Genomic DNA, 453,575 nt, shown 5'->3' with positions numbered 1-453,575 from the left:
CATCGGGCAGGCCCTTGCGGATCAGCGCGGTGCGCTTGGTGATCAGGTTCTTGAGGTAGATGTCGGGCGCCTTGTAGCTCAGCACGAGCGAGCCCGCGACGAGCGCGTAACGCTTTGCCCAGCCCCAATCCGGGAACATGTCGAGCAGATATACGAGGACGATCGCGGTGCCGCCGAGAACGATCGGCAGCATCAGCCGCGCGAAGATGACCGCGATCGCCGTGTCCTTCGATCGGATACCGGCCTGCGAGAGCTTGGTCTGCGCTTCCTTCAGCTGCGTATCCTGCAGCACCTTCAGGCCCGACAGGAAGCTGCGCATCCGATCGGTCGTCTGGCTGGTCTTGTTGAGTTTGGCGCGCTTGCGCGTGGAGGCGGTGATGCCCGCCTTCAGCTGCTCGCGCCGCTCGTTCAGCGCCTTGACGCGCCGCGCCATCGGATCGCGCGCGGTGAAGCCCGCATACATGGCGACGAGCAGCGAGAAGAGCGCCGCCGCCGACATCAGCGTGCCGGCGAGGTTCATATCGATGCCGTTGAGGGAGGACATCATCATCAAATCTCGAAATTGATCATCTTGCCCATGATGAAGACGCCGATGCTCATCCAGATCCCGCCGCCGAAGGCCGCGTAGATCAGGCGCTGATCGGTGAAGAACGTCCCCATATAGGCCGGGTTGATATACCAGATGAGCCCGAACACGATGAAGGGCAGCGAACCAATGATGTAGGCCGATGCCTTCGATTCGGACGACATCGCGTTGATCTTGAGCTTCATCTGCATGCGCTTGCGCAGCACATCGGCGAGATTGCCGAGCGTCTCGGCCAGGTTGCCGCCGGTCTCGCGCTGGATGGCGAGGCTGACGACGAAGAACTGGAATTCGGGCGTCTGCAGCCGATCGGCCGTTTCCTGAAGGGAGGCTTCCATCGTCCGGCCGATGCGCATCCGGTCCGCGACCGCACGAAACTCGCTGCCGACGGGCTCGGGCACCTCATTGGCGACAACGCTCATCGTCTCGGAGATGGGCAGGCCCGAGCGCAGTCCGCGCACCAGCAGTTCGATCGCGTCGGGGAAGCGCAGGATGAACTTGGCGACGCGCTTCTTGGCCATCCGCGCGACGATCATGTGTGGCAGCCCGATCCCGATCAGCGCGCCGAGGAACAAGGTGGACAGAAAGGACGTGCCGCGCGCCAGCAACAAGGCCCAGGCGATCGCGGTGAGGATACCCGAGGCGGTTGCATATTGGCCGATCGTCCAGTCGCGGCCCGTCATCTCCAGCCGTCGCTCGAGCAGTTCGGGCTTGGGGAGCAGGCGCGCGAAGCCGTTCTCGATCCGGCCGCCCGCATTATGCGCGGCGGTGATCTTGCGCAGCTGCGTCTCGATGACGTTGCCCGCGCCGTGCCGCTCCTTGACCGCCTCTAGCCGGCGGTTGCGCGACTTGCGCTGCGCATTCTCCTGCAGCGCGAAGACGATGCCGCCGCCGCTGACGAGGACGAGGAGCAGGACGAGGATAAGCATCACGACCGGCGGCTCAGGCGCGGCGCTTGCGCGGCAGATGCGCCCGGAGATCTCCGAGGCGGCCCATCAGCGACTTGTTCGTCTTCCGCTGCGTGGCTTCTTCGCCGATGACGAGCGTCGCGAGCGTCCCGAGCAACTGGCCCGTCTTCGAGTTACTCGCCGATTCCGCGAGCGGCTTGCCCAGCTTGGCGGCGTCGGACACGGCCTTGGCGTCATAGCCGATCGCCAGATCGATCTGGCGTTCGATCGACGATTCGAAATCCTTGCGGCTGATCTCCTCGACGCCGCCCGCCGGCACGCGATTGGCGACGAGCACGATACGCGCCTGCGGCGCATTGGACTTGAGCCAGGACAGCAAGCGGATCGTGTCGCGGGTCGCGGCCAGCGTCAGTTCCGTGACGACGACGACCACGCCCACCGCCTGCAGCAGCGCCGGATGCGCGATCAGCATATGGCGCGGAAGATCGATGACCGTGCAGGCGAAGGTGTTGCGCAGTTCCTCCTGCAGCTGGAAGAAGGACGTGCCGTCGCCCGACAGGGGCTGGTGCATCGGCGCCTCGGCCGAGAGCACGCCGAGCCGCGCGGTCGCCCGGACGAGTGCGCGTTCCAAAAACAGGCCGTCGATGCGGCTTGGATTCTCGATCGCATCGGTCAGGCCGCGGCCGGGCTCCAGATCGAGCGCCAGCGCGCCCGTCCCGAAATGGACATCGAGATCCAGCAGAGCCGTCTGCCGGTTGCGGGTTTCGGCGAGCAGCCAGGCGGTCGAGACCGCGAGCGTGGACGCGCCGACGCCGCCGCGTACGCCGACGACCGCCGTCATGATGTGCGGGGCTTCGTCGCTCGCGTCCGCCTCGCGCTGACCGTTCTGCAGTGTCTGCGCCTGGACGATCGCCTCGTGCAGCTGATCCTCGGTAAAGGGCTTCAGCAAATAGTCCTGGATGCCGCTGGAAATGAGGTGACGATAGAAGCGGACGTCGTTGACCCGTCCGCACGCCAGCACGATCGTCCCCGGCTCGCATACCTCGGCGAGGCCGTTGATATCCTCGAGCGGATCCGAGGATTCGGAAAGGTCGATCAGCAGCAGGTTCGGGCTGGCGGAGACGGCCAGCGTCTGAACGGCATAACGGATGCCGCCGTCGTGAATGCGCTCGAGCGGCCAGCCCATTCCGCTGGCGACGTTGCGAACGACGTGATCGCTCTCTTCGTCGCTGAGAAAGGCGCTGAACGGATCGCGGAGCGCGAGATGGGGATTGAAAGGGGCGTTCATGATCAGCTGCCCTTCGAACTGGTTTTGTCGACGCCTTGCTTTCCGGTCGTCCCGGTCTCGCGCCACGACTTGATCGCACGCGCGGCAAGTGCGGGATCGGTGCCGGTGGAGGCGTCGGTGCGGCCTCGCACCAGATCGGCCGGATCGGCGATCATCGCGGCGAGATTGACGGCGGTGGCGCAGCCATAATTGCTGGACTGGCCCTCGCTCATCGGCAGATCCCGATCGCTCCAGTCGGGGCAGTTCGGCACGGACGCGCCGACGGCAGTCACGATCGGCTGGTGCGCCGAAACGACGCCGCGCTCGCCGGCGGCACAGCCGGCCAGCGGCAGGAGGGCCGCAAGCGCGATCAAGGGAAGCATCTTCATGACGTGATCCTCGCTCAGGAATTCGCGGGTACGGTGGGGGCGACAGGGGCGGCAGGCGCCGGAGCCATATGCGGCATGGGCCGGCTGGCACCCGAAACGCTATCGCTCGGCCTGTCGCCGAGGATCCGTTGAACCGGCATGGGCGACCGATAGCCGTCGGTCGGGAGCGCGATCCGTGCGGCATCGACCGGCTTCACGATATAGGGCGTGACGACGATCATCAGCTCGGTCTCCGACTTCTTGAAGGAGTTGGAGCGGAACAGCGCGCCGAGGATCGGAAGATCACCCAAGATTGGCGCCTTGTCGGTCGAATTGTTGTGGCTGTTCTGCAGCAATCCGCCGATCACGAAGCTCTGGCCCGAGCCGAGCTCGACCGTCGTTTCCGCGCGCCGCGTCGTCAGCGCCGGAATGGTGAAGCCGTTGAGCTTCACCGAGCCAGCGTCCGACAGCTGCGACACTTCCGGTCGGACGCGCATCGAGATGCGGCCACCCGACAGGACCGTCGGCGTGAACGAGAGGCTTACGCCATATTGTTTGAATTCGACCGAAACCGTGCCGAGCCCCTGGCTCTGCGGGATGGGGATCTCGCCGCCGGCCAGGAAGCTCGCCGTCTCGCCCGAAAGCGCCACGAGCGTCGGTTCGGCGAGCGTCGTCACCAGCCCGTTATTCTCGTTGAGCTGAAGGGTGGCGAGAAGATCCAGCCCGAGGGCGTGACCGGCGAAGCCGAGCGTCGTTCCCGCAATGTTGTTGAAGGAGAATACGGTATCACCGTCCTTCGCGCCGGAGGCTGGATCCTGCGCGCCGACATTTGTCTTGATGGTGCCAGCGTCGCCCTGGTCAACGCCGAAGAGGAATCCTCCGCTGCCATCCCGGTTGGCAAGATTGACGCCGATCTGGCGGCTGATCGAACGGCTGACCTCGGCGATCTTGACGTGCAGGCTCACCTGCTGAGGCGTCGCGATCTTGAGATGGTTGATCACCTGCACGCCACCGGCGGTGAACAGCTCGGTCAGCCGCTGCGCTTCCTCGGCATCCTTGGGTGCGACGACCGTACCGGTAAGGAGGATCATGCCCGACATGTTCGTGACGCTGATGTCCTGCTCGGGCATCGCCGTGCGGAGCATCGAGCCGACATCGGCGATGTTGCTGCCGACGCGGACCTGGCTCGACCAGACGACGGCGCCGCTCTTGTCGGTCGCATAGATGCTGGTCTGCCCGGCGGCCTTGCCGAACAGATAGAGTTGGGTCGGGCTCTTCACGTTCACGTCGGCGACCTTGTCGTCGGCGATGAACACGCCGGACATCGGGCGGGGCAGCACGATCAGCTGACCGGTGCCGACGGACATGGAAAGCCAGCGACTCGGCATCTGCGCGCGCGCCGCGGGGCGCTCCGTGCCGCGGAACCCGGCGCCGCCGGCGACGTCGCCGATAGCCGAGCTGCTCGCGATATCGACCGTCGTCAACGAGTCCGCGTCGGCAGACATCGCCGATGGCGCGGCATCGGCCCAGGCGGCTTCCGGGATGGCGACGAAGGAGGCAGCGGCCAGACCCACAACGCTCGTCGCGGTCACGGCGCCCTTATACATGGAACGCATCTTCAATTTCCCCCGCCCACGCTCGTCTCGGTTGTTGTCTGTCCGCGCGTGATCGTAATCACCGGGCCGTGCGCGCGGGTCGCGGCCTGTCCGAAAGACGCAGGGCTGGGCTGGGCGGGAGCGACGGGACCCGCAGGCGCGGCGACGTCGCTCTTGCCGGGCACGCCGCCGCGGGCGAAGCGCGAGACCTCGGCACCCGTCGTGAACGTATCGGCCTCGACCGGGCGGGATGCGACCTGCAGCAGCATCTGCTTCACCGCACGAGGATCGCCCTTTTCCGGAACCGTGATCTCGCCGGCTGCGATCTGGCGCTCGAGCTCCATGCGGTCGTCCGCGATCGGGCGCAGCGACAGCGCAAGCGACCCCAGCGTCTGGGCGACGGCGATCTTCTCGGAGAGCTTCGGCGTCGCTTCCAGCGTGACGTTGGAGAAGGCGGTCACGACCGTCTTGCCGGCATCGTCGACGCTCTTGTCGGTCTTCTGGTCGGTGGCGAGGACGCGCACGTTGCGAATAATCGTCTCGGTCGCGTGCAGCGGCTCGCCATCGCCGCCACCGGCGACGCTCTGGGTAAGCAGGATGTCGACCCGGTCGCCCGGGAAGACGAAGCCCGCCACGCCGCTCGCCTGGCTCACCGAAATGGTCACGGCGCGCATGCCGGGCACCAACGCCGCGGCGAGGAAGCCGCGATCGCCCGGCTTCACCAGCGCGCCCTGCGTGATCGGCTGGCCCGCGGTGATCGGCAGGCGGACGACCGTGCCGTTCAGCGATTGCTGATCGGTCGTGCCGCGGATGAAATAGGCCTGCTGGACGAGCTCGTTCGGCCAGGGCTGATAGCGGAAGGCGTCGGGCGTGATGATCGTGCCGGCCGGCAGCGATCGCGTCGCCACGAGCACTTCGGGGCCGGTGACCTGGGGCGTGGCCGCCGCCTGCGCCGTCGGGGCCGCGCCACCGCCCATCAGGTTTCGGGCGAGCATGGCCGAGAGGAGCGCGAATACCAGCGCTCCGGCCATCAGCATCAGCTTTCGTGAATTCATGTCAGCCTCGAAGATCCTGTTCCGCCTTTGTGGGCGAAGCGGTCATGCGAGCTGGGTGGTTAAAATATCGTTTGCCATCGCCACGAATGTCGCGCCGACGATGGCCACGCCATACGGCACCTCGGGGCGGCCCGGCGCACGCCGAAGCGCATGAAGAGCAAGCATAAAAATCGTCAGCACCCCGCCGCCGATCGCCATCCAGACGAGCATCGAGAGCATCGCCGGGGCCGGGAGCCAGAGCGCGAGCACGGTGATCAGCTTGACGTCGCCACCGCCCATCATGCCCAGCGCGAACAATGCCCCGAACAGGAGCAGCGCGCCGCCGGCAAAGGCGAGATGGAGCAGGATCGTCTGTCCGGTCGCGCCGGTTGCCCACCACCAGAAGGGAGCGAGCAGAGCGATCGCTAGATTCAATCGGTTAGGGATGATTCGCGCGCGCACGTCGGTACCCGCCGCGACGATCAGCATCATCGTAAGGGCGAGCAGGAGGAGGGACGCGGCGGTCATCGGGTGATGCACTAGACGCACCCGCTTTCAAAAACGTAACCACGCCGCGATGGACCAATGGAGCACCGATATCGCCATCGTCGGCGCGGGCATTGCCGGCGCGACCCTGGCTGCGGCGCTCGCACCGCACGCCAAGGTCATGCTGATCGAGGCCGAGGCGCATCCGGGCTATCATTCGACAGGACGCTCGGCGGCCTTCTGGTCGGAAAGCTATGGCGGGCCTGCGGTCCAGCCACTGACCACCGCATCCTATGCGGGCCTCGCGCCTTATCTGAGCCCCAGAAGCTGCCTCCACATCGCCGATGCCGATGGGGAGGCCGCATTGACCGCGCTAGGCGACGCCTTTGCGGGCAGGGCGCCGGCGTTCCGCGCGATCGACCGCGCCGAGCTCGAGGCGCGCATTCCCGGCCTGGCCCCGCATTACACCCGCGCGCTGGAAGAGCGCAGCTGCGAGGATATCGACGTCGCGCGCTATCATGCCGATGCGCTGGCCGACGCGCGGCGCGCAGGCACGACGGTGATCACCGACGCGCAGGTGTTCGAAATCCTCCGCTCGGGCGGCGCCTGGACGATCCGGACCACCGCGGGCGATGTGCGCGCACGGCTGATCGTCGATGCGGCCGGGGCCTGGGCCAGCGAGATCGCTGCTCTGGCCGGCGCGGCGCCGATCGCGATCACCCCGCACCGCCGCACGATCGTCCAGCTCCGGACCGATCCCGCGCCATCGGCGGACATGCCGCTCGTCATGGATGCGGCGGAGCGCTTCTATTTCAAGCCGGAGGCGGGGGGGCGCCTGTGGCTATCGCCGCACGATGAATCGCCCGTCGCGGCTCATGATGTCGCGGCGGAAGAGCTGGACGTCGCGATTGCCATCGACCGGCTGGAGCATGCGGTCGATTGGCGGATCGTCCGGCGCGAGCGGAGCTGGGCCGGCCTGCGGAGCTTCGCTCCCGATCGGGCACCCGTTTACGGCTTCGACGATCGCGTGCCCGGCTTCTTCTGGTTCGCCGGGCAGGGCGGTTTCGGCATCCAGACGGCGCCGGCCGCGGCCGCGATCGGGGCCGCGCTGTTACTGGGCAAGGCAGCCGATCCGTTCGCCGCGAATATCGACCCGGAACATTATTCGCCAAGACGATTTAGCCGATAAGAGAGACTTAGCGCCCCTTGTTGCGCATCTGCATGAGCGCTGCGTCGCTCGCGAGCTTGTCGGCGCGCTCATTGTCCGGATGGCCGGCATGGCCCTTGATCCACACCCAATCGATCCGGTGCGGTGCCGCCGCCTCGATCAGCGCGCGCCACAGATCGTCATTCTTGACCGGCTGCTTTGAGGCCGTCTTCCAGCCGTTGCGCTGCCATCCGGCGACCCACTTGGTCAGCCCGTCGAGAACATAGCGGCTATCGGTCGAGAGCTTGACCCGGCAAGGCCGCTTGAGCGCGCGCAGCCCCTCGATCGCCGCCATCAATTCCATGCGATTGTTCGTCGTCTGCGGCTCGCCGCCGGACAGTTCGCGTTCCGTGCCGCCCGATCGCAGGAGCACGCCCCAGCCGCCGGGGCCCGGATTGCCCTTGCACGCGCCGTCGGTGGCGATCTCGACGGCCGTCGGCTCGGTCACAGCCCGAGGCTCTGCGCGCTCGCGGTTCGATACAGATCGAGGCGACGATGGAAAGCGAGCGGATCCTTGCGCGTGACGAGCGCGTCCGCCGGGGTGTTGAGCCAGTCCCATGCCCGCGTCAGCAGGAAGCGGACGCAGGCGCCGCGCGCCAGCACGGCGAACGCCGCCCGCTCCTCGGCCATAAGCGGAAACGCCGAGTCATAGCCGTCGATCAGCGCGCGCCCGAGCGCCGGATCGTAGGCGGTGCCGTCATTCGCGAAGCACCAGGCCGAATGCGTGACCGCCAGATCCCAGGCGCGAATGTCCGTGCAGGCGAAATAGAAATCGATCACCCCGGCCACGGCGTCGTCCAGCATCAGGACGTTGTCGGGAAACAGATCGGCATGGATGGCAGCTCGCGGAAGATCGGCCGGCCAGTTTTGGTCGAGCCAGTCCAATTCGGCCATGATCTCAGCGCGCAAGCCCGGCGTGATCGCATCGAGATCGGCGCCGCACCGCTCGGCGAGCGCACGCCATCCAGGTAGGCCGAGCGAATTGGGGCGCTCCAGCGTGAAATCGGCGAGTGCCGCGTGCATCTGCCCGAGTGCCTCGCCGGTGGAACGGGTCTGGGGCGGCGTCGGGTGGCTGACCGAGAAGCCGGGGAGAAACTCGATCAGGCAGGCCGGCCGGCCGGTGACCTGCTGGATCTGCTCGCCCTTCCGATCCGCGAACGCGCGCGGCACGGGCAGGCCGCGGTCAGCGAGATGGTCGAGCAAACTCAGGAAGAAGGGCAGATCGGCGACGTCCACCCGCTTCTCGTACAGCGTGAGGATCAACCTCGATCGCGTTGTATCGACGATATAATTGCTGTTCTCGACACCCTCGGCGATGCCCTTTGCCGAGACGAGCTCGCCGAGATCGAAGCGGATCAGCAATTCGGCCAGTTGCTCGGCCGAAACCTGCGTATAAACAGCCATGGTCGGAGGATCAGGCTGCTTCGAGGCTGCGGGGCAGCTTGAACGTCATCGTCTCGACGATCCCGTCCAGCTCGCGCTCGGTGATCGCGAAGCTCGTGCCGAGGCGATCGACGAGTTCGCGGACAAGCAGTTCCGGTGCGCTGGCGCCGGCCGTGATGCCCAGCGTCCGAACGCCCTCGAGCCAGGACATGTCGAGATCGGCGGCGCGCTCGATCAGCGTCGCGCGCGTGCCTTCGCGCCGCGCGACCTCGACGAGGCGTACCGAATTGGAGGAATTGGGCGCGCCGAGCACAATCAGCGCGTCGCATTGCGCCGCCAGCAGCTTCACCGCGGTCTGCCGATTCGACGTCGCATAGCAAATGTCCTCGCCGCGCGGCGCGAGGATCGACGGAAAGCGGCGACGGAGAGCGGCGATGATCTCGGCCGTGTCGTCCACCGACAGGGTCGTCTGCGTCAGGAAGGCGAGTTCGTCGGCATTCGGCGGCGCCAGCGCCTGCACGTCGTCGACCGTCTCGATGAGCGTCATTGCGCCCTCCGGAACCTGACCCAGCGTCCCGATCACCTCGGGATGGCCGCGATGGCCGATGAAGAGGATGTGGCGGCCATCCTTGATGAGGCGTTCGGCCTGGCGATGCACCTTCGAGACGAGCGGGCAGGTCGCATCGACATAATCGAGGCCCCGATCCTCGGCATCGCCCGTGACGACCTTGGGAACGCCGTGCGCCGAGAAGACGACGGGGCGCCCGTCGGGGACCTCGTCCAGTTCCTCGACGAACACCGCGCCCTGTGCCCGCAGGCTGTCGACGACGAAGCGGTTGTGGACGATCTCGTGGCGTACAAAGACGGGCGCGCCATATTTCTGGAGTGTCAGCTCCACGATGCGGATCGCGCGATCCACCCCGGCACAAAAGCCGCGCGGCGCCGCGATCAGCAGGTCCATCGGGATCTTCGTCGAAAGCGAAGGGGCGGCTTGTCCGTCGTCCATCGCAAAGCCCTTACGCGGTTGCTTGCCTCCAAGGAAGGCGCTTCCTATGAGCCGCTGCCTGTCTTCCGGAACTCTTCATAGAGGCCGGCACATGGTCAAGAGGAAGAACCGCGTGACGCTTTCCCGCTCAGCCCTGGCCCTGGTCGCCGTCTCCATGCTCGCCGGTTGCGCCGGCAAGAACCAGCTGGATGAGACGGGCGGCATGAAGATCACGCGATCGGTCTGCCCGGCCGTCGCCGTCGCCGCTTATACCGGGGACGTCTCGCTGTTCAGTCCAGTGGAGAGCCGCGACGCGCGGGCGCTGGATGTGGTGGCCACGATCACCAACCTGCAAAGCGCCTGCGATCAGACCGGATCGCCGGTGAAGGCAAACGTCACGTTCGACGTCGTCGCGCGCCGCGCCAGCGCATCCGGAGCCCGTGACATTACCTTGCCCTATTTCGCGACGGTCATGCGCAGCGGAACCACGATCGTCTCCAAGCAGCTCGGCCAGGTCCAGGTGCATTTCGACGACGGCAAGTTGACCGGGCAGGGACGCGCCGCCGCCGCCGCGGAGGTCAATCGCGCCGCGGCCTCGCTGCCCGATAACATCTCGACGCAGCTCAACCGCAAGCGGAAGGCGACCGATGCCGACGCCTCGATCGATCCGATGGCCGACCCTAGGACCCGCGCCGCGGTGAGCAAAGCCAGTTTCGAGCTCGTGATAGGGTTCCAGCTGACGCAATCCCAACTAGCTTACAACGCGACTCGCTGATCCGTGCGGGATTCATCGATAATCGATTGAATTTCCAACGCCCGATTGACTTCATCGTGGCGGAGCGGCATCCCTGATTTGTCGCTGCCGGTCATCCGGTGGACGGACGCGCGGGAGAAGACCGGGCCGGTGGCCCGATCGCCGAAGGAGCAACCGCCCCGGAAACTCTCAGGTATCAAGGACCGCGCGTTCGCTAAGACACTCTGGAAAGCGGTCGGCGCGGTTTCGCGGCGGCCCACCGAAGGGGTAAGCGGGCCATGCGCGGCTCGTGAAAACTCTCAGGTTTCGTGACAGAGGGGGCAGGGGGTTTTGGGACGGTTTCCGGCCATTGCGGACCCTTGCACGTTCGGCCACGGAGTTCGCGCATGAGTGATGAAGACGTACCTGAGACGATCGAGACGCTGCCTCTCGATTCATGGCACCGGGCCCAAGGCGGCCGCATGGTCGCTTTTGCCGGCTACCACATGCCGATCCAATATGACGGCATCATCGCCGAACATCTCTGGACGCGTGAAAATGCCGGGCTGTTCGATGTCAGCCATATGGGCCAGCTCACGCTCGCCGGAGAAGGCGCCGATGCGGCGCTGGAAACGATCCTGCCCGGCGATATCAAGGGGCTCGGCGAGGGCAAGATGCGCTACTCGCTGCTTCTGGGCGAAACCGGCGGTATCCTCGACGATCTCATGGTGACGCGCCTACCCGCAGCCAACGCGTTCGACGAAGCGGCGGGCGACTTCTACATCGTCGTCAACGGCGCCACCAAATGGGACGATATCGCCTATCTGCACGAGCAGTTGCCGGAAGGTCTGACGCTCAATCATCATGGCGATCAGGCGCTGCTGGCGCTGCAAGGCCCCAAGGCTGTCGATGCGCTGGCGCGGCTGGCGCCCGGTGTCGCCGATCTGTTCTTCATGGAAGCGGGCGCGTTCACGATCGCCGGCGTCTCGGCCTGGGTCAGCCGGTCGGGCTATACCGGCGAAGACGGATACGAGATCTCGATTCCTGCCGCGGACGCCGAAGCCGTTGCGGCGGCGTTGCTCGCCTTGCCGGAGGTCAAGCCGATCGGCCTCGGCGCGCGCGATTCCCTGCGGCTCGAGGCCGGTCTTCCGCTCTATGGCCATGATCTGGACGAGAAGATCGATCCCGCCACGGCGGCACTGGGCTTTGCCGTGCCGAAGCGTCGGCGCGCGGAAGGCGGCTTTCCCGGCGCCGAGCAGACGATCGGCTTCTTTAAAGACGGACCGCCTGCCAAGCGGATCGGCCTGACGATCGAAGGTCGCCAGCCTGCACGCGAGGGCGCTACCATCTATGACGGCGACGTCGCCGTTGGTACGATCACTTCGGGCGGATTCTCGCCCAGCCTGCAGGTGCCGATCGCAATGGGCTATGTCAGCACGGACCGCGCTGCTCTGGGGACCGCGCTCGAGGTGGACGTGCGCGGCAAGCGCCTCGCCGCGACCGTGTCGGCCATGCCATTTGTATCACAGAATTACGTCCGCAAGGGAGCCAAGTGATGACGACCTACTACACGCGTGAACACGAATGGATCGCGGTGGAAGGCGACGTCGCCACAGTCGGCATCACGGATTATGCGCAGGCGCAGCTCGGCGACATCGTGTTCGTCGAGGTTCCAGGCGCCGGCACGACCGTCGCCAAGGGCAAGGAAGCGGCGGTCGTGGAATCGGTCAAGGCCGCGTCCGACATCTATGCGCCCGTCTCCGGCGAAGTGGTCGAAGGCAATGCCGCGCTGGAAGGCGATCCCGCGCTCGCCAACACCGCGCCCGAGACCGAAGGCTGGTTCTTCAAGCTGACGCTGTCCGATCCGGCGGAACTCGAAGGGCTGATGGACGACACCGCCTACAAAGCGTTCGTGGACAGCCTCTAAGGAGTTTCGGGCATGCGTTACCTGCCGTTGTCCGATACCGACCGGACCTCAATGCTGGCCTCGATCGGTGCTCCCTCGATCGATGCCCTGTTCACCGACGTGCCGGAGGCCGCGCGCCTTTCCGGCGTGATCGAGGATCTTCCGCTTCACGCCTCCGAACTTTCGGTCGAGCGGCAGCTGAAGGCACTCGCTTCCAAGAATCTGGTTGCCGGCGAGGTGCCCTTCTTCATCGGTTGCGGCGCCTACCGGCACCATATTCCGGCGAGCGTTGACCACATCATCCAGCGCGGCGAGTTCCTGACGAGCTACACGCCCTATCAGCCCGAAATCGCGCAGGGCACGCTGCAGGTTCTGTTCGAGTTCCAGAGTCAGGTTGCGCGCCTTTACGGTTGCGATGTCGCCAATGCCTCGATGTACGATGGCTCGACCGCGTGCTGGGAAGCCATCGGAATGGCGCGGAGGATCACCAGGCGGTCAAAGGCCGTGCTGTCGGCCGGGCTGCACCCGCATTATGTGTCGCTCTGCGATACGATGGCCAAGTTCACGGGCGACACGCTCGTTACCGCCGATCCCGTGCTGACGGACGGCGCCCCCGGCGACGACATGGCGCGTCTGCTCGCGGCGATCGACGGCGAGACGAGCTGCGTCGTGGTCCAGAATCCGAATATCTTCGGCCATGTCGCCGATCTGTCCGAGCTGGCCGATGCGTGTCATGCGAAGGGTGCATTGCTCGTCGCGGTCGTCACCGAGCCGGTCGCGCTCGGCGCGATCAAGAGCCCGGGTGAGATGGGCGCGGACATCGTCGTCGGCGAAGGCCAGTCGATCGGCGTCGGCCTGAATTTCGGCGGCCCTTATGTCGGTCTGTTCGCCTGCAACGAGAAGCATGTCCGGCAGATGCCGGGGCGTCTGTGCGGCGAGACGGTCGATGCGGCTGGGCAGCGCGGCTATGTGCTGACGCTGTCCACGCGTGAACAGCATATCCGACGCGAGAAGGCCACGAGCAATATCTGCACGAATGCAGGACTTTGCGCGCTGGCGTTCACGGTTCACATGAGCCTGCTGGGGGAAGCGGGCCTGCGCAAGCTCGCCAGCGTCAACCATGCGCGCGCGGTGCTCGCGGCCGAGCGGCTGGCGCAGGTGCCCGGCGTCGAACTGGTCAACGGCGCCTTCTTCAACGAATTCACGCTGCGACTGTCGAAGGAAGCGCGGCCGGTGGTGAAGACGCTTGCGGCGCGCGGCATCCTGGGCGGCGTAGCGCTCGGGCGCCTTTACCCGAAGCTGGAGGGGCTGGCGAACGGGCTCGTCGTCGCGGTGACCGAGACGACGAGCGAAGAGGACGTGGAGCAGCTTGCGAGCGCTCTTGAGGAGGCGCTGGCATGACGATCAACCCGAGCGGCTGGCGCCCCGAGCGCGCACTGGCGGCCAATGACGAAAATGAGGGCGGCGGCACCTTCACCGGCAATCGCGCGCTGATGCTGGAAGAGAAATTGATCTTCGAAATCGGCGACAGCAAGAGCTGCGGCGTCGATTTCGACGATGTGCCCGAAGTCGCGTCGCGGCTCGGCGGACTGGAGCGCAGTGCACCGATCGGCCTGCCCGGACTGTCGGAGCCGGAGACGGTGCGCCATTACACGCGCCTGAGCCGCCAGAATTACGCGATCGACCTCGGCCTGTTTCCGCTCGGCTCGTGCACGATGAAGCACAATCCGCGCCTGAACGAGCGGATGGCGCGGCTTCCCGGATTTGCCGACGTGCACCCGCTGCAGCCGGCCGAGACGGTGCAGGGCGCCTATGAGCTGATCCACGTCCTCGGACAGTGGCTGATCAAGCTGACCGGCATGAACTCCGTGGCGATGAGCCCCAAGGCCGGCGCGCACGGCGAATTGTGCGGCTTGCTCGCGATCCGCTCCGCGCTCGAAGCGCGTGGCGATGCGCGCAAGGTCGTGCTGGTGCCCGAGAGCGCGCACGGCACCAATCCGGCGACGGCGGCGTTTTGCGGCTATTCTGTCGAGACGATCCCCGCGACGAAGGCGGGGCGCGTCGATCGCGCGGCGCTCGAAGGCCGGCTCGCACCCGACGTCGCCGCGGTGATGATCACTAATCCGAATACGTGCGGACTGTTCGAGCGCGAGATGGTCGAGATCTGCGAGGCGGTCCATGCCGCGGGTGCGCTCGTCTATTGCGACGGTGCGAATTTCAATGCGATCGTCGGGCGCGTCCGTCCGGGCGATCTCGGCATCGATGCCATGCACATCAACCTGCACAAGACCTTCTCGACGCCGCATGGCGGCGGCGGCCCGGGTGCGGGGCCGGTGGTCTTCTCGGCCGCGCTTTCACCGTTCGCGCCCCTGCCATTCGTCGAGAAGACGGGCGACACCTACATCCTCGTCGAGGAAGAGACGGCGGACGAGGATCACTCGCGCAGCTTTGGTCGCATGGCCGCCTTCCACGGCCAGATGGGCATGTTCACGCGCGCGGCCTCATACATGATGAGCCACGGCGCCGATGGCCTTCGCCAGGTTGCGGAGGATGCGGTGCTCAACGCCAACTATATCCTCCGCCAGCTCGAGGACGTGCTGGACGCGCCGTTCGGCGAGAGCGGGCCGTGCATGCACGAGGCGCTCTTCTCGGACGAGGGACTGGCCGAAGGCCTTTCGACGATGGATATCGCCAAGGGGCTGATCGACGAAGGCTTCCATCCGATGACCATGTATTTCCCGCTGGTCGTGCACGGCGCAATGCTGATCGAGCCGACCGAGACCGAGAGCAAGGCCTCGCTCGACCAGTTCATCGGTGCGCTGCGCTCGGTGGCGGAACGTGCGCGGGCGGGGGATCTGAGCCTGAAGGCGGCACCTTTCTACGCACCGCGTCGCCGGCTGGATGAAACCGCGGCCGCCCGCAAGCCGATCCTGACGTGGCGGGACGCAACGCCCGCGGAGTAAGGTCGCGCGGATCGAGATCGATGGTCGTGAAGAATAGCGAGCGCGGCTGCCGGGCTAGTCGGCAGTCGCGCTCGCTGCGTTGCAGTTGAGCGATTCGCGCCTGCCGACGATGCACTTCGATTCGGAATCCGCCGGCGTTGGCGCTCATCAAGTGCTTCCGAAATGGACAGATCTCGATTCTTGGACGGTCGAATTATAGCTTTTTTCTGCGTCCCCTCGAACGAAATGCGCTGTTATCACTTTGTAACCCTTTGGAGTTGCGGAAATTTCTCCGCATCACGGCCAGAAGGTTGACAGATGTTCATACGTCTTTACGTTTCGTAAGGCCGGTGCTAACGTTTCCGCATGAAGCAGATCGGCCATCCGGGTGCGATCTCAGGCTGTTTGTTTGTAGCTCGTAGTTGAAGGGGGTTGGATCATGGTCAGGGAACTGCTGAAGATTTCAACTGGTCTGGCGCTCGTCGCCGGAATCGCGGCGGCGCCTGCCTCGGCGGTCACCATCCTGCAGTTCGGCGGTAGCGGCGGCACCGTCACGGCGACGAACCCAACGGCGACATCGACGGCGATCAACACCACCGATCTGGCTGTCGGCGTCACCTTGCTCCAGAACGGCAGCGCGCAGCCAGCCTATTTCTCGCTCTCGGCGCTCAGCTCGGGCCTCGCGAGCAGCGGCTTCGGACAGGTCGGCCAGAATTTCAGCGGGACGTTCACGATCAATACGGGGCTCGGCCTGTCGGGGACGAACCTGCTGTCGGGCTCGTTCAACAATATCGCGATGCTGTGGGGCAATACGACGACCGCCCAGCTCTCATCGGGGTCGACGGCGTCTTTCGCCTTCACTTCGGCCGTGATCACGAGCCTTGCTTCGCCGCTGGGGCTTTCGCTGTCCTTCTCGGACGTGACGCCGGATCTGCACATCGAGAATGGCACGCTCGCCGGCTTCAGGGCTTCGGTGTCGGGCACCTTCTCCGGTTCGCCGGTGCCGGAGCCGGCTTCGTGGGCGATGATGGTCGGGGGGTTCGGGTTGCTTGGGGCGACGATGCGTCGCCGCCGGCCTGCCATGAGCGTCAGCTTTTCCTGAAATCTGCCGTAAAGGCATTGATCGAATAAAAGCCGCCCGGTTCGTGCCGGGCGGCTTTTCTGTTTTCCGGCAATTTTTTTGGTAGTTCGCTATCGACGGGCGAGATCTTGGCCGTGCGCAGCCGATCAGAGCACGCGCAGCCGATCAGAGTATACCCATCCGTTCAGAGCAGCGGGCGCCATTCCCAACGGAGCGCGTCGCCGTCCATGACGTCCACGCCCCCGGCGACGAGTTCGTCGCGTAGTGCGTCCGAGGTCCCATAATCCTTGGTCTCCCGAGCGGTGCGACGTCTGTCGAGCACGGCTTCCACCTGCTCGGCGGTCAAAATCGCCGCCGCGGGTCGCGGGGCCAGCGCGCGGCGGTCGACCGTCATCAGATTGAGGCCGAGTGCCATGTCGAAGCTCGCCGCAATCCGAAGGCGTTCCTCCGCATCGAGGCTTTTCATAGTCAGGGCCTCGTCGAGCAGCGGCAGCGCCTGCGGCGTCATCAGATCGGCGGACAACGCCGCGTCGAACGCTTCGACGAGCGCGCGCGCTTTGTCGCCGAGCGGCGCCTCGATCGTTGCCCGCTGGAAAGCGAGGCTGGCGCCGCGCGTCGCCGTCATTTCGAGCGCCGGCAGGAGCCAGGGGAGAGGACCGGCCTTGTCCTTCAACTGGCCAATGGCGAGCACCAGCCGTTTCAGCCGAACGAGCGCGGCAGCGAGCGCATCGGTCGAGAATTCGAGCTCGGAGCGATAGTGCGAGGACAGGCAGAGCAGCCGATAGGCGAGGGGATGCACGCCGCGATCCTGAAGTCCGGAAAGCGTCGCGAAACCGCCTTTGCTCTTCGACATCTTGCCGTCGCGATCGACCAGGAAATTGTTGTGCAGCCACAGATTGGCGCCGGTCGCGGCCGAATCGTTATAGGCCTGATTCTGCGCGATCTCGTTGCAATGGTGGATCTCGCGATGGTCGATTCCGCCCGTATGGATGTCGAACTGCGCACCCAGATATTTGAGGCTCATCACCGAGCATTCGAGATGCCAGCCGGGTGCACCCGGCCCCCATGGCGATTGCCATTCCATCTGGCGGACGACGCCGGGGGGTGAACTCCGCCAGATCGCGAAATCGGCCGGGTGCCGTTTGCCCTCGACGTCGGCGATGCGGCCGATCGTCTCGTCGGGTCGAGATCCGGCCAAACGCCCGTAATCGGGAACAGTCGTCGTATCGAAATAGAGGCCGCCGTCGAGCCGATAGGTACTCCCGCGCGCCTCCAACGCAGTCGCGAAGGCGATCATGTCCTGGATGTGATCGGTCGCAACTGACCACAGGCTCGGGCTCATGACGTTGAGCGCGCTCAGATCCGCCTTGAAGGCGTCGGTGTAGAAAGCTGCAACGTCCCAGATCGAGCGCGACTGCGCCTGCGCCGCCGCCTCCATCTTGTCCTCGCCCGCGTCCGCATCCGAGGTGAGGTGTCCGACATCGGTGATGTTGATGACGTGCGTCGTCGCCCAACCCTTCCAGTTGAGCGTTCGCCGCAGCGTATCGGTAAAGACGTAAGCGCGCAGATTGCCGAGATGCGCGAAATTATAGACGGTGGGGCCGCAGCTGTAGAGCCGCACCATGGCGGGATCGATCGGCCTAAATTCTTCGGTCGCGCGCGTCAGGCTGTTGAACAGGACGAGCGGCGCGCCGTGGCTGGCCTCGGGCGCGGAAGGTTCGGAAAAGATGGACAAATGCTGCTCGCGGCCTGCCAGATGAGTTGAGCACGAACGAAAGCGGGCGCCCGTTACCGGACGCCCGCCCTTCGTCTACACCGGCGCGCCCTTCAGGAACGCGCCCGCGACATTACGACTTGTTGGCTTCGACGGCATCAGCCGCGTCATGCGCATTCTCGGCAGCGTTGCCGAGCGCATCCGCCGCCATGTCGTTCGAAGTGTTCTCAGCCATGTCTTCGAGATTCTCGCCGGCATTGTCGAGCGCATTCGCAGTCGCGTCGACCGAATTCTCAGCCGGCGTCTGCTTGCTGCAAGCGGCCAGAGACATCAGGCCGGCAGCGGCAAGAACAAAGACTACCTTCTTCATTCCGACACTCCATATTTTGTTTTGGGTCCGGCCCGAATGCCGTCCCAACGCGTTCCCTTAGCGGAGCAAGCTAAAGCGTCAACGCCAATTTCGTTCCGGCGACGCGCTGGGAACGCGCTGTCGCTGCGCTGCAGCAGGGCCCCCACGCAACTTTTCGCGGCCTTAAGCATTGTGAACATTGGTTCAGGATGGGGCCGCCGTTTGCCATATGGTAACGCCCCGTCTGGTCGATGCGTGGAGAGGGTTTTGATAATGCAGGAGCCGTTGGCTGTGTCCGTCAAGCGTATCGCCCTGATCGGGAACAGCCCGCCGCGACTTTGCGGAATCTCGACCTTCACACGCGACGTTCGCGAGGCACTCGTCACTGCCGAACCCGCTCTTGCGGTCGATCTCTATGCGATGGACGATCCTGGCTCCGCCCATGCCTACGGGCCCGAAGTCGTCTGCTCGATCGCCCAGGAAGAGCTGGCCGATTATGTCCAGGCGGCGCGCCGGATCAACGAGAGCGGCGCGGACGTCATCATCGTCCAGCACGAATATGGTATCTTCGGCGGCCCCGCGGGTGCGCTGCTGCTCAAGCTGCTCGATCGTGTCGATGCCCCGGTCGTCGTGACGCTGCACACCGTGCTTGAAAATCCCAATGCCGAGCAGCGCTCGGTCATCGAGGCGCTGGCACGCCGAGCATTCAAGCTGATCGTCATGGCCGAAAAGGGCGTGGAGATCCTCCAGGCCGTGCACGGCATCGGCGGCGATCAGGTCGCGATCGTGCCGCACGGCGTGCCCGACCGCCCGTTTCTTCCTACCCAGACGCTGAAGCCCGCTTTCGGCTTCGACGGTCACCGCGTTCTGCTGACATTCGGCCTCCTTTCCCCGAACAAGGGGATCGAGACGATGATCCGCGCGCTTCCGCGGATCGTCGCCGCCCATCCCGACGTGCTGTACGTGATCCTCGGCGCGACGCACCCGCATCTGGTGGCGCGTGAAGGCGAGGCCTATCGTGACAGCCTCGCGTCGCTTGCGGCCGAACTGGGCGTGAGCGAGCATGTCCGCTTCATCGATGGCTTCCTCGATCAGGAGCGGCTGCTGGATTATCTCCAGGCGACCGACGTCTATGTGACGCCCTATCTTTCGCCGACGCAGATCACGAGCGGGACGCTGTCCTACGCCGTGGCGCTGGGCAAGCCGGTCGTATCGACGCCCTATTGGCATGCGGCGGAATTGCTCGCCGACGGGATCGGCCGGCTGGTGCCGTTCGAGGACGTGGACGGCTTTGCCGCCGCCATCAGCGATCTGCTCGACCAGCCCGCGTTGATCGAGCAGATGAGCGAGGCAGCCTATGCGATCGGCCGGACGATGACGTGGGACAATCTCGCACGGGCCTATCTCCGGATTTGTGCCGATGCAGTGACGCGCCGGCCGGTGCGGCTTGCCCGGCCGGCCGCAACCGCGGTGCGTACCCATGATGTCCACCCGCCCAAGCTCGATGCGATCGAGCGCATGAGCGACGGATGCGGGATGCTCCAGCATTCGATCTTCTCGGTGCCGGATCGCGACCATGGCTATTGCGTCGATGACAATTGCCGGGCGCTGATGCTGATGCATCGGATCGACGGTCCGATCGAGCGCGCCGATGAACTCGCTCGAATCTACGCGTCCTTCGTCCAGCATGCCTGGAACGGCGACAAGGGCCGCTTCCGCAACTTCATGGCGTTCGATCGCGGCTGGCTCGAGGACGAAGGGTCCGAGGACAGTTTCGGACGCTCGCTGTGGACGATCGGCGCCACCGTCGCCGAGGCGCGCCATCAGGATCTCCGCCAATGGGGCCTGCATCTGTTCAATCAGGTTGCCCCTCATTCGCTGGCGTTGATGAGTCCGCGGACCTGGGCGTTCGCGTTGCTGGGTGCCGAGGCGGTGCTCGAGGCGCATCCGGACCATGCCGTCGCGCTCCGGCTGGTCGAGGAATTTTCGGACCGGCTGTGGCGCCGGCTGCGACTGGGGCGGCGCGAAGGCTGGATCTGGTTCGAGGCGGTGCTTGCGTATGACAATGCGCGCCTGCCCGAAGCCTTGATGCTGGGCGGCCGCCGTCTGGGCAACAAGGTGATGCTGGACGACGCCACCGCGGCGTTCGAATGGCTCGACGGGCAGCAGACCAACGCGGCCGGCCAGTTCCGCGCCGTCGGCACCGACAGCTTCTGGCGCGCTTACGAGGCGCCCCTGCCGTTCGATCAGCAGCCGCTGGAGGCATGGGCCACCGTCGACGCGGCGCTCGTCGCGCATGACATCACCGGCGATGCGCGATGGCTGGAAACCGCGCGCCGCGCTTATGCCTGGTATCTCGGCGACAACGATCTCGGTCTGCCGATGGCCACGCCGGCCGATGGCGGCTGCTATGACGGACTGATGAGCAATCGCGTCAACCTCAACCAGGGCGCGGAATCGATCCTGGCCTATCAGTTCGCCTGCGCCGCCATGACCCGTGCTGCCGCCCGCAACCGGACCGGCGGACAGGACGCGCCGACCAAATTCGGTTCGATCATTCCGCAAATCCGCGCGCCCCGTTGACGATCGGTCGCGCCGCCCCAGGGCGGGGCCGGTCGCAAACAATGATCGGGTAGCGCTTTTTGCCCTTATGCCGACGCAAAAGCTTGGATAAGGCGGGGGTCCCGGACGCGGCGTTCGGACCAACCCGTTCCTTTCGCTCGTAGCCGGGGGGCAACTTGCTCGACGTCATTCATCATCCATTGCGGCTCACGGCTGACCCGGCCCGCGTCGTCGTTCGCCCGTTCCACATTCCGATCGAGGGCAGTGCCGTCCCCGGTCGGCCGGGTCGCGTCCGCCGCATCGCCGATTCCGTGCTGGCGATGGCGGAAGCCGATGCGGCGATCGAGCTGGAGCTGGTGCTGCGGGACTTCGAAGCCCGGCATTGGCAGACGCGCGCGGTCTTCCGGACGCGCTACAAGGCGATCCGCGACGGTCTGAAGCTGGACGACAGCGCGATCTCGGACATCAAGAAGCAGCTGATCGGCGCCTATTTCTGCCACGAATATAGCTATGCCGCGGCCGCGCTGATGAACCCCAGCGTCATTCCGCACCCCGACCAGTCGGGCCTGTCCGATGGTGCGATGCGGATCGCCATGTCGCTGCGCGCGGTGGGCGAGGGGCATATCTCGTCGATCGCCTTCCGCGAGGGGATTTTGGGCCCGGGCCCGATGATCGAGCTGATGCCCGAGCCGCCTTTCGCGACCGCGGCCGACGGCGCGTTCGAGCTCGCCAATGGCGCGATCGAAGTCCATCGCCACCCGGACAGTTCGCTGTCCGGCACCGTTCTGTTCCCGATGACCGCGGCGCAGAGCAAGGGCCTGGAGGATCTCCGTCTGGTCCGCTTCCAGCACGACGACGGCAGCTTCGAGTGGCTGGGCACCTACACGGCTTATAACGGCGCATCGATCCGATCGGAACTGATGCGGACGCGCGATTTCCGCGGCTTCACGCTCGCGCCGATGAGCGGCCCTGCCGCGCGCAACAAGGGCATGGCGCTGTTCCCGCGCAAGGTGAACGGCGAATATCTGATGATCGGGCGTCAGGATGGCGAGAACGTCTTCCTGATCCGCTCGGACCGGCTCGATTATTGGGGCGAGGGGCAGTTGCTGCTGACGCCCGAATATCCGTGGGAAATGGTCCAGCTCGGCAATTGCGGCTCGCCGATCGAGCTCGACGAGGGCTGGCTGCTGCTCACGCACGGCGTCGGCGCGATGCGGAAATATTCGGTCGGCGCGATCCTGCTCGACAAGGACGATCCGTCGAAGATTATCGGGCGGATGACCGAGCCCCTGCTGTCGGCGGCGAACGAGGATCGCGAAGGCTATGTGCCGAACGTCGTCTATACGTGCGGCGGTCTAAAGCATGGCGACATGCTCTTTGTTCCGTACGGCGTGGCGGACAGCTCGGTCGCGTTCGGCTTCGTCTCGATCGCCGGATTGCTGAAGGCGATGCACTGAAAGAATGGCCGCCCGCGCATCGGCGCGGGTGGCCATTGCTTTCATTCAAGCGGCGAGCCGAAGCTCCAGCCGATCCCAGATCTCGACGAGCGCCGAGACCAGGTCTTCCATCATTTCGAGATTGTGCGCCGGGCCGGGCGTGAAGCGCAGCCGCTCCGCGCCGCGCGGCACGGTCGGATAATTGATCGGCTGCACATAGACGCCATATTCGGCGAGCAGAATGTCGCTTATCCGCTTGGCGCGGACCGGATCGCCCACCATCAGCGGGACGATGTGCGTGGTGGAAGGCATGACCGGCAGGCCGGCCTCCGCCATCATCTCCTTCAGCTTCGCCGCCGCCGCCTGCTGTCCGTCGCGCTCGACGCAGCTCGCCTTCAGGTGACGGACGCTGGCGAGCGCACCGGCGACGAGCACTGGCGAAAGGCTCGTCGTGAAGATGAAGCCCGGCGCATAGCTGCGGATCACATCGATGATGACCTGATCGGCGGCGATATACCCGCCCATCACGCCGAACGCTTTGCCGAGCGTCCCTTCGATGATCGTCAGTCGGTGCGCGGCATTCTCGCGATCGGAGATGCCGCCGCCGCGCGGGCCGTACATGCCGACGGCATGGACTTCGTCGAGATAGGTGAGCGCATTATACCGGTCGGCGAGATCGCAGATCGCGTGGATCGGCGAGATGTCGCCGTCCATCGAATAGACGCTCTCGAATGCGATCAGCTTCGGCGTCTCGGGCGCCTCGGCGGCGAGCAATTCTTCCAGATGCTCCAGATCATTGTGCCGGAACACGCGCTTCTCGCAGCCGGAGTTGCGGATGCCGGCGATCATCGAGGCGTGGTTGAGCTCGTCCGAGAAGATCACGCAGCCCGGCAGCACCTTCGCGAGCGTCGACAGCGCGGCCTCGTTGGAGACGTAGCCGCTCGTGAACAGCAGCGCGCCTTCCTTGCCGTGAAGATCGGCCAGCTCGGCTTCCAGATCGACGTGATAATGGGTGTTGCCGCCGATGTTGCGCGTACCGCCGGAGCCCGCGCCGACATCATGCAGCGCCTCTTCCATCGCGGCGATCACGTCGGGATGCTGCCCCATCGTCAGATAGTCGTTCGAGCACCACACCGTGATCGGCTTCGGGCCGTTATGCCCGGCGAAGCAGCGCGCGTTCGGGAACGTGCCCTTGTTGCGCAGGATATCGATGAAGACGCGATAGCGGCCTTCTGCATGCAGCCGATCGATCGCCTGGGTGAAAACGCGCTGATAATCCAACGTTCGGGCCTCTCCGACGGATCAATGCCCATAACGCCGCCGCTTTTGCGTTTCCAGCCAAAAGCGGTGGTCACTCTGATCGACTAAAGCGTTTCGGTCCGGTCCAGTGCGAAACGAGCAAGGGTCGTCCGCAGGCCGGCGGGAACATCGAGAGGGGCGGTGAAGACGGCAACGCCGGCGCTTGCGGCGGCTGGCCAGTCTTGCCCCTCGGTCAGAACGACGATCCGTCGCGCGATCCCTTCGGCGCCGTCGACGAAGGTGAGCGGGCGCGGCGCCACCGCGGCAAGCCGATCCGCGACGAGCGGAAAATGCGTGCAGGCGAGCACGATCGTGTCAATCCTGTCGCCGCCATCCTGTTCGAGCAGGCCGTCGAGCGCGGTGCGATAGTCGGCGTCGGGCGTGGGCTGTCCGCGCAGACTCGCTTCCGCCAGTTCGACGAGCCGCGCCGAGCCGTGGCGCAGCACGAGACAATCGCTGGCGAAGCGCGCGGAGAGATCGTCGACATAAGGCTGCCGCACCGTCGCATCCGTACCGAGCACGCCGATCGCGCGCGTCCGCGACAGCGCGGCGGCCGGCTTGATCGCAGGGACCGTGCCCACCACTGGCAGATCGAGCGCCGCGCGCACGCCCGCCAGCGCGATCGTCGAGGCGGTGTTGCAGGCGATGCAGATCAGGCGCGGCTTGTACCGCTCGGCGAGCCTCCCGAGCAGAGCGGGGACGCGCGCCGCGATCTCCGCCTCGCTCTTCGTGCCGTAGGGAAAGCCGCCATTGTCCGCGACATAGACGATCGGCGCGTCCGGCAGCAGCGCGCGGACGGCGCGCAGTACCGAGAGGCCGCCGATGCCGGAATCGAACAGCAGCAGCGGCCGCGCGTCCTCCACGCCCTGCGCCTTCCTATGCGCCGAGGAAATCGCGCTTGCCGATCGCGACACCCTTCTGGCGGAGCAGGCCGTACGCGGTCGTCAGATGGAAGAAGACGTTGGGGATGACGAATCCGAGCAGATAATCCTGGCCCGTGAACTGAAGCTCGTTCGGGCCGGCCTTGAGCATGATCTCGCGCTCCTCGCTGCCGTCGACCTGATCGGCCGGGATGCTCTCGATATAGGCGATCGTCTTCGCGAGCCGCTCGCGCAGTGCCGGCAGGTCGGCTTCGTCGTCCGCCCAACTCGGTGGGGTGAGGCCGGCGAGGCGGGCGATGCCGCCCTTCGCCATGTCGCTGGCGATCTGGATCTGCTTGGGGAAGGGCAGCATGTCGGGCGCGAGGCGGGCCTCGAAGATGGCGTTCGGATCCAGGCCCGTGGCGGCGGCATGCGCCTCGCCCTTTTCGATGATGGCCGAGAGCGCCTTGAACTGGCGCACGAACATCGGAACCGAAGCCTGATACATCGAAAGCGTCATTGCCAGCATCTCCCGCAAAACCCTGCCGACTCCGGCAGGCCGCGCGCTCATAGCAGGGCTGGGCGGGGGTGCGATATCACGCGTCGGAAGGCGCGTTGACGCCCATCGCGCCCCCTCTTAAGGCCCGAGACCGGACGCGCGCAGGGGAACCGGCATGGCACAGAAGATCTATCCCGATGCGACCGCAGCACTGGCGGGCCTGCTCCGCGACGGCATGATCATCTGCTCCGGCGGCTTCGGCCTGTCGGGACTGCCCGAACGCCTCATCGACGCGATCGAGGCGTCGGGCGTGAAGGGGCTCACGGTCGTTTCCAACAATGCCGGAATCGATAATGTCGGTCTCGGCAAGCTGCTTCGCAGCCGCCAGATCGCCAAGATGATCTCGTCCTATGTCGGCGAGAACAAGGAGTTCGAGCGGCAATATCTGGCCGGCGAGCTCGAGGTGGAATTCTGTCCGCAGGGGACGCTCGCCGAGCGCTGCCGCGCGGGCGGCGCGGGCATCCCCGGCTTCTATACCAAGACGGGCGTCGGCACGATCGTCGCCGAAGGCAAGGAAACCAAGGAGTTCGACGGCGAGACCTATGTGCTCGAGCGCGGCATCGTCGCCGACCTGTCGATTATCAAGGGCTGGAAGGCAGACGAGACCGGCAATCTCGTGTTCCGCAAGACCGCGCGCAACTTCAATCAGCCGATGGCCACCGCGTCGAAGATGACGATCGCCGAGGTCGAGGAGATCGTGCCCGTCGGCAGCCTGGATCCGGACGCTATCCACGTGCCCGGCATCTACGTGAAGCGTCTCGTGCTCGGCGCGCCGTACGACAAGAAGATCGAGTTCCGCACGACGCGGCCGCGCGAGGCGGTGTGATGCGCGCACCGGCGCTCGCCGCGGCGCTGCTGCTTCTGTCGGGCTGCGCCGCCGTCGGCCCGCATGCCCCGCAGGCTGCCATCGCCCCGGCCGCCGTGCCCAAGACCTATCAGTGGTTGCAGGGGTCGGGCGAGGCGGCGGCGCTCTCGCGCCAGTCCTACGGCGCGCTGACCCGCTACGTGCTCGCGACAGTCGCAGAGCGTGCGAAGGGCGGGCCCGTCGAAGGCGCGGTGCTGGCGGACGGCGCGGCGCTGCGATCGCCGGCATGGGCGGCGTGCGGGGCGAAGCCGGCGGCGATCGTGCTCGACATGGACGAGACCGCGATCCTCAATACGGGCGCCAATTACGATTCGGCGCGGCGCGGCGATCCGGCCTTCGATGTGCCGCGCTGGGATGCATGGGAGCAGGACGGCGCATCGTTCGTCGATCCCGTGCCGGGCGCGGTTGAGGCGCTGGCGGCGTTGCGCGCGGCGGGCGTCACCCCGATCTTCATCAGCAATCGGCAGGCGCGTTTTTCCGGTCAGGCGACGCAGGCGCTGGCCGCGGCCGGGCTTGGCGACGCAAGTGCTGGGCGGACGATGTTCCTGCGCGAGGCGGGTACGAGCAGCGGCAAGGATATGCGCCGCGCGACGGTCGCCGCCCAATGGTGCGTGCTGGCGATGATCGGGGACCAGCTCGGCGACTTCAGCGATCTCTTTAATGCCAAAGGCATGGATCCGGACACGCGGCGCAAGCTCGCGGAGCTTCCCGGAGTTGCCGCACGCTGGGGGCAGGGCTGGTTCCTGATACCGAACCCGGTCTACGGCCCCGGCGTCGTCGGAACGCTGGAGCAGGTCTTTCCCGATCATCGCTGGCCTGGCCCGCAAACCAAGGAGACGAAGTGATGGCGTGGGATCGCAACCAGATGGCGGCGCGCGCCGCGCGCGAACTGCAGGACGGCTTCTACGTCAATCTCGGCATCGGCATCCCGACGCTCGTCGCGAACAACATCCCCGAAGGCATGACCGTCACGCTCCAGAGCGAGAACGGCATGCTAGGCATCGGGCCCTTCCCTTATGAGGGCGAGGAGGATGCCGACCTCATCAACGCCGGCAAGCAGACGATCAGCGAGCTGCCGTCCTCCAGCTATTTTTCGAGCGCCGACAGCTTCGCGATGATCCGCGGCGGGCATATCGATCTGACCGTGCTCGGCGCGATGGAGGTTGCCGAGAATGGCGACATCGCCAACTGGATGATCCCGGGCAAGATGGTGAAGGGGATGGGCGGGGCGATGGATCTCGTCGCCGGGGTCAAGAAGATCATCGTCGTGATGGAGCACACGTCCAAGGACGGCAGCGCCAAGTTCATCCCGGCCTGCACGCTGCCGCTGACGGGCACCAACGTCGTCGACATGATCGTGACCGATCTGTGCGTGTTCCAGCGTCCCGATCATCAAAGCCCGTTCAAGCTCATCGAGCTCGCACCGGACGTCACCGCCGACGAGATCGCTGCCAAGACAACGGCGCACTACCTCTCATAGACTATGCTCGCGGGAAGGGCGGGAAGGACAGCGGCGCGATGGCCGCGCCCGGCGATCCCTGCGTGGCCAAGCCGTAGATCGCCATGCCCAGCGGGCTGAAGGTGATCAGGTCGATAGCGATCTGCATCGTCACGATCGTTCCGGCGCCCCACCACCAGGCGGGATGGATCTTTCCGCGTGCGCGCAGATCGCGGACCATTCCGACCAGCGGAAACAGGATGACGACCGCGAAGACCGCCCAGCCCGCATGGGGGATCATGAGCGGCAGCGGCAGCAGCCGTCCCACGCCGGGACCGAGCAGGATCGCCATTCCGCAGAAGATCAGGCGGCGGTGCCACTGCGTCTTGCGGCGCATCGTGATCGAAGCGGCGACCAGTCCTGCGAAGGTCACCAGCGTCACGGGATCCATCACGAGGAAATAAGCGGGCTGGAAGAAGAAGGGCGCATGCCCTGCGCGCACGAGAGCGACCGTCACCCAGACGCCCATCACGATCATCGCGGGCACCCACGCAACCGCCAGCCAGCCGAGCCGCCGGTGAATGTGACGGTAACCGGTCCCGACGAGGACGTTCTGGAGGAGATACAGCATCGTCCAGCCGAAGAAGATCACGGCGTGGAGGTGAACCCGAAGTGGCGCATTGAACGAGGATCGACCGAAGGCCAAATGAACCGAGAAACCGGCGGCGAGCAACGCGGCCATGATGATCGCGCTGATGACGAAGAAGCGTTCGTCGTTCACCGTACGCCGCGGCCTGCCCGCCAAGGATGCCATGCTTGATCCCCCCGTCTCGAACCGCGCATATGTGGCATGAAATGTTGCCACATCAAAGCAACGCACTCTTATCGGGCAGTTCTGGATGAAGGTCGGTCCCCTCCTGATCAAGCTGCGTCTGCTGTGCGGCGATCGTTTCGCGATGGGTCCGGGCAAGGCCGATCTGCTCGCCGCGATCGATCGCGAACATTCGATTTCCGGAGCGGCCCGGGCGATGGACATGAGCTATCGGCGGGCGTGGCTGCTGGTCGACGAGATGAACCGCTGCTTTGTCGAGCCTCTCGTGGAAACGCTGTCGGGCGGTGGGCGCGAGCGCGGCGCGCGGCTCACGCCGGCGGGGCGGCGCGTCGTCGCGGCCTATGGTGAATTGGAGGCGGCGTCGGCACAGCTCGCCGACCATTCGTCCCATCGCGAGCTTGCCGCGATGCTCCGCGACGAGCCCATCGCGCCGGCCGCCGACCCGGTGCCGACCGACCCCACGCGATAAAGGCCGGCTTCCCAAGGCTCGGCGCCTCTCTATATATGTTCGAATATAGAGAATCGGCGCAATGCCATAAAGGGGACCCATGACTTCGACTTCGACCGCGCTGACGGCGCTCGTCCTTGCATCGCTCTTTGGCGGCGAGGCCATCGCGCAAACGCCTGATTCCGCTGCCGCTTCGCGCCCGCCGGAAACGTCTTCGGACGGCGGGCAGGGCCTTCCCGACGTGATCGTCACCGCGCGGCGCCGCGAGGAGGATGCCCAGAAGGTGCCCGGTGCGCTTTCGGTCGTGGCCGCGGACCTGCTTTTGCGCAGCTATACGGTGAACACGCAGGGGCTCAGCACGCTCGTGCCAAGCCTCAACTATAGCTCGGCCAATCCGCGCAACACCGCCTTCACGATCCGCGGTCTCGGCTCCAGCGTCGTCGCGGTCAGCCAGGCGAATGACGGGCTCGAGCCCGGCGTCGGCTTCTATGTCGATCAGGTCTATCACGCGCGCCCGGCGACCGCCGCGTTCGACTTTTCGGACATCGAGCAGATCGAAGTGCTGCGCGGGCCGCAGGGGACTTTGTTCGGCAAGAACACGACCGCCGGCGCGATCAATATCTCGTCCAAGGCGCCGACCTTCACGCCCGAGGGATCGGCCGAAATCTCGCTCGGCAATTATCGCTTCGTCCAGGCTCGCGCCTCGGCGTCCGCACCGCTCGTCGACGACAAGCTTGCGATCCGCCTGTCCGGCGTCTCCACGCGCCGCGACGGCGTGATCAGCGACGTAAAGGGCGGCGATCATAACGGCATCGGCAACCAGGCGGTGCGCGCGCAATTGCTGTTCACCCCGACCGAGAGCTTCAAGCTGCGCGTCATCGGCGATTATACTGGCTTCTCCAGCAACTGCTGCACGCAGGTCTATCTGCGCGTCGGGCAGAGCCAGCGCGCCGCCGCCCGCCAATATCCGGCGCTCGCCGCCGGGCTCGGCTACACGGCGCCTAGCACCAATCCCTATGACCGCGTGACCGACATCGATGCCCAGCTCGACGTCTCGACCAGCGAGGGCGGCTTCACCGGCATCGCCGACTGGGACGTGGGTGCGGCGACGATCACCTCGGTCACCGGCTGGCGCTTCTGGGACTGGGATGCCGCGAACGATCGCGACTATACCGGCATTCCGATCCAGCTGACCCAGCACATCCCTTCGCTCCAGCACCAATTCAGCCAGGAATTGCGCGTCGCCTCGAACGGCGAGCACAAGATCGGTTATGTCGCCGGGCTCTATTATTTCTGGCAGGATCTGAAGGGCGAGCCGATCAGCATCTACGGGCCTACCGCCACCTATTGGCTGCTCGGGCCGGCGAGCCAGTATCCGCAGAACCTGCTCGATGGCTATGGCACGGACGGCCACACGGATTTCCGCTCGAAAAGCTATGCCGCGTTCGGCGAGGTCAACTGGAAGCCGGTCGACCGGCTGACGCTGACGGGCGGGCTGCGTTACACCTATGAGCGCAAGAGCGGGACCTACGACACGTTCGTGTTCGGCGGGCTGGCGACGACGAACACGACGCTCGTCAACGCCAAGCTCTCGATCCTGCGGCCGCAGACCTATGCGGCGAAGGACAATGACGGCAGTCTCTCGGGCCGCGCCAATATCGCCTATCAGCTGACCGACGGCATCATGGGCTATGCGAGCTTCGCGCGCGGCTTCAAGTCGGGCGGGATCAACATGTCGGGGCTCGCGCTGACCTCGACCAATCAGCCCGCGCTCGCCACCGCGGTCGTCCGTCCGGAGAAGAACACGACCTATGAGGCGGGGATCAAGACGCGGCTGTTCGATCGGCGGCTGATCTTCAACGCGGACGTCTTCTACACGCGCGTCGACGATTTCCAGGCGACGATCGTCGACAGCAGCCAGACGGTCGCGCTGCGCGGCTATCTGTCGAACATCCCGAAGGTGGTGGTGAAGGGCGTCGAGCTGGACGCGACCGCACTGGTGACGCGCACGCTCTCGCTACGCGGCGCGCTCGAATATGCGCATGGTCGTTATGCCGATTATCCGGCAGGCCCTTGCCCGCTCGAGTTCCAGACCGCGGCGACGACGGCGTGCAATCTGACGGGGCGGCGCCTCTCGGGCCTGCCGACCTGGGCGGCGACGATCGGCGGCGACTGGGCGCCGGAGGTGCGCGGCGGCGCGATCGTGGTGCACACCGACACCGCGTTCCGCAGCGGCTATTATGGCGACCCGTCGCTGTCGCGCTACACGTTCATCCGCGGCTACAACGTCACCAATGGGAGCCTCGGCTTCCGCTCGAACAAGGGCTGGGAGGTCGACCTGTTCGCGCGCAATTTGCTCGCTTCGCACTACATCCAGAACCTCACGATTCAGGCGGGCAATTCGGGGCTGATCCTCGGCACGCCGAGCGATCCGCGCACCTATGGCGTGACCTTCCGCGTCAAGGTCTGATCCAGCCAACGCTTCGTCGCACCCCCTAAGCGGCGAAGCGTTGCGCGTATCGTTGACGGGCGGCGCGCGCTCCGCGACATCCGGCGGCCCCAACAAGACAAGAAGCCGTGCCGCTACCACCCAAGCCGAAACCTCTCCGTCGCGCCTTCTGGCGCGAGCCGCTCGTCCTGCGCAGCCTGATCGGGCTGCTGCTTCTCGTCATGCTCGCCGAGATCGTCGTGATCGCGCGGCATAATTTCACGCCCGCCAAGCAGGGCGAGCGCACCGCCGCCAAGGCCGAGCGGCGGCTGGGGGCGGGGCCGCTCGATCCCAAGCGCGGGCGGATCGATTTCGATCGGGTCAATGCGCGCGCCGAGGCGCTGATGCACCGGCGCGACATGATCGGGATGGGCATCGCCGTGATCGAGGACGGCCAGCTCGCCTTCGTGAAGGGCTATGGCGAGACGAAGGCCGACAGCGGCGACAAGGTGCTGCCGACGACGCTGTTCCGCTGGGCCTCGGTTTCGAAGGGCGTCGCGGCGACGATGGCGGCCCTGCTCGACCAGCGCCACAGGCTCTCGCTGAACGACCCGGTCGCGAAATGGGCGCCTTCGATGCGGCTGCCGAAGGGCAACGAGCAGGTCGCGACGCTGGCGGATGCGATCTCGCACCGGCTCGGCATCGTCAAGAATGCCTATGACGACCGGCTCGAGGACAATGTCGATCCGCGCGAGATACGAGGTTCGTTCGGCACGCTCTTCCCGATGTGCCCGCCGGGCACCTGCTTCGCCTATCAGAATGTCGGTTACGACGTGATCCACGAGGCGATCGAGAAGGCGACGGGCAGGAGCTACGACCAGGCCGCGCACGAGCTGATCTTCGGCCCGCTCGGCATGACGAGCGCGAACACCACCCGAGAGGGCCTCGTTACCGCCAAGAGCTGGGCGCAGCCGCACAATGGCCGGCGCACGCTGCCCGTCGAGGAGGCGTATTACCGCGTGCCCGCGGCGGGCGGCATGAACAGCTCGATCATCGATCTCGGCATCTGGATGCGCGCGCAGATGGGCGGGGCGCCCAATGTGCTCAACCAGCAGTTGCTGTTCACGCTGCACGTGCCGCGCGTGCTGACCCCGCATGGCTCCGCGCCTTATGACCGCGCACAAAGCCTCAACAGCTATGGGCTGGGCTTCCGCCAGACCGATTATGACGGGCACCAGCTCGTCGGCCATCGCGGCGCGGTGAGCGGCTATCGATCGATGATCCTGTTCGATCCGGCCGAGAAGGTCGGCGTCGCGATATTGTGGAACTCGCAATCGGTGAAGCCGACGGGCATGGCGTTGGAGATCCTCGACCAATATTATCGCCGGCCACCGCATGACTGGATGGAGATCGAGCGGCCATGATCGGGCCACGCGGTCGATAAAGGCGCAATTGCCTCAGGCGACGTATTCTATTTATTACGCTGACGCGTAATATTGTTGCGCGCGTTGTGCCGGATCGCGGGGATTTGATGGCTGGCGCGATCAGTTGCCGTCGGTAGCGCGCATGACGACTCGATCGAACACAATTTGGATAGATTCGAAGCGGCCGAAGCATGCCGCCAAAATAGAAGCACAGATAACAATTAACGCAAATTAGGTCCGAAAAAAGGTCAATTAATTTCGGCAACGCTCTGTTAACCACTATGACGACTCGACGGCGGAGGGCCGTTGTCGATCGTGGGGGGATATCATGAAAATTGCTCTGCTTGCTGCGCTTGGCGCAACTGTATTTGCCGCGTCTGCCAGCGACGCTGCAGTCAACATCTACGTCAGCCAGGCGGGCACGAGCGTCTATGCGCAGGCGCTGGGAACGCTGGATCTTACGGGTCTGACCAAGGGTCGCGAGGGCGGCACCGGGATCGGTGCAGTCATCCGCGGTGCCGGCTACATAATCACGGGCGCCGCCGCTCGTCAGCAGCAGGGCTATTCAGGTTTCAGCGGATTCAGCACGTTCGCGTTCGGCGACTATACCACGCAATATGCCGATATCGGCACGGGCGATGGCTTCTCGGTCGTTCTTGGCTCCGAACTGGTCTATGTGCCTTTGGGCTATGTCAGCGGATCGGCGATCAGTTCGGACGCGACCTTCAACAACCAGACGCTCGCCAGGCTGGGCCTCAACCTTGGCGATTACACGCTCACTGCCGGCAATGGCGACACTGTCTCGCTGCATGTCGGCCAGGCGGCGCCCGCCGCCGTGCCGGAGCCGGCCAGCTGGGCGATGTTCATCGGCGGCTTCGGCCTGATCGGCGGCGCGATGCGCCGTCGCCAGCGGACCAGCGTCCGCTTCGCCTGAAAACACGGATCGCCGCCGATCAGAGGATCGGCGGCGATCACCTTCTGGAACCTATTTCGTCTCCGGCATCATCAGGAAGCCGTCGAAGAGCAGCCGCCCGACGTCGGCGAGCGTGCGGCTGCGCGCTGCGGCGTCGGCGACGCCATATTCGAACAGAGCCAAGACCAGGTGATGGCCGTTCGGCAGCGTGAGCACGCCGACATCATTCGAGATGCCCGCGAGTGTGCCGGTCTTGTGCGCCCAGGGCGTGCCGGGCGGGAGCAAGGCGATGACGCGGGGCTTGCCGGTCTTGCAGCGGGCCATGATCTCGAACAGCAATCTGGTGTGATCGGGCGAGAGCAATTGGCCCTGGTAGAGTTTGGCGAGCAAAGTCGCCATCGCGAGCGGGGTCGAGCTGTCGCGCGGATCGGAATCGAAGGCGGGGTTGGGCGGCCAGATTTCGGTGTCGGTCTTCCACGGTTCGACGGGTTCGAAGCGGGCGAGCGATTGCGCTTCGGTGAGCCCCGGCGTCATCGGCTTGTTGCCGTCGTCGAGGATCAGGCGGGCGATGCCGCGATCCGCGCGCTGGCCTTCTATGCCTGACGCCTTGAGCCAGTCGGTCACCGCCTGCGGGCCGCCGACCGCCTGGATCAGCATGTCGGCCGCCGTATTGTCGCTGACGGTGAGCATCAGCTCGAGCAAATTGGCGGCCGAGAGCGCGACGCCGGCATGGGGGAGCGTCTCGGTGATGCCTTCGGATCGCGCGCGCATCGTTTCGTCGAGCGTGAACATCTCGGTCAGGCTGTGGCGGCGCTGCTCGACCTGATAGAGGAAGGTCGCGGCGACCGCGACCTTGACCGCGCTCGCCATCGGGAAGCTCTTGTCGCCCTCGATCGCGAGCGTGACACCGCTTTCGAGATCGATGGCGGCGACGCCGAGATGGCCCGGGGCGGGGGGCGCGAAACGGGCGATGGCGCGGGCGAGGGGGGCTGTGGGCGATGGCGCTGGGCGGGCGGTTGCGGGGGTGGTGGCGAGGAGCGCGAGCGCGATCAGGTGAACGTGGCGCATGCTGGTTTTCCCCGGAGTGTCGAGGGGAGGCTGGCATGGCCGGGAAGAGACCGCAACTTCCCCTTGCCGTTGGGTTCGAGCGTGTCGAGAACGCGCAGGGATCGAGCGAAGTCGAGAGCCCGTGCCAAGTATCCCGGCTTCTCGACTGCGCTCGAAGCCTACCAAGTTCTCGACACGCTCGAACCAAACGGGTGGGCTTACCCCGCCTCGCTCCTGAGCGGCCGCGCGAGCAAAGCCTCCACCGCCTGGGTCGCGGTCCAGTCGCCCGCGATCAGCGCCGCGACGGCTTCGGCGATCGGCATCTCGACGCCCGCCGCGCGCGCCGCCTGGACCAGCACCGGCGCGGTGAACGCGCCTTCCGCGACCGTCCGGCGATCGGACAGCAGGCTCGCCGCGCTCTCGCCGCGGCCGATGCCGAGGCCGAGCGAGAAATTGCGCGATTGTTCGGACGAGCAGGTCAGCACCAGATCGCCGAGGCCCGCGAGCCCGGCCAGCGTTTCCGCCTTCGCGCCGCGGGCGATGCCGAAGCGCGTCATCTCGGCGAAACCGCGCGCGATCAGGGCGGCGCGGGCGTTGCGGCCGAGGCTGGCGCCCTCGACGATGCCGCAGGCGATGGCGAGCACGTTCTTGACCGCGCCGCCGATCTCGGCGCCGATCAGGTCGGTCGAGCGATAGGGGCGGAAATGCGGGAGCGCGATCCGCGCCGCGAGCCGCTCTCCCAGAGCATCGTCGCCGCAGGCGAGCGTGACCGCGGTCGGCAGGCCCGCGGCGACCTCGCTCGCGAAAGTCGGCCCGGAAAGAGCTGCGATCGGGGCCTCGGGGCAGGCCTCGGCGGCGGCCTCCGACATCAGGGCCATCGTGCCCGCCTCGATCCCCTTGGCGCAGAGCAGCAAAGGGGTCGCACCGACGGGGGCGGCCTGGAGGATCACGCGCATATGCTGGGCGGGCGTGACGACCAGCAAAGCGTCGCAGTCGGCGAGATCGGCGATATGCGCGGTCGCGCGGATTGCGGGCGAGAGCGGGATGCCGGCGAGGAAGGCCGAATTTTCGTGCAGCTCGTTGATCGCCTGCGCGACCTCGGGCTCGAACGCCCAGAGCGTGACGGGGCCGTTTTGCGCGGCGACCTGTGCCAGTGCGGTGCCCCAGGCGCCCGCGCCGATCACGCCGATATGGTTCATGCCTTCACGCCCGCGCCGCGCGCTTTCTCGGCGGAGGGATCGAGCGGCCAGCGCGCGCGCGCGACGAAATCGAGCGGATCGTCCCAGCCGAGCCGATGCCGCTCGATCCCGGCCCAGGCGATCATCGCAGCGTTGTCGGTGCACAGCCAACCCGGCGGCGCGATGAAGCGCAGCCCCTGCTCGCCCGCGAGAGTCTCCAGTGCGCGGCGGATCGCGCTATTGGCGGCGACGCCGCCGGCGACGACGAGCGCACGCGGCGCTTCCATCCGGCGCAGGCCGCGCGCGGTGCGATCGAGCAGGCAATCGATTACCGCCTGCGTGAAGGAGGCGGCGATATCTTCCGCGCGGTGGATGCCTGCGTCGCGCGCGCGCAGCACCGCGCTCTTGAGCCCGGCGAAGGAGAAATGCGGTTCGGGCGAGCCGAGCAGGGGGCGAGGGAGCGGTACGGCGAAGGGATCGCCCTTCAGCGCCGCCTGTTCGACCGCGGGACCGCCAGGAAAGCCGAGGCCGAGCAGCTTGGCGGTCTTGTCGAATGCCTCGCCGACCGCATCGTCGATCGTCGTCGCGATCCGGCGATAGTCGCCGGGACCGCGCACCTCGAGCAGCTGGCAGTGGCCGCCCGAGACGAGCAGCAAGGCATAGGGAAATTCCAGCGACGCATCGGCGAGGCGCGGCGACAGCGCATGGCCTTCGAGATGGTTGATCGCGACGAGCGGCTTGCCCGTGGCCAAGGCAAGCGCCTTGCCCGTGACGAGGCCGACCATCACTCCGCCGATCAGCCCCGGACCGGCGGTCGCGGCGATCGCATCGACATCGGCGAGGCTGAGCTTCGCATCGGCGAGCGCGCCTTCGACAAGCGGGATCAGTTTCTCGACATGCGCGCGCGCCGCGATTTCGGGAACGACGCCGCCATAAGGGCGATGCGCCTCTTCCTGCGTGGCAAGGCGGTGCGACAGGATCCGGCGGGAATCGTCGACGATCGCCGCCGCCGTTTCGTCGCAGGAGGATTCGAGCCCGAGAACCAGCATGATGGCGCGCCCATAAGGGATCGGGCGGCAATGCCGAAGCGCTTTCCGCGCGCGCCCGGGGCGGCGCGAATGTGGGCGTTACATTCGTTTACTCGGCGCTTGGGATCGATCCGGCTAGAGGCCTCGCAGCGAGAGACCACCCCCTCTCGCCCCCCAGGAGTAGCTTGCGTGCTCGATGTTCGGAACGATCCCGCCAGACCCAGCATGCTCCCGATCGCCTTGTGCGGCGGGAGCGCGATGTGGCTGCTGGAATTTATCGCCCGGCATCTGATCTGATCGCTTGATCGGATCCACGGTCGGGGGCCTTGCATGTCCCACCCCGCAAGGTCCCCGGCCAACCCTGTGACACTTCGCGCTTGCCCGGGATCGCCGCGCCGTTAAGGGCGCTGGCATGTCTCCACTCCGCCTTGGCACCCGTGGCTCTCCGCTCGCTCTGGCCCAGGCGAACATGGTCGCGGGCGCGCTGCGTGCCGCGCACGGCTGGGACGAAGCCGCGATCGAGATCGTCGCGATCCGCACCACGGGCGATCGCATCCAGGATCGCGCGCTCGCCGAGGTCGGCGGCAAGGCCCTGTGGACCAAGGAACTGGACCGCGCCTTGTTCGACGGCGACATCGATTTCGCGGTCCATTCGATGAAGGATGTCGAGACGATCCGCCCCGACGGTATCGTCATCGCCGCGACCTTGCCGCGCGCCGACGTGCGCGACCGGATCATCGGCGCCGAGAGCGTCGCCGCGCTGGCCGAGGGCGCGCGCGTCGGCACGTCGTCGCCGCGCCGGGCCGCGCAGTTGCGCAGGCTGCGCCCCGATCTCGGAATCGTGCTGTTCCGAGGCAATGTCGAGACGCGGCTGCGCAAGCTGACCGGTGGCGAGGCCGAGGCGACGTTGCTCGCGGCCGCCGGGCTCGATCGGCTGGGGCGCGCTGATATCGGCTTCGCGATCCCGATCGAGACGATGCTGCCCGCGCCCGCGCAAGGGACGGTCGGGATCGAGACGTTGCGCGCGAGCGGCGAGACGCTGCGCCTGCTGGGTGCGATCGATCATGCGGCGACGCATCGCTGCGTTTTGGCCGAGCGGGCCTTGCTCGCGGCGCTCGGGGCGGATTGCCGCTCGCCGGTGGCGGCGCTGGCGGTGGAGCAGGGCGGCGCGATCCACCTGCGCGCGGAACTGCTGAGCGAGGCGGGCGAGGAGCATGTCGCGGGCGAGACGCGGTTCGCCGCGGGCGATGACGCGGCGCCGGGGGCGCTGGCGCGCGATCTGCTCGCGCGCGCGGTGCCGGCATTGCGCGCGCTCTTTACGGGCTGATGCGCCTGCTCGTCCTGCGACCGGAGCCGGGCGCTTCGGCGACCGCCATGCGGGGACGCGCGATGGGGGCGGAGGCGATCGTCGCGCCGCTATTCTCGGTGGAGCCCGTGCCGTGGGAAATGCCCGATCCGCGCGCGCATGACGCGCTGCTGCTGACGAGCGCCCATGCCGTGCGCCATGCCGGGGCGGGGCTGGCGCGGCTGGCAGCGCTTCCCGTCTATGCCGTGGGCGCCGCGACCGCGTCGGCGGCGCGGGAGGCGGGGCTGACCGTGGCGATCACGGGCGGGAGCGACGCCCGGGCCCTGCTCGCTGAGGTCGCGGCGGCGGGGCATGTCCGGCTATTGCATCTCACCGGGGCCGATCATGTCGCGGCCGAGCAGGCCGGTCTCGCGATCACGCGGATCACCGTCTATCGCGCCGATCCGGTGGCCGAGCTGCCTCCGGCCGCATGCCTCGCTTTGGAGCAGGGTGCGATCACGTTGCTCCATTCGCCACGTGCCGCCGCCTTGTTCGCCAGCTTGATCGACCAAGCCGGGATCGCGCGGGCGAGCGTCCGCATCGCCGCGATCAGCGCGGCGGCGCTGCGCGCGGCGGGCCAGGGGTGGGGCGGGGCTGCAAGCGCCGCGCTGCCGACCGACGACGCTTTGCTGGCGGCGGCGGCGCGGCTGTGCGAGACAGGCGCCGAGCGGGAGGGCCGTGCAGGGGCATGATGGACGAGGATTTTTCGGGAGCGCGGCGGCGGCGCGGGGTGCTGGGCCTGTTGCTCGTCGTCCTGCTCGCCTTCGTCGGCGGCGGTTTCGCGACCGTCTATGCGGTGCGTCACTGGGATCGGGTGGCTGCGATCGTGCGCCCGCCCGTGGCCGCGCCCGCGCCGGTCAAGCTCGCGACGCCGCCGCCTGCGCCGCTCATCGCGCCCGTGACCGATCCAGGGCTGATCGACCGGATCAACGCGCTCGACGAGCGGGTCGAGGCGATCGACAACCAGGCGCGCGAGGCGAGCGGCAATGCCGATCGCGCCGAAGGGCTGCTCGTTGCGTTCGCCGCGCGGCGGATCGTCGATCGCGGCCAGCCGCTCGGCTATCTCGAGACGATGCTGCGCAACCATTTCGGCGGGGTCGACCCCCAGGCGGTGGCGATGGTGATCGCCGCCGCGCAGCGCCCGGCGACCTTGCCCGCGCTCCAGCAGAGCTTCGCCGATCTCGCACCGCGGCTGGTGGCCACCCCGCCCAAACAGAGCTGGTGGACGGGCTTCCGTCAGGAAATGGGCGCCTTGTTCGTGATCCGCCGCGCCGAGACGCCCTCGACGCTGCCCGACGATCGGCGCGACCGCGCGCGCAGCGCGCTGCAGCAGGGGCAGGTCGACGTCGCCTTGGCCGAAATCGTGCGGCTGCCGGGGGCGGCGGGCGCGAAGGACTGGATCGCGTCGGCGCGGCGCTATGTACTGGTCCACAATGCGCTCGACCGGATTGAGACCGCGGCCCTGCTCGCGCCGCCGGAAATGCCTCCCGCCGCGCCGCAACTCGCGACGGCTTCTTCCGAGCAGCCCTGAGGCGCTCAGCCGAGCAGGACCTGCCGGATTTCGTCCCACAGAGCGGGCGTCGCCGCGGCTATCAGGCCGAGGCCGGGCACGCCGGGGCGATAGGCGACACCGTCGAAGCGCGCGATGCGGCCGCCGGCCTCGGTCAGGATCAAGGCGCCCGGCGCATGATCCCACGGATGCGCGCGCCAGAAGAGCGCGGCGTCGTTCTGGCCGAGGACGACGCGCGGATATTGCTCGCCCGCGCAGCGCGGGACGGAAACATTCTCGAGGCGGCCGGGCGTGCGCGCTTCGAAATCGGCGCGGACCTCCGAGGGCAGAAACTGGGTGGCGAGCGCGGCGACGGGGAGCGGCTTGCCGGTGGGGCGGGTCGTGACGCGCTCGCCGTTCACGAAGGCGCCGCCGCCCTGCACGGCGTGGAGCAGCCGGCCGGTGACGGGATCCAGGATCCAGCTAGCCTGCACATCGCCGTCGCCGATCAGCGCGATCATGATCGCGAAGGGGGTGATCCCTTCCGCGAAATTGCTGGTGCCGTCGATCGGATCCACGATCCACGCAAGCCCCTCGCCGATGCCGTCGAGCAGGCTGGCGTCGGCGGAGACTGCCTCTTCGCCGATCATCCGCGCTTCGGGGAGGATCTTCGCGAGCCCTTCGCCCAAGCGAAGTTCGGATTCGCGATCGGCGACGGTGACGAGATCCCCGGGCCCTTTCTCGATCACCTCATGCGCGGCGAGTGCGCGGAAGCGCGGCATCACCACCTCGGCGGCGACCTGGCGCATCAACGCGGCGACGGGTTCGATCAGGGCGGTGCTCATGCCATCGGCTCCGAATTGCGGCGCGAGCGGGGATAACGGGGCAGGCCGTCGCACGCCTCCGCCCACTCGATCCGACTCGTGTAGAAGATGTGGAAGCCCGGACGGACGCGATCGGGCTCGTCCAGCGTGGCGATGCTGAAGTCGAGCTGCTCGGGGGAATTATGCTCCTGCAGGAACAAGGGCGTGCCGCACGCGGTGCAGAACTCCCGGTGCGCGAAGTCGCTGGAGGCGAAGCGGCCAAACTTGTCGGCGCCCTGCTCGACCTCATAATCAGTGGTAGGAATGCTCGCGAAGGCCATGGCCGGGCAGCCGGAATTCAGTTGGCAGGTCCGGCAATGGCACCAGCCGGCATCGATCGGATCGGACAGGATCCGGAAGCGGACGGCCCCGCAGGCGCAGCCTCCCGCGAGCGCGGCCATCAGCTGCGATAATCCGCGTTGATCGAGATGTAGCCGTGCGTGAGATCGCAGGTCCACACGGTCGCCTGGCCTTCGCCGAGGCCGAGATCCACGCCGATCTCGATTTCCTGGCCCTTCAGGTGCGCGGCGACGGGCGCTTCGTCATAGCCCTCGACCGCGAGCCCGCTTTCGGCGACCTGGGTCGTGCCGAAGCGGATCGCGAGCTTGTCGCGCTCGGCGGGCTCGCCGGCCTTGCCGACCGCCATGACGACGCGGCCCCAATTGGCGTCTTCGCCCGCGATCGCGGTCTTCACGAGCGGAGAATTGGCGATCGACATGGCGATGCGGTGCGCGCTCTCGTCCGAGCTGGCACCGGCGACGTCGATCGCGATGAACTTGCTCGCGCCTTCGCCGTCGCGGACGACGAGGTGCGCGAGTTGGCGGCACAGATCCGACAGCGCGGCGTGGAAGGCATCGGCGCCCGCATCCTCGACCGTGGTGAGCGGGGCATTGCCGGCGCGGCCGGTGGCGAAGGCGAGCACCGTGTCCGAGGTTGAGGTGTCGCCGTCGACGGTGATGCACGAGAAGCTGTGCGCGTTGGCGCCTTCCAGCATCCGCTGGAGCAAGGATGCCTCGATCGCGGCATCGGTGAAGATGAAGCCGAGCATCGTTGCCATGTCCGGCGCGATCATGCCCGATCCCTTGATGACGCCCACGAGCGTGACCGTCCTGTCGCCGATCACCGCGCGCGTGACGGCGCCCTTGGGGAAGGTGTCGGTGGTGGAGATGGCGTTGGCCGCGTCGATCCATGTCGCTTCGGGCGCGACCAAGGCAGCATCGATACCGGCTTCGGCCTTGTCGATCGGCAGCGGCACGCCAATCACACCGGTAGAGGCGACGAAGACATCGGACGGCTGGCAGCCGATCGCGCCGGCGACGCGCGCGGCGATCGCCTCGACCGCGGAGCGGCCGCGATTTCCGGTGAAGGCGTTCGAATTGCCGGCATTGACGACGAGCGCACGCGCCTGGCCGAGCACGAGCGTCTGGCGGCACCATTCCACCTCGGGCGAGGGGCATTTGCTCTTGGTTGTCACGCCCGCGACGACCGTGCCCGGATCGAGCGCGGCGTAGGTCAGATCGGCGCGATCCCAGGCCTTGTAGCCCGCGCGCGACACGGCGAGGCGGACGCCGGCGATCGGCGGCAGAGCGGGGAAGGGACGGGCGAGCGGGGAGGTTTCGGACATGGATCGCCGCTTACACCGGATTGGGGCCATGTGAAGCGGCCAGCAACGCTTCCAGCTCGTCGGGGCGCAATTCGCGCGCGAGCTGCGCCATCTTGCAGTCGGCGGGCGCCTTGTCGGGCCGCCAGCGGAGCAAGGTAGTGCCGTGGCGGAAGCGATCGTCACTGACCTGATCGTAGCGGACCTCGACGACGAGTTCGGTGCGGAGCGGCTGCCACTCGGCCGAGCGCGCGGTCGCCCAGCGGCTGGGGCCCCCGGGGGCGTCGCCGGTGAAGCCGGGCGCTTCGATCAGCGGCTCCAATGTGGCGAGCAGGGCGATCTTCGCCTCGGCGTCGATCCCCGAGGTGAAGCCGACATGATCGAGCTGGCCCTCGTCATTGTAGAGTCCGAGCAGGAGCGAGCCGATCGCGCGCGCCTCGCCGCTCGCATAGCGGAAGCCGCCGACGACGCAGTCGGCGGTGCGGTGCTGCTTGAGCTTGGCCATGACGCGCTCGCCGGGGCGGTAGGGCAAATCGAGCCGCTTGGCGACGATCCCGTCGAGCGCGCCGCCGGCCTGCGCGAGCCAGTCGCGGGCGACGGCTTCGGATCGGGTCCTGGGCGAGAGGTGAAGGTCCGGGATCGCGATGTCGGCGTGGAAGGCTTCGAGCGCGGCGCGGCGTTCGGCGAAGGGGCGTTCGATCAGGTCGCTCTCGCCCACTGCGAGGCAATCGAAGGTGACGAACTGCGCGGGGGTTTCGGCGGACAGCCGGGTGACGCGGCTCGCGGCGGGGTGGAGCCGCGCCTGGAGCGCCGAGAACGACAGCGCGTCGCCGACTGGCACGACGAGTTCGCCGTCGAGCACGAAACGCGACTCTTCGATCGTCGCCAGCATCGCGAGGATCTCGGGGAAATAGCGGCCGAGCGGCTTGTCCGATCGCGAGCGCAAGGCGATCCGGTCGCCGTCGCGCCAGGCGATGCAGCGGAAGCCGTCCCATTTGGGCTCGTACTGCCAGTCCGGGCCGGTCGGGAGCGCGTCGACGAGCTTGGCTTCCATCGGGGCGATGCCGGGGGCGTCGTCAGCGGGGAAGGTCAGGCTGGTCATGCGGGCCTAACGATGTGGGGGAGTTGGGGTTGCGGCAGTGTGGCGGAGGCGGCGCTCATAAGACGCTTCTCGACTTCGCTCGAAGCTGCGCGGTTCTCGACAGGCTCGAACCCAACGGGATGGGGCCGGTCCTCCACCCGTTCATCCTGAGCCTGTCGAAGGATCGTTCTTCCTTGCCTGAAAAGAACGGTGCTTCGACAAGCTCAGCACGGACGGGATGGGAGGATAGCCGGGCGCTGCGTTTACCGGTGGATAAGTCCGCGGGCGGAGTCGCGCTTCGGGCGGTTCGTGCTTATGCTCTGGGCATGGCCGCCAATCCCTTCGTGCCGCTCCGCATCCTGTCCGCTTTCACGATGCTGGAAGGCGCCATCGATCCGAAGGCGATCGCCGCGCGCGCCAAGGCGCTCGGCTTTCCGGCGGCGGCGATCACCGATCGCAACGGGCTCTACGGCGCGATGCCGTTCGGCGATGCGGCGAAGAAAGCCGGCGTGCAGCCGATCATCGGTGCTTTGCTCGCGGTCGCGCGGCCGGGAGCGGCCGAGGGCAAGGCGGCGACGATCGACTGGCTCGCGCTCTATGCGCAGGACGAGGCCGGCTATGACAATCTGTGCGCTTTGGTTTCGGCCGCGCATCTCGACCGGCCCGCGCACGAGGAGGCGCATGTCGCGCTCGATTGGCTGGAAGGCCGCACCGACGGGCTGATCGCGCTGACCGCGAGCGGCGAGGGCGCGCTCGCACGGCTGCTGGCCGAGGAGCAGAAGGAGGCGGCGGGCCGCTATCTGGATCGGCTGGAGGCCTTGTTTCCCGATCGCCTCTATATCGAGCTGTCGCGGCGCGGCGACCTGACCGAGGAGGCAGCCGAGGAGGCGCTGATCGATCTCGCTTATGCGCGTGGCCTGCCGATCGTCGCGACCAACCCGGCCTGCTATGCCGAGCCGCACTTCCATGCCGCGCACGACATCATGCTGTGCATCGCCGGCTCCTGCTATGTCGATTCGGACGATCGCGCACGCTCCTCGCCCGAGGCGTGGGTCAAATCGGGCGCGGACATGGCGTCCCTATTCGCGGACCTGCCCGAGGCGCTGGCCAACACGCTCGTCGTCGCGCAGCGCTGTGCGGTCGCGGCGCCGAGCCGCAAGCCGATCCTGCCCAGCCTCGCGGGCAATCGCGATGCCGAGGCGGAGCTGTTGCGATCGGATGCGCGCGCTGGGCTGAGCGACCGGCTTCGCAAGATTCTCTCCGTTCGTGCTGAGCCTGTCGAAGCATCGTCCGTTCTTTCAACCGCGCAAGAAGGGCAGGGCTTCGACACGCTCAGCCCGAACGGGGAGATGGATGAGGCGGCGCTGCAGGCGCGCTTCCCGGACTATTTCGAGCGGCTCGCATTCGAGACCGACGTCATCATCTCGATGGGATTTCCAGGCTATTTCCTGATCGTCGCCGATTTCATCAAATGGGCGAAGGAGCAGGATATTCCGGTCGGGCCGGGGCGCGGTTCGGGCGCGGGCTCGGTCGTCGCCTGGGCGCTGACGATCACCGATCTCGATCCGCTCGAACTTGGGCTGCTGTTCGAGCGCTTCCTCAATCCCGAGCGCGTTTCGATGCCGGATTTCGACATCGATTTCTGCGAAACGCGGCGCGGCGAGGTCATCACCTACGTCCAGCAGAAATATGGGCGCGGCCAGGTCGCGCAGATCATCACCTTCGGGCGGCTGAAGGCGCGCGCCGTGCTGAAGGATACGGGGCGCGTGCTTCAGATGAGCTATGGGCAGGTCGATCGGCTCGCCAAGCTGATTCCCAACCATCCGACCGACCCCTGGACGCTGCCGCGCGCGCTGAACGGCGTGTCCGAGCTCGCGAAGGAATATGAGAGCGACGAGCAGGTGCGTCGCCTGTTCGATCTTGCCGGCCAATTGGAGGGCCTGCCGCGGCACAGTTCGACCCACGCCGCGGGCGTCGTCATCGGCGATCGGCCGCTCGATCAGCTCGTCCCGCTCTATCGCGATCCGCGCTCGGACATGCCCGTCACCCAGCTCGACATGAAATATGTCGAGGCGGCGGGGCTCGTGAAGTTCGACTTTCTCGGGCTCAAGACGCTGTCGGTGTTGCAGAAGGCCGTGCAGATGCTGGCCAAGCGCGGGGTCGTCGTCGATCTCACGACGCTGCCGCGCGACGATCTGGAGACATATCGCCTGCTCCAGCGCGGCGACACGGTCGGCGTGTTCCAGGTGGAATCGGAAGGCATGCGGCGCACGCTCTCGGCGGTGAAGCCGACCGTGTTCGAGGACATCATCGCGCTCGGCGCGCTCTACCGGCCGGGGCCGATGGACAATATCCCGATGTTCGGGCGTCGCAAGAATGGCGAGGAAGCCATTGAATATCCTCATGCCTTGCTGGAGCCGATCCTGAAGGAGACCTATGGGATCTTCGTCTATCAGGAACAGGTTATGCAGGCCGCGCAGGTGCTGGCCGGTTATTCGCTCGGCGGTGCGGACATGCTGCGACGCGCGATGGGCAAGAAGATCCAGGCCGAGATGGACGCGCAGCGCGCGGGCTTCCTCGAAGGCTGCGCGCGCGTCAACGGGATCGGCGCGCAACAGGGCAATGCCCTGTTCGATTTGATCGACAAGTTTGCCGGCTATGGCTTCAACAAGAGCCACGCCGCGGCTTATGCCTTGCTGACCTATCAGACGGCGTGGCTGAAGGCGCATCACAAGCCGGAATTCTTCGCCGCTTCCATGTGTTACGACATGGCGTTGACCGACAAGCTCAACATCTGGGTCGACGATGCGCGGCGCTCTGGGCTCGACCTGCTCGCGCCCGACGTCAACGCGTCGGAAGCCGAATATTCGGTCGAGGGCGAAAGCGTGCGCTACGGGCTCGGCGCGCTCAAGAATGTCGGCGAGAAGGCGATGGAGCAACTCGTCGAGGAGCGCCGCGCAAAGGGACCGTTCAAGAGCCTCGACGATTTCGCCGAGCGGATCGATCCGCGGCTGCTCAACCGCCGCCAGCTGGAGAGCCTCGCCGCCGCGGGCGCGTTCGACAGCCTCGAGAAGGATCGCGCGGGCGTGTTCGCGGCGGTCGAGACGATCCTCGCCGAGGCTGCCAAGGCGCATGAGCAGCGCGAGACGGGCCAGGGCGGACTGTTCGGCGGGCCTTCGGAAGCCGCGCACGCGCATATCCGCCTGTCGCGCGAGTCGCGCTGGACGGTCGCCGAGCGGATGGGGGCGGAGAAGGAAGCGTTCGGCTTCTATTTCTCGGCGCACCCGACCGATCGCTTCCGCCATGTCGCCCAGTCCGAGGGCGCGCGATCCTATTCCCAGGTCGTGGCGATGACGGTCTCGTCCGAGCCCGAACGCGACGATCGCGGCCGGCCGATCGCGCGGCCGACCGCCAAGCTCGCCGCTTTGGTCGAGGATGCGCGCTGGCGGACGTCGGCGCGTGGCAATCGCTGGCTGCTCGCGACCTGCTCGGACCAGACGGGGCAGTTCGTCGTCAGCATCTTCGACGAGCCGGTCGCGCTGGAGATGGAGGCGGCGGCCAAGATCGGCGCGTGCCTGCTGATGACGGTCGAGCTAGATCGCCGGCCGGGCGAGGAAACGCCGCGGCTGACGGTGCGCGGCACGCGGCCGCTGGAAAATCTCGTCGCGGGCGCGCGGCTGCGGATGGAGGTCGAACTGGCCGACGCGGGCGCGCCCGCCGCTTTGGCGGGACTGTTCGCGGAAGTGCGCGGCGGGCGGAGCGAGATCGACCTGATCGCCTCGGTGGACGGGCAAGAAATCCGGATCCGGATCGGGCGCGATTATCGCGTCGATACCGAACTCGCGGCGCGGATCGAGCATCTGCCGGGGGTCGGCGCGGTGCGGCTGGCGCCGCTGGAGCCGCCGCGACTGGCGCTGGTCGGCTAAGATCCCACCGCTCATCCTGAGGAGCCATTGAGCTTGTCGAAATGGCGTCTCGAAGGACCGGCACCGTCCTGTCCGTCCTTCGAGACGGGCCTTCGCCACGCTCAGTCCCTCCTCAGGATGAGCGGTCCGGGGATGCGGTAGTCACCCGATCGCCAGCGACACCGCGTAGATCGCCAGCCCGACCAGCCCGCCCACCAACGTCCCGTTGACGCGAATATATTGGAGGTCGCGGCCGACCGCCGTCTCCAGCCGCTCGGTGACGGTGCTCGCGTCCCAGCCGCGGATCGTGTCCGACACCAAAGCGACGATGCCGTCGCCATAAGCCGCGACGATGCCGACCGTGGCGCGGCGCGCGAAGCGGTTGACGGCGATGCGCATGCGCTCGTCATTCTGGAGCGTCTCCCCCGTCTGGCGGAGCATCTCGCCGAACTTGCCGGCGAGCGCCTCCTGCGGATCGCGCACGGCGCGCAGCATCGCCGCGCGCGCGCTCTGCCACATGCCGTCCAGCCAGCGGCCGACCGCGGGGTTGGCGATCAGCGCATCGCGCAACCGCTCGACGCGCTCCTGCATTTCGGGATCGTGCTGAAGCTTCTCGGCGAGCTGGGCGAGCGCCTCCTCGGTCTTGGCGCGCAGGGGATGGTCGGGATCGTCGGCCATGTCGGCGAGCAGCTTGAACAGGCCTTCCATGATCTTGGTCGACAGCGTCTCGTCGAGACCGGTCCAGCGCAGGATCGATCCGGCGCGGTCGTGGATCATCTTGCGGAACAGTGGCTCGTTGGCGTCGAGCGTGCGGCCGACCCAGTCGATCGCGCCGTCGATGAGCGGGCGGTGGCGGCCCTCGGCCATCGCCGCGCCGAGCAGCTGGCCGGCGAGGGGGGCGACCTGCATGTCCTTCAGCCGCTGGACGGCCATCCCCTTGAACAGGCCGCCGAGCCGCTCGTCGGCGAGGCCTTCCAGCAAAGTCGCGACGAGCTTGCCGCCGCGCAGCTTGCCCGAGGGCGGGCGCGCGAGCAGCCGGCCGAGCCCGGCGGCGATGTCGATCCGCTGCATCCGCCGCGCGACGACGCTGGGAGTGAGGAAGTTCGAGCGCAGGAATGCCGCCAGGCTGTCGCCGATCCGGTCCTTGTTACGCGGGATGATCGCGGTGTGCGGGATCGGCAGACCGAGCGGGTGGCGGAACAAGGCCGTCACCGCGAACCAGTCGGCAAGCCCGCCAACCATCGCCGCCTCGGCGAAGGCACGCACGAACGCCCAGGCGGGGTATCGGTGCAGCAGGAGGCTGGAGACGACGAACACGGCCGCCATCGCCAGCAGCAGCCCGGTCGCGACGCGCCGCATCCGCCTGAGCGCCGCCGCCTGCGGTCCGGTCGTGTCGGTCCGCGTCGACAGGGGGAGGGGGATGGCCATTGCGGTCACAATCGCCGGTGAGGCGAATGGTTCAAGTGCTTTCGTTACGGAGCGCGCCTTCAGCCCCCGTTCGTGCCGAGCATGATCGAAGCACGTGCCCGAAAGGACCGTCCCTCGCAGCACGTCCTTCGACTACGCTCAGGACGACCGGGTATTTTGTCAGCGTCTGGTCCTACTCCGCGGGCTGAACCGGTGCGACGGGATGGCCCTTGGAGCCGCCTTCGCCGCCGAGCAGCCGCCCGAGCTTCGGCCCGATCTTGCGCTCGATCCCGTCGGCGAGGCTGAAGCCGGCCGGCACGATCAGCAAGGTCAGCAAGGTCGACAGGATCAGGCCGCCGATCACGGTGACCGCCATCGGCTGGTTGAAGCTGCCGTCGCTGCCGAGTGCCAGCGCGACGGGCATCATGCCCGCGATCATCGCGACCGTGGTCATCACGATCGGTTGTGCGCGCTTGTGGCCCGCCTCGAGGATCGCCTGCCGGGGCGGTACGCCGCGGCCCAGCTCCTCGATCGCGAAATCGATGAGCAGGATCGAATTCTTGGCGACGATGCCGAGCAGCATCAGCAGCCCGATCATCACCGGCATCGAGATCGGCATGCCGACGATGTGGAGCGCGAGCGCGCCGCCCAGCGGAGCCAGCACAAGCGAGGCCATGTTCACGAAGGGCGGGATCACGCGCTTGTAGAGCAGGACGAGCACCGCGAAGACCATGAACACGCCGGTGATGACCGCGATGACGAAGTTGGTCACCATCTCCGCCTGCCACTTGGCATTGCCGAAGGCGACGCGCTGCACGCCGCTCGGCAGATTCTTGAAGGCATCGAGCGCGAAGACGCGCGACTGGACGTCACCCTGGATCGCGCCCGGCGCGATATCGGCGCCGATCATCAGGCGGCGCGCCTGATTGTAGCGGCGGATCTGCGACGGGCCCGAGCCGAAGCCCACCTCGGCGACGACGCGCAGCGGCACCGAGCCGCCGAACGAGGTCGGCACCGGCAGATCCTTGACCGTATCGAGGCTGCGCCGGCTATTCTCGGCGAGCGCCACCCGGATCGGGATCTGACGATCCGAGAGCGAAAATTTGGCGACGTTCTGATCGATGTCGCCCAGCGTCGCGATGCGGATCGTCTGGCTGAGCGCCTGCGTCGTCACGCCGAGATCGGCGGCGAGATCGAAGCGCGGCTTGATGACGATTTCCGGACGCGGCAGATCGCCATCGACGCGCGGCGCGCGGATCTCGGGGATCTTCTTCATCGCGGCCACCGCCTGATCGGCGGCCTGGTACAGCTTCACGGGATCGTCGCCCGCGAGCATCACGGTGATGTCGCGACCGCCGCCGCCACCGGCCTGGCTCTGGAAGGTGACGCGCGCATCGGCGATCGCGCGCAGCTGCGGCGCGAGATTGCGCTCGAACTCGGTCGTCGTCCGCTCGCGCTTTTCCTTCAGCTTGATGAAGATGTTCGCGTTGCCGACGTTGATGCTCTCGATCGCGATCTCGACATTGGGATCGCTGCGCAGGATCGCCGCGGTGCGATCGGCGACGCCTTCGGTCTGCTGGAGCGTCGTGCCCGGCACCATCTGGATGCGGACCTGGCTGATGCCGAGATCGAGCTCCGGCTGGAAGGTGAAGGGCAGGGTCGCGAAGGCGAGGATCGTCGCGAGGAAGCAGAGAAAGCCGAATACCATCGTCAGCTTGCGATTGTCGCGGATGAACAGTCGATACCAGCGGCGATGCGGCACGCGGTTCAGCGTCCACGTCAGCGCCGCCATATAATAATCCATCCACTTGCCTTCGCCGTGCGATTCCGCGCCGTGGCTCTTGAGCATGTAGGCGGCGATCATCGGCGTGATCAGGCGCGCGACGGCAAGGCTCATCAGCACCGCGACAACGATCGTGATGCCGAAATTCTTGAAGAACTGACCCGACACGCCGGGCATCAGCCCCACCGGCAGGAAGACCGCGACGATCGCGAAGGTCGTCGCGACGACGGCGAGGCCGATCTCGTCCGCGGCGTCGATCGAGGCCTGGAAGGCGCTCTTCCCCATCCGCATGTGGCGAACGATATTCTCGATCTCCACGATCGCATCGTCGACGAGCACGCCCGCGACGAGGCTCAGCGCGAGCAGGCTGATGCCGTTCAGCGTGAATCCCATCAGATCCATGATCCAGAAGGTCGGGATCGCGGACAGCGGAATGGCGAGCGCGGAGATGAAGGTCGCGCGGCGATCGCGCAGGAAGATGAAGACGACGACGACCGCGAGGACGGCGCCCTCGATGATCGCGTGGATCGCGGCCTTGTACTGGCCCTTGGTGTAGGTGACGCTGGTATAGAGTTCGTGGAACTTGATCTTGCCGCCGCCTTCCTTCTCCAGCTTGGCGATCTCCTTCTTCGCGTCCTCATAGAGCGTGACGTCGGAGAAGCCCTTGGCCTTGCTGATCGAGAAATCGAGCACCTGGTGACCGTTGAGCTTGGCGAGGCTGCGCTGCTCGGCATAAGCATCGCGCACCTCGGCCAGATCGGACAGGCGCACCGAGCGGCCATTGGCGACCTGGATCTGCTTCTCGCCCAGCGCATAGGCATCGGCGGCGTTGCCGACGATGCGGACCGATTGCTCGGCGCCGGCGATCTCGGCTCGGCCGCCGGCGGCATTGAGGTTCATCTGGCGCAGCTGCGCGTTGACGCCGGCGGCGGTGATGCCCTGCGCCTGCATCTTGTTCGGATCGAGAACGACGCGGATCTCGCGACTGACCCCGCCCTCGCGCTGGACCTGCGCCATGCCCGAAATGCCGAGCAGCCGCTTGGAGACGGTGTTGTCGACATACCAGCTGAGCTGCTCCAGCGTCATGTCGCTGGCCTCGACGGAGGCGAACATGATCGGATCGCCGGTAATGTCGATCCGCTTGACCTGCGGCTCGAGGATGCCGTCCGGCAGCTGGCTGCGGATCTGCGAAATCGCATCGCGCATGTCGTTGACCGCGCGATCGATCGGCGTGCCGATCGTGAACATGACGGTCGTGCTGGAGCTGCCCTCGTTGACGAGCGAGCTGATCTCGTCGACGCCGCTGATCGAGCGGACCGCCGCCTCCACGCGCTGCGTGACCTGCGTCTCGAGCTCGGTCGGCGCGGCGCCGGGCTGGGTGACGACGATCGTTGCCGCCGGGAAGCTGACATCCGGATCCTGATTGAGATCCATTCGGATGAAACTGACGATGCCGAGGATCGTCAGCGCCACGAAGAGCACGATGGCCGGAACGGGGTTCCGGATCGACCAGGCGGAAATGTTACGCATCGTGCGTCTCCGTTCGGAGGCTTAGCGCGCCGGCCGGGCGACTTCGGGAAGGACCTTCTCGCCGGGCGAGAGGAAGGCGCCGGCGTTGACGACGACCTTCTCGCGCCCCTCGAGGCCGGTCGCGATGCTGACCCCGGCATCGCTGACGTCGCCGACCGTGACCTCGCGACGTTCCACAACGCCCTGCGCGTTCACGATCAGCACGTAATTGCCCTTCTGATCGCTCAGCACCGCCGATTCCGGCAGCTGCGGCACGTCCGCGAAGCCGGTCGCGATGCTCGCATTGGCGAAGCCGCCGGGGCGCAGTGCGGTGTCGTAGGTCAGCGCGACGCGGGCGACGCCCTGGCGCGAGGTGGGATCGATGATCGGCGAGAGCTGCCAGATCCTGCCGGTCAGCGTCTTGCCGCTGCCGATCGGCGTGACGCTGGCGGCGGTGCCGATCCGCATGTGCGCCAGATCCTGCTCCGCGACGCGCGCGAGCATCTCCATCTCGCCCTTGTCGGCGATGCGGAACAGCGCGCCGCCCGAGGGGCCGACGATCTGGCCGGGTTCGACCGTACGGGTGAGGACGAGGCCGCCGGCCGGCGCGCGGATGACCAAGCGGGCGTTGCGCGCCTGCTGCTCGGCGAGCTGGGCGCGCGCGACGTTGACGCGGGCATTGGCCTGATCGCGCGCGGCGGTGCGCGTATCGATATCTGCTTTCGAGATGAAGCCGTTGCCGACCAGCGCCTTGGCGCGATCGAGATTGCTCTGGGCGAGCGCGGCGTCGGCGCGGGCGGCGGCGACGCCGGCGGCGAGGCTCGCGGCCTGCTGCGTCTGCACCGAGCGCTCGACGATCGCGAGCGGCTGACCGCTCTTCACCCAGTCGCCCGGATAGACGAGCACCTGCGTGACCATGCCGCCTTCGCCGACGATGCCGACAGGCATGTCGTGGCGCGCGGAGATCGTGCCGGCGGCAGTGACGCTGCCCGCAATCTGGCTGTGACCGGGGATCGTGACGGTAACGCGCTGGAGCGTCGCCTCGGCCGGGCCGGTCTTCTTCTGGGCGTTGCGGAACATCACAAGGCCGATCAGCGCGACGACCGCGAGCGCGGCGACCAGCGCGATGATCAGCTTGCGACGCGAGCGCGCCGGATCCAGAACCTCATAGTCGGCACGATCGCCGCCGATGCCCGATTGCATGTTCATCTGCTTCCATCCCCGCGCCCAAGACCCCCCTGAGGCGCACCAGTGTGTTACTTCAATACATCACTTGTCGCAAGCACTCTTTACGGCCGCTGAACGAGCACCAAGGTCGGCCAGTCGCCGCGCTGGAGCCGTTCGGAGAGACGGAAGCCCCGCGCGGCGAACGCCGCGACGACCGCATCCTCCTGATCGGCGAGCAGGCCGGCCAGCATCACTCTCCCACCCGGGCCGATCCGGTCCGCAAAACTCGGCGCGAGTTCGATCAGCGGGCCGGCCAGGATATTCGCGATCAATAGATCGAAAGGGCCGGTCCGGGCAATCTCCGGATGATCCACTCCGGGGCAGGTGAAGAGCGCGATTGCATCGGCGGGAATCGCATTTTCGGCCATGTTCGCGCGGGTCACGTCGATCGCGATCGGATCGATGTCGGCCGCGAGGATGGGCGCCTCGGGCCACAAGGCGCGTGCGGCGAAGGCGAGCAGCCCGGTGCCCGTGCCGATGTCGGCGATATTGGCGAAGCGGTGGCCGGCGGTCGCGAGCTGATCGAGCATCTCGAGGCAGCCGGTCGTCGTCTCGTGATGCCCGGTGCCGAAGGCGCGACCGGCCTCGATCAGGAAGGGGATCGTCCCCGCCGGGCTCTCGCCGGCATGCGCGCCGGTGAAGACGTGGAAGCGGCCGGCGCGGATCGGGACCAAGAACGCCTGGCTGCGCGTGACCCAGTCCTCGTCCTCGATCCGGACGATCTCGGGCGGGCCTCTATCGGGGGCGAGGCTGCCGATCGCCTCGATCAGCTCGGGTGTGGGCACGCCCTCGACATAGACGTCGATCAGCCAGGCATCGGGCGCGGCCGGATCGGGCTCGCTCGTCATCACGGTCGGCGGCGGATCGAAGGCAGCGAGCGCGGGCACGTCCTCGATCAGCGCCTCGGCCTGCGCGCGCGAGCAGGGCAGGGTGATCTTCCAGCTTTCGGCCGACTGCACCTGCCACTCAGCGGACATAGCTGGCTCCGTTGATGTCGAGGACCGCGCCGGTCATCGAGGGCGGCGCATCGAGCGCGAGGAACCGCACCGCCTCGGCCACCTCGGCCGGATCGGCGACGCGACCGAGCGGGATGTCGGCGAGCAGCGTGTCGCCGCCGCGGCTGGCGAGATAATCCTCCGCCATGCCGGTCATCGTGAAGCCGGGGCAGACCGCGAAGGCGAGGATCCCTTCGCGCGCATAGCCCCGGGCGATCGTCTTGGTCATCGCGACCATGCCGGCCTTGGACGCGGCATAATGCCAGTGGGCGGGGCTGTCGCCGCGATAGGCGGCACGGCTGGCGATGTTGACGATCCGCCCGCTCGTGCCGCGCTGCTGCCAATGGCGGACGGCGAGACGGCACAGCTCGGCAGAGGCGGTGAGGTTGACGCGCATCGTCCGCTCCCAGCCGGCGAGCCATTCGGCGTCGTCGCAGTCGAGCGGTGTCGCTTCGAAGATGCCGGCATTGTTGACGAGGACGTCGATCCGGCCGTCGAGGCGATCGAGCGCCTCAGCCCACAGACGCGCCGCGGCGCCGGGCTGCGCGAGATCGGCGGCGAGCCGATCGGCCGCGGCCGTTGTGCCATGCCCGATCGCGCGGGCGCCGGCCAGCGCCGTCAGGATCGATGCGCCGATGCCCCGGCTACTGCCGGTGACGAGGATATGAGGGTGTTCGGACATGGCGCGCGCATAAGCCTGTGCCGGGCGCGGCGCCAGTATCCGTCACCCCAGGCGGGCGATGAACTCGATCGCGTCGGTTTCCAGCGTGACGAGCTTGCCGTCGACGTCGCGGAAGCCGGTGTCGAGGCTGTCGATCGTCCCCGCGAGATTTTCGGTGCCCGAACGGATCGCGGCGATCGTGCCGGACATCGCATCGGCGGCGAGCGCGGTCTCGTCGACCGCGGCGGTGATCATCGTCACCGTCTGCGCCTGCGTCTCCATCGCCATGCGGATTCGCTCCGCCGAATTCTGGACGTCGCCGATCGTCGCCCGAATCGAGCCATTGGCTTCCACCGTCTGGCGCGTCGCGACCTGGATCGCACCGATCTTGGCGGCGATATCGTCGGTCGCGCGGGCGGTCTGGTTGGCTAGGCTCTTCACTTCCTGAGCGACGACCGCGAAGCCACGTCCGGCATCGCCGGCGCGCGCGGCCTCGATCGTCGCGTTGAGCGCGAGCAGGTTGGTCTGGCCGGCAATGTCGCGGATCAGGCTCAGGATCGATTCGATCGCATGCGCATGTTCGGACAATGCGGTGCTGACCTCGACCGCCCGCTTCGATTCGTTGCCCGCGCGCGTGGCGACGCCGGCGGCGACCTCCACCTCGTTGCGCGCATCCTCGATCGCGCGGATCAGCCCGGCGGCGGTCTGCGCGGCTTCGCGCATCGCGATCGCGGACTGTTCGGCGGCGGCCGCCACTTCCGAGGTCTTGCCCAGCATGCCGCGGGCAGAGCCGGAGGCGTCTGCGGTGCGGCGGCGAAGATCCTTCGATTCGGTCAGCGCCTCGTTGAGCAGCACGCCCACCGATTCGCGGAATGCGGCGCCTTCGCCCCGCCGCAGCGCCTGCTCCTCGTCGATCGCGGCCCGGTTGAGGCGCGCCGAGAGCAGATCGAGCTTGATCGCGAGGATCAGGATCAGGCGATCGGTGGCGAGACGGACGAAAGCCGGATCCTCCGCGAATGCGGTGCTGATCTGGCTGCAGCCCGCCGAGATCAGGCGGTGGAGAATGCTGGTGCAGATCGGGATGGGAATACGCTGCGCCAGATCGCTGTCGCCGATCGAGCCGGCAAATCGGAACCAGTCCGCATTCATGGGGCGGGTGAACAGATCGAGCACCGCGCGATCGGCGCCGCGCTTCAGATCCACGCCCAATGAGCCCGAGCTGGCACGCGTCGCTTCGTCGATCAACTGGCGCCCCGTTTCGGTCAAGCCCATCTGCTCGTGGATCGCGGTCATTTCGCCATAAACGGCCTCGCGCAGCACCGTCGCCGCGCGCGACCATATCGCTGCCAGATCGGCGCCGAACCGCCCGTTGTCACCATAGATGGTGTAGCGCAGGTCATACTCCTCAGGACGGAGTCCGCCTGATGGCGTTTGGGGATGCTGGCTCATGTCCATCTTGGAAACCTCTGCGGTCTTGTCTTGCCCCCCTCTAGGCCGGCAATGGTAAACGTGGAGTTATGGCTTTTCCGCAGCTGCGAGCGCGACCGTTGCAGTCCGCTCTCTTTGCTCTAAAGGCTTCCGCCAGGAGCCAGCAGGAGGAACGATGGCGCGAAATCCGGCACGGCCATTGTCGCCGCATCTCACGATCTGGCGCTGGGGACCGCATATGCTGGTCTCGATCCTGCACCGCGCGACGGGCACCGCGCTGGCGCTCGGCGGCGGCATCCTCTTCATCTGGTGGCTGACGGCGCTGGCCGGCGGCGAGGCATCCTATGCGCGCTTCATCGATCTGATGACGTCCGACGCGACGGGCCGGCTGAACCTGATCCCGGGCCTCGTCCTGTTCGGCCTGACCTGGTCCTTCTTCCAGCATATGAGCACGGGCATCCGCCATCTGCTGCTCGATACGGGCGCGGGCTACGAGCTGAAGATCAACAAGATGGGCGCGGTCGCCACGCTCGTCGTCTCCACGACCCTGACCGTGCTGGTCTGGGGCGCAATCCTGATGCGGGGGCACTGATGGGCACGGGTACGGGTATCGGCCGCGTCCGCGGTCTCGGTTCGGCCAAGCATGGCTCGCAGCATTGGTGGCGCCAGCGGCTGACCGCCGGCTCCAACCTGCTGCTGTTGGTCTGGCTCATCGTCTCGCTGCTGCGCCTGCCGCTTTACGACTATCGCGCGCTGATGCTGTGGCTTTCCAGCCCCTTCACGAGCGTCGCCCTGATCCTCGCGACCATCTCGGTCTTCTATCATCTGCGGCTCGGGCTGCAGGTCGTGATCGAGGACTACCAGCATGATTTCAGCCGCGTCGTCGCGATCGTCGCGCTCAATTTCTACGCGATCGGCGGCGCCGCGCTCGCCATCTTCGCCATCCTCAAGATCGCCTTCACCGGAGCTGCTGCCTGATGTCCGCCTATCAGATCATCGACCATGTCTATGATGCGGTCGTTGTGGGCGCCGGCGGATCGGGCCTGCGCGCGACGATGGGCTGCGCGGAGAAGGGCCTCAAGACGGCCTGCATCACCAAGGTGTTCCCGACGCGCTCGCACACCGTAGCGGCGCAGGGCGGCATCGCCGCATCCTTAGGCAACAACACGCCCGATCACTGGACGTGGCACATGTACGATACCGTCAAGGGATCGGACTGGCTCGGCGACCAGGACGCGATCGAATATATGGTGCGCGAGGCGCCTGCCGCGGTGATCGAACTGGAACATGCCGGCGTTCCGTTCAGCCGCAACGAGAATGGCACGATCTACCAGCGCCCCTTCGGTGGCCACATGCAGAATATGGGCGCGGGCCCGCCCGTGCAGCGGACCTGCGCCGCGGCCGACCGCACCGGCCACGCCATGCTTCACGCGCTCTATCAGCAGAGCCTGAAATATGACGCGGACTTCTTCGTCGAATATTTCGCGCTCGATCTCATCATGGAAGATGGCGTGTGCAAGGGCGTGCTCGCGCTCTGCATGGAGGATGGCAGCATCCACCGCTTCCGCGCGCATGCGGTCGTCCTGGCGACGGGCGGCTCGGGCCGCACCTATTTCTCGGCGACCTCGGCGCACACCTGCACCGGCGACGGCGGCGGGATGGTCCTGCGTGCGGGCCTGCCGCTGCAGGACATGGAGTTCGTCCAGTTCCACCCGACCGGCATCTACGGCGCGGGCGTGCTCATCACCGAAGGCGCGCGCGGCGAGGGCGGTTACCTGACCAATGCCGAGGGCGAGCGCTTCATGGAGCGCTATGCGCCGTCCGCGAAGGATCTTGCGTCGCGCGACGTCGTGTCGCGTTCGATGGCGATGGAGATGCGCGAAGGGCGCGGCGTCGGCAAGAATGGCGACTATATCTACCTGCACCTCGATCATATCGATCCGAAGGTGCTGGCCGAGCGCCTGCCCGGCATCACCGAGACGGGCAAGATCTTCGCCGGCGTCGACCTGACGCGCCAGCCTCTGCCCGTCACGCCGACCGTCCATTACAATATGGGCGGCGTGCCGTGTAACTATCATGGCGAGGTCGTCACGCTGAAGGACGGCAATCCGGACGCGGTCGTCCCCGGCCTGTTCGCGGTGGGCGAGGCGGCGTGCGTCTCGGTCCACGGTGCGAACCGCCTGGGCTCCAATTCGCTGATCGATCTCGTCGTGTTCGGCCGCGCGACCGGTTTCCGCATCGCCGAGCTGGTCCAGCCGAACAGCAAGCACGGCAAGATCGTGACCGAAGCCGACGACAAGGCGCTCGCCCGGCTCGATCATTATCGCAACGCGAGCGGCTCCACGCCGACCGCCGAGATTCGCCTCAAGATGCAGCACACGATGCAGAAGCATTGCGCCGTGTTCCGCGACAGCGCGCTGCTCCGCGAAGGGCAGGAGCTGATCGACGTCGTCTTCTCGACGCTGCAGGATGTCGGCATCAAGGATCGCTCGCTGATCTGGAATACCGATCTGATCGAGACGCTGGAGCTGGACAACATGTTGCCCCAGGCCGTCGTGACGATGCACGCGGCGGCGAACCGCAAGGAAAGCCGCGGCGCACACATGCACGAGGATTATCCCAATCGCGACGACGAGAATTGGATGAAGCACACCATCTCGTGGTTCGAAAAAGGCCAGGTCACGCTCGATTACCGCCCGGTCCACGATTATACGCTCACCGACGAGGCCGAGTATATCAAGCCGAAGGCGCGCGTTTACTGAGCGCGGGCTTTGAAGTGCGATTGGGAACAGGCGCGGATTAGGCCGACATGTCCGCGATGATGCCGGAGTATCGGGCGGCGATCGCGGCGAGATCATAGTCGGCCGCTCGTTCGCCGGGCATGATCCGGTCGTCGGACAGCTGGTGCAGCAAGCGGGCTGCCAGATCGACTGGCCCGCTGCCATCGAACAGCGCCCCGTATCGACCGGCCGCGAGCACGTCCGTCGCGTCTCCCGCGAGGCGCGAGGCCACTACAGGTGTCCCGACCGCCATTGCTTCCAGAAGCGCCAGCGACGACCCCTCCCAGCGCGAGGGCAGGGCGAAGACCGCGGCGCGCACCAGCCAGGCGAACACGTTGCTGGTCTCGCCGGCCAGCAGGAAATCTTGTTGAAAACCCGTATCCCTTGCGAGCGCGATCAGGCGCACCTGCTCCGCAACGGTGCCGCCGCCCAGCAGGATCAGTCGCAACCGGCGTTCGCGCCGGGCGAGGCCTGCCGCGGCGATCAGGACATCAAGATTTTTCTGCGGTCTCAGCCGCCCCACCGCGATCACGACCGGGACTTCCTCCTCCAGCCACGGATGGGGGCAGGGCGCCTGCGCCGATACGATGGCTTCGGTCCGTTCGACGCCGCTCGGCACCCACATCGCGCGTCCGCTCTCCAGCGCTTCGGCGAAGACGGCGTGACGGCCGAGGGCCTGTCCTACCAGCACGATGCGTGCCGCATCGGCTATCAGCCGCCGCATCCACCAGGTGCGACGGCGGTTCCCACGACCGTCCGGCCGGACGATTTCGTTGCTGATCCGGTACGCGCGGCGGATATGATCGAGCCCCCGGGTCGCAAGATAGGCGGTCGAGTGGCCGTGATTGCCGAACGAGAAGAGCAGTCCGGGCGGTTGGCGCCTCAGCCAGCGGCGAAGCGGGGCGATTGCGGCGACGCGTGGGAGCATGCCCTGCCGTTCGCGAAGCACGGCCATGTCGAATGGGCGTCGATCGATGCCGTCACGCCACAATCCGTCCGCATAGGCCGTCACGAGGATCGTGGGTCGCTCCGCGGCGAGAAGGGTGGCGATCGTGATGGCATCGCGAACGACACCGCTCGATCGCAGATCATGGACGTACAGATACACCGGCGCCATCCGCGCATCCTAGCGACGGATCATGACCATATGGTGCTCGCCAAACGGGAGGCTGCCCGTCATCGTCCGACAATAATCTTGTAGAGCCGGCCCGGCTGGATCACGGCGTCGTCGGCTAGCCCGTTGAGCACCATGAACCGCTCCGATCGGTGATCGGGATAGACCATCCGACTGCTCAAGCTCGCGATCGTGTCCTTGGGCGAAGCGGTAACGATCGCGACGCGGTGGCCGCTCTTGGCGTCGTCGTAAGGCAGGCCGTCGAGCGAGCGGAGGAAGGCGGTGTCCTGTCCTTCCGCCTTCGGCTGCGCGCCGAGCGACGCCGCCAACTGCGATGCGCGGGCGACGCGGTCGGGGCCGTTGGGGTGGGTCCGCGCGAAGACCGGGACGTTGCTGCCGCTCTTGCCCGAGATCGCGGATTGCAGCCGGGTCTCCCGGTCCAGCGAGTCGAGCATCGCCGAGGCGGCATAGGGATCGTAGCCCGCACCCGCGATGTAGCGGACGCCCAGACCATCGGCTTCATATTCCTGCGTGCGGCTGAAGCTCAACGTATAGAGCTGCGCGCCATAGCCCGCCGCCTGCCCGAGCGCGCTGCTGCCGGTCGCGACGCCGATGCCGGCAGCGAGGATCGAGCCGATCGTCGAGCGGCTGCTGCGCTTGGCCGAATGGCGGGCGGCGACATGGCCGATCTCGTGGCCCAGGACCGAAGCAAGCTCGCCCTCGCTGTTCATCAGCGCCAGCAACTGGCGGGTGACGTACACATAGCCGCCGGGGATGGCGAAGGCGTTTTCGACGGGAGAGTCGAGCAAGGCGATCGTGAAGTCCGAAGCGCTGTTCGACAGCCCGCTCTGGACGGCCACCCGCCTTGCGATCCGAGTTACGTAATCCGCCGCGGGGCCGCTCATCGCGCCGCCATATTGTGCGAGCAACTTCGGGTTCGCCTCGGCTCCGACCGCTTTCTCCTGCGGCGATAGGGAGCGTTGCGCCAAAAGCGGCAGAGGGGCGGTCGCGATCATCGCCCCGAGAATCCAAAACCGCATCCGCTTCATACCGCTCCCCAGTTCGTCTCTCCGATACGCTCGACCCACGAAAGCGTTTACCGCTTTGACCTTTCGATCGGGCCTCCCCATGTTTGCCAAGCAGGGGGCCACCGGCTAACCGGCGGCCACCACTTTGCCATCCGATCCCCTATCCGGAGCTTCGCCCCGCATGTCCGCCCAATATGCCTTCGTCATGAAGGACATGACCAAGACCTTCCCCGGCGCGCCCAAGCCGGTGCTGTCGAACATCAACCTGCAATTCTATCAGGGCGCCAAGATCGGCATCGTCGGCCCCAACGGCGCCGGCAAGTCGACGCTGATGAAGATCATGGCGGGCGTGGACAAGGATTATACCGGCGAGGCGTGGCCCGGCGAATATATCACCGTCGGCTATCTCGAGCAGGAGCCGGCGCTCGACCCGACCAAGACCGTGCTCGAGAACGTCAAGGAAGGCGCGCGCGAGACGGCCGATCTGGTCGATCGCTTCAACGCGATCTCGGCCGAGATGGGCGATCCCAAGGACGATACCGATTTCGACGCGCTGATGGAGGAGATGGGTGATCTCCAGACCAAGATCGACGCGGTCGACGGCTGGACGCTCGACAATCAGCTCGAAGTCGCGATGGAAGCGTTGCGCTGCCCGCCGGGCGACTGGGCGGTCGAGAATCTTTCGGGCGGTGAGCGGCGCCGCATCGCGCTGACCCGCCTGCTGATCCAGAAGCCCTCGATCCTGCTGCTCGACGAGCCGACCAACCATCTCGACGCCGAAAGCGTCGAGTGGCTCGAGCATCACCTGAAGGAATATGCCGGCGCGGTGCTGATGATCACCCACGATCGCTATTTCCTCGACAACGTCGTCGGCTGGATCCTCGAGATCGATCGCGGCAAATATTTCCCGTACGAAGGCAATTACTCGACCTATCTGGATAAGAAATCGAAGCGCCTCGAACAGGAAGAGCGCGAGGATTCGAGCCGCCAGACCGCGATCAAGAACGAGCTGGAATGGATCCGGCAGGGCGCCAAGGCGCGCCAGACCAAGTCCAAGGCGCGTATCGCCAAGTTCGAGCAGCTGGTCGAGACGCAGAAGAACCGCAAGCCGAGCGGCGCACAAATCGTAATCCAGGTGCCGGAGCGGCTCGGCGGCAAGGTGATCGAGGTCGAGAATATCTCGAAGGCCTATGGCGACAAATTGCTCTTCGAGGGCCTCTCGTTCACGCTTCCGGCGGGCGGCATCGTCGGCGTCATCGGCCCCAACGGCGCCGGCAAGTCGACCCTGTTCAAGATGATCACCGGCCAGGAAACCCCGGACAGCGGCACGATTGAGATGGGGTCCACCGTGCGCCTCGGCTATGTCGACCAGAGCCGCGATCACCTCGATCCCAAGAAGAACGTGTGGGAAGAGATTTCGGACGGGCACGATTATATGAAGGTCAACGGGCACGACGCCTCGACCCGCGCCTATGTCGGCGCGTTCAACTTCAAGGGCGCCGACCAGCAGAAAAATGTCGGCAAGCTCTCCGGCGGCGAGCGTAACCGCGTCAATATCGCCAAGATGCTCAAAAAGGGCGGCAACGTCCTGCTGCTCGACGAGCCGACCAACGATCTCGACGTCGAGACGCTGGGTGCCCTCGAGGAGGCCATCGAGAATTTCGCGGGCTGCGCGGTGGTCATCAGCCATGACCGCTTCTTTCTCGATCGCCTCGCCACGCACATCCTCGCCTTCGAGGGTGAAGGCCATGTCGAGTGGTTCGAGGGCAATTTCGAAAGCTACGAGGAAGACAAGCGCCGCCGCTTCGGCGACGCCGCGGACCGGCCGGGTTCGGGCGCCTACAAGAAGCTGACCCGCTAAGGAGAGCTGCTCCGATGGCCATCGAGACGCTGTCGGAGTGGCTGGAGGCCGAAGGGATCGTCCCGGTCGAAGGGCCGGGGGCGATCGCCGACGTCGCGCTCGTACGCAGCCTGCTCGTCGCGGCGGCGAAGCGGGGCGAGGCGCTGAGTTATTCGGAGATCCTCAACGCGCTCGGCTTCCGCTTCACGCGGCCGAAGATGCGCGCGCTGTGCAAGACGCTCGACGTAATCGATCGCGAGGCGGCGCTGCGCGGCGAGCCGGAACTGGCGGTGCTCGTGGTCCGCGAAAGCGATCGCCTGCCGGGGCAGGGCTGGTGGACGGGTGCGTCCGAGACGCGCGGTTACAAGGGAGCGTGGACTGGGCCGGAAGCGAGCGCTTTCGTCCGAACGCTTCAGCAGGAGGCCTTCGCTTATTGGGCGAAGGCTATAGATCGCCCGTAGCGACGAGGAGTCCGGTGATTGTCTCCGCTCGAAGGTCGTAGCCAAATGGGACGATGCGGTCCTTCGTGTAGGCATCGACCTCGGGCCGCCACATTTGATGGAAGACGCGCGCGGTCACATCAACGACCCAATATTCCGCAATTCCATGGCGAGCATAGAGCTTGGCCTTGCGTCCCAGATCGTTCGAGAGCGTTGTTTCGGAAACCTCGATGACGAGCCTTACGCTGTCGAGCGGCACCAGCCCCGTGCCGTCTGCGGCATCGGTCAGCACGATGTCCGGCTCCGGCGCGTTGTGCGGCGGCACGGCGATCGAGGCTTCGACCAGCGCCCGCACGTCCGCTTCGAGGCTGCGAAGCGCCAATGCGAGCTGAACGAAGAGATCAGACTTCACGCGCGCGTGGGGGCGGTGCTGCGCGTTCATGTAATAGATCTGTCCCTCGATCAGCTCCGTTTTTCCATAGTCCTCGAACGCGCCGGCCTCGTCGAGCCGCAGGTAATCCCCAAGCGTGAGCGGGACCAACGTCGGGGTCGTTACCAAAGCGGCAAGTTCGGCCATGGCGCTTATTCTATCATTTTGCCGCCGTCGGCGAAACAGGACCGAGCTCCTCCGCATCCTCTGCCGCGATCGCCAGCACCGCCGTCCAGGCCGCGACATTCTGGCGGAGCTGCTCGGGATCGACCTTGTCGAGCGTGTCGTCGGCGGTGTGGTGGATGTCGAAATAGCGCGTCGTGTCCTGCGACAGGTCGATCACCGGCGCGCCCTGCGCCGCCGCGATCGGCTCTACGTCCGTGCCGCCATGCGCGGCATCGCGGCCGCGGGTGATGCCGAGCGGCGACAAGGCCAGCGCCAGCCGGTCCGCGATCGGCACCGTTCTATCGGCGGCGGTCAGCTCGAAGCGCCAGACCTTGTCGGCGCCGCTGTCGCTTTCGCCGACGAGCACGTGGCGGTCGCCGGCATGCGCCTTCGCATAGGCCTCGCCGCCGAAGCCGCCGGGCTCCTCCGCGCCGAACCAGACGATCCGGATCGTGCGGCGCGGTCTGCCCGTCGCCATGATCCTTTTGGCCGCCGCGGTGACGATGGCGAGGCCCGAGGCGTCGTCGATCGTGCCCGTGCCGAGATCCCAGCTGTCGAGATGGCCGCCGACGAGGATGATGCCCGCCTTCGGATCTCGCCCCGGCACTTCGGCGACGACGTTGCCCGACGTGCCCGTGCCAGCCATGCGCGCGCCCAGCGCCAGATGCATCTTCACCGGCTTGCCGCGCGCGACGATGCGGGCGAGCTGCTCGGCATCGGGCACGCTGAGCGCCGCCGCCGGGATCGGCTGCGCGCCGTCGCTCCAGTTCTGCACGCCGGTATGCGCGACGCGGTGATGATCCGTTCCGATCGAGCGGATGACGATCGCGAGCGCCCCCTTCTTCGAGGCGATCGAGGGCCCGGTCCGGCGGATCGCGCCGATCTCGCCATAGGAGCCGCCATCCTGCTGCGCGGTCATGTGATGGTTCACGAACACGATCCGGCCGCGCACCGCCTCGGCCGGCGCCTTCGCGAGGGCGGCGAGCCCATCGAACGCGACGATCTGGGCAGTGATGCCGCCGGCCGGTGTCGCGCTGCTGTTGCCGAGCGCGGCGACGACGAGCTTCTGCGGGAAGGGCGCGACGATCTCGGCGCTTTCGTCGCCGCGCAGCCACACCGGCATCGTGAAGGGCTCGACATGGACGTTGGCGAAGCCGAGCGCCTTGAGCCTGGCGACCGCCCAATCGCGCCCGCGTGCCTCGGCCGGGGTCGCGGCGAGACGCTGGCCGACTTCGGTGGTCAGCCCTTCGAGGATGTCGAAGGCGACATCGTCGTGCAGCGCCGCGTCGCGCAGCGCGGCCGGACCGGGGCCCGGAGCGGCGAAGGCGGTGGAGGCGAGGAGGGCGGCGAGGGCTGCGGCGAGCATCTGTCTGGTCATGGCGCGCACGCTGCGATTTTCCGGCCTCAAGTCAAGCGCGGGACCGTCCGACCGAGACGCTGCTGGCGAAAAAGTCCACCAAGCTGACGACATCCCTTTCGTCGCGCCATCCGAGCAACCGGCAACCATCCAATAGCATTGTCGCCTTCGCGAAGGTGTCGCACTCTTAACCGCAGTTTATCGGGCAAAGGCAGGCATTTAGACCAAAGTCTAATAGCCTTTGGAAGTGTTTCGGAAAGTATTCGCCGCTAGTCCGGCCGGGTATCACATCTTCATTTGGCAGGTAAGTCGTGACCGCTCTCGTCCGCAATCTCGCAAGTCATCACGACGCCACGCTGGTGACGATCGCGATCCTCGTTTGTCTGTTCGGGGGATACACGCTGTTCGCGATCGCCGATCATTCCTCGCGCGTGCCCGCCAATCGACGCGTCTTGTGGCTGGGCATGGGCGCGGTGGCCGGCGGGGTCACGATCTGGGCGACGCACTTCATCGCGATGCTGGCCTATCGCAACGGCATGCCCGTCGCATATTCGGCCAAGCTGACGGCGGTTTCGGTCGTCGTCGCGATTGCGGGGACGATGCTGTCGGTGCTGATCGGCCGAACGATGGTCATCGCCTGGGCCAAGCCCGCGGCAGGACTCGCGCTGGGGGCGACGATCTCGACGATGCACTTTATCGGCATGAGTGCGATGTCGACCGCGTCTCCCATGCAATATGATCACCGGATCGTTGCGTGGAGCATCGTCCTCGGAACGCTTTTGACCACGCTGGCGATCGCGGCGTTCGGCTTCCTGCGCCGCCCGGTCGCCCGCTATCTGTCCGCGACGCTGCTGTTCACGGCCGGCGTCGGGACCATCCACTTCGGATCGATGGCGGCGATGCAGATGCACGATCACGCCGGCCCGGCCGTCAGCCAGAGCGTCCCGTCGCTGCTCGCCATCGCCATCACCTTCGGCGTGATCGTCGTCATCGGCATCGCTTTGGGCGGTGCGCGGATCGCCGCGCACGACATGCGGCGCGATGCCGACGAGAGCGAGCGCATGCGCAGCCTTGCCAATCTCTCGCTCGAGGGGCTGATCGTCCTCGACGAGGCGGGGATCGTCATCGATGCGAACAAGCGGATCGATCGCTTCCTCGGCCGTCCGGTTATCGGCCTGCACATCCAGGAGATCCTGCCCAACGTCCATCCGGCGATGTTCACCGACGATCTGCGGAGCGAGCCGGTCGAAAGCGAGCTGCCCCGCGCCGATGGCTCGCGCCTCCCCGTGGAGGTGCTCGTGCACCGGACGACGCATCTCCGGCGCGCCGCACTCGTCGTCGTCGTGCGCGACCTGAGCGAGCGCGTCGAGGCGCAACGCCGCGTCCTGCACGTGGCGCGACATGATCCGCTGACGGGCCTACCCAATCGTCTTCTGTTCATGGAGCGGCTGGAAAGCGCTGTCGCGCGGACGGCGCGGACGCATGGCAAGACTGCCCTGCTCTATATCGATCTCGACGGGTTCAAATCGGTCAACGACGTATTCGGCCATACCAAGGGCGATCAGGTTCTGATCGGCACCGCGTCCCTGATCGAGACGACGCTGCGGTCCGGCGACACGCTGGCGCGGCTCGGCGGCGATGAATTCGCGATCGTGCAAAGCGACGGTGACCAGCCCGAGGCCGCCGAGCGACTTGCGCGCCGGATCATCACCGAGATCGAGCGCGGCTATGGCAATGGCCGGGGCGACGTGTCGCTGGGTGCCAGCATCGGCATCGCGATCGCGCCCGACGATTCTAGTGAACCGGCGGTGCTTGTGCGGCATGCCGATATCGCGCTCTACAAGGCGAAAGAAGCCGGCCGCGGCACCTATCGCTTCTTCGAAAGCGCGATGGACGAGGCGCTGCAGGAGCGGCATTCGATCGAGGCGGACATGCGCAATGCGCTGGCGGCCGGCGAGATCTTCCTCGTCTATCAGCCGCAGATGAATGCCGACACGGGCGAGATCACCGGGTTCGAGGCGCTGGTGCGCTGGAACCATCCCGAGCGCGGCATCATCCCGCCCGACGCCTTCATCCCGGTGGCGGAGCAGAGCGGCTTCATCGTGCCCTTGGGCGCGTGGATCCTGCGCGAAGCCTGCCGCGAGGCGGCGTCATGGGCGCGGCCGCTCAATATCGCGGTCAACCTCTCGCCGGTCCAGTTCCAGCAGGGCGCGCTCAGGAAGCGCGTCGAGACGACGCTGATCGATACCGGGCTCGCGCCCGAACGGCTCGAACTCGAAATTACCGAGACCGCACTGCTGCGCGATCGGGATGCGACGATCGCGACGCTGAACGAGCTCAAGAGCATGGGCATCCGCATCGCCATGGACGATTTCGGAACCGGCTATTCGTCGCTTTCCAACCTGCAAAGCTTTCCGTTCGACAAGATCAAGGTCGATCGCAGCTTCGTCTCGACGATCGAGGAAGACGAAAAGGCCGCGTCTATCGTCAAGGCCGTGATCAGCCTCGGCCACAGCCTGTCGCTGCCGATCGTCGCCGAAGGTGTCGAAAGTGCCGAACAGCTGGCGATGCTTCGCGTGGAGCGGTGCACCGAGATCCAGGGCTATCTGATCGGGCGCCCGCTGCCGATCTCGGCCTTCCGCCACCTCATCGACAGCGACGCATCCGAGGCAGGCAGCGTCGCCGCCTGAAGCACCGTACTTAGGTTGGTCGTCTGTACCGGTCGATGCTCTCGACTCTGTTCGAGGCGGCGATGTGCGGTCGAACGCTGTCGACCTTGGTCGAGACTACGCGGTCGCCGTCAAACGCAAACCCGACGGATCGGACGGCGAGGGGCGTCATCGCGTCCCTGTTGCGGGGACGAATGGCAGGACGCCGCCGATCACCGATCGACGGCGTCTCGCCCCATCATTGATATGCGAAGCCGAGGTTGCTCCTGCGGCGCCGCATCGCTGCGCCCAACAGGCCGAAACCGCCGACCATCATTGCCCAGCTGGCCGGTTCGGGAACGCTGGTTTCGGCGAGAAAGACACGATCAAGCGCCACGTCCTTCGCGGTGTAGGCGCTTGCCGTGAAGGTGAACATGAAGTTGCCCGTGCTTCCCGTCGTGAACGTATGGCTGTCGCTCGCCAGCAGCCATGTCGTCGCCGGCTGGCTGCCGAGCGAGAAGCTCGTGAACGGCATGCCATCCAGCGTGGCCGTGAAAACGGCGGGGTTGGGATTGGCGTAGCCGTTAGCCGGCAGATAATAATCGAAGCCGAACGTATAGCTGGTGTTCGCCGCCAGCGTGACCGACTGCGAGATTCTCTGCATGCCGACGTCGGACGAGAGATACAGGAAATGCGTGCCGACCGGGTCGAGGCCCGGGTTCAGGGCATTGTTGTCGAGCGGTACGGCCTCGCCGAAGGCTCCGGTCGGATAGCCGCTGGCCTGACCATATTCGATCACGACCGGGGCGGAATAACCGAGCTGGTCCTCGCTATCGACAGTCGGCACCCAGCCCTCGAACCCGCTTTCGAAGCTGCCGTTCGTCAACAGGTTCGTCGCAGCGAACGCGGGACTGGCCAAGGCAACGGACGCCAAGAGCAATGCAAACCTACGCATAAAACTCCCCCTCCACTCCCCGCTTAGGTGCGGGGCTAACAATATGTACACCATTTTCGGGAGGGGAAAAAGATGATCCGGGCGACCGCAAGGTCCTAATAGGTCTAGGAAAAATTCCTGCATTTGCGCGGAATCCATAGCACCTACCGGACTGGTCGAATTCGACGGCCGCAGAATATTATCGCAAGATCTGGGTGACTGAAGCGGATCGGTAAGACACTTCGATCCCCGAGTCGCTGCCGGAAATGCCGGGCGTGTCTCGTGTTGTTCGCAGGATAGCCATGCGGCGCTGCACGCGACCTCTGGCTGATCTTCACGCGCTATCGAAAAGAACATGGCCTTGGATGTCGGCGCAGCCAAAAAATCTGCGTATAGTCCGGCGCGATATGCGAGAGGGTCGTGCCGAACCAGTCGAGGCACCGTCCTTCCTGCGGCAGAACAGGACGGGCCGTCGACAGGCTAGGGCAAGCGTAGGGAAGATTAAGCCCTTATCGGCTCAATAATAATCGGAAACGTTGGGCGGCGGCAGCTTGCAGGCGCGCTGGTGGCCCTTCTTGCATTCCTGGACCTGAACCCGCCAAACCGACATCGCATCGGCATAAGCGCGCTGCTGGCGCATGTAGCGCGCATCGGTGCGATCGACGGCGCGGTCATGCTGGACGAGCGCGTCGAGATAGGCCTGACGATCGACATCGTACTGCGCCTGATCGGCGGTGCTCGCCGAGGCCGTATTGGCCGCAGCGGCGCCGGACTGGCCGTTGAGATTGGCGGTGACCGGCGCTTCCTGCGCATTGACCGCGTCGGCGCGCGGCGTCGGCTTGTCATAGCCGCGATCGTACGGGAGTTCTTTGGTCGGCGCGGCGGTCTGGCTCAGCGCCGGCGACAGCATCGCCACGCCGGCCAGAGCGGCCAGCATCAATTTGGTACGCATCGTCACTCTCCGGATCGTTCTAGAGGCTGGCGAAACGTCGCTCCGGTTAGCCTGTTCCGGAAACGCGATCAGGTGGCGACGGGTGCGAACACGCCCGACGCCTCGTCCAGCAGGTGCAGCTTGCCGTCCGCGATCGCGAAATAGGCGCCGCGCAGCGTCAGCGTGCCGGCCGCCTCGCGCTCGGGCACGCAGGGGAAGGAGCGCAGATTGGCGAGGCTGACCTTCACCGACTCCAGCTCCAGCGCATGCACCGCTTCATCGCCCTCGCCATGCTCGGCCACGATCCGGTCGCGCGCGTCGTCGAGCAGATCCACCCAATGCGCGATGAAGCCACCTTCGCCCGGCGCCTTGCCGACGAACGCCTGGCTCATCGCCGCCTTCACGCCGCCGCACGCGCCGTGACCCATCACGACGATCTCGGGGACTTCCAGCTGGTTGAGCGCGAATTCCAGCGCGGCCGAGACGCCGTGGCGGCCATTGTCGCGCTCGAACGGCGGCACGAGATTGGCGACGTTGCGGACGACGAACATCTCGCCCGGCGCGGTATCGAAGATCACGGTAGGATCGACGCGGCTGTCCGAGCAGGCGATGATCATCACCTTCGGGCTCTGCCCCTCGGCCAGTTCGGACCAGCGCGCGCGCTCGCTGGCCCAGTCGCCCGATCGGAAGCGGCGATAGCCCTGGAGGAGGCGGTCGAAATCATTGGGTTCGTCGCTCATGACGATCTCGTAGAACGCACCGGGGAGGGGTGGCAAGCGCGGGCATCCGACGCTATCTGGGGGGCATGAACGAACCGCTCCCGATCCTCCGCCCGGAACGCGCCCGCAAGCCCGACTGGATCCGGGTCAAAGCCCCGACCAGCCTGGCCTTCAACGAGACGCGGGCGATGATGCGCCGGCTCAATCTCAACACGGTCTGCGAAGAGGCGGCCTGCCCCAATATTGGCGAGTGCTGGACGAAGAAGCACGCGACGGTGATGATCCTGGGCGACGTCTGCACGCGCGCCTGCGCGTTCTGCAACGTCAAGACGGGGATGCCGCGCGCGGTGGATCCGCTGGAGCCGCAGCACGTTGCCGATGCCGCGGGCGAGCTCGGGCTCGAGCATATCGTCATCACCTCGGTCGATCGCGACGACCTCAAGGACGGCGGCGCGTCGCAGTTCGTCAAGGTGATCGAGGCGATCCGCAAGGCCGCGCCGCTGACGACGATCGAGATCCTGACGCCTGATTTCCGCAACAAGGCCGAGGCTGCGGTCGAGGCGATCGTCGCCGCGCGGCCCGACGTCTATAATCACAATCTCGAGACGGTGCCGCGCCTCTATCCGACGATCCGTCCGGGCGCGCGTTATTATGCGTCGCTGCGCCTGCTGGAGAGCGTCAAGAAGCTCGATCCGTCGATCTTCACCAAATCGGGCGTGATGACGGGGCTCGGCGAGGAGCGGCTGGAGGTCCATCAGGTGATGGACGACATGCGCTCGGCAGGCATCGATTTCCTGACGATGGGCCAATATCTGCAGCCGACGCCGAAGCATGCCAAGGTGATGGAGTTCACGACGCCCAAGCAGTTCGAGGCCTATGCCGCGATCGCGCGCGCAAAGGGCTTCCTGCTCGTCGCGGCGAGCCCGCTGACGCGCTCCTCTTATCATGCGGGCGACGATTTCGCGCGGATGAAGGCCGCGCGCGACGCGCAGCTGGCGAGGGTGATCATCTAATGTTCCTCCCCGAAACGGGGAGGGGGACCATCCGAAGGATGGTGGAGGGGGCTCTCCATCAGCGCTACGCCTCGCCGGACGCCCCCTACACCGCCTGCGGCGGTCCCCCTCCCCGTGCCGGGGAGGAATAAGTTTGCCCAAGCACTCCGAAACGCGCGCGCTGCCTTACTCGCCCGAGCAGATGTTCGATCTGGTGGCCGATGTCGGCCATTATGCCGAGTTCCTGCCCTGGGTGGTCGGCGTGCGGATGAAATCGAACAGCGAGACCGAGATGGTCGCCGACCTGCTCGTCGGCTTCAAGGCGCTGCGCGAGAAATTCACCTCGCGCGTCACGAAGGAGCGGCCGAACCGGATCCGCGTCGATTATGTCGACGGGCCGCTCGCCTACCTGACCAACGACTGGACCTTCCGCCCGGACGGGAAGGGCGGCTGCCTCGTCGATTTCACCGTCGATTTCGCGTTCAAGAGCCGGATCTTCGAGGCGCTGGCGGGGCAGGTGTTCGATCGCGCGCTGCGCAAGATGATCGGCGCGTTCGAGGAGCGCGCCGCCGTCCTCTACGCGCCGGCCTCCGATAGTCCGTCCGGCAGCAGCAGTTCGAGCGCGCACAGCGCCGCCTGAAGGCGGATGCCCGAACGGCCGAGATCGCCGAACGCGCGCTGATCGGCCTTGCCCTTCTCCGGATTCTCGCCGCGGATGCAGCGCGCGAAGACGACCGTGCCGACCGGCTTGCGCTCGCTGCCGCCGGTCGGGCCGGCGATGCCCGTGATCGAGACGGCGAGATCCGCGCCGGTCTTCTCGACCGCGCCGTTCGCCATCGCCCAGGCGGTGGCGAGGCTGACCGCGCCGAACGTCTCGATCACGTCCTGCGCGACCGCGAGCAGGTTCATCTTGGCTTCGTCGGCATAGGTGACGATGCCCGCCACGAATACGTCCGACGAGCCCGGTATCTCGGTCAGCGCGGCGCTGACGAGCCCGCCCGTGCAGCTCTCGGCGACCGCGATCCGGCGCCCCGCGGCCCGATTGCCGTCGATCACGCGCTGGGCGAGATCCGTCAGTTCGGCCGGGAGAATCGAGTCGGTCAAGGCCGCATCTCCGGCCGACAGATATGAAGCACGCCTGCTATCCCCTTGTCTTTCTTGTCGGCCAGCGTGATCGCGACGACCGCGAGCCGCCCGACGTTGCGGCCGGGCAGCGCGGCTGCGGCCGATATGGCGCTGTCGACCGCGAGGCAATCCGTCGTGCTGATCCGCTTCGCCAGCAGGCTGCCCAGCAAAGGCTCGGCCAGCTGGCGGACCAGATCGCCGTTCATCTCGGCGGGCATTTCCTGGCCGAGGAACTGGGTGAAGATGCCGGCGATCGCCGCGCGCGCGGTCGGCCAGGCGGCGGCGGCGTCGGGACGATAGCGATCGGCGAGCGCGGTGCTGTTCGCCATCAGATAGGAAGCGCGCGGGAGTTCCGGCCCGCAGCGCTGCGCGAGCCCCCCGACGAGCGAGGGCAGGGCGAAGGTGACGAGCGCCGCCGCCTGATCCTGAGGAATGCAGCGCAGCGCCTGCGCGGATGCGGAGGCGGGCAAAGCGAGCGCCGCCAGAGCGAGGGCGAGGCGCTTCATGCGTCGCTCTCCGGGACGCGCACGGTCGCCACCGCCTGCGCGGCGATGCCTTCGCGGCGGCCAGTGAAACCCAGTCTTTCGGTCGTGGTCGCTTTCACGCTGACCTTTCCTTCCTCGATGCCGAGCAGTTCGGCGATACGCGAACGCATCAAAGGGCGATGCGGCCCGATCTTGGGCTCCTCGCAGATAATCGTGAGATCGACATGATCGATGCGGCCGCCCGCCGCGACGATGAGGTGGCGCGCATGATCGAGGAAGCGCCACGACGCGGCACCGCGCCATTGCGGGTCGGACGGCGGAAAGTGCGTGCCGATATCGCCCGCGCCGACCGTGCCGAGCAGCGCATCGGTCAAGGCGTGGAGCGCCACATCGGCATCGCTGTGCCCCGCAAGCCCGCGCGTGTGCGGGATCTCGATCCCGCCGAGCCACACACTGGTCCCGGTATCGAAAGCGTGGACGTCGAAGCCGAGCCCGGTCCGCGAGACGAGCGACCGTGCCAGTCGTTGCTCGGCGGCTGCGAAATCGGACGGGTAGGTAAGCTTTTCGAGCAAGGCGGATCCTTCGACGATCGCGACGGCATGGCCGGCGGCACGGAGCATCTGCGCATCGTCGCTCGCATCGCGATCCGCCGGCCAGGCGGCGTGCGCGGCGCGGATCGCATCGAGGCGGAAGGCCTGCGGCGTCTGGACGCGGCGCAAGGCCTCGCGCGCGACCACCTCGCCGAGGGTCTCGTCGACGCGGACGATCGTATCGGCGACCGGCAGCACCGGCACCGCGCCGGCATGGCCATCGAGCGCGGCGAGCAGCCGATCGATCACCTCGCCGGGGACGAACGGCCGCGCGGCATCGTGGATGAGGACGCGGCTGCCGCCGATCGCGGCGAGCCCGTTCGCCACCGATTCCCGCCGGGTCGCCCCGCCGATCACGGGTGCGGGCAGAGCGCGGCTGCCGATCGCCTCGGCATACGCCTCCTGCTGGCCAGGTCCGATCACGATCTGCACCGCATCGATCGCGGGGTGCGCCTGCAAAGCGTCGATGGCATGCGCCAGCACGCTCTTGCCGGCGATCTTCCGATATTGCTTGGGCATGCCCGCGCCTGAGCGCGTGCCTTGGCCGGCGGCGACGATCAAAGCGGTCGTGAACTGCGCCATCGCGCGGCCCCTATCGCGCGCCGCGCCGAAAGAGAATGGCCGATCGCAGGATGGCTGCCACGCCCGCGGGCGCCGATGCGATCAGTTGCCGCTTTTTTAGGCAGCCAAAATGGTGCAGGAGCGAATCGTGTCTCGTCTCGCTCCCATCCAGATCGGCAAGGTCCGCATCGAAACGCCCGTGATCCTGGCGCCGATGACCGGCGTCTCGGATCTGCCGTTCCGTCGCATCGTCCGCAGCTTCGGCTCGGGCCTCAACGTCACCGAGATGATCGCCAGCCAGGCGGCGATCCGCGAGACGCGCCAGTCGCTGCAGAAGGCGATGTGGGATGCGATCGAGGAGCCCGTCTCGATGCAGCTCGTCGGCTGCACGCCTTATGAGATGGGCGAGGCGGCCAAGCTCTCCGCCGACAAGGGCGCGGCGATCATCGACATCAACATGGGCTGTCCGGTGCGCAAGGTCGTCAACGGCGATGCGGGCTCGGCGCTAATGCGCGTGCCCGAGCTTGCGCGATCGATCATCGAGGCCTGCGTGAAGGCGGTCGACGTGCCGGTCACGCTCAAGATGCGGATGGGCTGGGATCATCAGAGCCTCAATGCGCCCGAATTCGCGCGCATGGCCGAGGATCTCGGCATCCAGATGATCACCGTCCACGGTCGCACGCGCTGCCAGATGTACAAGGGCGAGGCGGACTGGGCGTTCATCCGCACGGTCAAGGATGCGGTGAAGGTCCCCGTCATCGTCAACGGCGACATCTGCTCGATCGAGGATGCCGACAAGGCGCTCGAGCTGTCCGGCGCGGACGGGCTGATGATCGGCCGCGGCAGCTATGGCCGCCCCTGGCTGCTGTCGCAGGTGATGCGCTGGCTCGAAACCGGCGAGCGCCGCCCCGATCCGTCGCTCGACCAGCAATATCAGGTGATCGTCGGCCATTACCAGGCGATGCTCGACGTCTATGGCGGCGAGGTCGGCGTCAACATGGCCCGCAAGCATCTCGGCTGGTACACGAAGGGGCTCAGCGGGTCGGCCGAGTTCCGCAACCGCGTCAACCAGATCCCCGATGCCGCAGTCGTGCTCGCTATGCTCGCCGAATTCTATGCGCCGTGGGCGTGTCGCGCGGCGGCCTGAGCACGGTGTTCGGTCGGCCTCCGGTCGATCGCCGCAAACCCGCGCCTTCGGACGAACTGCTCGCCGCATTGCCGACGCCCCTGTTCGCGATCGACGCGGACGGGGTGATCCACGAGCTGAACAATGCCGCCGAATCCTTGCTCAACCTCTCGCGCGCCGCGATCGTCGGCATGACGATCTTCGAGGTGATGGGGCATACGCTCAATTCGCTGCCCAACGAGACGATGGTCACGGCTTATGATCAGGAGATCGTCCTGCCCGGCGGCCGCGCGCAGCAGGCTGATCTCCTCGTCTCGCCCTGGCCCGAGCGGGCGGGCTGGCGCGTCATCACGCTTCATCTGCATCCCGCCGCCGGGCCGATCGCGCGGCGGAGCGCGCGCGAGGGCGGCAGCCGCACCGCGGCGGGGGCGGCGGCGATGCTCGCGCACGAGATCAAGAATCCGCTCTCGGGCATACGCGGCGCGGCGCAGTTGCTGGAGACGGGCGCGGACGACGATGCCCGGCCGTTGACCCGACTGATCCGCGAAGAGGTCGATCGCGTCGCCGCGCTGATCGATCGGATGGAGAATTTCACCGATACCCGTCCGCTCGATTGCGGGCCGCAGAATATCCACGCGATCCTCGAACATGCGCGCGCCGTGGCCGTGCAGGGCATGCCGACCACGATCCATGTGCGCGAGATCTACGATCCGTCGCTGCCGGCGGTGCTCGGCCATCGCGATTCGCTCGTCCAGATCCTCATCAATCTCATCAAGAACGCAGCCGAAGCGCTTGGACCTTTGGGGGGAACGATCACGCTGACGACCGCCTATCGCCACGGCATCCGCATGCTGACCGATCATGGCTATGGCCGCCGCGAGCTGCCGATCGAGGTCTGCGTCGTCGATGACGGACCCGGGCCGCCGGCCGATATCGCCGAGCATCTGTTCGATCCGTTCGTCACCTCGAAGCCGACCGGGCGCGGCCTCGGCCTCGCGCTCGTCCAAAAGCTGATCGTCGATCAGGGCGGGATGGTCGAATATGCGCGCGAAGGGCGGCCGGAGCGGACCGTGTTCCGGCTGCTGCTGCCGCGCGCGGAGCGGACGCGGTGACGCCGACGCGCTCGGGGCGCATCCTCGTCACCGACGACGACGCTGCGATCCGCACCGTCGTGCGCGAAGCGCTGCGTCGCGCGGGCCATGTCGTCGAGGTGGCGGGCAGCCTCGCCGAGCAGCGCCGCGCCTTCGCGCATTTCCGCCCCGACGTGCTCGTCACCGACGTAGTCCTGCCCGACGGCAACGGCCTCGATGCGGTCGGCGATCTGCGGACGAGCCAGCCGGGACTGCCGGTCATCGTATTGTCGGCGCAGAATACCTTCACCACCGCCTTGCGCGCCAACGAACAGGGGGCGTTCGACTATCTCCCCAAGCCCTTCGATCTCGGCGAGCTGACGCGCACCGTCGCCGATGCGCTGCGCTCGACCCAGTCGGGCGAGGATCCGGTCGAGGAGGAACCCGGCGAGGAATTGCCGCTGATCGGCCGCTCGCCGGCGATGCAGGAGGTCTATCGGACGATCGCACGCGTCGTCTCGAACGATTTGACCGTGCTCGTGCTCGGTGAATCCGGCACCGGCAAGGAACTGGTCGCGCGCGCGATCCACGATTTCGGGGCGCGCAAGGCGGCGCCGTTCGTGCCGGTCAACATGGCCGCGATCCCGCGCGAGCTGATCGAGAGCGAATTGTTCGGGCATGAGCGCGGCGCGTTCACCGGCGCGGCCCAGCGCAACGCCGGCCGTTTCGAACAGGCGCAGGGCGGAACATTGTTCCTCGACGAGATCGGCGACATGCCGCTGGAGGCGCAGACCCGGCTGCTGCGCGTGCTCCAGTCTGGCGAGTTCACGCCGGTCGGGTCGGCGCGCGCGATCCGCGCCGACGTCCGGATCATCTCGGCGACGCATCAGGATCTGCCCCGGCTGACCGCCGACGGCGGCTTTCGCGAGGATCTTTATTACCGGCTGAACGTCGTGCCCGTGCGCCTGCCGCCGCTGCGCGAGCGGGGCGGGGACGTGGCGTTGCTCGCGCGCTATTTCCTCGATCGCGCCGCCGCCAACGGCCTGCCGCGCAAGTCGCTCGACGAGGCGGCGGCGTTGCGGCTGGAGAAGCATGGCTGGCCGGGCAACGTCCGCGAGCTCGAGAATCTCATGCGCCGTCTCGCCGCGCTCAGCCGCGATCCGGTGATCGGCGCGGCGCTCGTCGAGCAGCAGCTGGTGCACGGGCAGGGGGGCGGCACGATCGTTCCCGAGGCGAGCAGCCTCGGCGAGGCGATCGAGCATCATCTCGCCCGCCACCTCGCGAGCTATGGCACCGACCTGCCGCCGGACGGCCTCTATGATCGCCTGCTCGCCGAGGTCGAGCGGCCTTTGTTCCGGCTCGCGCTGGCGGCGGTGCGGGGAAATCAGCTGAAGGCGGCCAAGCTGCTGGGGCTCAATCGCAATACGCTGCGCAAGAAGCTCACCGAGCTCGGCGTCGGCCCGGTTGTGCGCAAGGCCGACTAGGCGCAGGCAAGTGTGCGACGAACGGCAGGCCGCTGCGACCGGCTGTGTTTGCCCTGCCACGTCGCTGTGGTAATAAGGCCACTATGAAGGCATCCGCCCCGCAGCTCGGCCAGCGGTTCGGCACACGGGCACCCCGATGGCGACGGCGGCTCGCTCTGTGGGTGCGCGGACCCCAGGCCGCCTTGGTCTATGAGCTTGGCACGCTGGCGCTGACGATCGCGATGATGGCGGTCGCCTATGCCACGCTCAATCATGCCGGATCGCCGCAGCGGTTGCTGACGCCCGTGCTCGTCGCCTTCCTGCTCGTCGGCACGCTCGTCCCGGCGATGGGGCTGCTCGTGCTGATCGCTCGGCGCATCGCGCGCGCGCGCGCCGAGCGTTCTTCGCTCGGGGGACGCGGCCAGCTCCATGTCCGCCTCGTCGCGCTCTTCTCGGCGATCGCGGCGCTGCCGACCCTGCTCGTCGTGCTCTTCGCCTCCTTGCTGTTTCAATATGGCGTGCAATTCTGGTTCGCGGATCGCACGCGCGTTGTCCTCCAGAATGCCGACAAGGTCGCGCAGACCTATGTGAAGGAGCATCGCGACCGGCTCGCCACCGAGAATACCGCAATGGCGGGGGATATCCTGCGCGCGCTCAACGAAGCCGATGCCGACGATCCGCGCTGGGACAGCTACTTCGCCAGCCAGGTCTTCTATCGCTCGCTCGATCAGGCGGCGATGATCCGGATCGCGAAGGACAAGAGCGAGCAGCTCATCTGGGGCGCGAATCTCGACAAGCGGGCGCTGGAGAAGCGCCTGCCGCCCGCGATCCTCGCCAGCCTGCGCGACGGCCAGCCCCATACGCGCGTTCTACCGGACCGGCTGGAATCGGTGCTGCAGTTCGACAAGAATACGGGCACCTATTTGTGGATATCGCGATATGCCGATCCGCTGGTGCTGGCGCAGGCGGGACGCGCCAATTCGGCCATCAACGATTATTCCAGCCTGCTCGATCGCTCGCGCACGCTCCAGTTCCGCTTCAACCTGGCTTTGTTCGCGGGATCGCTGCTGATCGTGGCGATCGCGATCTGGGTGGCGCTGGCCGTCGCCGACCGACTCGTCCGCCCGATCGGCGAGCTGGTCGGCGCGGCGCGGCGCGTCGCCGGCGGCGATCTGAGCGCGCGCGTCGCCTCGAACGCCAAGCATGACGAGGTCGGTACGCTCGCCGCCGCCTTCAACCGGATGACGCGCCGCCTGCAGGAGCAGACCGGCGCGCTCGAAAATCGCCGTGCGTTGACCGAGGCGGTGCTGTCCGGGGTCTCGGCGGGCGTGATCGCGGTCGATGCCAACGGCATCGTCACGATCATCAATCCCTCGGCGAGCGCGATGCTCGGCGGCGAACAGCCAAGCGCGATCGGCGCGCGGCTCGACGATATCGCACCCGAGCTCGCGGCCCTGCTGGCCTCCGGGCAGCGCGAAGCCGTGATCCAGCTGGCCGCCGGGACCGAGCCGCGGACGCTGGCGGTGACCGCCGGCCGTGCCGGCGCCGCGCCCAACTCGCCGCACGTGCTCACCTTCGACGACATCACGCAGCAGCTCTCGGACCAGCGCCGCGCCGCCTGGGCGGATGTCGCGCGGCGCATCGCGCACGAGATCAAGAATCCGCTGACCCCGATCCAGCTCGCCGCCGAGCGGCTCCAGCGGCGCTATGGCAAGGATATCGTCGACGATAGCGGCACGTTCAGCCGGCTCGTCTCCACGATCGTCCGCCAGGTCGGTGATATCCGGCGGATGATCGATGAGTTCTCGGCCTTCGCGCGCATGCCCAAGCCGAGCTTCGCCGAGGAGCCCGTCGTCGATGTCGCCCGCGAGACCTTGCTCCTCGCCGAGGTCGCGCATCCCAATATCGAGATCATGCTGGATGCGCCGTATCCCGGCCCGTCGATCGTCTGCGACCGCCGCCAGCTGGGCCAGGCGCTGACCAATATCGTCAAGAACGGGATCGAGGCGATCGAGGCGCGCTTCGGCGACGAGCCCGGCGGACAATTGTGGCTCGCGATCGGCTTCGACAAGGACCGCCTCGCGCTAACCGTGTCGGACAATGGCGTCGGCCTGCCCGCCGAGCGCGAACGGCTGACCGAACCTTATATGACGACGCGCGCCAAGGGCACGGGCCTCGGCCTCGCGATCGTCGAGAAGATCGTCGAGGATCATCTGGGGCAGATGAGCTTCGCCGACCGCGAAGGCGGGGGCGCCGTCGTGCGTCTCTGCTTCGATCCCGCGGCGCTCGCGCCGCTCGCCGGCGGCGAGGGGGCTCCGCCGGCCGAGCGTTCGCTTGCCGCCGAATGACATATTCATCTGGAGCGACCTGAAGCATGGCCCTCGATATTCTGGTCGTAGACGACGAAGCCGACATTCGTGAGCTCGTGGCGGGCGTGCTCGAGGACGAAGGCTATACGACGCGCACCGCCGCCAACGCCGATGCGGCGCTCGCCGCCATCGCCGAGCGTCGCCCGAGCCTCGCCCTGCTCGATGTCTGGCTGCACGGTTCGCGGCTCGACGGGCTGGAGCTGCTCGCCGAGATCAAGCGGCGCGATCCGACGCTGCCGGTGATCGTCGTCTCCGGACATGGCAATCTCGACACCGCCGTCGCCGCGGTCCGCCAGGGCGCGATCGATTTCATCGAGAAGCCGTTCGAGAGCGAGCGCCTGCTCCACCTCGTCGCGCGTGCGACCGAGACGGATCGCCTGCGCCGCGAAAATGCCTCGCTGAAGGAGCGGTTCGGCGAGGAGACCGAACTGACCGGAACGTCTGGCGCGATCAACGCGGTCCGCGCGACCTTGAAGCGCGTCGCCGCGACGGGCAGCCGCGTGCTGATCACCGGGCCGGCGGGAGTCGGCAAGGAGGTCGCGGCGCGGCTTCTCCATGACTGGAGCACGCGTGCGACCGGCTCGTTCATCGTCGTCGCCGCCGCGCGGATGACGCCAGACCGCGTCGAGGAAGAATTGTTCGGGGTGGAGGAGGGGGGCGAACTCGTCCGCCCGGGCCTGCTCGAAGCCGCGCACGGCGGGACATTGTTCCTGGACGAGATCGCCGACATGCCGCTTACGACGCAGGCGCGGATCCTGCGCGTGCTGACCGATCAGAGCTTCAGCCGCGTCGGCGGCACCAGAATCGTCAAGGTCGATGTCCGCGTCGTCTCGGCGACGGCGCGCGATCTGGCCGACGAGATCGCCGCCGGGCGCTTCCGCGAGGATCTCTATTACCGGCTCAACGTCGTACCGGTCCACCTGTCGCCGCTCGGCGAACGCCGCGAGGACGTGCCGCCGCTCGCGGAGCGCTTCGTCGCGCGTTTCGCCGCCGAGCGCCGCGTTGCGACGCCGGTGCTCGGCGCCGAGGCGCTCGCCGCGCTCCAGGCCTATGATTGGCCGGGCAATGTCCGCCAGCTGCGCAACGTCATCGAGCGCACGATCATCCTCGCGCCGGGCGATCGGCTTGCGACGATCGACGCGGACATGCTCCCGCCGGAAGTCACGAGCGACCAGAGCGAGCTCGTCTCGGGTGGTGCGTCCAAATCGATCATGGGCACGCCGCTGCGCGAAGCGCGCGAGACGTTCGAGCGTGAATATCTCCGCGTCCAGATCCGGCGTTTTTCAGGAAATATCAGCCGCACCGCAACATTCATCGGCATGGAGCGATCGGCGCTGCATCGCAAGCTCAAGACGCTGGGCCTCGCCGATCCGCGCAGCGAAGAGGAGTAAGCCGTCATCTTCGCTTGTGCTGCGCTGCAAAATCCATACATTCGTCGCAGCCCCGCAACCGGCGGGACACATGACGCCCATGAAGGGCGCCTCGCGGGCCACGACCCGCCAAGACCGGAGAACCGGACATGGCCGATAAGGTCAATCTTCAGGACGTCTTCCTGAACACGTTGCGCAAATCGAAGACGCCGGTGACGATGTTCCTGGTGAAGGGCGTCAAGCTCCAGGGGATCATCACCTGGTTCGACAATTTCTCGGTGCTGCTCCGTCGCGACGGGCAGAGCCAGCTCATCTACAAGCACGCCATCTCCACGGTGATGCCCGCGCATCCGATCGATCTCGCCGATATCGAGAAGGTGCTCGAGGACAAGAAGTCCCAGCTTTTGCAGGAGATCTTCCTGGCCGCCGTCCGCAAGTCGGGCGATCCGGTGACGATGTTCCTCGTCAACGGCGTCATGCTCCAGGGCGAGATCGCCGCCTATGATCTGTTCTGCATGATGCTCCGCCGCGACGGCATGAGCCAGCTCGTCTACAAGCATGCCATCTCGACCGTGCAGCCGATGCGACCGCTCAACCTGATGGCGGGCGAGGAAGACGGCGAGGATTGATACTGGTCGGCAGAGTCGGCGCTGTTTCTATCCCCCGTTCGTTTCGAGCGCAGATCGAGCCTGTCGAGATCGTAGTCGAGAAGTCGGTGCGGGCGTTCTCGACGGGCGCTTCTCGACTACGCTCGAAGCTGCTCGAACCGAACGGGATAGTGGACGTTATGACTCTATGAGCGGCTTCCAGCGTGAAACGGTCGACGAGGTGACGCGCGGCGCGCGCGCCGTGATCGCCTTGCCCGAGCGCAGCGACGTGCTGCGCGACACCGAAGCGCGGCTCGACGAGGCCGCCGGCCTCGCCGCCGCGATCGGGCTCGACGTGGTCGATCGCCTGTCCTTCCGCGTCCGCCAGCCCAAGCCCGCGACCCTGTTCGGATCGGGCCAGGTCGAGCAGATCGCAACCGCCGCGCGCATGGCCGAGGCGGAACTGGTCGTCGTCGATGCGATGCTGACCCCCGTCCAGCAGCAGAATCTGGAAAAGGCCTGCGAGGCCAAGGTCATCGACCGGACCGGCCTGATCCTCGAAATCTTCGGCGAGCGCGCCGCAACCGCGGAAGGGCGGCTGCAGGTCGAGCTCGCGCATCTCGATTATCAGGCGGGCCGGCTCGTCCGCTCGTGGACCCATCTCGAGCGGCAGCGCGGCGGCTTCGGCTTCCTCGGCGGCCCCGGCGAGACGCAGATCGAGGCGGATCGCCGCCTGATCCGCGATCGCATGGCTAAGCTCCGCCGCGAGCTGGAGCAGGTCAAGAAGACGCGCGGCCTCCACCGCGCCCGCCGCGAGCGCGCGCCATGGCCGGTCGTGGCGCTCGTCGGCTACACCAATGCCGGCAAGTCGACGCTCTTCAACCGGCTGACCGGCGCCGACGTGATGGCCGAAAACCTGCTGTTCGCGACGCTCGATCCGACGATGCGCCAGATCGCGCTGCCCGGGCTCGACAAAGTGATCCTTTCCGACACGGTCGGCTTCGTCTCCGATCTGCCGACGCAGCTCGTCGCCGCCTTCCGCGCCACGCTGGAGGAGGTCACCGCCGCCGATCTGATCCTCCACGTCCGCGACATCGCGCATCCCGACAGCGAGGCGCAGCGCGGCGACGTGCTCGCGGTGCTCGGCGAGATCGGCGTCGGCCCCAATGCCGAACGCGGCGATCTGGACGCGCTGCCCGCGCCGATCCTCGAGATCTGGAACAAGCTCGACATGCTGGACGGCGAGGACAAGGAGCGGCTGATGGCGGAGGCCGAGCGACGCGACGATGTCGCGGCGATCTCGGCGCTGACGGGGGAGGGGCTGGAGAGCCTGCTCCGCACCGTCGCCGATCGCCTGCTCGCGGGCGCCGAGGTCCATCATCTGACCGTCTCGCTCGCGGACGGCGCGGCCTTGGCGTGGCTGCACGAGCATGGCGAGGTACTCCAGCAGACGGTCGATGCCGAGACGATGGCGCTCGATGTCCGCCTGTCGCCGTCCGAATGGGATCGCTTCCAGGTGCGCGCCGCGGCGGGCCGCTGAGCCCGAGCGAGGGCCGGAACGGCTTGACCGGCCGCGCGGACTGTCGCACTTTTGTTTCTGGGACGTATCCTTCTTTCGGGGCACGTCGCAGGGTGGGGTGTAACGTGGCTTTAGCGATCCGGAAGGCCTGCGCGGCGCTCGCGCTGGGCATTGTGCTGGCGGCGGGCAGTCCTGCGGCCGCGTTGAGCTTCAATCTGATCGATACGGGCGGGGCGGGGGTCGGCAGCCAGGCGCGCGCGGGCTTCGATGCGGCGGCAAGCTTCTGGTCCTCGGTGCTGACCAACGATGTCACGGTCAATCTCGACATCGGCTTCCAGTCGCTCGGCGCGGGCATCCTCGGCTCGACCTCGAGCAACCGCGCGATCATCTCGATGTCGCAGGGCTATCATGCGCTAGCGGCGACCCAGACGAGCACGCTTGATGCGCTCGCGGTGGCCGGGCTCCAGCCTCTGTCGGCGAGCACCGTCGCGGTTCCGGGCGGGACGGGCGCGGTCGTCGCCACCGCCAATGCGCTCAATGCGGGCGGCAACGGCTATGTCGACGGCGCGACGCGGATCGACAATGACGGCGGCATCAACAATTCGACGCTCGCCATGTCGCGCGCCAATGCCAAGGCGCTCGGGCTGACCGTCGATGCCCTCGGCACGCCGATCGCATCCGGTGCGATCGACGGCAGCATCACGTTCAGCAGCGGATTCGCCTTCGATTTCAATCCGGTCGATGGCGTCGATCCGATCGCCTATGATTTCATCGGCGTCGCCATCCATGAGATCGGCCATGCGCTCGGCTTCCTGAGCGGGGTCGACAGCTATGATGCGCGCACGTCGCCTAACGGCCCCGGCAGCGGCTCGCTGGAGGATCTGGTGACGATGGGGACGCTCGATCTGTTCCGTTACAGCGCACCCGGGGTGCTCGATTGGTCGACGAGCGACGCGCCCAAATTCTTCTCGCTCGACGGCGGCCAGACGCAATTGTTCGGCAATGCGCCATTCTCGCTCGGCGCGTATAATGGCGACACGCACCAGGCATCGCACTGGCTGGAAAGTGCCGCAGGCCAGCCGCAGCTCGGCATCCTCGATCCGACGTCCGGCCTCGGCCAGGTGCAGCGAGATCAGCGCGCTCGATCTCGCTGCGCTCGATGCGATCGGCTGGAACGTGGATTTCAGCGTGCTCGACGATCCCGCCTATCGCGTCTCGACCGCGCAGCTGGCGGCGCAGGCGGCCGACGTGCCCGAGCCGGCGAGCTGGGCGCTGATGATCCTCGGCTTCGGCGCGGCCGGCTGCGTGATGCGGCGACGCCGGGCAGGGGAGCGGGCGCCCGGCTGAGCGTCAGCCTCGCTTGACGCGCTGCCAGAGAGCTTCCTTGTCGGACAGCGACAGCGCCGGAAAGTCTGCGTCCGCATCCTCCATCGCCCGAAAGCGCCGCTCGAACTTGGCATTGGCCCCGCGCAACGCGACTTCGGGATCCACGCCGAGCTTGCGCGCATAGTTGACCGCCGAGAAGAGCAGGTCGCCCATCTCGTCCTCGCGCTCCGCGGCGGTCTCGGCCGCGTCGATTTCGTCGAGCTCTTCCAATATCTTGTCGCGCGCGTCGGTCGCATCGGGCCAGTCGAACCCCGTCCGCGCCGCGCGCTTCTGGAGCTTCTCGGCGCGCATCAGCGCGGGCAAAGCCAGCGCGACCCCGGCGAGCGCGCTCGGGTCGGCGGGCTTGGCCTTGCGCTCCTCCGCCTTGATCGTTTCCCACTGGACATGATCATTGCCACGTTCGCCGTCGCCGAAGACGTGCGGGTGGCGACGGATCATCTTGGTGGCGATCGCCTCGGCGACATCGGCGAAAGCGAACGCGCCAAGCTCTTCGGCCATCCTTGCATGGAAGACGACCTGGAGGAGCAGGTCGCCGAGTTCGTCCTTCAGCGCCGGCAGATCGCCGTTCGCGCATGCATCGGCGACCTCATAGGCTTCCTCGATCGTATAAGGCGCTATTGTCGCGAAACTCTGCTCGACGTCCCACGGGCATCCGCTCACCGGATCGCGCAGCCGCGCCATTACCGCAAGCAACGCGTTCAGCGCTTCGGCGGCGCGCTTTGGCTCGGCGACAGGGGCGAAGGGCTCGGGATCCGCGCTCACGTCGATCATCCTTCATCTTGATAATATATATTATGTAAAATTTAGATCAGATCGCGCGGTGCTGGACCCAGCTCACGATGACAGTCGCCACGACGATGATCGCGATCCAGATCGCCGCGATCCGCAGGCCCTTCCGCGGTTCGATCCCGCGCCGGACCAGCCCGCCGCCGACGAGCACCAGCACCATCACGCCCGCGATCAGCGACAGGATCTGGCTTTCGGTCATGCCGCGATCGCCTCCAGCCCGTCGAACCCCGGCTCGACGCCGGCGGGCAGCTCGGCCGCAAGTGTCGCATAATCCATCGTCTGGTCCATATGCGTGAGGATCGCGCGCTTCGGCGCCAGCCGCGCAATCGCGTCCAGGGTCATCGCCAGATGCGGATGCGTCGGATGCGGCTTATGGCGCAGCGCATCGACGATCCAGATGTCGAGCCCGGCGAACAGCGCCTCCATTTCGGGCGTGATCGCATGAAAATCGGTCGCATAGCCGATGCTCCTGCCATCCAGTTCGAAGCGCAGACCGAGCGATACGATCTCGCCATGCGGCATGTCGACGCTGCGGACGCGGATATCGCCGATCGTCGCGTCCCGCTCCAGGACATGGCCGGTCGCCGTCGCCGGATAGCCGAAGCGACCGTTGAACACATAGCCGAAGCGCTCGGCCAGCACCGCCAGCGTCTCCGCATTGCTATAGCCCGGGATCGGCGCGCCGCGGACATGGAAGAGCTGGCGCAGATCGTCGATGCCGTGCGTGTGATCGGCATGCTCGTGCGTCCAGGTCACCGCGTCGATCGCGCCAATCTCCGATGCGAGCAATTGCGTGCGCATGTCGGGGCCGGTGTCGACGAGGATCGTCGTCGTCGCGCTGCGGATCGCGATCGACGCGCGCGTCCGCCGGTTGCGCGGATCGGTGGGGTCACACAGCCCCCAGTCGCCGCCGATCCGCGGCACGCCCGAGGATGTGCCGCAACCGAGCACGATCGCCTTCATGCATGCGCCTTCGTGAACAAGCGGAAGAAGTTGGCCGAGGTCTGCCCGGCGAGCGTCTCGAGCTCGATCCCGCGCAATTTGGCGAGGAACGCGGCGGTGTCGGCGACGAACGCCGGCTCGCCGGTCTTGCCCCGATGCGGCACCGGCGCGAGAAACGGCGCATCGGTTTCGACGAGGATGCGATCCTCGGGCAGCTTCGACGCCGTCTCCGCCAGATCCCTGGCATTCTTGAACGTCACGATGCCGGAGATCGAGATATAGAGCCCGAGCTCCAGCGCCCTGGCGGCGAAATCGGCGCTCGCCGTGAAGCAGTGGATCAGGGCCGGGAAGGCCCCCTTCCCCATCTCCTCGGTCAGGATCGCGGCGGTATCCGCCTCGGCATCGCGCGTGTGGATGATGATCGGTAGCCCGGTCTCGCGCGCCGCCTCGATATGCGCGCGGAAGCTGGTCCGCTGCCGCTCCCGATCCGAATGATCGTAATAATAATCGAGCCCGCTCTCGCCGATCCCGATCACCTTGGGATGCGCCGCCGCCTCGATCAGTCGCGCCGCATGCATGTCGGGATGCGTGTCCGCCTCGTGCGGGTGGATGCCGACCGACGCCCAGACGTCGCTCTCGCGCTCGGCGGTCGCGATCACCGCATCCCATTCGCTCTCGCGCGTCGAGATGTTGAGCATCCCCGTCACGCCGCGCGCGCGCGCGCGCGCCAGCACGGCGGGCTGCTCCTCGATGAGGCCCTTATAATTGAGATGGCAGTGGCTATCGATCAGCATCGCGCCGGAATACGGGCGATGCCGCGGCGCGTCACCCGCCTTCTTGGCTCAGGCGGCGGGAAAATCCGGGCGCTCGGCCAGCGCGAGCACTTCGCCCACCGTCAGATAGCCCTGGCCGGGCACGTCGATGATCACGCGCGCGCGCTCGTCCGACGACATCGCCGCGACCTTGCCGACCATTTCGCCGAGCGTCCCGTCGGCCAGCGTGTCGAAATCGAACGCCATTTCGGATCCGGCGTCGGACCGTGCGTGCAGGACGGCGCGGCGGCCCCAATCGGTATCACTCATACGAAACTCCTGCCTCTCCGTAACTTATCGGTCGGTCTTAGGCCGGTTCTACCCAACGTGGGAAGATGCCCTGCGGCGGCGGCAACGCCGTGCCGGCCGCGAGCGGGCTCTTGAGCGCCGCGAAATCGCGCGCGTCCTGCGGCTGCGCGAGCAGGTCGAGCAAGGCATCCGCGCTCGCCGGGATCGCCCAGCGGACGAGGATCGCGAGCTGGCGGATCGTCTCGGCCGTCACGTACAGCACGCGATCGGCGGCTGCGGGATCGGTCTTGCGCAATGCCCAGGGCGCCTGCTCGGCGAAATAGACGTTGGCGGCCGAGACCGCGCCCCAGATCGCACCGAGCGCAGTGTGGATCGCCATCTCCTCCATGAAGCGGCCCGCCTCGTCCGCGGCCGCGTCGAGGTCCGCGAACAGATCGATATCGGCCTGCGCGAGCGCGCCGGGCTCGGGCACCACGCCGCCGCCATTCTTGGCGATGATGCTCAGGCAGCGTTGCGCCAGATTGCCGAGCCCGTTGGCGAGATCGGCATTGCAGCGCGTGACGATCGCCTCGTGGCTGTAGCTGCCGTCCGCGCCGAAGCTCACCTCGCGCAGCAGGAAATAGCGCAATTGATCGACGCCATAGGTCTCGGCCATGCCGATCGGATCGACGACATTGCCGACCGACTTGGACATCTTCTCGCCCTTGTTGAGCAGGAAGCCGTGGCCGAAAATCTGCCTGGGCAGCGGCAGGTCCGCCGACATCAGGAATGCGGGCCAATAGACCGCGTGGAAGCGGACGATGTCCTTGCCGATGATGTGCGTCGCGCCCGCATCCCAATATCGGGCGAGCGGGCCGCTGCGGTCGGGATAGCCGGTGCTCGTCAGATAGTTGGTCAGCGCATCGACCCAGACATACATGACGTGGCCTGGCGCATCGGGCACCGGCACGCCCCAGTCGAAGCTCGTCCGCGAAACCGAAAGATCGGTCAGCCCGCCGCGCACGAAGCTCGCCACCTCGTTGCGCCGGCTGTCCGGCTGGATGAAATTAGGCTGCTTTTCATAGAGTTCGAGCAACTTCTCGGCATAAGCCGAGAGCCTGAAGAACCAGCTTTCCTCGACCGTCCAGTCGACCGGCGTGCCCTGCGGCGAAAGCTTCTCGCCGCCCTCGCCCGCAACCAGCTCCTCCTCGCCGTAAAAGGCCTCGTCGCGGACCGAATACCAGCCTTCGTAGCGGCCGAGATAGATGTCGCCCTTGGCGACCATCGCCCGCCAGATCGCCTGGCTCGCTTCGTAATGGGCAGGCTCGGTCGTGCGGATGAAGCGATCGAACGAGATATTCAACACCTCGTCCATCCGCTTGAACTGACCGGACATTTCATCGGCGAGCGCGATCGGGGTGATGTCGCGGTTGCGCGCCGCCTGCGCCATCTTGAGACCATGCTCGTCGGTGCCCGTCGTGAACAGCACGTCGCGGCCCGAGAGGCGATGGAAGCGCGCGATCGCATCGGTCGCGATCGCCTCGTAGGCGTGGCCGATATGCGGGCTGCCATTGGGGTAGCTGATCGCGGTGGTGATATAGAAAGGGTCTGACATGAAGGGGCCTCTAGTCGGACGGGGGCAAAGGGGAAAGGTGGCGCGCCCCAGATCCTCCCCAGCAAGGGGAGGTGGCATCGCAGAGCGATGACGGAGGGGTGTCCGCCTCCCCGATAGCGTTACCCCTCCACCATCGCTGCGCGACGGTCCCCCTCCCCTTGCAGGGGAGGATTTGATCAGCCTGCCAGCTTCGCGAGCAGCCCCGCCATCTCGAACACGGTCGTCTGGCTGTCCATGCTGAGCCGCACCGCGCCGTCGGCGATCCCGCGCGCCTGCGTCCAAAGTGCGACCTTGCGATCGAGATCCGCGCCGCCTTCCCGCGCCGCCTGCGCGATCCGGCCCGGCGCGCGCTCGAGAAACGCCTCGTAGCGCGCCTGCGCCGCCTTGCCCGACAATTGCTTGGCGAGCGTCAGCCGCTGGAGCCCCGTCGCATCGCCCTCGCGCGCAATCCGGTCGATCGCGCGATCGAGCCCGGCGACGTCGAGCCCGGCGAAGCGGATCGCCTGTCCCGGCGCGCCCGCGGCGATCGTCGCCAGCGTCGCGATCTCGCCCGCATCCTGTTCGGGCAGGGCGATCCGCAGCACCCGGGCACTGTCCGCCTCGTCGAGCCCGGAGAAACGCAGCAGCCGGCAGCGTGAGCGGATCGTCGGCAGCAGCCGCCCCGGCGAATGGCTGACGAGAATGAAGATCGTCCCCGCGGGCGGCTCCTCCAAATTCTTGAGCAACGCATTGGCGCCCGCCCGCTCGAGATCGTCGACCGCGTCGATGAGGACCACACGGCGCAGCGACAGGCTCGGGCTCGTCGCGAACAGAGGCTGGAGCGCACGGACCTGATCGATCGGGATCGAGCGTGCCAGTTCCTCAGACTTATCCTTCGGAAGCCGCCGCAACATCCTGAAATCGGGATGCGATCCCGCGTGGAACAGATGCGCGATGCGATGCCCGTCCTCGACCGCGAAGTCGTCGCCGGTCGGCGCCGGGCCCGCCGCCGTCGCCAGCATCCACAAAGCCGCGGCGCGCGCGAATGTCGCCTTGCCGACTCCCTCCGGCCCCGCCAGCAGCCACGCATGATGCAGCCGGCCCGAGAGCACGGCCTCGCGCAGCGTCGCGACCTCGTCGGCATGCCCGATCAGGCTCATCCCACATCCTCGATCGCGTCGAGCAGACGCGCCGTCACCGTTTCGGCCGGCCCAGTTGCATCGACGATCCGCCAGCGCGCCGGATCGGCTTCGGCCAGCCGCCGGAATGTCCGCCCGACCGCGGTATGATAGTCGGCATCGCGCGCGCCGAACCGGTCCGACTTGCCGGCATCACGCGCCGCCTCGCGCGCCATCGCCTCCGCTTCGGGCAAGGCCAGCAGCAACGTCCGATCGGGCAGCAGTCCCTTGCTACCCACCGCGTGCAACGCGCGGATCGCCTCGTCGCCGAGCCCGTCCGCGCCGCCCTGATAGGCGATCGAACTGTCGAGAAACCGATCGCAGATCACCCACGCGCCCCGCGCGACCGCCGGGCGGATCGTCCGCGCGACGTGATCCGCGCGCGCCGCCGCGAACAGCAGCGCCTCCGCCTCCGCCGCCCAGCGATCGCCCGCGCCTTCCAACAGCAATTTGCGGATCGCCTCCGCGCCCGGGCTCCCGCCCGGCTCGCGCGTTTCGATCACCTCGCGCCCGGCCGCGCGCAGCGCCGCCGCCAGCGCACGCGCCTGCGTCGATTTGCCGACCCCTTCCCCGCCCTCGAGGCTGATGAAGCGGCCCCCCGGTCCGCTCACGACGCCAAGCTCACGATGTCGGGCTCACGATCCGCCGAACAGCCGGTGCACGCCGTTGCCGATCCGCCCGAAGAAGCCCGCCGCGGTCACGTCGTTCGCGGCGACGAGCGGCATCACCTGCGGCGGCCCGTCGCCCGTGCGCGCGACGAGATCGGCGACATGATCGCCCTTCTTGATCGGCGCCTTGAGCGGGCCGGTATAAGCCACCGTGAGCTTCACGTCCGAGGTCAGCCCCGCCGGGATCGTCACGGTCAAGTTCTTCGGCGCGACGAGGCCGACCGATCGCGCGGCACCCAGCTGCACCGGCGCGGTATCGACCTGCTTGCCCGCCGGGAAGAGCGGCTTGGCCTGCCAGGCGCGGAAGCCCCAGTTCATGAACGAGACCGATTCCGAGATGCGCTGGTTGAACGAATCGAGTCCCGCCAGCACCATCACGAGCCGCCGCCCATTCTGCTCGGCCGAGCCGGTGAAGCCATAGCCCGCCTCCTCGGTATGCCCGGTCTTGAGCCCGTCGGCGCCCGCGACGCGCCCGAGCAGCGGATCGCGATTGGCCTGCGTGATGTCCGCGCCCGATCCCAGCGTCTTGCCCCAGGTGAAATTGGGGCGGCTGTAGAAGGTCTTGTACATGTCCGGGTAATTCTGGATCGTCGCGGTCGCGAGCTTGGCCAGGTCGCGCGCGGTCACATAGGTCACGCCGTTGTCGGGCCAGCCGTTCGACGTTCCGAAATGGCTGTTGGTCAGCCCCAGATCCTTCGCCTTCTGGTTCATCACCGCGACGAAGGCGGGCTCGGTCCCGGCGATATGCTCGGCGAGCACGACGCAGGCGTCGTTGCCCGAGAGCGTGACGATGCCGAACAGCAGGTTCGCGATCGAGACCTGCTCGCCGACCGACAGGAACATCGTCGATCCGGCCGCCGGCCCGTGCCACTTCTTCCACGTCTCGGGCGAGACCGTCGCCATGTCGGAGAGCTTGAGCTTGCCCTGCTTCACCAGATCGAAGGCGACATAGACGGTCATCATCTTCGCCAGCGACGCGGGCGGCATCCGCCGATCGGCATCCTTGGCGTAGAGCGTCGCGCCCGACGACAGATCGACCATATAGGCGACCTTCGCGGGCGTGTCGTAGGGCGGCGCGGCGGCCTGCCCCGGCAGGACGACGAGGCCGCTCGCGGCGATCAGGAGGGCGGCGTTACGGAGACGCGTCATTGTGTGTCTGGCATCCTTGTTCTTCCGGGCAAGCTCTAACCCCGCCGCCGCGCCGATGCCAGCGCGCCGTCGCGCTCGGTGGATCGCGCGCCGCTCTCGCCCGTTAACTCCGCAAATCAGCGGAGAGCAGCATATGGACGATCCAGCCCTCAATCCCGGCGACGAAGCCGCGCCCGGCACCCCCGGCACCGGCGAGGATCTCTGCCCGATCTGCGGCGGGAGCGGCCATATCGACGGCGGCGACTGCGCCGAATGCGGCGGCAGCGGCAAGATCACGCGCGGCATCGGCGGCGGCTGAGCGCCTAGCGCACGCGCCGCAGCGACCAGCCGATCGCGGCGCCGTCCGGCGGCGTCTCGCTCGTGATCGCCAGCGCGTGCGCCGCGCGCGGCCGGCCGAGCGGATCGATCCACACGCTCGATTCCATCGTTAGCGTCCCGCTCTCGGCGCGGAACTGCCAGGCGCCGCCCTCGGGCGGGCGGATCAACGCGCCATGCGCATCGGCGGTCAGCACCGTCTCCAGCGCGGGCGCGAGGTGGAAGCGGATCACGAACGGCGTCGCCGCCAGCCCGCGCCGGCGCCCCGCGGGGACCAGCCGGTCGTCGCCCGACAGCGTCCGCCCGTCCGCCGACAAGGTCAGCGATCGCTCATGCCGGAAGCCGTGCCGCCGGACATAGCCGTCATGCGAGGCGACCAGCGTCATCCCGTCGCGCGCCTCGCTCCGCTCGAGATCGACCTCCCCCACCCCGCGCCCGAGCGAGCCGTCCTCGTGCAGCGCGGTCGAGTTGGTCTCGGCGAGGGTCAGCGTCGAATGCGCCGCGGTCGTCCGCAGCCCTTGCGCGAGCTCGCCCGGCAGGCCCGGCGCGCCGCCGCAATTGACGATCAACCGCTGCGCGCCTTCCGAGAGCTCGAAGGCGAGCGTCGAGGCGCAGCCGCCGCGGATCAGCGCGCCCGAAGGCGGCGGTGCTGCGTCCATCACCAACCGCGAGGCGCCCGCCTCCAGCCGCTGATATCCCCAGTCGCGCGCCGGTGACAGCGCCTCCGCGCGCACGCCCGAAGCCGCGACCGCCGCGGCGATCGCATGGGCGCTGCCCGGCCCGCCGCCCTGCCACGACGACAGTCCGCCATCGCCCAGGACGACCCCGATCAGCGCCGGCACAGCCTTCGCCAGTGCCCCCGACACCGCTGCCGGCATCGGCCGCGCACGCACCTCATAGACGGCGCGTAATTGCGCGAGCAGCTCGATCAGATCGAGCTGCATCGCCGGCACGCGCGTCGCCAGACCGCCATCCTCGTGCAGCGCTTGCGTCAGCGCGCGCGCCAGCCCCGCTTCGCCATGCGCGGTGCGCAAATCCCCGCCCGGAATGAGCAGCCCCGCCGCGATGACGCCCGACCAGGCGGCGATCCGCGCGACGCCCTGCGGCACGCTGTCCGCCGCGCGATCCAGATGCCGCGCGCCGCGTGCGAGCGTGTTGAGCAGGGTCTTGCGCAGCTCCTCGTCGCCCGAGCTGAGGAGATAGGGCGCATAAGCGGTCCACAGCAGGATCCGCCGCCCCCACAGATCGGGCCGCCAGGCAGGATCGGCGACGGTGCGCGCATGTTCGGCGAGCCAGGTCCGTGCGATCGCCTCGGCGACGGGCGCACCCTCTTCGCGCGAAGCGGCGGCCGCCAGATCGCGCAGCCAGCCGAAACTGTGGCGATATTCGGCGAAGCCCGCGCTGTGCCCGCCGCGCTTGAGGCTGTCGATCGGCACGCGCTCCTGTCCGAACAGCATCGCGCCGTCCATCAGCGCGCGCCCGGCCTTGGGCCGTCCGGGGATCGGATCGGCGGGCACGTCGATCAATTGCAGCGGGTAGCGTCCGCTCAGCCGCATGCTGTGGATCGGCGATCGCCAGGCGAGCCGGTGCAGCCGCTGGTTGAGCCGGTCGGCGAGCGACAGACCGCGCGTGCCGTCGCCGCGCAGCCGCCGGCGCTCGACGCTGTGCGTCTCGTCCTCGTCTCCGCCCGAACCGGCCATCAGGCCCCGCGCAGGCCCGCAATGTTGGCGGCATAAGCCGAAGGCCCGCCGCGAAAGGTCGCCGTCCCCGCGACGAGCGCGTCGGCGCCCGCCGCGACGATGCGCGCCGCGTTGCTCGCATCGACCCCGCCGTCGACTTCGAGATCGATCGCCTTGCCCGTCTTGTCGATCGCCTTGCGGATCGCCTCGATCTTGCGCAGCTGGCTCTCGATGAAGCTCTGCCCGCCGAAGCCGGGGTTGACGCTCATCACCAGCACCAGATCCAAATCCTCGAGCAGATAATCGAGCATCTTGGCGGGCGTCGCCGGATTGAGCGAGACGCCCGCGCGCTTGCCGAGCGCCTTGATCCGCTGGATCGTCCGGTGCGTATGCGGCCCCGCCTCGGGATGGATCGTGATCGTGTCCGCGCCGGCCTCGGCGAAGGCATCGAGATAGGGATCGACCGGCGATATCATCAGGTGGACGTCGAACAGCTTGGTCGTGTGCGCGCGCAGCGCCTTCACCACCGCCGGGCCGATCGTGATGTTGGGCACGAAATGCCCGTCCATCACGTCGACATGGATCCAGTCGGCGCCGGCCGCGTCGATCGCGCGAACCTCCTCGCCCAGCTTCGCGAAATCGGCGGAAAGGATGGAGGGGGCGATGCGGACCGGCTGTTGCATGCCCGGGCCTGTAGCCGAGCACGGGGGCGGAACCAACGTCCCGTGGCGCGCGGCCTCCACTAAGCTGTGAGTATCTCGTCCGGCGACATCCGCGCGCTTTATAAACCCGTCCGTCCTGAGCTTGTCGAAGCCTGTCCTGAGCGACTGCCGCAGGCAGGCAGTCGAAGGGGACTGTTTTGCTTTTTGCTGACTAGGAAGAACGGTGCTTCGACAAGCTCAGCACAAACGGGGGAAAGATGGCGCGCAAAGGCTGCTAGCGCTCGATCCCGTTCTCCGGAAGCTCGTCGGGCAGCGCAGGTTCGTCGGAGCGTGCGTCCGTCCGGCGTTTCGGCGAAGGGGCATCGGCCGCCCGCTCGGCCGCCGGCAGCGGCGTCCGCGATGCGTCCTCTGCTGCGGAGATGTCCGCCAGAGCCTTGGCCGATGTCCGTGCCTGCGCCTCGGCCGCTGCGTCGGCGGGCAGCGCGTCGGGCTTCGATCGCTGGCAGCCGGCCAGAGCCACCAGTGCCAGCACCAGCGGTACGGCGCGCCTCACTTGGGCGGTTCGGCCGGGGCCGTCGCCGGCGGGGTCGTTTCCGCGGCGGGCGCCGGCGCTGCGATTGTCGCTGCGTCCGTCGCGCCTGGAGTTGCCGTCGCGCTGTCGACGGCCTCGGTCGCCGCCGTCGGTCCGGTCCCCGCATCGCCGATCGGCGTCGGCACCGTATCGCCTGCGGACTGGTCGTCGTCCGCCGGCCCGGCATCCTCGAACGAATTCTCCTGGTCCAGGATCGCCGCGCGCCGGCGCTGGAGATAGGCCGAGCGCGCCGTCGCATAGGGATCGAGGCTGCTCTTGAGGAAGGCGTCGCCCCCGCTGTCGGTCAGCTGCGACCGCGCGTCGATCACCTGGAGCGCGCGATAGCCGAGCACCGCCTTGTTCGGGATATCGGACTCGCGGATGCCGACATTGACCGGATCCGCGGCGAAGGCGACGCCCGAGCCGACGCCGTCGCGCAGCGTCGATGGCCCCAGCAGCGGCAGCACCAGATAGGGCCCGCCATTCACGCCCCACTTGGCCAGCGTCTGGCCGAAATCCTCGGGCGCCGCCTGGATCCCCTCCCGGCTCGCAATGTCGAACAGGCCGCCGATGCCGAGCGTCGTGTTGATCACGAAGCGGCCGAGATTCTTGACCGCGCGCTTGGGTTTGCCCTGCAGCATGTTGTTCACGAACGACCAGGGCTCGGTCACGTTCGAGAAGAAGTTGCTGACGCCGCTGCGCACGGGCTTCGGCGCGACCGCGCGATACACGCTCGTCACCGGCTTGATGACGACCTTGTCGGCGGCCATGTTGACGCCCCAGACGCCGCGATTGAATTTCTCGAGCGGATCGCGCTGCGCCAGCCGGTCCTGCCCCGGCACGGTCGCGCAGCCGCCGAGGAGAAGCGCGAAGGAAAAGGCGGCAATACGCGGAGTCGAACGGCTTTTGATCATGCGCGCGGCGCTGCCATAGGCCCTGCGACCCGACAAGGCCTTGACCACATATAAAGACATCTTTATATCTCGAATCCAGGAGATTTCTGGACGATGCCCGCGCCCCTCGCCGTCTTCCGCGCGCTTGCCGATCCGACCCGGCTCCGCATCGTCGCGCTCCTGCGCCAGATGGAGCTGTCCGTCGGCGAACTCGCGCAGGTGCTCGGTCAGAGCCAGCCGCGCGTCTCGCGCCACGTCAAGATCCTCGCCGATGCGGACCTGTGCGATCGCCGCCGCGAGGGCAGCTGGATCTTCCTCGGGCTCGGCGCGGCCGCGCGCCACGGACCTTTGCTCGCCGCGATCGACGGATGGGAAGACCCGTCCGCCGAGCGTTGGGCGATCGCCGATGCCGCGCGCCTCGCCGCCGTCCGCGCCGATCGCATGGCGGCCGCCGAGACCTATTTCAATCAGCATGCCGCCGAATGGGACGCTATCCGCTCGCTCCATGTCGCCGAGGCGCAGGTGGAAGGTGCGATCGTCGATCTGCTCGATGCGCCGCTCGGCCGGCTCGTCGATATCGGCACGGGCACCGGACGGATGATCGAATTGCTGCTCGATCGCGCGGACAGCGCGGTCGGCATCGATCGCAGCCCCGAAATGCTCCGCCTCGCCCGCGCCAAGGTGCCGCAGGACGGGCGGGTGCGCACCGAGCTGCGCCAGGGCGACATGTACGCGCTCCCGATCCTCGATGCCGGTGCGGACACGGTCGTGCTCCACCAGGTGCTCCATTATGCGCAGGCCCCCGCCGCCGCGATCGCCGAGGCCGGCCGCACGCTTTCCGACGAAGGCCGGCTGCTGATCGTCGATTTCGCCGCGCATGATCGCGAGGAATTGCGCGAGCGCGATGCGCATGTCCGGCTCGGCTTCGACGATGCGCAGATCGAAAGCTGGTTCGATGCCGCCGGGCTCGATCTCGCCGCCACGCGCGAATTGCGCGGCGGCGAGCTTACCGTCAAACTCTGGCTCGGCGCACGTCGCGTCGAAAGCCGCCACCTGAAGGCCGTCGCGTAATGGGACTTTCGCTCACCCAGCTCCACGAGGCGCAAAGCGCGCTCGCAGCACCTCTCTATGCGGACGTCGCCGGCGATATCGGCGTCTCGTTCGAATTCTTCCCGCCCAAGTCGGAGAAGATGGAAGAGACATTGTGGGCCGCGGTCCAGACGCTCGCGCCGCTCGAGCCGCGCTTTGTGTCGGTCACCTATGGCGCGGGCGGCTCGACGCGCGAACGCACCCACCAGACCGTCGCGCGCATCGTCCGCGAGACCCATATCCCCGCCGCCGCGCATCTGACCTGCGTCGATGCGACGAAGGACGAGATCGACCAGATCGCGCGCGAATATTGGGAAGCCGGCGTCCGCCACATCGTCGCGCTGCGCGGCGATCCGCCGCGCGCCGGCGAGAAATTCGTCAGCCACCCCGGCGGTTACGAGAATGCCGCCGCGCTCACCGCCGGCCTCAAGAAGATCGCGCCGTTCGAGATTTCGGTCGCGGCCTATCCAGAATGCCACCCGGATTCGGCCAATGCGCAGCATGATCTCGATAATCTGCGCGCCAAGATCGATGCCGGCGCCGATCGCGCGATCACCCAGTTCTTCTTCTCGGCCGAGACCTTCTTCCGCTTCCGCGATGCGGTCGCCGCCGCCGGCATCGATGCCGAGATCGTTCCCGGCATCATGCCCGTCTCCACCTTCGCGGCGACGAGCCGGATGGCGGCGATGTGCAACACCGATGTGCCCGAATGGATGGCGCGGCTGTTCGATGGCCTCGAGGATCACGCCGCCGCGCGCCAGTTGGTCGCCGCGACGATCGCCGCCGAACTGTGCCGCAAGCTCTATGCCGGCGGCGTCCGCCAGTTCCACTTCTACACGCTCAACCGCGCCGAGCTTGCCTATGCGATCTGCCACCTGCTGGGCAAACGCCCGGCCAAGGCGGACAAGGCGCTGGAAGCGGCGGCGTAAACACTGCACCCAACCGCTCATCCTGAGGAGCCATTGAGCCTGTCGAAATGGCGTCTCGAAGGACGAACACGACGGTGATGGTCCTTCGAGACGGGCCTTCGCCAAGCTCAGTCCCTCTTCAGGATGAGCGGACAATTAGTTCAAGGATCGTCATATGACCCCCTCCGCCATCGCCGCCGCCTTCCGCGCCGAAGCCGCCAAGCGCGTGCTCATCACCGATGGCGCGTTCGGCACGATGATCCAGAACTACAAATTGCAGGAGGCCGATTATCGCGGCGCCTACGCGCTCGAGCTCGATCAGAAGGGCAATAACGATCTGCTCGTCCTGACCCGCCGCGACGTCGTCGACACGATCACGCGCCAGTATCTCGATGCCGGCTCGGACATCGTCTCGACCAACACGTTCAACGCCAACACGATCAGCCAGGAGGATTATGGCGCGGTCCATCTCGTCCGCGAGATGAACCTCGCCGCCGCCGATATCGCGCGGCGGGCCGCCGACGATTATGCCGCAAAGGACGGCCGCCCCCGCTTCGTTGCCGGCGCGATCGGGCCGACCAACAAGACGCTGTCGCTCTCGCCCGACGTCAACGATCCCGGCTATCGCGCGATCGAATATGACGATCTCAAGAATGTCTACAAGGACCAGGCCGGCGCGCTGCTCGACGGCGGGGTCGACTTCATCCTGATCGAGACGATCTTCGACACGCTCAACGCCAAGGCCGCGATCATGGCGGTCAAGGAAGTCGAAGAGGACCGCGGCGCCGAGATTCCGGTGATGATCTCGATGACCGTCACCGACATGTCTGGCCGCAATCTCTCGGGCCATTCGGTCGAGGCCTTCTGGTCGAGCGTGCGCCACGCGCACCCGCTGACCGTCGGGCTCAACTGCGCGTTCGGCGCGGACCTGCTCCGCCCGCACGTCCAGGTCATCTCGCAGATCGCCGACGCGCTCGTGATGGTCTATCCGAATGCGGGCCTGCCCAACGATCTTGGCGCCTATGACGAGCAGCCCGAGACGACCGGCGGCTTCATCCGCGAATGGGCCGAGCAGAGCCTCGTCAATGTCGTCGGCGGCTGCTGCGGCTCGACCCCGCCGCACATCGCCGCGATGGCCAAGGCTGTGGAAGGCTATGCGCCGCGCCCGGTGCCGACCAACAAGCCGGTCCTCAAGCTTGCCGGCCTCGACCCGTTCGTGATGGCGGCGTAACGCCTTCGCGACTTTAACCCGTTCGTGCTGAGCGTAGTCGAAGCACGGGCCATATGTGACGCCGCCTGAAGCACGTCCTTCGACTTCGCTCAGGACGAACGGAGAATGAGTTCTTGACCACCCCCACCGCCACCTTCGTCAATATCGGCGAGCGCACCAACGTGACCGGCTCCGCGGCGTTCAAGAAGCTCATCATGGGCGGCGATTATACCAAGGCGATCGAGGTCGCCCGCGCGCAGGTCGAGAATGGCGCGCAGGTCATCGACGTCAACATGGATGAGGGGCTGCTCGACGCGCATTACGCGATGACGACCTTCCTCAAGCTCATCGCCGCCGAGCCCGATATCGCGCGCGTGCCGGTCATGATCGACAGCTCGAAATGGTCGGTGATCGAGGCGGGCATCAAGTGCGTCTCGGGCAAGCCGATCGTCAATTCGATCAGCATGAAGGAAGGCGAGGCCGAATTCCTCAAATATGCGCGCAAGGTGATGAATTACGGCGCAGCCGTCGTCGTCATGGCGTTCGACGAGACCGGCCAGGCCGACACCAAGGAGCGCAAGATCGAGATCTGCGAGCGCGCCTACAAATTGCTGATGGGGATCGGCTTCCCGCCCGAGGACATCATCTTCGATCCCAACGTCTTCGCGGTCGCCACCGGCATCGAGGAGCATAACAATTACGGCGTCGATTTCATCGAGGCCACGCGCGAGATCCGCGCGCGCTGCCCGCACGTCCACATCTCGGGCGGCCTTTCCAACCTGAGCTTCTCGTTTCGCGGCAATGAGGTCGTCCGCCGCGCGATGCACTCGGTGTTCCTCTATCACGCCATCCCCGCGGGCATGGACATGGGCATCGTCAACGCCGGGCAGCTCGACGTCTATGACCAGATCGATCCCGTGCTGCGCACCGCCTGCGAGGACGTCATCCTCAATCGCGATCCCGAGGCCGGAGAGCGCCTCGTTACGCTCGCCGAGAGCTTCCGTGGCACCGATGCCGTCGCCGAAAAGGCCGCCGAGGAATGGCGCGGCTGGGAGGTCGTCAAGCGGCTCGAACATGCCTTGGTCAAGGGCATCGACGCGCACGTCGTCGCCGATACCGAGGAGGCGCGGCTGGAGATCTTCAACCGCGGCGGCCGCCCGATCGAGGTGATCGAAGGCCCGCTGATGGACGGGATGAACGTCGTCGGCGATCTGTTTGGCTCAGGGAAAATGTTCCTGCCCCAGGTCGTCAAGTCCGCGCGCGTGATGAAGAAGGCCGTCGCCCACCTGCTGCCCTTTATCGAGGCGGAGAAAGTCGCGGGCACGCGCGCCAAGGGCCGAATCATCATGGCGACCGTGAAGGGCGACGTTCACGATATCGGCAAGAACATCGTCGGCGTCGTCCTCCAGTGCAACGGCTACGAGGTCATCGATCTCGGCGTGATGGTCGCCTGGCCCAACATCCTGAAGGCCGCCAACGAGAATGACGCCGACATGATCGGCCTGTCCGGCCTCATCACCCCCTCGCTCGACGAGATGGTCACCGTCGCCGAGGAGATGCAGCGCTCGGAGATGACGATGCCGCTGCTGATCGGCGGCGCGACCACCTCGAAGGTCCACACCGCGCTCCGCATCGCGCCCAAATATGACGGGCCCGTCGTCCACGTCCTCGATGCCAGCCGCGCCGTCGGCGTCGCCTCGACGCTGATGAGCGACACGCAGCGCGACGCCTTCGTCCTCAAGACCGCCGACGAATATGAGGCCGTCCGCATCGCCCGCGAAGGCAAGCCGCAAAACCTGCTCGCCACGCTGGACGAAGCGCGCGCCAACGGCTTCGGCGCCGATTTCGCGCAAAAGCCCCCCGCCCCCCGCCACCCCGGCCTCCACGTCTTCGACGACTGGAGCCTGGAGGACCTGCGCGCCTATATCGATTGGACGCCCTTCTTCCGCGCGTGGGAACTGGCCGGCAACTTTCCCGCTATCCTCGACGATGCGGTCGTCGGCGAAAGCGCACGCAGCCTTTACGCCGATGCGCAGGCGATGCTCGACACGATCATTGCCGAGAAATGGCTGACCGCGCGCGGCATGGCCGGTCTTTGGCCGTGCCGCCGCCATGGCGACGACGTGATCGTCCATCCCGATCATAGCGCCGAGACGGACGCCATCGCGCCCGCCGCGGCGAATATCCTCGCCGCCGCCCACGTGCTGCCCGAGCATGAGGTGCGTCTGTCTTTCCTTCGCCAGCAGATCCGTAAGCGTGAAGGCCGTCCGAATATGTGCCTGGCCGACTTCATCGATCCGGCGGGTGACTGGATGGGCGGCTTCGCCGTGGGTATTCATGGCATCGATCCGCACATCGCCCGCTTCCAGGCCGAGCATGACGATTATCGCGATATCCTCTTGAAGGCGCTCGCTGACCGCTTTGCCGAGGCGTTCGCCGAGCGGCTCCACCTGCATGTCCGCACCGATCTGTGGGGCTATGCCGAGGGCGAGCAGCTGACCAACGAGGCGCTCGTGAAGGAGCAGTATCGCGGCATCCGCCCCGCGCCGGGCTATCCCGCCTGCCCCGATCACAGCCTGAAACCGATTCTGTTCGATTTGCTGGGCGCAGAAGACGCGATCGGCATCTCGCTGACCGAAAGCTTCGCGATGCTCCCGACCGCGGCGGTCTCGGGCTTCTATTTCGGCCACCCCGACAGCCAGTATTTCGGCGTCGCCCGCATCGGGCAGGACCAGGTCGAGGATTATGCGGGGCGGCGCGGCATCGATCTGCCGACGGCGGAGCGGTATTTGCGGCCCAATCTAGACTAGCACAGAGGGCATCAGCTTATTAATGATGTAGCGTAAGTTTCATTACTGGGAGGCATTTGCTAAAGTGGCTGAGCAAGACGCGATTAAGCAATTCGCGGATTTTGCCTTCCCTTATGCCAATGATCGCTTTGCCGAGGTAGCGGCAAAAGGCCTGAAAATGGCTCATTACACTACCGCTGAAGCGGCTGCCTTAATTCTTGGAAATCAGAGCCTTTGGCTTCGCAACGCTGCTTTAATGAACGACTTTTCGGAAGTTGCCTATGGAAACGCATGTTTGGAGCAAAGCTTTTCATCTGGATTAGGCGCGAGGTTGCAAGCGGCAATAGACGTTGTTCATCCCGGGCTTTTTAGAAATGTTACGGAACGAATAAATAACGTCGATGTACACACCCGAACGCATACTTACCTGACTTCATTGTCAGCTCATAATCAAGAAAGTCAGCTTGGCCGACTTTCGATGTGGAGAGCCTATGGTGGGCCTACGTCAGGGGTTGCCATAATCTTCAATACCGAGGTTTTCGCTCACGACAGTGACCGCTTGGGCGCCTATTCGAGCCCTGTACTGTATGGAGGAGTGACTGAGTTTAGCCGCGAACTAGTTCGCGTGATCGAAAATATCGAAAATAACAGACACGTTCTCGCGCAGGTTCCGTTTGATAATGCAGCTTCGATTTTATTCAATTCCTTGCAGTTTTCGACGTTGTCGACAAAGCATCCTGCCTTTGAGGAGGAGCAAGAGTGGCGGGTGATTCATCACCCGCTCTCCGAGCCATCGGCATTCATATCAACCTGTACCCGAACGATTAGAGGCATTCCTCAGATGATCTGCGAGGTTCCGCTCCGCGATCAGGTAGGTTTGAATATGCCTTGGCTCGATTTAAATCGATTGCTTTCGCATGTCATCATAGGCCCGTGCGTCTATCCAAAGCAGGTAGCTTGGGCCTTTCGTGAGATTTTGCGTGAGATTGGCATCGCAAACCCCGACAGCCGTATCGCAATTGCAAATATTCCATTGCGCCAAAACGGATAGCAAAGTGAATTGTAAGGGAAGAGCGTCCTCGCGCTAATCATATCAGCGCTGTCCGAGAACCGTGAGGCCAGTTCCGCTTCTCGCTTTTACGGGATTTGCGAGGTCGCCACGATACAATCTAGCGCGGCCTAGTTGCTCGACCGCCTCCGGATCGGAGAGGTGCATTCATGATCGGAACGGAAATGGCAGCCGTAAGTAATTCTCAAGCAGAAAAGGATCAACTTGCCGCTGCCGTCGGGTTCGCCCTTTCGGAATGGGCAGAAGTCGAAATCGTTTTGACGTTTATCCTGATTTCGGTGCTGGACACAGGCACGGAACCGCACGTCGAAGGAATAGTGGCATGTGAGCTGCTACCGGAGGGACAGCGTATGCTTCACGCGGGCATGGGGCGGCTCGTGGCCTTCGACGCTCGCTTGGACTTCGTAAGTGCCGTCATTGAAGAATCGTCACTGGCCGATTGGATAAAAGGGCTCTGGCGAGGAATAGCCTCACGGCTGACCAAAAAGTACAAATCGCGCCATCAGATCGCGCACTTTATCATTTGCGATGAAGAGGGGAGAGACGGTCGCGTGAGATCTGTAGTCGATCCTTTTCCCACCTCGATCACGTCTATCGGAGGCAAGCGCCTGTCTCTCAGCGACGTCACGACAAAGCTTCACAATTTCCGTGAGTTGAAGGAAGCGCTGCAGTGGTTTGGGCTGGCCGTCGAGATTGATCGAAAGCGCCAAGGAGGGCTTCTTCCGCCAGACCCGCCTCTCATCGCGCGGGCGCGCCAGGGCGCATCAATTTAGAATTAATCAGATCGACAATCCCCCGAGGCGCTGCGGACAAGATCGCGAACAAACAAAGAACATAAGTCTTGCAATGTTGGAAATGACGTGAAACGCTGCGGCATGCACTCGCTCGCTTTCCCCACCTCCCGCCGCCCGTCAGGATCGTCTCCCGCGTACGCGCGTGCGCATGCGCGGGGGCGCGCGCTCGCGCGCGCCGAGGTGCGACTTTCCAGTGACTTTCCGCCGATCCGCGCTTGGCACCCTCGCCCCGCGCCTGCCCGCTTTGCCACCCGCCCGCGCCGCACTTCCGCCCACCACGCTCACCAAAGGCCCCCACAGTGACCGATCCGCACCGCCGCCTGTTCCTCGCCGGCGCGCTCTCCACGGCGGCGCTCCCCGCACTCGCCCGGACGCCCGCGGCCCCCCGCGCGATCAACCCGCTCGTCCGCAACCGCGCCGATGCGCAGGTCGCGCTGCAGGCGGACGGCTGGTACACGATGACCGGCTCGGTCCCCGAATATGATCGGCTCGTGCTGCGCCGGTCGCGCACGATCGCGGGCCTCGTCACCGCGCCCGAGACGGTGCTGTGGCGCCATCCCGCGACGGGTCCGATGTCTGGCTATATCTGGGCACCCGAGCTGCACCGGATCGACGGCCGCTGGATCATGTATTTCGCCGCCGGCCCCAGCGGCGGCGGCGCGGACGTGTTCCGCATCCGCACCTTCGCGATCGCCTGTACCGATGCCGATCCGATGACGGGCAGTTGGTCCGTGCTCGGCCAGCTGGAGACGCCGTGGGACAGCTTCACGCTCGATTCGACGAGCTTCGTCCACCGCGGCACGCGCTATCTCGCCTGGGCGCAGCGCGAGCCCGGCATCGAGACCAATTCCAACCTCTATCTGGCGCCGCTCGCAACCCCGCTGACGCTCGCCGCCAGACCCGCGCGCCTGTCGGTGCCGACGTTGCCGTGGGAGGTGCGCGGCTACAAGGTCAACGAGGCGCCCGCATTGCTCGCGCGCCACGGCCGGCTGTTCCTGACCTATTCGGCCAGCGCGACCGATGCGCGCTACTGCATGGGCATGCTCACCGCGCGCGACGATGCCGACATCATGGACCCCGCCGCCTGGACCAAGAGCCAGACCCCGGTCATGTCCACCTCGCCCGCGCACAAGATCTACGGCCCCGGCCACAACAGCTTCACCGTCGACGAGCGCGGCCGCGACATGCTCGTCTTCCACGCGCGCGATTATGAGCTGATCAAGGGCGATCCCCTGCTCGACCCCAACCGCCACACCCGCGTCCAGCCGATCCTGTACGATGCGGCGGGCGTGCCCCTGTTCGATCCGCCTGTGGCGAACGGGCCGGTGGCTTAGACGGCCGACCGGCACGGTCCGGCCCCTGTCGCCCCTCGCTTCCCCGGCGCGGCGCGACCTTTTACAAGGGGGGCAACCCGGGAGAGATTCCTGTGCCGACGCCTGTGCCGACGATTGCCGAAAAGCGCGCCACCTTCCGCCGCCTGCACGACAGCGGCTTCTTCCTGATCCCCAATGCCTGGGATGCGGGCAGCGCCGTCCGCCTGACGAAGCTCGGCTTCCGGGCGATCGCCTCGACCAGCGCGGGCGCCGCCTGGGCCGCGGGCCGGCAGGATGGCGAGCTCGGCCTCGAAGCCGTCCTCGCGCATCTCCGCCTGCTCGTCGCCGCGACCGATCTGCCGATCAACGCCGATTTCGAGAATGGCTTCGCCGACGATCCCGACGCGGTCGCCCGCAACGTCTTCCTCGCCGCCGAGACGGGCGTCGCGGGCGTCTCGATCGAGGACTGGTCGGGCGAACGCATGTACGATCTGCCGCACGCGGTCGATCGCATCGCTGCGGCGCGCGCCGCGCTCGATCCGTCGGTCATGCTGATCGGCCGCAACGAGAATTTCCGCGTGCCCGGCATGAGCGTGGCCGAGAGCGTCACGCGCGCGGTCGCCTATGCCGAGGCCGGCGCGGATTGCCTGTTCGTCCCCTTCCTGCTCGATCCCGGCGCGGTCGCCGAACTCGTCCAGGCGGTCGCGCCCAAGCCGCTCAACGTCGTCGTCGGAGCCGATCATGCGGGCATCGCCGAATATGCGCGGCTCGGCGTCCGCCGTTGCAGCGTCGGCGCGAGCCTCGCCGGTGCCGCGTGGCAGGCGTTCGACACGGCCGCAGCCCAGCTCAAGGCCGCTGAGCCCGCAACGGCCTGAAGTACCGCCATTCAGCGCTCGGCAATACGGCGAGCGGCACGCTCGCGCGATGCGCCACTTCCTGCTTCTTGCATTGTTCGCCCTCCCCGTCGCCGCCCAGGCCCAGGCCGCCGAGGACGAGCCCCACCGCCTCGATCGTCTCCGCACCGAACAGCTCAACCGCAACGCCGCCGCCGTCGTCGCCAAACGCGATGATGCCGGCGCGGCCCGCGATGCCGACGACGCCCAGCGCGACTATGTCCGCGCCCGCGCCGCCTATCAGCGCCGCCTCATCGACTGGCGCGCCCGCGTCGATGCCTGCGTCAACGGCGCCTATGACGCCTGCGACCGGCGATGATAGGCAGACGCCCCACCACCCGTTCGTGCTGAGCTTGTCGAAGCACCGTCCTTCCTTGCGAGCGGTAAGAAGAACAGTCCTTCGACAAGCTCAGGACAAACGGGGTTGAGGAAGGCACCTTGGCCATTGCCGTCCGTCGCGTGCTAGAGGCCGCACTATGATCCGCACTTTCCTCGCTTTGCTCGCCCTCCTCGTCGCCGCCCCCGTCGCGGCCGAGGCTTTGGGCACCACCAATCACATCACCCCCAATCTCGTCGCAGAGAGCGCAGCGCCCGCGCCGGGCAGCAAGGCGACGCTCGCTTTCGCGATGCGCCCCGCCGCCACCTGGCACGGTTACTGGAAGAATCCGGGCGACGCCGGGCTCGAGACGCGCGTCGAATGGACCGCGCCCAAGGGCCTCGCCTTCGGCGCGATCCAATATCCGATCCCGCAGACGCTCATCATCGCCGGTCTGATGAACTATGTGTATGAGCGCGATTACGCGATGCTCGTCACGGTCGATGTGCCCAAGGGCCTCGCCCCCGGCACGAAGCTGCCGATCAGCGCCAAGCTCGACTGGCTCGCCTGCAATCCTTCCGTCTGCGTGCCCGAGACGGCGGTGCTGGAGACCGAGCTGATCGTCGGCGACGGCCATGCCGATCCCGCCAAGGTCGCCCAGTTCGATCGCTGGCGTGCCGCCCTCCCCCGCCCGCTCGCCAGCCCCGGCCATTTCGCGATCACGGGCAAGGTCTTCCGCATCGAAGTGCCGCTGCCCGCCACCGCGCAGGCCGCCCAGCCCTATTTCTTCCCGCTGACCGACAAGCTCATCGATTATGCCGCCCCCCAGAAGGTCGCGCGCGACGGCGATCGGCTCGTCATCGAGACCGTCGCGCACGAAGGCGCCGCGCCGGCAAAGATCGAGGGCGTCCTCCGCTTGGGCGCCGACAGCGGCGTCTCGCTGGAGGCGACCCCCGGTACGATCGCCGCCGTCTCCGCCGCGGGTGCCTCGGAGCGCTCCGGCGACACCGGCCTCGTCGCCACGCTGATCGCGCTCGGCGGAGCGGTCCTCGGCGGGCTGCTGCTCAACATCATGCCCTGCGTCTTCCCGATCCTGAGCCTGAAGGCGCTGAGCCTCGCCCGCTCGGGCAAGTCGGAGGCCGATGCCCGCGGCGAAGCGCTCGCCTACACCGCCGGCGTCATCGCCATCTGCCTCGCCTTGGGCGCGGTCCTGCTCGGCCTGCGTGCCGCGGGGCAGACCGCGGGCTGGGCGTTCCAGCTGCAGGACGTGCGCGTCATCCTGATCCTGCTCGTGCTTGTCAGCGCGATCGCCTTCAACCTCGCCGGCCTGTTCGAGCTGCCCGCGATCACGGGCGGCGATGCGCTCGCGTCCAAGGGCGGCAAGGCCGGCGCCTTCTGGACGGGCGCGCTCGCCGCCTTCGTCGCCACGCCCTGCTCCGGACCGTTCATGGGTGTCGCGCTGGGTGCGGCGCTCGTCCTCCCCGCCGCGGCCGCGCTGGCGATCTTCGCCGGCCTGGGTCTCGGTCTCGCGCTCCCGTTCCTCCTGCTCGGCTTCGTGCCCGCGCTGCGCAAGAAGCTGCCCAAGCCCGGCGCGTGGATGGATCGCCTGCGCCGGATCCTCTCGGTGCCGATGTTCCTGACCGCGCTCGGCCTGGCCTGGATCGCGGGCCGGCAGGCGGGGGTGAACGGCATGACGCTCGCGCTCACCGCCGCCTTCATCTTCACGCTCGGTCTGTGGTGGGTCGGCCGCCGCCAGCAGGCGATGAAGCCCGCCGCGTGGTGGCCGCTCATCCCCGCCTTGCTCGTGACAGCGCTGATCGTCGCGACCGTGCGCAACGCTCCCGCCGCGGCGACGGTCGCCACGGCCGAGCCGGGCCACGAACGCTTCGACGAGGTTCGCCTCGCCGCGCTCCGCGCCGAGGGGCGGCCGGTCCTGCTCTACTTCACCGCCGATTGGTGCCTGACGTGCAAGGTCAACGAGAAGGCCGCGATCGAGCGCGACGAAGTGGCCGACGCCTTCGCTGCGAAGAAGGTCGTGACGATGGTCGGCGACTGGACCAACGGCGATCCCGCGATCAGCCGCTTCCTCGCCGCGCATGGCCGCTCGGGCGTTCCTTTCTATCTCTGGTATCCCGCCGCCGGCGCCGAGCCGAAGGAATTGCCCCAGGTGCTGACGCCGGGCATGCTGGCGGCGCTGCCGGCCTGAGTCGGTCGGAGCCATAAGAGAGGAGAGCCTGATGCGTACTCCGATCCTCGGCCTCGCTATGATCGCGATCGCCGCACCCGCCGCCGCCGATGTTCCGACCGGGGCGCCCGCGCCGAATTTCACATTGCCTGACGCCGCCGGCAAACCGGTCAGTCTCGCCGCCTTCAAGGGCAAGACGGTCGTGCTCGAATGGAACAACCCCGGCTGTCCCTTCGTGAAGAAGCATTATGGCAGCGGCAACATGCAGAAGACGCAGGGTGCCGCAAAGGCGCAGGGTGTCGTCTGGCTGACGATCAACTCCGGCGCGCCCGGCCAGCAGGGCCATATGAACGGCGCCGAAGCCGCCGCCTTCGTCAAGTCGGCCAGGGCCGCGCCGAACGCCTATCTGCTCGATCCCGCCGGCAAGGTCGGCCGGCTTTATGCCGCCAAGACGACGCCGCACATGTATGTGATCGATCCGGCCGGGCGCCTCGTCTATCAGGGCGCGATCGACGATACGCCGACCGCCAATGTGGCCGACATCGCCTCGGCGAAGAACCTCGTCCTGGCCGCGCTCGGTGATCTGAAAGCCGGCCGCAAGATCGCCGTCGCCGAGAGCCGCGCTTATGGCTGCTCGGTCAAATATGCGGGCTGATTAGCCCTCCGTTCGGTTCGAGCAGCTTCGAGCTCGTCGAGAAGCGTCCGTCGAGAACGCTTTCTTCTGACTTCTCGTGTGCGATCTCGACAGGCTCGATCTCCGCTCGAAGCAAACGGAGGGATTTCGATTATTTTTTCATCCACGCGCGCTGCCCGCCGACCCAGGTTTCCAGCACCTTCGTCTCGCGCAGCGCTGCCGGGTCGACCGCGAACGGATCGCGATCGACGAGGATGAAGTCGGCATAATGGCCGGGCTCGAGGCTCCCGACCTTGTCCTCGGCCTTGGCTGCATACGCCGCGCCGATCGTGAACGCCGCAAAGGCCTGCGTCAAAGTCAGCTTCTGCTCGGGCAACCACCCGCCCGGCGGATCGCCCGCCGCGTCCTGCCGCGTTACCGCATCGGCCAATCCCGCAAAGGGATTGGGATCCTCGACCGGATAATCCGACCCGAAGGCGAGCGGCACCTTCAGATCCAGCATCGCCTTCCAGGCATAGGCCCCGCCCAACCGATCCGGCCCGAGCCGCGCGATCGCCATCTTGTGATCGGAGGTCGCGTGGCTCGGCTGCATCGAGGCGATCGTGCCATGCTGGGCGAAGCGCGGCAGATCCTTCACGTCGACGATCTGGGCATGTTCGATCCGCCAGCGCCGATCGCCCTTGTAGGTGTCCGACAACTCGTTGATCGCGTCGAGCACCTCGGCATTGGCCGCATCGCCGATCGCGTGCACCGCCACCTGGAAATCGTCCATCGCCGCGCGGCTCATCAGATTCTTGAGCTTGGCATCGTCGTTGAACAAGGTCCCCTTCTGCCCCGGCGCATCGGCATAAGGCTGCTTCAAAGCCGCGCCGCGCGACCCGAGCGCGCCGTCGCCATAGAATTTCACGCCCACCATCCGCAGCCTGCCCGCATAGAGCCAGGGCGTCGGCCCCGTGCCCGCGACGGCCAGCGCCGGCTCCAGCCCGAACGCATAGCTGACGACGCGCAGGCGCAGCCGGCCGAGATCGCCGGCGCGGCGCATCGCCTCCCAATCCTCGACGCTCGTGCCCATGTCGCAGGTCGCGGTGATGCCATCGGCGAGCAATATGTCCTGCGCGGCGGCGAACGCCTGGTCGCGTTCGCGCGGCAGCCGCGCCGGCGCCGCCTGCTCGACGAGCGCCCGCGCCGAATCCACGAACAGCCCGGTCGGGTTTCCCTTCGCATCCCGCTCGATCCGCCCGCCGGCCGGATCCTTGGTCTTGGCGCTGATCCCCGCGGCCGCCATCGCCGCGCTGTTGGCGAGGGTCGCATGGCCGTCGATCCGCTCCAGCAGGATCGGCCGGTCGCGAACGATCGCATCGAGATCGGCAGCGGTCGGGAAGCGCCCGAGCTTCCACGTTTCCTGGTTCCAGCCGCCGCCGCGGATCCACGCCGATCCGGTATGCGCCGGCGCATAAGCCGCCAGCCGCGCCTGTGCCTCCGCGAGGCTCTTGGTGCCGGTCAGATCGAGGCTCAGCGCCTGCTCTCCCAGCCCCTGCACATGGCCGTGCGCGTCGATCAGGCCGGGCAGGAGCGTGCGGCCCTTGCCGTCGAGCTTGAAGTCGGGACGCTGCGGGCGGGTGTCACCCGATTTCAGCAGGTGCACGACCTTGCCGTCGCGATCGATGAGCAACCCGGTGAAGCGCACCAGTGCGCCCTTGCCGTCCAGCGTATAGCCGTTGACATTGTCGACCAGTCCCTGCTCGGCGAGCGGGATCTCGGCGACGGGCGCGCGCTTCTTCGCGTCGAGTGGCGCGCCGGCCAGCGAGAGCGAAGCCGCGCCCGCGAGAAGGACCGCCTTCATCGGCCGAGCCTGCGCACGAGGCTGCTCGTATCCTGGCGTCCGCCGCCCATCGCTTGTACCTCGGCATAGAATTGATCGACCAGAGCCGCGACGGGCAGGGTCGCGCCATTGCCACGCGCCTCGTCCAGCGCGAGGCCCAGATCCTTGCGCATCCAATCGACCGCGAAGCCGAAGTCGAAGCTGTCCGCCGCCATCGTCGCCCAGCGATTCTGCATCTGCCAGCTCGCCGCCGCACCGCCCGAAATCGCCTCGAACACCTTGTCCGTATCGAGCCCCGAGGCCTGCGAGAAACGCAGCGCTTCGGACAGGCCCTGGAGCGCACCCGCGATGCACAATTGATTGGCCATCTTGGTCTGCTGTCCCGCACCCGCTCCGCCGATATGGACGATCCGCGCGGCATAAGCGTCCATCAGCGGGTGCGCCTTCGCCAGCGCTTCGATCGTGCCGCCGCACATGATCGACAGCGCACCCTTCTCGGCGCCGGCCTGCCCGCCGGACACCGGCGCATCGACGACGAGCAGCCCGCGCGCCTCGCCCTCTTCCGCCAGCCGCCGCGCGATCCTGGCCGAAACCGTCGTGTGATCGACGAACAGGCTGCCCTCGGCCATCGCTGCGAACGCACCGGTCGCACCCAGCGTCACCTCTTCGAGATCGGCATCCGCGCCGACGCAGCTGAAGACGGCATCCGCACCCTCCGCAGCGGCAGCCGGGGTCGGCGCAGACCGTCCGCCATAGGAAGCGACCCAGGCCTCCGCCTTTTCGGACGTGCGATTGTAGACGGTGACGTCGTGGCCCGCCGCGTGGAGGTGACGTGCCATCGGCCCGCCCATCACACCGAGACCGATATATGCGATTTTAGCCATGGCTCTCCGTTAATGCGGAGCTTGGCGGCGCGCCAGCCGCGTTCGTCGCGCATCAGGGTTCAATTGCGGGCCGAGAGGCTGTAGGGGCCGCCTATGGCTACGCTGCACAAAATCGCCCTCGTCCCGACCCCCGTGGTGACGATCGACGATATTCGCATCGCCGCGACGCGCGTCCAGCCCTCGATCGTCCGCACGCCGACATTGCTCAGCCGGACGCTGTCCGAGATGACGGGCGCAACCGTCTATCTCAAGTTCGAGAATCTCCAGTTCACCGCCGCCTACAAGGAGCGCGGCGCGCTGAACAAGCTGCTCCAGCTCGACGAGGAAGCGCGTTCGCGTGGCGTCGTTGCCGCCTCGGCGGGCAATCATGCGCAGGGCGTGGCCTATCATGGCCGGCGGCTCGGCATCCCGGTCACGATCGTGATGCCCAAGTCGACGCCGACCGTGAAGGTCCAGCAGACCGAGAGCCACGGCGCGACCGTGATCCTGTTCGGCGAGCGCTTCGACGATGCCTATGCGCATGCCCGCGAGGTCGAGGCGGAGCGCGGACTGACCTTCGTCCACCCGTTTGACGATCCGCACATCATCGCCGGCCAGGGCACGGTCGCGCTGGAGATGCTCGCGGACGCGCCCGAGATCGATTGCCTCGTCATCCCGATCGGCGGCGGCGGGCTGATCTCCGGCTGCGCGACGGTCGCCAAGGCGTCGGATCCGGCAATCGAGGTCATCGGCGTCCAGGCCGAGCTCTATCCGTCGATGTTCAACCGCATCAGCGGCGAGCACCGTCCGATCGGCGGCGATACGCTCGCCGAAGGCATCGCCGTCAACGAGCCGGGCGCGCTCACCTCCGCGATCGTCCGCGACAAGGTCGACAAGATCGTGCTTGTGTCCGAGCGCCAGATGGAGCGCGCGGTCGCCTTGCTGCTCCAGATCGAGAAGACCGTCGTCGAGGGGGCCGGCGCCGCCGGCCTCGCGGCGCTGTTGTCCCACCCCGAGCGCTTCCGCGGCAAGACGGTCGGCATCGTCCTGTGCGGCGGCAATATCGACACGCGTCTGCTCGCCAACGTGCTGCTGCGCGATCTCGCGCGCTCGGGCCGCCTCGCGCGCCTGCGCATCCGGCTGCAGGATCGGCCCGGCGCGCTGTTCAACGTCGCGCGGATCTTCGATCAGGAAGGCGTGAACATCCTGGAGCTCTCGCACCAGCGCATCTTCACCAATCTCCCGGCCAAGGGTCTGAGCCTCGATGTGGAATGCGAGACCCGCAACCAGGCGCATCTGGATCGCCTGATCAGCGAACTGCGCGCCGCCGCCTATGAAGTGAGCCCGGTCGAGCTTGCCTGATCGGAGCCACTTGATCGGGCCGAACGTTGGTAACCATCTTTCGTCGTAAACACGCTTTTCATGAGCTTGTGCTAACGGCATAGTCGTGATGGGGCCAAGAGCATCTTCAGGGGCGTGACGGAGCGGTGAGCGCGCAGTTCAAATTTCCGCGGTTCTTCGTGACGACCCCTGCGCCGTGCCCGTATCTCGCGGGTCGCACGGAGCGGAAGGTGTTCACCGAGCTGGCCGGGCCGCACGCCTCCGAGCTCAACGAGGCGCTCGGGCGAATCGGATTCCGCCGCAGCCAGGGCGTCGCCTATCGACCGAGTTGCATCGATTGCCAGGCCTGCGTCTCGGTCCGCGTCGTCGCCGGCGAGTTCGCGCCCAATTCCACGCAGCGCAAACTGATCCGCCGCAATGCCGATATCGAGATCAACGCCTGCCGTCCGTGGACGACCGAGGAGCAATATGATTTGCTCCGCCGCTATCTCTCCGCGCGCCACCCGGGCGGCGGCATGGCGGAGATGGACGAGCTCGATTTCGCCGACATGGTCGAGCAAACGCCCGTCACCACCTTCATCGTCGAATATCGCGAGCCGGCGCAGCATGGCCGCCCCGGCCGCCTGATCGGCGCCTGCCTGACCGACCAGCAGTCTGATGGCCTGTCGATGGTCTACAGCTTCTTTGATCCCGATCTGGAGACCCGTCCCGGGCTCGGCACGTTCATCATCCTCGACCACATCACGCGCGCGAATGCGGCCCGCCTCCCCTACGTCTATCTCGGCTATTGGGTGAAGGGGTCGGCGCGGATGCAGTATAAGACGCGCTTCCAGCCGATGGAGCGGCTTGGCCCGAACGGCTGGCGCCGCCTCGACGTCGCCGATGTCGAGCCGGGCGCGCCGCCCATGCCCGGCGGGTTGAAGTTCCCGCGCCTCTGATCCTGTCCTCCGCCCGCTCTCAACGGGGCTGACCCCAGCCGGCGCCTGCCCTAAAGCGCGCCGATGCATTCCGGGATCACGCGCGGCTCACCCGCTTATCGCCGACTGTCCTGGGCGATGCTGCTCGCCGGGCTCGCGACCTTTTCTTTGCTCTACAGCGTCCAGCCGCTGCTCCCCGTCTTCTCGGCAGAATATGGGGTCAGCGCCGAAGCGGCGAGCCTCGCCGTCTCGCTTGCGACGGCGCCGATGGCATTGCTGCTCATTCCCGCGGGGATCCTGTCCGATCGGATCGGGCGACGACCGCTGATGATCGGCTCGCTGGTGGCCGCCGCCATGCTGACGATCCTCTCCGCGATCATGCCGGGCTGGGAGACGTTCCTTGCGATGCGCTTCCTCACCGGAGTCGCGCTGGCCGGAATACCCGCCGTCGCGATGACCTATCTGGCCGAGGAAGTGGATGCAGGATCGGTCGGCTCGGCGATGGGCCTCTATATCGCCGGCTCGGCGATCGGGGGCATGAGCGGCCGCTTCGGGATCGCGCTCCTCACGGACTGGATGGGCTGGCGCACGGCCGAGGCGGCGCTGGGCGCGACGAGCCTGATCATGGCTGCCGCCTTCTGGCGGACCGCACCCGTGTCCCGCCTGTTTGTCCCTCGCCGCGACGATCTGGGCGCGATCGGCCGCAGCCTGAAGCGGCTCGCGGGCGATGCCGCATTGCCTTATCTCTATGCCGTGGCTTTCCTGCTGATGGGCGCGCTCGTCACCATCTACAATTATATCGGCTTCCGCCTGACCGCGCCGCCCTTCGCGCTGGGCCAGAGCGCGGTCGGCGCGATCTTCCTGCTCTATCTTCTCGGTTCTGCCAGCTCGACCTGGTTCGGCGGATTTGCCGGACGGATCGGCCGGCGCAAGGTCCAGTGGGTGCCGATCGCGCTGTTGCTCGCGGGCGTGCTGCTCACCGCGCCCGATCGCCTTGAACTGATCATCCTCGGCCTGGCACTCATCACGATCGGCTTCTTCGGCGGCCATTCGATCGCTTCCAGCTGGGTCGGTCGCCGTGCGATGCAGGATCGCGCGCTCGCCTCGGCCTGCTACCTGCTCTTTTACTATCTGGGATCGAGCATCCTCGGCTCGGTCGGCGGCGTCGCGTGGACGCGCGGCGGCTGGCACGGAATCGTGCTGTTCGTCGGAGCGCTTGCGATCCTCAGCATCCTCGCGGCCCTCAGGCTCGTCGCGGTGAAGCCTTTGCCTTTTCCCGAATCCGGGCCGACGCCCGAATTGCCGCCCGGCTAGCGCGCGAGCAGCCCGCGCGCCTGCGCGCCGATCTGCGCCAGCATCGCCGCGCTGACGGTCGGCGCAAGGCGCGCCCGATCGACGAGCTGGACGAACTGGCCGACGCGCGTCTCGTTCTCGGCCAGCCACGCATCCAGCGCCGCGTCGGGATCGCCGCCGCCGATCCGCGCGAGGAATTCCAGCCGGAACTGCTCGAAGTCGCGCGCAAGGCCCGCACTGAGCAGGCGTTCCCACGGATCGGCCGGCACGAAGCGGATCGCTGCGGCCTTCGCCCAATCGAGGCCCAGCACCTCACCCAAGCGCACATAGGCCTGCGTCAGCGCCGTCTCGTCGAGCCCGATCCGCGCCCCCAAAGCCGCGGTGCCGATCGCCCCGTCCATCTCGAACAGCCGCACGACCTTGGCGACCAAAGCTTCGGGCGCACCGGCTCCCACGAGCCGCGCGCGCAGCGCATCGGATTGGGTCCGCGCCTCGTTGCGCAGCAGCGAATCCAGCCCGCTCGCGAGCCGATCGAGACCGGGCTTGAGCTGCGCCACCGCGACCGCCGGCGAGACCTTGCCGCTCAGGCTGCGCAGCAGATCGGCGACATGCAGGCGCGCACCACGTCCGGCCATGTCGAGCAACAGCAGCCGTGCCTGCTCGCTCGTCGTCGCCGCCTCGATCTCGGCGAACAGCGCCTCGAAACCGAGCAGAGCGTCCGCCGCGAAATAGGCGGCGGCGACGTCGGCAAGCGTCACGCCCTCTTCCTCGGACAGCTCGAACGGCCCGACCAGCCCGAGCCGGTTGACGACGCGATTGGCCATTTTCGTCGCGACGATCTCCGGCCGCAGCCGGTGCGCGTCGATCGCCTCGCCGAAGCGCGCCTGCATCTGCGACGGGAAGGCCGCGTGGAGCACGGGCTTGAACCAGTCGTCGCCGGGCGTGTCCGTGGACTCGATCGCCGCCTGTAGCGCCAGCTTGCCGTGGCTGAGCAGGATGGCGAGCTCGGGCCGGGTCATCCCGCGTTCCTCGCGCGCGCGCCGCAGCAGCGCCTCGTTCGGCTCGATCCCGTCGACGGCGCGGTCGATCCGGCCCATCCCTTCAAGGATCTCGACGACTCGCACCTGCCCCGGCAGCGCCGCCGCGCCGCCGCGCTCGGCCAGCGACAGGCCCAGCGTCTGCAGGCGATTGTCCTCGAGCACGATCCGCGCCACCTCGTCGGTCATGCCCGCGAGGAAGACGTTGCGCTCCTCGAACGGCAGCCGCCCCTCGATCATCTCCCGATTGAGCGCGATCTTGATGTTGACCTCGTTGTCCGAGCAATCGACCCCTGCCGAATTGTCGATGAAGTCGGTGTTGATCCGCCCGCCTTTCTCGGCGAAGGCGATGCGCCCGGCCTGGGTGACGCCCAGATTGGCGCCCTCGCCGATCGCCTTGGCGCGCAGTTCCTCGCCGTTCACGCGATGCGGATCGTTGGCGGCGTCGCCGACCTCGACATTGCTCTCGGCGGCGGATTTCACATAAGTCCCGATCCCGCCGAACCAGAGCAGGTCGGCCGGTGCCTTCAGGATCGCGGTGATCAGCGCGGACGGATCGAGCGCGCTCTCCGCAATGTCGAGCACGGCGCGGATTTCGGGCGAGAGCGGGATGCTCTTCTGCGTGCGCGGGAAGACGCCACCACCCGCCGAGATCAGGCCTGCATCATAATCCGCCCAGGACGAGCGCGGCAGCGCGAACATGCGCGCGCGCTCGTCCCAGCTGCGCGCCGGATCGGGCGCAGGATCGAGGAAGATGTGCCGGTGATCGAAAGCCGCGACCAGCTTGAGCGTCTTCGACAGCAGCATGCCGTTGCCGAACACGTCGCCCGACATGTCGCCGCAGCCGACGACCGTGACCGGGTCGGCCTGCACGTCCACGCCCATCTCGGCGAAGTGGCGCTGGACCGAGACCCACGCGCCCTTGGCGGTGATCCCCATCGCCTTGTGGTCATAGCCGACGCTGCCGCCGCTTGCGAAGGCATCGCCCAGCCAGAAGCCGCGCTCTACCGCGATCGCGTTGGCGACATCGGAGAAGGTCGCCGTGCCCTTGTCGGCGGCGACGACGAAATAAGGATCGTCGCCGTCGCGGATCGTCACGCCCGCCGGATGCGTGACCGCACCCTCGACGAGATTGTCGGTCACCGACAGCAGCGATCGGATAAAGATCCGATAGCTCTCGGTCCCCTCGGCCAGCCACGCATCCCGGTTCGACACCGGCGGAAGCTGCTTCGGATAGAAGCCGCCCTTGGCGCCCGTCGGCACGATCACCGCATTCTTGACGACCTGCGCCTTCATCAGCCCGAGGATTTCGGTCCGGAAATCGTCGCGCCGGTCCGACCAGCGAAGGCCCCCGCGCGCGATCGGCCCGCCGCGCAGGTGGATGCCCTCGACGCGTGGCGAACAGACCCAGATTTCGCGCCAAGGCCGCGGCTTGGGCAGGTTCGGCACCTCTGCCGAATCGAGCTTGAAGGCGAGCGCTTCCTCGGCCGCGGGCGTGAAGGCGTTGGTGCGCAGGATCGCGAGCACGAGCCCGCGCAGCCGCCGCAGGATGCGATCGTCCTCGATCGAGGAGACGGCCGCGAGCCCTTCGTCGACCCGCGCCAGCTCCGCCGATCCGTCGCTCATGCTCGCCGGATCGTGCCGCGCATGGAACAGCGCGAGCAACGCCTCCGTCACGACCGACGAGCGCCCGAGCGCCGCCGCCACCGTCTGCAGCCCATAAGCGAGGCCCGTCTGCCGAAGGTAGCGGAACCAGGCGCGCAACAGCAGCACGTCGGCAGAGCGCAATCCGATCGAGACGATCAGCGTGTTGAACGCATCGTCCTCGGCCTGCCCCTCCAGCACCGCCGAGATTGCGGGCTCGACCGCCGCTGCACGCGACACGACCCCCGCCGCGATCGCCGCATCGCTCGCCTCGACGAGGAATTCGTGGATGAAAGCGGAGCGGTCGTCCGCCATCCGCGTCGGCCGCTCGGCGAGCACATTGAAGCCGAAATTCTCGAGTACCGGCACGGTCGCGGACAAAGGCATCAGTCCGCCCAAGCGATAGGTCTTGAGCTTGAGGCGCGTCGCCTCGCCTTCGCTGGCCGGCGCGATCCGCGTGCCGCGCGCCGCCTCGTCCGCCAGCGCATCGAGCCGGACGATATCGGCTGCCGCCTCGGCGGGCTCCTCGCCGTTGCGATAAGCGGGTGGAAACTGTTCGGCCCAGTCGATCGTCAGCCGCGCCGCGCGCGTCGTGCTCATCGTCTCGCCGAGCGCGAGCTCGATCGCCGGGCCCCAGCCGCGCAGCATCGCCTCCACGGCCTGGTCCAGCGCCGCCTCGTCCGGAAGCGGCGCGCCGGGCTGCGGATCGAGCGTGAAGCGCAGCAGCGCCATATCGCCCTCGCCGCCCGTCTCCAGCGACCAGCTTGACACCGGCGCATCCGCGGCGCGCTCCAGCAGCGTCCGGATCGCCACGCGCCGCGCCGTCGACACCGCCTCGCGCGGCAACCACACGAACGCATAAAGGTGCCGCCGCAACGGTCCCGCGGCGATCACCAGCTTCGGCCGCGGGCGATCGGCGAGCGACATCGCCGTCAGCGCCACCCGCTCCAGCGCGGGTGGGGCGAGCCCGACGAGCAGATCGTGCGGCAGCGCCGACAGCGCATGGCGCAGCGCCTTGCCGGCATGCGCGCCGGGATTGAACCCGTATTTCTCCTCGATCGCCTGCAGCCGCGCGCGCAGCACCGGCACCTTGTCCGAAGGCGAGCGCAACGCCGCGCTCGTCCACAGCCCGACATGGACAGAAAGCGCCTCGATCCCATCGTCGCCGCGCACGGGCACGACGAGCATGTCGAGCGCGCTGCGCCGGTGCACGCGCGCCAGTCGATCGCTCTTGATCGCGAGCGGCGCCTCGCCGCCGCGTTCGAACCAGCGAAACGCCTCGGCGCGCGCATCCTCGCTCCACAAGGGGGCGCTCTCGTCGTGCAGGATGCCGAGCATATCGCGCGCGCGGCCGTCGCGCGTTTCAAGACGCGCCCCGAGCAAGGTGAAATGCCGCTCGAGAAACCAGCGCAGCAAGGCCGCGCCCTCGCCGTCGGGCAAGGTCGCCGCCCCATCGCGCAGCGCCAGTTGCAACCGCGGCCAATCCTCGACCGCGGCGCGCACGTCCGCCAGCGTCGCGGCGATCTCGATCTCGAGCGCGCGCCGCGCCTTCGCATCGGCGCGGTCGGCCTCGATATAGATCATCGATTCGCGGCGCTCGCCGCTCGCCTCGCCACGGATGAGCTCGATCAGGCGCCCCTCGCCGTCGCGCCGGACGGCGACGACCGGGTGCAACAGACGATGGATATCGACATTGCTGTCCGCCAGCGCGCCCGCCACCGAATCGACGAGAAACGGCATGTCGTCATTGACGATCGCGATCCGCATCCGTCGCCGGACGCCTTCGCCGCCGATCGATTCGATACGTAGAGATGCCTGGCCCGGCCGGCGCTCGATCGCCGCCGTCGCTACGAAGGAAGCGGCCTCGGTGCGGGCTGGTCCTTCGAAGCCATCGGTCTCGCCGGGAAGCGCGCCGTCGGTGAGCGATGCGGCGATCGCGTCCCTGATCGGCGTGTCCGGCATCATGCGCGCCTCGTCGCTCACGAGTTCCGCGTCCATGCATCCTCCCCGGTACGGGCGTCGGAGCGACTGCCCTTGCCTCTGGTTGACCGTGCGGGGGCTATGCGCCTCGCCCGCAGCCAGCACAAGGCGCGGCGCGGATCAGCGCGTGGCGCGTCGCGCCGGCAGTTCGCGCGGATCCTTGTCACGCCGCGGCGGCTGCGCGAGCAGGTCGCTGGCGATCGGCGAAAGCCGGAAACGCAGCCGCGTGATTGGCGCGTGCGCAGGCGGCCGGGCCTGCTTGAAGATCGCGAGGAAGCCTTCCAAGCCCTCGGGATGCGCATCGAGCCGCTCGGTCAGAGCCTGCCCGGTGATGCCGAGCTTGCGCGCGCCGGCCAGCACCCGCTCGATCGCTTCCAGATCGGCATGATCGCCGAAGATCCACCCCAGCATCGGCGTGGAGTTGTTTGCTTCGAAGCCGGACAGCGCATCATGCGCGGCGCCGATCGCCGCGTGGAGATGCGATCGGCCGCGGGCGCGATCGGTCGTCGCCATCGCCGCCCAGGTCCGCGCCATCGCGATCCGCTGGTTGCTGGACGCGGGCTCGCGCACCGCCTCTGGTGTGACGGGCCGCGACCAGGGCGACGGCGCCTTGGCCTCGAAGCCGATGTCCTGCACGCTCGCAAGTGCCGCGCTCACGTCGCCGTCTATCTCGTCGACACGATTGGCCAGATGTCGCCAGTTCACGACGCCGAGCACATGCGCGATCACGCCCGTCTCGTCGGCAATCGGAAGCAGGATGCCGCGATAGCAGGTCCCGCTTTCAGCACCGTCGGGCACGTCCGCCTCGAAGCCGATCGGCGTCCGGCGGGTCGCCACGGCGGGCAGGCGGCGGATGAGTTCGGCGAACAGCCCCTCGCTCGCGCCGGCCTTCGCCGCGGGCAGTTCGGCGGCAAGTTCGCTGCCGATGCTCCGAATGCGCGCAGCCTGGCCGGCGCGCGCGAGATCCACGATCGCCATCCGTCCGGCGAAGGGCATGGTCTCGATATCGGCGCAGTCGGCCAGAGTCGGCATTGCACGCCCATCCGCGCGGGCGCGCCAATAATTGAAGGCGCGAACGTGGAGCCGGCGCTCGCTCGCGATCACCGGCAGGGGCTCGAACGACGTCCCCCGGCTCCAGCTGGAGGCATCTTTGCCGCTATCATGCTTCGTGGCCATGTCCGCAGAACCTTTCGCCGGCCGCCCGTCGGCGCCGCTGGCTTTCCGATGCGCCCGGAAGGGTTGCCGAAAGGTAAAGCGCACGCGACGCTTGCGGCGAACCGCGACCCCGTCTAATGGCCCCGTCGCGCGCCGCCTTAGCTCAGCTGGTAGAGCATCGCATTCGTAATGCGGGGGTCACAGGTTCGAGTCCTGTAGGCGGCACCATTTTCTCCATGCCTGCGGGCATTCGGGATTTCGTCGGGAACGAGGTTCCCGAAGGCCGGGGGCACAGCCCGGAGTTCGGTCATGCAGGCTCTCGCTCCACACGCCGCTCCCGATACGATGACGCTCTCCGATCTGCCGACGCCCTGCCTCGTGCTCGACGTCGACACGCTGGATCGCAACGTCGCGCGGCTGCGCGCGCACCTCGCCACGCTCGGCGTACCGCTCCGCCCGCATCTCAAGACGGGCAAGTCGATCGAGGTCGCCCGGCGCGTGATGACCACACCGACCGGGCCTGCGTGCGTGTCGACCTTGCAGGAAGCCCGCCAGTTCGCGGCAGCCGGCGTCACCGACATCACCTATGCGGTCGGCATCACCCAGTCGAAGCTGCCCGAAATATTGGCGTTGCGCGCGCAGGGCGTGGATCTCGCGATCCTGCTCGATACGGTCGAGCAGGCCGAATTCGTCGCCGCCGCGTCGCGCGAGGCCAATGTCGCGATGCCGGCGCTGATCGAGATCGACAGCGACGGTCATCGCGCGGGCGTCCGCCCAGACGATGCCGCCACACTCGTCGCGATCGGACGCGCGCTGGCCGAGGGCGCCGAACTGCGTGGCGTCCTCACGCATGCCGGCGACAGCTATTCCGCCAGCGGCGAAGGGGAGCTCGCGCGCTTCGCCGAGATGGAACGGCGCGGCGTCGTCGATGCCGCTACGATCCTGCGCGCAGCGGGCCTGCCTTGCCCGGTCGTCAGCGTCGGCTCCACGCCGACCGCGCATTTCGCGCGCGACCTGACCAGCGTCACCGAAGTCCGCGCCGGCGTTTTCACCTTCCAGGATCTCGTCATGGCCGGGATCGGCGTCTGCGGGATCGCGGACATCGCTTTGTCCGTGCTCGCGACCGTGATCGGCTATCAGCGCCACAAGGGCTGGATCCTCGTCGATGCCGGCTGGATGGCGCTGTCGCGCGATCGCGGCACGGCGAAGCAGGCGGTGGATCAAGGCTATGGTCTCGCCTGCGACAGCACGGGCATGCCCTACGCTGACCTGATCGTCGTCGATGCCAATCAGGAACACGGCATCCTCGCGATCCGCCCCGAATCGGGCGCAACCTTGCCCGATCTCAAGATCGGCGATCGCGTGCGCATCCTGCCCAACCACGCCTGCGCCACCGCCGCCCAGCACGGCGCCTATCATATCGTCCACGGCCGCTCGGACGACGTCGCGGCGGTGTGGCCGCGCTTCGGAGGCTGGTGATGGCCGTGACCCCGATCAGCACCGATGCCGCGCCGTCGCCCGCGGGCCATTATGCGCAGGCGGTCGTCGCCGGCGGCACGCTCTACATTTCCGGCCAGCTTCCGCTCCGCCCCGACCGCACCGGCGATCCGCGCGCGTCGTTCGACGAACAGGCCAGCCAGGCGATCGCCAACATGCTCGCGATCCTCGCGGCGGCGGGCGGCAGGCCGGCCGATCTCGCCAAGGTCACCGCCTATATCGTCGGCGTCGAGAACTGGCCGCGCTTCAACGCCGTCTACGCCGAATTGCTCGGCGATGCCCGCCCCGCGCGGACCGTCGTGCCCGTGCCGGAGCTGCACCACGGCTACGTTGTAGAAATCGACGCTATCGCCCTGATCGCCGGCTGAAACCGGCGCCAGTTGCGCCCGCCCGCAATGGCGGCGATGAAGGGCCATGCTGATCCCCGCCGAAGTCGCCACGACCCCACCCGCCCCCCGCCCCTGGTACGCCCACCTCTACTTCCAGGTGCTCACCGCGATCGTCGCGGGCGTGCTGCTCGGTCATTTCGCGCCGGCCACGGCGGAAGCGATGAAGCCGCTCGGCGATGCTTTCATCAAGCTCGTCAAGATGATCATCGCGCCGGTCATCTTCTTGACGATCGTCACCGGCATCGCCGGGATGCGCGATCTTGCCGCGGTCGGCCGCGTCGCGGGCAAGGCCTTCGCTTACTTCCTGTTCTTCTCGACGCTGGCTCTGTTCGTCGGGATGATCGTCGCCAATGTCGTCCGCCCCGGCGCCGGGCTCAACATCGATCCCGCGACGCTCGATGCCTCGAAGATCAGCGAGTTCGCCGCCAAGGCGCACGAGACGACGCTGACCGGCTTCCTGCTCGGCGTGATCCCGGAGACGTTCCTGTCGGCGCTGACTGAAGGCAATATCCTCCAGACCCTGTTCGTCTCGGTCATCTTCGGCGTCGCGCTGGCGCTGATCGGCGAGCGCGGCCACCGGCTGACGGGCGCGCTGGAGGATCTCTCGATCGCGGTGTTCAAGGTCGTCGCGATCCTGATGAAGGCCGCGCCTGTCGGCGCGTTCGGCGCGATGGCGTTCACGATCGGCAAATATGGCGTCGGCACGCTCGCCAATCTCGCCGCGCTCGTCGGTACCTTCTATCTGACGTCGCTGATCTTCGTGCTGGTCGTGCTGGGCCTCGTCGCCTGGGCGTCGGGCTTCTCGATCCTGAGACTGATCGTCTATCTGAAGGCGGAGCTGCTGCTCGTCCTCGGTACCTCCTCGTCCGAGAGCGCGCTGCCCGCCTTGATCCAGAAGATGGAGCGCGCCGGCTGCCCCAAGTCGGTCGTCGGCCTCGTCGTGCCCACTGGCTACTCGTTCAATCTCGACGGCACGAACATCTACATGACGCTCGCCGCGCTCTTCATCGCGCAGGCGTGCAACGTCGATCTGACGCTGGGCCAGCAATTGCTGCTGCTGAGCGTGGCGATGCTGTCGTCGAAGGGCGCCGCGGGCGTGACCGGCGCGGGCTTCATCACGCTCGCCGCGACGCTCTCGATCGTGCCCTCGGTGCCCGTTGCCGGCATGGCGCTGATCCTCGGCGTCGATCGCTTCATGAGCGAATGCCGCAGCCTGACCAACTTCATCGGCAATGCGGTCGCGACGATCGTCGTCTCCCGCTGGGAAGGCGCGCTCGACCGGGACGCGCTAGACGCGGCGCTAGGAGGAAGGCCGCTCGCCTCAAGCGCCGAGGCGGTGGCCACCGTTCATTGAAATCCCCCTCCCTGAAAGGGAGGGCTAGGGGTGGTCGATCGAGGGTGATGGGCAACCGATGCTCTCACCCGCATCACGCGAAGCGGACAACCGCCCCGCGCCGACGCCGCAGCGTCGCGCCGACCATCCCCATCCCGCCGACCATCATCACCCACGTCATCGGCTCTGGCACCGCCGAATTGGCGGCAGCGATGCTGATCGTCCCGACGACGTCGCCCGAAAAGCCGTACAGATCGGTCGTCCCGGCCAGGAAGCTCGGCGCCTCCACCGATCCGCTGTACAATTGCGTCCCGAAATAGCTGATCGTCACGAAATCGGCGGTGCTGAACGCGCCGCCCGCGAGCTGATCGAAGAACAGCAGGTCCACGGGGCTGGCAGGGGCCGGCGAATAAGCCGGATCGGCGGTGATCGCGACATTGGCGATCCTGAAATAGGAGAAGCCCGGCGCGGCTTCGAACGCGGCCGGGACCGGATTGCTGTCGATCGTGAACGAGTAAGCCGGCTGCGACACGCCGCTGCCGTCGAACAGGTCGACCGAAAACAGATAGGAGGCCGCGGTCGCTGGCGCGGCGAAGGCAAACAGGGCGGCCAGCGCCAGGAGGATCTTGCGCATAGTTCTCGCTTCGGGTCATCGGCAGGCGTTGCGCCCGCTCTTCCCGCTCGCGTTAACCTTCTAATGCGTCAGGCTCGTTGCATCGGGCGATACGAACGCCAGCAACGAAATCTCACGATCGGTTGGGAAGCCAGCCAAGCGGCCTTCGTTCTACGGTCACAGCAAACGAAAGGCCGTCATGCGAAACACCGAAGATCGTCGCCCGAACGTGAAAACCTATGTCTCGCGTCCCGCGCTCGGCGTCGTTGCCTTGCTCCTCGCGATCGTCGCGATCATCGTTCTGATCAACCGGTCGGAGCAGCTTCAGCTACGCCCCGCCTCGGGCGCCGCGCACGCAATCTCCCGCGCAGCGGCCACGCCACCCGCCGATACCGGGCAACGTTAAGCTCCAATGGCGGGCAGGTGCTAAAGCCGCCTGCCCTGCCGCCCGGCGAGTTCGACCACATATTGCCAGGCGACCCGCCCCGAGCGATGCCCCCGCGTGGTCGCCCAAGCGATCGCCTCCTGCGGCTCGAACTGCAGCCAATGCGCGGCGGCATAGCCCGCGACCATCGCCACATAGGTCGGCTGGTCGACGACATGGAAACCGAGGCTCAGCCCGAAGCGGTCGGCCAGAGCGAGCTTGTCGTCGGCCACGTCGCGCGGATTGATCGCGCCGTCCTGCTCGCTGATGTGCCGCTCGACGATGTGCCGACGATTCGCGGTCACGAGCAGCCGCGCATTGCCCGGTCGCGCTTCGGCCCCGCCTTCGAGCAGCGAGCGCAAGCGCCGCGGTCCGGCGTCGCCGTCGGCGAAGCCGAGATCGTCGATGAAGATCGCGAAGGCGCGGTTCACGCCGGCAATCCGGTCGAACAAGGGCGGCAGCGCATCCAGCCCGTCCCCGGCTACCTCGATCAAGGCCAGCGCGCCGCCCTCGGCTTGCACCTGGCCGACCGCGGCCTTCACCAGCGCCGACTTGCCCGTGCCGCGCGCGCCCCACAGCAACACGTCATGCGCCGGCAGCCCATCCGCGAGCCGCTGCAGATTGTCGGTCAGCTGCGCCTTCTGTGGATCGATCCCTTCCAGCAGAGCGAGCGGCAGCGGCGCGAAATCGCGCGCGGCGACCAGCGCGCCGTCGCGCCATACATAAGCGGGCGAAGCCGAAGGATCGGCCGACGCGGGCGGCGGCGGCGCGATTCGCTCCAGCGCCTCGGCGATGCGGGTGAGCAGGAGGTCGTTCATGCCGCCAGCGCCCGGATCGCGGCTTCGTCGAGCCGCCACGGCTGCCAGCCCGATTGCGGCCGCCCGCCGATCGCCCGGTAGAAGTCCATCGCGCTCTCGTTCCAGTCGAGCACCGCCCAGTCGATCCGCGGGCAATCACGCGCGGCGGCCTCCTGCGCCAGCGCGCGGAACAGCGCCTTGCCCGCACCCGTGCCGCGCGCGCGCTCGTCGATCACCAGATCCTCCAAATAGATGCCCAGCCGCCCGGTCCAGGTCGAGTAATTAAGGAACCAGACCGCGATCCCGACGATCGCGCCGCTTGCCTCGGCGACATGCGCGAACACCTGCGGATCGTCCGCGAACAAGGTTGCGTGCAGCGACGCCTCTGTCGCCTCCACCGCATCGGGCTGCCGCTCATAGGTCGCCAGGTGGCGGATCAGCCGGAGAATATCCGGCACGTCGCCCGGCGCCGCGCGCCGCACGGCGACGCTCACAACGAGACCTCGGCCGCCATCGGCTCGGCCGCCTTGGAGAAAGCCGCGATAAGGCATCCGGTGACGATCAGCGCCGCGCCCGCGAGCACTGTCGTGGTCAGCGCCTCGCCGAAAATCAAAGCGCCAAAGATCGCCGACCAGACGAAGGCTGTATATTCCACCGGGATCAACGTCTTCGCCTCCGCACGTCCATAAGCCCAGGCGAGCAGGAACACCGACGCCTGCGCCAGCACCGCTCCCAGGACGATCATCGGCCAGTGCGACAGCGCAGGGAAAGGCGCAAGCCACGGCGCGAGTGGAAGCAGCCACAACAGCGTCGTCGCATTTTGGAAGAAGGTGATCTCGACCGGGCCCGCCGCCTGCGCCTGGCGCCGGAGCAACGTCAGCCCATAGCCATAGACCGTAGCGGCGCCGAGGATCGCCAGCCCGCCGCCCACCGCGGCGCGATCGACCGAGCCCGTCAGCCGCCCCGCGATGAGCACCCCCACCCCCGCGAGCCCGAGCAACGAAGCGAGGATCGTGTGCATCCCAATCTTCTCGCCCAGCAGCACCGACGAGCAATATAGTGCCACTAGCGGCGAGATGAACGAGAGCGCGATCCCCTCCGCCATGGGCAGTTTGGTCAGCCCGTAGAAATAGCCGATCGCCGAGATGGCGGTCACCGCGCCGCGCTTCACGTGCAGGATCATGACCGGCCGCGCCGGCCATGCAGCGCCGCGCGCCAGCAGCAGGATCCCGGTCATCGGCAGTGCCGCGGTCACCCGCCACACCATCGCGCAATAGGCGCCGATCAGAAGCGACAGCCCCTTCATCACGGCGTCCATTTAGGTGAAGAGCGCGATGCCGACGCACGCTGCCGCGAACGGGATAGCGGGCGATTTCGTCTTGGACACTCGCACGTTCCTGAAATTCACTCGCGAGCGAGCCGTAAATCACGGACCGGCCGTTACGGCAATGGAACCGTCGGTCGCCGGACCGGTTGTGCATGCCACATTGCTAACAAGGGCAGCATTCATGACCTATTCCCGGGACGCTGCGAAGTCCGGATCACGCTCCCTCGTCGTTCTCGTCATCGCCCTGTTCTTCATCTGGGGTGGGGCGACGAGCCTCAACGATATCCTGATTCCCAAGCTGAAGGGCCTGTACGCGCTCTCCTATCTGGAGGTGATGCTCACGCAGTTCGCGTTCTTCACCGCTTACTTCATCGTCTCGATTCCGGCCGGCAATCTGATCACCCGCATCGGCTATCTGAAGGGCATCGTCGTCGGCCTGGTCGTGACCGCGGCGGGCGCCTTGCTGTTCTGGCCGGCGGCGGGCTCGGGCATCTATGCAAGCTTTCTCGGCGCTCTGTTCGTGCTGGCCGCCGGCATCACGATCCTGCAGGTCGCGGCCAACCCGTTCATCGCCTCGCTCGGCGACGAGCGCACCGCGAGCAGCCGGCTCACCTTCGCACAGGCGTTCAATTCGCTCGGCACGACCGTCTGGCCTTATGTCGGCTCGAACATCATCCTCGCCGGGACGGTCGGCGCGGTCGATCCGACGACGCTGAGCGCCGCTGCGCTGCCCGCCTATCGCGTCCAGGAAAGCGCGATCATCGCGCATGTCTATGTCGGCATCGCGATCGTGCTCGCGGTCATCGCCTTGATCTTCTGGCTGCGCCGCAACGCCGTCGGCAACGAGCGCCCGGTCGCGGTCGGCTTCTTCGACAGCCTCGGCCTGCTGCGCGAGAAGCGCATCCTCTTCGGCGTCGTCGCCTTGTTTTGCTATGTCGGCGCCGAGGTGTCGATCGGCAGCCTGATGGTCAATTATCTCGGCCAGAAGGACGTGATGGGGCTGGATCCACGCGCGGCGGGCGAGCGGCTGTCTCTTTACTGGGGCGGCGCGATGATCGGCCGCTTCGTCGGCGCAGTTCTGCTCCGGCGCTTCGAGCCGGGCAAGCTGCTCGCCACCTTCTGCGTTGCGACGATCGCGCTCGTTCTGATCTCGATGCTGTCGAGCGGCGCGATTGCAGGCTGGTCGCTGCTGGCGGTCGGGCTTTTCAACTCGATCATGTTCCCGACGATCTTCTCGCTCGCGCTGGAAGGTCAGGGCAAGCGCACTGCCGAGGCGTCCGGCCTGCTCTGCATGGCGATCGTCGGCGGCGCGATCCTGCCGCTCGTCAGCGGCGGCATTGCCGACGTCACGAGCATCGCCACCGCGCTCGTCATTCCCATCATCTGCTATGTCGTCATCGGCATCTTCGGGGTCAGCAACCCGGCCAAAGGTTGAATTCCATCATGTCACTTTCAATCCGGGGCGCAGCCACGCTGCTGCTCTTCGCTGCCGCCTGCCCCGCCACCGCGCAGACAACCGATACGCCGCCCGACGCGAACCCGGCCGCCGCCGGGGCCGAAACGCAGCAGCAGGCCAAGCCCCCCACGACGCTGACCGGCGAATGGGGTGGCCTGCGCACGAAGCTGCGTGACGACGGCGTGGATCTGACCGCCGCTTATGTCAGCGAATTCGGCGCGAACGTCTCGGGCGGCGCGCGCAAGGACGCGACCGAGACGGGCCAGTTCGCGTTCGGCGCGACGCTGGACACCGCCAAGCTGGTCGGACTCGAGGGCGGCACTGTCCAGGCGACTGTCACGTTCCGCCGCGGCCACAATCTCACCGATCGCGCGGGCCTCGGCCTCCTCCAGCAGGCGCAGGAAGTCTATGGCCGCGGCCAGACGTGGCGGCTGACCGAGCTCTGGTATCAGCAGGACCTTGGCGGCGGCGTCGATATCAAGCTCGGCCGCCTGCCACAGGGCGCCGACTTCAACAGCTTCTCGTGCGACTTCATGAATCTGAGCTTCTGCGGCGCACCGGCCGGCAATCTCGCGGGCGATTACTGGTACAATTGGCCCGTCGCGCAGTGGGGCGCGCGCCTGCGGCTCAAGCATGACAGCTGGTATGTGATGGCCGGCGCCTACGAGAATAATCCGAACAATCTCGACAATGCTTTTTTCGTCTCGCGCGGCGGCGCGACCGGCGTGCTTGCGACGGCGGAGACGGGCTGGACCCCGCGCCTCGGCGCCAGCGGCCTGCCCGGCAGCTACCGGATCGGCGGCTGGTACAACACGTCCAACGCGGACGACGTCCTGCTCGGCGTCGATCGCCGGCCGAGCGCGGTCACGGGACTCGATCCGCTCCGCCGCGACGGTCGTTATGGTGGCTATATCCTGCTCCAGCAGCAGATCAGCGGCACTGCCACGGTCGACGCGAAGGGCCAGGCCAAGACCAAGCGCGGCCTCACGGTCTTCTTCAACGTCACCCAGACCGACCGTACCACCCAGCGCACCGACAATCAGGTCGCGCTCGGCCTGTTCGCGACCGGCCTGCTCGCGATCCGCCCGCAGGATGATATCGGCCTCGGCCTCGCCCGCACCAACGTCAACGGACGCGCCGTGCGCGGCGAACTGATCGCGGCGCCGGGCACGGAGGGCGCCAATTCGGAATATGCAGCCGAGCTCTTCTACAGCGCGCATCTGACGCCGTGGCTGATCCTGCGCCCGAACGTCCAGTGGGTGAAGGATCCGGGCGGCTATGCCGAGATGAAGGACGTCGTCGTGCTCGGCATGAAAAGCGCGATCACCTTCTAGACAGCAGTAAAGAACGGCTTCGAACCGTTCGTGCTGAGCCTGTCGAAGCACCGTTCTTCTTGGCCAAGCAAGAAGGACCGCCCTTCGACAGGCTCACGGCAAAAGGAGAAGAGAGTTTTTACTCTGCCGCAACGGCCTGTTCGGCGAGCGCAGCCTCGGCCGCCTCGATCTCGCGCGCCTTCGCCTCCACAAGCCGAACGATATGCTCGACCATGTCGGCATTCTCGACCGTGTGGTCGCTGACGCCCGACAGATAGACCATATGCTTGCCAGCCCCGCCGCCGGTCAGGCCGATGTCGGTCTCGCGCGCCTCGCCGGGGCCGTTGACGACGCAGCCGAGCACCGACAGGCTCATCGGCACGCGGATATGCTGGAGCCGGCTTTCGAGCGTCTCCACCGTGCGGATCACGTCGAAACCCTGCCGCGCGCAGGACGGGCAGGAGACGACGCGCACGCCGCGCTGGCGCAGGCCGAGCGCCTTCAGCATCTCGAAGCCGACGCGCACTTCCTCCTCGGGCTCGGCCGAAAGCGAGACGCGGATCGTGTCGCCGATCCCCGCCCACAGCAGATTGCCCATGCCGATCGAGGATTTGACCGTCCCGCCGATCAGCCCGCCCGCCTCGGTGATGCCGAGATGCAGCGGGCAATCGACCGCGTCGGCGAGCTGCATATAGGCGGAGACGGCGAGGAACACGTCCGACGCCTTCACCGCCACCTTATATTCGTGGAAATCCTGATCCTGCAGCAGCTTGATATGATCCAGCGCGCTCTCGACCAGAGCTTCCGGGCACGGCTCGCCATATTTTTCGAGCAGGTCGCGCTCGAGGCTGCCGGCGTTGACGCCGATCCGGATCGAACAGCCATTGGCCTTCGCCGCGCGCACGACTTCGGCGACGCGCGCGCTCGATCCGATATTGCCCGGGTTGATCCGCAGGCAGGCCGCGCCCGCGTCCGCGGCTTCCAAGGCGCGCTTATAGTGAAAGTGAATATCGGCCACGATCGGGATCTTCGAAGCGCGTACGATCAGCGGCATCGCCGCGGTCGAGGCTTCGTCCGGGCACGAGACGCGGATGATGTCCGCGCCGGCTTCCTCGCAACGCCGGATCTGATCGATCGTCGCCGCCGCATCCTCGGTCGGCGTATTGGTCATCGTCTGCACGGTGATCGGCGCGTCGCCGCCGACCGGCACCTTGCCGACCATGATCTGACGGGACTTGCGGCGGGCTATATCGCGCCAGGGACGAACGGACATCTTATCTCACACTCTGTTCGCCCGGGCCTATAGCGCATCCCGCGTCCCCGAAGCACCCCCTGCGTCACCGATCCGTTGCGCGGGCGGTTGACGCGGGCGCGCCCGCGCAACAGGACGCGGCGCACGTGCCCCAGATCGCCCCCGCCCCCGATCCCGCGGCATCGTCCGCGACGGCCCTTCAGGGCGAGCGGCATTACGGCATGGACTGGCTGCGCATCGGCGCGTTCCAGCTGCTGATCCTCTATCATATCGGCATGGTCTTCGTGCCGTGGGAATGGCACGTCTCCGCCGACGAGGCGGTGCCCTGGGCGGTGCTGCCGATGGTCGCGATCAATGCGTGGCGGCTCACCCTGCTCTTCACCGTCTCTGGCTTCGCGAGCGCGGCGATGCTCGCCCGCCGCCCCGCGCTCCCGCCTTTCGTCCGCAACCGCGTCCTGCGCCTCGGCATCCCCCTGCTGTTCGGCATGATCGTCGTCACGCCGATCCAGCCCTGGATCCAGCTGACCACGCAACGCGGCTACGGCCACGGTTTCGGCTATTTCTACCTGCACGATTATTATCGCTTCGCGATGTTCCGCGGCATGCCCCTGCCCGCTTGGCAGCATCTGTGGTTCGTCTTCTATCTGCTCGTCTACACGTTGCTGCTCGCCGCGCTGCGGATGCTGCCGCCGGGCGTGCGCGCGCGGCTGCGCCGGGGCGTCGAGCGCATACTCTGGGGTCCGCTCCTGCTGCTGCTCCCCATCGCGATCGGCATCGTCGTCCGCCTCGAATGGATGTCGGCGGCGGAGGACAATCACAATTTCCTTGGCGACTGGGTCGCGCATATCCGCCATTTCCCCGCTTTCCTGTTCGGCTATCTGCTCTATGCGTCGCCCAACTTCTGGCGCACGCTCCGGCGCGGCTGGCCGCTGATCGCAGCGGTCGCCCTGGCTTCCACCGTCCTCGAAGTCTGGATCGCGTGGGATTATCCGATGACCCGGCCGATCACCTCGAGCATGCGCGCGCTCTATCAGGCCGCGCGCGTCGTGCAGGGCTGGAGCGCGATCCTCGCCCTGATCGGGATTGCCGATCATTATTGGAACCGCGATCTGCCCTGGCGCGCGACGCTCGTCGAGGCGGTCTTTCCCTTCTACATCATCCACCAGACGATCATCATCCTTGTCGGCTGGCTGCTGCTCGGCAGCGGCATCACCAATGGGCTGCGCCTGCTCGTCCTGATCGCCACGACGATGATCGGCTGCTGGCTCTTCTACCTCGTCGGGCGCCGCATCCCCGCGCTGCGGCCGCTGATCGGGCTAAGACCCATCACCACCGGAAAGGCCGACCCATGAGCCGATGGACGCTCGTCATCCACGGAGGATCCGGATCGATGACCCGGGGCAAGCTCCCCGAAACCGAGGATGCCGGCGGCCGCGCCGGGCTCGAGGCGGCGCTGGCGGCGGGCGCGGCCCTGCTTGATGCCGGCGGCAGTGCGCTCGATGCGGTCGAAGCGGCGGTCAAGACGCTCGAGGATGATCCCCATTTCAACGCCGGGCGCGGCGCGGTCTTCTCGTGGGATGGCGCCAACGAGCTCGATGCCGCGATCATGGACGGCACGACGCGCGCCGCGGGCGCGGTCAGCGCGGTCACCGCCACGCGCCACCCCGTCTCGCTCGCGCGCAAGGTGATGGAGGATGGCCGCCACGTTTTGCTCTCCGGCGCGGGCGCGGACGCCTTCAGCCGTGAAGCCGGGCTCGAACAGGCCCGACCCGACTGGTTCGCTTTGCCCGAACGGCGCCGCCAGCTCGACGAGATCAAAGCCGGCGGCGGCTTCGATTCGGGGATGAAATACGGGACGGTCGGTGCGGTCGCGGTGGACATAGACGGCCATGTCGCCGCCGCCACCTCGACCGGCGGGCTCACCGCCAAGCGCTGGGGCCGGATCGGCGACAGTCCGCTGATCGGCGCCGGCACCTATGCCGACGATCGCGCCTGCGCGACATCCTGCACCGGATCGGGCGAGATCTTCATCCGCGCCGTCGCCGCGCACGAAATCGCGGCGCGCGTGCGCCTGGGTGGCGTCGAGCCGATCGACGCCGCCGCCGCCGTCGTGATCGAAATCGGCGAGATGGGCGGCAAGGGCGGCGTCATCACCGTCGCGCCCGATGGCACGGGTGGCTGGGCTTTCAACACGCCGGGCATGTATCGCGGCATCCAGCGATCGGGTGATGTGCCCCGAGTCGCCATCTACGCAGACGAGGATTGATGCGAATGATCCGGCGCTTCCTGATGATATTGGCCGGGCTTTCCGCCTTCGGCGCCTCGCCCGCCGCCGCCTTCTGGGAATATGGCCACGAGACGATCGCGACGATAGCCATGTCGCAGGTCCAGCCGCGCACGCGCGCCAGCATCGAGTGGCTGCTCAAGCGCCAGGCTGCGCTGGAGACACCGACCTGCCCGGCGAAGACGATCGAGGAGGCCTCGATCTGGCCCGATTGCATCAAGCCGCTCGGCGATCGCTTCGCCTATGTCTATGACTGGCACTATCAGAATCTCGACGTCTGCGTGCCGTTCGACATCAAGGCCAATTGCATCGACGGCAATTGCGTCTCGGCGCAGATCCCGCGCGCGCAGCGGATGCTCGCCGATCGCAAGCTGCCGGTGCGCGATCGCCTGATGGCGCTCGCCTTCCTCGTCCACTTCATGGGCGACATCCACCAGCCGCTCCATGTCGGCGAGGCGCGCGATCTCGGCGGCAATCAAACCCGCGTCAGCTATGGCGCGATCGGTGGACGGACCAACATCCATTCGATCTGGGACGGCCTGCTCGCCGATCGCGGCATCTCCACGCCCCCCGCGGGTCCGCGCGGTCTGCTGTCCGAGGCGACGCCCGAGGCGCTCCGCCAGATGGCGCAGGGTTCGGTCGAGGATTGGGTGCGCGAGAGCTGGACGATCGCGAAGGAGAAGATCTACCCGACCGCCGCCGGCGACATCTGCTCCCGCGCGCCCGGCGCCAAGATCACCGGCAAACTCGACAATGACGCAATCGTCGGGCTGATCCCGGTAATGCGCCAACAGGTGCTGAAAGGCGGCATCCGCCTCGCCCACATGCTCGACGAAGCGCTGGACGGCGATCACCCCGAAGTCGCGCATCCGCCCAAGCCGCAAAGCATCGCACCGGCTCCGGCCGCCTGATGCGCTATTTCCTCGATACCGAATTTGACGGCTTTGGCGGCCCCCTGCTCAGCCTCGGCCTCGCCGCCGAGCATGGCGACAACGATTATTATGTCGTCATTCCCTATGATCATGAGCCCACCGAATGGGTCGCGCGCCATGTCGTGCCCTATCTGAAAAGCGTGCCGCAGACGCTCTACAACCAACTCGATCGCGAGGCTGCGGCGCACGATCTCGCCGCCTATCTCTCGGCCGACGACGATCCCGAGATCGTCGCCGACTGGCCCGAGGACATCGCGCTGTTTTGTCGGCTGATGCTGATCGGCGACCGCGAGATCGCCGACATCTCCAACGTCCGCTTCCGCTTCCTGCGCACGCCCGGCTTCTCGACCGCGCGCAACAGCGCCGTTCCGCACAATGCGCTCCACGATGCGCGCGCCCTCAGGGACTTCGTGCTGTCGACGGAGGGGTAATCGAGATTTCACAATCCGGCTCATCCTGAGGAGCCGTTGAGCTTGTCGAAATGGCGTTTCGAAGGATCCTTCGAGACGGGGCTTCGCCTTCACTCAGTCCGTCCTCAGGATGAGCGGTAAGGCATTACTGCAGCGTCGGTGCCTCGCCCGCATCCAGCCCGAAGAAGCGCAGGAACTCGACGAGCATGTCCGCCCGTTCCACCAGCGACGAGGCCTCCAGCAACGCCTGCTTCGACGCGACGTCGAACGGCACGACCTGCGAGATGCCGCTGACCAGCGCCTCGTCGTCCAGCCGGCCGACTTCCTCCCACTCGATATCGAAGCCCTGCGTCTCGGCGAAGCGGCGCGCCTCGATCTCCACCTCGGCGCGGATCACGCTCGGCAGCGGCTCGGGATCGTCGGCATCGCCCTCGAACGCGACGAGATCGGCCTCGATCTGCCGAAAGGGCGTCGAGACGTCCATCTCGCGCAGCAGGCGGAAACGCGTCACGCCTTCCAGCACGAGGTTGAAGCGCCCGTCCGGTACCGCCTCGACCTGCGCGATGCGCCCGACGCAGCCGATCTCGAACAAAGCCGGCGCCTCGGACTCGGTCGCGGTCGGCAGCGGCTGGATCATCGCGATCCGCCGATCGCGCGCCAGCGCGTCGCTGACCATCGCCCGATAGCGCGGCTCGAAGATATGCAGCGGCAGGAAAGCGCGCGGCAGCAGCAGCGCTCCCGGCAGCGGAAAGATGGTGAGCCGGGTGCCGGTGCGCGTCGTCATCCGAACAGAACGGCCGAAAGCCTACGACGTTGCTGCGACACCCACGGATCTTCGAGACCCGTCGCCTCGAACAGGGTGAGCAGCCGCTTGCGCGCGGCTGCCTCGTTCCAGGCGCGGTCCAGTTCGATCGATCCGAGCAGCATGTCGGCAGCCGCATCGCGGTCCCCCGCCGCCATCAGCGCGCCGGCAAGCTCGTAGCGGGCATTCTGATCCTCGGGGCTCGCCGTGACCTTCGCCTGCAAGGCTTCGATCTCGCCGACCGGACCCGTCTCTGCCGCCAGCGCGACCGCGGCGCGCGCGCGAGAAACCGCCGCATCCTTGGCCTTGTCCGCCGGCAGCGCGTCGAGCGCGGCTGCGGCTTCCTCGACGCGCCCGGCCACCAGCAGCGCACGCGCGAGGCCCGCGACGACTTCCGGATCCTCAGGCGCCATGTCCAGCACCTGCGTGAAGATCGAGATGGCGCGCTCGGCGTCGCCGGTGGCGAGCACCTCCTCGCCCATCGCGATCAGAGGCGCGATATCCTGGTGCAGCGCATCCTCCGGTCCCTCGATCGGCAACTGACGCAGAATCTGGTCGAGGATCTGCGTGATCTGGCCTTCGGTCCGCGCATTGGTCAGGTCGGCGACGGGCTGGCCCTGGAAGATCGCATAGACGGTCGGAATCGATTTAACGCGGAATTGCGAGGCGATGAACTTGTTCTGGTCGACATCGACCTTGGCGAGCACCACGCCCTTGCCCGCATAGGCCGCCGCGACCTTCTCGAGCAAAGGGGTCAGCTGCTTGCAGGGGCCGCACCATTCGGCCCAGAAGTCGAGGATCACGAGCGCATTCATCGATGGCTCGATCACGTCGCGCTGGAACGCCTCGACCGACTCCTTGTCCGCCGCGCTCATTCCCAGGGTCGCCAAATCCACTCTCCCTCGTCTGCGAAAATCTCGGTCTCTATGTGGGCGGCGGGCGGCGGAGGGGCAAGGGATGCCTTACCTTCCCAAACGACGAAGCCCGCGCGATCGCTCGCACGGGCTCCGAGGTCGGCAGGAGCGCCAGGATCAGGCGATCTTGAGGCCTTCCTTGTTCATCTGCCCCGTGAGTTCCTTGTTCTTCTCCGGGCTGAGCTTGGCCTTGAGGCGGGGAAAGAGCACGTCCTCCTCCTCGCGCATATGCTTCTCGATGTCGGCGCGGAACGCACGGATCTTCTCGGGAAAGCCGGGCGAATTGTTCGGCATCTCGCTCAGATCGTACAGATACTGCTTCACGTAACCGTGATCTTTCGTGAGCTGATCGGCGGCTTCCGCATCGCCCGCATCGCGCATCGCCGGATAGACGATATTGCCTTCCTGCAGGTCATGCTTGGCCAGCGCATGCTTGAGCTGCATCAGCAGGAAGCCCCGCTTGGTCGTGTTCTTCTCGGTCGTGGCCTCCAGCGCGTCGAAGATCTTGAGCGTGGCGACATGCTCGGCGGCGAGCGCCTCGTCCCAATCGCCCGCGAGCATCGTCGGCGCCTGGACCGCGAGCTTGCGCGCGACATTGGCGGCCAGGCCGACCGCGATCCCCGCCGCTGCGGCGCCGATGACCGCGCCGGTCGCATATTCACCGGCCTTGCTTGCGGTGCCGGGCTTGGTCTTGGTCTTCGCTGCAGTCGCCATGATACGCCTCCTGAATTACTTCGCCCGGTTGAACGTGCGAGCGGCGTAAAGGCTTCACATCGAACGCAATTGATCCAGCCACGGCATCGCGACGCCGTCTGACGGCGCACGCCAGTCGCCGCGCGGGCTCAGGCTCCCGCCCGCCGAGACCTTCGGCCCATTGGGGATCGCCGATCGCTTGAACTGGCTCGTCTGGAAGAAACGCCGCAAAAACTCCTCCAGCCACCGCTTGATCGTATCGAGATCATAAGCGTGGCGTTCCTCGTCCGGAATCCCCGCCGGCCACTCCCCCGCGGCCGCATCCCGCCACGCATGCCAGGCGAGGAACGCCACCTTCGTCGGCGCCAGACCATAGCGAACCGTGTAGTGCAGGAAGAAATCGTGGAGCGCATACGGCCCGATCCGCGATTGCGTGCTCTGGATCGCGCCGTTGGCATCCGCGGGCACGAGCTCGGGTGAGATTTCCGTGCCGAGGATCGCCGCCAGCACCCGATCGGTCTCTCCGTCGAACTGCCCGCTGCGCACGCACCAGCGGATCAGGAACTGGATCAGCGTCTTCGGCACGCCGGCATTAACCGCATAATGGCTCATCTGATCGCCGACACCATAGGTGCACCAGCCCAGCGCCATCTCGCTGAGATCACCCGTCCCGATGACGAAGCCGTGGCGATCATTGGCGAGGCGGAACAGATAATCGGTGCGCAGCCCAGCCTGCACATTCTCGAACGTTACGTCATAAACCGGCTGCCCGCTCGCGAACGGGTGGCGCAGATCGGCCAGCATCTGCTTCGCCGCGGGACGAATATCGAGCTCCTCGGCGGTGATGCCGAGCGCGCGCATCAGCGCCCAGGCATTGGCCTTGGTCTCGTCGCCCGTCGCGAAGCCCGGCATCGTGAAGCCGAGGATCGTCTCGCGCGATCGCCCGAGCCGGTCGCACGCCTTGGCCGCGACGATCAGCGCATGCGTCGAATCGAGCCCGCCCGACACGCCGATGACAAGCGTCCGCGCCCCCGTCGATTGGATGCGCTTGGCGAGCCCTTCCACCTGAATGTTGAACGCCTCGTAGCAATCCTCGTCCAGCCGCGCCGGATCTGTGGGCACGAACGGGAAGCGCGCCACGTCGCGCCGCAGCCCGACATCGGCATAATCGGGCGTATGCGCGAAGCCGATCCGCCGGAAGCGCGTCTCGGGATGCCCCTCGGCCTCCGCGCAATCGTTGAACGTCCCGAAGCGCATCCGCGCCTGCCGCAGCCGGCCGACGTCCACGTCTGCGATCGTCAGCCCGGCCTCGTGATCGAACCGCGTCGAGGCGGCGAGCTGCGTCCCCAGTTCGTGAATCATCGCCTGCCCGTCCCACGCGAGATCGGTCGTGCTCTCGCCCGTCCCCGCCGCCGCATAGACATAGGCCGCGCACGCTCGCGCCGATTGCGACGCGCCGTACAGATCTCGCTCGCGCGCCTTGCCGATCACGATGTTCGAGGCGGAGAGATTGCAGAGGATCAACGCGCCCGCGAGCGCCCCGCGCGAGGACGGCGGGATCGGCGCCCAATAATCCTCGCAGATCTCCGCATGGAACACGAAGTCGGGCAGGTCGTCCGCGGCGAAGATCAGGTCCGTCCCGAACGGCGCCACCTGCCCCGCTACCGCGATCTCGAGCCCGACGCAGCCCGCGCCGGGTGCGAACCAGCGCTTCTCATAATATTCGCGATAATTGGGCAGGAAGCTCTTGGGCACGACCCCGAGGATTCGCCCGCGCGCGATCGCCAGTGCCGTATTGTAGAGCCGCCCGTTGCGCCGCAGCGGCGCGCCCACGAGCAACACCAGCTTCAGCCCCACGCTCGCCTCGACAAGCCGGCCGATCCCAGCCTCGACCGCATCGAGCAAGGCATCCTGCAGCAGCAGATCGTCGATCGCGTAGGACGACACGCCCAGTTCCGGAAAGACGATCAGGTCAACCGCCGCCGCGTCGCCCTGCCGCGCCAGATCGATGATGCCCTGCACGTTCGCGGCGACATCCCCCGCCGACGCGGTCGGCGTCGCCGCCGCGACGCGCACGAAGCCCTGGCCATGGATCGAGAGAAAACGGTCGTTCATGCCGTAGCCTTAGCCCGTTCGCCCCGAGCTTGTCGAAGCCAGAGCGCTGAGATCCCTCATCGTCATCCTGAACTCGTTTCAGGATCCATGAACCGACATCACCGCGTCGCTGACGGAAAGGTCGGGGAATGGATGCTGAAACAAGTTCAGCATGACGGTCGCTCGGCTCAAAGCTTGAGCTTCGCCCAGATCGGCAGATGGTCCGAAGCCGTCCGCGCCGTCAGAGAACTGTGCACCCCGCTCGCCTCGACGCGCACCCCGCCGCCGATGAATATCCGGTCGAGCCGCCCGACCGGCCGCCGCACCGGGAAGGTCGGCCCGAGCGGCACATTTTCATGATGCACCCCGAAATCCTGCAGGCAACCCTGGCGGGGCCGCCATTCGTTGAGATCGCCGCACAGGATGATCGGCGCAGTACCGCCGTCCGCGACCTGGGCGAGGATCGCATGCGCCTGCTTGCGCCGCCACAGGCCCGACAGATCGAGGTGCATCCCCACCACGCGCAGGCATTTGCCGCCGATCCGCAGATCCGCGCGCACCGCGCCGCGCGGCTCCAGCGTCGGGATCGTCAGCGCATCGCACCCCTCGATCTCGACCAGGCCCGTGCGGATCAGGATCGCGTTGCCGTGCCAGCCCATGCTGGCGCTGCGCCGCGCGATCGGCACGGGCCGGTAATGGCCGTGCTCGGCGAGCATGTGAAACGGGATTGCCGCCTCGCGCGATCCGAAGCGGCGGTCCGCTTCCTGCAGCACGACGATGTCCGCGCCGATCTCTTCCAGCACCTCTAGGATGCGATCCGGCCGACGACGGCGATCCGCCGCTATGGCCTTGCGGATATTGTAGCTCGCGATCGTCACCATGTCGGGAGAAGCCGTGGCGCCGGAAAATCGTTCCGGCAAGTGCCCCATGGCCCGCCGTGTCCGCGTTAGAGGTGCGGCAAACATACCACATATGACAAAAAAGCTAACGGGAGCGCCCCCACCGCCGCCGGTGTGTTTCACGCTTGTTGCAGCGCCAAACGCAAAAAATTACAGCGGTGACACGGGGGGCAGCAGCGACAGAGCGTCATCGTTCCGTAATCGCCAGCTGACATGCGCCCCGTAACGTTCAAAGGGGATTCACAATCATGAGAAATCTGTTCGTCGGCTGCGCGCTCAGCGCCTTGGTGGCGACGGCCGCATATGGCCAGGAAACCACGTCGACGATTCGCGGCTCCGTGACCGCATCGGGCGCTCCGGTCGCAGGTGCGACCGTCGAGATCGTCGATGTAAATTCCGGAACCCGCTCCACCACCGTCACGGCGACTGACGGTAATTTCAACGCCAACGGCCTGCGCGCGGGAGGACCCTACACGGTCACGGTCCGCGCCACCGGCTATACGGATGCATCGGTCACGGAGATCCAGACCGTTGCCGCCCAGACCTTTAGCTTGCCGATCGAGCTGCAGCCGTCCGCAACCGGCGGCAGCGACGAGATCGTCATCACCGCGGCCAAGCTGCCGAACGCGCGCACCGTCAGCCAGGGACCGGCGACGGTCCTGAACGCGGCCCAGATCGCCAACGTTGCCTCGCTGAACCGCGACATCCGCGATCTTTCACGCCGCGATCCGTTCGCCCGTCTCGACGATACGCCGACCGGCGGTCGCGCGATCAGCTTCGCCGGCCAGAATGCCCGCTACAACCGCTTCTCGGTCGACGGCGTCGCAATCACCGACAATTTCGGCCTGAACACGGATGGTCTTCCCAGCCGCCGCTCGCCGATCCCGTTCGATGCGATCGGCCAGTTCCAGGCCAAGGTCGCTCCGTTCGACGTGCGCGAAGGCAATTTCCAGGGCGGTTCGATCAACATCGTCCTGAAGTCGGGCACCAACGATTTCCACGGCACCGGCTTCTACGCCCGGTCGGGCGACGAGTTCGTCGGCGACAAGACCAAGAACCTCTCGGTCAACGTCCCGAACTTCAAGGTCGAGAATTACGGTGCCGAGATTGCCGGCCCGATCATCAAGGACAAATTGTTCTTCATGATTGCCGGCGAGCGCCTGCGCGGCGGCCGTCCGATCGCCGAAGGCACGCCGGAAACCAACTCCGGTACGGTCATTCCCGGCATCACCCAGGCACAGGTCGATCAGATCTCGCAGATCGCGCAGACCGTCTACAATTATGACACGGGCGGCGTTCAGCAGAGTTCGGGCGACAAGGATGATCGTCTCGTCGCCAAGATCGACGCCAACCTGTCCGATACGCAGCGTCTCGCGCTGACCTACACCTATGCGAAGGACCAGATTAACCTTCTCAACAACACATTCACCACCGCGCCCTTCGGCCTCGGCCTCGCGTCGAACGCCTATATCCAGGGCAACCGCCTGCACACGGGCGTCGGTCAGCTGAACTCGGAATGGTCGGACAGCTTCTCGACCGAAGTTCGCGGCTTCTACAAGAATTATGTCCGCATCCAGGATCCGCTGCTGGGCCGCGGCTTCGCGCAGTTCCGCGTCTGCACCAACCCGACCAACCCGGCGGGCGGTTCGCTGACGGCCTGCGACAACAATGCGGGCGTCGTCTCCTTCGGTCCGGACAATTCGCGCCAGACCAACCAGCTCAATTCCGAGACGTGGGGCGGTGCCTTCCAGGCACGCCTGACGATGAACGATCATGATCTGCGCGTCTTCACCGAGATGGCCCGCGTCACGGTCTTCAACTCGTTCCTGCAGAACAGCGCCGGCAATTATTACTTCGACTCGATCGCGGACTTCCAGAACCGCCAGGCGGGCTCGCTCGCTTACGGCAATGCGATCCCGACGCTGGTGCCGGACGATGCCGCGGCGAAGTTCAAATATCAGAGCTACGTCTTCGGCATCATGGACTCGTGGCACGTCACGCCGGAGCTGAACGTCAGCTACGGCGCGCGCTACGACCTCTACGGGATGCCCAGCCGCCCGGCGCGCAGCGCCGCTTACGCCGCGCGCTACGCCAATGGCGCCTATGTGAACGGCGTGCTGACGCAGGTCGGCGACAATACCGAGAATATCAGCGGCCTCGGTCTCTTCCAGCCGCGCCTGGGCTTCGACTGGAAGCCGGTGTCGCGCGTCAACATCCGCGGCGGCGGCGGCATCTTCGGCGGCGGCACTCCCGACGTCTATGTGTCGAACAGCTTCTCGAACACGGGCGTCCTGACCAACTCGATCTCGAGCAACCGCACCTCGGCCACCAATCTGGCGGCCGTCACCTGCACCACGCTGACCGCCGCCGGCGCCTGCGCCGCCGCGCTGAACGGCGTCACCGGGACGACGATCCCCGGTGCCGTCAATGCCGCACTGACCAACGCGACGGTCTCGACCGCCTCGACGGTCAATGCGCTGTCCAAGAACTTCAAGATCCCGTCGCAATGGCGCGCCACGATCTCGGCCGAATATACGGCCGATCTCGGACCGCTCGGCGACAATTGGACGTTCGGCGGCGACCTTCTCTACTCGAAGGTCCGCAACCAGGTATATTTCACCGACATCCGCTCGACGCCGATCCTGACCGGCGCCAACGCGCTCACGCCCGACGGCCGCCAGCGTTATGCCAACGTGATCGATGGCGCGGGCAGCACCAACACCAACACCGACATCCTTCTGGCCAACACCAAGAAGGGCCGCACCTACATCGCGATCGCCCGCTTCGATAAGAGCTGGGATTTCGGCGTCAGCATTAACGGCAGCTTCACCTATCAGGACGTGAAGGACGCAGCACCGGCGACCTCGTCGACCGCAGGCTCGAACTATTCGAACGGTGCGTTCGTCGATCCGAACAATGTCGCCTACGGCATCTCGAACGATCAGGTTAAGTACTTCTTCAAATATGGCGTGAACTTCGATCACGCCTTCTTTGGCGATTACAAGTCGACGATCGCGCTGTTCGGCGAGACCCGCATCGGCCATCCCTACAGCTACACGTTCCAGGATTTTGGCGGCACCCGCTCGGCGGTGTTCGGCACGACCGGCGTGAGCTCGGGCACGGGCACGGGCGGCAATCGCTACCTGATGTACGTGCCGACCGTGAACGACCCGCTCGTCCAGTATAGCAGCGAAGCCTATCGCACGGCGCTGAACCAGTTCATCGACGCGACCGGGCTCAGCAAGTATCGCGGCAAGGTCGCGCCGCGTAATGCCTTCCACTCGAAGTGGTTCACGCGTTTCGATATCCATCTCGCACAGGAAATCCCGACCGGCCTCGGCAGCTCGCGGATCACCCTGTTCGCGGACATCGAGAACTTCACGAACTTCATCAACAAGAACTGGGGTCAGCAGCGCGAGTACGTCTTCCCGTACAACGTCGCCGTTACCCGCGTGCAGTGCCTGACGACCACCGGCAACGCGACGCCCACGGGCACCGCCGCACCGACCGGAACCGTCGCAGCTTCGGCCGCGCAGGCCTGCGCCCAGTATCGCTACTCGCCGACCGGCGGTGGCGCTGCGTTCACCAACCCGGCCGATCAGGTCTATGTGAACCAGTCGCTCTATTCGGTTCGGGTCGGCGCACGCTTCAGCTTCTGATCGGACACGTCCGAAGTGGGAATTGGCCGGCGGGGGATGCTCCGCCGGCCTTTTCTATGTCGACGGGGCCGAGCCCGTCGCGACGGCCAAGCCAACGCGCGATGCTCCGCCGGCGCGCGGACATGATAGGAGCGACTCTTCGGCTGCTGGCCTGGCTCCTTGTGAAGCTACGGACGACGGGATGATGCGGTGCCGCCTTCCGATCCGTCTCGCGTCGCGCGCCGTTGCCCTGTCGCTGGTCCTGGGCATCGCGACCGGCTGTCCGCCGGCCCGAAGCGAGCGTCCCGCCGTCCAGGATCCAGGCACGTTGAAGGATATCGTGTGCCGGCAGCACGCTTTCGTCCGGCCCGGCGACGGCTTCAGCCTGATGGCGATCCCGGCGCCGAAGCGGACGAACGCGAGCGGCGTGCTCCTCCTGATCAATTGCTCCGATCAGGATATCGTGAGCCTGCGCGATCCCAGCCGCTCGCCAAGGCATGTGAGGGAGTTCATCTACCAGCCCGAACGGCACGCCCGGCTTCGTCACGACCCGAACGATTATCGGATCCTGAACTTCAACGAAGCCCCGCATAACAATAGCTTCGAACATATAGCTTACGCGAAGAGTCAGGATTGGGCGGGGCCCGTGTGTCTACCGCGAACTGGAGCTGACGACCGCGGACCGGGAGTTCCCGAAGGCCCGGCATATCGTCAACTTCACGCTCGATATCTGCCGAAACCACATATTGGCGCTTCTGGGACCCGGACCGCCGTCAACCGTCGAGAATGGAGGACGAACCACGCCCTGACGCTCTTTGCCCGCAGGGCGACCGATGACATCGCGCCGGCTTGACGTCAGCCCGCCGCTGTCACTCGATCCGTTCAGCCGGATCGGTCCCCCACATGGCATCCTCGTGGATCCAGCCCTTGCGTTCGCCGATCTCGATCCGGCACCATGTGCCGTCGCATTTCGAGATACGCCCGACCACGCCCGCCTGCGCCTGCCAAAGCAGGGCCGCGCCGTCATTCGGCTCGGCGCGGATCGGTCGATAGCCGTCGCCTGTCACCACCGCCGATCGGCGCGCCGCCAGCAGGATCGCCAGCATCCAGCCGGTCGCGCCGTCCATGTCCTGCACGCGGCGCCACGCGCCGTGAACCTGGACGACGCGCACCGGCAGATCGCGGCGCTTGTACAGCCAGATGCCCGGATAACTGCGATCGGGGCCCGAGCGCATCATCGCCTGCCCCGCCGCGATCGACGCCCAATAGGGCACCGCCCGCTCCTGCGCGACGACGGGCGCGGCGACGCTCGCCGCCGCCGCGGATACCGCCAATGTCATGCCGAAGCGCCGCATGCCCGTCAGGCCGGATGGGTTTCCAGCCAGGCGAGCACCTTGTCCGGTGCGCTCTCGCCATACGGATCGTCGTCCAGGCCCTGATCGTTGATGCCCGGTTCCTCGAACCAGCCGGTGATCTTGCCGTCGTCGACGATCATCGCATAGCGCCAGCTGCGCTCGCCGAAGCCGACATGGTCCTTGCGGATCAGCATGCCCATGCGCCGCGTGAAATCGGCCGAGCCGTCCGGCAGCAGCTTGATCTTGTCGACGCCGAGCTGCTTGCCCCACTGGTACATCACGAACGCGTCGTTGACCGAGATGCAATAGACGTCCGAGACGCCCTGCTTCTGGAAATCGGCGAAATAGCGCTCATAAGCCGGGCATTGCTCGTTCGAGCAGGTTGGCGTGAACGCGCCGGGCAGCGAGAAGACGACGATGCGCTTGCCCGCGAAAATGTCGCTGGTCTTCACGTCCTGCCAGCGGAACGGGTTCGGTCCTTCGACCGTCTCGTCGCGGACCCGCGTCTTGAAGACGATATCCGGTACGTCGCGTCCGATCATCACTGAAGCTCCCGTTGCTGATTCACATTTGGATCGGGACCGTCCGCTTTACTGGATCGGCCCTTCGGCACGCCCCTGAACGAACTGATCTACATAGGGGTTGCCGCTGTCGTACAAACGATCGCGCGGCCCCCGCCAGATGATCTTGCCCTCGTAGAGCATCGCCACGCGGTGCGCGATCTTGCGCGCGGAGGCCATGTCGTGCGTGATCGTCAGCGCGGTGATGCCCAGATCGTCGACGAGGCTGACGATGAGATCGTTGATGACGTCGGCGCGGATCGGATCGAGGCCGGTCGTGGGCTCGTCGAAGAAGATGATCTCGGGGCGCGGCGCGATCGCGCGGGCCAGCGCCACGCGCTTCTGCATCCCGCCCGAAAGCTCGCTCGGCCGCAGGTCCAGGATCCGGGCGGGCAAGCCCACCCGCTCCAAATTCTCTTCCGCGATTTTGCGCATCCGCGCGCCGTCGATCCGCTGGCCGTGCGTCAGCGCGAAGGTCACGTTGCGCCAGATCGGCATCGAATCGAACAAGGCCGATCCCTGGAACAGCATCCCGAACTTGGCGCGGATCCGCTCCAGCCGCGCGCCCTTCGCGCCGACGATCTCCTCGCCGTCCAGCAGGATCGATCCGGAATCGGGCTGGAGCAAGCCGAGGATGCACTTGAGCGTCACCGATTTGCCGCTGCCCGACTGGCCGATGATCGCGAGGCTCTCGCCCTTCTCGACGGTCAGGTTGACGCCGTCGAGCACGGCCCGCCCGGCGAAGGACTTGCTGAGCCCATCGAGGACGATCTTGGCCTCGGCCATCAGCCGAATACCATCGCGGTGATGAGGAAGTTCGAGCCGAGGATCAGCATGAACGCCGAGACGACCGCCGTCCGCGTCGCATTGCCCACGCCGGCCGCACCACCGCCCGCGCGATAGCCATGGTAGCAGCCCATCAAAGCGATGAAGAAGCCGAACACGGCCGCCTTGACGAGCGCCATCTGGAAATCGTCCCAGCTGACGAAGCGGCGCGTGACGTTCAGGTAATTCGCCGAATTGAAGCCGAGCTTCTGCACCGCGAGCAGCCAGCCGCCGAAGATGCCGATCGCGTTGGCGACGAGCACCATTAGCGGCAGCGACAGGATCGCCGCGAACAGCCGCGGCGCCATCAGATAGCGATAGGCATCGGTGCGGAGCGTCGCGAGCGCATCGAGCTGCTCGGTAACGCGCATCGTCCCGATCTCGGCCGCCATCGCCGACGAGACCCGCCCCGCCACCATCAGCCCGACCAGCACCGGCCCCAGTTCGCGGACGATGCCGATCACGACCACCGCCGGCACGGTCGATTGCGCCGAGAAGCGCGATCCGGCGGTGAAGATCTGCTGCGCCAGCGCTGCGCCGGTAAAGACGGCGGTGAGCCCGACCACGGGCAGCGAGAACCAGCCGATATGCGCGATCTGCTCGGCGAAGCGGGCCGGATAATAAGGCGGCGTCAGCCCGCGCGAGATCGTCAGCCCGGTGAAGCGCGCGACGCGGCCGATCGCGGCGAGCAGCCCGATCAGGCTGCGGCCGATCGCGGCGAAGGGCAGGACGAGCATGTTGAGGGGCGCGGCGGTCATGAACGTCCCCGCATAGCGGCGCGGCCCGCGCCACCGCAACCGCTTATGCTATAAGCGCGACAGGCTGCGCGCGCGCTCACCGCCATCGCCGCTCGAAGCGATCGCCGAGCCCGGTCAGCAGTTCATATTGCGAAAGCCCGCTCGCCTTGGCAAGACGCGGCAAATCGTAATCGAGCGCGATCCATTCGCCCTCGCCGGCGCCGTCCGCGTCGGTCGCGTCGAAGGCGAGCAGATCCATCGAGACGCGGCCGATGACCGGCAGCGCGGCATCCGCGATGCGCCCCATGCCCGAAGGCCCGAGCGCGCGGAGGAAACCGTCCGCATAGCCGATATTCGCGATCGCCACGCGCGTCGGCCGCTTTGCCGTCCATGTTGCGCCATAGCCGACGCTCTCGCCCGCTGCGATCTCGCGCAGCTGGAGGATCTGCGCCGAGACGCTGACCACCGGCGCGATCCCGGCTGAGCCCGGCGCCGCGATCCCGCCATAGAGCGCCAGTCCCGGCCGGGTCAGGTCGAAGCCATAATCGGGCCCGAGCAGCACGCCCGCGGAATTGGCGAGGCTGCGTCGCCGCGCGCCGATCCGCCCGGCAATCCCTGCGAAGGCGCCAAGCTGCCGCGCGTTCATCGGATGCTCCGGCTCGTCGGCGCAGGCGAGGTGGCTCATCAGCGTCTCGATGCCAAGCCCGTCGAGCAGGCCGGACGTAGCCTCCGCGACGCTCAGCCCGAGCCGGTTCATGCCCGTATCGACCATCACGTCGCACGCGCCCCCGCCGCCCACGCGCCAGCGGCGCACCTGCTCGGCAGTGTTGAGGACCGGCCGCGCCGGATGTGCGAGCGCCACCGCCATATCCGCCTCGCGCGGTCCGTGCAGCACCGATAGGGCCACGCCTTTGGGCAAGGTGCCGAGCCGCTCGGCCTCGTCCCAGGTCGCGACGAAGAAATCGCGGCAGCCCGCCGCCGCCAACCGCGTCATCACCGCGCGCGCGCCCAGCCCATAGCCATCCGCCTTGATCGCCGCGCCGCAGGCCGCACCCGGCGTGCGCGCCGCGAGCCAGCGCCAGTTGGCAACCAATGCGGCGCCGTCGAGATCGAGACGAAGGGGAGCGGACACGCGCCGGCCGATAGCCGCTCGCCCGTCCGGCGTCACCATCGCGGCGTCCCGATCAGTGCTTCTCGCCGCGGCCCTTGCGGAAGCGCTTCTCGGTGTAGCGCTGATAGTAATCCTGGACATAGGCCCAGCCTTCCTCGGCGGTCTCGCAATAATGGATCAGGTCCAGATCCTGCGGCGCGACCACGCCCTCCTCCACCAGCGCATCGAAATCGACGACGCGGCTCCAGAAGTCCTTGCCGTAGAGGATGATCGGAATGACCGCCATCTTGCCCGTCTGGATCAGGGTCAGCAGCTCGAAGAACTCATCGAACGTGCCGAAGCCGCCCGGGAACACCGCCACCGCGCGCGCGCGCATCAGGAAGTGCATCTTGCGCAGCGCGAAATAGTGGAAGTTGAAGCTCAGGTGCGGCGTCACATAATCGTTCGGCGCCTGCTCGAACGGCAAGGCTATGTTGAGCCCGACCGTCTCAGCGCCGACATCGCGCGCGCCGCGATTGGCCGCCTCCATGATCGAAGGCCCGCCGCCAGAGCAGACGACGAACTGGTGCTTTCCGTCCTCCTCGCCGCCCTCGCGGCTGGCGATCTGCGCGAGCTCGCGCGCGACTTCGTAATAATGCGATTTCGCCTTGAGCTTGCCCGCGATTCGCTGCTGCGTCTCGGTCTTGGCGGCATCGACGATCGCGTCGGCCTTGTCGGGCGCGGGGATGCGCGCCGATCCGTAGAAGACGAAGGTCGATCCGATGCCCGCTTCGTCCAGCAGCAGTTCGGGCTTCAGCAATTCGAGCTGGAAGCGCACCGGGCGCAGATCGTCGCGCATCAGGAATTCGCTGTCCGCGTAAGCGAGCCGGTAAGCCGGATCGGAGGTCTGCGGCAGCACGCCCGCGGACCGCGCGGCGGCCGCATCGTCCTTCGCCTTGGGGAAGACGCGCTCGGGCAGTTCCTGCTTCTTGGCCATCATGCAACCTCTGGGGGCGGGGCATGCCCGCCGGAAAAACGCGCGTCGTTAGCGGCAATAACGGCCCATGCCCATGTCAAAATGCATGTGGTCGCGGTGATAGGCGTTGGCGTCGGGCCCCAGCACGATGTTGAAGCGCTTGCACGCCGCCTGATGCACCGCGCGAAGGAACGCCCGCGCCTGGGGATCGGGCCCGTTCCAGTCCTTCAGCACCGTAATCCGCCGCCCGCCCTGCAAGACGAACGCGGCGATATCGACCGCATTGGCCTTGCCATGTTCGGACAGATCGGCGCCCTTCACATTGTTCTTCGGCCGACACGCGAAGGTCCCGAAACTCTCTATCTTCACGACCGGCTTGCCCAACGTCGTCTCGGCCTGCTGCGACACGGTCTGGCGGACCCACTGCATGAAGGGCAAAGCCGTCATGCACTTCATCGCGCCGAGATTGGTGATGGGAATGCCGATCGCGACGAGCTTTATCGCATGAGTCGCCGAGCAGCCATTGGCGAAGGTCCGATCGGGCAGCGGCTGGACCTGTACGTCGAGCTTGCCGACCTCGGCCATGCACTGGCGATAGGCGCGCGCATCGTCCGGCGGCGCGGCGGCGCGACGCGGACGCGGGCCGCCGCCGCAGCCGGACAGCAGGATGGTGAGAAGAGAAAATACGGCGATGGCGGAAGAGAGGCGCACGCCGTCTTGTGGCAGGCGGAGGCCGACACGTCACTGCCCCGCGTCTCGTCGAACGAGCCCGGTGCTCCTGCGAAGGCCCGAGCGTTGCGCGAAAGGCGGTCCGCTGGCCGACAGCACTCCGGCCTCCGCCGGAGCACAGCCGCACTTCGTTTTCGTTTCCGGCAAATTTATCCGCCTCGCGAAGGAATCCACCGCAACCGCGTTGACAGGCCACGCTGCGCGTCTATTCCCGTCAACGGGCCACGCGGTCCCAACGCCGCGCGTGCTCTCTGTGAGGAGAGTCTACATGACTGATATTGCCACTTCGGCTGCCACGTTGGCCGCCGCGACTTCCGCGCTTCCGGACAAGCCGGATCTCAAGCCGGCCCGCCCCTTCTTCTCTTCCGGCCCCTGCGCCAAGCCGCCCGGCTGGCATGCCGACGGGCTCGCCACCGCCAGCCTCGGCCGCTCGCATCGCTCCAAGATCGGCAAGAGCCGCATCGTCCATGCGATGGAGCTGACCAAGCGCATCCTCGGCATCCCCGACACGCACGTCCTCGGCATAGTCCCTGCCTCCGATACCGGTGCGGTCGAGATGGCGCTCTGGTCGATGCTCGGCGCCCGCCCCGCGACGATGATGGCGTGGGAGAGCTTCGGCGAAGGTTGGGTCACCGATGTCGTCAAGCAGCTCAAGATCGACGCGAAGGTCGTCAAGGCCGGCTATGGCGAAATTCCCGATCTCGCCGCGACCGATTGGTCGACCGACGTCGTCTTTACCTGGAACGGCACCACTTCGGGCGTGCGCGTGCCGAACGGCGACTGGATCGCCGACGATCGCGCCGGCCTCTCGATCTGCGATGCGACCTCGGGCGTGTTCGCGGCGGACCTGCCGTGGGACAAGCTCGATGTGACGACCTTCTCGTGGCAGAAGGTTCTCGGCGGCGAAGGCGGCCACGGCGTGCTTGTCTTGGGACCTCGCGCCATCGAGCGGCTCGAAAGCTATCAGCCCGCCTGGCCGCTCCCCAAGATCTTCCGCATGACGAAGGGCGGCAAGTTCAACGCCTCGATCTTCAAGGGCGACACGATCAACACGCCCTCGATGCTCGCGGTCGAGGACGTGATCTGGAGCCTCGAATGGGCTTTGGGTCAGGGTGGCCTCTCTGCGCTCATCGAGCGGGCAGATGCCAATGCCCGCGCGCTCGACGCTTGGGTGGAAAAGACGCCGTGGATCGAGCATCTCGCGGTCGATCCGGCGACGCGCTCGAACACGAGCGTCTGCCTCAAGTTCGCGCCGTCCGCGGTCGAAGGGCTCGACGAGGAAGCGCAGCTCGCGCTCGTCAAGAAGATCGCCAGCCTGCTGGAAGCCGAGGACGCCGCATACGACGTCGCCGGCTATCGCGATGCGCCTCCGGGGCTTCGCGTCTGGTGCGGCGCCACGGTCGAGACCGCCGACATCGAGGCGCTCGGCCCCTGGCTCGACTGGGCCTTCCACGCCGCACGCGGCTGACGGCCCCGCCGTGCTCCGGCGAAGGCCGGAGCGCTGTAGGCACCCGAACACACTCGATCGTCCAGCGCTCCGGCCTGCGCCGGAGCACACCATTCTACTTTTATTCCCTTAGGAACAGCCATGCCCAAGGTACTGATTTCCGACAAGATGGATCCCCTCGCCGCCAAGATCTTCCGCGAGCGCGGCGTGCAGGTTGATGAGATTACCGGCAAGACCAAGGACGAGCTGATCGCGATGATTGGCGAGTATGACGGGCTCGCGATCCGCTCCTCGACCAAGGTCACCAAGGACGTCCTCGCCGCCGCGAAGAACCTCAAGGTCGTCGGCCGCGCCGGCATCGGCGTTGACAATGTCGACATCCCCTCGGCCTCGGCCGCAGGCGTCGTCGTCATGAACACCCCCTTCGGCAATTCGATCACGACCGCCGAGCACGCCATCGCGCTTATGTTCGCGCTGGCCCGCGATCTGCCCGAGGCCGACAAGTCTACGCAGGCGGGCAAGTGGGAGAAGAACCGCTTCATGGGTGTCGAGGTCACGTCCAAGACGCTCGGCCTGATCGGTGCGGGCAATATCGGCTCGATCGTCGCCGATCGCGCGCGCGGGCTGAAGATGAAGGTCGTCGCCTACGATCCGTTCCTGACGCCCGAGCGCGCGCTGGAAATGGGCGTCGAGAAGGCCACGCTCGATGAGTTGCTCGCGCGCGCCGACTTCATCACGCTCCACACGCCGCTGACCGATCAGACGCGCAACATCCTTTCGGCCGAGAATCTCGCCAAGACCAAGAAGGGTGTGCGCATCATCAATTGCGCGCGCGGCGGGCTGATCGACGAGGAGGCGCTGAAGGCCGCGCTCGACAGCGGCCATGTCGGCGGCGCCGCGCTGGACGTGTTCGCCAAGGAACCCGCCGAGGCGAGCCCCTTGTTCGGCACGCCCAACTTCATCTCGACGCCCCACCTCGGCGCCTCCACGTCCGAAGCGCAGGTCAACGTCGCCATCCAGGTCGCCGAACAGATGGCCGATTTCCTCATGTCGGGCGGCGTCACCAACGCGCTCAACATGCCGAGCCTCTCGGCCGAGGAAGCGCCCAAGCTCAAGCCCTATATGGCGCTCGCCGAGCGGCTCGGCCGCCTCGTCGGCCAGTTGCAGGGCGATGCGATCCAGTCGGTCGCGATCGAAGTCGAGGGCGCCGCCGCCGAGCTCAACCAGAAGCCGATCACCGGCGCGGTGCTCGCCGGGCTGATGGGCGTCTATTCGCAGACCGTGAACATGGTCAACGCGCCGTTCCTCGCCAAGGAGCGCGGGCTCGACGTGCGCGAAGTGCGCCACGATCGCGAGGGCGATTACCATACGCTGGTCCGCGTCACTGTCGGCACCCCGAACGGCGAACGCTCGGTCGCGGGGACGCTCTTCGCCAATGCCGAGCCGCGCCTGGTCGAAATCTTCGGCGTGAAGGTCGAGGCGGATCTCGCGGGCGAAATGCTCTATATCGTCAACGAGGACGCCCCCGGCTTCATCGGTCGGCTCGGCACGACGCTCGGCGAAGCGAGCATCAACATCGGCACCTTCCACCTCGGCCGCCGCGCCGCCGGTGGCGAAGCGGTTCTCTTGCTCTCGGTCGACCAGCCGGTCGGCCCCGCGCTCGAGAAGCTGCGCGCGCTGCCGGGCGTGAAGTTCGTGAAAGCGCTGAGCTTCTAGGCCCCTCCCCACCCACCCGTTCATGCTGAGCTTGTCGAAGCATCGTCCTTCTTTCCAGGAAGGACAGTCCTTCGACAGGCTCAGGACCAACGGATAAAACCGTCGATCGCGGGTAGCATGCCCGTGAAACGACGCTAAAGCGCCTCGCGATATGACCATCCCCGCCGGCCTCCTCCCCGAAGGGCTTCGCGATCGCCTCCCGCCCAGCGCGGAAGCGGCATCGCGGCTCATGCACCGCACGATCGTCGCGATCGGCCGGCACGGTTATGCGCGCGTCTCGCCGCCGCTCGCCGAATTCGAGGAGAGCCTCGTCGGTCGGTTGAAGGCCGCGCGTGCGCAGGATCTGCTGCGGATGGTCGATCCCGTCTCGCAGCGCATGCTCGCGCTCCGCCCCGACATGACCGCGCAGGTCGGGCGCATCGCCGCCACGCGCCTCTCGCACGCACCCCGCCCGCTGCGCTTGGCCTATGGCGGCCAGGTCGTGAAGCTGCGCGCGACTCAGCTTCGCCCCGAACGCGAACTCGCCCAGGTCGGCGCCGAACTGATCGGCCGCGACACCGTCGCCGCCGCGATCGAGATCCTTAACGTCGCGCTCGATGCGCTCGCGGCGGCCGGCGTCACCGATGTGACGATCGACCTCACCTTGCCCGATCTCGTCGATACGCTCGCGTCCGGCGCCTTGCCGTTGCCCGCCAGCCGCGCCGATGAGGTGCGCGAATTGCTCGACGCCAAGGATGCCGGCGCGCTGGCCGCGGCCGGCGCCGAGGCCTATCTGCCCCTGCTCTCCGCCTGCGGCCCGATCGACACCGCCCTCTCGAAGCTCCGCAGCCTGAACGGCCTCGAGATCCTCGACAGCCGCCTGCTCGCCATCGAGCAGATCGCCGCCGCGATCGGCACGCGCGCCACGCTCACGCTCGATCCCACCGAGCGCCACGGCTTCGAATATCAGAGCTGGATCGGCTTCTCCTTGTTTGGCGAGGGGCTGACCGGAGAGATCGGCCGGGGCGGCAGCTACGCGCTGATGCATGACGACGGCACCGAGGAGCCGGCGATCGGCTTCTCGCTCTATCTCGATCCGCTGGTCGATATCGGCCTCGGCACCGAACCCGCGCGGCGTATATTCCTCGCGCTCGGCCACGACGCGGCGACCGCGGCGCGTCTCCGCTCCGAAGGCTGGACGACGATCGCCGCGCTCGGCGAGGACGACGCCCCCGCCGATTGCTCGCACATCCTCGAAACGGACGGCCCGCGCGCTTTCTGACAACCCGCGATTCGCTCCTGTTCTTCCCGAGCGAGGTCGTTTCGTCCTCGTCCCGCGCGCTCCGGTTCCTTGACACCGCTGCCCCCGCCCGGCACTGGCGCCCCCGCACTGCCGCGCGCAGATCCTGTCCCGTCCGATCGTCGAGTCCTGTCGAAGGGCGATCCGGATCCGCTTCGGCAGGCGGAGACTCATATCCATGGCTAACGTGACCGTCATCGGCGCCCAGTGGGGCGATGAGGGCAAGGGCAAGATCGTCGACTGGCTCGCCAGCCGCGCCGATGTCGTCGTGCGCTTCCAGGGCGGCCACAATGCCGGCCACACGCTCGTCGTCGGCGATCAGGTCTACAAGCTGAGCCTGCTGCCATCGGGCATCGTCCGCGGCACCTTGTCGGTGATCGGCAATGGCGTCGTCCTCGATCCCTGGCACTTCCGTGATGAGGTCGCCAAGCTCGAGGGTCAGGGCGTCAAGATCAGTCCGGAGACCTTGCAGGTCGCCGAGACCTGCCCGCTCATCCTCCCGCTGCACCGCGATCTCGATGGTCTGCGCGAGGATGCGAGCGGTGCGGGCAAGATCGGCACCACGCGGCGCGGCATCGGCCCGGCTTACGAGGACAAGGTCGGCCGCCGCGCGATCCGCGTCTGCGATCTGGCGCATCTGGACGATCTCGGCCCCCAGCTCGATCGCCTGTGCGCGCACCATGATGCACTGCGCGCCGGTTTCGGCCAGCCGCCGGTCGATCGCGAGACGCTGATGGCGGATCTGCGCGAGGTCGCCACCTTCCTGCTACCTTATGCCCGCCCCGTCTGGCGGACGCTGGACGAGGCGAGCGCGCGCGGCCGGCGGATCCTGTTCGAAGGCGCGCAGGGCGTATTGCTCGATGTCGATCACGGCACCTATCCGTTCGTCACCTCGTCGAACACGATCGCGGGCACCGCGGCGGGCGGCTCGGGCATGGGTCCTTCGGCGGCCGGCTTCGTGCTGGGGATCACCAAGGCCTATACGACGCGCGTCGGCGGCGGCCCCTTCCCGACCGAGCAGGCCAATGATGTCGGCGAGCGGCTCGGCACGCGCGGCCACGAATTCGGGACGGTCACGGGGCGCAAGCGGCGCTGCGGCTGGTTCGATTCGGTGCTCGTCCGCCAGGCGGTCGCCGTCTCCGGCATCACCGGCATCGCCTTGACCAAGCTCGACGTCCTCGACGGGTTCGACCGGCTCAAGATCTGCGTCGGCTACAAGCTTGCCGGGCGCGATTACGATTATCTCCCCCCGCATGCGCGCGATCAGGCGCTGGCCGAGCCCGTCTATGAGACGATCCCCGGTTGGTCCGAATCCACCTATGGCGCGCGCAGCTGGGCGGATCTGCCGGCCCCCGCGATCAAATATATCCGTCGGATCGAGGAGCTGATCGGCTGCCCGGTGTCGCTCGTCTCGACCAGCCCGGAGCGCGAAGACACGATTCTCGTGCGGGATCCCTTCCGGGATTGATCGCAGGCCGAAAAGCGGCGCTACATGCCGGTGCCGCGGCGCTTTCGAGCAATAAGCGGCTAGATAGGCGTCGCCTCTTGCGGTGTCGGGTCGATTGGGATTGATTACCCTTGGATGACAGCGCGAAGCCCAAAGCTCGCGGATCGTCAGCTGGGCGCTTCGGGGGACGCGCCTGACCAGGGGAAGTGACGTCGTGATCGATCGGACCAATGCTGCAGGGGCTATCCGATGTGGTCGGGCAATCGGCCCGCGACCGGTGCGCGCTCGTCCGAAATGATGGTCGAGGCGCCCTGGATCGCGTCCGGGCTGACGATCCGCCCCGCGCGTCGCGATGAGGTTCCGGCGCTCGAATCGCTGATCGCCGTCTCTGCGCGCATTCTGAGCCGCGGCTTCTATTCCGAAGAGGAGACCGAGGCGGCGATCTCGCATGTCTTCGGCGTCGATACCGATCTCGTCGATGACGGCACGTATCTCCTCGTCGAGCAGGACGGGCAATTGCTCGGCTGCGGAGGCTGGAGCCGCCAGCGGACCTTGTTCGGCGGCGATCGCTTTGCGGCGCGGACGCCGGGCTTCCTCGATCCCGCCAGCGATGCCGCGCGCATCCGCGCCTTCTTCGTCGCGCCCGAGGCCGCCCGCCGCGGCGTGGGCGCTGCCTTGCTTGCCGCCTGCGAGGATCGTGCGCGCAATGCCGGCTTCACGCGTACCGCGCTGATGGCAACTTTGCCGGGCGTCCCGTTCTATGCGCGCCACGACTATGTCGCGGGAGAGCCGATCTCGCAGCGATGCGGAGACATATCGGTTTGCTTCGTTCCTATGTCTAAAGAATTGTTGCGGATATGACACAATCGAGCGAGGAATCGACGAGCTTGATCGTAGCTGACTCTGGACTTGCTTGCGGGATCGGGAAGTTTAGATAGCTTGAGTTGTCGTATATGTAGCTGCTATTTTACACCGCACCAGGGGGCTGGTGCGCGATAGAGATCGGCTGTCGTGCCGACGATTGGGGATGTCCTGGAAAGGCCTTAGGCTCAACGGGGGATTACTATGAGGAAGATCGGGATTATTTCGCGCGGTGCGCTGGCGATGGCGCTGGCGGCGTCGGGCCAGGCCGCGTTCGCACAAGCCACATCGGGCGCCGCATCGGACGCGGACGCGATCATCGTCACCGGCACGCGCACGACTGGCTTCAAGGCCTCCGACAGCCCGGCGCCGATCCAGATCCTCGGCAGCGATGCGCTCAGTCGCGTCGGCCAGCCGGATCTCAATCAGGCGCTTGCCCAGCAGATCCCGTCGATCCAGGCACAGGCGTTCGGCAACGACCAGACTGCCTTCCATCCGTCGATCAAGCTGCGCGGCGTCAGCCCGAACCACACTTTGATCATGATCGATGGCAAGCGTCGTCACGGTACCGCCAATGTCGCGGTCACCAATGCAGTCTGGACGGGCGGAGCGGCCCCCGATCTCGGCCTCATCCCGGGCGACATGATCGATCATGTCGAAGTGCTGCAGGATGGCGCCGCCGCCCAGTACGGCACGGACGCGATCGCCGGCGTCGTGAACTTCATCCTGAAGAAGAACGATCATGGCGGCACGATCAATATCGATGGCGGCCAATATTTCGCAGGCGATGGCGAGCAATATCACATCTCCGGCAATATCGGCATCGCTCCGATCGAGGACATGTTCCTGTCGCTGACCGGCGAGTACAAATTCCACAATTACAGCTTCCGCGGCGACGTGGATCCGCGCGTCGTCGATACCGGGCTGAACACCGCCGCCAATACCGGCAATAGCGGTGGCCGGACGATCCTCGCCCGCTATCCCGGAGTCAAGAATTTCGCGAACTATCCCTATGTGAACCGGATCTTCGGCGATGGCCGGATGGAGCTGACCAACGGCTTCTACAATTGGGGTTATTCGGGCTTCAAGGATATCGAGCTCTATTCGTTCGGCAGCATCTCGCGCCGCGTCGGCCGTACTTTCCAGAACTATCGTCTCCCGAACGTCGTCTTCGGCAAATCGGCGTCGCCCAACATTGCCGTGCCGACCGGCGACATCCCGTTCCCGCAGGGCTTTTCGCCGCAGGAAGTGCTGCGCGAACTCGATTATTCCGCAACCGCCGGCGCCAAGGGGACGTTCGAGGCGACGACGGTCGACCTGAGCGCCACCTATGCGCGCGACGTCAACAAGATCTACGTCGAGAATTCGGCCAACGCCGCGCTTTACTACGATACGTCGACGCTCACCTCACCGGGCTTCACGCCGCGCAATGTTCACAACGGCGACTTCATCTCGACGCAATTTGTTTCGAATTTGGACCTGACACATGAATTCGACGTCGGCCTCGCTGGGCCTGTCACGGTCGCTGGCGGTCTCGAATATCGCTGGGAGGAATATCAGCTCCGCGCGGGTGAACTGGCCTCTTATTATGTCAGCACGAACACCGCGGCACCGGGCGGCGGGATCCAATCCTTTTTCGGCTACGCACCGTCCAACGCAAGCGTGAATAGCCGCAACAACTTCTCCCAATATGTCGATGTGTCGGTGAAGCCGGTCGAGGCCTGGCTGATCGACGGTGCGGCGCGCCACGAACATTATTCGGATTTCGGCGACACGACGGTCTTCAAGCTGACGAGCCGCTACGACATCGTTCCCGAATTTGCCGTGCGCGGCACGGTCTCGACCGGTTTTCGCGCACCCACTCTGGCGGAGGGCTTCTACTCGGGCATCAATGTCAGCGTCTCGTCGCTGTCAGGCATCTTTGCACCAAATTCGGCGGGCGCGGCCGCGCTTGGTCTGGGTGGCCTGAAGCCTGAAAAGTCGACTTCGTTCAGCGGCGGTATCGTCGCGCACCCCGTCTCGCGTCTGACCGTGACTCTCGATGGGTATCGCCTGACGATCCGGGATCGGATCGTCCAGTCCGGCGGCTTCACCGGCTATTCGAACAACTGCCGATACCTGCCAGGCGGTTACACCTCCGCCACGAACGTGCAGGCCGCTTATACCGCCTTCGTTGCGGCCGGCGGCACCTGCACGGGCACGATCTCCCCGAGTGTTTTGACCGCGCTGTTCAACAACGGTGTGCCCATCACCTCGGTGATCGGCACGATCAACGGCGGCGCGTCGGGGTCGCTTGCGGTCAACAGCTTCGTCAACGGCGTGAAGACGCAGACCACGGGCCTGGATTTCCTCGCCAATTATTTCACCCCGATCGACGGCATGGGGCGCGTCGATTGGTCGCTGGCCGTTAATTACAACAAGACCAAGATCAAGAAGGTGGCCCCGCCGCCATCGGGCGTGAACCAGTCGACGGCGATCCTGGACGTCTATGCCCAGTCGCAGATCACCAACACGACGCCCAAGATCCGCGCCACGGCCGGCGCCTTGTGGACGTTCGACCGGTTTGAGATCAACCTGCGCGAATCCTATTACGGGAATAGCGGGTTCCTCACGACCTTCCCGACCAATGCGAACCGCGCTTATTATATCAGCGCGGGCAAGGCCTTCATCACCGATCTGGAAGCCAGCGTTAAATTCGGCCCGATCAAATTCTCGATCGGCGCCAACAATCTTCTCAACAAATATCCGAAGGCATATCCGGACGAGTTCCGCGCCGCGCAGTATGAGACGAGCTCGACGGCCTTCATCACCAAATATCCGGTCAGCTCGCCTTATGGCGTGATGGGCGGCTATTATTACGGAAAGATCGGTGTCCGCTTCTGATCTTCCCGTCATACCCGGCCCGGGACGAGCAAGCCTCGTCCCGGGCTTTTTTCGTACGTCACCATTGCGGCGCGGCAACGAGTGGGCTTCACTCTGCCGCGCCGGTTCCGATTTTTTCCAGGAGGCTTCCCCAATGAACAAGCTCGTCGCGTCGTCGCTCATCGCCCTTGCCGCGCTCGGCGCCACCGCCGCGCCGGCGGCCGGCATCACCCGCAACACGCTGCCCGCGACCAACGGCAAGCCCGCGCGCATTCTGGAAAGCGTCGAGGTGCCCGCAGGCGCGACGACGCTGTACGTGTCCGGCCAGCTCGCCTCGCCGATCGATCCCAGCAAGCCGGCGACGACGATCGCCGACTTCGGCGACACCAAGACGCAGGCGCTGAGCACGCTCAACAAGATCAAGAAGATCGTCGAGAGCCACGGCTATGCGATGTCGGACATCATCAAGATGACGCTCTTCCTCGCGCCCGATCCCAAGCTCGGCAAGATGGACTTCGACGGCGTCAACGCCGCGTTCGAGACCTTCTTCAACGTACCCGGCAACCCCAACACGGTCGCGCGTTCGGCGTTTCAGGTCAGTGCGCTGGCCGGCCCGAACTTCCTCGTCGAGATCGAGGTGACCGCCGCCAAGGTGAAGTGATGCGCGCGGGCGGGTGGTCGTTCGCGGCCCACCCGCCCCTCGCCCTCAGCCGTCGCCGTCGCGCTCGATATCGGCGCCGACCGCCGACAGTTTCTCTTCCAGCCGCTCATAGCCGCGGTCGAGATGGTAAATGCGCAGAACCTGCGTCTCGCCTTCCGCAGCAAGCCCCGCGAGCACGAGGCTCATCGAGGCGCGCAGGTCCGTCGCCATCACCGGTGCGCCGACCAATTTGTCCACGCCCTTCACGATCGCGGTGCGGCCATGCACCTGGATGTCCGCGCCCATCCGGGTCAGCTCGGGGACGTGCATATAGCGATTTTCGAAGATCGTCTCAGTCAGCACGCTGGTCCCTTCCCCCAGCGCCAGCATCGCCATGAACTGCGCCTGCATGTCGGTCGGGAAAGCCGGGAACGGCGCAGTCGAGATTGTGAGCGCGCGTGGTCGCGAGGCCGCCCGCACGCGCAGGCCACCCGGCTCGTTGCTCACCTCCAGCCCTGCCTCGACGAGCGGATCGAGGATGGCGCCCATATCGTCGGCATTGGCGCCTGCCAGCAGCAGGTCACCGCCCGTGATCCCCGCCGCGCAGGCATAGCTGCCCGCCTCAATCCGGTCGGGCATCACGCGATAGTCGGCGCCGTGCAGGCTCTCCTGACCCTGCACCACCAGCCGTTCGGTGCCGATGCCCGAAATGTCCGCACCCATCGCCACGAGGCACCGGCACAGATCGGCGATCTCGGGCTCGCGCGCAGCATTCTCGATCACGGTCTCGCCGCGTGCGAGCACGGCGGCCATCAACACATTCTCGGTCGCGCCGACCGAGACGATCGGGAAGCTCACGCGTCCGCCGCGCAGCCCGCCGCTCGGGGCAGTCGCCTTCACATAGCCGGCCGCCAGCTCGATCTCGGCGCCCAGCGCCTCGAGGCCCTTCAGATGCAGATCGATCGGCCGGTTGCCGATCGCGCAGCCGCCGGGCAGCGACACCGTCGCCTCGCCCGCCCGCGCCAGCAGCGGCCCGAGTACGAGGATCGAGGCACGCATCTTGCGAACGATATCATAGGGGGCGACGGTCGATGCGATATCGGCCGCGTGCATCGTCATCGCGCGATTGATGCCGTTGGACGATGTCGCGCCCGCGATCGTGGTCGAGACGCCGAGGCCGTTCAGAAGATGCCCGAAGCTGTCGACGTCAGCGAGGCGCGGAAGATTGGAAAGCGTGAGTTTCCCGTCCGTCAGCAGCGCACAAGGCAGCAGGGTGAGCGCGGCATTCTTCGCGCCGGAGATGGGGACGGTGCCGATGAGCGGCTTGCCGCCGCGAATGATGATGCGATCCATTTCGCCGCCTTATCGCGCGGCGAAGCGCTATGCGAGATGCCTGGGCCGCAATCCCGTCTTTTCCTGCCAACGGCTCAGCCGGTCAGGCCTTCTTTCCGCTGGACGCAGAGGCGTTCAGGCTTTCTCCAACGTGCACTGGAGCGGATGCTGGTTCTGACGGGCGAAATCCATGACCTGCGTCACCTTGGTCTCGGCGACCTCGTAGCTGAACACGCCGCAGACGCCGACGCCGGTCTGGTGGACGTGGAGCATAACCCGCGTCGCATCCTCGATGCTCATCTTGAAGAAGCGCTGCAGGCAGAGGACGACGAATTCCATCGGAGTATAATCGTCGTTCAGCATCAGCACCTTGTAAGGCGATGGCTGCTTGGTCTTGGAACGCGTGCGGGTGGCGACGCCCAGACCCGTGCCCTCGTCGTCGCCGCGGCGCACGGCCATCGACAGCGGCGGAGGAGAACGATCGATCATCGCGTGTGAATGTCCCGGAGCATCAAGGTCATGAGAATATGCAGGGAGGCGGCTTGCCGCAAGCCTCATGCCCGAAATGAAGCGGGCGGCCGCGTCGCCGCGACCGCCCGTCAGGACGCTCAATTAATGGTGAGCGGCTCAGATCTTGGTCGCGGACTTCACCTTTTCCGCGGCGAGCGCGTAGCGCGTCGACAGCGGCTGGGCGACTTCGCTCGCAACCTTCATGATCGATTCGGACAGCTTCGAAGCCTCGGCCACGGCGCTGTCGAACGACGACTTCGCGAAATCGGACTGAAGCTGGAACAGCTCGGTCGGCGACTTGGCGGCGGCGAAGCTCTTGAACATCGCCATCGCGCTTTCGAAGCTCTTCTTGCTGTACTCGGCGGTTTCCTTGCCGATCGTCTCGCTGGCCTTCGCCGCGATGCGCGCCGATGCGACGAGCGCCTCGACATTGCCCTTCGTGAACTCGGTCATTTCCTCGTTGAGCTTGCTGCTCTTCTCGACCGCGCTCTTGAAGCGCGTGTTCATTTCGCCGAGCATGGCCTTCGCCTTGTCGGTGGCCTCGGCTGCGGGCTTCGTAACGGTAGCCATCTGATCTTTTCCTTCCAAGGTGGCGGCGAACGTCGCGGGCTTCGCCGATTTCGGTGTCATCACTCTGGCCGGCGACGCGGCGGCCTTGATCACTGTCTTTGCGACGGCTGCCGGCTTGGCCGGGATCACCGCTTTCAAGGGCGCGGGCGACTTGCTGGCTGCGCGCGTTTTGGGGGAAGCAGATTTCCTCGGCGCCGGCGCTTTGGCAACGGCCTGCGGCTTGACTTCGGCCACCGCTTTGGCGGGCGCCTCCGTCACTTTGGCGACCGTTTCCGGCGTCTTCGCGGCAGGCGCATCGACGGCACTTTTGTTTGCGGGAACGGTCGGCGTTTTCGCAGCCTGCGCATCAGATTTCTCTGCGGCGTCCTTCGGCTTCACTGGCGCACTGTCTTTATCCACGGGTCTCTCCGCCCTTGCTGTGAGCAAGAAATATGCGAATCCCGAATCGATTTCAACTGGTTTTTTGTGCAGTGCACAAAACTGTCATGCGCCCGAGATTCCGAGCAGGATTTCCTTCGCTTTTGCCAGCCCGAAGCGAGCCGCCTGACCGATGTCGAGCCGCGGCATGAGCGGGATTTCGTTCGGATCGACATCGACGTGGAGGATCGCCGGACCCGGCAAAGCGAGGAAAGTGCGAATCGATTCCTCCAGCCGCGCCGGCTCGCGCACCCGGAAGCCGTCCGCGCCGCATGCCAGCGCGAACGCAGCAAAGTCGACCGACATCAGGCTCGCTCCCTTCGGCGCGGGGTTGCCCGCCCCCTCCATCTCAAGATGGACGAGCCCCCATCCCTGATTGTCATAGACGACGACCTTGATCGGAAGGTCATGCTCCACCGCGGTGATGAACTCGCTCATCAGCATCGACATGCCGCCGTCGCCGACATGCAGGATCACCTGCCGCTTGCGATCGAGCGCCTGAATGCCGTTGGCGATGCCGAGCCCGGTGCCAACCGCCGCATTGTTGAACGAGCCGCAGATCCGCTGGCCGCGCTTCTGCCGCGTCCAGTTGCCCGCCCACAACGTGACCTCGCCGGTGTCGGTCACGATCACGGCGTTTTCCTCGGACAGGTCCGACAGCAGGCGCGCGAGCCGGGGCGGATGGATGCGATCGTCGCTTCGCGCCGGATCTGCGCGCGCATCCAACTTATCGTCCCAGCTCTGGCGAGCTTGAAAGATGCCGTCGCTGAAGGCGGTATCTAATCGCCCGGGCAGGCGCTCGAGCAAGCCCAGGAGCGCGGGCCGCACCGATCCGACGACCCCCAGCGAGATCGGCGCGCGCCGCCCCATTACGCCGGCCCGCTCGTCGATCTGGATTACGCGTCCGTGGCTCGGCAGGAATTCCCCGTACGGATAATCGGTGCCGAGCATGAGCAGCAGATCGGCATCGTTGAGCGCGTCCACGCCGGGCTTCCCGCCGATCAGGCCGACGCCGCCCATCCACAGCGGTTCGTCATGCGGCATGATATCCTTGCCGCGATAGCTATGGAGCAAAGGCGCCTTCAGCAGGCCCGCCAGCGCGCGCAATTCGTCGCCGGCGCCGCGACAGCCTTCGCCGCAAAAGATCGCGACCGTCTTCGCCTCGCCGATCATCGAAGCGGCCAGCGCGATGTCCGCGGGGTCCGGCAGCACGTCCGGACGCGGCCGGAGCGTGGCAAGGCTCGTCAACGGTCCGGACGCGTTGGCCGCGAAGATGTCGGGAGGGATCGAGATATGCGCGACGCCGCGCTCGCCATAGGCCATCGCGATCGCCTGGTGGATCAGCGCGGGCGCCTGCTCGGCGGACGCGAGCAATTCCGAATAGACCGAGACGTCGCGGAACAGGCTGACCGGATCGTCCTCCTGCAGATAATCGGTCCCGCGCAGCCCGCTCGGCACACCGCCGGAGATGGCCAGCACCGGCGCATGATCCTTGCGCGCTTCGTAGAGGCCCGCGACCAGATGGTTGCCGCCCGGACCCGTCGTGCCGCAGCAGACGCCGAGCCGGCCGGTCAGCTTCGCCTGCCCCGCCGCCGCGAGCGCCGCCCCCTCTTCGTGGCGGACGCCGATCCATTCGAGCCGTCCGTCGGCGCGGATCGCTTCGGTGAACGGGTTCAGTGCATCGCCGACGATGCCGAAGATATGACGAACGCCGATCCGCGCGAGCGTATCGACAAGCAGGTGCGCGACGGTTTCGGACATCGCGCTTCAACGCATCGTCGGATGCAACGATCCGGCGGCCACGGCGGACCGCCGGATTGCTCGCCTCAGCCGAACGCGCGCGCGATCAGATCCTTCGTCGATACGTCGAAATTGCCGGTTCCCTCGGTCGAGATTTCCTTGGCCATCTGCTTGCCGAGTTCGACGCCGAACTGGTCGAACGGATTGATCCCCGTCAGCACCGCGTTGCAGAAGGTGCGATGCTCGTAAAAGGCGATCAGCGCGCCCAGCGTCCGCGGATCGACCTGATCGAGCAGGATGGTGCTCGACGGGCGGTTGCCCGGATAGGCGCGGGCCGGATCGTCATTGCCCTTGCCGGTCATCAGCGCCGCGCCCTGCGCGAAGCAGCTCGCGAGCAGCGCATGGTGATGCCCATCGTCCAGCGCGTGCCCCGGATCGATCGAGGCGATGAATTCGACCGGCACGACATGCGTGCCCTGGTGAAGCAGCTGGAACACGGCATGCTGCGCGTCCGTGCCGACCCCGCCCCACGTGATCGGCGACGACGGAATGTCGAGCGCCTCGCCCTCGATCGTCACGCTCTTGCCGTTCGATTCCATCTCGAGCTGCTGGAGATAGGAGGGCAGCAGCCGCAGTCGCTCATCATAGGCGAAGACGGCGCGCGTCTCGAGCCCGCGCACCACCGCATAATAGCGATCGGCGAAAGCCGCGATCAGCGGCAGATTCTGCTCGGGCGGCGTCAGCTTGAAATGACGGTCCATCTCGGCTGCGCCTTCCAGCAGCGACTCGTAGGCGTCCCAGCCGAGGCCGAGCGCCGCGGGAAAGCCGATCGACGACCAGAGCGAATAACGGCCGCCGACACTCTCCGAGAAAGGCAGGATCCGCGTCTCGTCGACGCCCCACTCCATCGCCTTGTCGGGCGCGGCGGTGAGCGCCACCGCGCGGCCATAGGGATCTTCGACGCCGCCTTCCTGCATCCAGGCGATAACGCTCTCGGCGTTCATCATCGTCTCGGTAGTCGTGAAGGTCTTCGAGGCCACGGCAAGCAAAGTCGCGGTCGGATCGAACTTGCGGAACACTGCCTCCAGCGCCGCGCCATCGACATTCGAGACGATCGCGACGTCATAGCGATCGACGTCGCGCCCGAGCGCATCGACCAAGAGGTTCGGCCCCAGCGCGGATCCGCCGATGCCGACATGGATCACGTGCCGGATCGGCCCGAGCGCTTCGCCCTCGATCGCATCGATCAGCGCCCGCATCCGCGACTGATAGCCCTTTGCCAACTCGACCGATTCCGCCTTGCCCACGCCGCGCTCGGCTGGATGCTCGGCGGGGCGGCCTTCGGTCGGATTGACGATCTCGCCCGCGAACAAAGCGCGGCGATGCTCCTCGAAGCCGAGCTTGCCCGACAGTGCGAGGAAGGCGGCGATCATCGGCTGATCGAGATGCGTCTTCGAGAAATCGAAATGCATGCCCGCCGCATCGAACGAAAGCTGCGAGAGGCGATCGGGCTCGGCGCTGAACAGGTCGGTCAGCCGCCGCTGCGGAAGTTCGAAGATCGGGGCATAGTCGGTCTTGGTCACCATATATCGTCCTCCAGCGGCATTCGCCCGGCTCAAACGCAGCAAGCGCCGCTTGGCCCCACCCTTGACCGGCGACGGTGCGGGCCGCAATGCCCGCGCCGATGTCGCGCCGTCTGGTCGTGGAGCTCCTCACGCTCGCCGCTGCCGCTCTCGCGGCGTTCCTGATCCGATCGTTCGTCGCAGCGCCATATTCGATCCCGTCGGAATCGATGCTGCCGACGTTGATGGTGGACGATACTTTGCTCGTCGAAAAGTGGCGTCTCGGCCCGGCGCGTCGGCTTTCGGCCTTTGTGGGACGAAACGAGCCGGAATTGCCCGCGCGGGGCGACATCGTCGTATTCCGCGCGCCGCCGGCGGGACGGCAGACCTATGTGAAGCGTCTGATCGGCCTGCCCGGCGATCGCGTCGCGCTTAGGGGCGGCATCGTCATCCTGAACGGCAAGCCGATCGCGCGCTGGCGGATCGCCGACTTCGTCGAGCGCGTCACGCCGAACAGCCCGTGCCGCCCGGATCCGGGCACCCGGGTGAAACTGGAGTCAGACGACGGCGGAAGCCTCTGCCGCTATCCGCGCTTCCGCGAGATGCTGCCCGACGGCCGAGCCTATCCGATCCTCGATATCGCCGACGATGATGCGGACGACATGCCCGAGCGGACGGTCCCCGCCGACCGAGTCTTCGTGCTGGGCGACAATCGCGATCGCTCGGCCGACAGCCGCTTCCCGGCTAAGGACGGCGGCGCGGTCGGCATGGTGCCCATCAAAAATTTGATCGGCCGGGCGCGGATCGTGCTGTTCTCGACCGACGGCCGCTGGCGCTGGACCGCACCGTCCACTGGGCGCGCGGCGCTCCGGCGCGAGCGGATCGGGAAGCCGCTCTGAACGCGCCTCGGCTTGACAGCCCCCGCCCCCGCCCCCACCCGAACGGCATGACGGACAATCTCGGCGCCTGGATCGCACAGAGCCTGGATCACACACCCCGCGACGCCGCGCTGTTCCGCCGCGCGCTCACGCATGGCAGCCATGGCGAGGCCAATTACGAGCGGCTCGAGTTTCTCGGCGATCGCGTGCTCGGCCTCGTCGCCTCGGCCTGGCTGTACCGTCGCTATCCCAACGAGCCCGAGGGGAATCTGTCGATGCGCTTCAACGCGATCGTCAGCGGCGAGGCCTGCGCCGAGATCGGGCGCGATATCGGCGTGCCGGCGATGATGATCCTCGGCAAGCAGGCGCGCGACGATGGCGCGCAGGGCAGCGACAATGTCGTCGGCGACGTCGTCGAGGCGCTGATCGGCGCGCTCTATCTGGATGGCGGGATCGACGTTGCCGAACGCTTCATCCACCGCGCCTGGGAGCAGAAGGTCGAGACGCTCACCCGCGCGCCCAAGCATCCCAAGTCCGCGCTCCAGGAATGGGCGGCAGCGCACCGCTGCAAGCCGCCCGTCTATACGACCGAAAGCCGCTCCGGCCCGCATCATGCCCCCAGCTTCACCGTCACCGTCACCGTGGCCGGACGCGGCGGCGGCAGCGCGAAGGCCGAGGGCACATCGAAACAGGAGGCGGAGACCGCCGCCGCCATCACCTTGTTGGGACAACTTACGTGAGTCAGAAATGCGGCCTCGTCGCGGTGCTCGGTGCGCCGAATGCGGGCAAATCCACCTTGGTCAATGCGCTCGTCGGCCAGAAGGTGGCGATCGTCAGCCCCAAGGCGCAGACCACGCGCGCGCGGCTGATGGGGCTCGCGATCGAGGGCGAGAGCCAGTTGCTGCTCGTCGACACGCCGGGCATCTTCGATCCGCAGCGGCGGCTGGATCGGGCGATGGTCTCGGCGGCGTGGGGCGGCACCGACGGCGCCGACGTGATCGCGCTCGTGATCGACGCCAAGGCCAAGTTCAACAGCAAGACGCGCACGCTTGTCGATCAGGTGGCGGCGCTCGCCGAGCCGAAGATCGTGATCCTCAACAAAGTCGATGTCGCCGACAAGGGCCATCTGCTCACGCTCGCCTCCGAACTGCAGGGAATGCTCAATCCCGAGACGATCTACTTCGTCTCGGCGATGACGGGGGACGGCATTCCGGAGCTCAAGACCGAGCTTGCCAAGCGGATGCCGGAAGGGCCGTGGCACTTCCCCGAGGATCAGGTCTCCGACGCGACCGACCGGATGCTCGCCGCCGAGGTGACGCGCGAGCAGCTCTATCTTCAGCTCCACGCCGAGCTGCCTTATGCCAGCGCGATCGAGACCGAGAAATATGAGGAGCGCAAGGACGGGTCGGTTGCGATCCACCAGCAGATCCTCGTCGGCCGCGAGACGCAGAAGGCGATCGTGCTCGGCGCGAAGGGCGTGCGGCTGAAGGAGATCGGATCGCGGGCGCGAGCCGAACTTTCGAACATCATCGGCAAGCCCGTCCACCTGTTCCTCCACGTGAAGGTCAATCCGCGCTGGGAGGAGGATCGCTCGCTCTATCGCGACATCGGGCTCGACTGGGTCGAGTGATCGCTTGCGAAAGGCCCGGATCGGGCGCACTCTCCGAATAGCCGCAGCATAGCGGCCCGGGAGGTTGTCGTGGCGGTGCATGCTTTCGCTTTGTGGCTGGCCGGGCTCGCATCGGTCACGACGCCGGTCCTGCCCTCTTTCGTCCTCGGCAGCGATCCCGGCGAGGAGACGCTCGCCACTGCGACCGATCTCGCCACGCGCATGACCGTCGACACCCATGTCAACGGCGCGGGCCCCTTCAGCTTCACGATCGACACCGGATCTGATCGCAGCGTTGTCTCGGACCGGCTCGCCTCGCATCTGAGCCTGCCGATCGGCCGGATTGTCACCATCTACGGCATCGCCGGACCGTCCTCCGTCTCGACCGTCAACGTCGCCTCGATCCGCGTCGGCCAGCGCGAGAGCAGGGACATCGCCGCACCGGTCCTGCCCGAGCGATCGCTCGGCTCGTCGGGCTTCCTCGGCATCGATGCGATGCGCGACCAGCGCGTATTGATGGATTTCAAGCACAAGCGGATCACGTTCGCGACCTCGGCACGAGAGGCGATGGAAGGCGAGGAAGGCGTGATCGTCGTGACCGGGCGCAGCCGCTTCGGGCAATTGATCCTGACCGATGCGCGCGTCGGCGGGATCAAGGTCCACGCGATCATCGACACCGGTGCGGAGAACACGATCGGCAATCTCGCGCTGCGCAAGGTGATGGCGAAGCGCGGGCCGATCGCCGGCGAGATGACCACGATCATCGGCGTGACCGGCGCCGAAATGCCCGCCGAGGCATCGAGCATCGCGCGCATCCGGCTGGGCGGACTGCAGCTCGTGAACATGCCGATCACCTATGCCGACGTGCGGACCTTCGCCTTGTTCGGGATCGACGACAAGCCGGCGATCCTCGTCGGGATGGACGTGTTGCGCGGCTTCGAGCGGGTCGCGGTCGACTTTAAACGGCGGGAGGTCCGCTTCCGGGTCGGTGATGGCGCGATCGGACAGAGCTGAGCCTGCGACCACAGCCGGAACTCCCACCCCTTTCGCGCTTTGAATCGGCTTCGCAACGAAGGGGATCACGCACATGGCCGCGCGCGCCTACTGGCAGGGGCAGATCCGCCTCGCGCTTGTCTCGATCCCCGTCGAGATCTATTCGGCCACGCGCAGCGGCGCGACCGTCGCCTTCAACCAGATCCACGAGCCTTCGGGCAAGCGCATCAAATATGAGAAGGTCGCTCCCGGCATCGGGCCGGTCGATCCCGACGAGATCGTCAAGGGCTTCGAATATGAGAAGGGCAAATATGTCCTGATCAGCGACGAAGAGATCGAAAGCGTGAAGCTGGAGAGCAAGAAGACGCTCGATCTGACCCAGTTCGTCGATCAGAGCGAGATCGACGCCATCTATTACGACAAGCCCTATTTCGTGGTGCCCGCCGACGATCTCGCCGAGGAGGCGTTCATCGTCCTGCGCGAGGCGCTGCGCCGGGCGAAGAAGGTGGGCTTGGGCCAGCTCGCGCTGCGCGGCCGCGAATATGTCGTCAGCCTCAAGCCGTGCGGGCGCGGCATGGTACTGGAGACGCTGCGTTATTCGGACGAGGTCAACAAGGCGCAGGCCTATTTCCGCGACATCCCCGACCAGAAACCCGAAGCCGACCTCCTCGATCTGGCGACGACGTTGATCGACAAGAAGACTGCGACCTTCGACGCGGGCGAATTCCACGATCGCTATGTCGATGCGCTGAAGGAGCTGATCGACAAGAAGCGCAAGGGCAAGACGCTCGATGTCGAGGAGGAGGCGCCGGCGCAGTCGCGCGGATCCAACGTGGTCGATCTGATGGCGGCGCTGAAGCGCTCGCTGGAAAAGCCGGGCGCGGCGACCGACGACGCCGTGGCGACGAAGCCGGCGAAGGCCTCGGCCAAGCCGACCGCGGCGAAGAAGGCGGCGAGCGAGGATGCCAAGCCGGCACCGCGCCGCGCGCCGCGCAAGGCGCCGGCACGCAAACGCGCGGTCGGGTGACGGCGTAGCTCATGGCCCGCGCCGCGCCCGCCGCCGATCCGCTCGCGACCTACAATGCCAAGCGCGACTTCAAGAAGACTGCCGAGCCCGCCGGCACGATCGGCGCGGCGGGCAGCCATTTGTTCATGGTCCAGAAGCATGATGCGACGCGGCTGCATTGGGATTTCCGGCTGGAGCTGGACGGGGTGCTCAAGAGCTGGGCGGTGACGCGCGGCCCCAGCCTCGACCCCGACGACAAGCGCCTTGCGGTCCGCACCGAGGATCATCCGCTGGGCTATGCGACCTTCGAGGGGACGATCCCCAAGGGCGAGTATGGCGGCGGAACGGTGATGCTGTGGGATCGCGGCACTTGGACGCCGCACCCGGACAAGGATCCACGCAAGACGATCCTCGAAGGCCATCTCCACTTCACGCTGCAGGGCGAGCGGATGAAGGGCGAATGGCTGATGATCCGCCTCAAGCCCCGCCCCGGCGAGAAGCGCGAGAACTGGCTGCTGCGCAAGATCCAGGACGAGTTTGCGGGCGGCAGCGGCGATCTCGTCGATCAGGCGCTGACCTCGGTCGAGACCGGGCGGACGATGGTCGAGATCGCGGCGGGCGCCGGCGGCAAGAGCGTGTGGCATTCGGATCAGGCTGCGGACCAGCAGACTGAGGTTGCTACCGCCGAGCCTCTGTCCAAGAAGAAGGCAAAGAAGCCCGGTAAGGCCCTGCCCCTGGCCGCTTTTCGCGAACCACAGCTCGCGACGCTCGTCGATCATGTGCCGACGGGATCGGACTGGATCCACGAGGTCAAATATGACGGATACCGGACCCTGCTCGCGATCGGCGGCGGCAAGGCCAAGGCGTTCACCCGCACCGGGCTCGACTGGTCGGATCGCTTCTCGCCCATCGTCGCCGCAGCCGCGGCGCTGCCCGGATCGGCGCTGATCGACGGCGAGGTCGTCGCGCTCGATGCGCAGGGCCATCCGAGCTTCCAGGCGCTGCAGGCGAGCCTGAAGGGAGGCGGCGGCACGCTGGCCTATTTCGCCTTTGACATCCTCGAACAGGATGGCGCGGATCTGACCGCCCTCTCCAATCTCGATCGCAAGGCGCGGCTCGCGGCGCTGCTGGAAGGTGTCGATGCGCCGTTCCATTATGCCGATCACATCGCCGGGCAAGGCGAGAAACTGTTCGCAAGTCTCTGCGGGCAAGGCCTCGAGGGCATCATTTCGAAGCGCGCGGATGCGCCCTATCGCGTCGGCCGACGCTCGCAGAGCTGGCTCAAGATTAAGTGCATCCACCGCCAGGAATTTGTCATCGTCGGCTGGACGCCCTCGGACAAGGGGCGCGGCTTCCGCTCGCTGCTGCTCGGCCTGCACGAAAATGGCGCGCTGCGTTACGCCGGCAAGGCGGGCACCGGCTTCGACATGAAGACGATCGACATGCTGATGGAGCGAATGGCGCCGCTCGAACAGAAGACAGCCACCGTCCCCGCCCCGCGCGCGGCCGTCCGCGGCGCGCACTGGATCGCTCCCAAGCTCGTCGCCGAAGTCGCCTTCACCGAATTCACCGACGAGGGCGTGCTGCGTCATCCGAGCTTTATCGCGCTGCGAGAGGACAAGCCGGCCAGCGAGGTGGTACTGGAGACACCCTCGCCCGTTCGCCCTGAGCTTGTCGAAGCGCCGTCATCCTCTTCGTCGAACGCAAAAAAGAAGAAAAGCGGCGCTTCGACAAGCTCAACACAAGCGGAAGAGAAGAAGGGCAAAGCAACGCCCTCTCCCGTCACGATCACCAATCCCGATCGCGTCATCTATCCCGAGAGCGGGCTGACCAAGGGCCAGCTCGCCGATTATTATCTGCGCATCGTCGATCCGATGCTGGAATGGCTCGGCGATCGTCCGGTGAGCCTCGTCCGCTGCCCGCAGGGCCGCGCCAAAGCGTGCTTCTTCCAGAAGCATGATGCGGGCAGCTTCGGCGACGCGGTCAAGCATGTCCCGATCCGCGAGAAAGACGGGCATGACGAGCCCTATCTCTATCTCGACGATGCCAAGGGCCTGCTGACCTGCGTCCAGATGGGCGCGATCGAATTCCATGGCTGGGGATCGAAGGTCGCCGACGTCGAGATGCCCGATCGGCTCGTCTTCGATCTCGATCCCGACGAAGGGCTGGGCTTCGATGCGGTGCGCCGCGCCGCCTCCCAGCTGCGCGACGTGCTCGGCGAGATGGGGCTGGCGAGCTGGCCTCTCCTCTCGGGCGGTAAGGGCGTGCATGTCGTCGTGCCGCTCGATGCGAGCCGCGCCTGGCCCGAGGTCAAGGATTTCGCGAGCCGCTTCGCGCGCGCCATCTCCGAAGCGCATCCCGATCGCTTCACCGCCAACATGAAGAAAACCGAGCGCAAGGGCCGCATCTTCCTCGACTGGCTGCGCAACCAGCGCGGCGCGACCGCGGTATTGCCCTATTCGGCGCGGGCGCGCACCAATGCGCCGGTCGCCGCGCCGATCACATGGGACGAGCTGGAGGAGACCGAGAGCGGCGGCCGCTTCACGATCCTCGACGTGGAGGAGCTGCTGAAGCGGGCGGGCTCGAAGGCGCTCAAGGGCTGGGCACAGGCGAAGCAAAGGCTGCCGGAGCTTTGAGCTTCACATGAACCGTTCGTGCTGAGCCTGTCGAAGCACCGTTCTTCTGTTCCGCGAAAGAAAGGACGGCCCTTCGACAAGCTCAGGACAAGCGGAACTTTTTGAGAGTAATCAATATCCCATCAAAGCAAGCACTTCGCGGCGGCTTCTCTCATCTTCGCGGAACACGCCCATCATCCGGCTCGTCGTCATGCCGACGCCGTGGACGCGCACGCCGCGCCCGGTCATGCAGCCATGCTGTGCCTCGACGACGACCGCGACGCCGTGCGGATGAAGATGCTCCCAGATGCAGTCGGCGACCTCGGCGGTGAGCCGCTCCTGCACCTGCAGCCGGCTCGCGAAACCGTGGAGCACGCGCGCGAGCTTCGAGATGCCGACGACGCGATCGCGCGGCAGATAGGCGATCGAGGCGGTGCCGACGATCGGCGCCATATGATGCTCGCAATGCGACTGGAACGGGATCGCCTTCAGCAGCACGATCTCGTCATAGCCGCCCACCTCCTCGAAGGTCCGGCTCAGATGGTACGCGGGATCCTCGAGATAGCCCTGGCAATATTCCTTCCACGCGCGCGCGACGCGGTTGGGCGTATCGAGCAGGCCCTCGCGCTCGGGATCGTCGCCGGACCAACGGATGAGCGTGCGGACCGCATCGGCGACCTCCTGCGGCACGGGCAGCTTGGCGGGGGGCTCGGGCTCGGTGGTTCCGCTCATCGATCCTCCCGCTGTTATTGCGTGGTGCCCCTGGCCGGACTCGAACCAGCACTCCTTGCGGAATCCGATTTTGAGTCGGACGCGTCTACCATTTCACCACAGGGGCACGCGGGGTGCGGTTAGCCGAGCGGACGCCGGCTCGCAACTGCGTCAAAGCGTCCGCGGCGGACCCCAGCGATTGACGACCGGCCACGAGGCCTGCGTGTAGAAGATCAGCAGCACGAGCCAGCCAATCACCGGGACGAAGAACAGGAGCAGCCACGCGCCGCTGTGATTGGCGTCGTGCAGGCGACGGACCGACACCGACAGGAGCGGAATCAGCATCGCCAGCCAGAATATCGCGGACAGGAAGCCGCCATTCCAATCGGCCATGCCGGCCATGCCCCAGTTGAAGGTCTGCCAGCTGCGATCGAGCCGGCCGAAGCCGAGCGCCTGATCGATCGTCGCAAGGATCGCCTCGGCGATGACGACGCCGAGCATGAACAGCCAGAATTCCGAGCGATCGGATCGGCCGCGGAAATCGGCGAAGCGGCGGATCGGGGTCAGCATCTCGTTCACGTGGAATCACCTCAGGCGCGCGGCGGTTGCCGCCGATAGCTGAGCGCTTCGGCGACATGGATGCGACCAACGCCTTCGCTGCCGCCAAGGTCCGCAATCGTCCGCGCGACGCGCAGCACGCGGTGATAGCCCCGCGCCGACAGCCGCATCGCTTCGGCTGCCTGCGCCAGCAGTTTGCGGCCGGGATCGTCGGGCGTGGCGAACCGATCGAGCAGTTCGCCGTCGGCCTCGGCATTGGTCCGTACGGGCTCGCCGGCGAAGCGCGCGGTCTGGAGCGCGCGGGCCGCGGCGACGCGCGCGCGGACCTGCGTCGATCCCTCGGCGGGCGGCGGGAGGACGAGATCGGCGGCGCTGACGCTCGCCACCTCGACATGCATGTCGATCCGGTCGAGCAGCGGTCCCGAGACCTTCGCCTGATAATCGGCGGCGCAGCGCGGCGCGCGCGAGCAGGCTTGGCCGGGATCGCCGAGATGCCCGCAGCGGCACGGATTCATTGCCGCAATCAGCTGGACGCGCGCCGGGAAGGTGACGTGGCTGTTGGCGCGCGCGACCGAGACGCGCCCCGTCTCCAGCGGCTGGCGGAGCGAATCGAGCACGGGCCGCTGGAATTCGGGCAGTTCGTCGAGGAACAGCACGCCGAGATGCGCGAGGCTGACCTCGCCCGGCTTGACCTTGAGCCCGCCGCCGACGAGCGCGGCCATCGAGGCGGAATGATGCGGGCTGCGGAACGGGCGGCTGCGCGAGAGCTTGCCGCCCTCCAGCGTGCCCGCGACGCTCGACACCATCGACACTTCCAGCGCCTCGGCCGGGGTGAGCGGCGGGAGGATGCCGGGAAGGCAGGCGGCCATCAGCGACTTGCCCGCGCCGGGCGGGCCGACGAACAGCAGATTGTGTCCGCCGGCGGCGGCGATCTCCAGCGCGCGCTTGGCGGTCTCCTGCCCTTTGACCTGCGCGAGATCGGGGCCGTGCGCCTGGAGTTCGGCCCGCCCCGGCTGCGACGGGACCAGCGCGCTGGCGCCGCGGAAATGATCGAGCAAGGCCATCAGATCGGGGGCGGTGATCACCTCGACCGATCCCGCCCACGCCGCTTCCGGGCCTTGCGCGGCGGGGCAGATCAGGCCGAGCGACCGTTCGGCCGCGTGGATCGCGGCCAGCAGCACGCCGGGCGAGGCGGCGATCCGCCCGTCGAGCCCGAGCTCGCCGACGACGAGATAGCCGGCCAGCGTCTCGGCATCGACGACGCCCATCGCGCCGAGCAGCCCGAGCGCGATCGGCAGATCGTAATGCGAGCCCTCCTTGGGCAGGTCCGCGGGCGAGAGGTTGACCGTGATCCGCTTGGGCGGGAGGGCGAGGCCGATCGCCTGGAGCGCGGCGCGCACCCGCTCGCGGCTCTCGGCGACAGCCTTGTCGGGCAGACCGACGACCACGAACGACGGCACGCCCGGCGCCACCTGCACCTGCACTTCGACGCCGCGCGCCTCCAGCCCCAGGAACGCCACCGTCGAGACATGCGCGACCAAGTTCGGAACTCCCCCTGCCCCGCGCCGACGATAGCGGGTTTTCCGCCGTTGCAAATCATTGCCGCGCGACGAACCGGAACCTTCCTGCGGCCCCGCGACTTGCCCTTGTCATGGCGGACACCCCATATCCTTCCATGATGAAAGCGCAGACTGGCCATATGCGGCTCTGCCTGCTCGGCCTGGGCTGGTTCCTGGTCGTGCTGTCGCCCTTCGTCGGCGTGCTGCCGGGGCCAGGCGGGATCTTCGTCTTCGCCGCGGGTCTTGTCCTGCTGCTGCGCAATTCCGCCTGGGCGCGGCGGCGTTACGCGCAGCTCAAGCGCCGTTGGCCGAAGACGGGATCGGTGTGCGATCATGCGATGCGACGGCGCAGCGCGCTCCGCCGCCGCGCGATCGCCAAGGCGCGGATCGCCGGTGCCGATTGATCATCGCCCGGATTGACTTTCCGCCGCCTTGCCCATAGTGGCACCGCCCTGACGGCCGCCGTTTTTGGGCGGCCTTTTGCATTGCGGGTCCTGCGGGACACGACGCCAGAGGGATTGATTGAGATGAAGCGGACCTTTCAGCCGAGCAACCTGGTGCGCAAGCGTCGCCACGGTTTCCGCAGCCGGAGCGCAACGCCCGGCGGCCGCAAGGTGCTCGCCGCCCGCCGTTCGCGCGGCCGCAACAAGCTCTCCGCCTGAGCGAGACGCATTCGCTGCGGGGACTTCGGATACGCTCCGAATTTCTCGCCGCCAATAGCGGAAAGCGCGCCGCGATGCCCGCCTTCGTCCTCCTCGTCCGTCCGCGTGGCGATGGGGATGCGACGCTCGGCATGGGCTTCACGGTGACCAAGAAGATCGGCAACGCCGTCGTCCGCAACCGGATCAAGCGGCGTTTCCGCGCTCTGGCGCGCACGCTCTACCCGATCGAAGGCGTCGCCGGGGCCGATCATATCCTGATCGGTCGCTCCGCCGCGCTCACGCGCGATCATGCGGGGCTCGTCCAGGACCTCACCAAGGCGCTCGGCCGTATCCGGCGCGATCTCGCGAAATGATCGTGGCGCCCCTCATCTGGGTCGCCCGATTCTGGCAGATCGGCCCGTCCCGGCTGCTGCCGCCCACCTGCCGCTACTCGCCTTCATGCTCGGCCTATGCGATCGAGGCCTGGACGCGCTATGGGGCGCTCGCCGGCACCTGGCTGGCGGTGAAACGCATCCTGCGCTGCCAACCGTGGGGCGGATGCGGCCACGATCCGGTCCCCTGACCCGAGGTTCTTGAAACACCGTGCAAAATCAGCGCAACCTGATCCTGGCGATCGTGCTCTCGGCGATCGTGCTCATCGGCTGGACCTTCCTTTCGGAACGGTTCCTGCCGCCGTCGAATCCGCCGGCGACCAAGATCGTCGACGGCAAGATCGTGCCCTTGCCCAAGCCCGAGGCGATGCCCGACAGCGCCACGACGGTGCGCGATCGCGCGCTGGTGATGCGCGAGACGCCGCGCGTCGCCATCGCCACGCCGCGCGTCGCCGGATCGATCAACCTGAAGGGCGCCCGGATCGACGATCTCGTGCTGCTCGATCATCGTGAGACGGTTGCCAAGAATTCGCCCCCCGTCCGCTTGCTCTCGCCGCGCGGCACGCCCGATGCCTATTTCGCGGGCTTCGGCTGGAGCGGCGACAATATCGCGCTCCCCGGCGACGATACGGTCTGGACCGCGGACGGCACGCGCCTGACGCCGACCACGCCGGTCACGCTCCGCTGGGACAATGGCCAGGGCCAGCGCTTCGCGATGCGTGTCGCGATCGACGCCAACTACATGTTCACCGTCACCCAGACGGTCGAGAATCTCGCGCCGCAGGCGATCGGCGTCCGTCCTTATGGGCTCGTCAGCCGCGTCGGCATCTCGAAGGATCCCTCGAGCTGGACGATGCACACCGGCCCGATCGGCACGTTCAACGGCGCGACCGATTATTCGGTGAGCTTCAAGGATCTCGATAAGGCGGGCGCTCCGGGCCAGCGTTTCGAGACGACGGGCGGCTGGATCGGCTTCGGCGACAAATATTGGCAGACCGCTCTGGTCCCGCCGCAGAATATTCCGGTCGGCGCGGGCTTCCGTGCCGGCGACGGCGGCCGCTATCAGGCCGATGTCGCCGCCCCGCTCCAGAAGATCGCGCCGCGCAGCAGCGCTTCGGTCGAGCAGCGCTTCTTCGCGGGCGCCAAGGAAGTGTCGGTGCTCGACGCCTATCAGGCGCAGGGCGTCGCCAAATTCGATCGCGCGGTCGATTGGGGCTGGTTCGTCTGGTTCGAGAAGCCGATCTTCTATTTGCTCGACTGGCTGTTCACCCATGTGGGCAATTTCGGTGTCGCGATCATCTTGCTCACCTGCTGCGTGCGCGCGCTGCTTTTCCCCGTCGCGCAGAAGCAGTTCGCGTCGATGGCCTCGATGCGCAAGGTGCAGCCCAAGATGAAGGCGCTGCAGGAACGCCACAAGGACGACAAGCCGCGGCTCCAGCAGGAAATGCTGAAGCTGTATCAGGCGGAGAAGGTCAATCCGGTCGCGGGCTGCCTGCCGATTTTCATCCAGATGCCGATCTTCATCGCGCTCTACAAAGTGCTGATGCTGTCGATCGAGATGCGTCACCAGCCGTTCGCGCTTTGGATCCGCGATCTCTCGTCGCCCGATCCGCTGACGCCGATCAACCTGTTCGGCGTGCTGCCCTTCGATCCGCCGGGCTTCCTCCATCTTGGCGTGCTCGCGATCCTGCTCGGTGTCACCATGTGGCTGCAGTTCAAGATGAACCCGCCCGCCGGCGATCCGGCGCAGCAGCAGGTGATGCAGATCATGCCATGGATGATGATGCTGTTCTTCGCCCCGCTCGCGGCCGGGCTGCAGCTTTATTATGTCGCGAATAATCTGCTGAGCCTGGCGCAGCAGCAATATCTCTACCGGCGCACGCCGGGCCTGCGCGAGAGCATGTCGGCGCAGGCGACGGGCAAGTGAACGGACCCGGGCCCGACGGCTCCGAAGAGGACAATGGCGAGCGGATCGAGGCAGCGCGCAAGCTGTTCGCCGGCCCGATCAATTTTCTCAAGTCCGCGCCGGGGCTGCAGTTCCTGCCCGATCCCGATCTGCCCGAGGTCGCCTTTGCGGGCCGATCGAATGTCGGCAAATCGTCGCTGCTCAACGCGCTGACCAACCGCAACGGTCTGGCGCGCACGTCGAACACGCCGGGCCGGACGCAGGAGCTCAATTTCTTCGATGTCGGCGAGCCGCCGATCCTGCGCCTCGTCGACATGCCCGGCTACGGCTTTGCCGAGGCGCCCAAGGATGTCGTCCGCCGCTGGAAATTCCTCGTCAACGATTTCCTGCGCGGACGCCCGACGCTCAAGCGCGCGCTCGTGCTGATCGACAGCCGCCACGGCGTGAAGCCGCCCGATCTCGAGATGATGGAAATGCTCGACAAGGCGGCCGTCTCCTATCGGCTTGTCCTGACCAAGTCGGACAAGATCAAGGCAAGCGCGCTCGAGGCGGTCTCCGCCGCGGTCGTCGCCGAGGCGCGCAAGCATGCCGCGGCGCATCCCGAGATCCTCGCCACGTCGAGCGAGAAAGGCGGCGGCATCCCGGAGCTGCGCGCCGCCGTGCTGGATGCGATGAAGGCCTGACGGCCGCTCACGCCGCCCCACCCCGTTTGGTTCGAGCTTGTCGAGAACCTCGCAGCTTCGAGCGAAGTCGAGAAGCGTCCACCGGGCACTGCCTTCTCGACTACGATCTCGACGAACTCGATCTCCGCTCGAAGCAAACGGCCAGTGAAAGCGAACCGAATGATCGCACCGAACGCAGTCCCCGTCGCACCCTCCCGAACTTAATCGCCCGCCGCTGCACCTTCGTCGCAACTTCGTAATCGTTTCGCCCGTAAACCGATCATGCGGATTCGGCGCGTCGTGGTGGGGATCGCGGGGCCGGATCGGAGGTTCGGATGGCGTTCGTCGATTTCAACATGCGAGTGCCGTCCGCCGACGAGGCACAAGGGCCCGTCGCGAAGGACGCGGCCGCCTCGCGCTCGCACACTCCGGCAGCTCCCCTCAAAACGCCGCGGGGCACGCTGTGGATCGGCGTCGGTATGGCCGCCGTCGCGATCGCGCTCGTCTTCGCGCTGGCCTTCGCCTCGATCGGCGAGCCGATCGTCGCCGCGATCGTCACGATCCTGCTGCTCCTGCCCGCCGCCTCGCTCTTCGCGAGCGACGGGCATCGCCGCACCTGAGCCGACCTGCCTCGACGAACCCCGTTAGGGACCGCTAAGGCGGTCGCCATGCTCAAGCTCATCATCGGCAACAAGGCCTATTCCAGCTGGTCCATGCGCGGCTGGCTCGCGCTCAAGCAATCGGGACTGCTCTTCGAGGAGATCGTCGTCCCGCTCTATGACGACGCCTGGGACAAGCGCCGCGAGGGCGCCGAATTCGCGCCCTCGTCGGGCAAGGTGCCGATCCTGTGGGACGGCGAGGCGGTCGTCTGGGACAGTCTCGCGATCATCGACTATCTCGCCGACAAGGTCGGCCGCGACCTCTTCTGGCCCGCCGACGAGGCCGCGCGCGCCTGCGCCCGATCGATGGCCGCCGAGATGCATTCGAGCTTCGTCGCGCTGCGCCGCGAATATGGGATGAACGTGCGCCGCTCCTTCGCGGCCGCCCCCGTCAGCCCGGCGGCAGCCGCCGATATCGAGCGGATCGTCTCGCTCTGGGCCGAGGCGCGCTCGCGCTGGGGGAGTGGCGGGCCGTTCCTGTTCGGGCGCTTCTCGGCCGCCGACATCATGTTCGCGCCCGTCGTCACGCGCTTCATCACCTACTCGCTACCGATCCCGCGATTTGCCGCGGTCTATGGCGCCGCGGTGCTGACTCACCCGTTCGTCGCCGACTGGCTCGCGGGTGCGCAGAACGAGCCATGGGTCATCGAGAAGTTCGAGCAGCCGGCGCCGCAATGACGATCCTCGATCCCGTGGATCTCACGAAGCGGCTGCTTGCGTGCAACAGCGTCACGCCGGCCGACGGCGGCGCGCAGGCGGTGCTGGCCGAGGCGCTGACGTCGATCGGCTTCGACGTGCACCGCTTCAGCACGGGCGAGGCGCCCGACGGCCCGATCGAAAATCTGTTCGCGACGCGCGGCAAAGGCGGCCGCCACTTCGCCTTCGCCGGCCACACCGATGTCGTGCCTCCCGGCACCGGCTGGGAGAGCGATCCGTTCGTGCCGACGGTCCGCGGCAATCTGCTTTATGGGCGCGGCGCGGTCGACATGAAGGGCGCGGTCGCCGCCTTCGTCGCCGCCGCCTCGCGCGGCCAGCCCGATAACGGCACCGTCAGCCTCATCATCACCGGCGACGAGGAAGGCCCCGCCACGTTCGGCACGAAGGCGCTGATCGCGTGGATGGCCGAGCGCGGCATTCGCCCCGACATGATCCTCGTCGGCGAGCCGACCTCCTCGGCGCGGCTGGGCGATACGATCAAGATCGGGCGGCGCGGATCGGTCAATATCTGGATCGAGGTGCCGGGCGTGCAGGGCCACGCCGCCTACCCGCACCTCGCCAGCAATCCGATCCCTGCGCTGGCCGCGGTCATCGGCGACCTGTCGGCGCTGCACCTCGATTCGGGGACCGACTGGTTCCAGCCCTCGAACCTCGAAGTCACCGACATCGCCACCGGCAATCCCGCCGCCAATGTCATCCCCGGCAGTGCGCGCGCGCGGCTCAACATCCGTTTCAACGATCTCCACACGGGCGCGGACCTGGTGGAGCAGGTGCGCGAGATCGTGCTGGCGCGCGCGCCCGAGGCGATCGTCACCGCGCGCATCTCGGGCGAGGCGTTCCTGACCGCGCCGGGGACACTGTCGGGGCTCGTGTCGGACGCGATCGGTGATTGCACGGGGCTCGCGCCCGAACTCTCGACCAGCGGCGGCACCTCCGACGCGCGCTTCCTGTCGCGCATCGCGCCGACGGTGGAGTTCGGGCTCGTCAACGCGACGATGCACAAATTGGACGAGGCGGTCGCGATCCCGGATCTGCTAGCGCTGACCGATATTTACGCGGCGATTATCAGGCGCGCGTTGGCTTGAATTCACTCCCCCGTTCGCTTCGAGCGGAGATCGAGTCTGTCGAGATCGCAGTCGAGAAGTCAGCACGACGTTCTCGACGGGCGCTTCTCGACAAGCTCGAAGTTGCTCCAACCGAAGGGAATAGGAACGCACTCTACCGTTTCCGCCGCAGCACCACATAGAGCGCGCCCGCCCCGCCGTGCCGCGGATGCGCGTTGCGGACCGCCGCGATCCGCCCCGCATAAGGCGAAAGCGCCAGCCAGTCGCCGAAGCTCGCGCGGATCAGCCCGCGCCGCGGCTCGACGTCGCCCTTGCGCGGCGGCCGCCCCGTCACGATCAGCAGCAGTCGGGCGCCGTCCTGGAGCGCGCGGCCGAGCGCCTGATCGAGCGCGGCATGCGCGCCGGCGAGATTGTGGCCGTGGAGATCGATCGAGCGATCGGGGGCGACCATTCCGCGCCCGAGCCTCTTGTCCCAGCCTCCGTCGAGCGTCTCGCCGGGTAATACCTTCGCCACCGGTCCGACCGCGCGGACGGACGGCGCTGCGGGCTTCGCGGCAACCTTCGACGGACCCTTGGCATCATCCACCGGCGGATCCGGCTCCGCCGCGACGCGCATCGTCTTGCCGAGCGGGCGCACTGTCGCCGCGACGCGCGACCAGAGCGTGCGCTCCTCAGCGCTGAGGCGACGGTCGCGCACTGCCCCGCCGCGCGGCAATTCTTGCCAGCGCCCCCTTGGGGAGCAGCAGCCACGCCTGCCCCCGGCCCGACATGCCGCCTGCCGTCGTCCGCGCGGCCTGCCCCGCGCCCCAGAAGGTATCGACGCGGTTGGCGCCCTTGATCGCGCCGCCCGTATCCTGCGCGACCCACAGGCCGCTCGCCTCGGCGCGGTCGAGCGACAGCAATACGGGTGCGCCCAAGGGAATGAACTTCGGGTCGGCGGCGACGCTGCCCTTGCCCGTGACCGCGACGCCGAGCGCGCCGATCGGCCCCGCGCCGGTCAGTTCGCGAAAGAAGACGAAGCTCTTATTCTCATTGAGCACCGAATCGATCTGGTCGGGATGTCCGCGCAGCCAGCCCATCATGCCCTGCATCGAGGTCGCATAATCGGTGCCTTGCCCGATCAGCCCCTTGTCGCGCATGACCTTGCCGATGCCGACATAGTCGCGGCCATTCTGCCCGTCATAGCCGATCCGCATGACCGTGCCGTCGGGCTGGAGCAGCCGGCCCGATCCCTGGATCTGGAGGAAGAAGAATTCGATCGGATCGCGCGCCCAGGCGATTTCGAGGCCTTGGTTGGCCAGCGCCCCGCCTTCGATCTGCGCGCGGTCGTAATAAAGCTGGAAGCGCCCGTCGACGACGCGGCCGCGCTGCTTCTTGCCGGTCGGCGTGCCGCCGAGCGCGCCTGGATCGACCTCGACGAGATCGGGCGGGCGGCGATAGACCGGCGTGTCGTAGCCTGGAATATGCGTGCGCGAGCCCTCGATCTCGGGCTCGTAATAGCCGGTCGCGAATGCCTTGCCGTCGCCGACGACGACCGCGTCGAAGCGCTGCGCGAAGAAGGCCGGCCCATCGATATCGAGCCGCCCCGCCGCGTCGTCGCACGCGTCGCGCCAGTCCTGCGGCAAGGTCAGGCCGCTCGCATCGGTGCGGCGGACCAGCACCGGGCACGACAGGCGAAACGCCGCCATCGCCTTGCGCGCAGTGTCGGGGGTGAGGCCGAGCGTCTCGATCGCCGGGCCGGCCACGACGCCCACATCCACCGCGGTCAGCGGCTTCGGCGGCTCGGGCTTGGCGGCAGGTGCAGTCGGCCTGTGCGGCGGCGCGGGGCGGCTGGGCTTGGGCGTGCTCGCGCAAGCAGCCAAGAGCAGCAGCGCCGCGAAGACCGCGACCTTGCGAAAGACCAGGCGGGGCACGCAGCCGTCCGCCGGCTCAGATCGCTTCGTCGGTCTCGGTCAGCGTCCAGTTCGGATCGGGCGAGCGCAACGCCCGGCTGAACGTCCAGACATCGTGCGTCGGCACGGCATCGTCGAGCGAGCCGGCGATGACATTGCCGTCGGCATCGCGCGTCACCGCGGCGATATCGGCATCGAAGCGCATCTTGATGTGCGCGGTCGCGCCATCGACGGTCGCATCTTCGATCTGCGCATTCTCGACGGTAACGAGCCGGTTCTCGAGCGTGTGGCCGGCCGCCTTGCGCTCGGCGATTGCCGAGGCGAACGCATCGGCGACTTCGCCGTCGACGAGCTGGCGCAGCTCGTCCTCGTCACCGCGCCAGAAGGCTTCCAGGATCATCCGATAGGCGCCCTTGGCACCCTCGACGAAATGCGCCGCATCGAACTTGGAGTCCGCCGCCGCGATCGTGCGCAGCCCGGCGGTCACCGCCGGCGTATTGGCCTGCTCGGGGCCGGCCACGACGGGCGCGTCCTTGCCCGGCAACGTCACCGGAACGCCGGCGCGCGCCGCAGGGACCCGCTCCAGCGGTTTCGCCAGTGTCTGTTCATGGCCCGTCCGCCGGCCGAGCACGCTCCACAAGCGCAGCGCGACGAAAACGAACACCATTGCAAGGACGATTACCGTGGTCACCCAGCCTCCTGCCAGCATCGACATGGCGACGCGAGACCGCCAACATAGGCGCACGCCGCTTCAGATTCAAATTTCTTGCCACCTATACGATGGCGGCCATGATCGGGTTCCGGATTGCCCTGTTCCATGCAGGCTGCTAGCGCGCGGCCCGCATCGTCCGGGGACGGTGCCATCCGACATCCCAGGACAGGAAAGCAAGTGGCAATGGCCGAAGATTTTGCGGACAATGGCAGCACCCTCGATCCGCAGGCCAATGGCCTGGACGCGGGCCCGCAGCTCGGCCTTATCACGCAATATGTGAAGGATCTGTCCTTCGAGAATCCGAACGCGCCCGCCGTGTATCAGTGGCAGGAGCAGCCGCAGATCGACGTGCAGTTCAACATCGGCACGACCGCGCCGGCCGAAGGCGTCCACGAAGTGGCGATGAAGATCGAGGTGCGCGCGATCGCATCCGGCAACACCGCCTTCGCGCTCGAACTCGTCTATGCCGGGCTGTTCGCCGCGCAGAACGTGCCGGACGAGATGCTGCACCCGTTCCTCTATGCGGAGGCACCGCGCCTGCTGTTCCCATTCGCGCGGCGCGTCGTCGCTGAGACGATCCGCGATGGCAATTTCCCGCCCCTGCTGCTCGATCCGATCGATTTCGGCGCGCTCTATCAGCAGCAGACCGCCGAGGCCGCGCTCGCCAATGCGGAGCCGGCGGGTCAGGCCTGATCACCGGCAATACAGAAATTCTCCCGTTCGTGCTGAGCCTGTCGAAGCACCGTATTTCCTTCTGCTCGCAGCGACGGAAAGAAGGACGGCACTTCGACAAGTTCAGTGCGAACGGCGTAGAAGGCCCGATGTCGAATAAATCTGGCCGCCGCGCATGAGCCTCGTCCGCAACACCGCGACGATCGGCGGGCTGACGCTCGTCAGCCGCGTGCTCGGTTTCGTCCGCGACATGCTGATGGCGCAGTTCGTCGGCGCTGGCTTCGCCAACGATGCGTTCCTGATCGCCTGGCGCCTGCCCAATCTGTTCCGCGCGCTCTTCGCCGAAGGCGCCTTCGCCTCCGCCTTCGTGCCGATGTTCAACCGCGAGGTCGGGCGCGAGGATGGCGGGCTACCGGCCGCGCTCGATTTCGCCGAGCAGGTGCTGGCGATCCTGTTCCCATTCCTGCTCGTCTTCACGATCCTGATGATGGCCGCGACCGCGCCGATCGTCTGGGCGATGACGGGCGGCTTCCCCGACGGCGGACCCGACAAGTTCGCTCTCGCCGTCGCGCTGACGCGCATCACCTTCCCCTATCTGGCGCTGATCAGCCTTGTGTCGCTGCTCGGCGGGATCCTCAATTCGGTCGATCGCTTCTGGGTGAATGCGGCGGCGCCGATCCTGCTCAACATCTGCATGATCATCGGCCTGGTCTTCTTCCGCGGGAGCAATCCCGTCGAAACGGCCTACACCCAGGCGATCTCGGTCACCGTCTCCGGCGTCGCGCAGCTGCTCTGGCTCGCCTGGGCCTGCAAGCGCGCGGGCACGTCGCTGCGCATCCGCAAACCTCGGCTCAACCCGAAGGTCCGCCAGCTGCTACGCATCATCTGGCCCGCCGCGCTCGGTGCGGGCGCGGTCCAGTTCAACCTCCTCATCTCGACGAGCCTCGCCGCGCGCTTCCTGCCGCAGGGCGCGGTCTCCTATCTTTATTATGCGGACCGGCTGAACCAGCTGCCGCTCGGCCTGATCGGCATCGGCGTCGGCACGGCGATGCTGCCCGGCCTCTCGCGCCAGATCGGCGGCGGCGACACGGCCGCGGCCAACACCACGCAGAATCGCGCGATCGAATTGTCGCTGATCCTGACATTGCCGGCGACCGCGGCCTTGATGGTCGCGGCCTTGCCGATCATCCAGGCGCTGCTCCAGCACGGCGCCTTCACCGCGACCGACACGATCGCCAGCGCGCGCGCGCTCGCCGCCTTCTCGCTCGGCCTGCCCGCTTACATCCTGATCAAGGTGCTGGTGCCGGGCTTCTATGCGCGCGCGGACACGAAGACACCGGTCCGGATCGCGCTCGTCGCGATGCTCGCCAATCTGATCGGCAATCTGATCCTGATCTGGCCGCTCCAGCATGTCGGGCTCGCGCTTTCCACGGCGATCTCGGCGTGGGTCAATGCCGGGCTGCTTTATGCGACGCTCCATCGCCGCGGCCATTTCCGGATGGATGCGCGGCTCCGGCGCGTGCTGGTCCGGCTCACGATCGCGACGCTGGCAATGGCGGGCGTGCTGCTCGCCGCGGCGCCCTGGACGACGCCGCACATGACGGGCGCGCTGCTGGAACGCGCGATCTGGCTCGGCGCGCTGATGACCGTCGCGGCGATCGTCTATTTCGGCGTGGCGATCGCGCTAGGCGCGTTCCGGCCGGCCGAGTTCAAGGCGCAATTCGCCCGGCGACGCCGCTAAAGGGATCGTTGCAAAGCTCGAAAAACCGCTCGTGCTGAGCTTGTCGAAGCACCGTCCTTCTCTCGAAGGCTTCGAGACAAGTACCGCCCTTCGACAAGCTCAGGGCAAACGGAATGGGATTTCAGGTTCGCAATGGCCCGATAGCGATCAAGCCGCCGCGGTCTCGGTCAGGCACTCGACGCGCCAGGCCGCGAATTCGGCATAGGTCAGCGGCGCGAGAAGCTGGAGCCCCGCCTCGCCGTCGCGATACCAGCGCACCTTCGCGCCGCGCTGGCCGATGCCCTGCAGGCGCACAGTTACTTCCGAACCCGCCAGCAGCGTCTCGGCCGACGCGACCTTGAGGCCCGCCTGCGAGATGTTGCGGATGGCGATATCGATGAGCTGTCGCCCCGACAGGAGCAGGGCGCTCATCGCGACGTCGATCCGCGGCGGGCGGATCCGGCCGAGCCGGTCGTCGAACGAGCAATGGGCGAGCACCTCGGGAACCGAGATCTCCTTGTCGAAACGGACGCCGATCGAGGGCTCGCGGCTCCAGATGATCGTGCCGGCGACGCGGTGGCCGGTGCGCATCTCGAGCACGACATGTTCGCCGGGCTCCATCTTGCAGTAAACCTCGGCGCGCAGCCCCGTGTCCGAGATGTCGCGCAGGATGCAGAGCTCCTCCGATCGATCCGTGCAGAGCTTGGCCACCTGGAAAACCGTGGTGTGGCGCATCGCGCGGCGGCGCTCGTGCGTTTCCACCTCGATATGCTCGTAGTCGTTCGACAATGCGCTTTTGAGACTGGTCATTGTTCGCCTGCGACCAAGGGTGGAAATGCTCGAAGCCGAACCCTAAGCGCTCATCCCTTCCGTAAGGTTAAGACGCGTCCCCTATCGGAGATGCTTGACCGCCGCGGATCGCTGGCCGACACGGCCGCCTTATGCGCACCGTCTCCGGCATCCAGCCCACCGGCAACCTCCATCTCGGCAACTATCTGGGGGCCATCCGCAACTGGGTGGTCATGCAGGATCGGCTGGCCGCGGACGGCGGTGAATGCCTGTTCTTTTTGGCCGATCTCCACGCGATCAGCGAATATCAGGAGCCCAAGGCGTTCGCGCAGGGCATTCGCGAGATGGCCGCCGCGCTCATCGCCTGCGGCATCGATCCGGATCGCTCGATCCTGTTCCGCCAGCGCGCCGTCACCGAACATGCCCAGCTCCAATGGCTGCTCAACGGCACCGCCCGCGTCGGCTGGCTCAACCGGATGACGCAGTTCAAGGACAAATCGGGCAAGAATCGCGAGGGCGCGAGCGTCGCGCTCTATACCTATCCGGTGCTGCAGGCGGCCGACGTGCTGCTGTATCAGGCGACGCACGTCCCCGTCGGTCAGGACCAGAAACAGCATCTGGAGCTGGCGCGCGACATCGCGACCAAGTTCAACAGCGATTACGGCGTCGACCTGTTCACCTTGCCCGAGCCGATCATCCCGCCCGATGCGGCGCGGATCATGAGCCTGCGCGACGGATCGGCGAAGATGTCCAAGTCCGACCCGTCCGATCAGAGCCGGATCAACCTGACCGACGATGCCGATGCGATCGCCGCCAAGCTGCGCAAGGCGCGCACCGATCCCGAGCCATTGCCGTCCGAGGCGGCGGGACTCGAAGGGCGGCCGGAAGCGAAGAATCTCGTCGACATCTATGCCGCTCTCGCGGGCACGAATGTCGCCGCCGTGCTCGGCCAATATGGCGGGCAAGGGTTCGGCGCATTCAAGCCGGCGCTCGCCGATCTCGCTGTCTCGGTGCTGGCGCCGATCGCGACGCGGCTGACCGCGCTCCAGGGCAATCCGGCCGAGCTGGATCGCCTGCTCGCGAAGGGCGCCGAGAAAGCGCGCGCGCTCGCCGCGCCGACGCTCGCCGCCACGTATGAGGCGATGGGACTGTAATTCCTCCCCGGCACGGGGAGGTGGCACGCCGCAGGCGTGACGGAGGGGGATCACCACGAGCGTATCGCTTCGCCGCACGCCCCCTCCACCATGCGCTGCATGGTCCCCCTCCCCGTACCGGGGAGGAATGTTACGGCCTCATCACGCCTCGCTCGGTCAGCCAGCTCGCCAGCAGCCCCAGATAAGCGGGCGCATCCGGCGCGAGCTTGCCGAAGCCGGCCGGATCGATTTGCGCCTTGGGATCCACGCCGAGCATCATCGAATGATCCGCGCCGTCGATCACGCGCAGCGTGACGTTGGGGTGTCGCGCGGCCGAGGCATCGAGCGCGGCCAGCGACGGCGCGACCGGCACCCACGGATCCGCCTGGCCGAAGATCATCAGCGTCGGCACGCGCGATCCGTCCAGCGCGCGGAGCGGATCTGCCGCCATCTGCCCGCGCCACGTCGGATCGTCGAGATTGCCGGAGAGGTAGCTGTCGCGCCACCACGGTTGCTTGCGCGCCTCGGCATCGGCGCGCTCGGCGCTCGCGCGATCGCCCTCGCCGCGCGCGTAGCGATCGATCGTCTCGCGCGCGGCGATCGCCGCATCGATGTCGGCCTGCTTATAGCCCTTGATCCGCATGACGTTCGCGACGGCGAAGTTCATCTGCACCCCCGCCCCCGCCATCGGCGCCGAGACCGCCACCGCGAAGGCGGCGCGCGGTTCCTTTTCGGCCGCGAGCAGCGTCAGCCATCCGCCCTGGCTCAGCCCCCAGAAGCCGATGCGACGCGGATCGATCTGGTTGTCGGCGGCGAGCATCCTGAACGCGGCGACGCCGTCGGCGGCGAGCAGATCGAAATCGCTCTTGCGCGCATCGTCGCCGCCCGACGCGCCCGTGCCGCGGCGATCGAACACGAAGACGGCGACGCCAAGTGGCGGCAGCATCGTCTTCAGGTGATCGTAGAGCGGGTGATCGCGCGACGCGGCCTGCGCGCCATGGAAGGCAATGACGACGGGAAGTTCCCGTCCGCCGCGCGGCGCATAGAGCGTGCCGCGCAACAGGCTGCCGCCGTTGGTGAAAGCCAGTTCGCGCCGCTCGATCGGCGTGCGCGAGGCGATCGCCCAAGGCGGTGCGACGGTCGGCACCTCCGCTCCGGCGGGAGCGGCAGCGATCGAACATAGGGCCAGAAGAGCGTTCCGATACCAGACCATCAGCACCTCACGTTCCGTTCCTCGCGTCGCACGATAAGCCGAGGCGGGCGGCCATTTCCAGATCGGCACGACGCGCTTATCGTTTCGCGGCCGGCGCGTCAGGCGACGAATCGAGCAACCGCAATGTTCACAGAACGTTCAATCCAGGTTCAGCCGCTATCCTGTTAGATAGCGCAGGAAATTTTGGGAAAGCTCCATGACGATCCGCCGTTCGCTTCTCGCTCTCGCCGCCCCCGTCGCACTGCTCGCCTTGAGCGGGTGCGCGACGCCGTTCCGTGCCGATGTTTCGCGCTTTCAGATGATGCCCGCGCCGGAGGGCCAGACCTTCGCGATCCAGGCGGCCGATCCGCAGATGCAGGGCGGGCTCGAGTTCAGCCACTATGCCGGCCAGGTCGCCGCGCGCCTCGCGCAGCAGGGCTATCGTCCCGCCGATGCGGGCGCCAAGGCGACCTTGATCGTCAATCTTGATTACGGCGTCGACAATGGCCATGAGAAGGTCGTGACCACGCCCGGCTTCGGCGGATATGGCGGCGGCTGGGGCTATGGCGGCTTCGGTGGTTTCGGCGGCTATGGCGGGTTCGGCGGCGGCTTCGGGCGCGGCGGATACGGACGGGGCTTCGGCCGCTATTCCTACGGCTGGGCCGATCCGTTCTGGTATCAGCCGTTCGGTTATCCCGAGGTCAACAGCTACACGTATTATGTCAGCCACCTCGACATGAAGATCAACCGCGCCGCCGACGGCAAGACCCTGTTCGAAGGCCGCGCGCGCGCGCGCTCGATCACGGACAGCCTGCCGACGGTCGTGCCGAACCTGATCGACGCGATGTTCACGGGCTTCCCCGGCCGCTCGGGCGAGGACGTGCTGATCACCGTCGCGCCCCCGCCGAAGGCCGGCACCGCGCCGCGCTGACACGGGCCGTAGGCGAATGGACGAGGAAGGGCGTGCCGGCGACGGGGCGCCCTTTTCCTATGGAGCGGACCGCCGACGGTTCTGAAAGGGCTCGCCGCGCCCCTCGTGGCGGGCTGGCCGGCGTCGGCGCTGCGCGCCAAGACCGCCCCGCCCTTGCTGATCGACTCGCATGTCCACGTCTGGAAGCACGATCCGCGCTTTCCCTTCGCGGCAGGCCGCAAGGTGCCCGACGCAGATGCGACCGCGGAAACCTTGCTCGCGCTGATGGCCACCAACCGCGTCGCGCGGACCGTGCTGATTCAGGTCATCCATTACAAATGGGACAATCGCTATCTGGCCGATGTCCTGACGCGCTATCCGAAGCGCTTCCTCGGCGTGTGCCGCGTCGATCCCGAGGATCCGGCTTCGCCTGATACGCTGGCTAGCCTCATCGAGCGGGGCTTCCACGGAGTGCGCCTCAGTCCCTCCGCAAAGCCGGACGGCGACTGGATCGGCGGGCCGCTGATGTCGCCGCTCTGGCGCCGCTGCGCTGAGCTCAAGGTGCCGATGACATTGCTGACCGAGGCGCCGCGCCTGCCGCAGATCGTGCCGCTGATCGAGGCCAATCCCGATCTGACCGTCGTCATCGATCATATGGCCGACATCGCTCCCGACCGCGGGGACGATCTCGCCAGACTCGTCGCGCTCGCGCGCTACCCGCGGGTGTTCGTCAAGATCTCGCACCTCTGGTCGCTTTCGCGCGGGCCTTATCCCTATGACGATATGACCAGGCAGCTGAAGCGCCTGATCGACGCGTTCGGGCCGAAGCGGCTGATGTGGGGGACTGACTGGCCAGTCTCGGCGCCGTTTCGCGATTATGCGGACATCGTCGCGCTCTATCGCGACCATCTCGACTTCCTCTCGCCCGACGAGCGCGCGCAGATCTTAGGACGCACGGTGCAGGAGGTCTGGCCCTTCGGTTTGTGAGGGCGGACTCGTTCCAGACCGTTCGTGCTGGGCCTGTCGAAGCACCGTCCTTCTCGGTCAGAAGAAAAACAGCACTTCGACAAGCTCAGTGCGAACGGGAAAAGGAAGGCTATTGCGGCTTCGCGCCCAGCGTCTGCGCCACGGCATCGCTCCCCTGCGCCGCCGCCACGCCGGCCGCGGTTCGGCCCGAGGCATCGGCGATCGCCGGATCCGCGCCTGCCTTCAGCAGCATGTCGATCTGCTTCGTGCGCGCGAACAAAGCCGCCATCATCAGCGCCGTCTGCCCCGCATGATTGCGGACATTGACGTCGCATTTTTCCTTGAGCAGCCGCGCCGCGATTGCGTCGTCGCCCTTGAAGGCGACGCCCATCTGCGCGGTATTGCCCTGCGTCGCGTCGGGCTTGCACGGATCGGCACCGACCGCGAGCAAGGCCTCCACCGCCGCCGCCTGGCCATTATAGGCCGCCAGGATCAGCGGGGTGAAGCCACGCGCCTCATAGGCGTTCACGTCGGCGCCGTTCTTGACGAGCAACGGGATCAGATCGACCCGCCCCAGCTTCGCCGCCTCGAACAGCAGTTCCTGCCGCCGCTCGGGCGGAGGCAGCGCCGCCGCAGGCGCCGGGGCCGCGCCGGCGAGCGCAGCCCCCAACACGAGGCTCAGCATCACTGCTTGCCGGCGTAACGCGCGTCGACCGCCGCCTGATAATCCGCGACCGCCTTGCTGACGTCGCTCGACGGCACGTTGACCGCCTTGGCGAGCCGCATCCCCAGATCCTTGTCGGCCTGGGTGAAGTAGCTGACCATGATCGTCTTGGTCCGCGCCGAGGTCACGACATTGAGGTCACCCGCCAGATTCTTGACGAGGTCGGCCTTGTCCATCGGCTTGAGCGAGCGATAGAAATCGCCCGCCTGATCGAACGGCTCGGTTTTCGAGATCGGCGCGGTCTGGACGATCGCATCGACCTTGTACGGCGTCGGCGCGAAGCTGGGATCGACCGCCTTCTGCTGGGTGACCGACGGGAAGTAGTTCACGTCGACCTTGCCCGTCGCCGTATCCAGCTGCCCGTCCTGATAGTTGTTGACGACCGGCACGCGCGGGCGGTTGACCGGCAGGTCCATCACGTTCGCGCCGACACGATAACGCTGCGTGTCAGAATAGGAAAAGAGCCGGCCCTGCAGCATCCGATCGGGCGACTGCTCGATGCCGGGCACCAGATTGGCCGGCGCGAACGCCGATTGCTCGGTCCAGCGGAAGAAATTCTCCGGCACCTTGTTGAGCGTCATCTCGCCGATCTTGCGGAACGGCACGCCCAGCCACTCCTTCGTGTCGTCGAAGCCATTGTAAGGCAGCTTGCCCACCTCGTCGGCGGTCAGCGTCTGCACCATCAGGTCCCAGGTCGGAAAATTGCCCGCCGCGATCTCGCCATAGAGATCGTCGGTCAGATAATTGAACGGCGCCTTGTTCGCCGCATCGCCGTTGAGGCTCTTCACGCCCTGATGGCTGATCCAGCGGAACTTGGCGAAGACGGTCTGGCCCTGCGCATTGACGAGCTTGAACGCGTGGACGCCATTGCCGTCCATCGTCCGGTACGAGGCCGGCGTACCGAGGTTCGAATAGACATGCACCAGCATGTTGGTCGCCTCGGGCGTGCCCGAGAAGAACTCGAACAGCCGGTTCGGATCCTGCTTGTTGGTCACCGGCGACGGCTTGAGCGAATGGATCATGTCCGGAAACTGGATCGCGTCGCGGATGAAGAAGATCGGCAGATTGTTGCCGACGAGATCCCAATTGCCCTGATCGGTATAGAATTTGACCGCGAAGCCGTGCGGATCGCGCAGGCCTTCGGGGCTGCCCGAGGGATGGATGACGGTCGAGAAGCGCACAAACACCGGCGTTTCCTTGCCGGCGGTGAACAACGACGCCTTGGTCAGCGGCGAGATATCGGCGGTCGCGCGGAATATGCCCAGTGCGCCCGTGCCGCGCGCATGGACGACGCGCTCGGGCACGCGCTCGCGATCGAAGCGCGCAAGCTTCTCGATCAGCGTCGTGTCCTCGAGCAGCACCGGCCCGGCGTCACCGGCGGCAAGCGAATTGCGGTTCGATCCGATCGGCGCGCCATTGTCGCGCGTCATCTGCGGCGCGACGGCGCCCGCGGCCTGGGTATCGACCGTGCCGGCGACTCCAGCTTGCGCGGCACGCGGCTTGGTGGCGGCGATCGGCTCGGCGACGGTACTCATCCGGGTTTCGACCTGCGTCGCTGCCGGATCGGCGGATTGAGCAAGCACGGGCAACGCGGTCGATACGAGCAGCATCGCCAGCGCCGGACGCGCGCTGCGGTAAAAATCGAGGCTCATCGGCTCTCTCCCTGTTTTCTGATGAACAGGGAATACGCCCGAACCCACTAAACGGGACACACGATTTTTTGAAAGATTTTGATCGAGTGGGGCGATCAGGAGAAACTACGGATAAGCGCGACGTTAGCTAGGTCAGGTCGCTTGCGGCCTAGCCATAAGCGCCGCGAACTCCGCCGGCGCCGGCGCCTCGGGCCATTGCGGCACGCCGTCCGGAAGCACGAACCACGTCTGGCGATAGGCCGTGAAGATATGGCCTGTGCAGACCAGTTCTTCGGATCGATCGAGCGTGCCGGCGCGCACCACAGCGACGCCCGGTCGGCGCGTGTTCGTATTGTAGATCCGCGCATGGCAGACCGCGCAGACCCGCTGCGTCGATGTCCGGTCGTCGGTCGTCTTCTCGTAGATTGCGATCGGCCCGGTCACGGTCAGGCTGGCTTCGGGGACGAGCGCCTGCAGGCTGAAGGCGCTTCCCGTCCAGCGCTGGCACAGATGGCAATGGCAGGCATAGGTGGAGGGCAGCGCGTCCAGCGCCAGCGTGTACCGCACCGCGCCGCAGCGGCAGCCGCCCTCCACCATCGATCAGCCGTCCTTTTTCAGGTGGCGCCGCCCCAGCAGTTCGGCGATCTGGACCGCATTCAGCGCTGCGCCCTTGCGAAGATTATCCGAGACGCACCACAGGACGAGCCCGTTCTCCACGGTCGGATCCTCGCGCACGCGGCTGACGAAGGTCGCGAACTCGCCGACGCATTCGATCGGGGTGATGTAACCACCATCCTCGCGCTTATCGATCAGCATGATCCCCGGCGCCTCGCGCAATATGTCCTGCGCTTCCTTGGCCGAAATCTCGTCCTCAAACTCGATGTTGATCGCTTCCGAATGGCCGACGAACACGGGCACGCGCACGCAGGTCGCGGTCACCTTGATCTTCGGATCGAGGATCTTCTTGGTCTCGACGACCATCTTCCACTCTTCCTTGGTGTAGCCGTCGTCCAGGAAGCTATCGATGTGCGGGATCACGTTGAACGCGATCTGCTTGGTGAACTTCTTCGCCTCGGCCGGATCACCGACGAAGATGTTGCGGCTCTGCTCGAACAGCTCGTCCATGCCTTCCTTGCCCGCGCCGGACACCGACTGGTAGGTCGAGACGACGACGCGCGTGATCTTCGCCTTGTCGTGGAGCGGCTTCAGCGCGACGACCATCTGCGCGGTCGAGCAGTTCGGATTGGCGATGATGTTGCGCTTGCGATAGCCGTCGATCGCCTGCGGATTCACCTCGGGCACGATCAAGGGCACGTCCGGATCCATCCGGTAGAGCGAGCTGTTGTCGATGACGATGCAGCCGGCAGCAGCCGCGATCGGCGCATATTTCGCGGTCGCCTCGGAGCCGATCGCGAACAGGGCCATGTCCCAGCCGGTCCAGTCGAAATGCTCGATATTCTGGATCTTGTACTTCTGGCCGGTGTCGCCAAAATCCACTTCCAGGCCCTGGCTGCGCGACGAGGCGAGCACGGCGATGGCGTCGATCGGGAATTCCCGCTCGGCGAGGATGTTCAGCATTTCGCGACCGACATTGCCGGTCGCGCCTGCGACGACGACACGATAACCCATTCTTCAAGCTCCTATGACGCGCGCGGCTTTAGGCATAACGGCGTCCTTGTCCAGCGACGCGCGCCCGAGGAATCTGTGACCCATGCAAACTGACGATGCCGTGCCCGCCGCCGGACTCGAAGGATGGCGCTTCACCCTCGCGGTTGCAGCGATCAGCCTCGGCACGATGCTTACGATCATCGACGGCGCGATCGCGACCGTCGCCCTGCCGACGATTTCGCGCGACCTTCACGTCGACAATTCGTCCGCCGTGCTCGTCGTCACCGTCTATCAACTCGTGCTCGTCATGGCGCTCTTGCCCTTCTCGGCGCTCGGCGACCGGATCGGGCTCAAGCGGCTCTACCAGGGCGGGCAGATCGTCTTCACGATCGCGACGGTGCTCTGCTTCTTCGCGCACAGCCTCGGCTTCCTGCTCGTCGTCCGCGCGCTGCAGGCGGCGGGCGCCGCAGCGGCCCTGTCGGTGATGGCGGCGATGATCCGCGTCGTCTATCCACCCAAGCATCTCGGCCGCGGGCTCGGGCTCAACAACATCATGGGTTCGGTCTCGGGCGCGCTCGCGCCGACCGCGGGCGGGCTGATCCTCGCGGTCGCGCCCTGGCCGTGGGTGTTCGCGATGGCCGCGCCCTTCGCGATCCTGTCGCTCGCGCTCGGCCGCTGGGGCCTGCCCGACGTACCGCCGCGCAAGACCGGTCCCTACAATCTCGCCGGCGCGATGCTCAACATGGCGACGTTCGGCCTGATCATCTCGGGGCTGGAGGCGCTCGTACACGGCAATTCGCCGATCGTCAGCCTCGCGGTTGTCGCGATCGGCATATTGTTCGGCGTCGCCCTGGTGTTCCACGAACGGCGCGAACCCGTGCCGATCCTGCCGGTCGATCTGCTTGCGCGTCCTGTCCTCGCGCTCTCGGTGGCGGGCGCCTTCCTCGCCTTCAGCGCCTCGCAGATGATCATCCTCTCGCTGCCCTTCCGCCTCCAGCACGGCTATGGCTTCCCGCCGAGCGAGGTCGGCGTGATGATCGCGCCCTGGCCGCTGACGACGATGATCGTCGCGCCGATCGCCGGCTCGCTCTCCGATCGTTATCCGGCGGGCCTGCTCGGCGGCATCGGCATGGTCATCGCGACCACCGCCTTGGTCTTCCTCGCCTTCCTGCCGTTGCACCCGACCTATATCGATATCGCCTGGCGGATGTCGCTGTGCGGCGCGGGCTTCGGCATGTTCCTGTCGCCCAATGCGCGGCTCATCATCGGCTCCGCCCCGCGCGAGCGCGCCGCCTCGGCGGGGGGCCTCGTCTCCACCACCCGCCTCGTCGGCCAGACGATGGGCGCGACCGGGGTCGCGACGGTCCTCGCTTTCGGCTTCGCGACGACGAATGTGCCGCCGCTCGTCGCCGCAGGCCTCGCGGTCGTCGCCGGTCTGTTCAGCATCGCGCGGCTGCGCCCGTCGCTCCGCAACCCGACCAGCCGCGAAACCGAAGCGGCCCAGCCCGGCGCGCACGGCGGCATCGGCGCCGCCTGAGACCAAATTCCCGTCCGGGCGTTAAGCCCTTCCTCGGACAGGAGAAACATCCCGTGCCCTTCGTCAAGACCAGCGACAATGTCGATCTCTACGTTAAGGATTGGGGCAGTGGCCGCCCGGTCATCCTGCTCCACGGCTGGCCGCTTACGTCCGACAGCTGGGACGATCAGGCGCTTGCGCTCGCGCAGGCCGGCCACCGGGTCATCGCCTATGACCGCCGTGGCTTTGGCCGTTCGTCGCAGCCCTTCGGCGGTTACGATTACGACACGCTCGCCGACGATCTCGCGCAGGTCATCGACGCGACCGGCGTCACGGATGCGACTCTCGTCGGCTTCTCGATGGGCGGCGGCGAGGTCGCGCGCTACATGTCGCGCCACGGCGGCAAGGGCATCGCCAAGGCGGGCCTGATCTCGTCGGTCGTCGCCTATCTGCTGAAGGACGAGAGCAATCCGGACGGCGTCCCCGAAAGCGTGTTCGACGATCAAATGAAGGCCCCGATCCTGAAGGACCGCGCCGCCTTCTTCGCGAGCTTCGCCGAGCAATTCTACGGCGTCGGCTACATCAGCAGTCCCGTCAGCCAGCAGATGATCGATCTGTTCTGGACCCAGGCGATGGCCGCCGGCCTGCCCGGCACGCTCGCCTGCATTGATTCGTTCGGCAAGACCGATTTCCGCCCGGACCTGTCCGCCTTCCGCGTACCGACCCTGATCATCCACGGCACGTCGGACAAGACCGTCCCGATCAAGCCCTCCGCGCGCGCCGCCGCCGCAGGGATCGCTGGCGCGCAGCTCATCGAATATGATGGCGCGCCGCACGGCCTGAACGTAACCGAGAAAGATCGCTTTACCGCCGATCTGCTGTCGTTCGCGGCGGCCTGACGGATCGAAATCCGGGCGATGCGCAATATGGCAAAGGCTCCGTAAACCAGACCTTTACGCCCTCCGGTATAAATGTTCGGCCACGAGGGGTCGTGAAGCACTTTGATTGGAGCTGTGTATGCGCGTCGCCCTGGAACCCTCTGCCCTTGATCGGGGCGGACTGCTCACGTCGCTCGTCGCGGGTGAGGGCAGCGCAACCCACGCCTGGCTGCATTCGGCCGAACTGAATGCGGGGCCGCTCGCCACGCGCAACCTTTCGGACATGCTCCACCTGCTGACGATGCTCCACGGGCCCCAGCCGGGCCTGATCGAGCTCGTCGCCGAGCATAATATCTGGCCGGGCGGTGACGCCTGGCTCGCCGATGCGGTGCGCGGCTTCGCGGCCGAGCGCGGCAATCTCGGCGCCCTAATCGTCGCTGCCGGCCCGGTTCCGAGCACGCCCGGCGAGGCCGCGACCGTCTCCGCAGTGATCGCGCAGCGTCAGGCGATGGCGACGATCGCCCGGTCCGATCGATTCGGCTGCGCGATCGGCGCGGTCGCGGGCCTGCTCTTCGATTGGCTGCCGATCCGTGCCGCGCTCGAGACCGCAGCGGCCCGCCTCGGCGTCGATTTCACCGCGCCGCGCCTGCCGAGCGAAGAGGATACGGCCGACATGCTCGCCGCCATGCCGGACAGGGAACGGCTCGAACGCACGCTCGTCTTCGGCGCGCGCCAGATCCTGCTCCATCATCAGTGCCTGCTCGATCTGCTCGCGACTCGCGCGGGCGCACGGCAGGGCTGAGCGACCCGGATATCGCCGCTTGACCCGGCCCCCGGGGTCGGCCCGATAGAGGATCATCGTCCCTCGCAATCGGGTGCTTCATGGGGTCTGCCAGCCGAAACCTTTCGCCCGCGCGGGCGGCCGCGCGCCTCGGCGTCTCGATCAAGGCGCTGCGCCTCTACGAGCGGAGCGGGCTGATCGCGCCGGGCCGCTCGGCCGTTGGCTGGCGGCTCTATTCGCCCGCCGACATGGCGCGCGCAGCCGAGATCGTCGCGCTCCGCACGCTCGGCATCGGGCTTGCCGATATGGCGCGTCATCTCGACGGCGGCGCCGACGATCTGGCGGCGCGGCTCGCAGCGCAGGACGGCAAGCTGCGCGACCAGGCCCGCTCGATCGCGGTCGCGCGCGCCAACCTTCGCACGCGGCGGCAGGCAAGCGCGAACGTGCCCGCCCCTATCGTTCTCCCGTGGCCGTGGGAAGGCGAGACGTTCGACCTTTCCGCATTGCGCCCGCTCACCTTCCTCACCGGCCCGCTCGGCAGCGGCAAGACACGCTTGGCCGAACGGCTCGCGGCCGAACTGCCCGGCGCGCTCTATCTGGGACCCGACCGCCGAGCGGCCGCGCCGAGCGCGCGCGTGGATCAGGCGATGGACGTGCTGGCGGCGCGCGGCGCCGAGCGGTCGGATGCCTTGCGCGCGCTCGTCGATGCGCTCGATAGGGACGCTCCCTCGACCTTCGTGATCGACATGGTCGAGGACGGGCTCTCGACCGCGAGCCAGCGAGCGTTGGTGGCGCATCTGCGCGCCGGCGGGCGCAACGGCCACATGCTGATCCTGATGACGCGATCAACCGCGATCCTCGATTGCGATCTGGTGGCGCCTGACGAGGCGATCATCCTCTGCGCCGCCAATCACGGCCCGCCGCTCTTCGTGGAGCCCTGGCCCGGCGGCCATGGGTACGAGGCGCTCGCCACCTGTCTCGCCGATCCCGCGGTTCGGGCGCGCACCGCCGGCGTCATCGCGATGCGGATGACGATCGGCGCCTGAACGCCGCCCCCCCGCTTCAGGGTTTGGCGGCAGCCGCTTCGTCGAACACGAAGCCCGGCGCTTCCATCGCCTCGGCCTTCTTCGTCCGGCGATCGTAGAGGCACAGGAAGGTGCCCGAAGCGCCCTTCATGAAGCGCTGCGTATAGGTGCCGCGCACGAGCAAGGCCGTCTTGGCCGACGTGTCGGAGAAATCGAGTACGTTCGACACGCTCGGCGCGCGCAGGCCGGCGGCGGCGATGCACGCCCGCCGCGCCGCGATGTGCATCGCGCTCCACGCGGCGGGCGTCGATGCGGCGACGGGAGTCAGCGCGATTGCCGCCAGCGGCAGGAGGATCCGTCTCGTCATGCCGCTTGCGTCCTCTTGGTCGGGGTATGGATGGTCCCGCCGGTCATCGGGCCGGGAGCGCCGGTCGTTCCGGGAAAGCTGATCGGCAGCCCGCGCAGGCTGCGCACCGCCATATAGGCAAAGCCCTCCGCCTCGGTCGCGTCGCCATTCCATCCCAGCGCCTCGATCGGCTCGGGCACCAGCGCGCAGGCCTCTCCGATCATCCGCATCAGCACCGGATTGTGCCGCCCGCCGCCCGCGACGATGATCCGCGCCGGCCGCTCGGGCACCAGCCGCAAGGCCAGGGCCACCGTTTCGGCGGTAAAGCGCGTCAGCGTCGCCGCGCCATCCTCCAGGCTGAGGCCCATCGCCGGCTGATCGGTGAAATCGTGCCGGTCGAGGCTCTTCGGCGCGGGCAGATCGAACCACGGATTGTCGAGCATCGTATCGAGCACGCTGTGATGGACGCTCCCCGCCGCCGCCAGCGCGCCGCCGGCATCGAAGGCGGCGCCCGTCTGGTGCTCGACCCACTGATTGACGAGCCCGTTGGCCGGGCCCGTGTCGAACGCGATCAGCGCCTCATCCGCGCCGATCCACGTGAGATTGCCGACCCCGCCGAGGTTGAGCACCGCCACCGGCTGGGGCAGGCCCGCGCAGAGAGCGCGATGATAGACCGGCAGAAGCGGCGCGCCCTGCCCGCCCGCCGCGACATCGGCAATCCGTAGCTGGTCGACGACCGTTATGCCGATCCGCTCGGCGAGGCCGGCGCCATCGCCGATCTGCCACGTCCAGCCGCGATCCGGGCGGTGCGCGATCGTCTGCCCGTGAAAACCGACGACGCCGACATCGGCGGCAGCAGTGCCCGCCTGAGCGAGCAGCCGCTCGACCGCATCGGCATGGCGCGCGGTCAGCATCCGCTCGGCGATGGCGATGACCGGATCATCCCCCGGCCGCTCCATTTCCAGCGCGCGCTGGACGGCGGCTCGGATCGCGGCGCGCTCGTCGCCGGTATAGTCGTCGCCGACAAATTCGATCGGGCGGACATGCCCTTCGCCGTCCGTCTTGATCAGCGCCGCATCGACGCCATCGAGCGAGGTTCCGGACATCAAGCCGATCGCGAGCAACTTTTCCATGCGCCCGATCCTAGACGCGGAAGGCGCCGCCCGTCATCCCCGCGCGTCGCTCGTCCTTACCCGCTAGAAAGGATGAAGCGGACGCGGCGCGTCTAAGGCAGACTTGCGTCGCCTTGTATCAGACCTCCGGCGTCGGCTTTGGCGGCGCGTGACGCACCTTGGCGCGGTCGCAGCGCCGGCAGCGCGACACCGTCGTTCCCGGCCGCGCGGTCGATCGGGTGCGCCAGCGGTGCAGGCCGAGGCCGCAGAGCAAGCGCGACACAGCGCCGCTCACCGCGCCGATGCGATCCTGAAGCGGGCGCTCCGGTCGTCCATCTGTCCGCCCGGCGCATCCGCCATGTCGATGACGCACATCGTCCGGAAGGTGGGATGCGGACCGCACGCGACGCCTGCATAGCGCAGATGGCTGGCGAAGACCGCGCGGCGATGCCCACGATTCGGCACGCCATCGTCGACGACGAGCTGGCGCACGACATCGGCCGCATCGAACGCACCGTAAGCGATGACCTCCGTGACCATCCCGCCGCCGCCGCGCCGCTCGACCCGTGACCACGGCCCCGAACCGTCCGCCCCGAAATGACCCGTCCGGCCGGATCGGCTTTGCTGCGCGACATGATCCGCCGCCGCTGCCGCCAGCACCGGATCGGACGCGAGTTGTACCCGCCCCCCGGCGCCCGACAGGAACGTCAGCGCCTCATCGACCGGCACCGCGCCCTCGCGCGTACGATAGCTGATCCGTGTGCCAGGCATCGTTACGATCTTGCCGCGCAGATGCTGGCGATAGCTTCTGAGATCCGCGACATGCGCGCCGGGCTCGGCCCGCATCGCGTTGAGCGCGGCGAACACCTGCGCTTCCAGCCCCGTCGACGCGCCGACGACCGTCGCCGTCGCCGGAACCGTCGCAAGGACGAGAGACGCCGCGGCGATCGCGCCGGCCGCGCGCACGGCGCTCCGTTTCCGTAACCAGATCATTGCCCACCCCTGAGCGTTTCGTGCCATCCGACAGCCATTCCTGCCGTGTGCCACACCAGCGTTATCAGGCGATTAAGACAGGCCGAACAGGGGGGCGGCGCTCCGTCCGTCCGATCCCGCTGCGGTTCGGCGCATGCGCAGGCGGTCTCGGCCGCATCTCACCGCTGCGGCGTGACGCTCGACAGCGGCTCGGCAGCGCGGCCCGATCGCAGCGCGCGCCTGACTTTCTCGCTCGGGAAGACGCGGCGCACCCGCACCCGCGCGGTGCCCGTGCGCACGATCCCCAGTTCCTCGGCCGCGCCGCGCGACAGATCGATGATCCGCCCCTCCACGAACGGCCCGCGATCGTTGACGCGCACGATGATCCGGCGGCCCGTGGCGAGCGCCGTCACCTCGACATAGGAAGGCAAAGGCAAGGTCTTGTGTGCGGCGCCGACGCGGTTCTGCTTGAACTTCTCGCCGTTGGCGGTGCGGCCACCCTGCCCCGGACCGTACCAGGACGCGGAGCCGACCTCGTCATAATCCGCGTCGTCCGCGGGCACATAGGTCCGCCCGCGCACCTGATAGGGTTTGCCGATCTTGACCGGCGTGTCGGGCACCATGTGGTTGCCCGCGCACGATGCGAGCAGCAGCGCCGCCGCCAGCGTCGCGACCCGGCCAAGGCCTGTCTTACTCAGGACGCGACACCTCGTCCGCTAGCAGCCCGACCGAAAGCGCGTAGAAGTTCGAGCAATTGTAATCGAGGATCGCCTGGTAATTGGTCGTCAGCAGATAGGCGGTCGCCCCCGGCCCGTCGGGCTCGATCAGGCTCGCCAGTTCGCTGTCGGCCGGCACCGGCGCGCCGGCGATCATCACGCCCTTGCCGCGCCACTCGGCGATCGTCAGCCAGCGGCTCAGCCGGACATGGACGCGCGGGCAGCGCGGGCTCGTCAGCGACGAGGCGAGCCCCGTCCGGTCGAAGGTCGAGGGCACGACCACCGGGACGCCCCACGGCACGTTCGGCTTCCACCCGGCATTGACGAGATAATTGCCGATCGAGGCGAGCGCGTCCGCCTCGCTGCGCCAGATATCGGCCTTGCCATTGCCGTCGCCATCGATGCCGAGCCGCAGATATACGCTCGGCAGGAATTGCGGGAAGCCCGTCGCCCCCGCCCAACTGCCCTTCATCACCGAGCGCGGGAAACCCTTGTCGATCAGCTTGAGCGTGTCGATGAATTCCGCGGTGAACAAGGCGCGGCGGCGCCCCTCATAGGCCAATGTCGCGAAGGAGCGGAGGATATCGTAATTGCCGGTGAAGGTGCCGTAGCCCGTCTCGTGCCCGTAGATCGCCAGCATGACCGATTCGGGCACGCCCGTCTTCGCCTCGATCGCCGAAAGCTGGGAGCGCAGGCTCTCGTAGCGCTGCCGCCCGCGCCCGATCCGCACCGGCTCGACATGGCTACGTTTGTAGGGCGCGAAATTGATGCTCGCGGACGGCGCACCGATCGCCCCGCCCGGCTGACCGCGATCGGCGCGGACGACGCGCGGATCGAAGGCGAGATCGGCGACCTCGCGATCGAAGGTCTGCGGATTGACCCCCGCGGCCAGTGCCTGCGGACGCAGCCCGACCACGAAGGCGCGGAAGGCGGTTGCCTCGCGCTCGGCGGCGGTCGGCTCGGCCGGGGGCGCCGCCGGCTCGGCAGCGACCGTCGCGGACTGGTCCGTATCGGGTGGTGCCGTCTCCTGCGCCCATATGGGCGTGGCGACGAACAAAGCGGCAATCAGGATACGCGAAATCATGTCGCCTTCCTGCCACAGCAGGACGCGCTCGTCTCCCCGAACCTCCTCGCGTTGCTCCGCGCCGGCTTGCACAGACGCCCGCCTGCCCCGATAAGCCCGCCGCCGGACAGGTGGCCGAGTGGTTTAAGGCAGCGGTCTTGAAAACCGCCGTGGGTGGAAGCTCACCGTGGGTTCGAATCCCACCCTGTCCGCCAGGGACTTGCATGGCCGCGAACGGACGGGCAACGGGAAGCAACGCGGTCGTAACAAACGCAGCAATCGGGCGTTGGACGATCGATTCACAGTGACGGCACGGATGCGTTGACGGCAGAAACGATCATACAAGCGGACGACGTGGGACCCGGCCAGCCGGAAATATTGTTCAGGTCCGATCATGTCGAAGTGCGCCGCATCCTCGCCGGAGATTTGCGGCATCAAATCGTCACGTTCGAATCCTATCACGACGATGGCGGCTTCGAACGCACCGGCTTCGGCGAGACCTTCTTCGAACGTGCCGGATTTACCGGCATCCACGTGCTGAGCGCCGGCAACGACTGGTATCAATATCCCGAAATCGACGCCGTCCTCGCCGTCATTCGCGAGGCGGTGAGCGGCGCCGAGCGCGTGCTTACTTATGGCTCGAGCATGGGCGGTTACGCCGCAGTGCGCTTTGCCGATGCCGTCGGCGCCACGCACGTCCTGTCGCTGTCGCCGCAATATTCGATCGACCCCAGGCGCGTGAGCGCGGATCGGCGCTGGTGGTGGGATCAGAAACGCATCGGCTTCCTGTCGCGCCACAATGGTACGATCAGCTGCGCCGCCGACGTCGTCGTCGCATATGATCCGACGCTGAAGCTGGACCGGCTGCATGCCGAGTTGATCGGCCGCGATGTCCGTGCTCGCTTCCTCCGCCTAGATTATGCAGGTCACCCGGTGACGACGGTGCTGAGCGAGCTGCATTTGTTGCAGACGATGGCGGTCGCCTTCGCGACCGGACCGCTCGATCTGGGCGCGATCCAAGGCGAGTTCCGGCGCCGCCGGGAGGAGGCTTCGATGTGGCTCGCCGAATATTCGTCGCGCCTGCCCGAAGGCGGCAAGGTCCGCGCGCACGAACTCGCCGCTCGCGCGGTTTCGCTCGCGCCGGGCAGCGCCACGATTCAGCATCAATATGGCATGCGGCTGCATGATCTGGCCCGATATGATGAGGCGGTGCTCGCGCATGAGGCGGCGGTCGCGATCGCTCCGCATCCGATCTTCGTCCTTTCGCTCAGCCGCTCGCTCTTCTTCGCGGGGCGGCTGGAAGAAGCGTTGGAGCGCGCCGAACAGGCGCTCGCCGAGCGAGCATTCGACAGCGAGTATTTCCGCTGGGCGGCACGTGTTCGGCTGGCGATGGGCGATCGCGTCGGCGCCTATGCCCACGCGCGCTCGGCCTTCCTGTTGGCACGGACGCCGCGCAATCTCTGGTCGCTGATCCGGCACGGTGCCGGCAGGTTCGCCGCGCGCTAGACGCGGGCCAGGATCAGGGGGCGACCGGACTCGTTCGGTCGCCTCTGCGGCGGAAGATATAGAGCAGAACCGCACCGAGCAGCAGCCCCAGCGCCAGACCGCATGCGTCTGCGACGACGTCCATTACATCGGCATCGCGATGGACGAGCGGGGTCGCCTGGCTCAGCTCGATGAAGATGCCGAACAGCAGCAGGGCCGCGGCAATCCGGAACGCGCCCTTGCGCGACCAGCCCAGCCGCGCGAGCAGCGCCAGCGTCACGAACGCCAGGACATGACCGTCCTTGTCGCTATTGCCGATCTCGGGCCCGCCCGGGATCACCGCGCAGACATAAGCGAACAGCAACGCGGACCAGAAGCCGATCCGCATGAGACGTTGGACGGTGGCGATGTTCATTGTGCAGCGCAATATCAGCGCCGGTCGGGCGCGGCAATGCGCGCCCGGTGCCGTATGCGACGGTCCGTGGGGGCAGCCGGCCGAAGCCGACCGCCCGACACCTTACTTCTTGGCGAGCGAGAGGCCGCCGAAACGCTTGTTGAAGCGCGCGACCTGGCCGCCCTGATCGAGCAGCGTCCCGCGACCGCCGGTCCAGGCCGGGTGGACGGTGGGATCGATGTCCAGCGTCATCGTGTCGCCCTCGGCGCCCCAGGTGGAGCGCGTCTGGTAGGTGCTGCCATCGGTCATCTGGACCGTAATGACATGATAATCGGGGTGGATACCGCTCTTCATAATCTATGCTCCTGATATGGCTGGTTACCGACCAGCCGGAGGGAAGCGGCGCCCTTACAGGCGGCCGCGCGAAAAGGGAAGCCCGGCGCCCGGGCTCTGGATCAGGCCTTGGGCGGATCGGCGATCATCGCGGTGAAGTTGGCCTGCGCCACCACCTTGCCGTCGATCAGCGCCTTGCCGGCGAACTTGCAGACCGAGGCGCGCTTCTGGACGAATTCGACGTGGAGCTTGAGCAGCACGCCGGGCTCCACCGGGCTGCGGAACTTCGCCTCGTCGATCGCCATGAAATAGACGAGCTTGCCCGAGCCGGCGAGGCCAAGACTCTCGACCGCGAGCACGCCGGCGGCCTGCGCCAGCGCCTCGACGATCAGCACGCCCGGCATGATCGGGCGACCGGGGAAATGCCCCTGGAAGAAGCCCTCGTTGATCGTCACGGCCTTCACCGCGACGATCGAACGATCGGGGATCAGCTCTTCGACGCGATCGACGAGGAGCATGGGGTAGCGGTGCGGGAGCGCCGCCATGACCCGCTGGATGTCCAAGGGGCCGATGTCCGGGCGCTCCACGTCACTCATGCCGGATCAGCGGCCCTGCGGCTGCGGACGCGGAGCGGCCGGCGCGGCGCCGGGTGCTGCGGCAGGCGCCGTCGGCTGCGGACGGACGATCTGCACCGACGTGATCTTCGCATCGAGACGCGGCAGGATCACGGCCGTGACGTCGCCCGCCGGATCGGCGGCGAGCACGGTACCGCGCGGCACGACCAGAGCGGCCTTGCGCTCGGCGCGGACCTGCTCGGCCAGCGGCACGACCGCCTGGATAATCTGCTCGCGCACATAAGCGGCCGAATCCTGGATCGCCTGCTGCAGGCCGAGCGCCTGGTTGCGCGCCTCGGAGACGCGATCCTCGGCCTGGCCGAGCGCCTGCTGCGTGGCGGGCGGAAGCTTCGAGGCGTCGCCGCTCGGGCCGACCAGCTTCTGCGCGGCGGCAACCTGCGTCTGATAGGCGTTGCGCGCCGTCTCGAACGCGGTGTTCGCCTGGCTCTGCGGACCCTGATAGCGCGTCACCATCTGCGCCTGCGCGCTCTTGGCGGCGGCGCTGTCGCTGTACAGGCGCTCGATATCGATCGTCAGGATCCCGCCGGTGGCGGCCTGGGCGAATACGGGCGGCGCGATCGCCACCGAGAGGAGCGCGGCGACGGCCGCGCGCTTGAAGTTCGTCAGCATCAGAATTGCGTCCCTACGTTGAAAGTGAAGAGCTTGGGATCGTCGCCGGCATATTTGACGAGTGCCTTGGCGATGTCGATCCGGAACGGTCCGAATGGCGAGTTCCAGTTGACGCCGAACCCGACCGAAACACGGGGCTTCCAGGTATTACCGACATAGACTTCGCTGAAGCCTGGAATGCTCTGACCATAGATGGCCAGCCCGCTCGGGCAAGCTGTACCCGCGGTCACGTTCTGCGAGGCATTGACGCCGGCGGCATCGTAGCAAAGCCGCGTCCCGTCCGTGTTCAGGATTTCGCGGAACTGGCCGGCGACGGGGATGTTCGTGGTCGCTGGCCGGGTCAGGCCAAAGACCGAGCCCGCAATCGCGAAGATCGACGGGCGCAGGCCCAGCTCGCGCGCGCCATTGCCGAGCGGCAGTTCGAGATCCAGCTTGCCCATATAATAAGCGCGACCACCCAGCGCATCGTCCGACATCTGGCTGCGATCGGTGACGAGATTGCCGTTCGAATCATATGGCACGCGCAACACGCGCGGGCCGACGCCGCGAATGTCGAAACCGGCGAATTCGGGCTGGCCGAGGAAGAAGCGGTCGGTCAGGCGGACCTTGTCGATATTCGCGCCGCGGCTCTTGTTGAGCGAATAGATATAGCCGCCCTCGCCGTTCACCGACAGGATCATCCCCTTGATGACCTGATAATATTGGTGCCCTTCGGCGCGCGTGCGGATGTAGCGGACGCTGCCGCCGAGGCCGGCAATGTCCTGGCTCACGACGAAGCGGCGGCCCGCTGTAGGCCGGCGGCGATCGTTCAGATTGTCGAAGACGATGCTGTAGCCGACCGACGACGTCGTCCGGTTGCCGATCGAATCGCACAGATAGCGGCCGGCGAGCAGGGGATCGCACTGCGACGTGTTCGTCAGGATCGACGTGCCCGTCACCGGATCGGTGATGTAGTTCGAATAGAAGCTGCTCTTGTCGAGGCTGACCTTGTCGAGGCTCAGGCCATATCGCAGCGCGAGGCTCCAATATTCGGTCAGCGGCAGGCCGGCTCGGACCTGGAAGCCCGTGGTCACCTGGCTATAGGTCGTGTTGCGGTCATTGTTCACGTAGTTGAACGAGTTGAGATCGCGGCGGAACACATCGACGCCCAGCGCGATCGACTTGTCGAACAGATAGGGCTCGGTGAAGCCGACGTTGATGGACTTCGAATAGACGGAATAATCGACGCTGGTACGGACTTCCTGACCCTTGCCCATGAAGTTGGACTGGGTGATCGAGGCGTTGACGATGAACTTCTCGAGGCTCGAATAGCCCGCCGAGACCTGCAGCTGGCCGGTCGATTTCTCTTCCAGATTGGCCTCGAGGATGACCTTGTCGGGGGTCGAGCCCTGCTTCTGGCCGATCTCCAGCTTGTCCTGGAAGAAGCCGAGGCTCTGGATGCGATCGCGCGAGCGCTTCACCCGGAACCCGTTGAACGCATCGCCCTCGGCCAGGCGGAATTCGCGGCGGACGACCTTGTCGCGCGTGATCGTGTTGCCGTTGATATCGATCCGCTCGACATAGACGCGCGGCGCGTCCGCAAGCTGGAAGGTCACGCCCATCGTGAGCGATTCCTTCTCGCGATGGAAATCGGGGCGAACGTCGGCGAAGGCATAGCCGAGCAGGCCCGCCGTCTCGGTGATCGTGTCGACCGTGTCCTCGACGATCTTCGCGTTATACCAGTCGCCCTTCTTGAAGCGGATCAGGTATTTCAGCGTGTCGGGCTTCAGATCGCGGATCTGGCTTTCCAGATCGATGTCGCCGAACTTGTAGCGATCGCCTTCCTCGACGACGTACGTGACGATGAAGTCGCGCTTGTTGGGCGTGAGCTCGGCCACGGCGGAGACGACGTGGAAATCGGCATAGCCGTTGGTCAGGTAGAACTGACGCATCTTCTGCTGATCGTAGGCGAGCCGATCGGGATCGTAGCTCGTCCCGCCCGAGAAGATCTTGGTGATGCCGCTCTGCTTCGTCACCATCTCGCCGCGCAGGCGTCCGTCCGAGAATTTCTCGTTGCCGATGATGTTGATCTTGCGGATGCGCGACTTCGGACCCTCGTGGATCTCGAACACGACATCGACGCGATTCTGGTCGAGCTGGACCATCTTCGGCTCGACCGTCGCCGCATAGCGGCCTTGGCGCTTGTAGAGCTCGATGATGCGCGCGACGTCGGCGCGGGTCTTGGAGCGCGTGAAGATCTGGCGCGGCGCGAGCTTGATCTCGGGCCGGATCTTCTCTTCCTTGATCCGCTTGTTACCCTCCAGCACGATCCGGTTGATCACCGGATTCTCGCGCACCTGGAGCACGATATTGCCCGTGTCGGCACCGGCGATCGTCACGTCGGCGAACAGCTCGGACGCGTAGAGATCCTTCAGCGCCTGATCGAGATCGGCAGCCGTATAGGCTTGGCCGGCGACGAGCTTCACGTAGGAACGGACGGTATCCGGCTCCAGACGCTGGTTGCCCGTCACGTTGATCGCCTTGATCGTGCCCGAGATCGTCGCCGGCAGCGCGGCCGCGGGCGGCGGCGCGACGGGCGCGGTGGGAACCGGCGTCCGGACCGGTCGTTGAGCGATCACCGGCATACCCGCGAATGCGGTGCCGATCAGGAAGGCCGAAGCGTAGCGGCGTGCACACGTCTTGTTCTGAAACTTCACCCGTCCGCCCTTAAAACCGATCGCAGTGCCGGGCCCCTTTTCCGGCGCACCGCCCTGCCCCATCCCGTTCAGCCGATCAAGCCGGCAAGCGTCCGCCAGAGACCAAGCGAGCCGAGATCGTTGAACGTCACGAACACCATGAAGCCGAGCAGCATCGCGAGACCTGAACGGAACGCCCAATCGTGCGCCCGTTCGGGAAGCGGCCGTCGGAAAACGCCCTCGATCGTATAGAAGAGGAGATGCCCGCCATCCAGCATGGGGATTGGCAAGAGATTGATGAACCCGAGGTTTATCGAGATCAGCGCCATGAAATGGATGATCGCGATCAGCCCGAACGACACCGTCTCGCCCGAGTAGCGTGCGATCTGGATCGGGCCGCCCAGTTCCTGCGCCGGGCGCCGGCCGGTGACGATCTGGCCGATGACGTCGACCATCGTCCGAACGGTCTGCACCGTCTCGCGCACCGCCGCGCCGACGATCCCGATCGGTCCGCGCCGTTCATAGATGGGCAGCCCCGGGGTCACGCCCAGCAGGCCCATGCGCTGCGGATTGCCGAGATCGTCCATCACCTCGCGCACGCCGGGCGTTGCGGAAACGGCGATCGTCCGCCCGCCGCGCTCGATCTCCAGCGCCATCGGCGTCGCCGGCCGGACCGAGACGTAGATGGCGAGCTCCTCGAAGCGCGAAATGGCGCGCCCGTCGATCGTGACGATCCGGTCGCCCGGCAGGATGCCGGCCTTGGCGGCAGCCGATTTCTCGACGACGCCCGAAATCAGGGCCGGCGTTTGCGGGACGCCATAGAAAGCGAAGAAGCCCGCGAAGATCGCGATCGCGACGAGGAAATTGGTCAGCGGCCCGGCCAGCACGATCAGGAAGCGCTGCCAGAGCGGTTTTCCCTGGAAGGTGCGCGCTTTTTCGGCCTCGGGCAGCGCCTGCCAAGCCGGATCTGTCCTTCCGGCGGGCCCCATGTCGCCCGCAAACTTCACATAGCCGCCGAGCGGCAACAGCGAGACGCGCCAGCGCGTGCCGCGCTTGTCGGTCCAGCCGGTCACTTCGCGGCCCATCCCGATCGAGAAGGTCTCGGCATGGACGCCGAACCAGCGGCCGACGAAATAATGGCCCAGCTCGTGCAGGAAGACGAGCGGGCCGATCACGACGATGAAGCCGAATATCGCGAGGAGAATATTGGGCACGGCCATCATCGGGAAAGCGTCTCCACCACCTGCGACGCGCGGACGCGCGCCTCGGCATCGATCGCGAGTACATCGTCGATCGACGCCGGATGGGGTGCCGCATAGCACGAACGGACTTTCTCGACGATTAAGGCGATATCGAGAAAGCCGACCCGGCCGGCGAGAAAGGCGGCGACCGCGATTTCGTTGGCCGCATTGAGGATCGCCGGCGCCGCGCCGCCTTCGCGCAGCGCATCGAGTGCGAGGCCGAGCGCGGGGAAGAGATCGAAATCGGGCGCCTCGAAATCCAGCCGGCCGACGCTGGCCAGATCCAGCCGCGCGCAGGGCGTCTCCATCCGCTCCGGCCAGGCAAGCGTGTGCGCGATCGGCGTCCGCATGTCGGGTGTACCGAGCTGGGCCAGCACCGACCCGTCGACATATTCGACCATGCTGTGGACGACCGATTGCGGGTGGACGATCACGTCGAGCTTGTCCGCGCCGACCGGGAACAGGTGGAAGGCCTCGATCAGCTCGAGCCCCTTGTTCATCAGCGTCGCGCTATCGACCGAGATCTTGGCGCCCATCGACCAATTGGGGTGCTTGACCGCCTGAGCAGGCGTCATGCCGGCCATCTCGTCGCGGGTGAGACCCCGGAATGGCCCGCCGCTCGCGGTCAGGATGATCTTTCGCACGCGCTCCGCAGATCCATGCGGAAAGCATTGGAATACGGCGTTATGTTCGCTGTCCACGGGCAGCAGGGTCGCGCCGTGGTCGCTCGCGACGCGCGTCATCAGCGCGCCGGCCGAGACCAGAGCCTCCTTGTTGGCGAGCGCGACGGTCGCGCCCTGCCCAAGCGCCGCCATCACCGGCCGCAGCCCCGCAGTGCCGACGATCGCCGCCATCGTCCAGTCGGCGCCCATCGCCGCCGTCTCGACGATCGCCTCCTCGCCGGCGGCCGCCTCGACGCCGCTGCCCGAAAGCGCGACTTTGAGATCGGCATAGAGCGCCGGATCGAGGATCACCGCGCGCTCCGCCCGCGTCCGGCGCGCCGCGTCGGCGAGCTTTGCGACGCTGCGCGCGGCGGTCAGCGCCTTGATGCGGAAGCGCTCCGGCTCGCGCTCGATCAGATCGAGCGTGGAGGCACCGATCGAACCCGTCGCGCCGAGGATCGTGACCGACCGTGCGCTCACAGCACACCACCCGCGACCAAAGTCGCGACGAGAGCCGCGACCGGCACGAGCCCGTCGATCCGGTCGAGAATGCCGCCATGCCCCGGCAGCAGCCGCCCGCTATCCTTGACGCCCGCCTGCCGCTTGAGCGCGCTCTCATAGAGATCACCCGCCTGCGCGACGATCGCCAGCGGCGCGCCCAGCCACAAGGTGGCACCCGGCAGTCCGAACATCGCGCCCACCGCCGCGCCGCCCAGCAACGCTGCCACCATCCCACCGAGCAACCCCGCCCAGGTCTTCTTCGGGCTGAGCTTGGGCGAAAGCTTGGGTCCGCCGACCGCACGCCCGACGAAATAGGCGCCCGTATCCGTCAGGATGACGATAAGGATGGTCCACAGCGCGAGCCCGAAGCCCTGCGGCTGGCTTCGAAGAAACAGCAGACTGATCGCCGGCGCGCCCGCATAGATCAGTCCCCAGCCGACCTTGCCGCTGCCGACCGCCATCGCCGCGACGATCGCGAGGATCGAGAGCAGTGCCACTGTATCGCGCACCGGTCCCCACGAGCCCGGCGATGCGACGAGCAGGACGATGGCGAACAGGCCGAGCGCGATCGCCGTCCGCGCGGTGGCCGAGCCGGCCAGCGCCGCCCATTCCAGAAGAGCGATCGCCGCCACGATCGCGACGAACGCCCACAACAACCATCCGCCGGCGACCAGCGCCGCCAGCGCGACGATGGCCGCCAGGCTCCCGACGAGCGCGCGGGTTCCAAGATCGGAAACGCCCGACATTTGCGGTCAGCGGCCGCCGAAGCGGCGTTCACGCCGCCCGAAATCGGCCAGCGCGCCCTCCAGCGCCGCCCGATCGAAATCGGGCCAGAGCGTGTCGGTGAACAGCAGTTCGGCATAGGCTGCCTGCCAGAGCAGGAAGTTGGACAGCCGACTCTCGCCCGACGTGCGGATCATCAGATCGAGCGGCGGAAGGCCTGCCGTATCCAGGCATTCGTCGAACAGATCGACATCGATGTCGGCCGGGTCGAGCGATCCGGCCCTCGCCGCCTCGGCCAACTGTCGGGCGACGCGCACCAGTTCGTCCTGGCCGCCATAATTGAGCGCCAGCGCAACGGTCAGCCCTGTATTGCCCGCGGTGCGCGCGCAGGCGGCTTCCAGTTGCGCGACCAGATCGGGTGCGAACTTGCCATAATCGCCGATCAGGCGAAGCCGCACGCCGTTGCGATCCAGCTCGTCGATCTCGCGCTGGAGGTAGAGGCGCAGCAGCCCCATGAGATCGGAAATCTCGTCCGCCGGGCGCCGCCAATTCTCCGACGAAAAAGCATAGAGCGTCAGCGCCTCGATGCCGAGTTCGCCTGCGGCGCGGATCGTGCGGCGGACCGCCTCCATCCCCTGGCGATGCCCGGCGACGCGCGGCAGATGCCGGGCCTTCGCCCAGCGCCCATTGCCATCCATGATGATGGCGACGTGGCGGGCTCCCGCAAGGCCGCCTCCGGGGGCGGCGACAGGGCGTGCCGAGCCCCGGTTCACTTGCCCAGGATTTCCTTTTCCTTGGCGGAGGTGGCGGCATCGGCATCGGCGACGGTCGCGTCGGTCAGCTTCTGGACCTCGGCCTCGAGGCGCTTGCGCTCATCCTCGCTGATCTCGCCCTTCTTCTCGTCGGTCTTGAGCGTGTCCATGCCGTCGCGGCGGACGTTGCGGACGGCGATCTTCGCCTTTTCGGCGAAGGTGCCGGCGAGCTTGGCGAGTTCCTTGCGGCGGTCCTCGGTCAGATCCGGGATCGGGATGCGGAGGTTCTGGCCATCGGTGATCGGGTTGAGCCCGAGATCGGCCGAGCGGATCGCCTTGTCGACGACGCCGACGTTCGACTTGTCCCAGACCTGCACCGCCAGCATCCGCGAATCCGGCGTCGTCACGGTCGCGACCTGGTTGAGTGGCATATGCGCGCCATAGACCTCGACCGTGATCGTATCGAGCAGGGAGGTGGAGGCGCGGCCGGTGCGCAGGCCCTGCAGATCGTGCTTCAGCGCCTCGACGGCGCCGGCCATGCGGCGCTCCAGATCGGCCTTGTTATAGGCGGGCATCTCAGTTTCCTTCGTTCCGCACGGTCGTTGCCGTGCCATTGCCGGCGAGCACGGTGGCAAGGTTGCCCTGCTCGCGAATATTGAACACCACGATCGGAATATCATTGTCACGGCACAGCGCCACCGCGCTCGCATCCATCACCTTCAGATTGTCGGACAATACCCGATCATAGGTGACTGTTTCATAACGCTTTGCGGTCAAAACCTTCTTCGGATCGGCATCATAGACGCCGTCGACCGACGTGCCCTTGAACAAGGCATCGCACTTCATCTCGGCGGCGCGGAGCGCAGCGCCCGTATCGGTGGTGAAGAAGGGGCTGCCGACGCCGGCAGCGAAGATCACGACCCGGCCCTTATCAAGGTGGCGCTCGGCGCGGCGGCGGATGAAGGGCTCGCACACCGTCTGCATCGGGATCGCCGACTGGACGCGCGTATCGACGCCGATCTGCTCGAGCGCATTCTGCACCGCGAGCGCGTTCATCACCGTCGCCAGCATGCCCATATAATCGGCGGTCGCGCGCTCGATCCCCTTGGCGGCCGCCGAAAGCCCGCGGAAGATATTGCCCCCGCCGACGACGATGCACAGCTCGAATCCGGCTTCGCGCGCCGCGGCGATCTCGCCGGCCACGCGTGCGGTGGTCACGGGATCGATCGCCAGGGCGCCCTCGCCCATCAGCACCTCGCCCGAGAGCTTGAGAAGGATGCGTTTGAAGGGCGGCTTCGACATGCCTGGGAAGGGTCCGATACTGGTGGAAACGACGGCCACTCTTAGAGAGGCGCGGTCGCGGTGCCAAGGCTCCGATACGCATCGGAAACGACAGTCGGCCTCAAGAAAAAGGCCCCGTCCCTCGATCGAGGAACGGGGCCCTTCTGCTTGGCCGATCGGAACCGATCAGTTGACCGGTGCCGGATCCTTCTGGCCGACGCCCGATGCGGCGGCGACTTCGGCGGCGAAATCGCTTTCTTCCTTCTGGATGCCTTCGCCCAGCTGGAAGCGGACATAATCGGTCAGCGCGATCGATCCGCCCGCATCCTTCGCGGCGGCCGCGATCACGTCGGCGATCTTGGTTTTGTTATCCATGACGAAGACCTGGCTGATCAGCGCATTTTCCTTGCGGAACTTCGCGATCGCACCCTCGACCATCTTCTCGATGATGTTCTGCGGCTTGCCCGAAGTAGCGGCCTTTTCCATCGCGATGGCGCGCTCGCGCTCGACCATCGCCTCGTCGAGGCCTTCCTCGTGCAGCGCCAGCGGCGACGCGGCGGCGATGTGCATCGCGAGCTGCTTGCCGAGCGCCTCGATCTTGTCGACTGGGGCCGAGCCTTCGAGCGCGACGAGTACGCCGATCTTGCCGATGCCCGTGCCGGCGGCGTTGTGGATGTAGGACACGACCGCGCCCTCGTTCACCGACACCAGCTTCGCGCGGCGCAGCTGCTGATTCTCGCCGATCGTCGCGACGTTCGCGGTCAGCTTCTCGGTGACGGTGCCGCCGCCCGGATAGGCAGCCGCGCCGAGCGCCTCGATGCTGTCGCCGGTCTGCAGCGCCAGCTTCGAAACCGTACGGACGAAATCCTGAAACTGCTCGTTCTTGGCGACGAAGTCGGTCTCGCTGTTCACCTCGACGGCCGCGCCCGTCTTGCCTTCGACGGCGACGCCGACGAGGCCCTCGGCCGCGGTGCGGCCGGACTTCTTGGCCGCGGTGGCGAGGCCCTTGGTGCGCAGCCAATCGATGGACGCTTCCATGTCGCCGTTATTTTCGACGAGCGCCTTCTTGCAATCCATCATGCCGGCGCCCGAACGCTCGCGCAGATCCTTCACGGCAGCAGCGGTAATGTCCGCCATCGCAATGTCCTTTCCTGAAAACTGGAGCACGTCGCCCCGGCGGAGGCCGGGGCCGCTGGACGATCGGGCGATGCGCCCGGTCTCAAGCGATCCCGGCCTGCGCCGGGATTGACGACAATGTGATTACGCGATCGCGGCTTCGGCCGGCGGAGCCTCGGACGCGCCGAAATCCTCGCCGCTGTCGCGACGATTGCCGATATTGCCGCGCGTCGCAGCTTCGGCCACCGCATCGCAATAGAGGCGGATCGCGCGGCTGGCGTCGTCATTGGCGGGCACCGGGAAGGCGATGCCGTCCGGCGACACGTTCGAATCGAGGATCGCGACGACCGGGATGCCGAGCGTATTGGCTTCCTTGATCGCGAGCTCTTCCTTGTTCGCGTCGATCACGAACATGATGTCGGGCACGCCGCCCATGTCGCGAATGCCGCCGAGCGACTGCTCGAGCTTGTCGCGCTCGCGCGTGAGCTGCAGCACTTCCTTCTTGGTCAGGCCGTGCGTGTCGCCCGAAAGCTGCTCTTCCAGTGCCTTGAAGCGCTTGATCGAACCCGAGATCGTCTTCCAGTTGGTGAGCATGCCGCCCAGCCAGCGATGGTTGACGAAATGCTGGCCCGAGGCGCGTGCCGCGTCCGCAATCGGATCCTGCGCCTGGCGCTTGGTGCCGACGAACAGGACCTTGCCGCCGCCGGCGACGGTGGACGAGATGAACTCCAGCGCGCGCGCCATCAAAGGCACGGTTTGCGAGAGATCGATGATGTGGATGCCGTTGCGATCGCCGAAGATGTAAGGCTTCATCTTCGGGTTCCAGCGGTGCGTCTGGTGACCGAAATGCGCGCCCGCGTCGAGCAACGCCTGCATGGATACGGTGGGTGCCGCCATGATTATTCTCCTACCCGGTTTGACCTCTGCGCGGCTGGAACCGTCGCGAACCTGAAAGGTCCGCTCGGGCACCGGTATGGATGCCGCGCATGTGGAATGGCGCCGCCCCTACACGGCTCGCGCCTCGACCGCAAGATAGCCACCCGAGCACGGCTCGGAACAATCGACGAACATCGCTTGACATGCCAGAACGAATAAGGAACATTGGAACCAAGGAGCTCCGGACAGGTTAACACCCTGTTCGTGCGGAGCAGACGCGGACGGGAGTAATCGTTATGCTGCAAGCAATTACCACGCTGGCCTCGTTTTTCGTCGGGGCGATCGCGATCAGCGTCATTCTGCAGATCGTCAGCGAAGAGCGGGACGCCATCCTCGGCGCTTTGGGCGTTCGCCGCGCTGCTCAGACCTTCGCGCCGCTCCCGCCACGCTTTCGCGACGTTACGGTTCGGCGTGGATCGATGGTCCGGATGACGCCGCCGGCGCGAGTGCGCGTCGCGCTCTGATCTTCTGATAGCTGCGGTGGGCGAAGGGTATCGCCGCCGCATAGACGAGGATCAGCACGCTCAGCGTCGCCCATGTCGCGGTGATGAGCGAGGTTCCGACCAGAGCGATCAGCAGCAAGGCCGGCAGGCGCCATTCCTGCCGGATCCGCAGCGATCCCGAGCCATAGGTCGGCAGCTGCGAGATCATCAGCAGCGCGACGATGATCGTCCACGGCGCGACGATGAAGGTGGCCTGGAGAAACCATTGGCCGGTCGCCAGCCACAGGATCAGCGGCAGCAGCGCCATCGCCGCGCCTGCGGGCGCGGGTATCCCGATCAGGAAACCGGCCGCTTTCTTCGGCTGGATGATGTCGGCATCGATCTGCGCGTTGAACCGCGCCAGCCGCAGGGCGCAGCAGACCGCATGCGTCAGCGCGATGACCCAGCCATATTTGGGGACGTAGCTCAGCGACCAGAGATAGAGGATGATCGCCGGCGACACGCCGAAGGCGATCACGTCGGACAGCGAATCCAGTTCGGCACCGAAGCGGCTCTCGCCCTTCAGCAGCCGGGCAATGCGCCCGTCGAGCCCGTCGAGCACGGCGGCGACGATGATCGCGCCGACCGCTTTCTCCCACTCGCCCGAAATCGCGAAACGCACCCCGGTCAGCCCGAAGCAGAGCGCCAGCGCTGTCGTGGCATTGGGCGGAATCGCACGCAGCGGGATGCCGCGCTGCATGAGCCTCGCCCGGCGAACGGCACGCGGCGGCTTCATTGTGCGACGCCCGTGACGACCTCGCCGTCTCCGAGTCTGCCGAGGATCGTCTCGCCCGCGATCGAGCGCTGGCCGAGCGCCACCTGCGGTGCGGTTCCGGCCGGCAGATAGACGTCGACGCGGCTGCCGAAGCGGATCAGCCCGACGCGCTGCCCCGCGGCGACGATGTCGCCCGGCTTCACGAACGGCACGATCCGCCGCGCGACGAGCCCGGCGATCTGGGTGAAGCCGATCCGCGTTCCGTCCGCGCCTTCCACCAGAAGATGCTGGCGCTCATTCTCCTCGCTCGCCTTATCGAGGCTCGCATTGAGGAATTTGCCCGAAATATAGACGACGCGGCGGATCGTGCCGCCGATCGGCGCGCGATTGATGTGGACGTCGAACACGCTCATGAAGATCGAGACGCGCATCAGCGGCTCGGCCGCCAGCGCATCCTCACCGACGAGCTCGCGCGGCGGGAGGACCCGCTCGATCATCGTGATCAGCCCGTCGGCGGGCGCGATGATCAGTCCCTTGCCCTGCGGCACGCTGCGGATCGGATCGCGGAAGAAGGCCAGCACCCAGATCGTGATGCCGACGCAGATCCAGCCCAAGGCATCGGACACGAACCAGAAGACCAGCAACGTGATGCACGCCGCGATCAGCGCGAACTTGCGACCTTCGGGATGGACCGACGGCCAGCGCCACTGCGCGCTCGGGGTCGTGTCGGGACGGGTTTCCAGGGAACTCATGGCGGGTTTCTAGGGCGAGCGCGCGCCGGTGACAATCTGGCGCGCGAAAGCGGGCGCCCGGGAGCGGTTGAAACCTCCGCCGCCCCGCCGTAGAGCCCCCCGCATCCTCCTCCCTCCAGCAGCGGGAACGCGCGCACCATGGCGAAGATCAAGGTTAAGACACCCGTCGTCGAGATCGACGGCGACGAGATGACGCGGATCATCTGGCAATGGATCCGCGAGCGTCTGATCCTCCCTTATCTCGATATCGATCTCAAATATTACGATCTCTCGGTCGAGAAGCGCGACGAGACCAACGACCAGATCACGATCGATTCGGCCAAGGCGATCCAGCAGTACGGCGTCGGCGTGAAGTGCGCGACGATCACCCCCGACGAGCAGCGCGTCGAGGAGTTCAACCTCAAGTCGATGTGGCGCTCGCCCAACGGCACGATCCGCAACATCCTCGGCGGCACGATCTTCCGCGAGCCGATCGTGATCAGCAACGTTCCCCGCCTGATCCCGGGCTGGACCGATCCGATCGTCGTCGGCCGCCATGCATATGGCGACCAGTATCGCGCGACCGACTTTCTCGTCCCCGGCCCCGGCAAGCTGCGCATGGTCTGGGAAGGCGAGGACGGCCAGAAGATCGAGAAGGAAGTGTTCGACTTCCCGTCCTCGGGCGTTGCGATGGGCATGTACAATCTCGACGATTCGATCGCCGATTTCGCCCGCGCCTCGATGAACTATGCGCTCGACCGCGGCTGGCCCTTGTACCTGTCGACCAAGAACACGATCCTGAAGGCCTATGACGGCCGCTTCAAGGATCTGTTCGCCGAGGTTTTCGAGAAGGAATTCAAGGACAAGTTCGCCGAAGCGGGCATCGTCTACGAGCATCGCCTGATCGACGACATGGTCGCCTCCGCGCTCAAGTGGAGCGGCAAGTTCGTCTGGGCCTGCAAGAATTACGACGGCGACGTCCAGTCGGATCAGGTCGCGCAGGGTTTCGGCTCGCTCGGGCTGATGACCTCGGTGCTGATGACGCCCGACGGCAAGACGATCGAGGCGGAGGCCGCGCATGGGACGGTGACGCGCCACTATCGCATGCACCAGCAGGGCAAGCAGACCTCGACCAACCCGATCGCGTCGATCTTCGCATGGACCGGTGGGCTCAAGTTCCGCGGCAAGTTCGACGACACGCCCGACGTGGTCAAGTTCGCCGAGACGCTCGAGCGCGTCTGCATCGAGACCGTCGAGCAGGGCGGGATGACCAAGGATCTCGCGATCCTGATCGGCCCGGATCAGGCGTGGATGACGACCGAGCAATTCTTCGAGGCGATCCGCGCCAATCTCGAAAAGGCGATGGCTGAATAAGCCACTCATCGCTGAACGACAGGAGGGGCCGGGCGCAATCCCGGCCCCTTTTTTCTTGCCCGATCAATGATGCCTGCCCTGGCAGGTCTTGGTCGATAGCGGACTGGCCTTCGCCGCCACATCAGGCAACAAGGGGGCGACATGGCCCTTCCCCTCGAATCCGTCGGTTTCAGCGACGCGCTCGTCATTCTGGGCGCAGCCGGAGTCGTCATCCCGGCCTTCGCGCGGTTGCGGATCAGCCCGGTCATCGGTTTCATTCTCGTCGGCATGCTCGTCGGGCCGTTCGGGCTCGGCCGCTTCGTGCCGCAGGTGCCGTGGCTCTATCATGTCACGATCAGCAATCCGCATTCGATCGAGCCCTTCGCCGAGCTCGGCATCATCCTCCTGCTCTTCTCGATCGGGCTCGAACTCTCGTTCGGTCGGCTGTGGGCGATGCGGCGGCGCGTGTTCGGGCTCGGCGCGGCGGAGCTGATCGGTTGCGGCGCTCTGCTTGCGGTCTTGTTCTGGCTGAGCGGCACCTCGCGCGAGGGTGCGCTCGGGCTGGGCTTCGCGCTCGCGCTGTCCTCGACCGCGCTCGTCCTGCCGATGGCGGGCACCGGCGGCCCCGTCGGGCAGCGCGCGTTCGGGATGCTGCTGTTCGAGGATCTTGCGCTCGTGCCGATCATCTTCGCACTAGGTGCGATGGCGCCGCATGGGGGCGAAGGCGCCGCCGCCGAGATCGGCCGGACCTTGCTGCTCGGCGTGATCGTGATCGGCTTCCTGATGCTGCTCGGCCGCGTCGCGCTCCCGCGTCTCTTCGCGCAGGCCGCGCGCACCAAAAGCCCGGAGCTGTTCCTCGCGGCGAGCCTGCTCGTCGTGATCCTCGCCAGCGTGGTGACGAGCGCGATCGGGCTCTCGCCGATCGTCGGCGCCCTGCTTGCGGGCGTCCTGATTGCCGAGACCGACTATCATGGCGAGGTCGAGCATATCACCGAGCCGTTCAAGGGCCTCGCGCTCGGCGTGTTCCTGATCTCGATCGGGATGAGCCTCGATTTCAACGCGGTCGCGCATCAGTGGCTGCCGCTGCTGATCGCGGTGACGATCGTCGTCGTAGTCAAGGCGATCGTGACCGGGCTGCTCCTGAAGCTGGGCGGGGCGCCGCGCGGCGTCGCGCTCGAGATCGGGCTGATGATGGCGGCGCCGGGCGAGACGACCCTCATCGTGCTCTCTGCGGCGAGCGCGGCTGCCCTGATCGGCCCGGCCACCGCCGCCTTCTGGCAGATCGTCACCGCGATCGGGCTGATCCTCACGCCATTGCTCGCCGCCGCGGGCCGCGCGCTGGCGCGGCGCGTGGCGGTGGTCGAGGTCGATCCCGCGGACGAAGAGGAAGCAACGGGCGATCGCGCGCTGATCATCGGCTTCGGCCGCGTCGGCCGGCTCGTCGCGCAGATGCTCGACGAGCATCGCCTGCCCTATACCGGGCTGGACGCCGATCCCGATACGGTGAAGCGCGCGCGCGAACGCGGTTACAAGGTCGCGTTCGGCGACATCGCCCGCCCCGGCATGATCGATCGCCTCGAATTCCATCGCGCGAGTGCGGTCATCCTGACGATGGACGATCCGGTCCAAAGCGTGCGGCTGACCAGGACGCTTCGCGAACGCTATCCCGATCTCACGATTGTCGCGCGCGCGCGCGATCCCAACCATGCCGCCGCGCTGTATCGCGCGGGCGCTAGCGATGCGGTGCCGGAGACGATCGAATCCTCGCTGCAATTGTCGGAAGCGGTATTGTGCGATCTCGGCCTCGCCGCCGGGCCGGTGATCGCCTCGATCCACGAGAAGAGATCGCAATTGCGGCTGAAGATCATGGAAATGGCCGAACTCACGCGCGAGCCGCTCCTGCGGCGCCCTCGCGCACCCGAAGAGGTATAAGCCCACACGATGCCCGCCACCTATCTGCCGACCCTGAAGCAGCTCCAATATCTCATCGCGCTGCGCGACCACGGCCATTTCGGCCGCGCCGCCGATGCCTGCTTCGTCACCCAATCGACGCTGTCGGCGGGCCTGCGCGAGCTGGAATCGCATCTCGGCGTGATGCTGGTCGAGCGAACCCGCCGCGTCGTCCGCTTCACCCCGCTAGGGCTGAGCATCGCCGAGAAGGGCCAGCGCGTGCTGCGCGAGGCCGAGGAATTATCGGCCATGGCGAAGGCGGCGCACAAGCCGCTCTCGGGCGATCTGCGAATGGGCGTGATCCCGACGATCGCGCCGTTCCTGCTGCCGCGCGTGCTCGGCAAGCTGCGCGGCGAGTGGCCGGATCTCAAGCTGTTCCTGCGCGAGGAGCCGTCAGGCGCGGCCTGCGAATCGCTCCACCGCGGCCATGTCGATTGCGTGATCCTCGCGCTGCCTTATGCGTGCGGCGATATCGAGCATGACGATCTCTTCGACGATCGCCTCTACGTCGCCTTCCCCGCCGCGCAGGCCGAACAGATTGGCGATCTCGTCTCGCCCGATGCGATCGAGCCCTATCGGCTGCTGCTGCTCGAGGATGGGCATTGTCTGAAGGATCATGCGCTGGCCGCGTGCAATCGGCCGGAGCTGCGCGCCGAGGCGGGCATGATGGGCACGTCGCTGCACACGCTGGTGCAGATGGTCGATAACGGGTTGGGCGTGACGATGCTGCCCAAGATGGCGCTGGATGCGGGCATCCTCGATCATACGAGCGTCGTCGCGCGCCCGCTCGCGGCCGAGCATCCCTCGCGCCGGATCGCGCTCGTCTGGCGCTCGGGCAGTCCGCGCGAAAAGGAGTTCCGCCTGCTCGGCAAGGCGCTCCGCAAGGCATCGGCGGACCACACCGAAAAAAAATGACCGCATCGCAACCGGCCACCTGAGCGCCCCGTATCTGGGAATGTCCCGGGCCGGGAAGGTAACTCGGTCAGCGTTTCGGCGGCCTGACCGTGGCGCCGCCCCCAGACGGGATCCGTTCCGGTTGCGTAGCGTGTTGAAGTGTAGCGTGTGCGTTCAGGCGGACATCTTTAGGGCGGCGGACCGCGCGACGAGCGCATCCGCCGCCCTTTCGCCTTCTTCTAGATAGAAGCTTTTCTCAGGTCTCCGGCGAAATCGCCACGAGCGGGCCGGAGAAGAGCACGGGCCCCGTCGGCGCCCCGGTTGTCGATCCGCCGACCGGCTCGCGCGAGATGGCGAAGGTCGCGCCCATCGCCATCGCGCTTCCCACCCGGCGCTCGCCCGGCAGCTTGGCATCGACGAGCCCCATCGGCTTGGGCGCATTCTTCCCTTCGATCAGCCACAATTCGTAGCTGTGCGCCTCATCCGGCGTCAGGCCGACGGGCACGATCCGCATCCGCCCGCTGACCTTGTCGTAGGTCACGAACAGCCCGGGCGTCTGCCCCTGAGCACTCAGCGCCGCGATCGCCGTCGTCCGCAGCGCGATCGGCTGGACGGCCGTAGGCCTCACGTTGGGCACCGGCATCGTCGTCTCGTGCGGCCGGAGTGCGAGCCCCGCCGCGACGAGCGCGACGAGCGACGCCGCTGCGGTCGCGATCCGCCAGCGTCCGGCCTGGTTGTCGTTGGCAGCCGGCACGATCGGCGCAATGCCGATCGCCTCCAGCACGCGTCGCTCCAGCTCGCGCGGCGGCTCGACCGGCTCGATCGCAAGCGCGAGCGGCGCCAGACGTTCCTGCCAGCTCCGCACCGCATCGACCGTCGCCGGTTCGCGCGCGAGCCGTCTCAGGAAATCGCGGCGCTCGTCGGGGGGAAGCGTGCCGAGCACGAACTCGCCGGCGTCCTCGGGAAAATCCTCAGCCACCGAGGCAATTCCTCAGCTGGCCGAGACTGCGGTGCAGCCAGGATTTGATCGTGCCGACGGGGCGCCCGGTGCGCTCGGCCAGTTCCTCGCGGCTCTCGCCGCCAAGATAGGCCGAGATCACCATCTGGCGCTGCTCGGGATCGAGCCGTTCGAGGCAGACGCGCAGCGCGGCAAGGTCCTCGCTGGAGGCACCCTCGCCGCCGCGATGCGCGATCAAGTCGAGATCGAAATCCACGGTCTGCGCGGCACCGCGCGACAGTTCGGAGCGGCGGCGGTCGATCGCGATGTTGCGTGCGATCGTGGCCAGCCAGGTGATCGGTCGTCCGCGCCCGGCATCATAGCCGCCCGCGCTTCGCCAGATCCTTACATACGCGTCTTGCACAGCTTCATCCGTCTTGGCCGGTTCGCCCAAGATACGGAGGATGATGCCGTAAAGTTTCGGGGCGGTCCGGCGGTACAGTTCCGCGAAAGCGGCGCGGTCCTGATCCGCGACCGAAGCGAGCAGATCCTCGAGCTGCCAGCCGGCGAACCCCACAGTCTGTGCCATTCCCCACGTCCCCCCCGTCTAACGCCAGCGTGCGGCCGCCTCCGCATCCTCGGCCCGCGCCTCCACCCAGCGGCTCGTGCCGTTCGCGAAGCGCTCGCGCTTCCAGAACGGTGCGGCCGTCTTGAGCCAATCGATGAGGAAAGCACAAGCCTCCAGCGCCGCGCCACGATGGCGCGCGGCCGTCCCGACGAACACGATCCGCTCGCCCGGCGTCAGCGCGCCGACGCGGTGGATGAGCGTGAGGCCGAGCAGCGGCCAGCGTCCGGCCGCCTCGGCGGCGATCGTCTCCATCGCCGCTCCGGTCATAGCGGCATGATGTTCCAGCAGAAGTTCGACGAGATCGCCGTCGCCGCGGACGATCCCGGTGAAGCTCGCTACCCCGCCCCCGCCAAGCTCCTCGAGCGCCGCGAGCTCGACGCCGGGATCGAACGCCTCGGTCTGGACGCGGACCGAAATCATCCGCCCGTCACCGGCGGAAACAGCGCCACCTCGCGCGCGCCGACGATCGACGTGTCGGGAGTCGCGAATCGCTGGTCGACGGCCGCGCGGATCCGTGCCCGATCGGCCAGAGCCGTCGCATGCGCGTCGCTAGAGGTCGCCAGCCAGTCGATGAGCGCCGCCACGTCGACGACGTCGTCCGGCGGCGTCACGGATTCGCCGTCCAGCCCGATCCGCTCGCGCACCCAGGCGAAGTAGAGAATGTCGATCGCCATGCCCGCTTGCGCTCAGTCCATGTGCTTCAGGCCGACGCGGAGATAATCCCAGCCGGTGATGAGCGTGAGGCCAGCCGCCATCCACAGGCAAAACAATCCGATCCAGCCGATCGCCGGCGTCGCCGGCAGCGCGCCCGCCAGGATCAGTGCTCCCAGCGCAACGAGCTGGAAGGTCGTCTTCCACTTGGCGAGCTGGCTGACCGGGATCGAGACGCGCAGGGTCGCGAGGAACTCGCGCAGGCCCGATACGGTGATCTCGCGCAGCACGATGATGAGCCCGGCGATCACCGGCAGCCCGTCGAGCACGCGCGTGAAGACGAGCATGACGATCACGGTGCCGACCATGATCTTGTCCGCGATCGGATCGAGGAAGATGCCGAGCTTCGAGACCGTGCCCTGCGCGCGCGCCAGATAGCCGTCGAAATAATCCGTCGCGGCGACGATCAGGTACAGCACGAACGCGACCGCATAATCGGCCGGACCGGGGCGCCACAGCAAGGCGCACAGGATCGGCATCGCGAAGATGCGGGAGAGTGTCAGCAGGTTCGGCAGCGTGAGCATCTATGCGCCTTCGTAGACCGGATTACCGCGCCGAATCATACCCCCCTCAAGGTCGGGCGAGCAGGATCCGGTCGAAACCATGATAGTCCCGTTCAGCGAACGGCACGAAGCCAAGTTTCGCCGCCACGCGCAGCGACGGCAGATTTTCGTGCCCGATCAGGCAGACCATCCGCACCGGGCCGAATTTTTCCGTGCGCCAGGCGAGTGCCGCCTCCATCACCTCGGTCGCATAGCCCTTGCCCTGCGCCTCGCTGGCGAAGACCCAGGCGCCCTCCGGGAAGGGATCGAAATCGGGGCCGAGGCCGCGATGGAAATCGGCGAACCCCGCCTCGCCGACGAAGGCGCCCGAGGCTTTCTCCTCGATCGCGAAGATGCCGCAGCCGAACAGGGCCCAGTGCCCGGCATAGCGCAGGATCCGCGTCCAATTCTCTTCGGGGTCCTGCGTCTCGCCGCCGATATGGCGAACGACCTCCTCGTCGCTCGTCATCCGCAGCCTGGCGCCCATATCCTGGGGGCCGTGCCCGCGCAGGATCAGTCGCGCCGTCTCGATCCTCGGCACCTGGGAGGGAAGCGCATCCATATCCGTAACATTTTCCTGATTTGGCGCGAACGCAAACGTTCGGCTATGGCGGGGGAATAGCGACACCATGGCAGGCGCGACACCCCCACATATGACCCCATCGTTCCGCCTGCTCGGCACTCGACGATTTCTGCCTCTGTTCGCGACGCAGTTCCTCGGTGCCTTCAACGATAATCTGTTCAAGCAGGCGATGGTCCTGTTCGCGACCTACACCATCTATTCCGATCCCAAGAAGGAAGCCGCGTTCAACGCGGTCGCGACCGGCCTCTTCATCCTCCCCTTCTTCCTGTTCTCCGCCCTCTCCGGCCAGCTCGCCGACGCGCACGACAAGGCGCGCATCATCCGCATCGTGAAGCTCGCCGAGATCGCGATCATGATCGTCGGCGCGGCGGGGCTGCTCACGCATCAGGTGCCGCTGATGCTCGTCGCGATCCTCGCGATGGGAATCCATTCCACCTTCTTCGGCCCGATCAAATATGCGCTCCTGCCGCAGCATCTGGAGTGCGATGAGGTGCTGGGCGGCACCGGCCTGGTCGAGGCGAGCACCTATTGCGCGATCCTCGCGGGCACGATCCTGGCGGGTCTCATCGATTTCCGCGCGACCGCGATCCTCGTCGTCGTCATCGCCATCCTCGGCTGGGCGACCGCGCGCAGCGTGCCGCCCGCGCCCCCGCCGGGCGAGCGGCCGGTCACCGATTTCCACATCATCCGCTCGTCGATCAAGCTCGTCTCGGGCACCATGCACATCCCGCGCCTGTTCCTCGCGATCTGCGCGATCAGCTTCTTCTGGATGATCGGCTCGATCCTGATCATCCAGTTCCCGCCGCTCGTGAAGAACGTCTTCACCGCCGACAAGCAGGTCGCCAGCCTGTTCCTCGCCATCTTCTCGATCGGCGTGGCGATCGGATCGGTGCTGATCAATCGCATGCTCGACGGCCGCGTCTCGGCCCGCTTCGCCCCCGCCTCGGTCATCGCGATGGCGCTGTTCCTGCTGCTGCTGGGCTTCGCCTCGCACCACTGGATCCCGGCGCCCGTCGGCGAACTCTACAATCTGAAGGATTTCGTCACGCATCCCGGCGCGCCCGTCGCGATCGTCGCCTTGCTCGGCATCTCGGTGACGGGCGGCATGTTCGTCGTGCCGCTCTACGCCTTCCTGACGACGACGGTGGAGGTCGATCATACGGCGCGCACGGTCGCCGCGAACAATATCGTCAATTCGGGCGCGATGGTGTTCGGCGCGATCATCGCGATCGGCTTCGCGGCGCTGGGCGTGCCCGTTCAGGATGCGTTGGCGAGCGTCTCGGCGCTCTGCCTCGTCGCCGCCTTCCTCGCCTGGCGTCTGCACGTCGCGTGCGATGCGCACGAGGAAAGCTGCCGCCTGGACTGAAGCGTGCGCCTAGGTCAGCATCACCAGGAAGAAGATCAGCCCCGCCGCCCACGTCGCCAGGAACAGGCGGATCTCGCTGCGATCGAGCGGCAGGAACGGCTTGATCCGGACATTCATCGGCAAAGACTAAGGGCGATCGCTTCGCCTCGCCAGCGGATTTCGCGAGCAGACCGGGACGGCGCGCACAGGAAAACGGCACCCCGGCGCCGAAGCCGGGGTGCCGTCGAGAGCGTTGGAATGCGGAGGCGTCAGGCCTGCTCAGTCGTCGCCGTTTTGTCTTCGCCGGTGAGCGTCTCGATCTTCTCGCTCACCGCCTCGACCACGCTGCCGGCCTTGCCGCTCACGGCTTCGGCGACGCTGCCGGCTTTCTCGCTCACCACTTCGGCTACGCCGCCGGCGGCTTTCGAGATCCGCGCGCGGTTGACGAAGCCGGCGGCAGCCGCCGCCACGCCCACCGCAGCCGCAGCCGCGCCCACCAGGATGCGCGTCCGGTTGGACGGCTTCGCCGCCTGATCGACCGTGTCCTTGATCGCCTTCGTCGCGCGCTGGGCGGCAGGCTTGGCACTGCTAACGGCGCGCTTGGCGGTCTTCGTGACCTTCTCGACGGTCCCCACGGCGACGGGTGCCGCCGCGGCCTTGGCGGTGCGCTTGGCCGCGGCGCGGCGCGGCTTGGGCGGAGCCTTCACGGCCGTCTCGCCCGTCGCGGCAGTGCTCGACGACTTGCGCGGCCGGCGCGTCTTGGCCGGCGCCGAGCTTGCGGACGCGGTGCGCGTACGGCGGCGGGGCGGTGTCGGGGTGGCGGGCGTCTCGGACGTGCCTTCGGTGTCGGCCATGTGTGAAAGCTCCTGTCGGTTCGGCAGTGAAACCGCCGCACTCCCCTACGGTTCCGAAACGATCGCATGTCCTTGACGTGCCATCGATCGCCCGTATCTCCCGCCTGCCCGTCGCCAGCCCGAGGAAGCGCCCGATGTCGTTCCGCCAACCGCCCGAATGGGCACCGCACGAAGCCGTCTGGCTCGGCTGGCCCAGCCATGCCGAGCTGTGGGAGGAAGACCTCGAGCCCGCCCGCGAGGAGGTCGCTGCCTTCGCGCGCGCGGTCCGCGCCGGGGGCAAGGGTGAGCGCGTCATCCTCGTCGCCGCCGACGACGCCTCGGCCGAGGCGGCGCGCGCGGTGGGCGATGTCGAGGTCGTCGAGGCGCCGTTCGGCGACATCTGGCTGCGCGACACCGGCCCGCTGCTCGTGACGGACGGCGCCGGGCTGCGCGCGGCCAGCTTCCGCTTCAACTGGTGGGGCGGCAAATATCATCTCCCCGGCGACGAGGATATCGGCCCGCGCCTCGCCGCCAGCCTCGATCTGGTGCCCGCGTCGAACGACTGGGTGCTGGAAGGCGGCGCGATCGACGTCGACGGCACCGGCCTCGCCGTCACCACCGAGCAATGCTTGCTCAATCCGAATCGCAATCCCGGCCTGATCCGCTCAGACATCGAACGCCGCCTCGCCGAGGATCTCGGCCTGACGCGCATCCTGTGGCTGGGCGAGGGCCTCGCCGAGGATCATACCGACGGCCATGTCGACAATCTCGCGCGCTTCGTTGGTGAGAACCGCCTCGCTCTGCCCGAGCCGGCCGGCGAGGACGATCCCAATGCGGAGGTCTATCGCGATGCTGCCGCCCGCGCGCGCGCCTTCGGCGTCGAGCTCGTCCTCATCCCCTCGCCCGGCCTCGTCGAGCGCGACGGCGAGATGGTCCCAGCCTCCTACATGAACTTCTACATCGGCAATGCCGCGGTCGTCGTGCCGCTCTACGGCGCGCCCAACGACGAGGCCGCCGTCGCCGCGATCGGGGCGCTGTTCCCGGGCCGGCAGGCGATCGGCGTGCGTGCCGATCATATCCTGACCGGCGGCGGCAGCCTCCACTGCATCAGCCAGCAGATCCCGCGCGCATGACCGCGTTCGCCGTCCGCGCGCTGCTGTCGGGCCTGATCGTCGCGCTCGTCGCTTCGATCGCCCGGCGCAGCCCCGCCTTCGGCGCGCTCGTCGCCTCGCTTCCGCTCGTCTCGCTGCTGGCGATGATCTGGCTGTGGCGCGACACGCGGGATGCAGAGCGCGTCGCCGCGCATGTCGAGGCGACCTTCTGGTATGTCCTGCCCTCGCTTCCCATGTTTCTGCTGATCCCGGCGGGGCTGCGCCACGGCATCGGCTTCTGGCCGGTCGTCGCGGTGGCCTGTCTCGTCACCTTCCTGTTCTATCTCCTGACGATCGGCGTTGCCGCTCGCTTTGGTGTGAGGCTTTGATCCCCGCATGACCCAGATCACCGTCGCCGCGCTCCAGCTCGCCTTCACGGGCGACATCCACGCGAACATCGCCACCGTCACCGAACTGGTGCGCGAAGCGGCGGGCAAGGGCGCGCAGGTGATCCTGCCGCCCGAGCTGTTCGAGGGCCCCTATTTCTGCCGGGTCGAGGACGAAGGCCTGTTCGCCACCGCCAAGCCGACCGCCGAGCATGACGCGGTCAAGGCGATGCAGAAACTCGCCGCCGAACTGTCGGTGACGATCCCGACCAGCTTCTTCGAGGCGGACGGCCCGCACCATTATAACAGCCTCGCGATGATCGGCCCCGATGGCGCGGTGCAGGGCGTTTATCGCAAGAGCCACATTCCCGATGGCCCGGGCTATGAAGAGAAATTCTATTTCCGCCCGGGCAATACCGGCTTCAAGGTGTGGCCCGCGGCCGGCACGACGGTCGGCGTCGGCGTCTGCTGGGACCAATGGTATCCCGAGACCGCGCGCGCGATGATGCTGATGGGCGCGGAAGTGCTCTTCTATCCCACCGCGATCGGCAACGAGCCGCACGATCCGGGCCTCGACACGTCGCGCCTGTGGCGCCGCGCGATGATCGGCCATGCCGTCTCGAACGTCGTCCCCGTCGTCGCCTCGAACCGGATCGGCACGGAAGACGGCCAGACCTTCTACGGCCACAGCTTCATCTGCGACGAACGCGGCGACATGCTCGCCGAATTCGGTGCGAACGAAACCGGCGTGCTTACCGCGACGCTCGACATCGATCGCATCAAACGCCACCGCGCCGCCTTCGGCTTCTTCCGCGATCGTCGGCCTGAGCTGTACGGGCGATTGGCGCAGGATCTGTGAGCCGAATCGTCTGGATCGGCGGCGCGTTCGTGCCGTTTGAAGAGGCGCGCGTGCCGTTGATGGATCGCGGCTTCCTGTTCGCCGACGGCATCTATGAAGTAACCGCCGTGCTCGACGGCCGGCTGGTCGACTCCGCATCGCATCTGGCCCGCTTCCAACGCTCGGCAGAGGCGCTCGCCATCGCCTTTCCGTGGCCCGTGGACGCGATCGAGGCGATGGAACGCGAGCTCATCGCCCGCAACGGGATGGAGGAAGGCACCGTCTATCTCCAGATCACGCGCGGCGTCGCGGAGCGAGATTTCCTGTCCGAACCCGACAGCCCCACCTTCGTCGCCTTCACCCAGCCCAAGCGGCTGATCGACAATCCTGCGGCGGACACGGGCATCAAGGTCGTCAGCCTGCCCGACATCCGCTGGGCACGACGGGATATCAAGAGCGTCATGCTCCTCGCTCAGGTGCTCGCCAAGCGCGAGGCCGCCGCACGCGGCGCGCAGGAAGCATGGATGATCGAGGACGGCTTCGTCACAGAAGGCGCTTCGTCCACCGCCTGGATCGTCACGACCGACGGCACGCTCGTCACCCGCCCCAACAGTCGCGCCATCCTGCCCGGCTGCACGCGGGCGGCGGTCGAGGCGCTGGGGCTGGCCGAGGGCCTCCGGATCGAGGAACGCGCCTTCACGCTCACCGAGGCGCAGTCCGCGCGCGAGGCGATGGTGACGAGCGCCTCCACCTTCGTACTGCCGGTGGTCATGATCGACGATCGGCCCGTCGGCGACGGCAGGCCGGGTCCGATCGCCGCGAAGCTGCGCGGGCTCTATATAGCGGCCGCTCGCAACTCAGCTACCTAGGACAATTGCCCGCTCGAACACCGCCTCCAGCATCTCCGCCGTCAGCACGCCCGTATTCTGGTTGTAGCGCGAGCAGTGATAGCTATCGACGACGATCACCCCAGACGGCATCCGATGCACATTGCCGTGCCCGAACGGCGCCTTGGGCAGCCGCCCGCCGAGCGCCTTCACCGCCGACTGGTGCGCGATCTGCCCCAGGGCGACGACCACCTTCAGCTTCGGCCGGTCGGCGAGATCATTTTCCAGGAACGGCCGGCACGTCCGCATCTCCTCGGGCGTCGGCTTGTTGTGCGGCGGCAGGCAGCGCACCGCATTGACGATCATCGCGCCGTGCAGTCTCAGCCCGTCGTCGGGTCGCGCGTCATACGAACCACTCGCCAGCCCGAATTTGATCAGCGTCTCGTAGAGCAAAGGCCCGGACGCATCGCCCGTGAACGGCCGCCCCGTCCGGTTCGCGCCCTGCAGGCCCGGCGCGAGGCCAACAATCGCCAGCCACGCCTCCGGATCGCCGAAGCGCGGCACGGGGGCATTGAACCAGTCCGGATGCGCGATGCGCTGTTCCTCACGGAACGTGGCGAGGCGCGGGCAGAGCGGGCAATCGCGTGGGGGCTCGGGCGGATAGTCGGACGGCGCAGGCATCCCCTGCCGCTACCCTGCGCGCGCCGTTCGGGCTAGGCGCGCGCGATGCACGTCTATGCCATCGCCCTCGGCTCCAATCGTCCGCATGGCCGCTTCGGTCGGCCCGAGGCCGTCGTGCGCGCCGCTGCGGCTTCGCTCGGCGAGGATATCACCCTGCTCGCACTGTCGCCGATCTTCGCGACGCAGGCGGTCGGCGATCGCGGTCGCCGCTTCGCCAATGCCGCCGCGACGATCGAGACCGAGCTCGACCCGCCTGCCTTGCTCGCACGCCTCAAGCGGATCGAGCGCGCCTTCGGCCGGCGGCGCGGCAAGAGATGGGGCACGCGCGTGCTCGATCTCGATATCCTGCTCTGGTCCGGCGGCCGCTGGCGCTCGCCTCGCCCCCGCCTCGTCGTCCCGCATCCCGCGCTCGGCCAGCGGCGCTTCGTGCTCGATCCGCTGATCCATGTCGCGCGCGACTGGCCGCTTGCGGGCACGGCACTGACCGTCGCGCATGCCCGCGCCTGCCTGATGGCAGCCAGACCGCGCGACTGACGACATCGCGATCGGACACGCCAGGGGTTGCGATCCGCGCCCGCCCCCGTATGGAACTCGCCGCGTGGGTCCGTAGCTCAGTTGGTAGAGCACCGGACTTTTAATCTGTAGGTCGCGGGTTCGAATCCCGCCGGACCCACCACTTCCCCCGATCAGGGCTGCTGCGGCGGCCGCGTGGTCGCCGATGTCCGCATCGTCGCACCGGCTTCGGCCGGCGTCATCGGCGGGCTCATCTCCGCTCGCCCGTCCGCGCTGCTGATATTGCTCGCTGCCTCGTTGACCTGATGCGCGATCGCCGGATTGGGCTCGTCGACGCTGTGGCTGCTGCCGCAGGCGGTGCACAGCAGCAGCAGGATCGGGGCAGCACAGTGTCGCGGTCGGAGCATGGCGGCCTCGTCGATGAAAGCGGAATGCCCCCAACGCGCCAGATGCCGACATTCCGATGAGCGACGAGAAATAAGGTTAAGGCGGTCCTCACGCGGGGCGAAGCCCGTCCCGCGTCAGCGCGCCGCCGCCCAGTCTTTCAGGTCGCCCTCGTCCATCACCTTCCACGGCGCGCCACTCTTGTTGAGGAAGAAGCGCTCCATTTCCACGCGCGTGAACGGGCGCGATCCGACGCGGCCGAATACCGCGATCTGTCCGCCCGTCTCGTCCACCGCGCGGTCGCGATCGAGCCCGCGGCTGAGCGCGCGCGCCGGCGCGGGCGTCTTCGCCCAGGCGATCAGCTCGGGCTTGGGCGCGGGCGAGAAGCCGTAGAAATTGGGCTGGCTCGCGGGCGAGGTCAGCTGGATCACCTTCATGCCGTTCCGGCCGTCCGCGACATAAGCGAAGAGCGAGGCATTGGTCGCGCCGATCACGACGTCCGACGCATCCGTCATCCGCCCGCCGAAATTCTCCTTCAGATAGACTTTGGGCGCCTCGGGATTGGTCACGTTGACGATGACCAGACCGTCCGCCCCCGCCGCGACATAGGCGTAGGTCCGCGCGACATAGATGCGGCGCGCATCGGCAAGCGGCACGATCGCGGGCAGCAGCCTGGGCGCGGTCAGCTTGGTCACGTCGAGCACGCGCAGCCCCTCGGCGGTCGTCACCCACAAATAGCGGAACTGGATCGCGCTCGCGCGCGCATCCTTCAGCGCCACCGTCGCCGCCAGCTTCGGCCGCAGCGGATCAGCGAGATCGACGACCACCAGGCCCACGTCGGCGGTGATGTAGGCGATATGCCCGGCCAGCTGCACGTGCCGTGCGCCCGCCAGCACATTGCCGGGATTCCACGTCACCGCGCGCTTCAGGAAATTGTTGCGCGGCTCGCCGTCGGCCAGCGTGTCGATATTGACGAGGATCAGCCCCTCGCTCGCATCCGTCACCACCGCATAATGGTAGATCGGGTCGAACGCCTGCTCCTGGTTCATCTGGCGCATAACGGGCGTGTTGCGCAGCGGATTGATCGGCTGGTTGGTCGGGATCGCCATGCACGTCGCGTTCGTGCTCTTCACATGATCGCGCTGGCCGAGCGGCGAGAAAGGCGCGCTCGTGATCTTGTCCGAATAGCCCTTGTTGGCGACCGAGGCGACGTCATAGGCGCGGAAGCCGCCCTTGCCCTCGGCGACGAACAGATATTCGCCGCGCAGCTGGACGCACTGCGCCGACCCGCCCGTCTTCTGGACGATGTTGCGGAAGCTCTCGACCGGGTTGGTTTCGCCCGATCCCTTCTTGTCGAAGGTCTGGCCGCGGTTCCAGTTGACCAGCTCGCGCTTGTTGCGATCGACATGGAGCTTGAACCAGTCAGGATAGGCATAACGCTGGAGATAGGAGCCGATCACCGCCTGCGGCTCCTGCCACTCGGTCACGCGCACCGCCTCGACCCCGCCTTCGAGGCCGAGCCACGCATGCATGCCGACGAAGTTCACGCTGCCCGTGCCGGTCAGCATCAGCTGCGCCATGATCGCGTTGTTGTCGTTCTTGGCGGACAGGTGGCAGTCCGAGCAGGTCTTGGTCTCGGTCGTGCGCACCGTGTGCGGGAAGTGCGGCGCGAACGCCTGGCTCGAGAAGCCGATCGACGAGATCGGCGCCTGCTGCACGTAGATCCGCTCGCGGTTGATGTTGGTCGAGGACAGGACCAGCGCCGAGGTCGAGCGCACCGGTGCGATCTCGTTGCCCTTGGTCGTCATGTGGATGCCGAGCTGGAACATGTCCTCGCGCGCCACCTGCGGGTTGTAGGTCGCGAAGTTGCGCGTCTCCTCGTCGCCCTTGAAGTGATGCTCCTTGGTCTTCCAGTTCGCCTCGATCGGCAGGTGGCAGCCGCCGCACGAGGTCGTCCACGACAGATGGCAGGTGAAGCAGGCCATCTTGTTCGGATCGTGCGCACGATTCTCGGGCGCGATGCCGGGGCCGAAGGTGAAGCGCCCGGTCTCGACGCCCTCCTTGCCCATCAGCTTCGCGCGCGCCGCCTTGGGATTGAATTCGGGCAGAGCGCGATCCACCGAATTCTTGACGAGCGACACGCGCCATTCGAGCTTGGGATCGACGATCGAACGCTGGATCAGCACGCGCTCGCCGGCCGCGCCCGTCGTCCACTCGAAGCGGCGCTTGCCATCGCCGTTGCGCAATACCGACAGATCGTTGCCGCCCGGCCTGGCCGCGGGCCCGGACGTCTTCAGCGTCGGGAAGGCGTCGGCGGTGCCGTGGCAATCCTTGCAGCCGATCTCCACCGCATTGGCAACCTCGCCATAGATCAGGCCGTTGCCGTGGCTGTCCTGCGCGAAATGGCAGTCGGCGCATTGCAGGCCCTTTTCGGCGTGGATGTCCATCATATGGACCGCCTTGCCCTTCTGTTCGCCGACCGGCGCGAAGTCGGGCATGCCCTTCTTGCTGAACTTCTCGGCATCGTCGGGCGAGACGATCTTGCCGTCCTTGTCGAGCAGATTGCCCTCGCGATCGCGCTTGAAGATGCCGCGGAAATTCCAGCCATGGCCGTGATAGTCGGCGAACTGCGTGTCCTTCGCCTTCGGGTTCACGTCGTCATAGACGCGGCGCAGGAAATCCACGTCGCTCCACTTGCCGCGCGGGGACGCCGCCTCGGGATTGCGATCCTCCACTTCGCGCGTCTCGGCGGCGGTCGGATATTTCTGCTTCTCGGGCCACATCAGCGGCGCGTCGGATTCATAATCCCACATCGTGTAGCCGAGGTACGAATTCAGGAAGATGTTGGGCTGGTGCATGTGGCAGTTCATGCACTGCGCGGTCGGGATCGCGCGCGTGAAGCTGTGCTCGATCGGGTGGCCCTTCTCCTTCTCCGTCGCCGGATGGTTGGCGGGCATCGCCTCGGCGCCGTGCAGGTCGCTCGCCGCGCGCTCCATCAGGCTGGAGATGGTCGGGTCCTTGGTCCCGGTCTGCCCGTCGCGCCCGTACGCCGCCCAGCCGAGGCTGTGCTTGGGATCGCGATCGTTCGCATAGACGACATGGCAACCCGCGCAGCCCGAATTGCGATAGTCGCCCGGCTGGTCGTTCGTGCCCATGAACCACATGTACGGGTCGTTGAGGCGCGTCTTGTGGATGTTGAGCACGGGGATCGCCACGCGCAAGCCGGTGCCCGGACCGCGGTTCGACTGCTTGAGCTCCGGCCGGCCATTCTCGTCGAGGCGCTGGATATTGCCCGAAGGATTGGGCAGCCCGATCTCGGCGAAGCCGCTGCCGATCGTGCGGCCGCCGCGCTCGAACACGCGGAAGATGTCGCCCGGCGGCGTCACCTGCCAGGTCGGCAGCGGATAGAGCAGCGGCAGCGCCCCGCGCGCGGCCTGCTGCGGCGTCACCGTCCCCGGAGGCGCGCCCGGCGACAGCAGCTTCGCGGGCTCGCCGATCTTCGTATAGGCCTCGCCCGTGATGTAATTCTTGTAGGGCAATATGCCGTTATTATAGGCGGCCCCGCCCCACAGCATCGTGCCCGTCGACATCAAAGATCGCTCGGCCGCCTCGATCGTCTCGAGATGGCAGGCGCCACACGCCTGGCGCGCGACGCGATAGTCGCTCGGATTGACGAAGCGGATATATTCGGGCGCCTCGCGATTGAGCAACGTGTAGCTGCGCTTCGGGTTGGCGGACTTGGGCCAGCCCCAGCTCTCCGGGAAGCGCGGCAGCACATGCGCCTTGTCGCGCGCGGCGACATAGGCGGGATCGTCCGCCTTCAGCCCCGCCCCGATCCGCACATAGGGATCGCCGCCATGGCAATCCGCGCAGCCGAGCAGCACCGCCTCCGACTTGTGCATCGACGGCGCCTCGGTCGCCGTGTGGCAATCGAGACAGCCTTCCGACTTGGCTTTGACCTTCTCGGGCGTCTGCGCCTGCGGCGCATCGGCATAAGCCGGATAGACCCGCGCGACAGGCTTCTCGCTCTCGGACGCGAGCGAGCGCGTCGCGGGCAGCAGAGCGGCGAGCAGGAGGAGGCCCAGCGCCGCGCCGATCCACTTCCCGTCATGCTGAACGCGTTTCAGCATCCATGACCGGACCTTGCCGCGAGCAAGCCGCCCGAAGAGAGCGCGGAACCTGGATCCTGAACCACGTTCGGGACGACCGGAGAAGGAGAGGCGACCGCGCATCAGAAACTCACGATCACATTGCCGAGCACGGAATAATAGGCCTTCGAACCGCTGCGCTGATCGAACAGGTCACGAAAACCCTTGCCCGCCTGCAATGTCGCCGCCGACAGGCGCACGACGATATTCTGCGTCATCTTGGGCCGCCAGATCGCCGCCGCCGACAGGTCCCAGCCGATATCCTTCGGGATCGTGCCTTCGGATCGCAGCACCTGCAGCACCTTCGTAGTCTGGAACCACAGATGATTGGCGTTGGTCGAAAGCCGCAAGGTCGGCGTCAGATCGAAATCCGCGCCCGCGCCGGCCAGCACCGTGCCCGGATTGATGAAGTTGGATTGGCCCTGATCCTTGGACGAGCGCAGATCGGCGAGGATGCCATTGCGCCCGTTGACCCCGATCACGCGCCCGCCGCCCGCAAACGGGATCGTCTGCCGGATCCAGTAGCTCGTATCTGCGCCCGCGAAGATCGGGTTCTCGAGGATGGCGTCATAGCCATTCTCGGTCTTGTCGTAGGGATCGCTGTCGCCGCTCGCGAACATCGCCGCGCCGCGCACGCGCACCCACGAGAAATCGATCGAGGGTTCGGCCGCGGCGAAGAAGGCGCGGATCCGGCTGCGCTCGCCGGTCAGGAAATTGTGGCTGTCGCGCCCGAACACGCCGTAAGCCGACACGGTCAGGTTGATCCGGTCGAAATGCCCGTCGCCATTATAGCCGAGATAATAAGCGTCATAATCGTGGCCGCGCAGATCGCCGAGCAGAGCCGGGCGCACCGGAAAGCCATTATGGTCGATCTCGACGCCGTTGCCCTCGCGATTGCGATTGTAGACGCCGATCAGCTGGCTCGTGAAACCGGGCACCGGCAGATCCTGCCGATAGAGATTGGCCAAGAACACATAATCGTCGCGCGGCGTCTGGCCGAGATCGTTGAGCCCGCTGTTCGTGTCCTTCTCCAGCCGGCGGAACACGGCGAGATTATACTGGAAGCGGTTATTGTCGCGATTGCCGAACAGCCGGATCGCCAGCGCGCTGTCGTTGAACAGGAAGCCTCGGAAATCCGCCTGGAACTCCTGGATGCCGACGCGCAGCGAATCGAAATCGTAGCGATCCGAGACGTTGCGCAGATGGTAATCGAAAAAGGCTTCCTGCACGCCGAGGAAGCGATCGGTTCGGTGCGTCGGCGATGACGGCCGTACGTCGAGCACGCGCCGCTCGTTCACGTCGACATAATTGACGTTGTAGGCGAGCGTGACGCGATATTCGATGTGCGGCGGCATGAACGCCGTCGAGCCCTTCACCAGCCCGACGCTGGCGATGAAGGTCTGCGCGAGGACGAGGCTCGATCCCTTGCCGAACACGTCGGGGCTGTCCGGCCGCGCCGTCGTCTGCACGCTCACCGGCGTCGGGAAGGAGCGCGGCTCGACGATCGTGTCGGATGTACCGCTCAGCGTCAGGAACCAGTCCTCGCCGTGGATCGGCAGCGGGAATTTGTGCGGATCGAGCGGCCGATCGCCCTTCAGCAGATTCTGGTGATAGGGATCGGTCTTGGGCCCGCACACGACCTGCACCGCGACGTAATTCTTGTCCGCGCACAAGGCCGTGATCAGCCGCCAGCGATCGGGGATCGGTAGCTCGTCGGTCGGGAAATTGTCGGGCGGCGGCGGGCGCACCGCGCCCGGATTGTCCTGCACAATCGTGTCGGGCAGATCGGGCCGCGCCACGCCGGGGCGCCGCCGCCCCTCCAGCATCGGATCGACCCCGGGCGCGACCGCCTGCGGCTCCAGCGCCTTGTGGTCGGTCACCGGCAGCGGCGGCGCGGGCGTCAGCTGCGCTTGCGGGTGCGGATTGGGAACGTCCGAACCCTTGGGCAGGCGCGCGGCGGTATCGACCACGTCCTGCGTCGCCCGGTCGACTGGCGGCGCGGCCTGCGCGAAGACGGGCGTCGCCACGCCCGCCAGCAGCCAGAAGAGCAGCGCTCTATTTGCCGCCGCAGGCATCTTGATCGCTTGAATCGAGGAAGGGCGCGAACGGACAGCCGACATAGCGCAGCCGCACCGATTTATCGCCGAGCGCGACGACGACCTGATCGGAGCGGATCGCCGCCGGCGCATTGCCGACGCCGGTGTTCAGCTTGGCGCCGGCATTGTTGAGGCCGAGGAACGAGATCATGTCGTCCTGGTCGATGCCGTCGCCCGACACGCCGATCCCGCCGATCAGCGTGCTGCCGCGATAGATCGGCACCGAACCCGGGAAGATCTGGATGCCGTTGGCAAGGCGCGATTTGCCCGAGGGCGTCACGGGCAGGTTCGTGCAGCGCTGCGGCGTATCCGTCGCTGCGCCCTGCACGTAACCGAGATGCGCGACGAGATTGTTCAGGATCAACGCGGTCTGCAGCCCGGTCGAGAACGGGCTCCACTGTGCGATCGGGCGCGAGAAGGGGCCGTTCGGACGCCCCACTTCGCCGTCTGGAAAATAAGGCCGCGAGACCAGCCCGTGCGCGCGATCGGTATAGGCGAACTTGCCGAGCTGCGAGGATTGGTCGCCGAGAAACGCGCGTTCCGCCGCGGCCAGTCCGCGCACGTCGGCCGACGGATCGGCGGCGAGATCGGTCCCCGCCTTCGCACTCGAGAAGAAGGCCGCGGTCCGCGCCTTCTGCAGCGCCACGTCGGTGCCGAAGATCGGCGCATCGGGAGAGCGCACCAGCCCCAGCGAATTGCCGCGCGTATCGACAACCGTGATCGAGACCTGCGCGCGGCTGTCGAGCGGGCGGCGGATCTGCCCCCGCGCGCGCGTCATGATCGTGAAGGCTTCCTCGAGGATCGTGCGCACCTCGGTCTGCGTCAGCGGCTGCGCGACATCGCCCGCGTCGGTCGCGCCGATCACGGGGAAGCGATCATTGCCCGCGCCGTCGCTCAGCACGAACGCGTCGCGGTTCGAGAATTCGGCCGCGGTCGAGGCGCGGATGCCCGACGCCTCGGTCCCATAAGCCTGTCCCGCAACCAAAGCCGGCGTCCCCGTCTCGGCGAAATAGCCGCGCACCGAGACGAGCTGGCCGGAGGTCAGGCTGGCGAAGGCAGGCGCCTGCGCGGGATTGCTCTTGAGGCCGCTCGCCACCGCATCGATGAAGCGCAATGTCGTGCCGTCGACGGTGATCTTGTCGGCGGTGATCCCCTCGGGTGCCTGGAAGCCGCTCGTGCCCGCCAGCGCGATATATTCCTCATTGTCGACATCGACATCGAGCGTGTTGGCATCGAGCCCGTAGACCCCGTCGCCCATCACGCCGATCCCGCCGACGAGCACGCCATTCTTGTAGAGCGGAATGCCGCCCGGATCGGCCGACAGGCCCAGAGGCGAGCGCTTCGGCCCGATCAGCGCCGCCGATCCGCCCGTCGCGATATAGCGGCTCGACAGGTCCGAGCAGGGCAATTGACTGAATTGCACGCCGAACAGAGGCCCGCTCTCGAGCCCCACCGTCGTCGGCGCGGGCGGGAAATGCTGCTGGACGATCTGGCTGGCGGTGCGCGTCGTGAACGCATTGCCCGAACTCGACAGATAGGCGGCGGTCACCGCCTTGGCGATCGCGCCGCCGCCTGCGGGGATCGTCGCGCCCTGCACGTCGAGTCCGGTGCCCGTCGCCGGCAAGGGTATCGTCGCGGTCGGCCTCGCCCCGGTCATGTTGTAGACCGCGAGGATATTGCCGACCCGATCCGAGACCGCGATCACCGAGGGCATCCCCCGCGCGGTCGCCTCGGTCGCGGCCTGCGACAAGATCCTGCCGACATCCGCGGTCGTCAGCGCTTCCTGCGCGGGGGCCGTGAAATTGTTGCCCGTCGGCGTTGAGGTTCCGGTGCTCGTATCGGTGCTGGTCGCGGTCGTGCTGCTCCCCCCGCCCCCGCCGCACGACGACAGCAGGAATGCGCAGCCCACCACCGCGCCGATCAGACGACGGCCAAGGCTCAACGCAGCGCTCCGACCGCCGAAGCCGCGCGCTGGATCGCGGCGCGGAATTCGAGCGGCTTGTACGCATTGGGATCGCGCACCGCACGGTAAGCGGCGTCGATCGGCCCGCGCACCGAGCGCGCCTGGCCCTGGCTGACCGCGCCTTGCTTCACGAGCGCGTTGAGCAGCGTATCGAGGCTCATCACCGCCTGCGCGCTCGCCTCATAATCGGTGTAGCGCCGCCCGCCCTCGCCCGCGACCGCGGCCACGATCGCCAGCGTCTCGCTCGTCGAGAAGCTGCGCGCCGCCATCGCGCTCTCCAGCGATGCCGCCGCCGCCTTCAGCCGCCCAGCCGCCGCCAGCGCCTGCGGACGCCCCTGCGCGAGCGAGGCGTGAAAGCCGCGCGCCGCCGCATCGAAGCGCTGCCCCTCGGCGGGCGCGACGACGCGCGCCGCTGCCGACAGCATGATCATATTCTCGTCCTGGAAAGGCGGTGCGCCCACCGGCATCGGCCGTTCCGGATTGGCGATCGCCGTCGGCCGGAAATCGGCATCGTCCGAGATCCGCCGGTGGCAGCTGTGGCAATCGAAGAAATAGGGCTCGGCCGCCACGCCCGCGGTGCCGCGTGGCCCGGAATAGACGCTCAGCGCGCGCTGCACCGCCGCCGCCTGGCCGACGGCCCAGGTCTTGATCGTCGAAGGCATGCCCTTGCGCTTCGTATAGTCCGCGTCCTCGTTCCAATGCTGCTCCAGCGTCGTGAACAGATCGAGCTCGAACGCGATTCGCGGGTGGCCCGCGGCCATGATCCGGTGATCGACGAACTGGCCGTCGCGCCCGCTGCCGAAATGGCAATCGAGGCAGCGATCCGCGCGTGCCGAAGGCTGGTCGATCGGGAACAGCCCGCCCGACGCGTTCTTCGCATGCGTCGCGCCAACCGCATAATGGCTGGTGAGCCAGTTCCCGCTCGCCGGCCCGTGACACGCCTCGCAGCCGACGCCGTCCGACACGGTCCAGCGGGCGCCGTGATTCGGCGCGGGATCGGCATGGCAGCCGAGGCACTCGGCGGCATTCTGCGGATTGCCGATGCCGAGCTTGGCGCCGATTGCGAGTCCGCGCGGCTCGCCGAGCACGCGCCACGCCCGCGAATGCGCGCCCGCCTGGCTCGATTCGTCCTGCCAGCGAAGGATCTCGTCCTGGCGGACGACGGCGCCGTCGCCTTCCTGCCGGCCGTGGCAGGTCGTGCCCGCGCAGGAGGCGACGCCGAGATGCTGGTCGGCCACGACGTGTGTCGCCGCCTCGGCGCGATCGCCTTTGACGCCGCCGAAGGAGAGGATGACGGACACGAGCACAGCCGCGATCGCAAGCGCGATCAGCGCGATCCGTCCCGTCCGGATTCTCTCTGTCCCCACAAGTCGCCCCCGCCCCGTTGTCCCCGAGTTAGCGAAACTGCGACAAAGAGGCCAGAGGTGTAACGAGCCTTTGTTGCGATGGACCGCTCAGTCGGTCGCGAACAACTGTCCGATGTCGCGAAACGCCTTGAACTCGAGCGCATTGCCCGAAGGATCGCGGAAGAACATCGTAGCCTGTTCGCCCACCTGCCCCGCAAAGCGCACATAAGGCGCGATCCCGAACCGGACGCCCGCCGCGGTCAGCCGCTCGGCAAGCGCCTGCCAGTCGTCCCACTCCAGCACGATCCCGAAATGCGGCACGGGCACCTCATGCCCGTCCACCGGGTTGCTGGTCGCAGGCGGCCGCATGTCCGGATCGAGATGCGCGACGATCTGGTGCCCGCGCAGATCGAAATCGATCCACTGATCCGAACTCCGCCCCTCCTTGCACCCCAGCAACCCGACGTAGAAGCCGCGCGCGGCGGCGAGATCGTGGACGGGGAAAGCGAGGTGGAAAGGCTGGAGCGTCATGTCTGCTGGATAGCGAGGCGTGCGGGGAAGGGAAGCGGGGCCTCGCGTCGTCATGCGCGCATCTGTCGCCTCGGTCTGATCCGAGTTGGTGAACGACCGCTTGTGGTGGAAAGCGGTCATTCCTAGAGGCGCGTTTGCGCCGGCTACGCCACTTCGAGACTGCCAAGGCTACCAAAAGTATCAACGGCAGGTAGATGACGGACACAGCCACCAGCCAGATCAGGTTAGCAGCGAGCGAATAGTCCTCGTATGGCGCTTGAAAATACGGAGGGGGGTCAGCGATTGGGTCGAAGCCTCCGGCCCACATGGCTCCAAGTAAGAAAGCCGGTAAACCCAGCCCGAGCCAGAAGACCATGCCGATCCAGAACCATGCGGGAGCCTTCATGCGGCGTAGCTTAGCCACTATTCGAATGTCCGCAATTGGGGCGATAGCGGACCGTCCGCTATCGGCGGCTGCATTCCGCAGCTCAACGACCGGATGCAGACTGTTGCCGATCATCCTTTCCATGGTTTGATGGGGAGGGGACCATTTGCGCCAGCAAATGGTGGCGGGGAAATGCCGGAAGGCCGAGAGCAGAGGATGTGGCTTGAATTTCGTGAACGTCCGCGCGCGACGCCACCCCGATCGCAGCCTGCCCCGCGCCCGCCGCAACAACATCGCTGCATCCGTCACGAAGCTGCTCTAGAGCCCGCTTCATGCCTCCCCTTCGCGCGTCGAGCGCCTTCCCCCTCGCCCTTCTGCTCGGCGCCGCCTCGGCCTTCGGCTTCGAGCCTTATTCGCTCTGGCCGCTCACGCTCTGCTGGCTCGCTGCGCTGATCGCCTTGCTCGCCCGCGCGCGCGGCTTCCGTCAGGCGTTCGGGCTCGGCTGGTGGTTCGCGCTCGGCCATTTCGCGGTCGGGCTCAACTGGATCGCGACCGCCTTCACCTTCCAGGCGGCGATGCCAGCGTGGCTCGGCTGGGTCGCGGTCGTTTTGCTGTCGCTATACCTCGCGCTCTATCCCGCGCTCGGGCTCGCCTGCGGCTGGGCGCTGAGCCGCATGGCGAAAGGCCCCGCCCCGCTCGTCCTCTTCGCCGCCGCCGGCTGGATCGCGGGCGAATGGCTGCGCGCGACCGCTTTCACCGGCTTCGCCTGGAACCCGCTCGGCGTCGTCTGGATGGAGGTGCCCGGCGCCTTCGCGCTTGCCCCCCTGATCGGCACCTATGCGCTGTCCGGCCTGTTCGTGCTGCTCGCCGGGTTCGTCTGGCTCGTCGTCATCCGCGCCGGGCCCCGCCCGATCGCGATCGCCGCAGCGCCGCTCCTGCTCGGCCTCGTCGCCGCCGTGATCCGCACCGCACTTCCCGACGGCGCCGGGTCTGCCGGCATCGCGATCCGCGTGATCCAGCCCAACATCAACCAGAATGAGAAATGGGAAGAAGGCGCCGAGGTCCGCAATTATGACCGCCTCGTCCGCCTGACCGGCAAGCCCGGCGCCGAACCGCGCCTGATCCTGTGGCCCGAAGTCGCCGTCCCCTGGTATCTCGATGAAAATCCGCTCGCGCGCGAGACGATCGCCGAATTGCTCGGCCCGCGCGATCTGCTGATGACCGGCGCGATTCACTTCAATTACGACAAAGCCGGCAACGCGGTCACCGCGACCAACAGCCTGTTCGGCCTGACACCAAGAGCGCAGCTGATCGGCCGCTACGACAAGGCGCATCTCGTCCCTTACGGCGAATATCTGCCGATGCGCCCGATCCTGTCTAGGATCGGCCTCTCCCGCCTCGCGCCCGGCGACATGGATTTCGAAGCCGGGCCCGGCGCGCGCGGCATCCTGATGCCCGGCATCGGCCTCGTCGGCGCGCAGATCTGCTACGAGATCATCTTCTCGGGCCATGTCGTCGATGCCGCGCATCGCCCGCGCTTTCTGTTCAATCCGTCCAACGATGCCTGGTTCGGCCGCTGGGGCCCGCCCCAGCATCTCGCGCAGGCGCGGCTGCGCGCGGCCGAGGAAGGGATGCCCGTGATCCGTTCGACCCCGACCGGCATCTCCGCCGTGGTGGACGCGCATGGGCGGCTGCTGTCGTCGCTCCCCTGGCACACGGCCGGCGCGATCGATGCGCGCCTGCCGCCCGTGCTCCCACCCACGCCCTTCGCGCGGATCGGCAACGGGCTGGCGCTCGCGACGGGCCTCTTTCTCGCTGTGTTGGGGTTTGCAAGCGCCCGCCGCCGTCGCTAAAGGCGAGACATAAAGATGTCTTTAAGTGTGACCGCCGAGGGCGGCGCGAATCCGAACGAAGGAACCGATCGATCATGCGCAGCGACTATCTCTTCACCTCCGAGAGCGTGTCCGAGGGCCATCCGGACAAGGTCGCCGACCAGATTTCCGATGCGATCGTCGATCTGTTCCTCTCCAAGGATCCCTATGCGCGCATCGCCTGCGAGACGCTGACGACGACCCAGCTCGTCGTCCTCGCCGGCGAGATCCGCTGCAAGGGCGTCTATGAGGATGGCCAGTGGGCCCCCGGCGCGCAGGAAGAGATCGAGGCCGCCGTCCGCGCGACGGTCAAGCGCATCGGTTACGAGCAAGAGGGCTTCCACTGGGAGACCTTCCGCTTCGAGAACAATCTCCATGGCCAGTCCGCGCATATCGCGCAGGGCGTCGATGCCTCGGGCAACAAGGACGAGGGCGCGGGCGATCAGGGCATCATGTTCGGCTATGCCGCCAACGACACGCCCGATCTGATGCCGGCGACGCTCTACTACAGCCACAAGATCCTCGAGACGATGGCCGCCGACCGCCACTCGGGCAAGGCGCCGTTCCTCGAGCCCGACGCCAAGAGCCAGGTGACGTTGCGCTACGAGGGCAGCACCCCCGTCGCCGCCACGGCGATCGTCGTCTCGACGCAGCATGCCAAAGGCTATGACCAGGGCGATCAGGAAGCCGAGCTTCACGCTTATGTGAAGTCGGTCGTCGCTTCGGTGATCCCGTCCGCTTTGCTGTCGGACGCGACCGAATATCATATCAACCCGACGGGCAGCTTCGAGATCGGTGGCCCCGATGGCGACGCCGGCCTCACCGGCCGCAAGATCATCGTCGATACCTATGGCGGCGCCTCCCCGCACGGCGGCGGTGCCTTCTCGGGCAAGGATCCGACCAAGGTCGATCGCTCGGCCGCGTACATCACGCGCTATCTCGCCAAGAACATCGTCGCCGCCGGCCTCGCCCAGCGCTGCACGATCCAGCTGGCCTATGCGATCGGCGTCTCGAAGCCGCTCTCGCTCTATGTCGACACGCACGGCACCGGCACCGTCGGCGACGACGCGATCGAGACCGCAATCCAGGGCATCGCGAAGCTCGGCGGCCTCACCCCGCGCGGCATCCGCGAGCATCTGAAACTCAACAAGCCGATCTATCAGCGCACCGCCGCCTACGGCCATTTCGGCCGTCAGCCCGAGGGCGATTTCTTCCCCTGGGAGAAGACCGATCTCGTCGACGATCTGAAGGCCGCGCTCGCCGCCTGATCCCGACTGCAAGACCGAATGGAGGGCGGTCGCGGCGATGCTGCGGCCGCCCTCTCCATGTCGGCGCCCGATCGGCCCTAGCCGATCATGCCCGCCAGCCGCCCGCTGACGATTGTCTCGGCCTCGCGCATGATCCGCTCGATCAGGTCGCGCACCGTCGGCACGTCGTGGATCAGCCCCTGCACCTGTCCCGCCGTCCAGATCCCCGCGTCCAGATCGCCCGTCTCGAGCAGCACCCGCCCCTTCGCGCCGCGCACCAGCTCGGCGACATCCTCGAACTTGGCGCCGGGTTCGCGCAGGATCCGCACGACCTCGTCCGAGACCGAATTACGGGCGACGCGCGCCGTATTATGCAGGTTGCGGAAGATCAGGTTGGTGCTGCGCTCGTCATTGGCGACATAGGTCTGCTTGACGATGTCGTGGATCGGCGCCTCGGCGGTCGCGCAGAAGCGCGTCCCCATGTTGATGCCCTCCGCGCCCAGCGCCAGCGCCGCGACCAGCCCGCGCCCGTCGCCGAAGCCGCCGCTGGCGATGATCGGGATCCTGATCTTATCCGCAGCGGCAGGGATCAGCACCAAGCCGGGGACGTCGTCCTCACCCGGATGCCCCGCGCATTCGAAGCCGTCGATCGAGATCGCGTCCACGCCCCAGCGCTCGGCCGAGAGCGCATGCCGCACCGAGGTGCATTTGTGAACGACGAGGATGCCGTTCGCCTTCAGATCGTCGATATGCTCCTGGGGCTTGTTGCCCGCGGTCTCGACGATCTTCACGCCCCCCTCGATGATCGCCCGCCGATAATCGGCATAAGGCGTCTCGCGCATCGACGGCAGCAGGGTCAGATTCACCGCGAATGGCTTGTCGGTCAGCGCGCGGACGGCGGCGATCTCCTTCGCCAGATCCTCGGGCGTCGGCTGGGTCAGCGCGGTGATCGTGCCGAGCCCGCCGGCTTCCGAGACGGCCGCGGCTAGGCCGGCGCGGCCGACCCACATCATCCCGCCCATCATGATCGGATGCTTGATGCCGCACAACTCGGTGAAACGCGTCTTCATGTCGCTAAATGTCCTGAAAGCCGGGCGAGGAGCAGCACCGCTTTAGACGCCCCCGCGATGCCGCGGCAACGCGATGGAAACCGCTTGCCGCCCGCCCGACTCGTGATAGACTGAAGCATAAGTCCGAAAACGGGCAGACTAGATCGATGGAGACGATCGTGGAGCATCTGGATCCCGCATTGTGCGACCTTCAGTACAAATTGCTCTTCGCGGTGAGCGGCGTTTCGCTCCTGCTGACCGGCGTGATGGCGCTCCTGCTTCACTGATCCGGGCCGGCTTTAGGCGCCTTTGCTGCCAGCCGGTCTGACGCCAGCTGGTCGAGCCGCGCGGTCAGCCTCTCCACCAGCGCGGCCAGCACATCCTGTTCGCCTTCGTCCAGCGCGGTGAATACGTCCTCGACGAAGCGCCGCGCGACCGGCGCCGCCAGTGCCAGTGCCGCCTCGCCGCTCTCGCTCAGTTCGATCACCTTCGATCGCCGGTCCTCGACGGATGCGCGTCGCGCGATCAGTCCTGCCCGCTCGAGCCCGTCGAGCGCCTCGGTCACGGTGCGCGGCGCATAACCGAAGGCTTCGGCGACATCGACGGACCGCGTCTGCCCCGCCTGCGCGATGAAGCGCAACAGCCGCACCCGCGACAGCGAAAGCCCCTGCACCTTCAGCATCCGATCCATTTCGAGCTGCGACTTCTGATAGAAATCGCGCAGCGCGAAGCCAAGGATCGTCGGATCTGCAGGGAGCTCTTGCTTAACCATATAGAATGGTATTGCCGTATCTTTCCCGGTGCGGCAAGGGACGGCAACGGCAGACGGTCAGGTGGCATGGCAACGACGGCGCAAACGGAAACGAACGCGGACACACAGCGGCGCAACCGGCTGCTCCGGCGATTCCTGATCGGCCTCGCGATCGTTATCCTCGTCGGCGGCGGTGCCTGGCTGATCCACCACCAGTTGATCGGTCAATATCTCGAAGAGACCAACGACGCTTATGTCCGCGGCGACAGCGTCACCGTCTCGTCGAAAGTGTCGGGCTATGTCGATCAGCTGTTCGTCGCCGACAATCAGGACGTCCGCGCCGGCGCGCCGCTGCTGCGCCTCGATGCGCGCGACTATCGCGCGCAGGCCGCGCAGTTCACCGCGCAGCAGGGCGTCTCCGCCGCCAATGCCGACAATATCCGCGCGACGATCCTCGAGCAGGAGGCCGCGATCGATCAGGCGCGCGCCCAGCTCGACAGCGCGCTCGCCACGCAGCGCTTCGCCGACGGCGAGGTCGCTCGCTACACGCCGCTCGCCGCCTCCGGCGCGGAGACGCGCGAGAAGCTGGCGAGCCTACGCCGCGAGGCCGCGCAAGCGCATGCGCAGGTCGCGCAGGGCCGCGCCGCTCTGATCAGCGCGCAGCGCCGCATCGGCTCGCTCCGCGCGCAGGTGCGCCAGGCCGTTGCGCAGGGCGCGGCGGCGCGCGCGCAGCTGTCGGCGGCCAACGTCAATGTCGGCTCCGCGCAGGTCAAGGCGAGCATCGCGGGCCGGATCGGCGATCGCTCGGTCCGCGTCGGCCAATATGTCCAGCCGGGGGTTCGCCTCATGTCGATCGTTCCCGTCGACGCGCTCTATATCGTCGCCAATTTCAAGGAGACGCAGATCGGCGCGATGCGCCCCGGCCAGCCGGTCGAGATCGCGATCGATGCGATGCCCGACGCCGACCTGCACGGCCATGTCGAGAGCCTCTCGCCGGGCACGGGCGCGGAATTCTCGCTGCTGCCGCCGCAGAATGCGACGGGCAATTTCACCAAGATCGTCCAGCGCGTTCCCGTCCGCATCGCGATCGATGCCGCGCCTGCCATCCGCCGCGCGCTCATCGCCGGCCTGTCTGCGACCGTCACCGTCGATACCAAAGCCGGCGCGCGATGAGCGCTGCCGTTACGGCCGACACCCGCCCCACGGGCAATGCCGATTTCGGCGCGTGGCTCGCGGTTGCGGCCGGCACGATCGGCGCGTTCATGGCGACGCTCGACATCTCGATCGTCAATTCGGCTCTGCCCACGATCCAGGGCGAGATCGGCGCGAGCGGCACGGAAGGTACCTGGATCGCGACCTCCTATCTCGTCGCCGAGATCATCATCATCCCGATCGCCGGCTGGCTGGAACGGCTGACGGGGCTGCGCACCTTCCTGATGGTGATGGTCGCCGCCTTCACCGCTTTCTCGATGCTGTGCGGCGTCTCCACCTCGCTGACGATGATGATCATCGGCCGGATGGGACAGGGCTTCGCCGGCGGCGCGCTGATCCCGACCGCCATGTCGATCATCGCCACCCGCCTGCCTGCGCACCAGCAGCCGGTCGGCATCGCCGCCTTCGGCGCGACCGCGATCACCGGCCCGGTCTTCGGTCCCGTCGTCGGCGGCTGGCTCGCCGACAATCTCTCCTGGCATTATGCCTTCTTTATCAATCTGCCGATCGGCATCCTGCTGCTGAGCCTGCTCTTCTTCGGGCTGCCTGCGGTCCGCGCGCAGCGCCACCTGCTGCGCGAGGCCGACTGGCTCGGCATCGCCGGCATCACCCTGTTCCTCGGCGGCCTGACGATCTTCCTCGAGGAGGGCGAGCGCGAACAGTGGTTCGAATCGCGCACGATCGTCGCTGTCTTCGCGGGAACGATCCTGGGCTTCGTCCTGCTCATGCTGGGGCAGGTCATCGCCGAAAAGCCGGTCCTCCGGCTCCGGCTGCTGTTGGACCGCCAGTTCGGCGCGGTCATCATCATGGCGATCATCGTCGGCATGGCGCTCTACGGCACCGCTTTCATCATCCCCCAGTTCCTCACCGCGATCGCCGGCTACAATTCGCTCCAGTCGGGCCGCGTCGTCTTCCTCGCCGGCATTCCGGCAGCGATGCTGATGCCCTTCGTGCCGTGGCTGATCCGCAGCATCGACATTCGCGTCGTGGTGATAAGCGGTCTCGCGATGCTCGCTTTGAGCTGCTGGCTGGAGACCGATCTCACCTCGCAGACGAGCGGCGGCGTCTTCGCCGAATCGCAATTGATGCGTGGCGTCGGCCAGACTTTGGCGATGATGTTCCTCAATCAGGCGGCGCTCTCGTCCGTGCCGATCGAATTTTCGCGCGACGCCGCAGGCCTGTTCAGCGCCGCGCGCAATCTCGGCGGCAGTCTCGCGCTGGCCGGCATCTCGGTCGTGCAGGACCAGCGCATCTGGCTCCACCAGCGCCGGCTCGAGGAGACGATCTCGGCCAATTCGGTGCTGGTCCAGGATTATATGAACGGCCAGGCGGTCGCGCTCGGCGGGATGCCCACCGCCTATCAGGCGCTCGCGAACACGATCCGCATCCAGGCGCTGACGCTGACCTATGTCGACATGTTCTGGATCCTCACCGTCGGCGTCATCGCCATCATGCCGCTCGCCTTGCTGCTGCGCCCGCTGCCCAAGCGCGGCGTGCCCGCCGAACTGATGCACTGACATGACGAGACGCCTCGCTCTCGCGCTCCTCGCCGGAGCGGCCTCGCTCGCAGGCTGCACCGTAGGCCCGGACTATAAGGGACCGCCCCCACTCGGCGCCGGCGCCCCGCCCCCCGCCTTCGTGCGTGCCGATGCCGCAGCGGTCCCCACCGCCGCGCAGACCGGCCGCTGGTGGACGGCGCTCGGCGATGCGACGCTCGATTTGCTCGAGCAGCGCGCGCTCGCCGCCAATGCCGATCTCGCCGCCGCGCAGGCGCGTCTCCACCAGGCTCGCGCCGGGCTGCGGGTGCAGCGTGCGAACACTCTGCCCTCGGCGAACGTGCAGGGCACCTATGTCCATGCGCGACTGCCCGGCCTGAGCCTGGAGCAGGATGGCGACAGCAGCAGCCGGTTCGATTTCTACAATGATGGGCTCACCGCCAGCTGGGAGATCGATCTGTTCGGCGGCCGCCGGTCGGTCGAAGCCGCGCGCGCGCAGGCGGGCGAGGCCGACGCCAAACTCGCCGACGTCCAGGTCAGCCTCACCGCCGAAGTCGCGCAGGCCTATGTCTCCCTGCGCGATCGCCAGCGCCGCATCGCGCTCGGCACGCAGTCGGTGTCGCTCGGCGAGCAGGCCCTGCTGCTCGGCCAGCAACGGCTGGACCGCGGCACCGCGACCCGCGGCCAGATCGAACAGGCCCGCCAGCAATTGGACGAAGCGCGCGCGCAGCTCGTGCCGCTCTTGACCCAGCGCGACGCCTATCTCGACGAACTCGCCACGCTGCTGGCGCTCGCCCCCGGCGCGCTCGACGCCGAGCTCGGGAGCGCTGCGTCCGCGCCTCTGCCCCCGCGTGAAGTGGCGATCGGCGATCCCGCGGCGTTGCTCCGCAACCGCCCCGACATCCGCGCCGCCGAGCGAGAACTCGCGCTCCAGACCGCCAAGGTCGGTGTCGCCGATGCGGCGCGCTTCCCCGCGATCAAGTTCATGGGCATTTTCGGCCTCGGCGGCACGAGCCCCTCCGATCTGGTCGATCCGGGCAAGCTCACCGCCCTGCTCGCGCCGCAGATCAGCTGGAGCTTCCTCGATTTCGGCCGCAACCGCGCCAAGCTGTCGCAAGCGGAGGCGGTCCGCGACGAAGCCGAGGCCAAATATCGCACCGCCGTCCTCGCCGGCTTGCGCGATGCTGAGGGCGCGCTCGCCCGCTTCCGCGATCAGCGCCTGATCGTCGCCGATCGCGCCCGCGCTCTGGCCTCGGCAACCACCGCCGCCGATATCGCCGCGCAGCGCGAACGCGCCGGCACCGCCACCAAGATCGACGCCGCCGATGCCGAGCGCCGTCGCCTCTCCGCCGAATCCGGCCTCGCCGCCGAGGAGGCCGCGCTCACCGCAGCGTTCATCGGGGTCGAGAAGTCGCTGGGGCTGGGCTGGAGCTGACGCTCCAGCCGTCAGGCGGTCGCGGGCGCTGCTGAGAATTTTCCTTTCTCGATCCGGGCGCGCATCTCCGTCCAGTCGCCGCCAAACCACGCCGCCGGATCTTCCTCGCGCACGGCCTGGTCGTCGCTCAGCCGATCGCTGAGGATCACGTCCTGATAATCGACGAACGCCGTGTCGACCGTCGCATAGAAAGCGCGCGCTAGTGGCTGCCGGTCCGCGCCGGCCGGGGGCAGAATGATGGCAAGCCGGTTCGATCGCAGCCGGACGAGCTTGCCCGCCGGGAAGACGCCGATGCTGCGCATGAACTTGAACAGCAGGGCGCCGTCATATTTGCCCTCGTCAGCGTCCATCTGCGCGATCGCCTCGGCCGGCGAGATGCCCTTCCTGTAGGATGTGCCAGACGTCATCGCGTCATAGACGTCGCAGATCACCGCCATCCGCGTCGCCTGGCTGATCGCGTCTCCGCGCAGCCCGAACGGATAGCCCGATCCGTCGAGCCGCTCATGATGGTTCACGCACACGTCCAGCGCGGCCGGCGGCAGGCGGATCTCTTCCGACAATATGTCGTGTCCCGACTGCGGATGGCGACGGATGTCGGCTATCTCGGCCTCGGTCAGCGCCTCGGTCTTGTCGAGCAGCGCCTGGTCGATCACGACCTTGCCGACGTCGTGGAGCAGCCCGGCCGTCCCCATCGCGTGGATCGTCGCGGGCGGACAGCCCGCCTCGCGCGCCAGCCCGATCATCAGCGCGCAGACCGCGATCGAGTGCGTGTAGATCGCATCGCCCTTCGCCCGCAGGCGGGTGACGTTGATGAAGGCCGCGCCATTCTGCTCCAGCGTCGTCGCGATGTCGTCCACCACCGACAGGATCGGCTCGGTCGAGACGGTGCGGCCGATCTGGCAGTTCTCGAACAAGGCCTGGACCACCTTGGTCGAACGCTGCGCCAGCGCCGTTGCGCGCACCTTGTCCGCCTTGCCAAACGCCGGCGGCGCGACGACGCGGGCGGGCGTCGAAGCGGGCCGAGATTGTGGCGAGGGACGGGGCGCGCGAACGGGCGCGCTCTGCATCAGTGTCGATGGCTCGGCGAATGTCCGGCGACGCACCGGCGCGGCAGCGACCTCGGCGGAGGACGATGCGGCATCGGCTCCTTTCGCCGCGTCAATCAGGACGTGGAGCCCGCTGTCGCGGATCCGCTGCAGCTGTCGCTCGGTCCGGATGACGAAGCGCGCCCGCCAGAAGGGATGGTAGAACCAGCTCCCCTCGAACTTGCGGATATACATGCCGACGGTGACCTGGTCGGGCGCGACGCGCTGCAGCATGATGTCCGTGCGTCTCCGTCCCGTTGATGCCGACCGCCTCATCCGGAGCGCCACGCCGAACCGTCCACGCCGGGTTAGCGCGCATCTCCTTACCAAGCCGTTGACCAGCCGCGGCGACATCGCGAAATCCGCCGGATCGAGCCGAAAACGAACGTGGCCCGGCGCCGATCGGCGAGGCGCGAAACAGGCGCGCAGCCGTTGGCAGCGTCTGCCCCGATCGCTAAGGCCGGCGCACCGCATGAGCCCGCCCCCCGCCCCACCGCCCGTCGAGCACCATTGGGCCGAGGACGTCTATGCGCTCGGCGTCGGCTGCGCGCTCGTGACCATCGGTCTGATGCTGCTCCAGTCGGCGCAACTCGTTACCGGCGGCGTCGCGGGCGTCGCGTTGTTGCTCCACTATCTGCTTCCCTTGCCCGTCGGGCTGCTGCTCGCGGTCGCCAACCTGCCTTTCCTGCTCCTCGCCGCGCGCACGATGGGCGCCGAATTCACGCTGAAGACGACCGCGCTCAACATCGCGCTCGCCGGCTTCTCCGCGATTGCGCCGTCGATGATGACGATCAAGGCGATCCACCCGGCCTTCGCCGCGCTCGTCGGCGGCTCGGCGATCGGCATGGGCATCCTCGCGCTCGCCCGCCATCAGGCCGGCGTCGGCGGCTTCGGCGTGGTCGCGCTCTGGCTCTATCGCGCGCGCGGCTGGAATGCCGGCCGCACGCAGATGTCGCTCGATGCCTGCGTGATGGCGGCCGCGGCTTTGGTCGTGCCGTGGGACAGGCTCGGCTGGTCGATCCTCAGCGCGGTCGCGATCAACGGCGTGATGCTCGTCTGGCACCGGCCGGGGCGCTATACGGGCTATTGAGCCCCCGCTCCGGCATCCTCAGATCAGGAACACGTCCCCCGCGCGGACGATCTCGACCGATCCGTCCGCGAGCCGCAACCTGAGCGCACCCTCGCCGTCCAGCCCCTCGAACAGCCCGTCGAGCGTGGCCGCCGGCCCCCGCGCGGAGAGCGCCGTGCCGATCGGATGCGCGCGCTCCAGCCACGCCGCCCGCACGACCGCCAGCCCCTGCCCGCGCCACCGCCCGAGCCACGAAGCGAATTCGCGCGCCAGATCCTCCAGGAACAGCGCCGGATCGGGTGCCGCCCCCGCCAGCGCTGCGAGGCTCGTCGTCGCGCGCTCCAGTCCCTCGGGTGCCGCCGCCAGATTGACGCCGAAGCCCGCGACGATCGTCGAACCGCTCCGCTCCAGCAATATGCCCGCCAGCTTGGCGCCGTCCGCCAGCAGATCATTGGGCCATTTGAGCTGCAGCGCCGCCGCGCCTGCGCCCGTCCAGGCCGCGGCGGCGGCATGCAGCGCGACGCCGGCGACGAGCGCGAGCGTCGGCGCGTCCGGATCCTGCGGCGTCACCCGCACGAGCGTGCTCGCGTAGAGATTGCCCGTCGACGATGCCCAGGCCCGGCCCAATCGTCCGCGCCCGCCGGTCTGCCGCTCGGCGCGCAGCCACATGCCTTCAGGCAGGATGGCCGCGTCGCGGAGCAGATCGGCGTTGGTCGATCCCGTCTCCGCGACGGTGCGGATCATCGCCTCAGAACAGCGCCTTGGCGGCCGTCAGTGTCGCTGCGCTCAGCACGGGGATCGCCAGGTAACCGAGCGGCGAGATCGCAAGCGCGGAGAGGGCGATCAGCCCGCCCTCGATCTTGTCGTCCGACGAGGCAAGCAAGGGCGCCGGCTCGTCGAAATACATCGTCTTGACGATCTTCAGATAATAATAAGCGCCGACCACCGAGCCGACCGCACCCGCCACCGCCAGCCAGAAATAGCCGGCGTTGGTCGCCGCGCCGAACACGGCCAACTTCGGATAGAAGCCGAACAAGGGCGGGATGCCGGCGAGGCTGAACATGAACATCGCCAGCGCCGCCGCCAGGCCGGGCCGCGAGCGCGACAGGCCGGACAAAGCAGCGATCGATTCCACCGGCGCGCCGTCCAGATCGCGCATCCGGATGATGCACAGGAAGCTGCCGAGCGTCATCGCGATATAGACGGTCATGTACGTCATCACCGACGCGACGCCCTCGGGCGTGCCAGCGGCCAGGCCGATCAGCGCGAAGCCGACATTGTTGATCGACGAATAAGCGAGCAGCCGCTTGATGTTGGTCTGGCCGATCGCCGCCACCGCGCCCAGCACGATCGAGGCGAGCGACGAGAAGATGATGATTTGCCGCCACGCATCGGTCGCGGGCCCCATCGCCTCGACCGCGACGCGTACCATCAGCGCCATCGCCGCGACCTTGGGCGCGGAGGCGAAGAAGGCGGTCACCGGCGTCGGCGCGCCCTCATAGACGTCGGGCGTCCACATATGGAACGGCACCGCCGAGATCTTGAACGCCAGCCCCGCGAACACGAACACCAGCCCGAACAATATCCCGGTCGAAAGCCCGCGATCGGCGATCGCGGCGTGGATCCCCGAAAACTGCGTCGTCCCGGTGAAGCCGTACAGAAGCGAGATGCCGTAGAGCAGGATGCCGCTCGCGAGCGCGCCCAGCACGAAATATTTGAGGCCCGCTTCCGCCGAGCGCAGGTCGCGCCGCATGCAGCTTGCCAGCACATAGGCAGCCAAACTCTGCAGCTCGAGACCGACATAGAGCGTCAGCAGATCGCCCGCCGAGACCATGATCCCCATGCCCGTCGCCGAGAGCAGGATCAGCACCGGATATTCGGCGCGCATCGCGCCCGTCCGCGAGAACCAGCCCGGCGCGAGCATGATCGAGACCGCGCTGGCGATGTAGATCAGAAGCTTGGCGAAGCCGGCGAACGCATCCGCACGGTACAGCCCGCCATAAGCGATCCCGGCATGGCTCGGCGCACCGATCAGCGAGACGGAGGCCGCGACGAACAGGGCGACCGCCGCCCAGCTGATCCCGCGCGAGGCTTCATCGCCGCGCCAGCCGGCGACGAGCAGCAGCAGCATCGCGCCGATCGAAAGAATGAGCTCGGGCACGCTCGCCGCGAGAGTGACGGAGCCGGTCATTCGTGTGCGCCTTCAGCGTGAGCAGGTGTCGGGTGCGCGTTCAGCGCGACCTTGGCGTCGCCGCCCTTCCAGGCGCGGTCGGTGCGGGCGAGCACGACGCCCACGTCCTTGCGCATCGGCGCCATGAAGCTTTCCGGATAGACGCCCATCCAGATCGTCACGAGCGCGAGCGGCACGAGCAGCAGCAGTTCGCGCGGAGACAGATCCTTCATCGCCGCGACGTCGGGCTTGTCGAGCGGGCCGTATGCCACGCGCCGATAGAGATAGAGCATATAGGCCGCGCCGGTGATGATGCCCGTCACCGCGATCACGCCTGCGATCGACGAGGCGCGATAGGTGCCCATCATCGCCAGGAATTCGCCGGGGAAGTTGGACAGGCCCGGCAGGCCGACCGACGCCATCGTGAACAAAAGGAACAGCATCGCGTAGCGCGGCATGTTGGTCGAGACGCCGCCGTAGCGCGAAATCTCGCGCGTATGCAGCCGATCATAGACGACGCCGACGCACAGGAAGAGCGCGCCCGAGACGATGCCATGGCCCAGCATGACCATCAGTGCGCCTTCCAGCCCCTGCCGATTGAAGGCGAACAGGCCGAAGGTCACGAACGCCATATGCGCGACCGACGAATAAGCGATCAGCTTCTTCATGTCGCTCTGCACGAGCGCCACGAGCGAGGTATAGACGATGCCGATGCTCGACAGCGTCATCACCAGCCAGAAAAGCTGCGCGCTCGCCTCCGGGAACATCGGCAGCGAGAAGCGGATGAACCCGTAGCCACCCATCTTGAGCAGCACGCCGGCGAGGATCACCGAACCCGCGGTCGGCGCCTGGACGTGCGCGTCGGGCAGCCAGGTGTGGACCGGCCACATCGGCATCTTGACCGCGAAGCTCGCGAAGAAGGCGAGGAACAGCCAGGTCTGCACGTGCGGCGGGAAATCGGTGTTCATCAGCACGGGGATGCTGGTCGTGTGCGCGAAATTGACCATCCACAGCATCGCGATCAGCATCAGGATCGAGCCGAGCAACGTGTAGAGGAAGAATTTGTAGCTCGCGTAGATCCGGTCCGCGCCGCCCCAGATGCCGATGATCAGATACATCGGGATCAGGCCGGCTTCGAAGAAGATGTAGAAGAGGTACAGGTCCTGCGCCATGAAAACGCCGAGCATGAACACCTCGGTGAGAAGCAGCGCCGCCATATATTCGGGCACACGCTTCTCGATCGCCTGCCAGCTGGCGAGCACGCAGATCGGCATAAGGAACACGGACAGCGCGATCAGCATCAAGGCGATGCCGTCGATGCCCAGCGACCAGCCGAAGCTGCCGAACAGGCCGATATGCTCGACGAACTGCCACTGCGGCCCGCCGACCTGGTAGGAAACCCACAATAGGATCCCGAGCGCGAAATCGACGAGCGTCGCGCCGAGCGCGATCCACCGCGCCGCCTTCGCGTCCGCAAACAGGCAGGCGATCGCGGCGAAGGTCGGCACCGCGAGCAGGATGGTGAGGATGGGGAAGCCAAGTTGGTTCATGTTAGATCGCCATCGCCCAGGTCGCGGCGGCGGCAAGGCCGATCAGCATCACCAGCGCATAAGTATAGACATAGCCCGACTGCAGCTTGCGGCTCGCCACCGACGTCATCTGCACGAGCGCGGCGGCGCCGTTCGGCCCGAAGCGATCGATCGTCTGCTGATCGCCGCGCTTCCACAGGAAGCGGCCGAGCGCGAAGGCGGGCTTCACGAACAGGATGTCGTACAGCTCGTCGAAATACCATTTGTTGAGCAGGAACTGGTAGAGCCCGCCGAAGCTTGCGACGAAGCGGCCGGGAATGCTGCGATCAAGCAGATAGGCCCAGGTCGCGATGGCGAGCCCCAGCAGCATCACGATCGACGGCATCAGCTTCGCCAGCTCCGGAATGCCGTGCATGGCATGCATCAGATGCTCGTTCACGTGCAGGCTGCCCTGCCAGAATGCGGTCGCGCCTTCGCCGATGAAGGCCGGAGCGAACACCGCGCCCGCGAGTATCGCGCCGACCGAAAGGACGACGAGCGGGATCAGCATCACGATCGGGCTTTCGTGCGGGTGATAGCCCGCCGTGCCGTGCGTCACATGCTCGGCGCCCGGATCGTGCGCATGCGGTTCGGCGCCTGCGCCCTCATCCGGTGCATCGTGATGATCGTGATGCGCGTCGTGCGCATGGCCATGATCGTCATGCCCATGGCCGTGCGCGTCGTGCACCGCATGCTGGATATGCTCGGACGCGGCCCAGCGCGGCGTGCCGAAGAAGGTCAGATAGATGAGCCGCCACGAATAGAAGCTCGTCAGCAGCGCCGCCGAGATGCCGACGAAATAAGCGATGCCGCCCGCCGTCGTGCCGCGCGCATAGGCCGCCTCGATGATCGCGTCCTTCGAATAGAAGCCCGCGAATCCGAACACCTCCTCGATGCCGACGCCGGTGATCGCGAGCGTGCCCGCCATCATCGCGAAGAAGGTCAGCGGGATCTTCTTCCACAGCCCGCCGTAGAAACGCATGTCCTGCTCGTGGTGCATCGCGTGGATCACCGAGCCTGCACCCAGGAACAGCAAGGCCTTGAAGAAGGCATGCGTGAACAGGTGGAACATCGCCGTATTATAGGCGCCGACGCCGGCGGCGAAGAACATGTAGCCGAGCTGTGAACAGGTCGAATAAGCGATGACGCGCTTGATGTCGGTCTGGACCGTGCCGACCGTCGCCGCGAACAAAGCCGTCGCCGCGCCCACATAAGTCACCACCGTCAGCGCGGTCGGGCTGACCTCGAACATCGGCGAGAGGCGGCAGACCATGAACACGCCCGCGGTGACCATCGTCGCCGCATGGATCAGCGCGGACACCGGCGTCGGGCCTTCCATCGCGTCCGGCAGCCAGACGTGCAGTCCGAGCTGCGCGGATTTGCCCATCGCGCCGACGAACAGCAGCAGGCAGAGCAGCGTCATCAGATCGACGCGCCCGCCGAGGAAGCCGATCGACGCCCCCGCCATGCCCGGTGCGGCGGCGAGGATCGCGGGGATCGAGACCGTGCCGAACACGAGGAACGTACCGAAGATGCCGAGGCTGAAGCCGAAATCGCCGACGCGGTTGACGACGAACGCCTTGATCGCCGCCGCCTGCGCGCTCGGCTTCTCGTACCAGAAGCCGATCAGCAGATAGGAAGCGAGACCGACGCCTTCCCAGCCGAAGAACATCTGGATGAGATTGTCGCTCGTGACGAGCATCAGCATCGCGAAGGTGAACAGCGAGAGGTAGGCGAAGAAGCGCGGCTGGCTCGGATCCTCGCTCATATAGCCCCAGCTATAGAGGTGGACGAGGCTCGACACGCTCGTCACGACGACGAGCATCACCGCCGTCAGCGTGTCGACGCGGAGCGCCCAATCGACATGCAGGTCGCCGGAGGTGATGAAGCTCAGCACCTTGACGACATGCGCGCTGTCGCTGCCGCTCAGGAAGCCGAGGAAGATCGGCCAGGCGAGCGCGCAGGACGCGAACAGGCAGCCCGTCGTGACGACTTTCGCCGCGACATTGCCGATCGTGCGGTTGCCGAGGCCCGCGACGATCGCCGCGAGCAGGGGCAGGAAGACCAACAATACGATCACGCCGGCGTCACCCCTTCATCCGGTTGACATCGTCGACCGAGATCGTGCCCCGGGCGCGGAAATAGATGACAAGAATGGCAAGCCCGATCGCGGCCTCGCCAGCGGCGACGGTCAGCACGAACATCGCGAACACCTGCCCCACGAGATCGTGGAGGAAGGCCGAGAAGGCGACGAGATTGATGTTCACCGCGAGCAGGATCAGCTCGATCGCCATCAGGATGATGATCAGATTCTTCCGGTTGAGGAAGATCCCGAACACGCCCGTGACGAACAGGATCGCGGAGACGGTGAGATAATGCTGCAAACCAATCATGCGCGGAGCGCTCCCTTGGTCCGCTCATCCTGAGCTTGTCGAAGGATCACAGCTCGACCCCCTGCCCGACCGGCGGCTTCATGTTGACGGTGGCCTCCTCGGGGCGGCGCTGGTTCTGCTTGGCGATATTCTGGTGGCGCACGTCGCCGCGCTTGCGGTGCGTCAGCACGATCGCGCCGATCAGGGCGACGAGCAGCACGAGCCCCGCGCCCTCGAAGATGAACAGATAGCGCGTATAGATCAGCAAACCGAGCGCCTGGATGTTCGGGATCGCCTCGGGATCCGGCGTCGGCGCATCGCCGAGCGGGATCCCGCCTGCATTCCACGCGCTCGTCGCGAAGATGATCTCGCCCGCGAGCACCGCGACCAGAGCGACGCCGATCGGCAGATATTTGGCGAAGCCCGATCGCATCTCGGTAAAGTCGATGTCGAGCATCATCACGACGAACAGGAACAGCACCGCGACCGCGCCGACATAGACGATGACGAGCAGCATCGCGATGAACTCGGCGCCGACGAGCAGCATCAGCCCCGCCGCGTTGAAGAAGGCCAGGATCAGCCACATCACGCTATGCACCGGGTTGCGCGCGGTCACGCACAGCACGCCCGACAGCACCACGACGATCGCGAACAGATAGAAAGCGAGGATCTGGATCATGCGTGCATTCCTCCCCGGCACGGGGAGGGGGACCGCGCAGCGGTGGAGGGGGAGCGCGGCGAAGCGGGACGCTCGTTGAGAGCCCCCTCCACCATGCTGCGCATGGTCCCCCTCCCCGTGCCGGGGAGGATCATTGCGGATGAATCGTTCACGGTCTCGCGCCTACCGATAGGGTGCGTCAGCGGCAAGGTTCTGGGCGATCGCCCTTTCCCACCGGTCGCCATTGGCCAGCAGCTTGGCCTTGTCGTAGATCAGTTCCTCACGCGTCTCGGTCGAATATTCGAAATTCGGACCTTCCACGACCGCGTCGACCGGGCAGGCTTCCTGACAGAAGCCGCAGAAGATGCACTTGGTCATGTCGATATCGTAGCGCGTCGTCCGGCGGCTGCCGTCGTCCCGCGGTTCCGCCTCGATCGTGATCGCCTGCGCCGGGCACACCGCCTCGCACAGCTTGCACGCGATGCAGCGTTCCTCGCCGTTCGGGTAGCGCCGCAGCACATGCTCGCCGCGGAAGCGCGGGCTCAGCGGGTTCTTCTCGAACGGATAGTTGATCGTCGCCTTGGGCTTGAAGAAGTATGCGAGCGTCTTCGCATGCGCCTTCACGAACTCCCAGAGCGTGAACGACTTGATATAATAACCGAGCTTCACCGGCTCACACTCCATACCGGGTCAGCATCAGCCACCCGGAAATGAGGAACACCCAAATCAGCGACAGCGGCAGGAAGATCTTCCAGCCCAGCCGCATCAGCTGGTCGTAGCGATAGCGCGGCACCGTCGCCTTCACCCACGAGAAGATGAAGAAGAAGATCAGGATCTTGGCGAAGATCCAGACGATCCCCGGCACCCAGTAGAGGAATGGCAGGTCCAGCGGTGGCAGCCATCCGCCCCAGAAGAGCGTGGCGTTCAGCGCGCACATCAGCAGCACATTGCCATATTCGCCGAGCCAGAAGAGCGCGAAGCTCATCGACGAATATTCGGTCTGGTAGCCCGCGACGATCTCGCTCTCGGCCTCGGTCAGATCGAACGGGGCGCGTGCCGTCTCCGCCATCGACGAGATCAGGAACACCACCGCCATCGGGAACAGCAAGGGATTAAAGCCGAAGGCGTTGATGATCCCGAAGATGTGCCCGCGCTGCGCCATCACGATATCGTTGAGGCGGAAGCTTCCCGTCCACAGCACGACCGAGATCAGCACGAAGCCGATCGCGACCTCGTAGCTCACCATCTGCGCCGCGGCGCGGATCGCGGAATAGAAGGGATATTTGGAGTTGGACGCCCAGCCCGACAGGATCACGCCATAGACGCCCATCGAACTGATCGCGAGCAGGTAGAGCAGGCCGACATTGATGTTGGCGAGCACCGCCTTCGGCCCGAACGGGATCACCGCCCAGGCTGCGAGCGCCACCGTGAAGGTGATGATCGGCGCGATCAGGAACAGGCCGCGATTGGCGGCCGACGGGATGATCGTCTCCTGCAGGAAGACCTTGAGCCCGTCCGCGAACGACTGGAGCAGGCCGAACGGACCGACCACGTTGGGCCCGCGCCGCAGCGCCATCGCCGCCCAGATCTTGCGATCGGCATAGATGATCATCGCCACCGCCAGCATGAGCGGCAGCGCGATCACGAGAATGTCGATGACCGTCGCGACCGTATAGGCCAGCCCATAAGGCAGGAAGCTGAACCAGGAGATCACTCTGCCGCCTCCGCATAATCCATGCCGTGGAGCAGTTCGGCCGAGCAGCGCTGCATCGTGTCGCTCGCGCGCGCGATGGCGTTGGTCAGGTAGAAATCCTTGATCGGCGACCCGATCTCACCCGATGCCGAGGCATCCAGCGACGGCACCGACCAGGCGAAACTGGCGAGCCCGAGCGTGCCCAAGGCGGGCACCTCCTCCGCCATCTTCGCGCGCAGTGCATCGAGCGTGTCGAACGGGAGCGTCGCGCCGAGCACGTCGGAGAGCGCGCGGAAGATCGCCCAATCCTCGCGCGCATCGCCCGGCGGGAAGACCGCGCGGTCGCCGCGCTGCACCCGGCCCTCGAGGTTCACATAGGTGCCGCTCTTCTCGGAATAGGCCGCCGCCGGCAGGATCACGTCCGCCTGTGCCGCGCCCTTGTCGCCATGATGGCCGACATAGACCTTCAGCGCGCCCGCGAAGCGATCGTCCGATACCTCGTCCGCACCGAGCAGGAACACGAGCTTCGGGCTCTTCGCCGCGACTGCCGCGATGCCGCCGTCTGCCGCGTAACCGAGCATCAGCCCGCCCATCCGGCTCGCCGCCATGTGCAGCACGTTATAGCCGTTCCAGCCATCCTTCACGAGGCCGAGGCTGTCGATCAGGCCGAGGCTCGCGCCCTGCCCCTTGTTGAGCGCGCCGCCGCCGACGATCACCGCCGGTCGCGCGGCCTTGCCGAACACGTCGGTCACCGCCTGGGGCAGCGACCCGACGAGGCCGAGATCATTGCCCAGCCAGTTGACCGGATAGGTCAGGTCGACCTCCGGCCCGATCGCGAACACCTTCGCGCCGCGCTTCACCGCCTTGCGGATGCGCGTGTTGACGAGCGGCGCTTCCCAGCGGACGTTCGATCCGATGATCAGGATCGCATCCGCCGTCTCGATGCCGGCGATCGTCGTGTTAAAATTGACCGCCGCGATGCTCGACGTGTCGTAGGCCAGCCCCGTCTGCCGACCTTCCAGAAGGTCCGATCCCATCGAACGCAGCAAGGCCTTGGCGGCATACATCGTCTCGCAATCGACGAGATCGCCCGCGATCGCCGCAACGCTGGCGCCCGCATTGACCGCCTTGATCGCGCCGAACGCCTCGCCCCACGTGACGGGCACGAGCTTGCCGTCCTTCTCCACATAGGGCTTGTCGAGCCGACGCCGTACGAGCCCGTCCACGGCGTGGCGCGTCTTGTCCGACGCCCACTCCTCGTTCACGTCCTCGTTGATCCGCGGCAGCGCGCGCAGCACCTGGCGCCCGCGGCTGTCGAGGCGGATATTGGTGCCGACCGCATCCATCACGTCGATCGCGAAGCTCTTCTTGAGCTCCCACGGCCGCGCCTCGAACGCATAAGGCTTGGAGGTCAGCGCACCCACCGGGCAGAGATCGACGATATTGCCCGAAAGCTCGGACGTAAACGCCTTCTCCAGATAGGTCGTGATCTGCATATTCTCGCCGCGATACAGCGCGCCGACTTCCTCGACCCCGGCGACTTCCTCGGCGAAGCGCACGCAGCGCGTGCACTGGATGCAGCGCGTCATCGCCGTCTTGACGATGGGCCCCATATATTTCTCGGTGACCGCGCGCTTGCTCTCGTCATAGCGAGAATGACCGCGGCCATACGCGATCGACTGGTCCTGCAGGTCGCACTCCCCGCCCTGGTCGCAGATCGGGCAATCCAGCGGGTGGTTGATGAGCAGGAACTCCATCACCCCCTCGCGCGCCTTCTTCACCATCGCGGTGTCGGTGCGGATCTCCTGATTGTCCGCGGCGGGCAGCGCGCAGCTCGCCTGCGGCTTGGGCGGCCCGGGCTTCACCTCGACCAGGCACATCCGGCAATTGCCGGCGATGCTCAGCCGCTCGTGATAGCAGAAGCGCGGCACTTCCTTGCCCGCGGCCTCGCAGGCCTGCAGCACGGTCGCGCCGGCAGGCACCTCAACTTCAATTCCATCGACGGTCAGCTTGGGCATATCAGTGTTCCGTGTCCCGGAGGCCGAGACGTTGTTCGATGCGGTCGACACGAACCTTGAGGTCCGCGATGTCACTCTGCATTCCGTAGATCGACGTCATGATTCCCCGCATATGCTCCTCGATCGAGGCGATACGGATCGACTGCGACGTCTGCTCGCGCTTGATCGAGCCGACATCGGCCTGAATCCCTTTCAGGATCTCCAGCATCAAATCCGCGCGTTCGTCGGTCATTCCGCCGCCACCGCCATGTCGCTGCGGAAGTCGCTGATCCGCCGCTCGATCTCGGGCCGGAAATGCTTGATCAGGCCCTGGATCGGCCATGCGGCCGCGTCGCCCAGCGCGCAGATCGTGTGGCCTTCCACCTGCTTGGTCACTTCATGGAGCATGTCGATCTCGTGCATCTCGGCCTCGCCGGTGCGCAACCGCTCCATCACGCGCCACATCCAGCCCGTGCCCTCGCGGCACGGCGTGCACTGGCCGCAGCTCTCATGCTTGTAGAAATAGCTGATCCGGCTGATCGCGCGAACGATGTCGGTCGACTTGTCCATGACGATGATCGCCGCCGTGCCGAGGCCGGACCCGACTTCGCGAAGCCCGTCGAAATCCATGGGCGCATCGATGATCTGCGCGGCGGGCACGAGTGGCACCGAGGAGCCGCCCGGGATTACCGCGAGCAGATTGTCCCAGCCGCCGCGAATGCCGCCGGCATGCTTGTCGACCAGTTCGCGAAAGCTGATCCCCATCGCCTCTTCCACGACGGTCGGGTTGTTCACATGGCCCGAAATCTGGAAGAGCTTCGTGCCCTGGTTCTTGTCGCGGCCGATGCCGGCGAACCAGCTCGGCCCACGCCGCAGGATCGTCGGCACAACAGCGATCGATTCCACATTGTTGACCGTCGTCGGACAGCCGAACAGGCCGACGCCCGCGGGGAAAGGCGGCTTCAGCCGCGGCTGGCCCTTCTTGCCCTCGAGGCTCTCGATCTGCGCGGTTTCCTCGCCGCAGATGTACGCGCCCGCGCCACGGTGGACGAACACGTCGAAATCATAGCCCGAGCCCGCCGCATTCTTGCCGAGCAGCCCCTTGTCATAGGCCTGCGCGACGGCCGCGAACAGGTTCTCGGCCTCGCGGATGAACTCGCCGCGGATATAGATATAGGCCGCGCGCGCGCGCATCGCGAAGCCCGCGATCAGCGCACCTTCGAGGAGCTTGTGCGGATCGTGGCGCAGGATCTCGCGATCCTTGCAGCTGCCCGGCTCGCTCTCGTCGGCGTTGATCAGCAGGAAGCTCGGCTTACCCGGCTTGCTCTCCTTCGGCATGAAGCTCCACTTCATGCCTGTCGGGAAGCCCGCGCCGCCGCGACCGCGCAGCCCGCTCGCCTTGATGTCCTCGATGATCTGGTCCTGACCGCGGATCATCAGATCCTTGGTATTGTCCCAGTCCCCGCGCTTCATCGCGCCATCCACGCCCCAATCCTGGAAGCCGTAGATGTTGGTGAAGATCCGGTCCTTGTCGTCGATCGAAGCGATCATCGGTGCGTTTCCAGAGTCGCGAGGCGCTTGTCGAAGCTGACGCTCGTCGCGCGAAAATTATCCATGCTGTCGTGCAAGCTGGCCAGGTGCGCAACAATGCCCTGCTCAAGATGCGAGGAAGCCGTCAACCGGCGCTCGACCTGCGCGACCCGTTCTTCCAAACGATCCATTCGCTCATCGAACCGAGCCTCGAAATTGTCGAGGCGCAGATTCAGACGTCGAAACTGCTCGGAGATGAAGTTCACGACTTCACCGCCCTCGCGCTCCTCAGCCATGCCGCGCCTCCATCATCGGCCCTTCCCCACGAGCTTTTCCGCTCCGAAATAGACGGCGACCGCGAAGGCGATGCCGATAACGCCCACGATCAACCCCAGCGCCAGCTTGATCACCAGCACGAGCACGACCACGCCCAGCACGATGGCGAGGATCAGCGGCATCAGGAGGTATACTCCTTCAGCACCGTCGGCCCGCCCATCGGCGCCGACAGGAAGCGATCGACCTGCGGGCCCGGCTTCGGGCTCTCGCCGCGCGCCAGGGCCTCCAGGATCGTGGTCGTCGTCTCGAACGTCAGATCCTCGTAATTGTCGTCGTTGATCTGGACCATCGGCGCATTGACGCACGCACCCAGGCACTCGACCTCGGTCAGCGTGAACAGCCCGTCCGCCGTCGTCGCGCCCTTCTTCAGGCCCTTGGCGTAGCAGGCCGCGAGCACGTCGTCGGATCCGCGCAACATGCACGGCGTCGTGCCGCACACCTGCACATGATGGCGGCCGACCGGCGCCATATTGTACATCGTGTAGAAGCTGACGACCTCCAGCGCGCGGATATAGGGCATCCCCACCTGCGCCGCGACGAACTCGATCACCGGGACGGGCAGCCAGCCCTGCGTCTGCGTCTCGGCGCCGACCTGCCGCTGCGCCAGATCGAGCAAGGGCATGATCGCCGAATGCTCGCGGCCCTTCGGATAGCGCGCGAACACCTCCTTGGCCGTCGCCGCATTGGCATCGGTCCAGGCGAACGCGCCCCAGCGCGCGCGCGTCTCGGCCTCGTCGGGAATGTGGACGGCGTCGGCCATTACTTGGCGATCCTCCGCCCGCGCTGCGCGACATACGCCACCCACAGCGTCGTGGCGGCGGCAACGAGCGGCACGCCCGCGCCGCGCGAGATCTGCCCCAGACCGAACGCGACCACGGCGATCGCGAGCGCTACCGCAAGAAACACCCACATCGGGAAGACCGACCGGCTCATCGTACGAACTCCACGCGCGAAATCTTGTCGCCCTCGGCGAAGGAATAGATGGAGAGCACCTCGAACGGATCGCCTTCGGGCGTCCGCCACACGCGCTCGTGCAGCGTCACATACTCGCCGAACGCCTGCCGCTCGAGTACGATCGCGCGGTTCTGCGGAAAATCGGCGAAGGTCTTGGCATTGCCCTCGCGCACGCCGTCGCGGCCCACGCGCAGCTCCGCGCCGCGATACATGGCCTCCACGCCGTCTTTTGCGAAGAACGCCGCATAACCCTCGGCATCGCCTGCATTATAGCGTTCGATCATCTGGTCGAGCAGAGCGAAGCGGGTCTGCGCGCTCACCGGTCGCACTCCCCGAACACCACGTCGATCGCGGAGAGGATGGCGGTCGTGTCGGCGAGCATATGGCCCTTCATCATGAAGTCCATCGCCTGCAAATGGCTGAACGCGGTCGGCCGGATCTTGCAGCGATACGGCTTGTTCGTCCCGTCGCTCACCAGATAGACGCCGAACTCGCCCTTCGGACTCTCGGTCGCGACATAGACGTCGCCCGCGGGCACGTGGAAGCCTTCGGTGTAGAGCTTGAAGTGATGGATCAGCGCTTCCATCGACTGCTTCATCTCGCCGCGCTTGGGCGGCACGACCTTGCGGTCCAGCGACGCGATCGGTCCCTCGGGCATCTCGGCCAGGCACTGCTTGATGATCCTCGCCGACTGGCGGACCTCCTCGACGCGGACCATGAAGCGATCATAGCAATCGCCGTTGGTGCCGACCGGGATCTCGAAATCCATCCGGTCATAGACGTCGTAGGGCTGGCTCTTGCGGATGTCCCAAGGGATGCCCGCCGCGCGGATCATGGGCCCGGAGAAGCCCCAGGCGATCGCATCCTCGCGGCTGACCACGCCGATATCGACATTGCGCTGCTTGAAGATGCGATTATCCGCGACGAGGCTGATTGCATCCTCGAACAGCTTGAGCCGCGTATCCACCCAGTCGCCGATGTCGGTCAGCAGCTTCAGCGGCACGTCCTGGTGGACGCCGCCGGGGCGGAACCACGCCATGTGCATGCGCGCGCCCGATGCGCGCTCGAAGAAACCGTACGTGTCCTCGCGGACCTCGAACAGCCACAGGTTCGGCGTCATCGCGCCGACGTCCATCACATGGCTGCCCAGGTTCAGCATGTGATTGGAAATGCGGCTGATCTCGGCGAACAGCACGCGCAGATATTGCGCGCGCAGCGGCACTTCCAGCCCGAGCAGCTTCTCGATCGCGAGCACATAGCTGTGCTCCATGTTGAGCGGCGAGCAATAATCGAGCCGGTCGAAATACGGCAGCGCCTGCAGATAGGTCTTGTACTCGATCAGCTTCTCGGTGCCGCGATGGAGCAGCCCGATATGCGGATCGACGCGCTCGACGATCTCGCCGTCCAGCTCCATCACCAGCCGGAGCACGCCGTGCGCAGCCGGATGCTGGGGCCCGAAATTGATCGTGTAGTTCGCGATCGCGACCTCGCCGGTCTCCTGCCCGACCGGCATCGGACCGGACACGCCCAGCCCCCCGGCCTCGAACACGGCCGCATGCGGATCGGCGACGATCAACGTGGGATCAGACATGAGCAATCCCTCCCGCCCCGTTCGTGCTGAGCGTAGTCGAAGCACGTGCTCCGAGCGCACCGCGTGCTGCACGTCCTTCGACTTCGCTCAGGACAAGCGGGACAGGGCCGAACGCGCTCACTTCTTCACCTCATCGGCCTTCAGCGGCGTCGGCGCACCGCGATCTTCGGGCACCTTGGCCTTCTCGTCGCCCGGCAGCACATATTCGGCGCCTTCCCAGGGCGAGGTGAAGTCGAACGTGCGGAAATCCTGCGCCAGCTTCACCGGCGAATAGACGACGCGCTTCTCTTCCTCGGAATAACGCAGCTCGACGAAGCCCGTCAGCGGGAAGTCCTTGCGCTGCGGATGCCCGCGGAAGCCGTAATCGGTCAGGATGCGGCGCAGATCGGGATTGCCGTCGAACAGCACGCCATACATGTCGTACACTTCGCGCTCGAGCCAGCCCGCGACCGGCCACAGCCCCGTCACCGACGGCACCGGCAGCGTCTCGTCGGTCGATACATGCACGCGCAGCCGATGATTCTTGGTCAGCGACAGCAGCATGTAGACGATCTCGAAGCGCTCGGGGCGCTCCGGATAATCGACGCCGGCAATCTCCATGAGCTGCTGGTAAGACAGCTCGTCGCGCAGGATCCGCATCGCCTCGGGAAGCGCCTCGCGCTTCACGTCGAGCCGCACTTCGCCGACCGCCTCGGACGCGTCGATCAGCCGGTCGCCGAGCGCGGCACGCGCCGCCTCGATCACCCCGTCATTGGACGCATATTTCGGATGCGGCGCGCTCACCGCTCAATCGTTCCCACGCGGCGGATCTTCCGCTGCAGCTGCATCACGCCGTACAGCAGAGCCTCTGCGGTCGGCGGGCAGCCCGGCACATAGATGTCGACGGGCACGATCCGGTCGCAGCCGCGCACCACCGAATAGCTGTAATGATAATAGCCGCCGCCATTCGCGCACGATCCCATCGAGATCACATATTTGGGCTCGGACATCTGGTCATAGACCTTGCGCAGAGCCGGGGCCATCTTGTTGCAGAGCGTACCCGCGACGATCATCACGTCCGACTGGCGCGGTGACGCGCGCGGCGCGGCGCCGAACCGCTCCAGATCGTAACGCGGCATGTTCACGTGGATCATCTCGACCGCGCAGCAGGCGAGACCGAACGTCATCCACCACAGCGATCCGGTGCGCGCCCACTGGAACAGCTCCTCGGTCGAGGTGACGAGGAAGCCCTTGTCCATCACTTCGGAGTTCAGGCTTTCGAAGAAGCCGGCATCGGGTTCGCGCCCTTCGAACGGGTGCGTGTCGAGCGTCGCGGGCAAAGTCACTCCCATTCGAGCGCTCCCTTCTTCCAGGCATAGGCATAGCCGACCGCCAGTTCGACGAGGAACACCATCATCGCGGCCCAGCCGACGAAACCGATGCCGCCGAGCGCGACGGCCCACGGATAGAGAAACGCCGCCTCCAGATCGAAGACGATGAACAGGATCGCGACGAGATAGAAGCGCACGTCGAACTGCGCGCGGCTATCCTCGAAGGCGGGGAAGCCGCACTCATATTCGGCCAGCTTCTCCGGCGTCGGCTTGGCCGATCCGGTGAATTGCGACGCGACGATCGGCAGCACGACGAACGCCGTCGACAGGAGGACGGCGATGCCGAGAAACATGAGGATCGGCAGGTAGCCTAAGGCAACAGATGCCATGGGCGAAGCTCCGTGGATTGATCTGAGGCCAGAAAAAACGCCCGACCTGACGAGGGGGTCACTAAGCTTGCCGCACCTGCGAAGCAAGCGGGGCAAGCGGTGAGAATGACTCGCAAGTGAGTAGGATTGACGGCTCCGTGCCTTGCTCGACCAGGCGATGCTGCGATAACGGCGATAGACGTGGTGAGCGGGGTAAAAATGGACGCGGGCAGGCCCAGAATCTTTGTCGGCCTGTTCGGGCTCAACCGATCGCTGCGATGGACGCTCAAGAGCATCCGGAGGAACATTTTCGCTCCCCTCGCGCGGGCGGGGGTCGACGTCGTCGCGGCGGCACATTTCAACATGCCGCCGGTCATTCACAATATCCACAGCGGCGAGACCGGCGTCCGCCACACCAACGCCGGCTGGCCCGGCCTGGACGTGAGCGCGCTGCTGATGGAGGATCAGTCGGCGGAAACCATCCCCGCCGAGATCCGTCCGTGGATGGGCGAGGTGCTTTCGGACGATACGCCCAAGATCGCGCAGACGCGCGCCAACCTCATCTATCAGCTCCACAGCCTGCGGCGCTTGTGGATATTGGCGGGGCTACTCGATCGCGATCGGTTCGATGCGTTTCTGCTGATCCGGCCCGACATGGAATATCTCGATCCGCTCGATATCGATCATGTGCTCGATCGGATCGTCGGCCACGGAGTCGATCTGATCACGCCATCGTGGAGCGAGTGGAGCGGGCTCAACGATCGGTTCGCCTTCTGCTCGCCGCGCGGCGCCGCGGTTTATGCCGATCGGCTGTTCGCGGTCGACGGCTTCTGCCGGCGGCACGGCTGGCTTCAGGCCGAAAGCCTGCTCAAGGACGTGGCCGAGGCGGCGGAGCTCAAGCGGGAAACGACGCCGATGCGGGCGCTGCGCGTGCGCGCCAATGGCGCTACGTGGCGCGAACCCTTCCCGATGACGCCCTACCAGCATCTCCGCGCGCTAGCGCGCAAGCGGCTGGTCCGTGCGGGATTGCCCTCGCTGCCGTGAGCGGGCCTCACCCCTTCTTGAGAGCGCTCGCCACAAGCTTGAGCAATTTCGGCTGAATGCCGTCGCTCGCCGCGAGGAACTGGTTGCGCTCCATCGCCTGGTCGCTGCCGCGATAATCGGTCACGAAGCCGCCCGCTTCCTTCACGAGCAATATCCCCGCCGCCACGTCCCACGGGCGCAGATCGCTCTCCCAGAATCCGTCGAAGCGTCCCGCCGCGACCCACGCCAGATCGAGCGCCGCGGCGCCGAAGCGACGGATCCCCGCCACCTGTGGGCCGACCATCGCGAAGATCCGCGTCCATTCCTCGAAATCGCCATGCCCCAGAAACGGGATGCCCGTCGCGATCAGCGAATCCGCCAGATCGCGCCGCGCCGCCACGCGCAGACGCTTGTCCTGCAGCCACGCGCCCCGGCCTTTCTCGGCCCAGAAGCTCTCGTCGGTCAGCGGCTGATAGACGAGGCCCTGCGTGATCTCGCTTTTGGTGCCGCCAGCGCGCGGCTCTTCCACCGCGATCGAGATCGCGAAATGCGGGATGCCGTGGAGGAAATTGGTCGTGCCATCCAACGGATCGACGATCCAGCGCGGCTTGGTCGGATCGCCCTCGCGCGTGCCGCCCTCCTCGCCGAGGAAACCCCAATCGGGCCGCGCCCGCTTCAATTCCTCGTAGAGCGTCTCTTCCGCCTGGCGATCCGCCTGGCTGACGAAGTCGGCCGGCCCCTTGCGGCTGACCTGCAGCTGCTGGACCTCGTTGAAGTCACGCCGCAGCTTCGGCGCAGCCTTGCGCGCCGCGCGCTCCATGACGGTGATCAAGCCTGATTGCGCTGCCATAAATCAAACTCCCCCCTCCCGCTTGCGGGAGGGGTCGGGGGTGGGATGCGCGCCGTCGAGCCGGCGCTCAATCTTGAGGATGGACTGCCCCACCCCCGCCCCCTCCCGCAAGCGGGAGGGGAGTGTAGGTCAGTCCGCCCGGCGGACATATTCCTGGCTGTAGACGTCAACGACGATCCGCGTGCCCGCGCCGATATGCGGCGGCACCATCACGCGCACGCCATTCTCGAGCAAAGCCGGCTTGTAGGAGGAAGACGCGGTCTGCCCCTTCACCACCGCATCGGCCTCGACGATCAGCGCCTCGATCGTATCGGGCAGCTGCACCGAGAGCGGGCGCTCGTCGTAAAGCTCCATCACCACGTCCATCCCGTCCTGCAGGAAGGCGGCGGCATCGCCGAGCAGGTCGCGCGGCAGCGTGATCTGATCGTAATTGTCCTTGTCCATGAAGGTCAGCAGGTCGCCGTCGGCGAACAGGAACTGGAAGTCCTTCGTGTCGAGGCGCACGCGCTCCACCGACTCGGCCGAACGGAAACGGACATTGTTCTTGCGGCCGTCGATGAGGTTCTTCATCTCGACCTGCATGTAGGCGCCACCCTTGCCCGGCTGGGTGTGCTGAATCTTGACGGCCTTCCAGATGCCGCCTTCATATTCGATGATGTTGCCGGGACGAATGTCCACGCCGCTGATCTTCATGGGATGTCTCGCGATAGAAAGAGCAGGCCCGCTAGGGCAGGCGCGCGCCTTTAGCCGCGGCAGGGCATTCGGGCAAGGCTGCCGGCTTATTGATGCCCCAGCACGGCGCCGACATATTGCTGCGTGGACAATGTGCTGTTGCGATAGGTGAACAGCAGGCCGACCTCCACTGCCCGGGGACCATAGACATGGCCCTGGAGCGGGCCGGACGACGCGACCATCCCCGTCAGCAGTCCGTCATCCGCTATCGTCCCGCTGACGGGATAGTCGACGGGCGACTGGAGGGTCGTGCCCGTGCCCGATGGCGGAAACAGCCGGACATAGCCGCTCAGTGCGCGCGTCCGCCAATCGATGACGATCCGCGCCGTCGTCGTGCGGACGCCGCCGATGCTGCGCACGACGATGTCGGGGCCCTCATTCTCGCTCACCTCGACGCTCGCATCGTAGGTCGATGTGCCCGACGTCGGCAGATCGGCGACCAACGTCTTCGATCCGAACAGCATCCGGTGGATCCGGGTCGCAGATCCCACCTGCATGGCCTGCGGCTGCGCGAGCCGCCACAGGACGAACCCCGCATAGTCCATCCCCGCCCGGAGCGGAGTCCGCGCGAAATACAGCCCGAGCGCATTCGTGCTGCTCGCCTCGGCATATTCATCGAACGGCACGGGGATGTTGGTGATCGGCGTCCTCGCCCGGTCGAACGTATCGCCGAGATAGCGGGCGCGGTAGGTCTGCGAACTCGCGACATAATCGAAGCCGATCGCGTCGCTTTCCGCGTCGAGCGCCGCCGCACGCTGGTACAGGCTCCCGCCGTCCGGCGCATAGACCAGGGTGGCGGTCGTGCCGATCGCGGTAAAGCTGCGGTCGCGCGTGAAGTCCGATGCCTTGTCGTAATTGAAGGTCGCCGGGGGCGGCGTCACCGCGGGCGGCGAGACGATCGGGCTCTCGGGTTGTGCGACCGTCCCGCTCGCGGAAGAGGATCCGCCGCCGCATCCCGTCAATAGCGACGCCATCAAGACGACGATCGCAATGTTCCTCAGCCCGCTCATGCCCGCATTCTCCGCTCAAACCGGCGGCATCACGCCCCGCCCCTGTGCGGACTGCCGGGCGGGATATCGGCATTCCACCGGAAATTCGCGGACGGGCGAATGGGCGGACAGGTCATGCCACGAGCTGTCGATGGCAGCGGAGTATTCAGACCGCAGCATCGCGCGGATGGTGGTTGGCTAGCCCGCCTATTCGCGAGCGGAGCGCCCTCAGCGTGCGATGCCGAGAATATCCCGTGCCTTGCGCTGGACATAACGCTGATGCTCGTCGGTCAGCACGCCGCCATCCGTCACGAGGAAGCCGTCCACCTCGCTGCGCAGAGCGACGGCGCGCGCCAGTTTCTGACGGCGCATCGTCGGCGTATCGGCGTGGCCACCGGCAGGGACGAAAAACGCGGGCGAATAGGTGCCCGACGATTCCTGGATGATGCCGGGCATCTGCGCGGCGGCGGCGGCGGGGAGGAGCAGCAACAGGCCGGTCAGGACATATTTCATCACGGGCACTCCCAATGAGACGTTTCCGAACGAACGGCATCCAAAGCCGCCCCCCTGCGATCGCCCATTCTACCTCAAGACCGGCCGGGGCTCAAAGAGGCTTGTCCAGGAACGCCCGGATCGCCTTCGCCGTCGCCGCCGGCTGCTCCTCCATCAGCCAATGGCCCGAATTGTCGATCACCACGCCCTGCACGTTGGTGAAGCCGGCCTGGGCGTCCGTCGCCATCATCGTCGCGAACGAAGCGCTTCCGCCCACCGCCAGTACCGGCAGGCCCAGCTTGCCCGTCGCCGCCAGGAACGCCTTGTTGTCGATCGCGTCCTGATCGAACGCAGCGAACTGGCTGAAACCCGCATGCATCGCCCCCGGCATCGCATAGAGCGCGGCATAATGGCGGCGCGATTCCTCGCTGAACTTCGCCGGGGTCGCCGAAAATTCGTTCCAGAAGCGGTCGAGGTAGATGCGCTCGCGCCCCGCCACCAGCCGCTCCATATCCGGCCCGCCGAAGCGGAAATGCCACAGCAGCGGATTCTTGAGCACCTCCTCCCACGGCCCGATCCCCGGCACCGGCGCATCCATCAGGACGAGCCGCGTCGCCCGATCCGGATGCTCGAACACGAACGCGAAGGCGACCATGTTGCCGATGTCGTGCGCCACGATATCGGCCTTCGCGATCTTGAGCGCATCCAGCACGCTGGCGATATCCTGGCCCTGCGTCTTCTTGTCATAGCCGGCCGCCGGCCGCCCGGAGAGGCCCATTCCGCGCAGATCGGGAACGATGACGGTGTGATCGCGCATCAGCTCCGCCGCGAGCGGCGCCCACATGTCGCCCGTCTCGCCATAACCATGCAGCAACACCACCGCCGGGCCCTTCCCGCCGATGCGGACGTGGAGCGTCGTGCCGTTGGTCGCGATCGGACGCGTCGCGAAGCTGGCAGGAAACGGCATCACCTGCGCCCCCGCCGGCGACGCCAGGAAGAGGAACAAGCCCATCACGACCATGCGAACCATCTAGATCTCTCCCGCTGGAGATCCGCTTCTACGTTACGTTGGCGAAACGTGCCACTTTTCCGCGGACCGCCATGCTGGACATATCGTCCGTCGTACGGCAGTCTTAGTCACGTAACACAGGGGGGTGAATCGATGCATGTTCGTTATCTCGCCGCGCTCGTGGCGCTTCCGTTGCTGACGGCGGCCACGCTTCCCCGCGACGCGCCCGAGCACGCCGCCGACGCCAGCGACAAGGTCATCTGCAAGAAGTTCATCCGCACCGGCTCGCTCGTCGATGGCTATCGCATCTGCAAGACCAAGGCCGATTGGCAGCGCGATCGGGACAATGCCCGGTCGCTGGGCACCGGCGGCGCGTGCAATGTCGCGGACACGCCCGATCCCAACAAGCCCGGCAGCGGCGCCTGCCCGGTCTGACCGGCGCGCAGAGCCTGGCGGGTCAGCGCGCCAGGATCGGATAGGGATCCACCTCGGTCCCCTGGTGCCATTTCTCGCCCGGCGCCATATGCTTGATCTCGTAATGCAGATGCGGCGCGTCAGGGCTGGCGTCGCCGGTTGAGCCGACCGCGCCGATCAATTGCCCCTGGCCCAGCTTCATGCCTTCCGTGAGGCCCGGCGCATAAGCATCGAGATGCGCATAATAATCCACCCACGCCGGGTCGGCGCGGCGGACATAGACCGTATGCCCGCCATTCTCGCTCTCGAAGATCTTCTCGACCGTGCCCGCCGCCGCGGCGACGACCGGCGTGCCCTTCGGCGCCATGATGTCGATCGCATGATGCGCGCGCGTCCCGTCGCCGCGCGCATCGCCCCACGTGTCGCTCAGCTGCGCCGGCCAGACGCCGCTGACCGGAATGACGAGCCCGCCCGCGCGCGTCGGCGCGACCGCCGATGGAGCCGTGGTCGGGGCGGTCGCCGGCGCCATTGCGACCGGGCGCTCGACGACCGGCCCGCTCCGCTTGGCCAGCCACCACACGCCGCCGATCACCGCTACGATGAAGGCGAAGATCAGGCAGCCCGTCCGCGTCACGGCTGGAACACCGCCGGCGTGCCCGGCTTCACCATCAGCGACAGCCGCGCCGCATCCCAGTTGGTCAGCCGGATGCAGCCATGGCTCGCGGTGCGGCCGATATTCTCGGGCACCGGCGTCCCGTGAATGCCGTAATGCGGCTTGTCGAGATCCATCCACACGACTCCCACCGGTCCGTTCGGACCCGGCTTCAGCACCGCGGCCTTCTCGTTGCCGCCCGCATCCCAGAACAGCTTCGGATTATAATGATAAGGCGGCAAATAGCTCGTCCCCTGCACCTTCCATGTCCCGATCGGCAGCGGATCATGCTGGCTGCCCGTCGTCACCGGAAATTGCGCGATGAGCTTGCCGGCGTCGTCATAGGCGCGCAGCACGCCGTCGGACTTGTCGACGACGAGCTTGGCCGCCTTCGGCTGATCCGCCGAGACGCTGAGCGACGCCAAAGTCGCCTTCCACTCCGGCTTGAGCTGCTCTGGATAGGCTCCGCTGCCCGGCACGACATTGGGCACCTTAATCTTCGCGCCCATCACCAGCTTGGTCGTCGGGCTGTTGAGCGACACCAGCAAGGCCGGCGTCGTATGGTAGCGCTCGGCCAGCGCCTCCATCGGATCGGCATAGCCCATCGCCGGCAGCTTGGCCTGATCGCTCTCCTTCTTCGGGATCGGCCCGACGAAAGGCCCGGAGAGGTTGCTGTCGTTCAGCACGATCTCGGCCGTCGCGGACACGTCCTTGTGCGTGTCGAGCAGCTTCATCGTCGCCTCGTCCGGCTTGCCGCTTTCGGGCAGGTCGTTCGCCGACTGGAAGCCCTTCAACGCCTTCGCCAGGGACAGCCCCGAATGCCCATCGAGCACGCCGGGGCCGAAGCCGAGACGATCGAGCAGCACCTGGATCCGCAGCGTTTCGGGGGAAGGCGGCGCGCCGGTGGCGGCCAAAAGAGGACAAGCCGTTAGAATCGCGAGGCAAACGCCGGAAACCAAAGTTTTACGCAAGCGTGCGATCCTCTATCTTAAGGGTGGGCAAAGTAAGCAACGCGCTGCTTGCGTGTTCTTTCCAGAGCGGGATCTGAATGCTGAATATGGATATCGGCCGCCGCCGGCTTCTCGGCGGTGCGCTCGCGCTCGGCGCGGCATCGACCATCGTCACCAAGGGTGCCTTCGCGGCCTTGCCTGAGCGGCGCGTCGCGTTTCGCAACATCCACACCAACGACACGGTCGATGCGCGCTTCTTCGGCGCGAACGGCTGGGACAAGCAGGGCCTGGCCGAGCTCAACTTCGGCCTGCGCGACTGGCGCAACAATGAAGAGACCGACATGGATCCGCAGCTGATGCTGCTGATCTCGCGCATCCGCGATACGCTCGGCGTCGATCCGCGCACCAAGATCGATCTCATCTCCGGCTATCGCTCGCCCGGCACCAATGCGGCGCTCCGCGCCAAGGGCGGCGCGCATACGGGCGTCGCCACCAAGAGCCAGCACATGCTGGGCAAGGCGACCGACCTCCACATTTCGGGCGTGCCCCTCGATCGGCTCAAGATGGCGGCGACGGCGATGCAGGGCGGCGGCGTCGGCTATTATCCCAAGGACGGCTTCGTCCATGTCGATACGGGCCGCGTCCGCAGCTGGTGAGGTGAACGCCTCAGTCTTTGGCTGATAATCATTGCCAGCGCCCGCCGCCGCGTGGCATCGCGCGGTTGTCGGGGGAGTTGCTTCGTTGGAAACCATCTACGATTGGGTGACGGTCGCGGTCTTCGCCGGCCTCATCGTCCTGTTCCTCCAGCGCTCCTCCAGCGAGGGCGAGCCCGAGGACAGCATCTGGCAGTATCTCGCCGCCTCTGTCGGCTGCGCGGTCGCCAACTATCTCGGCAACCACGATGACTTCCCCTATCACGACGTGGCCGCGATCGTCGTCCTCGTCGGCACGGTTGCCTATATCTGGTACGCGCTGAAACCCCTCAAGGGCATCAAGTAGGGCTGCAAGCTTGGTGTTGGGTTAGCCCTTACCACCGTTCGGCCTGAGCTCGTCGAAGGCCCGTCCTTCTTGCCACGGGCGAGCCAGCTGACCTGATCCCAATCCCCGCGGATCAGCGCCATCTTCTTGGCCTGGCTCCAGCCTTTCAGACGCTTTTCGGCCTCGCGCGCTTCGATCCGCGTCACAAAACGCTCCGACCAGACAAGCTCGACCGGCAATCGCTCGGCGGTGAAACCGGGGATCATGCCAGCCTGATGCTGGCCACACGTCGTTCAAGATCGTCGGTATGCCCGACGTAAAATCGCCCGCCCCGACAATGCAGCATGTAAGCCCAGAAGCTCATGCCGCATCGAAACAGAAGGACGGGCCTTCGACAAGCTCAGGCCGAACGGATGGTTAGTTCAGCGAAACCCAACAACCGTTCGTGCTGAGCTTGTCGAAGCACTGTCCTTCTTCCGCCCACAGGCAAAAGGCAGGACGGCCCTTCGACAGGCTCAGGGCAAACGGAATAGGGAAATTCTCAGCCGCTCAAAGCTGCCCGTGGCAATGCTTGTACTTGCGCCCCGAGCCGCACGGGCACGGCGCATTGCGGCTGATCTTGCCGTCCAGCGAGTCCGGATCGCTCGCCAGTTCGGCCGGCAGGTTCGGCATCGCGAACTGCAGCGGCGGCAGCCGCGTCGAGATCAGCCCCATCGTCCCCGCGTCGCGGTCCGCGCTGTCGTCGAGCCCGGTCAGCGGATCGATATGCGTCGTGACGAAATCCGGCATCGGCGGCAGATTGTCGAACGGCGACGGCGCCATCCGGAAGCTCAGATTGCTGAGCGTGCGCGTCACGTCCTCGCGGATCGCCTCCAGCATCCGCTCGAACAGAGCGAACGCCTCGGACTTATACTCGTTGATCGGCGTCTTCTGCGCATAGGAGCGCAGGTGGATCACCTGGCGCAACGCGTCGAGCGTCGAGAGATGGTCCTTCCAATGCTGGTCCAGCGTCTGGAGCAGCACGCTCTTCTCGAGATCGCGCCAGCTCTCCTGGCCGATCTCGCCCGCCTTGGCTTCCATCTGCACGTCGGACGCCGACTGGATCCGCTCGACGAGCAGTTCGGGCTCGACGCGCTCTTCCTGCATCCAGTCCTCGATCGGCAGATCGAGGCCCAGGATGTCGGTCAGCGTCTCCTTCAGCACCGGCACGTCCCACTGCTCGGGATAGGAGCCCGGCGGGCAGGCGGTGCCGACGATCGTCGTGATCGTCTCGGCGCGCATGTCGGCGACGACATCGTCGACCGCGCCCGCATCCATGATGTCCGAGCGCTGCTCGTAGATCACCTTGCGCTGGTCGTTCATCACGTCGTCATATTCGACGACCTGCTTGCGGATATCGTAGTTGCGCGCCTCGACCTTGCGCTGCGCATTCTCGATCGCCTTGGAGATCCACGGGGAGACGATCGCCTCGCCATCCTCCAGATTCTTGTTCATCATCTTGGCGAACATCGTCTGCGGGCCGAAGATGCGCAGCAGATCGTCGTCGAGGCTCAGGTAGAAGCGGCTGAGCCCCGGATCGCCCTGGCGCCCGGCGCGGCCGCGCAGCTGATTGTCGATGCGCCGGCTCTCGTGGCGCTCGGTGCCGAGCACGAACAGCCCGCCCGCCGCCAGCACAGCCGCCTTCTCGGCGACGATTTCCTGCGCGATGCGCGCGGCGGCCGCCTCATATTCGGGCGTGCCGGCTTCCAGCTGGCTATGCTCGTCCGCCATCCGGAATTCGAGATTGCCGCCCAGCTGGATGTCGGTGCCGCGTCCCGCCATGTTGGTCGCGATCGTCACCGCGCCGATCCGCCCGGCCTGCGACACGATATGCGCTTCCTGCTCGTGATAGCGCGCATTCAGCACATTATGCTTCACGCCTTCCTTGGTCAGGAATTCGCTGAGCAGCTCGCTCTTCTCGATCGAGACGGTGCCGACCAGCACGGGCTGGCCCAAATCCTGCTTCTCGCGGATGCCCTTCGTGATCGCGGCGAACTTGTCACCGATATTCTTGTAGAACTCGTCCTCGTCGTCCTTGCGCTTCACCGGCACGTTGGTCGGGATCGTGACGACGTTGATCTTGTAAATCTGGTAGAATTCGTGCGCCTCGGTCGCGGCGGTGCCCGTCATGCCGCCGATCTTGGGGTACATGCGGAAATAATTCTGGAAGGTGATCGAGGCGAGCGTCTGGTTCTCGGGCTCGATATTCGCGCCTTCCTTGGCCTCCACCGCCTGGTGAAGCCCGTCGGACCAGCGCCGACCGTCCATCATCCGCCCGGTAAACTCATCGATGATGATGACCTTGGCGTCCTTGACGATATAATCGATGTCGCGCTTGAAGGCGACGTTGGCGCGCAGCGCCTGGTTCAGGTGGTGGACCACCTGCGTATTCTCGAAATCGTAGAGATTGTCGCCCTGGAGCATGCCCGCGGCTTCCAGCGCGCGCTCGACGCGCTCGGTGCCGTCCTCGGTCAGGATCACCGACTTGGACTTCTCGTCATATTCGTAATCGCCGGGCGCGATGTCCTTCACGACCGCGTCGACGAGCTTGTACAGCTCGCTCTTGTCCTCGGTCGGCCCGGAGATGATCAAAGGCGTGCGCGCCTCGTCGATCAGCACCGAATCCACCTCGTCGACCACCGCGAACGAGAAAGGCCGCTGCACCATCTGCGCGCGGTCATACTTCATGTTGTCGCGCAGATAATCGAAGCCGAACTCGTTGTTCGTGCCGTAGGTGATGTCCGCCGCATAAGCGTCGCGGCGCTGCTCGTCGGACAGGTTCGGCACGATGATGCCCACGCTCAGCCCGAGGAACCGATAGACCTGCCCCATCCAGCCCGCATCGCGGCTGGCGAGATAGTCGTTGACGGTCACGACGTGGACGCCCTGCCCGTTCAGCGCATTGAGATACACCGCCAGCGTCGCGACGAGCGTCTTGCCCTCGCCGGTCCGCATCTCGGCGATCTCGCCGCGATGGAGGACGATGCCGCCGATCATCTGCACGTCGTAATGCCGCTGGCCCAGCACCCGCTTGGCGGATTCGCGCACCGTCGCGAACGCCTCGGGCAGCAAGGCATCGAGCGTCTCGCCCGCGGCGATCCGGTCGCGGAACTTGGCGGTCTGCCCTGCCAGCTCCTCGTCGGACAGCGCCTGCATCGCAGCCTCATAGGAAGCGATCTTCGCCACCGTGGGCGAGAGCGACTTCACATAACGGTCGTTGGACGACCCGAAGATGGCCTTGGCGATGCCGGCGAACATGCATTTTCCCTGAAACACGAGAGGCGGCCGCGCGCACGCGCGCAGACGCCGTCTGAACCGCTGGGCAGATAGGTGCCGCCGCCCTTAGCGTCAATTCGCGCGCATGCGACTTCTCTCCGCGCGGCACGCGCCGCAAGGCTTTGTCTGCCAGTCCGAAACGCGCAAGTCCCCGCAGCGCCTCCATAGCAAATGGATGCCGGATCATTCCGCATCCGTTTGAATTGATAAGAAGAAAGTCGGGCGCGCGTGTGCCCCTGTCCGGAACAACCGGCGCTCCCTCCGGTTATGCGGCTGTCGGCGGGGGCCGAACAGGAAGACTAAATGAAGATACTGAACTCCGCGGCCGTGGCCCTGTTGCTCGGCGTGTCTGCGCCCGCGCTCGCCCAATCCTCCACTTCGATCAACGCCACCCCGCCCGCACCACCTGCGCCCATGGCTACCCAGCCCGCAATGGCCGCGCCCGACATGCAGGCCGTGCTCGATGCGCACGCCTCGCTCGCGCCCAAGCCGATCGAGACGCTCACGCCCGTAGAGGCACGCATCCAGCCGAGCGCCGCCGATGCCGCGATGGCGGTCATGCGCCGCCAGAACATCTCGACCGCACCCGATTCCGCGGTCGTCACGCAGGACGTCGCCTACGGTCCGGATCCGATGCAGTTCGCCCGCATCTACAAGCCGGCCGCCGCACCCGCCACGCCGATGCCCGTGATCGTCTATTATCATGGCGGCGGCTGGGTCATCGCCGACGTCAACACCTATGATGCGACGCCGCGCCTGCTCGCCAAGCAGCTCAATGCGATCGTCGTCTCGGTCGAATATCGCCACGCGCCGGAATTCAAGTTCCCCGCCCAGCATGACGATGCCTTCGCGGCCTATCGCTGGACGCTGCAGAACGCCGCGTCCTGGGGCGGCAACAGCGCCAAGGTCGCGATCACCGGCGAGAGCGCGGGCGGCAACCTCGCCGTCGCGACCGCCATCTATGCGCGCGACAACGGCCTGACCGCGCCGCTCCACGTCCTCGCCGTCTATCCGATCGCCAACAGCGACATGGCGCTGAAGTCGCGCAAGGACAGCGCCAACGCCAAGCCGCTCAACACGGCGATGCTGAACTGGTTCGGCTATTATTACGCGACCTCGCCGGCCGACATGCAGGATCCGCGCCTCAATCTCGTGAAGGCCGATCTCAAGAACCTGCCGCCGGTGACGATCGTCAACGCGCAGATCGATCCGCTGCGCTCGGACGGCGAGACGCTGGCCGATGCCCTGCGCGCTGCCGGCGACAAGGTCGATCAGAAGACCTTCCCCGGCGTCACCCACGAATTCTTCGGCATGGGGAAGGTCGTCCGCGGCGCTTACGATGCCGAGAATTGGAGCATCGCCAAGCTCCAGGCCGCGTTTGCCAAATAACATAACCCCACGAGGAGATACCGACATGACCAAATTGATGTTCGCGCTTCCGGCTGCGGCCCTGCTCGCCGCCGCACCCGCTTATGCCGCCCCGATGACGCCCGCCGATTATGTGAAGACGGCCGGCGCCAGCGATCTTTACGAGAAGACGTCCAGCCAGATCGTGCTCCAGACGACGACCGATCCGAAGGTGAAGTCCTTCGCCTCGATGATGGTCGCCGATCACTCGAAGAGCACCGCCAACGTGAAGGCCGCGGCGATGAAGTCCAAGGTCATGGTCGCGCCGCCGATGCTGACCCCGGCCCAGACCGAGATGGTCGCGCAGCTGCGCGCCGAGACCGGCCCGAACCGCGACGCCGCCTATATCGCGCAGCAGAAGACCGCGCACGGCCAGGCGCTCGCGGTCCAGAAGGCCTATGCGATGGAAGGCACCGCCGCCCCGCTGAAGGCGGTCGCCGCGACCATCGTCCCCGTCGTCGAGCACCACATCGCGATGCTCAAGACGATGTAACGAAAATGGCCGCCGCTCCCGATCGGGAACGGCGGCCATATCGTCACGCAATGCTACGCCAAGAGGCCCGCCGGATCGCTCCGGCGGGCCTTTTGCTTACGCTTCTTCTTCGAACGTCACGGCCACGTTGGCATTGGCCGAGAGGCGGACCTTGTCGCCCTCGACGTCGGCGATCAGGCCGGTCGAGATATAATGGTGGTGGCCTTCGTGGCTGCCGCCCTCGAAGCCGGCGCCGCTGTCCTTCTTGGTCAGCTTGATGCGGTCGCCGTCGAGATGATCGACGGTGCCGACATGGACGCCGTCGGCGCCGATGACTTCCATATGTTCCTTGATGGCGGATGTATCGACCATGCTGCTTCTCCTTGGGGGATGGAAATTACGCGGGCACAACGCGCCGCACGGGATTTCGGCCCCGCCTGCGCGCCTTCAAAAAAGCGCGGATCGGCGCGTCGTAGAAGCGCTCCGCCGCCCACGCCGCCGCCACCGAAAAAAGCGCGAGCAGGCTCCAGCCGAGCACGCCTTCCGCCAGCCCCAGAGCCTTGCCCGCGATCAGGATCGGCATGTGGACCGCGTAGAGCGGATAGGAGATGCCCCCCAACCACGCCGCCCATCCGGTCTCTGGGCTCCCCGGCCGCTCGGCGCCCTGCAGCGAACACAGGATGCTCGCCGGAAACGCCACGAACAGGGCCGCCAGCGTCACCGCCGCCGCGGGCAGCTCGGCGGGCGCCAGCAAGGGCGCCAGGACCAAGGCCATCGGCACGAACGCCGGCAACGCGATGCGCGGCAGCCGCCCGGCCGCATATAGCCGCCAGATCAGCACGCCGGCGAGATAGGCGACGAAGATCCGCACGAGCGCGATCCCTGCATCCTCGGGCCGGAAGCCGACGTCGTAATCGCCGCGCGCGATCACGAAGCTGCCCGCGATCACGCCGAGCACCACCACCGCCACCGCGATCGTCCGCGTCCGCGCAAAAGCGATGCTGCCGCCGTGCACGACATTGGCGACGCTCTCGTAGAAGAGCGACCACATCGGCGCGTTCAAAGGAAACAGCACCCAGCTCGCCAGCGCCGGCACGAGCAGGAATTGCAGCGCGACCCAGCCGGGCCGGATATCGGGATTGGGCGCGAGCGCATAAGCGAGCGTCGCGAGGACCGCGCCCAGGACGATCATCGGATAGAGCCGCCGGGCGCGCACGCCGAGGAACGTCGCCAGCCCCATGCCGCCCTGCAGCCGCCCCTCATAATTCATCGCGACGACGAAGCCCGACAGCATCAGGAAATAATCGACCGCGAGATGGCCGTGTTTCGCAAGCGCGAAGCCCGCCTCGTTGCCGACATGATGCGCGAGCACCGCCAGCGCCGCGAGCCCGCGCCCCGCATCGAGCAGCGGAAAATGCCCCGCTTTCGCAAGCGGAAGCGCGCGCGTCTCCCGCCGTCCCGAGCCTGTCGCCAGCGTCGCCATCTCCGGTCAACGCTGCATGTGCGAAGACGGTTGCCCGGCCCGCCCCGCCGATGGCGCGCTTCGTCCCCGGACGGCTCGATCCGGAACAGGAAAATGGCTCACGCGGAGACGCGGAGCCGCGGAGATGTCGTCCGACAGGATCAACGCGGCGCAGCCGCATCGAACTCCCTAAAAACCCTATGATAACGCCGTGCGGCGCCCCCTCGAGCCAGCCCCTTCGCGCCTTCGCGCCTTCGCGCGAAAAACTTCTTCTCCGCGTCTCCGCGTGACCCCCCTGCCTTCTTCCCCTTCCCATCGAAAATCACCCGTGGATAACCGCACGCGCCACCTAGACTTTGTGGCCAAACAGGGTCACCTTCCCCACATATATAGGGGTTCCCGCAATGTTCCCCGCCCCCGATTCACACGCTTTCGAGAAGGCAGTACGATGTCGCTTCTGCAGGCCAGCCGCACCTACAAGCCCTTCGAATATCCGTGGGCGTTCGAATATTGGAAGCGCCAGCAGCAGCTTCACTGGCTGCCGGAGGAGGTGCCGCTGGGCGAGGATTGCCGCGATTGGGCGCAGAAGCTGACCGATCACGAGCGCAACCTGCTCACGCAGATCTTCCGCTTCTTCACGCAGGCCGATGTCGAGGTGCAGGATTGCTACCACGAGAAATATGGCCGCGTCTTCAAGCCCACCGAGGTGAAGATGATGCTCACCGCCTTCTCCAATATGGAGACGGTGCATATCGCTGCCTACAGCCACCTGCTCGATACGATCGGCATGCCCGAGAGCGAATATTCGGCCTTCCTCCAATATAAGGAGATGAAGGACAAGCATGATTATCTGAGCACGTTCGGCGTCGATACGGACGAGGATATCGCGCGCACGCTCGCCATGTTCGGCGGCTTCACCGAGGGGCTGCAGCTCTTCGCCAGCTTCGCGATGCTGATGAACTTCCCGCGCTTCAACAAGATGAAGGGCATGGGCCAGATCGTCACCTGGTCGATCCGCGACGAGACGCTCCACTGCGACGGCATCATCCGCCTGTTCCACGCCTTCTGCAAGGAGCGGGACTGCCTGACGCCCGCGGTGCGCGACGACATTCTCGATCAGTGCGTGAAGACGGTGCGCATGGAGGATGCGTTCATCGATCTGGTGTTCGAAATGGGCCCGGTCAGCGGCATGACGCCCAAGGACATCAAGCAATATGTCCGCTTCATCGCCGATTGGCGGCTGGGCCAGCTCGGCCTCAAGCCGATCTACATGATCGATCAGCATCCCCTGCCGTGGCTCGCGCCGATGCTGAACGGCGTCGAGCACGCCAATTTCTTCGAAACCCGCGCGACCGAATATTCGAAGGGCGCCACCAAGGGCCAGTGGAACGACGTGTGGGACGCCTTCGACCGCCGCAAGGCCGCGAAGGGCCCGTCGCTGGTGGCGAACGAGGATGCGAGCGAAGGCGGGCTGTTCGGGCCGGCGGGCGTGGCGGCGGAGTAAGAAAAGTGGCCAATTGGAGGATGTCTTCGTTACCGAAGGTCGCCCGACCGTGACGTACGTCAATCCTCCAAATTATGCGGAGCTACTCACAGACATAAGAAGTTCTTCAAAACCCGTAATTATTGAAGGCCAGTCGGGGACAGGCAAGACATCGGTAGCTCTCACCATATTAGAGAGTACGATGTCGGGCAAATATCAGTATGTAACTCCCCGTAATCCTGCAGATTTGGAAAGAATTGACCATATCGCAACTGGGGAAGTTCCCGGAACCGTTGTAATTGACGATTTTCACAGACTGGTGTCCGAAACCCAATCAAAGCTCATAGACATCGCGAAGACAAAGGCAGATCTTGGCAATGCCTCCCCTCTCCCGAAGCTAGTCATAATTGGCATTAATCAGCTCGGCGAATCTCTGATACAAGTCGCCCATGACATCGCAAAGCGCTTAGGAATCCATCGGGTTGAGCCAGCTTCCCGAGATCAATTCAATGCGATCCAGTCGGAAGGCGAGCGAGCGTTAAATATTTCTTTCGATGACACCAGCAGTCTCTGGGAGGATTCCAGAGGAGATTACTGGCTCATTCAACGCCTGCTCAAGCTCGGCTGCACTCAAAATAACGTTACCGAAACTGTCAATGGAGTAGAAAAGGCTCTCAAGGTCGATCTGCCCTCCGTCAGAACCCTCCTGACTGCCGACTTGAGTTCAGCATACCAGAACATCACCAAGGAATTTTGTCGAGGCAAGCGCTTTAGACCGGGCAATGATCCTTACTTTAAGCTTCTTAAAGCCGTTTCCGAACAAAACGAGCCTGCAGTAGATATTAAGCTTCTTGCAAATCAGCTAGGCGACTTACGACAGAGCATAAATAATATCAAAGACCACCGCCTCAAGGTTTTGATCGATGAGAAAGGCAATCTATCCCGGTTTTTCCATTATAATCCAGAAAATAGCTTGTTCTCGATCGATGATCAGGCCTTGTTCTTTTATTTGAAAAATCTTGATTGGGATCGACTGCGGGCAGAGTGCGGATTTCGCGAAGTCAGCGAGACGTTTGAATTTGATATCGCAATTTCGTTCGCCGGCGAAAATCGCAAGTTAGCAGAGACTATATGTGAAAGACTTCGTTTTCTAGATTTTAACGTTTTCACGACAAGCTTTACGAGGCGAACTTTCTGGGAATGACCTGGACAGATCAGTTTGAGCGCGTGTTTGGCAAAGACAGCCGCTTCGTTCTCTGCGTTCTGGATCAACATTACCGTCAAAAGATCTGGCCGACGTTTGAGAAGGCCTCTTTCGCCCATCGCGTGAAAGAAGGTGAAGTATGGCCAATATACTTGGACGATACGAACTTCGTTGAAATTCCCAAGGACGTCGTAGGAATCATGTTCAAGGGTCGCTTGGCTGCGGATATCGAAGAAGCGGACGTAGACAGCTCTATTATTGAAGTGTTGATAGAGCGGCTCGACAAGGACGCCTGAAGTCGAGATTTATCAGAACTTATGCATTTTTTGTTGTCCTACACGCCCTTCGCTGCATAGTTAGTTCGCTCCTCTGACCAAGGAGCGATTCGCATGACCCAACGCATCGACCCGACCGCTTTCGCCGAAGGGCAGTCCCGCCCCGCCTCGGCGACCGACACGCCCGAGGCCGGCGACACCGCCGATCCCACCCTCACCTTCACCCCCGCCCAACCCCGCGCCCGCAAGGATGCTGGACCGCGATCCGCCAGCGCGTCTTCGTCGAGGCGCTCGCCGAGACGGGCAGCATCACCGAAGCCGCCGAGGCCGCCGGCGTCAGCCCACGCTCCGCCTATCGGCTGCGCCAGCGGCCCGATGCTCTGGCCTTCGCCGATGCCTGGGATCGCGCGATGGTGCTGGCCGCGCACCGCCTGACCGCGGTCGCCTTCGATCGCGCGATCCACGGCCGCCGCAAGGGGATCTGGAAGGATGGCGAGGAGGTGGGCGAGGAATATGTGCCGTCCGATCGGCTGCTGATGTTCCTGCTGGCCCACTTCGATCCGATGCGATACGGCAAGCTCTCCGGCATCATCCCGTTCAATGTCCGCAATCCGCTGGAGACGGCGGCCGAGGAACTGCCGATCTGCCTCGACGAGATCGCGGACCAGCCGCGCCGCGCCGACGAGGACCAGCATGAGTGGTTCGGCCCGATCCAGCGCCTGCGCGCCGCCGCCGCCCGCGCCGCCGCCGAGGACGCGTCCGAGCCGACTCGCGCGCGCACGCGTAGAGGTGCGACTTTCCAGTGACCTTTCGCGGAAATGGCCGCTCCCAACCCGTCATCCTGAACTCGTTTCAGGATCCAAGTTCCGCCCTTTCCAGCCGCGCGCCGTTGGCGGGTTCGGGTGCTGGATCCTGAAACAAGTTCAGGATGACGAAAAGGGGGCCGTCTCCCAACCGCGAACCGCCTGCCACCCTCACCGCCGTGCTCCGGCGAAGGCCGGAGCGTTGGCAACCAGCGGCACACCAGAAACTCCAACGCTCCGGCCTCCGCCGGAGCACCGCGCGCGCCTTGCAACACCCACGCAAAAATGCCCGGCCGCCCGCACGCGACCGAGCCTCATCTACCCCCGGGCAGCGGCCACCCGCCGCCGAACCGCGCCTAGCGCGCGTTCATATTGTTGGAAACGTTGGAGAAGGTGTTCTTCAGCTTGGTGCCGAGCGTCGACATCGTCCCGATCGCCGCCACCGCGATCAGCGCCGCGATCAGGCCATATTCGATCGCGGTCGCGCCGCGACGGTCGGTCAGGAGCTTCAGGAGGCTACGCATGGAACAGGGCGCCGTTCTACAAACAGGGTGCGGAACCACCCCCGATAGCGCCCATAGTCTACGACTTCGTAAACGAAATCTGGATCAGCTTTCAGGCCTGGCGATAGCGGAAGCGCAGCAGCGGCCGCGCCATGACGAGCCCGGCGAGGAAGCCGCCGATATGCGCGGCCGCGGCGATCGCCATCCCGTCCAGCCGGCTCGCGAAGCCGACCAGCAATTGCAGCCCCGTCCACGCCGCCGCCAGCCAGGCGATATGCACCCAGCGCGCCACGTTCGGCGGCAGCGTGCTCGCGCGCCTCTGCCCGTAGAGGATCGCATAGGCGCCGACGATCGCCGAGATCGCGCCCGACGCGCCGATCATCGGGATCGTCGCATGCGGATCGGCGATGAACTGCGCCGCCGCCGCCGCATAGGCGCCGACGACGTAGAGCAGGCACAAAGCCGCCGGCCCGAGCGCGACCTCGGTCTCCTTCCCGCAATAGCCGAGCATCATCAGGTTGAAGACGAGATGCAGGATCCCGCCATGGAGCATCGTCGCGCTCAGCGGCGTGAGCCACACCGGCAGCGCATCGGGCATCGGCGGGCCGCCGATCCGCGCCGGAATGAACCCGCCGAGCAGCGCGCCCGTATCGCTCTGCCCGGCCACGCCGAACAGCACGAACGCCGCGGCGATGCCGACGCCGAGCATCAGGGTCGCGCGGGGAGGCTGGCTACGCATGGTATCGGCTTCCGGCAGCTAGAGCAGGGTCAGGCGGCACACACCCGTTGGGTTCGAGCAGCTTCGAGCTTGTCGAGAAGCGTCCGTCGAGAACTCGGCCGACTTCTCGACTACGATCTCGGCAAGCTCGATCTGCGCTCGAAGCAAACGGAGACGGGGGGCAGCCACGTCCGATATGCTCCAATAACGCCCTCAGATGAATTCGATGCGCGACACGACATAATAACGGTCGCCCGACGGCACCGTCACCTCGACATCGTCGTCCACGCGGCGGCCGATCAGCGCGCGGCCGAGCGGCGAGGAGAAGCTGATCTTGCCCGATCGCGCATCCGCCTCGGTCTGGCCGACGATCTGGTAGGTGACGGGCTTGTCGTCCTCGTCCACCAGATGGACGGTCGCGCCGAACACGACCTTGTCGCCCGAAAGCGTCGTCGGATCGATGACGAGCGCGCGCGCCAGCCGATCCTCGATGTCGGCGATCATCGCCTCCACCTGGCCCTGGCGTTCCTTGGCGGCGTGATATTCGGCGTTTTCGGAAAGGTCGCCATGGGCGCGCGCTTCCTCGATCGCGTCGATGATCTCGGGCCGCTCCACCTTGAGGCGCTTCAGCTCGGCGGTGAGCATGTCATGCCCTTCCACCAGCATCGGCAGCTTCTCTGTGGTCGCCATCGGCTTACTTCCCTTCAGATCGAACAGGCCATCCCTGCGCCGCCCCTTGGACGACGCCCCATCCTAGCGATGTTGGGAGATGGCGCGATCATGCATGATAGGATTGCAGCGATCGTACTTCAAGAGTCCGGTCCCGCATCGCAGCGATCGCCTCCACCGCCGCCACGCCCGCCGCCGCGGTCGTGAAATAGGGGATGCGCGCCTGCAAGGCCGATGCCCGGATCGATTTGCTGTCCTGCAGGCTCTGCCAGCCCTCGGTCGTATTGAGCACGAGCGCGACCTGCCCGTTCTTCATCCGGTCGACGATGTGCGGGCGGCCCTGCGCGACCTTGTTGACCGTCTCGACCGCGAGGCCCTGTTCGCGCAGATAGTCGGCGGTGCCTTCGGTCGCGATGACCTGGAAGCCGAGGTCGATCAGCGTGCGGACGGCCGGCTCCACGACGATCTTGTCGGACGGTTTGACCGAGACGAAGACGGTGCCGGTCTGCGGCAGCACGGTGCCCGCGCCGAGCTGTGCCTTGCCAAAGGCGGTCGCGAAATCGACATCGATTCCCATGACTTCGCCCGTACTCTTCATCTCGGGCGAGAGGACCGGATCGACGCCGGGGAAGCGCGCCCAGGGGAACACCGCTTCCTTCACGCAATGATGCTTGATCGCGAGATCGATCTTGGGAAGATTGCTGAGCTTCTCGCCCGCCATCACCCTGGCCGCGATCTTGGCGATCGGCGCGCCGACCGCCTTGGCCACGAACGGCACCGTTCGGCTGGCCCGCGGATTGACCTCGATGAGGTAAACCTCACCGTCCTTCACTGCGAACTGGACGTTCATCAGCCCGCGCACCGACAGCGCCCGCGCCAGCGCATCGGTCTGCCGCTCGATCTCGGCGACGATCTCGCGCGGCAGGCTGTGCGGCGGCAGCGAGCAGGCGCTGTCGCCCGAATGGACGCCCGCCTCCTCGATATGCTGCATCACGCCCGCGATAACGACGTCGGTCCCGTCGCAGATCGCATCGACATCCACCTCGATCGCGTCGCGGAGATAGCGGTCGATCAGCACCGGGCTGTCGCCCGACACGAGCACGGCGGTCGTGATGTAAAGTTCCAGCTGCGCCTGCGTGTCGACGACCTCCATCGCCCGTCCGCCGAGCACGTAGGAGGGCCGCGTCAGCACCGGATAGCCGATCCGGTTCGCCACCGCGATCGCCTCTTCCCGGCTCCGGGCGATGCCATTCTCGGGCTGCTTGAGGCCGAGCTTCTCGACCAGGGCCGCGAAGCGCTCGCGATCCTCGGCCAGATCGATCGCATCCGGGCTGGTGCCGAGGATCGGGATCCCCGCATTCTCCAGCTCCTGCGCCAGCTTCAGCGGCGTCTGCCCGCCGAACTGGACGATCACCCCGACCAGCTCGCCGCGGCTCATCTCGACGTGGAGGATCTCGAGCACGTCCTCGGCCGTCAGCGGCTCGAAATAGAGCCGGTCGGACGTGTCGTAATCGGTGCTTACCGTCTCCGGATTGCAGTTGATCATGATCGTCTCGTAGCCCGCATCGCTCAGCGCGAAGCAGGCGTGGCAGCAGCAATAATCGAACTCGATCCCCTGCCCGATCCGGTTCGGCCCGCCGCCGAGGATCACGATCTTGCGCCGGTCGCTCGGCATCGCCTCGTTCTCGGGCTCGCCGAAGCTCGGCGCCTCGTAGGTCGAATACATGTAGGGCGTCTTCGCCTCGAACTCGGCCGCGCAGGTGTCGATCCGCTTGAACACGGGTCGCACGCCCAGCCTGTGGCGCAGCGCGCGCACCTCGGCCTCGGTCACGCCGCCCGACATGCCCTTGATCGCATCATGGACGATGCCCGATCCCCGCGCCTGCTCGCGGCTCATGCCGGCGAGGTTGGCGGACTGCAGCGCCAGCCAGGCGAGGCGCTTGTCCGAAAAGCCCATCGCCTTGATCCGCCGCAGCCCGACAGCGTCGTTGGGCAGCCCGTCGCGGCAGATGCTCTCCTCGACCGCGACGATTTCGCTCAGCCGCTCGATGAACCACGGATCATATTTGGCGATCCGGCAGACGTCGGCGACCGTGAAGCCCTCGCGGAGCGCCTGCGCCGCAATCAACAGCCGGTCCGGCGTCGGCTCGGCCAGAGCCGCCTCGATCTCGGGGCGCGGCGCGCCCTTCAGCCGATCGACGATGTTGAGCCCCGACAGCCCCGTCTCCAGCCCGCGCAGCGCCTTTTGCAGGCTCTCGTGGATGTTGCGCCCGATCGCCATCACCTCGCCGACCGACTTCATCGCCGTCGTCAGATGATCGCTCGCGCCCTTGAACTTCTCGAAGGCGAAACGCGGAATCTTGGTGACGACATAGTCGATCGTCGGCTCGAAGCTCGCCGGCGTCGCGCCGGTAATGTCGTTGGTGATCTCGTCGAGCGTATAGCCGACCGCCAGCTTGGCGGCGACCTTGGCGATCGGGAAGCCCGTCGCCTTCGACGCCAAAGCCGACGAGCGCGACACGCGCGGGTTCATCTCGATGACGACGAGCCGCCCGTCCTTGGGATTGACCGCGAACTGGACGTTCGAGCCGCCCGTCTCCACGCCGATCTCGCGCAGCACCGCGATGCTTGCGTTGCGCATGATCTGATATTCCTTGTCGGTCAGCGTCAGCGCCGGCGCGACGGTGATCGAATCACCCGTATGGATGCCCATCGGATCGACATTCTCGATCGAGCAGATGATGATGCAATTGTCGTTGCGATCCCGCACGACCTCCATCTCATATTCTTTCCACCCGAGCACCGATTCCTCGACCAGCACTTCGCTCGTCGGCGAAAGGTCGAGCCCGTTGGTGACGATCTCGATGAATTCCTGACGGTTATAGGCGATGCCGCCGCCCTGCCCGCCCATCGTGAAGCTCGGCCGGATGATCGACGGCAGCTGGACGAATTCCAGCGCCTCCAGCGCCTCGTCGACCGTATGCGCGATCCGGCTGCGCGGGCTTTCCAGCCCGATCTTGTCCATCGCGTCGCGAAACTTGAGCCGGTCCTCGGCCTTGTCGATCGCCTCCGCATCGGCGCCAATCATCTGGCAGCCATATTTCTCCAGCGTGCCGTCGTTGAACAGCGCCAGAGCGGTGTTCAGCGCGGTCTGCCCGCCCATCGTCGGCAGCACCGCATCGGGGCGCTCCTTCTCGATGATCTTGGCCACGATCTCAGGCGTGATCGGCTCGATATAGGTCGCGTCCGCCATGTCCGGATCGGTCATGATCGTCGCCGGGTTCGAATTGACGAGGATGATCCGATAGCCTTCCTCGCGCAGCGCCTTGCAGGCCTGCGTCCCCGAATAATCGAACTCGCACGCCTGGCCGATGATGATCGGGCCGGCGCCGATGATGAGGATCGAGTTGATGTCGGTACGCTTGGGCATCAGTTGGACAATCCGGTTTCCGCGACACAGCCCCAGCCATCATATTCGACGCCATATTTGGCTTCGATTTCCAGGCAGGTGGCGGTCAATGATTTGATCGAGGCGGCATCGGCGGGCTGCTCGCGCTCGAGGAACAAAGTGATCGCGCCGTCCTCGTCGACCTCGCGATCGATCGGCACGAAGGCCAGATCCTCGGCATCGAATTCGAGCCGGTCGATCGCCTCGCGCGTCCCCGTGAAGCTTACGTCAACGGGCCGGACCAGCTCGGCGCGATCGCCATTCTCGGCCAGGCTCTGCAGGACCTTCAGATCCTCGGCCCATTCCTCTTCGAGCCGCTTGGGATCGACGCCGCTCATGCCGCGCCCCGCAACTGGCTGACGAACTGCTCGAACAGATAGTGGCTGTCCTGCGGCCCGGGGCTCGCCTCGGGATGATACTGGACCGAGAAGGCCGGCTTGTCGGTCAGCCGCAGTCCGGCAAGACTGCCATCGAACAGCGAGAAATGCGTCGGCTCGGCGTTGGCCGGCAGCGTGTCGGTCACGACCGCGAAGCCGTGATTCATGCTCGTGATCTCGACGCGGCCGTCGTCGCTGCGCTTGACCGGATGGTTTGCGCCGCGATGCCCCTGATGCATCTTCTCGGTCTTCGCGCCGACCGCCAAGCCCAGCAGCTGATGGCCAAGGCAGATGCCGAAGATGGGCGTGCCGATCTTGAGCAGATCCTGGATCACCGGCACCGCATAGCGCCCGGTCGCGGCCGGATCGCCCGGCCCGTTCGAGAGGAACACGCCGTCGGGCTGATGCGCCATCACCTCGTCGAACGTCGCCGTCGCGGGCACCACCGTCACCCGCGCGCCGGCGGCGACGAGGTTGCGCAGGATGTTGCGCTTGAGCCCATAATCGATCGCGACGACATGCGGGCCTTCCGGGTTCGCGGCGTGCGCCGCATAGCCCTCGCCGATCGTCCAGAGCCCGTCATCCCATTTGTAGCTCTGCGTCGCTGAGACCTCGATCGCGAGGTCCATGCCCTCGAGCCCAGGCCAGTCGCGCGCCTGCGCCTTCAGCGCCTCCAGATCGAACTCGCCCTTCGCATTGTGCGCGATCACGCCGTTGGGCGCCCCCTGGATGCGAATGGCGCGGGTCAAAGCGCGCGTATCGACGCCCGCCAGCCCGATCCGGCCATTGTTGCGCAGCCACGTGTCGAAGCCCTGCGTCGATCGGAAGCTCGACGGATCGGTCACGTCCTCGCGGACGATGCAGCCCAAGGCATGCGGGTTGATCGCCTCGATATCTTCGGGGTTCGCGCCGACATTGCCGATATGCGGAAAGGTGAACGTGATGATCTGCGCGGCATAAGAGGGATCGGTCATCGCCTCCTGATAGCCGGTCATCGCGGTGTTGAAGCACACCTCGCCCACGGCGGCGCCCTCGGCGCCGAAGCCGCGGCCCCAGATGACGGTGCCGTCCCCAAGAACAAGCACGCCCGTCGCTCCTTCGGGCGCGCGTTGAGGCGTGGCGTCGGCCATGATGGGCGGGCTCCTTTGGATGGTGGCGATGTCGCTAAGCCGCGTCCGCTAGACGGGGGCGGCGACAGGGTCAACTCTACCAAATCGGGCACCGCTCGGCTACGCTCCCGCCTTTCCGATATTCGAGAGCATCATGATCCGAGACGATGTGAAGGCGGCGCAGATTGCCGCGATGAAGAGTGGCGACAAAGCGACGGTCGCCGCGACGCGGCTGATCGAGGCTGCGGTCAAGAATCGCGACATCGAACTGCGCACCGCCACCAGCCAGCCCGACGACGATCTGCTCGTCACCGAAGTGCTGCAAAAGATGATCAAGCAGCGCCGCGAATCGATCGACATGTATATAAAGGGCGGCCGCCAGGAACTGGCCGACGCCGAAGCCGGCGAGATCGCGGTGATCGAACGCTTCCTGCCCAAGCAGATGAGCGAGGACGAGGCCCGCGCCGCCGTCGACGCGCTGGCAACCGAGCTGGGCGCAGCGAGCGTCAAGGACATGGGCCGCGTGATGGCCGCGCTGAAGGAGCGCTTCGCGGGCCAGATGGACATGGGCAAGGCGAGTGGACTGGTGAAGGCGCGGCTGGGGTAGTCGCACGATACCGATTTTTTTAGCCCCCTTTCCGTTCGTCCTCAGCGAAGTCGAAGGACGTGCTACACGCGATTCGGTATGACCTTCTGGACCTACATGCTGCGCTGTGCGGACGGCCGTTACTATGTCGGCCACACGGACGCGCTTGATCGGCGGATCGCCCAGCATCATCACGGCAAGGGCTGTGATTTTACGGCGCGCCGGCAACCCGTCGCACTCGTGTGGTCGGAAGGCTTCGTAACGCGGCTCGAAGCTCTCGAGGCGGAGCAGCGCCTGAAAGGCTGGTCACGCGCCAAGAAGGAGGCCCTTATCGCAGGAAATTGGGCCCGGCTTCACGAGCTGGCCGTATCCCATGAGGCACGTCCTTCGACTTCGCTCAGGACGAACGGGGATGGAAGGAATGGCGCCCCTCTCTCCGCTCGCCCTCAACCTGCTCTGTCCGTTCGTCCTGACGCTCCTCTTTCCGTTCGTCCTGAGCCTGTCGAAGGACTTGCTCTCGGCCCCGCCCTCTCAATCGTTGGGCCGGCGATCCCATGAGCCTCTCCCCGCAATTCCTCGACGAGCTTCGCGCCCGCACGCACCTGTCCGCGCTCATCGGCCGCTCGGTGAAGCTGCAGAAGGCCGGCCGCGAATATAAGGGCTGCTGCCCGTTCCACGACGAGAAGACGCCCAGCTTCTACGTCAATAACGACAAGAGCTTCTACCACTGCTTCGGTTGCTCCGCGCACGGCGACGCGATCCGCTTCCTGACCGAGGCGCGCGGCCTGCCCTTCATCGATGCGGTCAAGGAGCTTGCCGCCGCCGCCGGGCTGGAAATGCCCGCGCCCGATCCGCGCGCCGCCGAAAAGGCCGAGCGCCAGACCGGCCTCGCCGCCGCCAACGAGGCGGCCGCGCGCTGGTTCGCGGACCAGCTGCAGGGCATCGGCGGCGCCGAGGCGCGCGCCTACCTCCAGCGCCGCGGCGTGCCGGACGAAATCGCCCAGACGTTCGGCATCGGCTTCGCACCCGACAGCCGCGGCAAGCTCAAGGCCGCGCTCGCCGGCTTCGGCGACGACACGCTCGTCGAGGCCGGACTCCTCATTAAGGTCGAGGACAAGGAGCCTTACGATCGCTTTCGCGGCCGGCTGATGATCCCGATCCGCGACCAGCGCGGGCGGACGATCGCGTTCGGCGGCCGGATCCTCGATACCGGCGAGCCCAAATATCTGAACTCGCCCGACACGCCCATGTTCGACAAAGGCCGCACGCTCTTCAATCTCGATCGTGCCGGGCCCGCCTCGCGCAAGGCCGGACGGCTGATCGTCGTCGAAGGCTATATGGACGTGATCGCGCTGGCCAAGGCGGGTCTCGACGAGGTCGTCGCGCCGAACGGCACCGCCGTCACCGAGGCGCAGCTCGAGCGGATGTGGCGCCTCGCCGAAGTGCCAATCCTGTGCCTCGACGGCGACAAGGCCGGGCAGAAGGCCGCGATCCGCGCTGCGCTGCGCGCGATGCCGCTCGTCGGTCCCGGCCGCAGCCTCGCCTTCGCAACCCTGCCCCCGGGCCAGGATCCCGACGATCTGGTCAAGGCGGGCGGCATCGACGCGCTCGAACGCGTGGTCGCAGCCGCCCGGCCGCTCGTCGATCTCGTATGGGACAGCGAGCTCGCCGCTACGCCCCTCACTACCCCGGAAGCACGGGCGGGCCTGCGCCAGCGGCTGACCGAGATTGCGCGCACGATCGGCGACGCCGACGTCCGCGAACAATATCTCGGCGAATATCGCCGCCGCTTCGATGCGCTCTACGATGCCGCCCCGCCCCAGCGGAATTTCCAGCGCAAGCGTCCGTTTGTCCGCGGAGGCGGCGGCGGTCCTTTCCAGTCGCCGCAGCGTCCAGCAACCGAACCGGCGCTCGCGATCGGCCGCAGCGGGATCGATCAGATGCTCGCGCGTGCCGTGCTCGCCGGCCTCGTCCTTCGCCCCGAGCTGATCGGAGAACATGCCGAGGCGCTGCAGGGGCTGCCGCTGCCGGACGAGATGCTCTCCGCCCTGCGCGACGCGCTCATCGATGCGATCGTCGTGCAGGGATCGCTTGAAAGCGCCGACATGGGCCACATATTGAGATCAGCTGGTGTGACCAGCGCAGCGAATCGTCTTCTCGGCGCCAACGGCCTTGCCTTTTCCTTCCTCCGCAGCGATGCGGATCCGCTGCGTGCGGCGCAGGATCTGGGCGAGGCGATCGAGGTGCTGGCGACGCGACCTGCGATCGACGCGGCGCTGGCCGAGGCGACTAGGGCGTTCGCGGTCTCGACGGACGAGGCGGCGTTCGCAGAACAACAAAGGCTGACGCTCGAACGGGCGGAGGCCGAACGAAGGCTCCTCGCGCTGATGGGGCCGGAAGACGGATAAGAGCGTTCTTGGACGCGCGTGCATCGGGATCGAAGCAGCAGATGGCGAAGACGAACACGGTCGTGGCGAATGGTGCGGGCGGCGAGAGCGGCGACAACGGCGATGCGCCGCTGATCGACCTCAACGAGGCCAGCCTCAAGAAGCTGATCGCCCGCGCCAAGAAGCGCGGCTACATCACCTATGACGAGCTCAACGAGGTCGTCGGCGAGATGTCGACCGATCAGATCGAGGACATCACCTCCGCGATCAACGAAATGGGCATCAACATCGTCGAGAACGAGGATGCCGGCGAGGACGGCGAGCAGCAACAGCAGCAGAATGCCGACGACGAGGAAGAGCCCGCTGACGACGCGGCCGATTCCGCCGCGACCTTCACCGCCGCCACGCCCAAGAAAGAGACGATCGATCGCACGGACGATCCGGTCCGCATGTATCTGCGCGAGATGGGAGCCGTCGAGCTCCTGTCGCGCGAGGGCGAGATCGCCATCGCCAAGCGGATCGAGGCCGGCCGCGACACGATGATCCAGGGCCTGTGCGAAAGCCCGATTACGTTCAACGCCATCATCGACTGGTCGACCCAGCTCAACGAAGGCACGATGCAGCTGCGCGAGATCCTCGATCTCGACGCGATGGTCTCCAAGGGCCCCACGCCCGAGCAGGTCGAGGGCGCCGAGGCGGACGACAATGGCGAGATCAGCGAGAAATCGGCAGGCCCGTCCTTTAAGGAAGAGGAAGAGCCCGAGGAGGCTCCGGCCGATTCCGAGGATGAGGACGGCCAGACCGAGCGCCGCATCCCCCGCCCGTCCGACGACGAGGAAGAGGACAACACCCTCAGCCTCGCGCAGATGGAAGAGCAGCTCAAGCCGCAGGCGCTGGAGCGCTTCGCGACGATCACCGAGCTGTATCGCAGCTTTGCCAAGGTCCAGGCCGCGCGCGTCGCGGCGATGGGCGTGGGCGACGATTTCCCCGCCGCGCAGGAAACCAAATATCAGAAGCTGCGCGAAGATCTCACCGCCGAGGTCGAAAGCGTCAAGTTTCACGGCGCCAAGATCGAGCATCTCGTAGATCAGCTCTATTCGTTCAACCGCCGCCTGACCGCCCTCGGTGGTCAGATGCTGCGGCTTGCCGAGCGTCACAAGGTGCCGCGCAAGGACTTCCTCGACCGCTATGTCGGCCACGAGACCGAGGAAGGCTGGCTCGAGCGCGTCGGCACGATCGACAAGAAGTGGATCGCCTTCGCGACCGTCGAGGGCGCCGCCGTCGAGCGCGTCCGCGCCGAGATCGCCGAGATCGCGCAGGCGACCGGCATGGCGCTCACCGAATTCCGCCGGATCGTCAACATGGTCCAGAAGGGCGAGCGCGAGGCGCGTATCGCCAAGAAGGAAATGGTCGAAGCGAACCTCCGCCTCGTTATCTCGATCGCTAAAAAATATACGAACCGCGGCCTGCAATTCCTTGATCTTATTCAGGAAGGCAATATCGGCCTGATGAAGGCAGTCGATAAGTTCGAATATCGCCGCGGCTATAAATTCTCGACTTACGCCACCTGGTGGATCCGGCAAGCGATCACCCGCTCGATCGCGGATCAGGCGCGGACGATCCGCATCCCGGTCCATATGATCGAGACGATCAATAAGCTCGTCCGCACGAGCCGTCAGTTCCTCCACGAGACGGGCCGCGAGCCGACGCCGGAGGAACTTGCCGAGCGCCTCTCGATGCCGCTCGAGAAGGTCCGCAAGGTGATGAAGATCGCCAAGGAGCCGATCTCGCTGGAAACGCCGATCGGCGACGAGGAGGATAGCCACCTCGGCGATTTCATCGAGGACAAGAATGCCGTCATCCCGGTCGATGCGGCGATCCAGGCGAATTTGAAGGAAACGGTCACCCGCGTCCTCGCCAGCCTGACCCCGCGCGAGGAGCGCGTGCTGCGCATGCGTTTCGGCATCGGCATGAACACCGATCACACGCTGGAGGAAGTCGGCCAGCAATTCTCGGTCACCCGCGAGCGCATCCGCCAGATCGAGGCGAAGGCGCTGCGCAAGCTCAAGCATCCGTCGCGCAGCCGCAAGATGCGGAGTTTCCTCGACCAGTAAGCGCCGGCCCGGCTGCGCGTTTACGCAACGTTGAACATGATCCGTCCATAAGCTCCCGGGAGGCAGCGCCTCTTGGGAGCGGGACGTCATGCGATCATCGGGGGGCCAGCACTGGATCGCGCTCGATCATGTGCGCGCGCTTGCGGCCTTCCTCGTCTTCAGCTGGCACTTCCTGCACGCGACGGCCGGGACGCCGGTGCCATTCGCCAGCGCCCCCGTCATCTTCCCGCTTGCCCTGATCGACGAGGGCCAAACGGGCGTCGCTCTGTTCATGACGCTGTCCGGCTATCTGTTCGGCAAGCTGCTCGATGGTCGCGAAGTCGATTATATCGCGTTCCTGTGGAACCGCGCGCTGCGGCTTCTGCCGTTGATGCTCGTCGTCATCGCCGTGATGGCGATCGGCGCGTATCGCGAGGATGGCCTGGCCGGTCTGCAGGCCTGTCTGGCGGGCGTATATCTCGGCCTGTTCAATCCATTCCTGCCTTTGGATCACGGTCTGTGGTCGATCGTCATCGAGGCGCATTTTTACTTCCTCTTGCCGCTGCTGCTGGCGATGCAGCGGCGCTTCGGCCCCGCGACGCTCGCGCTCGTGGCCGGCGCTCTCACCCTGCGCTTTGCGCTGGCGGCGAACGGCTTCAACATCCACTTCTTCTCCTACTGGACGATCCTCGGCCGGATCGATCAGTTCGCGCTCGGCCTCGCCGCCTTTCGCTATCGCCATCTGATCGCCGGCCGTACCCCGGTCGCGGCGGTGATCGCCCTGGCCTTCTGCAGCTTCTACTGGTGGTTCGATCGATCGGGAGGAACCTATTTCGGCCCACCAAGCGACTCTCCGCTGTGGGCCGTGATGCCGGCGATCGAAGGAGGCACCTATGCCGCTCTTATCGCCTGGTACGACAGCCGACCGGTCGGCATCGTCGGGCGATTGTCCGCCGGCATCGCGAAGATCGGAACGTGGAGCTTCTCGATCTACCTGCTGCATTTCTTCGTCGTGTTCAGCGCGCCCGTCTGGATCGCGGCGCACATCATGTCGCCGTCCAATTTCTATGTCGCCACGCTGTGGTCGGCGCTCTGCTTCGCCGCGATCCTACCGATGGGCTATCTCTCGTACCGGTTCGTCGAGCGCCCTTTCCTGCGAAACCGGCGTCGCTACCTTCGTGATCCGCAGCCATCGCCTCCGCCGGGATTCGGAGCTTATCCGGTCCAGGCCTGAACAAGGCAGGTTGCGGGCACCGATAGGCGAACTTCCATTGCTCGCGCCGGTCCGTCCAGCCTAGAGCGGGCGCGATGACCAAGCCTCCACATCCGTTCACGTTCCGGGATTATCGCTGCTATTGGATCGCCCGTCTCTGCGCGACGGTCGCGCAGACGTCGATGATCGTCGTCATCGGCTGGCAGGTCTACGATATCGCCCGCGAGACGATGGACCCGCGCGACGCGGCGTTCCAGCTCGGGCTGATCGGCATCTTCCAGTTCCTTCCGCTCGCCCTGCTCACGCTTGTCGTCGGCTGGGTGGCGGACCGGATCGACCGGCGCTTCATCGTCCGCGTCACGGCCCTGCTGGAGGCGCTGTGCGCCGCCGCGCTGGCGACGATGGCAGTACACCACGACACCACGCTCCCCGCTTTGTTCGCGATCGCCGCCCTGCTCGGCGTCGCACGCGCTTTCGCCAATCCGGCGATGGGCGCGCTGTCGCCGAATCTCGTGCCCGCGGAAGTCCTGCCACAGGCGATCGCGGTCAGTTCGGTATCGTGGCAGACGGGCGCGATCGTCGGTCCGGCACTCGGTGGCTATCTCTACGCGGCCGGCACGCCCGTCCCCTATACCGTGGCTGCCTGCCTGTTCCTGACCGCCTTCGCGATGCTGATGCTGATCCGCCCGATCGCGCGGACCAGCATCGCCAAGGCGAGCCCGATCCGCCAGATGATCGACGGTCTCCATTATGTGCGGCGAAACAAGATGGTGCTGGGCACGATCAGCCTCGATCTGTTCGCGGTCCTGCTGGGCGGCGCGACGGCGATGTTACCCGTCTATGCGCGCGACATCCTCCATGTCGGCCCGTCTGGCCTCGGCAATCTGCGCGCGGCGCCCGCTGTCGGCTCGACGCTCACAGCGATCTTCCTCGGCGTGCGGCCGCTCCGCAACAATGTCGGCATAAAGATGCTTGCCGCCGTCTGCGTGTTCGGCGCCGCGACGATCGTCTTCGGCTTCTCGACCTGGATGCCTCTGTCGCTGCTCGCGCTCGCCGTCCTCGGTTCGGCCGACATGGTCTCGGTCTTCATCCGCCAGTCGCTCATCCAGCTCTACACGCCCAACGAGATGCGCGGCCGGGTCGGCGCGATCTCCTCGCTCTTCATCTCGGGCTCGAACGAGCTGGGCGAGGCCGAATCGGGCTTCTTCGCCGCGACGGTCGGCCCGGTGGCCGCGGTCGTCGCGGGCGGCATAGGCGCGATCGGCGTGACCTTGCTATGGTCGCGCCTGTTTCCAGAACTCCGGCGGGCAAGGACCTTCGCTCCCCCCGCCAATCTCGTCCAACCTGCTGAGGAGACGCGGCCATGAAAGCGGCGACGATACTCGATACGATCGGCAACACGCCCCATATCCGGCTGTCCCGCCTGTTCCCGGACGCGGAAATCTGGGTGAAGAGCGAGCGCTCCAATCCCGGCGGATCGATCAAGGATCGCATCGCGCTGTCTATGATCGAAGCGGCCGAAGCCTCGGGCGCGCTCAAGCCCGGCGGCACGATCGTCGAGCCGACCAGCGGCAATACCGGCATCGGCCTAGCGATGGTCGCGGCGGTCAAGGGCTATAAGATCATCCTCGTCATGCCCGAGAGCATGTCTATCGAGCGCCGTCGCCTCATGCTCGCCTACGGTGCGACCTTCGATCTCACCCCCCGCGAGCGCGGCGTCAAAGGCGCGATCGAACGCGCGATCGAGATCGCCAATTCGATCCCCGATGCGTGGATGCCGCAACAGTTCGAGAATCCCGCCAATATCGATGTGCATGTGAAGACGACCGCCGAAGAAATCTTCGCCGATTTCCAGGACACGCCGCTCGACGCGATCATCACCGGCGTCGGCACCGGCGGGCACATCACCGGCGTTGCGCAACTGCTCAAGAGCCGCTGGCCGGACCTGAAGGTCTTCGCGGTCGAGCCGACGCTGTCGCCGGTCATCTCGGGCGGCCAGCCCGCGCCGCATCCGATCCAGGGCATCGGCGCCGGCTTCATCCCGGAAAATCTCCACACCGATCTGCTCGATGGCGTGATCCAGGTCGATCCGGCGGATGCGAAGGATTATGCCCGCCGCTCGGCGCGTGAGGAAGGCATTCTCGTCGGCATCTCGTCGGGCGCGACGCTCGCCGCCATCGCCCAGAAGCTCAAGGAAACCCCCGGCAAGCGCATCCTCGGCTTCAATTACGATACGGGCGAGCGCTATCTGTCGGTCCCCGACTTCCTGCCCGAATAAGCCTGCCCGGCGCGCATTCCGCCCGGCGGTCACGCCCGCGGATGCGCGTTCCGGTAGACGTCCATCAGATGCGCCGCATCGACCGCGGTATAGACCTGCGTCGAGGACAGGCTGGCATGGCCGAGCAGTTCCTGCAGCGAGCGCAAATCCGCCCCGCGCCCTAGCAAATGCGTGGCGAAGCTGTGGCGCAGCGCATGCGGCGTCGTCCGCTCGGGCAGCGAAAGGCGCGCCCGCGCGGCGCGCACCGCGCGGCGGATGATGTCGGGCGACAGCGCCCCGCCCTTGTAACCCCGGAACAGCGGCTGATCGCGTGACACGCTCCATGGGCAGGCTTCGACGCACGCCTCGATCGCGGCGCGCACCTGTGGCAGCAGCGGCACGACGCGCGTCTTGGCGCGCTTGCCGGTGACGACCAGCGTATCGCCTAAGGGCAGAACCGCGCCGGTCAGCGCGGTCGCCTCGCCGATGCGAAGCCCTGCGCCGTAGAGCAGCAGCAGCACCGCCCGATCGCGTAGGCCGACCCACGGGTGCGCAGCCTCGTCCCCGGCGTCGTCGGCGATTGCGACCGCGTCGTCGGGCGAGACCGGGCGCGGCGCCCCCTTCTTGACCCGCGGCCCCTTCAGCCGCGGCGGCGGCGCGACCTCGGCCTTGCCCGCCGCGAAGGCGAGAAAGCCGCGCATTGCGGAAAGCTCGCGCGCGGCGGATGCATTGCCGATCCCCGCCTCGCGCCGCACCGCCAGGAAAGCGCGCAGCTCGGCCGTGTCGATAGCAACCAAAGTCGGCAGATCGACGAGTTGCGATCGATGCCCGCCGAGGAAGCCGATCAGCCGCCGCGCGGTCGCCGCATAAGCGCGGATGGTATGGACGGATCGGCGGCGATCGCGGCCGAGATGCGCCTCCCAATCCTGGGCGACGAGAAAGGCCGGATGTTCGGCGAGCGTCAGTTGAGCGACCACCGCTCCAGCATAACCGAGGCGGACCGGCCGAGGAAGCGCAGCAGGCGCGTGGCAGCGGGCGCGTCGATCGAGGTCGCTTCCTCCTCGCCCAGCAGGATCAGGCCGATGCCGCGCGCCCCGGCCAGCCGGATCGCGATCTCGGATCGAATTGCAGGCGCGCCCTTGCCGAACAAGGGATGGCCGCGGTCGACCTGCCGGATCGTCACCGCGCGGTCTATCCCCGCCATCCGCACCACGAGACGCGGCTCGAAGGGGCGTACGCCCGTCTCGTCTGCGGCGAGCGCGATGCCGTCGGCCGACCAGGCGAAGGCCGCCGCATCTACGCCGAGCAAGGCCGGCCAGTCGCGCGTCACGATCGCGGCGAAGGTGTCGAGGCAGTCCGCCTCCATCACCGCGAGCACCGCTTCGTGGATGGCGTGCGCCGCGCCGGTATGGCCGCGCGCGAAGGCCAGCAACTCGCCGTTCGTCTGTTCCGCCTCGGCGATACGCCGCCGCAACGACGCTACGGACCCATGCTCGTGGACATTCCCCTGCATGGCGACGCTTTTACAGCCCGATCCTTAAAGAAACGCTTTCGCCGCCGTGCGGCATGGTGTTTTCCCGTCGCCAAGGGAGATCGGGCATGCGGTTACGCGCGGGATTGGCGGTCGTTGCGATGGGGCTCGCGCTCGCCGCGGCCGAAGGTCAGAGCGGGATTCAGGGCTATCTTCCGGCCGGCCGGATCGATCTCGTAGCGATCCTCCCGCCGGCCCCCGCCAAGGGCGAGATCCGCTACGAGACGGATCGCAAGGTCTTCAAGGCGATGAAGCGCACGATCGGCTCCGCGCGTTGGGATTATGCGAAGCAGGACATCCCCTCCTCCGCCGCTGATGTGATGCGCGATTTCAGCTGCGCGGCGGGGATCGCGCTCTCGCCCGACAGGCAGCCCGCCACCTATCGGCTGCTCGCCCGCGCCGGCGTCGACACGGCACGCGAGAACAATCTCGCCAAGGACCGGTACAAGCGCCTCCGTCCGTTCCTGATCGACAAAGGGCAGATCTGCGAGGCCGATCCGGCCGACATCGGCAAGAGCTTCGATTATCCGTCCGGCCACACGACGCGCGGCTGGACCGACGGCCTGATCCTCGCCGAGCTCCTGCCCGCGCGCGCGACGCCGATCCTCGCGCGGGCGCGATCCTATGGCGAGAGCCGCCTGATCTGCCGGGTGCACAATGCGAGCGCGGTGGAAGCGGGCCGGATCGGCGCGAGCGCGACGCTCGATGTCGTGCGAACCACGCCCGCTTACCAGTCCGATCTCGCCGCCGCCCGAAGCGAGCTCGCGACACCGCAGCCGCAGCCAGACGCCACGGCCTGCGCACGCGAGGAGAAGATCGTCTGGCCCTCCGTCTTCTTGGGCCTGGCGAAATAAGGACGCCTGTGACGCGGTCGCACCGATCCTGCCGATGTTTGATTATGCGCGCCGCATCCGGTCTATGGAGCCGCTCTGCGGGACCGCCCGCGTAACGGACAAGCTTATGCACCAGCCCCGCAATGATTCTCGCAGGCCTACGATCCTGACGTGACGGTCATCCGCTCGAGACTGTTCGCGCCCCTGCTCGCCGGCTTGCGCCGCAGGCTGCGCACAAGTGAGGCGGCGCTGATCGCGCTTGCCTTGCTGCTGGGCAGTTGCGCCGGGCTGATGACGATGGCGCAGGCGGGGATCGCGCACGTCATGCAGCGCCTGCTCTACGGCATCGGCAGCGACGATCGCCTGAGCGCGCAAAGCGAGATCGATCCGATCCGCCTGATCGCGCTGCCGATCGGCGGGCTCGCGCTCGGTGCGTTCGTTTATCTCGCCCGCCGCCGTCGCCGCGCACCGATCGACGTGGTCGAGGCGAATGCGCTCCACGGCGGCGCGATCCCCGTCCGCGACAGCCTCACCGTCAGCGCGCAGACGATCCTTTCGAACGGCGCCGGCGCCTCGGTTGGGCTCGAGGCGGCTTATGCCCAGATGGCCGGCGGGCTTGCCTCGGTCGCCGGCCAGTGGCTGCGCCTGCGCCGCAACGATCTGCGCATCCTCGTCGGCGCCTGCGCGGGCGCGGGCGTCGGCGCGGCGTTCGGGGCGCCGCTGACCGGGGCCTTTTACGCGTTCGAGATCGTCATCGGCGCCTATACCCCCGCCGCGATCGCGCCGGTCGCCACCGCCGCGCTCGCCGCGGCGCTGACGGTGCGTGCGCTCGGCCTGCCGGCCTATCTGATCGTGCTTCCCACCGCCGATCCGATCCTGTCGTCGGATTATTTCCTTTACGCGGCGCTCGGCCTCGTCTGCGCGCTCGTCGGCATCTTCATCATGCGCGCCGTGACGATCATGGAGGCGGCGGTGCGCCGCTCGCCTTTGCCCGATATAGCGCGCCCGTTCGTCGGCGGGCTGCTGCTCGTCCCGCTCGCGCTCGTCACGCCGCAGATCCTCTCTGCCGGGCATGGCGCGCTCCATCTCGATCTCTCGATCCAGCTCAGCCTAAGCTTCCTCGCCACGATCTTCCTGTTCAAGATCGTCGCCTCGGTGATCTCGCTCGGCTTCGGCTTTCGCGGCGGGCTGTTCTTCGCCTCGCTTTTCCTCGGCTCGATCACGGGCCAGCTCTTCGCCGGGCTCGTCAACCTCATCCCCGGCGCGTCGCCCGTGAACGGCAATGATGCCGCGCTGATCGGCATGGCCGCGCTCGCCGTTGCGGTGGTCGGCGGCCCGCTGACCATGTCGATGCTCGTGCTGGAGGCGACGCACGATTTCGCGCTGACCGGCACCGCGATCACTGCTTCGCTCTGCGCGAGCACGCTCGTGCGCGAGACGTTCGGCTTCTCCTTCTCCACCTGGCGGCTCCACACGCGCGGCGAGACGATCCGCTCCGCGCGCGATGTCGGCTGGGTCAAGAATCTCACCGCCGGCCGGATGATGCGCCGCGACACGCCGATGATCGAGGAGACGGCCAGCTTCGCCGAATTCCGCCGCCGCTTTCCGCTGGGCTCGATCCGCGTCGTGACCGCCGCCGACGATGCGGGACGTTATGCCGGGATCATTCGCGTCAGCGCCGCCTTTGCCGCGGATCACGAAGAGGATGCGCCGGTCGCCGGCATCGCCCAGCTCGAGGATGTCGCGCTCAGCCCCGAGCAGGACGTGTCGGCGATCATGCGCCTGTTCGAGGAGAGCGAGGCGGACGAGCTCGCGGTCGTCGATCCCGATCTCAAGCTGCTCGGCGTCGTCACCGAAAAATATGTCCGCCGCCGCTACACCGAAGAGATCGAGAAAGCACAACGGGATCTGTTCGGTGATTGAGGCGACCCACCCCGACGCGCTCAACACGCGCAACCGCCCATGGCGCCGCCGGATCGCGCAGGGGCTCGGCGTAACCGGTCTCATTGCCGTCGGCATCGTCTTCGGCGCGAAGCTCTGGCAACCGATCCAGTCGGTGGAGCAGCGCGTCACCACCCCGATCCGCGACGTCGTCAAGCGCGCCTCGCCGCTCGAGCAATTGCCGGATAGCGCCGCTGCCGCCTGTCCCGCCATCGTCTCGCTGCGCGTGCCCGGGCTGCAGGGGCCGGCGCCGCAGGGCGTGCTGATCAGCGGCAACGGGCTCGTTGTGACCAGCGCTGCCGTCCCGGCAGGCCTTACCTTCGATGCCTGGCTCGACGGCCGCAAGCTACAAGGCAAGGTTGAGGCGCAGGATCCGCTGACGGGCATCTCGCTCGTGAAGCTCGACGGCATCGATCTGCCCTCGCTCGCGCTCGGCGATCCCGACATCGCCCCGCCCGGATCCTGGGGTTTCACGCTGGCTTCGCCCAACGGCAGCGGCTGCATCGTCGAACAGGCGACCGTCGCCAGCGATTTCGCAACCGACGGCGCGACGCAGGATTATTATCTGCGCATCCACGGGACGGGCGATGCGCCGCCCGACGGCACACCCTTCCTCGGCGCCGACGGCCGGGTCGTCGCGCTCGCACAGGCGGGTCTCGGCGATGGCGGTCGCCCCGATCGCTTCTTGCCCGCCGATCTCGTCACGATTACCATAAGCCGCCTGATGCGGACCGCAGACGTCGCGCCACCGCCATTTGGCCTCGTTGCCGAAGATCTCTCGCCGATCCTCGCCGCGCGCCTGGGTGCCGATCGCGGGCGCGGCGCGGTCGTCGTGCACGTCGCAAAGGGCTCGATCGCCGAGGCGTCGAGGCTGCGCATCGGCGACGTGATCCTCTCGGCAGGGCGCACGCCCATTTCCAGCGCCTCCGAACTGGCGCGCGTACTGGGCGGCAGCGATCCGGTCGAGATGATCGTCTCGCGCGGCCGCGATCGTGCGCAACTGGTCTTCACGCTTACGCCCTAGGCCGGCGCGCAAGCGGTGCCGAACGCCGTCCCTCGGCGATCCGTCCTGCACTTTCGATCACCCTCCGTTCATCCCGCTTTGGCGGGCGCGCGTGTCATCAGGCTTGAAAGCTGCGGCGAACCGTTTTACGCAAACCACAAGACGGGATGCCATCCCAATATATGGCACGCCCGCGCTGACATACAGGGAGGATGCAGGATGATCGGCACTTCACGTTCATGGCGGAGCCACGCCTCGGGTCTGGCGGTCGCCACCTTCCTGCTGGTCGCGGCCGATCCGTCCTTCGCCCAGACCGCCGGCGCGCAGGCCGCACCGGCTGCCACGCCGCAGGGCGCCCCGGCCCCCGCCGCCGGCACGCCCGCCGGCGACGAGATCGTCGTCAGCGGCATCCGCCAAAGCCTCGCCAACGCACTCAACATCAAGCGCGAATCGGCGCAGGTGCTCGATGCGATCTCGGCCGAGGACATCGGCAAGTTCCCCGACAAGAATGTGGGTGAAGCGCTCCAGCGCGTCACCGGCGTCCAGATCACGCGCGCCGGCGGCGAAGGCTCGGGCGTCGCGATCCGCGGCGCCGATCCGGCGCTGAACCGCGTCGAGGTCAATGGCCAGACCCAGCTCTCCACCGGCGCCGGCGTGTCCAGCCGCGCGGTCGAATTTCGCGACATCCCGTCCGAATTCGTGTCGCGTCTCGAGGTCGTGAAGTCCGCCACCGCCGACATGACCGAAGGCGGCCTCGGCGGCACCGTGCGCGTCATCACGCGCCGCCCGTTCGACAATAACGGCAAGCCGTTCCTCGCGGGCTCCGCGCAGACCGTATATACCGATCTCGCCAAGCGCTGGGATCCGAAGTTCGCGCTGATCGGCAGCAAGACCTTCTTCGAGGACAAGCTCGGCATCCTGCTGTCCGGCACCTACGAGAAGCGCAGCCTCTGGTATGATCAGGCGCGCACCACCGGCTGGCGCCAGGTCGACAGGAACCAGCCCGTCATGGCGCCCGCCTGCACGACCGACCGGATCGGCGTGGACGAGAATTGCGTCGATATCGACCGCAACGGCTTCGGCGATTTCTTCCCCGATATCCCGCGCTACGTGATCAACCGCGAGCTGACGACGCGTTACGCGTTCAACGGCATCGTCGAATATCGTCCGGTCGACAATCTCAAGCTGTTCGTCGAGGGTACCTATACGCGCGGCAAGCAGAAGCTGAACTCGCAGTTCCTCCAGCTCGGCACCGTCCAGGCCGCCACCAACGGCGGCGTCAGCCTCGCCAACACCACGCTCGGCGAGGATCAGACGGTCAGCCACGTCCGCTTCGTCGCCGCACCGGGCACGATCGGCACGGCGGGCGGCCTGAGCGCGACCTATCGCAATATCCTCGGCACGATCGATCGCCAGAATATCAACAGTCAGGTCGGCGGCGACTGGGACGTCTCGGATCGCTTCACCGTCTCGGCGCGCGGCAGCTATGCCAAGGCGAAGGCCGTCAACAACGAGATCAACGCCACTGCCGCCGCGCAGGGCCTCGCCTTCATCGATGTTGATTATAGCGGCTCTTCGGGCGCGCCGAACATCGTGCTGCCGATCGATCCGACCACGACGCAGGGCCTGACCCAGTTCATCGTCCTGCGGCGGCCTCGCTACAACAACCAGACCGAAAAAGCGGGCAAGATCGATTTCGAATATAAGCCCGAAAGCTTCCTCACCTCGATCAGGTTCGGCGTGCAGAAGCGCGACGTGGACGTCACCAGCAAGCTGTACGACGGCACCAAGACCTATAACGGCTATGTCGCGGGCACGCCCGGCCAGGGCAATGTCACGCTCGCCAATTATGCGACCGGCAGCTCGGTCGCGCAGGTCGTCTCCACCGGCAGCAACGCCGCGATCCTCCAGCAGATCCAGAATATCGTGCAGCCGAATTTCGATCTCGGCGATCACAATTTCTTCAATACCGGTAGCCTCGGCTTCGATGGCTATCAGCGCTTCCTGAACCTCGGCATGGACGTCGCCAATGCCGCCGGCGTCCCCGATCCGTTCGGCAACCTCAACCCCACCGATACGTGGGGCGTCTATGAGAAGAACATCGCCGGCTACGTCTCGACCGCCTTCGCGTTCGAGCCCGCGGGCATCAAGGTGAGCGGCGTGCTCGGCGCGCGCGTGATCAACACCAAGACCGAATCGCGCGGCTCGATCGTGACCGGCACAGGGCTGGCGGCACGTGTGTCGCCCTTCTCGCAGAAGGGCGAATATACGGAATTCCTGCCCAGCGTGAACCTGAAGGCCGAGCTGATCCCGAACAAGCTGTTCGCCCGCGCCACCGCGACCGAGGTGATCGCGCGTCCGGCGCCGTCGGATCTCGCGCCGCGCTTCACGCTCGATTCGGTCGGCTTCACCGGATCGCGCGGCAATCCGAGCCTGCAGCCCTATCGCGCCAAGCAATATGATTTCGGGCTGGAATGGTACATCAGCAAGGTCAACTTCCTGTCGGCGACCTTCTTCCGCAAGGACATAAGCTCGTTCGTCGATCGCACGACGCAGCAGGAGCTGATCAACGGCGTGAACTACACGATCACGCTGCCGGTCAACGGCACATCGAAGGTGCAGATCAACGGCGTCGAGGTCGGCAGCCAGGTAGCGTTCGATTTCCTGCCGAGCATCCTCAAGAACACCGGCGTGACCGCCAATTACACTTACTCGAAGGACAAGGGCTATAATCAGCTCGATTACTTCACGGGTGGCGCGCTTACCTTCCCGGGCCTGTCGCGCCACAGCGTGAACGTCTCGGGCTATTATGAGGACAGCAAATTCTCGATCCGCATGTCCTATAACTGGCGCTCGAAATATCTGATCGCGGCGCTCGATCGCGGCAACAATCCGGCCGTGGGCGCGGCCTTCGGCCAGTGGGACGGCTCTGCCAGCTACAATATCAACGATCACATCTCGGTCTTCCTCGAAGGCGTGAACCTGTTCCACGCGCAGCGGACCGAGAATGCGAACAGCGCCTATCGCCAGAACATCGTCGAAACCTATGGTCGGCGCATCTACGGCGGCGTCCGCGCCAAGCTGTAGGGTGCAGTTCCTGATCGCGTGTTAATCCCGTTCGCCCTGAGCTTGTCGGAGCCTGTCCTGAGCGCCTGCCTTGCAGGCAGTCGAAGGGGGCTGTTCTGCCTTCTTAGAGGGAAACCAAGAACAGTGCTTCAATGGGCTCAGCACGAACGGGTTTCGCGGACGGCCGCATTCTGTGTTCTCGCGCTTTCGCTGACCGCGCAAGGTCACGCTCAAAATCGCGTCCCCCTCGATCTCGCGCATTGGCGGATCGAGGGGGAGGATCCCGCGACCCGCGTCACCCGCCGCGGCGCGCTGCTCGATATCGATAGCCCCAAGGGCCTGACCCTCTGGCTCGATCGCCCGCTCGACGCCCCGGTCACGATCCGCTTCCAAGCTCGCGCGGTCACGGCCGGCGGCGCGAACGACAAGGTCAGTGATCTCAACGCCTTCTGGATGGCGAGCGAAGCCGACGGCACCTCGCCGCTCGCGCATCCCCGCACCGGCAGGTTCGAGGATTACGATACGCTGCGCACGTATTATGTCGGCATCGGCGGAAACCGGAACAGCACGACCCGGATGCGCCGCTACGTCGCCCGCCCCGGCGACCGCCCGCTCCGTCCCGAACATGACCGCACCGATCCGGCCGCGATGCTCGTCGCCAATCGCTGGACGACGATCACGCTGACCGCGCGCGACGGCCGCGCCACGGTCGAGCGCGACGGCCGCCCGCTCTTCGCGCTGACCGACACCGCGCCCTATCGCCACGGCTGGTTCGCCCTGCGCACCACCTGGAGCCACCTCCAGATCCGCAACCTCACGATCGACGCTCCCTCCCCCCGTTCGCCCTGAGCTTGTCGAGGGCGCCCCACACCACGTCGAAGAAAGAGTCCGATGCAAACGACCCGTCGCGACACGCTGAAGCTGATAGGCGCGACCGCGCTCGTGCCCGCCGCTGCCGTCGCCCGCCCGGCGCCCGCCAAGGCACGGCCCACCGCGCTCCACTGGATCGAAGGCGAAACGCCCAAGCTCCAGCTCGGCCAGACGCTCGGCGTCGCCTGGCCGCGCGGCGCGCTGCCCCGCCGCGCCACCTTCGCCGCCGAGAGCGGCGGCAAGCCGCTCCCCGCCCAGAGCTGGGTCACCGCGACCTGGCCCGACGGCTCGGTCAAATGGACCGCGCATGCGCTCGAGGCCGGCACCGCCGCGCCGGACGTCATCGTCCGCCCCGGCAAGCCCATCGCCCCCGCCACCCCCGTCCGCATCGAGCAGCGCGCCGATGCGATCTTGATCCGCATCGGCAGCCTCGCCTGGGAGATCCCGCGCAGCGGCGACGCATTGATCCGCTCCGCCATGCGCGACGGCCGCCGACTGATGGGCGCGCTCACCCTCGTCGGCAGCGTCCGCCCCTCGCTCGACGGCGCGGCGGTCCCCTTCACCGGCCATGTCGACCAAGCGGTCGTCGAGCAAAGCGGTTCGGTCCGCGCGGTCGTCAAGCTTACGGGAATGCATGTGATCGAGGGCCGCCGCCGCTGGCTGCCCTTCACCGTCCGCCTCTATGCCTATGCCGGCGCCAATCATCTGCGCGTCCTCCACAGCTTCGTCTTCGACGGCGATCCGCAGAAGGATTTTCTCGCCTCGCTCGGCCTGCGTGCCGCCGTGCCGATGCGCGGCGAGCCCCACGATCGCCACGTCCGCTTCGCCACCGGTGGCCCACTCTTCGCCGAGGCGGTCCGGCCGCTCACGGGCCTGCGTCGCGATCCGGGCGCGCGCTTTCGCGAAGCCCAGATCGCTGGCCGCGCCGTCCCTGATCTCGCGAGCATGAACAAGGCCGTCCGCGAAGGGCTCGACACGATCCCCACCTGGGGCGATTTCGCGCTCGAACAGCCCACCGCAGACGGCTTCCGCATCGAGAAGCGCACCACCGAAGGCTTCGCCTGGATCGCGTCACGCGCGGGCAAGCGCGCGCCGGGCTTGGCGTATGTCGGCAGCCCGACCGGCGGCGTCGCCCTCGCCCAGCGCTGGTTCTGGCAGCGCCACCCGAGCGCGCTCGCCATCCGCGACGCGGCGCAGGACGAAGCCAGCGTCACCGCCTGGCTCTGGTCGCCCGCCGCCCCGCCGATGGACCTGCGCACCTATCGCGGCGTGATGGGGATGGAGGGCTATGACGCGCAGAATCGCGGGCTCGACATCACTTATGAGGATTATGAGCCCGGCTGGGACAGCGCGACCGGCATCGGCCGCACCAACGAGCTGACGCTCTGGGCGCTCGACGCCACCCCCACGTCCGACACGCTCCAGGCGATGGCCGAAGCCAATGCCTTGCCCCCGCAGTTGATGGCCGATCCCGCCGCGCTCCACGCGGCTGCAGTGTTCGGCGATTGGGGCCTGCCCGATCGCTCGACCCCCAACCGCACGATCGTCGAGAACCAGCTCGACAACCTCGTCGATTTCTACGCGCACGAGGTCGAAGCACGCTCCTGGTACGGCTTCTGGGATCATGGCGACGTGATGCACACCTATGACGGGGACCGGCACGTCTGGCGCTACGACATCGGCGGCTTCGCCTGGGACAATAGCGAACTCTCGCCTGATCTGTGGCTCTGGCAGCAGGCGTTGCGCACGGGCAAGGCGCAGGCGTGGCGGCTGGCCGAGGCGATGACGCGCCACACGTCCGAGGTCGACACCTATCATCTCGGCCGTTTCAACGGGCTCGGCACGCGCCACGGCGTCCAGCACTGGAGCGACAGCTCCAAGCAGCCGCGCGTCAGCAACGCCGCCTATCGCCGCATCTATTATTACCTGACCGCCGACGACCGCGTGGGCGACATCCTCCGCGATCTGCTGACCTCGGATCAGGCGCTGGCCACCGTCGATATCGGCCGCAAGATCCCCGGCGCGAAGGCCTATGCCGGGCCGGCCGGCACGTTCGAGATGGGCTTCGGCCCGAGCTGGACCGCTTATGTCGCCGCCTGGCTGACCGAATGGGAGCGGACCGGCGATACGCGATGGCGCGACCGGATCATGCGCGGCATGGCCGGCATCGCCCGCCTCAAATATGGCTGGATGACCAACACCGCGCCTTACGATCCCAGGACCGGCAACTTCGTCGGCGGCGACGAGAAGATCCGCCTCCAGCATTTGACCTCGGTGTTCGGCGCGGTCGAGATCAATGCCGAACTGATCCAGCTGATCGACATGCCAGCATACCGTGCCGCCTGGCTTGACTATTGCCGCTGGTTCAACGCGCCCAAGGCCGAATACATTGCCCGGTTCGGCGAGCCGTTCGGCGCGCGCAATCTGCGCGAGGGCTATTCGCGCCTCACCGCTTACGCCGCCCGCGCGAGCGGCGATACGCGCCTCGCCGATCGCGCCGCGGTCGAATTCTTCTCGGGCGATCAGGGCCTCGGCACCTGGACCACCGACCCCCGCCACGAGGTCGCGGGCGTCGTCGAATGGCCGTCCGTCTCGACCAACGCCGCCGCGCAATGGGGCCTCGCCGCGATCCAGATGCTCGCGCTCGTCCCCGACGCGATCGACCGCGCGACGATTCCGCCGCACAATAGCTCGGCGCAGGAGCCGAGGACGAGCTAGCTTGCTGGCCGCCAAATCCCGACCGCGCTCATCCTGTTCCCAAACCGCTCATCCTGAGGAGCCACTGAGCTTGTAGAAGGGGCGTCTCGAAGGACTGGTGCGACATCGCAGGTCCTTCGAGACGGGCCTTCGCCAAAGCTCAGTCCCTCCTCAGGATGAGCGGTGGTGGCCGGACGTCACGCCGCCAACGCCATACTCAGATCGCGCAGCCACCGCTCCGTAAACGCCCGCGAAGCCCGCGCCGCCGGCGCCACCCCGTCGAACGCGTGGAACGCCGCCGGCACGACCGCGAGATCCACGCCGATGCCCGCGAGCGTCAGCGCCTCCGCATACGCAATGTCTTCGTCGTAGAAGAGATCGAGCGTGCCGACGCCGATGAACGCCGGCGGCAGGCCCTTCACGCTCGCCACCCGCGCGGGCACCGCCCCCGCCGGCGCGCCCGCCCCGCCCGGCGCTTGCCCGAGCAGCGACGCCCAACCGAACCGGTTCGCTTGCGGCGTCCAGATGAACTGCCCGGTCCCTGGTCTGGCCGGCCGGCTGCTCGCGGTACGATCGTCGAGCATCGGATAGATCAGCACCTGGAAAGCGACTGGGATCTCGCCGCGATCGCGCGCCGCGATCGCAAGCATCGCCGAATGCCCGCCGCCGGCGCTCGATCCGCCCACCGCGATCCGGCGCCGATCGACACCGAGCGTGTCGGCATTGTCGTGCACCCATTTGAGCGCCGCATAATTGTCGGCGAGCGAGGCCGGAAACCGTGCCTCGGGCGCGAGCCTGTACTCCGGCGAGACGATCAGCCACCCCTGCTCCTGCGCCGCGACGCGGAGCGCCGCACCGATACCGGCCGAGCCCGCGACATAGCCGCCGCCGTGGATCCAGATCAGCGCCCCGCGCGCCTTGCGGCCCGGCGCGCCGTCGAAGATCAAGGTCCGCACCGGTGGCTGGCCGGGCAGGCCCGGAATCATCCGAACCTCCAGCGGTGCCTTCGCGATGACGGGCTCGGGCACGGGATGCGCCTTCACCGCCGGCGGCCGCGCGCGGAATGCCGCGAGATTCTCGGCGCTGACGATCATGTCCTTCACGAGCCGCAGATCGTCGATCATCTCGGGATCGACCCCGGCGAAAGGGTCGCCCGCCGCCGGCATCACCGCGCCGAGCGGCCACGTGCCCGCCGCGGCGACGAGCGCCGACGCCGCCACCGCCCACATCACATCCCGCCTGCTCGCCTGCATCTCGCTCTCCCTGTCGCCCGATTTTTGGAACGTCGTCCCACTTGTTACCCAAATGGATTTATCCGACAATAAGCCAACGCCCGTCGAGGGCGACGCCAAGGAGATCGGGATGACGAAGCGCTTAAGCTGGCTGGCCGCGGGCACCGCCTTGCTGCTGACGAGCGTCGCCTCGGCCCAACCCGCGCCGCCGCAGGCCACCGCCGCCCTGCCCGCGCGCCCCTCGATGACGTTCGATGCGAACAGCGTCCCCGATCCGGCGCGCGTGCTCGCGGTCCTCGATTATTCGGCCGCGGCGCAGATCGCCGTTCAGCGCGCCGTGCCGATGACCTTGCGCGGCGACGTCGTCCGCCAGACAACGAACAACTGGGTCACCGCCGCTTTCCTGACCGGGCTCACCCGCCTGACGCGCGTCTCGGATGCGTCGGGCGGCAAGGCGTTCCTGCGCGACGCGGCCGAATATTTCAATTTCGGCTTGCGCGGCGGATCGAGCGCGCATGGCATGCTCGATGCCGACAATATCGCGGTCGGCGAGACCTATCTGGAGCTCTACGCGCATAGCGGCTGGGCGAACGAGCTCGCGCCGCTGCGGGAGCGGCTCGATTACACATTGCCCTATCTCGCCTTGAATCCCGCGCCGAAGAAGCTGGTCTGGTGGTGGTCCGATGCCCTGTTCATGGCGCCGCCCGTCTATGCGCGCATGGCCGTCGTCGCGAAGGACTATACCTATGTCGATGCGATGGATGTCCAGTGGTGGCGGACCTATGATCGCCTCTGGGCGCCGCAGGAGGGCCTCTATCTGCGCGATGAGCGCTTCGCCACGCGCCATGCGAAGAACGGCAAGCGCGTCTTCTGGGCACGCGGCAACGGCTGGGTGATGGGCGGCATCCCGCGCGTCCTCGAAAATCTGCCGACCGATTTCAAGAACCGCCCGCGCTATATCGCGACCTTGCGCACGATGTCGGCGAGCCTCGCCAAGCTCCAGCAGAAGGACGGTCTGTGGACGTCCAACCTGCTCGATCCGACCGATCCGTCCGGACCCGAGAGCACGGGATCAGCCTATTTCGTCTATGGGATGGCGTGGGGCATCAATCACGGCTTCCTCGATCGCAAGACCTACCTCCCTGTCGTGCTCAAGGGCTGGGCGGGGCTGACGGCCGCGATCCAGCCGGACGGGCTGCTTGGCTATGCGCAGCGCACCGGCGATCAGCCCTGGCCGACCGCCCCCGGCGACCACGCGCTCTACGGCACCGGCGCCTTGATCCTCGCCGGCCTCGAAATGATGAAGCTCAACGATCCCGTCGGCGTGCTGCCGGTGCCCGAGCCCGATCGCGATCCGGCCAAGCCTGTCGTGCCGCTGGCGCCCATGCCGCCCGCCGGCATGACGCACCAGGAAAAGGCGGGTTTCGATCGCGCGATCGCCGAACGCCAGGCGGTCCGCGATCTCGCCTTCGAGCCCGGCGACGAGGCCGCGCGCCCCGATCAGCCGCCGCGCGCCGACGGCATCGTCAATCCGAAGATCACGCTTCCGCTCACCCCGCCCGCCGATCGCTCGGCCCGCGCCAGCGTAAAGTTCGCGCCCTATCGCTACGACGACATCCTGTGGGAGAATGATCGCACCGCGCACCGCATCTACGGCCCCGCGCTCGAAGGCTTCGAGCCGCCATCGACCTCCGGTATCGATGCCTGGGGCAAGAACGTGGTCTGGCCCTTCATGGAACGGCAGCTTGCCACGGGGAAACAGCATGATTTCCACGGCGAAGGGATCGACTTCTACAACGTCAACACGTTCCGCGGCGCGGGCGGGCTCGGCGTGTGGCAGGACAGCAAATTGTGGGTCTCGCGCAACTGGGCCAAATACCGGATCCTGAAGGACGGCCCCGACGCCGCCGATTTCGAGGTCGATTACGCGCCCTGGCCGGTCGGCATCGATCGCAAGGCGTGGGAGACGCGCCGCTTCACGCTCCCGCTAGGCACCAATTTCACGCGCATGGTCTCCACGATCGGCTCGGACAAGAGTGGCCCGATGCTCGTCGGCGTCGCCATCCAGAAGCGCGCCACGTCGGACAAAGCGGGCAGTTGGAAGCCCGATCGCGCGACCGGCCGCTTCACCTTCTGGAGCCCGACCGATCCCGACAAGGGCGCGATGGGCATCGCCCTGATGGTCGATCCGGCGATGATCGCGGACGTGAAGGAGGATGCGGACAATTATCTGATCCTGCTCAGGGTCACGCCCGCCAAGCCGTTCGTCTATTATATGGGCGCGACCTGGAGCAAGAGCCTCGACTTCCACGACGAGGCCGCGTGGGTCGCCTATGTCAAAGATCAGAAGCCCGCGTTCGGGGTACCCGCGCGCTGAGCGCGGCAAAGCCGTCGCGCGGCGTTACGGTCTGTTAGCGAATCCGCCCTAATCTCTTTGCTGGAGAGAGTGAGGGCGTTCGATGGCAATGGGATATCCAGCCTCGGCAGGCGATGCGGGCATGACCGTAACCGATGCCCCACGGCTATATGCGATCGATCATGACCAAAGCTCGGACATCATCCGGGTGAGCGACCTCGCCGTCCAGAGCGTCGAGGAGATTGATCGCTATCTTGGCGAGCTGGGCCGCGAGATCGCGGCGATGCGCGCGCGCCGCGGGACGGTCAGACTCCTGGCCGATCTGCGCCACTCGCCGATCCGCAGCCAGGCCGCCGCCGAGCGGCTGAGGCGCGGCAATCTCACCTTGTACCGCGCCGGGGATCGCGTCGCGCTGCTGGTCGAATCCAGCCTGATGAAGATGCAGCTGCGCCGCAATCTCGTCGCCGATTATCAGAACATTTTCGTCTCGCCGCACGCCGCGGAAACGTGGCTGACCGCCCTCGACGCGACGGCCAGCCACGCCTGAGATCCGCTCCCGGCCTCAGTCCGCGACGAGCGTAATCGGCCCGGTCAGCCCCGACGGCTGCGAGACGACGAGTTTCTGATCCTGATCGGTGAAGCGCTCGCCATAGCGCAGGGACAGCACCTGCTGGTCCACCGGCCCGCGCGCGGCGAGCGCATTGAGCGCGCCGTTCATCACCGTCACCGCGATCTGGTTGGCACCCGGCTTGAGCAGGCCGGTCACGTCCAGTCGATAGGGCGGCGCCCACAGCGTCCCCGCCGGCTTGCCGTTGATCGTCACGATCGCCGCCTCGCGCACCGGCGGCGCCAGCATCGCGCGCGGCCGATCGGCGCGCCCGTCGGGTTCGGCGGCGGTCGGCACGCCCTTGCCGAAGTCGAGCGACAGCCGCCCGGCCGGCAGCGCCCCGAGCATGATCGTGCGGCGATAGACGCCGCTCCCGGAGAAGCTCTGGTTCGCGCCGCCTTGCGTCCACAACGCCGCCGCGCCGGGCTTGCCCGCCGCCTGTCCACCGAGCGTCAGGCTCCAGTCGCGCGACAGATCGGCGACGATACGCTCCGCATGCACCGGCTCCGCCGGCAGCGCGTCCGCGTCCTTCTCGAACAGCAGGAAGCGGGATTCATATGGCGCGAGCCTGATCGGAATATCTCCCGTCCCGCTCGCCCAGCGCCGCCCCGTTTCCGCATCCCACCACGCGCCACGTTGATTGTCGCCGATGAAGCGCGCACGCGTCTCGATCGCCGTTTCGCTCGTATTGGCGACGAAATAGAGATCGCCGCCGTCGAGCTTGCGATGCACGAAACCGATGCGCGGATCGGCCTTCGTCAGCGCGACATCGGGCGTCGCCGCAGCGCGGAGCGCGGCAGCGAGCGCGCCGCGCGCGACGATCCTGCCGCCGCCCGCGAAGATCCCGCTGCCGATGGCGTGCACCCGCCGCGTCGCCTCCGCCCCGTCGATCAACCCGCCCGACAGGTTCGGCGCATGATCGATCGCGATGACGATTCCGCCCTTCGCTTTCCAGTGGGCGATCGCAGCATAGGCCGCCGCATCGATCCGCTCGAGCGCGGGCAGGATCAGGATCCGGGCGGTGAGCTTGCCCGCGGTCACCGCCTGCGCGTCGACGAAATCGAAGCCGAAGCCCGCATCCAGCACCGGCGCGATCATGTCTTCGGGCAGATAGCGCGCCATCGCCTTGTCGACCGAGGCGTCGGCGGGCGTCAGCGCCGCGAACGCATCTTCGGTCGGCAGATAGATCGCCACCTGATCGGCGGGCGCGCCCTCGCGCAGCATCGCGCTCGCGCGGGTCAGATAGCGCGTCACCGCCGGCATCGCTACATACCAGGGATTGTGATCGTTGAGCGCGGACGCTGCGTAGAAAGCCCAGCCCGGCTCGGCCAGGCCCGGCGCGCTATAGGGCCAGCCATGCCCGATCAGCTGGTTCACGCCCTGCAGGAAGTGGCGATCCGCCTCCACCTTCATGTCGAGCGGCGTCGCCGCCCAGGACGGCGAATGCAGCCACGTCCACGTCTCGGACGACACGACCGGCTTGCCGTAGAGATGCGCCGCGCTCGTCGCCCAGCGTGTCGAGGTGAAGCGCCGCCAAGGCGCACCCTCGCCCTCGGGCAAGGCCACCAGTGCGTTCGAAGACAGACGCGGCGGCGGAAAGCCATAGACCTGCGCGCGGAAGCGTGTGCCGTGCGCCTTCGCCCAGGCGTCGATCGGGGTCAGGTATCGCTCGTCGACGAGCTCGGACAGCGTCAGCGCCCAATCGTGACGCACGCCGGCACTCTCGGCGCCAGTGTCGAACAAAGCCGGCAGATGATCGAGCAATTCATAGCCGCGCCGCTTGCGGAATTCTGCCGGCAGATCCCCGGTCCAGCTCGACCCATAAGCCTCCAGGCTGTCCGAGAACATCGCATAAGGGGGCGCCGACTTCGGGAAGGCGTCGAGCAGCCGATCGCCGACGACGCGCAGATGGTGCGTGACCGCGGCCGCATCGACATGATCGATCACGAAGCCCTCGCCGCCGACCGCCGCGCGCTTGACCTGCTGCCCGGTCCGCCCCGCCACGAACACGGTCAGCGTCCGCCCGCCCGCCGGCGGCGTGACGGCGACAGCGCCGTCGGCGATCAACACCCGCCGCCCGCTCAGGAACGCCGCCAGATAGGTCTCGCCCGCCGGCAGCGGCGGCAGCACGATGCGGTCGCGCCCCGCCGCGACCGGCAGATCAACCTTGCGGATCAAAGCCGCCGCCTCGGTCACGGGCACATGCGCGCCGCCGAACGGCCAGCCCGTGCCGATCGTCACGTCGATCCGCATCTTCTCCGCGCGCGCCGTCTCGCCGGCATGCGCGAGCCGCGCGACGAAATCCTTCGAGAGAAACGGGATGTTGACGCGCCCCGCCTGCGGATCGTCCGGCGTCAGCGGATAGGTCGGCTGCACCTCGAAGCCGCCGAAGCCGCCCGCCTTCATCGCGCGAATCTCGCGATCGATCTCGGCGTCGGTCACCGCCGGCCCGAACCACCACCAGCGCAGCATCGGCCGCGCATCCGCAGGCGGACTCTGGAAGCGGTCCCACAGATCCGAGGCCGTTGCCGGCGCGGCGAACGCTCCGGCGCAGGCGGCGAGCAGAAGCGCGCGCATCCGCATCATGGCTTTGCGATCTTCACCGCATAGACCTGCGGCGATCCTTCCATGTTCGATCGGAACACCATCCACTTGTTATCGGGCGTGAAGGTGATGTTCGGCTCCAGCCGGTAATCATGCTTGCCCATGTCGACCATCTTCTCCGCCGCGAAGGTGCCGGGCGAGATCAGGCCGCCGCTGTTCGCCGCATGGATACCGGCGACGTCGGGCACGTCCTTGGGCGTGAACAGGTAGAGGTATTTGGCGTCGGGCGCGTGCGCGACCATCTCGCTGTCGCCGCCGTCGCCCGAGAAATGCTTGAGGTCGGGCGCCTGGTTGTAATGGACCGACCACTCGTTGCGCTCGAGATGATACCAACGCCGCGCGCCCGTCGCGAGCTCGTAGCCCGCCAGCCAGAAATCCTCGCCGCGCGGCGTCTGCAGATCGTACCAGATCCACTTGCCGTCGGGCGAGAAGAACTCATGCCCGGCAATCTCCATGTTCATCGTGCGCTTGTGGACGAGCATGTTGCCGGTGCCGTCGGTGCGCACCGTCCAGATCCGGTCGACCTTATGCCAGGGCCCTTCGTGGCAATACATGATTAGCCCCGGGTCGGTCGGCGAGAACTGGATGTGGTTCAGCCAATCCTTGGACGAGGCGACGACCACCTTGCGCGCGCCCGTCTTGATGTCGATCGTGAAGATCTCCATCGCGATGCCCGCCTCTAGTCGCTCGTTGAGCCGCACCTCCTTGGCCTCGGCGAATGTATAGGGCGTGCCGTCCGGGCGGTTTGCGGCATAGGCCGCCTGGCCGAACGTCTGCTTGATCTCCGGCGCGCCTTTCTTCTGCGTGCCGTCCGGCTGGAGCGGCTTGTCGCTCGCCGCCCACTGGCCGAGCAGCAGGGTTTCGTCGGCGTTGATCGAGCCGATCGATCCCTTGGCGACCGTGGCGATCGTCCGCACCTTGCCGCTGTCGATGTCGGCAGCGAAGATCGTCGTGCTGCCCGCATCGTCGCGCTTCTTCGCGGCGTAATAAGCGGTGCGCGTCTTGCGCCCGGTGAAGAGCAGCTGGAGGTCCTTGCCCTTTACGAGCGGGGTTACGCTCCAGTCCTTCAGCGTCACGACCGAGATGCCGTCGGGCACCGAGATGACCATCTTGTCGCCCTGCGGCGTGTAGTTCATCTGGTGGAAATAGAGGCTCGCCGTGCCCGGCTCCTGGCTGATGCGGACGATCTCATGGCCCGTCGTCGGATCGATCCATTGCTTGACCGGCGCAGCACTTACGCTCCCGCCCGCCAGCATCGCCAGAGCCAGTATCGAACCGTTCCGCCAGACCATCCTCATTCTCCCACATGTCGGGACTAAATCCCGTATATTATGCTCGTCTTGCACCCAAGCAGGCCCGCCCGTAAAGCGGGATAAATGCGAGGAGCCAGCGATGTCGGCTCCCGGGAGGAGCGGATATGACGGGACGCGACGGATCGATCCGGCACGAGACGAAGCGGTGCGCGCCCCGATGATCGGCCTGCTGGGAATGCTCGCCGCCGCCGCCACGCCGCACCCGCTCGCCTTTGATTTCGGCACCAGCGGACAGGGCACGCCGGTCGCGCGCAGCCGCCTCTACGATAAGGGCGGCTACGGCTTCGAGCCGGGCGGCACCGCCGACGCCTTTCTGTTCTCCGCCGCAGTCCCCGAAGGCACGTACCGCGTCACCGTCCGCTTCGGCGACGCCAAGGCCGCGGGCACGACCACGGTAAAGGCCGAAGCCCGCCGCCTTATGCTGCTCGCCGTGCCGACGAAGCCCGGCAAGTTCGTCGAGCGCAGCTTTTTAGTGAACGTCCGCACCGATGCTCTCCCCCCCCCGCCGCCTACCGCGCCCGGCGGCGACGCGGTCCGGATCGATGCCAAGGACCGCGACGGTTTTGCGTGGGACGAGAAGCTGACGCTGGAATTCCTCGGCGCGCCCAAGGTCGCCTCGATCCGCATCGAGCCTACCAAGGCGCCGACCATCTACCTCGCTGGCGATTCCACCGTCACCGATCAATATGCCGAGCCCGCCGCGAGCTGGGGGCAGATGCTCCCCGCGATGCTCGACGACCAGATCGTCGTCGCCAACCACGCCAAGTCCGGCGAGACGCTGAAGTCGTTCCTGACCAGCCTGCGCCTCGACAAAATCCTCTCGACGATCCAGCCGGGCGACTGGCTGTTCATCCAGTTCGGCCACAACGACCAGAAATCGCAATGGCCGCAGACCTTCGTTGACACGGCCGAGACCTACCCCGCCTATCTCCGTGCCTACATCGCCGAAGCACGCCGCCGCGGCGCGCATCCGGTGCTCGTCACCTCGCCCGAGCGCCGCAATTTCGATGCGAATGGCAAGATCGCCGGCACCATGACCGAATATGCGGAAGCCGTCCGCAAGCTCGCGGCCGAGCAGCACGTGCCGCTAATCGATCTCAACACCGACACCAAGAAGATCTACGAAGCGATCGGCCCGGACCTGTCGCCGCTCCTGTTCATGGCGAACGGCACCGATCGCACGCACAATGATAATGAAGGCGCCTGGCTGCTCGCCAGCGCCATCGCCGAGCGAATCCGCGCCAATATCCCCGAGCTCGCGCCGCACGTCGTGATGCCGCATTTTGATCCCGCGCATCCGCCGCTGCCAAGCGCGATTTATATCCCCAAGAGCGTCGCCTACAGCGCCGCCAAACCGGCCGGAAACTGAGCGCATGATAACCCGCAGAGACGTGACCCTTGCGCTCGCCACCAGCGCCGCTGCCGCGCTCGCGCCCTTCCCGGCGCACGCCGCGCGCGTCTTCGACGTCCGCAAGCTCGGCGCGCGCGGCGACGGCGTCACGCTCGATACCGATGCAGTCAACGCCGCGATCGAGGCCGCCGCGCGCGCTGGCGGCGGCACGGTGCTGTTCCCCGCCGGCCGCTACCTCTGCTTCACGATCCGCCTCAAGAGCCGCATCACCCTGATGCTGGCAAAAGGCGCGGTCATCGAGGCCGCCGATCCCGCGCGCCACCCGGGCAAATATGATCTGCCCGAGGAGGAGATCGACCAGCTATATCAGGATTATGGCCACTCCTACTGGCGCAACAGCCTGATCTGGGGCGACGGCGTGGAAGATGTCGCGATCGTCGGCCCCGGCCTGATCCACGGCGTCGGCCTCACCCGCCACGGGCCCGGCGCGCGCTGGAAATCGCAGACCGGCGAGCGCCCGCTGTCGATGAAGCAGATGCCCGCCAAGAGCATCAGCGAGCTGGAGCCGGCCGCCGCCGCGATGCGCGACCAGGGCAACAAGGCGATCGCGCTCAAGAACGGTCGCAACATCCGCCTGTCCGGTTTCTCGATGCTCAAATGCGGCCACTTCGCGATCCTCGCCACCGGCACGCAGAAGCTGACGATCACTGATCTCCAGATCGATACCGATCGCGACGGCATCGATCTCGATTGCACCAAAGGCGTGCTCGTCGAGCGCTGCCGCGTGAACACGCCCAATGACGACGGCATCGTCGTCAAGGCGACCTACGCGCTCGGCCGATCGATCGCCGCCGAGGATATCGTCATCCGCCACTGCGCGGTCTCGGGCTACGATCTCGGCACGATGCTGGATGGGACGCGCGGCACGACGATGCTCGCCGCGCCCGATCGTGATCGCCCGACCGGCCGGATCAAGCTCGGTACCGAGAGCACCGGCGGCTACGCCCATGTCCTGATCGAGGATTGCACCTTCGATCATTGCCGCGGCCTCGCGCTGGAGACGGTCGACGGCGGCGCGATGACCGACGTGACCGCGCGCCGCCTCGTCATGCGCGACGTCACCACCGCGCCCATCTTCCTGCGCATCGGCGATCGCCGCCGCGGCCCGCCCGGCACCGGCATCGGCTCGATCCGCGACGTCACGATCAGCGACATCACCGCGACCGGCATCGATCATCGCTTCCCCGCGTCGATCGCGGGCCTGCCCGGCCACCCGGTCGAGGCGGTCACGCTGCGCAACATCGACCTGACCTATAACGGCGGTGGCACCGCCGAGGATGCCGCGCTCGTGCCGCCCGAAGTCCCAACGGCCTATCCCGAGCCGAGCATGTTCGGCGTGCTACCGAGCTGGGGGCTGTGGGTCCGCCACGCGAGGGACATCACCGTGGATGGGCTTAAGCTGCAGACTGCCACGCCCGACGCGCGCCCGCCCTTCAAGATTGAGGACGCACCCGGCCTCAAAGCCACCCGCACCCCTCTGTGGCGCGACTAGCGGCGATCGCCCACGCCCGTTTGGTTCGAGCAGCTTCGAGCTTGTCGAGAAGCGCCCGTCGAGAACTCGCCCGCCACTGAACCGACTTCTCGATTTCGTTCTCGGCAAGCTCGAACTCCGCTCGAAGCGAATGGCAGGAGCGGATTCAAGCACGACCACGTTGACGCGCCACCGCGATCGACGTACCATTATATACAGATCAATTCCACATAGTGGAAGTCGGAGAGGCCATGTCGATTCAGGCGTTCAAGATGCAGCTGAAGCCCGGCGTCATCGCCGAATATCGCAAGCGCCATGACGAGATCTGGCCCGAGCTGTCCGCTTTGCTCACCGACAGCGGCATCTCCGATTATTCGATCTTCCTCGACGAGAACACGCTCTCGCTCTTCGCGGTCCTGAAGGTCGCCGAGGTCAACAGCCAGGCCGACATGCCCCACCATCCGGTCATGAAGCGCTGGTGGGATTATATGGCGCCGCTGATGGAGGTCGAGCCCGACAATCGGCCCAAGGAATGGCCGCTCCCGATGATCTTCCACCACGCCTGATGCGACCAATGCGCCGTCATCTGATCGCCCTTTCGCTCGCGACCGCGCTGGCGCCCGCCACGCTGCACGCGCAGGTCGGACGGCAGACCGAGAATCTCGCCGCCCCGGTCAAGATGTTCGGCCGCGTCTCCTACGACGCGCGCTCGCTGATGATCGACGGCAAGCGCCTCGTCATCTGGTCGAGCGAGATGCATCCGTTCCGCCTGCCCAGCCCCGATCTGTGGCGCGACATTCTCCAGAAGATGAAGGCGAGCGGCTTCAACACCGTCGCCGTCTATTTCGACTGGGGCTATCACAGCCCGAAGCGGGGCGTGTACGACTTCACCGGCATCCGCGATGTCGAGCGGTTGCTGACGATGGCGGAGGAGGAAGGCCTCTACGTCATGACCCGCGCCGGGCCATACGTGAACGCCGAACTCTCGCGCGGCGGCTTTCCCGGCTGGCTCGTAAACCAGAAGGCACGCGCGCGCACCGACGATCCCGATTACATGGCCGCCGCCGATGAGTGGCTGACGCATATCGACGCGATCATCGCCCGCCACCAGATCAACGGCGACGGCAAGGGCCATAACGGCACCGTCATTCTCCACCAAATCGAGAATGAGCTGTCGGCGACGACGCCGTCGCAGCGCCGCTACATGGATCATCTCTACGCCAAGGCGCGCGCCGACGGCATCAACGTCCCGATCTTCCACAACGATCAGGGCCGCAACGGCAATTGGGTCCCCGAAAGCTCCACGATCGCGAACGTGATCAAGGGCCCGAACGACCTGTATGCGTTCGATGGCTATCCGGGCGGTACCTGCACCGTCGCCGGCGAGCCGACGCGCGACGTCGCCGCGCCCGAATGGGGCTTCTACGGCCCCGGCGGCGCGAAGGGCGGCGCCTCCGCCTCGCCGAACACGCCCGGCTTCCTCGCCGAATTCGGCGGCGGCTGGTTCGATTATTGGGGCTCGAACGGCGGCTACGAATGCAACGCGATCCAGCGCGGCAAGCGTTTCCAGCGCGTCTTCTACGGCACCAATCTCGCCAACGGCATCGATATCCAGAGCTTCTACATGGGCTATGGCGGCACGAGCTGGGGCTGGCAGCCCGCCCCCGTGGTCTTCGCGAGCTACGATTATGGCTCGGCCATTTCCGAGGCGCGCGAAGTCCGCGAAAAGGCGGAGGAGCTCAAGCAATTGGGCGGCCTCATCGCCGCCGTGCCCGATCTCGCGGGCATGGTCCCGGCAGGCGCGGTGCAGGTCTCCTCGCCCAACGTCGCCGTCTATCACAACAAGAGCCCGGAGACGGACACGCGCTTCCTGCTCGTCACGCACAAGCCGTCCAACCGCCAGAGCGACGACAGCTTCACGATCACCGCCGATCTGCCCGACGGCAAATACACCTTCCCCGCCGCCGGGCCGATGCGCCTGAACGGCTTCGACGCGAAGTGGCTCGTCGCCGGCGTCGCGCTCGGCGGCCAGCGCCTCGTTTACTCGACCTCCGAAGTGCAGACCGCGCTCAAGATCGACGGTCAGGACGTGATCCTGCTCTACGGCCGCGCCGGCGAAACCGGCGAGACGATGCTGCGCTTCGCCTCCGCCCCTACCGTGACCGTGGTCCAGGGCGGCGCGACGAGCAGCTTCGATGCCGCCAAGGGCGATCTCCGCCTCGATTACGCGCATAGTGGGCGCTCGATCGTCCGCATCGAGGGCGGCGGTCGCCCGCCGCTGACCCTGATCCTCGCCGACGAGGCCGAAGCCGTGCGCTACTGGCATCCCGCCGGCAGCGACGTGCTGGTCCGCGGCCCCGCGCTCGTCCGCAGCGCCACCGCCGCGCGCGGCACGCTAGCGCTGACCGGCGACACGAAGGACGCCACCCCGCTCGAACTGTGGGCGCCCGCCGCGCTCAAGTCGGTTCGCTGGAACGGCGCCGCCGTGGCGATGAAGACCTCCCCCATCGGCAGCCGCGTCGCGACCACGCCGCTCGCCGGCCCGGCGCCCGTCGCTCTCCCCACGCTCACCAACTGGCGCATGGCCGCCGGCTCGCCCGAGGCCGATCCGGCGTTCGACGATCGCAAATGGCAGGCGATCGACAAACGCGGCAGCGCGACGATCACCGCCAAGCCCGATGGCCAGCCGACGCTCGTCATGGACCCCTATGGCTTCCACGACGGCGACGTCTGGTATCGCGGCCATTTCCAGGGCGGCGCGGACGCCAAACAGCTCGCGCTCTTCTACGGCGGCGGCGGTGCGGGCCTCGTCCAGGTCTGGCTCGACGGCAAGTTCGTCGGCCAGAACGAGATTGCGAGCGGCCTCCCCCGCCCGATCACGACCGCTCTCGCGAAGTTCGACGTCTCCGCCGCGCAAGCGCCCGGCGATCATGTCCTCAGCGTCATGGTCCGCAACGACGGCCACAATTGGGATCTCGATGCCGACGATTTCCACAAGGAAGCGCGTGGCCTGATCTCGGCTTCGCTCGATCGCCCCGGCGGCCGCAGCTTCGCGATCCCGATCGCCTGGAAGATCCAGGGCAAGAAAGGCGGCGAGGATCTCCCCGATCCGGCGCGCGGCCCCGCCAACAGTGGCGGCCAATATGGCGAGCGGATAGGCTGGCATCTGCCCGGCTTCGACGACGCCCGCTGGCAGTCCGCGACCGTTCCGGCCGCCACCGCGCAGGCGGGCACGACCTGGTATCGCACGAACGTCACGCTCTCCGTCCCCAAGAGCCAAGACGCGACGATCGCTTTGGCGTTCGGCGACACCACGACGCCGCGTTCGATCGCGCAGTACCGCGCGCTCATCTTCGTCAACGGCTGGAACATGGGGCAATTCATCGCCCATATCGGACCGCAGCGCGTCTTCCCGATCCCCGAGGGCATCCTCAACCACCACGGCCCCAACAGCATCGCGCTCGCCGTCACCTCCGATGGCGCGCCCGGCGATGCCTTGGAGCAGGTCAGGCTCGTCACGATGCGCAACGTGAAGGGCGGCATCCCCGTCCGCATGGTCGCAGCGCCGACCACGCCCGCCCAGCTCAAATAGCTTCAACCCTTTTCTATCGATCTTCAGGAGACTAAATTGGCCGCCCTCACCCATGACGTTCCGCACGGCGACGTCACCACCGCGATCGCCAAGCTGATCGACAATCTGCTCAACATCAAGGACGAGACGGGCGAGTTCCTGCTCCATCTGGAAGACGGGCGGATCATCGACACCAAGGGCTGGGCCGGCTGGGAGTGGACCCACGGCGTCGGCCTGTTCGGCCTGTGGCGTCTGTTCGAGCAGACCGGCGACAAGACCGCGCTCGCGGTCATCAAGCAGTGGTTCGAGGATCGCTTCGCCGAAGGCACGCCGACCAAGAACATTAACACGATGGCGCCGTTCATCACGCTCGCCTACCTCTACGAATACGAGCCAGATCCGCGCTACATCCCCTATCTCGACACCTGGGCCGAATGGCTGATGGCCGATGACGGCCTGCCCAAGACCGAGGAAGGCGGCTTCCAGCACATCGTCTTCAACGACGTGAATCCCGGCGAGATGTGGGACGACACGCTGATGATGAGCGTGCTCCCGCTCGCGAAGATCGGCCTGCTGCTGAACCGCCCGCATTATGTCGAGGAGGCCAAGCGCCAGTTCCTCATCCACATCAAATATCTGTTCGACAAGAAGACCGGCCTCTGGTTCCACGGCTGGGATTTCAACGGCCGCCACAATTATGCCGAGGCGCTGTGGGCGCGCGGCAATTGCTGGGTCACGATCGCGATCCCCGAGATCATCGAGATCCTCGATTTGCCCCAGGGCGATGCGTTTCGCATTTTTCTGATCGATACGCTCGCCGCGCAGGTGAAGACGCTCGCCGAAACGCAGGATCCCGAGACGGGCCTGTGGCACACGCTGATCGTCGATCCGACCAGCTATCTCGAAGCCTCGGCCACTGCCGGCTTCGCTTATGGCATCCTCAAGGGCGTCCGGAAGGGTTACCTGCCGCGCCATTATGAGGAAGTCGGCATCAAGGCGGTCAAGGGCGTGCTCGCCAATATCGACGAGGCGGGCGAATTGCAGCAGGTCAGCTTCGGCACCGCGATGGGCGAGACGATGCAATTCTACAAGGACATCCGCCTGACCTCGATGCCCTACGGCCAGAGCCTCGCGATGGTCGCTCTGGGCGAGTTCCTGCGCACCTATATCTGATGAAACCCTGCCCCACCCGCTCATCCTGAGGAGGGACTGAGCGCAGGCGAAGACCCGTCTCGAAGGACCCGCACCGCTGCGCAAATCCTTCGAGACGCCATTTCGACTTCGCTCAATGGCACCTCAGGATGAGCGGGAGGTAAAAGTTTGCGTATGCCCCAGGAGTTAGGACCCATGGCTTCGGCCGCCATCACCCCCCGGCCCGTGCGCTGGTACAATCTCGCCGCCTACGGCTCGAACGACGTGCTCGGCGCGGGCTCGATGGCGGTCATCAGCACGTGGATCCTGCTCTTCTACACCAGCTTCTGCGGGCTCTCGGCCGCGCAGGCGACGATCATATTCGGCGTCGCGCGCGTGCTTGATGCCTTCACGAGCCCCATGATCGGCCACCTGTCCGACAATATCGGGCGCTCCTGGCTCGGCCGCCGTTTCGGCCGCCGCCGCTTCTTCATCCTCGCCGCGATCCCGCTCTTGCCGAGCTTCGCGATCATGTGGGTCGCGGGCCAGAGCTTCTGGTATTATCTCGTCACCTACGTGCTGTTCGAGATGGTCTACGCGATGGAGATCATCCCGTACGAGACGCTCGCCTCCGAAATGTCGACCGACTATCGCACGAAGGCGAAGTTCGCCGGCGCGCGCATCCTGCTCGGCCAATGCTCGGCGGTCGGCGCGGCCTTCCTGCCCGGCTGGCTGATCTCCTATCTCGGCCCGAAATCGCCCGACACCTATCTCTATATGGGCATCATCTTCTCTGGCCTGTTCATGGGTGCGGCGGGTCTGCTCTACGCGTTCAGCTGGGAGCGTCCGCGTCCCCCCGGGCTCGACGAGGAGGAAGCCGCGCGCGGCGGCGCAACGCTCGGCGCGGCGTTCAGGGCGCTCTACCGCAACCTCTTCTCCACGCTGCGCATCCGCGCGTTCCGGCTCCATCTCGGCATGTATCTCGGCGGCTATATCAGCCAGGATATCTACAATGCGGCCTTCACCTATTTCGTGATCTTCGCGCTCGCCGGCTCCACCGCGATCGTCGCCAATCTCGTCGGCGTGACCTATGTGGTGCAGCTCGTCGCGGTCGTGCTCGCGATCAACTTCGCGCTGAAGCTCTCGCCCGCCGCCGCCTACCGCATGGCCGCGGCCAGCTTCGCGATCGGCGTCGTGATTTTCCTCGTCATGTACGGCGCGGGCTATGGCGCGACCTCGGCGCTCTTCTGGCTCCCCGTCGTCTTCGCAGGCCTTGGGCGCGGCGCGCTGAACTACATCCCCTGGGCGACCTACAATTATATGGCCGACGTCGACGAGATCGTCACCGGCCGCCGCCGCGAGGGCGCCTTCGCCGGCGTGATGACCTTCGTCCGCAAGATGAGCCAGGCGCTCGCCGTTATCCTCGTCGGTCAGGTCATGCAGGCGTCGGGCTTCGTCTCGAAGGCGACCGAGCAGAGCCCGCAGGCGATCGCCGCGATCGTCGGCGTGATGGGGCTCGGCACGATCGCAATGCTCGCCTTCGGCGTCTTCGTCTCGACGCGCTTCCGCCTGACCCCCCGCACGCACGGTATCCTGATGGCCGAGATCGAGCATCTGCGCGCGGGCAACCGCACCCCCTCATCTGCGGAGAACGGCGCGATCGTCGAGGATCTCGCCGGCTGGCGCTACGACCGCTTGTGGGGCAACAACCCGGTCGGAGGCGCCCGCTGATGATCGGTCTGTTCGCTCTCGCTGCCGCTGCCGCCTCTCAGCCGGCGATTGCGCCCAAACCCCTGTTCCGCGATCCGGTTTACGATGGCGCCGCCGATCCCTCGACCGTCCATGATACGAAGACGGGCGAGTGGGTGATGTTCTACACCAACCGCCGCGCCGCGATGGCGCCCGCCGCCGATCCCAAGGACGTCGGCTGGTTCCACGCCACCCATATCGGTATCGCCCGCTCGAAGGACGGCGCGCGCTGGCGCTACGGCGGCATCGCCGCCATCCCCAAATCCTGCACCGGCGAGACGCTCTGGGCGCCCGACGTCGAATGGCTTGCCGGCCAGTGGCACATGTGGATCACGGTCGTCCCCGGTGTCTTCAAGGACTGGAACGCGCCGCGCTTCCTCGTCCACCTGACGAGCAAGGATCTGAAGAGCTGGCAATGCGGCGAGAGGCTGGATCTCGGCTCGGACCGCATCATCGACGCGAGTGTCGCCGGCTTGCCCGAAGGCGGCTACCGTCTCTGGTTCAACGACGAGAAAATGAACAAGGCGATCCGGTACGCGGACAGCTCCGATCTCGTCCACTGGACGATCAAGGGCACGGTCGTCGAGACGCCCGGCGAAGGCCCCAAGGGCTTCCGCTGGAAGGGCCAGTGGTGGCTGATCTCGGACGCGTGGAAAGGCCTCCTCGTCATGAGCTCCGCCGACGGCGAGCATTGGACCCGCCAGCCGGACTATCTGCTCGCCGACGCCGGCAAAGCCGAGACCGACCGCGCCAAGGGCCAACACCCCGACGTCATCGTCGCGGGCGACCGCGCCTATCTGATCTACTTCGTCCACCAGACCAACGAACCGCAGACCGCGACCGACAACGCCTGGGGCCGCCGCACCGCGATCCAGATGACCGAACTGCACGAGCAGGACGGCGTGGTGACGGTCGATCGCAATGCGCCGACCGAGGTGGATCTGAGCGGGCGATAGAGGCCCGTGTAACGGATTATCCCAACCCGTTCGGTTCGAGTAGGGATCGAGCCTGCCGAGAGCCCGTATCGAGAACTGAGCTCCAACCTTCTCGACACGCCCTCTCGACAAGCTCGATGGCTGCTCGAAGCAAACGGACTGAGGGAGACGCCTACCCCCGCACCACCCCGTTCACCCGCACCCGCTCGAACCGCAACCCGCTCACCCCCTCGGCCTCCAGCTTCGGCTGCGCGAGCGTCACGTCGACATCCTCGAGCCGGATGTCGCTGATCGTGGTCTGCCCCGGATTGCCGCGGATCGCGCCGAACGCCCCGAACCGCCCCTTGATCCCCGACAGACTGACATTGCGCACGACCGATTGCGGCGGCGGCGCGCCCTTCAGATCGGTATATTGGCTCCACGGCACGATCGCGAGGATCGTGCCGCCTGCTGCGTCCAGCGTGATGTTGCGGAAGTGGATGTCCTCATAATGTTGCGGCGTATCGGCACGCAGCTTGAGCGCGGCGATCTTGACGTTGCCCGTGATCCGGCAATCCTCGACGATCACGTCGCGCACGATCGTCGCCTCGCTGCCGAGCGTCAGGATGCCGTTGCCGCGCCGGAACTCGCAGTTTCGCACGCGGATGCCTTCGACCGGCGGACTGTCCTTGTCCTCCATCGCGTGCGGCCCCTTGCTGCCCTTGGCGGCGATGCAATCGTCGGTGACCGAGAAATAGCAGCCCTCGATCGTCACCTGGCGGCAGCTGTCGAGATCGATGCCGTCGGTGCTCGGCGCCTGCTTGTAATCGTCGGGTACTTCGAAGCGCGCATTGCGCACCGTCACGTCTTCGCAGCGGTACAGATGCAGGTTCCAGAACTGGCTGTCCTTGAACGTCACCCCCTCGATCGTGACCCCGCGCGAGCTCTCGATGACCGCGAGCCGCGCGCGCGGCACGCCGACATTGCGGAAATTGTGCGGATCGGGCGCTGCATTGCGGAGCTTCCAGAACATGTCCCAGATCGGCCGCCCCGCCCCGTCGAGCGTCCCCGCACCGCTGATCCGCAAGCCGTCGCAACCCTTGGCGTTGATCAGCCCCGGATTGAAATGCTCCTCGAAATGCCCCTCGATCCGCGTGCGCTGCTCAGGGAAATTGGCCAGGTCGGTCGAGCAGCGCAGCACCGCGCCTTTCTCGAGATGCAGGTTCACCTTCGGCTTCAGGAACAAGGCGCCGCTGACGAAAACGCCCGGCGGCACGATCACCGTTCCGCCGCCGCGCTTGGCGACCGCATCGATCGTTGCCTGGATCGCGCGCGTGTTGATCGTCACGCCGTCGGCCTTGGCGCCGAACTTCGTGATCGGCGCGTCACCCGCCCCGGCGGCGAAGGCCGGCCACAAAGGCGCGGAGAGGAGCGAGAGAGTGACGGCGCGGCGCGTGTAATCCTGAGTAAGCATCGAGGTGCACCTCCTAGGTGTTACATCCCCCGTTGGCTTCGAGCGAAGATCGAGCTTGTCGAGATCGCAGTCGAGAAGCAGTTCTCGACGAACGCTTCTCGACTTCGCTCGAAGCTGCTCGAACCGAACGGGATGGGTCAGACAGTCAGTCGTCGAGAAACCCGATCTGCCGCAGCCAGGCCTCACACAGCGCCGGCCAGCGCGACACCGGCAGCCCCGGCGTATCGAGCGCGAAGCCGTGCGGCGCATCGGCGAAGATATGCAGTTCGGACGTGCCCTTCGCCTCGACGATCGCGCGATGCAGCCGGAACGCATTTTCGACCGGCACGACCGGATCGTTGCCAGAATAGACGATGAAGGCAGGCGGCGGCGCGGGCAGCAGTTGCGCGTCGGGCTGCAGCCGATCGTACATCGCCTGCTTCTCGGCCGGCGGCAGCGGCGCCTTGTCGGCCACGATCGTCCGGCCCTTGGCGTTGGTCGAGATCGGCCCGTAGCCGATCACCATCACGTCGGGTCGATAGGAGTCTCCGGGCTCGCTTGCCCACTCGGCAGGATATTCGGCCGCCAGGCACGCCGCGAGATGCCCGCCCGACGAAAGCCCGACCGCGCCGACCTCGCGCACCCCGCTCGCGCGGATCGCCCGCATCGCCGCAATCGCATCGTCGAGCGGTGCGGCCTCTCCATTCTCGGCATTCGGAAAGCGATGGATCAGCACGAATGCCTGATAGCCCAGGCCATTCAGCCAGAGCGCGACCTGCACGCCCTCCCGCCCGGCCATCAGCGCGGTGTAGCCGCCCCCGCCCAGCACGAGCATCGCCCGGCCGTTGGGCCGCTCGGCGGAAAACTCGATCATCACCGGATCTTGCACGGCGGTCACGACGGCCGTCTCCGCCGCGCAATCCGGCTGTTCGAGCGTGAAGCTTCCGGCTCCCCGCAGCGGCCAGGGTTTGCCCGTCAGCACCCCGGCGTCACGCCGTCGAACGAACTGTGCCCGGCGACGCACGGATGGGTGGGATAGGCCTCGCCATCCAGCTCCGTCGCCTCGCGCACCACGCTCAGCCGGTCGCCATCGTCGCGCATCTCGTAAAGCTTGCCGAGCGCGTTGGCGAAGGGCCGGTGGAGCACCATCATCAATTTGCCGTCGAAGCTCTTGAAGACCATGCCATGCCCGCTGTCGCGCTGGACGAGCGGCCCGAGTTGCTCCCACGGCCCCTCGATCCCGCCGCTCTTCGATCGCGCCTGCGCCTCGACATAGCCCTTCTCGCCATAGCTCGACCACAGCATCAGCAAAGCGCCGGTCTTGCTGCGATAGAGCTCGGGCCCGTCGGTCACGAACACCGTGTCGCCCAGCGGCTGTTTCTGCCCGACGACCCACGGGCCTTCGCTCGCCTTGAACAGCACGCGTGCGGGGCCGGCGATCGACAGGTCGTCCTTCAGCGGCGCGGCCTCGATCGTGCCGTCCACCATCTGCCACCACTCATGCGCATAGACGATCCACGGCTTGCCCTTGGGATCGACATAGAGCGATCCGTCGAGCGTCATCTGCGCCTTGTCCACGATCGGCTCGCCGCCGCGCACCAGCGTGTAGGTCCCGTCGACCGTATCGGACACGGCCAGCACGGTGCCGCGCCGGTAGGTTTCGCGCGGGCCGACCTTGCCGATCACCGCCTTGCTGTTGTGGAAGGTCGTGAAGAGATACCACTTACCCTTCCAGCGATGCACTTCGGGCGCCCACGCGCCGGCATTGGCCCACAGCCCCTCGGGCAGCACGAACGCGAGCTTGGGCTTGGTCCAGTGCTTCAGATCGCGGCTGGCATAGACCATCGTGCCGAGGCGCTTGTCGCCCGTCATCGCGGCTTCGTTGCGCGTGAACAGATAATAGGTCCGGCTCGCTTCATCGGCGACGATCCACGGATCGTGCAGATGCATGTCGGTCATCACCAGCGGCGCATCGAGCGGCGCGGGTGCCGCAACCGCCGGCGTGGCGGCCGCCAGCAACAGCGCCGCGAGCGCCGCAGTCGGCCTCATACGCCGGTGCCCAGCGCGAGCCGGTTGCCGTAGCCGATCACGATCGTGGCGATCAGCAGCATGCCGATGCCGCACCAGACGATCGCCTTTACCTTCGGCCCGGCATCCTTCCACTCGCGGAAGGCGAAGCCCCAGAGCGTGCCGAAGATGATGATGCTGGCCATGTGGACCGTCCAGCTCGAAAAGCCGAGGCGTCCCATCTGGCTCTCGCCCATCGTGTAGAAGAAGAACTGGAAATACCAGGTCGTGCCGGCAAGCGCGCTCAGTGCATAATTGGCCAGCAGGGGCGCGCGGCCGTTGCCGTCGCTCGCTGCGCCCGCAAACTGCCCGACCGAGCGATTGCGGACGATCAGAATCGCGCACCAGATCGCGTTGGTGAGCAGCCCGCCGAACATGACGAGGCAGAGCACCGGCAGCCCGGTCCACAAGGGGCCCGTGCCGGCGGCGGCCGACACCGCCTTGATCGGCTCGCCGGCGGCCAGGCCGAAGGCGAAGCAGGCCGACATGATGCCGGCGAATATCGCGACGATGACGCCCTTCTTGAAATCGAACTCGGCAACGACCGCGCGCTTCTGCTCCTCGGTGAGCATCGCATCCTTCTTGCCACCCGCGATCGCGACGATCACGATTCCCAGCAATGTAAGCGCGAGGCCCAACAGCACGATGTTGCCGGATGCGGTCGCCAGCAATTTCTCGTGGAATTCGCCGGTGAACAGCGGCGGTATCAGCGTGCCGAAGACCGTACACAGCCCCAGCACCACGGCCATCCCCAGCGACAACCCCAGATAGCGCATGACCAGACCGTAGCCGAGCCCGCCGAAGCCCCAGAGCACGCCGAAGAAGATCGCCCACAGCTTGATGTTGGTCGGCGTCCGGCCGAGTACGCCGAGCAGATCGTGCGTCTGCAGCCCGGCGAAGAACCACGGCGCCACCACCCAGGAGAAGATGCCGCCCGTGAGCCAGTAAATCTCCCACGACCAGCGCTTCACGCCGCGATACGGCACGTAGAAGCTCGCCGAGGCGAGGCCCCCAAGCCAGTGATAGAGAATGCCGATCAGCGGGTTGGGCGTCATAGGTCCAGTCCCAGTCTATAGATGCGGTTGGCGTTGCGGCCGAACAGATCGCGCTGCTCGTCCTCGGAGAAATCGGCGGCGATCGCGTGATAGGCTTCCAGATAGCGATCGAGCGGCGCGAACAATTTGTCGGTCGGGCTGTCGCTCGCGAACAGGCAGCGCTCGGTGCCGAACATGTCGATCGCCTCCAAAAGGAACGGCCGCACGCTTGCGAGCGTCCAGTCGCGCGCGATGAAGCCCAGGCCCGACAATTTGATCGCGACATGCGGCAGCGCCGCCAGCGCGCGCAGGCCATAGCGCCAGCGCGTCACGCCCTCGCGATCGGTCGTCACCGGCATGCCGATATGATTGATGATGACGGGCACGTCCTCGTGCCGCTCGATCAGCGGTGCGAGCCCCGCCATCTGCCCGGCATAGCATTGCAGGTCGAACGACAGGCGATATTTGCCGAGCAGGCCATAGCCCGCCCACCATTGATCGTCCTGCGTCACGTCGTGCGGCGTGTAGGTCCGCAGCGGATTGGTGTGCCAGTTGACGATCTGGCGGATGCCCCGCACGCGCGGATGCGCGGCCTGCGCCTCCAGCAGCGCCTCTACCTTCGGATCATGGAGCGGCGCGAAGGCGACGATCGCCGTCGGCAGGCCGTCCCGGTCGGCGACACCCTCGAGCCATTCGGTCTCGTGCAGCGCCTGCTCGGGATCGGCGCCCGCATCGATATGGACCGCGCCGACGACGTTCCATTTCGCCATGTCCGCGCGATAGTCGGCGACGCCGTAATCGTGCGCGATGCTCTCGACGCTGCCGTTCGGGCCTTCGTCGCTGAACGGCGGCGTCAGCCAGGAATAATGGATATGATCCAGATCCCACAGATGGACATGCGCATCGACGAACGGGATCGCGGCCATCGGCCTCTCCAGAAGTGCGACGCGCCGGCTCTGTCCGGCCGGCTGCGTCGCGATGAGGTCAGAAGGTGGTGCGGCCGCCCGACGTGTCGAAAGTGGAGGCGGTCGTGAAGCTGCACTCCTCGGACGCCATGAAGCACACCATCGCCGCGGATTCGGAGATTTCGCCCAAGCGCCCCATCGGGATCTTGGAGCGCATATAATCGACCTGGCTCTTCGGCAGCTGCGCCAGGATCGGGCTCTCGAACGTCGCAGGCGTAAGCGCGTTGGCGATCACGCCCTTTTCGGCCAGCTCCTTGCCCAGGCTCTTGGTCAGACCGATCACGCCCGCCTTCGTCGCCGAATAGGCGCTGGCGTTCGGATTGCCTTCCTTGCCCGCGACCGAGGCGACGTTGACGATCCGGCCATAACCGTTGGCCAGCAGCAGCGGCACGACCTCGCGGCAGCAATAGAACAAGCCGTTCAAGTTGATGTCGACGACGCGCTTCCAGCTGTCGAGCGGATATTCATGAACCGGCGCGGTCGCACCGGTAATGCCCGCCGAGCAGATCAGGATGTCGACCTTGCCAAGCGCGGCCTCGCTCGCCTTGGCAGCCGCAGCCACCGCAGCCTGGTCCGACACGTCGAGCGCGACGACGTCGGTCGCGCCGGTCTCGGCCTTCGCCGCCGCCAGCGCATCCGCGTTCAGGTCCCACAGGACGACCTTGCCGCCCTCGGCGACGATCCGCGCCGCAGCCGCCTTGCCGAGGCCCGAGGCCCCGCCGGTGACGATCGCGCAACGGCCCTCGAAGCGGCCCTGATAGACGCTCATGCGAGCACCTCGTCGCCAAGCTGGCTCCATGCGACGACGTTCTGCTTCTGCGTGCCCAGCTTGGCGATGCCGAGCTCCATCACGTCACCCGCCTTCAGGTAGATGGCATCGGGCTTCTTGCCCTCGCCCACGCCCGGAGGCGTACCGGTGATGACCAGATCGCCCGGATACAGCGTCACATATTCGCTGACGTAGGAGATGATTTCCTTCAGGTTGAAGATCATCGTCCGCGTGTTGCCGGTCTGCATGCGCGTGCCGTTGACGTCGAGATGCATGTCCAGCTCCTGCGCGTCGCCGACCTCGTCGGGCGTCACGAGCCACGGGCCGACCGGGCAGAAGGTGTCGTGGCCCTTGCCCTTGCTCCACTGGCTGCCGCGCTGCTTCTGGTTGAAGCGCTCCGACACGTCGTTGGCGAGGACATAGCCCGCAACCTTGTCGAGCGCGTCGTCCTGGCTGACGTAGCGGCAGGTCTTGCCGATGATCACGCCGAGCTCGACCTCCCAGTCGGAATAGGTCGAATCCTTGGGCAGCATGACATCGTCATAGGGGCCGGAAAGGCTCGACAGCGCCTTCATGAACATGACCGGCTCGGTCGGGATCGGCAGGTTCGATTCGATCGCATGATCGCGATAGTTGAGCCCGATCGCGACGATCTTGCCGATGCCCGCGAACGGCACGCCATAACGCGGGCTGCCTTCGACCAGCGGCAGCGACGCCGGATCGGCCGCCTGCGCCTGCGCCAGCGTCTCGATCGTGATGTCGGCGACGATGCCCGAAAGATCGCGGATCGCACCGTCGGCGTCGACGAGGCCGGGCTTTTCCTGGCCAACCGGCCCGTAGCGGCAGAGCTTCATTGGTTCGCTTTCGTTCAGTGAGTGTAGGGGCGCTGCATCGCAATATCGCGATTCAGCTCGACGCCGAAGCCCGGCGCATCGAGCGCGCTGGCCTTGAGACGTCCGTTCTGGGGGACGGGTTCGCCGATCAGCTGCGGATGGAACATCGGCACCACCTCGGTCGGCCCCGGATGCATCATCAGGAATTCGGCGAACGGCGAATTGTGGCGCGTGATCACGAAGTGATAGCTGTACACCGACGAACCGTGCGGCACGACCATCTTGCCCGCCGCATCGGCGAGCGCGCTGATCTTGAGCAATTCGGTCACGCCGCCGCACCAGCCGACGTCGGGCTGGATGATGTCACAGCAATCCATCTCCAGCAGCATGCGGAAGCCCCAGCGGGTCGCCTCATGCTCGCCGGTCGTCACCAGCATGCCCTTGGGCACGTTGCGCTTGAGCGCGGCATAGCCCCAATAATCGTCGGGGCTGATCGCCTCCTCGATCCACTTGAGACCCAGCTCGTGCGCGGCGATCGCCAGGCGGGTCGCATAGTCGACGTCGAGCGCCATCCAGCAATCCCACATCAGCCAGAAATCGGGGCCGACGCGCTCGCGCATTTCGGCCAGCTCGGCGATGTTCTTGTGCAGACCTTCGACGCCCTCGGCGGGACCGTGATGGAGCGCCATCTTGCCGCCGATGAAGCCGAATTCCTTGGCGAGATCCGGGCGCGCGCCCGTCGCATAGAATTGCAGCTCGTCGCGCACCGCGCCGCCCAGCATATGATAGACGGGCTCCTGGCGCAGCTTGCCGAGCAGATCCCAGAGCGCCAGATCGACACCCGAGATCGCGTTCACGACGATGCCCTTGCGCCCGTAATATTGGGTCGAGAAGTACATCTGATCCCAGATCTTCTCATATTCGGTCGGGCTGCGGCCTTCGAGGAAGCGCGCGAGATGCTTCTCGACGATGAACGCCGCCGGTTCGCCGCCGGTCGTCACCGCAAAGCCGATCGTGCCGTCCTCGGCCTCGATCTCCACGACCAAAGTGCCGAGCACGTTGATGCCGAAGCTCTGCCGCGACTGGCGATATTCGGGATATTTCGACATCGGCGTGGCGATGTGATTGTCGATCCAGTGGCCTTCGCCCTGATCGTGATAGTCGGCACCGCCGCCGCGCACGGTGAAGGCGCGGACATGATTGATCTTCGGCAACGAAACGATCGCCACGTCTTAAAACTCCCAAAGCTTCATGCGGCACGCCCGGAAATCCACATCGTGGAATTTCGTGACGCCTCAGGCCATCATATGAAAGATGACGGGTCGAAAATGGCGAAAATCCGTGCGTGTCGTGACGCGAAATCCGCAAGCCTCTCCCCGGCTGCCTGTTTGCATTATCTCACTTTATGGAATAGGATGTTATTAGATGAGAAAAGCGGCGTCAAACGAAGATTCCGGGGCGGGCGAGGAAAAAGCGAAGGTCCAGGGTAGCCAGACCCTCCTTCGCGGGCTCGACATGCTCGATCACGTGATCGACGGCCCGATCAAGCTGGCCGAGCTTTCCGGCCGCATGGGCCTTACTCGATCGACCGCGCACCGCCTCGCCAATGCGCTGATCGATCGCGGCTTCCTCACCTTCCTGCCGCGCGAAGGCTATCAGCTCGGCCCGAAGCTGCTCCACCTCGGCTTCCTCGCCCAATCGCAGGCCGATGTCGTCCAGATCGCGCGCCCGCACATCGACGAACTCGCCCAGCGCAGCGAAGACACCGTCCATCTCGGCCGCCTCGACAACGAGCTCGCTCTGTATCTCGACAAGATACCCGGCCGCCGTCGCGTCGACATCTCGAGCCGCGTCGGCGATCGCCAACCGCTGACCTCGACCGGCCTCGGCAAGGCGCTGCTGATCGACGGCACCGAATCCGCCTGGCGCCGGCTGTTCGATGCCGATCAGGCGTCCGGCGCGCCGAAGGCCGATTATGCCGTCTGGCTCGCCCGGATGCAGGATTATGCCGCCGAGGGCCGCGCTTACGATCTCGAGGAAAATCAGGATCAGATACGCTGCGTCGCCGCGCCGATCCGCGATGCATCGGGGCGGATCGTCGCCGCGATCAGCGTTTCCAGCGCCGCCCAATATATGGACGACGCGCGGATGGAGACATTGGGCGAAGACGTCCGGGGAACCGCCGAACGGATCAGCTCGGATCTCGGCTGGAGCCCGCGCACGAAGCCCCCGCGCCGCTAGGCACATCGAACACCACACAGAAGGACTGCAACCGTGAAGCTGCTCGAAGGCAAGACCGTACTCGTCACCGGCGCCTCCACCGGCATCGGCCGTGCCGCCGCGATCGGCGCGGCGCAGCATGGCGCCGATGTCGCGATCAATTATGCACATAGCGATGGCCCGGCGCAGGCCTGTGTCGAGGCGATCCAGGCGCTCGGCCGCAAGGCGATCGCGGTGAAGGGCGACGTCGCCGATCCCGAAACCGCGCAGGCCTTCGTCGCGAAGGCGGTGGAGGCCTTGGGCAAGGTCGACGTGATGGTCAGCAATGCGGGCATCTGCCCGTTCCATTCGTTCCTCGATATGCCCGTCGACGTCGTCGAGCGCACATTCCGCGTCAATCTCCACGGCGCTTACTTCATGGTCCAGGCCGCAGCCCAGCAGATGGTCAAGCAGGGTCATGGCGGCGCCATCGTCGCGGTCTCGTCCATCTCCGCGCTCGTCGGCGGCGAATTCCAGACGCATTACACGCCAACCAAGGCCGGCGTGCATTCGCTGATGCAATCCACCGCGATCGCGCTCGGCAAATATGGCATACGCTGCAACAGCGTCCTGCCCGGCACGATCCTCACCGAGATCAACAAGGATGATCTCGCCGACGCCGAGAAGCGCAAATATATGGAAGAGCGCACCCCGCTCGGCCGCCTCGGCATGCCCGAGGATCTCGCCGGCCCGATCGTCTTCCTCGCCTCGGATATGGCCGCCTACGTCACCGGCGCGGCCTTGCTCGTCGATGGCGGGATGTTCGTGAACCTGCAGTGATGTGGGCGGCGGGCAGGCTTGCGGCGGCGCTCGCTTTGCTGCCTCTGTTAGGCGCGGCGCCCGCCGCCGCGCCGCGCCTGCCCGCTATCCTGATCGCGAGTGATTCCACTGCGGCCGACGCGAAGCCCGATCGCTATCCGCAGATGGGCTGGGGGACGATGCTGCGTTGCGCGGTCGCCCCCGGCGTCGAAGTCCGCAACCATGCCTTCGCGGGGCGCAGCACGCGCACCTTCCTTGGCGAAGGCCGCTGGGATCGGCTGATGGCCGAGGTGAGGCCCGGCGATACGGTGCTGATCCAGTTCGGTCACAACGATGCCGATCGCAGCAAGCCCGAGCGCTTCACGCGCGCCTGGACCGACTATCGCGACAATCTGCTGCATTTCGTCTGGATGGTGCGCGGCGCGCAGGCCGTGCCGGTGCTGATCACCCCCGTCGCGCGCCACGCCTTCAACGATCGTGGCCTCGCCCAGGCCGATTTCGCCGAATATTCGGACGTCGTGCGCGAGGTCGCGGAAAAGACCGCGACACCGCTCATCGATCTCGAAAGCCTGTCGCGCGCGTGGCTCGACAAGGCGGGGCCGCAGGCTTCGCTCGTCTTCTATCTACACATGACTGCCGCGCAGGCGCCGAACTATCCGCAGGGCATCGACGACAATACGCATCTGAGCGAACTCGGCGCGCGCGCCGTCGCCGATCTCGTCGCCACGGCACTGGCGGGGCTTACCCTGCCGGTTTCGAAGACCATATTGCCCGTGCGTCCGGATCTGACCCGGACGAGCCCGCTCGGGCGAGGAGCCTGCCATTGACCCTGATTGATCGCCGCACGCTGATGGCGGGCATCGCCGCGACCGCCGCGCTGGCCGCCGCCGGACCTGCGTCCGCGCAGAGCTTCCCCCTGCCGAAGGGCTTCACCCGCTTCCCGATCTGGCCCGGCAAGGCGCCGGGCGGCGAGGCCGTGACCGTCACCGAAAAGGAAGGCCTGCGTCGCCCCGACAGCCCGCCCGACGACACCTATTTCGAGCATGTCGTGACACCGACGCTGACGATGCTGCGCCCGAAGAAGCCCAATGGCGCGGCTCTGCTGCTGATCCCGGGCGGCGGCTATGTCCGGGTCGCGATCGGGCTGGAAGGCTATGAGATCGCCCGCCGGCTCGCGTCGGCCGGTTATACCTGCTTCATCCTTCTCTATCGCCTGCCCGCCGATGGCTGGGCGGCCGGATCGGAGGCGCCGCTCCAGGACGCGCAGCGCGCGCTCCGGACGGTGCGCAGCATGGCGGCACGCGAAAAGTTCGATCCTGCCCGGATCGGCGTCATCGGCTTTTCCGCGGGCGGGCATCTCGCCGGCTGGCTGGCGACGCAGGACGCCAAGCCGAGCTACACGCCCATCGATGCGATCGATACCCAGCCGCTCGGGCTGAAGGTCGCGGCGCTCATGTATCCAGTGATCATGATGGACGGCCCGTCCGCGCATGCGGGTTCGCGCAAACAGTTGCTCGGCCCCGATCCAACCCCGGCCCGCGCGCGCGCTTATTCGCTCGAACAGAATGTTGCCGCCGACGCGCCGCCGACCTTCATCGCGCAGGCCATCGACGACAAGACCGTGCCGATCGAGAATGCCACCGCGATGATGATGGCGCTCAAGCAGAAAGGCGTGCCCGTCGAGACGCATATCTTCGAGGCGGGGGGCCACGGCTTCGGCATCGGCGAAAAGGCCAAGGCGGCCGCCGCCTGGCCCGATCTGTTCCTCGCATTTGCGGCGCGTCATGGCCTCTGAAATGCTGCGGCCGCGCGTCGCCCTTTTCGTTACCTGCCTCGTCGATGCGATGCGCCCGCGCATCGGCTTCGCCGCGCTCGCTGCGTTGGAAGCGGCGGGCTGCGAGGTCGTCGTCCCCGAGGCGCAGACCTGCTGCGGCCAGCCCGCGCTCAATTCGGGCGACCGCGACACCGCGATCGATCTGGCGAAGCGCGCGATCGCGATGCTCGAACCCTACGAGCATGTCGTCATCCCGTCGGGCTCGTGCGCGGGCACGATCCGCAGCCATTATCCCGAGATCCTCGAGGACGATCCCGTCTGGGGTCCGCGCGCCCACGCGGTCGCCGCCAAGACCTACGAGATCATGGCCTATCTCGACGAGGTGCGCGGCTGGCGGCCCGAGGGCGTCACGCTACCCGCCACCGCCGCCTATCACGACAGCTGCTCGGGCCTGCGCGAACTCGGCATCAAGGCGCAGCCGCGCCGGCTCCTGAGGGCAGTCGACGGGCTCCAGCTCCGCCCGCTCGCCGGCGAGGAGACGTGCTGCGGCTTCGGCGGCACCTTCTGCGTAAAATATCCCGCCATCTCGAACGCGATCGTCGAGGAGAAGGCCGCCGCGATCGAGGCGACCGGCGCCGATCTGTTGCTCGCGGGCGATCTCGGCTGCCTGATGAACATGGCCGGCAAGCTCAGCCGCCGCGGTTCCTCCGTGCGTAGCTTCCACGCGATCGAGCTCATCGCCGGCATGGGCGACGGTCCCGCGATCGGAGAGAAAGCATGAGCGACTTCGGCGATCGCGTCGATCTGGCGCTGGCCGATCCGATCCTCAAGATCGCGGTCGAGCGCACCGCCGGCACCGCCGAGGCCAAGCGCGCCCTCGCCGTCGATGCCTTTCCCGATTTTGAGGACGCCCGAGATCGCGCCGCGGCGATCAAGGATCATGTGATCGCGCATCTCGGCGCGTATCTGGAAGAGTTCGAGGCGAACGCGATCGCCGCCGGCGCGCAGGTCCACTGGGCGCGCACCTCGGACGAGGCGTGCAAGATCGTCATCGACATCTGCAAGGCCGCCGGCGCACGCACCGTCGCGCGCTCAAAGTCGATGCTCGGCGAGGAGATAGGCTTGCCGCACGCGCTGGCCGAGGCCGGGATCGAGCGCGTCGAGACCGATCTCGCCGAACATATCATTCAGCTCGCCGACGAGCGCCCCTCGCACATTATCTGGCCGGCGATGCACAAGACGCGCGAGCAGGTCTCGCTACTGTTCAAGGCACGCCACCGCAGCCCCCACCAGGAAGAGACGATCGCGGCGATGGCGGAAAGCGCGCGCCGCGAACTGCGCACGCAGATGCTGGGCGCCGACGTCGGCATCTCGGGCGCCAACTTCCTGATCGCGGACACGGGTGCGGTCTGCACCGTCACCAACGAGGGCAATGCCGAGCTCTCGCTCGTGCCCCCGCGCGTCCATATCGTCACTGCGGGGATCGAGAAGATCGTCCCCTCGATGCCGCACGCGGTGCACCTGCTGCGGATGCTCGCGCGCTCGGCGACGGGCGCCGCGCTCACGCAATATACGACCTTCTATACCGGCCCGCGCCGCCCGGGCGATCGCGACGGCCCCGAACAGATGCACATCGTCCTCGTCGACAATGGTCGGACGACGATGCGTGAGGAGGGCCTCGCCGAGATGCTCCGCTGCATCCGCTGCGGCGCGTGCATGAACCATTGCGTCGTGTTCCGGCAGATCGGCGGCCATGCTTATGGCGGCACCTATCCCGGTCCGATGGGTGCGGTGCTGACCCCGGTGCTCGACGGCCTCCCCAAGAGCCGCGAACTGCCCAACGCCTGCACGCTCAACGGCAAGTGCCAGGAAGTCTGCCCCGTCCGCATCCCGCTGCCGACGCTCCTGCGCGGCTGGCGCGAGAAGAGCTGGCGCGAAGGCCTCGAGCCAAAGACGATGCGCGCGGGGCTTGGCGTCTGGGCCTGGTTCGCGCGCCGCCCCGCACTCTATCGCCTTGCCAGCGGCAGCGCCTTGCGTGCGATGCGCGTCCTGGGACGCGGCTGGATCAGACGCCTGCCGCTTGCCGGCGGCTGGACCGATCATCGCGACATGCCCGCCCCCGAGGCGCGCAGCTTCATGGCCCAGTACAAGAGCGGACGCCGCCGATGAACGCGCGCGAGGAAATCCTGTCGCGCCTCAAGCCGACCGTCCCCGGCCCCGCGGCGATCGGGGCCGATGCCCTGCTGATCGCCCCCGAGCGGCCCTTTGTCGATGCGACGGCGCTGGAGGAAGGCTTTGTCGCCAAGCTGTCGCTCCCCAGCATCGCCGCGACGCACGACCGGATCGACACGCTCGCCGATCTCCCCGCTGCGATCCTGCGCTACTGCATCGAGCAGGGCCTGCCCCCGGCGCTCTATCTTCCGCCCGACGCGCGACTGTCAGGCTGCGACTGGTCCCCCTTCGCCGTGCACGAAGCCGCCGCGACCGAGGAGCCCGTCGTCCTCGCCGTCGCCCGCTGCGGCATCGCCGAGACGGGGTCACTCGTGTTCGAGACCGCGCCCGACGCGCCGATGCTCCCGAACTTCGTCGCGCTCCACCACATCGTCCTGCTCGAGGCCGACCGGATCGTCGCGCACCTGGAGGAAGCCACCCTCCCCGGTCCGCAGCCGCGCGCGCATTATTGGGTAACGGGCGTCTCGGGCACGACCGACATTGAGGGCACTTATGTGCGCGGCGCGCACGGCCCTCGTTTCCTTCACGTCATTCTGGTGCGGGCGGCTTTGCCCCGTCGATGATCGCGAAGACATCGGCGATGATCCGCTGCATCGCCAGGCGTGCCCCGCTTGCGTCTCCCGCCAGGATCGCCTCGCAGACGGCGGCATGCGCAGCGACGCTCGCGGTGCGGCCGTCGATCCGGTTGGTGAAGCGGATCGAGGTGCGCAACGCGGTCTCCACCATATCGCTGAGCTGGCGGTAGAAGGGGTTGCCCGATCCTTCGAGGATCGCGACGTGGAAGGCGATATCGGCGGCGAGCAGTTCGTCTTCGCCGCGCTCGGCGTCGCGCATCCGATCCAGGCCCGCGCGGATCGCCGCGCGCTCCTCCTCCGTCGCATGCGTCGCGGCGAGCGCCGCCGCCTCCGGCTCCAGCGCGATCCGGAGCTGATTGAACTGCACGAGCAGGTCCAGCGAAAAGCGCCGCTCCAGCAGCCAGCGCAATATGTCGGTGTCGAACAGGTTCCAATATTCGCGCAGGCGCACGATCGTGCCCTGTCGCGGCCGGGCGCTGAGCAGCCCCTTCGCGGTCAGCATCTTGACCGCTTCGCGCGTCACCGAGCGACTCACTTTGTGCTGCTTGGCCAGTTCGGCCTCGGTCGGGAAGGCCGTCGCATCATATTCGCCGACGACGATTGCTCTGCCCAGCGTATCGACCAGCCCATGCGTCAGGTTGCGGCCCAGACCGGAACGGTGCGCCTGCGCGGTCACTGCCACCCGTTCGCCTCCCCCCAAAGTTCTGCGCGCGGTTTGCATCGTTCCAGCGAATCTCACAAGCGCGGGCAAAGCCTCTTCGCAGTGCAGCATGATGCAAAGCTGCAACGCGTGACCGGAAACACGCCGGAAACAAGCATTTGATCGCATATATCGGATTAATGCACTGGCGCTCGGTTTCGGCCCTGCTTATAAACTGAACCGTAGTTCCACTATATGAGACGCCGACTTTAGGTGTCCGTTCTCATTCCCACAGGCGAGGCATGACTGGCATGATCCCGATTTCGTCCAATTCCGTTCGTTTGCGCGGTTCTTCGGCGCTTGCGCTGATCGCGACGCTCGTCGTCGCCGCGCCTGCCTTCTCGCAGACGGTCGCTCCTGCCGCCGCGCCCGCAGACGCCGCAGCGCCCGCTGCCCCTGCTGCGACGGACGCCCAGGAAATCGTCGTCAGCGGCTTCCGCGCCTCGCTCGATAGCGCGCTCAGCCAGAAGCGCACCGAGACCGCAGCGATCGACAGCATCGTCGCCGAGGATCTCGGCAAGTTCCCCGACTCCAACCTCGCAGAGTCGATGCAGCGCATCCCGGGCGTCGCGCTCGCGCGCGGCGACGGCGGCGAAGGCAAGAACATCTCGGTCCGTGGTCTCGGCGCCGGCTTCACCCGCGTCCGCATCAACGGCATGGAAGGCACCGCCCAGGCCGGCGCCTCCGACATCTATGGCGCGCAGAACAACGGCCGCTCTTTCGATTTCAACGTCTTCCCGACCGAAATCTTCAACGGCCTGTCCGTGCGCAAGACGCCGTCGGCCGATGTCGAGGAAGGCTCGCTCGGCGCGACCGTCGATCTGACCGCACCCAAGCCGCTCGCGCAGAAGAAGGACTTCGTGGTCAGCGCGACCGCCAAGGGCCTGTACAACACCGTCTCCAAGGACGTGAATCCGCGCGGCTCGCTGCTCGTCTCGAAGAAGTTCGGCGATGGTCGCTGGGGCATCCTCGGTTCGCTCGCTTATCAGGAGCGCAACATCCGCGAGGTCGGCTATTCGGCCGTCGATATCCTGTCGTCCAACACCAATGGCGGCTTCTGCTCGCCGGTCGGTGCCGCAACCGCCGTTCCGGCGATCGGCTCGAAGGGCGCGACCGCCACGCTCTGCTATCCGGGCGATCCCCGCGCCAGCGGCGCCACCGCGCTTGCAGCCTATAACGCCGTTCTCGCCGCGCGTCGCGCCGATGCGCCCAACACGCCAGGCAGCGGCGCCTTCTTCCCGCGCATTCCGCGCTATCTGAATTCCGAGCAGAAGCAGACGCGCATCGGCGGCACCGCCACGCTGCAGTTCCAGCCCGACGACCAGACCGACATGTCGATCGATCTGCTCTACTCGCGCTTCCACGTCGTGCGCCGCGACAATTACATCGAGGCGATCTCGTTCGGTCGCTCGGCATCGAACAACGGCATGCCGGACACCGCCATCCAGTCGCTCACGCTCAACAGCCTCGGCTCGGTCCAGGACGCGAGCTACACGGGTGTCGACGTCCGTTCGGAAGGTCTGGTCGACAATTTCGTCTCGACCTTCAAGCAGGCCAATTTCAACTTCAAGCATGACTTCACCGACAAGCTCGAAATGACCGCGCTCGTCGGCGTCAACAAGTCGCGCCTGCAGACGAAGCAGCGTTTCCAATATTATATGGACGCGATCGATAAGCCGTTCACGTTCAACTATAACGGCAACAGCACGCCGGATCTCGGCTTCGGCTTCGATGTCTCGAACCCGACCAACTTCAATTATGCCGCGGGTCTGGCGGACGGCACCGTCCTCGGCGGCTTCGGCTTCCAGGGCGCGCCCCGCTACAACCAGACCAAGGGCATGACCGGCGAGGTCAATCTGAACTGGAAGGCGTTCGACATCTTCACCGTGAAGGCCGGCGGCCAGTTCCGCCGCGCGGACTTCACCTCGCTCTCGACCGGCTACTACACCGCCGACATCACGACCAAGAACCTGCCGGCCGGCGTGACCCTGTCGAGCCTCTCGATGCAGATCGATGGCGTCAACGATCTGTGGGGTCATAGCGCACCGGCCAGCTGGGCGTCGCTCGATCCCGAGAAGCTGATCAGCGCCTATTCGCTCGATCAGGCCCGCACCTGCGGCGTCTCGTGCGGCACCGGCCTGTCGCAGGTCCTGGAAGAAGAGACGAGCGGCTACCTCATGGGCACGTTCGATCTTCAGGATCGTCTGCCGATCGGTGTCCGCGGCGATTTCGGCGTGCGCTTCGTCCACACCTACCAGTTCTCGAGCGCGTTCAACCCGGTCGCTCTCGCCAGCTCGCCAACCGGCGTGACCGGCGTGTTCACCTCGGCCAACCGCACTTATGATAACTGGCTGCCGTCGGCGAACATCGTGTTCGAGCCGATGCGGAGCCTGCTGCTGCGCTTCTCGGCGTCCAAGGTCATCGCGCGTCCCGAGCTCGCCGCTCTGACGCCGAGCAGCACGATCAACGCCGTCACCCGCACGGCGAGCGTGCAGAACCCGAACCTGAAGCCGATCAGCGCCAAGACGTTCGACGCGGCGGCCGAGTGGTATTTCCGCCCGGGCTCGCTGCTGTCGGTCGCGTATTTCCACAAGAACATCAGCACCTTCATCCAGACGGTCCCGCAGGTCGTGCCGTTCAACACGCTCGGCCTGCCGGAGGCTCTGCTGGCCGGGTCGAACACCGGCGCGAACGAGCTGTTCACCGTCAGCGCACCGTCCAACACCCCGGGTGGCAAGCTGAACGGCGTCGAGGTCAACGCGCAGGTGCCGTTCACCTTCCTCGCCTCGCCCTTCCTCAAGAATTTCGGCGTCCTTGCGAACTACACGCGCGTGACCTCGAAGATCAGCTACATCACGGCAACGTCCAACGGCGCCGTGACGGCGACGACGGAAGCGGCACTGCTCGGCCTGTCCAAGAATACGGCGTCGGGCACGGCTTATTACGAGGACAAGAAGTTCAGCCTTCGCGGCACGATCAACTATCGCGATCCGTTCCTGCGCGGCGTGCCTGCTTCGCCGGGTAGCGACGTTCAGGTCAACGACAGCACGATCTATGTCGATGCCTCGGCCTCGTACAACATCACCGAGAACGTCAAGGTGCTGATCGAGGGCTCGAACCTCACCGACGAGCAGAACCGCATCTATATCGACAGCAATCGCAAGGACACGCTGTTCCAGACGCGCATCGGCCGAACGATCACGCTCGGTGTCACCGTCCAGCTGTAATCGACCGTAACAGGTGATCCCAAGGGGGGAGGCAGGGCAACCTGCCTCCCCTTTTTTGTGATCTTCTCCATCGCAGATGGGGAGGGGGACCGTCCGCAGGACGGCGGAGGGGCAGCCGTGTAAACGGCGGAAGCAGCGCAGATTTTCCCTTCCACTACCGGCTGCGCCGGCGATCCCCCTCCCCGGCAGAGCCAGGGAGGATCGATGCTAACGCAGCGTCACTCGCAGCTCATATTCCGGCACCAGACGTATCGAACGCAGCTCGGCGACCTGCGCCGCCTTGGGCAAGAGCGCTCGAGCGCGCTCGTCCAGATAGATTGGCGCATCCGCGCGTAGCGGCATGATCGCGATCGACCAGGGGTGCCCCAGCCTCGCCGCGAAGCGCTTCAGCCCGATCCGCCATACCCGGCCGTCCCAGAAGGCGTCGTCCAGCATCGTCGTGCCGTCGCTCACCCGCCCGATATCGCCGCGATAGTCGATTTCGAGATAGGCATCCTCGACATCGCGTAGCGCACTCTGCGGGACGATGAACGACCAGACCGCATCGGCGCGATGCGACTCCGGCAGCGGCTGCATCGCCGCCTTGGCCGGCCCACCGATCTCAATCGGCGGTGCCTCGCCGGGCGCGCGCGTCGATGTGATCGCGATCGAGCCGGCGGGCGGCCCGGCGACGCTCGCTTCCATCGCCGTGCCCCGTCGCGTGATCTCCGCATTCGCCGAGACGTCGCTCGCGAGCGGCCAGGTCGAGAAACGAAAATGCGGCTCGCCCCGCTGGCGCAGCACGAGCGCCTTGCCCGAGAAGAACAGATCCGCGTCTGTCAGCACCAGCCGGCGCGTCCCGCCGACATCCCCCACCCAGATCCGCTTCGCCGAGCCCGCATCGAGGAGCAGGATGCGTACCTTGGTGCTGTCGAGCTTCTCGATCGTGATCAAGCGGTCGGTCGAGGGCAACACCTGCGCCAGCAGCCGCCCGGCCGCGTCCGCCTTCGTCGGCACGGAGACCGATCGGATCCCGGCGGCTGCGAACGCCAGCTCCACCGCCCCCGGCTGCGTCGCGAGGAGGACGTGGATCGCCCCCTCCTCGTCGCGGAGCCGCGTCACCGGCTGCGCGGTCGCCCAGACGAGCCGTACGCCGTCCAAGTCGAGATTGACCGGCCACACGAAGCTCGCGCCGTCCGCGATCGTGACGCCCGTCGATGGGATCCGCACTTTCCCACTCGGGAGGCGGACGTCGAAGCGCACGTCGCCATGCGGCGCCATCGCATATTGGCGGACATGATTGTTGACGAACAGGAAGCCCGCATCGCCGTCGCTGCGCACCGACCAGCGCAAGGTCGACATATCGGCCGGGCCGGACGGCTGCACCGCCGGCTCGTGCGGGATCATCGTCGCGAGCCGGTCGCCATAGCTTTCCAGCAGATAATGGAGCGGGCGGATCGCGCCGCTCACCGCATTCACCTCGCCATATTGCCCGATCGGCGCCTGGAAATCATAGCCGATCGCCGGCACGTCATTATAGCCGCCCGATCGCTGCGTCTCCTCCAGCGAGCGGCCATGCGCCAGCGGGTTCGCGCCGCCGTGGAACATGTAATAGCCGAGCAGATTGACGCCCGATCCCACCTGCGTGGTGACCGCCGCGCCGACATCCGCGGGGCTCAGGAGGGGTCTGCGCCGATACATGACCGGCACTCCACCGCCATATTCGGCCCCCAGGAACGGCGTATCGTCGACATCGTCGTCCGCATCGCCCCGCCCCCGCGCCGCGCGCGTCTGCGCCCCTAGATCCCCGCTCACGCGGCTGTGGAAGCGGAACAGGTAATTCTCTTTCGGCGGCAGCTTCACCAGCTTTGCCGACCAGGGCTCGTCCGGATAGCCGCCCTGCACGGGCACGACCTCTCCCTTGGGATAGATCGTCTGATCCCAGCCGGTGACCGTATAGAGCGGCACGTCGAAGCCGAGCCGCACCGCGAGCGCCTTCAGCGTCGCGATATGCGCGCGTCCCCGGCTCTCTCCGTCGAGATTATACTCGTTTTCGATCTGCAGTCCGACGATCGGGCCACCGTCCTTCCACAGCTCGCCCTTCAACTGCTCGGCCAGACCGCGCCAGAAGCGCTCCACCTCGGCGAGATAGGCCGGATCGTTGCTGCGTGGCCGCGTCGTCGACACGACCCAATCCGGGATCCCGCCGAAGCGCGTCTCGGCATGCGCCCACGGCCCGGGCCGGACGAACAGCAGCATGTCATGCTTGGCGCACAGTTCGGCGAAGCGACGTATGTCGCGATCGCCCGTCCAGTCGAGCTGCCCGGGCTCGCGCTCGATCTGGTTCCAGATCACGTAGGTGGCAATGATCGAGACGCCCGCCGCCTTCATCTTCAGGATTTCGTCTTCCCAGCCCGAGGCCGGAAAGCGGCTGAAGTGAAACTCGCCCATGACCGGGAGCCAGGGCCGGCGGTCGCGCGTCAGATAGCGATTGTTGACGCCGATCGTGCCGTGCGGCCCCGCCCCCGCGCCCATATGGAGATGCGCGCTCCGAGGCGGCAGCGCCGCCTTCGTCGCATCGACGGTCACCAGTTCCGCGGCGGCCGGAGAAGAAGAAAGCGCCAACACCAGCACCATGGCCACGCCATGGCGGATCGCACGCTTCTTCATTCCGTAACCCTCAATGATTGTCGCGCGGCAGTCCCATCGTCTGGGCGATGCGCTGATATTTCTCGGCGCCTTCCAGGATCGCGCCGGTATTCATCTGGCCGACGACGGAACGCTGAATCTCCTGCCACGGCGTCTGCGACGCCGGATAAGCGAAGCCGCCTGCTTCGGTCAGCACGCGCCGGCGCTCGGCCAGTTCCTCGTCGGGAATGAGGACGTCGACCGTCCCGACATTGAGATCGATCCGTACCCGATCCCCGGTGCGCAGCAGCGCCAGGCCACCCATCGCCGCTGCCTCGGGACTGGCGTTCAGGATCGACGGACTTCCGCTCGTCCCAGACTGGCGCCCGTCGCCGATGCACGGCAGCGCGGTGATCCCCTCGGTGATCAGATAGGAGGGCGGCCGCATGTTCACGACTTCGGCGGCACCGGGATAGCCGATCGGCCCCGCCCCGCGCATGAACATCAAGGTGGCGGGCGTGATGCCGAGCGACGGATCGTCGATCCGGTGGTGATAATCCTCAGGTCCGTCGAACACGACCGCGGGGCCTTCGAACGCGTCGGGATCGTCCGGATTGGAGAGATAACGCGCGCGGAATTCCGGGCTGATGACGCTCGTCTTCATGATCGCGGCATCGAACAGATTGCCCGTGAACACGACGAAGCCCGCATCTTTCATCAGAGGCGTGGCGAACGGGCGGATGACGCGCTCGTCTTCGATCTCGACGCCGCGGCAATTGTCGCCGATCGTCTTGCCGTTGACGGTCATCGCGCCTTCGCGGATCAGGCCCTGCTCGATCAGCTGCGAGACGACGGCCGGAACCGATCCGGCGCGATAATAATCCTCGCCCAGATATTCACCGGCAGGTTGCAGATTGACGAGCAGCGGCACTTTGTGGCCGACCGTCTCCCATTCCTTGAGCGCCAGCTCGACGCCGATGTGGCGCGCGATCGCGGCCAGATGGATCGGCGCATTGGTCGAGCCGCCGATCGCCGAATTGACGACGATCGCGTTATGGAAGGCTTCGCGCGTCATGATGTCGGACGGCTTCAGATCCTCGCGCACCATGTCCACGATGCGCAGGCCGGTCTTGTATGCAGCCTCCTGGCGATCGCGATACGGCGCCGGGATCGCCGCAGTGCCCGGCAGCATCATCCCCAGCGCCTCGGCCAGGCTGTTCATCGTCGAGGCGGTGCCCATCGTATTGCAGAAGCCGGTCGACGGCGCCGAACTCGCGACGAGGCGGATGAAGCCTTCGTCGTCGATCTTGCCCGCGGCGAGCAGCTGGCGCGCATGCCAGACGATCGTCCCCGATCCGGTCCGCTCGCCCTTGAACCAGCCATTGAGCATCGGCCCGACCGAGAGCGCGATCGCCGGCAGATTCACCGTCGCGGCAGCCATCAGCAGCGCAGGCGTCGTCTTGTCGCAACCGGTGGTCAGGATCACGCCATCGAGCGGATAACCGTAAAGCGCCTCGACCAGGCCGAGATAGGCGAGATTGCGGTCGAGTCCCGCGGTCGGCCGCTTGCCCGTCTCCTGGATGGGATGGACGGGAAATTCCATGGCGATGCCGCCGGCCTCGCGAATGCCCTCGCGCATGCGCTCGGCCAGCACCAGATGGTGGCGGTTGCAGGGGCTGAGGTCGCTGCCCGTCTGAGCGATGCCGATGATCGGCTTGTCCGATCGCAGCTCCTCCAGGCTCAACCCGAAATTGAGATACCGCTCCACGTAGAGCGCGGTCATGTCGATATTGTCCGGATTGTCGAACCACGCGCGCGACCGCAACCCAGACCGTCTTCCCTCGCCCATTACCCGTCCCGATTCCATTATGTAGGAGTATTTATAAGTTTTATGGCGCCGAGCGCAATCCGGTCGCGCGGGCCCAACCGTCAGTGCGTTTTGCAACCGCGCCAGCCGACGCTTGCCAAGCCGAGCGGACTTGTCGGATAATTGTCGGACTGATCGGGAGGAACGGAAGTGCAGTGCGTATGGCCCGTAGGCGCCACCTTGGGCGAAGGCCCTCTCTGGGACGATCGAAGCGGCACGCTCTGGTTCGGCGACATCCTTTCCGGCAGGCTCCATTCGCTCGAGCCGGAGACGAACACGCAGCGCACGATCGAGGTCGGCGGCTATCCGGGGTTCCTGCTGCTCGACGCCGCGGGCGGCTTCGTGCTGGGACGCGGCCACGCGCTCGAACGCTTCGATGGCGAACGCGTGACGGGCGAAACCGCCCGGGTCGAGATGCGCGCGGGCAATCGGCTGAACGACGGCACGGTGGATCCCGCCGGCCGCATCTGGTTCGGCTCGATGGACTTCGGCTGCACGCTGGCGACCGGCGCGGTCCATCTGTTCGCAGGCGGAAAGCTCACGACGGTCGGCGGCGAATGCGCGATCACAAACGGTCCTGCCGTCACCGCCGACGGCCGCCTCCTCTATCACGTCGATACGCTCGCTGGGCAGATCTGGCGCTTCGACATCGGTGAGCGCGACACGCTCATCGACGGCGTTCTCTTCGCGACGATCGATCCGGCCGACGGCACGCCAGACGGCGTCGTCCTCGACAGCGAGGATCACCTTTGGGTCGGCCTGTGGGGCGGCTGGTCGGCGCGGCGTTATGCGCCGGACGGCAAGCTTGTGGAGACGGTTCGCTTTCCCTGCGCGAACGTCACCAAGATCGCCTTCGGCGGGCCCGACCTCAAGACCGCCTACGCGACGACCGCACGCGACAATATGGACGACGCCGCGCTGGCCGATCAGCCGCTGGCGGGCGGCCTGTTCGCCTTTCCGGTCGATGTGCCCGGGCGACTTTCGGGACGGGCAGTGAGCCCGCGCTAAAGGAGGTACGGCCTCCGTCCCGGACGTCTCGAAGCGGGCCAGCAGCGAATGCCGTTTCGCGCTGACCCCCTCGTCGTTCTACTTCAGATCGAGCATCACCACCGATTTGGCGGGCAGCGTCACGGTCAGCGTGCCGCCGTCCAGCCGCGCGCCGGTGAAGGCGGTCGGCACCACGGTCGAAGGCTGCGCGAAGCTGTTGAGCGCATCCATCGCGTTCGCGGTGATCACCTTGCCCGACACCGCGGTGCCGGCGACGCCGGTCAGGCTGACGGTCACCGTCACCGGCCGGTTCGGATCGGCGTTCGTCAGGCCGACATGCACCTGCCCGGCCTTGTCCTTCACCGCCGAGGCGCTGACCGCGGGCACGACCCACTGATCCTTGCCGTACCAGGGCGACTTCAGATCGATCGGCAGCACCGTCGCGTCCATGTACGGCTTGTACATCTGGAAGACGTAATAGGTCGGCGTCTTCACCATCTTCGCGCCGTCGGTCAGGATCATCGCCTGCAGCACGTCGATCATCTGCGCGATCGCCGTCATGCGGACGCGATCGGCATGCTTGGCGAAGATGTTAAGGTTGATGCCGGCCACCAGTGCATCGCGCAGCGTGTTCTGCTGGCGCAGGAACCCGCGATGCGTGCCCGCATCCTCCTCATACCAGGTCCCCCACTCGTCGACGGCGAGAAACACGCGCTTCTCGGGATCATATTTGTCCATGATCGCGCCGTGCTTCGTGAGAAGCTCCTCCATCTTCCAGGTGCGCGACATCGTCTCGGCCCAAAGCGTCTCGTCGAAACCGACCGAGACCGAGCGCTTTTCGAAGCCTTTGGGCACCGTATAATAATGGAGCGACAGGCCGCCGACCGCCTTGGTCGCCTGCTGCATCATCACTTCGGTCCAGTTATAATCCTCGCTGTTCGCGCCCGAGGCGATCTTGGTGATCTTCTCGCCGTAGGGCACCTTCACGAAGGTCGCGAAGCGGCGTGTTTCGTCCGCCGCATATTCGGCGCGCATATTGCCGCCGCAGCCCCACAGTTCGTTGCCGATGCCGAAATAGGGCACCTTCCACGGCGCCTTGTGGCCGTTCTTCGCGCGCTCCTCCGCGAGCGTGCCCGAAGGCGAGGTCATATATTCGACCCACTCCGCCATCTCGGTGGGCGTGCCGTCGCCGACATTGCCTGAGATATAGGCCTCGGCGCCGACCTGATCGAGCAGGTCCATAAACTCGTGCGTGCCGACCGTGTTGGGCTCGGTGACGCCGCCCCAATGCGTATTGATCTTCACCTTGCGCTTGGCCTGCGGGCCGATGCCCTCCCGCCAGTGATATTCGTCGGCGAAGCAGCCGCCCGGCCAGCGGATCGTCGGCACGCTCAGATCGCGCAGCGCCTGGACGACATCGTTGCGGAAGCCGCGCGTGTTGGGGATCTTGCTGTTCTTGCCCACCCACAGGCCGCCATAGATGCCCGTGCCGAGATGCTCGGCGAATTGCGTGAAGATGTGCCGGTCGTAGATCGGGCCCGGCGTATCGCCCTTGATCGTGGCGGTCGCGGTCAAGGCCTCCTGCGCCATCGCCGCGACCGGCGTCGTCGTCAGCATCAGCGCCAGTGTCGCGTGTCGTAACGTACGGATCATCGGCTGTTCTCCCCCTCCTTTTGCGTCCGGCCGATCGGCCGGCGCTATTGTCGTCAGTCGTGAAAGTCTTCGACCAGCTCGCGCCGCCCCCGCAGGAACGCGTCCGCGACATGCCGCAGCGGCGCGATATCGACATCGCTCGTGCCGCTGCGCACCAGATCGGCGAAGCGCGCGTAAAGGCCGGGATATTCGTGGTCGTCGCTCTTATGCTCGCCCGCGGGCAGGAAGAGCTCGTTGCCGCCCTTGGCGAGCCGGAGCTGGCCGGCGTCGGTCTCGACCGTGATGTCCCATGTCTGCGGGCCGGTCTGGCGCCAGTCGAGATCCATCGCGATCGGGGTGCCGTGCGCGTCGCGAAAGTTGAGCAGGGCCGCGATCGGCGCGGCGCGGTTCGCCGGCAGGAACAACGTCCCTTCCTCGAGGAAGAAGGGCGGCAGGATATGCGTCGCGATGGAGAGCGCGTTGATGCCGGGATCGAACACGCCGAGCCCGCCCGGCTCCCATATCCACGCCTGCCCCGGATGCCAGACACGCACGTCCTCGCGCCAGACGATCGAAACGCTTTGGATGGCGCGCCCGGCCAGCCACGCTCGCGCGTGGCCGACGCCGGCGGCGTAGCGCGAATGCCAGCTCGCGAAGAGCGTAACGCCGGCCTTGGCGGCATATTCGTCGAGCACCGCCACTTCGGCGAGCGTCGCCCCGGGCGGCTTCTCGAGGAAGACATGCTTGCCGGCCGCGATCGCTTCCTGCGCGAGCGCGTAGCGAACCTGCGGCGGTGTGCAGAGCGCGACCGCATCGATCTCCGGCCCGTCGGCGAGCAACTCGCCGAGCGTGCGGAACAGCGGCACGCCGCCGGTCGCCTCGCCGCGCGAACTGACCGTCGCGGCCAGTTCGAACGCCTCATTGTTGGCGATGGCAGGGACATGCTGGTCATGGGCGATCTTGCCCATGCCGACGATCGCGACGCGGATCGGTCCCGTCATCAGAGCGCCTTCACGACCGACGGGAGCGTCGCATCGCCCTCGGCGCGCGCCAGCGGGTTGCGCAGCGGCAGCGTGAAGGGCGCGGCCTCGATCTCGAACACGTCACCCGGCTCGGTCTTGATGCCGTCGCTGAACGAGAGGGTCGCGGTGCCGAAGAAGTGGACGTGCAGGTCGCCCGGCCGGCGGAACAGATCATATTTGAAATGGTGATGCTCGAGATTGGCCAGGCTGTGCGACATATTGTCCTCGCCCGAGAGGAACGGCTTTTCCCAGATCACCGCGCCGTCGCGCGTGATCCGGCTCGCGCCGCGTACGTCGCTCGGCGCGTCGCCGACCAGCAGCTCGGGCCCGATCGACGCCTGGCGCAGCTTGGAGTGGGCGAGCCACAGATAATTGTGCCGCTCGGTCACATGATCGCTGAACTCGTTGCCGAGGCACAGGCCGATCCGATACGGCGTCCCATCGTCGCCGACGATATAGACGCCCGCCAGCTCGGGCTCCTCGCCGCCATCCTTGGCGAAGCTCGGCATGGTCAGCGGCTTGCCGGGATCGACAAGCTGCTGCCCGTCGCCCTTGTAGAACCATTCGGGCTGCTGGCCGATCGCGCCCGCGCCGGGCTTGCCGCCCTCGAGCCCTTCCAGGAACATCCGCATGCTGTCGGTCTGCGTTTCGGCCGCGGCCGCCGCCTTGTGCATCTTGTCGCGCCCCTCGGCCGAGCCGAGATGGGTGAGGCCAGTTCCGGTCAGAATCAGATGCGCGGCATCGGAATGATCGATCGGCGCGATCAGCCGGCCCGCCGCATATTCGGCGGCGAGATCGACCTCGGCCCCCTCGCCCGCCGCTGCGACCGCCTCGGCCAGGCTCACGCCCTCGCCGATCGCGCGCAGCGCCAGTTCGCGCACGCTGGCGACATTGGGCACGATCGTCGCGCGATCCCCTTGCGCGGCGATCACGGTTCGTTGGCCATTATCGTCGCGATGCTGCAGCAGCCTGAGGCTCATCCGGTCTCCCTTTCCGATTATTCGATATGCGCTCAGCCGAGCGACGCGACCCCGTCGAGCAGCTTGGGCACGTTCGGCGCATCGTCCCGCAACTCCGGCGGGAGCAAGGCAGCGCTCAGATTCTGATAGCTCACCGGCCGCAGGAAGCGGTCGATCGCGAGACTGCCGACCGACGTCGTCCGCGCGTCCGAAGTCGCCGGAAACGGCCCGCCATGCACCATCGCGTGCGTCACCTCGACGCCCGTCGGCCAGCCATTAACGAGGATGCGTCCCGCCTTGCGCTCGAGCAGCGGCAGCACCCTGGAGGCCAGCGCTTCGTCCTCAGGGTCCATCTGCAAAGTCGCAGTCAGCTGCCCTTCGGCCGCGGCGATGACCGACATCAGCGTCGCCTCGTCCTTGCAGCGGACGAGGATCGACGACGGGCCGAACACTTCGTGCCCGAGCGCGGGATCTTCGAGAAACGCCTCGGCGCTCGTCGCAAAGAACGCTGCCTGCCCACGCGCATCGCCCTCGCCGACCAGCCCGCGCGCGAGCGTCTCGACACGATTATGACCGGCCAGCGCGTTCGCGCCATTCTCATAAGCGTCGTGGATTCCGCCCGTCAGCATCTTGCCGGCCGCAGCCTGCGTCAGCGCTGCGGTCGCCGCCTCTTCGAACGCCGTCAGGCCATCGCCTTCGATACCAAGCAGCAAACCGGGGTTGGTGCAGAACTGCCCGACGCCCATCGTCACCGATTGCGCGAAGGCCGTTCCCAGCGCCGCGCCGCGTGCCGCGAGCGCGGCCGGCATCAGCAGCACGGGGTTGATGCTCGACATCTCGGCGTAGATCGGGATCGGCACGGGCCGCGCCTGCACGAGCTTCGCAAGCGCGAGCCCGCCGCCGCGCGATCCGGTGAAGCCCACCGCGGCGATGCGCGGATCCTGGACCAGTGCCGCGCCTATCTCGTTGCCCGGACCCGTCACATGGCCGAACACGCCCTCCGGCAGACCGCAGGCGGCAACCGCGCGGCGGATCGCAGCTGCGACCAGTTCACCCGTCTCGGGATGCGCCGGATGCGCCTTCACCACCACCGGGCAGCCCGCCGCGAGCGCGGAGGCGGTGTCGCCCCCCGCGGTCGAGAAAGCGAGCGGGAAGTTCGACGCGCCGAACACCGCGACCGGGCCGAGCGGGATCATCCGCAGGCGCAGATCGGGTCGCGGCAACGGCGCGCGCTCCGGCAGCGCGGGATCGATCCGCACGCCCATCCAATAGCCGGCGCGAACGTAGCCCGCGAACATCTTGAGCTGGCCGATCGTCCGCCCCCGCTCGCCTTCGAGTCGCGCCGTCGGCAGCCCGCTTTCGCGCGATGCGGTGGTGATCAGGTCCGCGCCGATCGCGGCAATCTCCTCGCCGATGCGTTCGAGGAAAACGGCGCGCGCCTCGCGGTCGGTGGCGCGATACGTATCGAAGGCGGCCTCGGCGGCGAGGCAGGCGGTTTCGACTTCTGTGGGATCTGAGCTCATTACTCAGACATATTCGAGAGCGCGACGGGTGGCAATTGCCGGACGCCCCCGACTGATGCACTGATGCTCATCTGATGGAGCCCAGCGCCGACGATATCGAGAAGGAAGCGGATGGCGGTACCGGCCCGGTCGCGATCGGGCGTGTCCGGCGCGGGACCGGCCGCCGGCTGCACGGCGCGATCGCCAACAAGCTTGGCCGGGCGATCCTCGGCGGCGAATATGCGCCGGGCGAGCGGCTGGAGGGCGAGGTCGCCTTTTCCGAAAGCCTCGACGTGTCGCGCACCGCCTATCGCGAGGCGATTCAGGTGTTGGTCGCCAAGGGGCTCGTCGAAAGCAAGCCGAAGGCGGGTACGCGCGTGCTGCCCCGCAACCGCTGGAACCTGCTCGATCCCGAGGTGCTGGCCTGGGCCTTTTCCGGCCGGCCGCACATGGATTTCGTACGCAACCTGTTCGAGCTGCGTTCTATCATCGAGCCCGCCGCCGCGCGCCTCGCGGCCGAGCGCCGCGATCGGACGGACCTGAAGGCGCTGCGCGATGCGCTGACGGGGATGCGCCAGCACAGCCTCGCCACCGAAGCCGGCCGTGCCGCGGATCGCGACTTTCACGACGCGATCCTGCAGGCCACGCGTAACGACGCGCTCGTCGCGTTGAGCGCGAGCATCGGTGCGGCGGTGAGCTGGACGACGATATTCAAGCAGCGCGGCGAGCCGCTGCCGCGCAACGCGATTCCCGATCATGTCCGCGTCTACGACGCCATTGCCGCCGGCGAGCCCGAGGCTGCGGCGGAGGCGATGCGCGCCCTCGTCGCGCTGGCGCTTGAGGATACGCGCAGCGCGATGGCCTGAGGCGTCAGACGGCCCGATCGGCCTGGATGGCCGAGGGCTTCGCGCCCCACAGCGCATAAGCCAGCGTCACGACCTCGCATACCGCCGTCAGCGCGAACGATGCCTGCAGGCCGAAGCGGTCGGCGAGAAGCCCTTGCACGAACACGAGCGCGCCGCCCGCAATCGCCATGATCATCAAGCCCGACCCCTCTTCGGTCAGCGGCCCAAGCCCGCGGATCGCGAGAGTGAAGATCGTCGGGAACATGATCGAATGGAACAGCCCGACGAGGATCAGCGCCCACATCGCGACATGCCCGCTCGTGAACAGCACCGTCAGCATCACGATCAGCGCACCCGCGGCGAACACCGCCAGCACATCCTCCGCCCGGAACTTCTGCATGATCGCCGAGCCGACGAACCGGCCGACCATCATCCCGCCCCACAGCAGCGTGAGATACTGACCGGCCTTCTCGTGCGTGAGATTGGCGATGTGCGGCTGGCTGACGAAATTGACGAACAGGTTGGCCACGCCGATCTCGGCGAGCAGATAGGCGACCATCGTCGGGATGCCGAGCACGAGCGCGCGATGCTCCCACAGCGATAGGCTCTTGCGCGCCTCCTTGTCGACGCGGCTGGTCGCATTCTGGCCGATCGCGGGCAGCGGGAAGCGTGCGATCACCGCCGCCAGGACGAGCAGCACGATGGCCACGAGCAGATAGGGCAGCACCACCGAATGCGCGTCGGCGAGCCGCTCGGCGGGCGTCAGCACGCGGTCTGCCGTAGCGGTGCCGCTGACCGAGCGGCCGAGGATCAGATAGGCGCCGAATGCGGGCGCCAGCATCGTCCCCGCCGAGTTCATCGCCTGCACCAGATTGAGCCGCGACGAGGCGGTCTCGGGCGATCCGATCACCGCGACATAGGGGTTGGCCGCGACCTGCAGCAAAGTGATCCCGCTCGCGATCACGAACAGCATCACCAAAGTCACCCCGTAGGACGGGATCGATGCTGCGAGGACCATGCCAAGCGCGCCGAGCGCCATGATGCCGAGCCCGGTCACCAACGACTTCTGGTAACCGATCCGCTCGATCAGCTTGGCCGACGGGATCGATGCGAAGAAGTACGCGATGAACCATACGCTCTCGATCAGCGTCGTCTGCGTGTAGCTGAGATCGAACACGCTGCGCAGATGCGGCAGCAGCGTGTTGTTGATGACCGTGATGAAACCCCACATGAAGAAGAGGCTCGCGAGCAGGCTCAGCGAGGCGCGCGTGCTGACCTTCGGGCCGGAGGGATCCGCGCGGCTCACCGCGGCGGCATTCACTGGTGCGGGCATCGATCCACTCCTCGCTTGATTCGTCGCCCGCCTTGGCGCGCACGCTTGTCCTTCGCTATTTTGTCGGACTAGAAAGCGGCGACGGATGCGTCAACGCCATCCGCCCTGGAGAGGTTATGCGAGGAATTGCCCGTGGTCCGTCCACATGCCTGGCCGCAGCGCTGCTGATGGCCGCCCCCGCCACCGCCGCCGAAGTGCATCGCGAGGCTGCCGGAACGCTCAAGGACGGCACCGCGATCGAGGCCGTCACGCTCTCGAACGGCAAGGGCGTCTCCGCGCGCATCCTCTCTTATGGCGCGACGCTGCAGGCGCTGAAGTCGCCCGACCGCGACGGCAAGATCGCCGACATCGTGCTCGGCTATGACGATGCGGCGACCTACGAGAGCAAGCCCAATTTCTTCGGAGTCACCGTCGGCCGCTACGCCAATCGCATTGCCGGCGGCCGCTTCACACTTGACGGCAAGAGCTATTCGCTCCCGCTCAACGACAAGACCAACTCGCTGCACGGCGGCGGCAACGGCTTCGACAAGAAGGTTTGGCGCATCGTCTCGGCCACGAGCGGCCCGGTCGCGAAGCTCGTGCTCGCGCTGACCAGTCCCGATGGCGATGCCGGCTATCCCGGCAAGCTCGACGTGACGGTCACCTATTCGCTCGACGAGCAGAATGCGCTGACGATCGCTTATGCGGCCACGACCGACAAGCCGACCGTCGTCAACATGACCAGCCACGCCATCTTCGATCTCGCCGGCGAAGGCTCGCCTGGCGGCGCGACCGGGCACCGCCTGACGATCCCCGCCGCCGCCTACACGCCGGTCGACGCCAAGCTGATCCCGACGGGCGAACTGCGGCCGGTCGCGGGCACCGTCTTCGACTTCCGCAAACCGCGCGTCGTGGCCGATGGCATCCGCGACGGGCGCGACGAGCAGATGCGCTTCGGCCAGGGCTACGACCACAATTTCGCGCTCGACAAGGGCCTCACCGCCGAACCCGGTCTCGCCGCGCGGCTGGAGGATCCGCAATCGGGCCGCGTGCTGGAGGTGCTGACCACCGAGCCGGGCGTCCAGTTCTACACGGGCAACTTCCTCGACGGCACCTATGTCGGCAAAAGCGGCCATCTCTACCGGATGGGCGACGGCATCGCGCTGGAGCCGCAGAAATTCCCGGACGCGCCCAACAAGCCTGCCTTCGTCTCGGCGCGCGTCGATCCGGGCAAACCCTATCGCCACGTCCTGATCTTCAAGCTGTCGACCGCGGGGCGCTGAGCGCGACCGTCTCTCACGCTGTGAGAGACCGACTTTGCGCCGGTCCTGAGCGTCGGCCAAGGTCTGATCACGGAAAAACAGATAACTGGAAGAGGGCCGAGATCGCATGAAAGCCATGGCATCCCGTCGCGAAATTCTGGGCTCGTCGGCGGCGCTCGCCACGGCCGGAATGGCGGCACTGGCCAATCCCGGAGCGGCCGCCGCGCAGACCGTGGGCGTCAAGGCAGGCGACCTGCCCGATCTCACGGTCAAGGAGGTGCGCTGCTACGTCACCGACATCGCCGGCTATAAAAGCCTGAACGGTGAGAATGGCGAGATCGTCTCGATCATCACCAACAGCGGGATCGAAGGCCTCTATACGCTCGGCAACCGCAATCGCACGCCGGGGCAAGGCTGGGTCGATTGGGCGAAGGCGACGCTCGTCGGCAAGAGCGTGGTGGATCTGCTGCCAGCATTGGCCTCCACGTCCGGGCTGAAGAGCACCTACGGCTTCAACGGGCAGATGGGCGATCCCAAGGAGAATGGCCGCTACACGGGCGCGCAGACCTTCGGGAAGCGCGGCGGCGTCGGCGATGAATCCGCGTTCGTCACGCCCGCCCTCCAGGGCAGCGGTCTCGTCCTGCGCGGCGGCGGCGCCTGGCCGAACTGGTACCGCGCGGCCGCCGACATCTGCCTGTGGGACATCATGGGCAAGGCGGTGAACCGCCCGATCTACCAGATCCTGCATGGCGGCGTCGGCGCGCAGAAGACCAAGCTGATCGCTTATGCCAGCTCGACGCATCACCCCTCGATCGAGGATTATGCGCCCGAGGCATTGAAGGCCAAGAGCCAGGGCTTCCGCGCCTATAAGATCCACCCCGGCACCGGCGCGCATCGCAAGGGCGCGGACGTGCCCGCCTATCTCGGCCATATCGAGGAAGCGAAGCAGATCCGCGCGGCGGTCGGCGACGAGTATATCCTCGCCCACGATCCGGTGATGATGTACAATCGCTACGAGGCGATGAAGGTCGCCCGCGCGCTTGATGATCTCGACTTCGCCTGGTTCGAGGATCCGCTGCGCACCGACGATCAGGAAGGCCTGATCGAGCTTTGCCGCTATGCGAACCTACCGATCCACGTCGGCGAGTTCATCTATTCGATCGCGGACTTCGCCGAATATATCGCCAAGGGCGCGCTCGACGTCGTCCGCCTGATCGCGGACAATACGGGTGGCATCAGCGGATCGATGCGCGTTGGCCTGCTTGCGGATGCCTTCGGCCTCGAATGCACGCCGCACAATTGGGGCAACCCGATGGATCTGGCGGTGCACTTTCACCTCGAGCTGGCGCTACCCAACGCCTCGTGGTTCGAAGTGCCCTACCCGGCCGAACTGGTCGATCACCCTTACATGCCGATCAAGTATCGCCCCGATAAGGACGGCTATATCCACGCGCCGACCGCGCCGGGTCTTGGCGTGCCGATCGACCGCGCCGCCTTCGATCGCGCGACCAAGCAGATTCTGCGGTGATCCACATGCCCACCCGGCGCCTGCTGCTGCAGGGGCTGGCGCTTGGCGCCGCGGCCTTCGCCGCGCCCGGCGCGCTGCTGCAGGCGGCGCCTGCGGACAAGCGCTTCCGCGGCCTCTTCCCGATCGGCGCGACGCCGGTCGACGCCGCCGACAAGATCGATTTCGCCCAGCTCGCGGGCCAGGTGACCTTCCTGCGCCGCGCGCGCGTGCCGGGCATAGCCTGGCCGCAGATCGCCAGCGGCTGGACCGTATTGACCGAGGCCGAACGGCTGCAGGGCGCGGAAGCGCTCGTCGGCGCAGCCAAGGGCGGCGAGACGGCGGTGGTGATCGGCATCCAGAGCCCCGACACGGCGGCGGTAAAGCGTTACGCGACGCATGCCGCCAAGATCGGCGCCGCGGCCGTGATCTGCATTCCGCCCGAGAAGATCACTGACGAGGCGGCGCTGCTCGATTATTATCAGCAGGTCGGCAAGATGAGCCACCTGCCTTTGTTCGTGCAGGCGGTCGGCAAGATGAGCGTCGATCTGCTCGTCAGGATGTACGAGACGATCCCGACGATGCGCTACGTGAAGGACGAATCCGGCGAGCCGCTGGAGCGCGTCCAGGAATTGCTGAAGCGCACCAAGGGCGAGGTCGCGGACTTCTCCGGGCGCGGCGCCAATTTCCTGGTCACCGAAATGGATCGCGGCTTCATCGGCGCCTGCCCCTTCATGACGCTCACGGACGTCTACCAAGCGGCGTGGGAAGCGTGGCAGGCGGGCGACAAGGCCAAGGCTTTCCAGATCTTCGGCGCGATCCAGGCGGCCAACACGATGTTCTCGCAAAGCTCGATCGAGGCGATGATCGCGCGTGGCATCTTCACGCCCGGCACGACGCTGCGCATGGGGCCGATGGCGATGGGCTCGTCGGCGGGGCGCTATCTGCCCGCGCGTTCGGTGGAGGAGATCAAGCGCGTGATGGACACCTATCTCCGCCCCTATCTGCGCGCGTGAGGAAGCATATGACCGGTCACCGTCTGCGCGTCCTCGCCGCTATTGGCGCGGTGGCACTGGCAGGCTCCGCTGTGGCGCAGCAGCCTTACACGCTGTCGCTGCCCATCCAGCCGACCGGGCTCGCGAGCTACGCGACCTCGGCCGAGATCGCGGCGATCATCAAGCATGCCGAAGGCGAGATGAAGCCGGGCCAGCCCGTGATCGTCCAGCCGATTCACCAGTTCGGCACCTATACGAGTTTCATCGAGATCCGCCGCGGCGGCTGGACCGCGGCGACGCATGCCGACATCGAGCTTTTCTACGTCGTGCGCGGCACAGGCACGCTGCTGATGGGCGGCCAGATCGCCGATCCGAAGCCGGGCAAGAACGGCAACGTCTCCGGCACCAGCATCACCGGCGGCCAGACGATCAAGGTCGCCCCCGGCGACGTCTTCTTCGTGCCCGCCGAGACGGCGCACCAATTTCCTGCGCCGGACGGCGAACTCGTCCTGATCTCGATGCATATTCCGCGCGGGGACGCACCCGCCAAGCCTTGAAGTCGGCCGGATAGACGGCGGCGTTGCAGGAACGATCCCGCGCAAATACGAAATGCGGGTTCCTGCCTTGCGCAGGAGCCCGGTTCGCTCAGCCTGCCTCGGCTTCGCTCAGTTCATGCTGCGGATCGATCAGCAGCCACAGCAGCCCGCCCACCATCGCGATCCCGCCCGCGACGAGGAACGACGCCGTCCAGCCGAAGGACTCGGCCACGATCGGCATCGTCGAGGCGGTAACCACCCCTCCCAGTTGCGCGCCCATGTTCATCACGCCGGACAGCACGCCGCTCGATTTGCCGCCGATATTGGCACTGAGCGTCCAATACGCACTCTGCGCGAAGTAGAGCGAGCCCGCCCCGCCGGCGAGGACGATGCTCGCGAGCTGCGCGCTCGACACGGCGGTTGCGCCCATCACGAACAGGCTCGCCAGGATCATCGCGCCCGCCGCGATCCGGCAACGCCCGATCCGGTCCCCGTGCCTTGCAGCCATCCTGTCGGAAACCGATCCGCCGAGCGTCGAGAAGATCGTCATCGCCAGGAAAGGGAGTGTAGCGAGCAGCGCGCTCGATTTCAGATCCAGCCCGCGGACCTTCGACAGATAGATAAAGAACCAGGAGAAGAAGATGTAGGCGACATAGCCGAAGCAGAAATAGCTCGTCGTTAGCAGCAGCACCTGCTTGTCCTTGACGACCGTGCGCCAGTCCGCGCCGCCCTCGCCCTTCGACCGTGGCGCCACATGCGCCTCGATATAGGCCAGCTCCTGCGGCGAGATCGCCGGATGCTCGTGAGGCGTATCGCGCACCGCGAACAGCCAGCCGATGCCGACGACGACGCCGATGATCGCACTCGCATAGAAGGCCCATTGCCAGCCGAAATTGACGACGATCGCGGTGATGAGCGGCGGAGCGATACCGCCGCCGATGCCCACGCCGGCGAAGATGAAGCCATTGGCGAGGCCACGTTCGGACTTCGGCACCCAACTGCTGACGAGCCGGTTGGTCGCCGGGAAGATCACCGCCTCGCCTACGCCCAGCAGCAGCCGCACGACGATCAGCAGCGTCAGCGCGAACGGCAGGCCCGGCGGCAGCATCGCAGTCAGCGCGGTGAAGACCCCCCACCACACGATCGCCGCGGCGACGCAGCGATAGGCGCCGAACCGGTCCGCGATCCGCCCGGCAAAGGGCTGGCTCAGCGCATAGCCGAGCGCGAAGGCGGAAAAGACGAGGCCGAGTTGTCGATCGCTCAGCGCGAAGGCCTCCTTGATGGACGACCCCGCGATCGAGATATTGTTGCGATCAAGGTAGGAAACCGCGCTGATCACGAACGCCCAGGTGACGACCGTCCAGCGCAGCCGCCCGCTTTTCTCGGCAATGCCGGCCCGCAGATCTGAGATCACAAGGCCACGCCTGCATGAGCCATCGCGGTGGGCTCTTTGCCCGATATGCCCGACAGCCTCGCCGGCGGCGTATCGCACCACGGATAGATGCGACGCCCGACCTCCGCAGCCGCCTCGAGCAGATTGTCCGTCATCTCCTGGCGCCTAGCTTCGCTCAGACGATCCGCCTCGTCGCAGAAGGAGATCGCCGCCACCACCCGGCCCGCCGGGTTGCGCACCGGCGCGGCGATGCAGCGCACATCCTCCAGCGTCTCGCGATCGTCGAGCGCGAAGCCGAGCAACCGGATTTCCTGTAACTCCGCGCGCAGGCGATCCTCGCGGGTGATCGTCTGGGGGGTGAAGGCGACGAGCTCGCCCTCTTCGAAAAAGGCCTTGAGATCGTCCTCGGGCAGTTCGGCGAGCAGGATCTTGCCGAGCGCGGTACAATAGGCCTCGAACTGCATGCCCTGCGCGAGCAGGAAACTGCCGCGCGGCCGTCCGGCGCGCGCGACATAGGTGACCATGCCCTCTTCGTAGACGCCGATCTGGACGGTGACGTCGAGACGCTGCGACCAGCTCTCGAGGATCGACTGGGCCGCGGTCCGCCACAGATCCTGCGCGTCGATGCTGTTGGACAATTCGAGCAGAAGCATGCCCGGACGGTAACGCCCGCGCGCATCGCGAACGACCGCGCCAATCCCCTCCAATGTCTGCATCATCCGATAGCCGGACGCCTCGGGCATCTTCGCGCGACGCGAAAGCTCGGAGCTGGTCAACCATTCGTCCGGCCGGCGAAACGCCCGCAACAGGACAAAGGCCTTCATGACCGACTGGTTCTTCGGAGTTCCCATCTCTCTCTCCTCCGTTTGCGGGCTCTTTTCGGCCCTTCACTTCGCCTTTTTACGGCGGATTGCATCGGCAAGCCCATGCACGACGCCGACGCCGGCAGGCCAATTCTCTCACGAACTGAGAGGCGGCGAGCGGCAGCGAATCCGGTAGCTGAACATGTCAGCCGCCGATTTCTATTGTATGACAATACTGCCCTTTGGTTCAGGACCTGTCCAGCATCGCCTGACACAGACACAAAAAAAGGTCAGGCTTCCGCGATAGGAAGCCTGACCCTCAGGGATCGCCATCCTGTGGCGATCGGGAAAACGTGTTAGAACTTCTTGCGGACCGCCACGCTGATGACACGGCCGACCACGTCGCCGATCCCGTAGCCGAACGCCGATCGCATGAACGGCGGCTCCTGGTCGAACAGGTTGCTGACATCGAGATCGATCTCGCTGCCCTTCATCAGCCCCTCGCCGTCGAATTGATAGCCGAAGTGCAGATCTACCGTGGTGTAGGAGTCGATCTTGTCGATCGCGAGCGCTCCACTCGCGAGATTGAACTGGTTCTTATACTTCCCCGTGAAGTTGACGGTGCCGACCGCGACGACGGGACCGGACTTGAGCGAGGTCTGGCCGCGAACCTTCAGGCGCTGCTGCCCGAAATTGAACTGATCGACGAAGGCGGAGCCCGGCGCACCGCTCTGATTGTAATTCAGGACATAATTGCCCTGGATCTGCGTCCCGATCCTGCCGATGCCGGTATCGAATTCGTAGCCGATATCGAAATCGAGACCGTCCGTGTTGATCTGCGCGAGGTTGGCGCGACGCAGGATCGTGACACTGTAGATATCGGGCAGATCGGCGGCGCTGTTGACTGTCGCGGGGAAGCCCTGACGGGGAATATCCTTGATCAGGTTGAACACGGTATTCTTGTCGATCGGCCGCGATACGCAGTTCGTGCCGGTCGGATAGGTCCCGCTCGCGCAGACGATGTTGCTGACGAAATAGGGATTGAAGGCCGGATCGACGTAGAAGAAGGCCGAGTTCGGGAAGGCCACGCGGCCCTTGAACTTGATATTGTAGTAAGTGAGGCTTGCCCGCAGGCCGCGGATGGCCTCTGGCTGGAAATCGGCGCCGAGCGAATAGCTCTTGGATTTCTCGGCATCGAGATTGGGATTGCCGCCCGCGATGAAGATGCCGCCCGGCACGGAGCCGACCGGCATGCCCGGTGGCAACAGTCCGTTCGCCAGATAGCCGGCGCGCGTGTCGGGTCCGAACAAATCGGGCAATGCCGGAGCATGGAACGACGTGCTGTAGCTGCCGCGGAAGGTCAGCCCGCCGACGGGCGACCAATTGACGCCGATCTTCGGGTTCGTCGTGCTGCCGAAATCGTTATATTTGTCGTAGCGTCCCGACAGCGAGAGATCGAGCCGCTGGAAGATGCCGGTCGCATTGTCCGCGCCGAAGATCGGCACGAACAACTCCCCGAAGCCCGAATAGACCTTGCGGAGCCCGCTCTGCGCGCCGACGCCTTCGCGGAAGCCGATCCGGCCATTCAGGAACAGGCCGTCATAATATTCCTGGCGATAGACGCCGCCGAGCGCGACCTTGACGTCGCCGCCGGGCAAGGTGAACAGCTTGCCGTCGATCTTGGAGTTGATCTCCCAGATATACTGCTTGGAGAAGTAGCGCTGCTCCCAGTCGGCGAGCGTGATGGCCGTCTGCGAGCTCGTGCCATTGCCGAACGGATCGATCGCCGTCGCGGCGGTCGGCGCGTTGATAAAGGCGGCGTTGGCGATCGAACTGAAGCTGCCCTCGTGCAGATCGGTCTGGCTGCGCGATCCGGTGACGTAGGTCGTCCAATTGAAGTCATGCGGCAGCTTGATGTTCGTGCCGACCGTTCCGCCATAGACCTCCACTTCCTGGCTGTCGCGCTCGGGAATGCCGGTCACGCGGTTCACGTTGTAATAGACCGTCACCGAGGGAACCGACGCCGGCACCCCGGCCGGGAAGAACGGGCTCTGCCGGGTGACGACGCCGTTCGCGTAGAGCGAGCCCTCGGGGCGCTTCGCGTCGGAGGTGGTGCGCGAATAGAAGGCGTCGCCGAACAGCTCGATGCCATTGGTCACGTCCTGATGGCCCGATCCGAAGAAGCTCAGCCGCTCCTGCTTGGGATAGATGTCGCCGTCGGAGAAATTGTCGCAGCGCGGATTGATCGCGCCCGTGGCCGGCTGGATGAAGTCGCCGGTGGGGGCGCCCGCCGCGGTGTTGTAGCGATAGGTGGCAGGCGTGCAGGCATTGCCGATCACGCGATTGTCGCGGCCGCCCTGAGCGAGGAAATTCTGCGTCAGGTAATTCTTGTCGCGGGCTTCGATGCGGCTGTTCTTGGTATATTCGCCCGAGACCATCACGCCGCCCGTGCCCCATTTGGCGCCGGTCACGGCATTGGCGTTGAGCGTCCGGTAGCCGTCCTTGCCGAAGCCGGTGCGAAACGTGCCTTCGATGCCCTGATAATCGCGGCGCGTGATGACGTTGACGACGCCGGCGATGCCGTCCGATCCGTACACCGAAGACGCGCCGTCGGCGACGATCTCGACCCGCTGGATAGCGGACGGCGGCACGATCGAGGGATCGGGAATGTTCTGAAGCTGGCCGACGCCGACGAGCCGATGACCGTTGATCAGCACGAGCGTCTGCGCCTGGCCGATGCCGCGGATGTTCGGCGCGGTCGAGATGATGCCGTTGGATCGCTGGTCCGGCCGGGGCGTGGTGTTGAACGCGCCGAGCTGGGGCACGTTCGACAGCAACTCTTGCGTCGTCGTGGCGCCGGTATTGACCACCGAATCCGCGCTCAGCTGGATCAGCTGCGAACCCGTCGGCGGCACGCCGCGGATGCTGGAGCCGGTAACCACGATCTCGGAAACGTCGGCCTCCGACGGACCCGTCGAGGATGGCAGCGTACCGGCGGGCACGGTGGAAGCGCTGGCATCTGCGGGGCTTGCGGGCGGCGGCGTCGGGGCGGCCTGCGCGAAAACCGGATCGGCGAAAAGCATTGCGTTGAGCCCGGCGCCCAACAGAAGCGCGGCAGGCAGCCGGCTCCCCTTAAGGAATCCCTTCATACATCCTCCTCTGTGACCGCGCCTTTTTGGCTGATCGGTCTTTTATGCTCTTGCCGAACTTGATCCGGCGGGCATCGAAATCTTGGGTCTTTCGGCGCTTGTCTGTCAAACAACCGGCATCTGTTCACTCTCAGCAGGTGAGAGCGAGCCCGTGATATTCATCCACTGGTCAGGCGCCTTTGGGCGGGCGTGCGCGGCTGCCATTTGTAGGCGGCCAGCGAGTTGCGCCAGAAATACTTCTCCTGCTCGGCGATCGGCCGATCCGCATAGAAAGCGCGCGCGACGGCGAATACCTGATCGAGCGGCGTATCCTGGAGGATATTAGGCCAATCGCTCCCGAACATGACTCGATCGGGGCCGAACGTGCCTGCCAGCAGCCGTAGCCGATCGCGATAGGCCTCCACGTTCGTCGCCGTCCGCCCCGCCAACGGATGAATGATCTCCGAAAGCTTGGCGAACACGGTCGGACGCTGCGCGAGCTCGCGTAGGACCGCATCATAGCCTGCCTGGTCCGCCGGCTCGGGATCGAAACGCGGCAGATGATCGAGCACGATGCGCAGCCCCGGCACGGCATCCGAGATCCGCACCACCGCCTGCAGCAGATCGAGCCGCGGATTGGCGGTGTCCAGCACGAGATCCATGTCGGCCAGCAGCTTGAGCCCGTTCAGGAAGCTCTGCTCCCGGCTCTGCGTGACGAGATCGTAACCCCACAGATTGCCGTAGCGCAGCCCCCGGAACAGCGGATCCTTGGCGAAGCGCGCGACGATCTTGTCGAAGCCGGCCGTCTCGAGAGGGATGTTGCCGATCGTGCCGATCATGATCGGATCGCGCGCCGCCGTCTCCAGCACCCACAGATTGTCCTCGATCCAGGCGCTGGCCTCCACCTCGATCGCGCCGACGACATCATGGCGCCGGACGAGGGCCGCATAATCAGCCGGAAACGCGCCCTTTTCGTAAGTCGGCGAATTGCGCGGGCCGCGATAGGGCGCGCCCTGCGGCCGATTGGGATCGAACAGGTGGATATGCGTGTCGATGATCGGTATCGCGCGCCCGGCGGCCTTGCCCGCCGTCGCCGCCGCCAATGTCGCCGCGCCGCCGATCAGCAGCTCGCGCCGCCCGATCCCCTCTCCGATCCCCATCATCATTCTCTCCGTTGCGCGCAACGCTGCCAGCCCCGAGCCGGCGACGCCAACCGCCATCGCGATCGACCTCTCACCCAGTGAGAACCGGGGATCGATCCAAGGATGCAGGCCGGGCCGGCGCAGTCTAGCACCGCTCCAAATATAAGCGCGATGGGAGAAAAGCGGGATGATCCGGCAGGAAGGCGCACCGAGGGGTCGACCCTGGCTGATCTGGATCGGCGTACTACTCTTTGCGCTCAGCGGCGCCGCACTGGCCGTACCCGGGCTTTGGCTGCTGACTTTGGGCGGCTCGGCTTATTATCTCCTCGCCGGCGCCGCGCTACTCGCCTGCGCGGTGCTGATGGTTCGCCGGCGCGTAGCGGCACTATGGCTGATGGCGGCCTTGCTCGCCGCAAGCCTTGGCTGGGCGCTTTATGAAGGCGGGTTCAACTTCTGGGCGCTGATGCCCCGCCTCGCCTTCCTGATCGGTCTCGCGATCCTGCTGCTCCTCGCCTTCCGGAACGTCCGGAGGAGCGGCGCGCCGCGCCTGGTGCTTGGCACGATCGCGGCGATCTCGCTGGTGGTCCTGCTCGCGCCGCTCATCGGCGGCGCGCACATCGACGGCAGCGGCGTCCTGCCCCGTCCCAACGCCACCGCCTCGGGCGACCTCGACTGGCCGAGCTACGGCAACCGCGCCGCCAATCGTTATACTCCCCTCGCCGAGATCAACCCCGCGAGCGTCGGTCGGCTCGGCGAGGCATGGGTCTATCATAGCGGCCTGCGCTCGCCCGACGGCAAGCGCCGCGGCGGTCTCCAGCTCAATCCGATCATGGCCGATGGGCTGGTGTATGGCTGCACCGCCTTCAACAGGATCTTCGCGCTCGATCCGGTGACGGGCAGGCAGGTCTGGCGACGCGATACGCTCAACCGCGATTCATCCGGCGGCCACCCCGCCTGCCGCGGCGTGACCTTCTTCCGCGCACCCGTCGGCACCGCCGAATGCTCCACCCGGATCCTCGCCGGCACGATCGACAATCACCTGATCGCGCTCGATGCGAAAACGGGCGCCTTCTGCCGAAGCTTCGGCGACGGCGGCCGCGCGGATCTGCTCACCGGCCTCGGCAAGATTCCGCAAGGCTGGACCCACCCGACCTCCCCCCCGACGATCGTCAACGGCACCGCCGTCATCGGCGCTTATGTCGTCGACAACCAGTCGACCGAGGTGCCGCCGGGCGTGATCCGCGGCTATGATGCGGTCACCGGGCGGCTGAAATGGGCGTTCGACGCCGCCAAGCCCGATGCGACCCAGCCGCCCGCCCCCGGGACGATCTACACGCACTCCACGCCCAATGCCTGGACGGTCTTCAGCGGCGACGATCGCCTGAATCTCGTTTTCGTCCCGATGGGCAATGGCAGCCCCGATTTCTTCGGCGGCAAACGCCCTGCCAGCACCGATCGCTTCTCGACATCGCTCGTCGCGATCGATGTCACGACGGGCGCGGTCCGCTGGACCTTCCAGGCCGTGCATCACGATCTGTGGGATTATGACCTCGCCGCGCAGCCCGCTCTCGTCGATTTCCCGGTCGGCGATCGCACCGTCCCGGCGATCATCCTCGCCACGAAGACCGAGCAATTGTTCGTGCTCGACCGGCAGACCGGCAAGCCGCTCACCCAGGTCGAGGAACGCCGCGCACCGCCCGCCTCGGCCACGGGCGAGCGTCCATCACCAACCCAGCCTTATTCGGTCGGCATGCCGAGCCCGTTCCGCGGCGATCTGACCGAGGGGACGATGTGGGGCCTTACGCCCTTCGATCAGCTCTCGTGCCGGATCGCGTTCCGTCGCTCCGTCTATGGCGGCATGTACACGCCGATGGGGATGACGCCGACGATCCGCTATCCGGGCGAATTGGGCGGCATCGATTGGGGCAGCGTCTCGATCGATGCGGGCCGCGGGCTACTGATCGTCAACTCGAACCATCTAGCGGATCGCGACCAGTTCATCTCGCGCGAACAGGCCGATCGCGAGGGGCTGGTCCCCAAGGTCGATCCGCGCGGGCATTCGGCGCCCGGCGGCGCGATGGCCGGGACGCCTTATGCCGTCCACTGGGGGCCGTTTCTCTCGGCGCTGGGCGTGCCCTGCCAGCAGCCACCCTTCGGCGAGATCAGCGCGATCGACCTGAAGACGAGGCGGACGGTCTGGACGCGCCCGCTCGGCGATGCGCGCGCGAGCGGCCCGTTCGGGCTTCGCCTCGGATTGCCGATCGTACTAGGCGCGCCGAATATCGGCGGCACGCTCGCCACCGGCGGCGGCCTCGTCTTCGTCGCCGCGACGCAGGACGAGATGTTCCGCGCATTCGATGTCCACACCGGCAAGCTCGTCTGGCAGACCAGGCTGCCCGCGGGCGGACACGCGACCCCGCTCAGTTATCGCGGCCGCGACGGGCACCAATATGTCGTGATCCCGGCCGGCGGCGGCTCGCTCAAGGATCCGCAGGGTGATGCCATCGTCGCCTTCCGGCTCGATGCGAAGAAATAGAAGGCAAGGCTCAAGATGCTCAGCAAATTCGTAGCGGCAGCCGCCCTTGCCGGCGCGGTGGTGACGGCGCCCGCTGCGGCGTTCGACAAGCCGCAGACCACCTACAAGGTCTTTCAGTTCCCGCAGGACAGGATCCCGCGCATCGACGGCGAGTTCTCCGACTGGGACATGGTCCCCGAAAGCTATGTCGTCGGCCAGGACCAGATGACCGATCAGGACGGCGGCCACCACAATCCGGACAAGACGCTCAACATCCGCGTCAAGGTCGGCTGGGTGAAAGGCCTCAACCGCCTCTATTTCCTCTACGAAGCCAAGGACGATTATTGGGATTTCTCGCTGCCCGGCCTCCACAACGACACGTTCGAGGTCGTCGTCGATGCCGATCTCACCGGCGGGCCGCTGATCGACGTCCAGCACCAGGACATCTGGAAGCCCGAATGGGTCGGCCAGCGCGCGTCGAAGACCGATCCGCGCGTGCCCGGCTCGCTCACGCACTGGTATAGCCACGGCGTCCAGGCGCAGAATTACCACATCATGACCCCGCACAAGGACAAGGATTGGGCGATGGCGTGGGGCTCGCCGACGTGGATCAAGAATTTCCCCTTCGCCAATGCGGCGCAGAGCTACAAATTCACGCCGGGCCAAAGCGGCACCTACCGCCTCGAATTCTACATCACGCCGTTCGACCATGCCGATCCCGAAGGTCCGGAGCGATCGGTGGAGTCGAAACTGCGCGAGGATGCACTGATCGCGCTCGGCTGGATCGTCATCGACTATGACGACGTGAAGACCGACGCGAAGAACGGCTTCTGGTCGCTTTCCACCCAGCGCCCGATGTTCGGCCTTGCCTCGGACCTCCCGCTGTTCAAGCTGATGCCGATCGAGAACGCCAAGCTCGAAGCGCGCTGGAGCTGGAAGGTCGTCGACATGGATCGCCGCCTCGTCGCCTTCCATGACGACAGCGTCGGCAAGGCCACCGGCTGGCACTGGGATTTCGGCGATGGAACCAGCTCGACCGAACAGCATCCGATCCACGCCTTCGCCAAGCCCGGTAGCTTCGTCACGATCCTCGACGTCACCGGGCCGGATGGCACGTCGCGCCGGTCCAAGGTGTGGGACGTACAGCTACGATGAAAAAACTTTCCCCGTTTTCCCTTCGTGCTGAGCCTGTCGAAGCACTGTCCTGCTCCTTCGGCTCGCAGGTTGGACGAAAAGGACGATCCTTCGACAAGCTCAGGACTAGCGGGTTATGGCTGGCGTCGATCGCCGCCATCTCGCTGTCAGCCCCTGTGATGGCGAACGATGTCGGCCGCGCCTTTCCGTCCGAGAAGCGGATCGTCGTCGACAAGGTCGCTGGCGCGCAGCTTCAGTTGCTCACCGACGATCCTGCGGGCGGCGATTCCAAGATCTACCAGACGCATCCGCAATGGGCGCATGACGGCCGCCACATCATCTTCCGCTCGTCGAAGCGCTCGGCGGACGGCAACGCGCAGGCGTTCGCGGTCGATGAGGCCAGCGGCAGCATCGTCCAGCTGACCGACGGACCAGACGTGATGACGGGCTCGCTCAATGTCGCGCGGCTGACCAACGAGCTCTTCTATCTGCGCAAGAGCGATGGCCGCTGGAGCCTCTACGCGGTCGATCTCGACGCCGTGTTTAGGCTGGCCGCTGCGGGCAGGAAGGGCACAGGTCGCTTCGAGCGCCGCATCGCCACCTTGCCCGCCGACTATCGCGATTCGGGTGGGTGGACGCTCGATGCCGACGAGAAGACCGCCTATTTCGGCGTGTCCCGGTCCGAGGCACCGCCCCGTCCGCCCGGCCAGCCCGTCCCGCAGGTGCCCGGCGGCGTCCGCGCGCTCGATCTGAAAACCGGCGCGTGGCGCACGGTGATCGACGCGCCGTTCCGCATGGGCCACGTCCAGGCCAATCCGTGGGTCCCGGGCGAGATCCTCTATTGCTGGGAGACGGGCGGCGATGCGCCGCAGCGCATGTGGATCGTCCGCGCCGACGGCAGCGGCAACCGCCCGCTTTATCCCGAGCTTCCCGACGACTGGGTCACGCACGAGGTGTTCATCGACAGGGACCATGTGATGTTCAATCTCATGGGCCACACGCCGAAGCTGAGACAGCATATGTCGGGCGTGATCGTCGTTTCGCTGCGCGACGGCACGACCGAGAATCTCGGACAGACCAACTGGACGGACGGGCGCAGCTTCTGGCATTCCGGCGCGACGCCCGACGGGCGCTGGGGGTTGGCCGATGATTGGAACGGGACGGTCTGGTTGCTCGATCGCACCAACGGCCAGCGGACGATGCTCTCGACCGGGCACCAGATGAAGCCCGATCACAATCATGGTGATTTCAGTCCGGATGGGACCCGCATCCTCATCCAGTCCGGAATGCTCAGCCAAGGAAAGAAGCTCGATCTCATGACAGTGCCGCTGCCCGCCTGGGCGCTCCAGAAGACCGCGACAGGGACGATCGCCAAGTGACGGCGAAGAAGACGCTGATCGTCGCCCTGCTCCTTGCCACCATCGCGACGCCGGCCCCAGCCGCCGCGCCACTGACCTATCGCGCCGAGGCGTTTCGCTTCGATCCGCAGGCCGTGCCTGCCCCCGATCGCGTGCTCGCGGTGCTCAACCATACGGCGGCCGCGCAGATCGCGGCGCTGGCCGCGCAGCCGCTCCACATCCCCCGCGAACGATCCGGCGGAGTGACGGTCAACTGGATCTCGGCGACGTTCCTGATCGGACTCGGCCGCCTCGCCCGCGTCTCGGACGAGGCAGGCGCGCAGGCCTATCTGCGCGAGGTGGCCGAACATTATAATTTCGGGCTGCTCGGCGCCTGGTCGCCGCACAATATGATGGACGCCGACAATGTCGCGATCGGCGAAGTCTATGAGGAGCTTGCCGCGCGCAGCGGCGAGGCCGGCGAGATCGCGCCGCTGCGCGACCGGCTCGATGGTCAATTGGCGCTGCTCGAAACGCCGCCGCCGCCGGGCAAGCTCGTCTGGTGGTGGTGCGATTCGCTGTTCATGGCGCCGCCGGTCTTCGCGCGCCTGTCGGTCCAGACCGGCGACGATCGCTATCTGAAGGCGATGGATGCGCAATGGTGGCACGTCTATGATCGACTGTGGTCGCCCGAGCACAAATTGTTCTGGCGCGACGAACGCTTTCCGCTGCGCAAGACGCGGGGCGGCCAGCCCCTCTTCTGGAGCCGGGGCAATGGCTGGGTCGCCGCCGGGCTCGCGCGGCTGCTCGACACGCTCCCCGCCGATCATCCGTCGCGCGCGCGCTATATCGCGACGTTCCGGACGCTGATGGATCGGGTCTCCCAGCTGCAGCGCAAGGAAGACGGGCTGTGGACCGCCAACCTGCTCGATCCAACCGACCCTTCGGGCCCGGAGACGACGGGCGCCGCGCTCTTCGCTTATGCGATGGCGTGGGGCGTCAATCATGGCGTGCTCGATCGCAAGGCCTATCTGCCGCGCGTCGAGCGCGCCTGGTCGGGGCTCGCGGCGAAGGTCCAGCCGAACGGACTGCTCGGCTTCGCGCAGCGCGCGGGTGACCAGCCCGTGCCATCGGCCGCGGACGATCATGCGCTGTACGGGACCGGAGCCTTCCTGCTGGCCGGCGTCGAGGTGATGGACCTCGGCAAAGGCTTCACCGCCTTTCCGTCGGCCGAGCCGCGCCGCGATCCGCCGGGGCCGGTCCGCCTGCCGATCGCGCTGCGGCCGAAGCCCGCCGGAGCAACGCCCGAGCAGATCGCAGACTGGGCGCGATCGCAGGAGGAAAGGCAGGCGATGATCGACCTTTCCTTCGATCCTCCGCTAAAGAAGTAACATGTCGGAGGACACGCTCCTGCAGACCGAGACCGAGAAGCGCGCCGGCACCGTCGGCGCGCAGACGCTGGAGCGCGGGCTGGACATGCTGGAGCGTATCGTCGCCCAGCCGATGCGGATGCCCGCCCTGCTGCGCCAGTCGGGGCTGTCCAAGACGACGACGTGGCGGCTGGTGCAGGCGCTGGCTGACCGCCGCTTCGTCGCCATCTCAGCGTCGGGCGAATTTCATGCCGGGCCGAAGCTGCTGCAACTCGGCTCCTGCGCGCAGGAGCAGATCGATCTGCTGCTGATCGCGCGGCGGCATCTGGACGATCTCGCCGCGGAGACCGGGCACTCGGCGTTCCTCGGGCGGCGGGACGGTGATTATTCGGTCCACCTTCATCGCAGCGCGGGCAACGAGCGGGTAGCGGTGACGACCGCGCCGGGGACGCGGCGTCGGCTGGCGGAGACGAGCCTCGGCAAGGCACTGCTGCTCGACGCCTCGCCGGCGGCATTGCGCTCGGCCTATGAGGCGTCCGATGTCGCCGCCGCTTTGCCCGACTGGCTCGCCGAGATGCACGGCTATGCGGCGATGGGGAATGTGCTCAACGTCGGCCCGCCGCCCGACAGCATCCACGCGATCGCCGCGCCGATCCGCGACGTCGGCGGCAAGATCGTCGCCGCGATCAGCATCGCGAGCGCCGGCCAGTATCTCGGCGAACACCGGATGCAGACGCTGGCGCCCTGCGTCCGCGCGGCCGCAGCGGCGATCAGCCGGGCGCTGGGCTGGACCCCGGCGGACGGCCCCGCCGGGGACGGAGCCGGCTAAGGCTCCCTATCGTCAGTGCTTCGCGCGCCTGAGCGGCTCGATGACCGTCGCGATGTCGAGCGCGCCGAAGCCCTGTTCGTCCGCCGCGAGGAAGCGCGCTTCGGCCGCCTGCGCCAAAGCCGAGGGCATGCCTTCGCGCGCCATCGCCTCGCCCGCATAGCGCACATCCTTGGCCATGAGCGCCGGGAAGAAATGGGGCGTGTAATCGCGCCCGGTCATGCGCTGCGCGAGCGTCCTGACGATCGGGCTGCCGGGCGCGCCTTCGGCGATGACCTTGATCGCCATGCCGACATCGAGCCCGGCCTGTTCGGCGAAGGCGATGACCTCGGCCAAGGCGGCGACCTCGACCCCGCACAGATAATTGTTGAGCAGTTTCAGCAGCGCGCCGCTGCCGGTCGGTCCGCAGGACAGAATCTCGTTGCCCATCGCATCGAACACGCCGCGCGCGCGATCGAGCGCCTCGACAGGGCCTCCGACGAGGAAGCGGAGCCCCCCCGACGCCGCCTGCGCCTTGCTGCCGGTGACGGGCGCATCGAGGACGGCAATGCTCCTGTCCGCGCCCGCCGCGGCCAGCTCGTTCACCCATTCGGCGGTGACCGTGCTGCATTCGATCGCGAGGCCGCCTTCGGCCATCGCGGCGAGCGCGCCCTCCTCGCCGAGCCACGCCGCGCGGGAGGCGCTGTCGTCGGCGAGCATCGAGATGACGATGTCCGCGCCGGCCGCCGCAAGCGCCGGCGTCGCGCCGACCGAAGCGCCCTCGGCCGCGAGGGACGCCGCCTTTTCGGCGCTGCGGTTCCAGACGGTGAGATCGAAGCCCTTGGCGAGGAGCTGCCCGGCCATGCCCGCGCCCATCGTCCCCAGGCCCAAAAACGCTACCTTGGTCATTCGGTCACCTTGAACTGGGAGAGAGCGGCTTCGTCTATCTCTAGGCCGAGGCCGGGCAGATCGTCGTCAAGATCGATGAAACCGTCCTGCGCGATCGGCTCGCCCTTGAAGATGTACCAGAACAGTTCGTTGCCGACTTCGACATCGACGGGCGGAAAATATTCCGAGATCGGGCAGTTCAGGCTCGCCATCGAGACATGGTAATTGTGCATCTGCCCGGCATGCGGGACGACGGGGATCGAATGCGCTTCTGCCAGCGCGACGATCTTGCGCGCGGCGCTGATCCCGCCGACGCGGTTGGTATCGAACTGGATATAATCGACCGCCTTCGCCTCGATCATCTGGCGGAAGCCGTAGATCGTATGCTCATGCTCGCCCGCGGCGATCGGCGTGCTTCCGAAGCGGCGCAGTTCCCCATAACCGTGAATGTCGTCGGGGATGATCGCCTCTTCCAGCCAGCGCAAATTAAACGGCTCGATCAGCCGCATCATTCGCTTCGCATAATCGAGACTCCAGCCCATGTACGCGTCGGCCATGATATCCACGCCGTCGCCGACCGTCTCGCGCACGGTGCGGACCAGTTCGACATTGCGGACCATGCCCTCGGCACCGTCGACCGGCCCCCAGCCGAAGCGCAGTTTCATCGCCTTGTAGCCCTCCGCCTTGTACTTCGCGGCCTCGGCGGCGAGCTCATCGAGCGGGATCGAGTAGAGCCGGCTCGCATAGACCGGAATCTTCGCCTTGGTGCGCCCGCCCAGCAGCCGAAAACAGGGCTGCTTGGCCGACTTCCCCATCAGATCCCAGAGCGCGATGTCGACCGCGCTGATCGCGACCATCGCCACGCCCTTGCGCCCGAATGCCATCGTCTTGCGATACATGTGCTGCCACAAGAATTCGCTGTCCCACGGATTCTGGCCGATCAGCAGAGGCGCCAGATAGAGATCGATCATCTGCTTAGTGACGAGCGGCGAGAGCGCGGCATTGCCGATGCCGACCAGGCCGTCGTCCGTCATGATCTCGACGATCAGCCAGCCGTGGAAGGTGAAGGTGCCCATCGTTTCGGGCGAGAGCATCGGCGACACCAGATCCATCGGATTGGTGCAGAAATGCGGGGGCAAGGGCAGTGTATCGCCCGCCCACTGGACGACGCGGGTGCGGACTTCGGTAATCTTCACTGCGGCAGAACCTTTCGGCTGAAATCGAGGGGACGGATGGACGGGATCGCGACGCAGATCAGCGCGAAGGCGATCACGTGGAGCGAGGCGGCGATGGCGAGGACGGGGCCGTAGCTGAAGCCGTGATCGAGCATCCAGCCGGCGGTTTGCCCCATGACGACGCCGCCGAACGCGCCGCCCATGCCGACGAGCCCGGCGAGCTTGCCGAGCGCGCGATGGGGCACGAGATCGGTGGGCAGCGTCATCACCAGGGTGGACCAGCTCTGCTGCCCGAAGAAGGCGAGGCTGAACAGGAAGATGACGAGCCCGATCGAGGGGACGTGCGGCACGAGCATGACGAAAGGCATGCAGGCCGCGCTGATCCCGAGCGCGGTCTTGCGCGCGGCGTTGACCGACAGGCCCGCGCGCAGCAGGCGGCTGGAGAGATAGCCGCCGCACAGGCTCCCGACGCCCGAGGCGGCATAGGGAATCCAGCCGATCGTGGCGGCCTGCTTAAGATCGAAGGCGCGCGCCTCGAACAGATATTTGGGCAACCAGAACAGATAGAAATACCAGGCCGCGTCGCTGAGGAATTTGGCGCCCATCACGCCCAGCACCTCGCGATGCGCGAGCAACTGGCCGATGCCGATCGGATCTGCGTCGGGCGTCTCGGCCGCCTCGGCGTGCGTGGTGGCGGGCGTGAAATAGGTGAGCCCCCACCAGAGCGCCCAAGCCAGCCCTAGCCCGCCGGTGACGAAGAAGACCCAGCGCCAGCTTGCCAGCCCGAGCCAGTCGCCATGCAGCAGGATCGCGGCGATCATAGGCGGGGCGACGACCGCGCCCACCGCCGTGCCGGCATTGATGATGCCGATCGCGGTGGCGCGATCGCTTGGCGGAAACCATTCGGCGACGGCGCGCGTCGCGGCGGGAAAGCCTCCGCCCTCGCCCATGCCGAGCAGCAGCCGGCTCGCGGCGAGCGCGATCACGCCCCCGGCGAGGCCATGGCTGGCGCAGGCCAGCGACCAGAAGGTCATCACGATGAGGAAGCCGCGCCGCGTGCCGACGCGATCGAGCAGCCAGCCGCCGCCGAGATACATGAGCCCGTAGGTGAGCAGGAACGCGCTATCGAGCGCAGCCTTCACCTGATTGCTGATCGGAATATCGGCCTGGATGTTCTTGATTGCCCACGGCAATGTCTGGCGATCGAGATAGGAGATCGCGATCGCGGCGGCGATGACGAGCGCGACCGACCAGCGCTTCGTGGTGCCAGTACCGAAGCCCCCGCTTATCACCACCCCGCTCATCCTGAGGAGCGACTGAGCGAAGCGTAGCGGAGACGAAGGCCCGTCTCGAAGGACGGCACTGGTCCTTCGAGACGCTGCTTCGACAAGCTCAGCAGCTCCTCAGGATGCGCGGGGTGGGAAAGACAGGCGCGCCCCACCCTCACGGCTCGATCGAAACCAGCATCACGCCCTGGCGCGGGATGCGCAGGTCGAGCGTGGCGGCGCCGCTCTTCACCGCGAGCGTCTGCGGTGGCGAGGGCAGCAGCCGCGAGGCCTGCTCGAGTGCGGCATATTGCTTGTCGTCGGGGGATTGCGGCGATCCCATCGCCTTCCACGCGGTGAAGGCGTTGGCATTGGCCGGATCGACCCTGAGCAGGGTGACCTTGCGCGCCTTGCCTGCGCCGAGGCCCTTCAGCGCGAGGCCCACCGCCGCATCCGGGCCGGGCACGTCATCGTCATGATAATTCCATAACAGGACCGCGACCTTGCCGGCCGGCCCGCGCGTCGCGAGCACGCCGACATCGGCCTGTTTGCCTGCGCCATCCGCCTTGATCGTCTCGAGCGGCAATTCGCCGCTGCTCGTCGCCTGCACCTGATCGGGGCCGAGCTGGCCGAACATGCGGAAGACGTTGAGCACCGGCAGATCGACGCCATTGGTGGCGAGCTGGCGATAGCCCGCGAACCAGGGCTGGTCCTCGAATTCGAACGCCCAGGTGACGACGCCGTCGAGATTGACCTGATGCTTGCGCGCGAGCTCCCAGATGCGCGCGAAACTGGCGGCGGTGTAGCTCGAATACATCGTGCCGTTGCGATAGGCGTTGGCCGGCCCCGGGCAGGCCGCGCAGCCCTCGGGATCACTCTCGCCGATCACGATCGGCTTCTTCGCCATCTCCGGCACGGCGGCGATCTTGGCGAAGCCCGCCTCGACGACCTGCAGGTGCGTGGCGATACCCATGCGGACATGACCGTCGACGAAGGTCGGACGGCCCTTGGCGTGGAAGGCGAGGAAGTCGGTAGGCGTCCCCGTCTCGCCGGTCGCTTCGTTCCTGCCGCGCGCGACGTGCGCGAGGAAGCCGTCCATGAACGTGCCGCCCGCACCCGCCGCATCGGGTCCGCCGACGCGCGCATTGGGCAGCGCGCGACGGATGCCGGCGACCGCATAATCGTGCATCTTGTAGAATTGCTCGGGCGTCCCCTTCCAATAGGATTCGCCGTTGGGCTCGTTCCAGACCTCGAAATACCATTTCTCGACTTCGGCGCGGCCGTATCGCTCGATATTGTGGAGCGTCCACTGATAATTGAGCTCGCGCCACTTGTCGTAATTCTTGGGCGGCATGTTCCACGCGCCCTCGATCAACTTGTACGGGAAACCCGGCCGCCAGCTGTGCCGATAGGGCGTGTTCTTCGGCGCGCTGGACAGCGCCTGCGGCATGAAGCCGATCTGCAGATAGGGGTGGATTCCCGCGGCGCGATACGCATCGATGATGTTGTCGACGAGCGCCCAATTGTAGATCGGCTTGCCGTCCTTGGTCTCGGTATAGACGTTGGTGCTGCCCCATTTGAACGCGGCGGTGCCGTCGCCCGTGTTCAGCAGATTGTGCGCGCGGAAGTAGACGTCGCCCTTCCGCAAGGCACCCAGATGATCGAGCAGCTTCACGCCGTCCTTCATCGTCGCATAATTGGGCTCGTCCGCGCCAAAGAAGCGCCACACGGGCGGCAGATCCGCCACCTTGCGCGCGGCATCGACCGAAACGCTGACCGGGAAGCTCGCGCCGGTCTGCGCAGACGCGCTTGCCGACAGCACCAGGCCGAGCGTGGCCGCCATGAGGCGAGCCTTCACCGACAGCATCATGAGCATCTCTCTCCGAATCTATTTGTAGGACTAGATTTACGCCGATGCGCGGATCGCGCAACCCCGAGATGGGCGCTGATTCCGTAAGGATTGATTTCCCGCGTCGTATCTGGTCCTACATATCGGAACATGACCGACGACCGTTCCTTCTCGGTAGAGCCTGCGGCGATCGAGGCGCGCCGCGCCAAGATCCACTCGACGATCGCGCGCGATCTCGGCATCGCGATCGTCGGCGGCAAATTCCTGCCCGGCGAGGCGCTGCCCGCCGAGAGCCGCTCGAGCAGCGACCTCAGCATTTCGCGCGGCGCCTATCGCGAGGCGGTGCGCACGCTCGCCGCCAAGGGGCTCGTCGAGAGCCGCACCAAAAGCGGCACGCGCGTCACCGATCGCCAGCGCTGGAACATGCTCGACCTCGACGTGCTTGCCTGGATGTTCGTCGCCGGGCCGAGCGACGAATTCGTGCGCAGCATCTTCGAGTTGCGGATGATCGTCGAGCCGCAGGCGGCCGCGCTCGCGGCGCGGCGGCGCACCGGCGCGGAGCTGTCGCGCATGGGGCATGCGCTGGAAGAGATGGGCCGGCTGGGGCTGGAGACGCCCGCCGGGCGCGCGGCCGACGAGGCGTTCCACCACATCATCCTGGAGGCGACGCACAACGAGCCTCTGATCACGCTCTCCAATTCGATCGCGGCGGCGGTGAAGTGGACGACCATCTATGCGCGGCGCAACCGGACGGACCTGCGCGATCCCCTCCCCGACCATCGCAGCCTCTACGAATCCATCGCCGATGGGGACGCCGCGGGCGCGCGCGCGAAGATGACCGAACTCGTCGAACGCGCGCTGGGCGACACCGGGCTGTAGAACCGCGGCGCGGCCTCCTACATTACGGACTGTCCTTCCCCAGCCGATCGCCTCTCATGCTGCAAGACGATCTTTTCGCGCCGCCGCTGGCGAGCGGGCTGCGCCTCCAGCCGGAGCTCGTCACGCCCGAAGCCGAACGCGCGTTGATCGCGCGGATCGACGAGGTGGAGCTGACGCCGTTCCGCTTCCAGGGGTGGCTCGGCAAGCGCGTGACCGCCTCGTTCGGCTGGCGCTACGATTTCGACAGCGCCGATTTCGGCCCGACGACGCCGCTGCCCGAGTGGCTGCTACCGGTCCGCGCCGCCGCGGCCGGCTTTGCGGGCCTGCCAGCCGACGATCTCGTACAGGCGCTGCTGATTCGCTACGATCCGGGCGCCGGCATCGGCTGGCATCGTGACCGGCCGGTATTCGAGCATGTCGTGGGAATCTCGCTCGGCGTGCCGGCGACGTTGCGCTTTCGCCGGCGCAAGCCCGGCGGCTTCGATCGGATGAACGTGCTTCTACCGCCGCGTTCGATCTATCACCTCAGTGGCGAGGCACGGCATCTGTGGGAACATAGCATCGCGGAGATGGACGTGACGCGCTGGTCGATCACGTTCCGCAGCCTCTCCGCAAAGGGCTTGGCGGCGCTGCGGCGCTAAGCAGCGCGATCGCGCCGCCCTTGCCGCTGCAAGGGGTGGATCTTCAAGAAGATGAAGGTGGTGGAGCCGTGGGGGATCGAACCCCAGACCTTCGCAATGCCATCGCGACGCTCTCCCAGCTGAGCTACGGCCCCGCGCCTTGAGCCTTTCGGAAAAGGCCTTGGACGAAACCGCCGGATGGGTGCCGGCGGCGGTGTGGAGCGCTCCCTAGAGCAGCGCGCCATGCGTCGCAAGGCCCGGATTTCGCCAGGCCTTGCGACGGATAAAAATTACTGGTCGTCTTCCTCGGACGCGGTATCGACGCCGATATCGTCGTCGCCGCCCAGATCGACATCGTCGTCCGCGTTCGGCTCCTCTTCCTCATCGACATCCAGGCTCTCGACCAGATCGTCGGTCTCTTCCTTGGCCTTGACGGGCTTGGGCGCATCGAACGGCAGCGGCTGCTTCGACTTCAGGACCGTGTCCGGCTCGAAGTTGGTCCCGCATTCCACGCAGTGGACGGGATCGGACTTGCCGAGATCGTAGAAGCGGGTGCCGCACTTCGGACAGGTGCGCTTGGCGCCCCACTCAGGTTTGACCACGTTTTTCATGCTCCGGCTTATAGGGAACGATCGGCGGCGCGAGACGGCCGGGCCGATCTGATCGGCGGGCGCCTTGCCATGACGGAGGGCCGCTGTCAAAGCCGCGCCCATGTCTCAGATGAGCTCTCAACCGGCCCGCTTCAAGGCGGCGGGCCCGCTTCGCGGCCGTATCCGCGTCCCCGGCGACAAATCGATCAGCCACCGATCGCTGATGCTGTCCGCGCTCGCGATCGGCGAAAGCCGCATCGAGGGCCTGCTGGAGGGCGAGGATGTGCTCGCCACCGCAGCGGCGATGCGCGCGATGGGCGCGACGATCGAGCGCGACGCGGACGGCGTCTGGCACGTCTCGGGCGTCGGCGTCGGCGGGCTGCTCCAGCCGGGCAATGCGCTCGATATGGGCAATTCTGGCACGTCGACGCGGCTGCTGATGGGGCTTGTCGCCAGCCACGCCATCACCGCGACGTTCGTGGGCGATGCCTCGCTGTCCAAGCGTCCGATGGGCCGCGTGATTGAACCGCTCTCGCGGATGGGGGCGACGTTCAGCGCCTCGCCCGGCGGTCGATTGCCGTTGATGGTCCACGGCCTGTGCCCCGCGGTGCCGATCGAATATCGCCTGCCGGTCGCCTCGGCGCAGGTGAAATCGGCGGTGCTGCTCGCGGGACTCAACGCGCCGGGGATCACGCGCGTGATCGAGCCGATCGCCACGCGCGATCATAGCGAGCGGATGCTGCGCGGCTTCGGCGCCGAACTGACGGTCGAGGAAGTTGACGGCGCGCGTCTGATCTCGATCCGCGGCGAGGCCGAACTCAGGCCGCAGCAGATCATCGTCCCGGGCGACCCCTCCTCCGCCGCCTTCCCGATCGTCGCAGCCCTGCTGGTGCCGGGCTCCGACGTCGTCGTCGAGAATGTCGGCCTGAACCCGACGCGCGCCGGCATCTATGAAGTGCTGCGCGCGATGGGCGCAGATCTGACCTACGAGAATGAGCGGACGGTCGGCGGCGAACCGGTCGCGGATATCCGCGCGCGCCATTCCACGCTGACCGGGATCGAGGTGCCGCCCGACATCGCCCCCAGCATGATCGACGAATTCCCGATCCTGTTCGTCGCTGCCGCGCTCGCGGAAGGCCGGACGGTGACGCGCGGGCTGGAGGAGCTGCGCGTCAAGGAAAGCGATCGGCTGGCGCTCATGGCGCGCGGCCTCGCCCGGCTGGGCGTGGAAGTGCAGGAGACCGAGGACGGTCTCGTCATCGAAGGCCGCGGCGGGGCGCCTTTCTCGACCAATGGCGGGACGACGATCGCGGCCGAACTGGATCATCGCATCGCGATGAGCTTCGCGATCGCCGGCCTGGTCTCGTCGGCGCCCGTCGAGATCGACGACATGTCGCCCGTCGCGACCAGCTTCCCGACCTTCATGCCCCTGATGCACAGCCTCGGGGCCGACGCATGAACCCGATGCTCGCCGATGCGATCGGACTGGTCGGCAGTGCGCTGATGGTCGTGGCCTACGCCTATAGCAACATGGCGAAGTCGGTCGATTTCCTGCTGTTCAACCTGCTCAATCTCGTCGGCTCATTGCTGCTGATCGCGTCGCTGCTCGTCCATTTTAACCTCGCCTCGATGCTGCTCGAGATCGTGTGGAGCATCATCGCCTTGCTCGGACTGGCGAAGGTGTGGATGACGAGGGCGAAGGCATGATCATCGCCGTCGACGGACCCGCCGCATCGGGCAAGGGCACGATCGCGAAGGCGCTGGCGCGCCATTTCGGGCTGCCGCATTTGGATACGGGCCTGCTCTACCGCGCGGTCGGCCTCGGCGTGCTGCGCGCGGGTGGCGACCCCGCCTCGCCCGACGATGCTCTAGCCGCCTGCCATTTCACCGACGACATGCTCGACGATACGGGCCTGAAGTCGGAAGCCGCCGCGAAGGCCGCGAGCCAGGTGTCCGCTTATCCGGAGGTGCGCGCGGCGCTGCTCCAGCGGCAGAAGGATTTCGCCGGTCAGCCCGGCGGCGCGGTGCTCGACGGACGCGACATCGGCACCGTCATCGCGCCGCATGCCGACGCCAAATTGTTCGTGACGGCCAGCGCCGAAGTCCGCGCCGAGCGCCGCCATCGCGAGCTGACCGGGCTCGGCCTCACGGTCCATCTCGAGGCGGTCCTTCACGACATCCGCGCGCGCGACGAACGCGACTCCGCGCGCTCGGCTGCCCCGCTCCGCAAGGCGGAGGACGCCGCCTTGCTCGATACCAGCGATTTGGGTATAGACGCGGCCGTCCAGCGGGCGCTTGCGCTCGTGGAGGCCCGGATCAGGACAGCGGCAAACGACTGATGCCCTGATGGCGCGCAACCCGATTCCTTTCGAAGGAGCCGGTGTGGCGCGCCTTTTCGCTATTGGCGTCATGCGACGCTGCTGTGCGCGAAGTCCCGAATGGTCGACACGAGCGAGCGCCTGAATGGATGTCGCCCGGGCATGAGGCCCCGGCGGCAGATCGGCTGAAGACCTCCGGAGACAACCGGACGGCCGGAACGACACTACGAGGAATAGAACTGCTTATGGCCACTGTGGCATTCCCCACCCGCGACGATTTCGCGGCGCTCCTGAACGACACCCTCGGCGGTGAGAATAACGGCTTCGAAGGCCGTGTCGTCAAGGGCACCGTCACCGCCATCGAGAATGACGTTGCCGTCATCGATGTCGGCCTCAAGTCCGAAGGCCGCGTGCCGCTGCGCGAATTCGCGCCCGCGCCCGGCGTGAAGGCAGAGCTCAAGGTGGGCGACGAAGTCGAAGTCTATGTCGACCGCGTCGAGAACAGCCATGGCGAAGCGATGCTCAGCCGCGACCGCGCACGCCGCGAAGCCGCCTGGGACAAACTGGAAGGCGAGTTCGCCGCCGGCAACCGCGTCGACGGCGTGATCTTCGGTCGCGTGAAGGGCGGCTTCACCGTCGACCTGAACGGCGCCGTGGCCTTCCTGCCCGGTTCGCAGGTCGATATCCGCCCGGTCCGCGACGTGACCCCGCTGATGGACATCCCGCAGCCCTTCCAAGTGCTGAAGATGGATCGCCGCCGCGGCAACATCGTCGTGTCGCGCCGCGCCGTCCTCGAAGAGACGCGCGCCGAGCAGCGCACCGGCCTCATCCAGAGCCTGGCCGAGGGCCAGGTCGTCGACGGCGTCGTCAAGAACATCACCGATTATGGTGCGTTCGTCGATCTCGGCGGTATCGACGGCCTGCTGCATGTCACCGACATCAGCTACAAGCGCGTCAATCACCCGAGCGAAGTCATCAACATCGGTGACACGGTCCGCGTCCAGATCGTCCGCATCAACCGCGACACGCAGCGCATCAGCCTCGGCATGAAGCAGCTCGAGAGCGATCCGTGGGAAGGCGCCGGCGCCAAATATCCGGTCGGCGGCAAGTTCACCGGCCGCGTCACGAACATCACCGAATATGGTGCGTTCGTCGAGCTGGAGAGCGGCATCGAGGGCCTCGTCCACGTCTCCGAGATGAGCTGGACGAAGAAGAACGTCCATCCGGGCAAGATCGTCTCCACCTCGCAGGAAGTGGAAGTCGTCATCCTCGAGGTCGACGAAGAGAAGCGCCGCATCAGCCTCGGCCTCAAGCAGGCCCAGTCGAACCCGTGGGATTCGTTCTCCGAGCGTCACCCGATCGGCTCGACCGTCGAGGGCGAAGTCAAGAACGCGACCGAGTTCGGCCTGTTCATCGGCCTGGACGGCGACATCGACGGCATGGTTCACATGTCCGACATCGCCTGGGGCGTGACCGGCGAGGAAGCCCTCGCGATGCACCACAAGGGCGAGACGATCACCGCGCAGGTGCTCGATATCGATCCCGAGAAGGAGCGCATCAGCCTCGGCATCAAGCAGCTGGAGCGTGCCGGCGCCTCGACCGCACCTGCAACGGGCGGCCAGAGCGGCGGCAGCAGCAGCGGCAGCGGCGTCAACAAGAACCAGATCGTCACGGTCACGGTTCTGGCGATCGGTGACGGCGGGCTCGACGTGCAGGTCGGCGACGATGGCGTCCATGGCTTCATCAAGCGCAGCGACCTCGGCCGCGATCGCGACGAGCAGCGTCCGGAGCGCTATCAGCCCGGCCAGAAGTTCGATGCGATGGTGACGGGCTTCGATCGTTCGAAGAAGCCGACCTTCTCGATCAAGGCGATGCAGATGGCCGAAGAGAAGCAGGCCGTGCAGCAATATGGCTCGTCCGACTCGGGCGCGTCGCTGGGCGACATTCTCGGCGCGGCGCTCAAGGCGCGCGACGAAGGCTGATCAACCGGCGCGGAGAGCGGTTTACCGCCGCTCTCCGCGTCAGCATGTTGATCTGTGTCAACGGACCGGGCATAGTCCGTTACGGTACTGGATCGATCCGTGGGGGGTCGGTCGGTCCCTGATTCGCGAACGAGAAGGGGGACGCTCGCGTGATCCGATCCGAGCTTGTGGCCGCTCTTACTCGTGACCATCCCGATCTCGCCGGGAGCGAGGTCGAGCGAATCGTGACCTGCATCTTCGACGCGATCACCGCGCGCCTCGCTTCGGGTGGCCGGGTCGAACTGCGCGGTTTCGGCACCTTCACGACCCGCGCGCGCGACGCCCGCACGGGCCGCAATCCGCGTACCGGCGAACCCGTCGACGTCGACGCCAAGCGTGTCCCCTATTTCAAGCCCGGCAAGGAAATGCGCGCGCGGCTGAACATCAAGGACGATTGACGGGCCTGCGCTTTCCCGTCTCAAGCGAGACGTGGTGGACGTGGCGGAATCGGTAGACGCTGCCGACTTAAAATCGGTTTCCTGTAAGGAGTGCGGGTTCAAGTCCCGCCGTCCGCACCATCCCCGAGCGCGACGCTCCGGCGCGCGCTAGGCGCGGTCGCCCGGCCTGCGCCGGCGCGGCGGCGGCATCCGGCGGCGGCGCGCTTCGGCCTCGCGCTGCTTGAGCCGCTCGGCGCGGCTGGGGCCCGGCGCCTTCAGCATCACGCGCCAGTCGCCGCCCTTCAGCTTGATCATCGGCTCGCCGCAGGAACGGCAGACGCTCTTCCAGCCGGCCTCGGTCTGCTTGGCCTTGCGGCGTGATCGCATGTGGAAGCCGAGCCGGCAGAGGATCGTGGAGAAGAAGGACATCGGCGCCGACTTCCACCGCGCGAGCGGCTTTGGCAAGCCATGCCGCGCGGCGCGGAGGGAACCTGCGCGGGCGCCGCGCGCTCTTGCCGGACAGGAGAAATGCCGTGCCCGGAACGACGCGTCCCTATCATGCGCTGGCGGACAGCCTGCCCGGCCTTGGCCGCGATCCCGCCTCGGTCCGCAAGCGGGTCGAGACGATGGAAGCTTTGCTCGAGCGGATGTTCGTCATCCCCGGGCTCAACCGTCAGGTCGGGCTCGACGTCGTGCTCGATCTCATCCCCGTCGCCGGCAGCGCGATTGCGGCGGCGTTGGGTGGCTGGATGGTCTGGGAGGCGCGCAACCTCGGCATGTCGAAATGGCAGATGGCGCGCATGGCAGGAAATGTCGGCTTCGATTTTCTGCTCGGCGCGATCCCCTGGGTCGGCGCGGTGCCCGATCTGTTCTTCCGATCGAACAGCCGCAACCTCAAGATCATCCGCAAGCATCTCGACCGGCATCATCCGGCGACGGTGATCGTCGAGGGCTGACGGCGCCGCTCTCCCGGCGGCTGCGTAGCTCGATCCTCCATCCCGTTAGGTTCGAGCTTGTCGAGAAGTCGGTAGGCTCGGTCGAAGTCGAGAAGCCGGCACATCTCGCACGAGCTTTCGACTTCGCTCGATCCCTCTGCGTGCTGACAAGCTCGAACCAAACGGGCGAGGTAGCGTGCGCCTCACCCCTTCTTCGCGACGATCCAGTCGTCGATCTTCTTCTCCAGCACGGGCAGCGGCAGTGCGCCCGACATCAGCACCTGGGCGTGGAATTCGCGCGGATCGAACTTCGCGCCGAGCTCGGTCATCGCCTTGGCCTTGAGACGCGAGATGGTGAGCTGGCCCATCTTGTAGGCAAGCGCCTGCCCCGGGATCGCGATGTAGCGCTCGACCTCGGCGGTCGCGTCAGTCACCGCCTCGGGCGAATTGTCGAGCATATACTGGATCGATCGCGCGCGATCCCAGCCGTCCGCATGGATGCCGGAATCGACGACGAGGCGCATCGCGCGCAGCATCTCGTCGTTCAGCCCGCCCAGTCGCTGCCAGGGGTCGGTCTCCATGCCGAGCTCCTTCCAGAGGCTCTCGGCGTAGAGTGCCCAGCCCTCGACGAAGGCGGTGTTGCCGCCATAGCGCATGAAATTTGGGAGATCGGCATTCTCCTGCGCGAGGCTGATCTGGAAATGATGCCCGGGCTCGCCCTCGTGGAGGAACAGGGTCTCGTCCTCCCACAGATAGCGCGAGGGCAGATCGTAACCGTTGTAGAAGAAGATGCCGGGGCGCGTGCCATCGGCGGTGCCGCGCATATATTCGCCGCCGGCCGCGCTCTTCTCCTTGAAGGCGGGGGTCGCGCGGATGTCGAGCGGGGCCTTGGGCAGCGTCGAGAATTGCTCGCCGATGCGCGCCTCGACGCGGGCGCGGATCGCCTGGAAGCCCAGACGCAATTGCTCGACGCTCTTGGGCTGGAAGCTCTTGTCCGTGCGCATGTAGGCGAACAGCTCGGCGAGCGTCCCCTTGAAGCCCGCCGCCTTGGCCGCGATCGCCATCTCGCCGCGGATCCGCGCGACCTCGTCCAGCCCGATCTGATGGACCTCGGCGGCGGTCAGCGGCAGCGTCGTGCTGCGCTGGATCAGATAGGCATAGACCTTGTCGCCGCCTTTCATCGCCGACAGGCCGACGCCCTCGCGCGCGGCGGGCAGATAAATATCGCGCAGGAAATCGCGCAGGCGGACGAGCGCGGGGAGCATCTGGCTGCGGATCAGCGCGAGCTGCTCGGCCCTGATCCGCGCGCGATCGGATGCGGGGATCGTGGCCGGCATCCCGTCGACCGGCTCGGCATAGATCGATCCCTCGACGCCCTTGCCGATCTGGAGATCCAGCTGCTCGATCATGTTGCGCGTCGTCAGCTTCGATTCGACGATGCCGAGCTGCATGCCCTGGCGGAAGCGGCCGATGATCCGATCGATCGCGCCGGCGAACTCGCGGTTGCGCTTCAGGTTGTTCTCGTAATCGATCAAGCTGCGGAACGGCGCCGCCCCCTGCCCCGAGGCGAGCTCCGCATAGCTCAGGTGGAAGCCGTAGAAATGGTTGATCGGGCGGACCTCGAACGAGGTGCGTAGGTCCGGATCGCGGCACTGGCGCAGATCGATCGCGGTGTCGGTGTCGAACACGTCATAGGCGATGCGATCGACCGCGCTCAATGCGGCGCGATCGATTGCGCGGAGCGCCTTCAGGTCGCTTTCGCTGGCCGCGCATTCGGCGGCTTCGTGCGCGTCGGTGAAAGGATCGCCGATGCTGCCCGCATAGCGCAGATCGCCGCGATAGAGCGCGGACATCGGGTTGCGACGCAGACCGGCCTCGTCGCTGGCGGTGAATAGCGCCTTTAGCTTCGCGTCCTCGGCTCCCGGTGCGGCGGCGACGGGAGTAGAGGCCAAAAGAATCGTGGACAGTAGGGCAGTCGAGAGCAGGACGGGCAAGAGGCGCAAGACGATCTCCGGAAGGGCAGGATGCGGGCGGCGTGCCGAGATGCCCGACCCTCGCAGCTTCTCGCATGCGGCGGAAGGCCCGGCGACGGACGCCGCGAAAACGTCCCATTGGTGCCACGATTCCGGGAGAGCCTCGGCTGACGACGATCATCTCAGGATGATGCTCTTGAAAGGAGACCGTGCGGATGGAATTGCCGCCATTCCTGCTGAACGAGTGGCTCGAACGCCCGCGCGATCTTTCGTTCAATCTGGCGGGAAGCGCCGGTCCGCGCTGGACGATGCGCGAGCTACTGCGCTTGTGCGGCGGCGAGCCCGATCTTGCGGAGCATCCGCTGAGCTACGCGCCCACGGCCGGCGCGGCCGCGCTGAGGGCCGAGATCGCGGCCCATCACGATGTCGATCCGGACTGGGTGGTGCTGACGACGGGCGCGGCGGAAGCGCTCCTGCTGTTGCTGTCGGTCCTCTCGCGGCCCGGCGGCAATGTATTGCTGCCGATGCCCGGTTATGCCGCCTTCGCCGGCACGGCGCGGTTCGTCCATCTCGATCCCCGTTCCTATCCGCTGGCGCGCGAGCGGGGCTTCGGCATCGATCTCGCGCAGGTCGCGGCCCTGGCCGACGGCCGGACCGTCGCGGCGATGACCAACTGCCCGCACAATCCGAGCGGGGCGGTGATCGAGCCGACGGAGTGCCGGTCGCTGGCGCGGGCGCTCGCCGGCAAAGGCGTGCCGCTTGTGGTCGATGAGGTGTTCCATCCGATCTATTTCGGGGATCCCCGCCCCTCGGCCGCCGGTATCGAGAATGTGATCGTCACCGGCGACATGTCGAAGGCGCTCTCGATGCCCGGGCTCCGCCTCGGCTGGGTTATCGATGCCGATGCGAAGCGGCGGGAGAGCATGATCCGTGCCCGCAGCTATATCGCGTGGAGCGGCTCTCCCGTTCTGGAAGCGCTGGGGTTGCAGGCGATGCGAAGCCGCCGCGCGATCCTGGAGCGCACGACCCGGGTCGCGTCCGCCAATCTGGAGGAGCTGCGGTCGTTCATGACGCGAATGCGCGACATCCTCAATTGGGTGCCGCCCCAGGGCGGGCTCATCGCCTTTCCCTGGTTCCGCGACGGCCGCGACAGCCGCCCCTTCTGCGAGCGGATGGCCGAGCGGGGCGTGCTCCTCGCGCCCGGAGACTGTTTCGGCATGCCCGATCACATGCGCATCGGCTTCGGCTCCCAGACCGACGGGATCGCTCCTGCGCTGGCAATCATCGAGGACGAACTGCGCCGAGCCTGAGATCGATGCGATGGAGGCCGGCAGGCCGCGAACCGCCCTTCCCCCGCTTGCCCATCCGCGCGCTCCGCGCCATAGCGCCCCGCGAACGAGCGGCCCCCGCTTATGGACAGAGGCGAGCCCCATGAAGACGCGCATCTACGTAACCCTCAAGAGCGGCGTGCTCGATCCGCAGGGCAAGGCCATTCAGCATGCGCTCGACGGGCTCGGCTTCGCCGGAGTCGAGGGCGTGCGGCAGGGCAAGCTGATCGAGATCGATCATGCGGACAATGTCAGCGACGACGATCTCGACCAGATGTGCCGCAAGTTGCTCGCCAATACGGTCATCGAGAATTATCGCATCGAACGGGGGTAAGCGTCATGAAAACCGCGGTACTCGTCTTCCCGGCCTCCAATTGCGACCGCGACCTCGCCGTCGCCATCCGAGACGTCACCGGCACCGATCCGGTCATGGTCTGGCATCGCGAGACCGAATTGCCCGACGGCGTCGATCTCGTCGCGATCCCCGGCGGCTTCTCCTATGGAGATTATCTGCGCTCGGGCGCGATGGCGGCGCGATCGCCGGTCATGCAGGCGGTGGCGAAGGCGGCCGAGCGCGGCGTGCCGGTGCTGGGCGTGTGCAACGGCTTCCAGGTGCTGACCGAGGCGGGACTGCTGCCGGGCGCGCTGATGCGCAATGCCGGGCTCGACTTCGTCTGCCGGACGGTGGCGCTGGAGGTGGGTAACAGCCAGTCGCTGTTCACCAGCCGCTATGCCGCGGGCGAGACGATCGGCATTCCGGTCGCACATCATGACGGCAATTATGTCGCCGACGAGGACACGCTCGATCGGCTCGAGGGTGAGGGCCGCGTCGCCTTCCGCTATGCCGAGCAGGTCAACGGCTCCGCGCGCGATATTGCCGGGATCGTCAATGCGAGCGGCAACGTGCTGGGGCTGATGCCGCATCCGGAGCGCGCGATGGAGCGCGCGCACGGGAATGTCGACGGACGTCGCCTGTTCGAGGGCCTGCTCGAGGCGGTCGCTTGAGCGAGACGCTGGAGCGGCTGGAGGCGGTGATCGCCTCGCGTCGCGGTGCCGATCCGGGTTCGTCTTATGTCGCGAGCCTGTTCGCCAAGGGCCGGCCGAAAATCGCGCGCAAGTTCGGCGAGGAAGCGGTCGAGACGATCGTCGCGGCGTTGGCCGAGGATGGGCCGGCGCTGACCGGCGAGGCGGCGGACGTACTGTTCCACCTGATGGTGCTGCTCGCCGATGCCGGCGTGCCGCTGAGCGACGTGCTCGCGGAGCTGGATCGGCGCGAGGGTGTGTCAGGAATAATCGAGAAGGCCGGGCGGACGACCTGATCCCCTTCCCGTTTGTCCTGAGCTTGTCGAAGGACTGCCCTTCTTGAAGAAAGACGGGGCTTCGACAGGCTCAGCCCGAACGGATTTTAGCGGAGAGACCCATGCCGATCGACGCCAGCCTGCCCTATGACGATGCCAACATCTTCGCGCGCATCCTGCGCGGCGAGATCCCGGCCAAAAAGGTTTATGAGGACGCGTACGCGCTCGCCTTCCACGACATCGCGCCGCAGGCGCCCGTCCATCTGCTCGTAATCCCCAAGGGGCGCTACGTCTCGTGGGACGACTTCTCGGCCAAGGCGTCCGATGCGGAGATTGGCGGCTTCGTCCGCGCGGTCGGCCAGGTTGCGCGCGAGGCGGGGCTGGCCGGGGACGGCTACCGGCTTCTCGCCAATATGGGTGAGCATGGCCACCAGGAGGTGCCGCACCTCCATGTCCACATCTTCGGCGGGCGCCAGTTCCTCGCGATGCTGCCGCGCGAGCGCTGATAGGGGAATCCGACGCGCTTTCGACGGTTCCTGCCGGAAAGCATGGCGACGTGCGCGGATCTGCGGAATATCGCTTAACGGTTGCGCCGATCGCTTTTGTAGCTAGTCTCATCCGATCGGCCTGCCTCAAGCTGCGGGCGCAAGGGGAACACTGCATGATTTTCGGACGCGTCAAATCGCTGGATGCCATATTGGCGACGGCTCAGAAAAAGTCCCTGACGCGATCCCTGGGTGCTTTCCAACTGACCATGCTCGGCGTCGGCGCCGTGATCGGCACCGGCATCTTCGTGCTCACCGCCGAGGCCGCGCAGAAGGCCGGCCCCGGCATGATGATCTCGTTCGTGATCGCCGGCTTCGTCTGCGCGGTCGCCGCGCTCTGCTACGCCGAAATGGCGGCGATGGTCCCCGTCTCGGGCTCCGCCTACACCTATAGCTATGCCGTGATGGGCGAGCTCGTCGCGTGGATGGTCGGCTGGGCGCTGATCCTCGAATATGCGATCGCCGCGGGTGCGGTGTCGGTCGGCTGGTCGGGCTATATGATCGGCTTCGTCCAGAGCAATCTGCATATCATCGTGCCGCTGGATCTGGTGCGAGGCCCCTTCGACGGCGGGATCATCAACCTGCCGGCGATGCTGATCGCCGCGATCGTCACCCTGCTGCTCGTGTGGGGCACCAAGGAGAGCGCGACGGTCAATGCCGGCCTCGTCGCGATCAAGATCATCGCCTTGACCCTGTTCGTGATCGTCACGCTGCCGGTCATCAAGAGCGGCAATTTCACCCCCTTCGCGCCTTTGGGCTTCGCCGGCATCTCCGGTGCGGCGGCCTCGATCTTCTTCGCTTATGTCGGCTTCGACGCGGTCTCGACCGCGGCCGAGGAGACCAAGAACCCGCAGCGCAACATGCCGATCGGCCTGATCGGCAGCCTCGCCATCTGCACCGTCTTCTACATGCTGGTCGCGGCCGGCGTGATCGGCACGGTCGGTGCGCAACCGGTCCACGGCGCGGCCGGCGAAGTGCTTTCGCCCGGCACGCCGGCTCTGTCGGCGGCCTGCCGTTCGATCCAGGACGGCGCGGTGGTCTGCTCGAAGGAGGCACTGGCCTGGACGCTGCGCTCGGTCGGCCATCCGTTCATCGGCTGGCTCGTCGGCGCCGCCGCGATCATCGCTCTGCCGTCGGTCATCCTGATGATGATGTTCGGCCAGACGCGCATCTTCTTCGTGATGAGCCGCGACGGCCTGCTCCCGGCCTTCTTCTCGAAGATCCACCCCAAGTTCCATACGCCGCACGTCATTACGATCCTGACGGGCATCTTCGTGGCCCTGTTCGCCGCCTTCTTCCCGGTCGGCCTGCTCGCCGACGTGTCCAACTCGGGCACGCTCTTCGCCTTCGCGGCGGTCTCGATCGCGGTAATGGTGCTCCGCCGGACCGATCCGAGCCGCAAGCGCCCGTTCCGCACGCCGCTCGTGATGATCACCGCGCCGATCTCGATCCTCGGCTGCATCTATCTGTTCTTCAGCCTCTCCAAGGAGACGATCCTGCTGTTCGTCGGCTGGGCGGCGGTCGGGCTGGTCGTCTATTTCCTCTACAGCAAGGGCAATTCGAACCTCGGCCGCGGCATCATCGACAGCCCCGAGACCGACGAGGATGCGCCGCCGCAGGGCGTGCCCCCTTTTCCGGGAGCCCACACGCCGGGCTATAAGGATGCGTGATGAGGCGCTGAGCCGATCGGAATAAAGAAAAGGCCCTCTCCCGGATCGGGAGGGGGCCTTTTTCTTTGATGCTCCGCCGATCTACGATCCTGCTTCTCTCCTCTGCGTCTCCGCGTCTCTGCGTGAAAAATCTGATTCACGCAGAGACGCAGAGAAGAAGCTGGATTGCGGCTTTCGCCGCAGAGAGACGCTGGAGCCTCAGCCCATCTTCTCGGCGATGAGCTTGTCGAGTGCGACTTCGGGGCGGGCGCCCCAGTGCGAGATGACTTCGGCGGCGGCGATCGCGCCCATGCGCAGGCTTTCTGCCAGGCCCTTGCCGCGCACATAGCCGACGAGGAAGCCCGCCGAGAACAGATCGCCCGCGCCGGTCGTGTCGACGATTTTGGCGATTGGCTCGGCAGGGACGCTCGCGCGCTCGCCGCCCGAAACCGCAATCGCGCCGTCCGGCCCACGCGTCGTCACCAGCAGCTCGACCTTCGCCGCGGTGAAGGCGACCGCCTCCTCGAAATCCTCGGTGCCGGCCAGCGCGAGCAGTTCCTCGTCATTGGCGAAGAGGATGTCGATGTCGCCGGCATCCAGCATGGCGAGGAAATCCGCGCGGTGGTTCAGGATGCAGAACACCGCCGACACGCCCAAGGCGACCTTGCGGCCCGCGCTCTTGGCCATGCGGATCGCGCGCTTCATCGCCTCGCGCGGCTCGGCCGGATCCCACAGATAGCCTTCGAGCAGCAGCACCTTGGCGCTGGCGATCTCGGCCTCGACGATCGCATCCTGCGGCAGGAATTGCGCGGCGCCGAGATAAGTGTTCATCGTCCGCTGGCCATCGTCCGAGACGAGGATCAGGCAGCGCGCGGTCGGCGCGTCGAGCGGCTTGGCGGGCGTGACGAAATCGACGCCCTGCGCGCGGATGTCGTGCGTGAAGACCTCGCCGAGCTGATCGGTCGCGACCTGGCCGATGAACGCGCATTTCGCGCCGAGCGAGGCCGCGCCCGCCAGCGTGTTCGCCGCCGATCCGCCGCTGATCTCGCGCGCCGCCCCCATCGCGTCGTAGAGCGTCTTCGCCTGATCGGCATCGAGCAGCTGCATCGCGCCCTTGGTCATGCCGTTTTGGCTAAGGAAGGCATCGTCGGCGGATGCGAGGACGTCGACGATGGCATTGCCGATGGCGACGATATCGATGGTGGGTTCGCTCACTGAGGTCTCCGTATAGCGTTTTATTCCACCCGCTCATCCTGAGGAGGGACTGAGCGAAGTCGGGCACCCACGAAAGTAGTACTTTCGTGGGACCCGGTCGAAGGCCCGTCTCGAAGGGATCCGCACGTCGCGCATGTCCTTCGAGACGCCATTTCGACTTCGCTCAATGCTCCTCGGGATGAGCGGACAGGAAGCGGGATGTCGATCCGGCCTAGAGACGGCGCGCTCCGGCGGCAACCGCTTGCGGACAGGGGCGCCCGCGCCGAGAGAGATCGAATGCAGCGCCTTCCCCTCGTCCCGCCTCTCCTGCTCGTCCTGGCACTCTCCGCCTGCGGGCCAACCGCGCCGCCCGCCTCGACGCCACCGCCGCCGTCGCGCGCGGCCGCGCCCGCTGCGGGGCTCGATCGGGTGATGGGTCAAAGCGCGCCGAGCCTGATCGCGTCGCTCGGCACGCCCGCGCTGGACGTGCGCGAGGGCACGGCGCGCAAGCTGCAATTCCGCTCGCCCGCCTGCGTGCTCGATACCTATCTGTATCCGCCCGCGGGCGGAGGCGATCCCAAGGTGACGTGGATCGATGCACGGACGCCGACGGGCGCGGATTTCGATCGCGCCTCGTGCGTCGCCTCGCTCGCGCGGATCGAGCCACCTAAGCCTGCTCGTACAGTTCCAGCGGCAGCCCGTCCGGGTCGGCGAAAAAGGTGAACCTGCGGTCCGTGTAAGGATCGATGCGGACGGGTTCGACGGCGATGCCATAGCCTTCGAGCCGCGCGACCTCGGCCGCGACATCCTCGACGACGAAGGCGAGGTGGCGCAGGCCGCATGCCTCGGGCCGGCTCGCGCGCGGCGGAGGCGACGGGAAGGAGAAGAGCTCGATCTGCGCGTTCCCAGCATCGAGATCGCATTTCCACGAGGCACGCTCCGCGCGATACGCTTCGGCGAGGACGGGGAAGCCCAGCACCTGCGTGTAGAAATGCTTCGAGCGATCATAATCGGAGCAGATGATCGCGATGTGATGAATGGCGCGCATGGCCTCTCCTAGCCGCTCGCGCCCTGCCCCGTCATCCCGGCCCATTCGGAGCGGACATCATCGTCGCCTTCGCCCGCGAGGCGCCATCGCTCGGCCGTGGCGCGATTGGGATCGAGCCTGCGCAGCGCCCAAATCGCCGCGCCGCGGACAATCGGCGCGGGATCGTCGAGCAGGCGCGTGACCGTCTCGGCCAGCCCCGCCTGCCGGCTGTTGCCCGCCGCGATCAGCGCGTTGCGGACCATCCGGTCGCGGCCGATGCGCTTGATCGGCGAGCCGGCGAAGACCATGCGGAACGCCGCATCGTCGAGCGCGAGCAGGTCGGCGAGCTCCGGCGCGACGAGTTCGGCACGGGACAGAAAGGCACGATTGGCGCGCGCATCCTCGGCGAACTTGTTCCACGGACAGACGGCGAGGCAATCGTCGCAGCCATAGATGCGGTTGCCGATCCCTTCGCGAAATTCGTGCGGGATCGGGCCCTTATGCTCGATTGTTAAGTAGGAAATGCAGCGCCGCGCATCGAGCCGATAGGGTGCCGGAAAGGCATTGGTCGGGCAGGCGCGCTGGCAGGCGTCGCACGAGCCGCAAGCGTCGCCGACGGACTCGTCGGGAGCGAGCTCCAGTTCGGTCAGGATCGCGCCAAGCAGGAGCCAGCTGCCATGTTCGCGGCTGACGAGATTGGTATGCTTGCCCTGCCAGCCGAGCCCGGCGCGCGCGGCGAGCGGCTTCTCCATCACCGGCGCGGTATCGACGAACACCTTGAGCGCGGCGCCGTTGTTGGACGCTTCGGCGACAAGCCAGCGGGCGAGCGCCTTCAGCGCCTTCTTGATGATGTCGTGATAATCCTGGCCCTGCGCATAGACCGAGATGCGCCCGATCCCGCCTTCGTCCGCCAGCGCGAGCGGATCGAAGGGCGGCGCGTAGCTCATGCCGAGCATGATCGCCGAGCGCGCCTCGGCCCACAAAGCATTGGGGTGCGCGCGCTGCTCGGCGCGCTCCTCCATCCACCCCATCTCGCCATGCGCACCCTCGCCGATCCACGCATGGAGGCGCTCGCCCGCAGCCCAGGCTGGGGTAACGGCCGCGATCCGGCAGGCGACGAAGCCCAGGCGCGCGGCTTCGGCCTTGAGGCGGGTTTCTAGAGGGGCGGCGTCGGGCACGCTCGCCCCTTACCCTCTTCCGTCACCCCAGCGAAGGCTGGGGTCCATGACTCTCTCAGGCCAGGCCGGCGCCCGAACGTAAGAGACATGGATGCCAGCCTTCGCTGGCATGACGGGCCAGGGAATTTGCCGTTAACCCCCGGCCCGCTATGACCCGCCCCGCATGCCGGATCTCGCCATCAGCGCCACGGGGCTCACCAAGACGTTCGGCGGCGTGCCGGCGGTGCGTGGGATCGATCTCGCGGTGCCGGCGGGGAGCATCTACGGGATCCTCGGCCCCAATGGCGCGGGCAAGACGACGACTTTGCGCATGCTGCTCGGCATCATCGATCCCGACGGCGGCGAGCGGCGCATCCTCGGGTCCGCCGATCCGCTCGCGGTCGCGCCGCTCGTCGGCTATCTGCCCGAGGAGCGCGGCCTCTATCCGGGCATGACCGGGCGCGAGGCGATCGCGTTCATGGGCGCGCTGCGCGGGCTCTCGCTTGCCGAGGGGCGGCGGCGGGCGGTGGCGCTGCTCGCCGATCATGGACTGCCTGCCGATCGGCCGATCCGGACGCTGTCGAAGGGCATGGCGCAGCTCGTGCAATTGCTCGGGACGATGGTTCACGAACCGCGCCTGATCGTGCTCGACGAGCCCTTCTCGGGGCTCGACGCGATCAACCAGCAGCGGCTGGAGGGGCTGATCCGCGCGCAGGCCGCGGGCGGCGCGACGATCCTGTTCTCGACGCACGTCATCGCGCATGCCGAGCGGCTGTGCGAGCGGATCGCAATCATCGCCGGGGGCGAGGTCCGCTTCGAGGGCGAGATCGCGACCGCGCGGGCGCGCCTGCCCTCCCGGGTCCGCCTCTCGACGAAGGTCGCCGATGGCGCGTGGCACGCCGCTTTGCCGGCCGATGCCGTGCTGCGGGACGGCGTGTGGCAGTTTCAGCTTCCGCAGGGCGGGATCGAGCCTCTGCTCGCCGCGCTGATCGACGCGAAAGCGGGGATCGAGACGCTCGCGATCGAGCCGCCGAGCCTGCACGAGGCGTTCGTCGCTATCGTCGGAGCCGAGCCCGATCCGGTCGCCGAGGCGCTGTCATGAACCGCCTGCTGCGCTCCGCCTGGGTCATCGCCCGGCGCGATTACGTCGCGACGGTCTGGTCGAAGACCTTCATCCTGTTCCTGATCGGACCGCTGCTGCCCTTGCTGCTGGGGGGCGGCTATGGCGCGATCATGGCGAGCCAGTCGCGCCCGCCGCCGGGGCGATCGGTGCAGCTGATCATGGCCGGGCCCGACTCGGACGCGCTGATCGCTGCGCGCGCCGCGCTCGCCGAGCGGCTCGGCGACGGTGCTCTGCCGCGGCTCCAGCGCGAGAGCGACAGCAAGGACCAGCCGGTGCTGACGGGCACGCTCGACAAGCCGGTGCTGGCCGCGCCCGCCGACGCCTTGCCGCGCCTGTCGGGACGGATCGGCCTGATCGTCGATCGCGCGCGCGCCGAGCGGGCGACGGGCCACGCCTTGCCCGCGCAGGTGACGATCACGACGCGCACGGACGTCGAGACCGAACGGCCGGACGATTCGCGGCTCGATCTCGCGCGCGGCGCGCAGTTCGTCCTCTTCTTCCTGACGATGCTGCTCGCGGGCATGATGATCTCCAATCTCGTCGAGGAGAAATCCTCGAAGGTGATCGAATTGCTCGCCGCCGCCGTGCCGATCGACGCGGTGTTCCTCGGCAAGTTGATCGGCATGCTGTGCGTCTCGCTGACCGGGGTCGCGGTGTGGACGAGCGGCGGGATCGCGATTGCCGGCTTCCTGCCGCCGCAGCTCGCCTTGCCCGCGCCCGCGGTCGGCTGGCCGATCTTCCTCGCGCTCGGCATCCTCTATTTCGCGACCGTCTATCTGCTGATCGGCGCGCTCTATCTCGGCATCGGCGCGCAGGCGGGCAGCGTGCGCGAGGTGCAGACCTTGTCGATGCCGCTGACGATGGCACAATTGCTCGTGTTCGGGCTCGCCTCCGCCTCGGTTACCGAACCCAATGGGACCGTGGGTCTGCTGGCGACGATCATCCCCTGGACATCGCCCTTCGCGATGATCGCGCGCGCGGCGCAGATGCCCGTTCTGTGGCCGCACCTGGCGGCGCTCGTCTGGCAGATCGCGGCGCTCGCGCTGATGATCCGGATCGGCGCGCGCATGTTCCGCCGTAATGTCCTGAAATCGGGGCGCAGCTCTCGGCAACCATGAGCCGACCTCCTACGTATGGGAGCTGAGGAGACGGGACATGCGGGTTAGTCGGCGGGAAGCGATCGGAACGATGGGCGTGGCCTCGGCGGTCGCCTTGATGTGGGCGTCGAGCGGCGGCGCGGCCGATGCCAAATATGAGGTCACGCTGAGCGACGCGGAATGGCGCAAGCGCCTTTCGCCCGCAGCCTATGGCGTGCTGCGCAAGGCCGATACCGAGCAGCCGGGCTCGTCGCCGCTGCTGGAAGAGCATCGCGCGGGCGTCTTCGCCTGCGCCGGCTGCGCGCTGCCGGCCTTCTCGTCCAGGACCAAGTTCGACAGCCACACAGGCTGGCCGAGCTTTTACGCGGCGCTGCCCAAGGCGGTGATCGTCAAGAGCGACTATACGCTCGGCATGGCGCGCACCGAAGTGGTCTGCCGGCGCTGCGGGGGCCATCTCGGCCATGTGTTCGACGATGGCCCGCCGCCGACGGGAAAGCGCTATTGCATGAACGGCGTGGCGCTGAAGTTCCTGCCCGGCAAGGCCTGACGCGCACGCCTGATCCGCGCGGCTTGACTCGCGGCGGGACGGGCGCGATCCGGTTGGTCTCGGTTGCGCTGGGGGGCATGCGACATGAGCAATGTGCTGCGATCGATCAGCCTGAAGATCTTCGGCATCGCCGTGGGCCTGCTGCTGGTGATGCTGGTCGTCTCGGCCTGGTCGGCCGGCTCGATCGATCGGGTCAGCCATCAGCTGCGGACGCTCGGCCATTCCGTCGTCCCGCTAGCGCTGGATCTGCAGGACCTGCGCAACGCGATCGACGACGGCGAATTGGGGATCGCGCAGCACGTCACTGACGGCCCCGCCGCCTGCCGTGCGATCGTGGCGAGCGCCGCGCGCGTCGCCGCCGGCGAGCTCAAAGAAGCACGGGAAGACGTCCGGCTGGGCCAGTCGATCTCGCGGATCGATCCGAACCGCACCGAATTCGCGCGGATGATGCCGCTGATCGATCAGCTGGGAGAATTGTAAGAGCGCCATCGGCAGTCCGCGGACAGGCTGTGCGCCGCGCCCGCCGATGTCGAGGCGCAGCGCGATTATGCGGCCGACACGCGCCTGCTGAAGAAGGCCAGCGATGCCGATGCGGACGAGATCGAGGCCTTTGCGCGCAGCGCCGTCACGCTCGTCGAGAATCGCGAGACCGGCGCGATGCGCGCAAACTATCTGCTGATCGCGATCGCCAGCGTCATCGGGCTGTTTCTCGCCTTCCTCGTCTCGCGCGGCGTGACGCGGCCGATCGCGCGCCTACGCGAAGGCGCGCGCGCGGTGGAGGCGGGGCGGCTGGACGGCGAGGTGCCCGTCACGTCGAGCGACGAGGTGGGCGACGTGACGCGCGCCTTCAACGACATGCTCGCCGGGCTCCGATCCAAGGAGCGGATCAAGGAGACGTTCGGCCAGTATGTCGATCCGCGGATCGTGACGCAGCTGATCGACGGCGAGGCCTCCGCCACCAAGGCGGGCACCAAGCAGATCGCGACCTTGTTCTTCTCGGACATCGCCGGCTTCACCGAGCTTTCCGAGACGCTCACGCCGGCGATGCTGGTGACGATGATCAACGAATATTTCGCGACCATGTCCGCACCGATCCGCGCCTTCGACGGGATCATCGACAAATATATCGGCGATTCGATCATGGCCTTCTGGGTGCCGCCCTTCGCCGATCCGGCGGACCAGGCCGGGCAGGCCTGCCGCGCCGCGCTCGCCCAGCGTGATCTGCTCGCCGACTTCAACGCGCGGCTGCCCGATCTGCTCGGCTGGCGGAAGGCGCCGCACGTCACCAGCCGGATGTCGGTCACGACCGGCGAGGTCGTCGTCGGCAGCATCGGGCCGGGCTTCGCGCGCAGCTTCACGGTGATGGGCGATACGGTCAATCTCGCCTCGCGGCTGGAGGGGACGAACAAGGCTTATGGCACGTGCATCATCGTCGATCCCGAAACCGTGCGCCTCGCCGGCGATGCGATCGAGACGCGGCTGCTGGATACAATCCGCGTCGTCGGGCGCGATACGCCGATCGACATATACGAGCTGATCGGCATGGCGGGCGCCGCCACGCCCGAGCAGCGGACGGTCCACGCCGCTTATGCCGACGCGCTCGGCTGGTATCGCGACGGTGCGTGGGACCGGGCCGAGCAGGGCTTCGTCCGCGCGCTGGAGCTGCGCCCCGAGGACGGGCCGAGCGCAGCGATGCTGGGCCGCATCCGTGGCCTGCACAGCGTGCCCCCCGAAGGCTGGGCGGGCGTCTGGCGGATGCTGGCGAAATAGCCACGGTCCGGTCTCCCCTGCCCGCGTACGGCAAGTTGCCGCTAGCAATCGTCACACGACCGGCCCATCTTCTTCTTCGACTCGTACCGTAAAAGGATCCGATGAGCCGCAAGCCAGTCCCCGCCCGCGCCGGCGACAGCGCCCGCCTGGAAATCACCTTCGATCGCCCGCAATTGCTGGGGCGCTTGTTCGGCGAATATGATCAGAATCTGATCGCGATCGAGCATCGTCTCGGCGTCTATATCTCGGCGCGGGGCAACAAATTGCAAATCGAGGGCGAGGCCGAACAGGCCGGCCGCGCCCGCGAAGTGCTCTCCGGGCTCTACAATCGCATCGTCCGCGGCGAGAATATCGACAGCGGCATGGTGGACGCGGTGATCCAGATGTCGGCCGAGCCGATGCTGGACGGGATCATCCGCAACGACGTTTCGGCGCCGCCCTCGGTGATGATCCGCACGCGCAAGAAGACGATCGTGCCGCGCTCGGCGACGCAGGCGGTTTACATGGAAGCGCTCGGCTCGGCCGACCTGATCTTCGCGCTGGGGCCGGCGGGCACGGGCAAGACCTATGTCGCGGTCGCGCAGGCCGTGCAGCAGCTGATCCAGGGATCGGTGCAGCGCATCATCCTGTCGCGCCCTGCGGTCGAGGCCGGCGAGCGGCTGGGCTTTCTGCCCGGCGACATGAAGGAGAAGGTCGATCCCTATCTCCGCCCGCTCTACGATGCGCTCTACGATATGCTGCCCGCCGAACAGGTCGAGCGACGGATGACCTCGGGCGAGATCGAGATCGCGCCGATCGCGTTCATGCGCGGCCGGACGCTCTCCGATGCGTTCGTGATCCTCGACGAGGCGCAGAACACCACGCCCGCGCAGATGAAGATGTTCCTGACGCGCTTCGGGCAGAACAGCCGGATGGTGGTGTGCGGCGATCCGCGCCAGATCGATCTGCCCGACATCGGCAAATCTGGCCTGGCCGACGCGGTCAACAGGCTGGACGGGATCGAGAATATCGCCACGATCCGCTTCGGCGCGGCCGATGTCGTCCGCCATCCGATCGTCGGCAAGATCGTCCAGGCCTATGAGGGGCCCGACGACGCCTGACCCGCGTCCTTCGCCGTCGCTAGAAGGGACCGCAAAAGCGTCGAGCCGCGCATTTTCGTCCGGAACATGCTGGGCTGCTCAAGGTTAAGTCTTCGATTATTCGGAGATTTTTTCATGACGACCCAGCCCGTTCGCTACGCCCCGTCCGTCGAGACGATCGAGCCCGACGAAGCCGAGGCGATCAAGGGGCTGAAGCAGACGTTCCAGACGATCCTCGATACGACGTCCAAGGATTATGGCCATGCCGTGCGCGGCGTCCACGCCAAGAGCCACGGCATCGTCCGGGGCACGCTGACGATCCTCGATACGCTTCCTATCGAACTCGCGCAGGGCCTGTTCGCACAGCCGGGACGCTATGAAGCGGTGCTGCGCATCTCGACCGCGCCCGGCGACATCCTCGACGATTCGGTGAGCGCGCCGCGCGGCGTGGGCCTCAAGATCTTCGGCGTGCCCGGCGATCGCCTGCCGGGCTCCAACGATGGCGAGCAGGATTTCCTGATGGTCAACGGACCGGTCTTCGGCGCGCCGACACCGGCCGCCTTCCTCAAGAACCTCAAGCTGCTCGCGGCCACGACCGACAAGGGCGAGGGCCTCAAGAAGGTGCTGTCGGCGACGTTGCGCGCGGTAGAAGGCGCGATCGAGGCGGTCGGCGGCAGTTCGGTGCTGATCAGCCAGCTCGGCGGGACGCCCGAGACGCATCCGCTCGGCGACACCTATTACTCGCAGACGGCGTTCCGCTACGGCGACCATATCGCGAAATTCTCGCTGAAGCCGATCTCGCCCGCGCTGACGGAACTCACCGGCGACAAGGTCAACGTCAGCGGCCGCCCCGATGCGCTGCGCGAGGATGTGCGCGAGGTCATCGCGTCGCAGGGCGGGACGTGGCAGCTGTGCGTCCAGCTCTGCACCGATCTGGAAGCGATGCCCGTCGAGAATCCGACCGTGGTGTGGGACGAGACGGTCAGCCCGTTCGTGCCGGTCGCGACGCTGGAGGTCGCGCCGCAGGTCTCCTGGGAGCATGGCGTCAGCGATCGTCAGGAAGATGCCTTGTCGTTCAGCCCGTGGCACGGGATCGCGGCGCACCAGCCGCTTGGCTCGGTCAATCGCGCGCGCCACGAGACCTACGAATTCTCGGCCAATCATCGCAGCACGTTCAACGGATGCCCGATGCACCAGGTGAAGCAGCTCGAAGACCTCGACGCCTGAGCCAACAAATCCAAGGCCCGCCGGGGATGATCCGGCGGGCCCCGCTACACGAGGAAATATCGATGACGATCAAAGCGCTCGGCTATGCCGCGCAGCACAGTTTCAGCCGCCTGAAGCCGATGGAATTCGAACGCGAAGAAGCCGGCGCGCACGAAGTGCAGATCGACGTCCTCTATTGTGGCGTCTGTCATTCGGACGTGCACCAGGCCGAGAACGACTGGGCCAACACCGTCTATCCGTGCGTCCCCGGCCATGAGGTCGTCGGCCGCGTCGCGGCCGTCGGCGCGGGCGTGACGCTGCACAAGGTCGGCGATCTGGTCGGCGTCGGTTGCATGATCGACAGCTGCCGTTCGTGCGAGCCGTGCCATGCGCATGAGGAGCAATATTGCGAAGGCCCGAACAGCTGGCTCGCCACCTATAACGGGCCGATGGTCCCCGCCGCCAAGGCGCCCGACGGCCGCAATATGTACGGCCGCGACAATACGTATGGCGGCTATTCGAACGTCGTCGTCGTAAAGGAGGATTTCGTCCTCAAGATCCCGGCATCGCTGCCGATCGAGGCGGCCGCGCCGATCCTGTGCGCGGGCGTCACGACCTTTTCGCCTATGAAGCATTGGGGCGTGAAGGCCGGCGACAAGATCGGCGTTCTCGGCTTCGGCGGGCTCGGCGAGATGGCGCTCAAGATCGCCAGGGCGCTGGGCGCGGAGGTGACGATGTTCACGACGACCGAAGAGAAGATCGCCGAGGCGACGAAGCTCGGCGCCAAGGGCGTGCTGGAGAGCGACACGGAGGCGCTGAAGAGCCTCGCGCGGACGTTCGACTTCATCCTCTCGACCGTGCCCGAAAAGCACAAGGCCGATCCGTTCATCCCGACGCTGAAGCGCAACGGCACGTTCGTCGCGGTCGGCGAACTCGGGCCGATGCCGGGCTACAACAATCAGGAGGTGATCATGCACCGCCGCAGTCTGGCCGGATCGCTGATCGGCAGCATCGCCGAAACGCAGGAGATCCTCGATTTCTGCGCCAAGCATCAGATCGCCCCGGACGTCGAGGTGATTCCGATCCAGGACATCAACAAGGCCTATAAGAAGGTGAAGAGCGGCGACGTGCGCTTCCGCTACGTGATCGACATGGCCAGCCTGAAGCAGGAAATGGCGGAGGCCTGATTGCGTAAACGGGGATATCCCGATAGGATATCCCCGGAGATACGGTCATGGCATCGCTCTACATCAAGGATAGTGTGACGGCCGCGCGGGTAGGTCGCGTCGCAGAGCGGCTCGGAACGACCAAGACCGACACGATCCGGCGTGCGTTGGATGCGCTGGAGGCGGAGCTGAGCTCATCTGAGCCGCGGAAAGCCGAGAACAGTCTGATCGACCGGCTGGACGCGTGGCGCGCGGCGCACCCCCTGCCCTCGCCCACTGGGCACCAGGCCGACAAGGCGTTCTTCGACTGGTTAAGCGGCGAAGAAGACGTTGAAGATCTTCGTTGATGCCTCGGCACTGGTCGCCATGATCATGGGCGAGCCGGGATCCGATGCCTTGACGCTGATCCTTGAGGAAACGCTCGATCGCCTGAGTTCGCCCTTGGCCGAATGGGAGTCGGTTTTGGCGCTGTGCCGAAGTCATGACGTCCCGCTGGACATTGCGCGCGATCGCGTCCGGGGCGCGATCGCGGTGCTCGATCTGCGCATCGTTGCGATCGGCGAGCGGGAGACGATCGCTGCGCTCGATGCGTATGAACGCTACGGCAAGGGCCGGCACCCGGCCAAGCTCAACATGGGCGATTGCTTCGCTTATGCCTGCGCCAAGGCTAACAACGCGAAGTTGCTCTACAAGGGCGACGATTTCTCCAAGACGGACCTTGCATGATCCACGTCGAAACCGCTGTCGAAACACCTTGGCCCGAGGGCGACTGGCAGGCGCTCGCGACACGCGCCGTCCGCGCCGCGCTGGAGGCGAGCCCGCATGGCGACATCGCCACCGCGCGCTTCACCGCCGAAGTCTCGGTGCGTTTCACCTCCGACGAGGAGGTGCAGACGCTCAACCGCGACTATCGGCAGAAGGACAAGCCGACCAACGTATTGTCCTTCCCGATGGTCCAGCTCGACATGCTCGACGGGCTCGCCAACAGCGACGATGGCGAGGTGCTGCTCGGCGACATCGTCCTTGCCTTCGGCGTCACCTCGGCGGAGGCAGCCGAGAAAAGCGCCACGCTGGAGGAGCATGCCACGCACCTGATTGTCCACGGCCTGCTGCATTTGCTAGGCTATGATCATGAACAGGGGGAGGCCGAGGCCGATCATATGGAGGAGTTGGAGCGCGCCGCATTGGCCACGCTCAACATCGCCGACCCTTATGCGGTCCGGGAGGCCTAAGCGCATCCATGGCTGAGGCGAATGACGGCGGCCGATTGTGGGCGGGCCTGCGCGGCCTGCTCTTCGGCAACGAGGCCGAGCCGACCTTGCGCGACCAGATCGCGGAGGCGATCGAGGAACATGAGGAGCATGATCACGGCGCGCCGGCCAAGGGCGACCTGTCGGTCGCCGAACGGCAGATGCTGCGCAACCTGCTCGATTTCGGCGATCGCACCGCGGGCGATGTCGGCGTCACGCGTGGCGACATCGTCGCCGTGCCCGACACGATCGGCTTTTCCGAGCTCGTCCAGGTCTTCGCCGACGCCGGTCATAGCCGCCTGCCCGTCTTCCAGGACGATCTCGATCATGTGATCGGGATGATTCACATCAAGGACGTCTTCTTCATCCTCGCGACCGGGCGCGAGCCGCCCGAGACGATCGCCGATCTGATCCGCCAGCCCCGCTACGTGCCGGAATCGATGGGCGTGCTCGATCTGCTTGCCGAGATGCGCGCGACGCGTACGCACCTCGCGATCGTGCTCGATGAATATTCGGGCACCGAGGGGCTCATCACGATCGAGGATATCGTCGAGGAGATCGTCGGCGAGATCGAGGACGAGCATGACGAGGCGCCGCCCGCCTTGCTCGTCGCGCTCGACGATGGCGTCTGGGATGCCGATGCGCGCGCCGAACTGGAGGAAGTCGCCGAAGTCATCGATCCGCGGCTCGCCGATATCGAGGAGGATGTCGATACATTGGGCGGGCTCGCCTCGGTGCTGGCCGGCCATGTTCCGCAGGTCGGCGAGACGGTATTGCATCCGAGCGGCTGGCGGCTGGAAGTGACCGCCGCCGATACGCGCCGCGTGGAGCGGCTGCGGCTGCATCCCCCGGAGGAAATCGGCTAATCTCCCTGGATTACCGCGTGCCACCTTTTGCGAACTGGATCGTTGCGCCGTCATGCTGAAGCGTATCCTCATCGTCACCGGTCTGATCGTCGTAGCGCTCGCCGCCGGCCTCTATTTCACCGTCCGTAACCAGCGCGCGCGGCTCGACATCACCGCGGGCCAGGGGACGAAGCCGAAGCTGGATTCGATCCACACCGGGCTGATCCCGCTCGTCCATGTCGCCAAGGCGGTGGGCTGGAAGACGGGCGAGATGCCGACGCCGGCGGCCGGATTGAAGGTGCAGCCGTTCGCGACCGGGCTCGATCATCCGCGCTGGCTGCTAGCGCTGCCGAACGGCGACGTGCTCGTCGCCGAGAGTAACGCGCCGCCCAAGCCCGACGATAACAAGGGACTCAAGGCCAAGGTGCAGGGGCTCGTCATGGGCATGGCCGGTGCCGAGACGAAGAGCGCGAACCGGATCACGCTGCTGCGCGACAAGGATGGCGACGGCGTCGCCGAGAGCCGCACGGTGCTGATCTCGGGCCTCAACTCGCCGTTCGGCATGGCTCTGGTGGGCCCCACGCTCTACATCGCCAATGCAGATGCGATCGTCAGCGTGCCCTTCACCCCCGGCCAGACCAGGATCGACGCCAAGCCGGTCAAACTGATCGATCTGCCCGGCGGGCCGATCAACCATCACTGGACCAAGAACATCCTCGCCAGCCCCGATGGCAAATTGCTGTACGTCACGGTCGGATCGAATTCGAACGTCGGCGAGCGCGGCATGGCGGTGGAGCAGGAGCGCGCCGCGATCTGGGAGGTCGATCTCCAGACCAAGCAGCACCGCATCTTCGCCTACGGCCTGCGCAATCCCAACGGCATGGCGTGGGAGCCGACGCGCAAGGTGCTCTACACGGTCGTCAACGAGCGTGACGAACTGGGCTCTGACGTCGTCCCCGATTATCTGACCGAAGTGCAGTTCGGCGGCTTCTACGGCTGGCCCTGGTATTATTGGGGCGGCGCGCCCGACACCCGGCCCAAGGATCCGGACGATCAGGATCTCCAGCAATATGTCGTCCGCCCCGATTACGCGCTCGGGCCGCACACAGCCTCGCTTGGCCTGACCTTCTCGGACGGCGCCAAGCTCGGGCCGGCATTCACAGGCGGCGCCTTCATCGGCCAGCACGGTTCGTGGAACCGCAAGCCCTTCTCCGGTTACAAGGTAATCTTCGTGCGCTTCCAGAAGGGCCGCCCGGTCGGACTGCCGGTCGATGTGCTCTCAGGCTTCCTGAATGCGGACGAGCAGGCACGCGGACGCCCGGTCGGTGTCGTCGTCGATCGCGCGGGCGGGCTGCTCGTCGCGGACGATGTCGGCAATGCGGTGTGGCGGGTGAGCGCGAAATGACGCCGATCACGGTCGACGTTCCCCACAGTCTCGGCCGCGCCGGCGCGCGCGAGCGGATGAAGGCGCGGATCGGCGATCTCGCCGGTCATATTCCGGGCGGGCTCGCCGAGGTTCAGTCGGCCTGGCCGAACGAGAACGAGATGGTCCTCAATATCAAGGCGATGGGGCAGGACATTGCCGCCAGCCTCGAAGTCGAGGAGGCGCGCGTCCGCGTCCATCTGATGCTGCCGGGGATGCTCGGCTACTTCTCTGCCGCGATCCAGGCGGCGGTGAAGGAAGGCGGCACGCGGATGCTCGAGGACAAGAGCAAGGCCTGACGCCTTATCCCAGCCGCAGCAGCGCCGCTCCGTGCGCAGGCAGCATCCGCGTCACACGCTGCCCCGCCTGCCCCAGATCCGCCCCCGTCCACAGGTCGCGGACCTTGGCGCGTGCGCCGACAAGCGTTCCGACCGGCACGCTCACTTCGGCCGGCGCGTGCTTCAGGTTGAACAAGGCGAGATAGCGGCTGTCGTCATTCTCGCTCCGCGCGCTCCACGCACGCGCGCCCTCGGGCATCGGCAGCGGGCGATTGTCGGTCGAGGCCTGGTTGACGGCGATCACCGCGCGGTTGGTCAGCAGCGCAAGCGTCGGTTCGTCGAGGTGGCGCAGGTCGCCGCCCATGATCAAAGGCGAGCGCGCGATCGCCCAGAGCGTCATCAGCGTCTGCTGCTCGGCGGGCGTGAACTTCGTATCGCGCTGGCCGAGCGCGAGCCGCCCCAAAGGCAGCATATCGGCATCGGGCCAGGCGCCGGGCCGGCGATAAGGCGCCCAGTTCGCCAGCCGGGCGAATTGCGCCTCCAGTAGCGGCCATTCGTCCCAAAAATCGTCGCTTATGCGCCACATCTGCGCGTAGCGCCCGACATGCGCGCCCTCGGCAACCGGCGTCTCGCCGGGCGACAGGCTCAGGACGATCGGCCGCGCCGTCTTCCCAATCGCGCGATGCGCCGCCTCGATCTCGGGGCGATGCGCGGCATAGGGCCGGCTCATGTCGTCCATCTTGATGAAATCGACGCCCCACGAGGCATAGAGCGCGAAGACACCGTCATAATAAGCCTGCGCGCCGGGCTTGGTCATGTCGACGCCGTACATGTCGGGGTTCCAGGCGCAGATGCTGGTCGTGTCGGCGATGTCGGCGGCACGGACCGAGGTGCCGAGCACGGGCAGGTTCTTCTGAACCGCCAAGCGCGGGATGCCGCGCATCAGATGGATGCCGAATTTGAGACCGAGCGCGTGCACCCGATCCGCGAGCGGCGCGAAGCCCTTGCCGCCGGTGCTCGACGGGAAGCGGTTGGGCGCGGGCAGCAGCCGGCCATAGCCGTCCATCTGCGGGATCGGGTTCTTGTTATAGTCGTAGCTCTTCGCGTCCGGCTCGTACCATTGGATATCGACCGTGAAGACGTCGTAGCCGAACGGCAGCAGCCTCTCCGCCATGATATGCGCGGTCTCGAGCGCCTGCGCCTCGGTGATCGTCGTGGCGAAGCTGTTCCAGCTGTTCCAGCCCATCGGCGGGGTCGGCGCGAGCATCGCTCCCGACGGCTGTGCCCGCAGGATCGACGCTCCCGCGCCTGCGACCAGCGCGGCGGCGCCCAGGAAGGAACGCCGCTCGATAGGCATGGCTTTGCCGGTCATCCGCACACTCCCTTGTCCTCGGACGACCTTAGCCCGCGACGGCCGCCCGGTGCCATCGAACGAGCAGGAGCACGAGCGCGATGCCCCCGCCGAGCGCGAGCGCCCCGAGCACGACCGACTTGACGTCGTGCAGCCACGGATCGAGCGCCTTGCCGAACGCATAGCCCGCCCAGGCGATCGCCGGCCCCCAGAAGGCCGCGGAGACGATGTTGAGCGGCACGAACGTCCGCGAGCGGATCGCCGAGGTGCCGATCGCCATCGGGCTGACCGTGCGCAGCCCGTAGATCCAACGGAAGGCGAGGATGAAGCTCGTCGGATAGCGCTCCAGCAGCCGGATCGCGCGCGCGAAGGCGGGACGCGCCATGACCGCGCGGACGCGGCGATGATCGCGGTAGCGCCGCGCCATCCAGAACCAGAGCTGGTCGATCAGGCAGGACCCCGCTGCTGCTGCCGCCGCGACGCCCCAGATCGGCAGCAGGCCCTTCTGCGCGAGCACGCCGCCGGTGATGACGACCGCCTCACCCTCGATCCCCGCCCCCGCGAAGATCGCGATCAGCCCGTAGCGGGCGACGAGCGCCTCAATCGCCAAGATGCGACACGTCGGTGGTTCCTCGGGGCATGCACCGGCTGTACGCGGGCCGGCGGAGTTCGGCTACCGGCCGATCAGAGCGACGGGTCGATCCGGTCGGTCGCTTGGCGCTCGGGCTCCGGCGCGGGCATCAGGCTCGCGACATAATCGCGGCAGCCGCTTGCGCGCGCTCGCCTCAGCCGGCGACACTCGCGCGCATCGGCGACTTCGTGCTCGGACGCCCAGGCATAGCCGTCGCCATAAGCGCGATCCTCGTCGGCGATCGCGATCTCGTGCGCGGTGGCTTCGTCGATCGCACCGTCGCGATCCTCGGACCGCACGAACTGCGGCGACGCGGGCGGTCCATACGAGACCGGATAGGCGTAATCGGGCGCGCTCGTCTCGGCCGCAGGCGCGGCGCTGAACGGCGTGACATCGTGGTGGATGCTCGACCAGGACGCCTTCGTCTCGGTCGGCGGGATCAGGAAGAAGACGGCCACCGGAAAGGTCGCCGCCGCCATCCCGCGCATGAGCCACGTCCGCTGCATGCCCCCACAACGCAGGCGGGTCGTTCCGGTGCCGTCAGCCGAAGCGCCCGGTCAGATAATCGCGCGTCTGCGTCGAGCGCGGCTTGGAAAAGAGCGCGTCGGTCGGGCCGAACTCGACCATCCGGCCGAGATACAGGAAGCCCGTATGATCCGAGATGCGGCTCGCCTGCTGGAGATTGTGCGTGACCATCACGATCGTCACGTCGCGCTTCAGCTCGAACAGGGTCTGCTCCAGCTTGGCGGTCGAGATCGGATCGAGCGCCGAGGCGGGCTCGTCGAGCAGCAGCACCTGCGGGCTGACCGCGAGCCCGCGCGCGACGCACAGGCGCTGCTGCTGGCCGCCCGACAGGCCGAGCCCCGATTTGGCGAGCTGGTCCTTGACCTCGTCCCACAGCGCCGCGCGGCGCAGCGCATGTTCGACGATGCCGTCCATTTCCGCCTTGGGCTTCTTGTCGGCGAGGCGAACGCCGAACGCGACATTGTCGTAGATCGACATCGGGAAGGGCGTCGGCTTTTGAAAGACCATGCCGATCCGCGCACGCAGCGCCGAGAGATGCGTCGTGGCGAGGATATCCTCGCCGTCCAGCCGGATCGTCCCCTCGGCGCGCTGGCCGGGATAGAGCGCGTAGATGCGGTTGATCGCGCGCAGCAGAGTCGATTTGCCGCAGCCCGACGGCCCGATCAGAGCGGTGATGCGATTGCGCTCGACCGCGAGATCGACTCCGAACAGGGCCTGCGTCTCGCCATAGAAGAAATCGAGGCCGCGCGTCTCCAGTACGACCTTCGCAGGATCGGGTTCGGTGATCAGCTCGGGCGCGGTCATCGGCATGGTCACAGTGAATGGCTCTCCCGGGCGAGGATACGGCCGACGATATTCACGACCAGCACCGCTGCGGCGATCAGCAAGGCGCCCGCCCAGGCCAGGCTCTGCCACTCGTCATAGGCGGAGAGCGCGAACTGGAAGATCGTGGTCGGCAGGCTCGCCATCGGCTGCGAGGGATCGGCATTGAAGAACTGGTTGCCGAGCGAGGTGAACAGCAAAGGCGCGGTCTCGCCGCTGATCCGCGCGAAGCCGAGCAGCCCGCCGGTGAGCAGTCCGGTCCGCGCTGCGCGCCAGACGATCCGGCGAATGACGAGCGCCCTGCCCGCGCCCAGCGCCATTCCCGCTTCGCGCAATGCGGCGGGCTGAAGAAGCAATATGTCCTCGGTCGTGCGCACCACGATCGGCGTCGCGACGAAGGCGAGTGCGACCGCACCGGCATAGCCCGAAAATCCGCCGAAGGGTGCCACGAGCAGCTCATAGACGAACAGCCCGATCAGGATCGACGGCGCGGACAGCAGCACATCGTTGAGGAAGCGGACGACCGTCGCGGCGCGCGTGCCCGGCGCATATTCGGCCAGCCAGGTGCCGGCGAGGATGCCGATGACGAGCGCCGCCGCCATTCCCATCCCGCACATGATCAGCGAGCCGACGATCGCGTTGCGCAAGCCGCCGTGCGATCCGGGCGCGGGCTGGTCGAGCGTAAACAGGACGAGGCCGAGTCCGCTGATGCCGCGGCTGACGAGCGTCCACAGGATCGCGACGAGCAGTCCGAGCGCGATCGCGGTCGCCAGCCCGCACAGGCCGACGAACAGCCAGTTGGCGAGCCGCCGCCGCATCGCGCGCGAGCCCGTCACCGATCGTCCGTGCGCAGCAGCGTGCGCGCGAGCGCGAGCACGCCGAACGTCATCAGGAACAGGATCAGCCCGAGCGCGACGAGCGAGGCTTCGTGCAGCGCCCCGGTCGCCTCGGTGAATTCGTTGGCGATCGTCGAGGCGATCGTCGCGCCCCCGTCGAACAGGGAGCGCGGCATCGCATGCGCGTTGCCGATGATGAAGGTCACCGCCATCGTCTCGCCGAGCGCACGCCCCAGCCCCAGCATGATCACGCCGATCATGCCCCGCCGAACCGACGGGATCGTGATCGAGCGCACCACCTCGAGCGGCGTGCAGCCCAGCCCATAGGCCGCCTCGCGCACCTGCGGCGGCACGGTCAGGAACAGCTCGCGGAACACCGCCGCCATATAAGGCAGGATCATCACCGCGAGCACGAGCGCGGCGGTGAAGATGTTCGCGCCATTGGGCGTTCCCGAGAAGAAGGCGTCGGCCCAGCTACCGGGCACCGTCGACAGCGCGATCGGCAGCTGGACATGCTCCGCGAACCACGGCGCGAGCACGAACAGGCCCCACATGCCATAGACGATCGAGGGAATCCCCGCGAGCAGCTCGATCGCGACCGCGAGCGGCGCGGCGAGCGGCGCGGGGCAGAATTCGACGAGGAAGATCGCGACACCGAGGGCGAGCGGGAGCGCGAAGCCGAGCGCGATCGAGGCGGTGAGCAGCGTGCCCACAATCGGCCCGGCCGCGCCATAGACCTCGGTCACCGGATTCCAGGTCGCGGTGAACAGGAAGGCAGGGCCGAACGCGCGGAAGGCCGGCCAGCCGCCGATCGCGAGGCTCACGACGATCCCGGCCAGCGCGGTCATCAGCAGGGTCGCCGCGGCCGCGCAGGCGAAGCGGAATAGAGCCTCGCTCGGCTTCTGCCTCTCGGCGCCCGCGCTGGCGAACAGGCTGGCCATCAGCGCTCGCTATAGACCGGCTTGCCGTCGGCGACGACGAGCCGCGTCCACTGGCGGATCAGCAGGCTCTCGACCGTCGCGGGGATCGGCACGAAATCGAGCGCGGTCGCCAGCGCATCGCCCTTGCGAAAGCCCCAGGCGAAGAAGCGCAGCGCCTCGCCGACATCGCCCGCATCTTTCGGGCGCCGCGGCACGAGGATGAAGGTCGCGCCCGCGATCGGCCAGGCGCGCGCCGCGGGCTCGTCGAGCAGCAGCATGTAATTGCCCGGGCTGTGCAGCCAGTCCGCGCTCGCCGCGGCATCCGCGAAACCGGCCGCCGAGGGCACGACGTAACGGCCCGCGCGATTGCGCAGCGCGACGACCGTCGATCCGTTCTGCCTGGCGAAGCTATATTCGACATAGCCGATCGCGCCCTTGGTCTGCTTGACGAAGGCCGAGACGCCATCATTGCCCTTGCCGCCGAGCCCGGTCGGCCAGGCGACCGCATCGCTCGCGCCGACTTCGCTCGTCCAGTCCGCGCTGTTGCGCGCCAGATAGGAGGTGAAGAGGAAAGTCGTTCCCGATCCGTCCGAGCGGTGGACGACCGTGATCGGCAGGTTGGGCAGCCGGATCCCAGGGTTGAGCGCGACGATCTGCGGCGCATTCCAGCGGCGGACGCGGCCGAGATAGATATCGGCGAGCAGGCCCGCGGTCAGCCGAACCTGCCCCTGCTTCGCGCCGGGCAGGTTGATGATCGGCGTGACGCCGCCGACGAGCGTCGGAAATTGATAGAGCCCGGCCGCGGCCAGATCGCGTGGTCGCAAGGGCTTGTCCGAGGCGCCGAACGCGACCGTGCCGGCCTTGACCTGCTTGATCCCGCCGCCCGACCCGATCGCCTGATAATTGAGGCTGAGCCCCGTCTCGGCGCGATAGGCCTCCGCCCATTTCGCATAGGCCGGGGCCGGGAAGGTCGCGCCCGCGCCGGCGATCGTCCGCGCGCCGGCCGCCGTCGCGATCAGCAGGCAGAGCGAAGAACAGAGAAGCCTGGGCAGCATGATACGCCTGGACGAGGAAGGCCGGACCGGCCGAACGATCGGTCCTATCGGTCCGTGGCGTCCGCTCTGGGTCGCTTCTATGACATTTTTATGACAGTCGAGCCGATCAGCGCGGCTGTTGCTCCAGATACAGATAATCGGGGCGGAATCCTGCGATCCGGCGCAGCGCCGGGAGATCGCCGATCGCGACATGCCCGGTCCGGAAATCCACGATCCCCGCCTCGCGCAGATGGCGCAAGGTCCGGTTGACGTGGACCGGCGTCAGCGCGGTCGCATCGGCGATGTCGATCTGCGTCAGCGGCAGCGCATAGCCGTCCGCATCGGCGCGGCCGACGACCTCCAGCCGCAGCTGCAATTCGCAGAACAGATGCGCGATGCGGCCGGCGGCGGTGCGGCCGAGCGAGGCGATCCATTCGCGGTGGATGGCGGCGTCGACCATCGTCGAGAACCACAGGAGGCGCGCGACGTGCGGATATTGCGCGGTCGTCTCGCGCAGGATGGCGTGCGGCGCCTCGGCCAGCCGCGCCGGCGAAAGCGTCACGACGTCATGATCGAGCGACTTGAGCAGCAGACCGTGGAGATCGAGGAAATCGCCGGGGACATGGATCGCCAGGATCTGCCGGCGGCCGTTGGGCAATTCGGTCTGCCGCGCGACGAAGCCTTCGACGAGGAGCTGGCTCTTTTCGAGATGCTCGCGCGGGCGCGCGACGACCGCTCGCGCCGGATAGTCGCGGCAGACCGAGATCAGCCCGGCCAGCGCCGCGACTTCGTTCTCGGAGATCATGTCGGAGCGGCGCAGGCGAGCGATCAGCGAACCAATCGCATCCAGTTTCGGGTCGTCGGTCACACTTCGGATCAGCAACGGCGGGCGCTCGCGCGAGGAAAGTCGCCGCCGTGTAGCGCGCGTTCGAAAGGCTGAACAGGGATTAGCGCGAAATTCATGATATGACGCGATAACCGGACCGATATAAGAATTCGCTCAGCGCAGCGTTCGGGCGCGATCGATCGCAGCCAGCTTGTCCTCGACGGCCGAACGCCACGGCGCCCCCGGCGGTGCCTTCGCGATCAGCTCGCGCCAGCTCTGCTCGGCGCCGTCGAGATCACCCGATTGCGCGAGCGCGAGACCCAGGAAATAGGCGGGCGCCGGGCTGTCGGGGGCGAGCTGCGAGGCATGTTCGAACGCGTAGCGCGCCGGCGGCGTGACGAGCCCATCGGCATATTGCGCGATCGCATTGCCGAGACCGATCCAGAGCGTCGCGCTGCGCGGACGATGCTCGAGTCCCGCGCGCAATATGCCCGCCGCATACGCCGCGTCGCCGCTGCGGATCAGTCCGTCGGCCGCGTCCAGCGCCTGCGCATCGACGCCGACCTGCTCCAGCCATTTGCCGCGCTCGTCGGCGAAGAGATTGGCGGGCGGCTGGCGATTGTCGTGCGGGCCGGTCGGGCGCCCCAGCAAGGCCGGGCTGCCCTGCCAGGCATAGCCTGCGAGCGCGACGAGCAAGGCCGCTGCGATCAATTCGGCTACGGTGCGACCGGGGCGGATGACGAGCCACAGCCCCGCGCCGAGCGCGACCGCGAAGGCGGCGAGGATGATCCAGCCGTTCATCGCCGGCGCCGCTTGAGCGAGCCCACTGCGAGCACGCCGCCGAGCGCGAACAGCAGCAAGGGCGCGATCCACAGGATCAACGTATCGGCGGCGAGCGGAGGTTTGTACGACACCCACGATCCATAGCGCTTCACGAGCCAGGCGCGCACCTGCTCGGGCGTCTCGCCCGACTGGATGCGCTGGCGGACGAGGCTGCGCATGTCGGCGGCGAGATCGGCATTGCTGTCCGCGATCGACTGCCCCTGGCAGACGAGGCAGCGCAGCGTCTCCATCAGCGCCTTGGCCTTGGCCTCCTGCGCGGGATCGGGGAGTTGGGTGTAAGCGAGCGGCGCGGTCGGCATAGCGCTGTTGGCGAGGACGGGAGGGGCCAGCGCAAGTGTCAGCGCCGCCGCGGCTATGACGACCGGGCCTCTCAACCTGTCATCCTGAACTCGTTTCAGGATCCATGGCCTGCCCTTTCCACCCGCCTGCCAATCGAGAAAGCGGGCCATGGATGCTGAAACGAGTTCAGCATGACGGACAGGAAGCGAGACGGACCTCATCGCGCCGCCACCAGAGCAGCCTGCACGTCGGCCATGTCCTCGGGCATGATCGGCCCGATCTTCTGGAGCCGGATCACGCCCTTGCCGTCGACGACGAACGTCTCGGGCACGCCCGACGAGCCGATCGCGATCTGGACCTTGCTCGTCGTGTCGCTGCCGATCCGGGCATAGGGATTGCCGTAGCGCGTCAGGAAGCCGGCGACGTCGTCGGGCCGGTCGCGGATCGCGATGCCGACGATCGGCACGCCGTTCCTGGCGAGCGCCTCCAGCTGCGGCGCCTCGCCCGCGCACGGCACGCACCAGCTGGCGAAGATGTTGACGAGGTGCGGCGTGCCCGTCGTCAGGTCCGCGCTGGCGAGGCCCTGCACGCCCGCCGTCGCCGCGGGCAGCGCGAAAGCCGGGATCGTCTCGCCGATCATCTTCGAGGTGATGCTGGGATCGTCGGGCTTGCGCAGCCCGATCACGAAGATCGTCGCGAGCAGGATGAAGCCGAGCAACGGCACCCACAACAGCCACGGGCGGCGGCGCGCGCTCACGCGTAAAGCTCGCGATTCTTGGCCGAGCGCCGCTCGCGCAACAGCCGTCCGATCAGCGCGAGGAAGCCTCCCAGGCCGATCAGCCCGCCGCCCGCCCAGATCAAGGTCACGAACGGCTTCCACCACAGGCGCAGCTGCCAGCGGCCGCCTTCGGCCTGGCTGCCGAGCACGGTGTAGAGCTGGCCGTTCCATACGGTCAGGATCGCGCTTTCGCTCGTCTCGGTCGGCGGCGCCCAATAATAGCGTGCCTGCGGACGGAGCGTCCGCGGAGCCCCGCCGCGCTCGACCTCGAGCGTGCTTTCCATCGACGTCCAGTTCGGCCCGAAGCCGGGTGTGACGCTGGCGAGCTTGACCCGCCACGGGCCGACCGGGATCGTCTCGCCGACCGACGCCGCGACCAGCTTCTCGACGGTGAAGGCGCTGTCGCAGGCCATCCCCGCCAGCGCGACGCCAATCCCGAAATGGGCGACGACCATGCCCCAGGTGAAGAGCGGCGTGCGGCGCAGGTTGCGGCCGAACAAAGGCTCGATCGAGCCGAGCCCGATGCCGAACGAAAGACCGAGCCCGAGCAGAGGCAGGAGCCCGATCGGCGGGGCGAACAGCTTGATCGCGATCAGCGCGACGACGACGAGCGCGGCGGCCGGGGCGAGCCGGCGCAATAAGGGCCGCACATCCTCGCGCCGCCAGCGCATCAGCGGCCCCGCGACCATCGCCATGCAGAGCAGCAGCGCCAGCGGCCCCGCCGCGCTGTTGAAATAAGGCGGGCCGACCGAGAGCTTGTCGCCCGTCAGCCCTTCCAGGATCAGCGGATAGAGCGTGCCGACGAGGACGATGCCGAGGATGACGGTCAGCAGCAGATTATTGAGCACCAGCGCGCCCTCGCGGCTCAGCGCATCGAAGCGCGAGCCTTCGCGCACCGTCCCCACGCGCAGTGCGAACAGGACGAGCGCCCCGCCGATATAGAGCGCGAGCAAAGCCAGCAGGAAGCTGCCCCGGCGCGGATCGACCGCGAAAGCGTGGACGCTCGTCAATATGCCCGATCGGACGAGGAAGGTGCCGACCATGCTCATCGAGAAAGCGACGACGCCGAGCATCACCGTCCACGCGCGCAAGCCATCGCGCGTCGCGAGCACCGTCACCGAATGGAGCAAAGCCGTCGCCGCGAGCCACGGCATCAGCGAGGCATTCTCGACCGGATCCCAGAACCACCAGCCGCCCCAGCCGAGCTCGTAATAGGCCCAGTAGCTGCCCGCGGTGATGCCGATCGTCAGGAAGATCCACGCGCCCAGCACCCAGGGCCGCATCGCGCGCGCGAAGGCCGGGCCGACGTCGCGCGTGACGAGCGCGCCGATCGCGAAGGAGAAGGCGACCGACAGCCCGACATAGCCGATGTAGAGCGTCGGCGGATGGAAGGCCAAGCCGGGGTCCTGCAGCAGCGGATTGAGCCCCTGCCCTTCCATCGCCGGCGGGGTCAGCCGCGCGAACGGGTTCGAGGCGAATAGCAGGAAGGCGTAGAAGCCCAAGGCGATCGCCGCCTGCCCGCCCAGCGTGGCGATTAGGGTCCGCTCGTTGAGCCGCCGCTCGAGCACCGCGACCGCCGCGCCCGCGACCGACAGGATCGAAACCCACATCAGCATCGAGCCCTCGTGATTCCCCCACGAGGCGGCGAAGCGATACAGGAAGGGCTTCTCGCTATGATCGTTCTGCGCGACGAGCAGCACCGACAGATCGACGCGGATGAAGAGCAGGATCAGCAGCGCGAAGGCGAGGCAGGTGAGCAGGCCTTGCGCAACCGCGACGGGGCGGATGGCCTTGGCGAGCATTGCCCCGTCCGGACCCATCTCTTCCCCGTTCGTGCTGAGCGAAGTCGAAGCACGTGCTCCGGGGGATGCGCTTGCGACACGTCCTTCGACTTCGCTCAGGACAAGCGGAGTGCGAAGTGTCAGGATCGTCAGCACCAGCTGCAGCGCGCACAGCGCAGCCCCCAGCCACAAGGCGACAAGGCCGGCTTCCGCAATCACTTGAGCGCCTTCGCTTTCGGGCCTGTCTCGATGCTGTCGCTCTTGTGCATCGCGCCCGCCACCTGCGGCGGCATATAGCGCTCGTCATGCTTGGCGAGGATCTGATCGGCCACGAACAGCCCGGTCGCATCGAAGCGCCCGTCGGCGACGACGCCCGAGCCTTCCTTGAACAAGGCCGGGACGATTCCCGAGAAGCGCACCGGCACGGTCGCCGCGCCATCGGTGACGAGGAAGCGGATCGTCACCCCATCGGGCAATTTCGTGATCGATCCCTTGGTGACCATCCCGCCCAATCGCACCGCGCGGCCGGGCGCGAGATGATCGCGGCCGACGTCGCTCGGCGTGTAGAAATAGGCGGCCTGATCCTTCAGCGCGGACATCGCCAGCAGCGCCGCGCCGATCAGCGCCGCCACCGCGAGCAGGGCCAGCGTCAGGCGCTGGTGCTTGGCCTTCATGCGTGTCGCCATCACCGGTCGCGCAACCGCTCCGCGCGCGCCTCGGCCCGGCGCATCGCCATCAATGCCCAGCCGACGAGGCCGAGCGTTCCGCCGACGGCGAGCGCATAAGCCGCGATCACGAAGGGCCAGCCGCCTATCATGCCGTCGCCAAACGCTTCATGCGCGCCTCGACCTTCATGTCCGCCAGCAAGGCCCGCATCCGCATCAGCACGATCGCGCCGAACAGGAGCGTGAAGCCCAATGCCGCGAGCGGCAGCGGCCACAGCAGACTGCGATCGATCGACGAACTCGTCAGCCCGATGCTCTGCCCCTGATGGAGCGTCCGCCACCACAAGACCGAATAATGGATGACGGGCAGGTTCACCGCGCCGACCATCCCGTAGATCGCGGTGATGCGCTGCCCGCCCGCATCCTTCCCCGCCGAATTGGCGAGCGCGATATAGCCGATATAGAGAAACAAAAGGACGAGCATCGAGGTCAGCCGGCCGTCCCATTCCCACCAGGTGCCCCAGGTCGGCCTTCCCCAGATCGATCCGCTGGCGAGGCAGATCGCGGCATAGACCGCGCCCGGCGTCGCCATCGCGCGCGCGGCGACCGCGCTCAGCGGATGCCGCCAGACCAGCTGCGCAAAGCTCGCCGCGGCGATTCCCGCCCAACCCGCCATGCCCAGCCACGCGGACGGCACATGGACGTACATGATGCGCACGGTCTGGCCCTGCAGGTAATCGGACGGCGTGATGAGAAGCCCGCCGACGAGCGCGACCGCGATCAGCACGGCGCCGCCCCAGCCGAACCAGGCGGTCAGCGGGCGGGCGATCGAGAGGAAGCGCGCAGGGTTGGCGAAGCGATGCATCGAAGGTCCGGAAAGGGCTTTCCGCCGAATAGTATAAGGATCGCCCGGTGGAAAGCGGCGCCGTGATGCCGCGCTCGCTTGCGCAAGCCGGCCCGAGCCGCCAAGCGCTTGCCCGATGAACGCCCCCGCGCTTCCCGTCGATCGCCCGTTGCTGGGCATGGGACTTCGCACGGTCAGTTCCACCAGCTTCGCCTTCATGGCCGCCTTCCTGAAGGCCGCCAGCGAACGCGGTGCCGATACGATGGAGATGCTGTTCTACCGCAGCGTCTGCGCGCTGCCGCTCGTGCTCGCGTGGGCGGCGTTCGGCCCCGGCCTGGCCAGCCTGCGCACGCGCCGGCCGATGGCGCACCTGACCCGTTCGGTGATCGGTCTGTCGACGATGGTCTTCACCTTCGGCGCACTCTCGCGCCTGCCCTTGGGCGAGGCGACGACGATCACGTACACCGCGCCCGTTTTCTCGACGATCCTCTCGGCGATCGTGCTGCACGAGGCGATCGGCGGCCGGCGCTGGGCGGCGGTTGCGATCGGCTTTGTCGGCATGCTGCTCGTCGTCCGCCCGGGCGGGGGCGGCGGGCTCGCGCCGGTCGGCGTGGCGATGGCCGTGATGGCCGCGTTCGGCCAGTCGGCGGTGATGATCACGCTGCGCCAGATCGGCAAGACCGAGCATACCGCCGCGATCGTCTTCTGGTTCACCAGCTTCGGCACGCTCGTCGGCGGCGCGCTGCTGCCGATCTTCGGCCACACGCACGATGCGACGACCTATGCCCTGCTGATCGGCGCGGGCCTGTGCGGCGGCGTCGGCCAGATCGGGCTGACGAGCTCGCTGCGCTTCGCGCCCGTCTCGGTCGTCGTCCCCTTCGATTATCTGCAGATCATCTGGGCGACGTTCATCGGCTGGGTCATCTTCGCCTCGCCGCCGGCCAGCCTGACGCTTGCCGGCGCCGCGCTGATCACTGCGAGCGGCATCTACACCGCCTATCGCGAAAGCCGTCAGGGCCAGCAGCCCAAGCAGGCGCTGGCCCCGCCCGAAGGCTGAGCCGGTGCGGCCTCAGCCGCGCCCGATCAGCCGCATCGCCATCCGGTCCGCGACGGTCGATGCCGCCTCGCCCGTCTCCGCCGCCTCGGCCCAGATCGCCTCCAGCCGCTCGGGGATCAGCGCGATCCGCGATTCGACCTCGGCACGATCGCCCTGACCCAGATATTCCAACGCGACATTGATGATGCCGCCGGCGTTGATCACATAATCGGGCGCGTAGAGGATGCCGCGCTCGGTCAGCCGATCGCCCTCGGCCGGAGTCTTGAGCTGGTTGTTCGCGCCGCCCGCGACGATCGGCGCGCGCAGCGCGGCGATGCTGTCCGCGTCGAGGATCGCGCCCAGCGCGCAGGGGCTGATGACATCGGCCTCGACGCGCAGGATCGCGTCCGCCGCGACCGTCTCAGCGCCCAGTTCGCGCGCGAGCGATTCGGCGCGCGCGGCGTCGACATCGGCGAGCGTCAGGATCGCGCCTTCCGCCGCGAGCAGGCGCGCGACTCCGCCACCGACCGAGCCCACGCCCTGGATCGCGACGCGCACGCCCTGCGCGCTGCGCTTGCCCAGCCCGCGCGCGATCGCGGCCTTGATGCCGAGGAACACGCCCGTCGCGGTGGATGGTCCGGGATTGCCGCCGGCGGCCCCCTCGCCCACCGGCAGTCCGGAGACGTGGCGCGTCGTGCGCTGGATCGCGACCATGTCCTGATCGCTCATCCCGACATCCTCGGCGGTGATGTAGCGCCCGCCCAGCGAATCGATCGCGCGGCCGAACGCGGCCAGCAATTCGGGCGTCTTCACGACGGTCTCGTCGGCGAGAACCACGCCCTTGCCGCCGCCCATCGGCAGCCCCGCCATCGCATTCTTGAAGCTCATCCCGCGCGACAGGCGCAACGCGTCGGTCACGGCCTCGCTCTTGTCGGCATAGCGCCAGAAGCGCGTGCCGCCTGCGGCCGGCCCGAGATGCGTGGAGTGGATCGCGATGATCGCGGTCAGGCCGGTGGCCTCGTCGCGGAAGAAATGCACGCCTTCGTGCGTGTCGAAATCGGGAAGATCCCAGGGGGACATCATGGCTTTGGGCTTCGGGGTGAGCCGATGCGCGACGGCAGAAAGGAAGCCGATGGGGCGATCGACGGGGATTGAACCCGCAACCTCCGGTACCACAAACCGGCGCTCTAACCAATTGAGCTACGACCGCCGCACATTGCCCGTCGGCAGCGCGCCCTTACGGTCGCAAGCCCCGGTCGGTCAAGCGGAGCCGGTCACAAAGCTGTCGCCGAGCGGGTCAAAGCGTCGCCGCGATAGCGCGCGCCGCGGCATCCGGATCCTCCGCCTTCGTGATCGGCCGGCCGATGACGAGGATCGAGGCGCCGGCATCCACCGCGGCGCGCGGGGTGATGACGCGCTTCTGGTCGCCCGCATCCCCGCCCGCCGGGCGCACGCCGGGCACGACGAAGAAGCCGTGCTTCCAGCGCGCATGCGCGGCGGCGACCTCCGCGCCCGAACAGACGATCCCGTCGAGCCCGGCTTCGGCCGCGAGATCGGCGAGCCGCTCGACCTGCGCCGAGGGCGCCGCATCGACGCCGATCGATGCGAGATCGCGGCCATCGAGACTAGTCAGTACCGTGACGCCGACGACCTTCGTCCCCGGCGGGGCGGCGGCCTTCGCGTCCTCCATCATCGCCCGCCCACCCGCGGTGTGGATCGTCAGCACGGCCGGATGCAGATCGTGCAGCGCCTGGATCGCGCTCGCGACGGTGTTGGGGATGTCGTGGAGCTTCAGATCGAGGAAGATGGGCAGGCCGAGCGCGGCCACCTCGCGCACGCCGGCGGCGCCGTTCGCGACGAAGAATTCCAGCCCGACCTTGAACCCGCCGACATGATGGCGCACGCGCCCGGCGATCGACAGCGCCTGGGCGAGCTCGGGCGTGTCCAGCGCGACATAGATGCGGCTGCCCATCAGAAGGGCTCGGGCGGGATCGTCGGCTCGAAAGCGGGCGGCGGTGCCGGGACGGGCGGGATGCGGGCGGGATCGATCATGCGGCGCTGATAGCGCCAGCGCTGCACGCGATGATAGATGTAGAGTGGCACGAAACCCAGCAAGAACGCGATCAGCAGCAGCACGGGCAGCTTCGCGTCCGCCGCGAGCCCGCCGAACAGGTCCAGCGTCACCGACGTCCAGTTGTGGAGCGAAAAGACCACGACGACGACGGTGATCGCGATCCAGAAGAGCGTTCTCAGGAAGCCCATAATCCCCTTCCTATCGCGCTTCGGCGCAGATGGCGACCCCGCAACGATCTTCGCGTGCGCTGCGGTTGCCACGTGGCTTGCCAGACGGTATGTTCTTGCTTCGTTCAACGCCCCCGGAGCCCGCATGGCCAAGCCGCATCGCCGTTACGTCTGCCAGGCCTGCGGCTCCGCCACGTCGCGCTGGCAGGGGCAGTGTGTCGATTGCGGCGAGTGGAACAGTCTCGTCGAGGAATCGGGCGGCGGCGTGGTGACCCCATTCGCGGCCAAGCACGATCTGCGCTCGGGCGGGCGCGCGATCCTGATGTCGGGGCTCGATGCCGATGTCGCGCTGCCGCCGCGCCTGTCGCTGGGCATGGCGGAGCTCGATCGCGCGCTCGGCGGCGGGCTCGTCGCCGGATCGGCGACGCTGATCGGCGGCGATCCCGGCATCGGCAAATCGACGCTTCTGCTGCAGGCGGCGGCCAAGCTCGCGCTCGGCGGCGCGCGTGTCGCCTATGTGTCGGGTGAGGAAGCGGCCGATCAGGTGCGGTTGCGCGCGCGGCGCATGGGATTGGGCAATGCGCCGGTCCAGCTCGCCTCGGCCACCTCGGTGCGCGACATCCTGACGACGCTCGATTCGGGCGCCCCGCCCACCCTGCTCGTGATCGATTCGATCCAGACGATGCATTCGGACCTGATCGAGGGCGCGCCCGGCACGGTCGGCCAGGTCCGCGCCTCGGCGCAGGAGCTGATCCGCTACGCCAAGGAGCGCGGCACGGCTCTGATTCTCGTCGGCCATGTCACGAAGGACGGCAGCATCGCCGGCCCGCGCGTGCTGGAGCATATGGTCGATACCGTGCTGTCGTTCGAGGGCGAGCGCAGCCACCAATATCGGATCCTGCGCGCGGTGAAGAACCGCTTCGGCGGCACCGACGAGATCGGCGTGTTCGCGATGGCCGAGATGGGGCTGGAGGAGGTCACCAACCCGTCCGCTCTGTTCCTCACCGATCGCAGCGACGGCATTGCCGGCGCGACCGTCTTCCCGGCGATGGAGGGGACGCGGCCGGTGCTCGTCGAGATCCAGGCGCTCGTCGTGCGGCTCGCCAGCGGGGCGACGCCGCGCCGCGCGGTGGTCGGCTGGGATGCGGGGCGGCTGGCGATGACGCTGGCGGTGCTGGAAGCGCGTTGCGGGCTCAGCTTCTCCACCGCGGAAGTCTATCTCAACGTCGCCGGCGGCTATCGCATCCAGGATCCCGCCGCCGATCTCGCGGTCGCGACCGCGCTCGTCTCGGCGCTGTCGGAGCGGCCGATTCCCGCCGACGCGGTCGCCTTTGGCGAGATCGCGCTCTCGGGCGAGGTCCGCCCCGTCGGCCATGCCGCGTTGCGCCTCAAGGAAGCCGCCAAGCTCGGCTTCCAGCGCGCGCTCGCGCCGTCGGCGACGAAGACCGACGGCAACGGCATGCGCGTCTCGGGCTTCGCGACATTGGGCGCGCTCGTCGATCATGTGCTGGGGCGCTGAGCCTCAGAGCGTGATCGCCACCGGCGTCTCGCCCGCATAATCGTAGAAGCCCCGGCCGGTCTTGCGGCCGAGCCAGCCCGCCTCGACCATCTTCATCAGGATCGGCGCCGGGCGATATTTGGGATCGCCGAAATCGGCCTGGAAGACACGCAAGATCTCGAGGATCGTGTCGAGCCCGATCATGTCCGCCAGCGCCAGTGGCCCCATCGGGTGCCCCGCGCCCAGTTTCACCCCCGCATCGATATCGGGGATCGAGGCGAGTCGCTCGCCCGCCGCGAAAAAGGCCTCGTTGAGCAAAGGCACGAGGATGCGGTTGACGACGAAGCCCGGCCGGTCGGCGGCGACGATCGTCGTCTTGCCGGCCTTGGCGCCGAACGCCTCGGCGACCGCGACGGCGCGATCGCTCGTGCCGAGCCCCCGGATCAGCTCCAGCAGCGGCATCAGCGGCACCGGATTGAAGAAGTGCATGCCGATGAAGCGCGCCGGATCGGGCGACGCCTGAGCGAGCCGCGTGATCGAGATCGAGGAGGTGTTGCTGGCCAAGATCGCCTGCGGCCCCAGCACCTTGCCGATGCTCTCGAAGATCGCGCGCTTGACCGGCTCACGCTCGGTCGCGGCCTCAATGACGATCTCCGCCTCGGCCATCGCGTCCAGCGCGCCGATCGGCTCAATCAGCGCCAGCGCCGCATCGCGCGCCTCGGCGGTGATCTTCTCCTTCTCGACGAGCCGGCCGAGTTGCCTGGCGATTCCCGCTCTCCCTTTGGCCGCCACCTCTTCGGAGACGTCCGACAGCAGCACGCGGATCCCCGCTTGCGCCGCGACCTGCGCGATGCCCGCGCCCATCTGCCCCGCGCCCACGATGCCGACGACGTCCATGCCCCGCACTCCCCTGCCCGTTTACGCCGAAATCCGATCGGGGCAGGCGCCCGGCGATGCAAGCGGATTTGCGCGCAGCGCCTGCTTGCTAGCCTTCCGTTAACCCTGTGCCGCTAGCGCTGGCACGATGACCACGATCCCGCCGAACGTCGCGCGACGCCTGCACAAGCCCTTCCTGCTCTGGGGGGTGCTCTGCCTGTGCCTGGGCTTCGTCATGTATATGACGGGCGTGCTGCTGATCTTCCCGCGCTACTTGCTGGGTCTCGAGGCTCTGCTCGATCCGATCGCGCAGTGGCTCGTCTGGTATAGCGGCATGCCGATCGTCGCCGGGCTCGCGCTCGCCATGTTCGATCTGCTGTTCCTGCTGCCGGGCAAGAAGCCCGACGTTCCGGTCCGCTTCCAGCCGGTGAAGCGCCGCCGCGTGACCGTCGCGCTGACCGCCTATAACGACGAGGAAAGCATCGCCGGCGCGGTCGAGGATTTCCTCGTCCACCCGCTCGTCGAGCGCGTCATCGTCGTCAGCAACAATTCGAGCGACGCGACTTTCGCGCGCGCCGAGGAAGCGGGCGCCATCGTCTTCACGGAGTGGCAGCCCGGATACGGCCGCTGTGTGCATCGCAGTCTCACCGAAGCCGCCAAATATACCGACACCGAATTCGTCGTATTGTGCGAGGGCGACAGCACGTTTCGCGCCTATGATATCGAGAAATTGCTCGCTTACGCGCCGCACGCCGACATCGTGAACGGAACGCGCACGGTCGAGCCGCTGCGCCAGTATCTGACGCAGCTTTCGACCTTCATCTATTATGGCAACATGTTCGTCGGCAAATTGCTGGAGGCCAAGCATCTGGGGCGCAGCACGATCACCGATGTCGGCACGACCTACAAGCTCTGCCGGCGCGATGCCTTGTTGCGCCTGCTGCCGCAGCTCAATCCGGCGGTGAATCTCGAATTCAACGCGCATCTTCTCGACACCGCGCTCGATCGCGGGCTCGTCCTGCTCGAATGCCCGATCACCTTCCACCCGCGCATCGGCGTCAGCAAGGGCGGCAACGTCAACAATTGGCGCGGGCTGCAGGTCGGCGCGCGCATGATCCTGGGCCTGCTCACCGACTGGCGGCTCGCGCGCGCATGAGCGGCTATCACGACGCGCGGCTGAGCGAGGATCCGCGGCGCGGTGCGACCTGGTCGGCGCTGTGGCACTATGTGTTCCGCCATCATGTCCGGCCCGAAGATTGCGTGCTCGATCTGGGCGCAGGCTATGGCGACTTCATCAATGCCGTCGTCGCCCGCGAGCGGATCGCGGTCGACGCCTGGCCCGGCATGGCCGATCATCTCGCACCCGGGGTCACGCCCGTCGTCACCCCCGCGACCGATCTGTCGGCGATCCCGCCCGGCAGCGTCGATTTCGCGCTTGCCTCCAACCTCTTCGAGCATCTCTCGCGCGACGATGCGCGCACGACACTCGCCGAGCTCCGCCGCGTGCTGCGGTCGGGCGGCACGCTGGCGCTGCTCCAGCCCAATTATCGGTATGCCTATCGCGAATATTTCGACGATTATACGCATCTCGTCGCTTACTCGCACATCGCGCTTGCCGATCTGCTCCGCGCCGAAGGCTGGCGCGTGACGATGATCAAGCCGCGCTTCCTCCCGCTCACGATCAAGTCGCGTCTGCCGACATGGCGCTGGCTGATCGGCGCCTATCTGCGTTCCCCGATCAAGCCGATGGGCAAGCAGATGCTCGTGATGGCGCAGCCCGGGTGATCAAGCGCGCTCCTGCGCTGCGCTTGCCGGCATGGGCGCTTGCGCTGCTGATCGCGATCCTCGCATTGGACGTCGTCTCGCTGCTCGGCGCGACGCGCACGATCATCGGCTATCGCTACAATGTCGATTATGGCGAGGGGATCGTCTGGCAGCAGATGATCAACATGGTCGCCGGGCGCGGCTATTCGCCGATCGGCGTCTTTCCCGCGATCGTCTATCATTATCCGCCCGTCTATCATCTGGCGGTCGCAGCGCTCGTGCGCGTGACGGGCGCCGATCCGCTGTTCACGGGACGCGCGTTGAGCTTCGCCGCGACGCTAGCCTCGGCCGTCGCCGTCGGTCTGATCGCGCGCGCGGCCATCGCGACCGTCGGCGATAGACGCACGGCAATTGCGGGCGGACTCTTCGCGGGCCTGCTCTTCCCCGTCTGCCAGCCGGTCGCCGAATGGTCGGCGACGATGCGGGTCGACATGCTCGCCTGCCTGTTCACGCTCTGCGGATTGCTGCTGACGATCATGGCGCTGCGCCGCCCGCGTTTGATCCTCGCGGCGGCGCTCTGCTTCACGCTGGGCGTCTATACCAAGCAGGTCACGGTCGCGGCGCCCGCGGCCGCGATCCTCGGCCTGCTCCTGACCCGACCCCGTCTCGGCTGGACGTGCCTCGTGGCCTGCCTCGTCATCGGCCTTGCGGCATTGGGCACGCTGACGCTCATGACCCACGGCGGCTTCCTCCGCCACATCGTCCTCTACAATATGAACCGGAACGAGGCGCATCGCTTGTGGTCGCTTCTGCCGCCGCTGCGCGCGCATGTCGCGTTCGTGCTGATGGCGCTGCTCGGGTGCGGGATTGCGTGGGCATCCTTTCGCCGCGAGAGCGGCGGATCGGAACGGCGCGCGATCCTGCTGATCCTGGGACTCTATCTGATCCTGCGAACGCTGATGCTGGCGATGATCGTCAAGTCGGGCGGCTCTTCGAACTATCTGATCGAATGGTTCGCGCCGCTCGCCATCCTCGCCGCGCTGGGCGCCTCGCCCGCTTTCGCCTTCGCGGTGGGCGAGCGACCGCCCGCGGGCTGGCCCTTCTCGCCGGAGAGCGTCGCGCCGACATTGCTGCTGATCGCAGCCGCCATCCAGGCCATCCCGCTCGCGCAATGGGGCGACTTCACCGCGGCCGCGCATGCAAAGGCCGGGCGTCTCGATCGTCTCGTGCACGCGATCCACGCGACCCCTGCCCCGGTCATCTCCGACGATATGACGCTGCTCATCCGCGCGGGCAGATCCGCCGAATGGGAGCCCGCAATCGCCGCCGAGCTCGCCGCGCTCGGCCGCTATGACGAGCCCGCTTTCGTCGCCCTCGTCCGCCGTCGCTGCTTCGGCGGCTTCATCACCGACGGCGACCGTGGCGACACCACATATGACAGCCGCTACAATCCCGCCGTCGCCGATGCGATGGACGCGACCTATCCGCGCCGCTTCATCTATGCGGGCATGGTCCTTCACCTGCCGCCGCACGGACTGGCCCCGCGCGATTGCCCGGGCATCCGCTGATGGCGACCCTACCAGCGATAGTGGTGCCGCCGTCTGCAACCGATGCGCGGCGATCGGTGTCGATGCCCCTCGTCACCGGCATCGCCCTGCTCGTGGCGACGCTCCTGCTGCGCGCGCCGACCTTCGGTGATCCCGCGCCGTTCCTGGACGAGCAATTCTATCTGCTCGTCGGTGATCGGCTGCTCCACGGGGCCGTCCCTTATGTCGATATCTGGGACAGGAAGCCCATCGGCCTCTTCCTGCTCTATGCCGCGATCCGGCTGCTCGGCGGACAGGGCGTCTACCAATATCAGGTCGTGGCCGCGCTTTTCGCATGGGCGGGCGCATGGGCGGTCTCCCGGATCGCGCGCCGCGCCGCGCCGGAGCCCGCCGCGCTCTTCGCGGGGCTCGCCTATCTTCTGTGGATCGAAACGGTCGAGGGCGGCGGCGGCCAGTCGCCCGTCTTCTACAATCCGCTCGTCGCCTTCGCCGCGCTGGCGACTTTGCGCGCGATCGAGTCCAGCGATGTGCGACGAAGCTTGCGGCACGGCTTCGTGGCGATGGCGCTGGGCGGCATCGCGATCCAGATCAAATATACCGCGCTGTTCGAGGTCGCCTTCTTCGGGCTCGTGCTCGCGGGGCTGCTGCTACGGCGCCTGCCTCTGGCAAAGGCCGTCGGCTGGACCGGCTTGCTCGCGGCGGCCGCGCTCTTCCCCACTCTGCTGGCGTGGGTCGCCTATGCGGCGATCGGCCGAGGCCAAAGCTTCGTCTTCGCCAACTTCGTCTCGATCATGCTGCGGGATACGGCGATCGACGGCAAGACAGGCGAGCGCCTGATCACGAGCCTCGGGCATCTCGCGCCACTCTCGCTCTGCACGGCGGCATCGCTTTGGCAGTTGCGCCGGAGCGAAGCCGCGGTGCGCCGGTGGGCGCTGTTCCTCATGGGCTGGATCGGCGCGGCGCTCGCCGGCTATTTCCTGATCGGCGGCTTCTATTATCATTATCTGATGCCGCTCTACGTCCCGCTCGCCGTCGGCCTCGCGCCGATCGCGGCGCGGCGTCCGATCGGGATCGGCTTCGCGGCGATCGCCTTGTGGATTCCCCTCGCCAATCTGGGCTGGCCCGATCTGGCCTCGCACCGCCGGTCCCGCGAGCAGATCGAGAAGATGGTGGCGCTGCTGCCGGCCGACGTCGACCGCGGCTGCCTGTTCGAATATGATGGCCCGCCCATCCTGTTCCAGCTCGCGCACGCCTGCACGCTCAGCCGCTTCGTCTTCCCGGATCACCTGTCGTCGCGCGTCGAGCAAGACGCGCTGGGCATCGACTCCGCTTCGGAAGTGCGACGCATCCTCGCCGCGCACCCGTCGGCGATCACGATCGGTCGCGAGGCGGACGCGAAACGCAATCCGCGGACCGCCGCGATTCTGTTCGAAACGCTGCGCCGTTCCTATTGGCTGGCCGGAAGCGCCAATTTCGAAGGCCGCACGATCGACATGTACGTCCGCCGCTGACGCGCGCTTATTTCCCGATCTTGTCGATCTTCGCCTGAAGCGCCGCCATCTGTTCCTTCAGCGCCAGGATATCGTCCTTCGGCACGGCCGGGGCCGGTGTCTCGGCCTTCGTCGGCGGGGTCGCCTTGCCGCTGGTGCCCTTGACCTTGAAGGCTTCGGCGGCGGCTTCCATCATCTCCATGTTGCGCTTGGCGAGATCCGCGAACGGCCCGCCCGTGAACGCGCCCTGCATCGCCTGCTGGAATTGCGACTGGTTGCGGCGGAACGCCTCCATCGACGCTTCCAGATATTGCGGCACCACCGACTGCATCGAATCGCCGTAGAGCGAGATCAGTTCGCGCAGGAAGCCGACGGGCAGCATCGTCTGCCCGCGATTTTCCTCTTCCATGATGATCTGGGTGAGAATGTTATGCGTGATGTCTTCTTCGCTCTTGGCGTCGATGACCTTGAACTCGCGCCCCTCGCGCGTCATTTGCGCAAGGAACTCGAGCGTGATGTAGCTCGAGCTCTCCGTATTATAGAGCCGGCGGTTCGCATATTTCTTGATGGTGACCGGGCCAGAAGGATTCGATGATTTCGCCATGCCCCGTTCCCCTCAGTCGAATAGCGAAGTCTTAGCACTATCATCCGCCGCGTCGCAACACAGGCCGCGCCCGCTCCCGCTGTTTTTGGAGATGCTGCGCAGCGAAGCGGGTGACGATGCTGCACGGATTGCTGCAGTTTTGCAGGGCGTGCGCGCCTATCAGGACGCCCCGCGCCAGCGGCCGATGCGGCGCGCGCGCAGGATCGCGCAGCGCGGCAGAGCCAGCCTGCGCGATTATGGCGGCGAAGGCACGCCGATCGTCTTCATCCCCTCGCTGATCAACGGCGCCGAGATCCTCGATCTGGATCGGCAGCGATCCCTGCTGCGCTGGCTGCGCGCCGCGGGCCTGCGCGTGCTGCTCGTCGATTGGGGAACGCCGGGCAGCGACGAACGCCATCTCGATCTCGCCGGCCATGTCGAAAGGCTGCTGCTGCCTTTGCTGGCGCGGCTGCCAGAGCCGCCGATCCTCGTCGGCTATTGCCTTGGCGGCACGCTCGCGACGGCGGCGGCGCAGGCGATGTCCGTCCGCGGGCTGGCTCTGATCGCCGCGCCCTGGCGCTTCGCCGGCTTCCCGCCGGGCTCGCGGCTGCGCCTCACCGAATTGTGGGAGAGCGCGCGCGGCCCGGCCGAGGAGCTCGGCCTGATGCCGATGGAAATCATGCAGTCGGCCTTCTGGCGACTCGATCCCGTCCGCACGCTTGCCAAGTTCGAGGCGATCGGGCGCAAGGCCGCGGACCGCCGCGCGGTGGCGAGTTTTACGACGGTCGAGGATTGGGCCAATGCCGGCCCGCCGATGACCTTCGCCGCCGCGCGCGAACTCCTCGAGGATTTCTTCCTGCGCGATCTGCCCGGCAGCGGCGCGTGGCGCGTCGGTGGACAGGCGATCGATCCGGCGCGGTTTTCCTTCCCTGTGCTGGAGGTTGTCTCGACGAGCGACCGGATCGTGCCGCATGCGTCGGCGGCGGGAATCGGCGATCGGATCACGCTGAGCCTGGGGCATGTCGGCATGATCGTCGGCGGCCGGGCGGAGGCCTTGTTGTGGCAGCCGCTGTTGCAATGGCTTTCGCAGGCGCGGCGGCTTTGCTAGCGCAATCCCACCTCTCATCATGACGGATCGACACGTGGCAGACATCGTCATTACCGGCGCCAAGCGGACGCCCGTCGGCAGCTTCAACGGCGCCTTCGCCAATGTTTCCGCGCACGAACTCGGGCGCACGGCGATCGTCGCCGCGCTCGAACAGGCGGGCGTCGCGCCCGACGAAGTGGACGAGGTCGTGCTCGGCCAGATCCTGTCGGCGGGCGAAGGCCAGGGCCCGGCGCGGCAGGCGGCCGTCGCCGCGGGCATCCCGGTCGAGGCGACGGCTTACTCGATCAACCAGATTTGCGGATCGGGGCTGCGCGCGGTCGCCATCGCGGCGCAGGGCATCGCCGCCGGCGACGCGGACATCATCGTCGCGGGCGGGCAGGAAAGCATGTCGATGGCGCCGCACGCACAGCATATGCGCGGCGGCACCAAGATGGGCCCGGTCACGCTCGTCGATACGATGATGAACGATGCGCTGACCGACGCCTTCCACAATTATCCGATGGGCATGACCGCCGAGAATCTCGCCGAGCGCTACCAGATCACGCGCGAGGCGCAGGACGCCTTCGCCGTCGCCAGCCAGAACAAGGCGGAGAAGGCGCGCGCCGACGGCCGCTTCGCGGCCGAGATCGCGTCGGTCACGATCAAGACGCGCAAGGGCGAGACGATCGTCAGCGACGACGAATATATCCGCGTCGGCGCCACCACCGAGATGATGGCCGGCCTGCGCCCCGCCTTCAAGAAGGACGGCAGCGTCACCGCGGGCAATTCGAGCGGCATAAATGACGGCGCCGCGGCGATCGTGCTGATGAGCGCGGAGGCGGCCGCCAAGCGCGGCGCCAAGGTTCTCGGGCGCATCGCCTCCTGGGCGACTGCGGGCGTCGATCCGGCTTATATGGGCATCGGCCCCGTGCCCGCGTCCAAGAAGGCGCTGGAGAAGGCCGGCTGGACGATCGACGATCTCGACCTGATCGAGGCCAACGAGGCCTTCGCCGCGCAGGCGCTCGCGGTCGGGCAGGAGCTCGGCTGGGATGCGGACAAGGTCAACGTCAATGGCGGCGCGATCGCGATCGGCCATCCGGTCGGCGCCAGCGGCGCGCGCGTCCTGACGACCCTCCTCTACGAAATGGAGAAGCGCGACGCCAAGAAGGGCCTTGCTACGCTCTGCATCGGCGGCGGCATGGGCATCGCCATGTGCATCGCGCGCGACTGATGATCTAAGCCCCCGGCTCTGCCCGGGGGCGGACCTCACGCAGCACGGTGGCGTGAAATCCTCAGCGTTTCAAAACACTCTCCACCGCCTGCGGCGGTCCCCCTCCCCATCTGCGATGGGGAGGATCGGGGAGCTTCTATTCGCTCGTCGACTGACGCCCGCCTTCGGGCCGGCCCTTGCTCTCGTCATCGGCGTGATTCATCGCCGCGCCCGGATCGGGCTGCTTGTCGCGCGTGGGCGTGCCGACGCGCGCGTCGCGATTGACGCCCTCTATGTCGGAATGGGGCGGTGTTTCGGGCGGCTTGGCCATGTCTGTTCTCCTTGTCGAAGGATGAACGAGCGGCGTCGCGTGCGGCTCCATGCCCATTGTTCAGGCGGAGAGCGGTCGTCCGCTGCAGCGCGGCACGGATGAATATGAGGGGAGGCGTGGTGGGCGCAGCAGGGATTGAACCTGCGACCCCACCCGTGTGAAGGGTGTGCTCTACCGCTGAGCTATGCGCCCCTGTGCTTGCCAGGGCCACGCCAAGGGGGCGCGATTAGAGGCTCGCCGCCGTCCTGTCCAGTCCGACATCGACGGCGGCCAGTGCCTAGTTGACCAGTTCCTTCAGCACCTTGCCCGCACGAAACTTCGGCTGGCTGGTCGAGGCGATGTTCATCGGCTCGCCGGTGCGCGGATTGCGCCCGGTCGAAGGCTTACGCCTCGTCACCGAAAAGGTTCCAAATCCAACCAGACGCACTTCGCTGCCATCGACCAAAGTCTGACCGATCTTGCTAAGCATCGCTTCCACAACGCGAGTTGTATCGCTGCGGTTGAACCCTGTTTCTTCCGCAACCGCGAAGATCAATTCCTGCTTGTTCATCCTGCACCCCCAATCTTTTTGTTGGTAAGAGGGATAAACCCCTTTGTGCGGCAACCTGTCAAAAGGAAAATACCTGAAATGCCGCAAAAGATTGCGTCAATGTCGAGCTAAACTTCCACCATGTTCCTGAGAACTGATCGCAGCAGGCGGCTCGGTCGCCAGTTCGTCCGCATCCGTCCACTCTATCGCGACCAGCGGACGGATCAAAGCGATCGCCAGAACCTCGTCGACATGCGCCACGGGGACGATCTTAAGCCCCTCCAGGATGTTGGCCGGAATGTCGGCGAGATCCTTCTCATTCTCCTGCGGGATCAGCACGGTCGTGATCCCGCCGCGCAGCGCCGCGAGCAATTTCTCCTTGAGCCCGCCGATCGGCAGCACGCGGCCGCGCAGCGTCACCTCGCCCGTCATCGCCACGTCGCGGCGCACTGCGATGCCCGTGAGCGTCGAGACGAGCGTCGTCACCATCCCGATGCCCGCCGACGGACCGTCCTTCGGCACCGCGCCTTCGGGCAGATGGATGTGGATGTCCTTGCGGTAGAAGATCGAGGGCTTGATCCCGTAGATCGGCGCACGCGCCTTCACGAACGACCACGCCGCCTGGACGCTCTCGTTCATGACCTCGCCCAATTTGCCGGTCGTCTTGACGAGGCCCTTGCCGGGCACGGTCACCGCCTCGATCGTCAGCAATTCGCCGCCGACCTCGGTCCAGGCCAACCCCGTGACCGCGCCGATCTGGTCCTCCTCCTCGGAGACGCCGTAGCGATATTTCCGCACGCCGGAGAAATCGCCGAGATTGCCGGCATCGACGACGACCTTCGTCTCTTTGCCCTCGAGGATCCGCCGCAGCGCCTTGCGCGCGACCTTGGCGATCTCGCGCTCCAGCGTGCGCACGCCCGCCTCGCGCGTATAATAGCGGATCAGGTCGCGCAGGCCCTCGTCGGCGAGTTCGAACTCGTCCGCCTTCAGCCCGTGCGCGTCGATCTGCTTCTGAAGGAGATGCGCCTTGGCGATCTCCATCTTCTCGTCCTCGGTATAGCCTTCGAGCCGGATGATCTCCATGCGATCGAGCAAGGGCTGCGGCAGGTTCAGGCTGTTCGCCGTGCAGACGAACATAACGTCGGACAGATCGACGTCGATCTCCAGATAATGATCCTGGAACTTGCCGTTCTGCTCCGGATCGAGCACCTCGAGCAGGGCCGAGGCGGGATCGCCGCGGAAATCCTGGCCGAGCTTGTCGATCTCGTCGAGCAGGAACAGCGGGTTGGAGGTGCCGGCCTTCTTCAGGTTGGACACGATCTTGCCCGGCAGCGAGCCGATATAGGTGCGCCTGTGGCCGCGGATCTCGGCCTCGTCGCGCACGCCGCCGAGGCTCTGGCGCACGAATTCGCGCCCCGTCGCCTTCGCGATCGAGCGACCGAGGCTGGTTTTGCCGACGCCCGGCGGGCCGACGAGGCACAGGATCGGCCCCTTCAGCTTGTTGGTCCGCGCCTGCACCGCCAGATATTCGACGATCCGGTCCTTGACCTTCTCCAGCCCGTGATGATCGTTGTCGAGCACCGCCTGGGCGGCCGCGATATCCTTTTTCACCTTGCTCTTCTTGCCCCAGGGCAGGCCGAGCAGCACGTCGAGATAATTGCGGACGACCGTCGCCTCGGCGCTCATCGGCGCCATCGTGCGGAGCTTCTTGACCTCGGCGGTCGCCTTCGAACGCGCCTCCTTCGAGAGCTTCAGCGTCGCGATCTTCTGGGTCAGCTCGGCGATCTCGTCGCCGCTTTCCTCGCCCTCGGCGGTGCCCAGCTCGCGCTGAATCGCCTTCAGCTGCTCGTTCAGATAATATTCGCGCTGGCTCTTCTCCATCTGCCGCTTCACGCGGCTGCGGATCTTCTTCTCCACCTGGAGCACGCCGAGCTCGCCCTCCATGAAGGCGAAGGCCATTTCCAGCCGCCGCGCCGGATTGGCCTCCATCAGCATCGTCTGCTTCTCGGCGACCTTGACCGCGATATTGCCCGCGACCGCATCGGCGAGCTTGCCGGGCTCCTCGATCTCGGCGAGCTGCCCCGGCAGATCCTCGGAGATCTTCTTGTTGAGCCGCGCATAGCGCTCGAACTGCTCGATCACCGAGCGGATCAGGCCCTTGGTTTCGGTCTCGTCGCCCGCCGCTGCTTCGGCGACGGCGGCGATGTCGCCGACCAGATGCCCGCCTTCGGTGCGCAAGTCGCCGAGCTGGCCGCGCTTCTGCCCCTCGACGAGCACGCGCACCGTGCCGTCCGGCAGCTTCAGCAATTGCAGCACGGTCGCGACGACGCCGATATCGTAGAGCGCGGCCGCGTCGGGATCGTCATTGGCCGGGTCCAGCTGCGCGACGAGAAAGATGCTCTTGTCCGCCGCCATCGCGCTTTCCAGCGCGGCGACCGATTTGTCGCGGCCGACGAACAGGGGCACGATCATCTGCGGGAACACGACGATGTCGCGTAGCGGCAGGACGGGAAGGGTTTCGACCATGATCACTCCGATGCCGCGCGGACTCTCGCGGCCTTGGCACCGGATATGGGACGCGCCGCCACGCGGATCAATCCGCGATAGTCGGCGCGATAGGTTCGATCCGGCCTTTGTTGCCATAATGACATATGGGGCGAGGTTTATCCGCTAGCGGAAACCCATGATCCGAACGATTCGCCTCGCCGCCGCCCCCGCTTTCGCCGGTCTCATCGCGCTCTCGGGCGTTCCGGCCTTCGCGCAGGACGCGCCGCCGGCCCGCACGCCCCCGCCGGGCGGCAGCGAGGGCGGCGCGATCGACGAGGAAGAGGCGATCGTCGTCAACGGCCAGAAGCCGGTCGGCTCGGTCGTGGGCGACATCCCCGCCGAGCAGGTCCTCAATCCTGCCGACGTGCGCGCCTACGGGGTCAATTCGATCTCGGATCTGTTGACCGAACTCGCCCCGCAGACGGGCAGCAACCAGGGCCGCGGCGGCGGCGCACCCGCCGTCCTGCTCAACGGCAAGCGCATCTCCAGCTTCGCCGAAATCCGCGACATCCCGACCGAGGCGATCCTTCGCGTCGAGGTGATGCCCGAGGAGGTCGCGCTCAAATATGGCTTCGGTGCGGACCAGAAGGTCGTCAATTTCGTGCTGCGCCGCCGCTTCGACGCGAAGACGCTCGTCGCCGACGGCAGCACCTCCACCGAGGGCGGCGGCGAGAGCGGCACGCTGGAGGGCGGCAAGATCCAGATCCGCGGCGACAATCGCTTCAATCTGAACGTCCGCCTGCAAGCCAGCCAGCGCCTGCTGGAAAGCGATCGCGATCTGATCTCCACCGCGGCGGGCCAGCCTTATTCGGCGCAGGGCAATATCGTCGCCGCCAATGGCAGCCTGCTCGATCCGCGCCTCGCCGCTTTGGTCGGCGCGCCGGTCACGATCGCCGGCGTCCCCGCCTCCGCCGCGACCGCCGCGCCCAATCTCGCCGCCTTCGCCGCGACCGCGAACCAGCAGACCAATACCGATATCTCGCCGTACCGGACGCTGCGCCCGCAGACGCGGACGCTGACGATGAACAGCGTCTATGCGCGCGCCTTCGGCGGCATCTCGGCGACCGCCAACGGCATGCTGACCGTCACGCGCAGCCAGGCGCTCAACGGCCTGCCCTCCACCTCGCTGTCGCTGCCCGCGGGCAATCCCTATTCGCCCTTCGCCTCGGCGGTGCTGCTCGATCGCTATCTCGGCACCGATCCGCTCTCGCAGCGGACCAACGGCTGGACCGGGCATCTCGGGCTCGGCGCGAACGGGCAATTCTCGCCCGCCTGGCGCTGGACGACGACCGCCAATTACGATCATGGCGACAGCCGCACGCGCACCGAGACCAGCCTCGACACGAGCGCGATCCAGGCGCGGCTGACCGCCAACGACGCGACGCTCAATCCCTATGGCGATCTCGATCCGCTGATCGGCTCCCTGCTCGTCAACAAGGCCCGCTCGATCACGAACAGCGGCGATGCGCAGATCATCACGCGCGGCAATCTCTTCAAACTGCCCGCCGGCGCCGTCGGCACGACGATCAAGGCCGGCGGCACGCTGCAGGCGATCGACGCCGACACGCGGCGCGCGGGCCTGTTCCAATCCACCTCGCTCTCGCGCACGGGCGGCACCGGTTCGGTCAGCGTCGATCTGCCGATCGCCAGCCGCCGCGCGGGCGTGCTGACCGCGCTCGGCAACCTCACCGCCAACGTCAATCTCGCCGTCAACGAGCTCAGCGATTTCGGGACGCTGCGCACCTACGGCTATGGCGTGAACTGGACGCCGCGCCCGCCGATCACCTTCATCTTTTCGGTCACGGACGATGAGGGCGCACCGACCGTGGCGCAGCTCGGCAATCCGGTCGTCGTCACGCCCGCCGCACGTGTGTTTGATTATCGGCAGGGCCAGTCGGTCGACGTCTCCGCGATCACCGGCGGCAATCCCACCCTGCTCGCCGACAATCGCCATGTCATGAAGATCGGCGCCACGTGGAAGCCGCTGCCCAAGACCGACATCAGCTTCACCGCAAACTATGTGAAGAGCCGCATCCGCGACGCGATCAATTCGCTTCCCGAGCCCACCGCCGCGATCGAGGAGGCCTTCCCCGATCGCTTCATCCGCGATGCCGACGGCGATCTGATCCGCGCCGACACGCGCCCGGTCAATTTCAGCCGCGAAGATACCGAAAGCCTGCGCTGGGGCTTCAATCTCTCGATCCCGCTCAAGCCGACCGCCGGCCAGATCGCCGCCTTCCGCAAGCTGGCGGCAGCGCGCGGCTTCAATTTCCCGGGCGGGCCCGGTGGCCCTGGCGGTCCGGGCGCCCCCGGTGAGGGTCGCGCCCCTGAACGGCGCGCCCAGGCTGCCCTTCTCCGTGCGGTAGGCCTCCGTGCGGGAGAAGACGGACTTGCCGCCCGTGGAGTTGACCCGTCC

Annotated in this window: 420 protein-coding genes, 8 tRNA genes, 2 pseudogenes and 1 riboswitch (1 of these 431 running past the window's edge); of the genes and pseudogenes, 204 read left to right on the top strand and 226 right to left on the bottom strand. The window is 66.7% G+C overall.

Features of this window, described 5'->3' with window-relative positions; translation table 11 throughout:
* The 7 genes in view from Q4F19_RS02150 to Q4F19_RS02120 are tightly spaced (at most 42 nt apart) and all read right to left on the bottom strand, a layout consistent with a single transcriptional unit that may run on beyond the window.
* Nucleotides 1-550: the 5' portion of a type II secretion system F family protein gene (locus Q4F19_RS02150; RefSeq protein WP_303539487.1), read on the bottom strand. It extends 434 nt beyond the left edge of the window; 550 of the gene's 984 nt are visible here — the first part of the coding sequence; its start codon is at nt 548-550; its stop codon lies beyond the left edge, outside the window.
* Nucleotides 550-1,512: a type II secretion system F family protein gene (locus Q4F19_RS02145; protein ID WP_303539949.1), complete on the bottom strand. Its 963-nt coding sequence runs from the start codon at nt 1,510-1,512 to the stop codon at nt 550-552. The genes Q4F19_RS02150 and Q4F19_RS02145 overlap by 1 nt, the downstream gene beginning before the upstream one ends.
* Nucleotides 1,513-1,525: 13 nt before the next feature.
* Nucleotides 1,526-2,779, bottom strand: coding sequence for a pilus assembly protein CpaE (locus tag Q4F19_RS02140; RefSeq protein ID WP_303539486.1), 1,254 nt, complete (start codon nt 2,777-2,779; stop codon nt 1,526-1,528).
* A 2-nt stretch (nt 2,780-2,781) separates the two neighbouring features.
* Nucleotides 2,782-3,147 carry a CpaD family pilus assembly lipoprotein gene (locus tag Q4F19_RS02135; RefSeq protein ID WP_303539485.1) on the bottom strand — a complete coding sequence of 122 codons (366 nt, stop codon included), beginning with the start codon at nt 3,145-3,147 and terminating at the stop codon, nt 2,782-2,784.
* A 14-nt stretch (nt 3,148-3,161) separates the two neighbouring features.
* Nucleotides 3,162-4,742 (bottom strand): type II and III secretion system protein family protein, encoded by a 1,581-nt coding sequence (locus Q4F19_RS02130; RefSeq protein WP_303539484.1) that lies wholly within the window; start codon nt 4,740-4,742, stop codon nt 3,162-3,164.
* A 2-nt stretch (nt 4,743-4,744) separates the two neighbouring features.
* Nucleotides 4,745-5,776, bottom strand: a complete 1,032-nt coding sequence (cpaB, locus tag Q4F19_RS02125) for a Flp pilus assembly protein CpaB (RefSeq protein WP_303539483.1) — start codon at nt 5,774-5,776, stop codon at nt 4,745-4,747.
* Nucleotides 5,777-5,818: 42 nt separating this feature from the next.
* Nucleotides 5,819-6,283, bottom strand: coding sequence for an A24 family peptidase (locus Q4F19_RS02120; RefSeq protein ID WP_303539482.1), 465 nt, complete (start codon nt 6,281-6,283; stop codon nt 5,819-5,821).
* Nucleotides 6,284-6,332: 49 nt separating this feature from the next.
* On the opposite strand from Q4F19_RS02120, the gene Q4F19_RS02115 reads away from it, so the two are divergent.
* Complete coding sequence (locus tag Q4F19_RS02115) at nt 6,333-7,430, top strand: NAD(P)/FAD-dependent oxidoreductase (protein WP_303539481.1); 1,098 nt, start codon at nt 6,333-6,335, stop codon at nt 7,428-7,430.
* 7 nt (nt 7,431-7,437) lie between these two features.
* On the opposite strand, the gene rnhA is transcribed toward Q4F19_RS02115, so the two are convergent.
* From rnhA to ispH, 3 genes are read right to left on the bottom strand one after another with little or no spacing between them, the layout of a single operon-like run.
* Entirely contained in the window at nt 7,438-7,896 is a 459-nt protein-coding gene (rnhA, locus tag Q4F19_RS02110; protein ID WP_303539480.1) for a ribonuclease HI, read from the bottom strand.
* Nucleotides 7,893-8,852: a homoserine kinase gene (gene thrB / locus Q4F19_RS02105; RefSeq protein WP_303539479.1), complete on the bottom strand. Its 960-nt coding sequence runs from the start codon at nt 8,850-8,852 to the stop codon at nt 7,893-7,895. Before thrB ends, rnhA begins: the two co-directional genes overlap by 4 nt.
* Before the next feature lie 10 nt (nt 8,853-8,862).
* The gene (gene ispH, locus Q4F19_RS02100; protein WP_303539478.1) at nt 8,863-9,837 is read right to left on the bottom strand and encodes a 4-hydroxy-3-methylbut-2-enyl diphosphate reductase; all 975 of its coding nucleotides are present in this window, start codon (nt 9,835-9,837) and stop codon (nt 8,863-8,865) included.
* 91 nt (nt 9,838-9,928) lie between these two features.
* Between ispH and Q4F19_RS02095 the strand changes: the two genes are divergently transcribed.
* The 6 genes from Q4F19_RS02095 to Q4F19_RS02070 all read left to right on the top strand — a co-directional run bounded on the left by Q4F19_RS02095 (nt 9,929) and on the right by Q4F19_RS02070 (nt 16,499).
* Nucleotides 9,929-10,591, top strand: a complete 663-nt coding sequence (locus Q4F19_RS02095) for a hypothetical protein (protein ID WP_303539477.1) — start codon at nt 9,929-9,931, stop codon at nt 10,589-10,591.
* A 101-nt stretch (nt 10,592-10,692) separates the two neighbouring features.
* A riboswitch (glycine riboswitch) is annotated at nt 10,693-10,786 on the top strand.
* Between the two features lie 170 nt (nt 10,787-10,956).
* Nucleotides 10,957-12,105 (top strand): glycine cleavage system aminomethyltransferase GcvT, encoded by a 1,149-nt coding sequence (gene gcvT, locus Q4F19_RS02090; RefSeq protein WP_303539476.1) that lies wholly within the window; start codon nt 10,957-10,959, stop codon nt 12,103-12,105.
* A complete protein-coding gene (gene gcvH / locus Q4F19_RS02085) occupies nt 12,105-12,476 on the top strand; it encodes a glycine cleavage system protein GcvH (RefSeq protein WP_303539475.1) in 372 nt (123 codons plus the stop codon). Before gcvT ends, gcvH begins: the two co-directional genes overlap by 1 nt.
* 12 nt (nt 12,477-12,488) lie before the next feature.
* The gene (gcvPA, locus tag Q4F19_RS02080; RefSeq protein WP_303539474.1) at nt 12,489-13,856 is read left to right on the top strand and encodes an aminomethyl-transferring glycine dehydrogenase subunit GcvPA; all 1,368 of its coding nucleotides are present in this window, start codon (nt 12,489-12,491) and stop codon (nt 13,854-13,856) included.
* Entirely contained in the window at nt 13,853-15,418 is a 1,566-nt protein-coding gene (gene gcvPB, locus Q4F19_RS02075) for an aminomethyl-transferring glycine dehydrogenase subunit GcvPB (RefSeq protein ID WP_303539473.1), read from the top strand. The genes gcvPA and gcvPB overlap by 4 nt, the downstream gene beginning before the upstream one ends.
* Before the next feature lie 418 nt (nt 15,419-15,836).
* The gene (locus Q4F19_RS02070) at nt 15,837-16,499 is read left to right on the top strand and encodes a PEPxxWA-CTERM sorting domain-containing protein (protein WP_303539472.1); all 663 of its coding nucleotides are present in this window, start codon (nt 15,837-15,839) and stop codon (nt 16,497-16,499) included.
* Between the two features lie 163 nt (nt 16,500-16,662).
* Here Q4F19_RS02070 and cysS read toward each other — a convergent pair whose 3' ends face one another.
* Together cysS and Q4F19_RS02060 are read right to left on the bottom strand one after the other, a co-directional pair.
* Nucleotides 16,663-18,213 carry a cysteine--tRNA ligase gene (cysS, locus tag Q4F19_RS02065; RefSeq protein WP_431312353.1) on the bottom strand — a complete coding sequence of 517 codons (1,551 nt, stop codon included), beginning with the start codon at nt 18,211-18,213 and terminating at the stop codon, nt 16,663-16,665.
* A 112-nt stretch (nt 18,214-18,325) separates the two neighbouring features.
* Nucleotides 18,326-18,562: a hypothetical protein gene (locus tag Q4F19_RS02060; protein ID WP_303539471.1), complete on the bottom strand. Its 237-nt coding sequence runs from the start codon at nt 18,560-18,562 to the stop codon at nt 18,326-18,328.
* Nucleotides 18,563-18,814: 252 nt separating this feature from the next.
* On the opposite strand from Q4F19_RS02060, the gene Q4F19_RS02055 reads away from it, so the two are divergent.
* Both Q4F19_RS02055 and Q4F19_RS02050 read left to right on the top strand, forming a co-directional pair.
* Nucleotides 18,815-21,124, top strand: a complete 2,310-nt coding sequence (locus tag Q4F19_RS02055) for a glycosyltransferase family 4 protein (protein ID WP_431312352.1) — start codon at nt 18,815-18,817, stop codon at nt 21,122-21,124.
* 179 nt (nt 21,125-21,303) lie between these two features.
* Nucleotides 21,304-22,560, top strand: coding sequence for a glycoside hydrolase family 130 protein (locus Q4F19_RS02050; RefSeq protein WP_431312351.1), 1,257 nt, complete (start codon nt 21,304-21,306; stop codon nt 22,558-22,560).
* 45 nt (nt 22,561-22,605) lie between these two features.
* Here the strand turns inward: Q4F19_RS02050 and hemA are convergent, their stop codons facing one another.
* From hemA to Q4F19_RS02035, 3 genes are all read right to left on the bottom strand, one after another.
* Nucleotides 22,606-23,820, bottom strand: coding sequence for a 5-aminolevulinate synthase (hemA, locus tag Q4F19_RS02045; RefSeq protein ID WP_303539469.1), 1,215 nt, complete (start codon nt 23,818-23,820; stop codon nt 22,606-22,608).
* An 83-nt stretch (nt 23,821-23,903) separates the two neighbouring features.
* Nucleotides 23,904-24,701, bottom strand: coding sequence for a glutamate racemase (gene murI / locus Q4F19_RS02040; RefSeq protein WP_303539468.1), 798 nt, complete (start codon nt 24,699-24,701; stop codon nt 23,904-23,906).
* A 13-nt stretch (nt 24,702-24,714) separates the two neighbouring features.
* Nucleotides 24,715-25,218, bottom strand: coding sequence for a DUF1993 domain-containing protein (locus Q4F19_RS02035; RefSeq protein WP_303539467.1), 504 nt, complete (start codon nt 25,216-25,218; stop codon nt 24,715-24,717).
* 154 nt (nt 25,219-25,372) lie between these two features.
* On the opposite strand from Q4F19_RS02035, the gene Q4F19_RS02030 reads away from it, so the two are divergent.
* The 3 genes from Q4F19_RS02030 to Q4F19_RS02020 are packed head-to-tail and all read left to right on the top strand — an operon-like array spanning nt 25,373 to nt 27,602.
* Nucleotides 25,373-26,083: a CoA transferase subunit A gene (locus Q4F19_RS02030; protein WP_303539466.1), complete on the top strand. Its 711-nt coding sequence runs from the start codon at nt 25,373-25,375 to the stop codon at nt 26,081-26,083.
* Complete coding sequence (locus Q4F19_RS02025; RefSeq protein ID WP_303539465.1) at nt 26,083-26,967, top strand: HAD family acid phosphatase; 885 nt, start codon at nt 26,083-26,085, stop codon at nt 26,965-26,967. The genes Q4F19_RS02030 and Q4F19_RS02025 overlap by 1 nt, the downstream gene beginning before the upstream one ends.
* Complete coding sequence (locus Q4F19_RS02020) at nt 26,967-27,602, top strand: 3-oxoacid CoA-transferase subunit B (protein WP_303539464.1); 636 nt, start codon at nt 26,967-26,969, stop codon at nt 27,600-27,602. The genes Q4F19_RS02025 and Q4F19_RS02020 overlap by 1 nt, the downstream gene beginning before the upstream one ends.
* 1 nt (nt 27,603) lies before the next feature.
* On the opposite strand, the gene Q4F19_RS02015 is transcribed toward Q4F19_RS02020, so the two are convergent.
* Nucleotides 27,604-28,341, bottom strand: coding sequence for a hypothetical protein (locus tag Q4F19_RS02015; protein WP_303539463.1), 738 nt, complete (start codon nt 28,339-28,341; stop codon nt 27,604-27,606).
* Nucleotides 28,342-28,459: 118 nt separating this feature from the next.
* On the opposite strand from Q4F19_RS02015, the gene Q4F19_RS02010 reads away from it, so the two are divergent.
* The 4 genes from Q4F19_RS02010 (at nt 28,460) to Q4F19_RS01995 (ending at nt 33,626) form a co-directional block, all read left to right on the top strand.
* Nucleotides 28,460-28,861, top strand: coding sequence for a winged helix-turn-helix domain-containing protein (locus Q4F19_RS02010; protein WP_303539462.1), 402 nt, complete (start codon nt 28,460-28,462; stop codon nt 28,859-28,861).
* A gap of 79 nt (nt 28,862-28,940) precedes the next feature.
* Nucleotides 28,941-31,310, top strand: coding sequence for a TonB-dependent receptor (locus Q4F19_RS02005; protein WP_303539461.1), 2,370 nt, complete (start codon nt 28,941-28,943; stop codon nt 31,308-31,310).
* A gap of 107 nt (nt 31,311-31,417) precedes the next feature.
* The gene (locus Q4F19_RS02000) at nt 31,418-32,692 is read left to right on the top strand and encodes a serine hydrolase domain-containing protein (protein WP_303539460.1); all 1,275 of its coding nucleotides are present in this window, start codon (nt 31,418-31,420) and stop codon (nt 32,690-32,692) included.
* 328 nt (nt 32,693-33,020) lie between these two features.
* On the top strand, nt 33,021-33,626 hold the full coding sequence (locus Q4F19_RS01995) for a PEPxxWA-CTERM sorting domain-containing protein (RefSeq protein WP_303539459.1): 606 nt from the start codon (nt 33,021-33,023) through the stop codon (nt 33,624-33,626).
* Nucleotides 33,627-33,677: 51 nt separating this feature from the next.
* Here the strand turns inward: Q4F19_RS01995 and Q4F19_RS01990 are convergent, their stop codons facing one another.
* The 3 genes from Q4F19_RS01990 to tsaD form a co-directional block, all read right to left on the bottom strand.
* Nucleotides 33,678-34,673 carry a serine hydrolase gene (locus Q4F19_RS01990; protein ID WP_303539458.1) on the bottom strand — a complete coding sequence of 332 codons (996 nt, stop codon included), beginning with the start codon at nt 34,671-34,673 and terminating at the stop codon, nt 33,678-33,680.
* 197 nt (nt 34,674-34,870) lie between these two features.
* Complete coding sequence (locus Q4F19_RS01985) at nt 34,871-35,851, bottom strand: NAD(P)H-dependent glycerol-3-phosphate dehydrogenase (protein WP_303539457.1); 981 nt, start codon at nt 35,849-35,851, stop codon at nt 34,871-34,873.
* Nucleotides 35,848-36,882: a tRNA (adenosine(37)-N6)-threonylcarbamoyltransferase complex transferase subunit TsaD gene (tsaD, locus tag Q4F19_RS01980; RefSeq protein WP_303539942.1), complete on the bottom strand. Its 1,035-nt coding sequence runs from the start codon at nt 36,880-36,882 to the stop codon at nt 35,848-35,850. Before tsaD ends, Q4F19_RS01985 begins: the two co-directional genes overlap by 4 nt.
* Before the next feature lie 388 nt (nt 36,883-37,270).
* On the opposite strand from tsaD, the gene hemC reads away from it, so the two are divergent.
* The 3 genes from hemC to Q4F19_RS01965 are packed head-to-tail and all read left to right on the top strand — an operon-like array spanning nt 37,271 to nt 39,734.
* Nucleotides 37,271-38,185: a hydroxymethylbilane synthase gene (hemC, locus tag Q4F19_RS01975; RefSeq protein ID WP_303539456.1), complete on the top strand. Its 915-nt coding sequence runs from the start codon at nt 37,271-37,273 to the stop codon at nt 38,183-38,185.
* Nucleotides 38,185-38,895, top strand: coding sequence for a uroporphyrinogen-III synthase (locus Q4F19_RS01970; protein ID WP_303539455.1), 711 nt, complete (start codon nt 38,185-38,187; stop codon nt 38,893-38,895). Before hemC ends, Q4F19_RS01970 begins: the two co-directional genes overlap by 1 nt.
* Complete coding sequence (locus Q4F19_RS01965; protein ID WP_303539454.1) at nt 38,892-39,734, top strand: COG4223 family protein; 843 nt, start codon at nt 38,892-38,894, stop codon at nt 39,732-39,734. Before Q4F19_RS01970 ends, Q4F19_RS01965 begins: the two co-directional genes overlap by 4 nt.
* Before the next feature lie 5 nt (nt 39,735-39,739).
* On the opposite strand, the gene Q4F19_RS01960 is transcribed toward Q4F19_RS01965, so the two are convergent.
* The 4 genes from Q4F19_RS01960 to Q4F19_RS01945 are packed head-to-tail and all read right to left on the bottom strand — an operon-like array spanning nt 39,740 to nt 43,257.
* On the bottom strand, nt 39,740-40,537 hold the full coding sequence (locus tag Q4F19_RS01960) for an inositol monophosphatase family protein (RefSeq protein ID WP_303539453.1): 798 nt from the start codon (nt 40,535-40,537) through the stop codon (nt 39,740-39,742).
* A complete protein-coding gene (locus tag Q4F19_RS01955; RefSeq protein ID WP_303539452.1) occupies nt 40,534-40,956 on the bottom strand; it encodes a GFA family protein in 423 nt (140 codons plus the stop codon). The genes Q4F19_RS01960 and Q4F19_RS01955 overlap by 4 nt, the downstream gene beginning before the upstream one ends.
* On the bottom strand, nt 40,956-42,179 hold the full coding sequence (argJ, locus tag Q4F19_RS01950) for a bifunctional glutamate N-acetyltransferase/amino-acid acetyltransferase ArgJ (RefSeq protein WP_303539451.1): 1,224 nt from the start codon (nt 42,177-42,179) through the stop codon (nt 40,956-40,958). The genes Q4F19_RS01955 and argJ overlap by 1 nt, the downstream gene beginning before the upstream one ends.
* A 10-nt stretch (nt 42,180-42,189) precedes the next feature.
* Nucleotides 42,190-43,257, bottom strand: a complete 1,068-nt coding sequence (locus Q4F19_RS01945) for an ATP-dependent DNA ligase (protein WP_303539450.1) — start codon at nt 43,255-43,257, stop codon at nt 42,190-42,192.
* 305 nt (nt 43,258-43,562) lie between these two features.
* On the opposite strand from Q4F19_RS01945, the gene dnaE reads away from it, so the two are divergent.
* Nucleotides 43,563-47,162: a DNA polymerase III subunit alpha gene (dnaE, locus tag Q4F19_RS01940; protein WP_303539449.1), complete on the top strand. Its 3,600-nt coding sequence runs from the start codon at nt 43,563-43,565 to the stop codon at nt 47,160-47,162.
* Nucleotides 47,163-47,303: 141 nt separating this feature from the next.
* Here dnaE and Q4F19_RS01935 read toward each other — a convergent pair whose 3' ends face one another.
* The 6 genes from Q4F19_RS01935 to Q4F19_RS01910 all read right to left on the bottom strand — a co-directional run bounded on the left by Q4F19_RS01935 (nt 47,304) and on the right by Q4F19_RS01910 (nt 56,172).
* The gene (locus tag Q4F19_RS01935) at nt 47,304-48,500 is read right to left on the bottom strand and encodes a DUF445 domain-containing protein (protein WP_303539940.1); all 1,197 of its coding nucleotides are present in this window, start codon (nt 48,498-48,500) and stop codon (nt 47,304-47,306) included.
* Nucleotides 48,501-48,741: 241 nt separating this feature from the next.
* A complete protein-coding gene (locus Q4F19_RS01930) occupies nt 48,742-51,861 on the bottom strand; it encodes an efflux RND transporter permease subunit (RefSeq protein WP_303539448.1) in 3,120 nt (1,039 codons plus the stop codon).
* Nucleotides 51,862-51,882: 21 nt separating this feature from the next.
* On the bottom strand, nt 51,883-53,049 hold the full coding sequence (locus Q4F19_RS01925; protein WP_303539447.1) for an efflux RND transporter periplasmic adaptor subunit: 1,167 nt from the start codon (nt 53,047-53,049) through the stop codon (nt 51,883-51,885).
* Nucleotides 53,050-53,129: 80 nt separating this feature from the next.
* A complete protein-coding gene (locus Q4F19_RS01920) occupies nt 53,130-54,044 on the bottom strand; it encodes a 50S ribosomal protein L11 methyltransferase (RefSeq protein ID WP_303539446.1) in 915 nt (304 codons plus the stop codon).
* Nucleotides 54,034-54,744 carry an SDR family NAD(P)-dependent oxidoreductase gene (locus tag Q4F19_RS01915; protein ID WP_303539445.1) on the bottom strand — a complete coding sequence of 237 codons (711 nt, stop codon included), beginning with the start codon at nt 54,742-54,744 and terminating at the stop codon, nt 54,034-54,036. Before Q4F19_RS01915 ends, Q4F19_RS01920 begins: the two co-directional genes overlap by 11 nt.
* A 42-nt stretch (nt 54,745-54,786) precedes the next feature.
* The gene (locus Q4F19_RS01910) at nt 54,787-56,172 is read right to left on the bottom strand and encodes a methyl-accepting chemotaxis protein (protein WP_303539444.1); all 1,386 of its coding nucleotides are present in this window, start codon (nt 56,170-56,172) and stop codon (nt 54,787-54,789) included.
* Nucleotides 56,173-56,326: 154 nt separating this feature from the next.
* Here Q4F19_RS01910 and sdhC point away from each other — a divergent pair, with 154 nt between their 5' ends.
* Genes sdhC through sdhA form a run of 3 tightly spaced genes read left to right on the top strand, consistent with a single transcriptional unit; the run spans nt 56,327 to nt 58,913 of the window.
* Nucleotides 56,327-56,743 (top strand): succinate dehydrogenase, cytochrome b556 subunit, encoded by a 417-nt coding sequence (gene sdhC / locus Q4F19_RS01905; RefSeq protein ID WP_303539443.1) that lies wholly within the window; start codon nt 56,327-56,329, stop codon nt 56,741-56,743.
* Nucleotides 56,743-57,129, top strand: coding sequence for a succinate dehydrogenase, hydrophobic membrane anchor protein (gene sdhD, locus Q4F19_RS01900; protein ID WP_303539442.1), 387 nt, complete (start codon nt 56,743-56,745; stop codon nt 57,127-57,129). The genes sdhC and sdhD overlap by 1 nt, the downstream gene beginning before the upstream one ends.
* Nucleotides 57,126-58,913, top strand: a complete 1,788-nt coding sequence (gene sdhA / locus Q4F19_RS01895; protein WP_303539939.1) for a succinate dehydrogenase flavoprotein subunit — start codon at nt 57,126-57,128, stop codon at nt 58,911-58,913. Before sdhD ends, sdhA begins: the two co-directional genes overlap by 4 nt.
* 37 nt (nt 58,914-58,950) lie before the next feature.
* Here sdhA and Q4F19_RS01890 read toward each other — a convergent pair whose 3' ends face one another.
* Both Q4F19_RS01890 and Q4F19_RS01885 read right to left on the bottom strand, forming a co-directional pair.
* Nucleotides 58,951-60,048, bottom strand: coding sequence for a glycosyltransferase (locus Q4F19_RS01890; RefSeq protein ID WP_303539441.1), 1,098 nt, complete (start codon nt 60,046-60,048; stop codon nt 58,951-58,953).
* Between the two features lie 59 nt (nt 60,049-60,107).
* Nucleotides 60,108-61,061 (bottom strand): M48 family metalloprotease, encoded by a 954-nt coding sequence (locus Q4F19_RS01885; protein ID WP_303539440.1) that lies wholly within the window; start codon nt 61,059-61,061, stop codon nt 60,108-60,110.
* Between the two features lie 193 nt (nt 61,062-61,254).
* On the opposite strand from Q4F19_RS01885, the gene ettA reads away from it, so the two are divergent.
* The gene (ettA, locus tag Q4F19_RS01880) at nt 61,255-62,934 is read left to right on the top strand and encodes an energy-dependent translational throttle protein EttA (RefSeq protein ID WP_303539439.1); all 1,680 of its coding nucleotides are present in this window, start codon (nt 61,255-61,257) and stop codon (nt 62,932-62,934) included.
* 14 nt (nt 62,935-62,948) lie between these two features.
* Complete coding sequence (locus Q4F19_RS01875; protein WP_303539438.1) at nt 62,949-63,374, top strand: ribose-phosphate pyrophosphokinase; 426 nt, start codon at nt 62,949-62,951, stop codon at nt 63,372-63,374.
* Here the strand turns inward: Q4F19_RS01875 and Q4F19_RS01870 are convergent.
* Together Q4F19_RS01870 and Q4F19_RS01865 are read right to left on the bottom strand one after the other, a co-directional pair.
* Nucleotides 63,358-63,930, bottom strand: coding sequence for a Uma2 family endonuclease (locus tag Q4F19_RS01870; protein WP_303539437.1), 573 nt, complete (start codon nt 63,928-63,930; stop codon nt 63,358-63,360). The two genes, Q4F19_RS01875 and Q4F19_RS01870, sit on opposite strands and share 17 nt — an antisense overlap.
* Nucleotides 63,931-63,943: 13 nt before the next feature.
* On the bottom strand, nt 63,944-65,326 hold the full coding sequence (locus Q4F19_RS01865; RefSeq protein WP_303539436.1) for a M20/M25/M40 family metallo-hydrolase: 1,383 nt from the start codon (nt 65,324-65,326) through the stop codon (nt 63,944-63,946).
* 290 nt (nt 65,327-65,616) lie between these two features.
* Here Q4F19_RS01865 and Q4F19_RS01860 point away from each other — a divergent pair, with 290 nt between their 5' ends.
* Entirely contained in the window at nt 65,617-67,995 is a 2,379-nt protein-coding gene (locus Q4F19_RS01860; RefSeq protein WP_303539435.1) for a bifunctional diguanylate cyclase/phosphodiesterase, read from the top strand.
* 217 nt (nt 67,996-68,212) lie between these two features.
* Here the strand turns inward: Q4F19_RS01860 and Q4F19_RS01855 are convergent, their stop codons facing one another.
* From Q4F19_RS01855 to Q4F19_RS01845, 3 genes are all read right to left on the bottom strand, one after another.
* On the bottom strand, nt 68,213-68,872 hold the full coding sequence (locus Q4F19_RS01855) for a PEPxxWA-CTERM sorting domain-containing protein (protein WP_303539434.1): 660 nt from the start codon (nt 68,870-68,872) through the stop codon (nt 68,213-68,215).
* A 532-nt stretch (nt 68,873-69,404) separates the two neighbouring features.
* Nucleotides 69,405-69,839: a hypothetical protein gene (locus Q4F19_RS01850; RefSeq protein WP_303539433.1), complete on the bottom strand. Its 435-nt coding sequence runs from the start codon at nt 69,837-69,839 to the stop codon at nt 69,405-69,407.
* Nucleotides 69,840-69,907: 68 nt separating this feature from the next.
* On the bottom strand, nt 69,908-70,558 hold the full coding sequence (locus tag Q4F19_RS01845) for a carbonic anhydrase (RefSeq protein ID WP_303539432.1): 651 nt from the start codon (nt 70,556-70,558) through the stop codon (nt 69,908-69,910).
* Nucleotides 70,559-70,623: 65 nt separating this feature from the next.
* Between Q4F19_RS01845 and lipA the strand changes: the two genes are divergently transcribed.
* Complete coding sequence (lipA, locus tag Q4F19_RS01840; protein WP_303539431.1) at nt 70,624-71,550, top strand: lipoyl synthase; 927 nt, start codon at nt 70,624-70,626, stop codon at nt 71,548-71,550.
* 133 nt (nt 71,551-71,683) lie between these two features.
* Nucleotides 71,684-72,169, top strand: a complete 486-nt coding sequence (locus Q4F19_RS01835; protein WP_303539430.1) for a type II toxin-antitoxin system RatA family toxin — start codon at nt 71,684-71,686, stop codon at nt 72,167-72,169.
* On the opposite strand, the gene Q4F19_RS01830 is transcribed toward Q4F19_RS01835, so the two are convergent.
* Genes Q4F19_RS01830 through Q4F19_RS01820 form a run of 3 tightly spaced genes read right to left on the bottom strand, consistent with a single transcriptional unit; the run spans nt 72,106 to nt 74,311 of the window.
* On the bottom strand, nt 72,106-72,633 hold the full coding sequence (locus Q4F19_RS01830) for a CinA family protein (RefSeq protein WP_303539429.1): 528 nt from the start codon (nt 72,631-72,633) through the stop codon (nt 72,106-72,108). The genes Q4F19_RS01835 and Q4F19_RS01830 overlap by 64 nt on opposite strands.
* Complete coding sequence (locus Q4F19_RS01825) at nt 72,630-73,160, bottom strand: hypothetical protein (RefSeq protein ID WP_303539428.1); 531 nt, start codon at nt 73,158-73,160, stop codon at nt 72,630-72,632. The genes Q4F19_RS01830 and Q4F19_RS01825 overlap by 4 nt, the downstream gene beginning before the upstream one ends.
* Nucleotides 73,157-74,311 (bottom strand): bifunctional 2-C-methyl-D-erythritol 4-phosphate cytidylyltransferase/2-C-methyl-D-erythritol 2,4-cyclodiphosphate synthase, encoded by a 1,155-nt coding sequence (locus tag Q4F19_RS01820; RefSeq protein WP_303539427.1) that lies wholly within the window; start codon nt 74,309-74,311, stop codon nt 73,157-73,159. The genes Q4F19_RS01825 and Q4F19_RS01820 overlap by 4 nt, the downstream gene beginning before the upstream one ends.
* A gap of 127 nt (nt 74,312-74,438) precedes the next feature.
* Here Q4F19_RS01820 and dusB point away from each other — a divergent pair, with 127 nt between their 5' ends.
* From dusB to Q4F19_RS21370, 9 genes and pseudogenes are all read left to right on the top strand, one after another.
* Nucleotides 74,439-75,437, top strand: coding sequence for a tRNA dihydrouridine synthase DusB (gene dusB / locus Q4F19_RS01815; RefSeq protein WP_303539426.1), 999 nt, complete (start codon nt 74,439-74,441; stop codon nt 75,435-75,437).
* Nucleotides 75,419-76,528 (top strand): two-component system sensor histidine kinase NtrB, encoded by a 1,110-nt coding sequence (locus tag Q4F19_RS01810; protein ID WP_303539937.1) that lies wholly within the window; start codon nt 75,419-75,421, stop codon nt 76,526-76,528. The genes dusB and Q4F19_RS01810 overlap by 19 nt, the downstream gene beginning before the upstream one ends.
* On the top strand, nt 76,525-77,970 hold the full coding sequence (ntrC, locus tag Q4F19_RS01805) for a nitrogen regulation protein NR(I) (RefSeq protein WP_303539425.1): 1,446 nt from the start codon (nt 76,525-76,527) through the stop codon (nt 77,968-77,970). The genes Q4F19_RS01810 and ntrC overlap by 4 nt, the downstream gene beginning before the upstream one ends.
* Nucleotides 77,971-78,053: 83 nt before the next feature.
* Complete coding sequence (locus tag Q4F19_RS01800; RefSeq protein ID WP_303539424.1) at nt 78,054-80,297, top strand: sensor histidine kinase; 2,244 nt, start codon at nt 78,054-78,056, stop codon at nt 80,295-80,297.
* Nucleotides 80,298-80,323: 26 nt separating this feature from the next.
* Nucleotides 80,324-81,709, top strand: coding sequence for a nitrogen assimilation response regulator NtrX (gene ntrX, locus Q4F19_RS01795; RefSeq protein ID WP_303539423.1), 1,386 nt, complete (start codon nt 80,324-80,326; stop codon nt 81,707-81,709).
* Nucleotides 81,710-81,837: 128 nt separating this feature from the next.
* Entirely contained in the window at nt 81,838-82,317 is a 480-nt protein-coding gene (gene hfq, locus Q4F19_RS01790; protein WP_303539422.1) for an RNA chaperone Hfq, read from the top strand.
* Between the two features lie 166 nt (nt 82,318-82,483).
* Nucleotides 82,484-83,815, top strand: coding sequence for a GTPase HflX (hflX, locus tag Q4F19_RS01785; RefSeq protein WP_303539421.1), 1,332 nt, complete (start codon nt 82,484-82,486; stop codon nt 83,813-83,815).
* Nucleotides 83,776-84,861 (top strand): annotated as a pseudogene (locus Q4F19_RS01780) (NF038122 family metalloprotease); the annotation flags it as partial. The gene hflX and the pseudogene Q4F19_RS01780, both read left to right, overlap by 40 nt.
* The gene (locus Q4F19_RS21370) at nt 84,797-85,141 is read left to right on the top strand and encodes a PEPxxWA-CTERM sorting domain-containing protein (protein WP_341850154.1); all 345 of its coding nucleotides are present in this window, start codon (nt 84,797-84,799) and stop codon (nt 85,139-85,141) included. The pseudogene Q4F19_RS01780 and the gene Q4F19_RS21370, both read left to right, overlap by 65 nt.
* A 3-nt stretch (nt 85,142-85,144) precedes the next feature.
* Here Q4F19_RS21370 and mazG read toward each other — a convergent pair whose 3' ends face one another.
* The 9 genes from mazG to Q4F19_RS01730 form a co-directional block, all read right to left on the bottom strand.
* Entirely contained in the window at nt 85,145-85,861 is a 717-nt protein-coding gene (gene mazG / locus Q4F19_RS01770) for a nucleoside triphosphate pyrophosphohydrolase (protein WP_303539933.1), read from the bottom strand.
* A gap of 127 nt (nt 85,862-85,988) precedes the next feature.
* Nucleotides 85,989-86,168 (bottom strand): hypothetical protein, encoded by a 180-nt coding sequence (locus tag Q4F19_RS01765; protein ID WP_303539420.1) that lies wholly within the window; start codon nt 86,166-86,168, stop codon nt 85,989-85,991.
* Nucleotides 86,165-86,932 (bottom strand): MBL fold metallo-hydrolase, encoded by a 768-nt coding sequence (locus Q4F19_RS01760; protein ID WP_303539419.1) that lies wholly within the window; start codon nt 86,930-86,932, stop codon nt 86,165-86,167. The genes Q4F19_RS01765 and Q4F19_RS01760 overlap by 4 nt, the downstream gene beginning before the upstream one ends.
* Nucleotides 86,929-87,705, bottom strand: coding sequence for a TatD family hydrolase (locus Q4F19_RS01755; RefSeq protein WP_303539418.1), 777 nt, complete (start codon nt 87,703-87,705; stop codon nt 86,929-86,931). The genes Q4F19_RS01760 and Q4F19_RS01755 overlap by 4 nt, the downstream gene beginning before the upstream one ends.
* Before the next feature lie 48 nt (nt 87,706-87,753).
* Nucleotides 87,754-87,993: a hypothetical protein gene (locus tag Q4F19_RS01750; protein WP_303539417.1), complete on the bottom strand. Its 240-nt coding sequence runs from the start codon at nt 87,991-87,993 to the stop codon at nt 87,754-87,756.
* A 37-nt stretch (nt 87,994-88,030) separates the two neighbouring features.
* Nucleotides 88,031-89,566: a methionine--tRNA ligase gene (gene metG / locus Q4F19_RS01745; protein WP_303539416.1), complete on the bottom strand. Its 1,536-nt coding sequence runs from the start codon at nt 89,564-89,566 to the stop codon at nt 88,031-88,033.
* Between the two features lie 176 nt (nt 89,567-89,742).
* On the bottom strand, nt 89,743-90,705 hold the full coding sequence (locus Q4F19_RS01740; RefSeq protein WP_303539415.1) for an AAA family ATPase: 963 nt from the start codon (nt 90,703-90,705) through the stop codon (nt 89,743-89,745).
* Nucleotides 90,702-91,334, bottom strand: coding sequence for a dTMP kinase (gene tmk / locus Q4F19_RS01735; protein ID WP_303539414.1), 633 nt, complete (start codon nt 91,332-91,334; stop codon nt 90,702-90,704). Before tmk ends, Q4F19_RS01740 begins: the two co-directional genes overlap by 4 nt.
* Nucleotides 91,335-91,358: 24 nt before the next feature.
* Nucleotides 91,359-92,540: a D-alanyl-D-alanine carboxypeptidase family protein gene (locus Q4F19_RS01730; RefSeq protein ID WP_303539413.1), complete on the bottom strand. Its 1,182-nt coding sequence runs from the start codon at nt 92,538-92,540 to the stop codon at nt 91,359-91,361.
* Between the two features lie 133 nt (nt 92,541-92,673).
* On the opposite strand from Q4F19_RS01730, the gene Q4F19_RS01725 reads away from it, so the two are divergent.
* Nucleotides 92,674-92,838, top strand: a complete 165-nt coding sequence (locus Q4F19_RS01725; RefSeq protein WP_303539412.1) for a hypothetical protein — start codon at nt 92,674-92,676, stop codon at nt 92,836-92,838.
* Nucleotides 92,839-92,842: 4 nt separating this feature from the next.
* On the opposite strand, the gene Q4F19_RS01720 is transcribed toward Q4F19_RS01725, so the two are convergent.
* From Q4F19_RS01720 to Q4F19_RS01705, 4 genes are all read right to left on the bottom strand, one after another.
* Nucleotides 92,843-94,555, bottom strand: a complete 1,713-nt coding sequence (locus Q4F19_RS01720; protein ID WP_303539411.1) for a heparinase II/III family protein — start codon at nt 94,553-94,555, stop codon at nt 92,843-92,845.
* Nucleotides 94,555-95,217, bottom strand: coding sequence for a ribulose-phosphate 3-epimerase (gene rpe, locus Q4F19_RS01715; protein ID WP_303539410.1), 663 nt, complete (start codon nt 95,215-95,217; stop codon nt 94,555-94,557). The genes Q4F19_RS01720 and rpe overlap by 1 nt, the downstream gene beginning before the upstream one ends.
* 253 nt (nt 95,218-95,470) lie before the next feature.
* The gene (locus tag Q4F19_RS01710) at nt 95,471-95,749 is read right to left on the bottom strand and encodes a hypothetical protein (protein ID WP_303539409.1); all 279 of its coding nucleotides are present in this window, start codon (nt 95,747-95,749) and stop codon (nt 95,471-95,473) included.
* On the bottom strand, nt 95,746-96,681 hold the full coding sequence (locus Q4F19_RS01705; protein WP_303539408.1) for an MlaA family lipoprotein: 936 nt from the start codon (nt 96,679-96,681) through the stop codon (nt 95,746-95,748). Before Q4F19_RS01705 ends, Q4F19_RS01710 begins: the two co-directional genes overlap by 4 nt.
* A 93-nt stretch (nt 96,682-96,774) precedes the next feature.
* Between Q4F19_RS01705 and Q4F19_RS01700 the strand changes: the two genes are divergently transcribed.
* The 11 genes and pseudogenes from Q4F19_RS01700 to Q4F19_RS01650 all read left to right on the top strand — a co-directional run bounded on the left by Q4F19_RS01700 (nt 96,775) and on the right by Q4F19_RS01650 (nt 109,881).
* A complete protein-coding gene (locus Q4F19_RS01700; protein WP_303539407.1) occupies nt 96,775-97,731 on the top strand; it encodes an ArsR/SmtB family transcription factor in 957 nt (318 codons plus the stop codon).
* A complete protein-coding gene (gene metF, locus Q4F19_RS01695) occupies nt 97,731-98,678 on the top strand; it encodes a methylenetetrahydrofolate reductase (protein WP_303539406.1) in 948 nt (315 codons plus the stop codon). The genes Q4F19_RS01700 and metF overlap by 1 nt, the downstream gene beginning before the upstream one ends.
* A gap of 154 nt (nt 98,679-98,832) precedes the next feature.
* A complete protein-coding gene (locus Q4F19_RS01690) occupies nt 98,833-99,888 on the top strand; it encodes a homocysteine S-methyltransferase family protein (protein ID WP_303539405.1) in 1,056 nt (351 codons plus the stop codon).
* Nucleotides 99,889-100,001: 113 nt separating this feature from the next.
* On the top strand, nt 100,002-102,677 hold the full coding sequence (metH, locus tag Q4F19_RS01685; protein WP_303539404.1) for a methionine synthase: 2,676 nt from the start codon (nt 100,002-100,004) through the stop codon (nt 102,675-102,677).
* A 64-nt stretch (nt 102,678-102,741) separates the two neighbouring features.
* Nucleotides 102,742-103,707: a DUF2971 domain-containing protein gene (locus Q4F19_RS01680; RefSeq protein ID WP_303539403.1), complete on the top strand. Its 966-nt coding sequence runs from the start codon at nt 102,742-102,744 to the stop codon at nt 103,705-103,707.
* Nucleotides 103,708-103,874: 167 nt separating this feature from the next.
* On the top strand, nt 103,875-104,498 hold the full coding sequence (locus tag Q4F19_RS01675; protein WP_303539402.1) for a hypothetical protein: 624 nt from the start codon (nt 103,875-103,877) through the stop codon (nt 104,496-104,498).
* A 320-nt stretch (nt 104,499-104,818) separates the two neighbouring features.
* A pseudogene (locus tag Q4F19_RS01670) lies at nt 104,819-105,847 on the top strand (glycoside hydrolase family 43 protein); the annotation flags it as partial.
* Nucleotides 105,848-105,945: 98 nt separating this feature from the next.
* The gene (locus Q4F19_RS01665; protein WP_303539401.1) at nt 105,946-106,707 is read left to right on the top strand and encodes an isocitrate lyase/PEP mutase family protein; all 762 of its coding nucleotides are present in this window, start codon (nt 105,946-105,948) and stop codon (nt 106,705-106,707) included.
* 49 nt (nt 106,708-106,756) lie between these two features.
* Nucleotides 106,757-107,044: a hypothetical protein gene (locus Q4F19_RS01660; protein WP_303539400.1), complete on the top strand. Its 288-nt coding sequence runs from the start codon at nt 106,757-106,759 to the stop codon at nt 107,042-107,044.
* 157 nt (nt 107,045-107,201) lie between these two features.
* The gene (locus tag Q4F19_RS01655) at nt 107,202-109,247 is read left to right on the top strand and encodes a protein-disulfide reductase DsbD family protein (RefSeq protein WP_303539399.1); all 2,046 of its coding nucleotides are present in this window, start codon (nt 107,202-107,204) and stop codon (nt 109,245-109,247) included.
* A gap of 31 nt (nt 109,248-109,278) precedes the next feature.
* Nucleotides 109,279-109,881, top strand: coding sequence for a thioredoxin family protein (locus Q4F19_RS01650; RefSeq protein WP_303539398.1), 603 nt, complete (start codon nt 109,279-109,281; stop codon nt 109,879-109,881).
* Nucleotides 109,882-110,011: 130 nt separating this feature from the next.
* On the opposite strand, the gene Q4F19_RS01645 is transcribed toward Q4F19_RS01650, so the two are convergent.
* Both Q4F19_RS01645 and Q4F19_RS01640 read right to left on the bottom strand, forming a co-directional pair.
* On the bottom strand, nt 110,012-111,703 hold the full coding sequence (locus Q4F19_RS01645; protein ID WP_303539397.1) for an amidohydrolase: 1,692 nt from the start codon (nt 111,701-111,703) through the stop codon (nt 110,012-110,014).
* Complete coding sequence (locus tag Q4F19_RS01640; protein ID WP_303539396.1) at nt 111,700-112,566, bottom strand: NAD(P)-dependent oxidoreductase; 867 nt, start codon at nt 112,564-112,566, stop codon at nt 111,700-111,702. Before Q4F19_RS01640 ends, Q4F19_RS01645 begins: the two co-directional genes overlap by 4 nt.
* 93 nt (nt 112,567-112,659) lie before the next feature.
* Here Q4F19_RS01640 and Q4F19_RS01635 point away from each other — a divergent pair, with 93 nt between their 5' ends.
* The 3 genes from Q4F19_RS01635 to Q4F19_RS01625 all read left to right on the top strand — a co-directional run bounded on the left by Q4F19_RS01635 (nt 112,660) and on the right by Q4F19_RS01625 (nt 116,117).
* On the top strand, nt 112,660-113,907 hold the full coding sequence (locus tag Q4F19_RS01635; protein ID WP_303539395.1) for a threonine ammonia-lyase: 1,248 nt from the start codon (nt 112,660-112,662) through the stop codon (nt 113,905-113,907).
* A 125-nt stretch (nt 113,908-114,032) separates the two neighbouring features.
* Complete coding sequence (locus tag Q4F19_RS01630) at nt 114,033-114,824, top strand: arginyltransferase (protein WP_303539394.1); 792 nt, start codon at nt 114,033-114,035, stop codon at nt 114,822-114,824.
* Nucleotides 114,825-114,887: 63 nt separating this feature from the next.
* A complete protein-coding gene (locus Q4F19_RS01625; RefSeq protein WP_303539393.1) occupies nt 114,888-116,117 on the top strand; it encodes an MFS transporter in 1,230 nt (409 codons plus the stop codon).
* Here the strand turns inward: Q4F19_RS01625 and Q4F19_RS01620 are convergent.
* A complete protein-coding gene (locus Q4F19_RS01620) occupies nt 116,114-120,775 on the bottom strand; it encodes an NAD-glutamate dehydrogenase (protein ID WP_431312350.1) in 4,662 nt (1,553 codons plus the stop codon). The two genes, Q4F19_RS01625 and Q4F19_RS01620, sit on opposite strands and share 4 nt — an antisense overlap.
* Nucleotides 120,776-120,877: 102 nt before the next feature.
* Nucleotides 120,878-121,933, bottom strand: a complete 1,056-nt coding sequence (locus Q4F19_RS01615; protein ID WP_303539392.1) for a PAS domain-containing protein — start codon at nt 121,931-121,933, stop codon at nt 120,878-120,880.
* 131 nt (nt 121,934-122,064) lie between these two features.
* On the opposite strand from Q4F19_RS01615, the gene Q4F19_RS01610 reads away from it, so the two are divergent.
* From Q4F19_RS01610 to Q4F19_RS01595, 4 genes are all read left to right on the top strand, one after another.
* Nucleotides 122,065-122,140, top strand: a tRNA-Thr gene (locus tag Q4F19_RS01610).
* Nucleotides 122,141-122,221: 81 nt separating this feature from the next.
* The gene (locus Q4F19_RS01605; protein ID WP_303539391.1) at nt 122,222-123,391 is read left to right on the top strand and encodes an alanine racemase; all 1,170 of its coding nucleotides are present in this window, start codon (nt 122,222-122,224) and stop codon (nt 123,389-123,391) included.
* Nucleotides 123,391-123,777: a RidA family protein gene (locus Q4F19_RS01600; protein WP_303539390.1), complete on the top strand. Its 387-nt coding sequence runs from the start codon at nt 123,391-123,393 to the stop codon at nt 123,775-123,777. The genes Q4F19_RS01605 and Q4F19_RS01600 overlap by 1 nt, the downstream gene beginning before the upstream one ends.
* 46 nt (nt 123,778-123,823) lie before the next feature.
* Entirely contained in the window at nt 123,824-125,152 is a 1,329-nt protein-coding gene (locus Q4F19_RS01595; RefSeq protein WP_303539389.1) for a dicarboxylate/amino acid:cation symporter, read from the top strand.
* A gap of 73 nt (nt 125,153-125,225) precedes the next feature.
* Here the strand turns inward: Q4F19_RS01595 and Q4F19_RS01590 are convergent, their stop codons facing one another.
* Nucleotides 125,226-125,765, bottom strand: coding sequence for a PEPxxWA-CTERM sorting domain-containing protein (locus tag Q4F19_RS01590; protein ID WP_303539388.1), 540 nt, complete (start codon nt 125,763-125,765; stop codon nt 125,226-125,228).
* Nucleotides 125,766-125,943: 178 nt separating this feature from the next.
* Here Q4F19_RS01590 and Q4F19_RS01585 point away from each other — a divergent pair, with 178 nt between their 5' ends.
* Complete coding sequence (locus Q4F19_RS01585; RefSeq protein ID WP_303539387.1) at nt 125,944-126,150, top strand: hypothetical protein; 207 nt, start codon at nt 125,944-125,946, stop codon at nt 126,148-126,150.
* Between the two features lie 20 nt (nt 126,151-126,170).
* On the opposite strand, the gene Q4F19_RS01580 is transcribed toward Q4F19_RS01585, so the two are convergent.
* From Q4F19_RS01580 to Q4F19_RS01570, 3 genes are read right to left on the bottom strand one after another with little or no spacing between them, the layout of a single operon-like run.
* Nucleotides 126,171-126,986: an ATP-binding protein gene (locus tag Q4F19_RS01580; RefSeq protein ID WP_303539386.1), complete on the bottom strand. Its 816-nt coding sequence runs from the start codon at nt 126,984-126,986 to the stop codon at nt 126,171-126,173.
* Nucleotides 126,983-127,459 carry a GNAT family N-acetyltransferase gene (locus Q4F19_RS01575; RefSeq protein ID WP_303539385.1) on the bottom strand — a complete coding sequence of 159 codons (477 nt, stop codon included), beginning with the start codon at nt 127,457-127,459 and terminating at the stop codon, nt 126,983-126,985. Before Q4F19_RS01575 ends, Q4F19_RS01580 begins: the two co-directional genes overlap by 4 nt.
* Nucleotides 127,456-128,283 (bottom strand): DMT family transporter, encoded by an 828-nt coding sequence (locus tag Q4F19_RS01570; RefSeq protein ID WP_303539384.1) that lies wholly within the window; start codon nt 128,281-128,283, stop codon nt 127,456-127,458. The genes Q4F19_RS01575 and Q4F19_RS01570 overlap by 4 nt, the downstream gene beginning before the upstream one ends.
* Before the next feature lie 190 nt (nt 128,284-128,473).
* Between Q4F19_RS01570 and Q4F19_RS01565 the strand changes: the two genes are divergently transcribed.
* Both Q4F19_RS01565 and Q4F19_RS01560 read left to right on the top strand, forming a co-directional pair.
* Nucleotides 128,474-129,727, top strand: coding sequence for a sugar MFS transporter (locus Q4F19_RS01565; RefSeq protein ID WP_303539383.1), 1,254 nt, complete (start codon nt 128,474-128,476; stop codon nt 129,725-129,727).
* Between the two features lie 8 nt (nt 129,728-129,735).
* Nucleotides 129,736-131,082: a carbohydrate porin gene (locus tag Q4F19_RS01560; RefSeq protein ID WP_303539382.1), complete on the top strand. Its 1,347-nt coding sequence runs from the start codon at nt 129,736-129,738 to the stop codon at nt 131,080-131,082.
* A 118-nt stretch (nt 131,083-131,200) separates the two neighbouring features.
* Here the strand turns inward: Q4F19_RS01560 and ispG are convergent, their stop codons facing one another.
* Nucleotides 131,201-132,334, bottom strand: a complete 1,134-nt coding sequence (ispG, locus tag Q4F19_RS01555) for a flavodoxin-dependent (E)-4-hydroxy-3-methylbut-2-enyl-diphosphate synthase (protein ID WP_303539381.1) — start codon at nt 132,332-132,334, stop codon at nt 131,201-131,203.
* Nucleotides 132,335-132,459: 125 nt separating this feature from the next.
* Between ispG and Q4F19_RS01550 the strand changes: the two genes are divergently transcribed.
* From Q4F19_RS01550 to Q4F19_RS01535, 4 genes are read left to right on the top strand one after another with little or no spacing between them, the layout of a single operon-like run.
* Nucleotides 132,460-133,665 (top strand): acyltransferase family protein, encoded by a 1,206-nt coding sequence (locus Q4F19_RS01550; protein ID WP_303539380.1) that lies wholly within the window; start codon nt 132,460-132,462, stop codon nt 133,663-133,665.
* Nucleotides 133,662-134,579, top strand: a complete 918-nt coding sequence (locus tag Q4F19_RS01545; protein WP_303539379.1) for an isoaspartyl peptidase/L-asparaginase family protein — start codon at nt 133,662-133,664, stop codon at nt 134,577-134,579. The genes Q4F19_RS01550 and Q4F19_RS01545 overlap by 4 nt, the downstream gene beginning before the upstream one ends.
* 5 nt (nt 134,580-134,584) lie before the next feature.
* Nucleotides 134,585-135,508 (top strand): S1/P1 nuclease, encoded by a 924-nt coding sequence (locus tag Q4F19_RS01540; RefSeq protein WP_303539378.1) that lies wholly within the window; start codon nt 134,585-134,587, stop codon nt 135,506-135,508.
* Nucleotides 135,508-135,960, top strand: a complete 453-nt coding sequence (locus tag Q4F19_RS01535; protein ID WP_303539377.1) for a hypothetical protein — start codon at nt 135,508-135,510, stop codon at nt 135,958-135,960. Before Q4F19_RS01540 ends, Q4F19_RS01535 begins: the two co-directional genes overlap by 1 nt.
* A gap of 124 nt (nt 135,961-136,084) precedes the next feature.
* Here the strand turns inward: Q4F19_RS01535 and Q4F19_RS01530 are convergent, their stop codons facing one another.
* The 5 genes from Q4F19_RS01530 to Q4F19_RS01510 all read right to left on the bottom strand — a co-directional run bounded on the left by Q4F19_RS01530 (nt 136,085) and on the right by Q4F19_RS01510 (nt 141,323).
* Nucleotides 136,085-136,723 carry an LON peptidase substrate-binding domain-containing protein gene (locus tag Q4F19_RS01530; RefSeq protein WP_303539376.1) on the bottom strand — a complete coding sequence of 213 codons (639 nt, stop codon included), beginning with the start codon at nt 136,721-136,723 and terminating at the stop codon, nt 136,085-136,087.
* On the bottom strand, nt 136,720-137,616 hold the full coding sequence (locus tag Q4F19_RS01525) for a tetratricopeptide repeat protein (protein ID WP_303539928.1): 897 nt from the start codon (nt 137,614-137,616) through the stop codon (nt 136,720-136,722). The genes Q4F19_RS01530 and Q4F19_RS01525 overlap by 4 nt, the downstream gene beginning before the upstream one ends.
* Before the next feature lie 156 nt (nt 137,617-137,772).
* The gene (locus Q4F19_RS01520) at nt 137,773-138,369 is read right to left on the bottom strand and encodes a hemerythrin domain-containing protein (protein WP_303539375.1); all 597 of its coding nucleotides are present in this window, start codon (nt 138,367-138,369) and stop codon (nt 137,773-137,775) included.
* A 54-nt stretch (nt 138,370-138,423) separates the two neighbouring features.
* Nucleotides 138,424-140,463 (bottom strand): NAD(+) synthase, encoded by a 2,040-nt coding sequence (locus Q4F19_RS01515; RefSeq protein WP_303539374.1) that lies wholly within the window; start codon nt 140,461-140,463, stop codon nt 138,424-138,426.
* A 167-nt stretch (nt 140,464-140,630) separates the two neighbouring features.
* Complete coding sequence (locus Q4F19_RS01510; protein ID WP_303539373.1) at nt 140,631-141,323, bottom strand: endonuclease/exonuclease/phosphatase family protein; 693 nt, start codon at nt 141,321-141,323, stop codon at nt 140,631-140,633.
* 266 nt (nt 141,324-141,589) lie between these two features.
* On the opposite strand from Q4F19_RS01510, the gene Q4F19_RS01505 reads away from it, so the two are divergent.
* Together Q4F19_RS01505 and Q4F19_RS01500 are read left to right on the top strand one after the other, a co-directional pair.
* Nucleotides 141,590-145,000 (top strand): TonB-dependent receptor, encoded by a 3,411-nt coding sequence (locus Q4F19_RS01505; RefSeq protein ID WP_303539372.1) that lies wholly within the window; start codon nt 141,590-141,592, stop codon nt 144,998-145,000.
* 307 nt (nt 145,001-145,307) lie between these two features.
* Nucleotides 145,308-145,832 carry a hypothetical protein gene (locus Q4F19_RS01500; protein ID WP_303539371.1) on the top strand — a complete coding sequence of 175 codons (525 nt, stop codon included), beginning with the start codon at nt 145,308-145,310 and terminating at the stop codon, nt 145,830-145,832.
* Between the two features lie 16 nt (nt 145,833-145,848).
* On the opposite strand, the gene Q4F19_RS01495 is transcribed toward Q4F19_RS01500, so the two are convergent.
* The 7 genes from Q4F19_RS01495 to Q4F19_RS01465 form a co-directional block, all read right to left on the bottom strand.
* Nucleotides 145,849-146,334 carry an SH3 domain-containing protein gene (locus Q4F19_RS01495; RefSeq protein ID WP_303539370.1) on the bottom strand — a complete coding sequence of 162 codons (486 nt, stop codon included), beginning with the start codon at nt 146,332-146,334 and terminating at the stop codon, nt 145,849-145,851.
* A gap of 5 nt (nt 146,335-146,339) precedes the next feature.
* Nucleotides 146,340-146,876 carry a peroxiredoxin gene (locus Q4F19_RS01490; protein ID WP_303539369.1) on the bottom strand — a complete coding sequence of 179 codons (537 nt, stop codon included), beginning with the start codon at nt 146,874-146,876 and terminating at the stop codon, nt 146,340-146,342.
* A 48-nt stretch (nt 146,877-146,924) separates the two neighbouring features.
* Nucleotides 146,925-147,680: an ABC transporter ATP-binding protein gene (locus tag Q4F19_RS01485; protein ID WP_303539368.1), complete on the bottom strand. Its 756-nt coding sequence runs from the start codon at nt 147,678-147,680 to the stop codon at nt 146,925-146,927.
* Nucleotides 147,680-148,477: an MlaE family ABC transporter permease gene (locus tag Q4F19_RS01480; protein WP_303539367.1), complete on the bottom strand. Its 798-nt coding sequence runs from the start codon at nt 148,475-148,477 to the stop codon at nt 147,680-147,682. Before Q4F19_RS01480 ends, Q4F19_RS01485 begins: the two co-directional genes overlap by 1 nt.
* A 76-nt stretch (nt 148,478-148,553) precedes the next feature.
* Nucleotides 148,554-149,627: an alanine racemase gene (alr, locus tag Q4F19_RS01475; protein ID WP_303539366.1), complete on the bottom strand. Its 1,074-nt coding sequence runs from the start codon at nt 149,625-149,627 to the stop codon at nt 148,554-148,556.
* A 13-nt stretch (nt 149,628-149,640) separates the two neighbouring features.
* A complete protein-coding gene (locus tag Q4F19_RS01470; RefSeq protein WP_303539365.1) occupies nt 149,641-150,543 on the bottom strand; it encodes an LOG family protein in 903 nt (300 codons plus the stop codon).
* Nucleotides 150,544-150,591: 48 nt separating this feature from the next.
* Nucleotides 150,592-151,233, bottom strand: coding sequence for an extensin family protein (locus Q4F19_RS01465; protein WP_303539364.1), 642 nt, complete (start codon nt 151,231-151,233; stop codon nt 150,592-150,594).
* Between the two features lie 286 nt (nt 151,234-151,519).
* On the opposite strand from Q4F19_RS01465, the gene Q4F19_RS01460 reads away from it, so the two are divergent.
* The 7 genes from Q4F19_RS01460 (at nt 151,520) to Q4F19_RS01430 (ending at nt 161,524) form a co-directional block, all read left to right on the top strand.
* Nucleotides 151,520-152,719 carry a phosphoserine transaminase gene (locus tag Q4F19_RS01460; protein WP_303539363.1) on the top strand — a complete coding sequence of 400 codons (1,200 nt, stop codon included), beginning with the start codon at nt 151,520-151,522 and terminating at the stop codon, nt 152,717-152,719.
* A 120-nt stretch (nt 152,720-152,839) separates the two neighbouring features.
* Nucleotides 152,840-154,414 carry a phosphoglycerate dehydrogenase gene (gene serA, locus Q4F19_RS01455; protein ID WP_303539362.1) on the top strand — a complete coding sequence of 525 codons (1,575 nt, stop codon included), beginning with the start codon at nt 152,840-152,842 and terminating at the stop codon, nt 154,412-154,414.
* A 151-nt stretch (nt 154,415-154,565) separates the two neighbouring features.
* Nucleotides 154,566-155,675 (top strand): ATP phosphoribosyltransferase regulatory subunit, encoded by a 1,110-nt coding sequence (locus Q4F19_RS01450; protein WP_303539361.1) that lies wholly within the window; start codon nt 154,566-154,568, stop codon nt 155,673-155,675.
* Nucleotides 155,676-155,871: 196 nt separating this feature from the next.
* Complete coding sequence (locus tag Q4F19_RS01445) at nt 155,872-157,161, top strand: adenylosuccinate synthase (RefSeq protein ID WP_303539360.1); 1,290 nt, start codon at nt 155,872-155,874, stop codon at nt 157,159-157,161.
* Between the two features lie 228 nt (nt 157,162-157,389).
* Nucleotides 157,390-158,001: a GNAT family N-acetyltransferase gene (locus Q4F19_RS01440; protein WP_303539359.1), complete on the top strand. Its 612-nt coding sequence runs from the start codon at nt 157,390-157,392 to the stop codon at nt 157,999-158,001.
* Between the two features lie 204 nt (nt 158,002-158,205).
* Nucleotides 158,206-160,884: a TonB-dependent receptor plug domain-containing protein gene (locus Q4F19_RS01435; protein ID WP_303539358.1), complete on the top strand. Its 2,679-nt coding sequence runs from the start codon at nt 158,206-158,208 to the stop codon at nt 160,882-160,884.
* Between the two features lie 133 nt (nt 160,885-161,017).
* The gene (locus Q4F19_RS01430) at nt 161,018-161,524 is read left to right on the top strand and encodes a RidA family protein (protein ID WP_303539357.1); all 507 of its coding nucleotides are present in this window, start codon (nt 161,018-161,020) and stop codon (nt 161,522-161,524) included.
* Between the two features lie 45 nt (nt 161,525-161,569).
* On the opposite strand, the gene murA is transcribed toward Q4F19_RS01430, so the two are convergent.
* From murA to pgi, 5 genes are all read right to left on the bottom strand, one after another.
* Nucleotides 161,570-162,856 carry a UDP-N-acetylglucosamine 1-carboxyvinyltransferase gene (gene murA / locus Q4F19_RS01425; protein ID WP_303539356.1) on the bottom strand — a complete coding sequence of 429 codons (1,287 nt, stop codon included), beginning with the start codon at nt 162,854-162,856 and terminating at the stop codon, nt 161,570-161,572.
* A gap of 114 nt (nt 162,857-162,970) precedes the next feature.
* Complete coding sequence (gene clpS / locus Q4F19_RS01420; protein WP_303539355.1) at nt 162,971-163,294, bottom strand: ATP-dependent Clp protease adapter ClpS; 324 nt, start codon at nt 163,292-163,294, stop codon at nt 162,971-162,973.
* Between the two features lie 168 nt (nt 163,295-163,462).
* On the bottom strand, nt 163,463-164,293 hold the full coding sequence (locus Q4F19_RS01415) for a phasin family protein (RefSeq protein ID WP_303539354.1): 831 nt from the start codon (nt 164,291-164,293) through the stop codon (nt 163,463-163,465).
* A 105-nt stretch (nt 164,294-164,398) separates the two neighbouring features.
* Nucleotides 164,399-166,093, bottom strand: a complete 1,695-nt coding sequence (locus tag Q4F19_RS01410; RefSeq protein ID WP_303539353.1) for a thiamine pyrophosphate-binding protein — start codon at nt 166,091-166,093, stop codon at nt 164,399-164,401.
* Between the two features lie 65 nt (nt 166,094-166,158).
* The gene (pgi, locus tag Q4F19_RS01405; protein ID WP_303539352.1) at nt 166,159-167,658 is read right to left on the bottom strand and encodes a glucose-6-phosphate isomerase; all 1,500 of its coding nucleotides are present in this window, start codon (nt 167,656-167,658) and stop codon (nt 166,159-166,161) included.
* A gap of 98 nt (nt 167,659-167,756) precedes the next feature.
* On the opposite strand from pgi, the gene lepB reads away from it, so the two are divergent.
* The 6 genes from lepB (at nt 167,757) to ligD (ending at nt 174,756) form a co-directional block, all read left to right on the top strand.
* Nucleotides 167,757-168,533 (top strand): signal peptidase I, encoded by a 777-nt coding sequence (lepB, locus tag Q4F19_RS01400; RefSeq protein WP_303539351.1) that lies wholly within the window; start codon nt 167,757-167,759, stop codon nt 168,531-168,533.
* Between the two features lie 47 nt (nt 168,534-168,580).
* Entirely contained in the window at nt 168,581-169,252 is a 672-nt protein-coding gene (gene rnc, locus Q4F19_RS01395; protein ID WP_303539350.1) for a ribonuclease III, read from the top strand.
* Nucleotides 169,249-170,142 carry a GTPase Era gene (gene era, locus Q4F19_RS01390; protein WP_303539349.1) on the top strand — a complete coding sequence of 298 codons (894 nt, stop codon included), beginning with the start codon at nt 169,249-169,251 and terminating at the stop codon, nt 170,140-170,142. The genes rnc and era overlap by 4 nt, the downstream gene beginning before the upstream one ends.
* A 69-nt stretch (nt 170,143-170,211) precedes the next feature.
* Entirely contained in the window at nt 170,212-171,135 is a 924-nt protein-coding gene (locus tag Q4F19_RS01385; protein ID WP_303539348.1) for an aspartyl protease family protein, read from the top strand.
* A gap of 73 nt (nt 171,136-171,208) precedes the next feature.
* Nucleotides 171,209-172,141, top strand: coding sequence for a non-homologous end joining protein Ku (gene ku / locus Q4F19_RS01380; protein ID WP_303539347.1), 933 nt, complete (start codon nt 171,209-171,211; stop codon nt 172,139-172,141).
* Nucleotides 172,142-172,152: 11 nt separating this feature from the next.
* Nucleotides 172,153-174,756 (top strand): DNA ligase D, encoded by a 2,604-nt coding sequence (ligD, locus tag Q4F19_RS01375; RefSeq protein ID WP_303539346.1) that lies wholly within the window; start codon nt 172,153-172,155, stop codon nt 174,754-174,756.
* Between the two features lie 111 nt (nt 174,757-174,867).
* Here the strand turns inward: ligD and folE are convergent, their stop codons facing one another.
* The 4 genes from folE to Q4F19_RS01355 form a co-directional block, all read right to left on the bottom strand.
* Nucleotides 174,868-175,467 (bottom strand): GTP cyclohydrolase I FolE, encoded by a 600-nt coding sequence (gene folE, locus Q4F19_RS01370; RefSeq protein WP_303539345.1) that lies wholly within the window; start codon nt 175,465-175,467, stop codon nt 174,868-174,870.
* 22 nt (nt 175,468-175,489) lie between these two features.
* Nucleotides 175,490-175,573 (bottom strand) — tRNA-Leu (locus tag Q4F19_RS01365).
* Between the two features lie 44 nt (nt 175,574-175,617).
* The gene (locus tag Q4F19_RS01360; RefSeq protein ID WP_303539923.1) at nt 175,618-176,016 is read right to left on the bottom strand and encodes a DUF805 domain-containing protein; all 399 of its coding nucleotides are present in this window, start codon (nt 176,014-176,016) and stop codon (nt 175,618-175,620) included.
* Nucleotides 176,017-176,036: 20 nt separating this feature from the next.
* Nucleotides 176,037-177,545 carry a YifB family Mg chelatase-like AAA ATPase gene (locus Q4F19_RS01355; protein WP_303539344.1) on the bottom strand — a complete coding sequence of 503 codons (1,509 nt, stop codon included), beginning with the start codon at nt 177,543-177,545 and terminating at the stop codon, nt 176,037-176,039.
* Between the two features lie 137 nt (nt 177,546-177,682).
* On the opposite strand from Q4F19_RS01355, the gene Q4F19_RS01350 reads away from it, so the two are divergent.
* From Q4F19_RS01350 to dapE, 9 genes are all read left to right on the top strand, one after another.
* Nucleotides 177,683-177,967 carry a PGPGW domain-containing protein gene (locus Q4F19_RS01350; RefSeq protein WP_303539343.1) on the top strand — a complete coding sequence of 95 codons (285 nt, stop codon included), beginning with the start codon at nt 177,683-177,685 and terminating at the stop codon, nt 177,965-177,967.
* 123 nt (nt 177,968-178,090) lie between these two features.
* Nucleotides 178,091-178,225, top strand: coding sequence for a 50S ribosomal protein L34 (gene rpmH / locus Q4F19_RS01345; protein WP_303539342.1), 135 nt, complete (start codon nt 178,091-178,093; stop codon nt 178,223-178,225).
* Nucleotides 178,222-178,578, top strand: coding sequence for a ribonuclease P protein component (gene rnpA / locus Q4F19_RS01340; RefSeq protein WP_341850153.1), 357 nt, complete (start codon nt 178,222-178,224; stop codon nt 178,576-178,578). The genes rpmH and rnpA overlap by 4 nt, the downstream gene beginning before the upstream one ends.
* Complete coding sequence (yidD, locus tag Q4F19_RS01335; protein ID WP_303539341.1) at nt 178,575-178,787, top strand: membrane protein insertion efficiency factor YidD; 213 nt, start codon at nt 178,575-178,577, stop codon at nt 178,785-178,787. The genes rnpA and yidD overlap by 4 nt, the downstream gene beginning before the upstream one ends.
* A 20-nt stretch (nt 178,788-178,807) precedes the next feature.
* Nucleotides 178,808-180,523 carry a membrane protein insertase YidC gene (yidC, locus tag Q4F19_RS01330; protein ID WP_303539340.1) on the top strand — a complete coding sequence of 572 codons (1,716 nt, stop codon included), beginning with the start codon at nt 178,808-178,810 and terminating at the stop codon, nt 180,521-180,523.
* The gene (yihA, locus tag Q4F19_RS01325; RefSeq protein ID WP_303539339.1) at nt 180,520-181,185 is read left to right on the top strand and encodes a ribosome biogenesis GTP-binding protein YihA/YsxC; all 666 of its coding nucleotides are present in this window, start codon (nt 180,520-180,522) and stop codon (nt 181,183-181,185) included. The genes yidC and yihA overlap by 4 nt, the downstream gene beginning before the upstream one ends.
* A 314-nt stretch (nt 181,186-181,499) precedes the next feature.
* Complete coding sequence (locus tag Q4F19_RS01320; protein WP_303539338.1) at nt 181,500-181,784, top strand: hypothetical protein; 285 nt, start codon at nt 181,500-181,502, stop codon at nt 181,782-181,784.
* A gap of 48 nt (nt 181,785-181,832) precedes the next feature.
* The gene (locus Q4F19_RS01315) at nt 181,833-182,501 is read left to right on the top strand and encodes a glutathione S-transferase family protein (RefSeq protein WP_303539337.1); all 669 of its coding nucleotides are present in this window, start codon (nt 181,833-181,835) and stop codon (nt 182,499-182,501) included.
* Nucleotides 182,498-183,625 (top strand): succinyl-diaminopimelate desuccinylase, encoded by a 1,128-nt coding sequence (gene dapE, locus Q4F19_RS01310; RefSeq protein ID WP_303539336.1) that lies wholly within the window; start codon nt 182,498-182,500, stop codon nt 183,623-183,625. The genes Q4F19_RS01315 and dapE overlap by 4 nt, the downstream gene beginning before the upstream one ends.
* 133 nt (nt 183,626-183,758) lie before the next feature.
* Here the strand turns inward: dapE and Q4F19_RS01305 are convergent, their stop codons facing one another.
* Genes Q4F19_RS01305 through Q4F19_RS01295 form a run of 3 tightly spaced genes read right to left on the bottom strand, consistent with a single transcriptional unit; the run spans nt 183,759 to nt 186,187 of the window.
* Nucleotides 183,759-184,301 (bottom strand): Smr/MutS family protein, encoded by a 543-nt coding sequence (locus Q4F19_RS01305; protein WP_303539335.1) that lies wholly within the window; start codon nt 184,299-184,301, stop codon nt 183,759-183,761.
* Nucleotides 184,276-185,508: a murein transglycosylase A gene (gene mltA / locus Q4F19_RS01300; protein WP_431312357.1), complete on the bottom strand. Its 1,233-nt coding sequence runs from the start codon at nt 185,506-185,508 to the stop codon at nt 184,276-184,278. The genes Q4F19_RS01305 and mltA overlap by 26 nt, the downstream gene beginning before the upstream one ends.
* Nucleotides 185,509-185,533: 25 nt before the next feature.
* Nucleotides 185,534-186,187: a Tim44/TimA family putative adaptor protein gene (locus tag Q4F19_RS01295; protein WP_303539333.1), complete on the bottom strand. Its 654-nt coding sequence runs from the start codon at nt 186,185-186,187 to the stop codon at nt 185,534-185,536.
* A 204-nt stretch (nt 186,188-186,391) separates the two neighbouring features.
* Here Q4F19_RS01295 and secB point away from each other — a divergent pair, with 204 nt between their 5' ends.
* Complete coding sequence (gene secB, locus Q4F19_RS01290) at nt 186,392-186,901, top strand: protein-export chaperone SecB (protein ID WP_303539332.1); 510 nt, start codon at nt 186,392-186,394, stop codon at nt 186,899-186,901.
* Between the two features lie 154 nt (nt 186,902-187,055).
* Nucleotides 187,056-188,621: a murein biosynthesis integral membrane protein MurJ gene (gene murJ / locus Q4F19_RS01285; RefSeq protein ID WP_303539331.1), complete on the top strand. Its 1,566-nt coding sequence runs from the start codon at nt 187,056-187,058 to the stop codon at nt 188,619-188,621.
* Between the two features lie 147 nt (nt 188,622-188,768).
* Here the strand turns inward: murJ and Q4F19_RS01280 are convergent, their stop codons facing one another.
* On the bottom strand, nt 188,769-189,410 hold the full coding sequence (locus Q4F19_RS01280) for a PilZ domain-containing protein (RefSeq protein ID WP_303539330.1): 642 nt from the start codon (nt 189,408-189,410) through the stop codon (nt 188,769-188,771).
* Nucleotides 189,411-189,541: 131 nt separating this feature from the next.
* On the opposite strand from Q4F19_RS01280, the gene trpS reads away from it, so the two are divergent.
* Nucleotides 189,542-190,543 (top strand): tryptophan--tRNA ligase, encoded by a 1,002-nt coding sequence (trpS, locus tag Q4F19_RS01275; protein ID WP_303539329.1) that lies wholly within the window; start codon nt 189,542-189,544, stop codon nt 190,541-190,543.
* A gap of 130 nt (nt 190,544-190,673) precedes the next feature.
* On the opposite strand, the gene Q4F19_RS01270 is transcribed toward trpS, so the two are convergent.
* Nucleotides 190,674-191,669 carry an alpha/beta hydrolase family protein gene (locus Q4F19_RS01270; RefSeq protein WP_303539328.1) on the bottom strand — a complete coding sequence of 332 codons (996 nt, stop codon included), beginning with the start codon at nt 191,667-191,669 and terminating at the stop codon, nt 190,674-190,676.
* Between the two features lie 262 nt (nt 191,670-191,931).
* Between Q4F19_RS01270 and Q4F19_RS01265 the strand changes: the two genes are divergently transcribed.
* Both Q4F19_RS01265 and Q4F19_RS01260 read left to right on the top strand, forming a co-directional pair.
* Nucleotides 191,932-192,645 (top strand): DUF4136 domain-containing protein, encoded by a 714-nt coding sequence (locus tag Q4F19_RS01265; RefSeq protein ID WP_303539327.1) that lies wholly within the window; start codon nt 191,932-191,934, stop codon nt 192,643-192,645.
* A gap of 105 nt (nt 192,646-192,750) precedes the next feature.
* Nucleotides 192,751-193,611, top strand: a complete 861-nt coding sequence (locus Q4F19_RS01260; protein WP_303539326.1) for an amidohydrolase family protein — start codon at nt 192,751-192,753, stop codon at nt 193,609-193,611.
* A gap of 109 nt (nt 193,612-193,720) precedes the next feature.
* On the opposite strand, the gene Q4F19_RS01255 is transcribed toward Q4F19_RS01260, so the two are convergent.
* The 4 genes from Q4F19_RS01255 to Q4F19_RS01240 all read right to left on the bottom strand — a co-directional run bounded on the left by Q4F19_RS01255 (nt 193,721) and on the right by Q4F19_RS01240 (nt 197,574).
* Nucleotides 193,721-194,275, bottom strand: a complete 555-nt coding sequence (locus tag Q4F19_RS01255; protein WP_303539325.1) for an ankyrin repeat domain-containing protein — start codon at nt 194,273-194,275, stop codon at nt 193,721-193,723.
* Nucleotides 194,275-195,966 (bottom strand): catalase, encoded by a 1,692-nt coding sequence (locus Q4F19_RS01250; RefSeq protein WP_303539324.1) that lies wholly within the window; start codon nt 195,964-195,966, stop codon nt 194,275-194,277. The genes Q4F19_RS01255 and Q4F19_RS01250 overlap by 1 nt, the downstream gene beginning before the upstream one ends.
* A 132-nt stretch (nt 195,967-196,098) precedes the next feature.
* Nucleotides 196,099-196,542 (bottom strand): GFA family protein, encoded by a 444-nt coding sequence (locus tag Q4F19_RS01245; RefSeq protein ID WP_303539323.1) that lies wholly within the window; start codon nt 196,540-196,542, stop codon nt 196,099-196,101.
* 3 nt (nt 196,543-196,545) lie between these two features.
* On the bottom strand, nt 196,546-197,574 hold the full coding sequence (locus Q4F19_RS01240; protein ID WP_303539322.1) for an aspartate-semialdehyde dehydrogenase: 1,029 nt from the start codon (nt 197,572-197,574) through the stop codon (nt 196,546-196,548).
* A gap of 82 nt (nt 197,575-197,656) precedes the next feature.
* Between Q4F19_RS01240 and Q4F19_RS01235 the strand changes: the two genes are divergently transcribed.
* The 4 genes from Q4F19_RS01235 to Q4F19_RS01220 all read left to right on the top strand — a co-directional run bounded on the left by Q4F19_RS01235 (nt 197,657) and on the right by Q4F19_RS01220 (nt 201,774).
* Nucleotides 197,657-199,090 (top strand): MFS transporter, encoded by a 1,434-nt coding sequence (locus Q4F19_RS01235; RefSeq protein WP_303539321.1) that lies wholly within the window; start codon nt 197,657-197,659, stop codon nt 199,088-199,090.
* 53 nt (nt 199,091-199,143) lie between these two features.
* Nucleotides 199,144-199,968, top strand: coding sequence for an alpha/beta fold hydrolase (locus tag Q4F19_RS01230; protein ID WP_303539320.1), 825 nt, complete (start codon nt 199,144-199,146; stop codon nt 199,966-199,968).
* 118 nt (nt 199,969-200,086) lie between these two features.
* Nucleotides 200,087-200,749 carry a DUF6975 family protein gene (locus Q4F19_RS01225; protein ID WP_303539319.1) on the top strand — a complete coding sequence of 221 codons (663 nt, stop codon included), beginning with the start codon at nt 200,087-200,089 and terminating at the stop codon, nt 200,747-200,749.
* A gap of 80 nt (nt 200,750-200,829) precedes the next feature.
* Nucleotides 200,830-201,774 carry a MerR family transcriptional regulator gene (locus Q4F19_RS01220; RefSeq protein WP_303539318.1) on the top strand — a complete coding sequence of 315 codons (945 nt, stop codon included), beginning with the start codon at nt 200,830-200,832 and terminating at the stop codon, nt 201,772-201,774.
* A 16-nt stretch (nt 201,775-201,790) separates the two neighbouring features.
* Here the strand turns inward: Q4F19_RS01220 and Q4F19_RS01215 are convergent, their stop codons facing one another.
* The 5 genes from Q4F19_RS01215 to Q4F19_RS01195 form a co-directional block, all read right to left on the bottom strand.
* A complete protein-coding gene (locus Q4F19_RS01215) occupies nt 201,791-202,120 on the bottom strand; it encodes a hypothetical protein (protein WP_303539317.1) in 330 nt (109 codons plus the stop codon).
* Nucleotides 202,117-203,232 carry an anhydro-N-acetylmuramic acid kinase gene (locus Q4F19_RS01210; RefSeq protein WP_303539316.1) on the bottom strand — a complete coding sequence of 372 codons (1,116 nt, stop codon included), beginning with the start codon at nt 203,230-203,232 and terminating at the stop codon, nt 202,117-202,119. The genes Q4F19_RS01215 and Q4F19_RS01210 overlap by 4 nt, the downstream gene beginning before the upstream one ends.
* Nucleotides 203,233-203,502: 270 nt before the next feature.
* Nucleotides 203,503-204,177 (bottom strand): CAP domain-containing protein, encoded by a 675-nt coding sequence (locus tag Q4F19_RS01205; protein ID WP_303539315.1) that lies wholly within the window; start codon nt 204,175-204,177, stop codon nt 203,503-203,505.
* A 185-nt stretch (nt 204,178-204,362) separates the two neighbouring features.
* Nucleotides 204,363-204,806 carry a septal ring lytic transglycosylase RlpA family protein gene (locus tag Q4F19_RS01200; protein WP_303539314.1) on the bottom strand — a complete coding sequence of 148 codons (444 nt, stop codon included), beginning with the start codon at nt 204,804-204,806 and terminating at the stop codon, nt 204,363-204,365.
* 67 nt (nt 204,807-204,873) lie between these two features.
* Complete coding sequence (locus tag Q4F19_RS01195) at nt 204,874-205,983, bottom strand: lytic murein transglycosylase (RefSeq protein ID WP_303539313.1); 1,110 nt, start codon at nt 205,981-205,983, stop codon at nt 204,874-204,876.
* A 104-nt stretch (nt 205,984-206,087) separates the two neighbouring features.
* Between Q4F19_RS01195 and Q4F19_RS01190 the strand changes: the two genes are divergently transcribed.
* Nucleotides 206,088-206,177: transfer RNA gene (locus Q4F19_RS01190), tRNA-Ser, on the top strand.
* Between the two features lie 106 nt (nt 206,178-206,283).
* A complete protein-coding gene (locus Q4F19_RS01185; protein ID WP_303539312.1) occupies nt 206,284-207,468 on the top strand; it encodes a tetratricopeptide repeat protein in 1,185 nt (394 codons plus the stop codon).
* Between the two features lie 13 nt (nt 207,469-207,481).
* Here Q4F19_RS01185 and Q4F19_RS01180 read toward each other — a convergent pair whose 3' ends face one another.
* From Q4F19_RS01180 to Q4F19_RS01110, 15 genes are all read right to left on the bottom strand, one after another.
* Nucleotides 207,482-207,862 carry a VanZ family protein gene (locus tag Q4F19_RS01180; RefSeq protein ID WP_303539311.1) on the bottom strand — a complete coding sequence of 127 codons (381 nt, stop codon included), beginning with the start codon at nt 207,860-207,862 and terminating at the stop codon, nt 207,482-207,484.
* 102 nt (nt 207,863-207,964) lie between these two features.
* Entirely contained in the window at nt 207,965-208,195 is a 231-nt protein-coding gene (rpmE, locus tag Q4F19_RS01175) for a 50S ribosomal protein L31 (RefSeq protein ID WP_303539310.1), read from the bottom strand.
* Nucleotides 208,196-208,296: 101 nt separating this feature from the next.
* Nucleotides 208,297-208,770: a 3-hydroxyacyl-ACP dehydratase FabZ gene (gene fabZ / locus Q4F19_RS01170; RefSeq protein WP_303539309.1), complete on the bottom strand. Its 474-nt coding sequence runs from the start codon at nt 208,768-208,770 to the stop codon at nt 208,297-208,299.
* 6 nt (nt 208,771-208,776) lie between these two features.
* Nucleotides 208,777-209,418 (bottom strand): OmpH family outer membrane protein, encoded by a 642-nt coding sequence (locus Q4F19_RS01165; RefSeq protein ID WP_303539308.1) that lies wholly within the window; start codon nt 209,416-209,418, stop codon nt 208,777-208,779.
* The gene (gene bamA / locus Q4F19_RS01160; RefSeq protein WP_303539920.1) at nt 209,418-212,042 is read right to left on the bottom strand and encodes an outer membrane protein assembly factor BamA; all 2,625 of its coding nucleotides are present in this window, start codon (nt 212,040-212,042) and stop codon (nt 209,418-209,420) included. The genes Q4F19_RS01165 and bamA overlap by 1 nt, the downstream gene beginning before the upstream one ends.
* A gap of 140 nt (nt 212,043-212,182) precedes the next feature.
* Nucleotides 212,183-213,316 carry an RIP metalloprotease RseP gene (gene rseP / locus Q4F19_RS01155; RefSeq protein ID WP_303539307.1) on the bottom strand — a complete coding sequence of 378 codons (1,134 nt, stop codon included), beginning with the start codon at nt 213,314-213,316 and terminating at the stop codon, nt 212,183-212,185.
* On the bottom strand, nt 213,313-214,476 hold the full coding sequence (locus tag Q4F19_RS01150; protein ID WP_303539306.1) for a 1-deoxy-D-xylulose-5-phosphate reductoisomerase: 1,164 nt from the start codon (nt 214,474-214,476) through the stop codon (nt 213,313-213,315). The genes rseP and Q4F19_RS01150 overlap by 4 nt, the downstream gene beginning before the upstream one ends.
* Nucleotides 214,473-215,243 (bottom strand): phosphatidate cytidylyltransferase, encoded by a 771-nt coding sequence (locus Q4F19_RS01145; RefSeq protein WP_303539305.1) that lies wholly within the window; start codon nt 215,241-215,243, stop codon nt 214,473-214,475. The genes Q4F19_RS01150 and Q4F19_RS01145 overlap by 4 nt, the downstream gene beginning before the upstream one ends.
* Nucleotides 215,244-215,249: 6 nt before the next feature.
* Complete coding sequence (locus Q4F19_RS01140; protein WP_303539304.1) at nt 215,250-215,993, bottom strand: isoprenyl transferase; 744 nt, start codon at nt 215,991-215,993, stop codon at nt 215,250-215,252.
* Entirely contained in the window at nt 215,990-216,547 is a 558-nt protein-coding gene (frr, locus tag Q4F19_RS01135; RefSeq protein WP_303539303.1) for a ribosome recycling factor, read from the bottom strand. The genes Q4F19_RS01140 and frr overlap by 4 nt, the downstream gene beginning before the upstream one ends.
* Before the next feature lies 1 nt (nt 216,548).
* On the bottom strand, nt 216,549-217,274 hold the full coding sequence (pyrH, locus tag Q4F19_RS01130; RefSeq protein ID WP_303539302.1) for a UMP kinase: 726 nt from the start codon (nt 217,272-217,274) through the stop codon (nt 216,549-216,551).
* Nucleotides 217,275-217,439: 165 nt separating this feature from the next.
* Nucleotides 217,440-218,390 (bottom strand): translation elongation factor Ts, encoded by a 951-nt coding sequence (tsf, locus tag Q4F19_RS01125; RefSeq protein WP_303539301.1) that lies wholly within the window; start codon nt 218,388-218,390, stop codon nt 217,440-217,442.
* Nucleotides 218,391-218,513: 123 nt separating this feature from the next.
* Nucleotides 218,514-219,266, bottom strand: a complete 753-nt coding sequence (rpsB, locus tag Q4F19_RS01120) for a 30S ribosomal protein S2 (protein ID WP_303539300.1) — start codon at nt 219,264-219,266, stop codon at nt 218,514-218,516.
* Between the two features lie 438 nt (nt 219,267-219,704).
* Nucleotides 219,705-220,487: a CDP-alcohol phosphatidyltransferase family protein gene (locus Q4F19_RS01115; RefSeq protein ID WP_303539299.1), complete on the bottom strand. Its 783-nt coding sequence runs from the start codon at nt 220,485-220,487 to the stop codon at nt 219,705-219,707.
* Between the two features lie 32 nt (nt 220,488-220,519).
* On the bottom strand, nt 220,520-221,254 hold the full coding sequence (locus tag Q4F19_RS01110; RefSeq protein ID WP_303539298.1) for a phosphatidylserine decarboxylase: 735 nt from the start codon (nt 221,252-221,254) through the stop codon (nt 220,520-220,522).
* Between the two features lie 138 nt (nt 221,255-221,392).
* On the opposite strand from Q4F19_RS01110, the gene Q4F19_RS01105 reads away from it, so the two are divergent.
* The 3 genes from Q4F19_RS01105 (at nt 221,393) to Q4F19_RS01095 (ending at nt 225,451) form a co-directional block, all read left to right on the top strand.
* Nucleotides 221,393-222,607 (top strand): NADP-dependent isocitrate dehydrogenase, encoded by a 1,215-nt coding sequence (locus Q4F19_RS01105; protein ID WP_303539297.1) that lies wholly within the window; start codon nt 221,393-221,395, stop codon nt 222,605-222,607.
* 141 nt (nt 222,608-222,748) lie between these two features.
* Complete coding sequence (locus Q4F19_RS01100; RefSeq protein WP_303539296.1) at nt 222,749-224,518, top strand: cation:proton antiporter domain-containing protein; 1,770 nt, start codon at nt 222,749-222,751, stop codon at nt 224,516-224,518.
* Nucleotides 224,519-224,527: 9 nt separating this feature from the next.
* Nucleotides 224,528-225,451: a hydrogen peroxide-inducible genes activator gene (locus Q4F19_RS01095; protein ID WP_303539295.1), complete on the top strand. Its 924-nt coding sequence runs from the start codon at nt 224,528-224,530 to the stop codon at nt 225,449-225,451.
* Nucleotides 225,452-225,686: 235 nt separating this feature from the next.
* Here the strand turns inward: Q4F19_RS01095 and Q4F19_RS01090 are convergent, their stop codons facing one another.
* From Q4F19_RS01090 to Q4F19_RS01065, 6 genes are read right to left on the bottom strand one after another with little or no spacing between them, the layout of a single operon-like run.
* The gene (locus Q4F19_RS01090; protein WP_303539294.1) at nt 225,687-226,409 is read right to left on the bottom strand and encodes an anti-sigma factor; all 723 of its coding nucleotides are present in this window, start codon (nt 226,407-226,409) and stop codon (nt 225,687-225,689) included.
* On the bottom strand, nt 226,402-226,956 hold the full coding sequence (locus tag Q4F19_RS01085; protein WP_303539293.1) for a sigma-70 family RNA polymerase sigma factor: 555 nt from the start codon (nt 226,954-226,956) through the stop codon (nt 226,402-226,404). The genes Q4F19_RS01090 and Q4F19_RS01085 overlap by 8 nt, the downstream gene beginning before the upstream one ends.
* A gap of 18 nt (nt 226,957-226,974) precedes the next feature.
* Nucleotides 226,975-227,415, bottom strand: a complete 441-nt coding sequence (locus Q4F19_RS01080) for a molybdenum cofactor biosynthesis protein MoaE (RefSeq protein ID WP_303539292.1) — start codon at nt 227,413-227,415, stop codon at nt 226,975-226,977.
* On the bottom strand, nt 227,412-227,669 hold the full coding sequence (moaD, locus tag Q4F19_RS01075) for a molybdopterin converting factor subunit 1 (RefSeq protein ID WP_303539291.1): 258 nt from the start codon (nt 227,667-227,669) through the stop codon (nt 227,412-227,414). The genes Q4F19_RS01080 and moaD overlap by 4 nt, the downstream gene beginning before the upstream one ends.
* Nucleotides 227,670-227,681: 12 nt before the next feature.
* Nucleotides 227,682-228,230, bottom strand: coding sequence for a CDP-diacylglycerol--glycerol-3-phosphate 3-phosphatidyltransferase (gene pgsA, locus Q4F19_RS01070; RefSeq protein WP_303539290.1), 549 nt, complete (start codon nt 228,228-228,230; stop codon nt 227,682-227,684).
* A gap of 46 nt (nt 228,231-228,276) precedes the next feature.
* Complete coding sequence (locus Q4F19_RS01065) at nt 228,277-228,810, bottom strand: GNAT family N-acetyltransferase (protein ID WP_303539289.1); 534 nt, start codon at nt 228,808-228,810, stop codon at nt 228,277-228,279.
* Nucleotides 228,811-228,901: 91 nt separating this feature from the next.
* Between Q4F19_RS01065 and Q4F19_RS01060 the strand changes: the two genes are divergently transcribed.
* A complete protein-coding gene (locus tag Q4F19_RS01060) occupies nt 228,902-230,197 on the top strand; it encodes an MFS transporter (protein ID WP_303539288.1) in 1,296 nt (431 codons plus the stop codon).
* A gap of 248 nt (nt 230,198-230,445) precedes the next feature.
* On the opposite strand, the gene Q4F19_RS01055 is transcribed toward Q4F19_RS01060, so the two are convergent.
* Complete coding sequence (locus tag Q4F19_RS01055) at nt 230,446-231,030, bottom strand: hypothetical protein (protein WP_303539287.1); 585 nt, start codon at nt 231,028-231,030, stop codon at nt 230,446-230,448.
* A gap of 134 nt (nt 231,031-231,164) precedes the next feature.
* Here Q4F19_RS01055 and Q4F19_RS01050 point away from each other — a divergent pair, with 134 nt between their 5' ends.
* From Q4F19_RS01050 to Q4F19_RS01035, 4 genes are read left to right on the top strand one after another with little or no spacing between them, the layout of a single operon-like run.
* Nucleotides 231,165-232,142 (top strand): agmatine deiminase family protein, encoded by a 978-nt coding sequence (locus Q4F19_RS01050; protein ID WP_303539286.1) that lies wholly within the window; start codon nt 231,165-231,167, stop codon nt 232,140-232,142.
* Nucleotides 232,139-232,489 (top strand): DUF3147 family protein, encoded by a 351-nt coding sequence (locus Q4F19_RS01045; protein ID WP_303539285.1) that lies wholly within the window; start codon nt 232,139-232,141, stop codon nt 232,487-232,489. Before Q4F19_RS01050 ends, Q4F19_RS01045 begins: the two co-directional genes overlap by 4 nt.
* Before the next feature lie 7 nt (nt 232,490-232,496).
* Nucleotides 232,497-233,345, top strand: a complete 849-nt coding sequence (aguB, locus tag Q4F19_RS01040) for an N-carbamoylputrescine amidase (RefSeq protein WP_303539284.1) — start codon at nt 232,497-232,499, stop codon at nt 233,343-233,345.
* Nucleotides 233,346-233,404: 59 nt separating this feature from the next.
* On the top strand, nt 233,405-234,193 hold the full coding sequence (locus Q4F19_RS01035; protein WP_303539919.1) for a D-amino-acid transaminase: 789 nt from the start codon (nt 233,405-233,407) through the stop codon (nt 234,191-234,193).
* Here the strand turns inward: Q4F19_RS01035 and Q4F19_RS01030 are convergent.
* On the bottom strand, nt 234,182-234,832 hold the full coding sequence (locus Q4F19_RS01030; RefSeq protein WP_303539283.1) for a uracil-DNA glycosylase: 651 nt from the start codon (nt 234,830-234,832) through the stop codon (nt 234,182-234,184). The two genes, Q4F19_RS01035 and Q4F19_RS01030, sit on opposite strands and share 12 nt — an antisense overlap.
* 45 nt (nt 234,833-234,877) lie before the next feature.
* Between Q4F19_RS01030 and folK the strand changes: the two genes are divergently transcribed.
* Both folK and Q4F19_RS01020 read left to right on the top strand, forming a co-directional pair.
* Nucleotides 234,878-235,366 (top strand): 2-amino-4-hydroxy-6-hydroxymethyldihydropteridine diphosphokinase, encoded by a 489-nt coding sequence (folK, locus tag Q4F19_RS01025; protein WP_303539282.1) that lies wholly within the window; start codon nt 234,878-234,880, stop codon nt 235,364-235,366.
* Nucleotides 235,367-235,432: 66 nt separating this feature from the next.
* Nucleotides 235,433-235,508 (top strand) — tRNA-Lys (locus Q4F19_RS01020).
* A gap of 10 nt (nt 235,509-235,518) precedes the next feature.
* Here Q4F19_RS01020 and Q4F19_RS01015 read toward each other — a convergent pair.
* From Q4F19_RS01015 to Q4F19_RS00990, 6 genes are all read right to left on the bottom strand, one after another.
* Nucleotides 235,519-235,752, bottom strand: a complete 234-nt coding sequence (locus Q4F19_RS01015) for a hypothetical protein (RefSeq protein ID WP_303539281.1) — start codon at nt 235,750-235,752, stop codon at nt 235,519-235,521.
* A 114-nt stretch (nt 235,753-235,866) separates the two neighbouring features.
* Nucleotides 235,867-239,859 (bottom strand): multiheme c-type cytochrome, encoded by a 3,993-nt coding sequence (locus tag Q4F19_RS01010; protein ID WP_303539280.1) that lies wholly within the window; start codon nt 239,857-239,859, stop codon nt 235,867-235,869.
* 101 nt (nt 239,860-239,960) lie between these two features.
* Nucleotides 239,961-241,952, bottom strand: a complete 1,992-nt coding sequence (locus Q4F19_RS01005) for a hypothetical protein (protein ID WP_431312349.1) — start codon at nt 241,950-241,952, stop codon at nt 239,961-239,963.
* Nucleotides 241,933-243,915 carry a heme-binding protein gene (locus Q4F19_RS01000; protein ID WP_303539279.1) on the bottom strand — a complete coding sequence of 661 codons (1,983 nt, stop codon included), beginning with the start codon at nt 243,913-243,915 and terminating at the stop codon, nt 241,933-241,935. The genes Q4F19_RS01005 and Q4F19_RS01000 overlap by 20 nt, the downstream gene beginning before the upstream one ends.
* Entirely contained in the window at nt 243,912-245,303 is a 1,392-nt protein-coding gene (locus Q4F19_RS00995) for a multiheme c-type cytochrome (RefSeq protein ID WP_303539278.1), read from the bottom strand. Before Q4F19_RS00995 ends, Q4F19_RS01000 begins: the two co-directional genes overlap by 4 nt.
* 87 nt (nt 245,304-245,390) lie before the next feature.
* Nucleotides 245,391-245,813 (bottom strand): VOC family protein, encoded by a 423-nt coding sequence (locus Q4F19_RS00990; RefSeq protein WP_303539277.1) that lies wholly within the window; start codon nt 245,811-245,813, stop codon nt 245,391-245,393.
* A gap of 696 nt (nt 245,814-246,509) precedes the next feature.
* Here Q4F19_RS00990 and lnt point away from each other — a divergent pair.
* Together lnt and metK are read left to right on the top strand one after the other, a co-directional pair.
* A complete protein-coding gene (gene lnt, locus Q4F19_RS00985; protein ID WP_303539276.1) occupies nt 246,510-248,030 on the top strand; it encodes an apolipoprotein N-acyltransferase in 1,521 nt (506 codons plus the stop codon).
* Between the two features lie 74 nt (nt 248,031-248,104).
* Nucleotides 248,105-249,316 carry a methionine adenosyltransferase gene (metK, locus tag Q4F19_RS00980; protein WP_303539275.1) on the top strand — a complete coding sequence of 404 codons (1,212 nt, stop codon included), beginning with the start codon at nt 248,105-248,107 and terminating at the stop codon, nt 249,314-249,316.
* Nucleotides 249,317-249,393: 77 nt separating this feature from the next.
* Here the strand turns inward: metK and Q4F19_RS00975 are convergent, their stop codons facing one another.
* Both Q4F19_RS00975 and Q4F19_RS00970 read right to left on the bottom strand, forming a co-directional pair.
* A complete protein-coding gene (locus Q4F19_RS00975) occupies nt 249,394-250,365 on the bottom strand; it encodes an NAD(P)H-dependent flavin oxidoreductase (RefSeq protein WP_303539274.1) in 972 nt (323 codons plus the stop codon).
* Nucleotides 250,366-250,624: 259 nt separating this feature from the next.
* Nucleotides 250,625-251,026, bottom strand: coding sequence for a MarR family winged helix-turn-helix transcriptional regulator (locus Q4F19_RS00970; RefSeq protein ID WP_303539273.1), 402 nt, complete (start codon nt 251,024-251,026; stop codon nt 250,625-250,627).
* A gap of 156 nt (nt 251,027-251,182) precedes the next feature.
* Here Q4F19_RS00970 and Q4F19_RS00965 point away from each other — a divergent pair, with 156 nt between their 5' ends.
* The 3 genes from Q4F19_RS00965 to Q4F19_RS00955 are packed head-to-tail and all read left to right on the top strand — an operon-like array spanning nt 251,183 to nt 255,238.
* Nucleotides 251,183-252,268 carry an HlyD family secretion protein gene (locus Q4F19_RS00965; protein WP_303539272.1) on the top strand — a complete coding sequence of 362 codons (1,086 nt, stop codon included), beginning with the start codon at nt 251,183-251,185 and terminating at the stop codon, nt 252,266-252,268.
* Nucleotides 252,265-253,824 (top strand): MDR family MFS transporter, encoded by a 1,560-nt coding sequence (locus Q4F19_RS00960; protein WP_303539271.1) that lies wholly within the window; start codon nt 252,265-252,267, stop codon nt 253,822-253,824. The genes Q4F19_RS00965 and Q4F19_RS00960 overlap by 4 nt, the downstream gene beginning before the upstream one ends.
* Nucleotide 253,825: 1 nt before the next feature.
* A complete protein-coding gene (locus Q4F19_RS00955) occupies nt 253,826-255,238 on the top strand; it encodes an efflux transporter outer membrane subunit (RefSeq protein WP_303539270.1) in 1,413 nt (470 codons plus the stop codon).
* A gap of 11 nt (nt 255,239-255,249) precedes the next feature.
* On the opposite strand, the gene Q4F19_RS00950 is transcribed toward Q4F19_RS00955, so the two are convergent.
* The gene (locus Q4F19_RS00950; protein ID WP_303539269.1) at nt 255,250-256,557 is read right to left on the bottom strand and encodes an HD-GYP domain-containing protein; all 1,308 of its coding nucleotides are present in this window, start codon (nt 256,555-256,557) and stop codon (nt 255,250-255,252) included.
* A gap of 238 nt (nt 256,558-256,795) precedes the next feature.
* Here Q4F19_RS00950 and Q4F19_RS00945 point away from each other — a divergent pair, with 238 nt between their 5' ends.
* Nucleotides 256,796-257,413, top strand: coding sequence for a YitT family protein (locus Q4F19_RS00945; protein WP_303539268.1), 618 nt, complete (start codon nt 256,796-256,798; stop codon nt 257,411-257,413).
* An 18-nt stretch (nt 257,414-257,431) separates the two neighbouring features.
* Here Q4F19_RS00945 and Q4F19_RS00940 read toward each other — a convergent pair whose 3' ends face one another.
* The 20 genes from Q4F19_RS00940 to ndhC all read right to left on the bottom strand — a co-directional run bounded on the left by Q4F19_RS00940 (nt 257,432) and on the right by ndhC (nt 273,960).
* The gene (locus tag Q4F19_RS00940; protein WP_303539267.1) at nt 257,432-258,136 is read right to left on the bottom strand and encodes a biotin--[acetyl-CoA-carboxylase] ligase; all 705 of its coding nucleotides are present in this window, start codon (nt 258,134-258,136) and stop codon (nt 257,432-257,434) included.
* Nucleotides 258,137-258,140: 4 nt separating this feature from the next.
* Nucleotides 258,141-259,583 carry an NADH-quinone oxidoreductase subunit NuoN gene (nuoN, locus tag Q4F19_RS00935; protein WP_303539266.1) on the bottom strand — a complete coding sequence of 481 codons (1,443 nt, stop codon included), beginning with the start codon at nt 259,581-259,583 and terminating at the stop codon, nt 258,141-258,143.
* The gene (locus tag Q4F19_RS00930) at nt 259,580-261,112 is read right to left on the bottom strand and encodes an NADH-quinone oxidoreductase subunit M (protein ID WP_303539265.1); all 1,533 of its coding nucleotides are present in this window, start codon (nt 261,110-261,112) and stop codon (nt 259,580-259,582) included. The genes nuoN and Q4F19_RS00930 overlap by 4 nt, the downstream gene beginning before the upstream one ends.
* Nucleotide 261,113: 1 nt before the next feature.
* On the bottom strand, nt 261,114-263,210 hold the full coding sequence (nuoL, locus tag Q4F19_RS00925) for an NADH-quinone oxidoreductase subunit L (protein WP_303539264.1): 2,097 nt from the start codon (nt 263,208-263,210) through the stop codon (nt 261,114-261,116).
* A gap of 7 nt (nt 263,211-263,217) precedes the next feature.
* Entirely contained in the window at nt 263,218-263,523 is a 306-nt protein-coding gene (gene nuoK, locus Q4F19_RS00920; RefSeq protein ID WP_303539263.1) for an NADH-quinone oxidoreductase subunit NuoK, read from the bottom strand.
* Nucleotides 263,524-263,569: 46 nt separating this feature from the next.
* Entirely contained in the window at nt 263,570-264,181 is a 612-nt protein-coding gene (locus Q4F19_RS00915) for an NADH-quinone oxidoreductase subunit J (protein WP_303539262.1), read from the bottom strand.
* Between the two features lie 162 nt (nt 264,182-264,343).
* Nucleotides 264,344-264,844, bottom strand: coding sequence for an NADH-quinone oxidoreductase subunit NuoI (nuoI, locus tag Q4F19_RS00910; RefSeq protein WP_303539261.1), 501 nt, complete (start codon nt 264,842-264,844; stop codon nt 264,344-264,346).
* Nucleotides 264,834-265,874 (bottom strand): NADH-quinone oxidoreductase subunit NuoH, encoded by a 1,041-nt coding sequence (gene nuoH, locus Q4F19_RS00905; protein WP_303539260.1) that lies wholly within the window; start codon nt 265,872-265,874, stop codon nt 264,834-264,836. Before nuoH ends, nuoI begins: the two co-directional genes overlap by 11 nt.
* On the bottom strand, nt 265,871-267,871 hold the full coding sequence (gene nuoG / locus Q4F19_RS00900; RefSeq protein WP_303539259.1) for an NADH-quinone oxidoreductase subunit NuoG: 2,001 nt from the start codon (nt 267,869-267,871) through the stop codon (nt 265,871-265,873). Before nuoG ends, nuoH begins: the two co-directional genes overlap by 4 nt.
* 1 nt (nt 267,872) lies before the next feature.
* Nucleotides 267,873-268,103 (bottom strand): hypothetical protein, encoded by a 231-nt coding sequence (locus Q4F19_RS00895; RefSeq protein WP_303539258.1) that lies wholly within the window; start codon nt 268,101-268,103, stop codon nt 267,873-267,875.
* Nucleotides 268,100-269,401 carry an NADH-quinone oxidoreductase subunit NuoF gene (gene nuoF, locus Q4F19_RS00890; RefSeq protein WP_303539257.1) on the bottom strand — a complete coding sequence of 434 codons (1,302 nt, stop codon included), beginning with the start codon at nt 269,399-269,401 and terminating at the stop codon, nt 268,100-268,102. Before nuoF ends, Q4F19_RS00895 begins: the two co-directional genes overlap by 4 nt.
* The gene (locus tag Q4F19_RS00885) at nt 269,398-269,676 is read right to left on the bottom strand and encodes a hypothetical protein (RefSeq protein ID WP_303539256.1); all 279 of its coding nucleotides are present in this window, start codon (nt 269,674-269,676) and stop codon (nt 269,398-269,400) included. The genes nuoF and Q4F19_RS00885 overlap by 4 nt, the downstream gene beginning before the upstream one ends.
* A 12-nt stretch (nt 269,677-269,688) precedes the next feature.
* Nucleotides 269,689-269,838, bottom strand: coding sequence for a hypothetical protein (locus Q4F19_RS00880; RefSeq protein ID WP_303539255.1), 150 nt, complete (start codon nt 269,836-269,838; stop codon nt 269,689-269,691).
* Nucleotides 269,838-270,476 (bottom strand): NADH-quinone oxidoreductase subunit NuoE, encoded by a 639-nt coding sequence (gene nuoE / locus Q4F19_RS00875; RefSeq protein ID WP_303539254.1) that lies wholly within the window; start codon nt 270,474-270,476, stop codon nt 269,838-269,840. Before nuoE ends, Q4F19_RS00880 begins: the two co-directional genes overlap by 1 nt.
* Nucleotides 270,476-270,649 (bottom strand): hypothetical protein, encoded by a 174-nt coding sequence (locus Q4F19_RS00870; RefSeq protein WP_303539253.1) that lies wholly within the window; start codon nt 270,647-270,649, stop codon nt 270,476-270,478. Before Q4F19_RS00870 ends, nuoE begins: the two co-directional genes overlap by 1 nt.
* Nucleotides 270,646-270,990: a nuclear transport factor 2 family protein gene (locus Q4F19_RS00865; protein WP_341850146.1), complete on the bottom strand. Its 345-nt coding sequence runs from the start codon at nt 270,988-270,990 to the stop codon at nt 270,646-270,648. The genes Q4F19_RS00870 and Q4F19_RS00865 overlap by 4 nt, the downstream gene beginning before the upstream one ends.
* Complete coding sequence (locus Q4F19_RS00860) at nt 270,987-272,183, bottom strand: NADH-quinone oxidoreductase subunit D (protein ID WP_303539916.1); 1,197 nt, start codon at nt 272,181-272,183, stop codon at nt 270,987-270,989. Before Q4F19_RS00860 ends, Q4F19_RS00865 begins: the two co-directional genes overlap by 4 nt.
* Nucleotides 272,184-272,378: 195 nt before the next feature.
* Nucleotides 272,379-273,044, bottom strand: a complete 666-nt coding sequence (locus Q4F19_RS00855) for an NADH-quinone oxidoreductase subunit C (RefSeq protein WP_303539252.1) — start codon at nt 273,042-273,044, stop codon at nt 272,379-272,381.
* Nucleotides 273,041-273,592, bottom strand: coding sequence for a NuoB/complex I 20 kDa subunit family protein (locus tag Q4F19_RS00850; protein WP_303539251.1), 552 nt, complete (start codon nt 273,590-273,592; stop codon nt 273,041-273,043). The genes Q4F19_RS00855 and Q4F19_RS00850 overlap by 4 nt, the downstream gene beginning before the upstream one ends.
* Nucleotides 273,583-273,960, bottom strand: a complete 378-nt coding sequence (gene ndhC / locus Q4F19_RS00845) for an NADH-quinone oxidoreductase subunit A (RefSeq protein ID WP_303539250.1) — start codon at nt 273,958-273,960, stop codon at nt 273,583-273,585. The genes Q4F19_RS00850 and ndhC overlap by 10 nt, the downstream gene beginning before the upstream one ends.
* Before the next feature lie 183 nt (nt 273,961-274,143).
* Here ndhC and Q4F19_RS00840 point away from each other — a divergent pair, with 183 nt between their 5' ends.
* Nucleotides 274,144-274,983, top strand: a complete 840-nt coding sequence (locus tag Q4F19_RS00840; RefSeq protein WP_303539249.1) for a hypothetical protein — start codon at nt 274,144-274,146, stop codon at nt 274,981-274,983.
* Nucleotides 274,984-274,990: 7 nt separating this feature from the next.
* Here Q4F19_RS00840 and Q4F19_RS00835 read toward each other — a convergent pair whose 3' ends face one another.
* The 5 genes from Q4F19_RS00835 to Q4F19_RS00815 form a co-directional block, all read right to left on the bottom strand.
* Nucleotides 274,991-275,812, bottom strand: a complete 822-nt coding sequence (locus Q4F19_RS00835; protein ID WP_303539248.1) for an inositol monophosphatase family protein — start codon at nt 275,810-275,812, stop codon at nt 274,991-274,993.
* A 129-nt stretch (nt 275,813-275,941) separates the two neighbouring features.
* On the bottom strand, nt 275,942-276,505 hold the full coding sequence (gene efp / locus Q4F19_RS00830; protein WP_303539247.1) for an elongation factor P: 564 nt from the start codon (nt 276,503-276,505) through the stop codon (nt 275,942-275,944).
* Between the two features lie 86 nt (nt 276,506-276,591).
* Nucleotides 276,592-277,554, bottom strand: coding sequence for a hypothetical protein (locus Q4F19_RS00825; RefSeq protein WP_303539246.1), 963 nt, complete (start codon nt 277,552-277,554; stop codon nt 276,592-276,594).
* 207 nt (nt 277,555-277,761) lie between these two features.
* A complete protein-coding gene (locus tag Q4F19_RS00820; protein WP_303539245.1) occupies nt 277,762-278,049 on the bottom strand; it encodes a hypothetical protein in 288 nt (95 codons plus the stop codon).
* A gap of 88 nt (nt 278,050-278,137) precedes the next feature.
* On the bottom strand, nt 278,138-279,055 hold the full coding sequence (locus Q4F19_RS00815; protein ID WP_303539244.1) for an alpha/beta fold hydrolase: 918 nt from the start codon (nt 279,053-279,055) through the stop codon (nt 278,138-278,140).
* 132 nt (nt 279,056-279,187) lie between these two features.
* On the opposite strand from Q4F19_RS00815, the gene Q4F19_RS00810 reads away from it, so the two are divergent.
* Nucleotides 279,188-279,469 carry a hypothetical protein gene (locus tag Q4F19_RS00810; protein ID WP_303539243.1) on the top strand — a complete coding sequence of 94 codons (282 nt, stop codon included), beginning with the start codon at nt 279,188-279,190 and terminating at the stop codon, nt 279,467-279,469.
* A 22-nt stretch (nt 279,470-279,491) separates the two neighbouring features.
* Here the strand turns inward: Q4F19_RS00810 and Q4F19_RS00805 are convergent, their stop codons facing one another.
* On the bottom strand, nt 279,492-280,082 hold the full coding sequence (locus Q4F19_RS00805) for a M23 family metallopeptidase (RefSeq protein ID WP_341850145.1): 591 nt from the start codon (nt 280,080-280,082) through the stop codon (nt 279,492-279,494).
* Entirely contained in the window at nt 280,079-281,014 is a 936-nt protein-coding gene (locus tag Q4F19_RS00800) for a L,D-transpeptidase family protein (RefSeq protein ID WP_303539242.1), read from the bottom strand. The genes Q4F19_RS00805 and Q4F19_RS00800 overlap by 4 nt, the downstream gene beginning before the upstream one ends.
* A 134-nt stretch (nt 281,015-281,148) precedes the next feature.
* Between Q4F19_RS00800 and Q4F19_RS00795 the strand changes: the two genes are divergently transcribed.
* Together Q4F19_RS00795 and Q4F19_RS00790 are read left to right on the top strand one after the other, a co-directional pair.
* Nucleotides 281,149-281,706: a YcbK family protein gene (locus Q4F19_RS00795; RefSeq protein ID WP_303539241.1), complete on the top strand. Its 558-nt coding sequence runs from the start codon at nt 281,149-281,151 to the stop codon at nt 281,704-281,706.
* A gap of 85 nt (nt 281,707-281,791) precedes the next feature.
* Nucleotides 281,792-282,049, top strand: coding sequence for an XrtV sorting system accessory protein (locus tag Q4F19_RS00790; protein ID WP_303539240.1), 258 nt, complete (start codon nt 281,792-281,794; stop codon nt 282,047-282,049).
* Here the strand turns inward: Q4F19_RS00790 and Q4F19_RS00785 are convergent.
* Together Q4F19_RS00785 and secA are read right to left on the bottom strand one after the other, a co-directional pair.
* On the bottom strand, nt 282,007-282,294 hold the full coding sequence (locus Q4F19_RS00785; protein ID WP_303539239.1) for a GIY-YIG nuclease family protein: 288 nt from the start codon (nt 282,292-282,294) through the stop codon (nt 282,007-282,009). The two genes, Q4F19_RS00790 and Q4F19_RS00785, sit on opposite strands and share 43 nt — an antisense overlap.
* Before the next feature lie 283 nt (nt 282,295-282,577).
* Nucleotides 282,578-285,325, bottom strand: coding sequence for a preprotein translocase subunit SecA (secA, locus tag Q4F19_RS00780; RefSeq protein WP_303539238.1), 2,748 nt, complete (start codon nt 285,323-285,325; stop codon nt 282,578-282,580).
* Between the two features lie 321 nt (nt 285,326-285,646).
* Here secA and Q4F19_RS00775 point away from each other — a divergent pair, with 321 nt between their 5' ends.
* Nucleotides 285,647-286,732, top strand: coding sequence for an alpha/beta hydrolase (locus tag Q4F19_RS00775; protein ID WP_303539237.1), 1,086 nt, complete (start codon nt 285,647-285,649; stop codon nt 286,730-286,732).
* A 25-nt stretch (nt 286,733-286,757) separates the two neighbouring features.
* Nucleotides 286,758-287,243, top strand: a complete 486-nt coding sequence (locus Q4F19_RS00770; RefSeq protein WP_303539236.1) for a DUF4142 domain-containing protein — start codon at nt 286,758-286,760, stop codon at nt 287,241-287,243.
* Between the two features lie 96 nt (nt 287,244-287,339).
* Here Q4F19_RS00770 and Q4F19_RS00765 read toward each other — a convergent pair whose 3' ends face one another.
* Together Q4F19_RS00765 and Q4F19_RS00760 are read right to left on the bottom strand one after the other, a co-directional pair.
* The gene (locus Q4F19_RS00765) at nt 287,340-287,594 is read right to left on the bottom strand and encodes a DUF2171 domain-containing protein (protein WP_303539235.1); all 255 of its coding nucleotides are present in this window, start codon (nt 287,592-287,594) and stop codon (nt 287,340-287,342) included.
* A gap of 25 nt (nt 287,595-287,619) precedes the next feature.
* A complete protein-coding gene (locus Q4F19_RS00760; RefSeq protein ID WP_303539234.1) occupies nt 287,620-288,705 on the bottom strand; it encodes an acyltransferase family protein in 1,086 nt (361 codons plus the stop codon).
* Nucleotides 288,706-289,132: 427 nt separating this feature from the next.
* On the opposite strand from Q4F19_RS00760, the gene Q4F19_RS00755 reads away from it, so the two are divergent.
* The 4 genes from Q4F19_RS00755 (at nt 289,133) to Q4F19_RS00740 (ending at nt 292,452) form a co-directional block, all read left to right on the top strand.
* Nucleotides 289,133-290,188 (top strand): ribonucleotide-diphosphate reductase subunit beta, encoded by a 1,056-nt coding sequence (locus Q4F19_RS00755; protein ID WP_303539233.1) that lies wholly within the window; start codon nt 289,133-289,135, stop codon nt 290,186-290,188.
* Nucleotides 290,189-290,237: 49 nt separating this feature from the next.
* Entirely contained in the window at nt 290,238-291,371 is a 1,134-nt protein-coding gene (locus Q4F19_RS00750; RefSeq protein ID WP_303539232.1) for a P-loop NTPase family protein, read from the top strand.
* The gene (locus Q4F19_RS00745) at nt 291,368-291,667 is read left to right on the top strand and encodes a hypothetical protein (RefSeq protein ID WP_303539231.1); all 300 of its coding nucleotides are present in this window, start codon (nt 291,368-291,370) and stop codon (nt 291,665-291,667) included. The genes Q4F19_RS00750 and Q4F19_RS00745 overlap by 4 nt, the downstream gene beginning before the upstream one ends.
* A 389-nt stretch (nt 291,668-292,056) precedes the next feature.
* Nucleotides 292,057-292,452 (top strand): hypothetical protein, encoded by a 396-nt coding sequence (locus tag Q4F19_RS00740; protein ID WP_303539230.1) that lies wholly within the window; start codon nt 292,057-292,059, stop codon nt 292,450-292,452.
* Nucleotides 292,453-292,805: 353 nt separating this feature from the next.
* Here Q4F19_RS00740 and Q4F19_RS00735 read toward each other — a convergent pair whose 3' ends face one another.
* From Q4F19_RS00735 to carA, 6 genes are all read right to left on the bottom strand, one after another.
* Complete coding sequence (locus Q4F19_RS00735) at nt 292,806-292,973, bottom strand: Flp family type IVb pilin (protein WP_303539229.1); 168 nt, start codon at nt 292,971-292,973, stop codon at nt 292,806-292,808.
* 91 nt (nt 292,974-293,064) lie between these two features.
* On the bottom strand, nt 293,065-293,691 hold the full coding sequence (locus Q4F19_RS00730; RefSeq protein ID WP_303539228.1) for a rhomboid family intramembrane serine protease: 627 nt from the start codon (nt 293,689-293,691) through the stop codon (nt 293,065-293,067).
* A gap of 192 nt (nt 293,692-293,883) precedes the next feature.
* Nucleotides 293,884-294,360, bottom strand: coding sequence for a transcription elongation factor GreA (greA, locus tag Q4F19_RS00725; RefSeq protein ID WP_303539227.1), 477 nt, complete (start codon nt 294,358-294,360; stop codon nt 293,884-293,886).
* A gap of 88 nt (nt 294,361-294,448) precedes the next feature.
* A complete protein-coding gene (carB, locus tag Q4F19_RS00720; protein WP_303539226.1) occupies nt 294,449-297,769 on the bottom strand; it encodes a carbamoyl-phosphate synthase large subunit in 3,321 nt (1,106 codons plus the stop codon).
* Nucleotides 297,769-298,125 (bottom strand): ribonuclease E inhibitor RraB, encoded by a 357-nt coding sequence (locus Q4F19_RS00715; protein ID WP_303539225.1) that lies wholly within the window; start codon nt 298,123-298,125, stop codon nt 297,769-297,771. Before Q4F19_RS00715 ends, carB begins: the two co-directional genes overlap by 1 nt.
* Nucleotides 298,122-299,294, bottom strand: a complete 1,173-nt coding sequence (gene carA / locus Q4F19_RS00710) for a glutamine-hydrolyzing carbamoyl-phosphate synthase small subunit (protein ID WP_303539224.1) — start codon at nt 299,292-299,294, stop codon at nt 298,122-298,124. The genes Q4F19_RS00715 and carA overlap by 4 nt, the downstream gene beginning before the upstream one ends.
* Before the next feature lie 133 nt (nt 299,295-299,427).
* Between carA and Q4F19_RS00705 the strand changes: the two genes are divergently transcribed.
* From Q4F19_RS00705 to cysK, 7 genes are all read left to right on the top strand, one after another.
* Nucleotides 299,428-299,880, top strand: coding sequence for a GatB/YqeY domain-containing protein (locus Q4F19_RS00705; protein ID WP_303539223.1), 453 nt, complete (start codon nt 299,428-299,430; stop codon nt 299,878-299,880).
* 78 nt (nt 299,881-299,958) lie between these two features.
* The gene (locus Q4F19_RS00700; RefSeq protein ID WP_303539222.1) at nt 299,959-300,417 is read left to right on the top strand and encodes a GIY-YIG nuclease family protein; all 459 of its coding nucleotides are present in this window, start codon (nt 299,959-299,961) and stop codon (nt 300,415-300,417) included.
* A complete protein-coding gene (dnaG, locus tag Q4F19_RS00695) occupies nt 300,414-302,267 on the top strand; it encodes a DNA primase (RefSeq protein ID WP_303539221.1) in 1,854 nt (617 codons plus the stop codon). The genes Q4F19_RS00700 and dnaG overlap by 4 nt, the downstream gene beginning before the upstream one ends.
* Nucleotides 302,268-302,308: 41 nt before the next feature.
* Nucleotides 302,309-304,360 carry an RNA polymerase sigma factor RpoD gene (gene rpoD / locus Q4F19_RS00690; protein ID WP_303539913.1) on the top strand — a complete coding sequence of 684 codons (2,052 nt, stop codon included), beginning with the start codon at nt 302,309-302,311 and terminating at the stop codon, nt 304,358-304,360.
* 88 nt (nt 304,361-304,448) lie between these two features.
* Nucleotides 304,449-305,573, top strand: coding sequence for an acyltransferase family protein (locus Q4F19_RS00685; RefSeq protein ID WP_303539220.1), 1,125 nt, complete (start codon nt 304,449-304,451; stop codon nt 305,571-305,573).
* Nucleotides 305,574-305,647: 74 nt separating this feature from the next.
* The gene (locus tag Q4F19_RS00680; protein WP_303539219.1) at nt 305,648-306,919 is read left to right on the top strand and encodes an MFS transporter; all 1,272 of its coding nucleotides are present in this window, start codon (nt 305,648-305,650) and stop codon (nt 306,917-306,919) included.
* The gene (cysK, locus tag Q4F19_RS00675) at nt 306,916-307,830 is read left to right on the top strand and encodes a cysteine synthase A (protein ID WP_303539218.1); all 915 of its coding nucleotides are present in this window, start codon (nt 306,916-306,918) and stop codon (nt 307,828-307,830) included. The genes Q4F19_RS00680 and cysK overlap by 4 nt, the downstream gene beginning before the upstream one ends.
* Before the next feature lie 29 nt (nt 307,831-307,859).
* On the opposite strand, the gene Q4F19_RS00670 is transcribed toward cysK, so the two are convergent.
* Both Q4F19_RS00670 and Q4F19_RS00665 read right to left on the bottom strand, forming a co-directional pair.
* Nucleotides 307,860-308,786: a tyrosine recombinase XerC gene (locus Q4F19_RS00670; protein ID WP_303539217.1), complete on the bottom strand. Its 927-nt coding sequence runs from the start codon at nt 308,784-308,786 to the stop codon at nt 307,860-307,862.
* A complete protein-coding gene (locus tag Q4F19_RS00665; RefSeq protein WP_303539216.1) occupies nt 308,771-309,322 on the bottom strand; it encodes a DUF484 family protein in 552 nt (183 codons plus the stop codon). Before Q4F19_RS00665 ends, Q4F19_RS00670 begins: the two co-directional genes overlap by 16 nt.
* An 86-nt stretch (nt 309,323-309,408) precedes the next feature.
* On the opposite strand from Q4F19_RS00665, the gene Q4F19_RS00660 reads away from it, so the two are divergent.
* The 6 genes from Q4F19_RS00660 to Q4F19_RS00635 all read left to right on the top strand — a co-directional run bounded on the left by Q4F19_RS00660 (nt 309,409) and on the right by Q4F19_RS00635 (nt 319,771).
* On the top strand, nt 309,409-310,194 hold the full coding sequence (locus Q4F19_RS00660) for an acid phosphatase (RefSeq protein ID WP_303539215.1): 786 nt from the start codon (nt 309,409-309,411) through the stop codon (nt 310,192-310,194).
* 150 nt (nt 310,195-310,344) lie between these two features.
* Entirely contained in the window at nt 310,345-312,096 is a 1,752-nt protein-coding gene (locus Q4F19_RS00655; protein ID WP_303539214.1) for a chloride channel protein, read from the top strand.
* Nucleotides 312,089-313,138 (top strand): S1C family serine protease, encoded by a 1,050-nt coding sequence (locus tag Q4F19_RS00650; protein ID WP_303539213.1) that lies wholly within the window; start codon nt 312,089-312,091, stop codon nt 313,136-313,138. Before Q4F19_RS00655 ends, Q4F19_RS00650 begins: the two co-directional genes overlap by 8 nt.
* Before the next feature lie 198 nt (nt 313,139-313,336).
* Nucleotides 313,337-316,204, top strand: a complete 2,868-nt coding sequence (locus tag Q4F19_RS00645) for a TonB-dependent receptor (RefSeq protein WP_303539212.1) — start codon at nt 313,337-313,339, stop codon at nt 316,202-316,204.
* A gap of 123 nt (nt 316,205-316,327) precedes the next feature.
* Entirely contained in the window at nt 316,328-317,032 is a 705-nt protein-coding gene (locus Q4F19_RS00640) for a DUF6250 domain-containing protein (protein WP_303539211.1), read from the top strand.
* A gap of 42 nt (nt 317,033-317,074) precedes the next feature.
* Nucleotides 317,075-319,771, top strand: coding sequence for an exo-rhamnogalacturonan lyase family protein (locus tag Q4F19_RS00635; RefSeq protein WP_303539210.1), 2,697 nt, complete (start codon nt 317,075-317,077; stop codon nt 319,769-319,771).
* Between the two features lie 176 nt (nt 319,772-319,947).
* Here the strand turns inward: Q4F19_RS00635 and Q4F19_RS00630 are convergent, their stop codons facing one another.
* Nucleotides 319,948-321,003: an alpha/beta hydrolase gene (locus Q4F19_RS00630; protein ID WP_303539209.1), complete on the bottom strand. Its 1,056-nt coding sequence runs from the start codon at nt 321,001-321,003 to the stop codon at nt 319,948-319,950.
* Nucleotides 321,004-321,112: 109 nt separating this feature from the next.
* Here Q4F19_RS00630 and Q4F19_RS00625 point away from each other — a divergent pair, with 109 nt between their 5' ends.
* Both Q4F19_RS00625 and Q4F19_RS00620 read left to right on the top strand, forming a co-directional pair.
* Complete coding sequence (locus Q4F19_RS00625; protein WP_303539208.1) at nt 321,113-323,359, top strand: glycoside hydrolase family 88 protein; 2,247 nt, start codon at nt 321,113-321,115, stop codon at nt 323,357-323,359.
* 121 nt (nt 323,360-323,480) lie between these two features.
* The gene (locus tag Q4F19_RS00620) at nt 323,481-323,885 is read left to right on the top strand and encodes a hypothetical protein (RefSeq protein WP_303539207.1); all 405 of its coding nucleotides are present in this window, start codon (nt 323,481-323,483) and stop codon (nt 323,883-323,885) included.
* A 15-nt stretch (nt 323,886-323,900) separates the two neighbouring features.
* On the opposite strand, the gene Q4F19_RS00615 is transcribed toward Q4F19_RS00620, so the two are convergent.
* Nucleotides 323,901-326,531, bottom strand: coding sequence for a glycosyl hydrolase (locus tag Q4F19_RS00615; RefSeq protein ID WP_303539206.1), 2,631 nt, complete (start codon nt 326,529-326,531; stop codon nt 323,901-323,903).
* Nucleotides 326,528-327,841: an oligogalacturonate lyase family protein gene (locus Q4F19_RS00610; RefSeq protein ID WP_303539912.1), complete on the bottom strand. Its 1,314-nt coding sequence runs from the start codon at nt 327,839-327,841 to the stop codon at nt 326,528-326,530. Before Q4F19_RS00610 ends, Q4F19_RS00615 begins: the two co-directional genes overlap by 4 nt.
* Before the next feature lie 178 nt (nt 327,842-328,019).
* Here Q4F19_RS00610 and Q4F19_RS00605 point away from each other — a divergent pair, with 178 nt between their 5' ends.
* The 7 genes from Q4F19_RS00605 to Q4F19_RS00575 all read left to right on the top strand — a co-directional run bounded on the left by Q4F19_RS00605 (nt 328,020) and on the right by Q4F19_RS00575 (nt 338,151).
* Entirely contained in the window at nt 328,020-329,231 is a 1,212-nt protein-coding gene (locus tag Q4F19_RS00605) for a rhamnogalacturonan acetylesterase (protein ID WP_431312356.1), read from the top strand.
* A gap of 4 nt (nt 329,232-329,235) precedes the next feature.
* Nucleotides 329,236-330,765, top strand: a complete 1,530-nt coding sequence (locus Q4F19_RS00600; protein ID WP_303539204.1) for a rhamnogalacturonidase — start codon at nt 329,236-329,238, stop codon at nt 330,763-330,765.
* A 230-nt stretch (nt 330,766-330,995) separates the two neighbouring features.
* Nucleotides 330,996-331,310, top strand: coding sequence for an L-rhamnose mutarotase (locus Q4F19_RS00595; protein ID WP_303539203.1), 315 nt, complete (start codon nt 330,996-330,998; stop codon nt 331,308-331,310).
* Between the two features lie 8 nt (nt 331,311-331,318).
* Nucleotides 331,319-334,336 (top strand): glycoside hydrolase family 35 protein, encoded by a 3,018-nt coding sequence (locus tag Q4F19_RS00590; protein ID WP_303539202.1) that lies wholly within the window; start codon nt 331,319-331,321, stop codon nt 334,334-334,336.
* Between the two features lie 36 nt (nt 334,337-334,372).
* Entirely contained in the window at nt 334,373-335,488 is a 1,116-nt protein-coding gene (gene bglB, locus Q4F19_RS00585) for a beta-galactosidase BglB (RefSeq protein WP_303539201.1), read from the top strand.
* A gap of 174 nt (nt 335,489-335,662) precedes the next feature.
* Entirely contained in the window at nt 335,663-337,177 is a 1,515-nt protein-coding gene (locus Q4F19_RS00580) for an MFS transporter (protein ID WP_303539200.1), read from the top strand.
* Nucleotides 337,177-338,151: a glycoside hydrolase family protein gene (locus Q4F19_RS00575; protein ID WP_303539199.1), complete on the top strand. Its 975-nt coding sequence runs from the start codon at nt 337,177-337,179 to the stop codon at nt 338,149-338,151. Before Q4F19_RS00580 ends, Q4F19_RS00575 begins: the two co-directional genes overlap by 1 nt.
* Nucleotides 338,152-338,302: 151 nt before the next feature.
* On the opposite strand, the gene Q4F19_RS00570 is transcribed toward Q4F19_RS00575, so the two are convergent.
* The 8 genes from Q4F19_RS00570 to rhmD form a co-directional block, all read right to left on the bottom strand.
* Nucleotides 338,303-339,583, bottom strand: a complete 1,281-nt coding sequence (locus tag Q4F19_RS00570) for a glycoside hydrolase family 28 protein (RefSeq protein WP_303539198.1) — start codon at nt 339,581-339,583, stop codon at nt 338,303-338,305.
* A 145-nt stretch (nt 339,584-339,728) separates the two neighbouring features.
* A complete protein-coding gene (locus tag Q4F19_RS00565) occupies nt 339,729-340,460 on the bottom strand; it encodes an alpha/beta hydrolase (RefSeq protein WP_303539197.1) in 732 nt (243 codons plus the stop codon).
* Nucleotides 340,461-340,537: 77 nt separating this feature from the next.
* Nucleotides 340,538-341,611, bottom strand: coding sequence for a glycoside hydrolase family 43 protein (locus Q4F19_RS00560; RefSeq protein ID WP_303539196.1), 1,074 nt, complete (start codon nt 341,609-341,611; stop codon nt 340,538-340,540).
* Nucleotides 341,608-342,684, bottom strand: a complete 1,077-nt coding sequence (gene rhaT, locus Q4F19_RS00555; RefSeq protein ID WP_303539195.1) for an L-rhamnose/proton symporter RhaT — start codon at nt 342,682-342,684, stop codon at nt 341,608-341,610. Before rhaT ends, Q4F19_RS00560 begins: the two co-directional genes overlap by 4 nt.
* Nucleotides 342,681-343,589: an amidohydrolase family protein gene (locus Q4F19_RS00550; RefSeq protein ID WP_303539194.1), complete on the bottom strand. Its 909-nt coding sequence runs from the start codon at nt 343,587-343,589 to the stop codon at nt 342,681-342,683. Before Q4F19_RS00550 ends, rhaT begins: the two co-directional genes overlap by 4 nt.
* A gap of 58 nt (nt 343,590-343,647) precedes the next feature.
* Nucleotides 343,648-344,397 (bottom strand): SDR family NAD(P)-dependent oxidoreductase, encoded by a 750-nt coding sequence (locus Q4F19_RS00545; protein WP_303539193.1) that lies wholly within the window; start codon nt 344,395-344,397, stop codon nt 343,648-343,650.
* A complete protein-coding gene (locus Q4F19_RS00540) occupies nt 344,394-345,251 on the bottom strand; it encodes a fumarylacetoacetate hydrolase family protein (protein ID WP_303539192.1) in 858 nt (285 codons plus the stop codon). The genes Q4F19_RS00545 and Q4F19_RS00540 overlap by 4 nt, the downstream gene beginning before the upstream one ends.
* 14 nt (nt 345,252-345,265) lie before the next feature.
* Nucleotides 345,266-346,459: an L-rhamnonate dehydratase gene (rhmD, locus tag Q4F19_RS00535; protein ID WP_303539191.1), complete on the bottom strand. Its 1,194-nt coding sequence runs from the start codon at nt 346,457-346,459 to the stop codon at nt 345,266-345,268.
* Between the two features lie 196 nt (nt 346,460-346,655).
* Here rhmD and Q4F19_RS00530 point away from each other — a divergent pair, with 196 nt between their 5' ends.
* Genes Q4F19_RS00530 through Q4F19_RS00500 form a run of 7 tightly spaced genes read left to right on the top strand, consistent with a single transcriptional unit; the run spans nt 346,656 to nt 352,817 of the window.
* Nucleotides 346,656-347,471 (top strand): IclR family transcriptional regulator, encoded by an 816-nt coding sequence (locus tag Q4F19_RS00530; protein ID WP_303539190.1) that lies wholly within the window; start codon nt 346,656-346,658, stop codon nt 347,469-347,471.
* A gap of 33 nt (nt 347,472-347,504) precedes the next feature.
* Nucleotides 347,505-348,269, top strand: coding sequence for an SDR family NAD(P)-dependent oxidoreductase (locus Q4F19_RS00525; RefSeq protein WP_303539189.1), 765 nt, complete (start codon nt 347,505-347,507; stop codon nt 348,267-348,269).
* Complete coding sequence (locus Q4F19_RS00520) at nt 348,269-349,075, top strand: rhamnogalacturonan acetylesterase (RefSeq protein WP_303539188.1); 807 nt, start codon at nt 348,269-348,271, stop codon at nt 349,073-349,075. Before Q4F19_RS00525 ends, Q4F19_RS00520 begins: the two co-directional genes overlap by 1 nt.
* Nucleotides 349,072-350,043, top strand: a complete 972-nt coding sequence (locus tag Q4F19_RS00515) for an alpha/beta hydrolase (RefSeq protein WP_303539187.1) — start codon at nt 349,072-349,074, stop codon at nt 350,041-350,043. The genes Q4F19_RS00520 and Q4F19_RS00515 overlap by 4 nt, the downstream gene beginning before the upstream one ends.
* Nucleotides 350,033-350,803, top strand: a complete 771-nt coding sequence (locus tag Q4F19_RS00510) for a (Fe-S)-binding protein (RefSeq protein ID WP_303539186.1) — start codon at nt 350,033-350,035, stop codon at nt 350,801-350,803. The genes Q4F19_RS00515 and Q4F19_RS00510 overlap by 11 nt, the downstream gene beginning before the upstream one ends.
* The gene (locus Q4F19_RS00505) at nt 350,800-352,191 is read left to right on the top strand and encodes a lactate utilization protein B (protein WP_303539185.1); all 1,392 of its coding nucleotides are present in this window, start codon (nt 350,800-350,802) and stop codon (nt 352,189-352,191) included. The genes Q4F19_RS00510 and Q4F19_RS00505 overlap by 4 nt, the downstream gene beginning before the upstream one ends.
* Nucleotides 352,188-352,817, top strand: a complete 630-nt coding sequence (locus Q4F19_RS00500) for a LutC/YkgG family protein (protein WP_303539184.1) — start codon at nt 352,188-352,190, stop codon at nt 352,815-352,817. Before Q4F19_RS00505 ends, Q4F19_RS00500 begins: the two co-directional genes overlap by 4 nt.
* Here Q4F19_RS00500 and Q4F19_RS00495 read toward each other — a convergent pair.
* Nucleotides 352,783-353,511 (bottom strand): FadR/GntR family transcriptional regulator, encoded by a 729-nt coding sequence (locus Q4F19_RS00495; protein ID WP_303539183.1) that lies wholly within the window; start codon nt 353,509-353,511, stop codon nt 352,783-352,785. The two genes, Q4F19_RS00500 and Q4F19_RS00495, sit on opposite strands and share 35 nt — an antisense overlap.
* A gap of 299 nt (nt 353,512-353,810) precedes the next feature.
* Here Q4F19_RS00495 and Q4F19_RS00490 point away from each other — a divergent pair, with 299 nt between their 5' ends.
* Nucleotides 353,811-356,756, top strand: coding sequence for a TonB-dependent receptor (locus Q4F19_RS00490; protein WP_303539182.1), 2,946 nt, complete (start codon nt 353,811-353,813; stop codon nt 356,754-356,756).
* A gap of 207 nt (nt 356,757-356,963) precedes the next feature.
* Here the strand turns inward: Q4F19_RS00490 and Q4F19_RS00485 are convergent, their stop codons facing one another.
* The gene (locus Q4F19_RS00485; protein WP_303539181.1) at nt 356,964-359,405 is read right to left on the bottom strand and encodes a beta-galactosidase; all 2,442 of its coding nucleotides are present in this window, start codon (nt 359,403-359,405) and stop codon (nt 356,964-356,966) included.
* A 10-nt stretch (nt 359,406-359,415) separates the two neighbouring features.
* A complete protein-coding gene (locus tag Q4F19_RS00480) occupies nt 359,416-361,212 on the bottom strand; it encodes an IlvD/Edd family dehydratase (protein ID WP_303539180.1) in 1,797 nt (598 codons plus the stop codon).
* Nucleotides 361,213-361,410: 198 nt separating this feature from the next.
* On the opposite strand from Q4F19_RS00480, the gene Q4F19_RS00475 reads away from it, so the two are divergent.
* On the top strand, nt 361,411-362,238 hold the full coding sequence (locus Q4F19_RS00475) for an SMP-30/gluconolactonase/LRE family protein (protein ID WP_303539179.1): 828 nt from the start codon (nt 361,411-361,413) through the stop codon (nt 362,236-362,238).
* 78 nt (nt 362,239-362,316) lie between these two features.
* Here Q4F19_RS00475 and Q4F19_RS00470 read toward each other — a convergent pair whose 3' ends face one another.
* From Q4F19_RS00470 to Q4F19_RS00455, 4 genes are read right to left on the bottom strand one after another with little or no spacing between them, the layout of a single operon-like run.
* Nucleotides 362,317-363,870, bottom strand: a complete 1,554-nt coding sequence (locus Q4F19_RS00470) for an alpha-N-arabinofuranosidase (protein ID WP_303539178.1) — start codon at nt 363,868-363,870, stop codon at nt 362,317-362,319.
* 53 nt (nt 363,871-363,923) lie between these two features.
* A complete protein-coding gene (locus tag Q4F19_RS00465; RefSeq protein WP_303539177.1) occupies nt 363,924-364,850 on the bottom strand; it encodes a Gfo/Idh/MocA family protein in 927 nt (308 codons plus the stop codon).
* The gene (gene araD1 / locus Q4F19_RS00460; RefSeq protein ID WP_303539176.1) at nt 364,850-365,851 is read right to left on the bottom strand and encodes an AraD1 family protein; all 1,002 of its coding nucleotides are present in this window, start codon (nt 365,849-365,851) and stop codon (nt 364,850-364,852) included. Before araD1 ends, Q4F19_RS00465 begins: the two co-directional genes overlap by 1 nt.
* A gap of 32 nt (nt 365,852-365,883) precedes the next feature.
* Entirely contained in the window at nt 365,884-367,353 is a 1,470-nt protein-coding gene (locus tag Q4F19_RS00455; protein WP_303539175.1) for an aldehyde dehydrogenase (NADP(+)), read from the bottom strand.
* A 74-nt stretch (nt 367,354-367,427) separates the two neighbouring features.
* On the opposite strand from Q4F19_RS00455, the gene Q4F19_RS00450 reads away from it, so the two are divergent.
* The gene (locus Q4F19_RS00450) at nt 367,428-368,198 is read left to right on the top strand and encodes a FadR/GntR family transcriptional regulator (protein WP_303539174.1); all 771 of its coding nucleotides are present in this window, start codon (nt 367,428-367,430) and stop codon (nt 368,196-368,198) included.
* A 4-nt stretch (nt 368,199-368,202) separates the two neighbouring features.
* Here Q4F19_RS00450 and Q4F19_RS00445 read toward each other — a convergent pair whose 3' ends face one another.
* On the bottom strand, nt 368,203-369,510 hold the full coding sequence (locus Q4F19_RS00445; protein WP_303539173.1) for a sugar MFS transporter: 1,308 nt from the start codon (nt 369,508-369,510) through the stop codon (nt 368,203-368,205).
* A 167-nt stretch (nt 369,511-369,677) separates the two neighbouring features.
* Between Q4F19_RS00445 and Q4F19_RS00440 the strand changes: the two genes are divergently transcribed.
* From Q4F19_RS00440 to Q4F19_RS00425, 4 genes are all read left to right on the top strand, one after another.
* Entirely contained in the window at nt 369,678-370,772 is a 1,095-nt protein-coding gene (locus Q4F19_RS00440; protein WP_303539172.1) for an aldose epimerase family protein, read from the top strand.
* Nucleotides 370,773-370,887: 115 nt separating this feature from the next.
* Nucleotides 370,888-372,279, top strand: coding sequence for a mandelate racemase/muconate lactonizing enzyme family protein (locus Q4F19_RS00435; protein WP_303539171.1), 1,392 nt, complete (start codon nt 370,888-370,890; stop codon nt 372,277-372,279).
* A 5-nt stretch (nt 372,280-372,284) separates the two neighbouring features.
* The gene (locus Q4F19_RS00430) at nt 372,285-373,271 is read left to right on the top strand and encodes a dihydrodipicolinate synthase family protein (protein WP_303539170.1); all 987 of its coding nucleotides are present in this window, start codon (nt 372,285-372,287) and stop codon (nt 373,269-373,271) included.
* A gap of 8 nt (nt 373,272-373,279) precedes the next feature.
* A complete protein-coding gene (locus tag Q4F19_RS00425; RefSeq protein ID WP_303539169.1) occupies nt 373,280-373,807 on the top strand; it encodes a cupin domain-containing protein in 528 nt (175 codons plus the stop codon).
* 88 nt (nt 373,808-373,895) lie between these two features.
* Here Q4F19_RS00425 and Q4F19_RS00420 read toward each other — a convergent pair whose 3' ends face one another.
* The 4 genes from Q4F19_RS00420 to Q4F19_RS00405 all read right to left on the bottom strand — a co-directional run bounded on the left by Q4F19_RS00420 (nt 373,896) and on the right by Q4F19_RS00405 (nt 380,273).
* Nucleotides 373,896-375,200, bottom strand: coding sequence for an MFS transporter (locus Q4F19_RS00420; RefSeq protein ID WP_303539168.1), 1,305 nt, complete (start codon nt 375,198-375,200; stop codon nt 373,896-373,898).
* Entirely contained in the window at nt 375,197-376,030 is an 834-nt protein-coding gene (locus Q4F19_RS00415) for an IclR family transcriptional regulator (protein ID WP_303539167.1), read from the bottom strand. The genes Q4F19_RS00420 and Q4F19_RS00415 overlap by 4 nt, the downstream gene beginning before the upstream one ends.
* Nucleotides 376,031-376,338: 308 nt before the next feature.
* On the bottom strand, nt 376,339-379,131 hold the full coding sequence (locus Q4F19_RS00410; protein ID WP_303539166.1) for a TonB-dependent receptor domain-containing protein: 2,793 nt from the start codon (nt 379,129-379,131) through the stop codon (nt 376,339-376,341).
* Between the two features lie 158 nt (nt 379,132-379,289).
* On the bottom strand, nt 379,290-380,273 hold the full coding sequence (locus Q4F19_RS00405) for an amidohydrolase family protein (protein ID WP_303539165.1): 984 nt from the start codon (nt 380,271-380,273) through the stop codon (nt 379,290-379,292).
* A 166-nt stretch (nt 380,274-380,439) separates the two neighbouring features.
* Between Q4F19_RS00405 and Q4F19_RS00400 the strand changes: the two genes are divergently transcribed.
* The 5 genes from Q4F19_RS00400 to Q4F19_RS00380 all read left to right on the top strand — a co-directional run bounded on the left by Q4F19_RS00400 (nt 380,440) and on the right by Q4F19_RS00380 (nt 387,437).
* Nucleotides 380,440-382,788 (top strand): pyrroloquinoline quinone-dependent dehydrogenase, encoded by a 2,349-nt coding sequence (locus Q4F19_RS00400; RefSeq protein WP_303539164.1) that lies wholly within the window; start codon nt 380,440-380,442, stop codon nt 382,786-382,788.
* Nucleotides 382,789-382,803: 15 nt separating this feature from the next.
* Nucleotides 382,804-383,922 (top strand): PKD domain-containing protein, encoded by a 1,119-nt coding sequence (locus Q4F19_RS00395; RefSeq protein ID WP_303539163.1) that lies wholly within the window; start codon nt 382,804-382,806, stop codon nt 383,920-383,922.
* A 158-nt stretch (nt 383,923-384,080) separates the two neighbouring features.
* Entirely contained in the window at nt 384,081-385,280 is a 1,200-nt protein-coding gene (locus tag Q4F19_RS00390; protein WP_303539162.1) for a hypothetical protein, read from the top strand.
* Nucleotides 385,277-386,629 (top strand): glycoside hydrolase family 88/105 protein, encoded by a 1,353-nt coding sequence (locus tag Q4F19_RS00385; RefSeq protein WP_303539161.1) that lies wholly within the window; start codon nt 385,277-385,279, stop codon nt 386,627-386,629. Before Q4F19_RS00390 ends, Q4F19_RS00385 begins: the two co-directional genes overlap by 4 nt.
* Nucleotide 386,630: 1 nt before the next feature.
* A complete protein-coding gene (locus Q4F19_RS00380) occupies nt 386,631-387,437 on the top strand; it encodes an IclR family transcriptional regulator (RefSeq protein ID WP_303539160.1) in 807 nt (268 codons plus the stop codon).
* Between the two features lie 12 nt (nt 387,438-387,449).
* Here the strand turns inward: Q4F19_RS00380 and Q4F19_RS00375 are convergent, their stop codons facing one another.
* The 4 genes from Q4F19_RS00375 to Q4F19_RS00360 all read right to left on the bottom strand — a co-directional run bounded on the left by Q4F19_RS00375 (nt 387,450) and on the right by Q4F19_RS00360 (nt 392,617).
* On the bottom strand, nt 387,450-388,322 hold the full coding sequence (locus Q4F19_RS00375; protein WP_303539159.1) for an NAD(P)-dependent oxidoreductase: 873 nt from the start codon (nt 388,320-388,322) through the stop codon (nt 387,450-387,452).
* Nucleotides 388,319-389,497, bottom strand: a complete 1,179-nt coding sequence (locus Q4F19_RS00370) for an L-rhamnonate dehydratase (RefSeq protein ID WP_303539158.1) — start codon at nt 389,495-389,497, stop codon at nt 388,319-388,321. The genes Q4F19_RS00375 and Q4F19_RS00370 overlap by 4 nt, the downstream gene beginning before the upstream one ends.
* Complete coding sequence (locus Q4F19_RS00365; protein ID WP_303539157.1) at nt 389,494-390,771, bottom strand: MFS transporter; 1,278 nt, start codon at nt 390,769-390,771, stop codon at nt 389,494-389,496. Before Q4F19_RS00365 ends, Q4F19_RS00370 begins: the two co-directional genes overlap by 4 nt.
* A gap of 148 nt (nt 390,772-390,919) precedes the next feature.
* On the bottom strand, nt 390,920-392,617 hold the full coding sequence (locus Q4F19_RS00360; RefSeq protein WP_303539156.1) for a GH39 family glycosyl hydrolase: 1,698 nt from the start codon (nt 392,615-392,617) through the stop codon (nt 390,920-390,922).
* 123 nt (nt 392,618-392,740) lie between these two features.
* Between Q4F19_RS00360 and Q4F19_RS00355 the strand changes: the two genes are divergently transcribed.
* The gene (locus tag Q4F19_RS00355; protein ID WP_303539155.1) at nt 392,741-393,469 is read left to right on the top strand and encodes a FadR/GntR family transcriptional regulator; all 729 of its coding nucleotides are present in this window, start codon (nt 392,741-392,743) and stop codon (nt 393,467-393,469) included.
* 56 nt (nt 393,470-393,525) lie between these two features.
* The gene (locus Q4F19_RS00350) at nt 393,526-394,110 is read left to right on the top strand and encodes an alpha-ketoglutarate-dependent dioxygenase AlkB (RefSeq protein ID WP_303539154.1); all 585 of its coding nucleotides are present in this window, start codon (nt 393,526-393,528) and stop codon (nt 394,108-394,110) included.
* A gap of 58 nt (nt 394,111-394,168) precedes the next feature.
* Here Q4F19_RS00350 and Q4F19_RS00345 read toward each other — a convergent pair.
* Together Q4F19_RS00345 and Q4F19_RS00340 are read right to left on the bottom strand one after the other, a co-directional pair.
* A tRNA-Ala gene (locus Q4F19_RS00345) sits at nt 394,169-394,244 on the bottom strand.
* A gap of 135 nt (nt 394,245-394,379) precedes the next feature.
* On the bottom strand, nt 394,380-394,691 hold the full coding sequence (locus Q4F19_RS00340) for a TIGR02300 family protein (RefSeq protein ID WP_303539910.1): 312 nt from the start codon (nt 394,689-394,691) through the stop codon (nt 394,380-394,382).
* A gap of 118 nt (nt 394,692-394,809) precedes the next feature.
* On the opposite strand from Q4F19_RS00340, the gene aroA reads away from it, so the two are divergent.
* The 6 genes from aroA to Q4F19_RS00310 all read left to right on the top strand — a co-directional run bounded on the left by aroA (nt 394,810) and on the right by Q4F19_RS00310 (nt 399,536).
* Entirely contained in the window at nt 394,810-396,138 is a 1,329-nt protein-coding gene (gene aroA, locus Q4F19_RS00335; RefSeq protein WP_303539153.1) for a 3-phosphoshikimate 1-carboxyvinyltransferase, read from the top strand.
* Nucleotides 396,135-396,386 carry a CBU_0592 family membrane protein gene (locus Q4F19_RS00330; RefSeq protein ID WP_303539152.1) on the top strand — a complete coding sequence of 84 codons (252 nt, stop codon included), beginning with the start codon at nt 396,135-396,137 and terminating at the stop codon, nt 396,384-396,386. Before aroA ends, Q4F19_RS00330 begins: the two co-directional genes overlap by 4 nt.
* Nucleotides 396,383-397,018: a (d)CMP kinase gene (gene cmk / locus Q4F19_RS00325; RefSeq protein WP_303539151.1), complete on the top strand. Its 636-nt coding sequence runs from the start codon at nt 396,383-396,385 to the stop codon at nt 397,016-397,018. Before Q4F19_RS00330 ends, cmk begins: the two co-directional genes overlap by 4 nt.
* A 224-nt stretch (nt 397,019-397,242) precedes the next feature.
* Nucleotides 397,243-398,979, top strand: a complete 1,737-nt coding sequence (gene rpsA / locus Q4F19_RS00320) for a 30S ribosomal protein S1 (protein ID WP_303539150.1) — start codon at nt 397,243-397,245, stop codon at nt 398,977-398,979.
* A 149-nt stretch (nt 398,980-399,128) separates the two neighbouring features.
* Nucleotides 399,129-399,416 carry an integration host factor subunit beta gene (locus tag Q4F19_RS00315; protein ID WP_303539149.1) on the top strand — a complete coding sequence of 96 codons (288 nt, stop codon included), beginning with the start codon at nt 399,129-399,131 and terminating at the stop codon, nt 399,414-399,416.
* A gap of 34 nt (nt 399,417-399,450) precedes the next feature.
* Nucleotides 399,451-399,536, top strand: a tRNA-Leu gene (locus Q4F19_RS00310).
* 27 nt (nt 399,537-399,563) lie between these two features.
* Here the strand turns inward: Q4F19_RS00310 and Q4F19_RS00305 are convergent.
* Complete coding sequence (locus Q4F19_RS00305; RefSeq protein ID WP_303539148.1) at nt 399,564-399,824, bottom strand: hypothetical protein; 261 nt, start codon at nt 399,822-399,824, stop codon at nt 399,564-399,566.
* Nucleotides 399,825-399,928: 104 nt separating this feature from the next.
* Here Q4F19_RS00305 and Q4F19_RS00300 point away from each other — a divergent pair, with 104 nt between their 5' ends.
* Nucleotides 399,929-400,351 (top strand): DUF4112 domain-containing protein, encoded by a 423-nt coding sequence (locus Q4F19_RS00300; protein ID WP_303539147.1) that lies wholly within the window; start codon nt 399,929-399,931, stop codon nt 400,349-400,351.
* A 182-nt stretch (nt 400,352-400,533) separates the two neighbouring features.
* On the opposite strand, the gene Q4F19_RS00295 is transcribed toward Q4F19_RS00300, so the two are convergent.
* On the bottom strand, nt 400,534-402,282 hold the full coding sequence (locus Q4F19_RS00295; protein WP_303539146.1) for a DUF885 domain-containing protein: 1,749 nt from the start codon (nt 402,280-402,282) through the stop codon (nt 400,534-400,536).
* Nucleotides 402,283-402,518: 236 nt separating this feature from the next.
* Between Q4F19_RS00295 and Q4F19_RS00290 the strand changes: the two genes are divergently transcribed.
* The 6 genes from Q4F19_RS00290 to Q4F19_RS00265 all read left to right on the top strand — a co-directional run bounded on the left by Q4F19_RS00290 (nt 402,519) and on the right by Q4F19_RS00265 (nt 407,144).
* A complete protein-coding gene (locus Q4F19_RS00290) occupies nt 402,519-403,613 on the top strand; it encodes a pyridoxal phosphate-dependent aminotransferase (protein WP_303539145.1) in 1,095 nt (364 codons plus the stop codon).
* A 121-nt stretch (nt 403,614-403,734) separates the two neighbouring features.
* Nucleotides 403,735-403,965 carry a phosphoribosylformylglycinamidine synthase subunit PurS gene (gene purS, locus Q4F19_RS00285; protein ID WP_303539144.1) on the top strand — a complete coding sequence of 77 codons (231 nt, stop codon included), beginning with the start codon at nt 403,735-403,737 and terminating at the stop codon, nt 403,963-403,965.
* 5 nt (nt 403,966-403,970) lie between these two features.
* Nucleotides 403,971-404,636, top strand: a complete 666-nt coding sequence (purQ, locus tag Q4F19_RS00280) for a phosphoribosylformylglycinamidine synthase subunit PurQ (RefSeq protein WP_303539143.1) — start codon at nt 403,971-403,973, stop codon at nt 404,634-404,636.
* Nucleotides 404,633-404,950, top strand: a complete 318-nt coding sequence (locus tag Q4F19_RS00275; RefSeq protein ID WP_303539142.1) for a phosphoribosyl-ATP diphosphatase — start codon at nt 404,633-404,635, stop codon at nt 404,948-404,950. Before purQ ends, Q4F19_RS00275 begins: the two co-directional genes overlap by 4 nt.
* A gap of 101 nt (nt 404,951-405,051) precedes the next feature.
* On the top strand, nt 405,052-405,435 hold the full coding sequence (locus Q4F19_RS00270; protein ID WP_303539141.1) for a histidine triad nucleotide-binding protein: 384 nt from the start codon (nt 405,052-405,054) through the stop codon (nt 405,433-405,435).
* 155 nt (nt 405,436-405,590) lie between these two features.
* Nucleotides 405,591-407,144, top strand: coding sequence for an amino acid permease (locus Q4F19_RS00265; RefSeq protein ID WP_303539140.1), 1,554 nt, complete (start codon nt 405,591-405,593; stop codon nt 407,142-407,144).
* Between the two features lie 198 nt (nt 407,145-407,342).
* Here Q4F19_RS00265 and Q4F19_RS00260 read toward each other — a convergent pair whose 3' ends face one another.
* On the bottom strand, nt 407,343-408,338 hold the full coding sequence (locus Q4F19_RS00260; protein WP_303539139.1) for an adenosine kinase: 996 nt from the start codon (nt 408,336-408,338) through the stop codon (nt 407,343-407,345).
* Nucleotides 408,339-408,614: 276 nt separating this feature from the next.
* On the opposite strand from Q4F19_RS00260, the gene Q4F19_RS00255 reads away from it, so the two are divergent.
* Nucleotides 408,615-409,040: a hypothetical protein gene (locus Q4F19_RS00255; RefSeq protein ID WP_303539138.1), complete on the top strand. Its 426-nt coding sequence runs from the start codon at nt 408,615-408,617 to the stop codon at nt 409,038-409,040.
* Here Q4F19_RS00255 and gloA2 read toward each other — a convergent pair.
* Nucleotides 408,985-409,365, bottom strand: a complete 381-nt coding sequence (gloA2, locus tag Q4F19_RS00250; RefSeq protein WP_303539137.1) for an SMU1112c/YaeR family gloxylase I-like metalloprotein — start codon at nt 409,363-409,365, stop codon at nt 408,985-408,987. The genes Q4F19_RS00255 and gloA2 overlap by 56 nt on opposite strands.
* An 8-nt stretch (nt 409,366-409,373) precedes the next feature.
* Nucleotides 409,374-410,522, bottom strand: coding sequence for a tRNA epoxyqueuosine(34) reductase QueG (queG, locus tag Q4F19_RS00245; protein WP_303539136.1), 1,149 nt, complete (start codon nt 410,520-410,522; stop codon nt 409,374-409,376).
* 163 nt (nt 410,523-410,685) lie between these two features.
* Between queG and Q4F19_RS00240 the strand changes: the two genes are divergently transcribed.
* From Q4F19_RS00240 to Q4F19_RS00175, 14 genes are all read left to right on the top strand, one after another.
* Complete coding sequence (locus Q4F19_RS00240) at nt 410,686-411,603, top strand: ABC transporter ATP-binding protein (RefSeq protein WP_303539135.1); 918 nt, start codon at nt 410,686-410,688, stop codon at nt 411,601-411,603.
* Nucleotides 411,600-412,742, top strand: coding sequence for an ABC transporter permease (locus Q4F19_RS00235; RefSeq protein ID WP_303539134.1), 1,143 nt, complete (start codon nt 411,600-411,602; stop codon nt 412,740-412,742). Before Q4F19_RS00240 ends, Q4F19_RS00235 begins: the two co-directional genes overlap by 4 nt.
* Nucleotides 412,743-412,779: 37 nt before the next feature.
* Entirely contained in the window at nt 412,780-413,268 is a 489-nt protein-coding gene (gene msrB, locus Q4F19_RS00230; protein WP_303539133.1) for a peptide-methionine (R)-S-oxide reductase MsrB, read from the top strand.
* An 84-nt stretch (nt 413,269-413,352) separates the two neighbouring features.
* Nucleotides 413,353-413,748: a hypothetical protein gene (locus tag Q4F19_RS00225; RefSeq protein WP_303539132.1), complete on the top strand. Its 396-nt coding sequence runs from the start codon at nt 413,353-413,355 to the stop codon at nt 413,746-413,748.
* A 177-nt stretch (nt 413,749-413,925) separates the two neighbouring features.
* Nucleotides 413,926-415,038: an adenylate/guanylate cyclase domain-containing protein gene (locus Q4F19_RS00220; protein WP_303539131.1), complete on the top strand. Its 1,113-nt coding sequence runs from the start codon at nt 413,926-413,928 to the stop codon at nt 415,036-415,038.
* Between the two features lie 101 nt (nt 415,039-415,139).
* The gene (locus tag Q4F19_RS00215) at nt 415,140-416,138 is read left to right on the top strand and encodes a PhoH family protein (protein WP_303539130.1); all 999 of its coding nucleotides are present in this window, start codon (nt 415,140-415,142) and stop codon (nt 416,136-416,138) included.
* Between the two features lie 114 nt (nt 416,139-416,252).
* A complete protein-coding gene (locus Q4F19_RS00210; protein WP_303539129.1) occupies nt 416,253-417,344 on the top strand; it encodes a catalase family protein in 1,092 nt (363 codons plus the stop codon).
* A gap of 62 nt (nt 417,345-417,406) precedes the next feature.
* The gene (locus tag Q4F19_RS00205; protein ID WP_303539128.1) at nt 417,407-418,510 is read left to right on the top strand and encodes an NAD(P)-dependent alcohol dehydrogenase; all 1,104 of its coding nucleotides are present in this window, start codon (nt 417,407-417,409) and stop codon (nt 418,508-418,510) included.
* A 47-nt stretch (nt 418,511-418,557) separates the two neighbouring features.
* Complete coding sequence (locus tag Q4F19_RS00200; protein WP_303539127.1) at nt 418,558-418,836, top strand: type II toxin-antitoxin system VapB family antitoxin; 279 nt, start codon at nt 418,558-418,560, stop codon at nt 418,834-418,836.
* Nucleotides 418,820-419,215 carry a type II toxin-antitoxin system VapC family toxin gene (locus Q4F19_RS00195; protein WP_303539126.1) on the top strand — a complete coding sequence of 132 codons (396 nt, stop codon included), beginning with the start codon at nt 418,820-418,822 and terminating at the stop codon, nt 419,213-419,215. Before Q4F19_RS00200 ends, Q4F19_RS00195 begins: the two co-directional genes overlap by 17 nt.
* Complete coding sequence (ybeY, locus tag Q4F19_RS00190; protein ID WP_303539125.1) at nt 419,212-419,721, top strand: rRNA maturation RNase YbeY; 510 nt, start codon at nt 419,212-419,214, stop codon at nt 419,719-419,721. Before Q4F19_RS00195 ends, ybeY begins: the two co-directional genes overlap by 4 nt.
* An 8-nt stretch (nt 419,722-419,729) precedes the next feature.
* Complete coding sequence (locus tag Q4F19_RS00185) at nt 419,730-420,605, top strand: hemolysin family protein (protein WP_303539124.1); 876 nt, start codon at nt 419,730-419,732, stop codon at nt 420,603-420,605.
* A 52-nt stretch (nt 420,606-420,657) separates the two neighbouring features.
* Entirely contained in the window at nt 420,658-421,989 is a 1,332-nt protein-coding gene (locus tag Q4F19_RS00180; protein ID WP_303539123.1) for a PQQ-dependent sugar dehydrogenase, read from the top strand.
* Nucleotides 421,986-422,306, top strand: coding sequence for a polyhydroxyalkanoic acid system family protein (locus Q4F19_RS00175; protein ID WP_303539122.1), 321 nt, complete (start codon nt 421,986-421,988; stop codon nt 422,304-422,306). Before Q4F19_RS00180 ends, Q4F19_RS00175 begins: the two co-directional genes overlap by 4 nt.
* Before the next feature lie 4 nt (nt 422,307-422,310).
* On the opposite strand, the gene Q4F19_RS00170 is transcribed toward Q4F19_RS00175, so the two are convergent.
* From Q4F19_RS00170 to ccmC, 15 genes are all read right to left on the bottom strand, one after another.
* Entirely contained in the window at nt 422,311-423,657 is a 1,347-nt protein-coding gene (locus tag Q4F19_RS00170) for a glycoside hydrolase family 27 protein (protein WP_303539121.1), read from the bottom strand.
* 28 nt (nt 423,658-423,685) lie between these two features.
* A complete protein-coding gene (locus Q4F19_RS00165; protein ID WP_303539120.1) occupies nt 423,686-424,246 on the bottom strand; it encodes a DedA family protein in 561 nt (186 codons plus the stop codon).
* 74 nt (nt 424,247-424,320) lie between these two features.
* The gene (locus Q4F19_RS00160; RefSeq protein WP_303539119.1) at nt 424,321-424,755 is read right to left on the bottom strand and encodes a hypothetical protein; all 435 of its coding nucleotides are present in this window, start codon (nt 424,753-424,755) and stop codon (nt 424,321-424,323) included.
* Nucleotides 424,756-424,807: 52 nt separating this feature from the next.
* A complete protein-coding gene (gene pstB, locus Q4F19_RS00155) occupies nt 424,808-425,602 on the bottom strand; it encodes a phosphate ABC transporter ATP-binding protein PstB (RefSeq protein ID WP_341850151.1) in 795 nt (264 codons plus the stop codon).
* 2 nt (nt 425,603-425,604) lie between these two features.
* The gene (pstA, locus tag Q4F19_RS00150) at nt 425,605-426,450 is read right to left on the bottom strand and encodes a phosphate ABC transporter permease PstA (RefSeq protein ID WP_303539118.1); all 846 of its coding nucleotides are present in this window, start codon (nt 426,448-426,450) and stop codon (nt 425,605-425,607) included.
* Complete coding sequence (gene pstC, locus Q4F19_RS00145; protein ID WP_303539117.1) at nt 426,447-427,391, bottom strand: phosphate ABC transporter permease subunit PstC; 945 nt, start codon at nt 427,389-427,391, stop codon at nt 426,447-426,449. The genes pstA and pstC overlap by 4 nt, the downstream gene beginning before the upstream one ends.
* The gene (gene pstS, locus Q4F19_RS00140) at nt 427,391-428,425 is read right to left on the bottom strand and encodes a phosphate ABC transporter substrate-binding protein PstS (RefSeq protein WP_303539116.1); all 1,035 of its coding nucleotides are present in this window, start codon (nt 428,423-428,425) and stop codon (nt 427,391-427,393) included. Before pstS ends, pstC begins: the two co-directional genes overlap by 1 nt.
* A gap of 106 nt (nt 428,426-428,531) precedes the next feature.
* Nucleotides 428,532-429,272: a Crp/Fnr family transcriptional regulator gene (locus tag Q4F19_RS00135; RefSeq protein ID WP_303539115.1), complete on the bottom strand. Its 741-nt coding sequence runs from the start codon at nt 429,270-429,272 to the stop codon at nt 428,532-428,534.
* 132 nt (nt 429,273-429,404) lie between these two features.
* A complete protein-coding gene (locus Q4F19_RS00130; RefSeq protein ID WP_303539114.1) occupies nt 429,405-430,031 on the bottom strand; it encodes a tetratricopeptide repeat protein in 627 nt (208 codons plus the stop codon).
* Nucleotides 430,028-430,372, bottom strand: coding sequence for a cytochrome c-type biogenesis protein (locus Q4F19_RS00125; protein WP_303539908.1), 345 nt, complete (start codon nt 430,370-430,372; stop codon nt 430,028-430,030). Before Q4F19_RS00125 ends, Q4F19_RS00130 begins: the two co-directional genes overlap by 4 nt.
* Nucleotides 430,373-430,569: 197 nt before the next feature.
* Entirely contained in the window at nt 430,570-431,109 is a 540-nt protein-coding gene (locus tag Q4F19_RS00120; protein WP_303539113.1) for a DsbE family thiol:disulfide interchange protein, read from the bottom strand.
* Nucleotides 431,106-433,130 (bottom strand): heme lyase CcmF/NrfE family subunit, encoded by a 2,025-nt coding sequence (locus Q4F19_RS00115; RefSeq protein WP_303539112.1) that lies wholly within the window; start codon nt 433,128-433,130, stop codon nt 431,106-431,108. Before Q4F19_RS00115 ends, Q4F19_RS00120 begins: the two co-directional genes overlap by 4 nt.
* Nucleotides 433,127-433,585 (bottom strand): cytochrome c maturation protein CcmE, encoded by a 459-nt coding sequence (gene ccmE / locus Q4F19_RS00110; RefSeq protein WP_303539111.1) that lies wholly within the window; start codon nt 433,583-433,585, stop codon nt 433,127-433,129. The genes Q4F19_RS00115 and ccmE overlap by 4 nt, the downstream gene beginning before the upstream one ends.
* A gap of 11 nt (nt 433,586-433,596) precedes the next feature.
* The gene (locus tag Q4F19_RS00105; RefSeq protein WP_303539110.1) at nt 433,597-433,728 is read right to left on the bottom strand and encodes a hypothetical protein; all 132 of its coding nucleotides are present in this window, start codon (nt 433,726-433,728) and stop codon (nt 433,597-433,599) included.
* Nucleotides 433,725-434,441 (bottom strand): heme ABC transporter permease CcmC, encoded by a 717-nt coding sequence (gene ccmC / locus Q4F19_RS00100; RefSeq protein ID WP_303539109.1) that lies wholly within the window; start codon nt 434,439-434,441, stop codon nt 433,725-433,727. The genes Q4F19_RS00105 and ccmC overlap by 4 nt, the downstream gene beginning before the upstream one ends.
* A 115-nt stretch (nt 434,442-434,556) precedes the next feature.
* On the opposite strand from ccmC, the gene Q4F19_RS00095 reads away from it, so the two are divergent.
* A complete protein-coding gene (locus Q4F19_RS00095) occupies nt 434,557-435,477 on the top strand; it encodes a DMT family transporter (RefSeq protein ID WP_303539108.1) in 921 nt (306 codons plus the stop codon).
* A 12-nt stretch (nt 435,478-435,489) separates the two neighbouring features.
* Here the strand turns inward: Q4F19_RS00095 and Q4F19_RS00090 are convergent, their stop codons facing one another.
* The 4 genes from Q4F19_RS00090 to Q4F19_RS00075 all read right to left on the bottom strand — a co-directional run bounded on the left by Q4F19_RS00090 (nt 435,490) and on the right by Q4F19_RS00075 (nt 437,718).
* Complete coding sequence (locus Q4F19_RS00090; protein WP_303539107.1) at nt 435,490-436,539, bottom strand: Glu/Leu/Phe/Val family dehydrogenase; 1,050 nt, start codon at nt 436,537-436,539, stop codon at nt 435,490-435,492.
* A 50-nt stretch (nt 436,540-436,589) separates the two neighbouring features.
* Nucleotides 436,590-436,666: transfer RNA gene (locus Q4F19_RS00085), tRNA-His, on the bottom strand.
* 87 nt (nt 436,667-436,753) lie between these two features.
* On the bottom strand, nt 436,754-437,428 hold the full coding sequence (gene pyrF, locus Q4F19_RS00080) for an orotidine-5'-phosphate decarboxylase (RefSeq protein WP_303539106.1): 675 nt from the start codon (nt 437,426-437,428) through the stop codon (nt 436,754-436,756).
* Complete coding sequence (locus Q4F19_RS00075; protein WP_303539105.1) at nt 437,428-437,718, bottom strand: hypothetical protein; 291 nt, start codon at nt 437,716-437,718, stop codon at nt 437,428-437,430. Before Q4F19_RS00075 ends, pyrF begins: the two co-directional genes overlap by 1 nt.
* Before the next feature lie 124 nt (nt 437,719-437,842).
* Here Q4F19_RS00075 and radA point away from each other — a divergent pair, with 124 nt between their 5' ends.
* Nucleotides 437,843-439,216 carry a DNA repair protein RadA gene (radA, locus tag Q4F19_RS00070; protein ID WP_303539104.1) on the top strand — a complete coding sequence of 458 codons (1,374 nt, stop codon included), beginning with the start codon at nt 437,843-437,845 and terminating at the stop codon, nt 439,214-439,216.
* 3 nt (nt 439,217-439,219) lie between these two features.
* Here the strand turns inward: radA and Q4F19_RS00065 are convergent, their stop codons facing one another.
* Nucleotides 439,220-440,092: a 3-hydroxyacyl-CoA dehydrogenase family protein gene (locus Q4F19_RS00065; RefSeq protein ID WP_303539103.1), complete on the bottom strand. Its 873-nt coding sequence runs from the start codon at nt 440,090-440,092 to the stop codon at nt 439,220-439,222.
* Between the two features lie 127 nt (nt 440,093-440,219).
* On the opposite strand from Q4F19_RS00065, the gene Q4F19_RS00060 reads away from it, so the two are divergent.
* From Q4F19_RS00060 to Q4F19_RS00045, 4 genes are all read left to right on the top strand, one after another.
* A complete protein-coding gene (locus Q4F19_RS00060) occupies nt 440,220-441,227 on the top strand; it encodes a glycosyltransferase (RefSeq protein ID WP_303539102.1) in 1,008 nt (335 codons plus the stop codon).
* Complete coding sequence (locus tag Q4F19_RS00055; protein ID WP_303539101.1) at nt 441,224-441,856, top strand: class I SAM-dependent methyltransferase; 633 nt, start codon at nt 441,224-441,226, stop codon at nt 441,854-441,856. Before Q4F19_RS00060 ends, Q4F19_RS00055 begins: the two co-directional genes overlap by 4 nt.
* Entirely contained in the window at nt 441,853-443,403 is a 1,551-nt protein-coding gene (locus tag Q4F19_RS00050) for an ArnT family glycosyltransferase (protein WP_303539100.1), read from the top strand. Before Q4F19_RS00055 ends, Q4F19_RS00050 begins: the two co-directional genes overlap by 4 nt.
* Before the next feature lie 62 nt (nt 443,404-443,465).
* Nucleotides 443,466-444,893, top strand: coding sequence for an ArnT family glycosyltransferase (locus Q4F19_RS00045; RefSeq protein ID WP_303539905.1), 1,428 nt, complete (start codon nt 443,466-443,468; stop codon nt 444,891-444,893).
* A gap of 7 nt (nt 444,894-444,900) precedes the next feature.
* Here Q4F19_RS00045 and phaR read toward each other — a convergent pair whose 3' ends face one another.
* The gene (phaR, locus tag Q4F19_RS00040; protein WP_303539099.1) at nt 444,901-445,476 is read right to left on the bottom strand and encodes a polyhydroxyalkanoate synthesis repressor PhaR; all 576 of its coding nucleotides are present in this window, start codon (nt 445,474-445,476) and stop codon (nt 444,901-444,903) included.
* A 91-nt stretch (nt 445,477-445,567) separates the two neighbouring features.
* On the opposite strand from phaR, the gene Q4F19_RS00035 reads away from it, so the two are divergent.
* Together Q4F19_RS00035 and Q4F19_RS00030 are read left to right on the top strand one after the other, a co-directional pair.
* Entirely contained in the window at nt 445,568-446,563 is a 996-nt protein-coding gene (locus Q4F19_RS00035) for an alpha/beta fold hydrolase (protein WP_303539098.1), read from the top strand.
* 34 nt (nt 446,564-446,597) lie between these two features.
* Nucleotides 446,598-447,773 (top strand): acetyl-CoA C-acetyltransferase, encoded by a 1,176-nt coding sequence (locus tag Q4F19_RS00030; protein WP_303539097.1) that lies wholly within the window; start codon nt 446,598-446,600, stop codon nt 447,771-447,773.
* Nucleotides 447,774-447,909: 136 nt separating this feature from the next.
* Here Q4F19_RS00030 and Q4F19_RS00025 read toward each other — a convergent pair whose 3' ends face one another.
* The 4 genes from Q4F19_RS00025 to lon all read right to left on the bottom strand — a co-directional run bounded on the left by Q4F19_RS00025 (nt 447,910) and on the right by lon (nt 451,138).
* A complete protein-coding gene (locus tag Q4F19_RS00025; protein ID WP_303539096.1) occupies nt 447,910-448,083 on the bottom strand; it encodes a hypothetical protein in 174 nt (57 codons plus the stop codon).
* Between the two features lie 117 nt (nt 448,084-448,200).
* Nucleotides 448,201-448,275 (bottom strand) — tRNA-Val (locus tag Q4F19_RS00020).
* A gap of 85 nt (nt 448,276-448,360) precedes the next feature.
* A complete protein-coding gene (locus Q4F19_RS00015; protein WP_303539095.1) occupies nt 448,361-448,633 on the bottom strand; it encodes an HU family DNA-binding protein in 273 nt (90 codons plus the stop codon).
* Between the two features lie 96 nt (nt 448,634-448,729).
* Nucleotides 448,730-451,138 carry an endopeptidase La gene (gene lon, locus Q4F19_RS00010; protein WP_303539094.1) on the bottom strand — a complete coding sequence of 803 codons (2,409 nt, stop codon included), beginning with the start codon at nt 451,136-451,138 and terminating at the stop codon, nt 448,730-448,732.
* A gap of 157 nt (nt 451,139-451,295) precedes the next feature.
* On the opposite strand from lon, the gene Q4F19_RS00005 reads away from it, so the two are divergent.
* A partial coding sequence (locus Q4F19_RS00005; RefSeq protein WP_303539093.1) for a TonB-dependent receptor occupies nt 451,296-453,575 on the top strand: 2,280 nt, incomplete at its 3' end.

It is taken from the genome of Sphingomonas natans, assembly GCF_030546695.1.
Lineage (GTDB): Bacteria > Pseudomonadota > Alphaproteobacteria > Sphingomonadales > Sphingomonadaceae > Sphingomonas_I > Sphingomonas_I natans.
Note: the sequence above shows the minus strand (reverse complement) of the source record. Positions and strands in the feature narration are given on the sequence as shown.

Excerpts from the sequence above, each read along its gene's own strand:
- Q4F19_RS00225 (WP_303539132.1), top strand. The coding sequence starts at position 413,353 with ATGAGCAATGTGCTGCGATCGATCAGCCTGAAGATCTTCGGCATCGCC.
- Q4F19_RS00560 (WP_303539196.1), bottom strand. The coding sequence starts at position 341,611 with ATGAGGCCGACTGCGGCGCTCGCGGCGCTGTTGCTGGCGGCCGCCACG.
- greA (WP_303539227.1), bottom strand. The coding sequence starts at position 294,360 with ATGGCGACCACAGAGAAGCTGCCGATGCTGGTGGAAGGGCATGACATG.
- Q4F19_RS00760 (WP_303539234.1), bottom strand. The coding sequence starts at position 288,705 with ATGGCGACGCTGGCGACAGGCTCGGGACGGCGGGAGACGCGCGCGCTT.
- gcvPA (WP_303539474.1), top strand. The coding sequence starts at position 12,489 with ATGCGTTACCTGCCGTTGTCCGATACCGACCGGACCTCAATGCTGGCC.
- Q4F19_RS00630 (WP_303539209.1), bottom strand. The coding sequence starts at position 321,003 with ATGCAGGCGAGCAGGCGGGATGTGATGTGGGCGGTGGCGGCGTCGGCG.
- carB (WP_303539226.1), bottom strand. The coding sequence starts at position 297,769 with ATGCCCAAGCGTACCGACATCAACTCGATCCTCATCATCGGCGCCGGC.
- Q4F19_RS01200 (WP_303539314.1), bottom strand. The coding sequence starts at position 204,806 with ATGGTGCCCGACACGCCGGTCAAGATCGGCAAACCCTATCAGGTGCGC.
- Q4F19_RS00185 (WP_303539124.1), top strand. The coding sequence starts at position 419,730 with ATGGCTGAGGCGAATGACGGCGGCCGATTGTGGGCGGGCCTGCGCGGC.
- Q4F19_RS01750 (WP_303539417.1), bottom strand. The coding sequence starts at position 87,993 with ATGAGTGATACCGATTGGGGCCGCCGCGCCGTCCTGCACGCACGGTCC.
- Q4F19_RS00540 (WP_303539192.1), bottom strand. The coding sequence starts at position 345,251 with ATGAAGCTCTGCCGCTACGGGCCGGTTGGCCAGGAAAAGCCCGGCCTC.
- Q4F19_RS00215 (WP_303539130.1), top strand. The coding sequence starts at position 415,140 with ATGAGCCGCAAGCCAGTCCCCGCCCGCGCCGGCGACAGCGCCCGCCTG.
- Q4F19_RS00015 (WP_303539095.1), bottom strand. The coding sequence starts at position 448,633 with ATGAACAAGCAGGAATTGATCTTCGCGGTTGCGGAAGAAACAGGGTTC.
- Q4F19_RS01495 (WP_303539370.1), bottom strand. The coding sequence starts at position 146,334 with ATGCGGCGCTTCGGCATGACATTGGCGGTATCCGCGGCGGCGGCGAGC.
- Q4F19_RS02055 (WP_431312352.1), top strand. The coding sequence starts at position 18,815 with ATGCAGGAGCCGTTGGCTGTGTCCGTCAAGCGTATCGCCCTGATCGGG.
- Q4F19_RS00425 (WP_303539169.1), top strand. The coding sequence starts at position 373,280 with ATGACCGGTCACCGTCTGCGCGTCCTCGCCGCTATTGGCGCGGTGGCA.
- Q4F19_RS00730 (WP_303539228.1), bottom strand. The coding sequence starts at position 293,691 with ATGCGTAGCCAGCCTCCCCGCGCGACCCTGATGCTCGGCGTCGGCATC.
- Q4F19_RS00580 (WP_303539200.1), top strand. The coding sequence starts at position 335,663 with ATGGCTTCGGCCGCCATCACCCCCCGGCCCGTGCGCTGGTACAATCTC.
- Q4F19_RS00635 (WP_303539210.1), top strand. The coding sequence starts at position 317,075 with ATGCAAACGACCCGTCGCGACACGCTGAAGCTGATAGGCGCGACCGCG.
- clpS (WP_303539355.1), bottom strand. The coding sequence starts at position 163,294 with ATGGCCGTGCGCCGCGGCGACGACGAGGGCACGGGTCTGGGCGTCGCC.
- Q4F19_RS02140 (WP_303539486.1), bottom strand. The coding sequence starts at position 2,779 with ATGAACGCCCCTTTCAATCCCCATCTCGCGCTCCGCGATCCGTTCAGC.
- ntrX (WP_303539423.1), top strand. The coding sequence starts at position 80,324 with ATGGCCCTCGATATTCTGGTCGTAGACGACGAAGCCGACATTCGTGAG.
- Q4F19_RS00125 (WP_303539908.1), bottom strand. The coding sequence starts at position 430,372 with ATGCCGACCGCGCCGCTCGCTTACACCCAACTCCCCGATCCCGCGCAG.
- Q4F19_RS00590 (WP_303539202.1), top strand. The coding sequence starts at position 331,319 with ATGCGCCGTCATCTGATCGCCCTTTCGCTCGCGACCGCGCTGGCGCCC.
- Q4F19_RS01445 (WP_303539360.1), top strand. The coding sequence starts at position 155,872 with ATGGCTAACGTGACCGTCATCGGCGCCCAGTGGGGCGATGAGGGCAAG.
- Q4F19_RS01195 (WP_303539313.1), bottom strand. The coding sequence starts at position 205,983 with ATGATTTCGCGTATCCTGATTGCCGCTTTGTTCGTCGCCACGCCCATA.
- rpsB (WP_303539300.1), bottom strand. The coding sequence starts at position 219,266 with ATGGCGGCACCCACCGTATCCATGCAGGCGTTGCTCGACGCGGGCGCG.
- Q4F19_RS01755 (WP_303539418.1), bottom strand. The coding sequence starts at position 87,705 with ATGCTGATCGATAGCCACTGCCATCTCAATTATAAGGGCCTCATCGAG.
- dnaG (WP_303539221.1), top strand. The coding sequence starts at position 300,414 with ATGAGCCTCTCCCCGCAATTCCTCGACGAGCTTCGCGCCCGCACGCAC.
- Q4F19_RS00375 (WP_303539159.1), bottom strand. The coding sequence starts at position 388,322 with ATGACCAAGGTAGCGTTTTTGGGCCTGGGGACGATGGGCGCGGGCATG.
- Q4F19_RS01035 (WP_303539919.1), top strand. The coding sequence starts at position 233,405 with ATGGATCGCGGCTTCCTGTTCGCCGACGGCATCTATGAAGTAACCGCC.
- Q4F19_RS00485 (WP_303539181.1), bottom strand. The coding sequence starts at position 359,405 with ATGAAGAAGCGTGCGATCCGCCATGGCGTGGCCATGGTGCTGGTGTTG.
- Q4F19_RS01890 (WP_303539441.1), bottom strand. The coding sequence starts at position 60,048 with ATGGCGCCGGTGTATCTGTACGTCCATGATCTGCGATCGAGCGGTGTC.
- Q4F19_RS00175 (WP_303539122.1), top strand. The coding sequence starts at position 421,986 with ATGACGCCGATCACGGTCGACGTTCCCCACAGTCTCGGCCGCGCCGGC.
- Q4F19_RS01885 (WP_303539440.1), bottom strand. The coding sequence starts at position 61,061 with ATGATCGCGACCGCCCCTCTGCCGCTTTTGGCGCAACGCTCCCTATCG.
- Q4F19_RS01930 (WP_303539448.1), bottom strand. The coding sequence starts at position 51,861 with ATGCGTAACATTTCCGCCTGGTCGATCCGGAACCCCGTTCCGGCCATC.
- nuoN (WP_303539266.1), bottom strand. The coding sequence starts at position 259,583 with ATGACCGGCTCCGTCACTCTCGCGGCGAGCGTGCCCGAGCTCATTCTT.
- Q4F19_RS00405 (WP_303539165.1), bottom strand. The coding sequence starts at position 380,273 with ATGATGGGGATCGGAGAGGGGATCGGGCGGCGCGAGCTGCTGATCGGC.
- Q4F19_RS00620 (WP_303539207.1), top strand. The coding sequence starts at position 323,481 with ATGACCGTAACCGATGCCCCACGGCTATATGCGATCGATCATGACCAA.
- Q4F19_RS00990 (WP_303539277.1), bottom strand. The coding sequence starts at position 245,813 with ATGACGCTCCAGCCTTTCCACCTCGCTTTCCCCGTCCACGATCTCGCC.
- Q4F19_RS01875 (WP_303539438.1), top strand. The coding sequence starts at position 62,949 with ATGGCCATCGAGACGCTGTCGGAGTGGCTGGAGGCCGAAGGGATCGTC.
- cysK (WP_303539218.1), top strand. The coding sequence starts at position 306,916 with ATGAAAGCGGCGACGATACTCGATACGATCGGCAACACGCCCCATATC.
- phaR (WP_303539099.1), bottom strand. The coding sequence starts at position 445,476 with ATGGCGAAATCATCGAATCCTTCTGGCCCGGTCACCATCAAGAAATAT.
- Q4F19_RS01045 (WP_303539285.1), top strand. The coding sequence starts at position 232,139 with ATGACCGCGTTCGCCGTCCGCGCGCTGCTGTCGGGCCTGATCGTCGCG.
- Q4F19_RS01005 (WP_431312349.1), bottom strand. The coding sequence starts at position 241,952 with ATGCCTGCGGCGGCAAATAGAGCGCTGCTCTTCTGGCTGCTGGCGGGC.
- Q4F19_RS01055 (WP_303539287.1), bottom strand. The coding sequence starts at position 231,030 with ATGGCCGACACCGAAGGCACGTCCGAGACGCCCGCCACCCCGACACCG.
- Q4F19_RS00415 (WP_303539167.1), bottom strand. The coding sequence starts at position 376,030 with ATGGGAACTCCGAAGAACCAGTCGGTCATGAAGGCCTTTGTCCTGTTG.
- pgsA (WP_303539290.1), bottom strand. The coding sequence starts at position 228,230 with ATGCTCACGCTGCCGAACCTGCTGACACTCTCCCGCATCTTCGCGATG.
- Q4F19_RS01705 (WP_303539408.1), bottom strand. The coding sequence starts at position 96,681 with ATGATCAAAAGCCGTTCGACTCCGCGTATTGCCGCCTTTTCCTTCGCG.
- Q4F19_RS00530 (WP_303539190.1), top strand. The coding sequence starts at position 346,656 with ATGAGAAAAGCGGCGTCAAACGAAGATTCCGGGGCGGGCGAGGAAAAA.
- Q4F19_RS01960 (WP_303539453.1), bottom strand. The coding sequence starts at position 40,537 with ATGAGCACCGCCCTGATCGAACCCGTCGCCGCGTTGATGCGCCAGGTC.
- Q4F19_RS02025 (WP_303539465.1), top strand. The coding sequence starts at position 26,083 with ATGCGCGCACCGGCGCTCGCCGCGGCGCTGCTGCTTCTGTCGGGCTGC.
- nuoE (WP_303539254.1), bottom strand. The coding sequence starts at position 270,476 with ATGGCCGACGCCGTCCACATTCCCGACGAGGCCGAGACGCGCGCGCGC.
- Q4F19_RS00665 (WP_303539216.1), bottom strand. The coding sequence starts at position 309,322 with ATGCAGGGGAATGTCCACGAGCATGGGTCCGTAGCGTCGTTGCGGCGG.
- Q4F19_RS01080 (WP_303539292.1), bottom strand. The coding sequence starts at position 227,415 with ATGATTTCGGTCCGCGTCCAGACCGAGGCGTTCGATCCCGGCGTCGAG.
- murJ (WP_303539331.1), top strand. The coding sequence starts at position 187,056 with ATGAGCCTCGTCCGCAACACCGCGACGATCGGCGGGCTGACGCTCGTC.
- rhaT (WP_303539195.1), bottom strand. The coding sequence starts at position 342,684 with ATGACGCCCAACCCGCTGATCGGCATTCTCTATCACTGGCTTGGGGGC.
- Q4F19_RS01565 (WP_303539383.1), top strand. The coding sequence starts at position 128,474 with ATGACCTATTCCCGGGACGCTGCGAAGTCCGGATCACGCTCCCTCGTC.
- Q4F19_RS01165 (WP_303539308.1), bottom strand. The coding sequence starts at position 209,418 with ATGCTGACGAACTTCAAGCGCGCGGCCGTCGCCGCGCTCCTCTCGGTG.
- Q4F19_RS00945 (WP_303539268.1), top strand. The coding sequence starts at position 256,796 with ATGAGCCCGCCCCCCGCCCCACCGCCCGTCGAGCACCATTGGGCCGAG.
- Q4F19_RS01945 (WP_303539450.1), bottom strand. The coding sequence starts at position 43,257 with ATGACCAGCCTGACCTTCCCCGCTGACGACGCCCCCGGCATCGCCCCG.
- Q4F19_RS02095 (WP_303539477.1), top strand. The coding sequence starts at position 9,929 with ATGGTCAAGAGGAAGAACCGCGTGACGCTTTCCCGCTCAGCCCTGGCC.
- Q4F19_RS01520 (WP_303539375.1), bottom strand. The coding sequence starts at position 138,369 with ATGGCGACTGCAGCGAAGACCAAGACCAAGCCCGGCACCGCAAGCAAG.
- Q4F19_RS00705 (WP_303539223.1), top strand. The coding sequence starts at position 299,428 with ATGATCCGAGACGATGTGAAGGCGGCGCAGATTGCCGCGATGAAGAGT.
- Q4F19_RS01250 (WP_303539324.1), bottom strand. The coding sequence starts at position 195,966 with ATGAGCCTCGATTTTTACCGCAGCGCGCGTCCGGCGCTGGCGATGCTG.
- Q4F19_RS00600 (WP_303539204.1), top strand. The coding sequence starts at position 329,236 with ATGATAACCCGCAGAGACGTGACCCTTGCGCTCGCCACCAGCGCCGCT.
- Q4F19_RS01635 (WP_303539395.1), top strand. The coding sequence starts at position 112,660 with ATGGCTACGCTGCACAAAATCGCCCTCGTCCCGACCCCCGTGGTGACG.
- Q4F19_RS01845 (WP_303539432.1), bottom strand. The coding sequence starts at position 70,558 with ATGAGCGACGAACCCAATGATTTCGACCGCCTCCTCCAGGGCTATCGC.
- Q4F19_RS00270 (WP_303539141.1), top strand. The coding sequence starts at position 405,052 with ATGCCGATCGACGCCAGCCTGCCCTATGACGATGCCAACATCTTCGCG.
- pyrF (WP_303539106.1), bottom strand. The coding sequence starts at position 437,428 with ATGGGCAGCCGCATCTATGTCGCGCTGGACACGCCCGAGCTCGCCCAG.
- Q4F19_RS01640 (WP_303539396.1), bottom strand. The coding sequence starts at position 112,566 with ATGGCTAAAATCGCATATATCGGTCTCGGTGTGATGGGCGGGCCGATG.
- Q4F19_RS00715 (WP_303539225.1), bottom strand. The coding sequence starts at position 298,125 with ATGAGCGGCGTCGATCCCAAGCGGCTCGAAGAGGAATGGGCCGAGGAT.
- Q4F19_RS02130 (WP_303539484.1), bottom strand. The coding sequence starts at position 4,742 with ATGCGTTCCATGTATAAGGGCGCCGTGACCGCGACGAGCGTTGTGGGT.
- yidD (WP_303539341.1), top strand. The coding sequence starts at position 178,575 with ATGATCGTGGCGCCCCTCATCTGGGTCGCCCGATTCTGGCAGATCGGC.
- Q4F19_RS01210 (WP_303539316.1), bottom strand. The coding sequence starts at position 203,232 with ATGGAAAAGTTGCTCGCGATCGGCTTGATGTCCGGAACCTCGCTCGAT.
- hflX (WP_303539421.1), top strand. The coding sequence starts at position 82,484 with ATGAGCGGCTTCCAGCGTGAAACGGTCGACGAGGTGACGCGCGGCGCG.
- Q4F19_RS00255 (WP_303539138.1), top strand. The coding sequence starts at position 408,615 with ATGCAGCGCCTTCCCCTCGTCCCGCCTCTCCTGCTCGTCCTGGCACTC.
- lnt (WP_303539276.1), top strand. The coding sequence starts at position 246,510 with ATGCCTCCCCTTCGCGCGTCGAGCGCCTTCCCCCTCGCCCTTCTGCTC.
- Q4F19_RS00795 (WP_303539241.1), top strand. The coding sequence starts at position 281,149 with ATGCTGAATATGGATATCGGCCGCCGCCGGCTTCTCGGCGGTGCGCTC.
- Q4F19_RS00025 (WP_303539096.1), bottom strand. The coding sequence starts at position 448,083 with ATGGCCAAGCCGCCCGAAACACCGCCCCATTCCGACATAGAGGGCGTC.
- Q4F19_RS01910 (WP_303539444.1), bottom strand. The coding sequence starts at position 56,172 with ATGAGCCAGCATCCCCAAACGCCATCAGGCGGACTCCGTCCTGAGGAG.
- ispH (WP_303539478.1), bottom strand. The coding sequence starts at position 9,837 with ATGGACGACGGACAAGCCGCCCCTTCGCTTTCGACGAAGATCCCGATG.
- Q4F19_RS00815 (WP_303539244.1), bottom strand. The coding sequence starts at position 279,055 with ATGGTTCGCATGGTCGTGATGGGCTTGTTCCTCTTCCTGGCGTCGCCG.
- gloA2 (WP_303539137.1), bottom strand. The coding sequence starts at position 409,365 with ATGCGCGCCATTCATCACATCGCGATCATCTGCTCCGATTATGATCGC.
- Q4F19_RS01625 (WP_303539393.1), top strand. The coding sequence starts at position 114,888 with ATGCATTCCGGGATCACGCGCGGCTCACCCGCTTATCGCCGACTGTCC.
- Q4F19_RS01925 (WP_303539447.1), bottom strand. The coding sequence starts at position 53,049 with ATGAACATGCAATCGGGCATCGGCGGCGATCGTGCCGACTATGAGGTT.
- Q4F19_RS00505 (WP_303539185.1), top strand. The coding sequence starts at position 350,800 with ATGAGCGACTTCGGCGATCGCGTCGATCTGGCGCTGGCCGATCCGATC.
- fabZ (WP_303539309.1), bottom strand. The coding sequence starts at position 208,770 with ATGAGTGACGTGGAGCGCCCGGACATCGGCCCCTTGGACATCCAGCGG.
- Q4F19_RS01690 (WP_303539405.1), top strand. The coding sequence starts at position 98,833 with ATGACCCCCTCCGCCATCGCCGCCGCCTTCCGCGCCGAAGCCGCCAAG.
- Q4F19_RS01510 (WP_303539373.1), bottom strand. The coding sequence starts at position 141,323 with ATGGTGACGATCGCGAGCTACAATATCCGCAAGGCCATAGCGGCGGAT.
- rpoD (WP_303539913.1), top strand. The coding sequence starts at position 302,309 with ATGGCGAAGACGAACACGGTCGTGGCGAATGGTGCGGGCGGCGAGAGC.
- Q4F19_RS01590 (WP_303539388.1), bottom strand. The coding sequence starts at position 125,765 with ATGCGCAAGATCCTCCTGGCGCTGGCCGCCCTGTTTGCCTTCGCCGCG.
- Q4F19_RS02020 (WP_303539464.1), top strand. The coding sequence starts at position 26,967 with ATGGCGTGGGATCGCAACCAGATGGCGGCGCGCGCCGCGCGCGAACTG.
- Q4F19_RS00745 (WP_303539231.1), top strand. The coding sequence starts at position 291,368 with ATGACCTGGACAGATCAGTTTGAGCGCGTGTTTGGCAAAGACAGCCGC.
- Q4F19_RS01655 (WP_303539399.1), top strand. The coding sequence starts at position 107,202 with ATGATCCGCACTTTCCTCGCTTTGCTCGCCCTCCTCGTCGCCGCCCCC.
- Q4F19_RS00955 (WP_303539270.1), top strand. The coding sequence starts at position 253,826 with ATGACGAGACGCCTCGCTCTCGCGCTCCTCGCCGGAGCGGCCTCGCTC.
- Q4F19_RS00360 (WP_303539156.1), bottom strand. The coding sequence starts at position 392,617 with ATGCTCATGATGCTGTCGGTGAAGGCTCGCCTCATGGCGGCCACGCTC.
- Q4F19_RS01535 (WP_303539377.1), top strand. The coding sequence starts at position 135,508 with ATGCGCTATTTCCTCGATACCGAATTTGACGGCTTTGGCGGCCCCCTG.
- purQ (WP_303539143.1), top strand. The coding sequence starts at position 403,971 with ATGAAAACCGCGGTACTCGTCTTCCCGGCCTCCAATTGCGACCGCGAC.
- hfq (WP_303539422.1), top strand. The coding sequence starts at position 81,838 with ATGGCCGATAAGGTCAATCTTCAGGACGTCTTCCTGAACACGTTGCGC.
- Q4F19_RS00035 (WP_303539098.1), top strand. The coding sequence starts at position 445,568 with ATGCTGCGCAGCGAAGCGGGTGACGATGCTGCACGGATTGCTGCAGTT.
- dapE (WP_303539336.1), top strand. The coding sequence starts at position 182,498 with ATGACGATCCTCGATCCCGTGGATCTCACGAAGCGGCTGCTTGCGTGC.
- Q4F19_RS00205 (WP_303539128.1), top strand. The coding sequence starts at position 417,407 with ATGACGATCAAAGCGCTCGGCTATGCCGCGCAGCACAGTTTCAGCCGC.
- Q4F19_RS01985 (WP_303539457.1), bottom strand. The coding sequence starts at position 35,851 with ATGAACCATATCGGCGTGATCGGCGCGGGCGCCTGGGGCACCGCACTG.
- Q4F19_RS01595 (WP_303539389.1), top strand. The coding sequence starts at position 123,824 with ATGCTGATCCCCGCCGAAGTCGCCACGACCCCACCCGCCCCCCGCCCC.
- Q4F19_RS00055 (WP_303539101.1), top strand. The coding sequence starts at position 441,224 with ATGAGCGGCTATCACGACGCGCGGCTGAGCGAGGATCCGCGGCGCGGT.
- Q4F19_RS00645 (WP_303539212.1), top strand. The coding sequence starts at position 313,337 with ATGATCGGCACTTCACGTTCATGGCGGAGCCACGCCTCGGGTCTGGCG.
- ligD (WP_303539346.1), top strand. The coding sequence starts at position 172,153 with ATGGCCCGCGCCGCGCCCGCCGCCGATCCGCTCGCGACCTACAATGCC.
- metK (WP_303539275.1), top strand. The coding sequence starts at position 248,105 with ATGCGCAGCGACTATCTCTTCACCTCCGAGAGCGTGTCCGAGGGCCAT.
- Q4F19_RS01605 (WP_303539391.1), top strand. The coding sequence starts at position 122,222 with ATGCAGGCTCTCGCTCCACACGCCGCTCCCGATACGATGACGCTCTCC.
- Q4F19_RS01965 (WP_303539454.1), top strand. The coding sequence starts at position 38,892 with ATGATGGACGAGGATTTTTCGGGAGCGCGGCGGCGGCGCGGGGTGCTG.
- dnaE (WP_303539449.1), top strand. The coding sequence starts at position 43,563 with ATGGCCGCCAATCCCTTCGTGCCGCTCCGCATCCTGTCCGCTTTCACG.
- frr (WP_303539303.1), bottom strand. The coding sequence starts at position 216,547 with ATGCCCGCCTATAACAAGGCCGATCTGGAGCGCCGCATGGCCGGCGCC.
- Q4F19_RS01435 (WP_303539358.1), top strand. The coding sequence starts at position 158,206 with ATGAGGAAGATCGGGATTATTTCGCGCGGTGCGCTGGCGATGGCGCTG.
- Q4F19_RS01645 (WP_303539397.1), bottom strand. The coding sequence starts at position 111,703 with ATGAAGGCGGTCCTTCTCGCGGGCGCGGCTTCGCTCTCGCTGGCCGGC.
- Q4F19_RS01265 (WP_303539327.1), top strand. The coding sequence starts at position 191,932 with ATGACGATCCGCCGTTCGCTTCTCGCTCTCGCCGCCCCCGTCGCACTG.
- Q4F19_RS02135 (WP_303539485.1), bottom strand. The coding sequence starts at position 3,147 with ATGAAGATGCTTCCCTTGATCGCGCTTGCGGCCCTCCTGCCGCTGGCC.
- Q4F19_RS01240 (WP_303539322.1), bottom strand. The coding sequence starts at position 197,574 with ATGGGTTATCGTGTCGTCGTCGCAGGCGCGACCGGCAATGTCGGTCGC.
- Q4F19_RS01115 (WP_303539299.1), bottom strand. The coding sequence starts at position 220,487 with ATGCAGCGCGGCATCCCGCTGCGTGCGATTCCGCCCAATGCCACGACA.
- Q4F19_RS02115 (WP_303539481.1), top strand. The coding sequence starts at position 6,333 with ATGGACCAATGGAGCACCGATATCGCCATCGTCGGCGCGGGCATTGCC.
- Q4F19_RS01105 (WP_303539297.1), top strand. The coding sequence starts at position 221,393 with ATGGCGAAGATCAAGGTTAAGACACCCGTCGTCGAGATCGACGGCGAC.
- Q4F19_RS00605 (WP_431312356.1), top strand. The coding sequence starts at position 328,020 with ATGATCGGCCTGCTGGGAATGCTCGCCGCCGCCGCCACGCCGCACCCG.
- hemC (WP_303539456.1), top strand. The coding sequence starts at position 37,271 with ATGTCTCCACTCCGCCTTGGCACCCGTGGCTCTCCGCTCGCTCTGGCC.
- rpe (WP_303539410.1), bottom strand. The coding sequence starts at position 95,217 with ATGCAACAGCCGGTCCGCATCGCCCCCTCCATCCTTTCCGCCGATTTC.
- Q4F19_RS01490 (WP_303539369.1), bottom strand. The coding sequence starts at position 146,876 with ATGATCGGACGCGACGTACCGGATATCGTCTTCAAGACGCGGGTCCGC.
- ndhC (WP_303539250.1), bottom strand. The coding sequence starts at position 273,960 with ATGGCATCTGTTGCCTTAGGCTACCTGCCGATCCTCATGTTTCTCGGC.
- Q4F19_RS00200 (WP_303539127.1), top strand. The coding sequence starts at position 418,558 with ATGGCATCGCTCTACATCAAGGATAGTGTGACGGCCGCGCGGGTAGGT.
- Q4F19_RS00170 (WP_303539121.1), bottom strand. The coding sequence starts at position 423,657 with ATGACCGGCAAAGCCATGCCTATCGAGCGGCGTTCCTTCCTGGGCGCC.
- Q4F19_RS00770 (WP_303539236.1), top strand. The coding sequence starts at position 286,758 with ATGACCAAATTGATGTTCGCGCTTCCGGCTGCGGCCCTGCTCGCCGCC.
- Q4F19_RS02060 (WP_303539471.1), bottom strand. The coding sequence starts at position 18,562 with ATGAAGAAGGTAGTCTTTGTTCTTGCCGCTGCCGGCCTGATGTCTCTG.
- radA (WP_303539104.1), top strand. The coding sequence starts at position 437,843 with ATGGCCAAGCCGCATCGCCGTTACGTCTGCCAGGCCTGCGGCTCCGCC.
- Q4F19_RS01225 (WP_303539319.1), top strand. The coding sequence starts at position 200,087 with ATGCGCGTCGCCCTGGAACCCTCTGCCCTTGATCGGGGCGGACTGCTC.
- nuoK (WP_303539263.1), bottom strand. The coding sequence starts at position 263,523 with ATGATTGGTTTGCAGCATTATCTCACCGTCTCCGCGATCCTGTTCGTC.
- Q4F19_RS00860 (WP_303539916.1), bottom strand. The coding sequence starts at position 272,183 with ATGCCGGTCGGGCAGGAGACCGGCGAGGTCGCGATCGCGAACTACACG.
- lepB (WP_303539351.1), top strand. The coding sequence starts at position 167,757 with ATGTCGCGCCGTCTGGTCGTGGAGCTCCTCACGCTCGCCGCTGCCGCT.
- rpmE (WP_303539310.1), bottom strand. The coding sequence starts at position 208,195 with ATGAAGAGCGGTATCCACCCCGATTATCATGTCATTACGGTCCAGATG.
- rpmH (WP_303539342.1), top strand. The coding sequence starts at position 178,091 with ATGAAGCGGACCTTTCAGCCGAGCAACCTGGTGCGCAAGCGTCGCCAC.
- Q4F19_RS00240 (WP_303539135.1), top strand. The coding sequence starts at position 410,686 with ATGCCGGATCTCGCCATCAGCGCCACGGGGCTCACCAAGACGTTCGGC.
- Q4F19_RS01545 (WP_303539379.1), top strand. The coding sequence starts at position 133,662 with ATGAGCCGATGGACGCTCGTCATCCACGGAGGATCCGGATCGATGACC.
- Q4F19_RS01215 (WP_303539317.1), bottom strand. The coding sequence starts at position 202,120 with ATGACGAGACGGATCCTCCTGCCGCTGGCGGCAATCGCGCTGACTCCC.
- Q4F19_RS00455 (WP_303539175.1), bottom strand. The coding sequence starts at position 367,353 with ATGAGCTCAGATCCCACAGAAGTCGAAACCGCCTGCCTCGCCGCCGAG.
- pyrH (WP_303539302.1), bottom strand. The coding sequence starts at position 217,274 with ATGTCGAAGCCGCCCTTCAAACGCATCCTTCTCAAGCTCTCGGGCGAG.
- Q4F19_RS00915 (WP_303539262.1), bottom strand. The coding sequence starts at position 264,181 with ATGATCCAGATCCTCGCTTTCTATCTGTTCGCGATCGTCGTGGTGCTG.
- argJ (WP_303539451.1), bottom strand. The coding sequence starts at position 42,179 with ATGTCCGAAACCTCCCCGCTCGCCCGTCCCTTCCCCGCTCTGCCGCCG.
- Q4F19_RS01650 (WP_303539398.1), top strand. The coding sequence starts at position 109,279 with ATGCGTACTCCGATCCTCGGCCTCGCTATGATCGCGATCGCCGCACCC.
- Q4F19_RS02010 (WP_303539462.1), top strand. The coding sequence starts at position 28,460 with ATGAAGGTCGGTCCCCTCCTGATCAAGCTGCGTCTGCTGTGCGGCGAT.
- efp (WP_303539247.1), bottom strand. The coding sequence starts at position 276,505 with ATGAAGATCAGCGGCGTGGACATTCGTCCCGGCAACATCATCGAATAT.
- Q4F19_RS00835 (WP_303539248.1), bottom strand. The coding sequence starts at position 275,812 with ATGGCAGCGCAATCAGGCTTGATCACCGTCATGGAGCGCGCGGCGCGC.
- Q4F19_RS00625 (WP_303539208.1), top strand. The coding sequence starts at position 321,113 with ATGACGAAGCGCTTAAGCTGGCTGGCCGCGGGCACCGCCTTGCTGCTG.
- Q4F19_RS02120 (WP_303539482.1), bottom strand. The coding sequence starts at position 6,283 with ATGACCGCCGCGTCCCTCCTCCTGCTCGCCCTTACGATGATGCTGATC.
- trpS (WP_303539329.1), top strand. The coding sequence starts at position 189,542 with ATGCGCACCGTCTCCGGCATCCAGCCCACCGGCAACCTCCATCTCGGC.
- Q4F19_RS00390 (WP_303539162.1), top strand. The coding sequence starts at position 384,081 with ATGGCGAACGATGTCGGCCGCGCCTTTCCGTCCGAGAAGCGGATCGTC.
- thrB (WP_303539479.1), bottom strand. The coding sequence starts at position 8,852 with ATGGCTGTTTATACGCAGGTTTCGGCCGAGCAACTGGCCGAATTGCTG.
- Q4F19_RS00885 (WP_303539256.1), bottom strand. The coding sequence starts at position 269,676 with ATGGCTGAGGAGCGCGAGGGCGGTGAAGTCGTGAACTTCATCTCCGAG.
- Q4F19_RS01720 (WP_303539411.1), bottom strand. The coding sequence starts at position 94,555 with ATGGCCGGTTCGGGCGGAGACGAGGACGAGACGCACAGCGTCGAGCGC.
- Q4F19_RS00660 (WP_303539215.1), top strand. The coding sequence starts at position 309,409 with ATGCGGTTACGCGCGGGATTGGCGGTCGTTGCGATGGGGCTCGCGCTC.
- Q4F19_RS01095 (WP_303539295.1), top strand. The coding sequence starts at position 224,528 with ATGCCCGCCACCTATCTGCCGACCCTGAAGCAGCTCCAATATCTCATC.
- sdhD (WP_303539442.1), top strand. The coding sequence starts at position 56,743 with ATGGGCACGGGTACGGGTATCGGCCGCGTCCGCGGTCTCGGTTCGGCC.
- Q4F19_RS01660 (WP_303539400.1), top strand. The coding sequence starts at position 106,757 with ATGCGCCACTTCCTGCTTCTTGCATTGTTCGCCCTCCCCGTCGCCGCC.
- Q4F19_RS01440 (WP_303539359.1), top strand. The coding sequence starts at position 157,390 with ATGTGGTCGGGCAATCGGCCCGCGACCGGTGCGCGCTCGTCCGAAATG.
- Q4F19_RS00060 (WP_303539102.1), top strand. The coding sequence starts at position 440,220 with ATGACCACGATCCCGCCGAACGTCGCGCGACGCCTGCACAAGCCCTTC.
- Q4F19_RS01280 (WP_303539330.1), bottom strand. The coding sequence starts at position 189,410 with ATGACCAGTCTCAAAAGCGCATTGTCGAACGACTACGAGCATATCGAG.
- Q4F19_RS02005 (WP_303539461.1), top strand. The coding sequence starts at position 28,941 with ATGACTTCGACTTCGACCGCGCTGACGGCGCTCGTCCTTGCATCGCTC.
- Q4F19_RS00975 (WP_303539274.1), bottom strand. The coding sequence starts at position 250,365 with ATGAAGACGCGTTTCACCGAGTTGTGCGGCATCAAGCATCCGATCATG.
- rseP (WP_303539307.1), bottom strand. The coding sequence starts at position 213,316 with ATGATGGCCGTGCCCAATATTCTCCTCGCGATATTCGGCTTCATCGTC.
- Q4F19_RS01085 (WP_303539293.1), bottom strand. The coding sequence starts at position 226,956 with ATGGCACAGACTGTGGGGTTCGCCGGCTGGCAGCTCGAGGATCTGCTC.
- Q4F19_RS01470 (WP_303539365.1), bottom strand. The coding sequence starts at position 150,543 with ATGGCCAAGAAGCAGGAACTGCCCGAGCGCGTCTTCCCCAAGGCGAAG.
- Q4F19_RS01010 (WP_303539280.1), bottom strand. The coding sequence starts at position 239,859 with ATGCTGAAACGCGTTCAGCATGACGGGAAGTGGATCGGCGCGGCGCTG.
- Q4F19_RS01540 (WP_303539378.1), top strand. The coding sequence starts at position 134,585 with ATGATCCGGCGCTTCCTGATGATATTGGCCGGGCTTTCCGCCTTCGGC.
- cmk (WP_303539151.1), top strand. The coding sequence starts at position 396,383 with ATGATCATCGCCGTCGACGGACCCGCCGCATCGGGCAAGGGCACGATC.
- Q4F19_RS00545 (WP_303539193.1), bottom strand. The coding sequence starts at position 344,397 with ATGAGCGTCTATCAGGGCCGCTTCGAGGGCCGTTGCGCGATCGTCACC.
- Q4F19_RS01315 (WP_303539337.1), top strand. The coding sequence starts at position 181,833 with ATGCTCAAGCTCATCATCGGCAACAAGGCCTATTCCAGCTGGTCCATG.
- Q4F19_RS00400 (WP_303539164.1), top strand. The coding sequence starts at position 380,440 with ATGATCCGGCAGGAAGGCGCACCGAGGGGTCGACCCTGGCTGATCTGG.
- alr (WP_303539366.1), bottom strand. The coding sequence starts at position 149,627 with ATGGTGACGCCGGACGGGCGAGCGGCTATCGGCCGGCGCGTGTCCGCT.
- Q4F19_RS01675 (WP_303539402.1), top strand. The coding sequence starts at position 103,875 with ATGATCGGAACGGAAATGGCAGCCGTAAGTAATTCTCAAGCAGAAAAG.
- Q4F19_RS01865 (WP_303539436.1), bottom strand. The coding sequence starts at position 65,326 with ATGACCAGACAGATGCTCGCCGCAGCCCTCGCCGCCCTCCTCGCCTCC.
- ispG (WP_303539381.1), bottom strand. The coding sequence starts at position 132,334 with ATGTCCGTTCGTCCCTGGCGCGATATAGCCCGCCGCAAGTCCCGTCAG.
- Q4F19_RS01620 (WP_431312350.1), bottom strand. The coding sequence starts at position 120,775 with ATGGACGCGGAACTCGTGAGCGACGAGGCGCGCATGATGCCGGACACG.
- Q4F19_RS21370 (WP_341850154.1), top strand. The coding sequence starts at position 84,797 with ATGCGCCATTCTCGCTCGGCGCGTATAATGGCGACACGCACCAGGCAT.
- Q4F19_RS00440 (WP_303539172.1), top strand. The coding sequence starts at position 369,678 with ATGGCCGCCCCCGCCACCGCCGCCGAAGTGCATCGCGAGGCTGCCGGA.
- Q4F19_RS01050 (WP_303539286.1), top strand. The coding sequence starts at position 231,165 with ATGTCGTTCCGCCAACCGCCCGAATGGGCACCGCACGAAGCCGTCTGG.
- Q4F19_RS01255 (WP_303539325.1), bottom strand. The coding sequence starts at position 194,275 with ATGCTGAGCCTCGTGTTGGGGGCTGCGCTCGCCGGCGCGGCCCCGGCG.
- secB (WP_303539332.1), top strand. The coding sequence starts at position 186,392 with ATGGCCGAAGATTTTGCGGACAATGGCAGCACCCTCGATCCGCAGGCC.
- Q4F19_RS01060 (WP_303539288.1), top strand. The coding sequence starts at position 228,902 with ATGACCCCATCGTTCCGCCTGCTCGGCACTCGACGATTTCTGCCTCTG.
- Q4F19_RS00235 (WP_303539134.1), top strand. The coding sequence starts at position 411,600 with ATGAACCGCCTGCTGCGCTCCGCCTGGGTCATCGCCCGGCGCGATTAC.
- Q4F19_RS01235 (WP_303539321.1), top strand. The coding sequence starts at position 197,657 with ATGCAAACTGACGATGCCGTGCCCGCCGCCGGACTCGAAGGATGGCGC.
- Q4F19_RS00740 (WP_303539230.1), top strand. The coding sequence starts at position 292,057 with ATGGTGCTGGCCGCGCACCGCCTGACCGCGGTCGCCTTCGATCGCGCG.
- Q4F19_RS00395 (WP_303539163.1), top strand. The coding sequence starts at position 382,804 with ATGCTCAGCAAATTCGTAGCGGCAGCCGCCCTTGCCGGCGCGGTGGTG.
- Q4F19_RS01850 (WP_303539433.1), bottom strand. The coding sequence starts at position 69,839 with ATGCGTACCAAATTGATGCTGGCCGCTCTGGCCGGCGTGGCGATGCTG.
- Q4F19_RS00305 (WP_303539148.1), bottom strand. The coding sequence starts at position 399,824 with ATGTCCTTCTTCTCCACGATCCTCTGCCGGCTCGGCTTCCACATGCGA.
- Q4F19_RS00940 (WP_303539267.1), bottom strand. The coding sequence starts at position 258,136 with ATGATCCGCACCGTCGCGGAGACGGGATCGACCAACGCCGATCTGCTC.
- Q4F19_RS00510 (WP_303539186.1), top strand. The coding sequence starts at position 350,033 with ATGGCCTCTGAAATGCTGCGGCCGCGCGTCGCCCTTTTCGTTACCTGC.
- Q4F19_RS01700 (WP_303539407.1), top strand. The coding sequence starts at position 96,775 with ATGCCCGCGCCCCTCGCCGTCTTCCGCGCGCTTGCCGATCCGACCCGG.
- Q4F19_RS01995 (WP_303539459.1), top strand. The coding sequence starts at position 33,021 with ATGAAAATTGCTCTGCTTGCTGCGCTTGGCGCAACTGTATTTGCCGCG.
- Q4F19_RS00265 (WP_303539140.1), top strand. The coding sequence starts at position 405,591 with ATGATTTTCGGACGCGTCAAATCGCTGGATGCCATATTGGCGACGGCT.
- Q4F19_RS01505 (WP_303539372.1), top strand. The coding sequence starts at position 141,590 with ATGAGAAATCTGTTCGTCGGCTGCGCGCTCAGCGCCTTGGTGGCGACG.
- ybeY (WP_303539125.1), top strand. The coding sequence starts at position 419,212 with ATGATCCACGTCGAAACCGCTGTCGAAACACCTTGGCCCGAGGGCGAC.
- Q4F19_RS01065 (WP_303539289.1), bottom strand. The coding sequence starts at position 228,810 with ATGGATGCGCTTCCCTCCCAGGTGCCGAGGATCGAGACGGCGCGACTG.
- Q4F19_RS00735 (WP_303539229.1), bottom strand. The coding sequence starts at position 292,973 with ATGCGTAGCCTCCTGAAGCTCCTGACCGACCGTCGCGGCGCGACCGCG.
- nuoF (WP_303539257.1), bottom strand. The coding sequence starts at position 269,401 with ATGATCGCTTCGATCGACGACAAGGACCGGATCTTCACCAACATCTAC.
- Q4F19_RS01585 (WP_303539387.1), top strand. The coding sequence starts at position 125,944 with ATGCGAAACACCGAAGATCGTCGCCCGAACGTGAAAACCTATGTCTCG.
- Q4F19_RS01110 (WP_303539298.1), bottom strand. The coding sequence starts at position 221,254 with ATGAGTTCCCTGGAAACCCGTCCCGACACGACCCCGAGCGCGCAGTGG.
- Q4F19_RS00160 (WP_303539119.1), bottom strand. The coding sequence starts at position 424,755 with ATGCGCGGGATGGCGGCGGCGACCTTTCCGGTGGCCGTCTTCTTCCTG.
- folE (WP_303539345.1), bottom strand. The coding sequence starts at position 175,467 with ATGAGCGGAACCACCGAGCCCGAGCCCCCCGCCAAGCTGCCCGTGCCG.
- aguB (WP_303539284.1), top strand. The coding sequence starts at position 232,497 with ATGACCCAGATCACCGTCGCCGCGCTCCAGCTCGCCTTCACGGGCGAC.
- pstC (WP_303539117.1), bottom strand. The coding sequence starts at position 427,391 with ATGGCCAGCCTGTTCGCCAGCGCGGGCGCCGAGAGGCAGAAGCCGAGC.
- Q4F19_RS01915 (WP_303539445.1), bottom strand. The coding sequence starts at position 54,744 with ATGTCCGAACACCCTCATATCCTCGTCACCGGCAGTAGCCGGGGCATC.
- Q4F19_RS01320 (WP_303539338.1), top strand. The coding sequence starts at position 181,500 with ATGGCGTTCGTCGATTTCAACATGCGAGTGCCGTCCGCCGACGAGGCA.
- Q4F19_RS00130 (WP_303539114.1), bottom strand. The coding sequence starts at position 430,031 with ATGAACGGCTGGATCATCCTCGCCGCCTTCGCGGTCGCGCTCGGCGCG.
- Q4F19_RS00445 (WP_303539173.1), bottom strand. The coding sequence starts at position 369,510 with ATGCCCGCACCAGTGAATGCCGCCGCGGTGAGCCGCGCGGATCCCTCC.
- Q4F19_RS00380 (WP_303539160.1), top strand. The coding sequence starts at position 386,631 with ATGTCGGAGGACACGCTCCTGCAGACCGAGACCGAGAAGCGCGCCGGC.
- Q4F19_RS00095 (WP_303539108.1), top strand. The coding sequence starts at position 434,557 with ATGAACGCCCCCGCGCTTCCCGTCGATCGCCCGTTGCTGGGCATGGGA.
- Q4F19_RS00895 (WP_303539258.1), bottom strand. The coding sequence starts at position 268,103 with ATGACCGACGAACGCGCGGATTTGATGCTGGAGATCCTGAAAGGGATT.
- nuoI (WP_303539261.1), bottom strand. The coding sequence starts at position 264,844 with ATGGAGTGTGAGCCGGTGAAGCTCGGTTATTATATCAAGTCGTTCACG.
- moaD (WP_303539291.1), bottom strand. The coding sequence starts at position 227,669 with ATGGCGATCGACATTCTCTACTTCGCCTGGGTGCGCGAGCGGATCGGG.
- Q4F19_RS00775 (WP_303539237.1), top strand. The coding sequence starts at position 285,647 with ATGAAGATACTGAACTCCGCGGCCGTGGCCCTGTTGCTCGGCGTGTCT.
- Q4F19_RS00785 (WP_303539239.1), bottom strand. The coding sequence starts at position 282,294 with ATGATCCCCGGTTTCACCGCCGAGCGATTGCCGGTCGAGCTTGTCTGG.
- Q4F19_RS01935 (WP_303539940.1), bottom strand. The coding sequence starts at position 48,500 with ATGCGGCGCGTCGCGACCGGGCTGCTGCTGGCGATGGCGGCCGTGTTC.
- Q4F19_RS00520 (WP_303539188.1), top strand. The coding sequence starts at position 348,269 with ATGTGGGCGGCGGGCAGGCTTGCGGCGGCGCTCGCTTTGCTGCCTCTG.
- Q4F19_RS01870 (WP_303539437.1), bottom strand. The coding sequence starts at position 63,930 with ATGGCCGAACTTGCCGCTTTGGTAACGACCCCGACGTTGGTCCCGCTC.
- Q4F19_RS02070 (WP_303539472.1), top strand. The coding sequence starts at position 15,837 with ATGGTCAGGGAACTGCTGAAGATTTCAACTGGTCTGGCGCTCGTCGCC.
- cpaB (WP_303539483.1), bottom strand. The coding sequence starts at position 5,776 with ATGAATTCACGAAAGCTGATGCTGATGGCCGGAGCGCTGGTATTCGCG.
- Q4F19_RS01180 (WP_303539311.1), bottom strand. The coding sequence starts at position 207,862 with ATGAACATCGCCACCGTCCAACGTCTCATGCGGATCGGCTTCTGGTCC.
- Q4F19_RS01245 (WP_303539323.1), bottom strand. The coding sequence starts at position 196,542 with ATGGTGGAGGGCGGCTGCCGCTGCGGCGCGGTGCGGTACACGCTGGCG.
- sdhC (WP_303539443.1), top strand. The coding sequence starts at position 56,327 with ATGGCGCGAAATCCGGCACGGCCATTGTCGCCGCATCTCACGATCTGG.
- Q4F19_RS00765 (WP_303539235.1), bottom strand. The coding sequence starts at position 287,594 with ATGGTCGATACATCCGCCATCAAGGAACATATGGAAGTCATCGGCGCC.
- Q4F19_RS00480 (WP_303539180.1), bottom strand. The coding sequence starts at position 361,212 with ATGGGCGAGGGAAGACGGTCTGGGTTGCGGTCGCGCGCGTGGTTCGAC.
- Q4F19_RS01725 (WP_303539412.1), top strand. The coding sequence starts at position 92,674 with ATGGACGATCCAGCCCTCAATCCCGGCGACGAAGCCGCGCCCGGCACC.
- Q4F19_RS01740 (WP_303539415.1), bottom strand. The coding sequence starts at position 90,705 with ATGAGCCTGATCGGGCATGCCGACGAGGTCGCGACGCTGCGCGAGGCC.
- Q4F19_RS00220 (WP_303539131.1), top strand. The coding sequence starts at position 413,926 with ATGCGCGCAAACTATCTGCTGATCGCGATCGCCAGCGTCATCGGGCTG.
- Q4F19_RS02035 (WP_303539467.1), bottom strand. The coding sequence starts at position 25,218 with ATGACGCTTTCGATGTATCAGGCTTCGGTTCCGATGTTCGTGCGCCAG.
- Q4F19_RS01220 (WP_303539318.1), top strand. The coding sequence starts at position 200,830 with ATGGGGTCTGCCAGCCGAAACCTTTCGCCCGCGCGGGCGGCCGCGCGC.
- Q4F19_RS00965 (WP_303539272.1), top strand. The coding sequence starts at position 251,183 with ATGGCAACGACGGCGCAAACGGAAACGAACGCGGACACACAGCGGCGC.
- Q4F19_RS01970 (WP_303539455.1), top strand. The coding sequence starts at position 38,185 with ATGCGCCTGCTCGTCCTGCGACCGGAGCCGGGCGCTTCGGCGACCGCC.
- Q4F19_RS00685 (WP_303539220.1), top strand. The coding sequence starts at position 304,449 with ATGCGATCATCGGGGGGCCAGCACTGGATCGCGCTCGATCATGTGCGC.
- secA (WP_303539238.1), bottom strand. The coding sequence starts at position 285,325 with ATGTTCGCCGGCATCGCCAAGGCCATCTTCGGGTCGTCCAACGACCGT.
- ccmE (WP_303539111.1), bottom strand. The coding sequence starts at position 433,585 with ATGAAGGCCAAGCACCAGCGCCTGACGCTGGCCCTGCTCGCGGTGGCG.
- Q4F19_RS01450 (WP_303539361.1), top strand. The coding sequence starts at position 154,566 with ATGACCATCCCCGCCGGCCTCCTCCCCGAAGGGCTTCGCGATCGCCTC.
- Q4F19_RS01990 (WP_303539458.1), bottom strand. The coding sequence starts at position 34,673 with ATGCGCCACGTTCACCTGATCGCGCTCGCGCTCCTCGCCACCACCCCC.
- pgi (WP_303539352.1), bottom strand. The coding sequence starts at position 167,658 with ATGGTGACCAAGACCGACTATGCCCCGATCTTCGAACTTCCGCAGCGG.
- Q4F19_RS01820 (WP_303539427.1), bottom strand. The coding sequence starts at position 74,311 with ATGGCGCAGTTCACGACCGCTTTGATCGTCGCCGCCGGCCAAGGCACG.
- Q4F19_RS01350 (WP_303539343.1), top strand. The coding sequence starts at position 177,683 with ATGAAAGCGCAGACTGGCCATATGCGGCTCTGCCTGCTCGGCCTGGGC.
- pstS (WP_303539116.1), bottom strand. The coding sequence starts at position 428,425 with ATGCTGCCCAGGCTTCTCTGTTCTTCGCTCTGCCTGCTGATCGCGACG.
- Q4F19_RS00500 (WP_303539184.1), top strand. The coding sequence starts at position 352,188 with ATGAACGCGCGCGAGGAAATCCTGTCGCGCCTCAAGCCGACCGTCCCC.
- lon (WP_303539094.1), bottom strand. The coding sequence starts at position 451,138 with ATGGTCGAAACCCTTCCCGTCCTGCCGCTACGCGACATCGTCGTGTTC.
- nuoG (WP_303539259.1), bottom strand. The coding sequence starts at position 267,871 with ATGCCCAAGCTGACCGTCGATGGAATTGAAGTTGAGGTGCCTGCCGGC.
- lipA (WP_303539431.1), top strand. The coding sequence starts at position 70,624 with ATGAACGAACCGCTCCCGATCCTCCGCCCGGAACGCGCCCGCAAGCCC.
- folK (WP_303539282.1), top strand. The coding sequence starts at position 234,878 with ATGCACGTCTATGCCATCGCCCTCGGCTCCAATCGTCCGCATGGCCGC.
- purS (WP_303539144.1), top strand. The coding sequence starts at position 403,735 with ATGAAGACGCGCATCTACGTAACCCTCAAGAGCGGCGTGCTCGATCCG.
- Q4F19_RS00210 (WP_303539129.1), top strand. The coding sequence starts at position 416,253 with ATGACGACCCAGCCCGTTCGCTACGCCCCGTCCGTCGAGACGATCGAG.
- murA (WP_303539356.1), bottom strand. The coding sequence starts at position 162,856 with ATGGATCGCATCATCATTCGCGGCGGCAAGCCGCTCATCGGCACCGTC.
- Q4F19_RS00105 (WP_303539110.1), bottom strand. The coding sequence starts at position 433,728 with ATGATAGGCGGCTGGCCCTTCGTGATCGCGGCTTATGCGCTCGCCGTC.
- Q4F19_RS00350 (WP_303539154.1), top strand. The coding sequence starts at position 393,526 with ATGCTGCAAGACGATCTTTTCGCGCCGCCGCTGGCGAGCGGGCTGCGC.
- metG (WP_303539416.1), bottom strand. The coding sequence starts at position 89,566 with ATGTCAGACCCTTTCTATATCACCACCGCGATCAGCTACCCCAATGGC.
- rpsA (WP_303539150.1), top strand. The coding sequence starts at position 397,243 with ATGGCCACTGTGGCATTCCCCACCCGCGACGATTTCGCGGCGCTCCTG.
- Q4F19_RS00180 (WP_303539123.1), top strand. The coding sequence starts at position 420,658 with ATGCTGAAGCGTATCCTCATCGTCACCGGTCTGATCGTCGTAGCGCTC.
- Q4F19_RS01600 (WP_303539390.1), top strand. The coding sequence starts at position 123,391 with ATGGCCGTGACCCCGATCAGCACCGATGCCGCGCCGTCGCCCGCGGGC.
- Q4F19_RS00355 (WP_303539155.1), top strand. The coding sequence starts at position 392,741 with ATGACCGACGACCGTTCCTTCTCGGTAGAGCCTGCGGCGATCGAGGCG.
- ccmC (WP_303539109.1), bottom strand. The coding sequence starts at position 434,441 with ATGCATCGCTTCGCCAACCCTGCGCGCTTCCTCTCGATCGCCCGCCCG.
- Q4F19_RS01485 (WP_303539368.1), bottom strand. The coding sequence starts at position 147,680 with ATGGCCGAGGCCAAGATCGTCCTCGATGGGCTCAGCAAGTCCTTCGCC.
- Q4F19_RS01030 (WP_303539283.1), bottom strand. The coding sequence starts at position 234,832 with ATGCCTGCGCCGTCCGACTATCCGCCCGAGCCCCCACGCGATTGCCCG.
- Q4F19_RS01730 (WP_303539413.1), bottom strand. The coding sequence starts at position 92,540 with ATGACGCGTCTCCGTAACGCCGCCCTCCTGATCGCCGCGAGCGGCCTC.
- Q4F19_RS00970 (WP_303539273.1), bottom strand. The coding sequence starts at position 251,026 with ATGCTGAAGGTGCAGGGGCTTTCGCTGTCGCGGGTGCGGCTGTTGCGC.
- Q4F19_RS01760 (WP_303539419.1), bottom strand. The coding sequence starts at position 86,932 with ATGAAGGCGATCGTGCTCGGTTGCGGCACATCCTCGGGCGTGCCGCGG.
- ettA (WP_303539439.1), top strand. The coding sequence starts at position 61,255 with ATGTCCGCCCAATATGCCTTCGTCATGAAGGACATGACCAAGACCTTC.
- Q4F19_RS00290 (WP_303539145.1), top strand. The coding sequence starts at position 402,519 with ATGGAATTGCCGCCATTCCTGCTGAACGAGTGGCTCGAACGCCCGCGC.
- Q4F19_RS00930 (WP_303539265.1), bottom strand. The coding sequence starts at position 261,112 with ATGAACCAACTTGGCTTCCCCATCCTCACCATCCTGCTCGCGGTGCCG.
- Q4F19_RS01100 (WP_303539296.1), top strand. The coding sequence starts at position 222,749 with ATGGCCCTTCCCCTCGAATCCGTCGGTTTCAGCGACGCGCTCGTCATT.
- Q4F19_RS00435 (WP_303539171.1), top strand. The coding sequence starts at position 370,888 with ATGGCATCCCGTCGCGAAATTCTGGGCTCGTCGGCGGCGCTCGCCACG.
- gcvH (WP_303539475.1), top strand. The coding sequence starts at position 12,105 with ATGACGACCTACTACACGCGTGAACACGAATGGATCGCGGTGGAAGGC.
- Q4F19_RS00615 (WP_303539206.1), bottom strand. The coding sequence starts at position 326,531 with ATGATGCGGATGCGCGCGCTTCTGCTCGCCGCCTGCGCCGGAGCGTTC.
- Q4F19_RS01145 (WP_303539305.1), bottom strand. The coding sequence starts at position 215,243 with ATGTCGGGCGTTTCCGATCTTGGAACCCGCGCGCTCGTCGGGAGCCTG.
- mazG (WP_303539933.1), bottom strand. The coding sequence starts at position 85,861 with ATGGCGCGGCTGCGCGATCCGGTGAGCGGATGCCCGTGGGACGTCGAG.
- msrB (WP_303539133.1), top strand. The coding sequence starts at position 412,780 with ATGCGGGTTAGTCGGCGGGAAGCGATCGGAACGATGGGCGTGGCCTCG.
- gcvT (WP_303539476.1), top strand. The coding sequence starts at position 10,957 with ATGAGTGATGAAGACGTACCTGAGACGATCGAGACGCTGCCTCTCGAT.
- Q4F19_RS00465 (WP_303539177.1), bottom strand. The coding sequence starts at position 364,850 with ATGACGGGACCGATCCGCGTCGCGATCGTCGGCATGGGCAAGATCGCC.
- ku (WP_303539347.1), top strand. The coding sequence starts at position 171,209 with ATGGCCGCGCGCGCCTACTGGCAGGGGCAGATCCGCCTCGCGCTTGTC.
- Q4F19_RS00470 (WP_303539178.1), bottom strand. The coding sequence starts at position 363,870 with ATGATCCGTACGTTACGACACGCGACACTGGCGCTGATGCTGACGACG.
- Q4F19_RS01765 (WP_303539420.1), bottom strand. The coding sequence starts at position 86,168 with ATGACCGAAAGCCAGATCCTGTCGCTGATCGCGGGCGTGATGGTGCTG.
- Q4F19_RS00450 (WP_303539174.1), top strand. The coding sequence starts at position 367,428 with ATGGAGCCCAGCGCCGACGATATCGAGAAGGAAGCGGATGGCGGTACC.
- Q4F19_RS00950 (WP_303539269.1), bottom strand. The coding sequence starts at position 256,557 with ATGCTGCAGCGCGTCGCGCCCGACCAGGTCACCGTCGGCATGTATATC.
- gcvPB (WP_303539473.1), top strand. The coding sequence starts at position 13,853 with ATGACGATCAACCCGAGCGGCTGGCGCCCCGAGCGCGCACTGGCGGCC.
- Q4F19_RS00880 (WP_303539255.1), bottom strand. The coding sequence starts at position 269,838 with ATGCCGCTGATCCTCGCCATCGTGCTGGGCGTGGTCGTGCTCGTGCTG.
- Q4F19_RS01360 (WP_303539923.1), bottom strand. The coding sequence starts at position 176,016 with ATGCTGACCCCGATCCGCCGCTTCGCCGATTTCCGCGGCCGATCCGAT.
- Q4F19_RS01955 (WP_303539452.1), bottom strand. The coding sequence starts at position 40,956 with ATGGCCGCGCTCGCGGGAGGCTGCGCCTGCGGGGCCGTCCGCTTCCGG.
- Q4F19_RS00960 (WP_303539271.1), top strand. The coding sequence starts at position 252,265 with ATGAGCGCTGCCGTTACGGCCGACACCCGCCCCACGGGCAATGCCGAT.
- rnc (WP_303539350.1), top strand. The coding sequence starts at position 168,581 with ATGACGGACAATCTCGGCGCCTGGATCGCACAGAGCCTGGATCACACA.
- Q4F19_RS00680 (WP_303539219.1), top strand. The coding sequence starts at position 305,648 with ATGACCAAGCCTCCACATCCGTTCACGTTCCGGGATTATCGCTGCTAT.
- pstB (WP_341850151.1), bottom strand. The coding sequence starts at position 425,602 with ATGCCGATGACCGCGCCCGAGCTGATCACCGAACCCGATCCTGCGAAG.
- Q4F19_RS01570 (WP_303539384.1), bottom strand. The coding sequence starts at position 128,283 with ATGGACGCCGTGATGAAGGGGCTGTCGCTTCTGATCGGCGCCTATTGC.
- Q4F19_RS00410 (WP_303539166.1), bottom strand. The coding sequence starts at position 379,131 with ATGAAGGGATTCCTTAAGGGGAGCCGGCTGCCTGCCGCGCTTCTGTTG.
- Q4F19_RS02030 (WP_303539466.1), top strand. The coding sequence starts at position 25,373 with ATGGCACAGAAGATCTATCCCGATGCGACCGCAGCACTGGCGGGCCTG.
- Q4F19_RS00810 (WP_303539243.1), top strand. The coding sequence starts at position 279,188 with ATGCATGTTCGTTATCTCGCCGCGCTCGTGGCGCTTCCGTTGCTGACG.
- Q4F19_RS00045 (WP_303539905.1), top strand. The coding sequence starts at position 443,466 with ATGCCCCTCGTCACCGGCATCGCCCTGCTCGTGGCGACGCTCCTGCTG.
- Q4F19_RS01580 (WP_303539386.1), bottom strand. The coding sequence starts at position 126,986 with ATGAACGACCTCCTGCTCACCCGCATCGCCGAGGCGCTGGAGCGAATC.
- Q4F19_RS00850 (WP_303539251.1), bottom strand. The coding sequence starts at position 273,592 with ATGGGAGTGACTTTGCCCGCGACGCTCGACACGCACCCGTTCGAAGGG.
- aroA (WP_303539153.1), top strand. The coding sequence starts at position 394,810 with ATGAGCTCTCAACCGGCCCGCTTCAAGGCGGCGGGCCCGCTTCGCGGC.
- Q4F19_RS02145 (WP_303539949.1), bottom strand. The coding sequence starts at position 1,512 with ATGCTTATCCTCGTCCTGCTCCTCGTCCTCGTCAGCGGCGGCGGCATC.
- Q4F19_RS00090 (WP_303539107.1), bottom strand. The coding sequence starts at position 436,539 with ATGATGTCCCCCTGGGATCTTCCCGATTTCGACACGCACGAAGGCGTG.
- Q4F19_RS01410 (WP_303539353.1), bottom strand. The coding sequence starts at position 166,093 with ATGTCCGAAACCGTCGCGCACCTGCTTGTCGATACGCTCGCGCGGATC.
- araD1 (WP_303539176.1), bottom strand. The coding sequence starts at position 365,851 with ATGAGCCTCAGGCTGCTGCAGCATCGCGACGATAATGGCCAACGAACC.
- Q4F19_RS00065 (WP_303539103.1), bottom strand. The coding sequence starts at position 440,092 with ATGGACGTCGTCGGCATCGTGGGCGCGGGGCAGATGGGCGCGGGCATC.
- metF (WP_303539406.1), top strand. The coding sequence starts at position 97,731 with ATGGGACTTTCGCTCACCCAGCTCCACGAGGCGCAAAGCGCGCTCGCA.
- Q4F19_RS00075 (WP_303539105.1), bottom strand. The coding sequence starts at position 437,718 with ATGGGCTTCCTGAGAACGCTCTTCTGGATCGCGATCACCGTCGTCGTC.
- Q4F19_RS00575 (WP_303539199.1), top strand. The coding sequence starts at position 337,177 with ATGATCGGTCTGTTCGCTCTCGCTGCCGCTGCCGCCTCTCAGCCGGCG.
- Q4F19_RS01480 (WP_303539367.1), bottom strand. The coding sequence starts at position 148,477 with ATGACCGCCGCGCCCCTCAACATGCTCGTCCTGCCCTTCGCCGCGATC.
- Q4F19_RS00330 (WP_303539152.1), top strand. The coding sequence starts at position 396,135 with ATGAACCCGATGCTCGCCGATGCGATCGGACTGGTCGGCAGTGCGCTG.
- Q4F19_RS00595 (WP_303539203.1), top strand. The coding sequence starts at position 330,996 with ATGTCGATTCAGGCGTTCAAGATGCAGCTGAAGCCCGGCGTCATCGCC.
- Q4F19_RS01920 (WP_303539446.1), bottom strand. The coding sequence starts at position 54,044 with ATGTCCGCTGAGTGGCAGGTGCAGTCGGCCGAAAGCTGGAAGATCACC.
- Q4F19_RS01515 (WP_303539374.1), bottom strand. The coding sequence starts at position 140,463 with ATGAACGACCGTTTTCTCTCGATCCATGGCCAGGGCTTCGTGCGCGTC.
- carA (WP_303539224.1), bottom strand. The coding sequence starts at position 299,294 with ATGGCCGACGCCACGCCTCAACGCGCGCCCGAAGGAGCGACGGGCGTG.
- Q4F19_RS00430 (WP_303539170.1), top strand. The coding sequence starts at position 372,285 with ATGCCCACCCGGCGCCTGCTGCTGCAGGGGCTGGCGCTTGGCGCCGCG.
- Q4F19_RS00550 (WP_303539194.1), bottom strand. The coding sequence starts at position 343,589 with ATGGCCGCGATCCCGTTCGTCGATGCGCATGTCCATCTGTGGGATCTG.
- serA (WP_303539362.1), top strand. The coding sequence starts at position 152,840 with ATGCCCAAGGTACTGATTTCCGACAAGATGGATCCCCTCGCCGCCAAG.
- Q4F19_RS00870 (WP_303539253.1), bottom strand. The coding sequence starts at position 270,649 with ATGAGCCGGTCGGTCTTCCCGATGTGGGTGTTTCTTGCGGTAGCGCTC.
- Q4F19_RS01530 (WP_303539376.1), bottom strand. The coding sequence starts at position 136,723 with ATGACGACGCGCACCGGCACCCGGCTCACCATCTTTCCGCTGCCGGGA.
- Q4F19_RS00610 (WP_303539912.1), bottom strand. The coding sequence starts at position 327,841 with ATGGTCTGGCGGAACGGTTCGATACTGGCTCTGGCGATGCTGGCGGGC.
- Q4F19_RS01825 (WP_303539428.1), bottom strand. The coding sequence starts at position 73,160 with ATGAAGCGCCTCGCCCTCGCTCTGGCGGCGCTCGCTTTGCCCGCCTCC.
- Q4F19_RS01560 (WP_303539382.1), top strand. The coding sequence starts at position 129,736 with ATGTCACTTTCAATCCGGGGCGCAGCCACGCTGCTGCTCTTCGCTGCC.
- Q4F19_RS00570 (WP_303539198.1), bottom strand. The coding sequence starts at position 339,583 with ATGCTTACTCAGGATTACACGCGCCGCGCCGTCACTCTCTCGCTCCTC.
- Q4F19_RS01015 (WP_303539281.1), bottom strand. The coding sequence starts at position 235,752 with ATGCTCCGACCGCGACACTGTGCTGCCCCGATCCTGCTGCTGCTGTGC.
- Q4F19_RS00755 (WP_303539233.1), top strand. The coding sequence starts at position 289,133 with ATGTCGCTTCTGCAGGCCAGCCGCACCTACAAGCCCTTCGAATATCCG.
- Q4F19_RS01800 (WP_303539424.1), top strand. The coding sequence starts at position 78,054 with ATGAAGGCATCCGCCCCGCAGCTCGGCCAGCGGTTCGGCACACGGGCA.
- Q4F19_RS01460 (WP_303539363.1), top strand. The coding sequence starts at position 151,520 with ATGACTGATATTGCCACTTCGGCTGCCACGTTGGCCGCCGCGACTTCC.
- Q4F19_RS01525 (WP_303539928.1), bottom strand. The coding sequence starts at position 137,616 with ATGAGCGCGGCGGACAAGGAGTCGGTCGAGGCGTTCCAGCGCGACGTG.
- Q4F19_RS00825 (WP_303539246.1), bottom strand. The coding sequence starts at position 277,554 with ATGAGCGGGCTGAGGAACATTGCGATCGTCGTCTTGATGGCGTCGCTA.
- bamA (WP_303539920.1), bottom strand. The coding sequence starts at position 212,042 with ATGCCGGTGATCGCTCAACGACCGGTCCGGACGCCGGTTCCCACCGCG.
- Q4F19_RS00700 (WP_303539222.1), top strand. The coding sequence starts at position 299,959 with ATGACCTTCTGGACCTACATGCTGCGCTGTGCGGACGGCCGTTACTAT.
- tsf (WP_303539301.1), bottom strand. The coding sequence starts at position 218,390 with ATGGCGGACATTACCGCTGCTGCCGTGAAGGATCTGCGCGAGCGTTCG.
- Q4F19_RS01430 (WP_303539357.1), top strand. The coding sequence starts at position 161,018 with ATGAACAAGCTCGTCGCGTCGTCGCTCATCGCCCTTGCCGCGCTCGGC.
- Q4F19_RS01615 (WP_303539392.1), bottom strand. The coding sequence starts at position 121,933 with ATGGCCACGAAGCATGATAGCGGCAAAGATGCCTCCAGCTGGAGCCGG.